At 69.6% G+C, this 448,990-nt stretch carries 413 protein-coding genes, 2 tRNA genes, 7 pseudogenes and 1 riboswitch (2 of these 423 cut by a window edge); of the genes and pseudogenes, 224 read left to right on the top strand and 198 right to left on the bottom strand.

Going from position 1 to position 448,990, the window contains the following annotated elements:
• The 4 genes from AC5DRG_RS24625 to AC5DRG_RS24610 all read left to right on the top strand — a co-directional run.
• Nucleotides 1–45: the 3' portion of a winged helix-turn-helix domain-containing protein gene (locus AC5DRG_RS24625; protein ID WP_491813140.1), read on the top strand. Its footprint begins 816 nt before the window's first position; only the last 45 of its 861 coding nucleotides appear in the window; its start codon lies beyond the left edge, outside the window; its stop codon occupies nt 43–45.
• Between the two features lie 210 nt (nt 46–255).
• Nucleotides 256–1,146 carry a winged helix-turn-helix domain-containing protein gene (locus AC5DRG_RS24620; RefSeq protein WP_491812801.1) on the top strand — a complete coding sequence of 297 codons (891 nt, stop codon included), beginning with the start codon at nt 256–258 and terminating at the stop codon, nt 1,144–1,146.
• Between the two features lie 8 nt (nt 1,147–1,154).
• A complete protein-coding gene (locus AC5DRG_RS24615) occupies nt 1,155–2,513 on the top strand; it encodes a phosphotransferase family protein (RefSeq protein ID WP_491812799.1) in 1,359 nt (452 codons plus the stop codon).
• Nucleotides 2,399–3,145, top strand: coding sequence for an HAD family hydrolase (locus AC5DRG_RS24610; protein ID WP_491813139.1), 747 nt, complete (start codon nt 2,399–2,401; stop codon nt 3,143–3,145). The genes AC5DRG_RS24615 and AC5DRG_RS24610 overlap by 115 nt, the downstream gene beginning before the upstream one ends.
• Nucleotides 3,146–3,194: 49 nt before the next feature.
• Here AC5DRG_RS24610 and AC5DRG_RS24605 read toward each other — a convergent pair whose 3' ends face one another.
• Nucleotides 3,195–4,157 (bottom strand): zinc-binding dehydrogenase, encoded by a 963-nt coding sequence (locus AC5DRG_RS24605; RefSeq protein ID WP_491812798.1) that lies wholly within the window; start codon nt 4,155–4,157, stop codon nt 3,195–3,197.
• A gap of 61 nt (nt 4,158–4,218) precedes the next feature.
• Here AC5DRG_RS24605 and AC5DRG_RS24600 point away from each other — a divergent pair, with 61 nt between their 5' ends.
• Together AC5DRG_RS24600 and AC5DRG_RS24595 are read left to right on the top strand one after the other, a co-directional pair.
• The gene (locus tag AC5DRG_RS24600; RefSeq protein ID WP_491812797.1) at nt 4,219–4,869 is read left to right on the top strand and encodes a TetR/AcrR family transcriptional regulator; all 651 of its coding nucleotides are present in this window, start codon (nt 4,219–4,221) and stop codon (nt 4,867–4,869) included.
• 32 nt (nt 4,870–4,901) lie between these two features.
• On the top strand, nt 4,902–6,926 hold the full coding sequence (locus AC5DRG_RS24595) for a HelD family protein (RefSeq protein WP_491812796.1): 2,025 nt from the start codon (nt 4,902–4,904) through the stop codon (nt 6,924–6,926).
• A gap of 47 nt (nt 6,927–6,973) precedes the next feature.
• Here the strand turns inward: AC5DRG_RS24595 and AC5DRG_RS24590 are convergent, their stop codons facing one another.
• Nucleotides 6,974–7,831: a nitroreductase/quinone reductase family protein gene (locus tag AC5DRG_RS24590; RefSeq protein WP_491812795.1), complete on the bottom strand. Its 858-nt coding sequence runs from the start codon at nt 7,829–7,831 to the stop codon at nt 6,974–6,976.
• Between the two features lie 195 nt (nt 7,832–8,026).
• Here AC5DRG_RS24590 and AC5DRG_RS24585 point away from each other — a divergent pair, with 195 nt between their 5' ends.
• The 3 genes from AC5DRG_RS24585 (at nt 8,027) to AC5DRG_RS24575 (ending at nt 10,823) form a co-directional block, all read left to right on the top strand.
• On the top strand, nt 8,027–8,650 hold the full coding sequence (locus AC5DRG_RS24585; protein ID WP_491812794.1) for an RraA family protein: 624 nt from the start codon (nt 8,027–8,029) through the stop codon (nt 8,648–8,650).
• 38 nt (nt 8,651–8,688) lie between these two features.
• Nucleotides 8,689–9,177 (top strand): HAD domain-containing protein, encoded by a 489-nt coding sequence (locus AC5DRG_RS24580; protein ID WP_491813138.1) that lies wholly within the window; start codon nt 8,689–8,691, stop codon nt 9,175–9,177.
• A gap of 167 nt (nt 9,178–9,344) precedes the next feature.
• The gene (locus tag AC5DRG_RS24575; RefSeq protein ID WP_491813137.1) at nt 9,345–10,823 is read left to right on the top strand and encodes an MFS transporter; all 1,479 of its coding nucleotides are present in this window, start codon (nt 9,345–9,347) and stop codon (nt 10,821–10,823) included.
• A gap of 12 nt (nt 10,824–10,835) precedes the next feature.
• On the opposite strand, the gene AC5DRG_RS24570 is transcribed toward AC5DRG_RS24575, so the two are convergent.
• Entirely contained in the window at nt 10,836–11,456 is a 621-nt protein-coding gene (locus AC5DRG_RS24570; RefSeq protein ID WP_491812793.1) for a dihydrofolate reductase family protein, read from the bottom strand.
• 206 nt (nt 11,457–11,662) lie between these two features.
• On the opposite strand from AC5DRG_RS24570, the gene AC5DRG_RS24565 reads away from it, so the two are divergent.
• From AC5DRG_RS24565 to AC5DRG_RS24545, 5 genes are all read left to right on the top strand, one after another.
• Complete coding sequence (locus AC5DRG_RS24565) at nt 11,663–12,619, top strand: GlxA family transcriptional regulator (protein WP_491812791.1); 957 nt, start codon at nt 11,663–11,665, stop codon at nt 12,617–12,619.
• Between the two features lie 130 nt (nt 12,620–12,749).
• Nucleotides 12,750–13,748 carry a type I glyceraldehyde-3-phosphate dehydrogenase gene (gene gap, locus AC5DRG_RS24560; RefSeq protein ID WP_491812790.1) on the top strand — a complete coding sequence of 333 codons (999 nt, stop codon included), beginning with the start codon at nt 12,750–12,752 and terminating at the stop codon, nt 13,746–13,748.
• 303 nt (nt 13,749–14,051) lie between these two features.
• Nucleotides 14,052–14,522 (top strand): helix-turn-helix domain-containing protein, encoded by a 471-nt coding sequence (locus tag AC5DRG_RS24555; RefSeq protein WP_491812789.1) that lies wholly within the window; start codon nt 14,052–14,054, stop codon nt 14,520–14,522.
• Nucleotides 14,523–14,638: 116 nt separating this feature from the next.
• Nucleotides 14,639–15,304 carry a hypothetical protein gene (locus AC5DRG_RS24550; protein WP_491812788.1) on the top strand — a complete coding sequence of 222 codons (666 nt, stop codon included), beginning with the start codon at nt 14,639–14,641 and terminating at the stop codon, nt 15,302–15,304.
• A gap of 131 nt (nt 15,305–15,435) precedes the next feature.
• Nucleotides 15,436–15,771: a DUF2516 family protein gene (locus AC5DRG_RS24545; RefSeq protein ID WP_491813136.1), complete on the top strand. Its 336-nt coding sequence runs from the start codon at nt 15,436–15,438 to the stop codon at nt 15,769–15,771.
• Nucleotides 15,772–15,906: 135 nt separating this feature from the next.
• On the opposite strand, the gene AC5DRG_RS24540 is transcribed toward AC5DRG_RS24545, so the two are convergent.
• From AC5DRG_RS24540 to AC5DRG_RS24530, 3 genes are all read right to left on the bottom strand, one after another.
• Nucleotides 15,907–17,289 (bottom strand): PP2C family protein-serine/threonine phosphatase, encoded by a 1,383-nt coding sequence (locus AC5DRG_RS24540; protein WP_491812787.1) that lies wholly within the window; start codon nt 17,287–17,289, stop codon nt 15,907–15,909.
• Nucleotides 17,290–17,565: 276 nt separating this feature from the next.
• Nucleotides 17,566–18,675 (bottom strand): C40 family peptidase, encoded by a 1,110-nt coding sequence (locus tag AC5DRG_RS24535; RefSeq protein WP_491812785.1) that lies wholly within the window; start codon nt 18,673–18,675, stop codon nt 17,566–17,568.
• A 389-nt stretch (nt 18,676–19,064) separates the two neighbouring features.
• Complete coding sequence (locus AC5DRG_RS24530) at nt 19,065–19,874, bottom strand: class I SAM-dependent methyltransferase (protein WP_491812784.1); 810 nt, start codon at nt 19,872–19,874, stop codon at nt 19,065–19,067.
• Nucleotides 19,875–20,065: 191 nt separating this feature from the next.
• Here AC5DRG_RS24530 and mshA point away from each other — a divergent pair, with 191 nt between their 5' ends.
• Nucleotides 20,066–21,412, top strand: coding sequence for a D-inositol-3-phosphate glycosyltransferase (mshA, locus tag AC5DRG_RS24525; protein ID WP_491812783.1), 1,347 nt, complete (start codon nt 20,066–20,068; stop codon nt 21,410–21,412).
• The gene (locus AC5DRG_RS24520) at nt 21,405–21,908 is read left to right on the top strand and encodes a type III secretion system chaperone family protein (RefSeq protein ID WP_491812782.1); all 504 of its coding nucleotides are present in this window, start codon (nt 21,405–21,407) and stop codon (nt 21,906–21,908) included. The genes mshA and AC5DRG_RS24520 overlap by 8 nt, the downstream gene beginning before the upstream one ends.
• 27 nt (nt 21,909–21,935) lie before the next feature.
• Here the strand turns inward: AC5DRG_RS24520 and AC5DRG_RS24515 are convergent, their stop codons facing one another.
• Nucleotides 21,936–22,736 (bottom strand): helix-turn-helix transcriptional regulator, encoded by an 801-nt coding sequence (locus tag AC5DRG_RS24515; RefSeq protein WP_491812781.1) that lies wholly within the window; start codon nt 22,734–22,736, stop codon nt 21,936–21,938.
• 49 nt (nt 22,737–22,785) lie between these two features.
• On the opposite strand from AC5DRG_RS24515, the gene AC5DRG_RS24510 reads away from it, so the two are divergent.
• Nucleotides 22,786–23,229: a DUF2000 family protein gene (locus AC5DRG_RS24510; RefSeq protein ID WP_491812780.1), complete on the top strand. Its 444-nt coding sequence runs from the start codon at nt 22,786–22,788 to the stop codon at nt 23,227–23,229.
• 72 nt (nt 23,230–23,301) lie between these two features.
• Here AC5DRG_RS24510 and AC5DRG_RS24505 read toward each other — a convergent pair whose 3' ends face one another.
• Genes AC5DRG_RS24505 through AC5DRG_RS24495 form a run of 3 tightly spaced genes read right to left on the bottom strand, consistent with a single transcriptional unit; the run spans nt 23,302 to nt 24,517 of the window.
• A complete protein-coding gene (locus AC5DRG_RS24505) occupies nt 23,302–23,643 on the bottom strand; it encodes a hypothetical protein (protein ID WP_491812779.1) in 342 nt (113 codons plus the stop codon).
• A complete protein-coding gene (locus AC5DRG_RS24500) occupies nt 23,640–23,966 on the bottom strand; it encodes a hypothetical protein (RefSeq protein ID WP_491812778.1) in 327 nt (108 codons plus the stop codon). Before AC5DRG_RS24500 ends, AC5DRG_RS24505 begins: the two co-directional genes overlap by 4 nt.
• An 8-nt stretch (nt 23,967–23,974) precedes the next feature.
• On the bottom strand, nt 23,975–24,517 hold the full coding sequence (locus AC5DRG_RS24495; RefSeq protein WP_491812777.1) for a DUF4760 domain-containing protein: 543 nt from the start codon (nt 24,515–24,517) through the stop codon (nt 23,975–23,977).
• 388 nt (nt 24,518–24,905) lie between these two features.
• Here AC5DRG_RS24495 and AC5DRG_RS24490 point away from each other — a divergent pair, with 388 nt between their 5' ends.
• Entirely contained in the window at nt 24,906–25,523 is a 618-nt protein-coding gene (locus AC5DRG_RS24490; protein WP_491812776.1) for a hypothetical protein, read from the top strand.
• A 223-nt stretch (nt 25,524–25,746) separates the two neighbouring features.
• On the top strand, nt 25,747–26,094 hold the full coding sequence (locus tag AC5DRG_RS24485) for a hypothetical protein (RefSeq protein WP_491812775.1): 348 nt from the start codon (nt 25,747–25,749) through the stop codon (nt 26,092–26,094).
• A 174-nt stretch (nt 26,095–26,268) separates the two neighbouring features.
• On the opposite strand, the gene AC5DRG_RS24480 is transcribed toward AC5DRG_RS24485, so the two are convergent.
• From AC5DRG_RS24480 to AC5DRG_RS24465, 4 genes are all read right to left on the bottom strand, one after another.
• Entirely contained in the window at nt 26,269–27,072 is an 804-nt protein-coding gene (locus tag AC5DRG_RS24480) for an aminoglycoside phosphotransferase (RefSeq protein WP_491812774.1), read from the bottom strand.
• A gap of 79 nt (nt 27,073–27,151) precedes the next feature.
• Complete coding sequence (locus tag AC5DRG_RS24475) at nt 27,152–27,295, bottom strand: hypothetical protein (RefSeq protein ID WP_491812773.1); 144 nt, start codon at nt 27,293–27,295, stop codon at nt 27,152–27,154.
• Between the two features lie 6 nt (nt 27,296–27,301).
• Nucleotides 27,302–28,438 carry a radical SAM protein gene (locus AC5DRG_RS24470; protein WP_491812772.1) on the bottom strand — a complete coding sequence of 379 codons (1,137 nt, stop codon included), beginning with the start codon at nt 28,436–28,438 and terminating at the stop codon, nt 27,302–27,304.
• Nucleotides 28,439–28,496: 58 nt separating this feature from the next.
• Nucleotides 28,497–28,964, bottom strand: coding sequence for an ATP-binding protein (locus AC5DRG_RS24465; protein ID WP_491812771.1), 468 nt, complete (start codon nt 28,962–28,964; stop codon nt 28,497–28,499).
• Between the two features lie 499 nt (nt 28,965–29,463).
• Between AC5DRG_RS24465 and AC5DRG_RS24460 the strand changes: the two genes are divergently transcribed.
• Complete coding sequence (locus AC5DRG_RS24460; RefSeq protein ID WP_491812770.1) at nt 29,464–30,789, top strand: NsdA family TPR-like regulatory protein; 1,326 nt, start codon at nt 29,464–29,466, stop codon at nt 30,787–30,789.
• Nucleotides 30,790–30,795: 6 nt separating this feature from the next.
• Here AC5DRG_RS24460 and AC5DRG_RS24455 read toward each other — a convergent pair whose 3' ends face one another.
• On the bottom strand, nt 30,796–31,821 hold the full coding sequence (locus AC5DRG_RS24455; protein WP_491812769.1) for an NAD-dependent epimerase/dehydratase family protein: 1,026 nt from the start codon (nt 31,819–31,821) through the stop codon (nt 30,796–30,798).
• Nucleotides 31,822–32,070: 249 nt separating this feature from the next.
• On the opposite strand from AC5DRG_RS24455, the gene AC5DRG_RS24450 reads away from it, so the two are divergent.
• The 3 genes from AC5DRG_RS24450 (at nt 32,071) to AC5DRG_RS24440 (ending at nt 34,808) form a co-directional block, all read left to right on the top strand.
• A complete protein-coding gene (locus tag AC5DRG_RS24450) occupies nt 32,071–32,946 on the top strand; it encodes a TRADD-N-associated membrane domain-containing protein (RefSeq protein WP_491812768.1) in 876 nt (291 codons plus the stop codon).
• 521 nt (nt 32,947–33,467) lie between these two features.
• Nucleotides 33,468–33,647: a hypothetical protein gene (locus tag AC5DRG_RS24445; RefSeq protein ID WP_491812767.1), complete on the top strand. Its 180-nt coding sequence runs from the start codon at nt 33,468–33,470 to the stop codon at nt 33,645–33,647.
• Nucleotides 33,648–33,950: 303 nt separating this feature from the next.
• Nucleotides 33,951–34,808, top strand: a complete 858-nt coding sequence (locus AC5DRG_RS24440) for a hypothetical protein (protein WP_491812766.1) — start codon at nt 33,951–33,953, stop codon at nt 34,806–34,808.
• Nucleotides 34,809–35,002: 194 nt separating this feature from the next.
• Here the strand turns inward: AC5DRG_RS24440 and AC5DRG_RS24435 are convergent, their stop codons facing one another.
• Nucleotides 35,003–35,455: a hypothetical protein gene (locus AC5DRG_RS24435; protein ID WP_491812765.1), complete on the bottom strand. Its 453-nt coding sequence runs from the start codon at nt 35,453–35,455 to the stop codon at nt 35,003–35,005.
• Nucleotides 35,456–35,522: 67 nt separating this feature from the next.
• On the opposite strand from AC5DRG_RS24435, the pseudogene AC5DRG_RS24430 reads away from it, so the two are divergent.
• Nucleotides 35,523–36,047, top strand: a pseudogene (locus AC5DRG_RS24430) (tyrosine-type recombinase/integrase); the annotation flags it as partial.
• A 79-nt stretch (nt 36,048–36,126) separates the two neighbouring features.
• Here the strand turns inward: AC5DRG_RS24430 and AC5DRG_RS24425 are convergent.
• Nucleotides 36,127–36,888, bottom strand: a complete 762-nt coding sequence (locus tag AC5DRG_RS24425; RefSeq protein WP_491812764.1) for a phosphoglyceromutase — start codon at nt 36,886–36,888, stop codon at nt 36,127–36,129.
• Nucleotides 36,889–37,060: 172 nt separating this feature from the next.
• Between AC5DRG_RS24425 and AC5DRG_RS24420 the strand changes: the two genes are divergently transcribed.
• The gene (locus AC5DRG_RS24420; RefSeq protein WP_491812763.1) at nt 37,061–38,332 is read left to right on the top strand and encodes an MDR family MFS transporter; all 1,272 of its coding nucleotides are present in this window, start codon (nt 37,061–37,063) and stop codon (nt 38,330–38,332) included.
• 27 nt (nt 38,333–38,359) lie between these two features.
• Here the strand turns inward: AC5DRG_RS24420 and AC5DRG_RS24415 are convergent, their stop codons facing one another.
• The 3 genes from AC5DRG_RS24415 to phoU all read right to left on the bottom strand — a co-directional run bounded on the left by AC5DRG_RS24415 (nt 38,360) and on the right by phoU (nt 39,801).
• On the bottom strand, nt 38,360–38,608 hold the full coding sequence (locus AC5DRG_RS24415) for an SCO4226 family nickel-binding protein (RefSeq protein ID WP_491812762.1): 249 nt from the start codon (nt 38,606–38,608) through the stop codon (nt 38,360–38,362).
• A 165-nt stretch (nt 38,609–38,773) separates the two neighbouring features.
• Nucleotides 38,774–38,938, bottom strand: a complete 165-nt coding sequence (locus AC5DRG_RS24410; RefSeq protein WP_491812761.1) for a hypothetical protein — start codon at nt 38,936–38,938, stop codon at nt 38,774–38,776.
• Nucleotides 38,939–39,108: 170 nt separating this feature from the next.
• Complete coding sequence (phoU, locus tag AC5DRG_RS24405; protein ID WP_491812760.1) at nt 39,109–39,801, bottom strand: phosphate signaling complex protein PhoU; 693 nt, start codon at nt 39,799–39,801, stop codon at nt 39,109–39,111.
• Nucleotides 39,802–40,035: 234 nt separating this feature from the next.
• On the opposite strand from phoU, the gene phoR reads away from it, so the two are divergent.
• On the top strand, nt 40,036–41,289 hold the full coding sequence (gene phoR, locus AC5DRG_RS24400) for a two-component system sensor histidine kinase PhoR (RefSeq protein ID WP_491812759.1): 1,254 nt from the start codon (nt 40,036–40,038) through the stop codon (nt 41,287–41,289).
• A gap of 5 nt (nt 41,290–41,294) precedes the next feature.
• Nucleotides 41,295–41,966 carry a two-component system response regulator PhoP gene (gene phoP / locus AC5DRG_RS24395; RefSeq protein WP_010985401.1) on the top strand — a complete coding sequence of 224 codons (672 nt, stop codon included), beginning with the start codon at nt 41,295–41,297 and terminating at the stop codon, nt 41,964–41,966.
• 103 nt (nt 41,967–42,069) lie between these two features.
• On the opposite strand, the gene AC5DRG_RS24390 is transcribed toward phoP, so the two are convergent.
• Nucleotides 42,070–42,717, bottom strand: a complete 648-nt coding sequence (locus AC5DRG_RS24390; RefSeq protein ID WP_491812758.1) for a copper chaperone PCu(A)C domain-containing protein — start codon at nt 42,715–42,717, stop codon at nt 42,070–42,072.
• Nucleotides 42,718–43,330: 613 nt separating this feature from the next.
• On the opposite strand from AC5DRG_RS24390, the gene AC5DRG_RS24385 reads away from it, so the two are divergent.
• The 6 genes from AC5DRG_RS24385 to AC5DRG_RS24360 all read left to right on the top strand — a co-directional run bounded on the left by AC5DRG_RS24385 (nt 43,331) and on the right by AC5DRG_RS24360 (nt 49,888).
• Entirely contained in the window at nt 43,331–43,813 is a 483-nt protein-coding gene (locus AC5DRG_RS24385; RefSeq protein ID WP_003953493.1) for a CarD family transcriptional regulator, read from the top strand.
• 244 nt (nt 43,814–44,057) lie between these two features.
• A complete protein-coding gene (gene ispD, locus AC5DRG_RS24380; RefSeq protein WP_491812757.1) occupies nt 44,058–44,810 on the top strand; it encodes a 2-C-methyl-D-erythritol 4-phosphate cytidylyltransferase in 753 nt (250 codons plus the stop codon).
• Nucleotides 44,800–45,297, top strand: a complete 498-nt coding sequence (gene ispF / locus AC5DRG_RS24375) for a 2-C-methyl-D-erythritol 2,4-cyclodiphosphate synthase (protein ID WP_491812756.1) — start codon at nt 44,800–44,802, stop codon at nt 45,295–45,297. Before ispD ends, ispF begins: the two co-directional genes overlap by 11 nt.
• A 188-nt stretch (nt 45,298–45,485) precedes the next feature.
• On the top strand, nt 45,486–46,886 hold the full coding sequence (gene cysS, locus AC5DRG_RS24370) for a cysteine--tRNA ligase (RefSeq protein WP_491812755.1): 1,401 nt from the start codon (nt 45,486–45,488) through the stop codon (nt 46,884–46,886).
• A gap of 116 nt (nt 46,887–47,002) precedes the next feature.
• On the top strand, nt 47,003–47,944 hold the full coding sequence (rlmB, locus tag AC5DRG_RS24365) for a 23S rRNA (guanosine(2251)-2'-O)-methyltransferase RlmB (RefSeq protein WP_491812754.1): 942 nt from the start codon (nt 47,003–47,005) through the stop codon (nt 47,942–47,944).
• Between the two features lie 318 nt (nt 47,945–48,262).
• Nucleotides 48,263–49,888, top strand: a complete 1,626-nt coding sequence (locus AC5DRG_RS24360; protein WP_491812753.1) for a DoxX family protein — start codon at nt 48,263–48,265, stop codon at nt 49,886–49,888.
• A gap of 187 nt (nt 49,889–50,075) precedes the next feature.
• Here the strand turns inward: AC5DRG_RS24360 and AC5DRG_RS24355 are convergent, their stop codons facing one another.
• From AC5DRG_RS24355 to AC5DRG_RS24345, 3 genes are all read right to left on the bottom strand, one after another.
• Nucleotides 50,076–50,807 carry a nucleotidyltransferase family protein gene (locus AC5DRG_RS24355; RefSeq protein WP_491812752.1) on the bottom strand — a complete coding sequence of 244 codons (732 nt, stop codon included), beginning with the start codon at nt 50,805–50,807 and terminating at the stop codon, nt 50,076–50,078.
• Between the two features lie 63 nt (nt 50,808–50,870).
• Nucleotides 50,871–51,326 (bottom strand): hypothetical protein, encoded by a 456-nt coding sequence (locus AC5DRG_RS24350; RefSeq protein ID WP_491812751.1) that lies wholly within the window; start codon nt 51,324–51,326, stop codon nt 50,871–50,873.
• Nucleotides 51,327–51,524: 198 nt separating this feature from the next.
• A complete protein-coding gene (locus AC5DRG_RS24345; protein WP_491812750.1) occupies nt 51,525–52,661 on the bottom strand; it encodes an ABC transporter ATP-binding protein in 1,137 nt (378 codons plus the stop codon).
• 214 nt (nt 52,662–52,875) lie between these two features.
• On the opposite strand from AC5DRG_RS24345, the gene AC5DRG_RS24340 reads away from it, so the two are divergent.
• Nucleotides 52,876–52,950 (top strand) — tRNA-Thr (locus tag AC5DRG_RS24340).
• Nucleotides 52,951–53,315: 365 nt separating this feature from the next.
• On the opposite strand, the gene AC5DRG_RS24335 is transcribed toward AC5DRG_RS24340, so the two are convergent.
• Both AC5DRG_RS24335 and AC5DRG_RS24330 read right to left on the bottom strand, forming a co-directional pair.
• The gene (locus tag AC5DRG_RS24335; protein WP_491812749.1) at nt 53,316–53,756 is read right to left on the bottom strand and encodes an organic hydroperoxide resistance protein; all 441 of its coding nucleotides are present in this window, start codon (nt 53,754–53,756) and stop codon (nt 53,316–53,318) included.
• A gap of 171 nt (nt 53,757–53,927) precedes the next feature.
• Nucleotides 53,928–54,986 (bottom strand): saccharopine dehydrogenase family protein, encoded by a 1,059-nt coding sequence (locus AC5DRG_RS24330; protein ID WP_491812748.1) that lies wholly within the window; start codon nt 54,984–54,986, stop codon nt 53,928–53,930.
• Between the two features lie 97 nt (nt 54,987–55,083).
• Here AC5DRG_RS24330 and AC5DRG_RS24325 point away from each other — a divergent pair, with 97 nt between their 5' ends.
• From AC5DRG_RS24325 to AC5DRG_RS24315, 3 genes are all read left to right on the top strand, one after another.
• Nucleotides 55,084–55,686, top strand: coding sequence for a TetR/AcrR family transcriptional regulator (locus tag AC5DRG_RS24325; RefSeq protein WP_491812747.1), 603 nt, complete (start codon nt 55,084–55,086; stop codon nt 55,684–55,686).
• A 194-nt stretch (nt 55,687–55,880) separates the two neighbouring features.
• Nucleotides 55,881–56,084, top strand: a complete 204-nt coding sequence (locus AC5DRG_RS24320; protein ID WP_491812746.1) for a dihydrofolate reductase family protein — start codon at nt 55,881–55,883, stop codon at nt 56,082–56,084.
• Between the two features lie 51 nt (nt 56,085–56,135).
• Nucleotides 56,136–56,276: a hypothetical protein gene (locus AC5DRG_RS24315; RefSeq protein ID WP_491812745.1), complete on the top strand. Its 141-nt coding sequence runs from the start codon at nt 56,136–56,138 to the stop codon at nt 56,274–56,276.
• 50 nt (nt 56,277–56,326) lie between these two features.
• On the opposite strand, the gene AC5DRG_RS24310 is transcribed toward AC5DRG_RS24315, so the two are convergent.
• Both AC5DRG_RS24310 and AC5DRG_RS24305 read right to left on the bottom strand, forming a co-directional pair.
• Nucleotides 56,327–56,677, bottom strand: a complete 351-nt coding sequence (locus tag AC5DRG_RS24310; RefSeq protein ID WP_491812744.1) for a hypothetical protein — start codon at nt 56,675–56,677, stop codon at nt 56,327–56,329.
• A 361-nt stretch (nt 56,678–57,038) separates the two neighbouring features.
• Complete coding sequence (locus AC5DRG_RS24305; RefSeq protein ID WP_491812743.1) at nt 57,039–57,722, bottom strand: TetR/AcrR family transcriptional regulator; 684 nt, start codon at nt 57,720–57,722, stop codon at nt 57,039–57,041.
• A gap of 94 nt (nt 57,723–57,816) precedes the next feature.
• Between AC5DRG_RS24305 and AC5DRG_RS24300 the strand changes: the two genes are divergently transcribed.
• The gene (locus AC5DRG_RS24300; protein WP_491812742.1) at nt 57,817–59,427 is read left to right on the top strand and encodes an aldehyde dehydrogenase family protein; all 1,611 of its coding nucleotides are present in this window, start codon (nt 57,817–57,819) and stop codon (nt 59,425–59,427) included.
• Between the two features lie 49 nt (nt 59,428–59,476).
• Here the strand turns inward: AC5DRG_RS24300 and AC5DRG_RS24295 are convergent, their stop codons facing one another.
• Nucleotides 59,477–60,229, bottom strand: a complete 753-nt coding sequence (locus tag AC5DRG_RS24295) for a DUF2182 domain-containing protein (RefSeq protein WP_491813134.1) — start codon at nt 60,227–60,229, stop codon at nt 59,477–59,479.
• A 266-nt stretch (nt 60,230–60,495) separates the two neighbouring features.
• Between AC5DRG_RS24295 and AC5DRG_RS24290 the strand changes: the two genes are divergently transcribed.
• Nucleotides 60,496–61,149, top strand: a complete 654-nt coding sequence (locus tag AC5DRG_RS24290) for a DUF1326 domain-containing protein (protein WP_491812741.1) — start codon at nt 60,496–60,498, stop codon at nt 61,147–61,149.
• Nucleotides 61,150–61,233: 84 nt separating this feature from the next.
• Nucleotides 61,234–62,727 carry an aldo/keto reductase gene (locus tag AC5DRG_RS24285; protein WP_491812740.1) on the top strand — a complete coding sequence of 498 codons (1,494 nt, stop codon included), beginning with the start codon at nt 61,234–61,236 and terminating at the stop codon, nt 62,725–62,727.
• Between the two features lie 74 nt (nt 62,728–62,801).
• On the opposite strand, the gene AC5DRG_RS24280 is transcribed toward AC5DRG_RS24285, so the two are convergent.
• A complete protein-coding gene (locus AC5DRG_RS24280; protein ID WP_491812739.1) occupies nt 62,802–63,227 on the bottom strand; it encodes a DUF4913 domain-containing protein in 426 nt (141 codons plus the stop codon).
• A gap of 153 nt (nt 63,228–63,380) precedes the next feature.
• Between AC5DRG_RS24280 and AC5DRG_RS24275 the strand changes: the two genes are divergently transcribed.
• Nucleotides 63,381–64,856 (top strand): hypothetical protein, encoded by a 1,476-nt coding sequence (locus AC5DRG_RS24275; protein ID WP_491812738.1) that lies wholly within the window; start codon nt 63,381–63,383, stop codon nt 64,854–64,856.
• 9 nt (nt 64,857–64,865) lie between these two features.
• Complete coding sequence (locus tag AC5DRG_RS24270; protein ID WP_491812737.1) at nt 64,866–65,114, top strand: hypothetical protein; 249 nt, start codon at nt 64,866–64,868, stop codon at nt 65,112–65,114.
• Nucleotides 65,115–65,182: 68 nt separating this feature from the next.
• Here the strand turns inward: AC5DRG_RS24270 and AC5DRG_RS24265 are convergent, their stop codons facing one another.
• Nucleotides 65,183–66,226 carry a C40 family peptidase gene (locus tag AC5DRG_RS24265; RefSeq protein WP_491812736.1) on the bottom strand — a complete coding sequence of 348 codons (1,044 nt, stop codon included), beginning with the start codon at nt 66,224–66,226 and terminating at the stop codon, nt 65,183–65,185.
• 175 nt (nt 66,227–66,401) lie between these two features.
• Here AC5DRG_RS24265 and AC5DRG_RS24260 point away from each other — a divergent pair, with 175 nt between their 5' ends.
• Together AC5DRG_RS24260 and AC5DRG_RS24255 are read left to right on the top strand one after the other, a co-directional pair.
• Complete coding sequence (locus AC5DRG_RS24260; RefSeq protein WP_491812735.1) at nt 66,402–66,608, top strand: hypothetical protein; 207 nt, start codon at nt 66,402–66,404, stop codon at nt 66,606–66,608.
• Nucleotides 66,605–67,786 carry a DUF418 domain-containing protein gene (locus AC5DRG_RS24255; protein WP_491812734.1) on the top strand — a complete coding sequence of 394 codons (1,182 nt, stop codon included), beginning with the start codon at nt 66,605–66,607 and terminating at the stop codon, nt 67,784–67,786. The genes AC5DRG_RS24260 and AC5DRG_RS24255 overlap by 4 nt, the downstream gene beginning before the upstream one ends.
• On the opposite strand, the gene AC5DRG_RS24250 is transcribed toward AC5DRG_RS24255, so the two are convergent.
• The 8 genes from AC5DRG_RS24250 to AC5DRG_RS24215 all read right to left on the bottom strand — a co-directional run bounded on the left by AC5DRG_RS24250 (nt 67,707) and on the right by AC5DRG_RS24215 (nt 75,996).
• The gene (locus tag AC5DRG_RS24250) at nt 67,707–69,503 is read right to left on the bottom strand and encodes a type IV secretory system conjugative DNA transfer family protein (protein WP_491812733.1); all 1,797 of its coding nucleotides are present in this window, start codon (nt 69,501–69,503) and stop codon (nt 67,707–67,709) included. The two genes, AC5DRG_RS24255 and AC5DRG_RS24250, sit on opposite strands and share 80 nt — an antisense overlap.
• A complete protein-coding gene (locus AC5DRG_RS24245) occupies nt 69,500–71,062 on the bottom strand; it encodes an ATP/GTP-binding protein (protein WP_491813133.1) in 1,563 nt (520 codons plus the stop codon). The genes AC5DRG_RS24250 and AC5DRG_RS24245 overlap by 4 nt, the downstream gene beginning before the upstream one ends.
• A 182-nt stretch (nt 71,063–71,244) precedes the next feature.
• Nucleotides 71,245–72,738 (bottom strand): SCO6880 family protein, encoded by a 1,494-nt coding sequence (locus tag AC5DRG_RS24240; RefSeq protein ID WP_491812732.1) that lies wholly within the window; start codon nt 72,736–72,738, stop codon nt 71,245–71,247.
• Nucleotides 72,739–72,963: 225 nt separating this feature from the next.
• Nucleotides 72,964–74,172, bottom strand: coding sequence for a TrbL/VirB6 family protein (locus tag AC5DRG_RS24235; RefSeq protein ID WP_491812731.1), 1,209 nt, complete (start codon nt 74,170–74,172; stop codon nt 72,964–72,966).
• 1 nt (nt 74,173) lies between these two features.
• A complete protein-coding gene (locus AC5DRG_RS24230) occupies nt 74,174–74,923 on the bottom strand; it encodes a DUF8175 domain-containg protein (RefSeq protein ID WP_491812730.1) in 750 nt (249 codons plus the stop codon).
• Nucleotides 74,924–74,957: 34 nt separating this feature from the next.
• The gene (locus AC5DRG_RS24225; RefSeq protein WP_491812729.1) at nt 74,958–75,239 is read right to left on the bottom strand and encodes a hypothetical protein; all 282 of its coding nucleotides are present in this window, start codon (nt 75,237–75,239) and stop codon (nt 74,958–74,960) included.
• Nucleotides 75,240–75,349: 110 nt separating this feature from the next.
• Nucleotides 75,350–75,628 (bottom strand): hypothetical protein, encoded by a 279-nt coding sequence (locus AC5DRG_RS24220; protein ID WP_491812728.1) that lies wholly within the window; start codon nt 75,626–75,628, stop codon nt 75,350–75,352.
• Nucleotides 75,625–75,996: a hypothetical protein gene (locus tag AC5DRG_RS24215; RefSeq protein WP_491812727.1), complete on the bottom strand. Its 372-nt coding sequence runs from the start codon at nt 75,994–75,996 to the stop codon at nt 75,625–75,627. The genes AC5DRG_RS24220 and AC5DRG_RS24215 overlap by 4 nt, the downstream gene beginning before the upstream one ends.
• Nucleotides 75,997–76,498: 502 nt before the next feature.
• Here AC5DRG_RS24215 and AC5DRG_RS24210 point away from each other — a divergent pair.
• From AC5DRG_RS24210 to AC5DRG_RS24200, 3 genes are all read left to right on the top strand, one after another.
• Nucleotides 76,499–77,278: a lysozyme family protein gene (locus tag AC5DRG_RS24210; RefSeq protein WP_491812726.1), complete on the top strand. Its 780-nt coding sequence runs from the start codon at nt 76,499–76,501 to the stop codon at nt 77,276–77,278.
• A gap of 27 nt (nt 77,279–77,305) precedes the next feature.
• Entirely contained in the window at nt 77,306–78,103 is a 798-nt protein-coding gene (locus AC5DRG_RS24205) for a hypothetical protein (protein WP_491812725.1), read from the top strand.
• Between the two features lie 194 nt (nt 78,104–78,297).
• A complete protein-coding gene (locus tag AC5DRG_RS24200) occupies nt 78,298–78,948 on the top strand; it encodes a sigma-70 family RNA polymerase sigma factor (protein ID WP_491812724.1) in 651 nt (216 codons plus the stop codon).
• 21 nt (nt 78,949–78,969) lie between these two features.
• Here the strand turns inward: AC5DRG_RS24200 and AC5DRG_RS24195 are convergent, their stop codons facing one another.
• The gene (locus AC5DRG_RS24195; protein WP_491812723.1) at nt 78,970–81,939 is read right to left on the bottom strand and encodes an AfsR/SARP family transcriptional regulator; all 2,970 of its coding nucleotides are present in this window, start codon (nt 81,937–81,939) and stop codon (nt 78,970–78,972) included.
• Nucleotides 81,940–82,200: 261 nt separating this feature from the next.
• On the opposite strand from AC5DRG_RS24195, the gene AC5DRG_RS24190 reads away from it, so the two are divergent.
• Nucleotides 82,201–82,749: a hypothetical protein gene (locus tag AC5DRG_RS24190; RefSeq protein ID WP_491812722.1), complete on the top strand. Its 549-nt coding sequence runs from the start codon at nt 82,201–82,203 to the stop codon at nt 82,747–82,749.
• 16 nt (nt 82,750–82,765) lie between these two features.
• Here the strand turns inward: AC5DRG_RS24190 and AC5DRG_RS24185 are convergent, their stop codons facing one another.
• Complete coding sequence (locus AC5DRG_RS24185; protein ID WP_491812721.1) at nt 82,766–83,446, bottom strand: class I SAM-dependent methyltransferase; 681 nt, start codon at nt 83,444–83,446, stop codon at nt 82,766–82,768.
• Between the two features lie 155 nt (nt 83,447–83,601).
• On the bottom strand, nt 83,602–84,042 hold the full coding sequence (locus AC5DRG_RS24180) for a UCP032817 domain-containing protein (protein WP_491812720.1): 441 nt from the start codon (nt 84,040–84,042) through the stop codon (nt 83,602–83,604).
• 194 nt (nt 84,043–84,236) lie between these two features.
• On the opposite strand from AC5DRG_RS24180, the gene AC5DRG_RS24175 reads away from it, so the two are divergent.
• Nucleotides 84,237–85,532, top strand: coding sequence for a helix-turn-helix domain-containing protein (locus tag AC5DRG_RS24175; protein WP_491812719.1), 1,296 nt, complete (start codon nt 84,237–84,239; stop codon nt 85,530–85,532).
• 21 nt (nt 85,533–85,553) lie between these two features.
• Here AC5DRG_RS24175 and AC5DRG_RS24170 read toward each other — a convergent pair whose 3' ends face one another.
• From AC5DRG_RS24170 to AC5DRG_RS24160, 3 genes are read right to left on the bottom strand one after another with little or no spacing between them, the layout of a single operon-like run.
• Entirely contained in the window at nt 85,554–86,033 is a 480-nt protein-coding gene (locus AC5DRG_RS24170; protein ID WP_491812718.1) for a GNAT family N-acetyltransferase, read from the bottom strand.
• Between the two features lie 50 nt (nt 86,034–86,083).
• Entirely contained in the window at nt 86,084–86,626 is a 543-nt protein-coding gene (locus AC5DRG_RS24165; protein WP_491812717.1) for a GNAT family N-acetyltransferase, read from the bottom strand.
• Nucleotides 86,627–86,635: 9 nt separating this feature from the next.
• Complete coding sequence (locus tag AC5DRG_RS24160; protein ID WP_491812716.1) at nt 86,636–87,583, bottom strand: aminoglycoside phosphotransferase family protein; 948 nt, start codon at nt 87,581–87,583, stop codon at nt 86,636–86,638.
• A gap of 4 nt (nt 87,584–87,587) precedes the next feature.
• Here AC5DRG_RS24160 and AC5DRG_RS24155 point away from each other — a divergent pair, with 4 nt between their 5' ends.
• On the top strand, nt 87,588–88,253 hold the full coding sequence (locus tag AC5DRG_RS24155) for a rhomboid-like protein (RefSeq protein WP_491813132.1): 666 nt from the start codon (nt 87,588–87,590) through the stop codon (nt 88,251–88,253).
• Between the two features lie 10 nt (nt 88,254–88,263).
• Complete coding sequence (locus AC5DRG_RS24150; protein WP_491812715.1) at nt 88,264–89,670, top strand: NAD(P)/FAD-dependent oxidoreductase; 1,407 nt, start codon at nt 88,264–88,266, stop codon at nt 89,668–89,670.
• Nucleotides 89,671–90,122: 452 nt separating this feature from the next.
• Here the strand turns inward: AC5DRG_RS24150 and AC5DRG_RS24145 are convergent, their stop codons facing one another.
• From AC5DRG_RS24145 to AC5DRG_RS24135, 3 genes are all read right to left on the bottom strand, one after another.
• Nucleotides 90,123–91,631, bottom strand: a complete 1,509-nt coding sequence (locus tag AC5DRG_RS24145) for an MFS transporter (protein WP_491812714.1) — start codon at nt 91,629–91,631, stop codon at nt 90,123–90,125.
• A 65-nt stretch (nt 91,632–91,696) separates the two neighbouring features.
• Nucleotides 91,697–92,662 (bottom strand): zinc-binding dehydrogenase, encoded by a 966-nt coding sequence (locus AC5DRG_RS24140; RefSeq protein ID WP_491812713.1) that lies wholly within the window; start codon nt 92,660–92,662, stop codon nt 91,697–91,699.
• Between the two features lie 84 nt (nt 92,663–92,746).
• Complete coding sequence (locus AC5DRG_RS24135) at nt 92,747–93,913, bottom strand: NAD(P)-binding protein (protein WP_491812712.1); 1,167 nt, start codon at nt 93,911–93,913, stop codon at nt 92,747–92,749.
• Nucleotides 93,914–94,128: 215 nt separating this feature from the next.
• Between AC5DRG_RS24135 and AC5DRG_RS24130 the strand changes: the two genes are divergently transcribed.
• Nucleotides 94,129–94,776 carry a pentapeptide repeat-containing protein gene (locus AC5DRG_RS24130; RefSeq protein WP_491813131.1) on the top strand — a complete coding sequence of 216 codons (648 nt, stop codon included), beginning with the start codon at nt 94,129–94,131 and terminating at the stop codon, nt 94,774–94,776.
• A 59-nt stretch (nt 94,777–94,835) separates the two neighbouring features.
• On the opposite strand, the gene AC5DRG_RS24125 is transcribed toward AC5DRG_RS24130, so the two are convergent.
• Entirely contained in the window at nt 94,836–95,336 is a 501-nt protein-coding gene (locus AC5DRG_RS24125) for a hypothetical protein (RefSeq protein WP_491812711.1), read from the bottom strand.
• 7 nt (nt 95,337–95,343) lie between these two features.
• Here AC5DRG_RS24125 and AC5DRG_RS24120 point away from each other — a divergent pair.
• Nucleotides 95,344–96,780, top strand: a pseudogene (locus AC5DRG_RS24120) (M1 family metallopeptidase); the annotation flags it as partial.
• Between the two features lie 523 nt (nt 96,781–97,303).
• Here AC5DRG_RS24120 and AC5DRG_RS24115 read toward each other — a convergent pair.
• The 3 genes from AC5DRG_RS24115 to AC5DRG_RS24105 form a co-directional block, all read right to left on the bottom strand.
• Nucleotides 97,304–98,251, bottom strand: coding sequence for a GNAT family N-acetyltransferase (locus tag AC5DRG_RS24115; RefSeq protein ID WP_491812710.1), 948 nt, complete (start codon nt 98,249–98,251; stop codon nt 97,304–97,306).
• A 75-nt stretch (nt 98,252–98,326) separates the two neighbouring features.
• Entirely contained in the window at nt 98,327–98,791 is a 465-nt protein-coding gene (locus AC5DRG_RS24110) for a VOC family protein (protein ID WP_491812709.1), read from the bottom strand.
• Nucleotides 98,792–98,832: 41 nt separating this feature from the next.
• Complete coding sequence (locus AC5DRG_RS24105; protein WP_491812708.1) at nt 98,833–99,465, bottom strand: HD domain-containing protein; 633 nt, start codon at nt 99,463–99,465, stop codon at nt 98,833–98,835.
• 121 nt (nt 99,466–99,586) lie between these two features.
• On the opposite strand from AC5DRG_RS24105, the gene AC5DRG_RS24100 reads away from it, so the two are divergent.
• On the top strand, nt 99,587–99,925 hold the full coding sequence (locus AC5DRG_RS24100) for an ArsR/SmtB family transcription factor (RefSeq protein WP_491812707.1): 339 nt from the start codon (nt 99,587–99,589) through the stop codon (nt 99,923–99,925).
• Nucleotides 99,922–100,314, top strand: a complete 393-nt coding sequence (locus tag AC5DRG_RS24095; protein WP_491812705.1) for a VOC family protein — start codon at nt 99,922–99,924, stop codon at nt 100,312–100,314. Before AC5DRG_RS24100 ends, AC5DRG_RS24095 begins: the two co-directional genes overlap by 4 nt.
• A 178-nt stretch (nt 100,315–100,492) precedes the next feature.
• Here AC5DRG_RS24095 and AC5DRG_RS24090 read toward each other — a convergent pair whose 3' ends face one another.
• From AC5DRG_RS24090 to AC5DRG_RS24080, 3 genes are read right to left on the bottom strand one after another with little or no spacing between them, the layout of a single operon-like run.
• Nucleotides 100,493–100,780: an SCO4225 family membrane protein gene (locus tag AC5DRG_RS24090; protein ID WP_491812704.1), complete on the bottom strand. Its 288-nt coding sequence runs from the start codon at nt 100,778–100,780 to the stop codon at nt 100,493–100,495.
• Between the two features lie 25 nt (nt 100,781–100,805).
• The gene (locus AC5DRG_RS24085) at nt 100,806–101,489 is read right to left on the bottom strand and encodes a response regulator (RefSeq protein WP_491812703.1); all 684 of its coding nucleotides are present in this window, start codon (nt 101,487–101,489) and stop codon (nt 100,806–100,808) included.
• Entirely contained in the window at nt 101,486–103,843 is a 2,358-nt protein-coding gene (locus AC5DRG_RS24080) for a histidine kinase (protein WP_491812702.1), read from the bottom strand. The genes AC5DRG_RS24085 and AC5DRG_RS24080 overlap by 4 nt, the downstream gene beginning before the upstream one ends.
• Nucleotides 103,844–104,110: 267 nt before the next feature.
• Here AC5DRG_RS24080 and AC5DRG_RS24075 point away from each other — a divergent pair, with 267 nt between their 5' ends.
• Complete coding sequence (locus AC5DRG_RS24075) at nt 104,111–104,560, top strand: DUF5707 domain-containing protein (protein WP_491812701.1); 450 nt, start codon at nt 104,111–104,113, stop codon at nt 104,558–104,560.
• Nucleotides 104,561–104,642: 82 nt separating this feature from the next.
• Here AC5DRG_RS24075 and AC5DRG_RS24070 read toward each other — a convergent pair whose 3' ends face one another.
• Nucleotides 104,643–105,218 (bottom strand): TerD family protein, encoded by a 576-nt coding sequence (locus AC5DRG_RS24070; RefSeq protein WP_086762889.1) that lies wholly within the window; start codon nt 105,216–105,218, stop codon nt 104,643–104,645.
• Between the two features lie 172 nt (nt 105,219–105,390).
• On the opposite strand from AC5DRG_RS24070, the gene arfB reads away from it, so the two are divergent.
• Together arfB and AC5DRG_RS24060 are read left to right on the top strand one after the other, a co-directional pair.
• Entirely contained in the window at nt 105,391–105,828 is a 438-nt protein-coding gene (gene arfB, locus AC5DRG_RS24065) for an alternative ribosome rescue aminoacyl-tRNA hydrolase ArfB (protein WP_491812700.1), read from the top strand.
• A 103-nt stretch (nt 105,829–105,931) separates the two neighbouring features.
• Nucleotides 105,932–106,822 carry a sigma-70 family RNA polymerase sigma factor gene (locus AC5DRG_RS24060; RefSeq protein ID WP_491813130.1) on the top strand — a complete coding sequence of 297 codons (891 nt, stop codon included), beginning with the start codon at nt 105,932–105,934 and terminating at the stop codon, nt 106,820–106,822.
• A gap of 103 nt (nt 106,823–106,925) precedes the next feature.
• Here AC5DRG_RS24060 and AC5DRG_RS24055 read toward each other — a convergent pair whose 3' ends face one another.
• Both AC5DRG_RS24055 and AC5DRG_RS24050 read right to left on the bottom strand, forming a co-directional pair.
• Nucleotides 106,926–107,303, bottom strand: a complete 378-nt coding sequence (locus AC5DRG_RS24055; protein ID WP_491812699.1) for a GNAT family N-acetyltransferase — start codon at nt 107,301–107,303, stop codon at nt 106,926–106,928.
• Nucleotides 107,304–107,386: 83 nt separating this feature from the next.
• Nucleotides 107,387–107,971: a flavin reductase family protein gene (locus AC5DRG_RS24050; protein WP_491812698.1), complete on the bottom strand. Its 585-nt coding sequence runs from the start codon at nt 107,969–107,971 to the stop codon at nt 107,387–107,389.
• Between the two features lie 326 nt (nt 107,972–108,297).
• Here AC5DRG_RS24050 and cdgB point away from each other — a divergent pair, with 326 nt between their 5' ends.
• Together cdgB and AC5DRG_RS24040 are read left to right on the top strand one after the other, a co-directional pair.
• Nucleotides 108,298–109,977 (top strand): diguanylate cyclase CdgB, encoded by a 1,680-nt coding sequence (gene cdgB / locus AC5DRG_RS24045; RefSeq protein WP_491812697.1) that lies wholly within the window; start codon nt 108,298–108,300, stop codon nt 109,975–109,977.
• Nucleotides 109,978–110,108: 131 nt separating this feature from the next.
• The gene (locus tag AC5DRG_RS24040) at nt 110,109–111,080 is read left to right on the top strand and encodes a CBM35 domain-containing protein (RefSeq protein WP_491812696.1); all 972 of its coding nucleotides are present in this window, start codon (nt 110,109–110,111) and stop codon (nt 111,078–111,080) included.
• Between the two features lies 1 nt (nt 111,081).
• Here AC5DRG_RS24040 and AC5DRG_RS24035 read toward each other — a convergent pair whose 3' ends face one another.
• The 3 genes from AC5DRG_RS24035 to AC5DRG_RS24025 all read right to left on the bottom strand — a co-directional run bounded on the left by AC5DRG_RS24035 (nt 111,082) and on the right by AC5DRG_RS24025 (nt 114,248).
• Nucleotides 111,082–112,011 (bottom strand): 1-phosphofructokinase family hexose kinase, encoded by a 930-nt coding sequence (locus AC5DRG_RS24035; RefSeq protein WP_491813129.1) that lies wholly within the window; start codon nt 112,009–112,011, stop codon nt 111,082–111,084.
• A gap of 78 nt (nt 112,012–112,089) precedes the next feature.
• The gene (gene nagA / locus AC5DRG_RS24030; protein ID WP_491812695.1) at nt 112,090–113,199 is read right to left on the bottom strand and encodes an N-acetylglucosamine-6-phosphate deacetylase; all 1,110 of its coding nucleotides are present in this window, start codon (nt 113,197–113,199) and stop codon (nt 112,090–112,092) included.
• 104 nt (nt 113,200–113,303) lie between these two features.
• On the bottom strand, nt 113,304–114,248 hold the full coding sequence (locus tag AC5DRG_RS24025; protein WP_491812694.1) for an ROK family protein: 945 nt from the start codon (nt 114,246–114,248) through the stop codon (nt 113,304–113,306).
• Nucleotides 114,249–114,392: 144 nt separating this feature from the next.
• Between AC5DRG_RS24025 and AC5DRG_RS24020 the strand changes: the two genes are divergently transcribed.
• The 4 genes from AC5DRG_RS24020 (at nt 114,393) to otsB (ending at nt 118,291) form a co-directional block, all read left to right on the top strand.
• On the top strand, nt 114,393–115,664 hold the full coding sequence (locus AC5DRG_RS24020; protein WP_491812692.1) for an extracellular solute-binding protein: 1,272 nt from the start codon (nt 114,393–114,395) through the stop codon (nt 115,662–115,664).
• Between the two features lie 221 nt (nt 115,665–115,885).
• Complete coding sequence (locus AC5DRG_RS24015; RefSeq protein WP_491812691.1) at nt 115,886–117,130, top strand: ABC transporter substrate-binding protein; 1,245 nt, start codon at nt 115,886–115,888, stop codon at nt 117,128–117,130.
• Between the two features lie 34 nt (nt 117,131–117,164).
• On the top strand, nt 117,165–117,398 hold the full coding sequence (locus tag AC5DRG_RS24010; protein ID WP_491812690.1) for a DUF3263 domain-containing protein: 234 nt from the start codon (nt 117,165–117,167) through the stop codon (nt 117,396–117,398).
• Between the two features lie 20 nt (nt 117,399–117,418).
• Nucleotides 117,419–118,291 (top strand): trehalose-phosphatase, encoded by an 873-nt coding sequence (otsB, locus tag AC5DRG_RS24005; RefSeq protein ID WP_491812689.1) that lies wholly within the window; start codon nt 117,419–117,421, stop codon nt 118,289–118,291.
• On the opposite strand, the gene AC5DRG_RS24000 is transcribed toward otsB, so the two are convergent.
• Together AC5DRG_RS24000 and AC5DRG_RS23995 are read right to left on the bottom strand one after the other, a co-directional pair.
• The gene (locus AC5DRG_RS24000; protein ID WP_491812688.1) at nt 118,279–119,670 is read right to left on the bottom strand and encodes an alpha,alpha-trehalose-phosphate synthase (UDP-forming); all 1,392 of its coding nucleotides are present in this window, start codon (nt 119,668–119,670) and stop codon (nt 118,279–118,281) included. The genes otsB and AC5DRG_RS24000 overlap by 13 nt on opposite strands.
• Nucleotides 119,671–119,780: 110 nt before the next feature.
• Nucleotides 119,781–120,725 (bottom strand): glucosyl-3-phosphoglycerate synthase, encoded by a 945-nt coding sequence (locus AC5DRG_RS23995; RefSeq protein WP_491812687.1) that lies wholly within the window; start codon nt 120,723–120,725, stop codon nt 119,781–119,783.
• 157 nt (nt 120,726–120,882) lie between these two features.
• Nucleotides 120,883–121,043, top strand: a riboswitch (SAM riboswitch).
• An 18-nt stretch (nt 121,044–121,061) separates the two neighbouring features.
• Between AC5DRG_RS23995 and thrC the strand changes: the two genes are divergently transcribed.
• The 7 genes from thrC to AC5DRG_RS23960 all read left to right on the top strand — a co-directional run bounded on the left by thrC (nt 121,062) and on the right by AC5DRG_RS23960 (nt 129,214).
• The gene (gene thrC / locus AC5DRG_RS23990; RefSeq protein ID WP_491812686.1) at nt 121,062–122,360 is read left to right on the top strand and encodes a threonine synthase; all 1,299 of its coding nucleotides are present in this window, start codon (nt 121,062–121,064) and stop codon (nt 122,358–122,360) included.
• Nucleotides 122,357–122,635 (top strand): ubiquitin-like small modifier protein 1, encoded by a 279-nt coding sequence (locus AC5DRG_RS23985; protein WP_491812685.1) that lies wholly within the window; start codon nt 122,357–122,359, stop codon nt 122,633–122,635. Before thrC ends, AC5DRG_RS23985 begins: the two co-directional genes overlap by 4 nt.
• Before the next feature lie 425 nt (nt 122,636–123,060).
• Nucleotides 123,061–123,267 carry a cold-shock protein gene (locus AC5DRG_RS23980; protein WP_019057200.1) on the top strand — a complete coding sequence of 69 codons (207 nt, stop codon included), beginning with the start codon at nt 123,061–123,063 and terminating at the stop codon, nt 123,265–123,267.
• A gap of 347 nt (nt 123,268–123,614) precedes the next feature.
• Entirely contained in the window at nt 123,615–125,237 is a 1,623-nt protein-coding gene (groL, locus tag AC5DRG_RS23975; RefSeq protein ID WP_491812684.1) for a chaperonin GroEL, read from the top strand.
• Nucleotides 125,238–125,484: 247 nt separating this feature from the next.
• Nucleotides 125,485–126,627 (top strand): NADH:flavin oxidoreductase, encoded by a 1,143-nt coding sequence (locus AC5DRG_RS23970; RefSeq protein WP_491812683.1) that lies wholly within the window; start codon nt 125,485–125,487, stop codon nt 126,625–126,627.
• A gap of 51 nt (nt 126,628–126,678) precedes the next feature.
• Nucleotides 126,679–127,560 (top strand): metallophosphoesterase family protein, encoded by an 882-nt coding sequence (locus AC5DRG_RS23965; RefSeq protein WP_491812682.1) that lies wholly within the window; start codon nt 126,679–126,681, stop codon nt 127,558–127,560.
• Between the two features lie 145 nt (nt 127,561–127,705).
• Complete coding sequence (locus AC5DRG_RS23960; RefSeq protein ID WP_491812681.1) at nt 127,706–129,214, top strand: MFS transporter; 1,509 nt, start codon at nt 127,706–127,708, stop codon at nt 129,212–129,214.
• 107 nt (nt 129,215–129,321) lie between these two features.
• Here the strand turns inward: AC5DRG_RS23960 and AC5DRG_RS23955 are convergent, their stop codons facing one another.
• On the bottom strand, nt 129,322–129,900 hold the full coding sequence (locus tag AC5DRG_RS23955) for a hypothetical protein (RefSeq protein ID WP_491812680.1): 579 nt from the start codon (nt 129,898–129,900) through the stop codon (nt 129,322–129,324).
• Between the two features lie 176 nt (nt 129,901–130,076).
• Here AC5DRG_RS23955 and AC5DRG_RS23950 point away from each other — a divergent pair, with 176 nt between their 5' ends.
• The 5 genes from AC5DRG_RS23950 (at nt 130,077) to AC5DRG_RS23930 (ending at nt 133,908) form a co-directional block, all read left to right on the top strand.
• Nucleotides 130,077–130,775, top strand: a complete 699-nt coding sequence (locus tag AC5DRG_RS23950) for a hypothetical protein (RefSeq protein ID WP_491812679.1) — start codon at nt 130,077–130,079, stop codon at nt 130,773–130,775.
• A gap of 145 nt (nt 130,776–130,920) precedes the next feature.
• Nucleotides 130,921–131,160: a hypothetical protein gene (locus AC5DRG_RS23945; RefSeq protein WP_491812678.1), complete on the top strand. Its 240-nt coding sequence runs from the start codon at nt 130,921–130,923 to the stop codon at nt 131,158–131,160.
• Nucleotides 131,161–131,552: 392 nt separating this feature from the next.
• Nucleotides 131,553–131,759: a type II toxin-antitoxin system VapB family antitoxin gene (locus tag AC5DRG_RS23940; protein ID WP_491812677.1), complete on the top strand. Its 207-nt coding sequence runs from the start codon at nt 131,553–131,555 to the stop codon at nt 131,757–131,759.
• On the top strand, nt 131,750–132,172 hold the full coding sequence (locus tag AC5DRG_RS23935; RefSeq protein WP_491812676.1) for a PIN domain nuclease: 423 nt from the start codon (nt 131,750–131,752) through the stop codon (nt 132,170–132,172). The genes AC5DRG_RS23940 and AC5DRG_RS23935 overlap by 10 nt, the downstream gene beginning before the upstream one ends.
• Before the next feature lie 230 nt (nt 132,173–132,402).
• Nucleotides 132,403–133,908 carry a subtype B tannase gene (locus AC5DRG_RS23930; RefSeq protein ID WP_491812675.1) on the top strand — a complete coding sequence of 502 codons (1,506 nt, stop codon included), beginning with the start codon at nt 132,403–132,405 and terminating at the stop codon, nt 133,906–133,908.
• On the opposite strand, the gene AC5DRG_RS23925 is transcribed toward AC5DRG_RS23930, so the two are convergent.
• The 3 genes from AC5DRG_RS23925 to AC5DRG_RS23915 form a co-directional block, all read right to left on the bottom strand.
• Nucleotides 133,889–135,283 carry a PTS transporter subunit EIIC gene (locus AC5DRG_RS23925; protein WP_491812674.1) on the bottom strand — a complete coding sequence of 465 codons (1,395 nt, stop codon included), beginning with the start codon at nt 135,281–135,283 and terminating at the stop codon, nt 133,889–133,891. The genes AC5DRG_RS23930 and AC5DRG_RS23925 overlap by 20 nt on opposite strands.
• A 16-nt stretch (nt 135,284–135,299) precedes the next feature.
• Nucleotides 135,300–136,241: an N-acetylmuramic acid 6-phosphate etherase gene (gene murQ, locus AC5DRG_RS23920; RefSeq protein WP_491812673.1), complete on the bottom strand. Its 942-nt coding sequence runs from the start codon at nt 136,239–136,241 to the stop codon at nt 135,300–135,302.
• A 143-nt stretch (nt 136,242–136,384) separates the two neighbouring features.
• Nucleotides 136,385–137,308 (bottom strand): MurR/RpiR family transcriptional regulator, encoded by a 924-nt coding sequence (locus AC5DRG_RS23915; RefSeq protein ID WP_491812672.1) that lies wholly within the window; start codon nt 137,306–137,308, stop codon nt 136,385–136,387.
• Nucleotides 137,309–137,363: 55 nt separating this feature from the next.
• On the opposite strand from AC5DRG_RS23915, the gene AC5DRG_RS23910 reads away from it, so the two are divergent.
• Complete coding sequence (locus AC5DRG_RS23910; RefSeq protein ID WP_491812670.1) at nt 137,364–137,771, top strand: DUF8819 family protein; 408 nt, start codon at nt 137,364–137,366, stop codon at nt 137,769–137,771.
• Nucleotides 137,768–138,052 (top strand): DUF4031 domain-containing protein, encoded by a 285-nt coding sequence (locus AC5DRG_RS23905; protein WP_491812669.1) that lies wholly within the window; start codon nt 137,768–137,770, stop codon nt 138,050–138,052. Before AC5DRG_RS23910 ends, AC5DRG_RS23905 begins: the two co-directional genes overlap by 4 nt.
• Here the strand turns inward: AC5DRG_RS23905 and AC5DRG_RS23900 are convergent.
• The 4 genes from AC5DRG_RS23900 to AC5DRG_RS23885 all read right to left on the bottom strand — a co-directional run bounded on the left by AC5DRG_RS23900 (nt 137,964) and on the right by AC5DRG_RS23885 (nt 145,088).
• Nucleotides 137,964–142,787, bottom strand: coding sequence for a wHTH domain-containing protein (locus AC5DRG_RS23900; RefSeq protein ID WP_491812668.1), 4,824 nt, complete (start codon nt 142,785–142,787; stop codon nt 137,964–137,966). The two genes, AC5DRG_RS23905 and AC5DRG_RS23900, sit on opposite strands and share 89 nt — an antisense overlap.
• A gap of 13 nt (nt 142,788–142,800) precedes the next feature.
• Nucleotides 142,801–143,205, bottom strand: a complete 405-nt coding sequence (locus AC5DRG_RS23895) for a Pepco domain-containing protein (protein ID WP_491812667.1) — start codon at nt 143,203–143,205, stop codon at nt 142,801–142,803.
• A 118-nt stretch (nt 143,206–143,323) separates the two neighbouring features.
• Nucleotides 143,324–144,415 (bottom strand): GNAT family N-acetyltransferase, encoded by a 1,092-nt coding sequence (locus tag AC5DRG_RS23890; RefSeq protein WP_491812666.1) that lies wholly within the window; start codon nt 144,413–144,415, stop codon nt 143,324–143,326.
• 10 nt (nt 144,416–144,425) lie between these two features.
• Nucleotides 144,426–145,088: an HD domain-containing protein gene (locus tag AC5DRG_RS23885; protein ID WP_491812665.1), complete on the bottom strand. Its 663-nt coding sequence runs from the start codon at nt 145,086–145,088 to the stop codon at nt 144,426–144,428.
• A gap of 42 nt (nt 145,089–145,130) precedes the next feature.
• On the opposite strand from AC5DRG_RS23885, the gene AC5DRG_RS23880 reads away from it, so the two are divergent.
• Nucleotides 145,131–145,808 carry a maleylpyruvate isomerase family mycothiol-dependent enzyme gene (locus AC5DRG_RS23880; protein ID WP_491812664.1) on the top strand — a complete coding sequence of 226 codons (678 nt, stop codon included), beginning with the start codon at nt 145,131–145,133 and terminating at the stop codon, nt 145,806–145,808.
• A 127-nt stretch (nt 145,809–145,935) separates the two neighbouring features.
• Nucleotides 145,936–146,628, top strand: coding sequence for a copper homeostasis protein CutC (locus AC5DRG_RS23875; RefSeq protein WP_491812663.1), 693 nt, complete (start codon nt 145,936–145,938; stop codon nt 146,626–146,628).
• A 79-nt stretch (nt 146,629–146,707) separates the two neighbouring features.
• On the opposite strand, the gene AC5DRG_RS23870 is transcribed toward AC5DRG_RS23875, so the two are convergent.
• Complete coding sequence (locus tag AC5DRG_RS23870; RefSeq protein WP_491812662.1) at nt 146,708–148,759, bottom strand: HelD family protein; 2,052 nt, start codon at nt 148,757–148,759, stop codon at nt 146,708–146,710.
• Between the two features lie 293 nt (nt 148,760–149,052).
• Between AC5DRG_RS23870 and AC5DRG_RS23865 the strand changes: the two genes are divergently transcribed.
• Together AC5DRG_RS23865 and AC5DRG_RS23860 are read left to right on the top strand one after the other, a co-directional pair.
• Complete coding sequence (locus AC5DRG_RS23865) at nt 149,053–149,235, top strand: hypothetical protein (RefSeq protein ID WP_491812661.1); 183 nt, start codon at nt 149,053–149,055, stop codon at nt 149,233–149,235.
• 110 nt (nt 149,236–149,345) lie between these two features.
• The gene (locus AC5DRG_RS23860; RefSeq protein ID WP_491813128.1) at nt 149,346–150,485 is read left to right on the top strand and encodes a glycosyltransferase 87 family protein; all 1,140 of its coding nucleotides are present in this window, start codon (nt 149,346–149,348) and stop codon (nt 150,483–150,485) included.
• 167 nt (nt 150,486–150,652) lie between these two features.
• Here the strand turns inward: AC5DRG_RS23860 and AC5DRG_RS23855 are convergent, their stop codons facing one another.
• The 4 genes from AC5DRG_RS23855 to AC5DRG_RS23840 form a co-directional block, all read right to left on the bottom strand.
• Nucleotides 150,653–152,296 carry a DNA repair helicase XPB gene (locus AC5DRG_RS23855; RefSeq protein WP_491812660.1) on the bottom strand — a complete coding sequence of 548 codons (1,644 nt, stop codon included), beginning with the start codon at nt 152,294–152,296 and terminating at the stop codon, nt 150,653–150,655.
• Between the two features lie 57 nt (nt 152,297–152,353).
• Complete coding sequence (locus AC5DRG_RS23850; protein WP_491812659.1) at nt 152,354–154,729, bottom strand: tetratricopeptide repeat protein; 2,376 nt, start codon at nt 154,727–154,729, stop codon at nt 152,354–152,356.
• Nucleotides 154,726–156,357 carry a hypothetical protein gene (locus tag AC5DRG_RS23845; RefSeq protein ID WP_491812658.1) on the bottom strand — a complete coding sequence of 544 codons (1,632 nt, stop codon included), beginning with the start codon at nt 156,355–156,357 and terminating at the stop codon, nt 154,726–154,728. The genes AC5DRG_RS23850 and AC5DRG_RS23845 overlap by 4 nt, the downstream gene beginning before the upstream one ends.
• Before the next feature lie 75 nt (nt 156,358–156,432).
• Nucleotides 156,433–157,083 (bottom strand): hypothetical protein, encoded by a 651-nt coding sequence (locus tag AC5DRG_RS23840; RefSeq protein WP_491812657.1) that lies wholly within the window; start codon nt 157,081–157,083, stop codon nt 156,433–156,435.
• 391 nt (nt 157,084–157,474) lie between these two features.
• Between AC5DRG_RS23840 and AC5DRG_RS23835 the strand changes: the two genes are divergently transcribed.
• Nucleotides 157,475–158,017 (top strand): hypothetical protein, encoded by a 543-nt coding sequence (locus AC5DRG_RS23835; protein ID WP_491812656.1) that lies wholly within the window; start codon nt 157,475–157,477, stop codon nt 158,015–158,017.
• Between the two features lie 13 nt (nt 158,018–158,030).
• Here the strand turns inward: AC5DRG_RS23835 and AC5DRG_RS23830 are convergent, their stop codons facing one another.
• Both AC5DRG_RS23830 and AC5DRG_RS23825 read right to left on the bottom strand, forming a co-directional pair.
• A complete protein-coding gene (locus tag AC5DRG_RS23830; RefSeq protein ID WP_491812655.1) occupies nt 158,031–160,565 on the bottom strand; it encodes a helicase-associated domain-containing protein in 2,535 nt (844 codons plus the stop codon).
• Between the two features lie 133 nt (nt 160,566–160,698).
• On the bottom strand, nt 160,699–160,902 hold the full coding sequence (locus AC5DRG_RS23825) for an Arc family DNA-binding protein (protein WP_491812654.1): 204 nt from the start codon (nt 160,900–160,902) through the stop codon (nt 160,699–160,701).
• A 45-nt stretch (nt 160,903–160,947) separates the two neighbouring features.
• Between AC5DRG_RS23825 and AC5DRG_RS23820 the strand changes: the two genes are divergently transcribed.
• The 3 genes from AC5DRG_RS23820 to AC5DRG_RS23810 all read left to right on the top strand — a co-directional run bounded on the left by AC5DRG_RS23820 (nt 160,948) and on the right by AC5DRG_RS23810 (nt 164,050).
• The gene (locus AC5DRG_RS23820) at nt 160,948–162,213 is read left to right on the top strand and encodes an RNA-guided endonuclease InsQ/TnpB family protein (RefSeq protein ID WP_491812653.1); all 1,266 of its coding nucleotides are present in this window, start codon (nt 160,948–160,950) and stop codon (nt 162,211–162,213) included.
• Between the two features lie 73 nt (nt 162,214–162,286).
• Nucleotides 162,287–163,303 (top strand): hypothetical protein, encoded by a 1,017-nt coding sequence (locus AC5DRG_RS23815; protein ID WP_491812652.1) that lies wholly within the window; start codon nt 162,287–162,289, stop codon nt 163,301–163,303.
• A 93-nt stretch (nt 163,304–163,396) separates the two neighbouring features.
• Nucleotides 163,397–164,050, top strand: a complete 654-nt coding sequence (locus tag AC5DRG_RS23810; protein ID WP_491812651.1) for an HAD family hydrolase — start codon at nt 163,397–163,399, stop codon at nt 164,048–164,050.
• Here the strand turns inward: AC5DRG_RS23810 and AC5DRG_RS23805 are convergent.
• Nucleotides 164,047–164,295, bottom strand: coding sequence for a hypothetical protein (locus AC5DRG_RS23805; RefSeq protein WP_491812650.1), 249 nt, complete (start codon nt 164,293–164,295; stop codon nt 164,047–164,049). The genes AC5DRG_RS23810 and AC5DRG_RS23805 overlap by 4 nt on opposite strands.
• Before the next feature lie 162 nt (nt 164,296–164,457).
• Here AC5DRG_RS23805 and AC5DRG_RS23800 point away from each other — a divergent pair, with 162 nt between their 5' ends.
• Nucleotides 164,458–164,841, top strand: a complete 384-nt coding sequence (locus tag AC5DRG_RS23800; RefSeq protein ID WP_491812649.1) for a cold-shock protein — start codon at nt 164,458–164,460, stop codon at nt 164,839–164,841.
• A gap of 10 nt (nt 164,842–164,851) precedes the next feature.
• On the opposite strand, the gene AC5DRG_RS23795 is transcribed toward AC5DRG_RS23800, so the two are convergent.
• The 4 genes from AC5DRG_RS23795 to AC5DRG_RS23780 all read right to left on the bottom strand — a co-directional run bounded on the left by AC5DRG_RS23795 (nt 164,852) and on the right by AC5DRG_RS23780 (nt 168,423).
• Nucleotides 164,852–165,706 carry a 1,4-dihydroxy-6-naphtoate synthase gene (locus AC5DRG_RS23795; RefSeq protein WP_491812648.1) on the bottom strand — a complete coding sequence of 285 codons (855 nt, stop codon included), beginning with the start codon at nt 165,704–165,706 and terminating at the stop codon, nt 164,852–164,854.
• Complete coding sequence (locus tag AC5DRG_RS23790) at nt 165,696–166,403, bottom strand: futalosine hydrolase (RefSeq protein ID WP_491812647.1); 708 nt, start codon at nt 166,401–166,403, stop codon at nt 165,696–165,698. The genes AC5DRG_RS23795 and AC5DRG_RS23790 overlap by 11 nt, the downstream gene beginning before the upstream one ends.
• A 28-nt stretch (nt 166,404–166,431) precedes the next feature.
• Nucleotides 166,432–166,926 (bottom strand): hypothetical protein, encoded by a 495-nt coding sequence (locus tag AC5DRG_RS23785; protein WP_491812646.1) that lies wholly within the window; start codon nt 166,924–166,926, stop codon nt 166,432–166,434.
• Nucleotides 166,927–166,998: 72 nt separating this feature from the next.
• The gene (locus AC5DRG_RS23780; protein ID WP_491812645.1) at nt 166,999–168,423 is read right to left on the bottom strand and encodes an MFS transporter; all 1,425 of its coding nucleotides are present in this window, start codon (nt 168,421–168,423) and stop codon (nt 166,999–167,001) included.
• Between the two features lie 358 nt (nt 168,424–168,781).
• On the opposite strand from AC5DRG_RS23780, the gene AC5DRG_RS23775 reads away from it, so the two are divergent.
• The gene (locus tag AC5DRG_RS23775; RefSeq protein ID WP_491812644.1) at nt 168,782–169,708 is read left to right on the top strand and encodes a DUF3027 domain-containing protein; all 927 of its coding nucleotides are present in this window, start codon (nt 168,782–168,784) and stop codon (nt 169,706–169,708) included.
• 204 nt (nt 169,709–169,912) lie between these two features.
• Nucleotides 169,913–170,632, top strand: coding sequence for a PH domain-containing protein (locus AC5DRG_RS23770; RefSeq protein WP_491812643.1), 720 nt, complete (start codon nt 169,913–169,915; stop codon nt 170,630–170,632).
• An 82-nt stretch (nt 170,633–170,714) separates the two neighbouring features.
• Here AC5DRG_RS23770 and AC5DRG_RS23765 read toward each other — a convergent pair whose 3' ends face one another.
• On the bottom strand, nt 170,715–171,836 hold the full coding sequence (locus AC5DRG_RS23765) for a calcium-binding protein (RefSeq protein WP_491812642.1): 1,122 nt from the start codon (nt 171,834–171,836) through the stop codon (nt 170,715–170,717).
• A gap of 193 nt (nt 171,837–172,029) precedes the next feature.
• Here AC5DRG_RS23765 and AC5DRG_RS23760 point away from each other — a divergent pair, with 193 nt between their 5' ends.
• From AC5DRG_RS23760 to AC5DRG_RS23735, 6 genes are all read left to right on the top strand, one after another.
• Nucleotides 172,030–172,767, top strand: a complete 738-nt coding sequence (locus AC5DRG_RS23760; protein ID WP_491812641.1) for a helix-turn-helix transcriptional regulator — start codon at nt 172,030–172,032, stop codon at nt 172,765–172,767.
• 143 nt (nt 172,768–172,910) lie between these two features.
• Complete coding sequence (locus tag AC5DRG_RS23755; protein ID WP_491812640.1) at nt 172,911–176,036, top strand: sacsin N-terminal ATP-binding-like domain-containing protein; 3,126 nt, start codon at nt 172,911–172,913, stop codon at nt 176,034–176,036.
• A 192-nt stretch (nt 176,037–176,228) separates the two neighbouring features.
• Nucleotides 176,229–177,080 carry a DUF5707 domain-containing protein gene (locus AC5DRG_RS23750; protein WP_491812639.1) on the top strand — a complete coding sequence of 284 codons (852 nt, stop codon included), beginning with the start codon at nt 176,229–176,231 and terminating at the stop codon, nt 177,078–177,080.
• Between the two features lie 94 nt (nt 177,081–177,174).
• Nucleotides 177,175–178,107, top strand: coding sequence for a hypothetical protein (locus AC5DRG_RS23745; protein WP_491812638.1), 933 nt, complete (start codon nt 177,175–177,177; stop codon nt 178,105–178,107).
• A gap of 175 nt (nt 178,108–178,282) precedes the next feature.
• Nucleotides 178,283–179,140: a hypothetical protein gene (locus tag AC5DRG_RS23740; RefSeq protein ID WP_491812637.1), complete on the top strand. Its 858-nt coding sequence runs from the start codon at nt 178,283–178,285 to the stop codon at nt 179,138–179,140.
• A gap of 159 nt (nt 179,141–179,299) precedes the next feature.
• Nucleotides 179,300–180,673 (top strand): outer membrane protein assembly factor BamB family protein, encoded by a 1,374-nt coding sequence (locus AC5DRG_RS23735; protein ID WP_491812636.1) that lies wholly within the window; start codon nt 179,300–179,302, stop codon nt 180,671–180,673.
• Between the two features lie 22 nt (nt 180,674–180,695).
• Here the strand turns inward: AC5DRG_RS23735 and AC5DRG_RS23730 are convergent, their stop codons facing one another.
• Both AC5DRG_RS23730 and AC5DRG_RS23725 read right to left on the bottom strand, forming a co-directional pair.
• The gene (locus AC5DRG_RS23730) at nt 180,696–183,107 is read right to left on the bottom strand and encodes an HAD-IC family P-type ATPase (RefSeq protein WP_491812635.1); all 2,412 of its coding nucleotides are present in this window, start codon (nt 183,105–183,107) and stop codon (nt 180,696–180,698) included.
• Nucleotides 183,108–183,259: 152 nt separating this feature from the next.
• Entirely contained in the window at nt 183,260–183,538 is a 279-nt protein-coding gene (locus AC5DRG_RS23725; RefSeq protein ID WP_491812634.1) for a DUF2530 domain-containing protein, read from the bottom strand.
• A 112-nt stretch (nt 183,539–183,650) separates the two neighbouring features.
• Here AC5DRG_RS23725 and AC5DRG_RS23720 point away from each other — a divergent pair, with 112 nt between their 5' ends.
• A complete protein-coding gene (locus tag AC5DRG_RS23720; RefSeq protein WP_491812633.1) occupies nt 183,651–185,045 on the top strand; it encodes an NCS2 family permease in 1,395 nt (464 codons plus the stop codon).
• A 26-nt stretch (nt 185,046–185,071) separates the two neighbouring features.
• On the opposite strand, the gene AC5DRG_RS23715 is transcribed toward AC5DRG_RS23720, so the two are convergent.
• Nucleotides 185,072–185,254, bottom strand: a complete 183-nt coding sequence (locus AC5DRG_RS23715) for a hypothetical protein (protein ID WP_037624226.1) — start codon at nt 185,252–185,254, stop codon at nt 185,072–185,074.
• A gap of 155 nt (nt 185,255–185,409) precedes the next feature.
• On the opposite strand from AC5DRG_RS23715, the gene AC5DRG_RS23710 reads away from it, so the two are divergent.
• Both AC5DRG_RS23710 and AC5DRG_RS23705 read left to right on the top strand, forming a co-directional pair.
• A complete protein-coding gene (locus AC5DRG_RS23710; RefSeq protein ID WP_491812631.1) occupies nt 185,410–185,847 on the top strand; it encodes a MarR family winged helix-turn-helix transcriptional regulator in 438 nt (145 codons plus the stop codon).
• A 25-nt stretch (nt 185,848–185,872) separates the two neighbouring features.
• Nucleotides 185,873–187,258: an MFS transporter gene (locus AC5DRG_RS23705; RefSeq protein ID WP_491812630.1), complete on the top strand. Its 1,386-nt coding sequence runs from the start codon at nt 185,873–185,875 to the stop codon at nt 187,256–187,258.
• Nucleotides 187,259–187,307: 49 nt separating this feature from the next.
• Here the strand turns inward: AC5DRG_RS23705 and AC5DRG_RS23700 are convergent, their stop codons facing one another.
• Together AC5DRG_RS23700 and AC5DRG_RS23695 are read right to left on the bottom strand one after the other, a co-directional pair.
• Nucleotides 187,308–187,829 carry a GNAT family N-acetyltransferase gene (locus AC5DRG_RS23700; RefSeq protein ID WP_491812629.1) on the bottom strand — a complete coding sequence of 174 codons (522 nt, stop codon included), beginning with the start codon at nt 187,827–187,829 and terminating at the stop codon, nt 187,308–187,310.
• Nucleotides 187,830–187,838: 9 nt separating this feature from the next.
• Nucleotides 187,839–188,600, bottom strand: coding sequence for a bestrophin-like domain (locus AC5DRG_RS23695; protein WP_491812628.1), 762 nt, complete (start codon nt 188,598–188,600; stop codon nt 187,839–187,841).
• 117 nt (nt 188,601–188,717) lie between these two features.
• Between AC5DRG_RS23695 and thpR the strand changes: the two genes are divergently transcribed.
• Complete coding sequence (gene thpR, locus AC5DRG_RS23690; RefSeq protein WP_491812627.1) at nt 188,718–189,290, top strand: RNA 2',3'-cyclic phosphodiesterase; 573 nt, start codon at nt 188,718–188,720, stop codon at nt 189,288–189,290.
• A 208-nt stretch (nt 189,291–189,498) separates the two neighbouring features.
• Here the strand turns inward: thpR and AC5DRG_RS23685 are convergent, their stop codons facing one another.
• Nucleotides 189,499–190,494: an aldo/keto reductase gene (locus tag AC5DRG_RS23685; RefSeq protein WP_491812626.1), complete on the bottom strand. Its 996-nt coding sequence runs from the start codon at nt 190,492–190,494 to the stop codon at nt 189,499–189,501.
• Nucleotides 190,495–190,617: 123 nt separating this feature from the next.
• Between AC5DRG_RS23685 and AC5DRG_RS23680 the strand changes: the two genes are divergently transcribed.
• Entirely contained in the window at nt 190,618–191,559 is a 942-nt protein-coding gene (locus AC5DRG_RS23680; RefSeq protein ID WP_491812625.1) for a nuclear transport factor 2 family protein, read from the top strand.
• On the opposite strand, the gene AC5DRG_RS23675 is transcribed toward AC5DRG_RS23680, so the two are convergent.
• Nucleotides 191,556–191,738, bottom strand: coding sequence for a DUF397 domain-containing protein (locus AC5DRG_RS23675; RefSeq protein ID WP_491812624.1), 183 nt, complete (start codon nt 191,736–191,738; stop codon nt 191,556–191,558). The two genes, AC5DRG_RS23680 and AC5DRG_RS23675, sit on opposite strands and share 4 nt — an antisense overlap.
• On the bottom strand, nt 191,735–192,511 hold the full coding sequence (locus AC5DRG_RS23670) for a helix-turn-helix domain-containing protein (protein WP_491812623.1): 777 nt from the start codon (nt 192,509–192,511) through the stop codon (nt 191,735–191,737). The genes AC5DRG_RS23675 and AC5DRG_RS23670 overlap by 4 nt, the downstream gene beginning before the upstream one ends.
• A 119-nt stretch (nt 192,512–192,630) precedes the next feature.
• On the opposite strand from AC5DRG_RS23670, the gene AC5DRG_RS23665 reads away from it, so the two are divergent.
• Complete coding sequence (locus AC5DRG_RS23665) at nt 192,631–193,038, top strand: hypothetical protein (RefSeq protein ID WP_491812622.1); 408 nt, start codon at nt 192,631–192,633, stop codon at nt 193,036–193,038.
• 336 nt (nt 193,039–193,374) lie between these two features.
• Here AC5DRG_RS23665 and AC5DRG_RS23660 read toward each other — a convergent pair whose 3' ends face one another.
• Both AC5DRG_RS23660 and AC5DRG_RS23655 read right to left on the bottom strand, forming a co-directional pair.
• Nucleotides 193,375–194,010: a maltokinase N-terminal cap-like domain-containing protein gene (locus tag AC5DRG_RS23660; RefSeq protein ID WP_491812621.1), complete on the bottom strand. Its 636-nt coding sequence runs from the start codon at nt 194,008–194,010 to the stop codon at nt 193,375–193,377.
• A gap of 83 nt (nt 194,011–194,093) precedes the next feature.
• Nucleotides 194,094–194,681, bottom strand: coding sequence for a Uma2 family endonuclease (locus AC5DRG_RS23655; RefSeq protein ID WP_491812620.1), 588 nt, complete (start codon nt 194,679–194,681; stop codon nt 194,094–194,096).
• 91 nt (nt 194,682–194,772) lie between these two features.
• Between AC5DRG_RS23655 and AC5DRG_RS23650 the strand changes: the two genes are divergently transcribed.
• The gene (locus AC5DRG_RS23650) at nt 194,773–195,549 is read left to right on the top strand and encodes an aminoglycoside adenylyltransferase family protein (RefSeq protein ID WP_491812619.1); all 777 of its coding nucleotides are present in this window, start codon (nt 194,773–194,775) and stop codon (nt 195,547–195,549) included.
• Here the strand turns inward: AC5DRG_RS23650 and AC5DRG_RS23645 are convergent.
• Together AC5DRG_RS23645 and AC5DRG_RS23640 are read right to left on the bottom strand one after the other, a co-directional pair.
• Complete coding sequence (locus tag AC5DRG_RS23645) at nt 195,534–196,211, bottom strand: SGNH/GDSL hydrolase family protein (RefSeq protein WP_491812618.1); 678 nt, start codon at nt 196,209–196,211, stop codon at nt 195,534–195,536. The two genes, AC5DRG_RS23650 and AC5DRG_RS23645, sit on opposite strands and share 16 nt — an antisense overlap.
• Before the next feature lie 89 nt (nt 196,212–196,300).
• Nucleotides 196,301–196,708: a hypothetical protein gene (locus tag AC5DRG_RS23640; RefSeq protein ID WP_491812617.1), complete on the bottom strand. Its 408-nt coding sequence runs from the start codon at nt 196,706–196,708 to the stop codon at nt 196,301–196,303.
• A gap of 97 nt (nt 196,709–196,805) precedes the next feature.
• Between AC5DRG_RS23640 and AC5DRG_RS23635 the strand changes: the two genes are divergently transcribed.
• On the top strand, nt 196,806–197,795 hold the full coding sequence (locus tag AC5DRG_RS23635; protein ID WP_491812616.1) for a hotdog family protein: 990 nt from the start codon (nt 196,806–196,808) through the stop codon (nt 197,793–197,795).
• 75 nt (nt 197,796–197,870) lie between these two features.
• Nucleotides 197,871–198,275: a response regulator transcription factor gene (locus AC5DRG_RS23630; protein ID WP_491812615.1), complete on the top strand. Its 405-nt coding sequence runs from the start codon at nt 197,871–197,873 to the stop codon at nt 198,273–198,275.
• A gap of 34 nt (nt 198,276–198,309) precedes the next feature.
• Here the strand turns inward: AC5DRG_RS23630 and AC5DRG_RS23625 are convergent, their stop codons facing one another.
• Together AC5DRG_RS23625 and AC5DRG_RS23620 are read right to left on the bottom strand one after the other, a co-directional pair.
• The gene (locus tag AC5DRG_RS23625) at nt 198,310–198,726 is read right to left on the bottom strand and encodes a PPOX class F420-dependent oxidoreductase (protein ID WP_491812614.1); all 417 of its coding nucleotides are present in this window, start codon (nt 198,724–198,726) and stop codon (nt 198,310–198,312) included.
• 31 nt (nt 198,727–198,757) lie between these two features.
• Nucleotides 198,758–199,513, bottom strand: a complete 756-nt coding sequence (locus AC5DRG_RS23620) for a TetR/AcrR family transcriptional regulator (protein WP_491812613.1) — start codon at nt 199,511–199,513, stop codon at nt 198,758–198,760.
• Nucleotides 199,514–199,643: 130 nt separating this feature from the next.
• On the opposite strand from AC5DRG_RS23620, the gene AC5DRG_RS23615 reads away from it, so the two are divergent.
• The 3 genes from AC5DRG_RS23615 (at nt 199,644) to AC5DRG_RS23605 (ending at nt 203,124) form a co-directional block, all read left to right on the top strand.
• Nucleotides 199,644–200,636: an ATP-binding cassette domain-containing protein gene (locus AC5DRG_RS23615; RefSeq protein WP_491812612.1), complete on the top strand. Its 993-nt coding sequence runs from the start codon at nt 199,644–199,646 to the stop codon at nt 200,634–200,636.
• Nucleotides 200,633–201,481 carry an ABC transporter permease gene (locus AC5DRG_RS23610; RefSeq protein ID WP_491812611.1) on the top strand — a complete coding sequence of 283 codons (849 nt, stop codon included), beginning with the start codon at nt 200,633–200,635 and terminating at the stop codon, nt 201,479–201,481. Before AC5DRG_RS23615 ends, AC5DRG_RS23610 begins: the two co-directional genes overlap by 4 nt.
• Nucleotides 201,482–201,621: 140 nt before the next feature.
• Nucleotides 201,622–203,124 (top strand): cellulase family glycosylhydrolase, encoded by a 1,503-nt coding sequence (locus tag AC5DRG_RS23605; protein WP_491812610.1) that lies wholly within the window; start codon nt 201,622–201,624, stop codon nt 203,122–203,124.
• A gap of 33 nt (nt 203,125–203,157) precedes the next feature.
• Here AC5DRG_RS23605 and AC5DRG_RS23600 read toward each other — a convergent pair whose 3' ends face one another.
• Entirely contained in the window at nt 203,158–204,363 is a 1,206-nt protein-coding gene (locus AC5DRG_RS23600; protein WP_491813127.1) for an acyltransferase family protein, read from the bottom strand.
• Between the two features lie 262 nt (nt 204,364–204,625).
• Nucleotides 204,626–205,744, bottom strand: coding sequence for a phosphoserine transaminase (gene serC, locus AC5DRG_RS23595; RefSeq protein WP_491812609.1), 1,119 nt, complete (start codon nt 205,742–205,744; stop codon nt 204,626–204,628).
• 160 nt (nt 205,745–205,904) lie between these two features.
• On the opposite strand from serC, the gene AC5DRG_RS23590 reads away from it, so the two are divergent.
• From AC5DRG_RS23590 to AC5DRG_RS23565, 6 genes and pseudogenes are all read left to right on the top strand, one after another.
• The gene (locus AC5DRG_RS23590; RefSeq protein ID WP_491812608.1) at nt 205,905–207,533 is read left to right on the top strand and encodes a serine/threonine-protein kinase; all 1,629 of its coding nucleotides are present in this window, start codon (nt 205,905–205,907) and stop codon (nt 207,531–207,533) included.
• 61 nt (nt 207,534–207,594) lie between these two features.
• Nucleotides 207,595–210,534, top strand: a complete 2,940-nt coding sequence (locus tag AC5DRG_RS23585) for an FAD-binding and (Fe-S)-binding domain-containing protein (protein ID WP_491812607.1) — start codon at nt 207,595–207,597, stop codon at nt 210,532–210,534.
• Between the two features lie 68 nt (nt 210,535–210,602).
• Nucleotides 210,603–211,340 (top strand): SAM-dependent methyltransferase, encoded by a 738-nt coding sequence (locus AC5DRG_RS23580; RefSeq protein ID WP_491812606.1) that lies wholly within the window; start codon nt 210,603–210,605, stop codon nt 211,338–211,340.
• Between the two features lie 195 nt (nt 211,341–211,535).
• A complete protein-coding gene (locus AC5DRG_RS23575; RefSeq protein WP_491812605.1) occupies nt 211,536–212,153 on the top strand; it encodes a DinB family protein in 618 nt (205 codons plus the stop codon).
• 3 nt (nt 212,154–212,156) lie between these two features.
• Nucleotides 212,157–212,761, top strand: a pseudogene (locus AC5DRG_RS23570) (metallophosphoesterase family protein).
• 183 nt (nt 212,762–212,944) lie between these two features.
• Nucleotides 212,945–213,901, top strand: a complete 957-nt coding sequence (locus AC5DRG_RS23565; protein WP_491812604.1) for an EamA family transporter — start codon at nt 212,945–212,947, stop codon at nt 213,899–213,901.
• A gap of 48 nt (nt 213,902–213,949) precedes the next feature.
• On the opposite strand, the gene AC5DRG_RS23560 is transcribed toward AC5DRG_RS23565, so the two are convergent.
• Nucleotides 213,950–214,618 (bottom strand): response regulator, encoded by a 669-nt coding sequence (locus AC5DRG_RS23560; protein ID WP_491812603.1) that lies wholly within the window; start codon nt 214,616–214,618, stop codon nt 213,950–213,952.
• Complete coding sequence (locus tag AC5DRG_RS23555) at nt 214,615–215,781, bottom strand: sensor histidine kinase (protein WP_491812602.1); 1,167 nt, start codon at nt 215,779–215,781, stop codon at nt 214,615–214,617. Before AC5DRG_RS23555 ends, AC5DRG_RS23560 begins: the two co-directional genes overlap by 4 nt.
• A gap of 234 nt (nt 215,782–216,015) precedes the next feature.
• Here AC5DRG_RS23555 and AC5DRG_RS23550 point away from each other — a divergent pair, with 234 nt between their 5' ends.
• A complete protein-coding gene (locus AC5DRG_RS23550; protein WP_491812601.1) occupies nt 216,016–216,717 on the top strand; it encodes a hypothetical protein in 702 nt (233 codons plus the stop codon).
• A gap of 123 nt (nt 216,718–216,840) precedes the next feature.
• On the opposite strand, the gene AC5DRG_RS23545 is transcribed toward AC5DRG_RS23550, so the two are convergent.
• On the bottom strand, nt 216,841–218,304 hold the full coding sequence (locus tag AC5DRG_RS23545; RefSeq protein ID WP_491812600.1) for an MFS transporter: 1,464 nt from the start codon (nt 218,302–218,304) through the stop codon (nt 216,841–216,843).
• Nucleotides 218,305–218,645: 341 nt separating this feature from the next.
• Nucleotides 218,646–219,386, bottom strand: a complete 741-nt coding sequence (locus tag AC5DRG_RS23540; RefSeq protein WP_491812599.1) for a class I SAM-dependent DNA methyltransferase — start codon at nt 219,384–219,386, stop codon at nt 218,646–218,648.
• Nucleotides 219,387–219,492: 106 nt separating this feature from the next.
• Between AC5DRG_RS23540 and AC5DRG_RS23535 the strand changes: the two genes are divergently transcribed.
• From AC5DRG_RS23535 to AC5DRG_RS23500, 8 genes are all read left to right on the top strand, one after another.
• Entirely contained in the window at nt 219,493–220,287 is a 795-nt protein-coding gene (locus AC5DRG_RS23535; protein WP_491812598.1) for a TIGR03084 family metal-binding protein, read from the top strand.
• On the top strand, nt 220,284–221,996 hold the full coding sequence (locus tag AC5DRG_RS23530) for an acyclic terpene utilization AtuA family protein (RefSeq protein WP_491812597.1): 1,713 nt from the start codon (nt 220,284–220,286) through the stop codon (nt 221,994–221,996). The genes AC5DRG_RS23535 and AC5DRG_RS23530 overlap by 4 nt, the downstream gene beginning before the upstream one ends.
• Complete coding sequence (locus tag AC5DRG_RS23525) at nt 221,993–223,591, top strand: acyl-CoA carboxylase subunit beta (protein WP_491812596.1); 1,599 nt, start codon at nt 221,993–221,995, stop codon at nt 223,589–223,591. The genes AC5DRG_RS23530 and AC5DRG_RS23525 overlap by 4 nt, the downstream gene beginning before the upstream one ends.
• An 11-nt stretch (nt 223,592–223,602) precedes the next feature.
• Nucleotides 223,603–225,441, top strand: a complete 1,839-nt coding sequence (locus AC5DRG_RS23520) for an acetyl/propionyl/methylcrotonyl-CoA carboxylase subunit alpha (RefSeq protein ID WP_491812595.1) — start codon at nt 223,603–223,605, stop codon at nt 225,439–225,441.
• A 69-nt stretch (nt 225,442–225,510) separates the two neighbouring features.
• The gene (locus AC5DRG_RS23515; protein WP_491812594.1) at nt 225,511–226,641 is read left to right on the top strand and encodes an acyl-CoA dehydrogenase family protein; all 1,131 of its coding nucleotides are present in this window, start codon (nt 225,511–225,513) and stop codon (nt 226,639–226,641) included.
• 37 nt (nt 226,642–226,678) lie between these two features.
• On the top strand, nt 226,679–228,256 hold the full coding sequence (locus AC5DRG_RS23510; protein WP_491812593.1) for a 4-coumarate--CoA ligase family protein: 1,578 nt from the start codon (nt 226,679–226,681) through the stop codon (nt 228,254–228,256).
• A complete protein-coding gene (locus tag AC5DRG_RS23505; protein WP_491812592.1) occupies nt 228,253–228,987 on the top strand; it encodes an enoyl-CoA hydratase family protein in 735 nt (244 codons plus the stop codon). Before AC5DRG_RS23510 ends, AC5DRG_RS23505 begins: the two co-directional genes overlap by 4 nt.
• On the top strand, nt 228,975–229,586 hold the full coding sequence (locus AC5DRG_RS23500) for a TetR/AcrR family transcriptional regulator (RefSeq protein ID WP_491812591.1): 612 nt from the start codon (nt 228,975–228,977) through the stop codon (nt 229,584–229,586). The genes AC5DRG_RS23505 and AC5DRG_RS23500 overlap by 13 nt, the downstream gene beginning before the upstream one ends.
• A gap of 76 nt (nt 229,587–229,662) precedes the next feature.
• Here the strand turns inward: AC5DRG_RS23500 and AC5DRG_RS23495 are convergent, their stop codons facing one another.
• Nucleotides 229,663–230,763, bottom strand: a complete 1,101-nt coding sequence (locus tag AC5DRG_RS23495) for a citrate synthase 2 (protein ID WP_491812590.1) — start codon at nt 230,761–230,763, stop codon at nt 229,663–229,665.
• Between the two features lie 410 nt (nt 230,764–231,173).
• A pseudogene (locus tag AC5DRG_RS23490) lies at nt 231,174–232,375 on the bottom strand (RNA-guided endonuclease InsQ/TnpB family protein); the annotation flags it as partial.
• 50 nt (nt 232,376–232,425) lie between these two features.
• Between AC5DRG_RS23490 and AC5DRG_RS23485 the strand changes: the two are divergent.
• Together AC5DRG_RS23485 and pdxH are read left to right on the top strand one after the other, a co-directional pair.
• On the top strand, nt 232,426–232,584 hold the full coding sequence (locus tag AC5DRG_RS23485; RefSeq protein WP_491812589.1) for an Arc family DNA-binding protein: 159 nt from the start codon (nt 232,426–232,428) through the stop codon (nt 232,582–232,584).
• Between the two features lie 142 nt (nt 232,585–232,726).
• The gene (pdxH, locus tag AC5DRG_RS23480) at nt 232,727–233,365 is read left to right on the top strand and encodes a pyridoxamine 5'-phosphate oxidase (protein ID WP_491813126.1); all 639 of its coding nucleotides are present in this window, start codon (nt 232,727–232,729) and stop codon (nt 233,363–233,365) included.
• 21 nt (nt 233,366–233,386) lie between these two features.
• Here pdxH and AC5DRG_RS23475 read toward each other — a convergent pair whose 3' ends face one another.
• On the bottom strand, nt 233,387–234,280 hold the full coding sequence (locus AC5DRG_RS23475; protein WP_491812588.1) for a winged helix-turn-helix transcriptional regulator: 894 nt from the start codon (nt 234,278–234,280) through the stop codon (nt 233,387–233,389).
• Nucleotides 234,281–234,422: 142 nt separating this feature from the next.
• Between AC5DRG_RS23475 and AC5DRG_RS23470 the strand changes: the two genes are divergently transcribed.
• From AC5DRG_RS23470 to AC5DRG_RS23460, 3 genes are read left to right on the top strand one after another with little or no spacing between them, the layout of a single operon-like run.
• Nucleotides 234,423–235,256, top strand: coding sequence for an ABC transporter permease (locus tag AC5DRG_RS23470; protein WP_491812587.1), 834 nt, complete (start codon nt 234,423–234,425; stop codon nt 235,254–235,256).
• Between the two features lie 3 nt (nt 235,257–235,259).
• Nucleotides 235,260–236,267, top strand: a complete 1,008-nt coding sequence (locus tag AC5DRG_RS23465; protein WP_491812586.1) for an ABC transporter ATP-binding protein — start codon at nt 235,260–235,262, stop codon at nt 236,265–236,267.
• Nucleotides 236,264–237,088, top strand: a complete 825-nt coding sequence (locus AC5DRG_RS23460) for an ABC transporter permease (protein ID WP_491812585.1) — start codon at nt 236,264–236,266, stop codon at nt 237,086–237,088. The genes AC5DRG_RS23465 and AC5DRG_RS23460 overlap by 4 nt, the downstream gene beginning before the upstream one ends.
• A 267-nt stretch (nt 237,089–237,355) precedes the next feature.
• On the opposite strand, the gene iscB is transcribed toward AC5DRG_RS23460, so the two are convergent.
• Both iscB and AC5DRG_RS23450 read right to left on the bottom strand, forming a co-directional pair.
• On the bottom strand, nt 237,356–238,801 hold the full coding sequence (gene iscB / locus AC5DRG_RS23455; RefSeq protein WP_491812584.1) for an RNA-guided endonuclease IscB: 1,446 nt from the start codon (nt 238,799–238,801) through the stop codon (nt 237,356–237,358).
• Nucleotides 238,802–239,226: 425 nt separating this feature from the next.
• A pseudogene (locus tag AC5DRG_RS23450) lies at nt 239,227–239,601 on the bottom strand (DUF4240 domain-containing protein); the annotation flags it as partial.
• Nucleotides 239,602–239,841: 240 nt separating this feature from the next.
• On the opposite strand from AC5DRG_RS23450, the gene AC5DRG_RS23445 reads away from it, so the two are divergent.
• The 4 genes from AC5DRG_RS23445 to AC5DRG_RS23430 all read left to right on the top strand — a co-directional run bounded on the left by AC5DRG_RS23445 (nt 239,842) and on the right by AC5DRG_RS23430 (nt 242,944).
• Nucleotides 239,842–240,570: a DUF2625 family protein gene (locus tag AC5DRG_RS23445; RefSeq protein ID WP_491812583.1), complete on the top strand. Its 729-nt coding sequence runs from the start codon at nt 239,842–239,844 to the stop codon at nt 240,568–240,570.
• Nucleotides 240,571–240,626: 56 nt separating this feature from the next.
• Complete coding sequence (locus tag AC5DRG_RS23440) at nt 240,627–241,031, top strand: RidA family protein (protein ID WP_491812582.1); 405 nt, start codon at nt 240,627–240,629, stop codon at nt 241,029–241,031.
• The gene (locus tag AC5DRG_RS23435) at nt 241,024–241,401 is read left to right on the top strand and encodes a GNAT family N-acetyltransferase (protein ID WP_491812581.1); all 378 of its coding nucleotides are present in this window, start codon (nt 241,024–241,026) and stop codon (nt 241,399–241,401) included. Before AC5DRG_RS23440 ends, AC5DRG_RS23435 begins: the two co-directional genes overlap by 8 nt.
• 130 nt (nt 241,402–241,531) lie before the next feature.
• A complete protein-coding gene (locus AC5DRG_RS23430) occupies nt 241,532–242,944 on the top strand; it encodes a PAS domain-containing protein (RefSeq protein WP_491812580.1) in 1,413 nt (470 codons plus the stop codon).
• A 13-nt stretch (nt 242,945–242,957) separates the two neighbouring features.
• Here AC5DRG_RS23430 and AC5DRG_RS23425 read toward each other — a convergent pair whose 3' ends face one another.
• Entirely contained in the window at nt 242,958–243,713 is a 756-nt protein-coding gene (locus AC5DRG_RS23425) for an SIS domain-containing protein (RefSeq protein ID WP_491812579.1), read from the bottom strand.
• Between the two features lie 283 nt (nt 243,714–243,996).
• Between AC5DRG_RS23425 and AC5DRG_RS23420 the strand changes: the two genes are divergently transcribed.
• Nucleotides 243,997–244,689, top strand: a complete 693-nt coding sequence (locus tag AC5DRG_RS23420) for an iron-dependent transcriptional repressor DtxR (RefSeq protein ID WP_491812578.1) — start codon at nt 243,997–243,999, stop codon at nt 244,687–244,689.
• Between the two features lie 604 nt (nt 244,690–245,293).
• On the top strand, nt 245,294–246,166 hold the full coding sequence (locus AC5DRG_RS23415) for an alpha/beta fold hydrolase (RefSeq protein WP_491812577.1): 873 nt from the start codon (nt 245,294–245,296) through the stop codon (nt 246,164–246,166).
• 14 nt (nt 246,167–246,180) lie between these two features.
• Here AC5DRG_RS23415 and AC5DRG_RS23410 read toward each other — a convergent pair whose 3' ends face one another.
• From AC5DRG_RS23410 to AC5DRG_RS23400, 3 genes are all read right to left on the bottom strand, one after another.
• Nucleotides 246,181–247,785: a transporter gene (locus tag AC5DRG_RS23410; protein ID WP_491812576.1), complete on the bottom strand. Its 1,605-nt coding sequence runs from the start codon at nt 247,783–247,785 to the stop codon at nt 246,181–246,183.
• Nucleotides 247,782–248,555: an ABC transporter ATP-binding protein gene (locus AC5DRG_RS23405; protein ID WP_491812575.1), complete on the bottom strand. Its 774-nt coding sequence runs from the start codon at nt 248,553–248,555 to the stop codon at nt 247,782–247,784. The genes AC5DRG_RS23410 and AC5DRG_RS23405 overlap by 4 nt, the downstream gene beginning before the upstream one ends.
• Before the next feature lie 81 nt (nt 248,556–248,636).
• Nucleotides 248,637–249,290, bottom strand: a complete 654-nt coding sequence (locus tag AC5DRG_RS23400; RefSeq protein ID WP_491812574.1) for a bifunctional DNA primase/polymerase — start codon at nt 249,288–249,290, stop codon at nt 248,637–248,639.
• Nucleotides 249,291–249,584: 294 nt separating this feature from the next.
• On the opposite strand from AC5DRG_RS23400, the gene AC5DRG_RS23395 reads away from it, so the two are divergent.
• Both AC5DRG_RS23395 and AC5DRG_RS23390 read left to right on the top strand, forming a co-directional pair.
• Nucleotides 249,585–250,970 (top strand): NsdA family TPR-like regulatory protein, encoded by a 1,386-nt coding sequence (locus AC5DRG_RS23395; protein ID WP_491812573.1) that lies wholly within the window; start codon nt 249,585–249,587, stop codon nt 250,968–250,970.
• 174 nt (nt 250,971–251,144) lie between these two features.
• On the top strand, nt 251,145–252,788 hold the full coding sequence (locus AC5DRG_RS23390; protein ID WP_491812572.1) for a hypothetical protein: 1,644 nt from the start codon (nt 251,145–251,147) through the stop codon (nt 252,786–252,788).
• 3 nt (nt 252,789–252,791) lie between these two features.
• Here AC5DRG_RS23390 and AC5DRG_RS23385 read toward each other — a convergent pair whose 3' ends face one another.
• A complete protein-coding gene (locus tag AC5DRG_RS23385; RefSeq protein ID WP_491812571.1) occupies nt 252,792–254,096 on the bottom strand; it encodes an ABC transporter substrate-binding protein in 1,305 nt (434 codons plus the stop codon).
• Between the two features lie 117 nt (nt 254,097–254,213).
• Between AC5DRG_RS23385 and AC5DRG_RS23380 the strand changes: the two genes are divergently transcribed.
• Together AC5DRG_RS23380 and purU are read left to right on the top strand one after the other, a co-directional pair.
• Nucleotides 254,214–254,714 carry an SCO4402 family protein gene (locus tag AC5DRG_RS23380; RefSeq protein WP_491812570.1) on the top strand — a complete coding sequence of 167 codons (501 nt, stop codon included), beginning with the start codon at nt 254,214–254,216 and terminating at the stop codon, nt 254,712–254,714.
• 46 nt (nt 254,715–254,760) lie between these two features.
• On the top strand, nt 254,761–255,642 hold the full coding sequence (purU, locus tag AC5DRG_RS23375; protein WP_491812569.1) for a formyltetrahydrofolate deformylase: 882 nt from the start codon (nt 254,761–254,763) through the stop codon (nt 255,640–255,642).
• 155 nt (nt 255,643–255,797) lie between these two features.
• On the opposite strand, the gene AC5DRG_RS23370 is transcribed toward purU, so the two are convergent.
• Together AC5DRG_RS23370 and AC5DRG_RS23365 are read right to left on the bottom strand one after the other, a co-directional pair.
• On the bottom strand, nt 255,798–257,195 hold the full coding sequence (locus AC5DRG_RS23370; RefSeq protein ID WP_491812568.1) for a maleylpyruvate isomerase N-terminal domain-containing protein: 1,398 nt from the start codon (nt 257,193–257,195) through the stop codon (nt 255,798–255,800).
• Complete coding sequence (locus AC5DRG_RS23365) at nt 257,192–257,773, bottom strand: sigma-70 family RNA polymerase sigma factor (protein ID WP_491812567.1); 582 nt, start codon at nt 257,771–257,773, stop codon at nt 257,192–257,194. Before AC5DRG_RS23365 ends, AC5DRG_RS23370 begins: the two co-directional genes overlap by 4 nt.
• Nucleotides 257,774–258,128: 355 nt before the next feature.
• Between AC5DRG_RS23365 and AC5DRG_RS23360 the strand changes: the two genes are divergently transcribed.
• Together AC5DRG_RS23360 and AC5DRG_RS23355 are read left to right on the top strand one after the other, a co-directional pair.
• Nucleotides 258,129–258,509, top strand: coding sequence for an STAS domain-containing protein (locus AC5DRG_RS23360; RefSeq protein WP_491812566.1), 381 nt, complete (start codon nt 258,129–258,131; stop codon nt 258,507–258,509).
• Between the two features lie 143 nt (nt 258,510–258,652).
• Nucleotides 258,653–259,165, top strand: coding sequence for an EF-hand domain-containing protein (locus AC5DRG_RS23355; RefSeq protein WP_491812565.1), 513 nt, complete (start codon nt 258,653–258,655; stop codon nt 259,163–259,165).
• A gap of 78 nt (nt 259,166–259,243) precedes the next feature.
• Here AC5DRG_RS23355 and AC5DRG_RS23350 read toward each other — a convergent pair whose 3' ends face one another.
• Entirely contained in the window at nt 259,244–260,752 is a 1,509-nt protein-coding gene (locus tag AC5DRG_RS23350) for a class I adenylate-forming enzyme family protein (RefSeq protein ID WP_491812564.1), read from the bottom strand.
• 163 nt (nt 260,753–260,915) lie between these two features.
• Here AC5DRG_RS23350 and AC5DRG_RS23345 point away from each other — a divergent pair, with 163 nt between their 5' ends.
• The 4 genes from AC5DRG_RS23345 to AC5DRG_RS23330 all read left to right on the top strand — a co-directional run bounded on the left by AC5DRG_RS23345 (nt 260,916) and on the right by AC5DRG_RS23330 (nt 265,209).
• The gene (locus AC5DRG_RS23345; RefSeq protein WP_491812563.1) at nt 260,916–262,109 is read left to right on the top strand and encodes an amidohydrolase family protein; all 1,194 of its coding nucleotides are present in this window, start codon (nt 260,916–260,918) and stop codon (nt 262,107–262,109) included.
• Nucleotides 262,110–262,120: 11 nt separating this feature from the next.
• Nucleotides 262,121–263,254 carry an acyl-CoA dehydrogenase family protein gene (locus tag AC5DRG_RS23340; RefSeq protein WP_491812562.1) on the top strand — a complete coding sequence of 378 codons (1,134 nt, stop codon included), beginning with the start codon at nt 262,121–262,123 and terminating at the stop codon, nt 263,252–263,254.
• A 3-nt stretch (nt 263,255–263,257) separates the two neighbouring features.
• Nucleotides 263,258–264,178 carry an acyl-CoA dehydrogenase family protein gene (locus AC5DRG_RS23335; protein WP_491812561.1) on the top strand — a complete coding sequence of 307 codons (921 nt, stop codon included), beginning with the start codon at nt 263,258–263,260 and terminating at the stop codon, nt 264,176–264,178.
• Between the two features lie 545 nt (nt 264,179–264,723).
• Nucleotides 264,724–265,209 (top strand): ATP-binding protein, encoded by a 486-nt coding sequence (locus AC5DRG_RS23330; protein WP_491813125.1) that lies wholly within the window; start codon nt 264,724–264,726, stop codon nt 265,207–265,209.
• 334 nt (nt 265,210–265,543) lie between these two features.
• Here AC5DRG_RS23330 and AC5DRG_RS23325 read toward each other — a convergent pair whose 3' ends face one another.
• Nucleotides 265,544–266,479 (bottom strand): cyclase family protein, encoded by a 936-nt coding sequence (locus AC5DRG_RS23325; protein WP_491812560.1) that lies wholly within the window; start codon nt 266,477–266,479, stop codon nt 265,544–265,546.
• An 86-nt stretch (nt 266,480–266,565) separates the two neighbouring features.
• Here AC5DRG_RS23325 and AC5DRG_RS23320 point away from each other — a divergent pair, with 86 nt between their 5' ends.
• The 3 genes from AC5DRG_RS23320 (at nt 266,566) to AC5DRG_RS23310 (ending at nt 269,817) form a co-directional block, all read left to right on the top strand.
• Nucleotides 266,566–267,480 carry an SDR family NAD(P)-dependent oxidoreductase gene (locus tag AC5DRG_RS23320; RefSeq protein WP_491812559.1) on the top strand — a complete coding sequence of 305 codons (915 nt, stop codon included), beginning with the start codon at nt 266,566–266,568 and terminating at the stop codon, nt 267,478–267,480.
• Nucleotides 267,481–267,590: 110 nt separating this feature from the next.
• Complete coding sequence (locus AC5DRG_RS23315; protein WP_491812558.1) at nt 267,591–268,736, top strand: acyl-CoA dehydrogenase family protein; 1,146 nt, start codon at nt 267,591–267,593, stop codon at nt 268,734–268,736.
• Between the two features lie 28 nt (nt 268,737–268,764).
• Nucleotides 268,765–269,817, top strand: a complete 1,053-nt coding sequence (locus tag AC5DRG_RS23310) for an alcohol dehydrogenase catalytic domain-containing protein (RefSeq protein WP_491813124.1) — start codon at nt 268,765–268,767, stop codon at nt 269,815–269,817.
• A gap of 38 nt (nt 269,818–269,855) precedes the next feature.
• On the opposite strand, the gene AC5DRG_RS23305 is transcribed toward AC5DRG_RS23310, so the two are convergent.
• Nucleotides 269,856–270,860: a GlxA family transcriptional regulator gene (locus tag AC5DRG_RS23305; protein ID WP_491812557.1), complete on the bottom strand. Its 1,005-nt coding sequence runs from the start codon at nt 270,858–270,860 to the stop codon at nt 269,856–269,858.
• Nucleotides 270,861–270,931: 71 nt separating this feature from the next.
• Here AC5DRG_RS23305 and AC5DRG_RS23300 point away from each other — a divergent pair, with 71 nt between their 5' ends.
• Complete coding sequence (locus AC5DRG_RS23300; RefSeq protein ID WP_491812556.1) at nt 270,932–272,278, top strand: MFS transporter; 1,347 nt, start codon at nt 270,932–270,934, stop codon at nt 272,276–272,278.
• Here AC5DRG_RS23300 and AC5DRG_RS23295 read toward each other — a convergent pair.
• Both AC5DRG_RS23295 and AC5DRG_RS23290 read right to left on the bottom strand, forming a co-directional pair.
• The gene (locus AC5DRG_RS23295; RefSeq protein WP_491812554.1) at nt 272,275–273,678 is read right to left on the bottom strand and encodes an AAA family ATPase; all 1,404 of its coding nucleotides are present in this window, start codon (nt 273,676–273,678) and stop codon (nt 272,275–272,277) included. The two genes, AC5DRG_RS23300 and AC5DRG_RS23295, sit on opposite strands and share 4 nt — an antisense overlap.
• Nucleotides 273,679–273,871: 193 nt before the next feature.
• Nucleotides 273,872–274,051, bottom strand: coding sequence for a hypothetical protein (locus tag AC5DRG_RS23290; protein ID WP_491812553.1), 180 nt, complete (start codon nt 274,049–274,051; stop codon nt 273,872–273,874).
• 68 nt (nt 274,052–274,119) lie between these two features.
• On the opposite strand from AC5DRG_RS23290, the gene AC5DRG_RS23285 reads away from it, so the two are divergent.
• Nucleotides 274,120–274,422 carry a DUF7008 domain-containing protein gene (locus tag AC5DRG_RS23285; RefSeq protein WP_491812552.1) on the top strand — a complete coding sequence of 101 codons (303 nt, stop codon included), beginning with the start codon at nt 274,120–274,122 and terminating at the stop codon, nt 274,420–274,422.
• 25 nt (nt 274,423–274,447) lie between these two features.
• Here AC5DRG_RS23285 and AC5DRG_RS23280 read toward each other — a convergent pair whose 3' ends face one another.
• From AC5DRG_RS23280 to AC5DRG_RS23270, 3 genes are all read right to left on the bottom strand, one after another.
• The gene (locus AC5DRG_RS23280; protein WP_491812551.1) at nt 274,448–275,053 is read right to left on the bottom strand and encodes a flavin reductase family protein; all 606 of its coding nucleotides are present in this window, start codon (nt 275,051–275,053) and stop codon (nt 274,448–274,450) included.
• Nucleotides 275,054–275,118: 65 nt separating this feature from the next.
• Nucleotides 275,119–275,904 (bottom strand): enoyl-CoA hydratase/isomerase family protein, encoded by a 786-nt coding sequence (locus AC5DRG_RS23275; RefSeq protein ID WP_491812550.1) that lies wholly within the window; start codon nt 275,902–275,904, stop codon nt 275,119–275,121.
• Complete coding sequence (locus AC5DRG_RS23270) at nt 275,901–278,126, bottom strand: acetate--CoA ligase family protein (protein WP_491812549.1); 2,226 nt, start codon at nt 278,124–278,126, stop codon at nt 275,901–275,903. The genes AC5DRG_RS23275 and AC5DRG_RS23270 overlap by 4 nt, the downstream gene beginning before the upstream one ends.
• Nucleotides 278,127–278,297: 171 nt before the next feature.
• On the opposite strand from AC5DRG_RS23270, the gene AC5DRG_RS23265 reads away from it, so the two are divergent.
• The 4 genes from AC5DRG_RS23265 (at nt 278,298) to AC5DRG_RS23250 (ending at nt 285,842) form a co-directional block, all read left to right on the top strand.
• On the top strand, nt 278,298–278,711 hold the full coding sequence (locus tag AC5DRG_RS23265) for a CU044_2847 family protein (RefSeq protein ID WP_491812548.1): 414 nt from the start codon (nt 278,298–278,300) through the stop codon (nt 278,709–278,711).
• A 148-nt stretch (nt 278,712–278,859) separates the two neighbouring features.
• The gene (locus AC5DRG_RS23260; protein WP_491812547.1) at nt 278,860–280,764 is read left to right on the top strand and encodes a VMAP-C domain-containing protein; all 1,905 of its coding nucleotides are present in this window, start codon (nt 278,860–278,862) and stop codon (nt 280,762–280,764) included.
• A 24-nt stretch (nt 280,765–280,788) separates the two neighbouring features.
• Nucleotides 280,789–281,784, top strand: coding sequence for an AAA family ATPase (locus AC5DRG_RS23255; RefSeq protein ID WP_491812546.1), 996 nt, complete (start codon nt 280,789–280,791; stop codon nt 281,782–281,784).
• Nucleotides 281,781–285,842, top strand: a complete 4,062-nt coding sequence (locus AC5DRG_RS23250) for an SAV_2336 N-terminal domain-related protein (RefSeq protein ID WP_491812545.1) — start codon at nt 281,781–281,783, stop codon at nt 285,840–285,842. The genes AC5DRG_RS23255 and AC5DRG_RS23250 overlap by 4 nt, the downstream gene beginning before the upstream one ends.
• Before the next feature lie 35 nt (nt 285,843–285,877).
• Here AC5DRG_RS23250 and AC5DRG_RS23245 read toward each other — a convergent pair whose 3' ends face one another.
• The 5 genes from AC5DRG_RS23245 to AC5DRG_RS23225 form a co-directional block, all read right to left on the bottom strand.
• A complete protein-coding gene (locus AC5DRG_RS23245; RefSeq protein WP_491812544.1) occupies nt 285,878–287,371 on the bottom strand; it encodes a flavin monoamine oxidase family protein in 1,494 nt (497 codons plus the stop codon).
• A 146-nt stretch (nt 287,372–287,517) separates the two neighbouring features.
• Nucleotides 287,518–289,584, bottom strand: coding sequence for a recombinase family protein (locus AC5DRG_RS23240; RefSeq protein ID WP_491812543.1), 2,067 nt, complete (start codon nt 289,582–289,584; stop codon nt 287,518–287,520).
• 477 nt (nt 289,585–290,061) lie between these two features.
• Nucleotides 290,062–290,667, bottom strand: coding sequence for an aromatic prenyltransferase (locus AC5DRG_RS23235; protein WP_491812542.1), 606 nt, complete (start codon nt 290,665–290,667; stop codon nt 290,062–290,064).
• A 713-nt stretch (nt 290,668–291,380) separates the two neighbouring features.
• Complete coding sequence (locus AC5DRG_RS23230; protein ID WP_491812541.1) at nt 291,381–292,601, bottom strand: flavin-containing monooxygenase; 1,221 nt, start codon at nt 292,599–292,601, stop codon at nt 291,381–291,383.
• Between the two features lie 268 nt (nt 292,602–292,869).
• Nucleotides 292,870–294,468, bottom strand: a complete 1,599-nt coding sequence (locus tag AC5DRG_RS23225; protein WP_491813123.1) for a subtype B tannase — start codon at nt 294,466–294,468, stop codon at nt 292,870–292,872.
• Nucleotides 294,469–294,764: 296 nt separating this feature from the next.
• Here AC5DRG_RS23225 and AC5DRG_RS23220 point away from each other — a divergent pair, with 296 nt between their 5' ends.
• The 4 genes from AC5DRG_RS23220 to AC5DRG_RS23205 are packed head-to-tail and all read left to right on the top strand — an operon-like array spanning nt 294,765 to nt 297,167.
• Nucleotides 294,765–295,214 carry a DoxX family protein gene (locus AC5DRG_RS23220; RefSeq protein WP_491812540.1) on the top strand — a complete coding sequence of 150 codons (450 nt, stop codon included), beginning with the start codon at nt 294,765–294,767 and terminating at the stop codon, nt 295,212–295,214.
• On the top strand, nt 295,214–295,660 hold the full coding sequence (locus AC5DRG_RS23215; protein WP_491812539.1) for a Zn-ribbon domain-containing OB-fold protein: 447 nt from the start codon (nt 295,214–295,216) through the stop codon (nt 295,658–295,660). The genes AC5DRG_RS23220 and AC5DRG_RS23215 overlap by 1 nt, the downstream gene beginning before the upstream one ends.
• 8 nt (nt 295,661–295,668) lie before the next feature.
• A complete protein-coding gene (locus AC5DRG_RS23210; RefSeq protein ID WP_491812538.1) occupies nt 295,669–296,295 on the top strand; it encodes a GNAT family N-acetyltransferase in 627 nt (208 codons plus the stop codon).
• Complete coding sequence (locus AC5DRG_RS23205) at nt 296,295–297,167, top strand: GNAT family N-acetyltransferase (protein WP_491812537.1); 873 nt, start codon at nt 296,295–296,297, stop codon at nt 297,165–297,167. The genes AC5DRG_RS23210 and AC5DRG_RS23205 overlap by 1 nt, the downstream gene beginning before the upstream one ends.
• Nucleotides 297,168–297,228: 61 nt before the next feature.
• Here the strand turns inward: AC5DRG_RS23205 and AC5DRG_RS23200 are convergent, their stop codons facing one another.
• Nucleotides 297,229–297,900: a pyridoxine/pyridoxamine 5'-phosphate oxidase gene (locus tag AC5DRG_RS23200; protein ID WP_491812536.1), complete on the bottom strand. Its 672-nt coding sequence runs from the start codon at nt 297,898–297,900 to the stop codon at nt 297,229–297,231.
• 21 nt (nt 297,901–297,921) lie between these two features.
• The gene (locus tag AC5DRG_RS23195) at nt 297,922–298,506 is read right to left on the bottom strand and encodes a TetR/AcrR family transcriptional regulator (protein ID WP_491812535.1); all 585 of its coding nucleotides are present in this window, start codon (nt 298,504–298,506) and stop codon (nt 297,922–297,924) included.
• Nucleotides 298,507–298,645: 139 nt separating this feature from the next.
• On the opposite strand from AC5DRG_RS23195, the gene AC5DRG_RS23190 reads away from it, so the two are divergent.
• Together AC5DRG_RS23190 and AC5DRG_RS23185 are read left to right on the top strand one after the other, a co-directional pair.
• Nucleotides 298,646–299,161: a cysteine hydrolase family protein gene (locus AC5DRG_RS23190; RefSeq protein ID WP_491812534.1), complete on the top strand. Its 516-nt coding sequence runs from the start codon at nt 298,646–298,648 to the stop codon at nt 299,159–299,161.
• A 59-nt stretch (nt 299,162–299,220) separates the two neighbouring features.
• Nucleotides 299,221–300,423: an esterase-like activity of phytase family protein gene (locus AC5DRG_RS23185; protein ID WP_491812533.1), complete on the top strand. Its 1,203-nt coding sequence runs from the start codon at nt 299,221–299,223 to the stop codon at nt 300,421–300,423.
• Here AC5DRG_RS23185 and AC5DRG_RS23180 read toward each other — a convergent pair.
• Nucleotides 300,420–301,592 carry a thiolase C-terminal domain-containing protein gene (locus AC5DRG_RS23180; RefSeq protein ID WP_491812532.1) on the bottom strand — a complete coding sequence of 391 codons (1,173 nt, stop codon included), beginning with the start codon at nt 301,590–301,592 and terminating at the stop codon, nt 300,420–300,422. The two genes, AC5DRG_RS23185 and AC5DRG_RS23180, sit on opposite strands and share 4 nt — an antisense overlap.
• A gap of 88 nt (nt 301,593–301,680) precedes the next feature.
• Here AC5DRG_RS23180 and AC5DRG_RS23175 point away from each other — a divergent pair, with 88 nt between their 5' ends.
• Together AC5DRG_RS23175 and AC5DRG_RS23170 are read left to right on the top strand one after the other, a co-directional pair.
• The gene (locus AC5DRG_RS23175; RefSeq protein ID WP_491812531.1) at nt 301,681–302,874 is read left to right on the top strand and encodes an acyl-CoA dehydrogenase family protein; all 1,194 of its coding nucleotides are present in this window, start codon (nt 301,681–301,683) and stop codon (nt 302,872–302,874) included.
• Entirely contained in the window at nt 302,871–303,341 is a 471-nt protein-coding gene (locus tag AC5DRG_RS23170) for a nitroreductase/quinone reductase family protein (RefSeq protein WP_491812530.1), read from the top strand. Before AC5DRG_RS23175 ends, AC5DRG_RS23170 begins: the two co-directional genes overlap by 4 nt.
• A gap of 60 nt (nt 303,342–303,401) precedes the next feature.
• On the opposite strand, the gene AC5DRG_RS23165 is transcribed toward AC5DRG_RS23170, so the two are convergent.
• Nucleotides 303,402–304,049, bottom strand: coding sequence for a TetR family transcriptional regulator (locus AC5DRG_RS23165; RefSeq protein ID WP_491812529.1), 648 nt, complete (start codon nt 304,047–304,049; stop codon nt 303,402–303,404).
• Between the two features lie 122 nt (nt 304,050–304,171).
• Here AC5DRG_RS23165 and kbpA point away from each other — a divergent pair, with 122 nt between their 5' ends.
• Nucleotides 304,172–304,930: an AfsK-binding protein KbpA gene (gene kbpA, locus AC5DRG_RS23160; RefSeq protein WP_491812528.1), complete on the top strand. Its 759-nt coding sequence runs from the start codon at nt 304,172–304,174 to the stop codon at nt 304,928–304,930.
• 189 nt (nt 304,931–305,119) lie between these two features.
• The gene (locus AC5DRG_RS23155) at nt 305,120–307,450 is read left to right on the top strand and encodes an outer membrane protein assembly factor BamB family protein (protein WP_491812527.1); all 2,331 of its coding nucleotides are present in this window, start codon (nt 305,120–305,122) and stop codon (nt 307,448–307,450) included.
• Between the two features lie 194 nt (nt 307,451–307,644).
• On the opposite strand, the gene AC5DRG_RS23150 is transcribed toward AC5DRG_RS23155, so the two are convergent.
• The 3 genes from AC5DRG_RS23150 to AC5DRG_RS23140 are packed head-to-tail and all read right to left on the bottom strand — an operon-like array spanning nt 307,645 to nt 309,974.
• Nucleotides 307,645–308,418, bottom strand: coding sequence for an enoyl-CoA hydratase/isomerase family protein (locus tag AC5DRG_RS23150; protein WP_491812526.1), 774 nt, complete (start codon nt 308,416–308,418; stop codon nt 307,645–307,647).
• Nucleotides 308,415–308,822: a Zn-ribbon domain-containing OB-fold protein gene (locus AC5DRG_RS23145; RefSeq protein ID WP_491812525.1), complete on the bottom strand. Its 408-nt coding sequence runs from the start codon at nt 308,820–308,822 to the stop codon at nt 308,415–308,417. The genes AC5DRG_RS23150 and AC5DRG_RS23145 overlap by 4 nt, the downstream gene beginning before the upstream one ends.
• 3 nt (nt 308,823–308,825) lie before the next feature.
• The gene (locus AC5DRG_RS23140; RefSeq protein WP_491812524.1) at nt 308,826–309,974 is read right to left on the bottom strand and encodes a lipid-transfer protein; all 1,149 of its coding nucleotides are present in this window, start codon (nt 309,972–309,974) and stop codon (nt 308,826–308,828) included.
• Between the two features lie 108 nt (nt 309,975–310,082).
• Here AC5DRG_RS23140 and AC5DRG_RS23135 point away from each other — a divergent pair, with 108 nt between their 5' ends.
• Nucleotides 310,083–311,669, top strand: coding sequence for a FadD3 family acyl-CoA ligase (locus AC5DRG_RS23135; protein WP_491812523.1), 1,587 nt, complete (start codon nt 310,083–310,085; stop codon nt 311,667–311,669).
• Here AC5DRG_RS23135 and AC5DRG_RS23130 read toward each other — a convergent pair.
• The 5 genes from AC5DRG_RS23130 to afsR all read right to left on the bottom strand — a co-directional run bounded on the left by AC5DRG_RS23130 (nt 311,661) and on the right by afsR (nt 318,070).
• Complete coding sequence (locus AC5DRG_RS23130) at nt 311,661–313,166, bottom strand: O-antigen ligase family protein (RefSeq protein ID WP_491812522.1); 1,506 nt, start codon at nt 313,164–313,166, stop codon at nt 311,661–311,663. The two genes, AC5DRG_RS23135 and AC5DRG_RS23130, sit on opposite strands and share 9 nt — an antisense overlap.
• A gap of 150 nt (nt 313,167–313,316) precedes the next feature.
• Entirely contained in the window at nt 313,317–313,769 is a 453-nt protein-coding gene (locus tag AC5DRG_RS23125; protein ID WP_491812521.1) for a phospholipase, read from the bottom strand.
• 180 nt (nt 313,770–313,949) lie between these two features.
• A complete protein-coding gene (locus tag AC5DRG_RS23120; RefSeq protein WP_491812520.1) occupies nt 313,950–314,522 on the bottom strand; it encodes a YciI family protein in 573 nt (190 codons plus the stop codon).
• A 164-nt stretch (nt 314,523–314,686) separates the two neighbouring features.
• A complete protein-coding gene (locus AC5DRG_RS23115) occupies nt 314,687–314,881 on the bottom strand; it encodes a hypothetical protein (RefSeq protein ID WP_491812519.1) in 195 nt (64 codons plus the stop codon).
• A 234-nt stretch (nt 314,882–315,115) separates the two neighbouring features.
• Entirely contained in the window at nt 315,116–318,070 is a 2,955-nt protein-coding gene (gene afsR, locus AC5DRG_RS23110; protein ID WP_491812518.1) for an SARP-family global regulator AfsR, read from the bottom strand.
• Nucleotides 318,071–318,305: 235 nt separating this feature from the next.
• Between afsR and AC5DRG_RS23105 the strand changes: the two genes are divergently transcribed.
• The gene (locus AC5DRG_RS23105; protein WP_491812517.1) at nt 318,306–319,535 is read left to right on the top strand and encodes an amidohydrolase family protein; all 1,230 of its coding nucleotides are present in this window, start codon (nt 318,306–318,308) and stop codon (nt 319,533–319,535) included.
• A gap of 71 nt (nt 319,536–319,606) precedes the next feature.
• Here the strand turns inward: AC5DRG_RS23105 and AC5DRG_RS23100 are convergent, their stop codons facing one another.
• On the bottom strand, nt 319,607–320,491 hold the full coding sequence (locus AC5DRG_RS23100; RefSeq protein WP_491812516.1) for a hypothetical protein: 885 nt from the start codon (nt 320,489–320,491) through the stop codon (nt 319,607–319,609).
• A gap of 253 nt (nt 320,492–320,744) precedes the next feature.
• On the opposite strand from AC5DRG_RS23100, the gene AC5DRG_RS23095 reads away from it, so the two are divergent.
• Together AC5DRG_RS23095 and AC5DRG_RS23090 are read left to right on the top strand one after the other, a co-directional pair.
• Nucleotides 320,745–321,698: an LLM class F420-dependent oxidoreductase gene (locus AC5DRG_RS23095; protein WP_491812515.1), complete on the top strand. Its 954-nt coding sequence runs from the start codon at nt 320,745–320,747 to the stop codon at nt 321,696–321,698.
• Nucleotides 321,699–321,811: 113 nt separating this feature from the next.
• Complete coding sequence (locus tag AC5DRG_RS23090; protein ID WP_491812514.1) at nt 321,812–322,480, top strand: LuxR C-terminal-related transcriptional regulator; 669 nt, start codon at nt 321,812–321,814, stop codon at nt 322,478–322,480.
• 6 nt (nt 322,481–322,486) lie between these two features.
• On the opposite strand, the gene AC5DRG_RS23085 is transcribed toward AC5DRG_RS23090, so the two are convergent.
• Nucleotides 322,487–323,278: a hypothetical protein gene (locus AC5DRG_RS23085; RefSeq protein ID WP_491812513.1), complete on the bottom strand. Its 792-nt coding sequence runs from the start codon at nt 323,276–323,278 to the stop codon at nt 322,487–322,489.
• Nucleotides 323,279–323,348: 70 nt separating this feature from the next.
• Complete coding sequence (locus AC5DRG_RS23080) at nt 323,349–324,074, bottom strand: hypothetical protein (RefSeq protein WP_491812512.1); 726 nt, start codon at nt 324,072–324,074, stop codon at nt 323,349–323,351.
• A gap of 160 nt (nt 324,075–324,234) precedes the next feature.
• Between AC5DRG_RS23080 and AC5DRG_RS23075 the strand changes: the two genes are divergently transcribed.
• From AC5DRG_RS23075 to AC5DRG_RS23060, 4 genes are all read left to right on the top strand, one after another.
• Entirely contained in the window at nt 324,235–325,011 is a 777-nt protein-coding gene (locus AC5DRG_RS23075) for an SDR family NAD(P)-dependent oxidoreductase (protein ID WP_491812511.1), read from the top strand.
• A 153-nt stretch (nt 325,012–325,164) separates the two neighbouring features.
• Nucleotides 325,165–326,283, top strand: coding sequence for an LLM class flavin-dependent oxidoreductase (locus AC5DRG_RS23070; protein ID WP_491812510.1), 1,119 nt, complete (start codon nt 325,165–325,167; stop codon nt 326,281–326,283).
• A 112-nt stretch (nt 326,284–326,395) separates the two neighbouring features.
• Nucleotides 326,396–328,126, top strand: coding sequence for an N-acyl-D-amino-acid deacylase family protein (locus AC5DRG_RS23065; protein WP_491812509.1), 1,731 nt, complete (start codon nt 326,396–326,398; stop codon nt 328,124–328,126).
• Nucleotides 328,123–329,574, top strand: a complete 1,452-nt coding sequence (locus AC5DRG_RS23060; RefSeq protein ID WP_491812508.1) for an aldehyde dehydrogenase family protein — start codon at nt 328,123–328,125, stop codon at nt 329,572–329,574. Before AC5DRG_RS23065 ends, AC5DRG_RS23060 begins: the two co-directional genes overlap by 4 nt.
• 6 nt (nt 329,575–329,580) lie before the next feature.
• Here the strand turns inward: AC5DRG_RS23060 and AC5DRG_RS23055 are convergent, their stop codons facing one another.
• Nucleotides 329,581–331,374, bottom strand: a complete 1,794-nt coding sequence (locus AC5DRG_RS23055) for a prolyl oligopeptidase family serine peptidase (RefSeq protein ID WP_491812507.1) — start codon at nt 331,372–331,374, stop codon at nt 329,581–329,583.
• 67 nt (nt 331,375–331,441) lie between these two features.
• Here AC5DRG_RS23055 and AC5DRG_RS23050 point away from each other — a divergent pair, with 67 nt between their 5' ends.
• From AC5DRG_RS23050 to AC5DRG_RS23025, 6 genes are all read left to right on the top strand, one after another.
• Nucleotides 331,442–332,626 (top strand): CapA family protein, encoded by a 1,185-nt coding sequence (locus AC5DRG_RS23050; protein WP_491812506.1) that lies wholly within the window; start codon nt 331,442–331,444, stop codon nt 332,624–332,626.
• A gap of 450 nt (nt 332,627–333,076) precedes the next feature.
• Entirely contained in the window at nt 333,077–334,198 is a 1,122-nt protein-coding gene (locus AC5DRG_RS23045) for a HesA/MoeB/ThiF family protein (RefSeq protein ID WP_491812505.1), read from the top strand.
• Nucleotides 334,191–335,441, top strand: a complete 1,251-nt coding sequence (locus AC5DRG_RS23040) for an MFS transporter (protein WP_491812504.1) — start codon at nt 334,191–334,193, stop codon at nt 335,439–335,441. Before AC5DRG_RS23045 ends, AC5DRG_RS23040 begins: the two co-directional genes overlap by 8 nt.
• Nucleotides 335,431–337,431 carry an FAD/NAD(P)-binding protein gene (locus AC5DRG_RS23035; protein ID WP_491812503.1) on the top strand — a complete coding sequence of 667 codons (2,001 nt, stop codon included), beginning with the start codon at nt 335,431–335,433 and terminating at the stop codon, nt 337,429–337,431. Before AC5DRG_RS23040 ends, AC5DRG_RS23035 begins: the two co-directional genes overlap by 11 nt.
• A complete protein-coding gene (locus tag AC5DRG_RS23030) occupies nt 337,397–338,821 on the top strand; it encodes a class-II fumarase/aspartase family protein (RefSeq protein ID WP_491812502.1) in 1,425 nt (474 codons plus the stop codon). The genes AC5DRG_RS23035 and AC5DRG_RS23030 overlap by 35 nt, the downstream gene beginning before the upstream one ends.
• 90 nt (nt 338,822–338,911) lie before the next feature.
• Complete coding sequence (locus AC5DRG_RS23025) at nt 338,912–339,739, top strand: endonuclease/exonuclease/phosphatase family protein (protein ID WP_491812501.1); 828 nt, start codon at nt 338,912–338,914, stop codon at nt 339,737–339,739.
• Between the two features lie 10 nt (nt 339,740–339,749).
• Here AC5DRG_RS23025 and AC5DRG_RS23020 read toward each other — a convergent pair whose 3' ends face one another.
• Both AC5DRG_RS23020 and AC5DRG_RS23015 read right to left on the bottom strand, forming a co-directional pair.
• Entirely contained in the window at nt 339,750–339,938 is a 189-nt protein-coding gene (locus tag AC5DRG_RS23020) for a DUF397 domain-containing protein (RefSeq protein WP_491812500.1), read from the bottom strand.
• A gap of 10 nt (nt 339,939–339,948) precedes the next feature.
• Entirely contained in the window at nt 339,949–340,803 is an 855-nt protein-coding gene (locus tag AC5DRG_RS23015) for a helix-turn-helix domain-containing protein (RefSeq protein WP_491812499.1), read from the bottom strand.
• 200 nt (nt 340,804–341,003) lie between these two features.
• On the opposite strand from AC5DRG_RS23015, the gene AC5DRG_RS23010 reads away from it, so the two are divergent.
• From AC5DRG_RS23010 to AC5DRG_RS23000, 3 genes are read left to right on the top strand one after another with little or no spacing between them, the layout of a single operon-like run.
• Nucleotides 341,004–341,441, top strand: a complete 438-nt coding sequence (locus AC5DRG_RS23010) for an ATP-binding protein (protein WP_491812498.1) — start codon at nt 341,004–341,006, stop codon at nt 341,439–341,441.
• A 50-nt stretch (nt 341,442–341,491) separates the two neighbouring features.
• Nucleotides 341,492–341,767, top strand: a complete 276-nt coding sequence (locus tag AC5DRG_RS23005) for a hypothetical protein (RefSeq protein WP_491812497.1) — start codon at nt 341,492–341,494, stop codon at nt 341,765–341,767.
• Nucleotides 341,764–342,045 (top strand): hypothetical protein, encoded by a 282-nt coding sequence (locus tag AC5DRG_RS23000; RefSeq protein ID WP_491812495.1) that lies wholly within the window; start codon nt 341,764–341,766, stop codon nt 342,043–342,045. Before AC5DRG_RS23005 ends, AC5DRG_RS23000 begins: the two co-directional genes overlap by 4 nt.
• A 23-nt stretch (nt 342,046–342,068) precedes the next feature.
• On the opposite strand, the gene AC5DRG_RS22995 is transcribed toward AC5DRG_RS23000, so the two are convergent.
• Nucleotides 342,069–342,269: a hypothetical protein gene (locus AC5DRG_RS22995; RefSeq protein WP_491812494.1), complete on the bottom strand. Its 201-nt coding sequence runs from the start codon at nt 342,267–342,269 to the stop codon at nt 342,069–342,071.
• Between the two features lie 131 nt (nt 342,270–342,400).
• On the opposite strand from AC5DRG_RS22995, the gene AC5DRG_RS22990 reads away from it, so the two are divergent.
• Nucleotides 342,401–343,138, top strand: coding sequence for a helix-turn-helix domain-containing protein (locus AC5DRG_RS22990; RefSeq protein ID WP_491812492.1), 738 nt, complete (start codon nt 342,401–342,403; stop codon nt 343,136–343,138).
• Nucleotides 343,139–343,170: 32 nt separating this feature from the next.
• Nucleotides 343,171–343,959, top strand: a complete 789-nt coding sequence (locus AC5DRG_RS22985; RefSeq protein WP_491812490.1) for a hypothetical protein — start codon at nt 343,171–343,173, stop codon at nt 343,957–343,959.
• Here the strand turns inward: AC5DRG_RS22985 and AC5DRG_RS22980 are convergent.
• Nucleotides 343,941–345,407: a CehA/McbA family metallohydrolase gene (locus AC5DRG_RS22980; protein ID WP_491812489.1), complete on the bottom strand. Its 1,467-nt coding sequence runs from the start codon at nt 345,405–345,407 to the stop codon at nt 343,941–343,943. The two genes, AC5DRG_RS22985 and AC5DRG_RS22980, sit on opposite strands and share 19 nt — an antisense overlap.
• A gap of 60 nt (nt 345,408–345,467) precedes the next feature.
• Here AC5DRG_RS22980 and AC5DRG_RS22975 point away from each other — a divergent pair, with 60 nt between their 5' ends.
• The 4 genes from AC5DRG_RS22975 to AC5DRG_RS22960 all read left to right on the top strand — a co-directional run bounded on the left by AC5DRG_RS22975 (nt 345,468) and on the right by AC5DRG_RS22960 (nt 349,905).
• Complete coding sequence (locus tag AC5DRG_RS22975) at nt 345,468–346,346, top strand: LLM class F420-dependent oxidoreductase (protein ID WP_491812487.1); 879 nt, start codon at nt 345,468–345,470, stop codon at nt 346,344–346,346.
• A 69-nt stretch (nt 346,347–346,415) separates the two neighbouring features.
• Nucleotides 346,416–349,028 (top strand): bifunctional FO biosynthesis protein CofGH, encoded by a 2,613-nt coding sequence (locus AC5DRG_RS22970; protein WP_491812486.1) that lies wholly within the window; start codon nt 346,416–346,418, stop codon nt 349,026–349,028.
• 84 nt (nt 349,029–349,112) lie between these two features.
• Entirely contained in the window at nt 349,113–349,670 is a 558-nt protein-coding gene (locus tag AC5DRG_RS22965; RefSeq protein WP_491812484.1) for a hypothetical protein, read from the top strand.
• Between the two features lie 28 nt (nt 349,671–349,698).
• A complete protein-coding gene (locus tag AC5DRG_RS22960; protein WP_491812483.1) occupies nt 349,699–349,905 on the top strand; it encodes a hypothetical protein in 207 nt (68 codons plus the stop codon).
• A gap of 40 nt (nt 349,906–349,945) precedes the next feature.
• Here the strand turns inward: AC5DRG_RS22960 and AC5DRG_RS22955 are convergent, their stop codons facing one another.
• Entirely contained in the window at nt 349,946–350,299 is a 354-nt protein-coding gene (locus tag AC5DRG_RS22955; RefSeq protein WP_491812482.1) for a hypothetical protein, read from the bottom strand.
• Nucleotides 350,296–350,757, bottom strand: coding sequence for a prevent-host-death family protein (locus AC5DRG_RS22950; protein WP_491812481.1), 462 nt, complete (start codon nt 350,755–350,757; stop codon nt 350,296–350,298). The genes AC5DRG_RS22955 and AC5DRG_RS22950 overlap by 4 nt, the downstream gene beginning before the upstream one ends.
• Before the next feature lie 107 nt (nt 350,758–350,864).
• Here AC5DRG_RS22950 and AC5DRG_RS22945 point away from each other — a divergent pair, with 107 nt between their 5' ends.
• Entirely contained in the window at nt 350,865–354,257 is a 3,393-nt protein-coding gene (locus tag AC5DRG_RS22945; protein ID WP_491812479.1) for a tetratricopeptide repeat protein, read from the top strand.
• Here the strand turns inward: AC5DRG_RS22945 and AC5DRG_RS22940 are convergent.
• Both AC5DRG_RS22940 and AC5DRG_RS22935 read right to left on the bottom strand, forming a co-directional pair.
• The gene (locus AC5DRG_RS22940; protein WP_491812478.1) at nt 354,245–354,430 is read right to left on the bottom strand and encodes a DUF397 domain-containing protein; all 186 of its coding nucleotides are present in this window, start codon (nt 354,428–354,430) and stop codon (nt 354,245–354,247) included. The two genes, AC5DRG_RS22945 and AC5DRG_RS22940, sit on opposite strands and share 13 nt — an antisense overlap.
• Entirely contained in the window at nt 354,427–355,239 is an 813-nt protein-coding gene (locus AC5DRG_RS22935) for a helix-turn-helix domain-containing protein (protein WP_491812476.1), read from the bottom strand. Before AC5DRG_RS22935 ends, AC5DRG_RS22940 begins: the two co-directional genes overlap by 4 nt.
• A gap of 121 nt (nt 355,240–355,360) precedes the next feature.
• Between AC5DRG_RS22935 and AC5DRG_RS22930 the strand changes: the two are divergent.
• The 3 genes and pseudogenes from AC5DRG_RS22930 to AC5DRG_RS22920 all read left to right on the top strand — a co-directional run.
• A pseudogene (locus AC5DRG_RS22930) lies at nt 355,361–355,540 on the top strand (ATP-binding protein); the annotation flags it as partial.
• A 307-nt stretch (nt 355,541–355,847) separates the two neighbouring features.
• Nucleotides 355,848–357,032, top strand: a complete 1,185-nt coding sequence (locus AC5DRG_RS22925; protein ID WP_491812474.1) for an RNA-guided endonuclease InsQ/TnpB family protein — start codon at nt 355,848–355,850, stop codon at nt 357,030–357,032.
• A 189-nt stretch (nt 357,033–357,221) separates the two neighbouring features.
• A complete protein-coding gene (locus AC5DRG_RS22920; RefSeq protein ID WP_491812473.1) occupies nt 357,222–358,337 on the top strand; it encodes an ADP-ribosylglycohydrolase family protein in 1,116 nt (371 codons plus the stop codon).
• A 27-nt stretch (nt 358,338–358,364) separates the two neighbouring features.
• On the opposite strand, the gene AC5DRG_RS22915 is transcribed toward AC5DRG_RS22920, so the two are convergent.
• From AC5DRG_RS22915 to AC5DRG_RS22905, 3 genes are read right to left on the bottom strand one after another with little or no spacing between them, the layout of a single operon-like run.
• A complete protein-coding gene (locus AC5DRG_RS22915) occupies nt 358,365–359,150 on the bottom strand; it encodes an ABC transporter permease (protein ID WP_491812472.1) in 786 nt (261 codons plus the stop codon).
• On the bottom strand, nt 359,147–360,118 hold the full coding sequence (locus tag AC5DRG_RS22910) for an ATP-binding cassette domain-containing protein (RefSeq protein WP_491812471.1): 972 nt from the start codon (nt 360,116–360,118) through the stop codon (nt 359,147–359,149). The genes AC5DRG_RS22915 and AC5DRG_RS22910 overlap by 4 nt, the downstream gene beginning before the upstream one ends.
• A gap of 26 nt (nt 360,119–360,144) precedes the next feature.
• Nucleotides 360,145–360,819, bottom strand: coding sequence for a DUF4097 family beta strand repeat-containing protein (locus tag AC5DRG_RS22905; RefSeq protein ID WP_491812470.1), 675 nt, complete (start codon nt 360,817–360,819; stop codon nt 360,145–360,147).
• Nucleotides 360,820–361,045: 226 nt separating this feature from the next.
• Between AC5DRG_RS22905 and AC5DRG_RS22900 the strand changes: the two genes are divergently transcribed.
• The gene (locus AC5DRG_RS22900) at nt 361,046–361,774 is read left to right on the top strand and encodes a GbsR/MarR family transcriptional regulator (RefSeq protein WP_491812469.1); all 729 of its coding nucleotides are present in this window, start codon (nt 361,046–361,048) and stop codon (nt 361,772–361,774) included.
• Between the two features lie 76 nt (nt 361,775–361,850).
• Here AC5DRG_RS22900 and AC5DRG_RS22895 read toward each other — a convergent pair whose 3' ends face one another.
• Nucleotides 361,851–363,413, bottom strand: a complete 1,563-nt coding sequence (locus AC5DRG_RS22895; RefSeq protein ID WP_491812467.1) for a sodium:solute symporter family protein — start codon at nt 363,411–363,413, stop codon at nt 361,851–361,853.
• A gap of 143 nt (nt 363,414–363,556) precedes the next feature.
• Nucleotides 363,557–364,342, bottom strand: a complete 786-nt coding sequence (locus AC5DRG_RS22890; RefSeq protein WP_491812465.1) for an SDR family oxidoreductase — start codon at nt 364,340–364,342, stop codon at nt 363,557–363,559.
• 90 nt (nt 364,343–364,432) lie between these two features.
• Between AC5DRG_RS22890 and AC5DRG_RS22885 the strand changes: the two genes are divergently transcribed.
• Nucleotides 364,433–365,287, top strand: a complete 855-nt coding sequence (locus AC5DRG_RS22885; RefSeq protein ID WP_491812464.1) for a hypothetical protein — start codon at nt 364,433–364,435, stop codon at nt 365,285–365,287.
• A 158-nt stretch (nt 365,288–365,445) separates the two neighbouring features.
• On the opposite strand, the gene AC5DRG_RS22880 is transcribed toward AC5DRG_RS22885, so the two are convergent.
• From AC5DRG_RS22880 to AC5DRG_RS22870, 3 genes are all read right to left on the bottom strand, one after another.
• Nucleotides 365,446–365,655, bottom strand: a complete 210-nt coding sequence (locus tag AC5DRG_RS22880; protein ID WP_491812463.1) for a DUF397 domain-containing protein — start codon at nt 365,653–365,655, stop codon at nt 365,446–365,448.
• Between the two features lie 242 nt (nt 365,656–365,897).
• Entirely contained in the window at nt 365,898–366,755 is an 858-nt protein-coding gene (locus tag AC5DRG_RS22875) for a helix-turn-helix domain-containing protein (RefSeq protein ID WP_491812462.1), read from the bottom strand.
• Between the two features lie 282 nt (nt 366,756–367,037).
• Nucleotides 367,038–367,799 carry a GOLPH3/VPS74 family protein gene (locus AC5DRG_RS22870; RefSeq protein WP_491812461.1) on the bottom strand — a complete coding sequence of 254 codons (762 nt, stop codon included), beginning with the start codon at nt 367,797–367,799 and terminating at the stop codon, nt 367,038–367,040.
• A gap of 213 nt (nt 367,800–368,012) precedes the next feature.
• Here AC5DRG_RS22870 and AC5DRG_RS22865 point away from each other — a divergent pair, with 213 nt between their 5' ends.
• Both AC5DRG_RS22865 and AC5DRG_RS22860 read left to right on the top strand, forming a co-directional pair.
• A complete protein-coding gene (locus tag AC5DRG_RS22865; RefSeq protein ID WP_491812460.1) occupies nt 368,013–370,652 on the top strand; it encodes a D-alanyl-D-alanine carboxypeptidase in 2,640 nt (879 codons plus the stop codon).
• A gap of 162 nt (nt 370,653–370,814) precedes the next feature.
• Nucleotides 370,815–372,728 (top strand): DUF8823 domain-containing protein, encoded by a 1,914-nt coding sequence (locus AC5DRG_RS22860; protein WP_491812459.1) that lies wholly within the window; start codon nt 370,815–370,817, stop codon nt 372,726–372,728.
• A gap of 36 nt (nt 372,729–372,764) precedes the next feature.
• Here the strand turns inward: AC5DRG_RS22860 and AC5DRG_RS22855 are convergent, their stop codons facing one another.
• From AC5DRG_RS22855 to AC5DRG_RS22845, 3 genes are read right to left on the bottom strand one after another with little or no spacing between them, the layout of a single operon-like run.
• Complete coding sequence (locus AC5DRG_RS22855; RefSeq protein ID WP_491812458.1) at nt 372,765–373,643, bottom strand: MerR family transcriptional regulator; 879 nt, start codon at nt 373,641–373,643, stop codon at nt 372,765–372,767.
• Between the two features lie 59 nt (nt 373,644–373,702).
• Nucleotides 373,703–374,212, bottom strand: coding sequence for a glutathione peroxidase (locus AC5DRG_RS22850; RefSeq protein ID WP_491812457.1), 510 nt, complete (start codon nt 374,210–374,212; stop codon nt 373,703–373,705).
• A gap of 9 nt (nt 374,213–374,221) precedes the next feature.
• The gene (locus tag AC5DRG_RS22845) at nt 374,222–375,223 is read right to left on the bottom strand and encodes an ArsR/SmtB family transcription factor (RefSeq protein ID WP_491812456.1); all 1,002 of its coding nucleotides are present in this window, start codon (nt 375,221–375,223) and stop codon (nt 374,222–374,224) included.
• Between the two features lie 79 nt (nt 375,224–375,302).
• Between AC5DRG_RS22845 and AC5DRG_RS22840 the strand changes: the two genes are divergently transcribed.
• Nucleotides 375,303–376,496, top strand: a complete 1,194-nt coding sequence (locus AC5DRG_RS22840; protein ID WP_491812455.1) for an MFS transporter — start codon at nt 375,303–375,305, stop codon at nt 376,494–376,496.
• Between the two features lie 104 nt (nt 376,497–376,600).
• The gene (locus tag AC5DRG_RS22835; RefSeq protein WP_491812454.1) at nt 376,601–378,262 is read left to right on the top strand and encodes a cellulase family glycosylhydrolase; all 1,662 of its coding nucleotides are present in this window, start codon (nt 376,601–376,603) and stop codon (nt 378,260–378,262) included.
• A 68-nt stretch (nt 378,263–378,330) separates the two neighbouring features.
• On the opposite strand, the gene AC5DRG_RS22830 is transcribed toward AC5DRG_RS22835, so the two are convergent.
• Both AC5DRG_RS22830 and AC5DRG_RS22825 read right to left on the bottom strand, forming a co-directional pair.
• Nucleotides 378,331–379,047 carry a biliverdin-producing heme oxygenase gene (locus tag AC5DRG_RS22830; protein WP_491812453.1) on the bottom strand — a complete coding sequence of 239 codons (717 nt, stop codon included), beginning with the start codon at nt 379,045–379,047 and terminating at the stop codon, nt 378,331–378,333.
• Nucleotides 379,044–380,189 (bottom strand): polyprenyl synthetase family protein, encoded by a 1,146-nt coding sequence (locus tag AC5DRG_RS22825; protein ID WP_491812452.1) that lies wholly within the window; start codon nt 380,187–380,189, stop codon nt 379,044–379,046. Before AC5DRG_RS22825 ends, AC5DRG_RS22830 begins: the two co-directional genes overlap by 4 nt.
• Nucleotides 380,190–380,579: 390 nt before the next feature.
• On the opposite strand from AC5DRG_RS22825, the gene AC5DRG_RS22820 reads away from it, so the two are divergent.
• The 3 genes from AC5DRG_RS22820 (at nt 380,580) to AC5DRG_RS22810 (ending at nt 383,770) form a co-directional block, all read left to right on the top strand.
• The gene (locus AC5DRG_RS22820) at nt 380,580–382,259 is read left to right on the top strand and encodes an SGNH/GDSL hydrolase family protein (protein WP_491812451.1); all 1,680 of its coding nucleotides are present in this window, start codon (nt 380,580–380,582) and stop codon (nt 382,257–382,259) included.
• Nucleotides 382,260–382,372: 113 nt separating this feature from the next.
• Entirely contained in the window at nt 382,373–383,170 is a 798-nt protein-coding gene (locus AC5DRG_RS22815; RefSeq protein WP_491812450.1) for an SGNH/GDSL hydrolase family protein, read from the top strand.
• 129 nt (nt 383,171–383,299) lie between these two features.
• Nucleotides 383,300–383,770, top strand: coding sequence for a VOC family protein (locus tag AC5DRG_RS22810; protein ID WP_491812449.1), 471 nt, complete (start codon nt 383,300–383,302; stop codon nt 383,768–383,770).
• Between the two features lie 238 nt (nt 383,771–384,008).
• Here the strand turns inward: AC5DRG_RS22810 and AC5DRG_RS22805 are convergent, their stop codons facing one another.
• The gene (locus AC5DRG_RS22805; RefSeq protein ID WP_491812448.1) at nt 384,009–384,377 is read right to left on the bottom strand and encodes a VOC family protein; all 369 of its coding nucleotides are present in this window, start codon (nt 384,375–384,377) and stop codon (nt 384,009–384,011) included.
• A gap of 63 nt (nt 384,378–384,440) precedes the next feature.
• Between AC5DRG_RS22805 and AC5DRG_RS22800 the strand changes: the two genes are divergently transcribed.
• Nucleotides 384,441–384,899: a MarR family winged helix-turn-helix transcriptional regulator gene (locus tag AC5DRG_RS22800; protein ID WP_491812447.1), complete on the top strand. Its 459-nt coding sequence runs from the start codon at nt 384,441–384,443 to the stop codon at nt 384,897–384,899.
• Between the two features lie 69 nt (nt 384,900–384,968).
• On the opposite strand, the gene AC5DRG_RS22795 is transcribed toward AC5DRG_RS22800, so the two are convergent.
• The 3 genes from AC5DRG_RS22795 to AC5DRG_RS22785 all read right to left on the bottom strand — a co-directional run bounded on the left by AC5DRG_RS22795 (nt 384,969) and on the right by AC5DRG_RS22785 (nt 388,464).
• The gene (locus AC5DRG_RS22795) at nt 384,969–386,825 is read right to left on the bottom strand and encodes an endo alpha-1,4 polygalactosaminidase (protein ID WP_491812446.1); all 1,857 of its coding nucleotides are present in this window, start codon (nt 386,823–386,825) and stop codon (nt 384,969–384,971) included.
• Nucleotides 386,826–387,257: 432 nt separating this feature from the next.
• Nucleotides 387,258–387,584, bottom strand: coding sequence for a carboxymuconolactone decarboxylase family protein (locus AC5DRG_RS22790; RefSeq protein WP_491812445.1), 327 nt, complete (start codon nt 387,582–387,584; stop codon nt 387,258–387,260).
• Nucleotides 387,585–387,789: 205 nt separating this feature from the next.
• Nucleotides 387,790–388,464: a hypothetical protein gene (locus AC5DRG_RS22785; RefSeq protein ID WP_491812444.1), complete on the bottom strand. Its 675-nt coding sequence runs from the start codon at nt 388,462–388,464 to the stop codon at nt 387,790–387,792.
• Nucleotides 388,465–388,639: 175 nt separating this feature from the next.
• Between AC5DRG_RS22785 and AC5DRG_RS22780 the strand changes: the two genes are divergently transcribed.
• The gene (locus AC5DRG_RS22780; RefSeq protein ID WP_491812443.1) at nt 388,640–389,116 is read left to right on the top strand and encodes a hypothetical protein; all 477 of its coding nucleotides are present in this window, start codon (nt 388,640–388,642) and stop codon (nt 389,114–389,116) included.
• A gap of 358 nt (nt 389,117–389,474) precedes the next feature.
• Complete coding sequence (locus AC5DRG_RS22775; protein WP_491812442.1) at nt 389,475–391,772, top strand: transglycosylase domain-containing protein; 2,298 nt, start codon at nt 389,475–389,477, stop codon at nt 391,770–391,772.
• A gap of 194 nt (nt 391,773–391,966) precedes the next feature.
• On the opposite strand, the gene AC5DRG_RS22770 is transcribed toward AC5DRG_RS22775, so the two are convergent.
• Together AC5DRG_RS22770 and AC5DRG_RS22765 are read right to left on the bottom strand one after the other, a co-directional pair.
• A complete protein-coding gene (locus AC5DRG_RS22770; RefSeq protein ID WP_491812441.1) occupies nt 391,967–392,506 on the bottom strand; it encodes a GNAT family N-acetyltransferase in 540 nt (179 codons plus the stop codon).
• Nucleotides 392,503–393,786 (bottom strand): NsdA family TPR-like regulatory protein, encoded by a 1,284-nt coding sequence (locus AC5DRG_RS22765; RefSeq protein WP_491812440.1) that lies wholly within the window; start codon nt 393,784–393,786, stop codon nt 392,503–392,505. The genes AC5DRG_RS22770 and AC5DRG_RS22765 overlap by 4 nt, the downstream gene beginning before the upstream one ends.
• Nucleotides 393,787–394,025: 239 nt before the next feature.
• Between AC5DRG_RS22765 and AC5DRG_RS22760 the strand changes: the two genes are divergently transcribed.
• The 6 genes from AC5DRG_RS22760 to AC5DRG_RS22735 all read left to right on the top strand — a co-directional run bounded on the left by AC5DRG_RS22760 (nt 394,026) and on the right by AC5DRG_RS22735 (nt 398,059).
• On the top strand, nt 394,026–394,472 hold the full coding sequence (locus AC5DRG_RS22760) for an ATP-binding protein (protein WP_491812439.1): 447 nt from the start codon (nt 394,026–394,028) through the stop codon (nt 394,470–394,472).
• Between the two features lie 194 nt (nt 394,473–394,666).
• Nucleotides 394,667–395,683 carry a radical SAM protein gene (locus AC5DRG_RS22755; RefSeq protein WP_491812438.1) on the top strand — a complete coding sequence of 339 codons (1,017 nt, stop codon included), beginning with the start codon at nt 394,667–394,669 and terminating at the stop codon, nt 395,681–395,683.
• Nucleotides 395,680–396,345, top strand: coding sequence for a dTMP kinase (locus tag AC5DRG_RS22750; protein ID WP_491812437.1), 666 nt, complete (start codon nt 395,680–395,682; stop codon nt 396,343–396,345). Before AC5DRG_RS22755 ends, AC5DRG_RS22750 begins: the two co-directional genes overlap by 4 nt.
• Nucleotides 396,308–396,805: a hypothetical protein gene (locus AC5DRG_RS22745; RefSeq protein WP_491812436.1), complete on the top strand. Its 498-nt coding sequence runs from the start codon at nt 396,308–396,310 to the stop codon at nt 396,803–396,805. The genes AC5DRG_RS22750 and AC5DRG_RS22745 overlap by 38 nt, the downstream gene beginning before the upstream one ends.
• Nucleotides 396,802–397,596 (top strand): STM4013/SEN3800 family hydrolase, encoded by a 795-nt coding sequence (locus tag AC5DRG_RS22740; protein WP_491812435.1) that lies wholly within the window; start codon nt 396,802–396,804, stop codon nt 397,594–397,596. Before AC5DRG_RS22745 ends, AC5DRG_RS22740 begins: the two co-directional genes overlap by 4 nt.
• Nucleotides 397,597–397,615: 19 nt before the next feature.
• Nucleotides 397,616–398,059 (top strand): NUDIX hydrolase, encoded by a 444-nt coding sequence (locus AC5DRG_RS22735; protein ID WP_491812434.1) that lies wholly within the window; start codon nt 397,616–397,618, stop codon nt 398,057–398,059.
• Nucleotides 398,060–398,383: 324 nt separating this feature from the next.
• On the opposite strand, the gene AC5DRG_RS22730 is transcribed toward AC5DRG_RS22735, so the two are convergent.
• Nucleotides 398,384–398,459 (bottom strand) — tRNA-Arg (locus AC5DRG_RS22730).
• Between the two features lie 479 nt (nt 398,460–398,938).
• On the opposite strand from AC5DRG_RS22730, the gene AC5DRG_RS22725 reads away from it, so the two are divergent.
• Complete coding sequence (locus AC5DRG_RS22725) at nt 398,939–399,385, top strand: hypothetical protein (protein WP_389361270.1); 447 nt, start codon at nt 398,939–398,941, stop codon at nt 399,383–399,385.
• Nucleotides 399,386–399,477: 92 nt separating this feature from the next.
• Here AC5DRG_RS22725 and AC5DRG_RS22720 read toward each other — a convergent pair whose 3' ends face one another.
• The 4 genes from AC5DRG_RS22720 to AC5DRG_RS22705 form a co-directional block, all read right to left on the bottom strand.
• On the bottom strand, nt 399,478–400,962 hold the full coding sequence (locus tag AC5DRG_RS22720) for a hypothetical protein (RefSeq protein ID WP_491812433.1): 1,485 nt from the start codon (nt 400,960–400,962) through the stop codon (nt 399,478–399,480).
• Nucleotides 400,955–401,899: a site-specific integrase gene (locus AC5DRG_RS22715; protein WP_389361266.1), complete on the bottom strand. Its 945-nt coding sequence runs from the start codon at nt 401,897–401,899 to the stop codon at nt 400,955–400,957. The genes AC5DRG_RS22720 and AC5DRG_RS22715 overlap by 8 nt, the downstream gene beginning before the upstream one ends.
• Nucleotides 401,900–402,251: 352 nt before the next feature.
• A complete protein-coding gene (locus AC5DRG_RS22710) occupies nt 402,252–402,953 on the bottom strand; it encodes a helix-turn-helix domain-containing protein (protein WP_491812432.1) in 702 nt (233 codons plus the stop codon).
• Nucleotides 402,954–403,250: 297 nt separating this feature from the next.
• Nucleotides 403,251–403,802, bottom strand: a complete 552-nt coding sequence (locus AC5DRG_RS22705) for a hypothetical protein (protein WP_389361262.1) — start codon at nt 403,800–403,802, stop codon at nt 403,251–403,253.
• A gap of 451 nt (nt 403,803–404,253) precedes the next feature.
• Between AC5DRG_RS22705 and AC5DRG_RS22700 the strand changes: the two genes are divergently transcribed.
• Nucleotides 404,254–404,598, top strand: a complete 345-nt coding sequence (locus AC5DRG_RS22700; RefSeq protein WP_389361260.1) for a helix-turn-helix domain-containing protein — start codon at nt 404,254–404,256, stop codon at nt 404,596–404,598.
• 118 nt (nt 404,599–404,716) lie between these two features.
• Here AC5DRG_RS22700 and AC5DRG_RS22695 read toward each other — a convergent pair whose 3' ends face one another.
• The 3 genes from AC5DRG_RS22695 to AC5DRG_RS22685 are packed head-to-tail and all read right to left on the bottom strand — an operon-like array spanning nt 404,717 to nt 408,313.
• On the bottom strand, nt 404,717–406,705 hold the full coding sequence (locus AC5DRG_RS22695; RefSeq protein ID WP_491812431.1) for a DNA recombination protein RecN: 1,989 nt from the start codon (nt 406,703–406,705) through the stop codon (nt 404,717–404,719).
• On the bottom strand, nt 406,702–407,292 hold the full coding sequence (locus AC5DRG_RS22690; RefSeq protein WP_389361256.1) for an ABC-three component system middle component 2: 591 nt from the start codon (nt 407,290–407,292) through the stop codon (nt 406,702–406,704). The genes AC5DRG_RS22695 and AC5DRG_RS22690 overlap by 4 nt, the downstream gene beginning before the upstream one ends.
• A gap of 52 nt (nt 407,293–407,344) precedes the next feature.
• Entirely contained in the window at nt 407,345–408,313 is a 969-nt protein-coding gene (locus tag AC5DRG_RS22685; protein ID WP_491812430.1) for a serine/threonine protein kinase, read from the bottom strand.
• 639 nt (nt 408,314–408,952) lie between these two features.
• Between AC5DRG_RS22685 and AC5DRG_RS22680 the strand changes: the two genes are divergently transcribed.
• The 3 genes from AC5DRG_RS22680 to AC5DRG_RS22670 all read left to right on the top strand — a co-directional run bounded on the left by AC5DRG_RS22680 (nt 408,953) and on the right by AC5DRG_RS22670 (nt 416,548).
• On the top strand, nt 408,953–412,315 hold the full coding sequence (locus tag AC5DRG_RS22680; RefSeq protein WP_491812429.1) for an alpha-L-rhamnosidase-related protein: 3,363 nt from the start codon (nt 408,953–408,955) through the stop codon (nt 412,313–412,315).
• Nucleotides 412,316–412,593: 278 nt separating this feature from the next.
• Nucleotides 412,594–412,761 (top strand): hypothetical protein, encoded by a 168-nt coding sequence (locus AC5DRG_RS22675; protein WP_389361250.1) that lies wholly within the window; start codon nt 412,594–412,596, stop codon nt 412,759–412,761.
• 22 nt (nt 412,762–412,783) lie between these two features.
• Nucleotides 412,784–416,548 (top strand): S8 family peptidase, encoded by a 3,765-nt coding sequence (locus AC5DRG_RS22670; RefSeq protein WP_491812428.1) that lies wholly within the window; start codon nt 412,784–412,786, stop codon nt 416,546–416,548.
• 160 nt (nt 416,549–416,708) lie between these two features.
• Here AC5DRG_RS22670 and AC5DRG_RS22665 read toward each other — a convergent pair whose 3' ends face one another.
• Nucleotides 416,709–419,687 carry a helix-turn-helix transcriptional regulator gene (locus tag AC5DRG_RS22665; RefSeq protein ID WP_491812427.1) on the bottom strand — a complete coding sequence of 993 codons (2,979 nt, stop codon included), beginning with the start codon at nt 419,685–419,687 and terminating at the stop codon, nt 416,709–416,711.
• Nucleotides 419,688–419,849: 162 nt separating this feature from the next.
• Complete coding sequence (locus AC5DRG_RS22660; RefSeq protein WP_491812426.1) at nt 419,850–420,842, bottom strand: PaaX family transcriptional regulator; 993 nt, start codon at nt 420,840–420,842, stop codon at nt 419,850–419,852.
• A 166-nt stretch (nt 420,843–421,008) separates the two neighbouring features.
• Here AC5DRG_RS22660 and AC5DRG_RS22655 point away from each other — a divergent pair, with 166 nt between their 5' ends.
• The 3 genes from AC5DRG_RS22655 (at nt 421,009) to AC5DRG_RS22645 (ending at nt 424,702) form a co-directional block, all read left to right on the top strand.
• Nucleotides 421,009–422,364, top strand: coding sequence for an MFS transporter (locus tag AC5DRG_RS22655; protein ID WP_491812425.1), 1,356 nt, complete (start codon nt 421,009–421,011; stop codon nt 422,362–422,364).
• A 72-nt stretch (nt 422,365–422,436) separates the two neighbouring features.
• Nucleotides 422,437–424,179 carry a CocE/NonD family hydrolase gene (locus AC5DRG_RS22650; RefSeq protein ID WP_491812424.1) on the top strand — a complete coding sequence of 581 codons (1,743 nt, stop codon included), beginning with the start codon at nt 422,437–422,439 and terminating at the stop codon, nt 424,177–424,179.
• A 163-nt stretch (nt 424,180–424,342) separates the two neighbouring features.
• Nucleotides 424,343–424,702 (top strand): hypothetical protein, encoded by a 360-nt coding sequence (locus AC5DRG_RS22645; protein ID WP_491812423.1) that lies wholly within the window; start codon nt 424,343–424,345, stop codon nt 424,700–424,702.
• 437 nt (nt 424,703–425,139) lie between these two features.
• On the opposite strand, the gene AC5DRG_RS22640 is transcribed toward AC5DRG_RS22645, so the two are convergent.
• Nucleotides 425,140–426,102 (bottom strand): VOC family protein, encoded by a 963-nt coding sequence (locus AC5DRG_RS22640; protein ID WP_491812422.1) that lies wholly within the window; start codon nt 426,100–426,102, stop codon nt 425,140–425,142.
• A 247-nt stretch (nt 426,103–426,349) separates the two neighbouring features.
• Between AC5DRG_RS22640 and AC5DRG_RS22635 the strand changes: the two genes are divergently transcribed.
• From AC5DRG_RS22635 to AC5DRG_RS22620, 4 genes are all read left to right on the top strand, one after another.
• Nucleotides 426,350–426,832, top strand: a complete 483-nt coding sequence (locus AC5DRG_RS22635) for a MarR family winged helix-turn-helix transcriptional regulator (protein ID WP_491812421.1) — start codon at nt 426,350–426,352, stop codon at nt 426,830–426,832.
• A 97-nt stretch (nt 426,833–426,929) separates the two neighbouring features.
• Nucleotides 426,930–427,973 carry a CE1758 family FMN-dependent luciferase-like monooxygenase gene (locus AC5DRG_RS22630; RefSeq protein ID WP_491812420.1) on the top strand — a complete coding sequence of 348 codons (1,044 nt, stop codon included), beginning with the start codon at nt 426,930–426,932 and terminating at the stop codon, nt 427,971–427,973.
• A 136-nt stretch (nt 427,974–428,109) separates the two neighbouring features.
• Nucleotides 428,110–428,472 (top strand): DoxX family protein, encoded by a 363-nt coding sequence (locus AC5DRG_RS22625; protein WP_389353297.1) that lies wholly within the window; start codon nt 428,110–428,112, stop codon nt 428,470–428,472.
• A 141-nt stretch (nt 428,473–428,613) separates the two neighbouring features.
• A complete protein-coding gene (locus AC5DRG_RS22620; RefSeq protein WP_491812419.1) occupies nt 428,614–429,042 on the top strand; it encodes a DUF6069 family protein in 429 nt (142 codons plus the stop codon).
• A 298-nt stretch (nt 429,043–429,340) separates the two neighbouring features.
• Here the strand turns inward: AC5DRG_RS22620 and AC5DRG_RS22615 are convergent, their stop codons facing one another.
• Nucleotides 429,341–430,333, bottom strand: coding sequence for an aldo/keto reductase (locus AC5DRG_RS22615; RefSeq protein ID WP_491812418.1), 993 nt, complete (start codon nt 430,331–430,333; stop codon nt 429,341–429,343).
• Nucleotides 430,334–430,458: 125 nt separating this feature from the next.
• Here AC5DRG_RS22615 and AC5DRG_RS22610 point away from each other — a divergent pair, with 125 nt between their 5' ends.
• Nucleotides 430,459–431,088 carry a TetR/AcrR family transcriptional regulator gene (locus tag AC5DRG_RS22610; RefSeq protein WP_491812417.1) on the top strand — a complete coding sequence of 210 codons (630 nt, stop codon included), beginning with the start codon at nt 430,459–430,461 and terminating at the stop codon, nt 431,086–431,088.
• A 212-nt stretch (nt 431,089–431,300) separates the two neighbouring features.
• On the opposite strand, the gene AC5DRG_RS22605 is transcribed toward AC5DRG_RS22610, so the two are convergent.
• Nucleotides 431,301–431,918, bottom strand: coding sequence for a TetR/AcrR family transcriptional regulator (locus tag AC5DRG_RS22605; RefSeq protein ID WP_491812416.1), 618 nt, complete (start codon nt 431,916–431,918; stop codon nt 431,301–431,303).
• Nucleotides 431,919–432,016: 98 nt separating this feature from the next.
• On the opposite strand from AC5DRG_RS22605, the gene AC5DRG_RS22600 reads away from it, so the two are divergent.
• Nucleotides 432,017–432,955 carry an aldo/keto reductase gene (locus tag AC5DRG_RS22600; RefSeq protein WP_491812415.1) on the top strand — a complete coding sequence of 313 codons (939 nt, stop codon included), beginning with the start codon at nt 432,017–432,019 and terminating at the stop codon, nt 432,953–432,955.
• 490 nt (nt 432,956–433,445) lie between these two features.
• Nucleotides 433,446–435,020 carry a carboxylesterase/lipase family protein gene (locus AC5DRG_RS22595; protein WP_491812414.1) on the top strand — a complete coding sequence of 525 codons (1,575 nt, stop codon included), beginning with the start codon at nt 433,446–433,448 and terminating at the stop codon, nt 435,018–435,020.
• 56 nt (nt 435,021–435,076) lie between these two features.
• Here the strand turns inward: AC5DRG_RS22595 and AC5DRG_RS22590 are convergent, their stop codons facing one another.
• From AC5DRG_RS22590 to AC5DRG_RS22580, 3 genes are read right to left on the bottom strand one after another with little or no spacing between them, the layout of a single operon-like run.
• Nucleotides 435,077–435,844, bottom strand: a complete 768-nt coding sequence (locus tag AC5DRG_RS22590) for a glucose 1-dehydrogenase (RefSeq protein ID WP_491812413.1) — start codon at nt 435,842–435,844, stop codon at nt 435,077–435,079.
• A gap of 28 nt (nt 435,845–435,872) precedes the next feature.
• Nucleotides 435,873–436,415, bottom strand: coding sequence for a cyclophilin-like fold protein (locus AC5DRG_RS22585; RefSeq protein WP_491812412.1), 543 nt, complete (start codon nt 436,413–436,415; stop codon nt 435,873–435,875).
• Between the two features lie 16 nt (nt 436,416–436,431).
• Nucleotides 436,432–437,097, bottom strand: a complete 666-nt coding sequence (locus tag AC5DRG_RS22580; protein ID WP_491812411.1) for an SDR family NAD(P)-dependent oxidoreductase — start codon at nt 437,095–437,097, stop codon at nt 436,432–436,434.
• A gap of 202 nt (nt 437,098–437,299) precedes the next feature.
• Here AC5DRG_RS22580 and AC5DRG_RS22575 point away from each other — a divergent pair, with 202 nt between their 5' ends.
• Nucleotides 437,300–438,181 (top strand): helix-turn-helix domain-containing protein, encoded by an 882-nt coding sequence (locus tag AC5DRG_RS22575; protein WP_491812409.1) that lies wholly within the window; start codon nt 437,300–437,302, stop codon nt 438,179–438,181.
• A gap of 29 nt (nt 438,182–438,210) precedes the next feature.
• On the opposite strand, the gene AC5DRG_RS22570 is transcribed toward AC5DRG_RS22575, so the two are convergent.
• Nucleotides 438,211–439,140, bottom strand: a complete 930-nt coding sequence (locus AC5DRG_RS22570; RefSeq protein ID WP_491812408.1) for an NADP-dependent oxidoreductase — start codon at nt 439,138–439,140, stop codon at nt 438,211–438,213.
• A gap of 50 nt (nt 439,141–439,190) precedes the next feature.
• On the opposite strand from AC5DRG_RS22570, the gene AC5DRG_RS22565 reads away from it, so the two are divergent.
• Nucleotides 439,191–439,817: a TetR/AcrR family transcriptional regulator gene (locus AC5DRG_RS22565; RefSeq protein WP_491812407.1), complete on the top strand. Its 627-nt coding sequence runs from the start codon at nt 439,191–439,193 to the stop codon at nt 439,815–439,817.
• A 50-nt stretch (nt 439,818–439,867) separates the two neighbouring features.
• Here AC5DRG_RS22565 and moaA read toward each other — a convergent pair.
• The 9 genes and pseudogenes from moaA to AC5DRG_RS22520 all read right to left on the bottom strand — a co-directional run.
• Nucleotides 439,868–440,858, bottom strand: a pseudogene (moaA, locus tag AC5DRG_RS22560) (GTP 3',8-cyclase MoaA).
• A gap of 16 nt (nt 440,859–440,874) precedes the next feature.
• The gene (locus AC5DRG_RS22555) at nt 440,875–442,026 is read right to left on the bottom strand and encodes an XdhC family protein (protein WP_491812406.1); all 1,152 of its coding nucleotides are present in this window, start codon (nt 442,024–442,026) and stop codon (nt 440,875–440,877) included.
• A 31-nt stretch (nt 442,027–442,057) separates the two neighbouring features.
• Nucleotides 442,058–444,268, bottom strand: coding sequence for a xanthine dehydrogenase family protein molybdopterin-binding subunit (locus AC5DRG_RS22550; protein WP_491812405.1), 2,211 nt, complete (start codon nt 444,266–444,268; stop codon nt 442,058–442,060).
• A complete protein-coding gene (locus AC5DRG_RS22545; RefSeq protein ID WP_491812404.1) occupies nt 444,265–445,242 on the bottom strand; it encodes an FAD binding domain-containing protein in 978 nt (325 codons plus the stop codon). Before AC5DRG_RS22545 ends, AC5DRG_RS22550 begins: the two co-directional genes overlap by 4 nt.
• Nucleotides 445,242–445,859: a (2Fe-2S)-binding protein gene (locus tag AC5DRG_RS22540; RefSeq protein ID WP_389353260.1), complete on the bottom strand. Its 618-nt coding sequence runs from the start codon at nt 445,857–445,859 to the stop codon at nt 445,242–445,244. Before AC5DRG_RS22540 ends, AC5DRG_RS22545 begins: the two co-directional genes overlap by 1 nt.
• A 179-nt stretch (nt 445,860–446,038) precedes the next feature.
• Nucleotides 446,039–446,887, bottom strand: coding sequence for a helix-turn-helix transcriptional regulator (locus tag AC5DRG_RS22535; RefSeq protein WP_491812403.1), 849 nt, complete (start codon nt 446,885–446,887; stop codon nt 446,039–446,041).
• Between the two features lie 162 nt (nt 446,888–447,049).
• A complete protein-coding gene (locus AC5DRG_RS22530; protein WP_491812402.1) occupies nt 447,050–447,532 on the bottom strand; it encodes a hypothetical protein in 483 nt (160 codons plus the stop codon).
• An 11-nt stretch (nt 447,533–447,543) separates the two neighbouring features.
• A complete protein-coding gene (locus AC5DRG_RS22525) occupies nt 447,544–448,263 on the bottom strand; it encodes a DUF6152 family protein (protein ID WP_491812401.1) in 720 nt (239 codons plus the stop codon).
• A 188-nt stretch (nt 448,264–448,451) separates the two neighbouring features.
• Nucleotides 448,452–448,990 carry the 3' end of a metallophosphoesterase gene (locus tag AC5DRG_RS22520; RefSeq protein ID WP_491812400.1) on the bottom strand. It continues 832 nt past the right edge of the window, so only the last 539 of its 1,371 coding nucleotides appear in the window; its start codon lies off the right edge, out of view — the gene reads right to left on this strand; its stop codon occupies nt 448,452–448,454.

Below are 448,990 nucleotides of genomic sequence, written 5' to 3'. Positions count from 1 at the left end.
GACGCGCTCTGGGAGACGATCGCTTCGGATCTGACGCTGTCGTAGCGCGCCTTCGACCAGGACCATGGGCGCACCCCCCGCCTTCTGCCGTGTCGTCAACTTGCCGTCAGCTTCTGGCTGCTTGTCGTCCAATTGGACTGGTTGACTTACTTTGGCTTTGCCCGGACTGGTTGATCGACTAACCACCAGCCCAATGGGTGTGGTTAATTGACGGGAAGTGGTGTGTTAGTGGGGTGATGGAGGTAGGTTCGACCTGTGGGTACCTCAGGGAGTGCGGGCGGTGGAGAGCGCGGCGGCAAGGAGTTCCGGCGCGTCGAGGAAGCCCTGCGCAAGTGGCTGGAGGACGGGACGTACCCGCCGGGCAGCATGCTCCCGCCCCAGCGGCAACTCTCCGACGAGTTCGGTGTCTCCCGGGACACCGTGAAAGGCGTGCAGGAGAAGCTGGCCGAAGAGGGCTGGGTCAGTTCACGGCAGGGCAGCGGCGTCAGGGTGCTCAAGGCGCCGAGCGCGGGACAGCCGGGACGGGCGATGCCGGGACAGCCGGGACGGGCGACGCCGGGGCCGCTGATCGCCGCGGCCTTCAAGCAGCCCCATGTGTCCCTGGACGTCTACACCCTCACCTCCGAGACCCTGTACGGCCATGTCAGGGCGCGGGTCGAGGGCATCGTGAGCGGGAGGGTCGTGGTCCCCCAGAGCGTGTCCGTGCGCATGATGCTGCCGTCGCGGGACGCGCCGCTCGGCTACCCCCGATCCAAGGACCGCACCGACCCCAGCGTCTGGGAACGCTTCCTGGGTATCGCCCGCTTCTACGAGCAGCAGATGCGGGAGGTGCTCACACAGCTTCCCGACGAGGTCGAGGTCAGTCTGGAGATCCGTACGACGCCGCTGACCCCTCAGTTCAAGCTGTACGTGTTCAACGACACCGAGATGCTCTTCGGCCCCTACGAGGTCATCGAGAAGGAACTCCCGGCCGGCGGCGGAGGCCGGATGGTCCCGGGATTGGACGTCCTCGGCCTGAGCTCGGTCTACACCTACTTCCGCCGGGACGAGGACGAGGGGTCACGGGACTCGCAGTTCTTCTCCAGCATGCAGGCATGGTTCGAGTCCAATTGGACGCTGCTGGGCGATGACGGGACGGCGGGTTGAGGGAAACCATGGGCGTCCGCCAACGACTCGTGCGCGTCCTCGCGGAGCGCCGGCGACGCCGGAGTACCGCCGACGGGATGGTGGCCGCCGGCCATCACAACAGCAACCGAATCGCGCCCCTGGGACTGCCGCTTGCCTTCCTTTTGGGTGCGCGTTCCGGCCGCGTCCTCGCCAAGTTCCGCACACCTGTCGTGGCGCCCGAGGTCGTCCCGAGGATCTGGCGCGAGTCGGAAGTACTGCGTGTGGTGGCAGCCCACGTAGGCGAAGTCCCGCAGTGCTTGGCGGACTTCGGGGAGTGGTCACTGCATGGCTACCTGGACGGGCAGGTGCTGACCGACGAGGCTCCCGAGGGCATGGTCGGCGCCGAACGGCTCATGGCCCTGGCGGAGTTCTTCGCCCGCCTGGCCGATGTGCCGTGCGACGAACTGCCGCCCGTCCCCGCAGGCTGGCCCGAACAGGGCGACAGCCAGGGCTTCCTAGATTGGCTCGCCCGCTTCGCTGAGCAGGAGGTGCACCGGTCCAATCGAGCGCGTTTCGGAGAACTCTTCGACGCGGTCGGGATTCCGGTCGACGCGATGGACCGCTTCATGCGCTCCGTGCCCCTGCTGACCCGGCGCCCGCTCGCCCTGCTCCACACGGACGTTCACCGGGGCAATCTGGTCGTACGGCCGGGCCCGGACGGCGAACGACTGGCGGTCATCGACTGGGAACTCGCTCTGTACGGGGACCCGCTGCACGACCTCGCCACCCACATGGTCCGGATGGACTACGGCAAGGCGGAGCAGGAGCTGATGACCCACCTGTGGGCGGATGCCATGCGCCGCGCGGGCCACGCGGAGATGACCGCCGACATGGACCGCGACCTGCCCGTCTACCTCGCATTCGAGTACGCGCAGTCGGTGTTCGCCGACGTGATGCGCGCGGCGCTGAGCCTGCCGGACGACCCTGAAGAGCGGGATCTCGACCGCGCCGCCGCGATGGTGCGCCGGGCACTGCACCGGGCGCGCGAGCCGCTGAGCCTCGTGGACGCACCGCCGGACCCGTCCGCTGTGGTGGAAGCGCTGCGTCACTGGCGGGCTTCCGATCGGCGGGCGCCGACGTTTGGGTCAGGGCAGGAAAAAAGGGGAAACAGCGGGCAGCGGGGGGACGACGACAATCCCAGGGGCCGGAAGCCCCGGGACCGTGGAACGCACAAGATGTTTGGAGCGGCATGGTTGTTGATCTCGATGGCTTCGCTGACGCAGCGGAGCTTCTGGCGCCGGGCTCGGGGACGCGCTGCGTCCTGTTCGACTTCGACGGGCCGATCTGCCGCCTCTTTCCCGAGGGTTCGTCGAGGGGCGTCGCCGACGAGCTACGCGAACTGCTGACCGACTTCGGCGTGACGGACGTACTGACGCCACAGGAGCAGGCCGACAAGGACCCGCACGTGGTGCTGCGGGCTGTACACCGGTCCTCGCGGGGCGGCGAGTTCGTGGACTTGGTCAAGGCGCTCGAAGCGAAGGTCACCGAGGGCGAGCTGGCCGCCGCGCGGACCGCGTGGCGGACACCGGACGCCGACGTTCTCGTCCGGCAACTCGCCGAGCGGGGCCTGCGGTTGGCCGTCGTCACCAACAACGCTTCGGAAGCGGCCGACGCCTACCTCCAGGACAAGCACCTGCGTGAGTACTTCGAGGCCATCCACGGCAGGTCCGCCGACCCCGACCTCATGAAGCCGGATCCGGACGTCCTCTTTCGTGCCCTGCGGGACCTGGGCCTGCCCCCGGAGAGCGCGGTGATGATCGGCGACACCCCGACGGACGTCGAGGCGGCCGAGCGCGCCGGCGTCCGTTTCATCGGCTACGGCCGCAATCCCGAGAAGCGGGCGCGACTGCGTGACGCCGGGGCGAAGGTCGTGGTCGGGTCGTTTGGGCCGTTGGTCCACCAAGTGGGGGAGAGCGATGCCGACGAGCCGGAAGACCTCCTCGTCGGCGAGGCCGTGCGCCGCGCGGGTGGTGGGTGACGGCTTCAGTGGCAAGACGGCGCCGCCCGCCACCCGGGCGGCGCGCCACTTACACCTCCAGCACCACCTTCCCCACCACTCCCCGTCCCTCGATCACCGCATGCGCCTCCCCGGCCCGCTCCAGCGGAAACACCTCCCCGATCACCGGCTGCAGCTGCCCCGCCGTCGCTTCCCCGAGGGCGTACGCCGTCAGCCGCCGAAGCTCCTCGGGAGAGAACTGCACGTCCCCGATCCCGAACAGCTTGATCCCCCGCCGGGCCACCTCCTCGCTGTCCAGTTCAGCGAAGCCCCCTGAAGGCGCCCCATGGGCGGAGAAGCGGCCCCCGTCGGCGGTCAACGGGAGGGCCATGGCGCCGAGTTGGCCGCCCACCCCGTCAAGGACCACGTCGGCCGCCCCGCCCAGCGCCCCGCGGGCCTGCTCCGGCCAGTCGGCAGCAGAGGCATCCACGGCCGCATTCGCGCCCAACTCCCTTACCAGGGCCAGCTTTTCCGGCCCTCGCGCCAGTGCCACCACATGGGCGCCGTGTGCGGTGGCCAGCTGGATCAGGATCGTGCCCATGCCCCCGGACGCGCCGAGGATCAGCACTCGGTCCCCGGCCGACACCCCTGTGCGCTCGATCAGGCCGGTCGCCGTCACCCCGTCGTGGACCAGGGCCGCCGCCGGGAGGAGGTCCAGTTCGTCCGGTACGACCGTCAGGGCCGAGGTCGCGGCCACCGCTCGCTCCGCATAGCTGCCCCGCACGAAGGACGTCACCCTGCGGCCCAGCCACTCCCCGGGCACGTTCGGGCCGAGTACGGTGACCGTTCCGGAGACGCCGCCGCCGGGGACGTACGGGGGAGTGACCGGGAAGAATTCGCGGCCCCAGCCGGAGCGGACCTGGGTTTCCACGAAGATCGTGTCGGCGTACGCGACCTCGATCAGTACCTCGTCCGGGCCCGGGACAGGGTCCGGGAGTTCCACCGGGACCAGGACCTCGGGGCCGCCGAATTCCTTCACCTCTGCTGCTCGCATGGCGCCGAGCCTGCTACCTCAAGTGGGATTGAGGTCAAGGGACGGCCGTAGGCTCGGCCCCATGAGCGAGACGAGCGAGACGGGTGAGATCGGCCTGCGGGAGCGTAAGCGGCAGCGGATGTACCAAGCCGTGTCGGACATCGCGATCCGGATGTTCCTCGACCGGGGGTTCGATGCCGTCTCCGTCGCCGAGGTGGCTGCCGCGGCCGAGATCTCTAAGCCGACGCTCTTTCGGTACTTCCCGGCGAAGGAGGATCTGGTCCTCCACCGGTTCGCCGATCACGAGCAGGAGGCCGCGCGGATCGCCAGGCAGGGGCCGTCGCCCCTTGCCGCGTTGCGGGAGCACTTTCTCGACGGGCTTCGGCGGTCTGATCCCATCACCGGGCTGAACGGCGAGCCCGAGGTACTGGCCTTCAATGCGCTGCTCTACGGGACCCCCTCGCTGGTCGCCCGGATGTTCGAGTATCTGGAGCGTTCGGAGGCCGCGCTGGCCGAGGCGCTCGGCGGGGATCTGGACGCGCGGCTCGCCGCCGGGCAGATCGTCGCCGTGCAGAGGGTGCTCGCGCAGGAGAACCTGCGGAGGGTTGCCGGCGGGGAAGCCGTCGAGGACGTGCGGGCGGACGCCGTGGCGGCGGCCGAGCGGGCGTTCGCGCGGCTGGGGGACGGGCTGCCGCAACTCGCCCCGACTCGCGTTACCCAGTCAAAGATTTAACCCGGTTACGTTATTCCGGTACTCTCGACGGAATGACGGCCCTCCCTCACGAACGCGCCCACCACGACACCTGCCGAGCCGCCCTCGCCGCCATGGTCGAAGGCGCCGAGGAACACGTCGTCAGCGGTGAGGACGTCTCCGCCTCCGGGGCCGACGCCGAAGTGCTCGGGTACCGGCTGCGCAGCCGGGCGAAGGAGATGCGTGAGCTGCCCGAAGGGCCGTTGTTCTTCGGGCGGTTGGACTTCGGGGACACCGGCGAACACCGGGGGCAGAGCTATCACATCGGGCGGCTGCGCATCAGCGAGGATCCCGCCGCCCCACCCCTCGTCGTCGACTGGCGCGCCCCCGTCTCCCGCGCCTTCTACCAGGCCGGCGCCCACGACCCACAGGGCGTCGCCGTCCGCCGTCGCTTCGGCTGGCGGGCGGGCAGCCGGGGCGACTCCGCCGACCTCACCGGGTTCGAGGACGAGTACCTCGACCGTCCTGACCAGCAGGAACCCGGTCCTCCCAGCCGTATCCTCACCCACGAGATCGAGCGGCCCCGCGTCGGGCCCATGCGGGACATCGCCGCGACCATCCAGCCCGAGCAGGACGATCTCGTACGAGGTGACCTCGCCGTCTCCGTGTGCGTGCAGGGCGCCCCGGGAACCGGGAAGACCGCCGTCGGACTGCACCGAGCCGCCTACCTCCTCTACACCCACTCCCAGCGCATCCGGCGCGGCGGACTGCTCATCCTCGGGCCCAACCGCACCTTCCTCTCCTACATCTCGGAGGTACTGCCCGCCCTCGGTGAGACCGGCGTACGCCAGTCGACCCTCCCCGAGGAGATCGCGCGCCAGCCCGTGACCGGCGGCGACGACGAGCGCGCCGCCGCCGTCAAGCACGACGTCCGGATGGCGGAGGTGCTGCGCCGCGCGCTGTACGCACGCGTGACCACCGACGGCATCAACTCCCTTTCCCTCACGGACGGTTCGTACCGCTGGCGGGTCTCGACGGACACGCTGACGCGGATCGTGGAGGCCGTGCGGGAGGAGAGTCCGCCGTACGCCGTCGGGCGGGAGCGGGTGCGGACGCGGGTCGTGGGGTGCGTTCGGGCGCAGGCCGAGCGGCGGGGTGAGGTGTGCGGGGCCGCCTGGGTGCGGAAGATCGGGCGAGCGGGTGTGGTGAGTGCGTTCCTCGACGCGGTGTGGCCTCGGGTGCGGGCCGAGGAGGTCGTCGCCGAACTGCTCGGTGACGAGCGGGCGTTGGCGGCCGTAGCCGATGGGCTGCTGGACGCGGACGAGCAGAAGGCGGTGCTGTGGGCGAAGCCGCCGCGCTCGTGGAAGTCCGCGCGCTGGTCGGCCGCCGACCTCGTCCTGCTCGACGAGGTCGCCGGGCTTATCGAGCATCCCGAGGGATACGGCCATATCGTCGTCGACGAGGCGCAGGACCTCTCCCCGATGGAGTGCCGGGCCATCGCCCGGCGGGCGGTCTTCGGTTCGCTGACCGTGCTCGGGGATCTGGCCCAGGGGACCACGCCCTGGTCGGCGCGATCGTGGGGCGAGTTGCTCGGACACCTGGGGAAACCGGACGCGGCCGTGGTGCCGCTCACGATCGGATTCCGGGTGCCGGAAGTGGTCGTAGGACTGGCGAACCGGCTGCTGGAGCGGCTGGACGTCGACGTCCCGGTCCCTCGATCACTGCGCGGGGACGGGGAGTTGAGGCTGCGGGCGGTGCCGGACGGTGGTGATGTGCTCGGCTCGGTCGTGGACGCCGTACGGGAAGCGCTGGTGAAGGAAGGGGCCATCGGGGTCCTCGCCGCCGACGCGGACGTGACCCGGGTGCGGCACGCGCTCGACGCGGCCGGGATCGTGGCGGCGGGGCCGGACGAGCTGGGGGCGCGGGTGGCGGTGGTACCGGCCAGTCTGGTCAAGGGACTTGAGTACGACCATGTCGTCGCCGTCGAGCCGGCGGCGATCGCGGAGTCGGAGACGCGGGGGCTGCACCGGCTGTACGTGGTGCTGACGCGGGCGGTGTCGCGGTTGGACGTGGTGCACGGGCGGCCGCTCCCTTTCTGACTTCTGCCTTCTGGCTTCTGCCTTCGGGAACGGCCGCCCGGCGGTGGCTACGCGGCGTCGAGCAAGGGCATCAACTGCTCTTCCTCGTACGTCAGATGGGCCTCCAGCTCGGCCGTGAGGCGCTCGACCTCGGCTCGGGTGGCGGCCGGATCCGTGTTCTCCGCGGTGACCACCCGGCGCAGGTCCTCCACGAGGGTCGCGATCCGTTCGTGTTCCTCGCCGAGGCGGGCCAGGACGGGGGCGGCGTGCGGGTAGCGGTCGGCGAGGAGCGGAAACATCATGGTGTCCTCGCCGGTGTGGTGGTTGTGCAGGCCCTGGCAGAACGTCAGGCAGTTGACGCGGAGTTGGGCGCCCAGACTGCTGCCCGTGCCCTTGTTCATCTCCTCGTGGATCAGGGCGAGTTCGTGGCGGAAGGCGTCGTGGACCACCTTGATCGCCTCGCCCGGCGAACCGGCGTTGATCTTCCCCGGGCCACCCTGGGAGATGTTGTACAGGGCCACCACCGGGATGACGCGGTCCGTCTTCTCCTGGTACGCCGCCCAGCCGGCGTCCGTCTCGACGGCTCGCGCGAAGGCGGTGTCGCGTTCCTCGCCGGTGAGGACGACGGCCCGTGCCTCGTAGGTGAACACGCCGCTCTCGACGGTGACTTGGGGGTGGGCGACGAGGTTGTGGAACCAGGCCGGGTGGCTGGGGGCGCCGCCGGCCGAGGCGATGACGAGGGTGCGTTCGCCGCCGTCGGGGAGGTAGCCGACGGGGGTGGTGTGCGGGGTGCCGGTACGGGCGCCGGTGGTGGTCAGCAGGAGGATGCGGGCACCCGCGAAGAAGCCGGTGAGCTGGCCGCGGTTGGCGCGGAACTCGTCGATGACGCGCTGGTTGAAGTCATGGATGTCGAAGGGGTCGGGCATTCTCTTCTTTCTCTCGGTCGCTGATCTGTGTTTGTACGACGGCCTGTACAAAGGCCTGTACGAAGACGGCGAAGAGAAAGAGAAACGGAGGGCCCCTGGCCCGCCGCGGCGGCCTCACTCAGAGGCCGGGCACCCAACTCGCTCACGGCACAAGGCCGACCCGGCAGTCATGGGAGGGACGCTACGGTCGTCCTCATGACCCACGCAACCGATTTCACCGGCGTCCCCACGACCACCCTCGCCGATCTGCTGGGCCGCAAGCAGGTCATGGACATCGGGATCCGGCCACTGTGGGGCCCGGTTCCCCGCGTCGCGGGCCCGGCGTTCACCGTCCGCTGCCCGCCCGGCGACAACCTCATGCTGCACGCGGCCATCCACCGCGCCGAGCCCGGTTCCGTCGTCGTCGTGGAGTCGGGTGACCTGGACTACGCGCTGGCCGGCGGCAACGTGTGTGCCGTTGCCGCGCGTCGGGGCATCACGGCGTTCGTCGCCGACGGGGTGATCCGCGACCTCGCCGAGGTACGTGACCTGGGCTTCCCCGTCTTCGCCCGTGGCGTCATCCCGATCCCGGGCACCAAGTCGGCCGTACAGCCGCTCAACGTTCCGGTGCGCTGCGGTGGTGTGCGGGTGGAGCCCGGCGACATCGTGGTGGCCGACGAGGAGGGCGTCGTGGTCGTACCGGCGGCCCGCCGGGAGGAGATCCTCACGGCAGCCCACACGAAACTGGCCAAGGAGGCGGCCGAGTCCCTTGAGGAGTGGGAGCGGACACACCGGGCACGGATCGACAAGATCCTGGCGGAGCAGGGATTCGAGGGCTGAGGGCTGGGGGATGGAGGATGGAGGCTGATCCGATGTCGGTGCTTCTCTTCCTCGATGTCGACGGGACCCTGCTCCCCTTCGGGGCGACGCGGCCGTACCCCGTCTACGAGACGGGCCATGCGCGGCCGCCGGCAGACGCCCCGCCGCTGCTGACCCGTATCGACCCCGCGCTCGGTCCGCGACTGCTGGCGCTGGGCTGTGAGTTGGTGTGGGCCACGACCTGGATGGACGACGCCAACGCGTGTGTCGCACCCTGGCTGGGCCTGCCGCCGCTGCCCGTACTGGACTGGCCGGATCCGGCCGACGACGAGCCGCCCGGCGGCGGTCTGCACTGGAAGACCCAGCCCCTCGTGGCGTGGGCCGCGGGCCGGTCCTTCGTCTGGGTCGACGACGAGATCGGGGAGGCCGATCGGGACTGGGCCGCAGCTCACCACCCGGGGCGGGCCCTCCTGCATCGGGTGGACCACCGGTACGGGCTCACCGAGGCGGACTTCGCCCTGTTGGGGGAGTGGTTGCGGGGCGGGTGATCGACTGGTGACGTGCACGGGTGCGGCGTACCGTCGAAAGGTGGCCGGAATGCGCCGCCACTGACCCTCTTCGAGGGCGCGATGCCATGACCAGCAACCCGCAGCCGACACCCGAGACGCGGACCGCCGCCGAGGCGCAGGAGAACGGCGGCGGACGTGGTAGTGGGATGGCCTTGTTGGTCATCGCCTCCTGTCAACTCATGGTGGTCCTCGACATCACCATCGTGAACATCGCCCTCCCGCACATCCAGAGCTCCCTCGACTTCTCCACGACGAGCCTGTCCTGGGTGGTGAACGCCTACACGCTCACCTTCGGCGGACTGCTGCTGCTCGGCGGCCGGGCCGGTGACATCCTCGGCCGGCGGCGGGTGTTCATCTTCGGTGTGCTGGTGTTCGTTCTCGCCTCGCTGCTCGGTGGGTTGTCGCAGAGCAGTGGCCAACTCCTCGCCGCCCGCGCCCTCCAGGGTGTCGGCGGCGCCATCGCGTCCCCGACCTCCCTCGCCCTGATCAGTACGACCTTCCGCGAAGGGCCCGAGCGCAACAGGGCGTTCGGGGTGTTCGCCGCGGTCTCGGCGGGCGGCGGTGCGATCGGGCTGCTGGCGGGCGGCATCCTCGTCGAGTATCTCGACTGGCGCTGGGTGCTGTTCGTGAACGTGCCGATCGGTCTGCTCATCGCCCTCGCGACCCCGCGCTGGATCCGCGAGTCCGAGCGCCACCCGGGCCACTTCGACCTGGCGGGCGCGCTGACCTCCACCATCGGCATGGTGCTGCTGGTGTACGGCTTCATCAGGGCCGCGCAGGAGGGCTGGCGCGACCCGTTCACGCTGGCCTCGTTCGGGGCGGCCGTGGTCGTCCTGGTGGTGTTCGTCCTGATCGAGCGGCGCTCCCGGCAACCCATCACGCCCCTGCACATGTTCGCCGACCGCAACCGCGCGGGCACCTACGGCATGATGCTGAGCCTCGCCGCCGCGATCTTCGGCATGTTCTTCTTCCTCACCCTGTTCGTGCAGAACGTGCTGGATTTCAGCCCCCTCCAGGCCGGCCTCGCCTTCCTGCCGGTGAGCGCGGTCATCGCGGTGGGCGCCGGGATCGCCTCCCAACTCCTGCCGAAATACGGGCCGAAGCCCTTCATGGTGACGGGCGCGATCCTGGCCGCCGCGGGCCTCGCCTGGCTGACCCTGACCGACGTCGACTCCACCTACGCGGGCTCCATCCTCGGTCCGATCCTGGTGTTCAGCCTCGGCATGGGCATGGAGTTCGTGTCCCTGACGCTGATGGCGCTGTCCAACGTGCGGACCGAGGAGACGGGCGCGGCCTCCGGGCTCCTCAACGCCACGCAGCAGGTGGGCGGTTCCCTCGGCCTGTCCATCCTGGTCACGATGTTCGGCACGGCCAGCAACAACGAGGCAGACAAACAGATCCCGGCCTTCCTCGCCCAGGCCACCCCCGCCGAACGGCTCCGCTTCCAGCGCACCGGCCAGCCCCCCGACCCCTGGGCCGACGAGATCCTCACCGCGGGCGTCTCCGCCGCCTTCGTCGTGGCCGCGATCTTCACCGCCATCGCCGCGGTGATCGCCCTCCTGGTCATCCAGGTACGGCCGTCCGACCTGGAACGGCTCAAGGGCGGGGCGGGGCCGGTTCCTTGAGCAGCCGCCACCTCACGACGTGACGAACCGGTACTTCAGGTGGGTGGCGACGGCGGTGTCGACCACCCTGACGGGCTCGATGTGCCGCCGCCCGTGGCCCAGTCCCTCTTCGAAGAGCCGCAGTCCCGCTCCGAGGAGTGCGGGTACGACGTGCAGCTGCAGCTCGTCGATGAGCCCCGCCCCGAGGTACTGCCGCACCGTGCTCGCCCCGCCCGCGATGTCGACGTTCCGGTCGCCGGCGGCGGCCTTCGCCTGGTCGAGGGCGCTGTGGATGCCGTCGGTGACGAAGGTGAAGGTGGTGCCGCCCTGCTTGACGAGGGTCGGCCGGGGGCGATGGGTGAGGACGAAGACCGGGGTCCGGAAGGGCGGGTTGTCGCCCCAGAACTCCTCGCCGGTGTCGTACATCATCCGGCCCATGACCACGGCTCCGGTGGCGTCGAACCACTCGCGGATCAACTCCGAGTCGCGGTTCTCCTCCCCGCCGGTCATGCCCTGGCGCTCCCGCCAGCTCGCCAGCTCGTGCATCCAATCGAAGAGCAGCTCGGCGCCGTCGCCGCCGGGGTTGTCGATGGAGACGCCGGTGCCGGCGATGTAGCCGTCGAGGGAGATGGCCAGATCCGCGGTTACGGTCACGATGGGTGCTCCTGAGTCCTGTGTTCCTGCGAGTCCTGGATGGGCTGCCTTCACTCCTACGTCGATCGGGAACCGGCGTATTCGACAGCTGCCTCTGGACGCGCTGGGGGAGCTTGCCCGGGGGTGAACCATCGCCCGGCCGGCGTGTCGGCCGTCCGGTCCGCGCAGTGGACGTATCGAAATCGCGCCCCACGTAACCTCTTCCCGTGCCAGCCTCCCGCCTGCATCGCGTCGCCGTCCTTGTGCTTGAGGGTGCGAAGCCGCTCGACGTCGGAATTCCCGCGCAGGTCTTCACGACCCGCGCGAGCATGCCGTACGAGGTGCGGGTGTGCGGGGCGGCACCCGGGCTCGTGACCGGTGGCGACGGCCTCGCGTACTCCGTCGCCCACGGCCTCGACGCGCTTGCGTGGGCCGACATCGTCTTCGTCCCCGGCTACCGGTTCCCGGACCGCGACGACCCGCCGCGGGCCGTCGTCGAGGCGCTGATCGCCGCCCATGACCGGGGCGCGCGGCTCGCCGCCATCTCGACGGGCGCCTTCGCGCTCGCCGCCACGGGCCTGCTCGACGGCAGACGCGCCACGACGCACTGGCACTACACGCGGGCCCTCATGGCCAGGCACCCGCTCGTCCAGGTCGACGAGAACGTCCTGTTCGTCGACGAGGGCAGCGTGCTCACCTCGGCCGGCGCCGCCTCCGGCATCGACCTGTGCCTGCACATCCTGCGCGGCGACCTCGGAGTGGCCGCGTCCAACCACGCGGCCCGGCGTCTGGTCGCGGCCCCCTACCGCAGCGGCGGCCAGGCCCAGTACGTGCCGCGCAGCGTCCCCGAGCCGCTCGGCGAGCGGTTCGCGGTCACCCGTGAGTGGGCGCTGCACCGGCTCGGCGATCCCCTCACTCTCGACATACTGGCGCGGCAGGCGGGGGTCTCGCCGCGCACGTTCTCCCGGCGCTTCGTCGAGGAGACCGGCTATACGCCGATGCAGTGGGTGATGCGCGCCCGCATCGACCTGGCCCGCGAACTGCTCGAACGCTCGCAGCGCAGCGTCGAACAGATCGCCACCGACGTGGGGCTCGGTACGGGTGCGAACCTGCGCCTGCACTTCCAGCGCATCCTCGGCACCACACCGAGCGAGTACCGGCGCACCTTCACCCGGGGCGAGTGACCGCCCGGCAGGGTGTGGCCGATGGGGTGTGGCGGGATCCTTTTGAACCATGGCGATCCCGCCACTGTCAGAGGCGCCGGCCGCGGGCGAGCCTGGTCTGGAAGGGTCTGGAAGGGAAGGGACACCACTCATGACTCGCATCGCCATCAACGGATTCGGCCGCATCGGACGCAATGTGCTGCGCGCACTGCTGGAGCGCGACAGCGCCCTCGAGATCGTCGCCGTCAACGACCTCACGGAGCCCACCACTCTCGCCCGGCTGCTCGCCTACGACAGCACGGCCGGCCGGCTCGGGCGCCCGGTGACCGTCGACGGGGACGCCCTCGTCGTCGACGGCCGTCGGATCACGGTGCTGGCCGAGCGCGAGCCGGCGCAGCTGCCGTGGGCCGAACTCGGCGTCGACATCGTCCTGGAAGCCACCGGCCGCTTCACCTCGGCCAAGGCCGCCCGGGCCCACCTCGACGCGGGCGCCCGCAAGGTGCTCGTCAGCGCGCCGTCGGACGGCGCCGACGTCACGCTCGCGTTCGGGGTCAACACCGACGCCTACGACCCGGCCGTGCACACGATCGTCTCGAACGCCTCCTGCACCACCAACGCGCTCGCGCCGCTGGCCGCCGTCCTCGACGAACTCGCCAGTATCGAGCACGGGTTCATGACGACGGTGCACGCCTACACACAGGAGCAGAACCTGCAGGACGGCCCGCACCGCGACGCCCGTCGCGCCCGAGCCGCCGGCATCAACATCGTGCCGACCACGACCGGCGCCGCCAAGGCGATCGGCCTGGTGCTGCCCAACCTCGACGGCAAGCTGTCGGGCGACTCGATCCGCGTACCGGTGCCGGTGGGCTCGATCGTCGAACTCAACACGACGGTCGCCCGCGACGTGACACGCGACGACGTGCTGACGGCCTACCGCACGGCGGCGGAGGGCCCGCTGGCAGGCGTCCTCGAATACTCGGAGGACCCGCTGGTGTCGTCGGACATCGTGGGCAACCCCGCCTCGTCGATCTTCGACTCGGCCCTCACGCGCGTCGAGGGCCGCCACGTCAAGGTGGTCGCCTGGTACGACAACGAGTGGGGTTTCTCGAACCGCGTGATCGACACACTCGAACTCCTCGCGACCCGCTGACCGGACCGCCCAGAACCTAACGGCCTAGGAGCTCCAGTCAGCGGGGGCGAGCGGCACTGAGCGGCCGGCGGCGTGATCGTGAAGGCGCTGGGTCAGTTCTGGAAGGTCGTACTTGATCGTCACCCGCCGTCGCCGCTCGCGGCCGGAGTCTGCGACCCATCGCGGGCGCCGACGACTGCGCAGGAGCATAGAAGCGGGGTTCGGACATCGAGGCATCGATGACTCCCTCGGTCACAAGTGGCATGGCACACTTTTGCAAGCAGGTGCTTGCAAAAGTTAGCGCGGGTGGGGCAAGGTAGGGGTATGGCATCGCTCAACGTCGGCAATCTCGGTGAGTACCTGCGCGAGCAGCGGCGCAACGCGCAGCTGTCGCTCAGGCAGCTCGCCGACGCCGCCGGGGTGTCCAATCCGTATCTGAGCCAGATCGAGCGCGGGCTGCGCAAGCCGAGCGCGGAGGTGTTGCAGCAGGTCGCGAAGGCGCTGCGGATCTCCGCCGAGACGCTGTACGTGCGTGCCGGCATCCTCGACGCCGAGCGGGACCTGGTCGAGGTGGAGACGCGTGCCGTCATCCTCGCCGATCCCACGCTGAACGAGCGGCAGAAGCAGGTGCTGCTCCAGATCTACGAGTCCTTCCGCAAGGAAAACGGGTTCGAGATCGGCACAGCCGGCGAGGACGGCATAGATACGCCGGGCTCTCAGGACAGTGACACCGCCGTGAGCGGCACCCGCACGACCGACGGCAGCGACGCCGACCCGCAGCAGACGGCCAGTTGAGCGAGAAGCTGATCACCAGGGTGACCACCAAAGTGAGCAGCAAGAACGCGACAACCGGCAAAACGCCCGCGGAAACCAAAACCCTCAGCTGAAAGCGACCCGGGAGGTCCACCCTCATGGCCATCACCGACGACCTGCGCAAGACCCTCAGCGACCCGACCCCGCTCTACTTCGCCGCCGGCACCGCCGATCTGGCCCTCCAGCAGGCCAAGAAGGTGCCCGGCCTGGTCGAGCAGCTGCGCGCCGAGGCGCCGGCCCGCATCGAGGCCGTACGGGGCACCGACCCCAAGGCGGTCCAGGAGAAGGCCGCGACCCGTGCCAAGGAGGCCAGTGCCCGCGTCAAGGAGACGCAGGAGACGCTCCAGGCCAAGGTCACCGAGTTCATCGGCACCCTCGACTCGGACTTCAAGAAGCTCAGCACCAACCTCGACGCCGACCTGAAGAAGTTCGGCGAGAGCGCCCAGGACTTCGCGCTGCGTTCCGTCGGCGTCGCCGCCGAGTACGCCGTCAAGGCCCGCGAGACCTACGAGAAGGTCGCCGAGCACGGCGAGCAGGCCGTGAAGACCTGGCGCGGCGAGGCCGCCGAGGAGATCGAAGAGCTGGCCGTGGCCGTCGAGCCGAAGCCCGAGCCGGTCGAGGTCAAGGAAAAGGAAGAGGAGAAGCCGGCCCCCGCGCCGGCCGCCGAGGCCCAGGCCGCGCCCGCCCCGGCCAAGAAGGCTCCGGCGAAGAAGGCCCCGGCCCGCAAGGCCGCCGCCAAGAAGACGACGCCGCCCGCCAAGTGACACGAACGGGTGATCGGTAACGGGTCGGGCACTCCTGGAGTGCTCGGCCCGTTCTGCGGGTAGCGGGTTTGCGGTTGCGGGTACGGTGACCGCGTAGGGACTATCCGAGTCTGGTGGTGGACGTAGTGCTGATGCAGGGGTTCGTCGGGTTCATGTGGCTGCTGAGCACGGCCCTGACCCTTTTCAGCGGCTTCGCGCTCTTCGACGCCGCCGTGCGTCGCGATGACGCCTATCGCGCGGCCGACAAGCAGACCAAGCCCTTCTGGCTGATCATCCTCGGCATCGCCTTCGTGGTGAGCCTGATCTTCAACATCCTGTCGTTCCTGCCGATCATCGGCCTCATCGCGACCATCGTGTACATGGTCGACGTACGCCCGGCGATCCGCGCCCTCCCGGGCGGCGGCCGCCCCCGCAAGGGCGGAAGCAGCAGCGACGGCCCGTACGGCCCGTACAACGGTGGCCGCTGAAACCACTAGAGGGGCGCGTCAGCGCCCTCTAGGGGCGCGGGGCTGTGTCGATATGCGGCTCCGCCGCGTGGGCGCGACCAGCCACAACGGACCCGCAGTCGGCGCACGACAGACGTTCCAACGGCGACTCCCCGCTCACCCGGTGCGGTCAAGCAGCAGCACTGCCACGTCATCCGTCAGCTCGCCCCCATTGAGCTCCCGCACCTCATTGACCGCCGCCCCCAACAACGCCTCCCCCCGCAACCCCTCGGAGAGCTGGCGTCGAACCATCTCCACCATCCCGTCCTGCCCAAGCCGCTCCCGCCCCTCACCGATCCGCCCCTCGATCAGACCATCGGTGTAGAGCATCAGACTCCACTCGGCCCCCAGCTCCACCTGCATCCGCGGCCAGCGCGCCCCGGTCAGCAGACCAAGGGCAGGCCCGTTGTTGTCGTAGGGCAGAAGTTCCGCGGGCCGCCCAGGACGGGCGATCAGCGGGGCCGGGTGCCCGGCCAGGCACAGGCCCGCGCGCCGCCCGTCCGGCGCGATGTCCACCGTGCACACCGTCGCGAAGATCTCGTCATCGGAGCGCTCATGCTCCAGCACTTGCTGCAACGTGCCGAGCAGCTCGTCCCCGCACAGCCCCGCCAGGGTCAGCGCACGCCAGGCGATCCGCAGCTCCACGCCGAGGGCGGCCTCGTCGGGGCCATGCCCGCAGACGTCGCCGATCATGGCGTGCACGGTGCCGTCGGGCGTGCGGACGGTGTCGTAGAAGTCGCCGCCGAGCAGCGCGCGGGAGCGGCCGGGGCGGTAGCGGGCGGCGAAGCGCAGCGGGGAGCCGTCCAGGAGCGGGGTGGGCAGCAGGCCGCGCTCAAGGCGGGCGTTCTCCTGGGCGCGCAGCTTGGACTCGGTGAGCCGGCGTTCGGCCGTGTCGGAACGTTTCCTCTCAACGGCGTAGCGGATCGCGCGGCTCAGCAGCCGGCCGTCCAGCTCGTCCCGGAAGAGGTAGTCCTGGGCGCCCACGCGCACGGCCTCGGCGCCGCGCTCGGCGTCGCTCGACGCGGTGAGCGCGAGGACGGCGTGCCGGGGGGCGAGCTTCAGCACGTGCTTGAGCACGGCGAGCTCTTCGTCGCCCTCGCCCGCTCGGCCCGGGGCCGGCAGCGCCAGGTCCAGCAGGATGCAGTGGACGTCATCGGTGAGCAGCCGCGCTGCCTCGGTGAGGTTGCGGGCGGTGCGGACACGGATCGGCTTGCCGGTCGGGTCGAGCAGCTCGGGCACGATCGGCGAGCCGCCGGGGTCGTCCTCGATCAGCAGCAGGGTGAGATGACCGCCGACGGCGGTGCTGCCCGTGCTGTTCGTGGCGCCCGGGGCGCTGGTGGCGTTCGAGAAGTTCGCGTTGCTGTTGCTGTCGCTGTTGTCGGCCGTGACTTCTGTGCGCGGGGCCTCATTGCCCGAGGGGCCGCCCACTGTGGACGCGGCCTGCGCCTGACCAGTTTCCACGGCCGGGATCGCTCTCTGCCGCGGTACGGGTACGGGCATCGTTTGAGTTCCTTCCCTCCCCCCGAGGGCACGGTGGGGCGAGGGACCTCGACCCACCGACCGGGACCATAGCGGTAGTCGGCGCCGCAACGGAATGGTGTGAGGCGCGTCGCTCTGCCAACGGCCGCTGTCATATGCCGCGTTCCGTAACGCAGTTGGACAGGGTGGTACGGGACCGGGAATGACGAAGGTCACGTTGGTGGCGTGTTTGGGGGTCGTGGGGCGTGCGCTGAGTCACGTGGCCCAGGTCACCGCGCCGGAGCCGCCCACAATTCCTTACGCATCCGGACGAACCACGCCAAGTATCTCCATCGACCCCGCCCCCGCGAGCGTCACCGTTCGCCCCGGCCGCGGGGCGTGGATGATCGCGCCGTCGCCCACGTACATCGCGACATGGCTGGCATCGTCGAAGTAGATGATCAGGTCGCCGGGCCGCATGTCCTTCACGTCGATGTGCTTGAGCTGGTTCCACTGCTCCTGCGAGGTGCGCGGGATGGCCTGCCCGGCGCTCGCCCAGGCCTGTGAGGTCAGGCCGGAGCAGTCGAACGTCCCCGGCCCCTCGGCGCCCCATTCGTACGGCTTGCCGATCTGGGCCGTCGCGTACTCCACGGCCTTCTTGCCCTCCGCGGACGCCTTGCCGTTGATCTCGTCGAGTATCCCGGAGTCCAGCCACGTGGTCTGTGCCTGGTAGGCGGCCTTCCGCTCCAGCTCGGCGAGACGCTCCTTCTCCTCCTTCTCCAGCTGGGATTCGAGCTTCTCGGCGGCGGCGATCTGCTTCTCGATCTTCTTCTGGGCCGCGGCCCTGGCCTTGCGGTTCTCCTCCAGCTGCGCCCACTGGGCGGAGGCGTCCTTCGCGTACTGCTCCAAGTCCTGCTGGGTACGCGTCATTTCCGCGATCAGGCCCTTGGTCGCGCGCTCGCCCTGGAGTATCCGGCCGGCGCCGTTGAGAAAGGTCTGCGGGTTGTCGCTCAGCATCAACTGGGCCTCGGCCGGCAGTCCGCCGGTGCGGTACTGGGCGCGGGCGGCGGCGCCCACGCGGTCCTGCAACTCGTCCAGCTTCTCCTGGCCCTCGACGATCTTCTGGGCGAGCGCGACGATCTCCGCGGACTGCTTCTCGGCCTTCTCCTCGGCCGCGTTGTAGGCATCCGTGGCGACGGCGGCGTCGTGGTAGAGCGCGTCGAGCTTCTCGCGGACGGCCTCAAGATCCTTGCTGGGCGCGAGAGTCAAGGTCGGGTTCGAGGTCGCGGTCGAGGACGGAGTGGCCGTCGGCGTCGAACTCGGCGTCGGCGTCGGGCTCGCGAACGCCGTGCCGGGTGCCGCCAGCACGGTGACCGCACAGACCACGCTCACGGCAACCGTGATCAGGCCGCGCTTGCCCGCTCCCATATCTCTGCCCCCAAAGCTGATTTACCGTCAGTAACTTACGGACGCCTGGGGGATCGTGCCACGATCACGCACGGAACAACAGAGGCCGTACGAGGTCATACGTGACCGTATCGAGTCAGGGCGCACCCGGACGAGTACTCCCTTCCCCCCTTCCCGCCCCTCCCAAGACGATCTCCCCATCAGTGTGACGAACGACTCGCGGAGATCGTTCCCCGCAGGTCAGAACGGGGCGGAGTATCCCAATTACCCCAGGGATATCGGCGGTTACGAGTACCCGGCCGCGCCGCCGACAGTGGCTACGAGTCCCCGGCCGTACTGCCTGTGGCGGTTGCGACTCCCAGGCCGTACTGCCTAAAGCGGCTACGACTACTCGCCCGCACCCCCGCCGACTACACCCCCGGCGCCAACGCCTCCCACGCCACCGTCACTTCCCCCAGCCGCCAGCGCGCCGGCGAGTCCGTCACCGGCCAGTCCGCCGTAAGGTCCCGCACCGCGCGGATCCACCTCTGGCGGGCGCCGTAGGAGGCGTAGGGCGCGGCGGCGGCCCACGCGCGGTCGAAGTCGCGCAGGAAGGCGTGCACGGGCTCGCCGGGGACGTTGCGGTGGATGAGCGCCTTCGGGAGCCGTTCGGCGAGGTCGGACGGGCGCTCCAGGGAGCCGAGTCGGGCCGCGAAGGTGACTGTCCGCGGCCCCTCCGGACCGAGCGCGACCCACACATGCCGCCGCCCGATCTCGTCGCACGTCCCCTCGACCAGCAGCCCGCCTTGGGATGACTCCGTCGGTCGGGCCAGGCGGCTGCTCAGTCGCTGCCACACCTCGGCGACCTCGGACTCCTCGTACTGCCGCAGCACGTTCGCCGCGCGGATCAGCAGCGGGCGCTGGGGGATCGGGATCTCGAACCCGCCGTGCCGGAAGGCGAGGCCTTCACGTTCGTAGGGCCTCGCTGCCGCGACCCGGGCCGGTTCGATTTCTACGCCCACGACACGCGCGCGTGGCGCGACGGTGCGGAGTCGGGTGAGCAGTTCGACCGCGGTCCAGGGGGCGGCGCCGTAGCCGAGGTCGACCGCCACGGGATCGGTGGCGCGGCGAAGCTCTGCACCGTGCGTGGCCGCGATCCAGCGGTCCATTCGGCGCAGGCGGTTGGGGTTGGTGGTCCCGCGCGTCACTGTTCCCACGGGGCGGGATGCGCGGGCTGCCATGGGTACGAGGGTATGCGGGCCGGTGTCGCGTATGCGCACGCATCCCATCCTCGAACGGTTGAGCGATGACCGGTAATGATTAGGCAAAGCCATGTAAGCAGGAATGGGAATGGCGCCCTCCGACGTTGCACAGCCTTGGAGGGCGCCCCCAGGCCCTCCGACAGGCATGCCCGGAGCAAGGAGGACGCCACGTGAGCCAGTACGTCAGCAGGCTCGGGCGTCGCTCCCAGGGAACGGCGACACCCTCGCGGCTCAGGCTCCCGCACCGCCGCCCCCGCCGCGTGGCGATGCTCTCCGTGCACACCTCACCGCTCCACCAGCCGGGCACCGGCGACGCCGGCGGCATGAACGTCTACATCGTCGAGCTCGCGCAGCGCCTCGCCGCAATCAACATCGAGGTCGAGATCTTCACGCGCGCGACGACGGCCGCACTCCCGCCGTCGGTCGAACTCGCGCCGGGCGTCCTGGTCCGCCACGTGGACGCGGGCCCCTACGAAGGGCTGGCGAAGGAGGACCTCCCGGCCCAGCTGTGCGCCTTCACACACGGCGTGATGCAGGCCTGGGCCGGCCACCGCCCCGGCTACTACGACCTGGTCCACTCCCACTACTGGCTCTCCGGCCACGTCGGCTGGCTCGCCGCCCAGCGCTGGGGCGCCCCCCTGGTACACGCCATGCACACGATGGCCAAGGTCAAGAACGCCAACCTGGCCGACGGCGACACCCCCGAGCCGGCCGCCCGCGTCATCGGCGAGACCCAGATCGTCGCGGCCGCCGACCGCCTCATCGCCAACACGGCCGAAGAGGCCGACGAGCTCGTACGGCACTACGCCGCCGAGCGCGCCAAGGTCGCCGTAGTCCACCCGGGCGTGAACCTCGACCGCTTCCGCCCGGCCGACGGCCGCGCCGCAGCCCGCGCCCGCCTGGGCCTCCCGCAGGACGCGGTGATCCCGCTCTTCGCGGGCCGAATCCAGCCCCTCAAGGCCCCCGACATCCTCCTCCGTGCCGTCGCCGCCCTCCTCGACGAGCGCCCCGACCTGCGCGGCAACATCGTCGTACCGATCGTCGGCGGCCCCAGCGGCAGCGGCCTGGCCAAGCCCGAGGGCCTGCAGAAACTGGCGGCCCGCCTCGGCATCGCGGACGTCGTACGATTCCGCCCGCCCGTCGGCCAGGACCAGCTCGCGGACTGGTTCCGAGCCGCGTCGGTCCTGGTCATGCCCTCCTACAGCGAGTCCTTCGGCCTGGTCGCCATAGAGGCCCAGGCGGCCGGCACACCGGTCCTCGCGGCAGCGGTCGGCGGCCTCCCGGTGGCCGTACGCGACGGCGAGACCGGCTTCCTGGTCCAGGGCCACAATCCGTCCGACTACGCGCGCGTGCTGAGCCAAGTCGCCGACGACCCGGCCCTCCCGTCCCGCATGGGCGCGGCCGCGGCCCGCCACGCACAATCGTTCGGCTGGGACACGGCGGCAGCCGCGACGGCCGACGTCTACACGGCCGCCATGCACGCCCACAGGCGTCGCGTACGCTCCCACCATGGGTGAAGCAGAGCAGAGGGCGGCGCAGGTCATCGAGGGTTTCCTCAAGGGCGCCGAGCTGGAGTGGGAGAGCCCGGACGCGGGGAACTACGTGGTGAAACTCCCCGGCACCCGCAAACTGTCAACGACGGTTTCCCTCCTGGTCGGCCGCCACTCCCTCTCCCTGAACGCCTTCGTCATCCGCCACCCCGACGAGAACGAACCGGGCGTCCACCGCTGGCTCCTGGAACGCAACCTCAAGCTCTACGGCGTGAGTTACGCGGTGGACCAGCTCGGTGACGTGTACGTCACCGGCAAGCTCCCCCTGGCCGCCGTCACCACCGACGAGATCGACCGCATCCTCGGCCAGGTCCTGGAGGCGGCGGACGGCGCCTTCAACACACTCCTGGAACTGGGCTTCGCTACGGCGATCCGCAAGGAGTACGAGTGGCGGGTGTCCCGGGGCGAGTCGACGCGCAACCTGGACGCGTTCGCGCATCTGACACGGCCGTCGGCCGACTGATCCCGACTCCCGCCGATCCTCCGGACCTCAGAGGCCCGCGCTGTTCCGGTAATGCCCCGGGGTCACCCCCACCAGCTTCTTGAAGTGCCGGGTGAGATGCGCCTGGTCGAAGAATCCGGTGGCCGCCGCCACGTCACCCGGCGAGCGCCCCTCCAGCAGCAGGCGCCGGGCCAGGTCGACGCGTCGGGAGTTCAGATACTGGTGCGGTGCGATGCCGTAAGCCCCGCTGAACGCCCGTACAAGATGCGCCGGATGGGCCTGCACCAACCCCGCGGCCTCCTCCAGCGACAGCCCTTCGACGACGCGTTCGTCGAGGAGCTCCCGCAGCCGACGTGCGAGGCCGGGATCGCGGCGGGCGTGTTCCAGTTCCAGCCGGGGCCGCAACAGCGCACGCACCCGCCCGCCGATCAGTGTCAGGCGACTCTCGGCCTCCAACTCCTCGCCGGGCCGGCTGAGCGCCGTGTGCAACTGCCCAACCCGCAGCCGCAGTACGGGATCCCGCAGATCGGGGCCGTCGACGGCGGCCCCGATGAGGTCGTCGCCGAGATGCGTGGAGTCGAGGTAGACGACCCGCTTCCGGAATCCGTCCGGCGTGACCGGCGAGCCGTTGTGCGGAACGTGCGGTGGCAGCAGGGACACCGTGTCGTGCGGGGTGCCGTGCTCATGCCGGTCGAGGTCGTACCGTACGGCGCCGTCGTCCACGATGAGCAACGTCCACGCCTCATGTACGTGCATCGGGTAGGCGTACCCGGTGAAGTGCGCGTGGAAGACCTCCACGACACCCGGGACGGCCGGGCGCCAGGCGGAGACTTCCTGCCGGGCGGCCATGCAAAGAACGTACAAGACGACGCCGTACGACGGACGGCAGTCTCGGTGCATGAGCAGCATGAACACCACGAGCACTGAACCGATTCGCTTCGACACCAAGATCGCCGTCCTGCTGCGGGAGGACCTGGAGCCCTGGCAACGGCTGAACGTCACCGCATTCCTCGTGAGCGGCCTCGGTACGGCGACCCCCGAGGTGATCGGCGCCCCCTACGAGGACGCCGACGGCATCCCCTACCTCCCGATGTTCCGCCAGCCGGTCCTGGTCTTCGAGGGCACGAAGGAGCTGTTGAAGTCGGCCCACGCGCGCGTGCTGTCCCGTGGGCTGCCTCGCGCGATCTTCACGTCGGACCTGTTCACCACGGGCAACGACCGCGACAACAGGGCGGCGGTACGGGCCGTGGGGACGGGGGAGTTGGACCTGGTGGGGGTGGCGGTGTACGGGCCGCGGAACGCGGTGGACAAGGTGATGAAGGGGGCGCGGATGCATCCGTGAGCGAGCGACGTAGCGCCTTCCGCCTCACATTGTCAGGTGTGAAGTCGCATGGTCCCGGCAGTCTCGCGGAGATCACGCTTCGTCCATGGCCACCGCGTTCGTCAGGGCCTTCTTCCAGGCCAGCGTCAGCCGGTGTATCTCGTCGTTGCCGAGTTCCCTCGCCTGCTCTCTGGCCACCGGGAGTAACGTGACCTGGATTCTTGTCAGTTCCTCCGACTGCATGGCCAGTTCCGCGAGGATCCTTGCGCTGCGGTCCGTGCCGGTGAGCAGCGGAGCCCAGCGAGCGATGACGGATCGGAAACCGTGAGAGAGGCCGCGCAGTAGCGAATACGCGGCGATCAACCAGTCAGGGCCCCTGGTGAGAATCTCCAGTCTCTGTTCCGCGGAAGGCGCCCCTGAAACCCCGTTGATCACCAGGTGCTCCCCGACCTCCGGCAGACCATTGCGCGCCAGGGCGAGTTCCCCGCTGTTCCCCGCTCTATCTGGTGCGCTTGTGGTGCGGTGGTCCCATCTTCGTTTGGCGCCGTCGACGCCTCGGCTTGGCCGTACAGGTCGGCGCGGACGTGATCCTTGGTCGCTTCAAGCGGTGCAGCGTAGTCGGGCATGAAGATTTCGCTCAGCGTAGTGTCCAACGTTCCTGAGATCGCGTAGATCGGTGACCAGACGGCTCGGTCGCGCACGATGCCCTTGAGGTCGTCGCACTGGAACATCACCTGGTACAGCCAGTCGGGCAGCACAGTCCGCTTCAGCGCATCAGTCTCAGTCGCGTAGGGTGGCGCCGCGTCTTGGTCATCCGCTCTCGGACGTGCTCCGGCGGCAACTCTGCCGCGAGTCGGGCCAGTTCTTCGAAGATCGACAGATACGTTCCGCCGCCCTCGCCCCGCAACTCCCGCTCTCGCTCCACGAACGGCCGGACAGCCTGCCAGACCGAGGTGATCCGGGTCCGCAGGACCGTGACCAGCAGGGTTTCGTCGAGCAGCCCGAAGACTGCGAGGTTAGCGAAGGACTGGTAGTAGTAGACAACGCTGTAGAGCGCCGCCTTGGCCTCACCTGGCAACCCGCGGACTCCGGCCTCCGGGTCGTGCTCCACTCCCAGGCGCGTGCACACGTAGTCGTGCTGCTCGTGAAACTCGACGGACCGGAACTCGGCGAGCAGGTCGACCATCACCGATATGTGATTGCCGTGCTGCGCGATGCGGGCCTGCCGCGCGCTGAACACGATGGAGGTCACCACTGCCACGACGGCGATGGCCGTGGTCACGACGTTGAAGACGACAGAACTGTCCATCCAGTCACCGTATGGACCCTTCACCCCGAGCGCATGCCCGATAAGGCCTCGAATTGCGTCACACGCCTGGGTTTTCGTCGCGGCCGCGCATGCTCCTGTTGCAGCAGGTGTGCTGACCAAGGGCGATGGAGGTGACCCAGCAGCCATCCGCGGCAGCGCGACCGGCTCTTGAAGGGACGACGGGCCTTACAGAGCGCCTTCACCATGCAGCTCGATCTTGGCAGCGAGGACGAAGCGTGTTTCTGCCTCACCGAATTGACGAACGGCATCGAGGTACGAGCTCCGTTCTGGCACGAGAATGGCACGGTCCCACGGTGGCGGTGAGGCAACTGACTTATGTCGCGCCCGGGCGGGGCTTTCGCTGTCCGGCCTGGTGTTCACTAGGCGCATGACGGTCGGGTCAGAGCAGCACCCCTTGAGAAGTGCGATCTCTGCCCTCAGCGATGCTGTCTTCGGAGATCTTCGACGGTCTCCCCTCGGCTGGGCTGGCGTACGGGCGTGGGAAGCCGCTCACGGCATCGAGCTACCAGAGCCCTACCGTACGTTCGTCGCGGAGGTTTCCAACGGTTCGTCGGAGGGTGCATCCATGGCTCACCGGCTCCTTCCGTTGGGAAACCTGCCTGAGAACTGGCAGAGCTGGAAGGCCGATTGTTGGCTCAGCCCCGAACCATTCGATGGAACGACTGAGCGCAATTTCACCGAGCCGTTCCCGCTGGCGGAGGAGTGGCAGTGGGAGTACGACTACTACGACCACGATGAGCACTCACCTCTACTCCACGGCATCTATCAGAGCGGCTCGGTTCTCCTGGGTGGCAACCGCGACTGCGAGTTCTGGGTACTCGTGGTCACGGGGTCTCAGCGAGGCCGGGTCTGGTGGCTGGGGGATGGATGCGCGGCTCCGTACGCGGATGCGGGGCAGGAAAACGAGCCTGAGGCCGACTTCGTGGCCTGGTTCCAGGAGTGGCAAGCCGACCGAGGCTGGTGGTCCGAACACGTCGACGGGTAGGTCTCATCGGGCGGTTGCCTGATCTGATCGGCCGAAGGGCCTGCTCTGACGGGCAGGCCCATGTACTCGGGCTTCTGATCCGTAGCTCTAGCCGGATCGGCCAGCGACGTTTCGGCCGCTACCAAGCCACAGAGGGACGCTACCGGATGCGGGCAATTAATGGGATTGCGGTACCTGGCTGCTTTATCGCAAGATCCAAACGGGGGTGACTATGGAACGGCACGTGCTGGAATCGCTGTTGGCCGGTGACGACGAGGCGTCCGTGATAGCTCTGGCCACCCTCCGCAGCGGCGCCACCTATTGGGTGGGGGACCAAGCACAACCCGCAGGCCAGCATGCCGGAGTCTTCAAGCGCCGACTTCAGCGCATGCGGATGCACAGATTCGAACCTCTTGGGCTGGAACGAGCAGTGCAGCTCGTTCGCGAACATGACCGGCCCGTGCGCACAGGGTTTATCGATGCTGCCGATCGGACATGGACCACCCTGCTCTTCCTCACCGAGGACGGCAGCGCACTAGTGGCCTGCGCCGGCTGGCCGCTGCCGCTGGTTGTCAGGAAGCCACCGCGTTAGGAGTTCGACGATCTTCTCTTGAACCTGTAATGAAGGTTGTAACTCAGTCGGTAGTGCGGGGCTGTCCTACTTCGTTTGGTGCTTGACGCAGTGGCCTTGCTGGACGCTGGGGTCTGCTGCGAGGCGCGATGGCTTGAACCGCCACACGCCCGGCATTCGCTAAAGGGGGGCAGTTCACGAGGTCCGGTGACGGAGCCAACGTTCGGAGGCTTTGAAGAGCCGGGCGGTCCAGGCGTCCGGCCGGTCGCCCGCGATCTCCCTCCACATCGCGACGTTGGCGTCGGCGAAGGCGGTCACCGCAATGGGGGGAGCGGTGGGCCAGGCGGGGACTTGTGTGGCCTGGGTTTCTGCCTGTTCGGGGGTGTGGCCGGAGGCGATGAGCCAGATGATCCAGTAGGCGGGGTCGAGCCAGGGGGCGCCTCGGGTTGCCCAGCCCCAGTCGACGAGGTGGGCGTGGTCGTGGGTGATGAGGACGTTGTGGTTGTTCCAGTCGGTGTGGAGCAGGGCGTCGCCCTTGAAAGCTTCCGCGTCGGCGGGGTTGTCGACGTAGCCCGACAGGCGTTGTTCGGCTCGGCGGAGTTCGATGTCGGGACACGGGGTTTCGCCGAGCAGGCGTAGAACTTTCACGACTTTGGGGAGGTCGGGTGAGCCGGGGCTGTAGTCGGCGTGGTGGCCGTCGACGGTTTCGAAGCCGAGGATGTCCCAGCCGTCGGCGATGACGTGGAAGAGCAGGGCCGGGGCGAGCGGTGTGACGTAGGGGTTGATGTCGGCTTCGCGTTGCTGGGTCCAGATCCAGCGGTGTTCTGTAGGGAGCCCCTTGAGGAACACCGTGCTGTCGGCGGTGCGCATGCGGACGGAGAGCGCGCTGTTGAGGCCGGCGGAGACTGTCTTGGCTTGGAGGATCGGTCCTGTCTGCGCCTCGATCGCGGTGCGGACTTGGGTGGGAAGGTCGTCGTAGTCGACGGAGGACACGGCCATGGCGGTCAGGTTTCCAGAGGAGTGGAGGGGAGGGGTCCTGCGGCGCCGGGCGATGCCGCAGGACCCCTCCCAGCGTGGGTCAGTTGTACGGGTTGTCGTCGCCGCAGCCGGGCTGGGCGGCCTGGGCGAAAGCGTCCAGGTCTTCGATCAGTTCGATGAGGAGGTCGCCCTCCTCGGCCTCGGCAGGACGGATGGGCGCGATCTCGATGTCCACCAGTGCCATTGAGCTTCAGCTCCTTGTCTGTGTGTGTTGGCAGTAGCTGTTCAGTGGTGCCTTCGCGTCCTGGTAGACCTTGGCCAGCGGCCTGCAGACCCGGCAGGTGCCGGCGAGTTGGCAGCCGGAGCAGCCACCGGTGCGAAGCATCAGGGAGTCGGCGATGCCGCCCAGGCGGGCGAGGCCCCCGACTCCTTCGGTCGTGAGGGGGATGGCGTCGTCGCGACCGACCTTGCAGATCGATGCCATGCCGTGCGGGTCGACGTGGAAGAACGTATGGCCGGCGTTGCAGCCCCGGAACGGCTCACGGTCGGCCAGGAGGTCGGGGGCCTGGGAGGCGAGGGTCTCGGCTCCGCCGTAGATCGTCGGGGACATGTGCGTGTACTCGCGGTACGGCAGCTCGTAGCGGTCGGCGAAGGCGCGCATCGCGTTGGCCTCGTGGGCGTTGTGGCGCGTGATGATCAGCGCCAGATCGAGGGGCAGAGCGGCTTCGTGGGCGGCGTTCAGGCCCTTGAGGAACATGCGGTACGCGCCCTTGCGGCGGGTCAGACCGTCGTAGGAGTCGGCGGTGGCTCCGTACATGCTGATCGTGATCCGGTTCGGGCGGCGGCGTGTCAGCAGGGTCAGGTTCTTTGGAGCCGCGAGGCGGGAGCCGTTGGTGAGGATCTCCACGAGCATGCCGAGTTCGTGGGCCATCCGGTACGTCTCCGGGAAGAGCTTGTCGATCATCGGCTCGCCGCCGGTGAGTTGGAGCCACAGAACTCCGGCGGCCTGGATGGTGCGCAGGAGGTGTTCGCGGTCGGGCCATTCGAGGCCTGCGAACTGTTTCAGGCCCAGATAGCAGTGCTCGCAGTCGTAGTTGCAGCCCAGGTTCAGCTCGTAGGAGGCGCGGGCGTACTGGATAGGGGAGGGCAGCCGGACGTGGACCGCCTTGTCGAGCACCTTGCCCGCGAGATCCACGGCCCAGGTGCGGCGCGCGACGTTGACCAGCCAGGTCGGAACCTCAGGAGAAGGGCGCGGGCCCTGGGCGTGGTCGAGTTGGTGGTCCATGAGGGTGCGGTAGCGGTCGAAGGGGAGGCGGACGGCCTTTCCGCTGCCTGCGCGGACCAGCAGGTGGTGTTCGAGGAACGGGGTGGCGATCAGCTCGTGCATCGGTCCCCTCCTTCGGGAAGCCGAGGAGCAGGCAGGCCCGGACGGTCTTGCCCAGCTGTCATGGCGCAGCCTCCAGAAGTGGGGGTTGGTCAACGTGCGCGGCCGTCGTGGACCTGATTGATCGGCTGCACCACACCCACTTGCCTCTACGGCGTCCCCGCGTACGCCATCCCCAGTTGTCCGAGCACGCCTGGACCAGGGCTAATCCGCGGCCGGACTCCTCACCGGCGGACTGCTGACGCAGGGCTGGCAGTTGGGGAGAGGCATCGGCGACCTCAACCAGGATCGTGTCGTCGCGCTGCCGAAGAACCATCACGATGGGTCCCTCGCCGTGCTGCACGGCGTTGGTCACGAGCTCCGACACGATCAGGGCGATGTCGTCGGCCAGGTCGGGCAGGCCCCATGAGGTCATGGCGTCGCGTGCCGTCCTGCGCGCTCTGGACACCGCGCGCGGGTTGGATTCCAGAGGTGTCGCGAGCGCTCGGAAGCCGCGGCCCTCCGGCACGTTCGGTGTGGGGATCGCCATCATTCCCACCTGCGCAGTGCTTCTTGGACCCGTCGTACGGTCCTGGTGCCGGAGCTGAAACCGCCCTCCGCGACTTCACCGGCTTCCTGCGACCGTGCGGGCAGGGGGTGGGGCCGGACGTATGGCCGGACGGGGAGCGGCAGTCTGCCCTGGAGGGCAGGTGGTGGGCTTTCCTGCGTCACGGCGGGGCTCCTTGGGAAGAGACGGGCATGCTCGAACGGGACTCGCCAGCACCGCGTACGTCGTTGGTGATGGCGTCCTCGCGTTCGGCGATGGCGATCAGAGTGGTGCCCGGACGGATGTCGTCGCCATGCCCCAGCAAGTAGCGTCCAGCGCTCTTCCGGGTGACGGATCGAGCGCGCGGGTAGCGTCGAAGTGTCGTCTGTGCCAAGGGTGTTGTGTGCGCGAGCAGTGGCGGTGTCCCCTGCCAGCGAGAGAGCCGCCGGTGCAGAGCCGAGAGCGGTGGTCAGTGGTCTTCCGTGGCCGAGAGGGGCCGACGATGGATGAACGTCCCAAGACGCTGCTCAAAGCGCTGGTGTCCCAACGCCACTGGCGTTACGGGGACTTCGTGGGCCACTTCACCCGCACCGCCGAGCAGGTCGTCAAGAAGGGCACCCGGAACCCGACGATCTCCGAGGCGCAGTTCCGCCGCTGGACCGCGGGAACCATCAGGACTCTGCCCGGCCCGGACGCCTGCCGGGTGCTGGAGGAGATCTTCGGCGTCAGCGCCGCTGCCCTGTTCCAGGCGCCTCCCTCGCCCGAGTCACCCGCACCCGCGTTCAGCCTGAAAGATGAGATCGACATGACCGCACGCGACGCATCCAGCGAGGCCGGCGCTGCCGCCTCCGCGTCCATTTCCGACACCACCCTCGATCAGCTGCGCGACGACGTCGCCGAACTCGCCCGCCGATACCACTCTTTCTCGGCGTTCGAAGTCCTCCAAAATGCACGCAAGTTGAGGGAGGAAGCAGAGCAGCATCGTGACCGCACACAGGTTCCTGCCCAGCAGCAAGACCTGCTGATCATCGCTGGTCAAGCCTGCGCACTGCTGTCTGCGGCGGCTTTCGACCTCGGTTCCCTCGACGGTGCCACCCGCCTGGCGCGTGCCGCCTCCCTGTACGGCGAGACCGCCCGTTTCACACCGTTGCGGGCCTTCGCCGGAGGCGCCCTCGCCTACATCGCCTACTTCTCCGGCCGCCCCGCCGAAGCGGCGCAGATCGCCCAGCGCGCGCGGATGTTCACCGGACTCGGCGATGTCGCACGCCGCCGTCTGTCGGCCATTGAGGCGCGAGCTCACGGACACCGCGGCGACGCGGCTTCGGCCCAGCAGGCGCTCAACGTCTCACAGCAAGACGGCCGCGGGGAGATCGACGAACTGCACGACGGCGTGGCCGGCGAGTTCGGTTTCCCCGACGAACGGTTGGCCATGTCCAACAGCTCGACCTGCCTGCTGCTCGGTGATGGCGAGCAGGCGGAGGCCACGGCCCGCACCGCACTTGAGCTGGTGACCAGCAAGCCCGAGGCACTGCGCTCCGTGCGGGTCGTGGGCGGCGCGGCAGCGGATCTGGCCGCGGCCCGGCTGCTGAGCGGCGATCTCGACGGAGCGGTCGACGCCCTCGAACGCGTCTGGATCGTCCCCGGCGAGCAACGCGCCACCGGCCTGCTGACGCGGACCGCGCGCGTTCGCCGGCAGTTGACCGGCGAACGCTTCCGACGAACGCCGCTCGCCGACGAAATCGGTGAGCGGCTGGAGCACTTCAGCCGACTTGCGGCCCAGCACCAGCTCGGCGCGAGCGCCGGAGCGGTAGCGGCCCTGGAAGGCTGATCCGCTTCAGGACGTGGAGGCCAGGGCCGCGAGGATCTTGGCCTCCTTTTCGGGGGCGAGCCCGTGTTCGGCCCAGCGCGGGTGGTCCACGGGGCGGCCGTCGGCCCGCAGCCATGCCCACGTGTCCGTGATCGTGTCGGTGAGCGGTCGGCACCGTAGCCCGGCGGAGACGGCGCGGCTGGAGTCCACCGACCACACACCCGCGTGCGTACGCCACAGGGGCAGCTCGGTCCACTGCCGCACTTCATGCGCGATGAGCACCTCCGGCTCCACCCACACCGGATGCGCGTCAGTTTCCGTCACGGCGAAACAGGTGCGCAGGAAGTCGCCGAAGGTCATCCCCTCGGGGTGGGCCACGTTGTAGGCGCCGCCGGTCGTCGCGGCCGCCCGGTCCACGGCGAACGCGGCGACATCTCGTACGTCGGTCGGCTGGATGCGTCGATCGCCGGGAGCCGGCGCCAGGACCGGTCCGCCCCGGTGGGCACGGTTCAGCCACCAGGGCAGCCGCCCCACGTACTCACCGGGGCCGAGGATGACACCCGGCCGCAGGAACACCGCCCGCTCACCGAATGCCTCGGCGACCGCCCGTTCCCCGCCGGCCTTCTGGAACCCGTACTTGGTGGGCGAACCGTCCGCGCCGGTGTAGCCGAAGGACTCGTCCGCGTCCGACGGGCACTCCAGGATGTCGGATGCCTCGGTGAGGGGTTGGTGCGGCCACCCCGCGTACACCGACACGGTGGACACATGCACCCACCGGCCCGTCGCATCGCGCAATGCCCGTGCGGCCAGACGCACGTCGCGGGGCGGCAGCTCGGAACTCGACGTATCGATCACCGCGTCCCAAGGACCCGCGCCTGCCAGCCGGTTGAGGTCCGCCACGTCCGTCCGGTCCCCGCGAACCGGCCGCACTCCTGGCACGTCCCGCCCAGTCAGTCCGCGGCTGAACGCCGTCACCTCCCAGCCGCGACCAAGCGCCTCCTCGGCGATGCTCTTGCCCAGGAACCACGTCCCGCCCAACACCAGAATCCTCATTCCCAAGATCCTGCCCTCCCCGAGGCCTGGAGAGAAGGAGCCCAGATCGGCCTCCCGCTGGCCCGACCCCACGCCCCGCGCCACGGTGCCGCAACGGTGGCCAGCAACGGTCGTACCGGTCTCTTCGAGGTGCCGGGCGGACACTGCCGGTCGACCCTGCGCTGCTGTGCTGCATGAATCGGTCCCGTAGGTTGAGCTGATCTTCTCGAAAGACACGTGCCGAGCTCGGAGCACGGGCAAACTGAGAGTGTGTCAAATGAGCCTGAGTTTCCCCTAACACCCGTCGAAGATACCGACTCGTGGTCACGCTCCCCCGAGTATCAACGCTTTCGCCTCTACGGTTTTTTCGCATGGCTATTGTTCGGGATGAGTGTTCTCCTAGTCATCCTAATGGTGATTCTGTGGCTCCCCTATCGAGATGACTACTTCTACGATGTAAGCGGGCAGGTCATTGACAAGATTAGTCCGCTATTTCTTCCCGTGCTGACGTTTATCGCAGCTGGAACTTATTTGAGGGTTGCCAGAAATGGGCATCGGCAAAGGTTTGAAGATCGACGGGGTCGCCTAGACCATCAGGTGCAGATTGAGTACCGTCAAGCCGAATTGATTGCTCAAGGCGATACGCAACATGCAGAGATGTGGGCGCTCACCAATGAGCGTTTGCGTGGCTATCACGAACGCGCCTATCAGCAGGCTGACCAGAGCTTTCGGAACGCGCAGTGGGCTATTTCTGGCGGCTTCGTCATCGTGGCTAGCACGGCAGCAATCGCTGCACTGAAGAGTAGTCTGTCCACTTCGTCCAGCGTCGTCATCGGCGTTATTGGAACAGTAGGTGCAGGATTGGCCGCCTATGTCGGACGGACCTTCCTTCGCTTGCAGGAGACGACCGCTAAGCATATGAGATCCTACTTCGATCAGCCTCAGGAGACCTTCCGATACCTAGTTGCCGAGCGCTTGATCGACCGCCTGCCAGAAGATCAGCGCACTCAGGCTGTCGAGTATCTCGTCCAGGCTGTTATGCTCTCAGGCTCCTCAATCGAAGACATTCGGGCGCCGATCAGTCCGCCCGCACCAGGACAGCAGAATGACCAGCAGTCGGGTGGCGCGTCAGCTAACCAAGCTTAACTTCGATCAGTGCGCGCGATCAGCCGTTCACAGCTCAAGCAGCGGTGCTGGGAGATGTTGAGATACCAGTGTGGAAGATCGCATAGCAGAATGCGTCCTAGGCTGGTGACGTTGGAGTGGATCGTCCGGACGTACGAGCCATGGACGCCGTTCTCCTGGATCTTTTCGCACCCTAGAAAGTGAGCATTCTAGCTGGCGAGGAAAAAAACAGGAAGAAGCAGGCAGCTTCCGGAACTCTCCCTTCCTGACAAGGGAACTCTCCCTCCCGTGAAATGGAGGTTCTCGCAGTTCAGCGCCCGGAACGAGCGTTCAACCTGCGAAATGGCTCAACCTGGGACACCTCACTCTTCGACTTTTCCACTGTAGAAGTAGAAAGTCTCCCCTAGCTGCCCGTTTGTCCTGGGAAGCGGAGGTGTGCGAAAGTCTCAGCACATGCGAATGCCGCCCGGTCAGGGGCGGCATTCGTTTCCATTTCCGCGTTCGGAAGCCGTAGCCAGGAACCGACCACAGAAGGAGGCCCCATGGTCCCACGCACGGGCGTCACCGTCGACATCTGTCCGCGAGACCTACCGTTTGCCCTCATCGGCACCGCTGGTGGCGCGCTCGCCCTCTGGGTCAACGCCCCGGCCGAGATCGCCGTCCCCGTGGCGCTGCTGATCGCCCTCGACATCCGCACCCGCCGCTACTGTCGCCGCACCTGACGGCCCAGAGACGGCCCCAGCGCAGCAACGAGCCCCCTGCCTACGGGAAAACCGCAGGCAGGGGGCTCGAAAGGTGAAAGCTACCTCTTCTTCCCCTGGGTCTGGCGGGCCCGTATTTCGGGCCTGGTCGGCGGGGTATGCGCCTCAACTGACCTGTGATGGAGAGGTAGTTGATGGTCATCGTTCGTCGCTGCCGGTCGTTGTCGGAGGTCCCAGGGAGGTCCCAAGGTTGATCCGGCCAGCGGTCGTGAGTCCCCCAATATCGCTACTTTCACCGATGGTGTGGCCGGTACCCTCCGCCCCATGACCACGACTGCGCGTCAGCGCTTCACCGTTCGCGCCGGTCTCGCTGAGGCCGCAGACGACGCTCCGTACGACGGTGTCCCGGATCACCTTGGCAGACCCCTCCAAGAGTGGGTTGCCTCTGTCCTCCGCGCCAACACGGCCATCGAACAGACCACAGTGGCAGAGGCCGTGGCCTTGCGGCTGCGGGTCACAGTGCCGGCTCGCTACACCGCTGCGTATTACCTGAGCCAGTTCGTTTACGACGACCTCTTGGACGCCGTTGACGAGGTGCTGTTCGTCATGGCTCAGGCGAACCTGATGGACAGCAAGTCGCTCCTGAACCTGGAGTTCATCCTGGACCAAGGTGGGTCGGCTTACTGCGTCAACTCAGAGAAGAACGGGTTGGAGGTTCGGATCGCGCCGGCCGTTCGCGATGCAGTAAGCCACACTGTCGCTGAAGCAGCAGCCGAATCCTCTGCCGGATCGGCCTCTGAGCACTTGGCTGCCGCCTGGAAAGCCGCGTATGGCCGTCAGCCCGACCCAGTGCGCGCGTATAGCGAGTCCATCAAGGCGGTGGAATCTGCTGCGCACTCAGTGGTCCAACCCAACCACGCCAAAGCCACGCTCGGCACGATGCTCGGCGAGATCGGCAACGCGCGGGCGAAGTTCACTACTGCCCTGGATGCTCCGGCTGGAAAGGATCCGATCGCCCCCGTCGAGGCGATGATGCGCGCGCTTTGGGATGGGCAAACCTCCCGGCATGGCAAGCAAACCGTCACAGTGCCCGAGACCTTGGAAGCGGCTCGGGCAGGTGTCCACCTCGCTGCCACTCTGGTGCAGTGGTTCATCTCCGGGGCAGTGGTGCGCAATCCCTGATCAGGAGTGACACCAAACCTGCCGTAGGCCATGCCCACCGCAGGGCCTAATCAGAGTGCTTCCTCAACTTACGTCCGGGGGTTGGCACGTGCGGCGGGACCCGACGCACCGCCTCTGAGCAGGGGAGAGCCGTCGGTGACTGTCGTCGTTGGCTGCTCTCGGACGCTCCACGGACGGCCCGGCCTGCCCAGTCATTAAGGCAGCGCCAACCAGGTGTAGGCGGAGCCCGCAAGCGCGATCACGATGCTGATGTAGACCAACCATCGGGCGATGTCCCGTCCAAGATACTGAGGTGGGATCGCGTGGCTATCGTGCTCACGCCGATGTAGTCGAAGTGCGTCTACCCCTAGAGCATTGGCGAGGCGATCCTGGAGCTCTGTCACAGCGTCGACGGCTAGTGCCGCGGAGACTCGGAGCCGCGAAGCTTCCTGTTCGGCCGCTACCAAGCTACCTGCGGCCAGTAGGCCCACCACGCCCGCGAGGCCATATTGCTGAGCTTGAAATGCAACGCCGTAGGCAGCGCCCAGGATCGCGAGCCATAGGACAAGGATCTGAAGCAGAATCAGCGACCGATGTCGTCGGTTCTCGTACCAGCGCCAAGCGTGGTCCAGAGCAATGGCCAGCGTCTCTCGCTCCCCGTCGGTCATCGTCACACCATGGCAGAGCACGTCCCAGTACTACAGGCGTCTGCGGAGGGCTTTACTAACCTGCCGGGTCCGCGCCGTACCCTCTGCCGCCGTATAAGACGGATGCCTACGCCGGAATCCCTGCAACTCTCGCACGGTGACGCCGCCGGCCATGGGTGCGCGCCGCGTCGCCCCCTGGGAGCTTGAGCGCCTTGTTCGCCGTGCGCGGCGCCATGGTCGAACGCTTCCCGGTGCATGGTCGACGTGGGTGCGGGATGCGGCCTGCGGCAAGGCGAGATCCTCGGCCTGTCCGTCGAAGACATCGACTTCGATAGCGGCACCATTGACGTGGCGCAACAACTCAAACTGAGCCTGAGCAAGGCCGAGTTCGCGCCTCCGAAGGGGGGCAAGCTCCGTGACGTGCCGCTCTCGGACCCTGTGGCCTACGCGCTCAAGGAGCACATGAAGCAGTTCCCGCCTGTGGAGATCACACTCCTGTGGATGCGAGCCAGCGGCCAGGCTGCAGGTGTACGCGTACCTCATGCCGAGCAGCCGGGAACGGGCCCGTAAGGCTCTCGGGCAGGCTCTCCGGCCGCAAGGTCACACGGGCTGAGGTTCCAGGGAGGTCCCGGGCTGTGAAAATGCCCCTGAGCCGCGACGTATGCGCAGCTCAGGGGCACGATCGCAAAAAACTACTTCTTCTTGCCCTGGTTCTTGACCGCCTCAATAGCCGCCGCAGCCGCATCCGGGTCAAGGTAAGTCCCGCCAGCCTTAACCGGCTTGAAGTCCGCGTCCAGCTCATAAGCCAGCGGAATCCCCGTAGGGATGTTCAGCCCCGCGATGTCGGCGTCCGAGATGCCGTCGAGGTGCTTGACCAGGGCGCGGAGGGAGTTGCCGTGGGCCGCTACCAGGACCGTGCGGCCCGCGAGGAGGTCGGGGACGATGCCGTCGTACCAGTAGGGGAGCATGCGGACGACTACGTCCTTCAGGCACTCCGTGCGGGGGCGCAGCTCCGGGGGGATCGACGCGTAGCGCGCGTCCGCGCTCTGCGAGAACTCCGTGCCGTCCTCCAGCGCCGGCGGCGGGGTGTCGTAGGACCGGCGCCACAGCATGAACTGCTCCTCGCCGAACTCGGCGAGGGTCTGGGCCTTGTCCTTGCCCTGGAGGGCGCCGTAGTGGCGCTCGTTCAGGCGCCAGCTGCGGTGGACCGGGATCCAGTGGCGGTCCGCGGACTCCAGCGCCAGCTGGGCGGTGCGGATCGCTCGCTTCTGGAGCGAGGTGTGGACCACGTCGGGGAGGAGGTCGGCGTCCTTCAGGAGTTCGCCACCGCGGACTGCCTCCTTCTCGCCCTTCTCGTTCAGGTTGACGTCCACCCAGCCGGTGAACAGGTTCTTCGCGTTCCACTCGCTCTCGCCGTGGCGGAGGAGGATCAGCTTGTACGGTGCGTCGGCCATGCGTATGAGCGTAATCCAAGCCTTTGGTCGTGTGTGCGTCTGCCCGGCAGCCGGACGGTTGACCAGATCTGTTAATTGAGTGGCCTGCGGCGATGCGGCCTCCGTAAGTTGTGCTCACCACCTGAGCCGCTTACATCGCGAGCAATCGCGAAACACCCGTGGGGGTCCATCGATGTCATCCGCCTCCCTGAGACGCGCCCTGCGCGAAACCGTCTCCGGGCTCCCCCGCGAGTTCTGGTGGCTGTGGACCAGCACCCTCGTCAACCGACTCGGCGCCTTCGTCGCCACGTTCATGGTGCTGTATCTGACCCTCGACCGCGGCTACTCCGCCTCGTACGCCGGTCTCGTCGCCGCCCTCCACGGCCTCGGCGGAGTTGTGTCGTCCATCGGCGCCGGCGTCATGACCGACCGGCTCGGGCGGCGGCCCACCCTCCTCATCGCGCAGTGCTCCACCGCCGCCTCCGTCGCGCTGCTCGGGTTCATGCACCACCCCGTCGCCATCGCCGCCGTCGCGTTCCTCGTCGGGATGACGTCCAACGCCTCCCGGCCCGCCGTGCAGGCGATGATGGCCGACATCGTCCGGCCCGAGGACCGCGTTCGCGCCTTCTCCCTCAACTACTGGGCCATCAACCTCGGCTTCGCCGTCTCCTCCATGGCCGCCGGTTTCATCGCCGAGTTCAGTTATCTCGCCGGGTTCCTGATCGAGGCCGGCATGACCCTCGCCTGTGCCGTCGTCGTCTTCCTGAAGCTGCCCGAGTCCCGGCCCGAGCGCACGCCCGCCGAGAAGGCGAAGGACGAGGTCGGTCTCGGGACCGTGTTGCGCGACGGGCGCTTCATGGGCGTCGTCGGGCTGTCCTTCCTCGTCGCCCTCGTCTTCCAGCAGGGCTCGGTCGGCCTGCCCGTCGCGATGGGCCAGGCCGGATTCACGCCCGCCGACTACGGCATGGCGATCGCCGTCAACGGCGTGCTCATCGTCGCCCTCCAGATCCCCGTCACCCGCCTCATCCAGCACCGGGACCCGAAGCGGCTGCTCGTCGTCTCCTCGCTCCTCGCGGGATACGGCTTCGGCCTCACCGCCTTCGCCGGCTCCGTCGGGGTCTTCGCCCTCACGGTCTGCGTCTGGACCCTCGCCGAGATCGTCAACGCGCCCACCCAGACCGGTCTCGTCGTCCGCCTCTCACCCGTCCACGGCCGCGGCCGCTACCAGGGCATGTACACCCTGTCCTGGTCAGTGGCCGCCCTGATCGCCCCCCTCATGGCCGGCTACGTCATCGACCACTACGGCGCCGACTGGCTCTGGGGGACCTGCGCGGCGGTCGGCACGGCCGCGGCCATCGGCTACGGCGCCCTGATGCGCCGGCTCCCCGCCGAACAGCCGGAGTCGGAGTCGGATCCGGATTCGGTACGTCCCCTGGGGGCCGCCCCCGAGACCAGCGCGGCCTGAGGGGACGTAGCCCCCAAAAAGAGTGCCTCAGATCGACAGCGGCACCGGATGGATCTCGTCGGCCTTGTGTCCCGTGCGCTCGTGAATGCGCTGGACCGCCTCCGCCGAGGGGGCCGAGGAGAGGCAGTAGACGGTCCCCGACTTCGGGTCCGCCCACGCCCTCTCGAAGTGCACGCCCTCGTCCTTCTCCACGGCGAGGTCGGCGTCGTGGGCTTCCTTCAACTGGTCGGCGGTGATGCCCACCATGTTGTGGTGTACGTCCATGAACTGAGCCATGGCCTCGCACCTCCTTTCGCGGACATTCGCGGATACTCCCCGCCCGCTTTCCCCACCTTCCATGCTGCGCCCGTACGGCCATCCGGGCGACCCGCACGCGGAAGGGCCCCGGCGCTGGAATCCGCCGGGGCCCTTCTCCGTCGTACGTCTATGTCCTCTACGCCCTCAACCGCACTGGCACGGATTGCCGGACTGGCACCCGCACCCGCACCCCGAGCCGCAGCCGCACGCGGCGACGAGCTGGAGGCTCCTGATCTCGGCGGGCTGCTCGGTCTGGCGTTCCTGCGTGGGGTCGGGTGTCGTGCCGGGGGTGCTGGGGGATTCGGCCATGGTCCCTCCTTGAAGGCACTCGAAGGCAAAGGGTGCTGCCTTGCCCATTCCATGCCCGTTCCGCCTGCCGTGACAACGGCGCACGGCCCGGCGCATGGAGGTTTCCGGCACGCCCCCGCCTCCTCAGCCCCGACTCATGCGGCCCCCAGGCCCCCAGGCCCCCAGGACCCTCAGGCCCCTTCGACCCCCGCCACCGGCGGGATGCTCTCCGCCTGGAGTTCGTCCGCGTGCTCGCCCGTGACCAGGTACACGACACGCTTGGCGACCGACACGGCGTGGTCGGCGAAGCGCTCGTAGTAGCGGCCAAGCAGCGTCACGTCGACGGCCGTCTCGATGCCGTGCTTCCAGCGGTCGTCGATCAGGTGCTGGAAGAGGGTGCGGTGCAGCAGGTCCATCTCGTCGTCGTCCGTCTCCAGCTGCATCGCCAGATCGACGTCCTTGGTGATGATGACCTCGGCCGCCTTCGCCATCAGGCGCTGCGCGAGCTGGCCCATCTCCAGGATCGTGGCGTGCAGGTCGTGCGGGACCGCGCGCTCGGGGAAGCGGAGGCGGGCCAGCTTCGCCACGTGCTGGGCGAGGTCGCCGGAGCGCTCCAGGTCGGCCGACATCCGCAGTGACGTCACGACGATCCTGAGGTCCGTCGCCACCGGCTGCTGGCGTGCCAGGAGAGCTATGGCCCGCGCCTCCAGGTCGTGCTGAAGGTCGTCGACCTTCTTGTCGCCCTCGATCACGCTTTCGGCCAGCTTCAGGTCGGAGTCGAGGATCGCCGTGGTGGCGCGACCGATCGCCGACCCGACGAGCCGGGCCATCTCGACCAGGCCGTCGCCGATCGAGTCCAGTTCCTCGTGGTACGCGTCCCGCATCAGGGGTCCCTCTCTAACGTCCGTCTTACGTCCGTCGGCCCGGTTCGGGGGCCTTGGCCATATCGTCACACGGGTTCGGTGAACCCCACGCTTATACGTTCCGGCCGCTACGAGTCCGTTTCTTCCACCGCAAATGAACCAATACTGGCTCCAAGGTGAATTCTGGGCGACGAGTGTTCGAGGTCGCACTCCGATGGCTGTGGCCAGGACGTATCGCATGCCTAACCTGTTTGCATGGACGTGAACGCGGCGGTCGCCGCAGCGGCAGCGATCGCCGGGGTACTTACCGGCGTCATCGCCATGCTGGCGTTTCGCTGGAGCGAGCGCGACCAGAAGCGACCGACCAGAACATCCCTGCACACCGATCCCGTACTGCCGCCGGGCGTCGACACGGTCCTCTCCGTGCTGCGCTCCTCGGCCGTCGTCCTCGACGAGGCCGACGCCGTCGTCAAGGCCAGCTCCGCGGCATACGCCCTCGGACTGGTGCGCGGCGGCCGGCTCTCCGTCGACCCGATGCTCAAGATGGCCCGGGACACCAGACGCGACGGCGAGATACGCCAGGTCGAGCTGGACCTGCCCCGACGGGGCACCGGCCGGGGCGAGGCCCTGGCCGTTTCCGCGCGCGTGGCGCCCCTCGGCTCCCGGCTCGTCCTCCTCCTCGTCGAGGACCTCACCGAGGCCCGGCGTATCGAGGCGGTACGGCGCGACTTCGTCGCGAACGTGAGCCACGAGCTGAAGACGCCCGTGGGCGCGCTCTCCCTCCTGTCCGAGGCCGTCATGGACGCCTCCGACGACCCGGAGGCCGTGGAGCGCTTCGCCGGGCGCATGCAGATCGAGGCCACCCGGCTCACCAATCTGGTGCAGGAACTCATCGATCTGTCGAGGGTGCAGAACGACGATCCACTCGAAGACGCGGAGCCCGTGCGCGTGGACGAGCTCGTCGCCGAGGCCATCGACCGCTGCCGCCACCAGGCCGGCACCAAGCAGATCACCATGGCCGCGGGCGGCACCGCCGACCTGCACGTGTGGGGGAACAGAGGGCAGCTCGCCGCTGCCCTCGGCAATCTCGTCGAGAACGCCGTGAACTACTCCCCGGCCCGCACCCGCGTCGGCATAGCCGCCCGCCGGGTGAACGCAACCGGCGGCGACAACATCGAGATCGCCGTGACCGACCAGGGCATCGGCATCTCCGAAAAGGACAAGGAGCGCGTCTTCGAGCGCTTCTACCGCGTCGATCCCGCCCGCTCCCGTGCCACAGGCGGTACGGGCCTCGGGCTGGCTATCGTCAAACACGTGGCCGCCTCGCACGGCGGGGAGGTCACGGTGTGGAGCTCTGAGGGACAGGGCTCCACCTTCACTCTGCGACTGCCGGAGGCGGGGGCTGCCCGCGACCGTGCACAGCAGCACCCCGACCTCGACGACGAGGCCGGTCAGCCCAGCGAGTCAGCCCCATTCGAACCGCTCACCGCCCCGGAGGTCCTTCCGTGACCCGAGTGCTCGTCGTCGAGGACGAGGAGTCCTTCTCCGACGCTCTGTCATACATGCTCCGCAAGGAGGGCTTCGAGGTCGCCATCGCGACCACCGGGCCCGACGGACTCGACGAGTTCGAGCGCAACGGCGCCGACCTCGTCCTTCTCGACCTGATGCTGCCCGGTCTGCCGGGCACCGAGGTCTGCCGCCAGCTGCGCGGCCGCTCGAATGTCCCGGTGATCATGGTCACCGCCAAGGACAGCGAAATCGACAAGGTCGTGGGCCTGGAAATAGGAGCCGATGACTACGTCACCAAGCCCTTCTCGTCCCGCGAACTGGTCGCCCGTATCCGGGCCGTCCTGCGCCGCCGCGGCGAGCCCGAGGAGGTCACCCCGGCCGCGCTGGAGGCCGGACCGGTCCGTATGGACGTGGACCGCCATGTGGTCACCGTCTCCGGCTCCAAGGTCGACCTGCCTCTCAAGGAGTTCGACCTGCTGGAAATGCTGCTGCGCAACGCGGGCCGCGTTCTGACCCGTATGCAGCTCATCGACCGCGTCTGGGGTGCCGACTACGTCGGCGACACCAAGACCCTGGACGTCCACGTCAAGCGCCTGCGCGCCAAGATCGAGCCGGACCCGGGCGCGCCCAGGTACCTGGTGACGGTACGAGGCCTCGGCTACAAGTTCGAGCCGTAAACCGCAGGGATCGAAGAGTTCGTACGAGAAGAGTTCGTACGTACGTCGAAGGGCGGGACCTCCGGAAGAGAGGTCCCGCCCTTCGACGTATTCGTACGACTGCTCAGTTGCCGGCGGCCGACTCCGTGGCCGTCGCCGTCGCCGAGGCGGACTCGCTCGCGGAGTCGCTGGGCGAGGCGGACGTGCTCTCGCCGGGCGTCTCCGCCGCGGTCGGGGTGGCTTCCGCGGTTGTCGGCACCTCGCTCGGGCCCCAGCCCTTGAAGTAGTTGTCGGCCGGGACGACGAACGCGCGCAGGCTCACGGGGCCGGTCGAGCTGAAGGTGAAGGTGATCTTCTGGGCGTTGCCGTCCTGGATGGCCTCGCGGCTGCTGGCCAGCACGGCGGAGGCGTTGTTCGCGCCGCCGAGGACGACCGAGCCGCCCGCGGGGATGGTCAGCTTGCCCTTGCCCTTGGCGGGCGAGATCTCGGCGGTGCTGCCGCTGTCGTCCACGGTGACCGAGTCCAGGGTCTGGGCGGTCGTGCCGTTGTTGAACAGGGTCGCGGAGATCACGGCCGGGCCGGTCGCCTCCTCGATGGGCTGGGTGATGACCACGGCGTTCTGGATCTTGATGTCGCCGACGGTCGTGGCGGCGTTGTCCGGCTTGATCTCCAGCGTCTGGCTGTTGTTGCCGGCACCGCACGCGGCGAGCGAGGCGATCGAGAACGCGATGGCGGTGGCGGCAAGGGAGCCGCGTCGAAGGCTGCTGCTCACGGCGGCGGCAACTCCTTGAACGTGGGCGGAGCAGAGCGGCTCGGTCTTATAAAGCCGCCCTAAGTGTCTGTCAGCGGGCTTAGGTTACCGAGCCGTTCCCGCACCGCCGCACCCGACCCTCCCCCCAGGGCCTCGGCTTCGCTCTGCAGGCGGTAGCCCCGGCCCGCACAAGTGACTCTCCAGTCACTTTGGACGCGTACTCGTCTGCCATTCACATAAGTCCCGCTGACAACTGCCCGACAAGGGTCGGCAAATTTTCCGTGAAGGAATGCGTGGCCGCTCCGGCGAATTGATCACCGGCACCCGTGATCAATTCCGGATTCGTCTCGTACCCGACTCCCGCCACCGAACGGCGTAGTGGAAGTCGAGAGCTTGAACCAGACATATGTGGACGTTAGTCCACTTGGAGGGGCCTCCGGATGTGTGTAACGTGCGGGTTTCACCTCCCCCGAAGAGCCGCTCCGACCTGCGAATACCCTCTTCCGCTCGCCTCTCGCAGCACGTTCCTGTTGCAGTTGTCAAGCCCCGAGATATGCCCTGACCTGCGAAAACGCCATTCAGAAGCGGCCGTTTCCGTGTTACCCTGGATAGCCACGGAAGGGGTACCTGTCACATGACGTTCAAGGTTGGCGACACCGTGGTCTATCCCCATCACGGGGCCGCGCTGATCGAGGCTATCGAAACTCGCCAGATCAAAGGCGTGGACAAGACCTACTTGGTGCTGAAGGTCGCCCAGGGTGACCTGACGGTACGTGTGCCAGCGGACAATGCGGAGTTCGTCGGCGTGCGTGATGTGGTCGGTCAGGACGGGCTGGACCGGGTCTTCGAGGTGCTGCGCGCTCCGTACGCCGAGGAGCCCACGAACTGGTCGCGTCGATACAAGGCAAATCTGGAGAAGCTCGCATCCGGCGATGTCATCAAGGTCGCGGAAGTCGTGCGTGACCTGTGGCGTCGTGAGCGCGAGCGCGGACTCTCCGCAGGTGAGAAGCGCATGCTCGCCAAGGCTCGCCAGATCCTGGTGAGCGAGCTCGCCCTCGCGGAGAACACGAACGAGGACAAGGCCGAGGCCCTGCTCGACGAGGTTCTCGCGTCCTGAGGCAGGCAACCAACCCGCTCTCAGCACACTGAAATGCCGCGGTGCCCGATGACGTATCCAATGTCGCCGGGCGCTGCGGCATGTTCGTACCCGGATGTGCCCTAACCCTGCTGTGCCCCTACTTTGGTGAGCCGGGGCAGCAGGCTTGACCAGTGTCACGGAAGGGTCCGGTCAAGGCGTCGCGCCCGGCATCACGCTGTGGCCATACCCACGTAGCCCGAGCACACAAACCTGACAGGAACCGATGTCTGACGATTCGCGCCCTTCGCCCGTGCAGGCACGTACTGCCGCGGTGATTCCGGCCGCCGGCCGGGGCGTACGCCTCGGTCCGGGCGCCCCCAAAGCGCTGCGCACGCTCAACGGCACGCCGATGCTCATCCACGCCGTGCGCGCCATGGCCGCGTCCCGTGCCGTCTCGCTGGTGATCGTCGTCGCTCCGCCCGACGGGGCGTCCGAGGTCAAGTCGCTGCTCGACGCGCACGCGCTGCCCGAGCGGACGGACTTCCTCGTCGTCCCGGGCGGGGAGTCGCGTCAGGAGTCGGTGAAGCTGGGGCTGGACGCTCTCCCTCCTGACTACGACATCGTGCTCGTGCATGACGCCGCGCGGCCGCTCGTGCCCGTGGACACCGTCGATGCCGTGATCGAGGCGGTACGGGAGGGGGCTCCCGCCGTGGTGCCCGCGCTGCCGCTTGCGGACACCGTCAAGGAGGTGCGGCCGGCCGCGGTGGTGGGGGAGCCGGAGCCGGTTGTCGCCACGCCGGAGCGGGCGGTGCTGCGGGCTGTGCAGACGCCGCAGGGGTTTGAGCGGGCGATGCTGGTGCGGGCGCACGAGAGCGTGACGGAGAACGTCACGGATGATGCGAGCATGGTCGAGCAGTTGGGGGAGACGGTTGTGGTCGTGCCTGGCCACGAAGAGGCCTTCAAGGTGACCCGGCCGCTGGATCTTGTGCTGGCGGAGGCGGTTCTGGCGCGTAGGAGGCTCAACGATGGCTTCTGAGCTGCCGCTGGTGCTGCCCCAGGTGGGGATCGGTACCGACATTCACGCCTTCGAGGAAGGGCGTGAGCTGTGGTGTGCCGGGCTGAAGTGGGAGGGCGAGGGGGCTGGGCTTGCCGGGCACTCCGACGCGGACGTCGTCGCGCATGCCGCGTGCAACGCGTTGTTCTCTGCCGCCGGGCTTGGGGATCTCGGGCAGCACTTCGGTACCGGGCGGCCGGAGTGGTCGGGGGCGTCTGGGGTCGCGCTGTTGACGGAGGCCGCGCGGATTGTGCGGGAGGCGGGGTTCGTGATCGGGAATGTCGCCGTGCAGGTTGTCGGGCCGCGGCCGAAGATCGGGAAGCGGCGGGACGAGGCGCAGAAGGTGCTTTCGGAGGCGGTTGGGGCTCCGGTGTCTGTTTCGGGGGCTACGACGGATGGGCTGGGGTTTCCTGGGCGGGGGGAAGGGCTGATGGCTGTGGCCACGGCGCTTGTCGTTCGTACGGGGTGATTTCGCCCTCGCCGCCCCTTCCCGTCCCTGGGGGCTGTGCCCCCAGACCCCCCTTCGGCCCGAAGGGCCTCGTCCTCAAACGCCGGACGGGCTGGAGTTACCTGGGCCGGCGTTGAAAGCCAACGCCCGACGGGCTGAAGTATGGCGAGCGGGACTGGGCACTCCGCCTCGCCCACTACCCTGTAGTGGTGACCATTCGCCTGTACGACACCAGCGCCCGGCAGATTCGTGACTTCGCCCCGCTCATGCCGGGTTGTGTCTCGATCTACCTGTGTGGTGCCACCGTGCAGGCCGCACCGCACATCGGGCACATCCGGTCGGGGCTGAACTTCGACATCATGCGCCGTTGGTTCGAGTACCGCGGCTTCGATGTCACGTTCATTCGCAACGTCACGGACATCGACGACAAGATCATCGCCAAGTCGCATGACCAGGGCCGGCCCTGGTGGTCCATCGGGTACGAGAACGAGCGGGCGTTCAACGACGGCTACCAGGCCCTCGGTTGCCTCCCGCCGACGTACGAGCCGCGGGCCACCGGGCATGTCCCCGAGATGATCGAGATGATGCGTGGGCTCATCGAGCGCGGCCACGCCTACGAGGCCGACGGCAGCGTCTACTTCGACGTGCGTTCCTACCCGGGCTATCTGTCGCTGTCCAACCAGGACATCGACGACCTGCGTCAGCCCGCCGAGGAAGGCATCACCGGCAAGCGCGACCCCCGTGACTTCGCGATGTGGAAGGCGACCAAGCCGGGCGAGCCCGACTGGGAGACGCCGTGGGGGCGTGGGCGTCCCGGGTGGCATCTTGAGTGCTCCGCCATGGCCCACAAGTACCTGGGGCCCGCCTTCGATATTCATGGCGGCGGGCTTGATCTGATCTTCCCGCACCACGAGAACGAGATCGCCCAGGCCAAGGCATACGGCGACGACTTCGCGCAGTACTGGGTGCACAACGCCTGGGTCACCATGAGCGGCGAGAAGATGTCGAAGTCGCTCGGCAACAGCGTTCTCGTCTCCGAGATGGTCAAGCAGTGGCGGCCCATCGTCCTGCGCTACTACCTCGGTACCCCGCACTACCGCTCGATGATCGAGTACAGCGAGGAGTCCTTGCGCGAGGCCGAGTCGGCGTTCGCGCGGATCGAGGGCTTCGTGCAGCGGGTGGTGGAGAAGGCCGGGGGCGTTGTCGAGCCGACTGCCGAGGTGCCGCCCGCCTTCGCCGAGGCCATGGACGACGACCTCGGTGTGCCGCAGGCGCTCGCCGTCGTACACACCACCGTCCGGCAGGGGAACTCCGCCCTCGCCGCCGACGACAAGGAAGCCGCCGTGGCCCGCCTCGCCGAGGTGCGTGCCATGCTCGGCGTCCTCGGCCTGGACCCCCTCGACCCGCACTGGGCCGGTGAGACCGACCGGGGCGAGGACCTGCACGGCGTCGTCGACAGTCTCGTACGACTGGTCCTCGACCAGCGCGAGTCCGCCCGGGGCCGTAAGGACTGGGGCACCGCCGACGCCATCCGCGATCAGCTCAACCAGTCCGGTCTCGTCATCGAGGACGGCCCCCAGGGGCCGCGCTGGACGCTCGGCCCGCGCTAGATCACCGTTCCTTGAGCGATTTTCCTTGATCGATTGTGCCGTCCGGCTCTCCGGGCGGCACACTTCATAGACGTACGTCCTCGTTCGTAGCACCGCATCACACAGACAGGTAGGTCATGGCAGCCAACAACCGCCGCATGTCCGGCAAGAAGGGCGCGCAGGTCGGCAGTGGCGGCCAGCGGCGCAAGGGTCTGGAGGGCAGGGGCCCGACTCCGCCCGCCGAGATGCGCAAGAAGCACAAGGCGAACCGCATCGCGAACGCCAAGGCGAAGCAGGCCGCGCGCCGCCCCGTGGCGCGTGGGCGCGGTGGCAAGGGCACGTCCGAGATGGTCGTCGGGCGCAACCCCGTCGTCGAGGCGCTGCGCGAGGGCGTGCCCGCGGTCACGCTCTACGTCCAGCAGTTCATCGACAACGACGAGCGGGTGCGGGAGGCTCTGCAGCTCGCCGCTGAGCGCGGCGGCATCCACCTCATGGAGGCGCCGCGCCCCGAGCTGGACCGTATGACCAACGGGCTCAACCATCAGGGGCTCGTCCTCCAGGTTCCGCCCTACGAGTACGCCCACCCCGAGGACCTCGCCGCCGCCGCTTACGACCACGGCGAGGACCCGCTGATCGTCGCCCTCGACGGCGTGACCGACCCCCGCAACCTCGGCGCCGTCGTCCGGTCCGTCTCCGCCTTCGGCGGGCACGGGGTGGTGGTGCCCGAGCGGCGCGCCGCCGGCATGACCGCGGGTGCCTGGAAGACGTCCGCCGGCACCGCCGCCCGCACGCCGGTCGCCCGCTGCACCAACCTCACCCGCGCCCTGGAGGCCTACAAGAAGGCCGGCATCACCGTCGTCGGCCTCGCCGCCGACGGAGAGGCCGAGGTCGGCGAGCTGGAGGCTCTGAGCGGCCCCGTCGTCATCGTCGTCGGGAGCGAGGGCAAGGGATTGTCCCGACTCGTCGGGGAGACCTGCGACTTCCGGGTGCGGATTCCGATGCCGGGTGGCGCCGAGTCGCTGAATGCCGGTGTGGCCGCGGGAGTTGTGTTGTATGAGGCGGCCAGGCGTCGAGCTTGAGGTCGGTGGGCAGAAGCAGGCGGAGCCCGACGGGCGGCGTCCGGCGCAGCGGCTCGAAGCCCGCGCAGCGGTGTGAGAGGCGCGTGGGGGAGGGGCCTGCGACTTCCGGGTGCGGATTCCGATGCCGGGTGGTGCGGAGTCGCTGAATGCCGGTGTGGCCGCGGGAGTTGTGTTGTACGAGGCGGCTCGTAAGCGCGCTGAACGCGCGTGCGCATCGTCGTCCGTACGGGGTAATCCCGGCGTTCGGGATGATCTTGACGCGGTCCGGACACATCCGGCGAGTCAAAGCAGTGTCCTAATCACACGTCACTCGGTTAGATGAGTGTGGACACCAGAACACCCCGCACACCCACGGGGGACAACTCGTCGGGATTCGACGACGCTCCCGCGCTGAGCATGGTGAAGGTGCCGAGCGATCCGGCGCAGATCATCGTCAATCATGCGAGCTTCCGCGTGCAGTTGGGCACCTCGACCCGGCGAGCCCAATCGCCGCGGGTCGCACGGAACTTGAGCGCCGCCGAGGACACCGCCCGCATGCCCGCCGTCGGCACCGGCGGTGCCCGGCGCCGCGCGCCGGTCGTCTGGAGCGGGAAGTCCGCGCCCGACGACACCGGCGCCCACCGCCTCCTCCAGGCCGTGCGGGGCGGCAGCGTCCGGCACGGCGAGGAGCAGGCCGCCGACGCCGGAGCGACGCAGGTCATCCAGCGTATCGGCGACGGCGGTTACGACGGCGGTTACAACGACGACCTCGCCGCGCAGACCCTCGAAACCCCCATCGTCGGCGCCCAGCGCACCCACGACTCCGGCGACCGACTGCTCCCGCACATGCGGTCCGTCGGCAGCACGTACGACGAACCCGCCTACGCGGACGAGGAGTTCGCGGACGACTACGACGACGCGACGGACAGCGGATCCTCCCCCTCCCGACGGCACGGCAGCGACCCCGTACGGCACGCCTATTACCCGGGCCGCCGCATGAACCTCGGCGTCGTCCTGCTCCCGCTGCGCATCTTCCTCGGCTTCATCTCCATCTACGCGGGCATGGGCAAGCTCTGTGACCCCGTCTACTTCGACGGCGGCAAACGCGGCTCCATGACGAAGTGGCTCAACACCCTGCACCCCTGGGAAGTCGCCGAGCCACTACGGCAGTTCGCGCTCCAGCACCCCGTCGGCGCCGGCCTCGTCATCGCCTTCCTCCAGGTCATCGTGGGCGTCCTCACGATCCTGGGGCTGTGGCAGCGGGTCGCCGCGGTCGTCGGTGCGCTGCTCTCCGCCGCGCTCCTGGTCACCGTCAGCTGGAAGAGCGTCCCCGTCTACGACGCCCCCGACATCATCTACCTCGCCGCCTGGTCCCCGCTGATCATCGCCGGCGCCCCCGTCTACTCCATCGACGGACGGCTCGCGGGCAGCGCCTGGCGCACCCTCGGCCCACGCACCGACATCTGGGAACTGCGCCGCTACGTCCTGCGCCGCGGCGCCCTCGTCACGGCGATCGTCGTCGGACTCACCCTGCTCATCGGCTCGTTGCTCGGCGGTGCCGTCCGCGACTCCGACCGCGTGATCGTGCCCGGACCCGGCGAGGCCCCGCGCAACGAACTGCCCGGCTCCCCGCTCCCGGAGACCCCCGGCAAGCGCCAGAGCAAGAGCCCCGCGGCATCCAACTCACCCACCCAGGGCGCGACTTCGGCCACTCCGTCCGGCGCGGCGACCACCCCCGGCGCCACCCGTGACGCCGCCCCCAGTCAGACCCAGGGCACCGCGGGCCAGGCCCCGCCGCAACAGTCCTCCCCGGCCGGCCAGGCCCCGAGCACCAGCTCGGGCCCGACCTCCGGCGGCGGCACGAGCGGTGGCGGCACGAGCGGCGGCGGCAGCGGCACCCCGAGCGGCGGCAGCGGAGGATCCTCCTCCGGCGAGCCGGGACTTGTGGGCGGCCTGTTGGGGTAGCCGAGCCGGTGGACAGCATCCTGGGCAAGCCCGCCGGCTGAGCAAACGCCCGTAGGAAGAAGACAGACGAGGGGTCCCGCACAGGTGATGTGCGGGACCCTTTCGGCGTTACGGCGCCTGCAGTGCTTTTAGGGACGCGGGGAACTGCGCGACCAGCCACAGTCAACCGGCACTTGAACGGACGGCCCTAACGCCCCAGTGCCGCCAATTCCTTCGCGGCCTCGGTCAGATCCTTCGCCGTGTCGATAGCCCGCCAGTACGCCCCCTGAGGCAGCGGGAACCCCGCCAGACGCCGCTCACGGGCCAGGTGAGGGAACGTGGTGCGTTCGTGGTCCCCCCGCTCCGGGAGCATCTCGGCGAACTCGGGGGAGAAGACGTAGACCCCCGCATTGATCTCGTACGTCGTCTGCGGGGACTCGATGAAGTCCGTGATGTGGCCGAAGCCGTCCGTCTTGACGGCGCCCCACGGGATGCGCGGCCGGGCCAGGGCGAGCGTCGCTATCGCGTCGCGCTCGGTGTGGAAGTCCGCCATCTCGCGCAGCGAGAAACGGGTCCAGATGTCGCCGTTGGTGGCGTACCAGGGCCGGTCCGGGTGGGGGAGGTGGGCGGCGGCGTACTTGAGGCCGCCACCGCGGCCCAGGGGCTCCGTCTCGACGACCGTCGTGACGTTCAGCGGCAGGTCGGCCGACTCCAGCCACTTCTGCAGGACCTCGGCGAGATGGCCGCAGCTGACCACCACGTCCGTGACGCCTTCATCGGCGAGCCAGGCGAGCTGGTGGCCGATGATCGGCGTCCCCGTGCCGGGGATCTCGACCATCGGCTTGGGCCGGTCGTCGGTGTAGGGGCGCAGCCGGGAGCCCTGGCCCCCGGCCAGGACGACAGCTTGAACGGGGCGGGACGCGGCGTTCGGATCGGTCATGACCGAACTGTACGACGCGTCCCGCGTGCCGCTTTGGGCCGCAACCGTTCCGTAATCAGACGATCAGCTGTGCGCGGCCGCCACTCCCGACGCGAAGGCCGTGTCGCAGACGGGGCGGGCGAACGACTGGGCGCGTGAGGGGCCGTAGACCCGGACCGCGGCGCGGCCGAGGGCGCGGGCGATGTCCACGCAGTGCTTGGCGAGGGACGGGCGGCCGTTCACGACCTGCTGGAGGTGGGTGAGCGCGATGCCTGGGTCCTTCTCCTGGAGCTCGGTCAGGAGCTGGTCGCGCAGCACGTCCTGGGGCGTGCGGGAGGCTGCACGGGCGGGGATCTCGGCCACGGAGACGTCGGTCGCCGTGAGCACCGAGTCCGAGGGGTTCCCCGACCAGTTGACTTGGGTGACCGCGAGGGTCCCGGAGAGCACCAGGACGACCGGCAGGACGAGGGCGAGGGAGCGACCGATCCGGCGGGCGGGGCCCCGGCCGCGGCGCGTCTGTTGGTTAGTGGAGTGCTTCACGCGAGTGAGGGTAGCGTCCGGTAATGATTTGGCGACATTTAGTCACCGGTATGGGGGATGGATTGGTGCCTCGAATTGGGTAAGGCGTTGACGCACACTGCTCGAAATGACCGGTCTGCCGGGGTATTTGTCGACAACGAGGAAGGGCCCCTCAGTAGCCTGCGGGGCCCTTCCCGTGGTGGTTCTTCGCGACTCTCGTCAGTCGGTGAGGCGCTCGCCCGTGGAGGTCGAGAACACGTGGATCTCGCCCGGACGCGGCACGACGTGGAGCGTGGAGCCCTTCTCCGGAACCGAGCGGCCGCTGACACGTACGACCAGGTCCTTCAGGTCGTCGCCGACCTTGGCGCTGCCGTAGACGTAGCCGTCGGCGCCGAGCTCCTCGACGACGTTCACGGAGACGGCGAGACCGGCCGGGGCGTCCTCGGTGTCCTTGGTGAGGGAGCTCGCGGCGCCGCCGTTGTGCTCGACGATGTCGAAGTGCTCGGGGCGGACACCGACGGTGACCGTGGTGTCACCCTTGTCGGAGGCGGCCTTGAGGGCCTCGCGGTTGACGGGGACGACGCTGTTGCCGAACTTCACGCCGCCGTCGGTGATCGGGACCTCGACCAGGTTCATGGCCGGGGAGCCGATGAAGCCGGCCACGAAGAGGTTCGCGGGGCGGTCGTACATGTTGCGGGGGCTGTCCACCTGCTGGAGCAGACCGTCCTTGAGTACGGCCACCCGGTCGCCCATCGTCATGGCCTCGACCTGGTCGTGGGTGACGTAGACGGTGGTGATGCCGAGGCGGCGCTGGAGCGACGCGATCTGCGTACGGGTGGAGACGCGGAGCTTGGCGTCGAGGTTCGACAGCGGCTCGTCCATGAGGAAGACCTGGGGCTCACGCACGATGGCACGGCCCATGGCGACACGCTGGCGCTGACCGCCGGAGAGCGCCTTCGGCTTGCGGGCGAGGTAGTCCGTGAGGTCCAGGATCTTCGCCGCGTCCTCCACCTTCTGGCGGATCTCGGCCTTGTTGACGCCGGCGATCTTGAGCGCGAAGCCCATGTTGTCGGCGACGGTCATGTGCGGGTACAGCGCGTAGTTCTGGAACACCATCGCGATGTCCCGGTCCTTGGGCGGCAGGTGCGTGACGTCGCGGTCACCGATGCGGATGGCGCCGGCGTTCACGTCCTCAAGCCCCGCGAGCATGCGGAGCGAGGTGGACTTGCCGCAGCCGGACGGACCGACGAGGACGAGGAACTCGCCGTCCCCGACCTCGATCTCCAGACCATCGACGGCGGGCTTCTCGGTGCCCGGGTAGATCCGGGTCGCCTTGTCGAACGTAACAGTGGCCATGGTGAGGGCCCCCTTCTACCGGCAGGAACGTGCCGGACGATCCGTTGTAGGAAGGTGGTGTAGTCCAAACGGGTGGACTGGCTCAGGACGCTACCTCGCGTTTGCCTGGTCTGTCAGTACCTGGACGACTGTGAACTTCGCGGAAATTTTCGACAGGGCGCCACGGGGACCTGGGTACACTGCACGAGGCCACCCGCCACGCGCGCGTGTCCATGCCTCCTTAGCTCAGTCCGGCCAGAGCAACGCACTTGTAATGCGTAGGTCGTCGGTTCGAATCCGACAGGGGGCTCAAACAGCATGGATAACCGGCGCCGCAAGGGCGGTGATCCTCGGTGACGCCTCCCGGCAGCGCTTGTGTCCACCGTCAGCGTGGCGGTGTAGGTGACACTCATGCGGACGCAGAACCTCCATGAAGATGATCTCGGAAGGGCCACCTTCATGGAGGTTCTGCGTCTCTGTGTTGCACCGCAGCGGGTTCGGCGTTTCACCAGCCGCCCGCCCCGCTGATCATTCAGCGTCGACGCGGTACGTGACGGCACCGCTTCGGTGTCCGGGGATCGTCGGGCCGCCCGCAGGCTGCGTACCCTCTTCCGCCTGCTGCGGCCAGGGGGCGCGGGTGGCGGAAGAGGCGTCCACAGGTGCCACGAAGCGGCGTCAATCCTCCAGCGGTACGCCGTTCACGACCAGCGCGACGTCGATGTTGCCGCGGGTGGCGTTGGAGTAGGGACAGATCCGGTGTGCTTCGCGCACCAGGTTTGCGGCCTGTTCGGCTTCGTCGATCGATGGCAGGGTGATGTCGAGTTCGACGCCGAGCTTGAACCGCCCGTTCTCGATCGGAATGAGCATGACCTTCGCGTCGATCGCGGTGTCCTGCGCATCAAGGTTCTTGCGTGACCCCACCAGGGTCAACGCCGCTTCGAAACAGGCGGCGTAGCCGATCGCGAAGAGCTGCTCGGGGTTGGTCGCGCCGCCTTCGCCGCCGAGTTCCTTGGGTAGCCGGATGTCCACGTCGAGCTCGCCGTCCGCTGTGCGCCCGTGTCCGTGCGCGCGGCCACCGGTCACGCGCGCCTCGGCTGTGTACAGCACTTTCGCCACGTCATACTCCTGTCATTTTCTTGACGAGAACGTTGCACTTCAAAAACCTGATGGTGAACGCACGGCTCCCAGCAGCTTCGAGGATGACGATCGCTTCGAGAATGACGATCGATGGGGGGTCGCCTCTTCAAAGCCGCGTCTCGCGTGCGATGGGAGAGAGGGCCTGAACGCTCAGCTCGTGTTCGCGACGTTCCACGTGATCCCGTGTGGGGCGAGGAAGTCGAGGAAGTCGGCGCAGTCGTAGGCCTGGGCGGGTGTGAGCACTCCGCCGGTGGCGCCGTCGTCGATGAGCCGGCGCACCCCCTCGACGGCGATCACGGCGGTGATCCCGTAGATGTCGGCACCCTGTATCACGCCCCTTGCCTGCCGCCCGTCTTCGCCTAGGGCCTCGGCGACGATGGTGAAGGTCGCGGCGGGACGCCGGTCCTTCGATGGTCCCTCTGGCAGGCCGTTGACGAACGTGTCGAGTTCGTCTGCCGGGGACTGCAGGAGAGCGGACATTTCCGGTGTGAACGCGGCCGCGTCGATGATGACCTCGACGCGGCGTGCGCGTACGTGGCGGGGAACGCTGATGATCTCGGCGCCGGGCCACCTCAGTGTTGCCGACTCCTCGAAGTCGCCGGGGTAGGCGAACGATGTGCGCTTGGCCGGGATGCCGCCCGCAGCCCAGTCGCCGTCCTCGTAGACGAGGTCGCCGCTTTTGATCATCTCGACCGCCGAGCGGATGGTGCCGCGCGTCATGTCGAACTCGCCCACGCGGTAGGCGATGGTGAGCTCTTCGACCGGTCCGATGCGCTCACCGGTGAGGTGCGCGATCATGTCGCCGGGGAGGATGTCGTAGCCCATGGCCGGGATGACGCTCACCCTGGCGCGCTTGGCGTCCTCGGCGCATGTGTCGAAGATGCGCTGCAGGAAGAGTTGTTCGGCTGATGTGTCGACGTAGTGGCAGCCGGCGGTGATGGCCGCGCGTACGACCGGTTCGCCCGCCGAAATGAAGGGTCCGGCGCAGTTGATGACCGCGTCGCAGTCGTGCAATGCCTCGACGAGCGCGGACTCGTTGTTGGTGTCAGCAAGCCGTATCTCGGCGTCGGTGGCGCCGGCCTCGGCGGCGGCGTCTCGCAGCCGGGTGGCGCTGCGACCGGACAGCACCATGTCAATGCCCCTGCGCCGCAGCTCGGCGATCACGAGCTTTCCGGTGTAGCCAGTTGCTCCGTAGACGGCGATTTTCACGCAAAACTCCCGGCTGGTGGTGGTTGGTTGCTGCGAACCTAATACGTACGATCGTACGTGTCAATGCGGTCGTTCGTATTCAAGTTATGGTGGGCGCATGCCTACCTATCGCCCTGGAGATGAGCGTCGCCGCGCTGTCCTGGAGCGCGCCATGAACCTGGCGTCGGTCGAGGGCCTGGAGGGAATTTCGCTGGGCGGGCTGGCGACCGCTCTGGGCATGAGCAAAAGCGGGGTGCAGGGCCTGTTCGGCACCAAGCAGGACCTGCAACTGGAGATCGTCGCCGCCGCGACGGAGGTCTTCGCGCAACGAGTGCTGCGCGAGGCCGAGCGCGCCGACGATGGGCTGCCCCGCCTGCGCGCCCTGCTCGACGCGTGGATCGATTACCTCGACACCTTCGAAGGCGGCTGTTTCTTCCTCGCGGTCGCGGCCGAGTTCGACGGCCGCACAGGGCCGGTCCGCGACGCGATCGCCGATGTGGCGGCGACCGGATACGAGACCCTGCGCAAGCAGATCCGGCTCGCCTGCCGCCTCGGCGAACTCGACCCCGACATCGACGTCGAGCAACTCATCTTCGAGTTGCACGGCACGGTGCTGCAGGCCAACTACGCCCGCAGACTCCTCAACCAGCCAGACGCCTACGACCGCGCGCGCCGCGCGATCCGCGAGCGACTCGACCGCTCCAGGACCGCTCAGAGATAGGTGCCGGTCGTCGGCTTGGTACCTTCACCAATCCGGAGGGGCCTTCCCTCGACTCCGGAGGGGTCTTCCCTCGACAACGTCGGCTGCCCGCACGCCGAGGCTGCCCCGAATGTCTACAGGCGGCCCGTTACCGCGCATACCCAGCTCAAGGACCTCGACCATCTCGCCGGGAGTGGCGGTGCGGCGTCCCGGCCATGCTCTTCAACAGCGTCCCGAAGTACGTGGCCTCCCGCGGGGGACCCGACCTCTCGTGGGCCGGGTCCACGAAGCTCGGCCCGGATCTGGCCGGCGCGGTGCGCGAGATCCGTGACCGGCACGAGCACGTGAAGGTCGTCGGGAGCCTGAACCTGGTGCAGACCCTTCTGCGTGAGAAGCTCTTCGACCGTCTCGACCTCTGAGTGCACCCGGTCGTGCTCGGCGTCGGGAAGAAGGTGTTTGACGGTGGCGCGGTGCCCACGAACGTCACACTCCTCGAACCGCCGGTAGCCGGTCCGAAGGGCACCGTGTACCTGCGCTACGGGCTCGCCGATGGCACGCCTGGGACGGGGGACATGAGCGCACCCGTTCGCGGTGCCGGGCGCGGCGACTGAAGTCGCCCCGCGCCAGATGGGTCCGTGTCGTCGACGGTGAATCCGCCAGGTCAGCATTCCGTCACGGCGTCGGCGGTTCGAGGTGCCGATGCCGTGACGAAGTGCCTCGCCAGAGGGTTCGCCGCCGTCTGGTGGTGGGCGGTGCGGGCTCGGTGCTGGTGGCGTTGTCGCCAGCGGGACCAGGCGAGGATCTGTTCGGTGGTCGCGGTGGTGCGGGCCAGGAGCGTGGTGAGCAGGCGGCGTGCTTCGGTCGGCGTGACCGCGATGAGCCCGGCCTCGTCGGTGGTGGGTCCGGCGGCGTTCGTCGCGGTGGCCAGCACGGTGAGGAAGGCATGGGCGAGCATGGCCATGGTTGTCGACCGGTGCCAGGCCGGCTCGCGGGTGGTGTCGTTGCGGCGCACGAGCAGGGTGTGGTGGCCGGACCCGAGGTCGGGACCGTCGGGCTCGGGCAGGATGTCGATGATCGCCCAGGAGTACCAGCGGTGCCCTTTTGGACCCTTCCCCGGCCGACAGGCGCACCCACGCGTGGGGCGGGATCAGCTCGGTGACCTCGTCGGCCTGCTTGGTCCCGGCGTGGGTAGTCACGGTGTGGTTCTTCGAAAGGATCACCGACGCCATGCGCCACCACACCTCCAGGGCGAGGAAGAAGGAGCGGGGCGGCGTCATCCATGCTGTCGGAGTCTCTCAGGGGGCTCCAATGATCGGCGTCCGCGGATGCGCGCAAGTGGTCGGCGTGCCGGCGCAGCAGGGGCGGGATGTCCGTCAGGTCGCGTCTGTGGCCTCTGTGATGAGACCCCTGAGGAACGTGGCGATCGCGGTCTCGAAGGCCTCGGTGAAGTCCGGGTGCATGAAGGCCAGGGTTGAATCGGCCTGGAAGGCGGCGAGTTGGGCGGGGGCGGGGCGGCTGCGGGTCCATAGGGCGCCGACGAGGATGATGACCATGTGTGCGGCGCGGAGCGCCTGCTCGTCGTCGAGTTCGGGGAGCAGGCCGCGGAGTTGCTCGGCGAGCCAGCGGATGCCGTCGCGTGAGGACCTCTTGTATCTGGTCGCGATGTCGACCGACACGTTGTGCTCAAGGATCGCGTGTTGCGCACTCAGTAGTTCGCACAGCATGGGGCGGGCGGCGAACGTGGTGGCCAGCCGTGCCGCGACCTGGCGCGCCCTTGCCGGAGCCGGTGTGGACGGGTCGGCCCATGCGGGGAGTGTCTCGGCGACCTCGGCCCGGTAGCGGGCGGCCTCCTCGGAGAGCAGGTCGAGCAGCACCGCCTCGCGTGACTCGAAGTAGCGCAGCATGGCGGACTTCGCGAGCCCGACTCGGCGGCTGAGCTCGTTGAGGCTCAGCGCTGCCACCGGCATCTCGTCCAGCATGCCGGCCGCGGTTTCAAGGATGCTCCGCCGTCGCACCGCGCGCTGCTCGTCGCTCCGTGCGCGCTGGAATGTCGCCATCCCCCGAGAATAGTCGACCGCCGGTCCATTGACTGTGTACCGGCGGTACATTATGTTCAATGTACCGACGGTCCACTATCGGAAGGGGCGCGCCATGGAGGCCACAGAGGCCAAGGAGGCTGTCGACCGGGTCGACCCGGAGCGGTGGCGGGCCACGCCGCCAACAGAGCGGCTGAGGCTGCTTCGCCTGGTCCAGGCCAACATCGACCGGCACTTCGACGAGCTGGTGGCGGCCGACTGCCACGCCAAGGGCATCGACACCGCGGACCCGGCCGACGCCCACCAGGTGGGCACGAGCATGCAGCGCGTCCTGGTGCCGATGTCCGTGAACGTCGCGGCCGCCATAGACCTGTACGAGGGCCTGGTCCGCGGCCGCCCACTCCAGCCGCTCGCCATCACCCCTGCCGGGGACGGCCGCTTCGACGTCCGGGTCTCCCCGCGCGGGAAGGACCGCCTGCTCAACGGCGACCGGACCGACGTACTGCGCGTCGTCGGCGAGCCGCGCAGCGTGGGGCCCTACGAGAAGCCCGGCGGCATCGTCGCCGTGCTCGGGGCGGGGAACGTCGCCTCGTCCTTCGAGATGATCCGGGCCCTCTTCGTCGACAGCTGCGTGGTCGTCCACAAGCCCCACCACCTCAACGAGGACGCCGACCGGGTGTGGGAGAAGGTTCTGCAACCGCTCGTCGACGTACACGCGGTCGCCTTCTGCCCTGCCGACGAAGGGCCCGCCCTGACCCGTGACCCCCGCCTCTCGAAGATCTACTTCACCGGCGGGACCGGCTCAGCCAAGGCGATCATGGAGGCCACCGACACCGAGCTGGTGTCCGAGTGCGGCGGCAACAACCCGTGCATCGTCGTTCCCGGAGACCGCCCGTGGACCGAGCGGGAGATCCGCCACCAGGCGCTCCAGATCGCCACCATCGTCACGATCAGCGGCGGCTCGATCTGCGGCCGTACGCAGACCCTGGTGACGAGCCGGCACTGGCCGCAGCGGCGGCAGCTCCTGGACGCGATCACCGTCGCCCTGCGGGACCTCACCCCTGGCTCCAGCACCAGCTACCCCGGGGTCGACAAGATCTTCACGGCCTTCCGCGACGCCTATCCGGGCGGGCGGATCGTCCAGCCCGCCGACGGCCGCCCCGCTTCGCAGGTCATGGTGATCGAGGACGTCGGCACCGAGGGCTTCGCCCTGGAGAACGAGGCGTTCTGCCAGGTCATGAGCGAGGTCGCGCTCGACGTCGCGTCCGACGCCGGGACGTTCCTTCCCGCCGCGGCCCAGTTCGCCAACGACAAGCTCCTCGGCACCCTGGCCGCGACGATCCTCATCGACGAGGACACCAGGAAGGCCCACGCGGCCACCGTCGATCGCGCCGTCACAGAACTGAGCTACGGCGCCATCGGCGTCAACACGATGCCACCGGTGGCGTGGACGAACCCCTACCTCATCTGGGGTGGGAACGAGGAGGGCCGCGAGTTCGTCTCCGGTCGCGGCAACTTCGGCAACCTGCTGGGATACGAGAACGCCGAGAAGTCGATCGTGGTCAGCGGCTTCACCTCGCCGGGCCACCTGATCATGACGAGCAGGCGCGGCTGGCTCGACCTGTCGACACGTTACGCCCGGTACGCCATCCGCCCCACCTGGCCGCGCCTGTTCGCCCTCGCCTTCGCCGCGACGCGCGGGCGTTTCCGCCGAGCCGGCTCCTGACAGGGCAAGGGCTGCTGCGCGATCTCGGCCGCATCGCACTTTCAGTCGTCTAGGTCATCGGCTGCATCGACGGCCCCGAATGCTCCAGTCCTGGCAGCAGCCAGCTCTGGAACGGGGCCAGCGCGGCCATGACCAGGAACACGACACCGACCGCCGTACTGAACACCGGTCCCAGCCGCCACAGCTTCTCTACGAAGATGACGACCGCGAGTCCGGCCATCGCCGCGATGTTCATGGTGCCGAGCGGTACGAGGACGATCATGAGCCCCCAGCAGCAGCCCACGCAGTAGAGCCCGTGGTGGGCCCCGACACGCAGATCGCGGGCGTGCGACCGGTAGCCGGCGTAGCGCACGAGTTGGCCGATGGGGCTTCGGCAGTGGCGCAGGCACATGTTCTTCAGCGGACTGAGCTGATGAAGTCCGGCGAGCAGAAAGGCGCCGGCGCCGATCCAGCGCCCGGCGTCGGGGTGGCTGTCGACCAGGTTGCCGGTCACCGTGAGGATCCCGTACACCACGAGTCCGAATGCCGTCCAGGCGATCAGGTATCCGCCTACGAACTGTGCGGTCCGCGCTGCCCGGACCGTACCGGACGACTGACGGCAGATGGCCCGGACCCAGGTGATGGCCACCGGCGACACGGACGGGAACATCATGGCGGCCATCATGATCACCCACAGCAGCAGGAACAGCGGCAGACCGAGGCCCATCGTCCCTGGCCCCATCTCCGTGTCGTCGGCCTGCCCGACCACCAGGAGCCACGCGAGCAGGGCGAGCAGCAGCATCAGGGGCCAGGCGACGGTCATCTCCCGGGCGGGGAGGAGATTGCCCGGCCGCAGGGGCGCGGAGAGGGATGCCCGGTCACGGAACACGCTTCCAGGTCACCACAGAAGGCGGCCGCCTGCGAGGCATCCGCTCCCTCCCGGACGTCTTGGCTCTCCTACGTCAACGGGAGGAGGATGGAGGTGATGGCCCGTGTCACCGAGCGGATGCGGTGTCCCACGGCGGCGTGTTCCCCGCGAGATTGCCGACCACCCGATTCACCCGGTGTGGGTCGCGAGGAGGCGAGGACATGACGGAGACCGCGAAGTCTGTTCCGAGGTGGCATGTGTCCGGGGACTGGTTCGACACCTGCAAGTGCAATGTGCCGTGCCCGTGCTCGTTCGCACAGCCGCCCACCTACGGTGACTGCGAGGGAGTCCTGGCCTGGCACGTACGCGAGGGGCGCTACGGCGATGTGCCGCTGGACGGCCTCAACGTGCTGATGCTGGGCTCGTTCGTCGGCAACGTGTGGGCCGAGCACTCCGATGCGTACGGGGCCGTCTTCCTCGACGAGAGGGCCGACGACGCGCAGCGCGAGGCACTGCAGATGATCTTCGGTGGCCAGGCGGGCAGTTGGCCCGCCGAAATGATCAGCATGTTCGGAGCCGAGATGCGCGGCATGGACTTCGCTCCCATCGAGGTGCAGGTCGACGAGGACCTCGGCGGCTGGAAGGCCACCATTCCGGGACGGGTCGAGGCGAGCGCGATTGCCCTCACGGGACCGACGACACCCGACGGCGCGCGTGTGCAGTCCACCAATCTGCCGGGCGCGGAGACCGGTCCGGGGCAGGTCGCGACCTGGGGCCGCGCGACAACTGACCGCGCCGACGCCTTCGGCTTCCACTGGAGCAGGGAGGGTCAGTCCAGCAAGCACATCACCTTCGACTGGGCAGGTCCGACATAAAGCGATCGTGCTCTCCTCATGAACCGCGTCCGTCTCCTCCTCCGTTGTGTCGGTGCTCGTAGCCGATGAGGAAGGCGGAGGTAGATGACGTACAAACCCTTGCCCGTGTTCGGGCTGGACGGGCGGAGCGCGGACGATGTGCGGGCTGCGGTCGGGTTCGGGTATCGCAGGTTCGATGCCGCTCAGGCGTATGGCGACACGACGGATGCTCTGGCCCGGGCGATCGAGAGCAGTCCGGCGTCCCGGAACGAGTTCCAGGTTCTCTACAAGTTCGACGTGGATGCGGGGGAAAGCCCTGATCAGCTGAAGGCGCGGTTGAGGGGTGTCGCCGACAAGTTTGACGGGACGCTGCAGGCCGGCGTCATCCACAACCTCGGGGAGCAGTCGGAGGAGGCTGTCCTCCAGGCGTGGGGTGCGCTGCATGATCTGAAGAGGGAGGGCACGCTCGTCAAGGTGGGTGTCGGGAACGTGTCCGCCGAGCATGCCGGCCTGCTGAAGCGGCTGCAGGAGAGCAGCTCGGGGCCGAAGCCGATCGATCTGGTCGACGTCACTCCCCGCAACTCGCCCAAGGGGTCCCAGCAGGGGTCGCAGCACCCGTCCCGGGAGCATTCACCGGGTGCGGAGCCCCGGGGCGTCGGTGCCACGAAGTCGTCCGGAACCTCGTCCCCGCTTCTTGGGGTGGTGGAGAACTCCGCTCAGAGCATCCTCGGCGAAGCCGGGGTTCGGGACGCGCTCGCCGGGCTGACCGACAAGACGGATCTCTACTACTACAACGTCGTCAGCACGCTCAAGAGGATTCAGCGCTACCACGACCCGGAGGGGCGGACGGGCAGTCCGGACATGACGTCCAAGGAGGGGGTGATCGCGCTCGGCCAGCAGGTCGGCTCCCGCACGTACGCCACCAGCCACATGGTCCTCAGTTCCGGCGACCGGGACAGGATGAAGGACAACCTCGCCGACTTCGACATCGACTTCGCGGAGCAGGACTGGCCGTCGGCGCAGCACGAGGCGATCAACGAGTGGGCCAAGTCCCAGGAGTTGTGCCGGACGAACAGTGACGTCGCCCTTCCGGACGGGCTGGAGGAGAAGCTGAAGCCCTTCTTCGCCGCGGGCGGCGCCGACGCCGCGCGGGCAGAGGTCGTCGAGTTCGGTCGGGGCCAGGTGAACCGGGAGACCGTGAGCCGGTTCCTCATGGAGACGCGGGGCTTCACCCGCGACGACCTCGAAGGCGTCACGGTGCCGGACCGGGTGGGGCTGAAGCCCGCCTACCGGGACATGCCGCTGGCCGATGTGATGGCCGCGCATCTGGGGACGCAGAACTGCAACCACAAGTGGTCCACCGAACTGGAGGTCCCGCTGCTGCATTCTGTCGCCGACTGGAACACCTACCGGCCGGGGCTGGTCAACATCGCGGGGGACCCCGGGCAGGCGCAGTCCTCGTCGTCCATGTCCCCGGCTCAGGCGGCTTCCCTGGGCGGCGGGTCCCCGTCCCCGGTGGGACCGGGTTCGCCTGTGGGCGGCGACGGTCTCCCGCCGGGGCGGCCCGCCACTTCCCGGTCCCCGTCGCCCGCGCGCTGACGTAGCGCAGATGCGGCCCGGATCCGTCCCGTGGGGGATGGGTCCGGGCCGACTGGTGTGCGGGGGCGTGGGGCTCAGCCCGGGTATGGGTCCATCCCGGGTTCCGCCTTGTCGCGGTGGCTGCCGGGCTTGCAGCCGGCGAACGGGCCGTTCGGGTCGCGTAGGGACGCCATGACGTGGGCCAGGTGGTCGCGGTGCCACATCGCGGGGCCGGTCAGGCCGGCCGCGGGGCTTGTGAGTTCCTGCCAGGCCATCCACAGGCCGTACAGCTGGGCTACCGCCTCCGGGTGTTTCCACCAGCTCGGGCACCAAGGGGCCATGGACGTCACCTCCCTGCCGTATACGGGCAGCAGGAGGTAGCGGACCCAGAGGGTGAGGCGGTGCAGGGCCTCGTCGTGTTCGGCGCCTTCCAGGTAGACGATGAACGCGGGTTCCGGCTTCTTCTCCTCCCCGGCGTCCGCTTGCTCCGCGTGCTTCGTGCGCTCCGGTGCCATGGTCATGTGCGTGCTCCGCATCCTCGGGTCCGGTCGTCGTCGGCACAACGGGGCGTGGACCGGCTGCGGTTCAGCGTGGGCGTGCGCTGAACCGCCGTACGAATGCGGCCCGTTGTGTCTCCCGATGCGTGTCGTCGACGAGTGAGGGAGGGACCGAGGATGCCCCAGCGTGATCCGGTCAAGGAGCCGGAGAAGCTTCATGTCTTCTGGTTCGGCCAGGAGATGAACGACCAGGCGAAGAGAGGGCTGCGCGAACTCGGAGAGAGGTTTCCGAACTCGGAGAAGATCCTGTGGGCGCTGCCCCGGCAGCGGCCGGGGGAGACCGGGAGGCTGCAGGCGGCCGAGTTCATGAGGCAGTACCGGGCCGAGGCGGAGCCGAACGGCTTCGAGACGCGGCACGTCATGGACCATGTCGATGAGCTGGCCCGAGCGGTGGAGCCCAAGTACAACAAGGACACGATCCGGGACATCCTCCACACCGAGATGGGCAATCAGGGCTACATCGCGGGCAAGGACCTCGCCGTGTATCTCGTGCAGGCCAACGACCCGAGCCTGGCGGTGGACCTGTCGCACCACCACATGAGGGACGCGGAATGGGAAGAGGTGAAGCGGAATCCGAACTTCTCGGACGCGGTGATCGCGCCGGTCGACTTCTCCACCGCGGAGCTGAAGGTCGTAGACCTGTCACACGGCCAGGACGCCAACTACCGGCACGTTCTGCACTCGGGATACGAGGCCATGGCTGAGCATCACGACGAGGCGGGCATCGACTACCAGATGATGCCGCACCTCGACGTCTTCGCTTCGTACGCGCGCAAGGACACCCGTGGACAGGAGACGTTCAAGACGGCCGCCAACCAGTACCTCGGCTACTACGCCACCCTGGCCCGGGAAGAGGAGAAGAACGGCAACGTCGTCTTCGACGAGCGGAGCGACGACAAGAGTTTCAAGCCGGTGTCCATCAATCTCGCGCCGGGCAACCGGCTGGGCGCCAAGTTCAACCCGCAGGACCCGTCCCGCTCGGACATCATCGGGCGCATGGCCGTCAGCGCCCTCGCCGACGGCGTGCACCACGTCTACGGCAACCCTCACACGCCGCCCGGCACTCCCCAGCCGCCGCCGGCCATGGCGGGCGACAAGACGCCGGCCATGCCACAGAGGCAGGTGGCCCCGCAGGTCTGGCGCGACATCGGCATGCAGGCGTTCCAGCTGGAGGGCGGTGTACGCGCGCTGCCGCAGCTGAGCCTCGGAAAGGAGTTCGGGAACTCCTGGCGGACGGAAGGCGTCCAGGATCCCCGCGATCTGACCCACCTCGACGGGAAGAAGGTCACGGTCGTCCAGGCCAGCAACCTCGGCGTCCGGGAGGCGGCCGCGCTCGGCATGCAGGGACTGGACAAGCCGGCCAAGATTCCCTACGAGGTCCACTACTCGACGTCGGCCGACAACTCACCGCGCCGTACGCCGAGTCCGACGCAAACGCAGCCGACCACGCAGCAACTCGCCTCGGACGTGGCGGGGCTGCGCCTCCCGGGGAACGCGCCCGAGCCCGGGACCTCCGATCAGGCCCACAACGCCGGTCAGCAGGTGCCGAGGCCGCCCGCGGTACAGCGGTCCAATACCGCACCCGGAAAGTAGGCGGGTGACATGGCCTTGATGGTCGAGGAGAGCAGGAGGCCGCGCACGCTGTTCGAGCTGGGGCTGCTGAAGCGTCGCCTCACGTCGGTGTCGGTGTCGGTGTCGGTGTCGGAGGCGGACCGGCCTGAGCCGTCACGCCCGGTGCGGGCCGTGCCGTCCGCCCCCGGCGTACCCCCGCTCGCGCTGCTGCCCCTGCCGCCGGGGTTCCAACTGTCGTTCGCGTGTGCGGCGCGGCTGAGGAGCCCCGGCGGTTCCTGAGGCACGGGAAAGGGGGGAGGGGCGGACCGGACAGGTCCGCCCCTCCCCCCTTTCCACCCCAGGCCCTCTCACGCGTCCGGCCGCACCACCCCCAGGATCTCCATCGACGCCGCCGGTGCGACCGTGACCGTGCGGCCGGGGCGTGGGGCGTGGATCATCTTGCCGCCGCCGATGTAGATGGCGACGTGGCTGGCGTCGTCGAAGTAGATGATGAGGTCGCCGGGGCGCATCTGCGCGATCTCGATGTGCTGGAGGCCCTGCCACTGGGTTTCGGAGGTACGGGGGATCGGTACGCCCGCCGCCGCCCATGCCTCGGAGGTCAGCCCCGAGCAGTCGTAGGAGTCGGGGCCCTCGGCGCCCCATACGTAGGGCTTGCCGAGCTGTTCGGTGGCGTACTTGATCGCCTCGCGGCCCTGGGCGCTCGCCTTGGTGCCGACCTCCTTGAGGATGCCGGAGCCGACCCACTCGGCCTGGGCGTCAGCCGCGGCCTTCTTCTCCAGCTCGGCCAGGCGCTTGAGTTCCTTGGCGGCTAGTTCCTTCTCCAGCTTGCGTGCGGCGGCGATGCGCTGCTCGATCTTCTCGCGTGCCGTGTCCATCGCCTGGCGGCTCTTCCGGAGGCGGTCCAGTTCCGCGGAGGCCTCCTTGGCTCGGGTGCGCAGCTCCTTCTGGGTCGCCGTCAGCGCGGTCAGCAGGCCCTGGGTGCCCTGTTGGGCCTGGCGGGCCAGGGAGGCCGCGTCCAGGGCGCCTTCCGGGTCGCCGGCCAGGACGAACTGGGCCTCGGCGGGCAGCCCGCCCCCGCGGTACTGGGCCGCTGCCGCCGCGCCGACCCGGGAGCGCAGCCGCCTCACCTTGGCCTCGGTCTGCTCGACGCGGTTGTTGAGGGTGCCGACCGTCTTCTCCTGCTCGGTCGCCCGCTCGTCGGCGGCGTTGTACTTGTCGGTGGCGGCCTCGGCGTCGTGGTAGAGGCTGTCCAACTCCTCGCGCACCTCGGTGAGGGTCTTGGGGGCGGGGTCGGGGTCCGCGTGGGCCGCCTGGGCCGTGGCCGTCAGCGCGCAGGCGAGGGTGATGGCCGCCGCCGTCCGCAGACCGCGTTTCCGTGTGGTCCGTCTCATCTCGGCCGCAGCTCCTGTTCGTCCGTATCGGGGTCTCGTTCTGTTCTGGTCCGTTCCGTCCCCACAACGGGCGTGTCGCGTACGGCGGTTCAAGGCTCCGGCGGCCTCTGAACCGGTGGGCGACGGCAGCCGTTGTGCGCGGTGAGGGCCGGTGTGAACAGGCGAAAGGGACTGCATGGACGGGGAGTTGGCGCTTCGGATCCTGTGCACGGGGATCGGCGTCGCGTGCCTGGTGCTCGCGGCGCGGGAGGCCGTCACGGTCGTACGGCTGAGGCGGCGGGGTCCGTTGGTGCGGTCGTACGACCGGGCGTTGTCGCGGTCGTTCGGGTGGTTCCTGTCGTCCGCCGTGGCCTTCGGGACCGCCGCCCTGGTGGCGCGGTGAGCGCGGGCCGGGTGCGGGAACTCGATGTCCTGCGCGGCTTCGCCCTGTTCGGCATCCTGCTCGTGAACGCCCTGCTGATGGCCGGTCCCGACACCGTGTTCGGCGGCGGGACGGAGGCGACGACGGTAGACCGGGGGGCCGCCTGGGCGGTCGCTGCCCTCGTCACCGGCAAGTTCTACCTCCTCTTCTCCTTCCTCTTCGGCTACAGCTTCGTGCTCCAGGAACGGTCCGCCGAACGCGCGGGCGTCGCCTTCGCGCCGCGCCATCTGCGGCGTACGGCAGGCCTGTTCGCCCTCGGACTCGCGCACGCGGTGCTGCTCTACCCGGGCGACATCCTCATGACGTACGCCGCCCTCGCACTGGTGCTGTACGGGCTGCGCGGCCTGACACCGCGCGCGGCGGTGCGGCTCGCGGCCGGGCTGGTGGGGGTGCTGGCAGTCCTGCTGTTCGGCTATGGGCTACTGACCGTCGCCGTCGCCGGGCCACCGGCTTCGACTCGCTACGACCCACTCCTCGCCGCCTACCGGGGCGACGCCCTTTCCGTGATCGGCGCCCATGTGCGAGCCCTGCCCGACGCGCTCGCCACCGACCTGCTGTACGCGCCGGACATGCTGGCCGCGTTCCTGGCCGGACTGGCGGCGGGGAAGGCGCAGTTGCTGGAGAGGTATGGGCGTGACCGCGCCCGGCTGCGGAGGACAGCAGCCTTGTGTCTCCCCGTCGGTCTGGCCGGGGGCGTCGTCATGGCGGTCTGCTCCAACGGGCCGCTGGACAGCCGCTGGTTCTACGTCGGCCACGCGGTCGGCATCCTGACGGCACCGGCGCTGACAGCCTCGTACGCCTGCGGGTTGTTGCTCCTCGTCCGGCCCCGCGCGGCTTCCGTGCTCGCCGCCGCGGGGCGGACGGCCCTCACGCACTACCTCTCGCAGTCGTTCGTCCTCGCCGTCGTCTTCACCGGTTATGGGCTCGGGCTGTACGGCCGTCTCGGCGCCGCCGCCGTACTGACGGCGTGTGTGGGCCTTTACGGGGCTCAACTCGCCGTCAGTGTGCGGTGGTTGGGGCGGATGCGGCAGGGGCCGGTGGAGCTGTTGCTGAGGGCCGTCACGCTGGGGCGGTGTCCGATTCCGTCGCCGGCTTGGTCAGGGTCAGGCCGGTCAGGCGGCGTGCGGCGCGTTCGGTGATCGCGGCCGCTTCGGCCTTGGCCTGGGCGGAGATGGGGCCGGCGTTGGGCTCCTTGTACCAGGGGCGCAGCCGGATCAGGGCGGGCTTGATGCCGGTGGCCAGGAGGAGGGCGGTGCCCTTGGGGAGGGCGCGGATCTTGTCGGGGGGCAGGACGGCCTCCTGGCGGTAGGAGTACGAGCGTGAAGTGCCGTCCTTGCTACGGGAGATGCTCGGCGTCTTTACGTCGTGCTGGCCCACCAGCGTCGAGATCTTCTGGACAAAGTCGGCGTCGTCGAGGCCCGCGCCGAGGAGTTTGACGGTGGCCGCGCTCCACAGGGCGTCCATGCCGATCTCGCCCCAGACGCGGGCGCCCTGGCGGTAACTCTGCAGCAGGGTCACGACGTTGATGCCGCGCGAGCCGAAGTGGGAGTACAGGTCGGGCAGGTCGGAGATGCGGCACACGTTGGCCGCCTCGTCGAGGACCGCCGTCATCGGGGGGTCGAGACGGCCGCCGAGGCGTTCGGCGGCCACGACTCCCGCGCGCATCGTCGCGTCCGCGAGCCCGGCGATGACGCCGGCCGCCGAGCCGCCGCCGTCCTTGGAGAGGAGGTAGAGCGTGTCGCGGCCCAACGCGTGCTGGTCCGGTCGGAATTCGGGCAGGTCGGGGTCGGGGGTGACCCAGGCGAGGATCTCCGGGTCGAGGAGGCAGGAGACGGTCTGGCGGGCGGTCTCGTAGATGCCGTCGCGGGTTTCCACGGCGCCTCGGACCGTGCCCTGCAACTGGTCTGCCATCGCTACCAGGTTGGCCTCCCGCAGGAGGTCGATCGGGGTGCGGTCGGCGGGGTCGGCCAGCCAGGCAAGTAGGTCGACGACTGTTGCCTTGCCCTTGTTCGCGGCGAGGAAGAGGGCGGTGAGGGTGTTCTGGGCGGCCGAGATCCAGAAGTCCTTCTGGGAGGCGTCGTCGTTGACGGACGCCACGAAGTGGCCGGCCAGGCGGCGGGCGCCCTCGATGGTGGCGCACTCGGCGAGCATGTTCCACCACATGGCGCGCGGGGTGTGGGCGATGCCCTGCGGGTCGAACGTCCACACCGTGCCGGTCTTGGCGCGTTCGGCGCGGGTGACGGCGTACACGTCGGACTTGTTGGAGGTGAGGAGGACCGGGCCCTGGGCGCGGAGGACGCGAGGGACCGCGATGCCGGTGGACTTGCCGGCTCGCGGAGCCATCAGGTCCAGCTCCACGTCCTCGTAACTGCTGCGCAGCTCCGGGCCGCCCGGCTCCAGGTCGCCGAGGAGGTTGCCCGTCTCGTCGGGGTGCATCTTGTCGCGGCCCTTGAGGGTGGGGCGCAGGTCGCGGGCGCGGGCCTCGATGCCCTTCGGGCACATGCTCGCCAGTTCGCGGCGGCCTGCAAGGCCCTTGGGGCGGGAGGTGTGCGCCATGACCAGGCGTACGACGATGGCGACAGGCACCGTGACCAGCACCAGCAGGCCCAGCATGCCGCCGTAGACCGCGAACGGTGGTGCACCCGGCCACAGGACGGCCGGTCCCTCCCCGACGAGCTTCGCGACCGTCGACATCGCGAACGGTGGGGCGTCCCAGCCGTGGCCGGAGAGGCCGGCGCCCAGGGTGCCGCCTCCCCAGGCCACGGTGAACACGGTGAGGGCGGTGGCAGCGACCGCGGTGATCGCCCAGGGGACGAGGTCGTGCATACCGCTCGTGGAGGGGCCTGAGGCGCTCATGCGGTCCACCTTCCGGGCTCGGCCGTGGCGGCCGTACGAAGGGCTGTGTCCTGTGCGTGCATGGCTTCGGCCTCGGCGTGCAAGGTCGCTGCCTGGGCGTGCTGGATGTGTTGCAGGCTTCCGTCCTGGGCCGCGCGGGCGACCTCCTCGGCGGCGCGGGCCGCCTGCTGTTCCACGGCCGCGTCGTTGGGCGTCCAGCGGGTGTTGGTGTTGTGCAGCTCGCGCTCGGCGTCGGTGATGGCGACCTTGATGGGGATGCCGGGACGGCCGCCGACCTTGATGAGGAAGCGGCCCCGGCCGGGCGGCTCCTCGTTGTCCCCGGTGACGCTCCAGCCGGGCGGCGAGGACCAGGACGAGACCAGTTCGATCTCGCGCCGGGACAGGCCGACCACCTTGCCGAGGTCCTCCATCTCGGTCTTCGGCAGCCCGGCGCACACCACCATCCCGGCTCGCTCCACGAACCCGCGCGCCTTGGCCCGGTCGGAGTCGTTGCCGATGGATTCGGCGTCCTTCAGCGTGTGGGTGATCTTGGCGTCGCCCAGGCCGAGGGAGCGGTTGAGGCGGGTGAGCGCGTCGATGCGGTCGACGATGCCGGAGGCGGCGCGCAGGGGCCGCCACAGCTCGTCCAGGACGGTGAAGAACCAGCGCCGGGGCATCAGCCCGGCGTCCGCGAGGGCGTGCGAGGCGGCCACCGTGCCGAGCCCCTCCGACCAGGCGGCGAGCATCGCGGCGGCGGTCAGCTGGGTGTCGGCCTCGCCGATGCCGGAGATGTCGATGCACACGGCGGACGCGTCCGGGTCGATACGGGTCGACGTCTCGGAGGCGAAGGTGTCGCCGAGCGGGCCGTCGAGGATGCCGAGGAGGGAGCGGTGCAGCGGGTCGACGGCGTCGCGGTAGCGGGCGTCGTCGCCGCGGTCGAGGGTGACCGCGCGGACCCGGTCGGGGCCCTCGGTGAGGACGCGGAGGAGGTCGGGCAGGAGGGCCGCACGGCCCTCGGGGGTTCGTTCGCGCAGGTGGTGGAGGACGGCGGAGAGCACGGACTGCTCGTGGTCGTCCATCGGGCGGCCGCGCACGATGGTGACGAGCGCGGCGACCATGTTCAGGACACGGCCGTGCGTCTCGGCCTTGAGGACCTCGCCCGCCTCGCCGCCGATCTTGGCTGCGGCCGCGCCCATCGCGCCCGGGTCGAGGACGTTGATGCCGCCCCGGCCGCGCCCGATGGAGATCACCTGGCCGCCCAACGCCCGTACGGTGTCGGCGTAGTCGGGCTTGAGGTCGCCCAGGACGAGCGGGACGACGCCGGTCGCGGCGAGGCCGATCAGCATGCGGTTGATGAGGGTGGACTTGCCCAGGCCCGGCATGCCGAGCATGAACAGGGACGGGTTGGAGATGTAGCGGGCCCGGGTGAACCAGTTCAGCGGGTCGCCGCAGACCGTGGCGCCGGTGAACAGGTGCTGGCCGAGCGGGACTCCGGTCATCGGCGAACCGGAACCCGCGGCGAACGGCCACATACCGCAGGCCTGCACGGTGGTGGCACGCCACATGGTGGGCGGATCCATATAGCCGACGCGACCGCCGCCGGGACCGGCCCAGCCTCGGGGTGGGACGTAGAGCTCCCTGGGCCGCTGCGGGGCCTTCTCCCTACCCCGGGCCTTCGCCTGCTTCTTGGCCTCCCGCTTCGCCAACTGCTCCTGGAACTTCTCCTCGCGCCTGTCGTCCCTGTCGTATTTGTTCTGCCGGCTCACAGCGCCTCCTGGAGCTCGTGCGGGATGAGGGTCTGCTCCCACGGGAGGATTCCGGCGGGCAGCGTGCAGCTGAACGCGGCCGCCTGCATCCGGTCGGCCGGCCGCATCAGCACCCGGGAGGCCGCGGTCAGATTGCGTACGGCGTTGCTGGCGTCGGCGAGTTCGTCCATGGAGTCGACGGTGACCGTCAGCATCAGCGAGAACTCCACGAGCCCCGCGCCCGACGCCTCCTCCGCCGCGGTCTGCTCCGCCGCCCGCATCTCGCTCGCGGCGCGGGCCTGCACCATGCCGCGCCCGGACGTCGCCATGAACTGGGCGCTGCGCCGGTCCGACTCGACGATGCGGGCCGAGGTCGCCGGGTCGATGGGCTTGTAGACGAGGGCGACCCGCTTGCGACGGGTGCCGGGGGCCGCCTCCAGCATGCCCCTGAGCACGGAGGACCGTACGGTGCCGCGCGGGGCCAGGGTCAGCAGCCAGGTCCGGGAGACACCCGAGTCGTGCTGGTAGCTGCCGACGGTCTCGACGGCGGCGGCCGGTCCCGCGTCGTCCCACTCCAGGCCCGTACCGCCTTGCTGGGCACGGGCGTTGAGGACATCGGCGGCGACGGCGGGGTCGTAGGCGACCCGGACGACCTCGGCGATCCGCTCGGCCGACAGCGGGTAGGCCGCGCCGCCGCCCGCGCCGATCAGCCCGCTGAGCAGGCCCGGGATACGGATGGCCAGGTCGGTGATGACGTCCTCCTTCTTGCGCTTCTGGCCGGCCGGGACGCCGTAGGTGAGGGTGACGTAGGTGTGCATCTCCGAGGAGGCGGTGGGGTAGCGCTCGACGACCTCCTCCATCACCGCGCGGGCGGCGGGCGGGGCGTCGGGGTGGATACGGGGGAGCACCTCGTTGGCGAGGGCGGTGCCCGGGTCGGGGGCGGTCTCCACGATCACCGAGGCGCCGCGCAGACCGGGTTCGTGCGAGAGGCGGGCCAGCCACTCGCCCCACAGGGCCACCCATACGTCGACCTGGTCCGGGTCGACCAGGGAGCCGCCGTCGGGGTCGCAGCCCAGGACGATCGTGTACAGGTTGCGGGCGGGGTGGTGCAGCACGCCGAAGGAGCGGTCGTAGGCGTCCCGGCCCTCGGTCACGGTGACCTTGTTGAGCAGTCCCGGCGGGCGGAAACGGCCTCCCGGGCGCGGGGAGAGGGGGCCGGAGACGTAGATGTGCGAGCCCTTCGCCTTGCGGCGCAGCCAGCCGATCCGCAGGGTCATGAGCTGGTAGACGTTGCGGCCGTCCTGGGTGCGGATGGCGAGCGGGACGAGGAACACGACGACCGGTACGGCGACGACCAGGGCGGCGACCAGCGAGATCAGCGACGCCAGCAGGGTCAGGACGAGCCCGCCGAACACACCGAAGGTGCCGACGAGTCCGAGCGGCCCGAGGCCGGGCCTTCTGGGCCTGCGCCAGTTCCCGTAGGTGGGGTGGGTGACGGCTTCCGTGGACATGGTGGACGCGGTTTCCCTTCGTGGAGTGGTGAGTTCGGCTGGAGGTGTGGTCTCGGGGAGTGGGGAGGCCGCCGAACTCCCAGGCGGGAAGCGGGAGTTCGGCGGCCCGTCTGTGGGGCGGGGCAGCGCCCTGCTTTTGGCTTTTAGGGGCGCGGGGAACTGCGCGACCAGCCCCCACCGGCCTGCAGCAAACGAACTGCCCAACCAGCAGGGCTAGTTGCAGAGCTAGTTATGGCCCGCGTCGCCGTCCGCCCCGTCGAGGGACCCCGACGCGACCCTCCCGGCGACCTGAGCCACACTGACCGCGGCCCCGATGGCCGCCCCGACGGGTCCCGCGGCCGCTCCCGCTGCGGCGGCTCCACCTCCGGCCGCGCCCGCTCCCGAGGCACCGGCTCCGGCCGCGCCGGCTCCTCCGCCGCCCCCCGACAGCGGCGTCGCACCCGAGGGCCCCGATTTGCCGCCCGAGCCAGAGGAGCCGCCCGAGCCCGCCCCACCGGCGGAGCCCGCCGCGCCTGCAGGTCCAGCGGAACCCGAACTGCCCCCGGACCCGCCCACCGACTTCGCGCCGGAGGCCAACGCACCACCGACGGAGGACATCGCGCCGGACATGGCACTGGCTCCGCCGAGCGCAGCCGTGGCCGGGACGACCAGCTTCAGCAGTGCGGGCAGGGCGACGGCGGACAGCAGCATCACGCCGATACCGGCGATGCGTTCGTTGATGCTGTTCTCGCCGCCCGCGGTGATCATCGCGGAGCCGGCGTACATCACGAGCCCCGCCGCCGGCTTGTACAGCAGCCAGGCGATCATCCAGCCGATGTGCTTGCGCCACCAGCCGCCGCCCCAGTCCGTCATCGACGCGGCGGCGGCCAGCGGCAGCGTGCCGAGCAGGACGATCATGACGCCGAGCCGGATGTAGAGCAGGATCGTGTGGATGATGCCCGCGATGAGCAGCAGGAAGGCGAGGACGAGCAGCAGGAACGAGGACCCGACATCGCCGCTGGAGCAGCTGATGTTGTTGAGCTGGTTCTGCGCGCCCGCCTGGAAGAGGTAGTCGGCGTAGCGGTCGGACAGGGAGGCGGCGGCGCCGACGACGGTGGTGGCGGCACCGGCGACGAAGACGACCCGCAGGATCCCCTTCAGCGCGGTGATGCCGGCGTTGCCGCGGCGCTCGACGGCCATTCTGGTGGCGGCGAAGATGAGTGAGCCGACCGCCAGATAGACGACGAGCCACTGTGTCTCGCCGTTGACCTGTTGAGCGGTCGTGGTTCCCGCCAGGGTGGGGATCGAGGTGGTGAGCGCCCCGAACACCGCGATCGCACCGGCGAGTACGGCGTTCGCGATGCCTTCGACGATCGTGCCGATGGGGTTGCCGAGGAACTTGAAGAACCCCACCACCGCGTCGACGATCGGATTGCCGGTCGGGCATGCAGCCATGTCAGTTCCCCCAGATCAGAAAGCCGCCGGTGCCCGGCACGGTGTTCACGGGCGTGTGCAGCGACCCGTCGTTTCCGGGTACGACCTTCCAGTCGCCCTTGTCCCAGCGCAGCGCGATGGTGGTCGCGCTGTAGGACGACTGGCCGGAGTTGATGAGCAGGTCGACGGTGGCGGTGTCGTTCTCGTACGTGGTCACGGAGTAGCCGGCGTACGAGGCGGTGGTCCCGGCGCTCGGTGTGTCCACGTCCTCGACGGTGGAGCGCTGGGACACGAACAGGTCGCGCCCGTGCCCGGCCAGGACCTGCTGCTCGGTGACGGTGCGCCAGTTCGATCCGCTCATCTGCGAGGGGATGATGTGGGCGGCCAGGGCCGCGCCCGTCGGTGTGTGCGCGAAGCACCACAGCACCGGGCCCCGCTCCTGGGTGGGCCCCAGGGACGCGGAGACGGGCACGCGGGTGACGCCGAGGCGGCGCCACTCGACGTCCGTCGGCACGGCCGTGGGCTGGGCGTCGCCCGCGCTGTCGTCGGTACGACAGCCCGCGGGCCGTCCGCCCTGAGCCGTGGACGTGCCGGACAGCGGCCCGCTGCTCGCGGAGCTCCCGCCGGCCTCGGCCGTGTCGTCCTCGGACGTCAGGGCGACGATCCCGGCCATGGCGAGCACGACGGCGAGGAACCCCGCCGACGTCTGCCAGCTGCGCTGCTTCCAGAACGGGCCGGGCCGTTCGGCCTGCCGTTCCCTCCGTGTGAACACCTCGACGCCCCTCTCCCTCTACCGGCTCACCGGCTCACGCGAAGACGAAGCTGACCAGCGGGCCCGCGGTCGCCACCAGGACACAGCCGCCGAGCACCATGCCGAGACGGCTCATGTGCTCCGAGCTCTCGCCGCGCTTGAGGGAGATGGCCATCATCGCGCCGGTGATCAGCACCCCGGCGACGCCCGCGGCGGTACCGGCCCAGGCGGCGATGCCGAGCACGGTGTCGACCTTGCTGGTGAGTTCGCCGGGGGCGTTGCGGGTGGGGTTGGGTATGCCGGCGGCGAGGACGGAGGAGCGGATCTGCGACATCATGATGATCTCCGGGAAGTTGAATCGTTAATGAAAACGAGGTCGTGAACGAGGTCGGGGAAGAGCAGGGACGTATGACGTGCGGCGGGTGACTGCAGGGTGCGTGGCGTCGGTCAGAGCGACAGATCGCCGAGGAACGCGACCAGCGGGCCCGCCGTCGTCGCGATGAGACAGCCGAGGGTGACGAAGAAGACGCCGCGGAAGTGCTCGCCGCCCTCGCCGGGATCGCCGCGGCGCAGCTGGAGCGCCATGTTCATACCGACGATGAGCAGGCCGCCGACGCCGCCGGCGGTGGCGCACCAGGCGAGGATGCCCAGGATCGTGTTCGCGTCGCCGGTGGCGTTGGGGTCGAACGCGGCGAGCTGAGTCAGGCCGAGGGCCGCGCGCATCATGAGCGGTCCTTCCCGCCCTTGGCGTTCTCCGGCCGTGCGCCCACCAACTCGGCGAGCGCGGCGAGCTGTTTGGGCACTCCCGTACGGCGTGAGCCGACCCGCCACCCCGGTATCCAGGGGACCCGGTGCACGGGAGCCACCGAGCGGATGACCCGGATACGGCGCAACAGGCTGAGCGGCAACCGCCCGGGCGCGTCGGCCACCAGGACCACGCCCAGCAGGTCGACGCCCTGCGCGGCCGGGTCCTCCCGCAGCGCGCTCAGCGCCTGGGAGACCGAACGCAGGCCGCCCGCGCTGGTCCGGCCGACCAGCAGGACGCGACGCGGTTCGCCACGTGACGCCTGTGGCCAGCGGGCTCCGATGTCCACGCCGCCGAGGGCCTCGGCGAGCGAGGTCGTACCGGCCCCGCCGTGCGCCTTGACCCAACCGACGTCGTCCCGTGAGCGGCGCTGGGCGCGGGCTGCCTGTGGGGCGCCCCAGCCCAGGTCGGACGCGGGGGACGGTGCGGGCCGGCGCCGAACGGGGCTGTCAGGAACCGGCGTTGGAGCCGGAGCCGGAGCTTGTGTCGGCGTCGGCGTTGGTGCGGGTCGTTCCGCGGTCGGCCCCCGGACCCATGACTGCGGGCCGGACGGCGCCGCGGCTGAAGGGACGTTCATCCGCGCCCCACCCCCCTCGTTCATCGTGCTTCCTCTGGTCTGCCTCATCTGTTTCCACCGGTTTGAACTTATTTGCCCCGGGGGCCGTTTGAGTCCGGCGAGCCCGTCGGGCAGCACAACGGGCCGCTCACCCGGAGCGGTTCAAGGCGTAGGCGATCCATTTCAAACAGCCGTTCCCGAACGGCAGTTGCCGAGAGGAAGTAGGCACCCGCGTATGAGCGAAGGAGAGGGCAGCGGCTCCACCGCGACCAGGAACGTGCTGCTCGCCGGATCCGGCTGCGGCTGTCTGATGTCGCCCGTCGTGATCCTCGGCATGGTCGTCGTGATCATCATCATCGGCGGGTTCGGCGTCATCCTGGCCCCGCTCATCGCGCTGATCCTGCTCTTCGGCGGCGGTGGGGGCGGCGGCGCCGGAGAGGGCGACGCGGACGCCGTGATCGCGATATTCGAGGGCGACGGCAAGGGCGAGCTGGACCCCGACTCGATCCCCGACCAGGACCTGGTCGACCCCATCGAGGAGGCCGGCAAGCTGTGCGAGGCCATCGGCCCGACCGTGATCGCCGCCCAGATCGAGCTCGCGTCCAACTTCGACGCGGCGAAGGTCGGCCCCGACGGCAGACTCGGCATCTCGCAACTGCCGCCCGCCGTCTTCACGCAGTACGGCAAGGACGACGACGACAACGACAAGACCTCCGCACTCGACGCGGAGGACTCGATCATGGCGCAGGGCCGCTACCTGTGCGAAATGGCCAACCAGTCCCAGCAGTTGCTCGACAGCGGCCAGGCCACCGGCAAGCTCCTCGACCTCGCCCTCGTCGGCTACGACCAGGGCATGGACGCGGTCCGCACGGCCCACGGCGTACCGCAGACCAACGCGGCCCAGGGCTACGTCGTCCAGGTCCGCGCCCTGCTGGCCAAGTACGAGGGGGTCGCGACACCGCCTCCGTCGGACACGCCGTCGCCGTCCGTGACTCCGTCCGACGAAAACCAGTAACCCCCGTATCCCGTAAGGAGATCAGCCATGTCTCACCCCGAACTCACCCTGTCCGCCGACCGCTTCGACGTGTTCATCTCCGACGAGGGCACCGCCGTGATCGACGGCGAGGCCCTGTTCCCCGACGCCGGCCGGTCCGTGCACGAGGCCGTGCTCGACCTGTTGCAGCGGCGTGCGGCGGAGCGCGGGAGGGCCGTCGAGGCGACGGTGAACGACCGCCCCGGCACCGAGCACTTCGTCCTGGAGGTCGCGCCGGACGGTTCGAGCCGCATCGTGACGCGACCGGACTCGGGGTACGAGGATCCGGGGTACGAAGATCCGGATGCCCACCACGACTCGTCGGACGTCACGGACGTATCAGAATCCCTTACGGACGTACCGGAATCCCTCGCCGATCGCGTCCAGCGCATCAACGTGTCCCTGGCGGAGGGGCGGCTCGACGAGGCGTTCGTGCTCGCGACCGCGTTGCGCGAGCGCCTCACCCACACCGAGGGTGCCGAGCATCCGCACGCGCTGGAGGCCCGGGCCATGGAGGCGTACGTGGCGTATCTGCGCGGCGACCACCGGCAGGCCACCGTGCTGGCGTTGGCCGTCGCCCGGATCCGCTGCCGGGACCGGGATTCGCGGGCCGCCGAGGATGTGGCCCGCGCGGCGGCCGCCTGGCGGCTGCTCGACGACGACCTGGCGGCGGTCGCGCACGGACGTGAACTGCTGCACATGTGGGACCGGTTGGAGCATCAGGGCCTGCTGGACTCCACCCACGCCGAACTGGCCCGCGTGGTCCGCTGCCACCTCGACGGACTGGAGGCGGCGGCGGTCGCCTGAGATCCATTCGTGGACGAGACCTGGACGTGCCGTGTACGGGTCGTGGATCCCTTGTACATCAGCCGTCAAACGAACATGGACCGTCCCTCGGAACACTCCGGTGACTCCAGGACCGGAAGGACCCATTCGACCAACCGGCCCTGGATTCACGGAACTTCTCGGCCCACGGGGGGCCGACATCCCGAGGAGGCACCATGAACCTGACCGTCATCGGATCGGCGAGCGCGGTCACACCTGAAGAGCGGGCCCTGCGCGACCTCTACGTCGAGCACGGCCCCGCCCTCTACTCCTACGTCCTGCGCCTGCTCGGCGGAGACGCGCACCGCGCGGAGGACGTCATCCAGGAGACGCTGCTGCGCTGCTGGAACAAGAAGAACCTGACCGACGACGAGGGCATGGCCGTACGGCCCTGGATGTTCCGCGTCGCCCGCAACCTCGTCATCGACGGGCACCGCACCCGCATGGCCCGCCCGCTGGAGGTCGGCGGCACCACCTGGCTCGGCGAGATGTGCGCCGAGGCCGACGACATCGACCGGATGCTCAACTCCCTTGTCCTGCGGGACGCGTTGAGCTCCCTGTCGCCCGCCCACCAGGAGGTCCTGCGCGCGACGTTCTTCGCCGACCGCACCACCCAACAGGCCGCCGACGCCCTTGGCATCCCCCAGGGCACGGTCAAGTCCCGCGTCTACTACGCCCTGCGGTGCCTGCGGCTGGCGTTGGACGAGCGGGGGGTCGCGGTGGAGCGGGGGGCGGGGGAGAAGACGGCGGAGAGGCAGACGGAGAGGCAGACGGAGAGGCAGACGGAGAGGCAGACGGAGAGGCAGACGGAGAGGACGGCGGCCTGACCGCACCGGTCGGGGGCGCCGCTACCCGTCCGGTTCCACGTCTTCTCCTTCTCCTTCTACTTCTACTTCTACGTCCAGTTCGCGCAGGGTTCCGCGCAGGTCGCCCGCCTCCGGGTGGGCGATCTCCTCCAGCAGGGCGAGGGCCTTGAGCCAGGCGGCGCGGGCCGCGAGCCGATCGCCGGCGGCGCGGTGCGAGGCTCCGATGTGGCGGAGGGTGTCGGCCTCCAGGTAGCGGTCACCCATCTCCTGGTACAGGTTCGCCGCCAACTGGAAGCGCTCGATGGCCGCGTCGTACCGGCCGAGGTGGTGGTGGGCGTAGCCGACGCTGTCCAGCGCCCCGGCCTCGCCGAACGGGTCGCCGATCTCCTGGTGCAGGGCGACGGCCTTCTCGCAGTGCTCCAGCGCCCGGTCGTGCTCGCCCATCAGGATGTACGTCCAGCCGACCTCGTTGAGCACATAGGCCTCGCCGCTCACGTTCCTGATGTTCCCCTCGGCCCGGTACACCTCGCGGGCCCGCGCGTAGTGGCCCAGCGCTTCGCCGTGTCGGCCCGCCCGGTTGGCCAGGATGGCGAAGTAGCGCAGGGTGCGTGCCTGGCCGGGGGCGTCGTCCGCGGCCACGAACAACTCCAGTGCGGCGCGCAGGAGTCGTAGAGCCTCGCGTTCGCGGTGGAAGCGGGAGTGGCTGAAGCCCAGGCCGCGCAGGGTGAGCGCCTGGGCGACGCGGTCGCCGAGGGCGCGCGCGGCCCGCAGCGCGGCGATGTTCATCTCCATCAGGTCGTGCCAGAAGCCGAGCCGGTCGAAGGCCAGGTACAGGGCCCAGGTGGTGCGCCACGCGTGGTCGTCGAAGCCGTGGGAGACGGCGTGTTCGACGACGGCCCGCAGCACCGGCCGCTCCGCGCGCGCCCAATCGGTGGCTTTTTTGCGGCTGTTGAACCGCAGCGGCGTGCTGTCCGTTGTACGGCTCGGCAGCGGGATGGTTTCCCCGAACGGCGTGAGGACCGAGGAGACGTTGTGGGCGGTGTGCAGATAGTGGTCGTGCATCCGCAGCAGGGCCGCCCTGCGCGTGTCCTGCGTGTCCTCGGTCTCGGCGACCTCGGCGGCGTAGGCGCGCAGCAGGTCGTGGAAGACGAAGCGGCCGGGCGCCCGTTCGCTGAGCAGGCTGGCCCCGGTGAGCTCGGTCAGCAGGGCGCGGGCCCGGCGCGGCTCCACACCGGCCAGGGCCGCGGCCGCGGCGGTGCCGATGTCGGGGCCCGGGTGCTGGGAGAGCCGGCGGAAGAGTTCCGCGGCGGGGGACGGCAGGGCGTGGTACGACCACGAGAACACGGCGCGAGCGTCCGTCTGCACGTCGTCACCGACGAACGCGTCCAGGCTGCCGTGGCCCTCCCGCAACTCCTCGGCGATGTCCGCGAGCCGGAAAGCCGGGTGATGCGCGGCGCGTGCCGCCACGATGGCCAGCGCCAGGGGCAGCCGCCCACAGAGTCCTACGATGTCGTCCGCCGCGTCGGGTTCGGCGGCCACCCGCGTCTCGCCGAGCCGCCGGGTCAGCATGCCGAGGGCCTCGTCGGCCGACAGCAGCCCCAGCGAGAGCGGATGCGCGCCGTGCCCGGCGACCAGGCCACTCAGTCTGCTGCGGCTGGTGACGATGACCAGGCAGCCAGGGGTGCCGGGCAGCAGCGGCCGTACCTGTTCGGCGTCGCGGGCGTTGTCCAGCACGATCAGTACGCGCCGGTCCGCGAGAAGACTGCGGTACATGGCCTCCTGCGCGTCGAGCCCTTCGGGCACGGCCTGCGGGACCACCCCGAGCGCCACGAGGAACGTCTCCAGCGCGTCCGAGGGATCCATCACGGAGCCGTGCTGGTCGTAACCGCGCAGGTTGACGTAGAGGCTGCCGTCGGGGAAGCGGTGGGCGACGCGGTGGGCCCAGTGCACGGCCAACGTGGTCTTGCCGGCCCCGGCCATCCCGTCGATCACCCCGATGACGGGCGTGTCCGGATCGGCATCGGAGGGCAACAGGGCGTCGGCGACGTCGAGTTCGGCGGATCTGCCGGTGAACATGGGTAGATCGGTGGGGAGTTGGGAGGGGCGCGGCATGCCGGCGGCGGCGCGTAATCGGCGGTGATCGTCGGGGGGCGAGCCGGTCTCGACGCCGACGCCGATGCCGACATCGATGCGGGTGTCGGCGTCGGTATTGCCGTCCTCCGGCTCCCCGGCCAGCAGTCGCGCGTGCGCGGCCCGCAGGGACGGGCCCGGTTCGATGCCGAGTTCTTCTACGAGGATGCGGCGGGTGTCGGCGTAGACCTCCAGTGCCTCGGCCTGTCGCCCGCTCCGGGAGAGGGCGACCAGCAGCAGTTCGCTGACGGCCTCGCGCAACGGATGGGCGTCCCGCAGCGCCACCAGTTCGGGTACGGCCGCCTCGTGCCGCCCGAGTTCGAGCTCGACACGGAGCCGCAACTCCAGTGCACCCAGCCGCCGTTCCTCGAGATGCGTCCGCTCGGTCTCGGCGTACGGCCCGGGGACTCCGCCGAGCGGCGTGCCCTGCCAGGCGGCGAGCGCGGTGCGCAGCAGCTCAGCGGCGGCGAGGTTGTCGCCGAGGGCGCGACGGGCCCCAGCCTGGCTCACACTGTCCTCGAACTCGTCGAGATCGCTGGAGACCGTCTCGGTCCGCAGGGCGTACCCGTCACCGATGGACACGACAAGCCGGGGCGGCTCACCCTGGGCCCGCTCGGGCTCAAGAAGCTTCCGCAGCCGCGAGACATACGTTCGCAACACCGACACCGCGCCGGACGGCGGTTCGTTCCCCCAGATCCCGTCCACCAGGTCGTCCACCCCGGCCACGCGCCCCCGACGCAACAGCAACACCGCGAGAACGGCCCGCTGTTGGGGCGACCCGAGCGTCAACTCGGCATCTCCACGCCAGGCTCGCAGCGGACCCAGCAGCGAGAAGCGAAGGGCGTCCTTGTCCTTTGGGGAGTCCGTATCCAAGACCTTCACCTGACCTCCACGCCTCCGGACAGTAGTGACCGGGTGCGTCAACGTCACGTCGGCGTGGCCGATCTTGCGCGCGAGTGGCCGGGGGGTGACGGGGCGGAGGCCCTGCTTGTGACGGTTGGTTACGGAAGTTGACACAGTGGCGTGATGTGAAACACACGGTTCTGTACGGCAGTTGAGCGGTAGGGCGCGATCGCGCCCCGGGATGCGAAGCTGCGTATCGGATCGAACGTCTGGGGGCTGCCGGTGAGTGCGCAGGACGTCGTGAGTGTTTCCGTAGCGGTGCTGGTGCCTGTAGTGACTGCCGCCACGGGGGTGGTGAGCCTGGTACTGCAGGATCGGCGGCTGCGTCGGAGTCGGGTGGGGCGCCGCCGACTTGCCTTCGAGGACGCGTCCCGGCAAGTGTCCTTCGCGGCCGACTGGTGGGCCGCGCAGCAACTGCTCCCCGCCGAGCCCGAAACGCTCCGGCGCGGGCAGGAGATGGCGCAAGCCTGGCTCAACCAGGCATCCGAGTTGGTGAACGGAGCCGAGCGCGCGTCCACCGACGAGGAACCGCAGGTCTCCGTCAGCAGGTTGCTGTTGCTCTATCGGTTGCACAGCCGTCTGGCGAAGGTCCTGCGACTTGGCTTCTATGTGGCACTGGGCGCAATGGCCTGCTGGAGTCTGATTCTGATCTCCGAGGTGTCCTCACACGGGTCAGGGGATGCCGTGACCGGAGAGACGGTGACGATCGTGCTCATAGCGACGGCGCTACTGCTCCTGCGTTTCTGGGCCGTCTCGGCAGACGCCGCGGTCCGGCGCGCGGAGCACTGAGCGCCTTCGCCCTGGCTCAGACGGTCGCGGGAGCGTGGGCGTGGACCATGAGCGTGCCCAGGTTGCCCGGCTCCGGGGCTTTGAGGACCTGGGCGTCGATGTCGGTGAAGCCGTGCCGTTTGAGGATGTCCGCCCACATCTCGGGGGTGTACTGCCAGCGCCGTACGGTCAGTTCTCGCTCGCGGCCTTCGAGCCACTTGCCGCGCATCTGCTGGGGGCCGTAGGAGCCCGCGACCGGTTCGGCCTGCGAGAACGCGAAGATCCCGCCGGGGGCCAGCCGCCCGAAGACGCAGGGAAACAGGTCCTCGGGGTCCGTGAACCACACGGCCCCCCAAACCGAATAGATCGCGTCGTGCTCCTGAGGGGCTGACGAGAGGTAGGCGCAAGCTTCGCCCTGCACGAAGGACAGCCCGGGGGTGCCCCTCCACCAGGCTCGGGCGCGTTCGGTCTGGACAGGGGAGAAGTCGACGCCGGTCACCTCGACACCCTTGTGGGCCAGGTGGGCGGCTTCCTTGCCCTCCGCCGGCCCGAGCTCCAGCGCACGGCGGGGGCTGCCGAGGACCTCGGCGCCGGGCCCGTGCCCGGGATACTGCGTCCAGTCGAACCGGTCGGCCTGCGGGGCAGATTGGGTGCCCTCGCCCTTGTAGGGCTTGTACTTGTCCCAGTATTCGGCCGGTGTCATGGGCGCGTGGGGCATGAGACTCCTCGGGAGAACGGAGCGACCGGTGTCCGTTGAGCTGGACACCGTATCGGCGCTCCCTCCCGTGCGTGGGTGAATGCCAACACCTCACCCGGACGCGCACGCGAACGGGCCCGAGTGCGCTCATGGCGCCCCGGGCCCGGCCGTTCAGATCAGTGGCAGTTCGCCCCCGGACTGCATGGCCCGCACTTGCCGTAGTCCCGCTCCCACAGCTTCCAGTCCACGTCGAAGCCCGCCTCGGCGATGATCTGGGCGGTGCGCTCCACCGAGCCGTCGTACTTGAACTCGATCTCCGGAATGTGTTCCAGGAACCTGCCGCCGAAGTGCTCCGCGCAGAACTCGCGGTAGTTCTTCGTGTCCAGGATGAAGACGTGAACCGCTAGGTCGACCAGACGGCCACAGCACATCTCCAGGCCCTGGCCCCACTTGTCCATGGCCGTGATCAGGTACGAGACGGCCGCGCCGAACAAGCGGTTGGCCATCACTTCGTCTACGGGGTGATCCCGCATCAGGAGCAGGATCTCCCGGTCCCACACGTCACGCCGTACGTAGTCCCGCGGGTCACGGACTTGGGTTTCGACTGCTGTCGCCATGCTGTCCTCCGTGATGTCGTTTCGGGTCGGCCGCCCAGAGCGGGCCCGTGGTTGAACGACACCATCAGGGAGCGACTCGCGGTGATCAACTGCCTTGGTGCGCAAGCGATTTGCAGAGAGTGCACACTCCGTCGACGCCCCTTCGGACGCTCGCTACCGTGGGTAGACCCGGCCCTCGGTCAGTGGGAGGCGTCATGCGCACGGTCGACCCGCTGTGGAGCTCCGCCAAGGTTCGTGCGCTCGTCGACCGCGGCGACCTCGGAGGGCTCATTCGCCTGGGCCGCATCGGTCGGGGATGGCGGCAAGCCGATCTGGGCACCCGGCTCGGTTGTTCCGCCTCCACGGTTTCCCGAATGGAGCAGCGGGGCGGACGAGCGGCTGACCTGCAACTCCTGCGAAAGGCCGCCCGAGAGGTCGGAATGCCAATAAATGTCCTAGGTGCGGCACTCGGATTAGGCGCTCTGCAAGCCACTAGAGTTGCGTCGGACGGTCCACGTTGCGTCGAGGAGGACCCAATGCGCCGCCGCACACTGCTCGCAGCCGCCGCGCTGGCGGCCCCCGCTCAGCTCCTCGTCGGCATGGACGACGCCCTCGCGATCACCCCCGCTCCGACCGGCTCGGCTGTCCCTCTCGACACCCGCCTGGCGCGAGCGCGCGCCCTCTTCGATGCCGGCAAGTACGCCGATCTCTTGGAAGCGCTGCCCGGGCTGCTCGCCGACGTGCACGACGGCGCCCGGTCTCGTGCGGACCTCGCGCACGCCCGCCTCTCGGCTTGTTACAGCCTGGCCGCTCAGGTCCTGGTCAAGATCGGACGCTACGACAGGGCACGGCTCACCGCCGACCGGGCCACCGTCTACGCAGGCCTCTCCGGCTCGCCACTGGTGGCCGCGGCTGCTGCCCGAGAGCTGAGCATCGTCCTACGCCACCAGGACCAGGCCGCCGCCGCGCAACGCCTCATCCTTGACGCCGCGACCAAGGTCGAGGCCACCGGTCTTACGACCCCCGCACAGGCGGCGGCGTACGCGCAGATGTTGTGCACCACCTCCTATACGGCGGCGCGGGCCGGAGACCGCGACCAGGCCCAGGCCATGATTCGCGAAGCCTCCAAGGCCGCGCGCCGACTTCCGCAACAGGCCCCGCCCGGGCGCCTGTTCCCCATCACTCCCGCAGCCGTCGACCTCTATGAAGTCGGCGTTCATTGGGCGCTCGGCGACGCCGGGGCCGCGCTCGATGCCGGCCGCGCGCTGCACGCGGACCAGTTCCCCACGGCCGAACGCAAGGGGCGGATGCACACCGACCTTGGCCGCGCATGGTGGCAGTGGGGCAAGCCCGAGCAGGCCGCGCACGAACTGCTGTCCGCCATGCGCGTCTCGCCGGGCGAGGTCCGCGACCGCCCGGCGATCCGAAAGATTGTCGGAGACCTCGCTACGCGACACCCGCGGGTGAGCGGCGTCCGTGAGCTGGCCGCAGCGACGAGCGTCCGGAACTGACCGTCCTCCTTGGATCACCGGTCAGCCCGCCGATCCCAGCCGAGTAAGCGCCCCGTTCGTCAGCCGGTACACCGTCCACTCGTCCTGCGGCCGGGCACCCAGGGACTCGTAGAAGTCGATCGCGGGTCGGTTCCAGTTGAGGACGGACCATTCCAGGCGCTCGTAGCCGCGCTCCACGCACAGTCGGGTCAGTTCTGTGAGGAGGGCCTTGCCGTGGCCGGCTCCTCGGGCGGTGGGGCGGACGTAGAGGTCCTCCAGGTAGATGCCGTGGACGCCGCGCCAGGTGGAGAAGTTGAGGAACCAGAGTGCGAAGCCGACGGGTTCGCCGGTCGTGTCGTCGGTCGCGATGTGGGCGAAGGCGGCCGGCCGGTCGCCGAAGAGGGCCTCGTGCAGTTGCTCGGGGGTCGCCTTCGCCTCCTCCACCGCCTTCTCGTACTCGGCCAGTTCGCGTACGAGGGTGTGGATGACCGGGATGTCGGCGGGAGTCGCGGTGCGGATCATAGGGCGAGGCTAGGACCTGTCCAACCTATGAGGAGTGGGCCCGGCCGGCCCTAGCCCTTCAGCTCCGGCTTCCAGTCCTGGGCGAGCAGCCCGAGCAGCACCTCGTCCAGGAACTCGCCCAGCACCCAGGCCGAGGAGCGCAGTACGCCCTCGCGGACGAAGCCGTTGCGTTCGGCGGAGCGCAGCATCGGGGTGTTGTCCGACAGCGTCTCGATCTGCAGTCGCTGCAGGCCGCGCACGATGAAGCCGTAGTGGCACAGGACCGCGACGACGTCGGTGCCGTAGCCCTTGCCGCGGGAGGCCGGCAGCAGGCCCAGCCCGATGTGGGCGTTCCGGTTGTGGTTGTCGATGCCCCACAGATTCGCGGTGCCGACCAGCGTGCCGCCCTCCAGCTCCACCACGGAGAACGGGACGTGCCCCTGCTCCTTGTCGTCCACCACGAGCCGCGGGTCCTTCGAGCCGGGCGTGATCGGCCGCCACGGCCTGCCGTCGGCCCGCGAGCCGTTGACCACGTCGTCGTAGAGCTCGGTCCGCAGGATCGGGATGTCCTCATCGTGCCGAGCCCTGAGCCCGACCTTGCTGCCTCTAAGCATGCAAGCTTCCTATCCGACCGGCCTCTTTGACGGCAAACCAATATCCCTCAGCCGTCGGGCGATCTCCATCTGCTCCGGGTTCAGCGGACGGCCCTCCTCCGTCTGCCACACAGAGTTCTGCAGCACCCGGCCCAGCGTCCACGCTCGCGCCCGGTTCCGGTCCAGGCCGAGCACCTCCGTCATGGCGTCGAAGCGCCACCGCACCTCGTCCGCGTCGAAGCGGTTCCACAGGGCGGGGAGGAGGTCGAAGCCCGGGTCGCCCGCGAGCGGTTTGGGGTCGATGGCGAGCCAGGGGGCCCGGTCGGAGGCCAGGACGTTCTCGAAGTGCAGGTCCCAGTGCAGGAGTCGGTCGCCGGGCTCGGCCGCGACCTCGCGCACGGCCGCTGCACAGTCCGCGAGCAGCCGACGTTCGGATGGGTCGGGGACGCGGGGCAGTGCCGTCGAGGTCCGTTCCAGGAGCCGCGCCGCGATGTCGCCGAGGCGCCGCAGACCGGGCGGGGCCGGGACGGCCGTGAGCCGGGCCAGCAGCCGGGCGACGACGAGCGTGGCCTCGCGCGAGTCCGGCAGGCCGGCCAACTGCCGCCCGGCAACCAGCCGTTCGAGCAACAGCGTGCCCGTCTCGGCATCGGATTCCAGTAGTCGTACGGCCCCGTCGCCGTCCCATGTCCGTAGCGCGACCGGCTCCCCTACGGTCTCCTCGTCCACGTCCTGGAGCTTGAGCACGGCCCGTGTTCCCTCGGCCCGTCGCACCACCGGCAGGACCAGCGCCCACATGCCGCACATCGACGGCCCGTCCAGCCTCAGTTGCCAGAGGTCCAGGAACCGTGCGGCCCGCGTCGGGAGTTCGGCGACGAACGCCCGCCCCGCCTCCCCGCCGAACCGCTCGTGCCGGGCAATCAGCTCGTCCGGAATGTCGATCACGTACCGGACGTTACCGGCGTGCGTGAATCGGCTCATGCGAATGCGAATCAGCCGGGGTTTCCACAGGGTGTGGACGCGCGTCGGGGCGTACGTCCGCAGCGCCCCCGGCACGTACACCTGGCTGGCGATCCTCTTCGTCACCTCCGTGGCCATGCACCACATGTCGCCGGAGTTCGAGACCGAGTTCCTGCGGCAGCGGTCGACGAACATCCACGAGCTGTCCAGCAACCCGGTGCGGGTGCTGATCGCCAGCGCCATGTGGATCGACGGCGGGATATGGCTGCCGTACGCCGTCCTCTACTCCGTCTTCCATGCGCCCGCCGAGCGCTGGCTCGGCACCGCCCGCTGGCTGTTGGTGTGCGCGGCCGCGCACGTCCTGGCCTCGCTGATCAGCGAGGGCGCGCTGCTGTGGGCGATCCGGCACGACATGGCGCCCGGGTCGGCGGTCAACACCCTTGATATCGGGGTGAGTTATGCCCTGGCCGGGGTCGTTGCCGTGCTGACGTACCGGATCCGGGTGCCGTGGCGTTATCCGTACGTCTTCGGAGTGCTCCTCGTCTACGGGGTGCCGCTGATCACCGGGCGCACCTTCACCGATCTCGGGCATTTCACCTCCGTGCTGATCGGACTGGCCTGCTATCCACTGGTCCGGGGGCGGACAGGAGTGCGGAATCCGAAGGAGACAGCGACCGCCCTCAGGGATTAACGTCCCGGCCATGAACAGCTCGGCAAGCCAGGTCGTGAACGGCGGCATCTCTTTCTGGTACGCGGACGACGGTATCCCGGCGGCCCGCGAGCCGCTCACCGGTGACGCCTCCGCCGACGTCGTGATCGTCGGCGGCGGGTACACGGGACTGTGGACCGCCTACTACCTGAAGAAGGCGGTGCCCTTCCTCCGGATCACCGTCCTGGAGCAGAAGTTCTGCGGCTACGGCGCCTCCGGCCGCAACGGCGGCTGGCTGTACAACGGCATCGCGGGCCGCGACCGGTACGCGAAACTCCACGGCCAGGACGCCGCCGTACGACTGCAGCAGGCCATGAACGACACCGTCGGCGAAGTCGTCCGGGTCGCCGGGGAAGAGGGCATCGACGCCGACATCCAGCGCGGCGGCGTCCTCGAAGTCGCCTGTACGGCCGCCCAGTTGGCGCGACTGAAGGACTTCCACGCGCACGAGCTGTCGTACGGCGAGAAGGACCGCGAGCTGTACGGCGCCCGGGAGACCGCCGAGCGGATCAGGGTCGCGGGCGCCGTCGGGTCGAGCTGGACGCCGCACGGTGCGCGAGTGCACCCGGTGAAGCTGGTGAAGGGGCTCGCGGCGGCCGTGGAGGCGCTCGGCGTCACGATTCATGAATCGACTCCGGTGACGGAGATCCGCCCGAAGCACGCGGTGACGCCGTACGGCACCGTCCGGGCGCCGTACGTCCTGCGCTGCACCGAGGGCTTCACCGCGAGCCTGAAGGGGCAGAAGCGGACCTGGCTGCCCATGAACTCCTCGATGATCGCGACCGAACCGCTGACCGATGAACAGTGGGCGGCCGTCGGCTGGGACGGGCGCGAGACGCTGGGCGACATGGCGCACGCCTACATGTACGCCCAGCGCACCGCCGACGGGCGGATCGCGCTCGGCGGGCGCGGGATGCCGTACCGCTTCGGATCGCGCACCGACAACGACGGGCGCACCCAGGACGCGACGATCGAGGCACTCCGCGACATCCTCGTCCGCTTCTTCCCGACGCTCGCCGGACTGCGCATCGAGCACGCCTGGTCGGGTGTGCTGGGGGTGCCGCGCGACTGGTGCGCCACCGTCACCCTGGACCGGTCGACGGGCCTCGGCTGGGCGGGCGGCTACGTCGGCTCCGGCGTCGCCACCGCGAATCTGGCGGCGCGGACCCTGCGGGATCTGGTGCAGATCGACTCCGGGCAGGGCGGCCCGACTGAGCTCACCGGTCTGCCCTGGGTCGGTCACAAGGTGCGCAAGTGGGAGCCGGAGCCGCTGCGTTGGCTGGGGGTGCACGGGATGTACGCCACGTACCGTGCGGCGGACCGGCGTGAACTGACCACGCACAGCGCGGAGTCGTCGCGACTGGCGCGGTTCGCCGACCGGATCGCCGGGCGGAGCTAAGCCTGACGCAAGATCAACTCATGCAGAAACCACGCCAGTTGGTGCATACGTGGCTACCATGAAAGGTTCCACCGCCTGACATTCAGCTCCAGGCGCGGAAACAGGGGAAGCCTGTCCCCGGCCGGTGGCCCGGGGGACCTTCGGCCGGGGACGGGCGCTTCCCTCCGCAAGCGGGACCGGTGCTCCCCTGCATCGCGTCTCGGGCGGGTCCTGTTCGACTTCATGGACCCGTCGTCCGCGTTGGAGCTGAAACCCAGGAGGTCGGACGATGTCCGAGAAGAAGCGTGGTTGGCGTCAAGAGTTGGCAGAACGGTTAGCCGTCGCAGTGGCCGCGAAAGTGGTCTGGGGCCTGATCGTGGAGCTGCTGCTCCGGCCGCACGACTGAACCCGGCGTCATGTTGCGGTGCCCCGGTCGCCTCTGCGCCGGGGCATCGCCCTTTGCCGGGCGGCGCTCAGGCCACCGATTCCGGTACGGCCTCCTCCTCCGCCGCCGGAACCCCCTGCTTCGGCGCCTTGGCCGTCACCATCAGCCCCGCGACCAGCCCGGCCAACAGCATGATGCCGACGGCACACCAGATGGCGACCGTGTAGCCGTGCACGACGCCCTCGCGGGCGATCAGCTCGCGCTGGGCCGGGTCGTGGAGGTGGGCGGCGATGTAGGCCGTGCTGCTGGTGGTGGCGATCGTGTTGAGGAGGGCCGTGCCGATCGAACCGCCCACCTGCTGCGAGGTGTTGACGGTCGCCGAGGTGACGCCCGCGTCCTGCGGGGCGACGCCCGCGGTGGCGGTGGCGAAGACCGGCATGAAGGTCAGGCCCATGCCGAGGCCCATCAGGAGCAGCCCGGGCAGCAGTTCGGTGGCGTACGCCGACTCCACGGTCAGCTGGGTGAAGAAGAGCATGCCGCCCGCCGCGAGGATCATGCCCGGCACCATCAGGGCGCGCGGCGGCACGCGGTTCATCAGCCGGGCCGAGATCTGCGTGGAGCCGATGATGATCGCCGCTGTCATGGGCAGGAAGGCCAGGCCCGTCTTCACCGGCGAGTAGCCGAGGACGACCTGGAGGTAGTAGGTCATGAACAGGAACATGCCGAACATGCCGACGACGGCCAGGCCCATGGTGAGGAAGCAGCCCGCGCGGTTGCGGTCCTTGACGATGTGGAGGGGGAGCAGGGGGTGCGTCGCCCGCGCCTGCCACCGCACGAAGGCGACGAGCAGCACGACCCCGCCCACCAGGAGCCCCAGGACCAGCGAGTCCGACCAGCCGCGCGACTCCGCCTCGCTGACGCCGTAGACGATCGCGACGAGTCCGCCGCAGCCCAGCAGCACACCGGGTACGTCGAGCCGGGCGCCCGTGTTGCCGGGCCGGTCGTGGAGCAGGGCGAAGGCGCCGAAGACGGCGACGACCGCGATGGGGATGTTGACGTACAGGCACCAGCGCCAGTTCAGGTACTCGGTCAGCAGGCCGCCCGCGATGAACCCGATCGCCGATCCGCTGCCGGCCAGCGCGCCGTAGATCCCGAAGGCCTTTCCGCGCTCCCGTGGGTCGGTGAAGGTCGTGGTGAGCAGGCTGAGCGCGGACGGGGCGAGTACGGCGGCGAAGGCGCCCTGGAGCGCGCGGGCCCCGAAGAGCATCCCGGAGCTGGTGGCCGCGCCGCCGATCGCGGAGGCCGCGGCGAACCCGATCAGCCCGAAGATGAACGTCCGTTTCCGCCCCATCAGGTCGGCGATCCGCCCGCCCAGCAACAGCAGCCCGCCGAAAGCGAGCGTGTACGCGGTGATGACCCACTGCCGGTTGCCGTCCGACATGTTCAGGTCGGCCTGGGCGGACGGCAGGGCGATGTTCACGATGGTCGCGTCGAGGACGACCATCAGCTGCGCGAGGGCGATGACCACCAGACCCCACCAGCGGCGGGGGTCGGCGCCCGGGTCCGCGTCGGTTTCACCTGTTCGGGTGACACTCACCCGGCCAGAAGACCATGAATCGGGAGCTGTCGCATCTTTCGCATTCTGGGGAGTGATCTTCCTGCTCACGGTTCCAGCACCACCTTCCCGGTCGTTCCCCGCGTCTCCAGTGCCCGGTGCGCGGACGCCGCCTCGGCGAGCGGAAAACGCCGCACGGCAGGGACGAGCCGCCCCGCGGCTGCCTCGGCGAGGGCGCGCAGTTCGAGGGTGCGGATGGGACTCGGCCCGCCGGCCCGCCGCATCATCACGGGCCCGAGCACCTGCTCGGACACCCCTTCCACTGCATACGGCGCACCGCTTGACCACCCGAAGACGAGGTGCTGCCCGCCGGGCCCGAGCAGCCCGGTCGCGTGCCGGGCGACATCGCCGCCCACCCCGTCGAAGACCACGGTGGCGTGCCGCCCGCCCAGCCAGGCGCGGACCTTCTCCGGCCACTCCGGGTCCGTGTAGTCGACGGCGAGATCGACGCCGTTCGCCTGCACGAGGGCGACCTTCTCCGGCCCGCCCGCGAGCCCGATGACCGTGGCGCCGGCGTGCCGGGCGTACTGCACGAGCAGGGTGCCGAGCCCACCGGCGGCCGCCGGAACCACGGCCACGGAGTCCGGCCCGAGCTCGCTGAACTGCACGATCCCCATGGCCGTACGCCCTGTCCCGATCATGGCGACGGCCTGCGCGAAGTCCAGATTCCCGGGGATCTCGTGAACGCTGTCGACATCGGCGACGGCCAACTCGGCGTAACCGCCGGGCGCGAACCCGAGATGGGCGACCACGCGCTTGCCGAGCCACAGCCCGGCGACCCCTTCACCGAGCGACTCGACGACGCCGGCGACTTCGCGGCCGGGGATGGTGGGGAGGGTGGGCGGCTCGGGCAGCGGCCCTTGTTCGCCTCTCCGCAGGACGGTGTCCAGGAGGTGGACTCCGGCCGCGGCAACGGCGATACGGAGCTGGCCGGGGCCGGGGAGGGGATCGTCGGCGTACTCGTAGCCGAGGTTTTCGGCCGGACCGAAGGTGTGCAGTCGTACGGCGTGCATATGGGCCCCCATAGATATGCGCTGGTTCTCTGATGGATGCGATACGTGCTGGTTCTCTGTGGGTAGGAGGCCCACTCTTCAACCTCAAGCATGCTTGAGGTCAAGGGTTCGCCGACCCGGGGACAAAGCCAGTGATACGGCCGTCAGGGCGCTGTTGAAGGAGACCTCGGACAGGACACCGGGCGCCGCGACCTGGTCGCCGGCGAGATAGACACCGTCGCCGCGGTCGATGGCGGGCCGGTCGCGCCAGCTGGTGCCGGGCAGGTCGACGGCACCGGTACGACCGTCGGCGACGGCCTCGCGCCGCCACATGACCCGCTCACGCCAGCCGTCGAAGGCCAGGTCGAGAAGGTGCTCGGCACGGGCGATGCCGTCGGCGCGGGACTCGTGCGGGGCGATGGGAATCTGCCCTTGGAGGAGCTGTTCCCCGGCGGGAGCGAGGGACCGGTCCTGTGCCGTGAACCGCTCGATCCATCCCGGGGCGTCCAGATCGGAGACGGCGAAGGCGTCACCGCGCCGGGTGCGCAGGGCGAGATCGATGAGGGCGGTACGGCCGCTGGTCCAGGTGAGGCTGTCGTCCCTGAGGAGTCGCCGGGCGGCGTCGAGGGAGGTGGCGACGACGACGGGTGTGTCGGTGGGAAGGACGTCGACACGGGACAGGGTCTCCATGCGTACGCCCAGATTCCAGGCGCGGGCGGCCATCCGGTCGATCACGTTCGCCCAGCCGCCGCGCGGATAGTGGGCCTCGGGCGGCAACTTGGTGGCCCGGCGCAGACGTTCCTGCACGAAGGCGGCGGACAAGGCGCCGGGGTCGTGGTGGAAGAGGGCGACGGCGGAGTAGTGGGCGGCGGCCCGGGCCCCTTCCTCGCCGGCCTGCTCGGTGGCCCAGGTCATGAAGTCGACGTCCACGGGGGCCTGTTGGGGAGTCCTCCGGAGCAGCTTGAGCATGGCGAAGGGCGGGGTGCGGCGCAGGACGCCGTGATGCCGTAGCCGGAGCCGGGCGGCCTCCAGGGGTGGGAGTGGGGCGAGCGGTCCGATGAGGTCGCGCTGCCGGAGCCAGGCCCAGTGCGGGCCGCCGCTGTAGAGGGCGTGCGGCCCTTCGTTCGTCCGGTACGGCCCTTCGGCGGTCCGCGCCCGCCCGCCCAGGGTGTGGTGGGCCTCGTACACGGTGACCTTGGCGCCCGCCTCGGCAGCGGTGACGGCGGCGGTGAGTCCGGCGAGGCCGCCGCCGATGACGGTGATGCGGTGCATGGCTGGGGGTCTCCCTTTGGTTGGGGGTCGCCTTTCTGCGTTCCTTGTGAGTACGACTGGTTCGGGCCCCGGAATGTGACATGGGCGGCGTTTTCGCAGGTCAGGGAGGGGTGGGGGCGATTGTCAGTGGTGGGGTGCAGCATGGGGGCATGGCGAGGAGAGCGGCAGGTGGAGCGGGCGGGACGGGCGGTGCCGACAGGCCCGGCGGGACCGGGGTGAAGGCGGCGCGGCGGCCGGAGGTGCGGTTGCCGGTGCTGGAGCCCTGGAGGGGCGGGGAGTTGGAGCCGGACGGGGACTACGACGGGCTGGAGATCCGGGAGGCGGACTTCGTCGGGCAGGACGGCGTGGGCGCACGCTTCATGGACTGCGCGCTGACTGGCTGCGCCCTGGACGAGACCCGCCTGCACCACGCCCGCCTCCTCGACTCGGTCCTCACGGGCATACGAGGCGTCGGCACCGACCTCGCGGAGTCGACGTTGCGCGATGTCGAGGTGCTGGACCCCCGCATGGGCGGAGTGCAGCTGCACGGCGCCGTCCTGGAACGGGTCCTGGTCCGCGGCGGCAAGATCGACTACCTGAACCTGCGCAAGGCGAGACTCCGGGACGTCGTCTTCGAGTCCTGCGTCCTGGTGGAGCCGGACTTCGGGGGCGCCCGCCTGGAGCGCGTCGAGTTCGTGGACTGCACGCTGAAGGGGGCGGACTTCACCTCGGCGACGCTCGTGGACGTCGACCTGCGAGGCGTGGCGGAGCTGGGGATCGCGAGGGGGGTGGACCGACTGGCGGGGGCGGTGATCAGCCCGGCGCAACTGCTGGATCTGGCGGCGGTGTTGGCGGCGGAGATGGGGATTCGGGTGGAGGGGTGAGGGGTGAGGGGCGGTGGGATAGGGGGTCTGGGGGCGCAGCCCCCAGGGGGAACCCCGGCTCAGGACACCCGGGGAAAGCGAGCCTGCAACGTCCAGATGGCCGGGTTCTCCGCGAGGTCGTCGTGCAGATCGACCAGGTCGGCGATCAGGTCATGCAGAAAGTCCCGAGCCTCCCGCCGCAGCTCGGCATGAGAAAAGCTGAGCGCAGGCTCGTCGGCAGCCATCCAGTCGGCCTCGATGTCCACCCACCCGAACCGCCGCTCGAACAACATACGGTCGGTGGACTCGGTGAAGTCCAGCTCGGCCCGCTGCGGCCGCGCCGCACGCGACCCCGCCGGATCCTGATCAACCTGCTCCACGATGTCGCACAACGCCCACGCGAAGTCCAGCACCGGCACCCATCCCCACGCTGTGGACAGTTCCCGGTCCGCCTTGCTGTCGGCGAGATACACGTCCCCGCAGAACAGGTCATGCCGCAGCGCGTGGACGTCCGCACGCCGGTAGTCCGTCTGCGGCGGGTCCGGGAAGCGGTTGGAGAGGGCGTAGCCGATGTCGAGCACGTAGGTGATGGTGTCACGCGCTCATAGGATCCTGGACGTGCCCCGATCCGTACCGCCAGTCCTTGCCCGCCCGCTCACAGCCGCCCTCCTCCTAGCCCTGACGGCGTGCACCGCAGGAGTCCACGGCACCCCGGGCGGCGCGGGCGTACGCGACCCGTACTTTCCGAAGGCGGGCAACGGCGGCTACGACGTGACGCACTACGACCTGGCCCTCGCCTACACCCCAGACACCCACCACCTCACGGGCACCACGGAGATCACGGCCCGGGCGACGAAGGACCTGAGCGCCTTCGACCTCGACCTCAAGGGCATGGAGGTGACGGCCGTCCGGGTCGAGGGCCGCACGGCCCGCTGGAACCGCACCGGCCAGGAACTGACCGTCCGTCCCCACGACGACCTGGACAAGGGGGAGACGTTCCGGGTGACGGTTCGCTACGCCGGCACCCCGGAGACGATCACCGACCCGGACGACTCGCACGAGGGCTGGCTGCCCACGGCGGACGGGGCGCTGGCGCTGGGAGAACCGACGGGCTCGATTACATGGTTCCCCGGCAACCACCACCCCTCCGACAAGGCGACGTACGACATCGCGGTCACCGTCCCCAAGGGCGTACAGGCGGTCTCGAACGGCGAGTTGGAGAACGAGACGACGACCGGGAACCGCACCACCTTCACCTGGCGCACGGCCGAACCGATGGCGAGCTACGTGGCGACGGTAGCGATCGGCGACTACGACATCACCCGCTCCACCACCTCGAACGGCCTGCCGGTGTACGTGGCCGTGGACCCGACGGAGTCGAAGGCGAGCCGCAAGGCCCTCTCCCGTATCCCGGAGATCATGGAATGGGAGGAGTACAACTTCGGCCCGTACCCCTTCTCCTCCAGCGGCGCGATCATCGACCGCCAGTCGGACGCCGAATACGCCCTGGAGACCCAGAACCGTCCCGTCTTCCCAGGCGCCCCCGACACCGAACTCCTCGTCCACGAACTGGCCCACCAGTGGTACGGCAACTCCGTCACACCGAAAACCTGGCGGGACATGTGGCTCAACGAGGGCTTCGCGACGTACGCGGAGTGGCTGTGGCAGGAGGACCACGACGGCGAGACGGCGGAAGAGATCTTCGAGTCCCTCTACGAGGGCGACTACTACGACGAGGAGAAGGACAACAAGGCGATCTGGGCCTTCCCCCCGGCGAAGCCCCCCACCGCCGCCCAGATCTCCGACCCCCCGGTCTACGACCGCGGCGCGATGGTCCTCCACAAGATCCGCCAGACGGTCGGCGACGACACCTTCTACGACATCATCCAGGGCTGGCCGGCAACCCACCGCCACGGCAACGCGGACACGGCGGATTTCACGGCGTACGTGGAGGAGATGGCGCCCGGGAAGGACTTCAGCGGCATCTGGGAGGACTGGCTGTACGGGAAGGGCAAGCCGGAGAGCAGCGGTGAACGGGCCCGTGCCGACTCAGGGTTGGCGTTCGAGGTCCGCGCGCATGACGGCCTGCGCCCGCACGAGGGCGCGACGGTGCTCCATCTGGACCTCGTGATACGGGGTGTCGGCGGTAAGGCTGCCACTGGCGAGGGTGTCCCGAAGGTGGCGCAGGCTGTAGAACGCGTCGTCGATCGCCGTGAGTATCTCGGGAGCGACGAGTATGGCCGCCGAGTCGCGCGCCTCACTGCACCCCGCCGCACGGAACGCCTCCCGCACGGCCGCGTCCAATGCCGCCGCCTCCCGCGCCTGATCGCCGGTGGCGATGGCCCGCATGGCCTCGTGCGCCTGCCGGAAGGCGGTGAGGCAGGCGACGTAGATCTCCTTACGTTCCTGCCGGGACCGTTCGGCCGAGTCGCGCCGCCAGCGGGCCCGCTCGGCCAGCATCGTCGAGCCGACACCGACGACCGCACCGAGTGCCGTAGCGGCGAGGGTTATCCATTCCACGCGGGTGAGCTTCCCACGTAGAGGCCGGTCACGAGTGGCCCAACTCATCCAGCAGTCGGGCCAGTTCAGGAGGCCACACCGGCTCGGGCGCCTCGGCGAGTTCCTTACGGGTCCACCAGCGCCAGGTCAGGATCCCGTCCTCGGCGTGGGCGGCGGCGAGATCCGGGCCGATGGGATCGCGGCGCGGCCCGTGGGTGACGTAGATGTGCTCGTGTTGCCGGACGGGGATGTCGGCGCGGGTGAAGTCGTGCTCCCACGTGCACAGCAGGGGGCCGGGCTCCAGGTCCGTCCAGCCGGTCTCCTCGCGCAGTTCGCGCAGGGCGCCTTCGCGGGGCGTCTCCTCCGGCTCCAACCCCCCACCCGGTAGGGCCCAGTGGAAGCCGACCTCGTCGTTGTCGTACCGGAAGAGGAAGACGGAACCGTCGGGATCCAGCACGGCGACGCGGGCGGCGCGGCGGGGCGTGCGCAACGGCTTGCGCAGCACGGAGCAGGGCCGGTCGAGGTGACGGTCCCGCCGGTGATCGATGACCTCGTAGCCGAGGGAGGTCCAGAAGGCGAGCCCCTTGGGGTTGGCGTCGAGCACGGCGAGCCGTACGGCGGCATGCCCGGCGCTCCGGAACCGTTCCTCGACAGCGGTGGCCAACTTCCGCCCGTATCCCCGCCGTTGCGCCCCGGCATCCACCATCAACAGCCCGATCCACGGATCCGGATCAGCGGGATCAGGATGCCGGGCCAGCGTGATCACGACCCCGACCAGCCGCCCCTCACTCCGCGCGAGCAACACCTCCACGTCCGGATTCACCAACTCCTCGGCCAACGCGGCGGCCACCTGCTCCGGCCGGATGTCGTCCGGGTCGGGGAAGTCCCCGCTGAGGGCCTGGAAGTCGCGGTCGGAGGCGTAGAGGGCGGTGAGTTCGGTGAGCAGGGGGCCGGGGATGTCGTGGTCGGGGGTGAGGGGGAGGAGTTCGAGACGCATGCGGGGCAGGCTAGGGCCTGCGCGAGGGGCTGGGCGACGCAAATCCGCCGCCCGCCGACCGCTAGCCGTCAGCCGTCAGCCGTCATGTGAGGTTGGGCCGGTGGGGTCGGGCCGGGTCGCGGCGACGCAGAACTCATTGCCTTCCGGATCGCTCATCACAATGTGATGCCCGTCGAACTCCTCCATGACGACCCCGCCCGCCTCCACCAGCCGCCCGGCCTTCGCCCTGATCCGAGCCCACCGCTCATCGTGACTGCCGTGCCCCGGCACCCGTACGTCCATATGGAGCCGGTTCTTGGCCGTCTTCGGCTCGGGAACCCTGAGTATGGAGAGGTTGGGCCCGACACCGTCGGGATCGCAGAGCCACGCCCCGTCGTCGACGGAGTCGTCCTCGGGCAGATCGAAACTCGCGAACCACTCCTCACGGGTCTTGAAGGGAGCGGGCGGCGGCTCGTCGACGTAGCCCAGGGCCGTCTTCCAGAAGTCGGCTAGGAGCTTCGCGTCATTGCAGTCGAGGGTCAGACTGATCCTGATGGCCATGACGGGACCGTACTGCGCACCACTGACAACGGCCCGCGAGCTCACTCGCCCCAGGGCGAGGCCGCGGCGCCGATTTCGAGGGCGGTGACCCCGTCGGCCCGGCGCTCGCGCAGCAGTTCGCCGCCGATCGAGTAGCGGGGCGCCGCCGCGGGGGACCGGGCGGCCCGTTCCACGATGGCGTCGGTCAACGACCGGGCCATCGCAAGCCGCGGATACGCCCCGTGGATCTCCTTCTCCCAGTCGGCGACGACCTCCGCGTTCCGCCCGAAGTCGATTCCGATGCCCTCACGGGTCAGATAGGCGAGCAACCCGCGCCGTTCGGCGATCCCGGGCGAGGTGTGCAGGGCGATCGCCTCCCACACCCGGTCCACGTCCCCCGCGTCGACGCCGTGCTCGGTCAGCAGTGCGGCAGCGAGATCGGCCCCCTCCACCTCGAACCGCGCCTCCCCGTGCGCGAGTTCGCCGGCCCCCAGGTCATGCATGACGGTCGCCGCGAAGAGCAGGTCACGGTCGTAGGCGGCATCGTCCAGGGCACCTTCGTGCGCGGCGAGCAGCTGAGCGAAGAGGAAGCTCCGCACACTGTGATTAGCGATCGAGACGCTCTCCGAGGACCGCACCGTCCCCAGTACGGCATCGGCCAGCGACCCGGTCGGCAGCTCAAGGGTGAATGTCATACCTCGACGCTATGAAGCGGCCCCTCCTGCTCACCAGTGGCCGGATGGCCACGGTTCGCAAGGATCGGGCCATGCGGCATTCGACTTGATAGGCAAGTGATGACTTGCCTATTCTGAGGGCGTGGCCGACGACCTTTTCAAAGCCCTCGCCGACCCCACGCGCCGCATCATCCTCGACGAGCTCACGGAGAAGTCCGGGCAGACGCTGTTCGAGATCTGCTCGCGGCTGAGCATGAAGCATCGGCTCGGCATCTCGCGTCAGGGGGTCTCCCAGCATCTCGCGGCGCTGGAGGCCGCCGGGCTCGTCGAGACCAGGCGGGAGGGCCGTTACAAGTTCCACGACCTGAACACGGCCCCGCTGCGACAGATAACCGAGCGATGGCCTTTGCCTGATACGACCGACACACCCGACGCACCCGACATGCCCGACACCTTCGGACCGGAAGAGAGCACGCCATGAAGATCCATCTGACCAGCGTCTTCGTCGACGACCAGGCCAAGGCCGAGCGCTTTTACACCGAGATCCTCGGCTTCGTGAAGAAGTACGACGTCCCGATCGGCGAGAAGGACCGCTGGCTGACCGTCGTATCGCCCGACGAGCCAGGCGGCACCCAACTCCTCCTGGAGCCCTCCGGCCACCCGGCCGTCCAGCCCTACCGCGACGCGCTCGTCAAGGACGGCATCCCGCTCGCCCAGTTCGCCGTCGACGACGTGAAGGCGGAGTACGAGCGCCTGCGCGCCCTCGGCGTCCGCTTCACCCAGGAGCCCCTGGAGATGGGCCCCGTCACCACGGCCGTCTTCGACGACACCTGCGGCAACTTGATCCAGATCGCGACACAGCCGCAGTAAGCAGCAGTAAGCCGTTCACGGCTGGGGGGGGGACTTGCAATCTCAGGTACCGCAGTCGACCACGCCCTGTGGCGGCTGCCGGCCGAGGCCGCCGTCGAGGGGCCGCTCTGGGACTCCGTCAACGGGCCCGAGGCCGCCCTTTCTGGAGGCGGCACGCGCGGAGGTCGAATAGAGCACCTCAGCGGGACCCCCGCAGCGCCCGCGCACACCAGCCGATGACTGCCGCGTTGACCAGCGCCCCGACCGCCACCGCGACGATCACCATCGCGGCCCCGTCCGGGAGGAAGAGGAGTACGAGGCTGGCCGGGGCGGTGGCGAGGAGGGGGATGACTCCTGCCATGGACTCGTCGGAGCTGTCGCCGGCGCTCACCACCAGGGCCCATATGAGCAGGGCGGCACAGACCGCGAGGTACGCGAGGGCTACGACGTTGCCTAGCGCTTGGCGCAGACTGCGGGGGAAGGACACGGGGTGGACTCCTCGGTCGTGATGGTCAGATGTGGGTGCCGGGCGGGTTCGGGCTGGCCAGGCCCAGGTCGTAGGCGAGGATCGTCGCCTGGACGCGGTCGCGCAGGCCGAGTTTGCGCAGCAGCGCGTTCACGTGGGACTTGACCGTGCCCACCGTGATGCCGAGTTGCTCTGCGATCTCCGCGTTGTTGAGGCCGGCCGCGATCAGGGTGAGGACGTTTCGCTGGCTGCCGGTCAGGCTGTCCAGCTCGCGGGGGCCGCCCTCGTCCCGGAACCCGGGGCCCGCTCCGGACGCGTAGTGGCCGATCAGGCGGCGGGTCGCGGACGGGGCGAGCACGCTCTCGCCGGCCGCCACCACCCGGATTCCCTGCAGCAGTTCAGATGCGTGCACGTCCTTGAGGAGGAAGCCGCTCGCGCCGGCGCGCAGCGCGTCGAAGACGTACGCGTCGAGGTCGAAGGTGGTCAGGACGAGGACGCGGGGCGCGTTCTCCCGGCCCGTGATGATGCGGGTGGCGGCGATGCCGTCCAGTTCGGGCATTCGTACGTCCATGACGACCACGTCGGGTGCCAGCTCTTCGGCGAGACGCACCGCGGCGGCGCCGTCCGCGGCCTCGCCGACGACCGTCATGTCCTCCTCGGCGTCGATCACTGCGGCGAACCCCGCCCGGACGATGCCCTGGTCGTCGACGACCAGCACGTTGAGGCTCATTGCTCTCTTTCCTCCCCGAGTGGCAGCCGAAGGGTGACCGTGCCCTGCGGGCCGGCGGTCACGGTGCCGCCGAGTGCCGCGACGCGGGCCGCCAGCCGTTCTCGTACGGCGGGGTCGGCGGCTCGCGACACCCCGGTGGCCGTGAACGTCAACGTACCGTCGACCGCGTCGAGTTCGAGCAGCGCGGGCTCCTCGCCGCCGGCCGCGAGCAGTGTCTCGGCGGCGTGGTAGGCGGCCAGGTCCACGGCGGTGGGGAGTCGTTCCGGTACGCGGTCGGTCAGCCGTATCTCCACGTCGCGGCCGGTGGCCCGGCACTGGTGGGCCAGCAGGTCGAGGGCCTGGAGGGTGGGCTGCGGGCGTAGTTCCGGCCCCGTCTCGCCGTCGCCTTCCCCCGCCCGAACCGTGTCGAGGAGGGCGCGCATCGCGGTCAGGGCCTCGCGGGCCCGTTCGGCGGTCGCGTCGAGCCGGCCCGCCTCCGCCTCCGCGACCATGTCGGTGGTCCGCGACAGTACGGTCGTCTCCAGCCCGGCGGCGATACGGCGCCGCTCGGCCCACGCGTCCCGGACGGCCTCCTCGGTCAGGACGGCGAGACGTTCCTCCCGCACTCCCCGGTCGGCCCGGTCGCGCCGCCCCCGCAGGCTCCCGACCCACCAGGCCACACCGACCGCCACACCCGCTCCGACCGTAGCCAACCCGGCGACTGCCCAGACGGGAACCGTCGTACCCCGGTCAACAACGGCGACGGTCGCGGCGATCGCGTGCACTGCCACCGCCGCGAGCGGCAGCGCCGCGAAGGGGCGCGGGGAACTGCGCGACCAGCCACGATGCCGCCGCAGACGATTGACGGCAGAAAGCGGCACCCCCCGCACACCGCTCAGTCCCACGCACGTGCCAATCAAGCTCAACGCCGGCGGCAAAAGCACCGGCCCGCTGTAGTCCCCCACCGCCATCGCCACCGGCCACAGCAGCGCCAAGCCGAGCAGAACCCCGTACGCCGAACGGGGCGCCCGGCGCAGCCACAGCAACGCCACCGCCTGCCCAGCCGCCAGCAGGGCAAACAGCACGCCCGCCGAGACATGCGAACCACTCGACGCCGCCTCTGTCCGGATCACCAGCACCGGCAGCAACGGCTGCAGGACTAGGCCGACCGCGGCCACCACCTGCGCCACCCGGTAGCTCCGCGGAGCGGTCCGCTCCGCCAGGGCCGAGGTCCGGCCGGGCAGCACCGCCCGCACCTCCCAACCGCCCTCCGCCGTCGGGCCGGTGGTCAGCGTGCCGCCCGCCTCCCGGGCCCGGGAGCGCAGGAAGCCCGTGCCGCGTCCTCCGCCCAGCCCCGCGCCGTACGCCACCGAACCGGCCGGCGGTGCCGCGCTCGTGATCACGACGTCCGTGCGGGTGTCGCCGTACGAGCACCGCACCGTCGTATGCGCACCGGGGGCGTGCCGTGCCACGTTCGTCAGGGCCTCGCGCACGATGCCGTACGCCGCGTCCGCGACGGCGCCGTCCGGGAGCGGGTCGATCTCGCAGTCGACCTGCTGGTCGAGGCGGCGGAAGCCCGCGACCAGGCTCAACAGCCGTTCCTCCGGGGAGGGGAGGTCCTCCCGGGAAGGCGCCGGGGACCGTACCGCGCTGAGCGCCCGGGTGACCTCGCGGCCGGTCTCCGCCGCGAACTCCAGTGCTTCGTCGGCGAGTTCGGGGCGGCGTTCGCGCAGGCCGAGGGCCGCGCCCGCCGTGACGACCACGGCTGTCAGGTGGTGGGCGCTGACGTCGTGCAACTCCCGTTCCATACGGCGGCGTTCGGCCGCCGGGAGGCGGTGGCGCTCGGTCTCGGCCCGGTGGAGGAGACGTTCGGCCGTCTGTCGTGCGCGACGGGTTCGTCGTACCAGAAGACCCGCGCCGCACGCGGCCGCGTACAGCAGCGCGGTCAGGACGAGGTCGAGGCCGTTGCGGTCGCTGAGGCCGTGGAGGGTGATGCCCTGCAGGAACTGCCAGGCGGCCAGCGCGACCACGCACAACACGGCGGTGAAGGTGTCGCGTTCGGTCGCCACCGTGAACAGGGCCAGCGCCACGCCCGCGGTGCCGAGTACCGCCATCGCCCCGGCGGGCAGCGGCCCGGCGCCCAGCGCGCACGCGGCGGCGACCAGGACGAGCGTGGTCACCGGGCGGGCGCGACGCAGGGCGAGCGCGGCCGTCACCGGTCCGGCGACCAGGGCGGCCACGAGAAGGGCGTACGCGGGCGGGGCGGACCCACGGACCAGCGCGGCCCCTGGCCACACCACGGCCTGGGCGCAGAGCAGCAGGACCGGGAGCAGCCGGTCGTCGACCAGCCGGTCGTCGGTATCGGTTCTATTCATGGCTGATCCAGGCTATGGGCGCGAGCGAGCGGCCCGGGTCCGGCTGGAGGGGGATTCCGGTCTCTTACCTGGGTTGCAGACACGGCCCAGGTGGAGGGCCCGGACGTCCTCTCTATCTCCGGTTCGACGCGGCAATCGTCCTGCGGCCCGAGGACTGTGCCCCGCCCCGTCCATAGGCTCGATCACATCGAGGAAGCGGTCGACGAGCACTTCCACCACCGCCTCCACCACTGCTTTCACCACCCACACAACCCAGGGGGAATTCCCATGTCCAAGCGCATCATCGTGTCGTCGCTCGCCGCTGTTGCCGCCGTCGCCGGAATCACCGCCGGAGGCCTCGCCATCGCCTCGGCCGCCACGGAACTGACCGTGGAGAACAGCTCGGCCCGCTACGTCGCCCCGACCGACGCCAAGGCCGGCTCGCTCACCTTCACCGCGGACGTGAGTGACGACTCCGGCGTCAAGAACCTCAAGGTCCTCGCGTGGCCCAAGAGTTCGAAGCTCGACGTGAGCGAGAAGGACATGCGGTCCGTGGAGAGCGCCACCTGCAAGGCCACCTCGGACGAGACGTCCCGCTGCACCTACACGGTGCCGGTGACGAAGAAGGAGGTGGCCGAGATGGGCGAGGGCACCTGGTACGTCTCGGTGCTGGCGACGGCCAAGGACGGCGACACGAAGTACGTGCCCCGCGCGACCACCTTCGAGGTCAAGGGCTGACCCACCGGTTGACCCAACGCAACGGCCGCCCGTCCGGGGAACGCTCCCCGGACGGGCGGCCGTTGGCCGTGCAACGCGTGTGTCAGACGCTGACGCCGAAGTCCTGGGCGATGCCGACCAGGCCGGAGGCGTAGCCCTGGCCGACCGCGCGGAACTTCCACTCCGCGCCGTTGCGGTACAGCTCGCCGAAGACCATCGCCGTCTCCGTCGCCGCGTCCTCCGAGAGGTCGTAGCGCGCGATCTCGGCGCCGCCGGCCTGGTTGACGATGCGGATGTAGGCGTTGCGGACCTGGCCGAAGTTCTGCGAGCGGTTCTCCGCGTCGTAGATCGAGACCGGGAAGACGATCTTGTCGACGTCGGCCGGGAGACCGGCCAGGTTGACGTTGATCGCCTCGTCGTCGCCCGCGCCCTCGCCGGTGCGGTTGTCACCGGTGTGGACGATGGTCTGGTCCGGCGTCTGCTTGTTGTTGAAGAAGACGAAGTGGCCGTCCGAGTAGACCTTGCCCTGCGGGTTGACCGCGATCGCCGAGGCGTCGAGGTCGAAGTCGGTGCCGGTGGTCGTGCGGACGTCCCAGCCGAGGCCCACGGTGACGGCGGTCAGGCCCGGAGCCTCCTTGGTGAGCGAGACGTTGCCACCCTTGGACAGGCTTACAGCCATGGTTTGGGAGTCCTTCCCTCGTTATGTACGGCAGTACGGGCTTGAAGCTACAGCTACCCCTATGAACGCGGCGAGGGGTGTCGAAGGTTCCCCGTGTCTTTACTTTCTTTACCTTCCTGGCGGAACCGCCACGGCGAAAACGGGGTGACGTGGACGGGACAGACACGGGACCATGGACCCCATGTCCGGTCCTTACGTCATCCGTGGCTCCGTCTCCCTGCCCGAGGCCGAGCTCATGTGGCGTTTCTCGCGGTCCTCCGGGCCCGGCGGGCAGCACGTCAACACCAGCGACTCCCAGGTCGAGCTGCGGTTCGACCTCGCGAAGACCGAGGCCCTGCCCGACGTGTGGAAGCAGCGCGCCCTGGAGCGGCTGGCGTCCCGCCTCGTCGACGGGGTCGTGACCGTACGTTCCTCCGAGCACCGGTCCCAGTGGCGCAACCGCGAGACCGCGGCCGTACGCCTCGCGTCCCTCCTTGCGGAAGCCACCGCGCCCCCGCCCAAGACCCGCCGCCCGACCCGCATCCCGCGCGGCATCAACGAACGCCGGCTGCGGGAGAAGAAGCAGCGCTCGGACACGAAGCGGGGGCGGACGGGGCGGGACTGGTCCTGAGGGCCGCCGCACATCCGTACCCGAGGCCTGTCACATATCCGTCGCCCGGTTCGTCGTGGCAGTGACGGACCCGAGTGGCAGTGACGAGTGGGAGTGGTGGCGGATGAGCGCGTACGAGACCAATGGCGCGTACGAGAACGACGAGGCGAACGCCGAATCCCTCGCCGGGCGCTTCGAATCCCACCGCCCCCATCTCCGCGCCGTCGCCTACCGCATGCTCGGCTCGCTCGCCGAAGCCGACGACGCCGTCCAGGAGGCCTGGATCCGGCTGAACCGTTCCGACATCCGGCAGGTCGGGAATCTCGGGGGCTGGCTCACCACAGTGGTCGGCCGGGTCTGCCTGGACATGCTGCGTTCCCGCAAGTCACGTGCCGAAGAGCCCCTCGACGCGCCCGGCGTGGCACTCTCGGCCACGTCCACCGCCCCCGACCCCGAACAGGACGCGCTGCTCGCCGACTCGGTGGGCGCCGCGCTGATCGTCGTACTGGAGACGCTGACGCCCGCCGAGCGGCTGGCGTTCGTGCTGCACGACCTGTTCGCGGTGCCGTACGAGGAGGTCGCGGGGATCGTCGGGCGCAGCCCGGTGGCGGCGCGGCAGTTGGCCAGCCGGGCGCGGCGGCGGGTGCAGGGGGGTGAGGTTCACGATGCGGACCTGGGGCGGCAGCGGGAGGTCGTGGACGCGTTTCTGGCGGCCGCGCGGGAGGGTGACTTCGACGCGCTGGTCCAGTTGCTCGACCCGGACGCCGTCGTGCGCTCCGAGGCCGGGGTGACCACGGGGGCGACGGCGGTGGCGAAGGGGGCGGCGAGTTTCGCACACTTCGCACACGTGGCGCGGCCGGCGCTGGTCGGCGGTGCGACTGGCCTCGCGGTGTACCTGGACGGTCACTTGGACCGGACGCTTGCCTTCACGATCGTACGCAACCGGATCGCCGTCATCGACATCGTGACGGACCCGGAGCGGGTCGCGGTGCTGGACGTGAGCCTCATCGATTGAGCGCCTAAGCGCTCCGCTGGAAGAGCCGCGATGCGCCGTCGTTCGTCTGCGGCGCCATCGTGGCTGGTCGCGCAGTTCCCCGCGCCCCTTTAGAGCGCTACACCTAGCCCAAGTCCAGCACCCCCACCGTCTCACCCCCGCTCGTCTCACCGTTAGTACGGAAGCCGAGCCCCAAGTAGAAGCCGGCGGGGCCGTTCGGGCCCTCGTGCCAGGTCACGTACAGCTCCTTCGTGCCCCGGCGGCGTAGTTCGGCGGCGACGGACTCGACGGCGAAGCGGCCGTAGCCCTTGCCCTGTTCATCGGCGGCGATGTTGAGGCGCCACAGGCCCGAGCGGAAGACGGAGCCGGCCAGAGACCGCATTACCGGGGAGACCGCGAACTCCTGGTCGGTGCGGACGCGAATGCTGGTCGCGGATGTGAAATTGGCCGGGGTTATTTCTTCGAGGCGGAGTTCGGGGCGGAGTGCGGAGAGTGGCGTCATTCGCCGCACTGTAAGACAGGCGGTCAATACGGGGCCACGGAATTTCCGACTGGCCGGTCCATCAGTCCGTCTCCCTCTAAAGGTCAGCCCAACTGGCGGTATCGGCCCCGGAAATACATCAGCGGGCCCCCATCCGCACTCGGCACCGCCGCCGTGAGGACCCGGCCGATCACCAGCGTGTGGTCCCCGGCCGTCAGCCGCTGTTCCGTGCGGCACTCCAGGGTCGCCAGGGCGCCGCCCATCAGGGGGGCGCCGGACACCTCGCCGCGGATGTACGGGAGGTCCTCGAAGAGGAGGCGGTCGCTGATGCGGCCCTTCATCGCGAAGCGGCCCGCGATGTGGCGTTGGCTCTCGGAGAGGACGGAGACGCCCCACAGGGGCTGTTCGTCGAGCAGGTCGTCCATGCGGGAGCCCTCGCGCAGGCTGACCAGGACCAGGGGCGGGTCCAGGGACACGGACATGAAGGCCGTGGCCGTCATGCCGACGTCCTCGCCGAGCGGCGCCTGGGGGTCGTCGGGGTCCAGCGAGGCCTCTCGCGCGGTCACCAGGGTCACGCCCGCGGCCAGCCGGGACATGGCGGCACGGAACTCGTCGTTGCTCACCCCCACAGCATGCCCGGAGGCGGGGGAGGCGACGGGGGAGGACGGGGCGGGGGGAGTGTTCGGCACTCTGGCACGCTAATGTCCGGGCCGTACGCGGCACATCGGACCTCCGGCCGAACCCGGTCCTAGGACCACAGGAGGAGCTGTCGGATGAGAGCGCTCATCATGTCCGCACAGACACAAAGTTTGCGTTCAGGAAACGCACAGGAAAAATGCGGAAGCTCCACTCAATTGTTCATCTTTGGCTGTGACTTGAGTCACAAGAGGCATTAATTGTTGACCCTGTGTACCGAGTGGGCAGCGCGCTGTGATTCAGTGGCTGGGAAGCTGCAAGGATCGATACGCCGATGAGAACCCTTGATTCGCTGCGAGGTCTCGGGGGGAGGGCGAGCATGGAGACCGAGTCGGAACCCTACGTCCGCCTGGCGACTTTGCGGCAACTGCACGAGGTCATGGCGGACATGAACACCGCGCGGAGCCTGGCGGACACGCTGCAGACCGTGGCCGACGGCGTCGTCAACGGCCTTGGGTACGAGCTGGCTTGCGTCAACCTCGTCCGCCCCGACGGCGATCTCGTTGTCGCCGCCTTCGCCGGCAACTCCGCCGCAGAGGCGCTCATCACCGGCCGTGTCGGCTCCCGCACCTCCTGGGAGCGCCGGCTGAACATGGGCGAGCCGTGGGGCGACCTGCGCTTCATACCGCACACCGAGGGCTGGGTCCTCGACGAGGACGACGTACCGCAGTGGTACACCGACGGACCCGCGCCCCGCTTCGACGGCGAATGGCACCCCTCCGACCGGCTCTTCGCGCCGATGTACACACCGAGCCCGCAGGGCTCCTCGGGCGCCTGCGGCGAGCTGATCGGCGTCCTGTCCGTGGACCGGCCGCGCAACGGGCGGCGACCGGGCGCGTGGGGCCGCGAGGCGTTGCAGATGTACGCATTCCAGGCCGCGATCGCGATCAGCAACGCGCGTCTACGTGCGAATATGCAGCGGGCATTGGTCAGACTCGAACGCGAACAGCAAGCGCTGCGCGCCAGCGAGGAGAGTTTCCGGCAGGCCTTCGAGTACGCCCCCTCCGGCATGGCCATCGCCGAGATGGGCGGCGACCAGCACGGCCGGATCCTGCGCACCAACGACGCCCTGTGCCGCCTCCTGGGCCGGCCCGCCTCCGCGATGCGCCGCTACTCCTTCTCCGACCTCGTCCACCCCGAGGACATAGGCACCCTGCTGCGCACCTCCGCGGAAGGCGGCCGCGCCGAACTGCGGCTGTGCCGCCGGGACAACACCTACGTCTGGGTCTCACTGCGCAACTCCGTCGTCGCGGACGCCGCCGACGGCCCCCGTTTTCTCCTCACGCACGTCGAGGACATCGAGGACCGCAAGCGCCGCGAGCTCCAACTCGCCCACCGCGCCTCCCACGACTCGCTCACCGGCCTCCCCAACTCCGCCGAGCTGCGCGCCCGGCTCGCCTCCCGCCTCTGCCGGCGCGCGAGTCAGCCCGGCGAGATCGAGTCCGCCGACGCGGCCTTCGGCCACCCCGTCTACGACGCGGGCGGCCACGGCTTCGACTACCGGCCGGCCGGCGCCGTCGAGGTCTTCGACGGCGGCGGCTACGACGGCTACGACGGGCACGTGCACACCGTCGCCCCGGAGAGTGAACGCGACGACGGCACCAAGGGGCTCGCCGTTCTCTTCTGCGACCTCGACGGCTTCAAGTCGATCAACGACCGGTTCGGCCACAACGCGGGCGACGCGGTGCTCATCGAGGTCGCCCGGCGACTCAGCCGCCAGGTGCGCGACGGTGACACGGTGGCCCGGCTCGGCGGCGACGAGTTCGTCGTCCTCGCCGACGGCCTCGGCAAGGCGGACGCCCAGGACCTGGCCGTACGCCTGCGCAACGAGATCATCCAGCCCATCCGGGTCGACGGGCGGGCCGTGCGGGTCGGCGCCAGCTTCGGCATCGGCTGGGCGCACTGCGGCATGACGGCGGACGAGGTGTTGAAATCCGCTGACGAGCGGATGTACGTCGAGAAACGATCTCGCCCCAAGCAGCACAGACGTGCGGGATGATCACCAGGCCGGCGAGCTGATGCGATCCGAGTCACCCGTTTGGCTCAGCTGGAGCGGGTAGGCTCGCTCTTCACCACACCTGTCGCATGACGTATCGCATTCGACCCGCACCTGTTGAGGAGAGCCAAGGGATGACGCCCGGGAACAACGGCGCGAGCACGCCCGAGGACGAGGACCCGTTCGGCTATCTGTACGCCGACGGCCAGGCCGCCGGAGCACAGCCGCCGAGCGGCGGCGGTTACGGCTACCCCGGCCAGGTCAACCGGGTGCGGCCCGTCGGCGAGCGTCGTAACGGCGGCCAGCAGGCCCAGCCGCCGGCCTACGGCCAGACCGCCCCGACCGCGCAGTACGGCCAGGCGGCGCCCCAGCAACAGGGTGCGTACGGCCAGCCGAACGCGCACTACGCCGCCCCCGAGGCCTTCCCCGGCAACGCCCCCACGACCCAGCAGCCCTACCCGGGCGGCCACGGCGGCGGGCGCAACGGCGGCGGTGGCCCCAACACCAAGGGCCTCCTCATCGGCGCGATCGCGGTGGTCGCGGCCGTCGTGATCGGCATCGCGGTGGCGATGACCGGCGGCGGCACGGACGACGACGCGAACGGTGACACGGGCGGCTCCAGCGCGGAGGCCTCCCAGAGCGCCTCGCCGAGCGAGTCGAGCAGCAGCAGTGCCGAGGCCGAGGCGGAGCTGCCGAAGACCGACGCCAAGACCCTCCTGCTGGGCGGCGGCGCCGTCACCGCATCCGACGTCGAGGGCGCCAAGGCCGACGGCGGCGTCTACGTGGGGGGCTTCAACGCGGTCGGCGCGTCCGTCACGTGGAACGTGGACGGCATCGCGAAGAGCGGCAGCTACCGCCTGTACGTCAACTACGGCGTACCCGGCAAGGACGCCACCGCGACGCTCACGGTCAACGGCACGGCCCAGTCCCGCTCGCTCAACCTCGCGAACTTCGCGAAGGCCGCCGAGGGCGACTACGCGAAGGGCTGGACGAACACCTGGGCATCCGTCCAGCTGAACAAGGGCACCAACGTCATCAAGATCTCCTGCGAGCAGGGCAACCAGTGCGACGTCAACCTCGACCAGCTGTATCTGACGAAGGGCTGACCTAGGCGGCGCTGACCTCCCCCGTCACCGCCACCCGCCCCACCAGCTCCTCGTACGCCGCCCGGTCGAACTCGCCCGCCACCGGCGCCAGTACGGACGCCGCCGACAGGGCGACCGCCCGCGCCAGCCGGTCTGGCCACGACAGACGCTCCACCAGCCCCGACAACAGGCCCGCGACCACCGCGTCGCCGGCGCCCGTCGGGTTGCCCTGGAGGCGGGTCGGTGGGGTGGCGCGCCAGCGGCCCTCGGGGGTTGCCGCGAGGAGGCCGTCGGGGCCCAGGGAGGCGACGACCGCTCGGGCTCCGCGTCGGCGGGCGTCGCTCGTGGCGCGCAACGGCTCGTGGGAGCCGGTGAGTTCGGCCAGTTCGTCGGCGTTGGGCTTGAGCAGGTCCGGGCGGGCCGCCACACCGCGCCGCAGCGGCTCCCCGCTGGTGTCCAGCAGCACGGGGACGTTCGCCGCCCTCGCCACCCGCACAAGGCCCCCGTACGCCCCCACCGGCACCCCCGGCGGCAGGCTGCCGCACAGGGCCACCGCCGAGGCGGACGGGAGCAGATCCTCGTACGCATCCTGGAAGGCGGACCACTCGGCGGGGGTGATCTCCGGTCCGGGCTCGTTGAGTTGAGTCGTGTCACCAGTCGAGGTGTCGACGACCGCTATTGTGCGCCGAGTTGATCCCGCGACTGGGACGAGTGCGTCAATCACCCCTGGTGTGCTGGTGAGTTGGTCTTGGACCACGCGGCCCGTGGCGCCGCCCGCGAAGCCGGTGGCCGTGACCTCGTGGCCGAGGGCGGCGAGCACCCGGGACACGTTCAGCCCTTTGCCGCCCGGGCGTTCGGTCATCTCGGTCACCCGGTGCGAGGAGTGGGGCCTGAGCCCCTGCACGCGATAGGTGATGTCGAGAGCGGTGTTCAGCGTGACCGTGAGGATCACCTGGGCGACCTCCCCCCGAAGGAATGCGCTTGCCGTCTTGTCCGGAGGGTCGATCATGCCAAAGAGACGGCGGTGGGCCTAGGCCAGTTGGGGATCGACCACCCAAGTACCCCCGCGCATCACGCCCTTGAGCGTGAAGTCGGCGTCGAGGAGTACCAGGTCGGCGTCCTTGCCGGGCTCCAGGGAGCCCACCTTGTCGTAAATGCCCAGCAGCTTGGCCGGGTTGGCGGACAGGGCGGCGACCACGTCCTCGACGGGCAGCCTGTCGATCGTCACCGCCCGCTTGAAGGCCCGGTCCAGGGTGAGGGTCGAGCCCGCGATCGAGCCGCCCTCCACCAGCCGCGCCACCCCGTCGGCCACCTCCACCTCCAGCGGGCCGAGCATGTAACGCCCGTCGCCGAAGCCCGCCGCGTCCATGGCGTCCGTGATGAACGCGACCCGGTCCGCGCCCGCGTGATGGAACGCCAACTGGAGGGAGGCCGGGTGGAGATGCGTGCCGTCGTTGATCAGCTCGACCGTGATCCGCTCGTCCTCAAGGAGCGCCGCGATCGGGCCGGGGGTCCTGTGCCCCAGCGGCGGCATCGCGTTGAAGAGGTGCGTCGCGACGGTCGCGCCCGCGTCGATCGCCTCCACCGTCTGCTCGTACGTCGCGTCCGTGTGGCCGATCGCCGCGATGACGCCGTGCTCGACCAGGAGCCGTACGGAGTCGATGCCGCCCGGCAGTTCGGTGGCGAGCGTGAGCATCTTCGCCTTGCCGCGCGCCGCGTCGATCAGCTTGCGGACCTCTGCCGGGTCCGGGTCGCGCAGCAGGTCCTCGGAGTGCGCGCCTTTGCGGCAGGGGGAGATGAAGGGGCCCTCGAAGTGGATGCCGGCGATGTCGCCCTGCTCGGCCAGTTCGGACAGCAGGCCCGCCCGCTGGGCGAGGAAGTCCATGTCGCCCGTGACGGTCGATGCGACGAGGGTGGTCGTGCCGTGCAGGCGGTGGGTGTGGATGCCCTTGACTACGTCGTCTGCCGTGCCTGATGTGAACGAGGCTCCGCCTCCGCCGTGGTTGTGGATGTCCACGAACCCGGGTACCAGCCAGTGGCCTTGCAGGTCGATGCGGTGAGCGTTTCCCTGCGGGGCGTCGGCGGCGATACGGGTGCCGTCGATGACCAGTTGGCCCTCTTTGACGGTTCCCGTCGGCATGACCACGTTGGCGCCGGACAGGATGAGGGGCGCCTTCGTCGTTGCGGGGTGCGGGTTGTGGGGGGCTGGTCGCGCAGTTCCCCGCGCCCCTGGGTGGGGTGCCATCAGGCCGTTTCCTCCATACCGTCGGTTTCGCCCAGGAGATCCCAGGCCAGGAGTCCCGCGCCCAGGCAGCCGGCCGTGTCGCCGAGCGCCGCTGGGACGATCGTCGGCTGCTTCTGGAAGGTCACGCGCCGCCGGACGGCGTCCCGGAGTGGTGTGAACAAGGTTTCCCCCGCCTCGGCCAGGCCGCCACCGATGATGAGGGTGCGGGGGTCCAGCAGGGTGAGTGCGGTGACCAGGCCGTCGGCCAGGGCGTCCACGGCCTCCTGCCAGACCCGGACCGCGCGGGTATCGCCCGACTCCACCGCCTTCGCGCAGTCCGCCGCGTCCGCCCCCGGGTCTCCGGACGCCGTCGCCCAGGCCTCGCTGACCGCCGCCGCGGACGCGAACCGTTCCAGGCAGCCACGCTGGCCGCAGGGGCACGGGGTTCCGCCGGGACGTACGACGATGTGGCCGATCTCGCCCGCGAAGCCGTGCGCGCCCGCCTCCACCCGGCCGTCGATGCCGATGGCGCCCGCGATACCGGTGCCCAGGGGCACGAAGAGGAAGCGGTCGGTGCCCCGGCCCGCCCCGATCCGGCCCTCCGCGAGGCCGCCGGTGCGTACGTCGTGGCCGAGGGCGACCGGGACTCCGGCCAGGCGGTCGCTGACCAGCTCGCGCAGGGGTACGTCCCGCCAGCCCAGGTTGGCCGAGTAGGCGGCGATGCCGCGCGCCTCGTCGACGATGCCGGGGACGGCGACGCCGGCCGCCGCCGCGGGCTCGCCGAAGCGCTGGTAGCCGTAGGAGCGCAGCTCGGCGGCGAAGTCGAGGATGTCCTCGACGACGGCGTCGGGCCCGCGCTCGCGGCCCGTCGCACGGCGCGTCTGATGCAGCAGCTCGCCGCGCGCCCCGACCAGAGCGGCCTTCATCCCGGTGCCGCCCACGTCGAGGGCGATGACATGTCTCACGGGGGATAGTGTGACCCCCCGACCCGGGAGAGGTCTAGTCCACTCGCGTGGTGTAGACCTTATGTCTCGGATCTTGAACAGAAGACAAACAGCGACACAAGCAACAAGACACACGGCAAGACGAGCAAGGTTGGGCGGAAAGCAGTGCAGCGGCGGCGGAGTACGACAGGAACGATCGCGGGTGTGTCCGTACTGGGCATGGCGGCGGTCCTCGGCGGCTGCGGCCTCACCGGTGACTCCGGCGAGGTGACACTGAAGCTCGTCGCCGCGAACTACGGCGACTCCGACGCCAACGACTCCCAGAAGTACTGGGACAAACTGGCCAAGGAGTACGAGGCCAAGCACTCCGGCGTGCGGATCGACGTCAGCGTCTACTCCTGGAACGACATCGACAGCAAGGTCAAGGCGCTGGTCGCCGCCGGCAAGGCCCCCGACATGGCGCAGATCGGCTCCTACGCCGACTACGCCACCAAGGACCTCCTCTACAAGGCCGACGACCTGCTCTCCATACCCGTGCAGGCCGACTTCGTCTCCCAGCTCGCCGACGCGGGCCAGGTCAACGGGGTCCAGTACGGCATGCCCTTCGCCGCCTCCACCCGACTGCTCTTCTACAACAAGACCCTCTTCACCGAGGCCGGCCTCACCCCGCCGACCACTTGGAGCGAGCTCGCCGCCGACGCCGCCGCGCTCAAGGCCGACGGCGTGAAGTACCCGTACGCGCTGCCGCTCGGCCCCGAGGAGGCACAGGCCGAGACCATGCAGTGGCTGCTCAGCGGCAAGGGCGGCTACACCGACATGGTCGGTACCTACGGCATCGACTCCACCGAGAACGTCGCCACCCTCACCTGGCTCAAGGACGACCTCGTTGGCAAGGGCCTCACCGGTCCCGTCGCCCCCGCGAAGCTCAACCGGGCCGCCGCCTTCAGCGCCTTCGCCGGCGGCGATGTCGGCATGCTCAACGGCCATCCCTCCCTGATGCGGATCGCCGCCGCGAAGGGCGTGAAGTACGGCATGGTGCCGATGCCCGGCGTCGACGGCGACTCCCAGGCCACCATGGGCGTCGCCGACTGGATGACCGCGTTCAAGCAGAACGGCCACGCCGAACAGGTCGGTGACTTCCTCGACTTCGTCTACAGCGAGAAGAACGTCCTCGCCTTCTCCCGCGAGTACGAACTCCTGCCCGTCACCAACTCCGCGTCCACCGTGATGAGTTCCGCCAAGCAGGACCAGGACCTCAAGCCCTTCCTGGACCAGCTCGCGTCCTCCGAACTCCCCCCGGTCGGCAAGACCTCCTGGGCCGAGGTGAGCGCCGACATCAAGACGAGCATCGGCCAGGCGGTCGCCGCGGACGGCAGCCCGGCCGCGGTCCTGCAGCGGCTCCAGCTGGCGGCTTCGACGGCGGAGAGCACCGAATAGGCCCGATGGTCCATTAGCCCAATGGTCCAATGGGCTTTGTGACGACGGGAGTTGACGCCGTTGCACAGAGAAATGTTGCATGGCCGAAACCCTGCGGGTACGGGGGAGTAGCTCCCTTTGGGGAGGCTCGACGCGCGTCCACATGCGGTGGCGCGTGAACAGCCCCCGGGGAGTTGCCCACAGTGCGAGGAACAGGGCGTACCAGGCGGACCGCGTTGGCGGTGTCCGGCCTCCTCACGGTCACCGCCGTGCTCGGCGGCTGCGGTGACAGCGACGCGGGGGCGGACGACCCCGTCACCCTCACCGTCGTAGCGACCAACTACGGCGACGAGCTGGTCGCGAACTCCGAGTCGTACTGGAACGCCGTGGACACCGCCTTCGAGGCCGCCCACCCCGGCATCACCATCGACGTCAAGGTGTACGACCCCGGCAAGGCCGAGGCCCAGGTCGCCAAGATGACCAAGGCCGGCAACCCGCCCGACCTCGCCCAGATCGGCTCCTACGCCGACTACGCCGCCGCCGGCCGGCTCTACTCCGCCGACGACCTGCTCTCCATCGCGGTCCAGGGCAGCTTCCTCGGCAACCTCCGCGACGCCGGCACCACACAGCACGTGCAGTACGGCCTCCCGTTCCTCGCCTCCACCCGGCTCCTGTACTGCAACAAGAAGCTGTTCAAGGAGGCCGGCCTCGAACCTCCCACCACCTGGGACGAGTTGCGCTACGACGCTCAGGTCCTCAAGGAACGCGGCGTGAAGTACCCGTACGCGCTGCCCCTGGGCCCCGAGGAGGCACAGGCCGAGACCCTCCAGTGGCTGCTCGCCGGGGACGGCGGCTACACCGCCGACAGCGGTGCGTACGCCCTCGACTCGCCCGAGAACGTCTCCACCCTGACCTGGCTCCGCGACAACCTTGTCAGCCCAGGCCTCACCGGCCCCGTCGCCCCCGCCAAGCTCAACCGCTCGGCCGCCCTCAAGGCCTTCGTGGACGGCGAGGCCGGCATGGTCACCGCGTCCACCGCCCTGCTGCGCCAGATCGACCGCTCGGTCGACCCCGTCGAGTACACGGCGGTCGCCATGCCGGGCCGTACGGCGGACCGGACCGTCCCGACCGTCGGCACCAGCGACTGGATCGCCGCGTTCAAGCACCGCGGGCACGGGGAGGAGATCGGCGAGTTCCTCGACTTCCTCTACCAGGACGAGTACGTCACCGACCTCGCCGGCACCTACCAGCTGCTGCCCGTCACCTTCTCCGCCTCGGCCGCCATGCGCGACGACAAGACCCACCGCGACCTGTGGAACAGCCTCGACGCCCTCGACGGCGCCCGCCTCTTCCCGATCGGCAAGCCGTCCTGGGCGGCCGTGAACGCGGACATCCAGAAGACGATCGGCAAGGCGGTGGCGGCGGGAGGCAATCCGGCGAGCGTGCTGGGGGCTCTGCAGAAGGAGGCTCTGGCGGCGGAGGGGTAGGGGCTCTGTCGGTGGCGGGCGTTACGGTTCAGGAATGGAGCAGGAGCAGCTGGGCAGCCGTGAGCAGGCCATCCTCGCGCTCGAACGCCGCGGCTTCCCCGGCCCCGGCGCGAAGGAGCGGGCGATACGCGAGGAACTCGGCCTGGCCCCCGTCCGCTACTACCAGCTCCTCAACGCCCTCCTGGACGACGAGCGGGCCCTGGCCCACGACCCGGTGACGGTAAATCGGCTACGGAGGGTGCGGGAGGCGCGACGGGCTGAGCGGTGAACCCCCGATAAGGTCGCCATATGGGCAGCCACGGTCACCAAGCCTCCGACAAGCACCCCACCGACGTCACCCGCCCCCTCCTCAGCCCCGTCACCCAAGCCGGCCGCGAGGGTTTCACCGCACTCCTGTCCCGGCCCGGCAAAGCCGTGATCGCGCTGGACTTCGACGGGACGCTCGCGCCGATCGTGCCCGACCCCGAGCAGGCCCGGGCGCACCCCGACGCCGTGCCCGTGCTGGCCGCGCTCGCCCCGAAGGTGGCCGCCGTCGCGGTGATCACCGGGCGACCGGCCGAGGTCGCCGTCCGGTACGGCGGTTTCGCCGGGGTGCCGGGACTTGAGCACCTCGTCGTGCTCGGGCACTACGGCGCCGAGCGCTGGGACGCCGCCACCGGCACCCTCACGGCCCCCGCACCGCACCCCGGGATCGCCGCCGTCGGCGCCGAGTTGCCGGGGCTCCTGGAGGGGACCGACGCCTGGGTCGAGGAGAAGGGCGGCCGTGCCGTGGCCGTCCACACGCGCAGGGCACGGGATCCGCAGGCCGCGTTCGAGGCACTCCGCAAGCCGCTCGCCGACCTGGCCACCCGGCACGGCCTGATCGTCGAACCGGGCCGCCTCGTCCTGGAACTCCGCCCCCCGGGCATGGACAAGGGCGCCGCCCTCCTCGACTTCGCCCGCGAACTGGGCGCCGGTTCCGTCCTCTACGCCGGCGACGACCTCGGCGACCTCCCCGCCTTCGCGGCCGTCGACCAACTCCGCTCCGACGGCACCCCGGGCATCCTGGTGTGCAGCGGCAGCAACGAGGTGGCCGAACTGGCGGCACAGGCCGACCTGGTGGTGGACGGCCCGGCAGGGGTCGTAGAGCTGCTTACGGCCTTGGCGGCTCAGCTCCGCTGAAGGGCGTGCAACTGGTCCAGGAACCACTGGGCCGGCGGCAGCGCAGTCGCCGCCGCGGACAGCCGCTTCGTCCGCTCGGCCCGCTCCCCGGCCCCCATCGTCAGCGCCTCGTGCAGCGCCTCGGCGGTGCCGACCACGTCGTACGGGTTCACCTCGATCGCGTCCTCGCCCAGCTCCTCGTAGGCCCCCGCCTCCCGCGAGAGCACCAGGACGCAGCCCTCGTCGGAGACGACCGGGATCTCCTTGGCGACGAGGTTCATGCCGTCGCGGATGGGGTTGACGAGGGCGACGTCGGCGAGGCGGTAGGCGGCCAGGGAGCGGGCGAAGTCGTCCTTGACGTGGAGGACGACCGGGGTCCAACCCGGCGTCCCGTACGCGGAGTTGATCTCGTCCGCCACCCGCTGCACCTCGGCCGTGTAGTCGCGGTACACGGCGAGATCCTGCCGGGAGGGGTAGGCGAAGGCGACGTGCACGACCCGTTCGCGCAGGTCGGGGTGGGTGTCGAGGAGATGCCGGTAGGCGAGCAGGCCGCGCACGATGTTCTTCGACAGCTCCGTCCGGTCGACCCGGACGACCGTCTGACGGCCCTCGCCGATCTCCAGCCGCAGCGCCGCGATCCGTTCCTCGACGTCGGGCTCGTGGGAGCGCCTGCGCAGGAAGTCGGCGTCCGCACCCAGTCCGTGCACGCCCACCCGGGTGTCCCCGAGCCCCTCGGCGAACTGCTCGGCGCACGCCGTGAACGCGTCCGCCCAGCGGTGGGTGAGGAAGCCGAGCCGGTCCGCGCCGAGCATGCCGCGCAGCACCTGCCCGGCGATGTCGTCCGGCAGCATCCGGAAGTACTCGGGCGGCGCCCACGGCGTGTGCGAGAAGTGACCGATCCGCAGGTCGGGCCGCAGCTCGCGGAGCATCCCCGGCACCAGCGTCAGGTGGTAGTCCTGCACGATCACCGCGGCACCGGAGGCCGCCTCTTCCGCCAGCGCCTCGGCGAACGCCCGGTTGTACCTCTCGTATGACGTCCACTGCCGCCGGAACTCCGCGTCGAAGACCGGCTCAAGCGGCGTCTGGTACAGCATGTGGTGGACAAACCACAGCACGGAGTTGGCGATGCCGTTGTAGGCGTCGGCGTGCACGTCGGCGTCGATGTCCAGCATCCGCACGCCGGCCTCGCCGACCCCGCGCCGTACCGCCTCGCGGTCGCCGTCGCCGAGCGCGGAGCACACCCACAGGGCGCCCGCGTCCGGCCCGATCGCCGACAGCCCGGAGACCAGCCCGCCGCCACCGCGCTTGGCGTGCAGCGAGCCGTCCTCGCGGACCTCGTAGGAGACCGGGCCGCGGTTGGACGCGACCAGCACCTGATGACCACCGTGCGTTGAAGCCATAGACCTCAACCTAGCCCAGCGAAGAAACGCTCAAACGTACGGAAGGTCACCACGACGGCACTGGTCAGGTCCGTATACGACCGGCGGAGTTCGTTACTCCACGCTTACACCTACGCCGCCTTGCGTGACTGGTACTCGGCGATTTCAGCCATCGGCGGCCGCTCCTCCATGTCCACGGAGTAGGTGCGCGGCTCGAAACCGTCCGGGCCCCGTTCGAACTGGGTGATGGCCGGCCGGATGAGGTGACCGCGGGCCAGCCGGAGCTGGGCGGTGCGGTAGATCGCGGCGGCCATACGGCCCAGGGCCTGGCCGTCCTGGTGGCGGTGCTTGCGCACACCCACGTCGACCTGGGCGAGGGCGTCCAGGCCCACCAGGTGCAGGGCGTCGACCAGCATGCCCAGCTCCACGCCGTAGCCGACGGGGAACGGGAGCTGTTCGAGCAGGGAGCGGCGGGCCGCGTACTCGCCGCCGAGCGGCTGGACGAAGCCCGCGAGCTGCGGCCAGTGCATGTTCAGCAGCGGGCGGGCCATCAGTTCGGTCACGCGACCGCCCTGACCTGCGGCGCCGCCGAGTGGACGGTCGTACATCCCTTTTACGAGGTCGACGCCGGGGTCGGTGAGCAGCGGGCCCACGATTCCGGAGACGAAGTCGGAGGAGAACTCCTTCAGGTCCGCGTCGATGAAGCAGACGATGTCACCGGTGGTGACCAGCAGCGAACGCCACAGGACCTCGCCCTTGCCGGGCACGGCCGGGATGCGCGGCAGGATGTCGTCGCGGTGGACGACCCTGGCGCCGGCGGCGGCGGCCACCTCGGAGGTGCGGTCGGTGGAGCCCGAGTCGACGACGACTATCTCGTCGACGAGCGGGACCTGTTGCATGAGGTCATGACGGATGATGGCGACGATGTCGCCTACCGTCTCCTCCTCGTTGAGCGCCGGCAGTACGACACTGACCGACTGGCCCGTTGCACGTTTGGCGGCCAGGATCTTGTGGAGCGGGCGATCGGTCATGGACCAGGAGCGATTGCTCAGCCAGCGCTCGGCTTCTTCCAGCACAGTAAGCGGCTCCTCACTGTCGCGGACCAGCACGTCGGTGTGTGATCCATCTCGCGGTTCGGACGACTCTCTCAACTGTCCTGGCCTTCGGTTACAGTCTTGAGCAACGTTGATGACCATCGCATGTCGGGGGTCGTTGGCGTCTACAACCGAATACCGCTCATCCAGAGGGGCAGAGGGATACGGCCCGATGAAGCCCCGGCAACCCTCCAGCCGGTCTCGTACCGACCGATCATTGTCGATCGCTCCGCGAGGCTCCCGGCTCGGGAAGGTGCCAAATCCGTCTCACGGCGAGATGCGTCGTGAGGAAGATGAGGAGAAAGGGCCTCGCCTCACATGGCTGCGCAGACAGTTGCAAGCACCACGAACTCCGTAGACGCGGTTGACCTCGGTCCCGCCTCGGCGCTCTCCTGCCGCGAATGCGGCCACCGCGTCCCCCTCGGCCCGGTCTTCGCGTGCGAGGAGTGTTTCGGCCCGCTGGAGATCGCCTACGACTTCTCCTCGTACGACACCGAGGAGCTCCGCAAGCGCATCGAAGCGGGACCCGCGAACATCTGGCGTTACGCCCCGCTGCTGCCGGTACCGGCCGACGTGGCCGACAAGCCGAACATCAACCCCGGCTGGACCAAGCTCGTCAAGGCCGACAACCTCGCCCGCGCGCTGGGCGTCGACGCCGGCAAGCTCTTCGTCAAGGACGACTCCGGCAACCCGACGCACTCCTTCAAGGACCGCGTCGTAGCGCAGGCCATCGAAGCGGCCCGCGCCTTCAACTTCACCACCCTCTCCTGCTCCTCCACCGGCAACCTCGCCGGCGCGGTCGGTGCCGCCGCCGCCCGGGCCGGCTTCCGCTCCTGCGTGTTCATCCCGCACGACCTGGAGCAGGGCAAGGTCGTCATGGCCGCGGTCTACGGCGGCGAGCTCGTCGGCATCGAGGGCAACTACGACGACGTGAACCGCTTCTGCTCCGAGCTGATCGGCGACCCGGCCGGCGAGGGCTGGGGCTTCGTCAACGTCAACCTGCGGCCCTACTACGCCGAGGGCTCCAAGACCCTCGCGTACGAGATCTGCGAGCAGCTCGGCTGGCAGCTGCCCGACCAGCTGGTCATCCCGATCGCCTCCGGCTCGCAGCTCACCAAGGTCGACAAGGGCCTCCAGGAGCTCATCAAGCTCGGGCTCGTCGAGGACAAGCCGTACAAGATCTTCGGTGCGCAGGCCGAGGGCTGCTCGCCGGTGTCCGTGGCCTACAAGGCCGGCCACGACGTCGTACGGCCGCAGAAGCCGAACACGATCGCCAAGTCGCTGGCGATCGGCAACCCGGCGGACGGTCCCTACGTCCTCGACATCGCGCGCCGCACGGGTGGTGCCGTGGAGGACGTCAACGACGAGCAGGTCGTCGACGCGATCAAGCTTCTCGCGCAGACCGAGGGCATCTTCGCCGAGACGGCGGGTGGCGTGACGGTCGGTGTCACGCGCAAGCTGATCGAGAACGGTCTCCTGGACCCGACCCTCACCACGGTCGTGCTGAACACCGGCGACGGCCTGAAGACCCTGGACGCGGTGGCCTCGGACACCGGCCTCACCGCGACCATCCGCCCGAACCTGGACTCCTTCCGAGAGGCTGGCCTCGCGTCATGAGCGTCAACGTCCGCATCCCCACCATCCTGCGCACCTACACCGGCGGTAAGGCCGAAGTCGCCGCCGAAGGTGCGACCCTCGGTGAGGTCATCGCCGACCTGGAGAAGAACCACACCGGCATCGCCGCCCGCGTCCTTGACGATCAGGGCAAGCTGCGCCGCTTCGTCAACGTCTACGTCAACGACGACGACGTTCGCTTCGAGCAGGGCCTGGAGACGGCCACGCCGGACGGTGCGGGCGTGTCGATCATTCCGGCCGTCGCCGGCGGCTGCTGAGCTCTTTCGGGGGCCGAGTCACTCACTGTTCACCGAATTGCCCTCTCCGTGAGAGAAACGGAGGGGGCAATTCTGCATGGTTGAGCGCGGTACAGTTGGGGAACGCGCCCTGTTTCTCTTGCCGGGCGCATATGAGTTCCTGCCGCGGGCGCGATAAGAAGCAGCCAATGTGTGCAGGCTTTTTGCGTTAATTGCTCTTTTTGTAGAGCCCGACTTGCCCTGAATTCCGGCGAATTCTCCATATATTCCCGATCGGGCGCGCCCAGAATTCTCGTCCGACTGACCTGTTGCAGACGGCAGTTGGGCAGATACATTCAGCGGCGGTCGACGCGTTCCGGCGCACGCCCCCAACCGTGGGGGGTGAGGTCTGACCCGGATCCGCGAAGTGTGGATCTGTGCAAGGGCCAGTAATAGGGGAGTTAGGCATGGCTCAGGGCACCGTCAAGTGGTTCAACGCGGAGAAGGGGTACGGCTTCATCGCGGTCGACGGTGGTGCGGATGTTTTCGTCCACTACAGCGCGATTCAGATGGACGGCTACCGCACCCTGGAGGAAGGCCAGCGGGTCGATTTCGAGATCTCGCAGGGTCAGAAGGGGCCGCAGGCGGACATGGTCCGGCTGGCGACCAGCTGAAGCACGCGCCGACTTACTGCAGCGACGTTCTTCTTTCGGAGGGCTCGTTTCCCATGGGGAGTCATGGGTTGCGAGCCCTCCGGCATGTCCGGACCACCCACGGGCACCCACGCGCACTCGTCGCGCACCCTCGTTCACCTGGGGATCATCCCGAGCCGCTTGCACTCGCATGGGTCGAGTGCTAATCATTGGCGTTAGCACTCTGAAGGTGAGAGTGACAACGAGGACCGGGTCGGTGAGGCCCGCAGGCCGGGTGGGGCAAGGAACCAGCCGGTCGGCAGGCCGTCCGTCGCGGGCGCCAGCGCGGTCCGGAGAAATCCACCCCCTGTCCGGGAGGACCACTTCACATGGCCAAGATCATCGCGTTCGACGAGGAGGCACGGCGCGGCCTCGAGCGCGGCATGAACCAGCTCGCGGACGCCGTGAAGGTGACGCTCGGCCCCAAGGGCCGCAACGTCGTCCTCGAGAAGAAGTGGGGCGCCCCCACGATCACCAACGATGGTGTCTCCATCGCCAAGGAGATCGAGCTCGAGGACCCGTTCGAGAAGATCGGCGCTGAGCTGGTCAAGGAAGTCGCCAAGAAGACGGACGACGTCGCGGGCGACGGTACGACCACGGCGACCGTGCTCGCCCAGGCCCTCGTCAAGGAGGGTCTGCGCAACGTAGCCGCCGGCGCCAACCCGATGGCCCTCAAGCGCGGTATCGAGAAGGCCGTCGAGGCCGTCTCCGGTGCCCTCCTTGAGCAGGCCAAGGATGTCGAGACCAAGGAGCAGATCGCCTCCACGGCCTCCATCTCCGCCGCCGACACCCAGATCGGCGAGCTCATCGCCGAGGCGATGGACAAGGTCGGCAAGGAAGGCGTCATCACCGTCGAGGAGTCCCAGACCTTCGGTCTGGAGCTGGAGCTCACCGAGGGTATGCGCTTCGACAAGGGCTACATCTCGGCGTACTTCGCCACCGACATGGAGCGGATGGAGGCGTCGCTCGACGACCCGTACATCCTCATCGCCAACTCCAAGATCGGCAACGTCAAGGACCTGCTCCCGCTCCTGGAGAAGGTCATGCAGTCGGGCAAGCCGCTGCTGATCATCGCCGAGGACGTCGAGGGCGAGGCCCTGTCGACCCTGGTCGTCAACAAGATCCGCGGCACCTTCAAGTCCGTCGCCGTCAAGGCCCCGGGCTTCGGCGACCGCCGCAAGGCGATGCTGAACGACATCGCCATCCTCACCGGCGGCGAGGTCATCTCCGAGGAGGTCGGCCTCAAGCTGGAGAACACCGGCCTTGAGCTCCTGGGCCGTGCCCGCAAGGTCGTCATCACCAAGGACGAGACCACGATCGTCGACGGCGCCGGCTCCGCCGACCAGGTCGCCGGCCGGGTCAACCAGATCCGCGCCGAGATCGAGAACTCCGACTCGGACTACGACCGCGAGAAGCTCCAGGAGCGCCTCGCCAAGCTCGCCGGCGGCGTGGCCGTCATCAAGGCGGGCGCGGCCACCGAGGTCGAGCTCAAGGAGCGCAAGCACCGCATCGAGGACGCCGTTCGCAACGCGAAGGCGGCCGTCGAGGAGGGCATCGTCGCCGGTGGTGGCGTGGCCCTCATCCAGGCCTCCGCGGTGTTCGAGAAGCTGGAGCTCGAAGGTGACGAGGCGACCGGCGCCAACGCCGTGAAGCTCGCCCTTGAGGCCCCTCTCAAGCAGATCGCCGTCAACGGTGGTCTCGAGGGTGGCGTCGTCGTCGAGAAGGTCCGCAACCTGCCCATCGGTCACGGCCTCAACGCCGCCACCGGTGAGTACGTGGACATGATCGCCGAGGGCATCATCGACCCGGCGAAGGTCACGCGCTCTGCCCTGCAGAACGCCGCGTCCATCGCCGCGCTGTTCCTCACCACCGAGGCCGTCATCGCCGACAAGCCGGAGAAGGCGTCCGCGCCGGCCGGCGGCGGCATGCCGGGCGGTGACATGGACTTCTGATCCCGCCGAGGATCACTGGTTCATAGCTGTACGGACCGAGGGCGGCACTCCTGGAAACGGGGGTGCCGCCCTCGGCCGTATCCGGAGATCCGAGCCTTTCCGAGGGGTGCGTGTCCGAGGGGTGCGTGTCCGTTGTCACAGGCCGTTTGGTGGGGGAGTGGAATGCGGTGGCTGGTGCGGCCGTTGACGCTGGCGCATTATTGATGCGCGCGCACATACCAGCCGGTACCCCCAAGGAGTCCCCCACGTGACCGCCACCACCGCCGAGCCCACCGCCGAGTCCACGTCCCGCGCGGCCCGGATCCTGTCCCGGCCGATCGCCCTCAACGGCCTGACCGTCCCGAACCGGATCGTGATGGCGCCGATGACCCGCCAGTTCTCCCCGGGCGGCGTTCCCGGCGAGAACGTGCGGTCGTACTACTCCCGCCGTGCAGCCGCGGGCGTCGGCCTGATCGTCACCGAGGGCACGTACGTCGGCCACGACTCGGCCGGCCAGAGCGACCGCGTCCCGCGCTTCCACGGCGAGGAGCAGCTCGCGGGCTGGGCGAAGGTCGCCGAGGACGTGCACGCGGCGGGCGGCACGATCGTGCCCCAGCTGTGGCACATCGGCATGGTGCGCGAGCAGGGCCAGCCGCCGTTCGCGGACGCCCCGGCGGTAGGCCCGTCCGGGCTGGTCAACGCGGGCGCCGAGGTCACCGGCAAGGCCATGACCCAGCGGGACCTGGACGACGTCATCGAGGCGTTCGCCACCGCGGCGGCCGACGCCGAGCGCATCGGCTTCGACGGCGTGGAGCTGCACGGCGCCCACGGCTACCTCCTCGACCAGTTCCTGTGGGAGGGCACCAACCGGCGCGAGGACGCGTACGGCGGTGACCCGGTGGCCCGTACGAAGTTCGCGGCGGAGATCGTCGCCGCGGTCCGCGAGTCGGTCTCCCCGGAGTTCCCGATCCTCTTCCGCTACTCGCAGTGGAAGCAGCAGGACTATCGCGCCCGCCTCGCCGAGACCCCCCAGGAGCTGGAGTCGATCCTCGCCCCGCTCACCGCGGCCGGCGTCGACGTCTTCCACGCCTCCACCCGCCGCTACTGGCTCCCGGAGTTCGACGGCTCGGACCTCAACCTCGCGGGCTGGACGAAGAAACTCACCGGCAAGCAGACCATCACGGTCGGCTCGGTCGGCCTCGACGGCGACTTCCTCAAGGGCTTCGCGGGCGAGGGCTCCCCGCTCAAGAGCATCGACGACCTCCTGGACAGCCTGGAGGCCGAGGAGTACGACATGGTGGCCGTCGGCCGCGCCCTCCTCCAGGACCCGCAGTGGGCGGCGAAGGTCCTCGCCGACCGCTTCGAGGAGCTCGCGCCGTACGACGCGGCGGCCCTGAAGACCCTCAGCTGAGTCACCTGACTCCCCGGCCCTGAGGCCCAACGCCCGGGTAGTGTCCGGGAGATGAGGATCCTCCATCTCTCGGACACCCACCTGGAACGCACCGACGCCCCCAACAAGAGCGGCGTCAACGCGACAGACTCCCTGCGCCTGATGCTCACCGAACTCCGTCGCCAGCGGAATCTGGACGCGGTCGTCGTCACCGGGGACATCGCCAACGACGGGGCGCCGGAGGCCTACACGGTCGTACGGGAACTGGTCGGTGAGTTCGCCGCGCGGCACGGGGTGCCCGTCTTCTACACCACCGGCAACCACGACGAGCGCCAGGCCTTCGCCAAGGTGCTGGGGAGTGGGCATCTGGCGGCGGACGGCACGGATCGCGCCGCACCCCCGGTGACTGTGGGGTCCGAGCGGGCGGCCGTGAGCACGGTCGGCGGCTACCGCTTCATCACGCTGGACTCGCTGGTGCCGGGGAAGGTCCACGGGCATCTGAGCCGTGCCCAACTGGACTGGCTCCAGGAGGAGTTGAGGGCACCTGCCGAGCGTGGGACCGTCCTCGCCCTCCACCACCCGCCGATCACCCTGGACGTGCCGTCCCAGCGGGCGTTCGGGCTCCAGAACCCCGGTGATCTGGCGGACGCGATCCGCGGCACGGACGTACAAGTCGTCCTCACCGGCCACTTCCACCTCCAGCTCTTCGGCCTGCTGGCGTCGGTGCCGGTCTGGGTCACTCCGGGCGTCGTCAACCGCATCGACCTGACGACGGCCCCCGGCACGGAACGCGCCGTACGCGGGGCATCGGCGTCCCTCGTGGAGCTGGGCGGCCCGGCGAGCCCGATGTTCCACACCTTCCACGCCCGTGATCCGCGGGCCCACGAGACTGTGTACGAGCTGGACGAGGAGCGGACGCGGGAGCTGCTGGAGCGGCACGCCCCGACCGTCTGATCGGCACGGACCGACCGTCTGAACAGCAGGTTTCCCCGGGGTGCGGCCTTTGATCCAGATTTAACTTGCTTAACTCAATCAATGGACCTATCTTTGAGTGAGCCAAGCAACCAGTTACCCCGTGAGCCCTGACGGAGGCCCCGCCATGTCCGACGCCCTTGCCCGACCCACCGATGCCGGGGGAACAGCCCGGACACGGTCGTCCGCCATGGTGGCGGTGCTGGCCTTCTCGGGAATCGTCGTCTCGCTCATGCAGACGCTGGTGATCCCGATCGTCCCGGAGCTGCCGAAGTACCTGAACGCCTCCGCGTCGAACGCCGCCTGGGCGATCACCGCGACCCTGCTCGCCGCCGCCGTGGCCACGCCGGTCGCCGGCCGCCTCGGTGACATGTTCGGCAAGCGCCGCATGCTGCTGATCAGCCTCGTACTGCTGGTCTCCGGCTCGGTGGTCGCCGCGCTCAGCGACTCGCTGCTCCCGATGATCATCGGCCGGACCCTGCAGGGTCTGTCGGCCGCCGTCGTGCCGCTCGGCATCAGCGTCATGCGCGACAACCTGCCCGCCGAGAAGCTCACCGGCTCCACCGCCATCATGAGCGCCTCGCTCGGCGTCGGCGGCGCGCTGGGTCTGCCGTCCGCCGCGTTCATCGCGGACAACTTCAGCTGGCACGTCCTGTTCTGGACCTCGGCCGCCCTCGGCGTGCTGGCGTTCGCGCTCGTCCTGACGATCGTTCCCGAGTCCAAGGTCCGCACCGGCGGACGCTTCGACCTCGTCGGCTCGGTCGGTCTGGCCGTCGGTCTGATCTCCCTGCTCCTCGCCGTCTCCAAGGGCGCCGACTGGGGCTGGGGCAGCGGCACGACGCTCGGCCTGTTCGCGGTGTCGGTCGTGGTCTTCGCGGCCTGGGGCTTCTACGAGCTGCGCACCAGCCAGCCCCTCGTCGACCTGCGCACCACCGCCCGCCGCCAGGTCCTCTTCACCAACCTCGCGTCGATCGCCTTCGGCTTCTCGATGTTCGCGATGTCCCTGGTCCTGCCGCAGCTCCTCCAGCTGCCGTCGCAGACCGGCTACGGCCTCGGCAAGTCCATGCTCACCGTCGGCCTGGTCATGGCCCCGCAGGGCCTGGTGATGATGGCGATGGCCCCGGTCTCGGGCGCCATCTCCAAGGCGAAGGGCCCCAAGGTCAGCCTGATGATCGGCGCCGTGATCGTCGCCGTCGGCTACAGCCTCAACATCCTGCTGATGTCCGAGATCTGGCACCTCATCCTGGTCTCCTGCATCATCGGCGGCGGCGTCGGCTTCGCCTACGGTGCGATGCCCGCCCTCATCATGGGCGCCGTCCCCGCCTCCGAGACGGCCGCGGCGAACAGCCTCAACACCCTGATGCGCTCCATCGGTACGTCGGGCGCCAGCGCCCTCGCCGGCGTCATCCTCGCCCAGATGACCACGAACTTCGGCGGCACCTCCCTGCCCTCCGAGAACGGCTTCAAGGTCGTCATGGCCATCGGCGCCGGCGCGGCCCTGGTCGCCCTCGCCCTCGCGGCAGCCCTGCCGCGCCACCGGGCCGGCGGTGCGGTGGAGTCCGCTCCGGCGGCCGCGGGACCGGGGGAGGAGAAGGTCGCGTCGCCGGAGCCGGAAGTGGCTGAGGCGAAGTCGTAGTCCTGCTGGTCTCACAGACGGCCGTCCCCGCGGGAAACGGGGGCGGCCGTCCGGTCGTTTCTACGGCCGTACAGGGCCGTTCTGCGGCGTTCAGCGGGCCGTACGGCTTACAGGTTGCCCATCGGTTCGATGTCGACGATCACCGGTGTACCCCAGACCCGTAGCACCTCGTAGTCCGTGAACTCGTGCACGAGGCGGTAGGCCATGGCGGCGCGGGGGGCGCGGCGCTGGGCGGTGATGTACAGCTCGGCCTCCTGGCGGTCGCGGCGCGGGGTGCCGCAGAGCTGCCACTCGCGGCCGTTCCACAGCTCCGGGAGCCAGCGCTGTTGGGGCTGGGGGCGGTCGGCGCGGACGCCGTAGCGGGAGGGGGCGGTGGAGACGGGTTCGGCGGGCCGGGAGTGCGGATAGGCGCCGTTCACCTCGGAACGGCGGGCCGTGCGGCGCCGGGTCTCGCAGAGCAGACACAGGTCGGGGGCGCTCTCGTCGACCGGCCCGGTCGGGTGCTCGGGGCAGCGGGTGGCGGGGGCGGCGCCGGAGACGCTGTCCTCCAGGAGGTCGAGGGCGCGACGGAGATCCGCCTTGACCTCGTGGAGCCTGGCGTCGGGGGTGTCGGCGGTGAGGGCCTCGCCGTGCTCGCCGAGGAGGCGGAGGGCGCGGCCCAGGGCGGTGAGCTGGGCGTGGTTCATGGTGCTACCAAGAGTAGAAGCAAGAGTGGGAGAACGAGTGTCGGTGGCCGGTGAAGGGCTGCCTGCGTAGCACAAGGGGTGACACGGTGGGGTGAATCCGTGTCAACTGCCTTCGTTCGTCGTGCCATTGGCGTCACTGTGGGGTGCACAGTTCGGGGGGACGTTCGGGGGACGTCATGAATGACGGCACGGGTGGCGCGAACGGCACGGGCACGACACCGGCACCGGCGGGGCAGAAGGATCCTTCGATCCGGGCGGCCTATGTGACGGGCTGGTTCAGCCTCGCCGCGGCGGCCATCGGAACCGTGGTCGGATTCCTGGGCCTGCCCACGGTGGTGACGTCGCCGACGGCGGATGTGCCCACGCAGACGGCGACGGCCACGGTGACGAGGCCGGGGCCGACGGTGACGGTGGCGGGGCCAGCGGCGGGCTCGTCGCCGGACGCGGCCACGAGTGGGCCTCCCCGTACGGTCCCGTCCTCCCCGGAGTGGATCAACACCTTCCAGGGCCCGGTGACCCTCGTGTCCACGTGGACCGACCTAGATGTGGTCCCACCGGCCGAGGGCAGCGCTTCCGATGTGCAGGTCGTCGGCTACGTGAACGGCGTCTACCTCAAGGCCTGGAAACTCCAGGCCATGGCAAAGGTGCCCGCCGATGACCCCGATCCGACCCCGGTCGCCTGCGGCGCCCTGGTCGACGCGAGCAGCCCGACCGCGAATCGGGTGACCGTCGCACCGGGCGACCGCGTCTGCCTGCGGACACCCCGGGACCGTATGGCCCTGATCTACATCACGGAGACGGACGTCCGCGCCCCGGACAACAGCAGCGTGACAACGGACGTGATCGTGTGGGCGGGACCGGACACGCCGTCCTGACGCGACTGACCAGCAGGGAATGTGGGGGATCGAAATGCGCGGAGTACTCAGGCCGGTGTGCTTGGTGTGTGTGATTGCGCTGGGGCTCGGATGCGGCGCGAGGGCGGGGGGCGACGGGAAGGGGGACTCCGGTGACCAAGCGTTCGTGGGGAGTTGGGGCGAGTGCCAGTTCTCGTCGGAGGACGAGGCTGAGTGGAACTCCCTGGAGATCCTGGACGACGGAAACCTGTTCATGGACGACTACGCGGCCACCTGGAAGGTCGTGTCCGACCGGCTGGTGATCGAGGCGGGGAACTATGCGTTCTCCTTCAAATGGGACGTGGGTGACGAGGGCCTGACGCTTGAGAGCAGCGAAGGCGCCTGCACGATGCCCAGCCAGGAATGACGCGGAGGGATCAGGAGTGTTGTGGGCGTGAGAGCAGGGTGTCTCCGTGGTGTGTGGTGCGCTGTGGGAGTGGGGGCCAATGGTCGTGGTGTTGGGGGCCTGTGGGGGGTGGTTCTGATGCCGGGTCCGATGACGCGGGAGGCGGAGGACCTGGGCGACTGGGCCTGGTAGAGCTCCTGCCGCAGTTCCTCGATGGCTGCGGCCAACCCGATCGTCGCCATGGACACCCCCGTGGACGCTGTGGCCCGGGGCATCCGAGCCGCGTGAACAGCAGTGTGCCAAGCCATTGGGCGCGCCGCCCATGGATCCTCGGAACGGTCACCGCTTCGGCATCGCAATCCGGGAAACTCGTGCATAATGATTTACGATATCTATATGCCTGGAGGTGGCCGATGTCACGCACCATGATCGACCTGGATGATGCACTCGTCGATGAAGCCGCCGAGATACTGGGCACCACGACCAAGCGGGCCACGATCAACGGGGCGCTGGCCGAGTTCGTGGCGGCGGCGAAGCGGCGGCGGTTCATGGAGATGCTGGACGAGGGTGTCTTTGACGACCTCGCGGACCCGGAAGTGATGGCGGGCGCGTGGCGGTAGCGAAGTATCTGGTCGACAAGAGTGCCTGGGCTCGGGCCAGGCATCCGGCCGTCCGGGCTGTCCTGGGACCTCTTGTCGAAGGGGGGTTGATCGCCACCTGTGCGGTCGTCGATCTGGAGATCCTTTATAGCGTGCGCAACGCCGAGGGTCACGCGGCCGGGCGGTCGGTTCGTCGAGGGTTCGAGTGGCTGCCTTTGACCGATGAGATCGGGGCCCGGGCGATCGAGGTCCAGGCGCTTCTGGCGGAGAAGGGGCACCATCGGGCCGCCTCTGTGCCGGATCTGCTCATCGCCGCCACCGCTGAGCGGCACGGTGTGATCGTGCTGCACTACGACGCCGATTTCGACGCCATCGCCGCAGCGACCGGGCAAGCCGTGCAATGGGTCGTTCCTCGGGGTGAAGCTGACGGCTGAGAACTCCCTCAGAAAAACCGTCAGTTGAGGTCAACCTCTGCCCCTGCCCTATGCGTCGATTGTTGACGATTTTGACGACGATCAGCCCGGACTCTCGCGCGCATTGGGCAGGTTTGAGAGCGATCGGGCATGGCCGGTTCCCTCTCCTGTCACTGGAGGCGCACAGGAGATCTTCAGAGTCGGTTGTTGGACTCGGCACTCCGACGAGCCGCCCCAGAGGAGAAGCTCCAGTGAAGCGAGTTCACCGCAGAAGTGTCGTCATCGGGCTCACCGCAGCCGCCGCGACCGTGCCCGCCCTCGGGTTCGCCACCAGTGCACGCGCCGCCAGTGGTGTCGTGTCCGCGGACTCCACCCTCGCCTTCGACCCCTCCGCCTACACCGAGCTGACCACGACCATCACCGACACCACCGGCACCGCCCACTCGGTGACCTACCGCTTCTACAAGGTCGCCAGCTACGTCGCCAACCCGGTGAACGCCACGTACCAGTCCCTGAACGTCAGCGTCCCGGTCACTATCGACGGTGTGGCCGTCCACGCCACCTACGCGCCCATCCTCTTCGCCAACAGCGTGGGCGGGTACATGCCGTCCTCCGTCGCGAGCGCCACCGGGATCGGAGGCGCCATGGGGCCCGGCGGCGGCACCAGCCGGCAGCAACTCGCCCTCGCCGCCGGGTATGTGGTCGTAGAGCCGGGCGCCCGTGGCCGTTCCCTCGTCGACGCCGACGGCGTCTACTACGGCACCGCGCCCGCCGCCATCGTCGACCTCAAGGCGGCCGTGCGGTATGTGAGGTTCAACAAGGGCGTCATCCCCGGCAATACCGACCGCATCGTCTCCTCAGGCGTCAGCGCGGGCGGCGCCCTGTCCGCCCTCCTCGGTGCCTCCGGCGACAGCTCGCTCTACGACTCCTACCTCGCCGAGATCGGTGCCGCCGACGCGTCCGACGCCATCTACGCCAGCGGCGACTGGTGCCCGATCACCGACCTGGAGCACGCCGACGCCGCCTACGAGTGGTGCTGGGGGTCCAACCTCCTGAGCTCAGGAGCGGCGGTCGACTCGGCCGTCTCCAAGGAACTCCAGGCCCAGTACGCCCACTACCTCGCCTCCATCAAGCTGCGGGCCAAGGGCTACGGCACCCTCACCGCCCGCAACCTCGACGCGTACGTCCTGGAGACCTTCATCCAGCCGTCCGCCACCAAGTACCTGGCCGCCCTGTCCGACGCCGACCGCGCCACCTACCTCGCCGCGAACACCTTCATCACCTGGGACGGCGCCAAGGCCACCTTCACCTGGGCCGACTTCCTCACCCACGTCGGCGCCCGCAAGAAGAACGCGCCCTCCTTCGACGGGTGGGACCTGTCCATCGGCGAGAACAACCTCTACGGCCTCGGCACCGCCAAGGCCCGCCACTTCACGGCCTACGGCGCCGCGAACGACACCACCGGGCTCAGCAGCAAGCGCGTCGACGCCGACATCCCCGAGAAGCTCGCCCTGATGAACCCGATGTACCACCTGGTCGACAAGGTCAACCCGCGTCGCGCGAAGCACTGGTGGATCCGCGTCGGCACCAAGGACAGCGACACCTCGCTCTCCGTCGTCTCCAACCTCGCCACCCGCCTCACCACCCTCGGCGACGACGTCAACACCTTCTACTACTGGGACGCCGGCCACGGCGCCGACCAGGACCCCGGCGACTTCATCACCTGGATCGCCAAGGTCACGGGTTACAAGAAGTAAGCACCGGGCGATCGGGGAGTCCGAACACATACGTCGCCACGAAGCCGACCGCATACCCCGTCAGCAACCCGCCCGCGTAGATCGCCGCCGTCAGTGCCAGACCCCTGTTCCCCGCCAGCAGCGGGAACAGGGCCCAGCCCGACGGCCCGATCGCCGTCGCCCCCACCCTGTCGCCCAGCATCGCGAAGAAGCCGACGAAGGCTCCCCCCGCCGCCCCGCCCGCACAAGCCGTCAGAAATGGGCGGCCCAACGGCAGTGAAACCCCGTAGATCAAGGGCTCGCCCACGCCCAACAACCCTGCCGGAAGCGCCGACTTGATCGTCGTACGGATCGAAGTGTCGTGGCGCAGACGGACGTAGACCGCCATGGCCGCGCCCACCTGGCCCGCCCCCGCCATCGCCAGGATGGGGAGCAGGGTCGTGTAGCCCTGTTCGTCGATGAGTGTGGCGTGGATGGGGATCAGGGCCTGGTGCAGGCCCAGCATCACGAGGGGGAGGAAGAGGCCGCCGAGGATCAGGCCGGCCACCGCGCCCGTCGTCGCCAGGAGCCAGTTCGCGGCCGTGCCGATGGCCATGGAGAGCTGGCCGGCCGCGTACATGAGGCCGTACAGGGTGGCCAGGCCCGCCACGAGGACCGTGACCGTCGGGGTCAGCAGGACGTCGAGGGCCGCCGGGATCCGGCCCCGGCACCACCGTTCCACGTACGTCCCCAGCAGCGCAGCCGCCAGCGCGCCCAGCACCCCGCCCTGGCCGGGGACCAGATGCACACCGAACGCCGTCACCTTCGCCACCCCCGGATATACGACGATCGCCGCCACCGCGCCGCCCAGCACCGGGGTTCCGCCGAACTCCCTCGCCGTGTTGTAGCCGACCAACACCGCGATCAGCGCCATGAAGGCGGAGGCGATGGCGGCGAGGGCGGGGGTGAGGAACGGGAGCCAACCGGCGTTGAGGAGAAGGCCGTTGACGCCCGCGAGGATTCCGCAGCCGATCAGGGCGGGGATGAGCGGGACGAAGATGTTCGCGATGCGGCGGAGGGCTGTTTTGAGGGGCGTGGCGTTGCGCAGTTTCCTGGTGGCTTTCAACTCGGCGCCTCTAGCCGCCAGTTGATCAGCCGGAGTCACCGCATTCACCAGCGCCTCGAACTCCGGCGTCACCCTCGCCACCACCCCCGGCCCCAGCACCACCTGATACGTGTCGTCGTCGCCCACGACCCCGAGGACGGCGGGCAGCCCGCGCAACGCCTCCTCGTCCACCAGGGAACGATCGGCAAGGCCCAGGCGCAGGCGGGTCATGCAGTGGGCGACGGAGGTGACGTTCGCGGGGCCGCCGACGAGGGGGAGGATCGCGGCGGCGGTGTCGTACGAGGTGTCCACCCTCCGAGGGTGCTGGTCAGCGGGGCGCTGCTGCGAGTGCCGCGCGCAGGTGGCCGCCGGACTCCTCCAGAAGGCGGGCGGCGGTGGGGCCGTCGACGCCGGCCAGGATGGTGAGGATCGCGTTCTTCACCTCGCCGTCCGTGGCCGCGAGGGCCGACTCGATCTCCTCGTCCGACGCGCCCGTGGCGAGGGCGACGATACGGCGGGAGCGGGCACGCAGCTTCTCGTTCGAGGCGCGTACGTCGACCATCAGATTCCCGTACGTCTTGCCGAGCCGGATCATCGTGATCGTCGAGAGCATGTTGAGGACCAGCTTCTGTGCCGTGCCGGCTTTGAGGCGAGTGGAGCCGGTGAGCAGCTCCGGCCCTACGACGACCTCGATGCCGTGGTCGGCTGCAGCGGCAAGCGCGCTGTTGTCGTTGCAGGACAGCCCGATCGTCAACGCGCCCTGCCGACGGGCGTGTTCGACCGCTCCGATGGCGTACGGGGTCCGGCCCGACGCCGAGATGCCGACCACCGTGTCGTCGGCCGTCAGGCGCAGCGCGTCCAGGTCGTCGCGGGCCAGCTCCTTCGAGTCCTCCGCGCCCTCGATCGACGTGACCATGGCCGCCGGGCCACCCGCGATGACCCCGACGACCTGCGCGGGGTCCGTGTTGAAGGTGGGCGGACATTCGGAGGCGTCCAGGACACCCAGCCGCCCGGCCGTACCGGCACCCGCGTAGACGAGCCGCCCGCCACGGGCCATCCGGGCCGCGATGTCGTCGATGGCCCCGGCGATCCGCGCCAACTGCCCGGCCACGGCGGCATGCACGGCGGCATCCTCGCCATTCATGAGCTGCGCGATCTGGAGGGTGGGCAGCCGGTCGATGGAGGAGAGCTCCGGCCGAAAAGCTTCGGTGGTGAGCGTCTCCAGTTCGCTTCGCAGGTCACGGTGGTTGGGGGAGGGGGTGGAGGACATGGTGCAGCGGCTCTTTTCAAGATGCGGTGTGGACGACATACCCAGGGGCGCGGGGCTGTATCGATATGCGGCTCCGCCGCGTGGGCGCGACCAGCCACAGGCGACCCGCAGATACCCACAACGGACGGACCTACGGTCTAGGTCTACCGCCGATGCCGATGAGCCAACGCCTCGTAGGAGGCGGACAGCGCAGGCGCGGCAGTCTCATACGTCCGCTGCGCCACCCCTATGAACAGGCAGTCCACAACAAGAAGTTGACTGGTCCGAGACGACATGGCCGCGGGACGCAACTCGCTCTCCCGAGCCGTGGACGTGGTGAGGACATGATCGGCGTACTGCGTGACGAGCCCGTCCGGTCGCCCGGTGATCGCAACGGTCGTAGCCCCATGTTCAAAGGCAACCCGCAACGGCTCGATGACGTCACCGGTCGACCCTGAGTGCGTGATCGCGATCGCCACGTCACCGGCGCGCATCTGCACGGCATTGGTGACGGCGAGGTGCGGATCGCTGTGGGCGTGGGCTATGAGCCCTATGCGGAGCAGCTTCTGGGTGAGGTCCTGGGCGACGAGGCCGGACGCGCCGACGCCGTAGATGTCGGTGCGGCGGGCCTGCGCGAGGGCGGTGACGGCCGCGCCGAGCTGGATCGTGTCGAGGCCGGCGGCGGTGTCGGCGAGGGTCTGCTGCTCGTCGTAGGCGAGTTTGGCGACGACGTCCGCGATGGGGTCGTCGACGGCGATGTCGGTGGTGAGGGCGGGCGCGCGGCCGGACTGCTGCTGGGCGGCGAGCCCGGCGAGGGCGAGGCGCAGGTCGCGGTAGCCGGGGTAGCCGAGGAGGCGGGCGGTGCGGACGACCGTCGCCTCGCTGGTGCCGGTGAGCTCGGCGAGGCCGGTGACCGTGAGGGCGGCGCAGCCGGCCGGGTCGGCCGCGACGGCCTCGGCGACGCGCTGCATGGAGCGGGTCATCGAGGGGGCCAGCGTCCGCACCTTGGCCGCGAGGGCGGCGGGTGCGGGCGGCGGGCCGCCGGGGGGACCGGCATGGCCGAAAATTTCCTTCACGTTCTGGGTCACCCTTGAAAGATATTTTCGCTTCGGTGTTGTGGTCAAGAGTGCGCACAATGGACGCATGGACCCCACCAACGGCCCCGTCGGCGACCCTGTAACCCCTTTGGAGCAGGCGTTGCACGCGGCACGCGCCCTCGTGCTCGCCGACCTGGTCGCGGGCGAGGTCGCCGAGGCGGACGTCGTGTCGCTGGTCGAGGACTCCGTCGTACAGCGCCGCTGGTGGGTGCAGCAGTGGCCGGACGGGGTGGCTTTCGTGGCAGGCCTGGTCGCCCAGGACGTACAGGACGCGCTCCTTGAGCGCTACGGCCGCTGGCCCCTCTGCCCCGTCTGCGGCTCCGGCGACCCCCACGCCCTCGACGTCGAGCCGGAGCTCGGCCCCGACCCGCATTGGGTCTGCCACAAGGCGGGCGTGAAGGTCGCGGCGGTGGGCACCCTGGGCTCGGCCGCCGCCGGCCCGCCGTCCTCATGACGATCTACATAGACCCACCGACCTGGCCCGGCCACGGCCGGCTATGGTCCCACCTGGTCAGCGACATCTCCTACGACGAACTCCACCTGTTCGCCGAGCAGTTGGGCGTCCCGAGGCGAGCCTTCGAGCGGGATCACTACGACATCCCGTCGCACCGTTACGCGGACGCGGTGGCCGCCGGTGCGGTGGAGGTCAGGAGCCGGGAGGTGGTGCGGCTGCTGACGGAGGCGGGGTTGCGGCGGCCGAAGGGGCGGGTTGCTCCGACGGCGAAACGGGAGTGAACCAGGTCTCGGCTTCGTGGTGGATGCCGAGCTCTGTGGCTTTGAGGGCGACATCGCGGAGAGACATGCCGGTTTCCATTGCCACGGTCGCCAATGTGACCAGGGAGATGCGCGAGGAGTCGGGGATGGTGGGTGGCGGGAGGTCGGCGGGGGAGTGGAGAGCTGTGAGCAGTACCTGTTCCAGTCGGCGTTCCTCGATCCACTCCTCGGTGGGCGGTTCGACGGTGAAGCCGAGGTCGGTGAGGGAGGCGGCGATTTCGTCGGTGTGCGGCCATTGGCGGGTGTGGAGGGCGATGGCGTGCAGGGCCGGCTGGGAGACGGGGCCGAAGTCCTCGGGTTCCGCGTGGTCCCCGTAGACCAGGGCCTCGGCGTCCTGTTTCCGGAACCGGGAGAGGACGCCGAGGGCGAAGGCGAAGCGGTGTCCCAAGGAGGTGAGTCGGGCGGCTGCGTCCACCAGGGAGATCTCGGCCCTGGTCGCGATGTGTGCGACTCGGTTCAGGGTTACCGGCCGACGTGGGCCGGAGGGTGCGGGATCCGTGTCGAGGAAGGCGATGTCCTCCCGGGAGGGCAGGCGTTCGTCGTCAGGCACCTCGGACACCATGAATCCGAGCTCACGCAGTCGCTGCGCGAGGGCGCGGGCAGGTTGGTTGAGACGCCGGGAGGCGGCGACCACATAGTGGACCGACACTTCCTGATCGACTTGGATGTGACGGCTGTCGGTGAGGAGACCTCGGTCGTCGTCGGTCAACTCCGGCAGCTCTGAAGCGTCCGGCGGCATGAGGAATCCGAGCTGCCCCAGGAACTCCGCGACGAAGCGCAGGGTGAGGCTCGTCGCATGAGCCACCGCGGTCAGCTGGGCCGCGCAGACCTGTACCGCCGCTTCGGGCGAGGGCGGTGTGTCGTGCGACTCCCACAGCAGTTTGACGACAGTCAGCTCCTCCCTGCTCCATTGCGTCCGCACCGGGTACGCGGCTGGGACCGTGAACCCAAGCTCCGCCAGCCGCTCGGCGGCCTGTTCCGTGGAGCAGCCTGCCTGCGCCGCGCTGACGCAGATCTGGGCGGCCGACAGCGCGGCTCCGGGTGTGAGCCACTTCGACAGGTTGCCCAACGGCCGGAGCAGGGGCAGATCGGAACACTGGGCGGCGGCACAGCCCGACAAGGGCTCGGTGCGGTAGCCCAGGCTGTTCAGGCGCTCCGCTACCTCGGTCGGTGGCCGATCGATCTGAGAGCTCAGCTCGAAGACGTCCGCCGTGCCGACGGGTTGGGTGGGGTCGCGCCAGGAGAACAGCATGCCGAGGCTCATCAGACCCGTGTTGACGAGCGGTTCGGAAGGCGGGGACATGACGAGGAACCCGGATGCCTGCGGGCCTTTCGTCCAACGGGCAAGTGCGTTGCTCCAGTTCGGGAACTTCGCGGTGCCGGTGGTCAACAGAGTCAAGTCCGACGGACGGGCGCCGAGCTCGTCTGTGGCGTCGGTGCCGGGCAATGAGACGGGGCCACCGAACCCGGCCCGGTACAGCGTTCGCAGTCGCCAGCGGAGCACGGGCAGGGGCATGGTGGTGAGGAACGAGGCTGCCGCCGACGTCTGTTCGATCTCCGTGTAGTTGCCGGTGACCAGAGGAAGCAGACCGACGTCGGGGGGATAGAAGCCCACCTGGCTGAAGGGTGCCGAGAGGTCGTTGTGGAGCTGCCAGGGAATGTCGGCGCGGCGTGCGTGCTCAGCCACGCAGTCGGCGAAGGCCAAGGACCAACGGCTCGCGCCCTCCAACCAGTTGGTGTTGGGCAGCTCAAGCCCTGGGCGCGCGAGACTGACGGCTGCGGCAGTCATGCGCGCGGTCACATGGTCTTGGTCGTAGGAGCGCACGCTCTTGCGGTCCACCGTCAGTTCGGGCGCCCATTCGCCGTGCAGGTTGACGATGGCGCCGTACAAGGAGCCCTCGTGCGCCACATGCCTGCCCGTGAAGAGGCCGTCCGCCAGGGTGACCCCGTCGCCCTCGATCCACCACAGGTCGGGGTCTCCCGATGGGATGCAGATCGTGCTGAACTGCTGGGCGTAACTCTGGTAAGCGCCGGACCACTCCAACGAGTTGGGAGACACCTCACCCGGCGCCCACTCGTGCTCCCGGGCCCCATGCTTGGCCGACGTCCGGTACGGCGCCATCCACAGAACCTTCTGCAACGCATCCACACACGACACCGACCGCCGCTCCTGGCTGAGCAGCAGCTCGACCGAGGTCCCGACGTCCGCTTCCCGCCCCGGCCCCAGCTCGTCCACCCGGAAGAAGTTGCCCGGCCCGGCGATCGCCACCTGCAGCAGGGGGCCCGGCCGGCCCTCCCGGTCGAGGCGGCAGGTGCGTACGACGATCTCGTCGGCGAGCATGAAGTAGCTCAGCACGCCGATCCCGAAGCGGGAGTTGGGGTGCAGCTCCAGCTTCGGGCCGGGCAGCTCCGCCCAGGCCGCCTGTTCCTCGATGTACTCGGGGAGATCGACGAAACGGGCGCCGCCTTGGGAGAAGACGGTGCTGAGCTCCGTGATGCCCATGCCGATTCCGTTGTCCTTGCACCGGAGATAGGGGCGGCCGTCGGGGTGGACTCCCTGGACGAACTCGATGCGGCCCTCCAGCGGGTCGACGTCCCGGCCCGTGCGCCGCAGGTACTCGGTACGGCAGTCGCGGTAGCGGACGGCGTCCAGCGCGTTCTGGTACAGCTCGCGGACGGCCAGTTCGCTGTCGCCGTACAACTCCTCGCCCATCAGCAGCTCTTGGACGCGGTCCTCGGCTAACTGGAAACGGATGCCGTCGGAGAGCTGGTCGGGGGTGTTGCCGTCGAGACTTACGCGGCTTCCGTCCGCGTACGGCGGGAGCGTGCCGAGTGGGGCGAGGACGGGGTTGTCGCCGCGGTTGATGTCGCGCAGCAGCAGGTCGACACGTGCCGCGTGCTCGCGCAGCGCGACCTGGACCGCCGGGTGGGTGCACACGGCGTTGAGGGAGCGGCCGAGGCCGGAGACGCGCCAGTCGGAGCGCTGGACAGTGGTCCGCAGCGCCTCCAGATCGACGCTGTCCCGGACGCCGATGTGCTCGACGACGATCTCGGGCAGGTCCACCGGGTCCACGGCCATGGCGTACGACGCCTTGACCAGGGCGATGACCAGGGGTGGGCGCACCTCCTGCTCGTAGCCGCCGCTGGCGCCGATGATCTCGCGGTCCTCCTGCTGGGACCGGGATCCGTGCAGGATCGGATCCGTGGTGGCCCGCCGCATGGTGAACGGGGCGGTGCGGTGCTCGCGCAGCAGTCGCATGAGGCGTTCGCCGGAGAGCGCGTCGCCGACCCACCGCGGATGCTCCCCGTCCGAGGTGACATCGCCGAGGAGTGCCTTGAGCCGCTCGGCCGTGTACAGCTCGGGCTGCTGGATCAGCCAGCGGTGGAAGAGCCACCAGTGGATGTGCCGCGTCGAGTCCTCCGCGGCGGTCAGTTCAGCCGCGGTCTTCGAGCCGCCCGCCGTCCTCTTGTGCTCCAGGGCGAGCAGCCGGCGCTTGAGCCGGGGGAAGCCCTGGGCGAACTTGTGGAAGCGGGCCTGGTCGGGCCCCGGGGCCGTCGGGTCCGGGGTGAGCACGCCGAGGCGCTGGGCGGCCTCCTGCGCCCAGAAGGTCTGGGCGATGAGCGGGAACAGGAAGGCGAGCGCGGCCTCCGTCGGGGAGAGCCGCACCCCGCCCTCCCGGCCGACCAGGAATCCCAGCCGCTCGTGCACCCGTGGGGCCAGATCGCGGTCGTGCCACGGGTCGTCGCCGAGCGTCGACGCGGCCTTCTCGTAGGCCGCGGCCAGCCGGCTCGCCAGCGCACCGCAGATCTGCTGAAGGGTCTCGCGTGCGGGACCCTCGGGGGTGTGATGCCACACGGGGTGTTTGTCGACACCGCGGACCCAGGGGTGGACCTCGGTCCGCCGGTCGAGGCCCGGAAGCAACGGGAAGTCCCCACCGCCGGCGTCCGTCTCACAGGTGACCTTGACCTGTTGCGGGGCGTTGGCCTTGCCGTAGGCGCGGTGGAAGGCGTTGACCCGCTCCTGCACCTGCTGGGCGAAGTCGCGCAGGCCCAGGGCGTGCGGGTCGTCGGTGATCACGTCGGACACGGCCCGCGAGAAGATGCTGAACGACTCGCCCTCCTGGGTCCCGACGTCGGAGCCGGGGCGCAGCACGTCCGACTCCCGGACGAACAGGGCGACCTGGGGTTTGGCGCAGGCGTGCACGTACGCGACTTTCTGGCGCAGCGTGCGGATGATCTGCGGGGGTTGCCACGGCCGGGTCCCCGGTACGGCCTTGCTGTCCAGCACCATGCCCTCGCGGCAGGCGTCGATGAGGAAGACGACGCGTTCCGCGGGGGACGCCTCCACCTCCTTGTGCCAGCCGATCTCGATACAGCTGTCGGTGAACGGCCGGGCGTCGGAGGTGGCGTCCTCCGGGACCAGGTAGTCCTTGCCCTCGAAGTGGATTCCGTGCCCGCTGAGCAGGATGAGCAGGGTGTCACCGCGGCCGGCGTCCTGCAGGAACCGCTGGACCGGGCCGCGCACGGTGTTCTGCGTGATGCCGCGTCTGCTCTCCAGGACGTCGGCCTGCTGGAAACCGCGGCCGATCAGGACCTCGCGCAGCCGCTGCAGGTCGTCGCGGACGAAGGGCAGGTGGTTGATGCTCGGGTCGTCGTACTCGCCGGCCCCGATGAGCAGCGCCTTGTGCTGTGGCATGGGCGGTGCCGGATCAGGCGGGACGCTTGAACGTCAGCGTCAGTCCGCGGGTGCCCTGGATCTGCCCGGTGCCGAGGAGTTGGACGCCGCCGCTCGCGGTGACCTGGAAGGAGAGCTGCGCCTCGGCGAGCGGGAGCGTGCCGCCGCGGGCGGAGACCTCCTGGAAGACGCGCTGCAGGGCGTCGACGGTGTCGGCGAGGTTCTTGCGGAGGGGGCCGAGCGGCACCGCGCGCAGTACGGCCTCACCGTCGTTGCTGAACAGGCCCATCGAGTCGCCACCTTGCCCGGCCGACTCGACGTCCTCCTCGGTCACTGTCACCCAGAAGGGCAGAGTCAGCCCGTCCACCGCCGCCTCGGCCGCTGCGCCCTCCGCGGTCTCCTCGGCTCCCCCGACCCGGTCCATGGCCTGCTCGCTCATGCGTCCCCTGTCCCCCTCAGCCCACCGAAAGCCCACCGAATTGGTTGGAGAGCCAACTTTAGTTGTGACAGGGGACTTTGGGGTCGGCGATGCGTGGGTTCGCCCGGCGGATCCGGGCTCAGCCCCGGAGTTCGTAGACGAACAGCCTTTCGTCCTGGCCCTCGCCGTGCCCCTCGTCCTCGCTCACCTTGGTGAAGCCCGCGCGGGTGAGCACGGCCTGGGACGGGGTGTTGTCGGGGGCGGTCTTCGCGAGGAGGGCCTGTACGTCGTCCCTGGCCAGGGCCCAGGTCGACAGGGTGCGCAGGGACTCGGTGGCGTAGCCGTGGCCGCGGGCGGATTCCGCCAGGTCGTAGCCGATTTCGGCGCGGCCGTCCTCGTCGGGGGGCCCGTGGAAGCCCATGGCGCCTACCGCGCGGCCGTCCTCGCGGCGGACCAGCACGAACACGCCGAACTCCGGCCGGAGCGCGCCCGCTTCGTACGCCTTCAGCAGCATTCCGGCGGCGTCCCGGGTGCCCTGGAACGGGCCGCCCTCGACCCACTCGAAGCCGCCGTCGCCGCCCATGGTCAGGTCGGACGCGGACGCCGGGGTGACGCCTTCCAGGGTGAGGTGTTCGGCGGGGATGACGAGGTTGTTGCTCCAGCGCCACTCGGTGAGCGGGGCGCGGCCGGGCAGTTCGCCGCGGCCGGTGGCCCACAGTAGGGTGCGCCAGTGGTCGGCGCCGGGCTGGACGTGCGGGAAGATCCGGGTGAGGACGAACTCGCACAGCTCGGCGGGCGGTTCGTACGTCAGACCCAGGCCCGCGGTCATGTCGTACGTGTGCAGCAGGACCTCGGCGATGCCCATCGCGGCGAAGCCCTCGCGGTTCGCGCTGCGGAAGGGGTACGGGTGGAAGGCCCGCACCTCGCGGGGTGTGGTGCGGACGGTGGCGGCGAGCAGGGCGCCGGTCGTCTCGATCACGTGCAGCAGGCCCGCGTTGTCGGTGCCCTCGTCGAGGGCGAGTTCGAAGGGGACGTAGGCGTCGTGGGCGCGCCCCGCGAGATTGGCCGCATACGCGACGAGGTCGTCCGCGACGTGGACCGCTGTCTCGTGGACGTTCCACTCCAACCCGCCGGCCTTCACCGCCGCCCAGTCCCGCTCCACCGCCGGCCGCAGCGCCGCGACACAGCTCGCGACGGCCTCCTCCACCTGGTCCCCGCCGTCTGCACGCATGGACCGCAGACTATGTGGCCGGGTCCGCCGGGGGCGACAGCATTTCCAGCTCGGCGGTGAGGTTGTAACGGGCCGTCGCCTCCCACTTCTCCTGGCCGTACGGAGTCCTGAACAGGCTGGGCAGAGCGAGGAGTTGGCGCAGAATCGCCGAACGGCCCTCGCGGAAGGCGTCGTTCGGGACGAAGTGGTACTCCTCGCGGACGGCGGCCGTGTAGGCGGCGTACGCGGAGGGTGGCGCGGCCAGGATCGCCAGGTCGGCGTCGCACAGGACCTGGCCGTTGCGGTCGTCGTCGGCCGGGGCGTGGGTGACCGTGAGGCGGACCAGGCGGGCGACCTCCGCGGTGCTGTCGGTCGACACCCCGGCCTCGGGGAGCGCGCGTTCCGCGAGGTGGGCCGAGCGTTCCTCGTTCTCGGAGCGGTCGGGGAGGTAGACCGCGTCGTGGAACCAGGCGGCCAGGCGTACGACGTCCGGGTCGTCGGCGTGCTTCTCCAGTACGTCGACGTGGTCCAGGACCGCCGTGAGGTGCGTGAGCGTGTGATAGCGGCGCTGCGGCTCCTGCCAGCGGGCCAGCAGGTTGTCGGCGTACGGCACGGGGTCGGGCCCGCCGCCGGCCCCCCGGGCTCCTTCCAGGGCACGGGTCCAGCGGGCGCGAAGGGCGTCAAGATCGGCCATGCCCCTTATTCTCCCTCGCCGTCCCGGCCTAGCGTGGAACCCATGACTTACGCCGACGCACACGACGTACGCGACCCCGACCTCCCCGGCCGACTCCTGGCCGTCGAACGCGACGCGCTGATCCCTCTCCTGCGCTCCCGGCCCGACGACGACTTCGCGCTGGCGACCACCGCGTGTCCGGGCTGGACCGTGCGGGATGTGCTCGCGCACTGCTCGGCGGTGCTGGCCCGGGTGGTGGAGCGCCGTTTGGAGAAGGGGGCGTTCTCGCCCGAGGCGAACGACCGGGACATCGCCGAGCGGGCCGACTGGACGAACCCGCAGGTCGTCGACGAACTGGAGCGGGGGATGACCGCGGCCGGCCCGGCGATCGCCAGGACGCGTGGTGCCCTGGACGCGGTCGCGCTGGGCGAGTGGGTGCACGCAGGAGACGTACGGGACGCCCTCGGGGAGCCCGGGGCGTACACGGGAGAGGGGCTGCCGTACGCGCTCACCCTCCTCTCCCGGTACACCCGCGAGCTGGGCCACCTGCCCCTCCACGCCGACCTCGACGACGTGGACGAGCCGGTGCGGCTCGGGGAGGTGTCGGGGGAGCGGACGCCGGCGCGGTACATCGGCGACGCCGCCACGCTCGTACGGCTGTATGCGGGGCGGCCGGTGCCGGACGGGGCGGCGTACGAGCTGGCGGGGGCGAAGGCGGAGGAGCTGAACATCTTTGGCTGACGGCTGATGGCTGACAACTTCGGCTGACGGCTGACGGGGGTGATCTCGCGGCTCGCTGTTCGCCCGCGTACCCTGAGATTGGACTAGACCTGTAGCCGCTCCAGGGAACACCGACGGAAGGGGTCCTATGAGCATGCGTGCAGTCCTGGAGGTGATCGCCCTCGGCGCCGAGGACGCCGTCGCCGCCCAGGCCGGAGGTGCGGACCGCCTCGAAGTGATCACCGACATCGCGGCCGACGGGCTCACCCCGCCGGCCCGGACCTTCGCCGCGATCCGTGCCGCCGTCGACATCGACCTGCGCGTGATGCTGCGCCTCGCGGACGGTTTCGCCGCGGGGGACGTGGACCGGCTCGTACGTGTCGCCGGGGAACTCCGTTCCGCCGGCGCCGACCAGTTCGTGCTCGGGTTCCTCGATGCCCACGGTGGCGTGGACCTGGACTCCGTGGAGCGGATCGTCGCCGAACTGGACGGCTGCCCCTGGACCTTCCACCGGGCGATCGACCACTGCGCCGACCGCGACGCCCTGCGCAAGCAGTTGGACGGCCTGCCCGGCTTGGACACCTACCTCACGGCGGGTTCGGCGGATGGTGTGGACACCGGCCTCCCCACGCTGCTCCGCGAGGCGGGGCGGCGCGGGGAGCCAGGGTACGAACAGCGGCTCTTGGTGGGCGGGGGGCTGCGGCTAGACCACGTGCCGCAGCTGCTCGCCGTGGGAATCGACGCGTTTCACATCGGCGGCGCGGCAAGGCCGGAGGGCTGGACGGCCCCGGTGTCAGCGGAGGCGGTGCGGGAGTGGCGCCAAGCTCTGGACGAACGCTGACCGTCCCCACCTAGGGGCGCGGGGAACTGCGCGACCAGCCCCCACCCACCCGCACCCGGCAGACAACATCAAGCGGCGCTCACAGCTGCGGCGGCAGAGGTGCTGCATGCGTCACGATCAGCCCCGACACCGCCCGGGTCAGTGCCACGTACAGCCGCCGCAGCCCCGTCCGTTCGTCGGGCTCCCCGTCCACCACGGCCTGCGGCTCGTCCAGTACCACGTAGTCGTACTCCAGCCCCTTCGCCAGCGACGCCGGCACCAGCGTCAGCCGGGTTTCGAGGGTCGTCTCCTCGCCCGGCGCCAGATAGCCGATGCCCGCCGCGGTCAGCGCCTCCGCCAGCACCGGGATGCGGGCGTCGGCCGCGATCAGCCCCGTCGACCCCTCGTTGCGCAACAACTCCTCGCAGAAGGCGACGACTTCGCCCGCCCCGACGATCGCACGGACCTCGAAGAACCCCGGGTTCTCACGGACCGACGCGACAGGCGTGAGCCCGGGTGCGATGTGCGGGAGGAGCCGGGAGGCGTACGAGATGACGTCCGTCGGCACGCGGAAACCGGCCGTCAGCTCCTCGATGACCCCGTCCGCCTTACCGAGATGGGCCAGCGCCTCGTCCCAACTACGGGTCGCCCAAGGCGTCGTGCCCTGTGCGAGGTCGCCGAGGACGGTCGCCGACCCGGTGGTGCAGCGGCGCCCGACGGCCCGGTACTGCATGGGGGAGAGATCCTGCGCCTCGTCGAGAACGACATGCCCGAGCGAGTGCGTCCGCTGCACCAGGTCGTTGGTCTCGTCGATCAACACGGCATCGGCAGCTGACCACTTGGCGGATTTCACCGACCGCACGGCCTTCTGCCACAGAATCGTCTTCTGCTCGTCCTCGTCGAGAAGCCCGTCCGCGTGTACGGCGAGAAAGTCCGCGTCCGTCAACAGCCGCAGCACGAGCTTCGCCGGTTCGACCGGCGGCCAGATGGCCTTCACGGCCGCCTTCACCGCGCTGTTGCGGGCGACCGAGTCCTGCACCCGGTCGTCCGGGGCCTCACCCGACCGTTCCATCTGCACCAGCACCGCATGCGCGATCCGCTGCGGCAGGGCCTCGCGGGCGGCGCCGTAGCGGATGTCGCGGTCGAGCAACTCGCGGACGATGCCTTCGAGTTCGTACGCCGGGACGCGCCAGCGCCGGGATCCGCGTACGACCATGACGGGCTCGGTCGGCATGGTCACGTGCGAACGGACCGCCCGCCGCAGCACCTCCGCCATCCGGGCGTCGCCCTTGATGATCGCGGCCGCCGCCTCGTCCGACCCCCTGACCTCCACGTGCGCCACCAGGTCGTCGACCGTCGCCTGTCGGACCGCCAACTCGCCCAGCGCGGGCAGCACTTGCTCGATGTAGTGCAGGAAGGACTTGTTCGGCCCGATGACGAGGGTGCCGGTGCGGGCGAGCCGCTCGCGGTGGGCGTAGAGGAGGTAGGCGACGCGGTGCAGGCCGACGGCGGTCTTCCCGGTGCCGGGACCACCCTGCACGCAGACGGTTCCGCCGAGCCCACTGCGTACGATCTCGTCCTGCTCGGGCTGGATCGTGGCGACGATGTCGCGCATCGGGCCCACGCGCGGGCGCTCGATCTCCTGCTGGAGCAGCTTGCTGGTGGCGGCCGCCTCGGCCGGGTCGGAGAGGTGTTCGTCCTCGTACGCCGTGAGGTCGCCGCCCGTGTATCCGAAGCGGCGGCGCAGCGCCACGTCCATCGGGTCCTTCTTGGACGCCCGGTAGAACGGCTGCGACACCGGCGCCCGCCAGTCGATCACCATCGGGTCGCCGCCCGCGTCGTGCACATGCCGGCGCCCGATGTAGAAGCGCTCGCCCTCCGCGCCCTCCGCCTGGTCCGCGCCGGGCGCGTGCAGGTAGTCGAGGCGGCCGAAGAACAGCGGGGTGTCGCTGAGGTCGGCGAGGGCCTTGATGCGTTCGTCGATCTGGCGGGCCAGGACCTCGGCGTTGACCCAGTTCGCGGTGACGTCACTGATGTCGAGGGACTCCACGTCCTCACGCATCGCGCGCAGGGCGGAGCGCGAGGAGGAGAGGTGGGTGCGTTCGCGGGCGAGGGGATCGGCGGAGTCGACGGGATCGGCGGGCGTGGACAAGGGGGTGCCTCCGGAAGACCTGCGGTGTAAGGGAATTACGGGATGCCGTCCGGTTTCCGGCCGGGCGGCGGCACTCCCTGAGGGGAGGCGGGCAAGAGCGGAGATTCTAGGTGAGCGGGGGAGTCGTAAGCCAACGGGTTTTCCGGCCGCCCGGTAGTTCTCAGGCACTCCCCCTAGGGGACGCGCCCTCCACCCTGAGGGGCAGGGGTCCCTCCGGAGTCGTACACCGGCACTACCGAGGTTCGCCCCGCAGACCGATGCCGTCCTTATGTGTCGAGAGCCACCATGGATACATGAGCGCAGCAACCTTCACCCCAGCCCCCACCCGCCGCCCGGCGGGTGCCACCGCCGCCGTGAGCGGCCGACGGCACCGCTTCGGCGACGCCCTGCGAGCCGTCAAGGTGTTCGCGGGCGCCGCGTTCGACGTGGTCATACTCGGCGAGTACAGCGAGGAAATGGGCGTCCGCCGCAAGTGACCCTCTAGGGTCACCGAGTGACCCGGCGATCACGCGCAGTAACTCCACTCCTCCTCCTTACCGTCTCCCTCACCGCCTTCACGGCCCTCTGCGTGCTCCAGCGCATCCCGATGGCCGACGCGCTGGTCTACCGGGCCGAGGGCGAGGCCGTCGTACACGGCGGCGACCTCTACGGCTTCACCGTCACCGAGTGGCGACTCCCGGCCACGTACCCGCCCTTCGCGGCCTTGCTGTTCGTCCCGACCACCTGGGTTCCGGTGGGCGTCCTCAAGGTGACGTTCCTCGCCGGCAACGCGCTCCTGCTCGCCTGGTTCGTCCACCTCTCAACGCGCCTGGCCGGCCTCCCGACCCGTCTCGCCACGACAAGCGCCCTCACCGCCCTGGCCCTCTGGCTGGAGCCCGTCTTCCAGACCCTCCTCTTCGGCCAGATCAACCTGGCGATCGCCTGCCTGGTCCTGTGGGACCTCACCCGCCCGCCCGGCGCCCGCGCCAAGGGTCTGGCCCTGGGCATCGCGACCGGCATCAAACTCACCCCGGCGGTCTTCATCGCGTACCTGCTGCTGCGCCGCCGACACCGAGAGGCGGCGACGGCGACGGCGGCCTTCGCGGGGACGGTGGCCCTGGGCGCCCTGACGCTCCCCACCGCCAGCCTCGACTTCTGGACCAGCCGCCTCTACGACACCGACCGCGTCGGCAAGCCCTGGATCGTGGACAACCAGTCCCTCCAGGGCCTCGTCGCCCGCACCCTGGGCGACCCGGCACCAGGCCCGGCCTGGGCACTCCCGGCGGTAGCCGTAGGAATCACGGGCCTCTGGCTGGCGGCTCGCGCTCCCGACGACCGCCGAGGCATCCTCCTGACGGCCTTCACCGGCCTCCTCGTCTGCCCGATCAGCTGGTCCCACCACTGGGTGTGGTGCATCCCGCTGACGGCCGTACTCCTGGCCGAGGGCCACCCCCGCCTGGCCGCCCTCACGGCAACCCTGTTCACGGCCCGCACGATGTGGCTGCTCCCGCACGCGGGCGACCTGGACCTGCATCTCCCTTGGTGGCAGGAGCCGTTGGCGTCGCCGTATCCGGCGCTGGGGCTGGCCGTCCTGGTCTCAGCCTGTTTACGGCAGCAAGATGTCCCGGTCGTCGTAGACCCGCAGTGTCACCAGCACCAACCGCCCTCGGGACACCGCGTACTCCGCGACGATCTCCGAGGTGAGCCGGACCTCGCGATCGCGCACGCCGACGCCGATCAACCGTGACACGTCCGGGTAGGGATCTCTGGCCAGCATCTCGACGGCCTTGTCCAGGGAAGCCCTGTGCGTGGCACTCAGACGATCACGCTCCCGCGCGGCGTGTTCCGTGTACAGCACCTCGTGAAACCGACGCTGAGCCATCCGCCCCTCCCTGTGACTGCTCCTATGCGTGCTCAGCTCTCCGCCAGAATCTCGTCCGCGTCCATGATCCGGTACGCGTACCCCTGTTCCGCCAGGAAGCGCTGGCGGTGGGCGGCGAAGTCCTGGTCGATCGTGTCGCGGGCGACGACGGAGTAGAAGTGGGCCTGGTGGCCGTCGGCCTTGGGGCGCAGGACGCGGCCGAGGCGTTGGGCCTCCTCCTGGCGGGAGCCGAAGGTGCCCGACACCTGGACGGCGACCGTCGCCTCGGGCAGGTCGATGGAGAAGTTCGCGACCTTGGACACGACGAGGACGCTGATCTCCCCTTGCCGGAAGGCGTCGAAGAGCTTCTCGCGCTGGGCGTTGGAGGTCTCGCCCTTGATGACGGGGGCGTTCAAGTGCTCGCCCAGTTCGTCGAGTTGGTCGATGTACTGGCCGATGACGAGGATCTGCTGCCCGGCGAAGCGGCGGACGATCGCCTCCGTGACCTTCCGCTTGGTCGCGGTGGTCGCACAGAAGCGGTACTTCTCCTCGGTCTCGGCGGTGGCGTACGCGAGCCGCTCGGACTCCGTGAGATTGACCCGTACCTCGACGCAGTCGGCCGGCGCGATGTAGCCCTGCGCCTCGATCTCCTTCCAGGGCGCGTCGAACCGCTTCGGTCCGATGAGGGAGAAGACGTCGGACTCCCGCCCGTCCTCCCGGACCAGGGTCGCCGTCAGGCCCAGCCGGCGCCGCGCCTGGAGGTCCGCCGTGAACTTGAAGACGGGCGCGGGCAGCAGGTGCACCTCGTCGTAGAGGATGAGCCCCCAGTCCCGGGAGTCGAAGAGCTCCAGGTGCGGGTAGACGCCCTTACGGCGGGTCGTCAGTACCTGGTACGTGGCGATGGTGACGGGGCGGATCTCCTTCTTCGTCCCGCTGTACTCGCCGATCTCGTCCTCGGTCAGTGAGGTCCGCTTGACCAGCTCGTGCTTCCACTGCCGGGCGGAGACGGTGTTGGTGACGAGGATGAGGGTGGTCGACTTGGCCTGCGCCATGGCCCCGGCGCCGACCAGCGTCTTGCCGGCGCCGCAGGGGAGTACGACCACCCCGGAGCCGCCGTGCCAGAAGTTCTCCACGGCCTGCTTCTGGTAGGGCCGAAGCGCCCACCCGTCCTCGTCCAGCTCGATCGGGTGCGCCTCGCCGTCGACGTACCCGGCGAGGTCCTCGGCCGGCCAGCCCAGCTTCAGCAGCGTCTGCTTGATCTGCCCGCGCTCGGAGGGATGCACGGCCACCGTGTCGGGGTCGATACGCGCACCGACGAGCGGAGCGACCCGCTTCGAGCGCAGGATCTCCTCCAGCACCGGCCGGTCGGTGGTGGTGAGCACCAGCCCGTGTGTCGGATGCTTGCTCAGCGTCAGCCGCCCGTAGCGGTCCATCGTCTCGGCGATGTCGACGAGCAGCGCGTGCGGCACCGGATAGCGGCTGTACTGCACGAGCGCGTCCACGACCTGCTCGGCGTCATGCCCGGCCGCCCGCGCGTTCCACAGCCCGAGCGGCGTCACACGGTAGGTGTGGATGTGCTCGGGCGCCCGCTCCAGCTCCGCGAACGGCGCGATGACCCGACGACAGTCGTCGGCCAGCTCGTGATCGACTTCGAGGAGGAGGGTCTTGTCGGACTGGACGATGAGTGGGCCATTCACGTACGTGCACATCCCTTCCGCACGGCCAAACGTCCAGTGTGCCTCATGCGCAAGCGATCAAGCGGGCCGTGCGATGGCACCGTGCCGCTTTCGCACCCTGTCGACCAGGGCGAGCGTGTCCGCAGTACGTTCGGCATCCTCGGTCCGGTGATACAGGTCGGCGGCGAGCTCCAGATTCTCCAGGGCCTCGGTGTTGCAGCCCTGCTGGAGCAGAGTTTCCGCCAGGCTCCTGAACTCGTGGGCCATGCGGTGATCGTCCCTGCTTTCGAGGAAGGCTTCCAGAGCGAGGGTGTGAAGACGCACAGCCTTGTTCCATTTGCCCTGCCGCTGGCGTACGAGGGCCATGTTGCCCAGGGCCGTCGCCTCACCGTGACGGTCTCCCAGGCGCCGGAATATACCCAGTGCTTCCTGCTGAGCGGTGAGGGCCGCTTCGAACTTTCCAGCGGCGATGAGTGTGCCGGCGTAGTTGGAAAGCTCGACCGCTCTGTCATGGGGAAGGAGCAGGCCGTCGGGCAGGTCGAGCACGCGCTTGTGCAGTTCCAGAGCTTGCTCGGCCTTCCCGTCGTCGCGCGTCGCCGTAGCGAGGCTGCCCAGAGCCTGGGTGTAACCTCGCAGATCGCCCTGTTTGCGGAAGATCTTCGCAGCCTTGCGGAGAGTGCGAGCTGCCTCCTCTCTGCGGCCGAGTTCGGTCAGGGTCTCTCCGATGTTGCTCAGAGCCTGTGCCACTCCGGTTCGGTCACCGGCACGTCTGAACAGCTGTGCTGCTTCGGTTTGGGCTGCCACGGCCTGCTCGAACCTGCGCTGCTCGTGGAGTGAGAGCCCGAGGTTGTTCAGTGCGCCGGCCAAGGCTTGGCGCTGCTTCAGCCTCCGGCAGATCTTGATGGCCTTGTAGTGCGTGCGAACGGATTTACCCAGTTTGCGCTGGTCCCGGAGTACTACGCCGAGGGAGCTCAGCAGGGCAGCCCGGTAAAGACTGTCCCGTCGCCGTCGGCTCGACTGGATGCCCGCGGTCAGTACCGCTTTGGATTCCTCCAAGTACCGCATCTCTGTCAGGAAGTGCGCGAGCGGTGCCGCCAGGGCCAGACACATCAGATCGTTGCCGGTCTCATGAGCCCAGAGGGCGGCCGCGACCAGGGTTCGCCTTTCGGCCTCCAGCCACCGCAGCGCCTCGGCTCGATCGGCGAAGCCCGGCTTCGCCCCGGAGCGCGGTCCCGTGGGGTCGAACAGCGTGCCGCACGCCAGGTCGGTCATCTCGCGCAAGTAGGCGTACAGACGCATGAGGTCGTTGTCCCAGGAGCCGCCGTCCGAGCTGAGCCGCCCCTCGGAGTAGAGCCGTACGAGACTGTGCAGCTGCCAGCGGCCGTACGGCTCTCGCGGCTCGACCAGGTGCCTGCGCCCCAGGTCGTCCAGGAGCCGACCGGTTTTCTCGACGCTCTCGCCGTACAACCGGGCCGCGGCCTCGGTGGAGAAGTCCGGTCCGGGATGCAGGCACATCAGCCGGAAGAGCTTCGCCTGTTCCCCGGTGAGCCTTCGGTAGGACAGCTCGAACGCCGCGGCCACGGCGCGTTCCTCCCTGCTGAGCACGGAGAGCCTGGGGCGCGTGCCCTCAAGGTCGCCGCGCAGGCGGGACAGGGGCCGGGCCGGCACGTCCATGAGCAGGGAGGCCACGATGCGCAGAGCCAGCGGCAGACCGCCGCACAGCGCGACGAGCCGCTCGGCGTCCTCGGCTTCGTCGGCCACGCGGGAGTCCTCGGGCAGCGCCGTGCGCAGGGCCTCGCCCAACAGCTCCCGGCCTTCGGCGGCGGACAACTCCCGCAGGGTGAGCGCCAGGACGTCCAGTTCCGCGAGGGAGTGCCGCGCGGACATGAGCGTGGCCGTGCTCCCGTCACCGGGCAGGAGATGGCGGATCCTGCCGGTGGGCGGCACGTCGTCCAGAACGACCAGAACCCGGCGTCCGGCGGCGGCCAGCGCAGCGAGTGCGGAACGGTAGATGCGCGCGCGTTCCTCGGTCCCGGGCGGAATGTGTTCCGGAGGGATGCCGAGGGCCCGCAGGAGCACGCCGAGCGCACGTTTCGGTGACACCCCGCGCTCCGGGTCGTAGCCGTGCAGATCGACGAAGAGGACTCCGCCGGGGAACCAGCCCTCTTCCCGTAGCGCTCGGTGGGCGGCCTGGAGCAGGAGTTCGGTCTTGCCCGCCCCGGCGAGCCCGGTCACCGCCACGGTTGCCGCCGGCTCGTCCGGTGGCGCCGGGGCCAGAGCGCCCAGGACCTGGTCCAGCAGGCCGCGGCGCCCAGCGAAGGTCGCGGACGCCGGGGGAAGTCCGGCGAGCGCGGGGTCCGGGCGGTCCAGGAGCGTCAGAGTGACTTCCTGTGCCTGGACGACGGGGCCGACGAAGACTCCTCCGCCGATGTGGTTCCGGGTGTCGCCGGTCATGCCCCGGCCTGCCGGTACCGGGTGACAGCTCTGTCGTAGGCGATGATCTCGGCTTTGGTGAACATGGCCTGGTTCTCCTCGGTGACCATGTAGCCGACCTCGCGGCCGGCCTGGAAGAACGCGGGGTCGATGCCCAGCTCGGCCGAGAGTTCCGCCATGTTCAGCATCGCCCTGTCGACGTCTTCCCTGGTGATAGGGGTGGGTTCGTCGGCATCGAGGTCGAAGAGCAGCGGGTCGCCCGGTCCTGGCTCACGGCCGAACTTCTTTCGGAAGGCGTCCAGCTGGGCTTTCACGAGTTTCCCGGTGTCGGCCGACAGCCGCGTCACGGAACTGCCGTCCGCGTTCCAGATCTGCTCGGCGGGGCGGTCCGACCGAAGGTGCGCGGCTACTCGCTCGCCGCCCTTGCGGCGGACCTTGCGCAGCACCGCCTCGCGTACGGCCTCGCGCCGCTCGGCCCATTGCTCGTCCGGTTCCCCCGGAGCACCGTCTGTCTCGTCGGTGCCGTCTGTCTCGTCGGGGTCGGCTTCGTCTCGTCGGGCGGCGGAGCTGATGCGCATCCTGGCGTGCATGCCGGCCCAGCCCAGCCCGTCCGGGGTGATCGCGCCGTGCCCTGCGGATATCTCGGACATGCCCATCCCGAAGGCCAGGCGCGGCAGGGCGAGACCGGGAGAACTGGTCCAGAGCAGGGCGTCCGAGGGGATCGGTTCGGTGAACGCGGGTAGTGCGAAGAGACATCCGAGGGTGTCGGCGACGGACATCTCCCGCTCGGGCGCGACGAGGAGCAGGTCGAGCACCGGCACCAGCGTCGATGTCTCGTCCAGGGACAGAGCCCACGCCCATGCGTGCTCGCCCATGTCCTCCAGAGGCTCGCCCGGGTTCGCCAGCAGCGCCGCGTACAAGGCAGGCAACAGCACGCCGGACTCCCTCTCCACCGGCTGCCCGGCGTCATGGAACCGGCGCAGCCCGTCACGGAGAACGGCCTGGGGCGTGTCCTCGGCCCAGGCGGTCTCTTCTCCGGACCTCCAGAACCGCTCGATCCGCTCCTCGGCGTCCGCAGGTGGCTCGGGGAACCGCAGATCTACGGACGGCCCGTAGAGCGCGCGGCAGGCAAGGAGAGACGTCTCGGGCAGCAGTCGCCGGGGCAGCCGGCGTGCGTCGAGTCCGGCCGCTTCCAGCCGTCCGGCGAGCACCACCATCAGGTCCGGGTCGTCCACCGGGAGCCCCAGCTCCGCGCTGGCCGAGACGGCCTCGCGGACGAAGCGCTCGATGCCCCGGCCGTGCACGGTGCCGCGCAGAAGGCGCAGCCATGCGTCGCGCGCGTTGGCGAACTCGGCCTCGTCACGAAACGGCCAGGAGGCGAGGAGGCCCAGGAACAGCGCGTCCAATGGGTCGATCTCCCGGTGCCAGTGCGGGGCGGTCCCCTCCTGCTGAGCCATCCACAGCATCCCGAATCCGGCGGCGTAGGCAGCGGCCAGGCTGGGCCTCTCCGGAGAGTTCGCGCGTAACAGTCGCCCGATCGCCTCGTCGCCGAGTGCGCGCGGGTCATCGCCGGTCATGGCGCCGGCCGAGGCGGCCGGGGCCGTCCTCCGCGCCCGCTGTTCCTGCTTCTTCCTCGATGCTCTGCCCACATCGCCTCCCCGACGCAAGGATGACGCATCGCACCGACACTCCAGGCTGAGATGGTCCGACAGTCGCCCCCTACGTCACGGGTTCACCGGGCCGGTGCGCCACCACGCGATGAGGTTCGCGGCGTTCGAGTCGTTCGCCACGACAGCGATGAGCTGGTCGTCGAAGGACCAGGCCATGCGGTAGATGCCGTCCTTCCAGTAGCAGGTCAATGTTCCGGTCTCGGCGCCGTCCTGGCTCCAGGTGCTGGCGTAGTTCTTGTCGGGCTCGCAGTCGGCGGCTGTGTCGGAGACGGTGAAGAGCGACCTCACTCCGGCCAGCCATGTCGACAGGTCGTCCGCGTTGTCGAAGGAGAGAGCGAGCGGCTCCTGTTCGGGGCCCTTGGCAGACTTGCAGTTGATTGCGGCGGCGGCGTAACTGCCGGTCTCAGCGCCGTGGCAGCCGGACAGGTCCGTGCCCTCGACCCGGTCGGCCAGGTCCCGCTGAGCCGGCGACAGACCGGAGCCCTCTGAGCCGTCCGTGGCCGGCGTGGATGCCTTGTTTCCCTCGCCTCCCGTGCCAGGGGCTGTCGAGGAGCCTCCTGTCGTCGGTGACGATGAGGCCGCGGAAGCGGCGTTCGGACCGGTGCTGTCCTGGAACCAGCCCTTGACCAGCTCCTGCGGCACACCGCTCAGCAAGCTTGCGACCGCGCCGAGCAGCGCCAGCCCGATGGCGAGTCGTGGGCTCATGCCGAGTCCGTGCCCGTCGCCCGACGGCCCACCCCCCGGCCCCGGTGTTCCCGGTCCTGGATCGCTCATCACGGCCGCCCCCTGCCGTCCCCCGATGCCGCATCCGGTCCGACGATGCGCTGTCACCGGGATAGCACGGGCCGCCGTGATCGATACAGCCGTTTTGCGTATTTTCTGATTCGGATCACCGCTCAGGAGCTGTTCACCCTGATCGTCCGCCGACTCCGGGCGATGACTGGCGGCGCCCCCGCAGCCGACGGCCGGCGTTGTCGTTCACCGACGCTCATCACGCCCACAGCCGACGGGCCCCACGTGCAACCCAAGACCCCGCACAGGTGTCTGGAGGGGCGGGAGCGGCGCGGGCGCGCGGCGTGGTGAGGAGCTCGCGGTGATGTCGGTACGCAGGTTGGGGGTGGGGCTCGGGGCCACGGGGGTGCTGGTGGCGACGGGCGCGTGGGTGGTGTGGCCCCAGGGTGTCGACGGCCGGCTGTGGAGCGAGGTGCGGCCGGTGATCGAGGCGCGGCTCGTGGTCGACTCGAAGGGCGGGGGGTATGCGGAGACGGTGCCCGGCCTGAGGGCGCGCTGGTTCTGCCGGGCGGAGGCGGTGGACCTGGAGGAGCGCGACGGCGTCGTACGGGCGGGCGTCACCACGCTGTGCAGGACGTACGGGGAGCGCGGGGGCCAGCTCGTGGAGTGCGACGGCTCCCAGTACCCGCAGGTGCTGCGGCTGAAGCGGGAGACGGACGGCGACTACCGCGTCGTATCGCGGGAAGAACCGCCGGACGGGGAGGGCTACGCGCAGTGGGAGAAGGACCACTTCAGCTCCTTCGACGAATCCGAACTCGACGGCACCATGTCGGACACGCCCCTGAAGGCCGCCGCGCTCGCCCACTTCGGCCTCCCCGCGAACGCCCGGGTCACGGAGGTCTGCTGACCGGGCCCGCCGCTCACACGTCCTCCACCAGCTCCGCCACCCCCGTCACCCGGTGCAGCGGATACGTCCGTACCTCGTCCGCCGTGTGGTCGTACGCCGTGACGAAGCCGCCCTCGACGCGGATCGGGGCGATGACGCGCTGGCTGGCGGAGCCCTCGGCGTTGACGTAGCCGATCCAGAGGGCCTCGCCGGTGAGGACGGCGGCCTGCATGGTGGCGAGGGTCTCGGCGCTGCTGGTGCGGGGGAGGCTGCCGTTCGTGGCGGGGGTTTCCGTGGGCTTGCGAGGGGTCGTGGCGGCCATGTCGCCCGCCCGGATCGCGCGGATCGCCGCCGACAGGAGCGTGGTGTCCGGGGGCGGCGGGCCGTCCGGGACCGGGGTGGGGGCGGTGCGCGGCGGGGTGCGGTGGGCAAGAGCCCGGGTGATCAGGACGTCGCCCTCGGCGGACTCGGCGGCCGGGGCGAAGCCCATCGACCGGAGTCCCTCCAGGAGCGACGCCGGGTCCGCCTGGGACGCCAGCACCGTGGGTGCCAGGCGGCGCAGGCGCAGGCCCGCCGAGCGCTTGTCGGCGAGGATCTCGTTGAGCATGGCGTCGTCGTCGCAGCGGACGTACGCCGACGCCGCACCGATCCGCAGGTGCCCGTGTCTGCGCGCCACGTCGTCGATCAGGTAGGCCAGCGGCTGCGGAACGGGCGTACGGGAGTGGGCGTTGAGGAAGTCGTGCAGGTCGGAGGCGGACCGGCCGGCGTCCAGGGCGCGGCGGACCGAGCCCGGTGTGAAGCGGTAGACCGTCGCCCCGCCCTTGGACTCGACGTCCGCGAGCACCCCGAGCATGTCAGCCAGTGGCCGTTGCAGCGGGCCGGGAGCCACCGCCGTCAGGTCCGCCTGGAGCAGGACGTGGTCCAGCGGCTCGGGCAGGAGCGGGGCGAGGAGACGGGCGGCGGAGGCCGACGCCACGGCCTGTTCGGGCGGGGTCAGGGGCTCCAGGAGGGGGGACGGGTGTGGGCGGTGGTGCACCGGCAGCTTGTCGCCGGGGCCCGTCGGCTCGTCGGCCGGCCGATTTCGCGCCGGGACGCCCAGTAGCGCCCTCCCCTGCCCCGACAGCGCACCCCTCCCCGTCACGCCCAGCATCTCCGCCTCGGACAGCGTCCAGCGGGCCAGCCTCGTGCGCAGGTCGTCGTCTCGCTCCGGGCCCCGCAGCGGACGCTCCCACCGCAACCGGGCCAGCACCGACTCCGCGGCTGGCGACGCACCCTCGGGCAGGTCGGCGAGCAGGGCCAGCACCCGGTGTCGTACCTCAGGCGCCGCTGAACGATCCAGGCCCGGGCCGAGCGCCGACAGCGTGCGTTCCTTCGCGTCCCGGCCGCCCACCACCCCCGCCGTCCGGGTCGCCGACAGCCACGCCTCCGCGAGCCGCGCCCAGCGCTGTGCGGCGGGCTGCTCCAGCCACTCGTCGTAGGCCGGGGTCGCCGCGTACCGCTCGTCCGCCTCCCCGTCCGAGGCCACCAGGCCCGCCGCGTACGCCAGCTCGACCCAGAAGGCGGCGACGGGCTCCGCCGCGTCCAGTGCCACGGCCGTCCGCTTCAGGTCGCGCACGCTCAGCCCGCCCGCCCGCAGCACCGCCGGACCGCCCTCGTCCCAGTCCTTCAGCAGCTCCTCGACGGTCGCCAGAGCGGTGTACGCCTGCCCGGCCGCCGCCCCGTCCACAAGCTGTGGACGATGCGTGGCCGCGGCCTCGACCACGGGCGCCACGGGCTCGACGGCACGGTGTGCCCGCCCCTCCCGCAGATGCAGGGCCACCTCCCGAGGCAGTACGACCGTCCCGGGCGCCGTCGGCAGCAGCAGCCCGCGGTCCAGGAGCCAGCGCAGCCGGGCGGCGGGGTCGGCCGTCACCTGGCCGTACGGCGGGCCCCACACCAGGCGCCGCAGGACGTCGAGGGAGTCCGCCGAGGCGTCGGCGAGCAGCTTCGTCATCCGCCGGCGATCCGTGAAGAGGGCCGTCAGCGAAGCCACCGCCGACACCGCGTCGTGCGTCGACGGCAGCCCGGCCGCCGTCACGATCTCCTGGATCCGGCCCGGCGACATGCCCGCCGTGGCCTCCTGCACCGAGGGACCCAGCCCCGTCGGGGACGGGTGCTGCGGCGAGGGCGCGAGCAGCTCACGCGCCGTGCGCACGAGCCGCAGTCGCTGGTCATCGCCCCACACCAGCGCCTGCTCCCGCAGCGTCGCGACCGCACGGGGCAGCGCCGCCTCGACCGCCGCATCGCCCGAGTCACCCGCCAGCAGCCCCAGCAACTCGCCGTACGCCGCCGGTTCCGCCGACACGGCCAGCGCCTCCGCCGTCTGCAGCGCGAAACGGTCCAGCCGCTCCAGCGCCCGCACGACCGACGCGCGCGTGCCGGCCCGCGTCGCCAACTGCGTGAGATCGGTGGGGACGGGCGTGATGAGGTCGGGGCGGCTGCGCAGGAGTGCGGCCAGAGAGGCGTCGTCACGCGCGCGCAGTGCCTCCGCGAGTGAACGCGGGGCCGCCGGCTTCTCCTCGGTGCTCATCCGACCCACGGTAGCGGGTGGGTACGACGATGAGGGGCGCCCGGGTTTCCTGGACACCCACGTCCGCCCGTGACCGTGCCCGATACCGGTTACGTCTTTCACCACCTTGCTTCCGGGCAGGGTGCCCGGTCTTTCAGGGCCGGGGTGAATGCCCGCTTCCGCGTAGCGGGGCAGGGGAGGCCGGATCGCCGCCAGGGCGATTCGGCGCGCCGGGCTCGGCGGCGCGGCGCACGACGGCGATCAGCCATGAGTTCAGGGACCGGTCGTCGGCAGCCGCGGCGGCCACGGCCATCTCGTGCACGTCGTCGGGGAGGCGCAGGTTCACATGCTTCGTCATGGTCCCATTCTGGCACTGGACCCAAAATCAAGCTAAGATGGGACCATGGCTCGGTTTCGTATGCACCCGACGGCCGCCCAGGAGGCGGTCATGCGTGAGCACTGCGCGCACGCCCGGTACGTGTGGAACCTGGCGGTCGAGCAGCACTCGCACTGGCGCAGGTGGCGCAAACCCGCTCCCGGTTTCGCCGAGCAGTGCCGCCAGCTGACCGAGGCCCGGCGCGAGAACGAGTGGCTGGGTGCCGGGAATGCGGACGTTCAGCAGCAGGCCCTGAAGGACTTCGCCAAGGCCAAGAACGCCAGGTTCACCTCCGGCTTCGGTGAGCCGACCTGGCGAAAGAAGTTCATCCACGAGGGCTTCCGCGTCATCGGCACCGACCGCGTCCCGGAGTTCAACACCGACGGCACGCCGAAGCTCAACACCAAGACGGGCAAGCAGATCCTGGGCCGCTTGGTCGTCGTGCAGAAACTGAACCGCAAGTGGGCGCAGGCGAAGGTACCCGGCTGCGGCTGGGTGAAGTTCCGCCTCACCCGCACCGAACTCCCGTCGGCGAAGACGTTCCGCGTCACGCTCAAGAACGGGCAGTGGCATATCGCGTTCGCGGTCGTCCCCGAACCGATCGCCGCGCCCGGCACGGGCGAGGTCATTGGCATCGACCGGGGCGTGACTGTCACCGCCGCCCTGTCCGACGGCCGGAAACTGAACTGCCCCCAGCTCACGGCCAAGGAGCGGGCGCGGATCCGCAAACACCAGCGCCGCGCCGCCCGCGCCCCCAAGAGCAGCGAGGCCAAGACCGCCGAGTACGCGAAGGCGGCCCGACTCAAAGCACGGGAAGCCGACCGGCGCAAGGACTGGTGCGAGAAGACCAGCACCATGCTCGCCCGCACCTGTGACCTCGTGCGGTTCGAGAAGCTGAACATCAAGAACATGACCTGCTCGGCCAAGGGGACGGCCGAGCAGCCCGGCAAACGCGTGAAGCAGAAGACCGGGCTCAACCGGGCCATCCTCGCCCAGGGCTGGGGCCTGCTCCGCCAGCGCACCGAGCACAAGGCTCCCGGCCGCGTCGAGGACATCCCCGCCCCGTACACGAGTCTGCGGTGCAGCGCCTGCGGATGGATCGACAAGAACTCGCGCAAGAGCCAAGCCGAGTTCGTCTGTTCCCTCTGCGGCTTCACCTGCAACGCGGACACCAACGCAGCAACCAACGTCGCGGCAGGACAGGGCGGGATTCCCCGCCCCCGGCGAACAGCCGGTGCCGGAGGGACAACACCCCGCAAGGGATCGAATGTCCGTGAACCCCAGCCCAAGTAGGCTGGAATCCTCCTCTTTTAAGAGGGGGAGGATGTCAAGGGGTATCCAACGCACCAACCCCGGAGGGGACTTCGTGGGTATCGAGAGCGACCAGGTCGTCTACGAGTATCTGAGCCGGGTCGGTGACGTGGCGCAGCAACGACAGCTGCCCTCCTCCACCCGTATGCGCCTCGTCTCGCAGCTGCGGGAGGAGATCGACCGCAGCCGCGCCAAGGCCGTCGTGGACAGCCCCGCCGCCGTCCGCCGCATCATCGACCGCCTGGGCAGCCCCGACGAGGTCGTCGCGGCCGCCCGCGTCAACCCCGGTACGCCACAGGCACCGGCCGCCGCCGTGCCCGTACAGCGGGATCGGGAGAAGACAGACGAGGACGAGCGGCCGAAGGGGCTGCGCCGCGTCGTGCCGTTCCCCCGACCGCGCCCCGCCGACCCGAGCCCCCCGCCTGACGACGCACCCACCCCGCCGCATCTCGCAGGCGCGAGCGAGCTCGGGAACAGCGCCACGCAGGCCGACTGGTGGCGGGTGGACAGCACGCCGTTCGGGGTCGGGGACAGCGTCCCGGGATTCGTCGGCGGCGTGGAGATCCCGGAACTGCTCAAGCCCCCGCCACCGAAGGACCTGGAGAAGGAGGGGGCCCAGAAGCCCGCCCCCGCCGTCGAGAAGTCCGAGGAAGGGGGGACGGAGGAAGCCGAGGAGGCGGAGAAGGCGCCCCGCCGACGGCTCCTCCCGCGACGCCCTCTCCGCCGTGCCGGCGGTGGCTGGAGCAACCCCCTCCTCCTGCTCGCCGCCGTGCTCCTCGTCGCGGGCGCGGTCATCGGCAACTGGTTCGCCCTCATCGCGGGCTGGCTCATCGCCTACGCCTCGCGCCGCCTGACCGTCACCGAGTCGAAGTGGGCCGTCATGGGCCTGCCCGGCCTCGCCGTCGCCGCCGGGGTGACCTGGCTGTGGGGCAGGACCGAGGGTCGCTGGGGCGACCCCATCGCCGAGGGCCAGATGAACGACGCCGTCGCGCAGACCTGGCCGTGGGTGGTGCGGGGCGCGGCCGTCGCGTCGGCGCTGTACCTGGTGTGGCGCTCGCAGAAACAGCGGTAGACGTACAAGACGGAGAACAAGACACAGAACAAGACGTAGAAAGGGTGCAGGTCACACCGACCCCCGGCCTGTCCGTCGTACCGGCTGGGCACAATGGCCCATATGACGTCTTCCGCCGCTTCTCCCGTCCTGACCGTCGGGTTCGACCTCGACATGACCCTCATCGACTCCCGGCCCGGCATCCACGCCTGCTACACGGCGCTCGCCGAGCGGACGGGGACGTACATCGACGCCGACCTGGCGATCACCCGCCTCGGGCCGCCGCTCGCGGACGAGTTGATCAACTGGTTCCCGACGGACCAGATCGACGCCATAGGCGATCTCTACCGTTCGATGTACCCGACGATCGCCATCGCCGCGACGCCCGCGATGCCCGGCGCCCGTGAGGCGATCGCCGCGGTGCGAGAGGCCGGCGGGCGGGCGATCGTCGTCACCGCCAAGTACGAGCCCAACGCCAAGCTCCACCTGGAGCACCTGCGCATCGACGCCGACGAGGTCATCGGCAACCTGTGGGCCGAGCAGAAGGCGGACGCGCTGCGCGAGCACGGCGCGAGTATCTACGTCGGCGACCACGTGGGAGACGTCCGCGGCGCCCGCAAGGCCGGCGCCTTCTCGCTCGCCGTCGCGACCGGCCCCTGCGATGCGGAGGAACTGCGTACGGCCGGGGCGGATGTCGTGCTCCCCGATCTCACGCACTTCCCGGCCTGGTTGTCGGATTCGGACAGTCTTAAGCAGGGCATGTTCTAGCGACCGGCACGCGCCTGACGGCGCCCCGCGGCAATCGACTGAAGCACACCCGCGCCCGCCACCAGGAAGCCGACGCCCATGAGCATGCTCAATCCGAACATGTACGTCGGAAATGGCGTCGTGCCGATCAGGAACGGGGCCACGGTGACCAGAGTGGCCACGGCGCCGATGAAGAACACGATGGCACCGGCACGGATCAGTCGGTCACCGGCGGCGGCGGAATTCGTTTGGGTTTTGTCACGCACCGGACCAGGGTAGTTCCCTGCGCGAAGGAACAACCGGGCGACGTCTTGTCACCGGCCTGAAGACCATTAGCCTTGGTACCGGCGGGTCCAACGACCCGCCCCAGTGCTATCAAGAGCCGTTTCCGAAGCAGTTTTCCGACGAGTACGAGGACGAGGACAGACGTGCCTACCGGCAAGGTCAAGTGGTTCAACAGCGAGAAGGGCTTCGGCTTTCTCTCCCGTGACGACGGCGGTGACGTCTTCGTCCATTCCTCGGTTCTCCCCGCCGGAGTCGATTCCCTGAAGCCGGGACAGCGAGTGGAGTTCGGAGTCGTCGCCGGACAGCGCGGCGACCAGGCACTTTCGGTCACGATTCTCGACCCGACACCGTCCGTCGCGGCGGCCACCCGCAAGAAGCCGGACGAACTGGCCTCCATCGTCCAGGATTTGACGACCCTCCTGGAAAACATCACTCCGATGCTGGAGCGGGGCCGCTACCCCGACAAGGCCGCCGGCGGCCAGATCGCGGGTCTACTGCGCGCGGTCGCCGACCAGTTGGACGTATAGCCCCTTTCCGTCAGGGGAAATCGAGCGCGTTCGGGCCGAGGGGCGGTACGAGCCCCTCGGCCGCCGCCCGTGTCAGCAGCCCCCGGATCGCCGCATAGCCGTCCTCGCCGAGGTCGGCGGTGAACTCGTTGACGTACAGCCCGATGTGCTGGTCGGCGACGGCCGGGTCCATCTCCTGGGCGTGCTCCATGACGTAGGGGCGGGAGACCTCGGGCTCGTCCCAGGCGGCCCGCACGGACGTACGGATGGACTCGGCGAGAGTCTCCAACACCCGCGCCCCCAGCGCCCGCTTGGCGATGATCGCGCCGAGCGGGATCGGCAGCCCGGTGGTGTCCTCCCAGTGCTCGCCCATGTCCGCGAGCTTGTGCAGCCCGTAGTTCTGGTACGTGAAACGCGCCTCGTGGATGACGAGCCCCGCGTCGACCTTCCCGTCCCGCACGGCGGGCATGATCTCGTGGAACGGCATGACGACGATCTCCCCGACGCCGCCCGGGAGCGTGTCCGCCGCCCAGAGCCGGAACAGCAGATAGGCCGTCGACCGCTCGCTGGGCACGGCGACGGTACGCCCGGTCAGATCGGCCCCCGCCTCCCGCGTCAGCACCAGCGGCCCGCAGCCCCGCCCCAGCGCGCCCCCGCAGGGCAGCAGCGCGTACTCGTCGAGGACGTACGGCAGCACGGCGTACGACACCTTCAGCACGTCGAACTCACCGCGCTCGGCCATGCCGTTGGTGATGTCGATGTCCGCGAAGGTCACGTCGAGCGCGGGCGCGCCGGGGACGCGGCCGTGGGCGAGGGCGTCGAAGACGAAGGTGTCGTTGGGGCAGGGGGAGTAGGCGATCTGCAGGGGCTGAGGATCAGGGCTCATGTCTGTTCCAACTCTCCAGTGCGGGTGCCAGCTTCCCGAAGGCCTCCGTGAGGGCCGTGAGCGCGTCGCCGATGCGCCAGGCGGCGCGGTCACGCGGGCCAATGGGATTGGAGATCGCGCGGACCTCCAGCACCGGCACGCCGTGCGCGGCGGCCGCCTCGGCCACCCCGAAGCCCTCCATGGCCTCGGCGAGGGCGTGCGGGTGGCAGGTGCGGAGGGCGGCGGCGCGGGCGGCCGTGCCGGTGACCGTGGAGACGGTCAGGACGGCGCCGGTACGTGCTCCGGTCGCGGCGGCGGTGACTCGTACGAGTGCTTCGGGTGGACGGTGGGTGACGACCCCGAACCCGAGTTCCGTCACCGGAAGGAATCCGTCGGCCGTCTCGGCGCCCAGATCGGCCGCGGTGATCTCGTCGGCGACGACGAGCGAGCCGACGGGGGCGTGGGGCAGGAATCCGCCGGCGATTCCGGTGGAGACCACGAGGTCGTAGGGGGCGCCTTCGAGCGCCGCGGCGGTGAGGGCGGCGGAGACGGAGGCGGCGGCGAGGGCGGGGCCCACGCCGGCCGCGAGGAGGTCGTATGTCTCGGTGACCCGGTGGAGGGTGACTCCGGGGCGGGCGATTTCGCTTACGTACCCGGTGAACGCCCTTGCCACCGCGTCCCGTTCGACCGGGACGGCGGTGGCAAGGAGGATGCGCATGGGTGGAGGGGGCTGACCCGGGGCCGGATCAGGCGTCCGCGTTGACGAGCTTGAAGTTCCACACGCCGATGAACTTGGAGCTGGTGGCTGCCTTGTTCTGCTGGACGACGCTGATGTACAGCTGCTTCGGCGCGGCCTGGCCCTGCTGGTCGGCGAAGAGGTCGACGCCCTGGAAGGAGTAGTACGTCTTCTTGTACACGCTGGTGACCTGCTGGCCGTTGATCCACAGGGCCCAGCCCGTGTCGGCGATCTCCGGGTCGACACCGATGCGCAGGGTCTCGCTCTGCGTCACCTCGATCGAGTCGGTCGCCTTCTTCAGCGCGCACTTCGTGGCCTTCTCCTGGCCGATGTTGTCGCCGTCCTCGTAGCAGGCGGCCTCGGCGCTCACCGAGTTCTTGCCGACGGTCACGGTGGCGCGCGGGGTCGGCTTGTCGCAGGCCGAGAGAACGAGCAGTCCGGCGGATACGGCGCCGGCGACAGCGACGGCGCGGCGGCGTCGCACAGCGGATTGCATCGAGGTCATGGCCGAAGGCTATCGGGCACGTGGGGCCCGTCCCTCACGTGGGGTACGGGCGTGGCGTGGGTCGGGCCCGGGTTAGGCCACGCGAGGCTTCCCGGCGCCGCCGTGACGGGCCGAACTCAGCAGGCCGCGGGCGGTGGTGAGCCAGCCGGTGGCGACGATCGCGGCGGCGACCGACAGGCCCAGCGTGCCGTTGAGCGGCAGGGCGATGCCGATCGCGCCGCCCAGCACCCAGGCCATCTGGAGCATCGTCTCGGAGCGGGCGAACGCGGAGGTGCGGACCTTCTCCGGCACGTCCCGCTGGATCAGCGCGTCCAGGGACAGCTTGGAGAGGGCCTGCGCGAATCCGGCGATCGCGGCGAGGACGGCCACCAGAGCAGCGCCGAAGAAGATCGCGGCGGTGATCGCGGCGCCCAGCACGAAGGCGACGACGGTCACGATGATGATCTCCGGCGCCCGCTGTCTCAGCCCCGCCCCGACCGCCGTACCGATCGCGTTGCCCGTGCCCGCCGCGACGGCCACTATCCCCAGCGACACCGCCGCGCTCTCGCCCGTCAGCGGGTGCTCGCGCAGCAGGAAGGCGAGGAAGAAGATCAGGAAGCCGGAGAGGCAGCGCAGGGCGGCGTTGGCGCCCAGCGCGTGGGTGACGGCGATGCCGACGGTCCGCAGGCCCGGCCGCTTGACCGGCTTGAGGTGCGGCCCGTGCAGATGCTGCTCGTCCGCCGCGAGGAGCGCGATGTCCTCGCCCTTGGCCGAGTCGACCTTCCCCGGCAGAGTGAAGGACAGGATCGTGCCCGCCACGAAGATCACGAAGGCGCCGTAGAGCGGAAAGCGCGGCCCGATCGCCTGGAGCCCCGCCCCGATGGGCGCCGCCACACCGGTCGCGAGGAGCCCGCCGAGGGTCACGCGGGAATTGGCCTTGACCAGGGAGAAACGGGGCGGGAGGAGACGGGGCACGACGGCGCTTCTGACCACCCCGTACGCCTTGGAGGCGACCAGGACGCCCAGGGCGGCCGGGTAGAGCTCGATGCTGCCGGTGGCGACGGCCCCCGAAAGCAGCAGCGCGAGCAGCGCTCTGGCCAGCATCGCGCCGGCCATCGCCGCCCGGCGGCCGTGCGGGAGGCGGTCCAGGAGGGGGCCGATCACGGGCGCGAGGACCGTGAAGGGCGCCATGGTGATGGCCAGGTAGAGCGCGACGCGGCCCCGGGCCTCGTCGGTGGGGACGGAGAAGAAGACGGTGGAGGCGAGGGCGACGGTGATCATGACGTCGCCGGCGCCGTTCACGGCGTGCAGCTCGATCAGCTTGCCGAGGCCGGACTCGCCGGCGCCGTGCGCATGGGTGGCCTTGCGGATGCCTCGGGCGGGGCCCGTCACCGGAAAGTGCAGGGCACGGCCGACCGAGCGGAGGGGGCCGCTCATCCGACCCGTTCCGCTGCCTCGGCTGCTCCCCTTGAGCCCACCGATACCGGTGGCACCTTCGGGCGTCCTCGCGGCTGCCACTCCGCCATAGTGCCCCGAGAACGACATTGATAGTGGGGTTACCGCGCGTATGGCTGCGTGCTTCGCAGCGGATTCATAGCCGACCCGCACGGGTGGGTGGGTGGGAAAGAATCGCCGCGAAGCGGCGAACAGTCCCGTCGGTGTAGGCCGAGCGCCGGCGAACAGGTAGCGTGCGTAGCGCGTCGTGGCGAACGTTCTCGGCCGCGCGCCTCTCAGCCATCCCGCAGAATGGATGGCAGCAGGTGCGCCCGAGCGCGATCGGGCGTGAACGTTGACGCGGCCCACTGGTCCGCTCCGTTCGCGCCCTCCGCCTCGAACCGGCGCACCCGAGAGACGGCGTAGGAGAGAAGCGATACCTGTGAGCGCAGCGACAACGCGAAGCCGCACCCCCGACCGCCTGTGCGCCGAGGCCGTCGACCTCGCCCGCTCCGCAGCCGAGGAGGCTGCCGCGCCCGGGGTGGTCGGCGAGCACGTGAGCGTGGAGGTCGAGGGTGACCGGGTGGTCACGCACTTCTTCGAGTGCAAGGAACTCGGGTACCGGGGCTGGCGCTGGGCCGTGACGGTGGCGAGGGCATCGCGGGCCAAGCTGGTCACACTGGACGAGGTGGTGTTGCTCCCGGGCCAGGACGCCCTCCTCGCCCCCGAGTGGGTGCCGTGGAGCGAACGCCTGCGCCCGGGCGACATGGGCCCGGGAGACCTCCTCCCCACCGACGCCGAGGACCTCCGCCTGGAGCCGGGCTTCTCCGGCGAGGAGGAGCCCCCGCCGAGTTCGGCCGTCTCGGAGGACATGGCCGAGCTGGTGGAGGCGGAGGACGCGGACCTCACGGCAGGCACCCCGGCCCACCTGGCGATGGCCCCCACCCGAGGCTCGATCGCGTCGGTGGCGGAAGAACTGGGCATGCGCCGCGCGAGGGTCCTCTCCCGCTACGGCCTCCACACCGCAGCCGACCGCTGGGAAGACGGCTACGGCCCCAAAACCCCGATGGCCCAGGCGGCCCCCGCAACCTGCGTCAGCTGCGGCTTCCTCACCCCGATCGGCGGCTCCTTGGGCCAGGCCTTCGGCGTCTGCGCGAACGAGTTCTCCCCGGCGGACGGCCGGGTGGTCTCCTTGGCGTACGGCTGCGGCGGCCACTCGGAGGCAGCGATCATGCCGACGCCACCCCGGCCGGCGGAACCGGTGATCGACGAGACGAGGGTGGACCCCTTCCCGCTGCGCCCGGCGGCGGATTCGGGGTCGGTGCCGGCGGTGGCGGATGAGGATGCGGCGGAGTTGGGGCACTCGTAGGGAGGCCGGGCAGGGTCCGGAGGTCCGGAGGGAGTGATTGGAGCCTTCGGCCCATCCCGGGCCAGCCGACCTGCGGTTTCCCTCCCGAGGCCTGGGCCGAAGAGGCCAATCGCTGAGCTCGGGGTCGTTCACAGGGACCGGCTGTAGCATCCGCCCGCCCTCATACGTTCGTCGTGAAGGGCCTTGAAGGCGGGGGGAGTTCCGGTGAGCGACGGGATTGAGCGGGAGTATCGCGGGCGGCGGGTGGCGTCGGTAGTGGTGGTTGCCCTGGTGGCCATGGGGCTGCTGGTCGTGCTCAACGCGTCGAGCGCGATGGCGCTGGACGGGCAGACGGCGTCGGACTGGTCGGACTGGCTGGTCCTGGCGCTGTGGGTGTTCATCGGTGTCCGGGTGGTGCTGGAGCAGTGGTGGGCGCGTACGTCCGTCACGGCCGACGGGGTCACCGCGCGAGGGCCGTTCCGCACCCGTACCTTCGCCTGGTCCGAGGTCTACGGCATCCGGGTCGAAGGCAGCAAGCGGGGCAGCCCCCGCTGGCCGGCCTATCTCTACGCCACCGATGGGCGCAGGGCCCGTCTCCCCCACCTGGACGAGCAGCAGCTGGACGACCCGGTCGCCGAGGTCGCCGACCTGTGCGCCACGGCCGTACGGCTCGGGCTCACGTCCCTGGAGACGCGGGCCGAGGTGGAGGAGCGCATCCAGCGTGGGGCGCGGCGGCGTAAGGCGTGGCAGCGGGCGGGGTTCGCGAGCCTGGTCCTCGCGCTCGCCGCGTTCGTCTTCGAGACCTGGGCGATCTTCACCGACCGGCCGACGCATATGTACCTGCTGGTCCTGGGCGTCCCGCTGCTCTGCCTCCCCGTCTTCTTCCTCCTACTGGACCGCCTCGGCGAGACCCTCGCCGGCCGGCGTTCCCCGAGCCAGGCCTGACGCCGGAAAACGCATGGCCGACGGGGCCGCCCGCTCCCCCGTGGAGGGCGACCCCGTCGAACCCGAACCGAGTCGACGTGTGTCAACGCGTCTCGCAACCGGACCTGTCGTCGACGGGGTCGGTCACGCACTGATCCCGGCCGGCATGGCCGCGTACGACGTCACGGATACCGTCAAGCGCGAACAGCTTGTCGTTCCCCGCGCTGCCCCTGAGGATGTCCGTGCCAAGGCCGCCGGCCAGAGCGTCGTTGCCCCAGTTCGCGGTGAAGTTGAGGCCGTTTCCGCCGTCCAGGGTGTCGTTGCCCGCGTAACCCGAGAGGGTGTCGTTGCCGGCGAACCCCCGCAGGTGGTCGTCGCCTGCGCTGCCCCTGAGGGTGTCCGTGCCGGGGCCGCCGGATAGGGCGTCGTTGCCCCAGTTCGCGGTGAAGTTGAGGCCGTTTCCGCCGTCGAGGGTGTCGTTGCCCGAGTACCCGGAGAGGGAGTCGTTGCCAGCGAACCCCCGCATAAGGTCGTCGCCTGCGCTGCCCCTGAGGGTGTCTGTGCCGGGGCCGCCGGATAGGGCGTCCTTGCCCCAGTTCGCGACGTAGCTGAGCCCGTCCCCGCCGTCCAGGGTGTCGTTGCCCGCGTACCCCGACAAGGAGTCGTTGCCGGCGAACCCCCGCAGACGGTCGTCGCCTGCGCTGCCCCTGAGGGTGTCCGTGCCGGGGCCGCCGGACAGGGCGTCCTTGCCCCAGTTCGCCGCGAAGTTGATGCCGTCTCCGCCGTCCAGGGTGTCGTTGCCCGACTCTCCCCAGAGGGAGTCGTTGCCCCAGAAGCCCCGCAGGAGGTCGTCGCCGGCCGAGCCCAGGAGAGTGTCGGAGCCGGCCTCGCCTGCGATGAGGTCGTTGCCGGTGTCGCCGACCAGTCGGTCGTCGCCGGCGTCTCCGCAGATGACGTCGTTGCCGCCGCCCCCGTTGATCGTGTCGTTGCCGGCCAGGCCGGCGATGATGTCCCTGCCCGGGCCGGCGTTGATGGTGTCGTTGCCGGGGCCTCCCCAGACCGTTGCGTTGAGGCCGTAGCAGCGCGGCGGGTTCGCGGCGGCGGCGGCGTCCGTCTGGGTGGCCGCCGTGGCTGCCAGGGCCAGCGCTGCGGCGCCGGCCCCCGCGAGGATCCTTGTTCGGCTGATCCTTCGGCCGATCCTCGGCTTGGTGGTTCGTGCGTTCATGGGCTTCTCCCCGTTCGTGAGCCGCTCTCCGCCCGTTCGAGGGGGCGGATGTTCTGTCGTCCACGGTGGCCTCGCCCCCTCCTCGCGACCATTCGCCATTCCGCGAATCCTTCCGACCCCGGTCTCCCTTGAACGGGCGTACTTTCGAAGCAGGTCGAAGCAGGTTGGGGCTGTGGAACTGGGGTGCGCCGTCATGAGCCGTCACTCGATCACCGAGCGCCACATGCGGGCGATGCTCGACGTCATCGACGAGGCGCGGCACGACAAGGGGGACGAGGTTCCGCCGCGGTCGTTGCTGGAGGGGCTGGGGCGGTTGGTGCCCTGCGACCTGGCGGAGTTCGGCGAGGTGGATCTGCCTGCCCGGTGTTTCTTCGGGGACCAGGAGGTGGAGTACGGGGGGCACTACCCCATGCCGGACAGCGAGGTCTGGTGGCGCTTCAAGCACCAGCATCCCCACTGCGTCGCGGTCGAGCACAGCCACGGTGATCTAGAGGTCTCCCAGCTGTCGGACTGGATGGCCACGCGGGAGTTCCGGAACCTGGCCCTCTACACCGACTACTTACGCCCCTTCCCCAACATGCTCGTGGCGCCCCTGCCCACCGCTCCCGGCCGCATCCGCATGTACACCTTCAGCCGCGAGCGCACCCGCCCCTTCACCGAACGGGACCGGCTCACACTGGAGTTGATGCGCCCGCATCTCTACGCCATCTACCGCGAGGCCGCCCGGCGGCGGCAGACGCCCGTGCGGTTGACGCTCCGCGAGCTCGACGTCATGCGTGCCGTGGCGAACGGCCTGAGCAACGACGCCATCGCCCGGCAGATCGTGGTGGAGCCGAGCACGGTCCGCAAACACCTGGAGAACGTCTACCGCAAGCTCGGGGTGTCCAGCCGTACGGCCGCTGTCGCGAGGCTGTTTCCCGAGACGCCGTGACATCGGAGTCCGCCCTGCCGGATTCCAGGGCACTTTTCGCGCCATGCATCTTCGGCGGCCGGGCGGGCAGGAGGTCGGGCGGGTCATCCGGTCCCCCGCGCGCGGTACCTTCATCGCGACGCCGATGAGGAGAGTGAAGGTACGTGAGTAAGTTCGTGCGGCCGGCTGCCGAGGGGGCGGACCCCTTCGGGACGGCCCGCCTGCGCCGCGGCGTACTCGACGCCTGGGCCACCAGCCCCGCCCGTTTCCGCGAGGACGCCAACGCCGAGGAGGATCTCGTCCTCGGTGGGTATCGGGACCGGCTTGTCGTCGAGCTCGCTCAGAATGCCGCCGATGCCGCCGCCCGGGCCGGAGTCCCCGGTCGCCTCCGCCTCACCCTCCGCGACGGGGTTCTCTTCGCCGCCAACACCGGCGCCCCCCTGGACGCGGCCGGCGTCGAGTCCCTCTCCACCCTCCGCGCCTCCGCCAAACGCGACAGCCACGACAGCGCGATCGGCCGCTTCGGCGTCGGTTTCGCCGCCGTCATCGCCGTCACCGACGAGCCCGCAGTCGTCGGCCGGCACGGTGGCGTCCGCTGGTCCCTCGCCGAGGCCCGTGACAACGCCGCGGACACTGCCCGCCACAGCCCCGGGCTCGGCGACGAGATCCGCCGTCGCGACGGGCACATCCCCCTCCTCCGGCTGCCCTTCGCCGCCGAGGGGACCGCCCCCGACCCGTACGACACGGTCGTCATCCTCCCCCTCCGCGACACCGCCGCCGCCGATCTCGCCGAGCGGCTGCTCAACGCCGTCGATGATGCTCTGCTCCTCGCCCTGCCTGGGCTGGAAGAAGTCGTGGTCGAGGTCGGCGGCGACGAGCCCCGCACCCTCCGCCGCCGCACCGACGGCAACCTCACCGTCGTAGAGGACACCCGGGACGGGATCACCCACTGGCGGGCCCTCTCCTCGCACGGGCCGCTCACCGCCGAGCTGCTTGCCGATCGGCCCGTCGAGGAGCGGTTGCGGCCGCACTGGTCCGTCACCTGGGCCGTTCCCGTCGACGCCGACGGGACTCCTGCCCGGCCCCGCACCAGCCCCGTCGTCCACGCGCCCACCCCCAGCGACGAGCCCCTCGGTGTGCCCGCGCTCCTCATCGCCTCCTTCCCCCTCGACACCACCCGGCGGCACGTCGCGCCCGGGCCGCTCACCGACTTCCTCGTGCAGCGGGCGGCCGACTCCTACGCCGAACTGCTCGCCGACTGGCGGCCGGTGACCGCCGGGATCATCGACCTCGTGCCCGGGGCCCTGGGGAAGGGTGAGCTCGACGGTTCGTTGCGCTCCGCCATCCTTGAGCGTCTTCCCCGTACTTCATTCCTTCCTCCCGCCCTCACTCCCGCCGCCGACGACTCCGAGCTTCCCGAGTCCCTCCGGCCGCGCGATGCCGAGGTGGTGGAGGGTGCTGGTGTCGACACCGTGCGTGTTCTCGCCGAGGTGCTGCCCACCCTGCTGCCCGCCGGGCTCGAACGGCGCGTGGAACTGCGGACGTTGGGCGTCGCGCGGGTTCGGCTGGCCGACGCCGTCGACCGGCTGGCCGGGCTGGAGAAGGATCCGGACTGGTGGTGGCGGCTCTACGACAGCCTCGCGGGCGTTGATCCGGATCGGCTGTCCGGGCTGCCCGTGCCGCTGGCCGACGGGCGGACCACCATCGGGCCTCGGCAGGTTCTGCTGCCCACCCCGGCCGCCGTTCGTATCGAGCCCGAGGTGCTCGCCCGGCTCGGGCTCAAGGTCGCCCATCCCGACGCCGCGCACCCTCTCCTGGAGAAGCTCGGCGCCCTGCCCGCCACACCCCGCGCCGTGCTCACCACCCCGCAGGTGCGGGCAGCCGTCGCCGCCTCGCTGGATGACGAGGGCGGGATCGCCTGGGAGGAAGAGGGCCCGGACGCCGAGGAGTTGGCCGACACCGTCCTCGCGCTCGTCCGGGACGCAGGCCTCGAACCCGGTGACGAACCCTGGCTCGGCGCCCTCGCCCTCCCCGACGAGGACGGCGAACTGGCCCCGGCTGGTGAGCTGGTGCTGCCCGGCAGCCCCTTCTCCCAGGTCATCCGGGAGGGCGAACTCGCCGCCGTCGACTCCGAGTTGGCCGAGAAGTGGGGTCAGCAGCCGCTGGCCGCCTGCGGGGTCCTCGCCAACTTCGCCCTCGTACGGGCCACGGACGTCGTCCTCGACCCCGACGAACTGGAGCCGCGGGACAGCGACTTCGCCGAACCCGACGACGCCGGGCTGCTGGACGCCGTCGACGTCTGGTCCGAGGACATCCTCGACCGGTTCCCGGACTCGCCCGTACCGCCCGTCGCCACCGAGCTGGTCGCCGTACGCGACCTGGACCTCGTCGACGAAGACCGCTGGCCGCAGGCCCTCGCCCTGCTCGCCCAGCCGCCCCTGCGCGACGCGATCACCCAGCCCGTACGGATCCTGCTGCCGGACGGCACCCATGAGGTCGTACGGCCTTACACCGCCTGGTGGTTGCGCGGAAACCCCGTGCTCGACGGACGGCGGCCGGCCGGGCTGCTCGCCTCCGGTGGCGATCCGCTGCTGCGCGGGCTGTACGACGAGGCCGACGCGACCGGGTTCGACGACGAGCAGGTGCTGCGGGCGTTGGGCGTACGGACGTCCGTGGCCGCGTTGCTCGACGAACCGGGCGGTGCCGCCGAACTGCTCGACCGGCTCGCCGACCCCGGCCGGGAGGTGAGCGGGTCCCAACTGCACGCCCTCTACGGTGCGTTGGCCGACCTGGACCCGGAGCAGGTGACCCTGCCGGACGATCTGCGGGCCGTCGTCGACGGTGACGTCACCGTCGTGGACGCGGCCGACGCCATGGTCGTCGACTCGCCCGACCTGCTGCCCTTCACCGACGGGGTCCCGCTGCTGCCCGTACGGCCGTCGCGGGCCGCCGAGTTGGCCGAGCTGTTCCAGGTGCGGCGGCTGAGCGAGTCCGTCACCGGGGAGGTCGACTCCCAGGGCGTCGAGCACGACGTACCGGAGTCCGTGCGGGTGCTGCTCGGGCCGGCGACCCCGACGACGTACGTCGAGCACGAGGAACTCGTCGTCGACGGGGTCGAGTTGGACTGGCGGCGCACCCGCGACGGTGTCCTGCACGCCTCCACGCTGGAAGGCGTCGCCGCCGGGCTCGCCTGGGCGGCCGGGCAGTGGCCGCGCCGCTTCGAGGTCGCGGCGCTGCTGGAGGATCCGTCCCGGACGGAGGAGTTGGCGCGGGACCGTTGGTTCGACTGAGAGGGACCTTGCGGTCACGGGTCGTGATCCCCGGAATTTCCGCACGGATTTCTCACCAGTCGTACAACCATTCCCCACCCTCGTGAATCTGATCAGGTGAGTCATCCAGACTCACCGATCACTTGGGCCCCGCACGCGACCACGAGCCGTGTGGAACGACGGGCGTCGGGGCCCCTTCCACGTGGGGAACGCATGCGCATTCGAGCCACTGTGGCCGCCGTCACCGGCGCCCTGGCCCTGTCCGCCTTCGTCGTACCGGCCGCGCAGGCCGCCTCTCCGGGGGCCGCGAGCCTGGAGCTGCCGAGCGCCGCCGAGCAGTTCGGCGTCTCGTCCAACTCGGCCTTCGCCACGGCCGAGGCCCTGCCGACCGTGTCCAACGTGACCGTCAACTCCGGCAAGGCCGTCGCCGTCGGCGCCACCGCCGCCAAGAAGTTCACGGTGTCCCTCACCGCCAGCCACGCCAGTGGTATCTACGGCGCGGTCGTCTTCCTGTGGCACGGCGCGGACCAGGAGCACGTGGACGGTTTCCTCGGGTCGGACGAGGAGACCGCCGCCTGCACCGCCACCAGCGCCACCACATCGACGTGCAAGGCCACCATCACCGCGCTGCCGGGGACCGACCTGTACAAGAACGCCCTGGCCGGCACCTGGAAGGTGTACACCGCCGCCATCTCGAACGACGGCGACCTGTACGAGAACTACGCCCAGAAGACCGCCAAGGTCCAGCGCCTCTCGAAGCTCACGGTCAACGCCGCGCCCGAGCCGGTGAAGAAGGGCAAGACCATCACGGTCACCGGCAAGCTGTCGCGCGCCAACTGGGAAACCGGCACGTACTCCGGTTACGCCACCCAGCCGGTCACGCTCCAGTTCCGCAAGAAGAGCGTCACCAGCTACACCAACGTCAAGGGCATCAAGTCCACCTCGACGGGCGCCCTGAAGACCACGACGACCGCGAGCGTCGACGGCTACTACCGCTTCACCTACGCGGGTTCCGCGACCACCTCGGCTGTCAGCGCCACGGGTGACTACATCGACGTTCAGTAGCAGTTCGCCACCGCAGTAATCAGCCAGCAATAGCCAGCGGACGGGGGTGCCTTCCGGCACCCCCGTCCGTCATCTCCACGTGGGGGAAAACAACATGCGCATTCGTGCCACCGTGGCCGCCGTCTCCGGCGCCCTGGCCCTCTCCGCCCTCGCCGTGCCGGCCGCGCAGGCCGACGGCAGCACCTCGTACAGCCCGGCCGACGTCAAGAAGTCCGTCGAGGCCGTACGCCAGGCGGCCTCCGGCAACTCCACCTTCGCGGCCTCCGACGTCACGGGCACGCCGTACGCCCTGGACCTCTCCTTCTCCAACGTGAAGGTCAACAGCGGCAAGCCGATCGTTGTCGGCACGACCGCGCAGGTCACCGTGCCGGTGACCTACACGGTCACGCACGGCGAGGAAGTCGACCTCACCTCCTCCGACTTCTATATGGACGTCGAGATCTACCGCGGCTCGTACGACGACCCCAGCGACCTGCTGTGGGGCGAAGACTGGCCGGTCTGCACCGCCACGTCGACGACCGTCGCCACGTGCAAGGGCACCATCGACATCTACCCGGACTTCGGCGAGCTCACCAACGACGATGCCACCACCTGGAAGGTCGGCGGCTACGCGATCGACTCCGGAGACCAGGACCTGTTGTCCGAGGACCTCGACCTGAACAAGGTCGGTTACGCCCAGCAGGACACCCTGGGCACCACCAAGCTCCAGCGCAAGTCCAAGCTGACGGTCAACGCCGCCCCGGAGCCGGTCGTGAAGGGCAAGACCATCACGGTCACGGGCAAGCTGTCCCGCGCCAACTGGGAGACCAACAAGTACGCGGGTTACTCCACCCAGTCGGTGATCCTTCAGTTCCGCAAGAAGGGCACCACCAACTACGTGAACGTCAAGGGGATCAAGTCCTCCACGACGGGCGCGCTGAAGACCACGACCAAGGCGACGGTCGACGGTTACTACCGCTTCCAGTTCAAGGGCACCTCGACCACCCCGGCGGTCACCGTCGCGGGCGACTACGTCGACGTGAAGTAGTTCTCTGTGCCCGGCCCCGGGGAGTTGAGCCCCCGGGGCCGAGCCATGTCCCATGCATGTACAACGGCTTCGTCATCCGTACACAAAATTCATCCGGTCGCGCACAACCAGTCCCACCCGTCACATATCTGATCAGATGAGTCAACAGACTCCTCGATCACTCTTGGGGACTCCCATGCGCATACGTGCCACTGTGGCCGCCGTCTCCGGCGCCCTGGCTCTCTCCGCCTTCGTCGTGCCGGCCGCGCACGCCGCCGACGCCTCCTCCGGCAACTCCGCGTTCAGCTCCGCGGCCGCCGACGCCGTCGGCTCCGCCGCGGACGCCGCCGCGACGCTCGACGTGACCTTCTCCAACGTGAAGGTCAACAACGGCAAGAACATCGTCGTCGGTGCCACCGGCACGTACACCGTCCCGGCCACGTACACCGTGACGCACCCCGCCGACCTCGACCCCAGCACCTTCTACAGCGGGCCGGCGATCTACCGCGGTACCACGATCGACGCCGCAACCAACATGATCATCAGTGACGACCCGGGCACCTGCACCGCCGCGTCGACGACCGTGCTCAACTGCACGGCCACCATCTACGTCCGCCCGGGCGACGGCGACCTGCTGAACTCCGAGGCCGGCACCTGGAAGATCGGCGGCGTCGCGGTCCTCAAGGACGGCACCGACTACAAGCTCCAGGGCGACCTCGGCACCCGCAAGGTCCTGCGCACCGCCAAGCTCACGGTCAACGCCGCCCCCGAGCCGGTGGTGAAGGGCAAGACCATCACGGTCACCGGCAAGCTGACCCGCGCCAACTGGGAGTCCAACACCTACTCGGCCTACGGCACGCAGTCGGTGATCCTCCAGTTCCGCAAGGCGGGCACCACCAACTACGTGAACGTCAAGGGCATCAAGTCCTCCTCGACGGGCGCCCTCAAGACCACGACCACCGCGTCGGTCGACGGCTACTACCGCTTCACCTTCGCGGGCACCGCCACCACGGCCGCGGCCAGCGTCGCGGGTGACTACGTCGACGTGCAGTAGCAGTAGCAGCAGTAACTGACGGAGGCCGAGTGGGAACGGCTGCGGCTGTTCCCACCGGTCAGGAATCCGGCCTTACCAAATGGATCATGCTCGCCTACCCTGATCTTCTGCCCCCATCGGGGCACAACCGTCGTATTCATTCCAGGGTGGGGGAGCTCTGTGACCACGAACAATCCGGCGCCGAACGACAGAAGACCGCTCAGTCTGCGCGCCAAGGTGGGGGTCGTCGCCGTTCCCGTCGGCATCATCGCCGTTGTCGGCGCCGTCGTGGCGGGGATCCTGGACTCCGAGGGGTATCTGCCGGGCGGCGCCATGGTCCGCGCCTGGGAAACCCCGCGTGACCTCAACGCGGCCGACCACGGCAACGGCGGCTGGCTGGTCGACGACACCGTGATCCGCACCCGCTTCGACGCGGTGACCGGCTTCGACGCGGCCACCGGCAAGGAACGCTGGGAGTACGTCGTGCCGGGCCGCGCCGAGATCTGCGCGGTCAGCTCCGCCGCCGCCGACGGCATCGGCCTGATCGCCTATGGCGAGGACGGCGACCTGGAGAAGGGCGCGGGCTGCGGCACCGCCGCCGCGATCGACCTGAAGACCGGCGACGAGTTGTGGCACACCCCGGTCGCCCCCAACTCCGGCACCCTTCAGGAGGAACCGGACCTGGTCGCGGTGGGCGGCGGGCTCGCGGTGCTGCGCGACAGCGACCCGGACTGGGCCTTCGAGGCGGACGAGTACGACGAGCCCGAGGAGCGGCTGGCCGGCACGAAGGCGCTGCGTGCCGTGGACGCCCGTACCGGAAAGGCGCGTTGGAAGGCAGCCGTACCCAAGGGCTGTGTGCCGTACCGGGTTTCGGCGTCCGAGACGCAGGTCCTCGCCGTACTGGCCTGCGATCTCACGGACTTGAGGCTGGCCGCCTTCGACCCGGCCGACGGCACCCTGCGCTGGGACGCGCCGCTCGACGCCCGGCGCAGTGTCGCCGTCGACGCCGCGGTCTCCGTCTACTCGGCGGACCCGCCGGTCGTGCAGGTCGCGGAGAGCGTGGAGCGCGGTGTGCACGCCTTCCTCGCCTTCGCGGCGGACGGCGAGCCGCAGGGGCGGATCGAGTTCAACGGCGAGTACGGCGAGATCTACGCGGACGAGTCCCGGGGCAAGGTCGCGGTGTACGACGGGAAGTTGTACGCGGTCGCCGCATACCCGTACAGGGCCTACACCTACGACCAGCTCGTCGCCTTCGACCTGAAGAGCGGCGACGAGGTGTGGCGCGCGAAGCCGAAGAGGCTCGACTTCTCGGGACTGCACGCGGGCGGCGGCCGGGTCACCGCCGTCTCCGACCCCAACGAGAAGGGCACCTCCGACGACGACCTCTACGTCTTCGACGCGGACAGCGGCGACGAGAGGGACGAGCGGGACTTTCGCGAGGACGTCGACAACGACAGCAATTCGCTGGCCGACCTGCTCGTGTACAAGGACCTGCTGATCACGGTGCGTTGGGGCGACGCCGTACGGCCCCTGTCGGCGTACGAGACATGGTGACCCGGCGTACTTAGCCGCGGCTTCACGCCGGGAAGCGGCGGTCGACCAACTTCCACAGGAACTCAAGGACGACCGCCGCCACCGCCGCGATACCCACCGCGATCCACGGCATCGTCACCCCGACCAGCTTCAGCGCGAAGAAGTCCTGCAGCCACGGCACGACCAGCACCACCAGGAACGCCCCGCCCATCGAGGCCACCAGCGCGATGCGCCACCAGGTGTAGGGGCGGGCGACGATCGCCAGCACCCACATCGAGATCAGGAACAGCGTGAGCGTCGCGGCGCTCGTCTCCGCGTCCAACGCGCCGCTCCCCGTGTAGTAGTGACGGGCGATCAGATACGTCGCGAAGGTGGCCACCCCGGCCAGCACCCCGCCCGGGATCGAGTACCGCATGACCCGCCGTACGAAGTGGGGTTTCGCGCGTTCCTTGTTGGGGGCGAGGGCGAGGAAGAAGGCCGGGATGCCGATGGTGAGGGTGGACAGCAGCGTCAAGTGCCTTGGCAGGAAGGGGTATTCGATCCGCCAGCACACCACGAGGACGGCCAGCAGCACCGAGTAGACCGTCTTCACCAGGAACAGCGTGGCGACCCGGGTGATGTTGCCGATCACCCGCCGGCCCTCGGCGACGACCGACGGCAGGGTCGCGAAGCTGTTGTTGAGCAGCACGATCTGCGCGACGGCCCGGGTGGCCTCGGAGCCGGACCCCATGGAGACGCCGATGTCGGCGTCCTTGAGGGCCAGTACGTCGTTCACCCCGTCGCCGGTCATCGCGACCGTGTGCCCGCGTGACTGCAACGCGCCCACCATGTCCCGCTTCTGCTGCGGGGTGACCCGCCCGAACACCGTGCCCTCGTCCAGGGCGGTCGCCATCTCCTCCTGTTCGGAGGGCAGTTGGCGGGCATCTACGACGTTTCCGGTGAGCCCGAGCTTTCCCGCCACAGCACCGACCGACACCGCGTTGTCCCCGGAGATGACCTTGGCGTGGACGTTCTGGTCGGCGAAGTAGCGCAGGGTGTCGCCGGCGTCGGGGCGCAGCCGCTGCTCCAGTACGACGAGGGCGGTGGGCCGGGCGCCCTTGGCCGGCTCGGGATCGTCGAGGTCGCGGCGGGCGCGGGCGAGGAGCAGGACGCGCAGGCCCTGTTCGTTGAGCCGCTCGGTCTCGGCGAGGGCGGCGGCGCCGGCGGGGATGTCGGGGGAGAGCAACACGTCGGGCGCGCCGAGCAGCCAGGTGCTGATCTCGCCGTTGCCCTCGCTGAAGGAGGCCCCGCTGTACTTGCGGGCGGAGGAGAAGGGGAGGGATTCGGTGCAGCGCCACTCCTCTACGTCCGGGTAGGCGTCGATGATGGCCTGGAGGGAGGCGTTCGGGCGCGGGTCGGATTCCCCGAGGGCGCCGAGCACCTTCCGTACGTAGGTCTCGTCGGCCCCGTCGAGGGCCCGTAGCTCGGTGACGTCCATGCCGCCCTCGGTGAGGGTGCCGGTCTTGTCGAGGCAGACGGTGTCGACGCGGGCGAGGCCCTCGATGGCGGGGAGTTCCTGGACGAGGCACTGTTTTCGGCCAAGTCGGATGACGCCGATGGCGAAGGCGACCGAGGTGAGCAGGACGAGCCCCTCGGGGACCATGGGGACGATTCCGCCGACCGTGCGGGCGATGGAGTCCTTGAGGTCGTTGTCCTTGACGACGAGCTGGGTGACGACCAGGCCGAGGGCGGCCGGGATCATCATCCACATCACGTACTTGAGGATCGTCGAGATGCCCGTACGCAGTTCGGAATGGACGAGGGTGAAGCGGGAGGCTTCTTCGGCGAGTTGGGCGGCGTAGGCCTCGCGCCCGACCTTCGTCGCCTTGAAGGCGCCGCCGCCGGCGACGACGAAGCTGCCGGACATGACCTCGTCCCCCGGCCGCTTGACGACGGGGTCGGCCTCGCCGGTGAGCAGCGACTCGTCGATCTCAAGCCCCTCGGCCTCGACACACTCTCCGTCGACGACGATCTTGTCGCCGGGCCCGATCTCCATGAGGTCGTCCAGCACGATCGCGGAGGTGCTGACCTCGGAGGCGATCCCGTCCCGCCGTACGGTGGGCCGGGCCTCCCCGATCACGGCGAGGGAGTCGAGGGTCTTCTTGGCCCGCCACTCCTGGATGATGCCGATGCCGGTGTTGGCGAGGATGACGTACCCGAAGAGGCTGTCCTGGAACGGCGCGACGGCCATCATGACCAGCCAGAGCGCGCCGATGATCGCGTTGAACCGGGTGAAGACGTTGGCGCGCACGATCTCGCCCATGGAGCGACTGCTGCGCACCGGTACGTCGTTGACCTCCCCGCGCGCGACCCGCTCCGCGACCTCGGCGGCGGTGAGCCCGGTCGCCCGCGAGGGCGCGGGCAGGGGAAGGGGATGCACAGGGTCGAGTTCGGCGCCCGCGTCGGTGTGCGTCATGCATTCGACGGTACGTGCGGATTTGCGGCTTCACCCGCCGAGTGCACGGAAGATCCGACCAGAGGACGAGGAGCGCGGGGCGGAATGATGCCGTGGTTGTAGACCGGGTGTACGGCGGCCCTAGGGGGTCTGTACGGCAGCCCTAGGGGTCGTTACGGGCTCTCTACGGCATCCGCCGCACCCTCGGCGGCAGCCCGCTTGATCGCAGCGTCGCGCTTCCTGACGTACCAGGTGCCGTACACGCCGAGGCCGGCGCCCGCGAGGCAGGTCCACAGCCACCACAGGTGGCCGTGGTCGTCGAGCCAGCCGTAGAAGGGGAGCTGCACCACGAAGAGGGCGAACCAGAGGATCGTGCCACCCGTGATGGTGGCGACGACGGGGCCCTCCAGGGGCTCCGGTGCCTCGTGTGTCGGTGTCCACTTCGCAGCCATGCGCACAGCTTACGAGGCGGTCACATCTACGCGCGGAGATGGCTCTCCCGGGACTCATATGTTCATACTGAAACGGTTTGCGTCTGTCCACTTCTGCTCGTAGGAACATCCAATGCACACCGCCCTCGACCGCTACTTCAAGATCTCCGAGCGGGGCAGCAGCCTGCCCCGCGAGATCCGGGGCGGCTTCGCCACCTTCTTCGCGATGGCCTACATCATCGTGCTGAACCCGATCATTCTCGGCAGCGCGAAGGACATGTACGGACACCAGCTCGACAACGGTCAGCTGGTCACCGCCACCGCCGTCACCGCGGCGTTCACGACGCTCCTCATGGGTGTCGTCGGCAACGTGCCGATCGCGCTGGCCGCCGGCCTCGGCGTGAACTCGGTCGTCGCCCTCCAGCTCGCGCCGCGCATGTCGTGGCCGGACGCGATGGGCATGGTCGTGCTCGCCGGCTTCATCGTGATGCTGCTGGTCGCCACCGGTCTGCGTGAGCGCGTCATGAACGCCGTGCCGTACGGCCTGCGCAAGGCCATCTCCATCGGTATCGGCCTGTTCATCATGCTGATCGGCCTCGTGGACTCCGGTTTCATCTCCCGCATCCCGGACGTCGCGCAGACCACGGTCCCGCTCCAGCTCGGCGCCGACGGTCACCTCAACGGCTGGCCGGTGCTGATCTTCATCCTCGGCTCGCTGCTGACGCTCGCGCTGATCGTGCGCAAGGTGTCCGGCGCGATCCTCATCTCGATCGTCACGATGACCGTCCTGGCCGTCGTCATCAACGCCGTCGCGGACATCTCCACCTGGGGCCTGACCACCCCGAAGTGGCCCGGCAACCCGGTCGCCAGCCCCGACTTCGGCCTCATCGGCGAGGTCAGCCTCTTCGGCGGCTTCTCCAAGGTCGGCGTGCTGACCGGCGTCCTGTTCGTCTTCACGGTCCTGCTGTCGTGCTTCTTCGACGCGATGGGCACGATCATGGGCGTCAGCGACGAGGCCAAGCTGACCGACGCCCAGGGCCAGATGCCCGGTATCAACAAGGTCCTCTTCGTCGACGGCATCGCGGTCGCCGCGGGCGGCGCCAGCTCCTCCTCGGCCACGACCTGCTTCGTGGAGTCCACGGCGGGCGTCGGAGAGGGTGCGCGCACCGGCTTCGCCAATGTCGTCACCGGCGCGCTGTTCGCCGTAGCCCTCTTCCTGACACCCGTCGCCACGATGGTCCCGTCCCAGGCCGCCACCCCGGCCCTGCTCGCGGTCGGTTTCCTGATCCTGGCCGGTTCGGTCAAGGAGATCGACTGGGCCGACTACACGATCGCGATGCCGGCCTTCATCACGATGGTGATGATGCCGTTCACCTACTCCATCACCAACGGTATCGGGATGGGCTTCATCACGTTCGTGGTGCTGCGCCTGGCCGCCGGGCGGGGCAAGGAGATCCCGGTCGCGATGTACGTCGTCTCCGCCGTCTTCGCCTTCTACTACCTGATGCCGGCGCTGGGCCTGACCTGATCCTGGCGGTCATGTGATGCTCGCGCTCACGTGACCCCGTAGAACTTCTCCGTCTCCTCGACGGCGGTCTGGAACCGCTCGTCGAAGTCGTCCCGAATGAGCGTCCGGACCACATAGTCCTGGACGCTCATTCCCCTTTTCGCCGCATGGTCCCGGAGCCGGTCGAGCAGCTCCCCGTCTATCCGCAGACTGAGCACGCTGGTCCCCATGAATACGAGGGTCGCCTCAGGCGCGGGGGCGGTGCGTCACTTTCTGGAATCGACTCACTCATATGGGTGACGAGAGGGTTCAGTGGTCGGCGTCACGGGCATCCACGCGTGTCGGGAGTGGTCTTTAGCGAGAGTAATGAGTTACTCTAAAGAACATGTCGGACCTTAGCCATGGCGACGATGACGCCGCCGTGAACTCCCTGCGATCAGCCGTGATGCGACTGTCGCGTCGACTCAAGCACCAGCGGGTCGACGAGTCGCTGAGCCCCACCGAGATCTCGGTACTGGGCACCCTGGCCCGTTGTGGCAACGCCACCCCGGGCGAACTCGCCCGCAAGGAGCATGTGCAGCCGCCGTCTATGACCCGCATCGTCGCCCTGCTCGAAGCCAAGGGCCTGGTCCGCCTTGAGCCTCACCCCGAGGACCGGCGCCAGAAGGTCGTCACCCAGACCGCCGAGGCCGAGACGATGCTGGAGGAGAGCCGCCGCAAGCGCAACGCCTTCCTCGCCGGCCTGGTCCAGAACCTCGACGAGGACGAGTGGGCGAAACTCCGCGCCGCCGCCCCCGTGCTGGAGAAGCTCGCCCACCTGTAAACAGAGTTTCTGAGGAGGCACCCCTTTGAGTACGGGACCCGGAGCAGACTCCGCACCCGGACCGACCGCCCACTACTCCCCGCCCGCGCCCAACACCCGCTCCTCCATGTTCAGCTCCCTGAAGGTCAGGAACTACCGCCTGTTCTTCATGGGCCAGGTCGTCTCCAACATCGGCACCTGGATGCAGCGCATCGCCCAGGACTGGCTGGTGCTCAGCCTCACCGGCTCCGCCACCGCCGTCGGCGTGACAACGGCCCTGCAGTTCCTGCCGATGCTCCTCTTCGGCCTCTACGGCGGTGTCCTCGTCGACCGCCTCCCCAGGCGCCGCACGCTGCTCTTCACCCAGACCTCCATGGCCGTCACCGGCATCGCGCTCGCGCTGCTCACCCTGACCGGCCACGTCGAGGTCTGGCACGTCTACGTCGCCGCCTTCGCCGTCGGCCTCGCGACCGTCGTCGACAACCCGGCCCGCCAGTCCTTCGTCTCCGAGATGGTCGGCCCGGACCAGCTGCAGAACGCGGTCAGCCTCAACTCCGCGAACTTCCAGTCGGCCCGCCTCATCGGCCCCGCCGTCGCCGGCCTGATGATCACGGGCGTCGGCACCGGCTGGGCGTTCCTCTTCAACGGCCTGTCCTTCGTCGCGCCCCTCACCGGCCTGCTGCTGATGCGCACGCGTGATCTGTACGCCGTCAAGCGGGCCCCGCGCGGGAAGGGGCAGTTGCGGGAGGGACTGCACTACGTCGCCGGGCGCCCCGAGCTGATCTGGACCATCGTCCTGGTCGGGTTCGTCAGCACCTTCGGCTTCAACTTCCCCGTCTACCTCTCGGCCTTCGCCGACGACGTCTTCCACGCGGGCGCGGGCTCCTACAGCCTCTTCAACACGCTGATGGCGGTCGGCTCCCTCGCGGGCGCCCTGCTCGCGGCCCGGCGCGGCACGGCCAAGATGCGGGTGCTGGTCGCGGGCGCGGTGGCCTTCGGCGCGATGGAGATCGTGGCCTCACTCGCCCCGTCCCTGTGGCTGTTCGCCCTGCTCATGGCCCCGATCGGCATGTTCGGCATGACGGTCAACGTCACCGCCAACACCAGCGTCCAACTGAGCACCGACCCGGCCATGCGGGGCCGCGTCATGGCCCTCTACATGATGGTCTTCATGGGCGGGGCCCCGATCGGCGCCCCGATCGCCGGCTGGATCACGGATGCGTACGGCGTCCGGGCTGGCCTTGCGGTGGGCGGCGCGATCGCCGCCGCGTCGGCCGTGGTGATCGGCCTGGTGCTGGCCCGCGTCGGCGACCTGCGGCTGTCGGTCGGCTGGAACAGCGGCCACCCGAAGGTGCGGTTCGTGCCGCGGGGGCGGCAGGGGGAGCGGGGCCAGGAACAGGAAGAGCAGGAGCAGTTGGCAACGGTGGCGTGAGCGCGCGCGGCGTAAGAGGCCGGGTACTCGGCTTTTGCGGTCCGGGGGGTCAGACCCTCCGGACCAGCAGCTGTCCCGGCCAGTCGTTCTCGCCGACCGTGAAGGCCTCGGTGCGGGTGAAGCCGTTGTTCTCGTAGTAGCGGACGAGCTTGCCGTCGTCGCCGGCGTAGCAGTCCACCCGCAGCAGCGAGACGCCCGCGCGCCGGGTCTCCTCGGCGGCGTGCGCGAGCAGGGCGCTGCCCACGCCGTGCCCCTTGAAGCGCCGCTCGGAGGCGAGCCAGTGGATGTACCGCTCGGGCTCGCCGGCCGGGTAGTGGGACAGGTAGGCGCCGGCCGAGTCGGTGAGGGTGAGGGTGCCGGCCGCCACGCCGTCGACGTCGGCGATGTACACATCCCCTTCGTCCATGTACCGGGTGACCGACTCAACGGTCTTCGGATTCTCCGACAGGGGCTTGCTCCCCCACTGTCCGGTGCGCCCCTGCGAGACCAGCCACTCCACACTGCTGTCGAGCATGCCGAGTATCACGGGGATGTCGTCGGCCCCGCCGTCCCTGATGCTGATGATCGCCATGAAGGCACCCTAGGTCACCAGTCGTATGCGCTCCAGGGCGAGTTGGAAGGCCGTCGGATTCACCTTCAGCGGCCCGGTGAACGGGTAGTTGAACTCATAGACGATCAGCAGCATCACGCCCACGGTGAACGCCAGCGAGAAGACCACGCCCGCGTGAGCACGCAGACTGTCCATGCCGAAGAGGTAGACGAAGCCGATGGTGACCAGGGCACCGAGGAGCAGCGCGACCCACAGCAGGATCGGCACCCCGGCGGTCGCGGCCTCGTTGACCCGCTGCCGCCGGGCATCGCCCAACTGGGCCACCGCGTCCAGCGCACCCTCGTAACGGGCCTGGTCGGCGCCGCTCTCCGGCTGCCGGGTGTTGATGATCTCGCGGATCTCGGTGAACTGCTCCCAGGCGATGGGAGCGTCCTGCTGCTCGGCCATCAATGGCCACTCCTTGTCGATGACCGTGCCGGTGTACCGCTCGGTCAGCGCACCGAGCCGCCCGCGCTCCGGCTCGGGGAGGCTGCGGCTGTACCACGCGATCTGGAGCAGCGCGTTCGTCTCGGTGTACGTGTTCTCGTCCGCCTGCGAGCGGGCCTCCCACACCCCTACGACGACCATCGCGAGGACGACCGCGTAGATCACCCCGACCTGCGCGTACACGAACCCGAGCACGTCGTTGTTGGGTTTCCGCCGGGCCAGCGGCACGAGTCGGGCGACGCCCAGCAACAGGGCCGCGGCCGCTGTCGCCCCCGCCGCGAGCAGCACGATTCCGAGCACTGGCATCCAAACTCCCCCCGGCAGATGCACGTACTTCCAGCGTGAGGGAAGCGCGCCGGATGATCCATTCCCCGGAAGAGTGATGGGCGTGTGATGGAGGAGCGATGTGGAAGGGTGACGTGCATGAGACTCTTCGCCGCCGTGCTGCCGCCTGAGGATGTGGCCGGGGAACTCGCCCTGGAGGTGGCCGAGTTGAGGAGGCTGCCGGGTGCGGAGGAGCTGCGCTGGACGGGCCGCCCCGGGTGGCACTTCACCCTCGCGTTCTACGGCGAGGTCGAGGACTCCGTCGTAGGGGATCTGTCGGAGCGGCTGGAGCGGGCGGCTCGGCGGACACCCTGCTTCCCGCTGGCTGTGCGTGGAGGCGGACAGTTCGGGCATGGGCGGGCGCTGTGGGCGGGGGCGGAGGGGGACGTCGCGGCGCTGCGGCTGTTGGCCGATCGGGCGGAGGCGGCGGGGCGGAAGGCGGGCGTGGAGATGGGGGAGCATCGCCGGTACAAGGCCCACCTGACGGTGGCGCGGAGTCGGGAGGCGGTTGAGGCGCAGCCTTACCTCTCGGTTTTGGATGGATTCACGAGCCGCACGTGGACGGTGGACGAGCTGAGCCTCGTACGCAGCAACCTGCCGACGTCCGGGGTGCCGGGGGAGCAGCCTCGGTATGAGGTGGTCGGGCGATGGGCGCTCGGGGCGGGCGGTTAGGCTCGGTGTGTGGACCCGAAAACCCGGAACCGGATCATGGCCGGTGCGCTTGTGCTGATGTTCGTTGTTGTGGGGCTGGCGGCTGCCCTGGGTAAGTGAGGGCCGGGGCGGGGGAACTGCGGCGGGCCGACTTTCGGCTGCGGGCCGGTGGGGGCTTGTCGCGCAGTTCCCCGCGCCCCTAGCGGGGCGCTCCTGCCTGTCCGCCGTGTTACCAGGCGAAGGCCTCCGGAGACGGGCCCGGGCCCGGGAAGATCTCGTCGAGTGACGTCAGCAGGTCGTCGCTCAGCTCCAGCTCCACCGCCCTCAGCGCGGAGTCGAGCTGCTCGGCGGTGCGCGGGCCGACGATCGGGCCCGTCACGCCGGGGCGGGTGAGCAGCCAGGCGAGAGCCGCCTCGCCGGGTTCGATGCCGTGCTTTTCGAGCAGGTCCTCGTACGACTGGATCTGCGCGCGGGTGGTGGGGTTGGCGAGGGTGTCGGCGGCCCGTCCGGAGGCGCGCCGGCCGCCCTGGACCTCCTTCTTGATGACCCCGCCCAGCAGCCCGCCCTGCAACGGCGACCAGGGGATGACCCCGAGGCCGTACTCCTGCGCGGCCGGGATGACCTCCATCTCGGCGCGGCGCTCGGCGAGGTTGTAGAGGCACTGCTCGCTGACGAGGCCGATCGTGCCGGAGCGGTGGGCGGCGATCTCATTCGCCTGGGCGATCTTGTAGCCGGGGAAGTTGGAGGACCCGACGTAGAGGATCTTGCCCTGTTGGATGAGCGTGTCGATCGCTTGCCAGATCTCCTCGAAGGGAGTCGAGCGGTCGATGTGGTGGAACTGGTAGACGTCGATGTAGTCGGTCTGGAGGCGCTTCAGCGACGCGTCCACCGCCCGACGGATGTTCAGGGCGGAGAGCTTGTCGTGGTTGGGCCAGGCGGCCTCGCCGTCGGCGGCCATGTTGCCGTACACCTTGGTGGCGAGGACCACCTTGTCGCGACGGTCGCCGCCCTTGGCGAACCAGTTCCCGATGATGGATTCGGTACGGCCCTTGTTCTCGCCCCAGCCGTAGACATTGGCCGTGTCGAAGAAGTTGATGCCCGCGGCGAGCGCCGATTCCATGATCGCGTGGGAGTCGGCCTCGTCGGTCTGCGGGCCGAAGTTCATGGTGCCGAGGACGAGTCGGCTGACCTTGAGTCCGGTGCGTCCGAGCTGCGTGTACTTCATGACTCCTAAGCCAACGTCCTGGAGTGCGCTCCAAGCAAGGGATCTTGACGCTAACCAGAAGTTAGTGCTTTCCTGTGGGAAGCGTGAGCTTGAACTTTCAATGTCTTCGGGAAGAGAGCCCCCATGTCTCCCACCACGCCTGCCCACAAGGCAGTTGTCGCCGTCATGGCCTCCGTCGCGGCCTCCGTCGTGCTGCTGGGTGCGGCTGCGGTGCCGGCTGTTGCGGCGCCGTATGGCGCGTCCGCCGGCTCCGGTTATGTCGGCGACTCGGCTCGCCTTAGTTACCAGAAGGCCGTGGCCGTCCGCGTCCTCAAGGGTGTCTTTGAGAAGGGCGACACCGAGGTCGTCGATCGCTATGTGCGGTCGGACTACATCCAGCACAACCCGCTTGCGCCGGATGGGGCGGAGACCCTGAAGAACCTGGGCACCGCGGTCCACGCCCAGTTCCCGGACGCCGCGTACGACATCAAGCGGGTCATCTCTGAGGGCGACCTCGTGCTCGTGCACTCCAACCTCGTCATGACCCCGGGCACGCGCGGCTCCGCCGTCTTCGACATCTTCCGCTTCCAGGGCGGGAAGATCGCCGAGCATTGGGATGTGGGGCAGAGCGTTCCGGAGGGTTCGGCCAATGGCAACGACATGTTCTCCACGGTGAGTTGGCCGAGGTCGTCGCAGCCGGGGCCGGGCTTTCTTACCGAGTACAACAAGAAGCTGGTGACCGCCGCCTTTGATCAGCTGCTTGTGAAGAAGGACCTGTCCGCGATCGACCGGTACTGGGGGTCCGAGTACCACCAGCACAACCCCGGTATCGCGGATGGGGTGGCGGGCGTCAAGGCGGGGCTTGGGGGGTACTTCGAGGCGTTCCCGCAGTTGGCGGTCTCGCGAAAGCGGGTGATCGCCGAGGGCGACCTGGTGGCGGTTCACAGCCACTATGTGAATGCGCCGGGGGAGCGGGGGCTCGCGGTTGTGGATCTGTTCCGGGTACGGGGCGGGAAGATCGTGGAGCACTGGGATGTGTTGCAGGAGGTGCCGGGGAGTTCGGCTAACGGGAACGGGATGTTCTAGGAGAGGGTCGCGAGGAAGGTCGTCCAGGTGGTGGGGGTGACGGTGAGGGTGGGGGCCGTCTCTTCGGGACTTTTGGAGTCGCGGATGTGGATGGTGGTGGGGGTGGGGGCTATCTCCAGGCACTCGCCGCCTTGGCCGCCGCTGTAGCTGCTCTTGAACCAGTGCAGGTCGGTGCTCATGCGTCCCGTGCCACCTTGTCGATCAGTTCCGCTGACTCATCCGGGTTGAGAGCCTGGGCTCGCAGGATGCCATATTGCGTGAACAGGTCGCCCAGGTGCGGTTGTTCGCTGACGAAGTAGCCGCCACCAGGCCCCTCAACGTAGGCCAGCTGCTTACGTTCGTCCGTCTCCAGCAGGATCATCGGGCCGTTCAGCGAGGCGTGTTCATGCCGGTCGGTCGGCATGACCTGGATTTCCACATTGCGTCGCTTGCCAACGTCGAGGAGGTGCTCCAACTGCTGCCGCAGGCTTTGCCTGCCGCCGAGCGGACGCTTCAGCGTGTGCTCCTCAAGTACGAAGCCGACAGTCGGTGTGGGCTTGCGCTCCAGCACCTGCTGTCGGTCCAGGCGTGCCGCCAGCCTGGTCTCGATCTCCTCGTCCTCCAGGGGAGGGCGTTGTGCGACGAAGATCGCGCGTCCGTACGCCTCAGTCTGAAGTAGGCCCGGAATCACGTGGTTGGCGTACATGTGGATCGCGGTGGCCCTCGCTTCCAGGTCCGCGTAGTCCTCGAACCAGGACGGGAAGCGGCTGACCTTCAGTTTCCGGGCTGCCGCGAGCAGTGCACCTTGTGCACCCAGTACCTGGTCCGCGACTTCGACGAACCGCCCCTTCGGTGCCCGCTCTCCCCGCTCCACCATGGCCACTTGGGACTTGGAGTACCCGACATAACCGCCCAGTGCCTCCTGCGTCATCCCGGCCCGCTCGCGGAAGAACCTCAGCAACGAGCCGAACATCTCCAGGTTCCCCGAACCCAGTTCACCGGAGTGCACACCGACCTCCCCAACTGCACAGCCCCGCACCGACGTTGCGTAACCCTGGTCACAGTATGTGAGCAGGCGGAAGCATTTGCGGCATGAACGAGAGAATCGCCGCCCCCTGGATCCCGACCTGGATCCCCGCCACCGGCCACGCGCTCCGTCACGCCGGTATCCACTTCGACGCCGTACGCATCGGCGGTGCTCGGGGTGAGCGTGTCGCCTCGGAGTTGATGGTGTGTACGGACTTCGACGCTGGGCCGGTCGTCATGGAGGGCACCGGGGAGCGGAACATGTACTTCCTGTTGCCTCCGCAAACTGCCTCCGCGTTCCGTTGGCCTCCCGGGGTGCGCGCTTTGACGCGCGGTGACCGGAGTTTGGCGTACGTGGGTGTGCCCGCGTTGACAGGTGTGACGTGGCCGTTGGGGTGGCGGTCGGTGCCGTCGGCCGGGGTGCCGTTTGTGGCGGGGGAGTTGTTGTGGGAGGTGGTGGGGCGGGTCGGGTGATCGGGGTTCCACGGTGAGCGTGGGGCCACTCGCTTCCTTGGGAGTGTCGTGCTTCCACGGCCCGCGTCAAGGACGCTCCCTGCGGTCGCGTCGCCTTCGGCGATGGCCCGTTTGGGTGGGTTGTCGGCAGCCGTCGGCCGCGTGGCGGGCCGGAGTTGGCGGGCGCGGTCGCGCCTCGCCTGCACGCCGGGTGGGTTCAGCGGCGAACGGCCGGTGGGGCGGGTAAGGAGGGGTGATTGGAGCCCTTGGACCACGGGTGGGGCGGCCGACCTGCGGGTTTGTTCTTGCGGCTTGGGTCAAAGGGGCCAATCGGTGGGCTCGGGGTGCCCCCTTCGTTCAGGCCCGGCTTGTGTGCACGGTGGCGAACAGGCCCCAGGGGCTGGCGACGTGGCCGATCGCGTCCTGGGGAGGGAGCGGGGGGACGTCCGGGGTGGGTCGCAGTACCCGGTGCAGGCGGAGGGTTGTGCCGTGGGCGGACGCGAGCAGGTCCGTGCCCGTCTGGTCGTCGGTGGGCTTGGTGGTGAAGTCCGTGGGGGTGAGGCCTTCGCCGGTGTGGGAGCGGATGACGTCCCGGTCGGGGGTGTCGCTGATGCTCTGGGCCTGGGCCTGGGCGCGGCCCTCGATCAAGGCCAGGAGCTGGGCGACCAACACCGGGTCGTGGCAGCCGTCGTAGGCCCAGCGCTCGCCCAGTACGCCGTGCTCCATGGTGCCGATGAGGGCGTCCTCCGCGCCGGGGAGCGGGGCGCCGCGATAGGTGAGCGGCACCTGATAGGCGGTGGGGGTGGTCCCCGACTTGTCGACGGCCACCATGAACTCGATGCCGACCTCGCCCTCGGGGTCGTCGAGGCGGAAGCCGCCCGCCTTGGTCAACTCCGGTGCGCTGTCACCGACGTACCAGGGGCGGGTGGGCAGCCAGGTGGTGAGGAGTTCCAGCTTGGTCGGCTTTAGGGTGGTGTGGTGGATGAGCGCCATGGGGCGGATTCTGTCAGCCGAGGGTGGGAATCGGCTGATCTTTATGGGGAGTTCGGCAGTCGCGGCGGGCCGTCGGGCAAGTCCTAGTCGCGCGGGAACTCGTCAGTCTTGAGGGTCAGGCCGAGGAGCGTGGTGGTCATGTCGACGTCGGTGCCGAACGTGACGGTCAGCTCGCTGCGGTATTCGCCCTTCTTGGGCTGGGTGTAGAGGTGGCACTTGCCCTGGTAGGGGTCGGCGATGAGGTAGACCGGGACTTCGGCGACGGCGTAGGCGGACTTCTTGGGGCCGTAGTCGTTCTGGGCCGTGCTTTTCGAGATGACTTCGGCTACGAACTCGACGTCCTGGTAACGCCAGTGCCCCTCCGAGTCCTTCTCGGCACCGTCTCGCAGTTTTGCCACGTCCGGGGCGAAGCCGTTCAGGTGCCCGGGGAAATCGATACGGACATCCGACATCACTTTCGTGCGCCTGCCGAAGCGGTCCTCGAGCGCCCAGATGATCGCGCGAATGGTTTCCCAGTGGATGTCCCGCTGCGGCGACATGAAGACGGCCCCCTCGACGATCTCGACCTTGTAGCCCTCAGGGGTGGTCCGCTCAAGCGACTCGAACAGCTTGTCCAGAGTCAGCTCGTCGTCTTCCTTGGCCATCTCGATCCTGTCTTCAAGGACGGTCATCGTGGCGCTCCTCCCCGGCCGCCCCTTGCGTGAGGGCGGCCGCGCAGTACAACGATACGCACGGTGACCAGGACACTGAGAGGAAAGCCACATGCCAGACCCCGACGCGTCGCACCTCGTACCGCTCGTCCGGCGGGTCCTCGGCGACAACATCCTCGGCATCCACCTCCACGGCTCCGCAGTCCTCGGCGGCCTCCGGCCCCACAGCGACCTCGACCTCCTCGTCGTCGTGCGGCGGGCGACGACGGTGAGTGAACGGCGGGAGCTGGTGGGGGAGTTGATGAAGGTGTCCGGGGGACCCGACACGCGGCCCGTCGAGTTGATCGTCGTAGTCCAGGACGATGTGCGGCCCTGGCGGTATCCGCCTACCTGCGACTTTCTCTACGGTGAATGGCTTCGCGACGACTACGAACGTGGCGTCGTTCCCGGGCCCGAGCCCATGGCCGATCTCGCGCCGCTCCTCACCATGACCATCGATGGCGGCGCCTCTCTCTACGGGCCCCCGCCCGCCGAACTCCTCGACCCCGTCCCCCACGACGACCTCCGACGCGCCATCGTCGCCGGTGTGCCGCAGCTCATTGAGGAGTTGGACTTCGACACCCGCAACGTCCTCCTCACCCTTGCCCGCGTCTGGACCACCCTCGACAGCGGTGTCATCCGCTCCAAGGACGACGCCGCCCAGTGGGCGATGGAGCGGGTTCCGGTTGAGTACCGGCCCGTGCTCGCACGCGCGCGTGCCGTCTATCTGGGGGAGGAGGGAGACGGGTGGGAGGATCTTGCGGCGCTCGTGCGGCCTTGCGCGGAGTTTCTCCGCCGGGTCATCGAGAGGCAGGCCGAGGAGCAGGCCTGGGGTCAGGCTTCCTCGTAGGGGTCGCCCAGGTCCCAGGCCTGGTACATCGCCTCCGCGAATGACGCCGCCAGTTTGTGTTCGCCGTTGGCGTTGGGGTGGGTGCCGTCGTATGTGTCGAAGTTGACGTCGTACGACTCCGGGATCGAGGCCAGGAGGAGGGGGGAGCGTGGGGTGTCCAGGTCCGCGATCGCCTTTGCCAGGAGTTCGTTGAAGAGGGTGACCTCGGTGGCGAAGGGGGCGTCCGTGTCGGCGCGGATGTTCGGGATGACCGGGAGGAGCGCCATGCGGATGCGGGGGTTGGCGGCGCGGGCCTCGGCGATGAAGGTGCGGGCGTTGGCCGCCGTCTGTTCCGCGTTCGTGTAGAAGCCCAGGTCGATCAGGCCTAGGGCGACCAGGAGGACGTCGGCGCGGTGGCTGCGTACCGCTTCGCCGATCAGTGGGGCCATGTGCAGCCAGCCCTCGCCCCAGCCGGCCAGGTGGGCTCGGGGGAAGTCCGGGTCGGCGTATTCGTAGGAGGTGGGGGTCTCCAGCGCCTTGTCGTAGAGCGTCTCTCGCGGGCCGACGATGGCGAAGGGGCGGGGATACGTCGAGCGCAGGTGCTGCCACATTCGGTAACGCCATGTGTGTTCGCCCGCGCTTCCGATGGTCTGGGAGTCGCCGACGGGCATGAACCTGAGCATCCGCTCATGATGAATGATCGGCGGGGAGGGGAGGGGAGGGCAACGGTGTGACGAAGCACACCCCGCCTCCCTCTCTACCTACTTCGCCGTCACCGGGCGGGCGCGGTCGGCTTCTCGTCCTGCCGGGTGGTGTCCTGCTTCTGCCGGTCGTCGTGGTGGGCCGGCGCCTCGCTGTCGGCGTCGTTGTCCACCGTGAAGGTCACCGTGTTCGTCGTGTCGTCGCCGACCTGGGCCGTGATGTCGATCTCGTCGCCCGCGGAGCCGGAGGAGGCCGACAGGGACGGGGAGCCCTGCGAGGCCGAGTCGGAGCCGGGCGCCTTCTTCGCGTCCTGCGGCGCGCTGACGTGCTGTGTGGACGGTGTCGTCGTGTCCTGTGTGGCCGCCGAGGCGGGGAGTGCGAGGGTGGCCGAGGCGGCTTCGGCTATGGCGGAGGCGGTCAGGGCCTTCTTGGTCTGCCGAGCATGAGGTGATGCCTTCCAGGGGGTGGGCGGGTTCATGGGGGTTTGGCAACCGACGGGGCCTATGGCATCAACCGTGGACATAAAGTCTGTGTGCGCGGTCGGGGCAGTTCACGGAGATGGCAAGCTTGGGGACATGCGTGCGTATCTCGGTGTGGTCGCGGCCACCGCCCTTGTCGCCCTCACGGGCACGGTTCCCGCGGCGGCCGAAGACGGTGACGGGGACCAGGGGTTCACCATCACGGACTCCCGTATCACCGAGTCCAGCGGCCTCGCCGCCTCGCACCTGCACCCCGGCATCTACTGGACGCACAACGACAGCGAGGACGGCCCGTACCTTTACGCCGTTGACAGCTCCACCGGCAAAACTGTGGCCACCATCACCCTCAAGGGCATCGGCCAGCCTCGTGACGTCGAGGCGATCTCCATCGGGCCCGGCAACCAGATCTACGTCGGCGACATCGGCGACAATGATGGTGTCACGTGGCCTTACGTCTGGATCTACAAGCTGCCCGAGCCGAAGAAGCTCGTCGACCAGACGATCACGGCCACGCAGTACGTCGTGAAGTACTCGGACGGCTCCCGCGACGCCGAGTCGCTGGTCGTGCACCCCAAGACCGGCAAGGTCTACATCATCGACAAGAACGAGGATGGCGGGCACCTGTACGAGCAGCCCGCCAAGCTCTCCGCCTCCGGGACGAATGTCTTCAAGCCCGTCGCCGCCGTCGACCTCTGGGCCACCGACGCCGCCTTCTCGCCCGATGGCCAACAGCTCGTCGTACGGGGGTACTTCGGCGGTATCTCCTACGACTGGAACGGCGGCGCCATCAAGCGGGAGGGGCGGCTCGACGTGCCCCTCCAGGGGCAGGGGGAGTCCGTCACCTACTCCGCCGACGGGACCAAGCTCATGTACGGCAGCGAGGGCGCCGAGAGTTCCGTGCAGGCGGAGGATGTGCCGGGGGGTGGGGGCACCTCCTCCGATTCGCCTTCCAGCGGCGGGAGTTCGGCCGCTTCCGACGGCGGTGGCGACAGTGGCTCCGACGGCCGTGTCAAGGTCGGTGCCATCGCCCTCGCCGTCGGCGTGGTCGTCGTACTCGGATTCAAGAGGCTGCTGCGGCGGTCGTAGGGCACAAAGGCGGTTCAACGGATTCCACAGGGCGTTCTCAGGCTCCTTTGAGGCGGGGCCGATAGCTCTGGGAGGGTGACCAGTTCCGAGGCTCGACTGCTTGTCGTCGACGACGAGCAGAACATCCGTGATCTGTTGTCGGAGACCTTCCGTCTCGTCGGCTACGACGTCACCGCCGCCGCGAGCGGCGTCGAGGCGCTCAACGCCGCCTACGCCAACCTGCCCGACCTCGTCGTCCTCGACGTGATGCTGCCCGACCTCGACGGGTACGAGGTCGCCCGCATCCTGCGTCGCGACGGCCGCGAGGTGCCCGTGCTGTTCCTCACCGCCCGGGATACCGTGCGCGACCGGGTGGAGGGGCTGAGCGCGGGCGGCGACGACTATGTGGCCAAGCCGTTCAGCCTGGAGGAGGTCGTGCTGCGGGTGCGGGCCATCCTGCGCCGTACGCGACGCGAGGACCCGGCACCCGATCCTGTTTAGCGCTGCGCCGACCTCGGGGGCGGTCGGGGGTGGGTCAGTCCCCTGCCTCCTCCACCGGCCGTACCTCGTAGTGCAGCGTCCGTGCCCGCATCACCTTGTGGGCCAGGGGGACGAACACCCCGTGCGTGAACGGGTACTTGTGGCGGAGCAGCTGCGCCGCGTGCTTGTCCTCCTCGCTGCCGTGGTCAAGGAGCCGGGCCCGGGCGTGGATCTCGGGGCCGGTCGGGGCGCCGCGGAGGGTGGAGGGGGCGAGCTCCACCTCGGGGTTGTTGCGGATGCGCCGGGCCTTCCAGGCGCTGCCCGGGGTGCGGAAGTAGGCGTGGTCCCCTTCGACGGCGAGGTTCACGGGGGTGCCGACGCCGCTGCCGTCCTTCTTGTGGCTGGTGAGGAGGGCGGCCCACTGTTTGACGAAGGGGGCGAGTTCGGGGTTCGGGGTCGGAGTGGTGGTCATGTCTCCATGCATGCACTGATCGCCCCGTTTGTCACCCTTCGTTGCGGCGTGCAACGAACACTTCCAGCCCGTCCAGGATCCGCTGGAGCCCGAACTCGAAGTGGTCGAAGCCGGGGTCGAAGGTCTCCGGGGCGAGGGAGGCGAGCACCGGGTAGCGGCCCGTGGCCATGGCTTTTGCCAGGGCCGGGAGCTGGGCCCGCCAGAACTCGCGGTCCGTCAGCCCCGTCCGGCGTTCCGCCTCCCGCTGGTGGACCTGGGTGCGGGCGGCCCCGACGACGTACCCGTCGACCATCACGACCGCCGAGACCAGCTCGGGGTCGCTCAGCCCCATCGGCCTGATGCGCGCGAGCACGCTCTCCACCGCGTCGAGGGTGCTCGGGCCGAGGATCGGGCGGGACTGGTTGACCTGGAGCAGCCAGGGGTGGCGGCGGTAGTGGTCGAGGGTGGAGTGCGCCATGGCCTCCAGGGTGGCGCGCCAGCCGTCGCCGGCGGTGTCGTCCGGGGTGAGGGGCGGGCGCTGGACGCGGTCGAGCATCAGGTCCAGCAGCTCGCCCTTGCCGGGGACGTAGCGGTACAGCGACATGGTGCCGGTGCCGAGTTCGGTGGCGACGCGGCGCATCGACAGGGCCGCCAGACCCTCGGTGTCCGCGATGCGCACAGCGGCCTCGACGATCCGGTCGAGCGTCAGGCCCGGCTTGGGGCCGCGGCTGGGGCGGGGACCGCTGTCCCACAGCAGTTCGAGGGTGCGGGCGATGTCGCCGCTGCCGCTGGTCTCCGTACCGCCCATAACGCCTGCACCACCCGTATCGCCTGTACAAACCTTCTACGCCCAAACTGAGTACAGCGTACGCGCATACGAGTACGGTGTACCCAGTTCAGGGTGGGCCAGGAGCGAGCGGGCGGAACGGGAGGGCGAGATGGACGGTCATGTGGTGCGGGCGGAGGGCCTGGAGAAGCGGTACGGCGAGAAGCGCGCCCTCGACGGCTTCGACCTGGCCGTCCGCGAAGGCACTGTGCACGGCCTGCTCGGCCCCAACGGCGCCGGCAAGACCACCGCCGTGCGCATCCTGTCCACGCTCGTCCGGCTCGACGGCGGCCGGGCGACCGTCGCCGGCCTCGACGTGGCGCGGCAGCCGCGCCAGGTGCGCACCCGGATCGGGCTCACCGGGCAGTACGCGGCCATCGACGAGATCCTCACCGGCCGGCAGAACCTGGAGATGTTCGGCCGCCTGTTCCATCTGGGCCGCAGACGGGCCAAGCTGCGCGCCGCCCAACTCCTGCGCCAGTTCGACCTGGAGGCCGCCGCCGACAAGGGCGCCGGAGGCTACAGCGGCGGTATGCGGCGGCGCCTGGACCTGGCCGCGTCGATGATCCTCGCCCCGGCCGTGCTCTTCCTGGACGAGCCGACGACCGGGCTCGACCCGCGCAGCCGGGGCGAAGTCTGGGAGGCCGTACGGCAGTTGGTGGCCGACGGCACCACCGTGCTGCTCACCACGCAGTATCTGGAGGAGGCCGACAAGCTGGCCTCCCGGATCACCGTCATCGACCAGGGGCGGAACATCGTCGACGACACCCCCGACGGGCTGAAGAACCGGGTCGGCGGCGACCGCGTCGAGGTCGTCCTGCGCGAACCCGCCCACATCCCCTACGCGTTGCAGGCCGTCGCCCGGGTCGCGCACGGTGACCCCGAGGCCGACATGACCGAACTCCGGGTCCACGCACCGGTGTCCGACCGGGTGGGGTCCCTGACCGAAGTCGCCCGCTACCTCCACCAGTTCGGCATCCCCGTCGAGGACATCGGCCTGCGCAGACCGAGCCTGGACGACGTGTTCCTACGGCTGACCGGCCGCCGTACGGAGGAGGAACCGGCACCGGCCGAGGCTCCGGAGATCGAAGGGGCAGCGGCATGAGCGGGGGAGTGTCGACGGCGGACGGGACCGGACGGACGTACCGCAGACGACCGCAGCACGGCCGGCTGTTCTGGACAGTCGCCGACTGCTGGAACGTGGTCCGACGCGGCCTGACCCACTACCGGCGTCAACCGGTCAGCATCATCTGGCAGTTGGGCTTCCCGATCCTGTCCGTGCTGCTGTACGGATACGTCTTCGGCAAGGCCATCCAGGTGCCCGGCGGCGGGGACTACAAGGCGTTCCTGATGCCAGGGATGTTCGTGATGACCGTCGCCATGGGGTTCGTCTCCACGGCGACGATCTTCGTGAACGACTCCAAGAAGGGCGTCATCGACCGCTTCCGCTCCATGCCGATGGCGCCGTCCGCCGTGGTCGCCGGGCGCGGTGCGACGGACCTGATCGTCTCCTGCGTCGAGCTGGGCATCATGATGGCCACGGCGTATGGCATGGGCTGGCGCCCGGACTTCGGGCCCGGCTTCGCCAAGGCCGTGGCACTGCTGCTGGCGCTGCGGTTCGCCCTCATCTGGGTGGGCGTCTGGCTCGGGCTGCTGCTGCCGGGACCCGAGCAGGTGGGCGGGCTGTTCGCGATCGTCTTCCCGCTGACGATGATCTCCAGCATCTACGTCTCCCCACAGCAGATGCCCCACTGGCTCGGCCAGGTCGCCCGCTGGAACCCCCTCTCGTCCACGGCCTCTGCCACCCGCGAACTGTTCGGCTCACCGGTCGTGACCGGCAACTCGTGGGTCGAGCAGCACGCGCTGCTGATGGCGGAGGCGTGGCCGGCGGCCCTGACGGTGTTCTTCCTGCCGCTCGCGGTACGGAGGTTCAAGCGGCTGAGCCGGTGAGCGACAGGCCGTAGGTACGTGAGCCGTCGTCGTACCCCTTGACGTGTTGATGGTGCGTCAGTTTCCTGGGAGGTGCGCGGTGTATGGGAGCGCTCCCATCTCTGTTCCGGGGCCGCGCCTCCCCGAAGGGAACGAGCGACATGTTCCGCAGCCTGCGAAGAGCGCTGTGCGCGGTGGCCGCCGCGCTCCTGTTACCGCTGGGGGCCGGTGCGCAGACGGCCCACGCGGCGGACCCCGGCGCCGGCTACTGGCACACCAGCGGCCGGCAGATCCTGGACGAGGCAGGCCAGCCGGTCCGTATCGCCGGAATCAACTGGTTCGGCTTCGAGACCGGCAACTACGTCGTCCACGGCCTCTGGTCCCGCGACTACAAGTCCATGATCGACCAGATGAGGTCGCTGGGCTACAACACCATCCGCCTGCCCTACAGCGACGACATCTTCAAGAGCACGACCGTCCCCAACAGCATCGACTTCAGCAGCGGCAAGAACGCGGATCTGCAGGGCCTCAACTCCCTCCAGATCATGGACAAGTTGGTCGCCTACGCCGGTCAGGACGGCCTCAAGGTCATCCTCGACCGGCATCGCCCCGACGCGGGCGGCCAGTCGGCGCTCTGGTACACGTCGGCGGTCCCGGAGTCGACGTGGATCGCCAACCTCAGGGCATTGGCGGCGCGTTACGCCGGCCAGGACACGGTCATCGGCATCGACCTGCACAACGAGCCGCATGATCCGGCCTGTTGGGGCTGCGGGGATGCGTTGCTCGACTGGCGGTTGGCGGCCCAGCGCGCGGGAAACGCTGTGCTGTCGGTCAATCCTCAGCTGCTCGTCTTCGTCGAGGGTGTGCAGACGTTCAACGGAGTCTCCGGCTGGTGGGGCGGCAACCTGATGGGCGTCGCCCAGTACCCGGTGCAGCTGGATGTGGCGAACCGGGTCGTGTACTCCGCCCACGACTACGCGACGAGCGTGGCCCAGCAGAGCTGGTTCAGCGATCCGACGTTCCCCGACAACATGCCGGGGATCTGGGACAAGTACTGGGGCTACATCTTCAAGCAGAACATCGCCCCCGTGTGGGTCGGCGAGTTCGGTACGACGCTCACGTCGACGGTGGACCAGAAGTGGCTTGCGGCGCTGGTGAGTTACCTGCGGCCGACATCGACGTACGGTGCGGACTCGTTCCACTGGACGTTCTGGTCGTGGAATCCCAACTCCGGTGACACCGGCGGGATTCTGAAGGACGACTGGGTGACCGTGGACACGGTGAAGGACGGGTATCTGGCGAGCGTGAAGGCGCCGGGATTCCCGAGTACCGGGGGCGGCGGCGGAGGGGGTGGCGGGAGTACGGCCGCCTGCACCGCCGCCTACACCGTCAGCAGCGACTGGGGCAGCGGCTTCAACGCCGAGGTGAAGGTGACCAACTCCGGTACGACCGCGATCAGTTCCTGGCAGGTGACCTGGACCTGGAGCGGCTCGCAACAGGTCACGTCGATGTGGAACGCGTCGTACACCCAGAGCGGGTCGACCGTGACGGCGGTGAACGCCTCGCACAACGGGGCGGTCGCGGTGGGCGGTTCGGCGAGCTTCGGGTTCGGGGGAGCGCCCGGGGGTGGCGGGGTGCCGAGTGTGAGTTGTACGGCGGTGTGAGCTGGGGGCGCCTGGTCTGCTCGGCGGGCGCCCTCATCGTCGTAGGGGGAAATCAAGGGCGGCCGGGGGCGGCTGTGCACGGCGCGCCAGCCTGCGGCCCCATGACTGACCCGGTGCCTCGATGTACCGGTGGGTCAGCACGCACAGGGGCAACAGCACGGCGAGGAAGGCCACTTCGAGTACGAGGTGGTCCCGCCGCCATCGTCCGAGCGTGCCGTCGATCACCGCCAGCAGCAGCGGATGCACGAGGTAGACCGAGTAGCTGATCGTTCCCAGCCCGGTCGACCAGCGCGGGATCCGGCGGCGGCGCGCTGTCAGTCCGATGGCGAAGGTGAGTACGGCCAGCAGGAATGCCGTGATCCAGCCGCGCCGTGTGAAGTGCGAGCCGTCGCCGTACAGGTACGCACTTCCCACGGCGCAGGCCATCACCACGGCGGCTGTAACTGCCGCGTGCCGACAGGTGCTCTGGCCGTGTTCGGCACGGTGGACGGCGGTGCCGAGGAACATCACGGCGAGGATCACCAGGCCCTCCCACGCGGGGACCGTGCCGTTGAAGGGGACCAGGACGAGCGCCAGCACCCCGCCCAACACGCCTCCGAACACGCGCAGTACGGGCGATCCGGCACTCGCGCAGCAGATGGCGACCACCAGGGCGGTCGAGGCGACCGCGATCAGCGGGCCGGTGCCCACCGCGCCGGAGAGGGCGGAGACCGGCGGCATGATCCCTGCCGTCACGCTCACGGCCGCGAGCACGGCCAGGGTGACGGCGACCGATGCCGACCTGTGGTGAAGGCGGACCGTGAAGAGAGCGACGACCAGGAGGTAGAAGGCCATCTCGTACGAGAGGGTCCACAGGATGAGCAGGAGGCTGGGTGTCCCCAACAGCTCCTGGAGCATGGTGACATGGGCGGCGGCCACCGTCGCGGCGCTCTGGCCGTCGAAGTCACGGATCTCCGCGATGCCCGAGAGATCGAGGGCTAGGACCACGGTGACGACGGCTGCCCACAGCGGGTACACGCGGAAGATCCGCCCGATCCAGAACGTCCGTACGCAGCCCCGGCGTTCCAGTGACGCCGGGATGATGTAGCCGCTCACCAGGAAGAACACCATGATGCCGTAACGGCTGGTGTTGAACTCCGGCATCAACTCCCGCCGGAACTCCGCCATGAAGGTGTACGACGAGTGGTCGAACACCACGACGAGTGCCGCGATGCCACGCAACGCGTCCAGCCATCCCAGCCTCGATGTGCCGGCTGGGGTGATGTCTGTGGGTGGTTTTGCGGGTGCGGAGAGTGATGGTGCTGGGGGTGGGGGTACCGGGGTTGACGCTTCCATGGCTTGGGTCGAGCTCTCTGTGGTGAGGCGTTCGTCGGGCTTGGGCCTTTAACGGCACTTCACCAGTTCTTGGTACGAGGCGCGAGAGGCGTTACAGGGGCCGACGGAGCACGAAGAAGGGCGCCCGGTGTTCGCCGGGCGCCCTTCATCCACGTACCAGACCGTGTCAGAGCTTCTCGATCACGTAGTCGACGCACTTGGTCAGCGCCTCGACGTCCGCCGGGTCGATCGCCGGGAACATCGCGACGCGGAGCTGGTTGCGGCCGAGCTTGCGGTAGGGCTCGGTGTCGACGATGCCGTTGGCGCGCAGGACCTTGGCGATCGCGGCGGCGTCGATCTCGTCGGTGAAGTCGATCGTGCCGATGACCTGGGAGCGCTTGGCCGGGTCGGTGACGAACGGGGTCGCGTGCTTGCTGTCCTCGGCCCAGCTGTAGAGGCGGGTCGAGGAGTCCTTCGTACGGGCCGTCGACCAGGCGAGACCGCCCTGGCCGTTGATCCACTCCAGCTGTTCCTTGAGCAGGAAGAGCGTCGCGAGGGCCGGGGTGTTGTACGTCTGGTTCTTGCGGGAGTTGTCGATCGCCGTGGGGAGCGAGAAGAACTCCGGGATGTGGCGGCCGGACGCGTGGATGCGCTCGGCGCGCTCGATCGCGGCCGGGGAGAAGACGCCGATCCACAGGCCGCCGTCGGAGGCGAAGGACTTCTGCGGGGCGAAGTAGTAGACGTCCGTCTCGGCGATGTCGACGGGGAGGCCACCGGCGCCGGACGTGGCGTCCACGAGGACGAGCGCGCCCTCGTCGGCACCCTGCACGCGCGCGAGGGGCGCGGCGACACCGGTGGACGTCTCGTTGTGCGTGAAGGCGTACGCGTCGACGCCCGCCTCGGCCCGCGGCTCCGGGTGCGTGCCCGGGTCGGAGGAGATGACGGTCGGCTCGGCGAGCCAGGGGGCGAGCCCCGCGGCCTTCGCGAACTTCGAGCTGAACTCACCGAAGGTGAGGTGCTGCGACTTGTTCTCGATCAGGCCGTGCGTCGCGACGTCCCAGAACGCGGTGGATCCGCCGTTGCCGAGGATCACCTCGTAGCCCTCGGGGAGGGAGAACAGTTCGCGGATGCCCTCGCGCACCTGGCCGACCAGGTTTTTCACCGGGGCCTGGCGGTGCGAGGTCCCGAGCAGGGAGGTACCGGTCGCGGCCAGCGCGTCCAGCGCTTCCGTCCGCACCTTGGAGGGGCCCGCGCCGAAACGTCCGTCGGCGGGCTTGATGTCAGCGGGAATCTGGATCTCAGCCACGGGGGGAGCGTAGCCGGTGCGGGAAACGTGGTCGAAACGTAGTCCGTCCGGTGAGACGCCGTGGTGAAGCCTGTGAGACGAACCGGGCCAAGGCGGGCCTCTCGTGGAATCCCGGCGTCCGCGCCACACTCTCGGTTAGCGGGGCAAAGGGGGACGGGCGATGGGTGAGCCGGGCGATCTGGGCGACGGGCGGTACGAGTTACGCGAGTGGATCGGCGGGGGCGGGATGGGCGATGTCTCACTGGCCTGGGACCGGCTCCTGAAACGCACGGTGGTGGTCAAACTCCTGCGTTCCCAGCACATGGGCGACCAGGAGATGCGCGACAGGTTCCTGCGGGAGGTCCAGATCACCGCCGGCCTGGAGCACGAGAACATCGTGCGCGTCTACGACACCGGGTGGACCGGGGACGAGGGACAGCGCGGCATGTTCCTCGTGATGGAACGGCTGGACGGCACATCGCTGCACAAGCGCATCGAGACCCACCGCCGGGGCCTGCCCGTGGCGGACGTGGTCCGCTGGGGCAGGCAGATCTGCCGGGCCCTTGAGGCGGCACACGCGCGTGGACTGGTGCATCGGGATCTCAAGCCGGCCAACGTCCAGATCACCGCGGGCGGCAAGGCGGTGCTGCTCGACTTCGGCATCGCCTGCTTCCAGGAGGACGAGGAGGGACGCACCCAGATCACCCCGGTCGGCTGGATCGTCGGGACGCGGCCGTACATGTCCCCCGAACAGAGCCGGGGCGAGCGGGTGAGCGCGGCCTCGGACCTGTATTCGCTGGGATGTGTGCTGTACGAGATGCTGACCGGCCGGCCGCCGTTCACGGACGACGACGGCGATGTCCTGTGGCTGCACCGCAAGAGCGTTCCGGTGGCGCCCGCGGCGCGTCGTTGGGACAGCGCGATCCCTCAGGAGCTGGACGCGCTCGTCATGGGCCTTCTGGAGAAGATGCCGCAGAAGCGTCCGGCCTCGGCCTCGGCGGTGCGCCGGGCGCTCAGGGAAGTGGCGTCGGCGGGCGAGCGGCAGCGGGCCCGGCCGACGAGCGAGCCGAGGAGTGAGGGGCTGCGGTCCGAGTCGCCGTTCGGGACGGACCAGGGGGTGCCGGAGGGGCCGCCAGGGCCGGGGCAGTGGCGGTTCGCGAACCGCGAGGCCCCGCCGGCGGCCGGCCGGACCGCACCCGGGCCGCACGCTCCGCGTCCCGACCCGCCACCGCCCGTTCCCCGCGCGCCGCACATCAATCGCCATCAGGTGGCATACGAGATCGCCGGCGCCGGCCTGGTGGCGGGCCTCGGCACGTTCGGTCTGCTCCTGGGGGCCGGCGGGGTCGCCGTGGGGGCGTCGCTGATCTGGGGCCTCGTGGCGCTGGGCGGCCTCCTGGTGGTCGGCACGGTCGCTCAGGTCGCGGTGTTCGACGCCGAAGGGGAAACGGTCGGCTGTCTCGTGATGCTCCTTGCCCTCGGGCTGCTGGTCGGGAGTGTCTGGTTGGTGGCCGCGAGGGGCGACTTCCGCTGGTATGTGGACCTCGGCATCGGGCTGGGGGTCTGCGTGGCGGTCGGCTTCCTGGCGGGGTTCGCCGGTGTGTCGGGCGACGAGGTGGGGGTGAGCGAGGGCACGGGCACGATGACCGTGCTGAACACGATGCTGTTCGCCGGCCTCGGCTCCGTCCTGTTCGCGGTGCACCTCGACTTCACCTGGTGGACGACCCTGCTGACCGGGCTGGGGCTGGGAGTGGCGGGCATCTTCCTTACAACATTGCTGTTCGGCTTTCTCGACATCCTCGGCGACCCCTGACCGCGACGCCGGAGCCGACCTCACCCTCGTCACTGTCAGTGGTCGGATGCATCCTGGACACATGACAGATCTCGGGGCTCTGGAGTCGCAGCTGCGTGCCGCCGTCCGGGGTGAGGTCGGCTTCGACGTCACCTCGCGCGCGCTGGTCACCATGGACGCGTCCAACTACCGGCGGGTGCCGCTGGGCGTGGTGGCCCCGAGGGACGCCGACGACGTGGCGGCGGTGCTGGAGGTGTGTCGCGCGCGTGGGGTGCCGGTCGTGGCGCGCGGCGGGGGTACGTCGATCGCGGGGCAGGCGACGGGGACGGGCGTGGTGCTGGACTTCACACGGCACATGAACCGGCTGGTCTCGCTCGACCCCGAGACCCGAACCGCCGTGGTCCAGCCGGGACTTGTCCTCGACCGCCTCCAGGACGCGGCCGCCCCGCACGGGCTGCGCTTCGGCCCCGACCCCTCCACCCACAGCCGCTGCACGCTCGGCGGGATGATCGGCAACAACTCGTGCGGGTCGCACTCGGTGGCGTGGGGGACGACTGCGGACAGTGTGCGGGAGCTGGACGTGGTGACCGCGCGCGGGGAGCGGTTGCGGCTCGGGCAGGGCTGGGCCGGGGCGCCGGAGGGGCTGCGGGCGCTGGTGGAGGGGGAGCTGGCGCGGCTGCGGACCGGGTTTCCCGAGCTGCCCCGCCGTATCTCCGGCTATGCGCTGGACGCGCTGCTGCCCGAGAAGGGCGCCGATGTCGCCCGTTCCTTCTGCGGCTCGGAGGGGACGCTTGGCGTGCTGACGGAGGCGGTCGTACGGCTCGTCGAGGCTCCACGCGCGCGTGCGCTCGCCGTGCTGGCGTACGCCGATGAGGGCGGGGCGGCGGAGGCGGCGGCGGGTTTGTTGCCGTACGGGCCGCTCACGGTGGAGGGGATGGCGGCGGACCTGGTGCCGACGACGGCCGATCTGCCCCGGGGCGGGGCGTGGCTGTTCGTGGAGACGGGGGGCGGGACGGAGGGCGAGGCACGCGCGCGTGCGGAGGCGATCGTGCGTGCGGCGGATGTCGTCGACTCCCTGGTGGTGACGGACGCGGCCGGGCAGCGGGCCCTGTGGCGGATCCGGGAGGACGCCAGCGGGACGGCGACCCGGATGCCGGACGGTTCCGAGGCCTGGCCCGGCTGGGAGGACTGCGCGGTGCCGCCGGCCCGACTGGGCGCGTATCTGCGGGACTTCAGGGGCCTGCTGACGGCTCACGGGCTGCGCGGGACGCCGTACGGCCATTTCGGGGACGGCTGTATCCACGTCCGCATCGACTTCGACCTGCTGACGGAGGTGGGCGTGGGCCGCTTCCGGCGCTTCTCGGAGGAGCTGGCCGAGGTGGTCGTGGCGCACGGCGGTTCGCTGTCCGGGGAGCACGGGGACGGGCAGGCGCGGGCGGAACTGCTGCCGAAGATGTACGGCGCGGAGATGGTCGGCCTGTTCGAGCGGGCGAAGGCGATCTGGGACCCGGACGACCTCCTGAACCCGGGGATGCTGGTGCGCCCGGCACCCCTCGACTCCAACCTCCGCTTCTCCGTCCTGCCCCGGAAGCCGGTGGACGTGGCCTTCGGCTACCCGTCCGACGGCGGTGACTTCTCGGCGGCGGTGCGACGCTGCGTAGGGGTCGCCAAATGCCGTACGACATCGGCGTCCGGGTCCGCCGTCATGTGCCCGTCCTTCCGGGCGACGGGCGAGGAGGAGCACTCCACACGCGGGCGTGCCCGGCTGCTGCACGAGATGCTCGCGGGCGAGGTCGTCACCGACGGCTGGCGGTCGACAGAGGTACGGGACGCGCTCGACCTGTGCCTGTCCTGCAAGGGGTGCCGCTCCGACTGCCCGGTCGAGGTCGACATGGCCACGTACAAGGCGGAGTTCCTGCACCAGCACTACCGGGGGCGGCGGCGCCCAGCCGCCCACTACGCGATGGGCTGGCTGCCGGTGTGGCTGCGCTGGGTGTCCCGCACGCGCACGGCCCGGCCGGTCAACGCCCTCGCGTCCGTACGGCCGTTGGCGGCCCTGGCGAAACGGCTGGGTGGGATCGCGCCCGAGCGGGGGATTCCGCGGGTGGCGGAGGAGACGTTCAGCCGGTGGTGGGGGCGGCGGTTCGAGGAGCAGCTGCGGCGGATGATGCGGGAGGGGTGGACTCTGTCGGGCGACGGCCCACGCGAGATGGTGCTGCTGTGGCCGGACACCTTCACCGAGCACCTCTCACCGTCCGTGGGACAGGCGGCCGTACGCGTGCTGGAGGCGGCGGGGATCCAGGCGGTCCTCACACCCACGATGCGGATGAGGAAGACGTCGGTGGGTGACGGTGAATCGGGCTACGGCATGAACACGCTGACGGCCCGCCGAGGCAGCGTCTGCTGCGGCCTGACGTACGTCTCGACGGGCCAACTGGACCGGGCCCGCAAGGTGATGCGCCGCACGCTCGACCTGCTGGACCCGTTCCTCGACCCGATCATGGACGAGGACGGCCCCCCGATCGTCGTCCTGGAACCGAGTTGCGCGGCCGCCCTCCGCACGGACCTCCCGGAGCTGCTGCACGACGACCCGCGCGCGGCACGTCTGGCCGCCAAGGTCCTCACCTTCGCGGAGGCCCTGGAACGCCTGGCCCCCGACTGGACCCCGCCCCACCTCGACGCCCCGGCGGTCGGCCAGACCCACTGTCACCAGCACGCGGTCCTGGGCGACTCGGCCGACCGCCGCCTGCGCCTGGCGGCGGGCCTGACCGGTGAGTTGGCGGGCGGCTGCTGCGGCCTCGCGGGCAACTTCGGCTTCGAGAAAGGGCACTTCGAGGTGTCGGCGGCCTGCGCGGAGGAACAACTCCTGCCGGCCGTGCGGGAGGCCCCGGAGGGGGCGGTGGTGCTGGCCGACGGGTTCTCCTGCCGGACGCAGCTGGAGCAGTTGGCGGGGGTGCGGGGGCGGCATTTGGCGGAGGTGTTGGCGGAGGGGCTGGAGGGGCTGGAGGGGGAGGACAACTGATATGCGGTTATGCAGTTCGCCGAGGAAATGGGGTGCGTGCGGTCCTCCGGCGATGTCAGGCTGCGCCGATGAACCGTGAACAGATGTCCAGGATCGCTCATGCCAAGCATCCGATTAAGGCTCCTCTCGACGACGATTCGGTGCGCGAACTGCTTGAGCACGGCATCTCCCGACCTGACGCGCGTGCGCTCGATCTCGGCTGCGGAGGAGGGGAGTGGCTCCTTCGCGCCCTGGCCACCAGCCCTGGATTGCGTGCCGAGGGCGTCGACATCTCCGAAGAGGCGCTGGCACAAGCCCGTGAGGCCGCGAGCGGCGCCGGCGTCCAGGAACGCCTCGTCCTCCACCACCAGTCAGCCGCCGACTTCACCTCCGCGCACCCCTTCGACCTGGTGCTCAGCGTCGGAGCCGCCCACGCCTTCGGCGGCCTGCTCCCCACGCTCGCGGCGGCACGCAAGCACCTGGCTCCGGGCGGACGCGTCCTGGTCGGTGACGGCATCTGGGAGAAGGAGCCCTCCCCGGAAGCCGTTGAGATGCTCGGCGACCTCACCGACCTGGCGACCACCTTGGACCGCGTCACCGCTGACGGCTGGACGCCGGTCCACGGCCACGTCAGCACCCGCCGGGAGCTGGACGATTACGAGTGGGCGTGCTGGGGCACGATGGCTGCCTGGGCCCTGGACCACCCCGATGACCCGGACAGCTCCGAAGTCCTCACGACGGCCAACACCCGCCGCTCCGAATGGCTGCATTCCTACCGGGACAGCTTCGGCTTCGTCTGCCTGATCCTGCGCCAGACCTCCGGCTGACCGGGGCCGGTAGGCGCTCGGGAGGGGGCTTGCGTCGGTGCGGCCGACCGCGCTGGTGTCGGCCGCGAGCGGAGAGCCGAGAGCCCCACGCCTGAACGACCTCGCACGGCAGGGCTGTTGGGGGGCCTCGCCCGTTCAACTCCCCGCTTCCCACACCCCCTCCCACAAAGATCGCACAGGCGGCACACTGCCCCCATGACCGCATCCGATCCCAAGGCCGACCTCCACTTCTACCTGCAGTCCGCCCGTGACGCCCTGCTGTGGAAGCTCGAAGGTCTCTCGGAGTACGACATCCGCCGCCCGCAGACGCCGACCGGTACCAACCTCCTGGGCCTGGTCAAGCACGCGACCGGCTCGGAGTTGGGCTATCTCGGTGAGGTCTTCGGACGGCCGTTCGGCGAGCCGACGCCCTGGCTCGGGGAGGATGCCGAGCCCAACGCGGACATGTGGGCCACCGCCGACGAGTCACGCGAGGACATCGTGGCGCTCTACCGCCGGGCGTGGGCACACGCGGACACGACGATCGACGCGCTGTCGCTGGACACGGTCGCCAGGGTGCCGTGGTGGCCGAGCGGCAGGAACGAGCTGACGTTGCACCACGCCGTGGTCCGCGTGATCGCCGACACCCACCGGCACGCCGGACACGCCGACATCATCCGGGAACTCATGGACGGTTCCGTCGGCATGAACAAGGGCAACGACAGCATGCCGCCGGGCGAGGCGGTGTGGTGGGAGGAGTACCGGGGCCGGCTGGAGCGGGCGGCTCAGGAAGCCGAACGAGACGCGTCTCGGCAGAAGCCAGGTCGAGACTGACTCATGCAGCCCCTCGCCCACACAGCCGTCCTCTCCGACATCCACGGCGTCCTCCCCGCCCTCGAAGCCGTGCTCGCCGAGCCCGAAGTCGCCGCCGCCGAGCGCATCGTGCTGACCGGCGACATCGCGGCCGGGCCCCAACCCGTAGAGGTTCTGGACCTGTTGCGTCAGCAGGGCGACCGCGTGCTGTGGATCGCGGGCAACGCCGACCGCGAACTGGTCGAGTACCGCAGAGGCCTACGCGACGACATCCCCGACCCGATCAGGTCGACTTCCTCGCCTCCCTCCCCACCTCACTGACCCTCCCCGTCCACGGCCTCGGCAAGGTCCTCTTCTGTCACGCGACACCCCGCGACGACGAGGAGGTCGTCCTCGTCGACTCCCGCCCCGCCCGCTGGACCGAGGTGTTCGAGGGCCTCGACGACGACATCCGCACCGTGGTCTGCGGCCACACCCACATGCCGTACGTCCGCCTCGCCCACGGCCGCCTGGTCGTCAACCCCGGCAGCGTCGGAATGCCGTACGGCCGCCCGGGCGCCCACTGGTGCGCCCGGGCGACCGACACGGAGGTGCTGGAGCTCTTCGGGCCGAGGGACGGCCGGAGCTGAGCTGAGCCGAGTCTCCATTGACTCAGGCCAGGAATGGGCACAGCGGTTGCCGTACGGCAGCCTCGGCGCCAGGACAGCCGCATAACGGGTTCACACACCTGACGAAGTCCATTACCCTGGACTGAGCAGTGCATCGCAATGAACGAACGATGAGTGAATCCGAGCCGAACCCCTGGAAGCCCTGTGAGCACCCCCAGCACAGCCGCCGCCCCGTCCACGCCAACCCCGGCCGCTTCCGCGCAGGGCGGCGGCCCGCGTGGGCTCCGGTCCCTCGGGGCCGTCGGGCCGGTCGGGCTGGTTCTGGCCGGTGGGGTCTCGGTGCAGTTCGGTGGGGCGCTGGCGGTGACGTTGATGCCGCGGGCCGGGGCGCTGGGTGTGGTGACGCTGCGGCTGCTGGCGGCGGCGATCGTGCTGCTCGTGGTCTGCCGGCCCCGGCTGCGTGGGCACTCCCGCATCGACTGGGGCACGGTCGTCGTCTTCGGCGTCACGATGGCCGCGATGAACGGCCTCTTCTACCAGTCGGTCGCCCGCATCCCGCTCGGCCCGGCGGTCACCCTGGAGGTGCTCGGCCCGCTGGCCCTCTCGGTCCTGGCCTCCCGTCGGGCGATCAACTTGGTCTGGGCAGGGCTCGCCCTGGCCGGCGTTTTCCTCCTCGGCGGCGGAGGCTTCAGCAGCCTCGACCCCATAGGTGTCGCGTTCGCCCTGGGGGCAGGCGCCATGTGGGCGACGTACATAGTCTTCAGCGCACGTACGGGCCGCCGCTTCCCCCAGGCCGACGGCCTCGCCCTCGCGATGGCGGTCGCGGCCCTGGTGTTCCTTCCCCTGGGCATCGTGGAGACGGGCACGAAGCTCCTGGACCCGACGACGGTAGCCCTGGGCTCGGCGGTGGCGGTCCTCTCCTCCGTCCTCCCCTACACCCTCGAGCTCCTCGCCCTGCGCCGCCTCCCCGCGTCCACCTTCGCCATCCTGATGAGCCTGGAACCCGCGGTCGCCGCGACGGCCGGCTTCCTCGTCCTCCACCAGTCCCTCTCCCTCACCCAGGCCGCCGCGATCGCCCTGGTCATCGCGGCCAGCATGGGGGCGGTGCGGACGCAGGTGGGGCGGGGGAAGGCGAAAGGGCTGGAGGGTGGCCAGGGGTAGTTAGGGAGACTCCCGTGAGCCGTTGAGGGAGCGTGCCGCGTGGCCCTCCTATCTTCCCGGTGTCACCAGCCCTGTCTCATAGGCGATCACCACCGCCTGGGCGCGGCTGTCCAGGTCGAGCTTGGTCATGACGCGGTTGAGGTGGGTCTTGACCGTCGCTTCGCTGATGTAGAGCCGGTCGGCGATCTGCAGGTTGGACAGGCCGCGCGCGATGAGCTTGAGGACGTCGATCTCGCGGGACGTCAAGGCGCCGAGGTCCGGCGGGGCTTGGGCGCCGGGCGTGGACCGGTCCTGGTGGGCGAACGCCTCGACCAGCCGACGGGTCACACTGGGCGCGAACAGCGCGTCACCGCCGCCGACCGCGGCCACGGCTGCCAGTAGCCGCTCGGGACCCGAGTCCTTGAGCAGAAAGCCGGACGCCCCGGCTCGCAAGGCTCCGTAGACGTACTCGTCGAGGTCGAAGGTGGTCAGGACCAGCACCCGGGGCGCCGGGTCGGCCGCGTCCGCGAGGATGCGCTTGGTGGCCTGGATGCCGTTCACGCCGGGCATACGGATGTCCATCAGGATCACGTCCGGCCGCGTCTTGGCGGCCAGCCGCACCGCCTCCTCGCCGTCCCCCGCCTCGCCGACAACCTCGAAGCCGGGCGCGGCATCGAGGAGACCGACGAGGCCCGCGCGGATGAGGAACTGATCGTCGACGACGAGGACTCTGGTCATCTCGTACGTTCGTCTCCCCACCGTGCGCCGGTCGCCGACGTCGGCAGGGTCAGGCGGACCGCGAAACCCCCCTCGGCGCGTGGGCCGACGCTGATCGTCCCGCCGTAGAGCTTGGCCCGCTCCCGCATGCCGATCAAGCCGTGTCCGCCGCCCGCCCGGAGTCTGGCCGGAATCATCCCGTCTCCGTTGTCCGTGACACTGACGGTCAGTTCATGCTGCCGGTAGTGCAGCCGCACCTGCGTGTCCGCGTGGCGGGTGTGTTTGAGGACGTTGGTCAGGGCCTCCTGGACGACGCGGTACGCGCACAGCTCGACGCCCGGGGCGAGCGGGCGCACGGTGCCCTGGATGCTCAGCTCGACCGGGACGCCACCGGCCCGGATACGCTCGAGCAGGTCGTCGAGGCGGGCGAGGGTGGGCATGGGCGCGGCCGACTCGGCGCCGCCCGGATCGTGTTCCCGTAAGACGTGGAGCATGCGTCGCAGCTCCTCCAGGGCCTCCCCGCTGGTGTCCTCGATGGTGCCGAGCGCGCCCCGGGCCGTGGCGGTGTCGGAGTCGAGGACGAACCTGGCCAGGCCCGCCTGTACGGAGATCACCGACATGTGGTGGGCGACGACGTCGTGCAACTCCCGTGCTATGCGCCCGCGTTCGGCGGCGACCTCATGGCGGATCCGCTCGGACTGCTCGACGCGGAGCCGCTGGGCGAGTTCGCGGGAGCGGCGGGCCAGCGTGCCGGACCACACCAGAACCAGGCTGAACAGCAGAGCCTGGCCCACGACCAGCCCCGTGGACAGGCCGTCGCTGATCACACCGGCGTACACCCACTTGACGGTCATCACGCACGCGCAACCGACGGCGATCCGTGTGGAGTACACCGACGCCACCGTGTACAGGGCGAGCATCGAGCCGAACGCGGACGCCACCGGCCAGTACCCCAGGCTGATGTAGGCGAAGCCGGCACACTGCACGGCCGCGAACACCACCATCGGTGCCCTGCTGCGCAGGGCGACGGGCAACTGCGCCAGGGCGAGCAGCACATAGGCAGGGGCGTCGAGTTCCGGCCAGCCCCGCGCCGCCGACGTCTGACCCAGCCGGACGGCCACCCACGTGAAGGCGAGCGCCATCAGTGTGTCGACGACGACCGGCCGGGGCGTACGCATGCGCATCGCCGCAGCGTAGCGCCGGTGCTCGCGCCGCAGCGTCAACCTCCTGCGGTACCGCGGAAGTTGCAGGAACCACTACGGCGGAAGTTGCAGACGCGTGCGACTACCGCACCAGGTGGGACGGGACCTCAACCCGCTGCGGGACGCGGCGGCTGTGCCGCCGCCCTACCGTCATGGCACAGCGGCACCGCCCGACCAGCGGCCGCCGCACAGCCCGAGGATCACGAGGGGGTGTCCATGCGACTGCCGACGATGACGTGCGTCTCGCGACGAGTACGGATGCTGGCAATGGCCTGCGTGCTGGCTCTGACGGGCGCGCTGGCGCAGGTGCCGCTCGGCACGACCGGGGAGGCGTTCGCCGCCGAACCGGAAGTGCCTGGCTGGTACATGCTCATGAACGACTACTACGACGGTACGACCGGCCACGGTGACGGCAGAAGGCGCTGCCTCAGCACCAACGCTCAGACATCCACCAGCGGCTCCGGTACCCACATGGTGTACCTGGCGGAATGCAACGCGGCCACCCCGGGCCAGTGGTGGCGGGTGGGCGATCTGGACCCGTTCGTGCCGGTTTCACTGCGTAACTATCAGGACTACAACAACTACGAGACCTGGTGCCTGAGCGCCAACTGGACCACGCCACCCGGCGGCGGTTCCGGAACCCACGGCGCCTACACGGCACGCTGCAACGCGGACACCGCCGGTCAGGGGTGGTCGGTCAATGGGTGGGACACCGTCAACAACCGCTGGCGGATCACCAACGCGGTCTACGACCCCACGACCTGGGAGTCCTATGACTTGAGCGCATCGCACAACAACCCGTACCCCGACGGTGGCACCTACCGTGTCTACACCTCCCGTTACAACAGTTCGACGCTGCAGCAGGTCTGGCGGCTGTACCAACCGGCGGGGCGGCCCAACTGCACACCCTGCGGATAGCGTCTCGGACGGGGGGCGAGACGATCGGTGGTCACGCTGGAAGAGCTCATTGACTGACCCGGGCCGGCCGCAGGATGCGCGGCCGGCCCGGTGACATGCGGGATGTGAGATGCGGGATGCCGGTCAGGCGACCGCCTGGCCCACGACCGTCTCGTCGAGCCGCTTGACCTTCGGGGCCAGCAGCACGAGCAGTGTGCCCAGCGCACACAGACCGGACACGAGCCACAATCCGTTGGTGAAGCCGGAGTCGAGATAGAACTGCGTGCCCTCCATCACCGCGCCGTTCCTGGAGATGACCACGAACACGAGCTGGATGAAGACCGACTGCGCGACTCCCTGGATCAGGAACTGGGTGCCGTTGGCCAAAGCCTGCTCCTCCGGTGCCACCGTCCCGATGATCATGATGGGGGTGATGGCCATGACCAGTCCCACACCGGTGCCGACGATGAAGCCCCAGATCGCGAACTGACCGACTGTTTCGTGGAGTTGGGTGCTCAGGGCGAATCCCACGGTGGTGAGGATCCCCCCGAGTCCCAGCAGGATCCGCGTGTCGACCCGTCGGGCGAGTGCCCCGGCCGCGACGGCCACCGCGATGGTGGTCAGGCTCATCGGAGCGAGGACCACGGCGTTCTTCGTCGCCGACCAGCCCAGACCGCCGGAGACGTTCGGGATCTTCGGCATGAGCGCGAGGAGTTGGAGGAGCAGGCCGACGGCCAGGATGGCCCCCGAGGCCACGGCGGTGGCCAGCAGGACCGTCCAGACCGGGCGCCGCGTCAGAATCGACAGCGGGAGCAGCGGGTTGGCGACGCGCTTCTCGACGAACACGAAGGCGATCACCGCCAGCAGCCCCCCTCCGATGTAGGCGAAGGTCTTTGCGCTGGTCCAACCCCAGACGGAGCCCTCTCCGATGCCGTAGACGACCGCGGTGAGGCCGCCGCCCAGCAGGAGCCCGCCGACCCAGTCCATGCGGGCGCGTGCCTGACGGACCGGGCTCTCGGGCACGAAGGCGAGCAGCAGTGCCAGGCACACCACCGTGGAGATCACCATGAACCACAGCGCGCCTCTGAAGCCGTGGTTGTCGATGACCCACGCCGACAGGAACGGACCGCCGAGGCCGACCAGGCCGACGCTGCCCCCGAGGAACCCGCTGGCGGGCCCGACCAGGTGGCGGGGGAACACGTCGCGGGCCATCGAGTAGGCCAGTGGCGCGGCCGGGCCATAGACCCCGGCGATGCTCCGGCCGACGATCAGCATGTCGTAGTTCGTCGAGAGCGCGGCGATCAGATCGCCGACCAGGCCGAACAGCGCGATGACGACCATGACGCGCTTCTTGCCGTACATCGCGGCGGCCTTCATGACGAAGGGCGTGGCGAAGGTTCCGACCAGTGCGGTGCTCAGGGTGAACCAGGCGATGTGGGTGGTACGGAAGTGGATCGCGATCTCCGACTGGGCGTTGCCGGACAGCATGCTGACGATCGGCATCAGCGCGACGGCCCAGAGCAGGGAGAGGACGACGAGCGTGTGGCGCACGCCGAGGCCGGTCTCCTCCTCGGCTGCCGGTGGTGAGGTGGTCTTCGTCTGGGACATGTGGGGGGCCTTCCTGAGCTCGGCACGAAGTGGCGTGAGCATGACAAGATCAAACGTGGCGCTGTGGGGAAGTGTGCGTCCGTGATGTGCGCTAGTAGAAAACACCTCGTATCACGGAGGCTGCAAGGCGGTCATTGTTACGACTGCGATACGGGCGGTGGGATTGATTTATCCGTTCCCGGCCGCCTCGGGAGGGTGATTGCGGTCGCTACTGTGGCCTGGGGTTTTGTTGCTGCCAGGTGATGGGTGGTCTCGTATTCGCTCGGCGAAACGTGGCCTAACTCACGCGCTGCTGACGCCGCTTGTACCAGTCGGTCCATTCGCTGATCGCCAACTCGACGTCAGTCGGTCGGCTTCTCCCACACCGATACGTGCTTCCTGCTCTCGCTCGTGAACGGCTCCCGCGTCCACCCCTCCCACCGCTCCCGCAGCCGCATCCCGGCCAGCCGGGCCATCAGGTCCAGCTCCGCGGGCCACACGTACCGGAACGGGATGGACAAGAACGAGCCGTGGCCGTCCTCGACCCTGACGTGGTGCGAGCTCATCGACTGGGTGGCGATGTCGTACGTATCGAAGCCCAGCCGTGTCTCGCCCACATGGAACGGCACGGCGTTCTGCCCGGGCGGGAGCCGGCGCAGGTCGGGGATCGAGACCTCGATGACGAATGTGCCGCCGGGCTGGAGGTGGGCCGCGGCGTTGGCGAAGCAGGCCACCTGGGCGTCCTGCGTCGTCAAGTTCATGATCGTGTTGAAGACCAGGTAGGAGACGGAGAAGTCGCCGGCCACCCTCGTCGTCGCGAAGTCTCCGATCGTCACCCCGATCGCGTCGCCGCCGGGCTTGGCGCGCAGCCGGGCCGTCATCGCCCGGGACATGTCGATGCCGTGGACCTCGACGCCGCGCCGGAACAGCGGTAGCGCGAGGCGGCCGGTGCCGACGCCCAGCTCCAGGGCTCGCCCCGTGCCGGCCAGCTCCGCCAGGACATCTACGGCCGGATCGACGGCGTCCGACTCGAACATCTCCGCCGACGACTCGTCGTACGTCGCCGCGACGGACTCTCCGAAGTAACCATCCTCATCGATCATCGGCCGACCGTACTGCTGGGGACGCGGACGGGGCACGCGAATATTCCTGCCCCCGATTAATGCAAGCACGCTTGCTTGTTTCTGGTGTCGCTGCAATGCTCGCCCCATGGCCGACCCGACGCCCGTCATCGACGACCTGTGTGCCGAGAGCGAGGAACTCGACCTGCTCGTGGCCGAGTTGAGCCCCGAACAGTGGGCGCTCGCGACCCCCGCCCCCGGCTGGACCGTCGCCCACCAGATCGCCCACCTGGCCTGGACCGACCACTCCTCCGTGCTTGCCGTGACCGATCCGAACGCCTTCGCCCGCGAGGTCGAGAAGGCGCTCACCGCGCCCGGGGACTTCGTGGACAACGGCGCGGAGGAGGGGGCCGGCAAGCCACCCGCGAAGCTGCTCGCGGAGTGGCGGGCGGGGCGCGAGGCCCTGGCAGACGCGCTCCGGACCGCACCCGACGGCGCCCGTTTCCCCTGGTACGGCCCGCCCATGTCGACCGCCTCCATGGCCACCGCCCGCCTCATGGAGACCTGGGCCCACGGCCTGGACGTGGCCGACGCGCTGGGTGTGACCCGCACCCCCACCGACAGGCTCCGGCACATCGTCCGCCTCGGCGTCCGCACCCGCGACTTCTCCTTCGGCGTGCATGGGCTGACCCCGCCGTTCGAGGAGTTCCGCATCGAACTGACCGCCCCCTCGGGCGAGTTGTGGATCTACGGCCCCGAGGACGCCACCGACCGCGTCACCGGCCCCGCGCTCGACTTCTGCCTCCTGGTAACCCAGCGGGCGCACCGCACCGACCTCGCCCTCCACGCCGAAGGGGACGACGCGGAGCAGTGGCTCGACATCGCCCAGGCCTTCGCGGGCCCGCCCGGCAAAGGACGCGCGCCCAAGGCGGCCGGCCGGTGACGACCCTCCGCATCGGCAACGCCTCCGGCTTCTACGGCGACCGCTTCGACGCCATGCGCGAGATGCTCACCGGCGGCGAAGTGGGCGACCTGGACGTCCTCACCGGCGACTACCTCGCCGAGCTGACCATGCTCATCCTCGGCCGCGACCGCCTGAAGAGCCCCGACGCCGGTTACGCCCGCACCTTCCTCCGCCAGTTGGAGGAGTGCCTCGGCCTCGCCCACGAGCGCGGGATCCGCATCGTCACCAACGCCGGTGGCCTCAACCCGGCCGGACTCGCCGACGCCGTACGGAAGTTGGCCGACAGGCTCGGTATCCCCGTCAGTGTCGCCCACGTCGAGGGCGACGATCTCACCGCCGCCCACCCCGGCAGCCTCGCCGCCCACGCCTACCTCGGCGGCTTCGGTATCGCTGCCTGTCTGCGCGAGGGCGCCGACGTCGTGGTCACGGGGCGGGTGACGGACGCGGCCCTGGTCACCGGCCCCGCGGCCGCCCACTTCGGCTGGACCCCGGGCGACCCCGACGCATACGACCGGCTCGCCGGCGCCGTCGTCGCCGGACATGTGCTGGAGTGCGGCACCCAGGCCACCGGCGGCAACTACGCCTTCTTCACCGACCACGACCCACGGCAGCTGCGCCACCCCGGCTTCCCCCTCGCCGAGATCCACGCGGACGGCAGTGCCGTCATCACCAAACACCCCGGCACCGGCGGCGTCGTCGACGTCGGCACGGTCACGGCCCAGCTCCTCTACGAGACGGGCGGCGCCCGGTACGCCGGGCCCGACGTCACCGCCCGCCTCGACACGATTCGGCTCACCCAGGACGGCCCCGACCGGGTCCGCGTCGAGGGCGTGCGCGGCGAGGCCCCGCCCCCGACCCTCAAGGTCGGCCTCAACCGCCTCGGCGGCTTCCGCAACGAGGTCGCCTTCGTCCTCACCGGCCTCGACATCGAGCGCAAGGCCGCACTCGTCCGGGACCAGATGGAAGCCGCGTTCGGTCAGGCCAAGTCCCGTCCCGCGGACGTGCGTTGGGACCTCGCCCGCACCGATCACCCCGACGCCCCCACCGAGGAGACCGCCAGCGCCCTCTTCCGGCTCGTCGTACGGGACCCGGACCAGGAAGTCGTCGGACGAGCACTGAGCGGGGCCGCCATCGAACTCGCCCTCGCCAGCTACCCGGGCTTCCATGTGCTGACGCCACCTGGAAAGGGGGCGCCCTATGGGGTCTTCGAGGATGTGTACGTCCCCCATGGCGCCGTCCCACATGTGGCCGTCCTCCATGACGGGCGCCGCCTGCCTGTGCCTCCGGCCCACGACACCCTCGTACTTGAAGCAGTGCCGCAGCCGCCCTTGCCCGAGCCGTGGCCGTCCACCGGACGGACCCGCCGCGCCCCCCTCGGCCTCGTCGCCGGCGCCCGCAGTGGTGACAAGGGCGGGAACGCCAACGTCGGTGTCTGGGCCCGCGGCGACGACGCCTGGCGATGGCTCGCCCACGCCCTCACCGTCGACCGTTTCCGCGAACTCCTCCCGGAGACAGCCGACTTGACCGTCACCCGGCACGTCCTGCCCAACCTCCGCGCCCTCAACTTCGTCGTCGAGGGAATCCTCGGCGAGGGCGTCGCCGCCCAGCACCGTTTCGACCCGCAGGCCAAGGCGCTCGGCGAATGGCTGCGCTCCCGCCACCTGGACATCCCGGAGGCACTCCTGTGACCGTCCTCTCCTCCGCCCTGGACCCGGTCGGCCCCGACTACCGGGCCAACCGCGACGCCATGCTCGCCAAACTTGACCAGTTGACCGCCGAGCACGCCAAGGCCCTCGCAGGCGGCGGCCCCAAGTACGTCGAACGGCACCGGAAGCGCGGCAAACTGCTCGCCCGTGAGCGCATCGAGCTGCTCCTCGACCCCGACACACCCTTCCTGGAACTGTCGCCGCTCGCCGGGTACGGCAGCGACTACACCGTCGGCGCCTCGCTCGTCACCGGAATCGGTGTCGTCGAGGGCGTGGAGTGCCTGATCACCGCCAACGACCCCACCGTTCGCGGCGGCGCCAGCAACCCCTGGAGCCTGAAGAAGGCCCTCCGCGCGAACGACATCGCGCTCGCCAACCGGCTGCCCTGCATCAGCCTCGTCGAGTCCGGCGGCGCCGATCTCCCTTCCCAGAAGGAGATCTTCATCCCGGGCGGGGCCATCTTCCGCGACCTCACCCGGCTCTCCGCCGCCGGGATCCCCACGCTCGCGGTCGTGTTCGGCAACTCAACGGCCGGCGGCGCGTACATCCCCGGCATGTCCGACCACGTGATCATGGTCAAGGAGCGGGCGAAGGTCTTCCTCGGCGGGCCGCCCCTCGTCAAGATGGCGACCGGCGAGGAGAGCGACGACGAGTCGCTGGGCGGCGCGGAGATGCACGCGCGCGTGTCGGGACTCGCCGACTACTTCGCCGTGGACGAGCCGGACGCCCTGCGCCAGGCACGCCGCGTGGTCGCCCGCCTCAACCACCGCAAGGCGTACGCCGATCCGGGGCCGGCCCAGCCTCCCAAGTACGACCCGGACGAGCTGCTCGGCATCGTCCCCGGCGATCTGAAGACCCCCTTCGACCCGCGCGAGGTCATCGCCCGCGTCGTCGACGCCTCCGACTTCGACGAGTTCAAGCCCCTCTACGGGACGAGCCTGGCGACCGGCTGGGCCACCCTGCACGGCTATCGTGTCGGCATCCTCGCCAACGCGCAGGGCGTGCTGTTCAGCGAGGAGTCGCAGAAGGCCGCCCAGTTCATCCAGCTCGCCAACCAGCGCGACATTCCCCTGCTCTTCCTGCACAACACCACCGGCTACATGGTCGGCAGGGAGTACGAGCAGGGCGGCATCATCAAACACGGCGCGATGATGATCAACGCGGTCAGCAACAGCCGCGTGCCCCACCTGTCCGTCCTCATGGGTGCCTCCTACGGCGCCGGCCACTACGGCATGTGCGGCCGCGCCTACGACCCCCGCTTCCTCTTCGCCTGGCCCAGCGCCAAGTCGGCCGTCATGGGCCCCCAGCAGCTCGCCGGCGTCCTGTCGATCGTCGCCCGCCAGTCGGCGGCCGCGAAGGGACAGCCGTACGACGAAGAGGCGGACGCCGCCCTGCGCGCGATGGTGGAGCAGCAGATCGAGTCCGAGTCCCTGCCGATGTTCCTGTCCGGGCGGCTGTACGACGACGGCGTCATCGACCCGCGCGACACCCGCACCGTCCTCGGCCTGTGCCTGTCCGCCATCCACACGGCGCCTTACGAGGGCGCGCGCGGTGGCTTCGGCATCTTCCGAATGTGAGGGATTTTCTCTTGATAGGGACTGTGCTCGTCGCCAACCGTGGCGAGATCGCCTGCCGCGTCTTCCGCACATGCCGTGAGTTGGGAATCCGAACGGTCGCCGTGCACTCGGACGCCGACGAAAACGCCCTCCACGCGCGCGTGGCCGACGCGACGGTACGGCTGCCGGGGGCCACGCCCGCCGAGACGTATCTGCGCGGCGACCTGATCGTGAAGGCGGCCGTCGCAGCCGGCGCGGACGCCGTGCACCCCGGCTACGGCTTCCTCTCCGAGAACGCCGACTTCGCACGCGCCGTCCGCGACGCCGGCCTCGTCTGGATCGGGCCGCCCCCGGAGGCGATCGAGGCTATGGCGTCCAAGACGCGTGCCAAGGAACTCATGGGGATCGAGCCCCTGCGCGAGGCCACCGAGGCCGACCTGCCGGTGCTCGTGAAGGCGGCCGCAGGCGGCGGGGGGCGCGGAATGCGCGTCGTGCGCCGCCTGGAGGAGCTCAGCGCCGCCTTGGAGGGCGCGCGCACCGAGGCCGCGAGCGCCTTCGGCGACGGCGAGGTCTTCGTCGAGCCCTATGTGGAGGGCGGCCGGCACGTCGAGGTGCAGATCCTCGCCGACACACACGGCACGGTGTGGGCTCTCGGCACGCGCGACTGCTCCCTCCAGCGCCGCCACCAGAAGGTGATCGAGGAGGCCCCGGCGCCCGGGCTCTCGGAGGGGCTCGCGGAGGAGTTGCGCGCGCTGTCCGTACGCGCCGCGCGCGCGGTCGACTACGTGGGCGCCGGCACGGTGGAGTTCCTGGTCGCCGACGACAAGGCCCACTTCCTGGAGATGAACACCCGCCTCCAGGTGGAACACCCCGTCACGGAAGCCGTGTTCGGCATAGACCTGGTCGCGGAGCAGATCCGCGTCGCCGAGGGCCACCCCCTCGCCGACACCCCGCCACACGCGCGTGGCCACGCGGTGGAGGCCCGCCTCTACGCCGAGGACCCCGCCGACGACTGGACCCCCCAGACGGGCACCCTGTACCGCCTCACCGTCCCGGACGGAGTACGCCTGGACACGGGCTACGAGGGAGGCGACCCGATCGGCGTCCACTACGACCCGATGCTTGCCAAGGTCATCGCACACGCCCCCACGCGCGCGGAGGCGATCCGCAAACTGGCGGGCGCACTGGAGCGGGCAACGATCCACGGCCCGACCACGAACAGGGCCCTCCTGGTGAACTCCCTGCGCCACGAAGAGTTCACGTCGGCCCGCATGAACACCGCCTTCTACGACCGCCCCCTCGCCGCCCCCGCCTTCACCCCGGACCCGCACGCCCCGCTGGCCGCGGCCCTGTCCGGCGCTCATGGCCGCTCCCGTTTCGGCGGCTGGCGCAACGTGCTGTCGCAGCCCCAGGTCAAGCGCTACGCGATGGCGGGCGAGGAGTACGAGGTCCAGTACCGGCACACGCGCGAGGGCCTCGCGGCCGACGGGGTACGGGTCGTGCACGCCGACGCGCGTCTGGTCGTACTCGAAGTGGACGGCGTGCAGCGGAAGTTCGAGGTCGCGCGGTACGGCGACGAGGTGTACGTGAACAACACGGCACTGAAGGCCCTGCCCCGCTTCCCTGACCCGGCAGCCCAGCACGCACCGGGCTCTCTCCTCGCCCCCATGCCGGGAACGGTGGTCCGGGTGGCCGAGGGCTTGGCCGCAGGAGCCGCTGTACGGGCCGGAGAGCCCCTGCTGTGGCTGGAGGCGATGAAGATGGAACACAAGATCACAGCACCGGTCACAGGAACGCTGAGCGCGTTGGGCGTAGTACCTGGACAGCAGGTGACGGTCGGCCAATTGCTGGCGGTAGTGCAAGAGACCTAAGGGGCGCGGGGCTGCATCAATTTGCGGCTACCGCCGCGCGGGCGCGACCAGCCACGACGAGGGAGTCACATGACCACGACCGAAACCGAAGAACACAGGGCCCTACGATCAGCCGTAGCCGCCCTGGGCAAACGCCACGGCCGAGACTTCGACCGAGAGACCCTCTGGTCAGAGGCAGCCAAACTCGGCTACCTGGGCGTCAACCTCCCCGAGGAGTACGGAGGCGGAGGCGGAGGCATAGCCGAACTCTCCATCGTCCTCGAAGAACTCGGCGCCGCGGGCTGCCCCCTCCTGATGCTTGTCGTCTCCCCGGCGATCTGCGGCACGGTGATCGCCCGCTTCGGCACCGACGCCCAAAAACAACAATGGCTCCCTGGAATAGCCGACGGCACCCGAACAATGGCCTTCGGCATCACCGAGCCAGACGCCGGCTCGAACTCCCACCGCATCACGACCACGGCTCACCGCGACGGAGTCGACTGGCTTCTCACGGGCCGCAAGGTCTTCATCTCCGGCGTGGACATAGCCGACGCGACCCTCATAGTCGGCCGCACCGAAGACTCCCGCACAGGCCGCCTAAAGCCCAGCCTGTTCATCGTCCCGCGCGACGCGGACGGTTTCACACGGCGCCAGATCGACATGGAACTCCAGGCCGCGGAGAAGCAGTTCGAGCTGACCCTCGACGACGTACGACTCCCCGCCGACGCCCTGGTCGGCGACGAGGACGCGGGCCTGCTCCAACTGTTCGCCGGCCTCAACCCCGAGCGCATCATGACGGCCGCCTTCGCGATAGGCATGGGCCGCTACGCCCTCACGAAGGCAGTCGAGTACGCACGGGAACGCACCGTCTGGCAGGCCCCCATCGGCGCCCACCAGGCCATCGCGCACCCCCTCGCCCAGGCACACATCGACCTCGAACTCGCCCGTCTGATGATGCAGAAGGCGGCCCACCTGTACGACGCGGGGGACGACGTCGGCGCAGGTGAGGCCGCCAACATGGCCAAGTACGCGGCAGGGGAGGCGTGTGTGAAGGCGGTCGACCAGGCCGTGCACACCCTCGGCGGCAACGGTCTCACGCGGGAATTCGGCCTCGCCTCATTGATAACAGCCGCGCGCGTGGCTCGTATTGCTCCGGTGAGCCGGGAGATGATTCTCAACTACGTCTCCCATCAGACCTTGGGCCTGCCCAAGTCGTACTGACGGCCGCCCGCAACCCGCACGCGCGCGAGGAGGAACCATGTTCCGCAGCGAGTACGCAGACGTCCCGCCCGTCGAACTCCCCATCCACGAGGCGGTGCTCGGCAGGGCCGCCGAGTTCGGTGACGCCCCCGCGCTGATCGACGGCACGGACGGCACCACACTCACGTACGCACAACTGGACCAGTTCCACCGGCGCGTCGCGGCGGGGCTCGCCGAGGCGGGGCTGCGCAAGGGCGACGTGCTGGCCCTGCACAGCCCGAACACCGTGGCCTTCCCCACCGTGTTCTACGCCGCCACGCGCGCGGGTGCCTCCGTCACGACGGTGCATCCGCTCTCCACCGCCGAGGAGTTCGCCAAGCAGCTGCGCGACTCGGCGGCCCGCTGGATCGTCACCGTCTCCCCGCTGCTGGAGACGGCACGCAGGGCCGCCGAACTCGCGGGCGGCGTAGAGGAGATCTTCGTCTGCGACAGCGCGCCCGGACACCGCTCCCTCATCGACATGCTGGCCTCGACCGCCCCCGAACCACAGGTCGACATCGACCCCGTGACCGACGTGGCGGCCCTGCCGTACTCCTCCGGCACCACCGGCATCCCCAAGGGCGTGATGCTCACGCACCGGCAGATCGCCACCAACCTCGCGCAGCTCGAACCCGCCATCCCGGCCGGCCCCGGCGACCGCATCCTCGCCGTGCTGCCCTTCTTCCACATCTACGGGCTGACCGCCCTCATGAACCTGCCCCTGAAGATGGGCGCCGCAGTCGTCGTGCTGCCCCGCTTCGACCTCGACACGTTCCTCGCGGCCATCCAGAAACACCGCATCACCGGCCTGTTCGTGGCCCCGCCGATCGTCCTGGCCCTCGCCAAGCACCCGGCGGTCGCGCAGTACGACCTGTCGTCCCTGAAGTACATACTCAGCTCCGCCGCCCCCCTGGACGCCCAGCTCGCCGCGGCCTGCTCACAGCGCCTGAACCTGCCGCCGGTCGGCCAGGCGTACGGCATGACGGAACTGTCGCCGGGCACCCACGTCGTCCCCCTGGACGCCATGCGCTCCGCCCCTCCCGGCACCGTCGGCAAGCTCGTCGCCGGCACCGAGATGCGGATCGTCTCCCTCGACGACCCCGGCAAGGACCTCGGCATCGGCGAGGCCGGCGAGATCGTCATCCGGGGCCCGCAGGTGATGAAGGGCTACCTGGGGCACCCCGCCGAGACCGCCGCGATGATCGACGCGGAGGGCTGGCTGAGCACCGGGGACGTCGGCTACGTCGACGGGGACGGCTGGCTGTTCGTCATCGACCGGGTCAAGGAACTCATCAAGTACAAGGGCTTCCAGGTGGCCCCCGCCGAACTGGAGGCTCTCCTGCTCACCCACCCCGGCATCGCGGACGTCGCCGTCATCGGCGCCTACAACGACGACAACAACGAAGTGCCGCACGCGTACGTGGTGCGCCAGCCGTCGGCCACCGACCTCTCCGAAGGAGAGGTGATGATGTACGTCGCCGAGCGCGTCGCCCCCTACAAGCGGGTCCGCGAGGTCACCTTCATCGACGCCGTGCCGCGGGCCGCCTCCGGGAAGATCCTGCGGCGTGAACTCAGGGAACCCAGGGGGCGTTCGTGACGTTGATCGGTCATACGCGCGCGCGGGGTGTCACGACGCTCACCCTGGACTCGCCGGGCAACCGCAACGCGCTGTCGGCGGCGCTGGTCGGCGAGCTGGCGGACGCGCTGACCGAGTGCGGCAAGGACGAGGACGTACGCGCGGTCCTCCTCACCCACACCGGCAACACGTTCTGCGCGGGCGCCGACCTGCGTGAACCACCGCACCCCGACGCGTTCGTCGCACTCCTCCGCCAGATCGTCGACCTGCCCAAGCCGATCGTCGCCCGCGTCACCGGCCACGTACGCGCGGGCGGCCTCGGCCTGCTCGCCGCCTGCGACATCGGCGCGGCGTCGACCGAAGCCACCTTCGCCTTCACAGAGGTACGGATAGGGGTCGCCCCGGCGGTCATCTCCCTGCCCCTGCTGCCCCGCACCGACCCCCGCGCCCTCTCCCGCTACTACCTGACCGGCGAGCGCTTCGACGCCGTCGAGGCGGCCCGTATCGGCCTCCTCACGGCGACGGGCGACGACGTGGACGCCGTACTGGAACCCATCCTCGACGGCCTGCGCCGCTCCTCACCACAGGCCCTGGCCGAGACGAAACAGCTGCTCACGGCTAGGGTGCTGGAAACCTTCGACCGGGACGCGGACGCCCTGACCGCACTCTCGGCCCGCCTGTTCTCCTCCGCACAGGCCCGCGAGGGGATGACGGCCTTCCTCGAACGACGGGATCCCGCATGGGTGGTGTGAGCACGATCGGCGACCGCGCGGAACGCGTCCCCAAACAGGACCGCAGCCGCGCCACCCGCCAGCGGCTCCTCGAAGCCGCCGTGTCCTGCCTGGCCGAACACGGCTGGGCAGGCTCCACGGTCTCCGTCGTCGCAGAACGCGCCGGGGTCTCCCGAGGCGCCGCCCAACACCACTTCCCGACCCGCGAGGACCTCTTCACGGCAGCCGTCGAGTACGTGGCCGAGGAACGCTCCACCGCCCTGCGCGCCCTGTTCCCGGAGGGCACCGCCGACCGCCGCGCGGTGATCGAGGCCCTGGTCGACCTCTACACCGGCCCCCTGTTCCGTGCCGCCCTGCACCTGTGGGTAGCCGCCTCCAACGAGGACCAACTACGCCCCAGGGTGACCGAACTGGAGGCCCGCGTAGGCCGGGAGACCCACCGCATCGCTGTAGACCTCCTGGGCGCGGACGAGACGAGACCGGGCGTAAGAGAGACGGTCCAGGGCCTCCTGGACATGGCAAGGGGCTTGGGCCTGGCCAACCTGCTGACGGACGACAGGGGAAGGCGGGAACGAGTGGTAGCGCAGTGGGCGGCACTCTTGGAAGAAACGCTCAAGTGAGACACCTCAGGGGCGCGGGGAACTGCGCGACCAGCCACAACGGCCCCGCAGTCGCCCACGCTCCTTGAGCACACCCTCAGTGGGCGATATCCGCATACCCCTCGATCGCCTCCGGACCACGCGACCCGGGCCCGATGTACCGCGCAGAAGGCCGCACAAGCCGCCCCGTCCGCTTCTGCTCAAGAATGTGCGCCGACCACCCGGCAGTCCGCGCACACGTGAACATCGACGTGAACATGTGCGCCGGCACCTCCGCGAAGTCCAGCACGATCGCCGCCCAGAACTCGACGTTGGTCGCCAGCACCCGATCAGGCCGCCGAGCATGCAGCTCGGCCAACGCGGCCTTCTCCAACGCCTCGGCGATCTCGAACCGCGGAGCACCAAGCTCACGCGCGGTACGCCGCAGCACGCGCGCGCGTGGATCCTCGGCGCGATACACACGGTGACCGAAGCCCATCAGCCGCTCACCCTTGTCGAGGGCCTGGCGGACGTACGCGTCCGCGTCCCCCGTCCGCTCGATCTCCTCGATCATGCCGAGGACACGGGAGGGCGCGCCGCCGTGCAGCGGCCCGGACATGGCACCGACGGCACCGGAGAGGGCAGCCGCGACATCCGCGCCGGTCGAGGCGATGACCCGCGCGGTGAACGTGGACGCGTTCATGCCGTGCTCGGCGGCAGACGTCCAGTACGCGTCCACGGCCGCGACATGCTTCGGGTCCGGCTCGCCCCGCCAGCGGATCATGAACCGCTCGACGACGGACTGCGCCTTGTCGATCTCGCTCTGCGGCACCATCGGCCGCCCCTGACCGCGCGCCGACTGAGCGACGTACGACAGCGCCATGACGGCGGCGCGGGCGAGGTCGTCGCGGGCCCGCTGCTCGCTGATGTCGAGAAGCGGTTTCAGGCCCCACACGGGGGCGAGCATCGCGAGCGCGGACTGTACGTCCACCCGGATGTCACCGGAGTGGACCGGGATCGGGAACGGCTCGGCGGGCGGCAGTCCGGGGTTGAACGCCCCGTCGACCAGCAGCCCCCAGACATTGCCGAACGAGACGTGACCGACCAGATCCTCGATGTCGACGCCCCGGTACCGCAGCGCGCCGCCCTCCTTGTCCGGTTCGGCGATTTCCGTCTCGAACGCGACGACTCCTTCGAGCCCGGGTACGAAGTCGGACATCAGGCGGCTCCTCATGATGTGTACGGTGAGTGGGGTGTGACGTATGGGGTCTGTGGGGTTGCCGGCTTCCGTCGGCTGTCGTCCGTGGCCCGCCGGGACGGTGCGGGTGCGGGATCACAGCTGTCAGGAAGGATCTCGAAGGGTCTCGGTTCCGGTTCCACGGTCGCTCTCAGGACTCGCGGTCCGAAACGTTCACCCCGGTGATGCCCCGAACGGTCGACGGTCATCCAACTTCATCCCAACCGGAACGGCATCAGCACGATATCCCCGAGTGCCACCCTTGGGGAGAGTGCGCGGCACTGAGTGCCACGCAAATCACGTCGGGTTTGAACCGGACCCACCCGTGCGGGCTCCGGCACGCACGCATTACGGCAAGATGACCAACTTGAATCCTCCCCTCTCGAAGTGGAGGGGATTCCTGGCTCACGTCGGCTGGCGAACCCGCGGTCCGGCAGCTCTTACACGATCAGCACCAGCCGGGTTGAGACCAGCCCGGACGAGCATCACGCGGGCGGAGTTCTTGTCCCTACGCGGTGCAGGCGTAGGTTCGCATCGAGAGAGGCAGTGCGTGCTTGGTTCTCGCTCCGCACTGTGCGCAGTCCATGGTGGTGTGCGCAGGGTGTACGAGGTGGAGTTCACGGCCGTGCTTGCGGGCCATGTGGATGAGGGCCTGTTTGGTCGCGCCGATCGCGGCGTCGGCGGCCTTGCTGGCCATGGCGGACTTGGCGAGGAACTTCGGGCGGAAGTCCTCGACCGCGAGGCGGTCATGGTCGCGGACTACGCGCTTGGCCCACTTGCGGCCGGTGTCCTGCCGCTGCCGGGCGGCCTTCTTGTAGACCTTCGCCCGCAGCTTCTTCGCTTCGCGGTAGCCCTTCGACCCAGCCTGCCCCTTCTTGGGCTTGCGGCGTGCCATCATCCGGTCGTACCGGGTCAGTTTGGCGGTGGCCTTCTTGCCGTGCTGGGCGTGTGGGAGGTCGTGGGCGTCCGAGGTGGTGGTGGCGGTTTCCTTGACGCCCCAGTCGATGCCGATGTCCCGCCCGGTGACGGGCAGGGACTCGGTGGCGGTACCCACGACGAACGAGGCGTACCAGTGGCCGAGGCTGTCGTGGTAGACGCGGACGGAGGACGGCGGCTTGGGCAGATCGCGAGACCACACCACGCTCAACACGATCCCGCCCGCGAGATGCAGGCGCTCCTCCTTGATCCGGAACCCGCGCTGCGTGTAGTTCAGCGTCGGGTCGGCTGCGCGCTTTTTCTTGTGCTTCGGCATCCCGGCCCGCTGCCGTTGCGGCAGCCGGGCCTTGATGTCCTTCAGGGCCTTGGCGCGGGACTTGGTGAAGTCGCGGATGGTCTGCTGCTGCGGGACCGAGCTGCCCTCGCGCAGCCAGGGGTTCGCGGTGCGGGCCTCGGTCAGCATCTTGTCCAGCCGGGCCGGACCGCACTTCTCGTCCTCGGCGTGCGCCTTCTTCGAGCGGGCGCAGCACTCGTTCCAGATCCACCGACACCGCGCCCACTCCGCCTCAAGGGCGGTGAGAGCGGTCGACGACACGCGCAGACGGAAGGTGCACCGGGCGTGCCTGGCATCCTCTGTCTGTCTTTTTGCCGTCTTCATGACGTCAAACATACAGTAACCCGCCGCTCTCGGGCCACTACAGTGGTGGCATGGTTGAAGAGAAGCGCATCACCGTCCGACTTCCCGCCGAACTCCATGAACGCCTCGCCGCACGGGCGAAGCGGGATCACAGGTCGGTCAACGGCGAGATCGTGCACCTCCTGGAGGTCGTCCTCGCTGATCCGTCGACACAGGGCGAATCGACCTGACGGTGATTCGCTCACCTCTGTCCTGCTCCGCCGGAGCCCGATTCTCCCCCGCAAGCGGGAGGTACCCCCACCCCGGCCTGAAGGTCGGGGCATCCTCGGAGGACCCCAGGTGACCGACCTATTCCCCGACGACCCCGCGGCGATGCGGGCGCACTACCGCGCCGAGGGCCTCGACGAATCCGCCCTCACGGCCCACCCCATGGACCAGTTCACGCGCTGGTTCAAGCAGGCGATACAGGCCGCCGCACACGGGGTGGTCTACGAGCCGAACGCGATGGTCGTCTCCACGGCGGACGCCGAGGGCCACCCCAGCTCGCGCACGGTCCTGATGAAGCAGTACGACGAACAGGGCTTCGTCTTCTACACGAACTACGACTCCCGCAAGGCACAGGACCTCGCGGCGAACCCGTACGTCTCCCTGCTCTTCCCCTGGCACCCGATGGCCCGCCAGGTCATCGTCACCGGCACCGCCCGCCGCACCGGCCGCGACGAGACAGCCGCCTACTTCCGCACCCGCCCCCACGGCTCCCAGCTGGGCGCCTGGGCCAGCGCCCAGTCCACGGTGATCTTCTCCCGAGCCGAGCTGGACGCCTCGTACGCCGAACTGAACACCCGCTACCCCGAGGGTGAGCAGGTCCCCGTCCCACCCCACTGGGGCGGCTTCCGCATCGCCCCCCAGACGGTCGAGTTCTGGCAGGGCCGAGAAAACCGCCTCCACGACCGCCTCCGCTACGTCACCGAACCGGACGGCACGTGGAGGGTGGAGCGGCTCAGCCCCTGAGGTCCTCAGTCCATGACGCCCTCAGCCCCTGAGGCTCTCTGATACGCCGGTCAGGTGGCGCCCCGCCTCCAGCGCGGCCGCCACCGCCCCCGGAATGTCCGTCACCGGGAACTGCACGTGCCGCACGACCCGTTCCCGGTCGACGACCAGCACCGCCCGCTTCAGCCGCAGCGCCTGCCCGGCCCGGAAGGTCGGCAGCCGCAGCGCCGCCGAGAACCGCAGGTCCATGTCCGACAGCAGCGGGAAGGGAATCCCCTCAGCCTTCGCGAACTCCCGCTGCTCGTCCGGCCGTTGGGTGCTGACCCCGCGCACGGCGACACCGGCGGCGCCGAAATCGTCGTACGCGTCCCGGAACAGCCGGTTCTCCAGCGTGCACCCGAGCGTGCCGGGGATGTCCGACCAGCCCTCGGGCAGCGGGCTCGGCCGGCCGGTCGCCGGGTAGCAGAACAGGACCGTCGGCCTGTCGGCGACCGGATCCAGGTCCTCCCCGGTGTGTGCGGGCAGGGTCAGCGACGGCAGCGGGGTGCCGGGCAGGGCTGCCATCCGGTGCGCCTCCGCGCTGTCGCCGTCGGCGGACGCGGTCAGCGAGCCGTCGCCGAGCAGCCAGCGGTCGGCCCAGTCCTGCATCGACACCAGTACGGGCAGCAGGGCCCGCCCGGTCGCGGTCAGCCGGTACTCGTGGCGGACGGGGCCGGTCTGGTACGGCACCTTCTCCAGGACCCCGCTGTCCACAAGATGGCCCAGGCGCTCCGCGAGCACCTTGCGGGAGATGCCCAGCTCCTCCTGGAGCTCGTCGAAACGGTGATGCCCACGGGCCGCCTCCCGCACCAGCAGCAGACTCCACCAGTCGCCGATCACGGCCGCCGCCTGCGCGATCGCACACGCCGCGTCCCGCTCGGGTACGGCACGCCCCACGGTGTCCTCCGCTCCTGATTCCTGTCCTGATTCCTGTCCTCATCCCTGGACACCATCTTGCGCCACCAGCTCAGTTCCCGATAGAAACCCTGGTGAGAAGTGAGTTCCCAATAGGAACTCACTCGGATTCGAGGGGGATCGGATGGCCACAGCCACAGCCACAGCCACCGCCTGGCGCACCGGCCTGGCGACCACCCGGCGCACCTGGCACATGACAAGACGCGCCTACCCATGGACGTACGCCGTCGGCACCGTCCTGCCCGCCGCCCTCACCATCGCACTCGGCTACCTCGGCTACCACGCCATCGGCGGCGGCGAGACCGGCGCCGACTTCGAGCAGGGCAGCGGCACCAGCGACTACCTCGCCTACCTCGCGGTCGGGGCGACCGCGTTCCAGTTCACCGTCCGCCTCATCCTCTGGTCCGCGAAGGCCCTCATCACCGAGCAACGTCAAGGCACCCTCGGGGCCCTGCTCATCGCCCCGGCAACCCGGCTGCCGTACCTCCTCGGCTTCACGGCGTTCGCGGTGCTCAGCAGCATCGCCGAGTTCCTGACGCTGGCCGTCGTCATCGGCGCACTGGGCATCTCGATCCCGGTCGCCTCCCCGCTCGGCGCACTCGCGGGCGCCCTCGCCCTGATAGCCGCCGTCTTCGCGATGTCGGTCGGCCTCGGCGGCCTGATGATCGCGGCGGGCGAGGCCCACATCTCCCAGAACACCGTCTTCATCGTCCTGGGCCTGCTCTGCGGCTACACCTTCCCGCGCGACTACCTCCCGGCCCCCGCCCAATGGCTGGCACAAGCCCTCCCCACCACCCCCGCGATGGACGTCCTGCACGGCTCCCTCACCGGCGGCCACACCCTCACCGAACTGGCACCCCGCCTCGCGCTGAGCCTCCTGCTCACCGCCGCATACCTCCTGCTGGGCCTCAAGACACTCCCGCGCGCAGAACGCCGGGCAGTGGAAAGGACGTACTGAACGATGGCGACCGGCACCGGCACCACCAGTACTGGCATCCGAGTCCGCGACCTCCGCAAGGACTTCCCCGTCCGCGAACGCGGCCTCTTCGGCCCGCGCACCGCCAAGACGGCCGTGGACGGCCTCGACCTCGACATCCCCGCCGGCCGCATCACCGGTCTCCTCGGCCTCAACGGCGCCGGAAAGACGACCACGATCAAGATCCTCGCGACCCTGCTGCGCCCCACATCGGGCACGGTCACCGTGGACGGCCTGGACACGGTCACGGAAGCCCGCACCGTACGCCGCCGCATCAACCTCATCGCCGGCGGCGAACGCATGGTCTACACCCGCATGACCGGCCGCGAGAACCTCTGGTACTTCGGCCAGCTCTACGACGTCCCCAAGCGGGAGTTGGGCAGCAGGATGGACGAACTCCTGGCACTGGTCGGCCTGTCGGAGGCGGCGGACACCATGGTCGAGCGCTACTCGCGCGGCATGACACAACGCCTGGCGATCGCCCGCGGCCTGATCAACAACCCCGCCTACCTGCTCCTCGACGAACCGACCCTCGGCCTGGACGCCCCGATAGCCCGCGACCTGCGCCGCGTGGTGGCCCGCCTGGCCGAAGAGGGCACCGGAGTCCTCCTCACGTCCCACTACCTGGCCGAGGTCGAGGAACTCTGCGGCCACGTCTACGTCATCGCCGACGGCCGCCACCTGGCCGCAGGCAGCCCCGCCGAACTGAAGACGGCGACCGGCACCCACGGCACGGTCCGCGTGACGGTCCCGAACCCGAGCGAGGCGATCGCCCAGGTGGCGACCCGCTTCGGCGCGACGCGCACACCGGCGGCCGACGGAGGAGAGGTAATCGTCCTGCGCCACCCGGACGACATCGCGGGCCCACTGGCCGCCGCCATCGTCGAGGCGGGCGGCTCGATCAGCGCCCTGGAGATCACGGAGGCGAGCCTGGAGGACGCGATCCTGGCACTGACGGACAGGACGACGGCAGAGGCGGTCCCGGCGGTATGACCAACGCGACGATGCGCGTACTGCTGGCCGAGGGCCTGAAACAACACCGCCGCCTGTTCGGCCAACCCCTGGTCGTCTTCTCGATGCTGGTCTGGCCCATCCTCCAACTGGCCACGACCTACTACACCCTCCGCCCGGTGGCCACGGCCTCCCAGGCGGCGGCACACTGGCCCCTCGCCGCGGACCCCCACCGCCTCCTGGCCTTCCTGGCCACCGGCACCCTGGCCTACGCCTTCTTCTTCTCCCTCGTCCAGTCGGCCTGGCACCTGTCCTTCGAACGCGCCACGGGCACCCTGGAACTGCTCTTCCTGTCTCCCGCGAACCGCCTGACCCTGATGATCGCGAACGGCATCGGCGCGCTCACGCAGAACGCCTGGCTCCTGACGTGCTTCACGACGGCCGGCCTGCTGGGCTTCGGCACGCTGTCGGTCGCGTCCTGGTGGATGTACGGAGTGGTCCTGCTGTCCCTGCTGATCCCGGCGGTGGCCTGGGGCGCCTTCCTGAACAGCCTGCTCGTCTTCTCAAGGGACTCGGCATTCCTGTACACGATCCTGGACGAACCCCTGTGGTTCGTGAGCGGAGTCCGCCTGCCCCACTTCGCCCTGCCGGTGGCGGTCCAGGTGGTGGGCGCGGCGTTCCCGCTGACGGGCAGCCTGATCGCCGTACGGGGTGCACTGCTGGAGGCCCGCACGCTGACCGAACTGGCCCCGACGCTTGCCTGGTTGGGGCTGCTGAGCGCCGCGCTCCTCGGGGCGGCGGCCCTGATCCTCCGCCTCGGCGAGGCGTGGGCCCAGCGGACGGGAAAACTGAGCCTGGCGTAGCCGCCGTACACGCAGACGACCCGCGAGCTCGGGTCCCTCCGCCTGACGGCGGGGAAGCCGGCCGGACGTACCGGCGAGCTCGCGGGTCGGGTGACTGCGTGGATTTTCGGCCGGCTGCGTGCTTCTCACACACGCTGGTCCGGCACCGCACTGAATGTGGTGACGGGCCGCTAGCCCGCAGCCACCTCTTCCGTCCGGTTTGCATACATTTGCCGAACCACCTCCTCTCCGAAGTGATAGTCACACTAAGAACCTGCAAGCCGCGGATCAACCGGTTTTTCGAGATGTTGACGGCCCCGGTTCCGGCCGGAAGGTGTAGCCGTATCCGTCGCCCCGTTGCAGTAGGCGCAGATTCCGGTGGAAGACGTCGATCCGCCCCTTCGGCGTTGTAAGGCTGTGGCGTCCGGTGGCGCGAACCGAGACGCGGCCCGTCCACGTGCCCACCCACTTACCGGCAGGCACGATGGCACGTACGAGATCGCCGCTGGCGTATCCAAAGTGACGCTTGACGCGAGCCCGCCGCAGGCGCGGGAATCCGAATCGGTCCGGAGTGGTGCGTGCGTACGAGCCGCGTCCGGTGGCCTTGACGACGAGCACTCGCTCCGGCAGCCGCACGATCGCGTCGCCGCTCTCGTGGTCCAGACGTCCGACACACAACGCGTCCACCGTATGCGTCTTGTCCAGTCCCATGGCATTGCGGTTCCACTTTGTACGCGCGCCCGACCAGGGGTGCACTGGTCTGCCGAGAGTCCCCAGCGCCTTCATGAGTTGCCAGCGGGTCGCGTTCATCGCGGTAGCGTCGTTGAGCGGGGTCCTGGCTTGGCGGAGGATCTTCGTGAGGCGGGCAGGGTCGTGGGCGAGAAAGACCTCGACGGGCCTGTTGTCCTTGGCCTTGTTGCAGGGGACGCAGGCTAGGACGAGGTTGGAAATCCGGTCCGAGCCCCCTCGGCTGGAGGGTCTGAGGTGCTCGATGTTCAGAGGAACGCTCGTGGCGTCGCAGTAGGCGCAGGCGCCATTCCACTTGGCGTGCAGGTAGGCGCGGGCTTCGATCCCGGCCAGAGTTCCTCGCTGGTACTCCAACCCGCTGAGGGGCCTGCCCGCGCTCATGGAGTGGACGTCGAAGGCAATGTGCTCCACGTGGATTTCGGTGACCGGTGCGTAGTGGCAGATGCGAGCTGTCAACGAGTAGGTGGTACCGACACGGTGGCGCAGGGAGGGCGGTAGCCATCCTGCTGGACGGGTCCGGTTGTTCGGACGGGGTGCTCGGTAGCGGTGGTTGGCGGAACGACGCCTGTGCCGGTACCCCGCGCGCTGTCGCATGCACAGGCGGATCTGGTCACCGCGATGCTGAAGCTCGACCGAGACCAACCCGCGCCTGACGGTGATCACAACTCCTTGCCCGTCGACTTCCTTCTTCTCGTCGGTGACGGCGAGGCCTGTCTCTTTGGACCCGGGGTCGATCCGTAGTTGTACGCCGTCGACTTCTGACTCGGCGAGCGTGCGGTCCTTCAGCCGGATGGCGAAGGGCACCTGCCGGGCGACAACCGCCCTCCCCTTGCCCAGGAGTTCGCGGGCGCGGGCGGGGTGACAGGGCATGAGAGGTCGCCCGTCCTTGGAGAGGACGAAGACTCTGCTTGCGCTGATACCACCCGAGTACGACTGATCGTGCGTAGGAGCGTCACCGCTCCCGTTCTCTGCCGCCTCCGCTGCCATGGCAACGTTCTTGGCGTGACGCCGACGGGCTCCGGTGCCGTGCCTGTCGATCTCCCCTCGCCCATGTTCCCTGTCGGTGCCCCGCGCTGTGGCGGGGTGTCCGTGAGTCGTTTCGTCCCTGCTCCCAGGGGTGTCTGCTCCCACGGATTCCAGAGCAGGCTGCTGAGGAAGCACAGCCTGGTGGGTCTGCTCGCCTACAGGAAACGTAGTCATCTAGGGCACCTCCTTGATTCTCAGATCGCGATGACTCGGGCTGGTCAGCCGACAACCTTGCGGTCGGGGAGCGACTGACCTCGCGCGTCCGGGTACCGAAGACGCTAGCGATCAAGCTGCGAGCGGAGGACCGGATCCACCTATGACGCTCATCCGTGCGAAGAATCCCAAAAACTCGAATGTGTAGCCGATCTTGCTGTTAAAGGCGTCCCTCAGCCATCGGAGAGAAAGAGCCCGGCCAGCCGCGGCAGCCTCCGCCGCATCTCGCCCGCATCGTCGAAGTCGAAGTCCTCCCCCATGTCGGTCCCGGGACCGCGGTCCGGGCGGTCGGCCTCGTACCGCTTCCAGGCCGCGTAGAAGTCGTCCCGGTCGCCGGTGAGGTGCTCGTAGGCTTCGGCGGCGCAGTAGTTGACCTCCTCGTAGAAGAGCGCACGGTCCTCGAAGTCGGAGGCTGCGGCGATGACCTCGGGGTGGTCGGCGAGGCTGTCGGGGGCGGCCACGGCACGCTCGTACCAGGTGCGTCCTTGGGCGATCAGGCCGGCGCGGAAGTCCATGAAGCTGTCGTCGGAGCAGCCGCCTCCTATGAGGTAGGCGGCGGCCCAGACGTCCCAGCGGTAGAGGGCGTCGTGGAGGGCGTCGAAGTTCCTGGTATTCCAGGATGTCGTGCTTGGGGCGGTGGGTCAGAAGGGCCACGAGCGCCTGGTCCAAGGGGTGGTCGGGTGTTGTGTTCGAGCGTGCTGTCTCGATGAGTTTCCAGAACTCGTCCGTCTTCATGGCTGGGTACCTTGCCAGCGGGGTCTGACAACGCCCGGTGCGAGCATGTGCCCATGCGTGCGCTGACCGAGTTGACCGATGCCGAGGATCCTGCCTGGCCGGTGCTGATGGAGGAGGTGGCGTCGGCCTCTGTGCCGGTGCGGGTGCTGGCGGCTGATGAGGAGCGGGGGAGGGCGGCTCTGTTGCAGATGCAGGTGACTTCCCGGTCGTTTCTCGGGGCTGTGGCCTTGTGCAGTGGTGGGTTGCTGGTCGATGACGGGTGGCTTCGGGTGTACGGGAGTCCGAGGGCGGACGACCCGGTGGGGATGCCTGGGCTGGCGCAGGTCAACAGATTTCCGGTGGGCTTCGACGCGGCGTGGGCACCGGAGGGCGGGCTCGTCGTGGCGCACGACGTTCTCGGGGGTGTCTTCGTGCTCAACGGCGGTGACTGCGCTGCCGTCGGGCGGCCCGGTGAGCCCGGCGAGATGGTCTACCTCGCTCCGGACTCGTTGCGGTGGGAGCCGCTGGAGGCGGGGTATGCGGCTTGGTTGCCGTGGGTTCTGGGCGGCGGGATCGGGGGGTTCTACGACGGACTGCGGTGGCGTGGCTGCCGGGACGAGGTGGGGGACCTGTCGGGGAATCAAGGGTTGTCGATTGTCCCGTTCCTGTGGTCCCGTGAGGCTCGGGAGGACCTGGCGGGAACCAGTCGTCGGCCTGTGGCCATGGCTGAACTGCTGGGGTTGAACGCGGAGTTCTGCTCGCGGTTCGACGGGGTGGGGCCTGGGTTTCTCGGGGTTGTATAGCCGAGTGGGGATTTCCCTCATGGACGGCCCCGTGCTGATCATTTAGCGTTCCGCGCATGGCGGATAAGCGTGCGGGGCGGTGGGCGATTCTGAGTGGGTCGACCTTTGAGGAGCAGATCGGGTACGCGCGTGCTGTGGTCGACGGGGACTGGGTGCATGTGTCGGGGACGACCGGGTTCGACTACGCGGCGATGACGATCTCGGATGACGTCGTGGAGCAGGCCGAGCAGTGTCTGCGTAATGTCGGGGCCGCGCTGGCGGAGGCGGGGTGTTCGTTCGCCGATGTCGTGCGGGTGCGGTATCTGCTGCCCGCGCGGGAGGACTTCGAGCCGTGCTGGCCGGTGCTGCGGCGGGTGTTCCGGGAGGTGCGGCCGGCGGCGACGATGATGGTGTGCGGGCTCTCGGATCCTCGTATGAAGTTCGAGATCGAGGTCTATGCGAGGCGGCCGGGGGATGCCTGATCTCCCCGATCTTTCCGATCTTCCCTTGGGGTTTCGGGTGGCGCCGGTGGACGGTGCCGCCATGCTCGGTGAGTGGCGGCATGTGCACAACGTGATCGTGCCGCCTGCTGCCATGTCCCTCGATGCCGTGCGGGAGCGGAGCGGGCGGTACCGGCTGGAGAACGCCTATGTCGGGGACGTACTCGTTGGGCGCTCGACCGTTCGGCCTCCCGAGGGGGGACGAGGCCGTGGCGACCCTTATCGCGCGCGTGCTGCTGCCGATGAGGACGGGCTGCGGTTCGCGCTCGCGCGTGGGTTTGTCGAGGTCGAGCGGTATGTGTTGCCGGGGGAGAGCGACCTGTGGATCGACCTGAGGCTCGGGCAGGCGTGAGTTTCCGGCGTACAACGATTCCCCCAATCTTGCGGGAACCCGGTGTGTGCTGCGTCACGTTCGAGTTGAATGATTGTTAGTGAGCGAATCGACGCGCCGTTACTGCGGACGCAGCCTGCAGGGGGTCCAGGTGAGTGCTTCCCGGCGTAGTGGGACCACCGACGAGCTGGGGCCGGACGAGCCCGAGCCCGAGCGGGTCGGTCCGGAGGGCCCTGGTGGGTCCGATCTGCTTGCCGCGCTGCTGGATGGCATGGACGCGGCGCTGTGCGCGTTCGACGCCGACGGGGTCGTCACTCACTGGAACCGGGAGGCCGAGCGGATTCTCGGCTGGACCGCCGCCGAGGCCGTCGGGCGGCACGGGTTCGCCGGGTGGGCCGTGCGCAGTGCCGACGCCGAGGAGATCGAGGGGCGGCTGCTGTCCGCCATGCAGGCGCCCGGGCGGCAGGTGCACGAGTTCGCGTTGCTGACCAAGGACGGCGGGCGGGTGCTCGTACGGACGCAGTCGGCTGCCGTGCGCGGGCCCGACGGGAAGCCCGCCGGGCTGTACTGCGCCTTCAGCGAGGTGCACGCGCAGATCGATCTGGAGCGGTCGATCGCGCTGAGCGAGGCGTTGTTCGAGGACGCGAGCTGGGGTGTCGTGCTGGTCGACGCGGATCTGCGGCCGGCCGTCGTCAACGCGCATGCGGCCCGGTCGCTGGGCATCGGCCGTACGTCCGTCCTGGGGCGGCCGCTCGGCGAGCTGCTCGCCCAGGGTGTCGAGGAGCTGGAGAGCGCGCTCACGCATGTCCTCGCCGAGGGCGCCCCGCCCGCGCCCGCCGAGATCTGGGTGAGTGTGCGCACTCCGGAGGGCGAGCAGCGGCGCTGCTGGCGCAGTGGGTTCCTGCGGCTGGCCTCGCCGCTCGCGGAGGAGCCGGTTCCGCTGGGCGTCGGCTGGCTGTTCCAGGACATCACCGAGTCCAAGCAGGGCGAGCAGGAGGCGGCTCTGCTGCGCTTCCGCACCAACCAGCTGCACCGGGCCGCGCGGGCCGCCGCCGAGTGCGAGGACCCGCGGGAGGCTGCCACGGTCCACCTGGACTTCTCGCTCGCCGGCTTCGCCGACCACGCCCTCGTCGACCGGGTGGCGGGCGCGCCGGTGGCCGACGGCGAGCTGTCGGTGCCGGTGCGTCTGGTACGGGTCGCCGCCACGCCCTCCGGAGCGCCCGGGCCGAGCCTGCTGACCGGGCAGGCCGGGCTGCCCGTGCGGTACGGCACCGGGCATCCCGCCCTGCAGTGCGTGGAGCGGGCCGGATCCGTGCGCGCGAGCGTGGGCACCGTACCGGCAGAGCAGGCCCGCGAATGGGCCCTGGCGCGGCGGTGGCCGACGGACACGGTGCACGCGCTGTGCGCGGTGCTGCGCAGCCGGGGGCGGACGCTGGGTGTCGTGACGTTCCTACGGGGGTCCGGGCGCAGCCAGTTCGAGCGGTCCGACGCGGTCTACGCCGAGGACGTGGCCGTACGGATCGCGGCGGCCCTGGATCTGGCGGCGGAGGAGAGGGAGCGGTAGCGAGCCTGTCGCCTCAGCGGCGGTAGAAGATCCGGTCCGCGTACTTCTCGAACACGCGGCTGTTCCACTCGTGGCCGCCGTCGACGTTCCCGGAGCGCAGCAGCGGGGGCTCGATGCCGCGGTCCGCCAGCACGCCGGCCGCCGTGGCCATGACGGCCTGGAGGAGGGCCGCGGTGACGACCGTGGAGGCGGGGGCGAAGGGGGCCGGGATGGTGTCGAGGGTGAGTTCCGCGTCGCCGATCGGGATCTTCGAGTCGAGGACGATGTCGCAGTGGTCCTTCAGGTACGTCCCCGAGGCGTGCCGTGACGTCGTCTCCGAGGCGTACGCCACCGAGGTCACGCCGATGACCTTCACTCCGAGCGCGCGGGCGTGCTGGGCCATCTCCACCGGGAGCGCGTTGCGGCCGGAGAGCGAGATGATCACGAGGGCGTCGCCCGCGCGGAGCGTGGACGTGTCGAGGACGGCGGTCGCGAGGCCGTCGACGCGCTCCAGGGCGGAGCCGAGGGTGGCCGGCATGACGTCGACGCCGACCGCGCCGGGCACGGCGAGCAGGTTCATCAGGGCGAGGCCGCCGGCGCGGTAGACGATGTCCTGGGCGGCGAGCGAGGAGTGCCCGGCGCCGAAGGCGAACAAGCGCCCGCCGGCGGCGACGGTGTCGGCGAGGAGCGTGCCGGCCGCGGTGATGGGCTCGGCTCCCTCGTCGCGGACCTGCTGGAGCAGGTCGATCGCGGCGTCGAAGAACTGCCCGGCCAGCTTGCCGTCGCTCATGCGGGTCCCTCCCGGTGTGGGTGTGCCGCGGATCACGGTGCGGTCTGGACCAGTGCGGTGTCAATACGGTGGTGCCATTACGGCCATGAGGGCGGCGGAGATGTACTTCCACCCCCGGTTCCGTATGACTACGCGCGTCACTTCGGTCCGCGTACGTCCACGTAACCCCCTGGTTTCAACGGCGCGGCACGGTTGTCAGTGGGATGCGTCAGAATTGAGGCCAGGGCCAGCGCACGCGCCGCGGAGCCGCCGAGCTTCGGGCAGAGGTAATCGAGGGGCACGTATGTCCGGACTGATCGACACCACGGAGATGTATCTCCGCACCATCCTCGAGCTGGAAGAGGAAGGTGTGGTCCCCATGCGCGCCCGAATCGCCGAGCGGCTCGACCAGAGCGGGCCCACGGTCAGCCAGACGGTGGCGCGCATGGAGCGCGACGGTCTGGTGGCCGTGGCCAGCGACCGCCACCTGGAGCTCACCGACGAGGGCCGCCGGCTGGCGACCCGTGTGATGCGCAAGCACCGCCTCGCGGAGTGTCTGCTCGTCGACGTGATCGGCCTGGAGTGGGAGCAGGTGCACGCGGAGGCGTGTCGTTGGGAGCACGTGATGAGCGAGGCGGTGGAGCGGCGCGTGCTTGAGCTGCTGCGCCACCCCACCGAGTCGCCGTACGGCAACCCGATCCCGGGCCTGGAGGAGCTGGGCGAGAAGGACGGCGCCGACCCCTTCCTCGACGAGGGCATGGTGTCGCTGGCCGAGCTCGACCCGGGGATCGACGGCAAGACGGTCGTCGTGCGCCGGATCGGCGAGCCGATCCAGACGGACGCGCAGCTGATGTACACGCTGCGCCGGGCGGGCGTGCAGCCCGGCTCGGTGGTGAGCGTGACGGAGTCCGCGGGCGGGGTGCTGGTGGGCAGCGGCGGTGAGGCGGCCGAGCTGGAGTCGGAGATCGCCTCGCATGTGTTCGTGGCGAAGCGCTGATCGTCGTAGCACCGTCGCGGCACCGTCGTAGCGAGGCATTGCCCCGCGCCTTACAGGGAGTTGTCAACTCCTGTGGCGGGTGGGGCAGTTGTGGCGTTCCGGCGATCTCGTCGAATCGAAGATTCACTGCACCGAATCGCAGCGCTCGGACGCTTCGCGTGCGAGGCTGTCGCGTGAGGCATATGACCTGAGGGGGCGGGAGGATGTGCCGCAGTCGTCTGGAGGGCCCCGGCGCCGTGAGGCGCCGGGGCCTGTCCTCCCCTGCGCTGACCCGGAGCCCCGAGCTCCCAGGGTCATTCCCCTCGGACCGTTTTCCCCGAGCGGTCCGCCTCCCGCAGAAGATCTCCCCCCGGTGGCGGCGATCATTCCTTGAGCGAGGTCACTCGAATGAGGGGTGTTGAGCGTAGACACAGCTTTTTCGAATGAGTTTTCGATAATCTCAGGGCATCATCGAGGCATCATCAGGTGATCGATCATCAGGTCATCGATCACCAGGGCAACGAACGGGACAGCGGTACGACGGCAGGCAGGACGCGGTTCTCAGGACCGGCGGCTCGAAGCGGGAGCGAGCGGTCCGAGCGGAGCTAGGGGGGTGCCAGGACCTATGGCGCGACGCATCGACGTGACCGGGGCGGGGGGCGTACGCCTTGCCGCCTGGGAGTTCGGCGACCCTCCCAAGACCGACCCGGCGCACCCCGGGCCCGACCAGGAGCCCGGCGTGCTCTTACTGCACGGCCTCATGGGCCGCGCCTCCCACTGGGCGTCCGCCGCCCGCTGGCTCTCCGAGCGCCACCGTGCCGTCGCCCTCGACCAGCGCGGCCACGGCCAGAGCGACAAGCCGCCCGAGGGGGCGTTCACCCGCGAGGCCTACGTGGAGGACGCCGAGGCCGCCCTCGAACAGCTGGGTCTGGGCCCGGCCGTCCTCATCGGCCACGCGATGGGCGCGCTGACCGCCTGGCAGCTCGCCGCCAAACGCCCCGACCTGGTGCGCGCCCTGATCATCTGCGACATGCGGGCCTCCGCACTCGGCGCGGCCTCGCAGCGCGAGTGGGCGGACTGGTTCAAGGCCTGGCCCGTCCCCTTCGCCACCCTCGCCGACGTACGCAAGTGGTTCGGCGAGGACGACCCCTGGGTGGAGCGCCCGATTCCGTCGCGTGGCGAGTTCTACGCCGAGGTGATGCACGAGTCCCCCGACGGCTGGCGCCCCGTCTTCGAACCCCAGCAGATGCTCAAGTCCCGCGAGACATGGGTGTACGACGCGCACTGGGAGGAACTCGCCCAGGTCCAGTGCCCCGCACTCGTCGTCCGCGGCCTCGACGGCGAGCTGGGCCGGGCGGAGGCCCAGGAGATGGTCCGCGTCCTGCCCCGCGGCGAGTACGCGGAGGTGTCCGGCGCCGGCCACCTCGTCCACTACGACCAGCCGGAGGCCTGGCGAACGGCCATCGAGCCGTTCCTGGACGGCGTCCTCGCCAGCTGAGCCCCGTAGGGACCTCAGCCCTTGCTGACCGCCGCCAGGATCTCCGGCAGCCGCTGTGCCGTCCGGGGCGCCGCCAGCTTCAGCCCGAGCAGGGTGATCGCCGCCCCGTACGCCGTGCCGATCGGCAGCAGCAACCAGGTCCAGTCGTCGCCGTCCGCGCTCACGTTCAGCCAGATCGTCAGGGCGATGACGGGGGCGCAGAGCAGCGCGGCGCCGACCATGCCGCCGAAGATCGCGATCCAGGCGAGGCCGGCCTGCCCGGGGGCCACGTTCTTGTAGCCCTCCTGCGGGATGGAGTACGGGAAGCGGGCCGACGCCCACGCGCCGGTCGCCAGCATCGCGCCGAGCAGCGCGAAGGACACCCCGAGCACCTCGGGCAGCTTGGGCCAGTCGCCGAGCATGGCGGTCGTCAGGACGGTCACCAGCGTCGCGTACGGCAGGGTGATCAGCAGCAACGCGAGGGCACGGCCGCGCAGTTCGACGTAGGCGTCACGGGAGGACGAGATCGTCATGGCGACCATCCAGAACGCGGACGTGTCCTGCCCGAACTGGTTGTACATCTGTACGCCGAGCATGCCGGCGGCGAAGCATGCGAAGTAGATCGAGCCGGTGCCCTGGAGCGCGTTGAACAGCGGCACGATCAGGCCGATGGCCAGGGACGTCACCCAGGCGGCCTTGGTCTTGGGGTCGCGCCAGATGTAGCGCAGGCTGCGTTCCATGACCGTGCCGGTGCGGCCGGACGGCAGCAGCCGGGACAGGCCCGTCGAGGTCCGCTCACGCGCGGCCGGTTCGGCGGCCTGGAGTGTGGAGCCGTCGGGCGCGGTCATCAGCCGGGTCAGATGCCGCGACCACATCCTCAGCAGCCCCACCAAGGCGGCGACGCTCAGGGCGAGTTGGAGCAGCGCGATCCCGTACGATCCCTCGCTCACCGAGTCCACGGCACCGATCGCCGAAGCGGGCGGCACCCACTTCAACGCATCGGCCGGACCGTCGAGTTGGGCGAGCCCGGAGGAACCCAGCCGCTGCGCCCCGAAGTTGACGAGCTGCGCCCCGATCGCGATCACCAGCCCGCTCAGCACCGCCAGATCACGGCCCTTGCGGCTGGTCAGCAACCGGATGTTGGCGGCGGCGACGGCCCGCGAGAGGGCCACGCACACCAGCAGCGCCAGGACGACGGCGACGACACCGGTGACGTAGGCCGCCCCGCCGTGCGCCACCGAGATCACCGAGCCGACGAACAGGCTGAGCGTGAACAGTGGCCCGATGCCGACCAGCGAGGCCGCGAGCAGGGCGCGCACCAGCGGGCGGGGGCGCAGCGGGAGCATGACCAGGCGCGTCGTATCGAGGGTCTCGTCGCCGCCCGGGAAGAACAGCGGCATCACGGCCCAGCCCAGCGCCATCACCGCCACCAGCAACACGACCACGGACGCGCCATGCGCGTGCCCGCGCAACGCGATCAGCCCGAGCAGCTGCAGAAAGCCGACGAGCAGCGTGAGGACGGCCGACGCGACATACGCGGCCCGCCGTCCGCCGGACTGCCGCAGCCCGTTGCGCAGCAACGACAACTTCAGCCGTACGACGACGGGGGTGATCGACGCCGTGCCCGTACCGGCGCTCACCGGGCCCCGCCGCCCAGCCAGTCGAGGTCGCTGCCGTGGTCCCGGCCGTTCGCGCCGACGAGTTCGAGGAACGCCTGCTGGAGGGAGGGGGCGTCGCCGCGCACCTCGGCGAGCGTGCCGTGCGCGCGGATGCGCCCGGCGGCCATCACCGCGACCCAGTCGCACAGCGACTCGACCAGCTCCATCACATGGGAGGAGAAGACGACGGTGGCCCCGGAGGCGGTGTAGCGCTCCAGGACCCCGCGGATGATCTGCGCCGACACGGGATCGACACCCTCGAACGGCTCGTCCAGGAAGAGGACTTCGGGATTGTGGAGGAGGGCGGCCGCGAGCCCGATCTTCTTGCGCATACCGGTCGAGTAGTCGACGACGAGCTTGTGCTGGGCCCCGGCCAGATCGAGCACATCGAGCAGTTGCGCGGCCCGCTTGTCGACCTCACCCCCGGGCAACCCCCGCAACCGCCCCGAGTAGCCCAGCAGTTCCCGCCCGGAGAGCCGCTCGAAGAGCCGCAGCCCTTCGGGCAGAACCCCGATCCGAGCCTTCACTTCGACGGGGTCCCGCCAAACGTCCCGCCCGACGACCTCAACGGTCCCATGATCGGGCCGCAGCAGCCCGGTGACCATGGAGAGGGTAGTGGTCTTGCCGGCGCCGTTCGGCCCGACCAGCCCGATGAACTTCCCTGCGGGCAACTCCAGATCGATCCCGGCAACGGCGACTTGCTGCCCAAACCGCTTCCAGAGCCCGTGAACGCGAACAGCGGCAGACGTCATGCCCGAACCCTACGTTCAGGAGACGCACCTAAGGGCGCGGGGAACTGCGCGACCAGCCACGAACAACCGTCAGTCGCCGAACTACCGATCGCGCCCACACGCATAGGCGAGCGGCGAGATCAACTCCTCCGCATCCGGCAACCACCGATTGGCAGGCGTAGGCCGACAAGCCCACTGCACAGCCCCCCGAGACCCGAACCGAGTAGGCGGCGCAGCCACATAAGCCCCCTCACCCAGCGCGACCAGATCAAGCGAGGACGGCGCCCACCCCATCTTCCGCACCAACTCCGGCACCTTCACAGAAGCCCCCGGCAACACAAAGAACTGCATCCGACGATCAGGCGTCAACGTCACAGGCCCAAGCGTCAACTCCATCCGCTCCATACGGGCCAGAGCGAGAAACCCCGCAGTCTCCGGGACGGACACCGCGTCGAACGTACGCCCAGTAGGCAGCAAGATCGACGAAGCCGGCTGCCTCTGCCACATCCGCCGAGCGACGGTCGCACTGCCGGTCGCCTGCGTCGCCCAGTCCTCCCGCGCCGGATGCGCGCCGGGCAGGGCGCACGCGGCGTCACTACACGAGCAGTGCTGCACCCCGTCGACGGCTTCCAGCCAGGTGCCCGGGAACACGTCCCAGTGGCGCTCCTCGGCATAGCGAACGGCGGTCTCCAGCAGCGATTCCCCGCGCTGCTTCGGAATCTGGGCGGCTTCGGTGCTCGCGATCGTGTCTTCCACGCTCAACTCAACTCCCCCGCCCACCTGGAGTTACGGGGGTAGCGCGCGCGGGGGAGGAGCATCGATTCCGCATATGGGGCGCATGGATGCATGTGTGGGGGCGCGCAGGAGGATCTGCGGTGGTTGCTGGGTAATCACTCGTGGGGTCGGCTTCCGCCTTTACCCCGGCAATCCTCGCATGCCTCGCATTTTCGTCACGTCTGTGGGGCATTGATCTTCTCGGCCGGATCTTTTCGGTGGAAGACACGTCAACTCGGTGCGTGGGCAGGCACCGCAGCCACAGGGGGTACGCCAATGGCCGCAAGGCCTCTCGTCGCGCGGCAGCCGAACGAACGGCTGCAGGCGCTCATCCAGGAAGCGGGCTGCTCGAACGCCGGGCTGGCCCGCCGCGTCAACATGTGCGGTGCCGAGCACGGACTCGACCTGCGCTACGACAAGACGTCCGTCGCGCGCTGGCTGCGCGGACAGCAGCCGCGCGGACGCGCCCCGGCGATCATCGCCGAGGCACTCGGGCGCAAACTCGGCCGTACGGTCACGATCGACGAGATCGGCATGGCCAACGGCAAGAACCTCGCGTCGGGCGTCGGTCTCCAGTTCTCGCCGACCGTGCTGGGGGCCATCGAGCAGGTGTGTGAGCTGTGGCGCAGTGACGTCGGACGGCGTGACTTCCTGTCCGGTTCGTCCGTCGCCGCTTCCGCGCTCGTCGAACCGAGCCGCGACTGGCTGATCTCCTCGCCGGATTCTCAGGTGGCGCGTTCGGCGGGACCGAGGGTCGGGCAGTCCGACGTGGCGGCCGTCCGCGCGATGACGCAGGCGCTCGTAGACCTTGATCACCAGTACGGCAGCGGGCATGTGCGCCCGGTCGTCGTGCACTACCTCAACAGCGTCGTCTCCGGGCTGCTCGCGGGGTCCTACCGGGAGGCGATCGGGCGGGAACTCTTCGCCGCCGTCGCACGGTTGACGGAACTCGCCGGGTACATGGCCATCGACACCGGGCAACCGGGGCTCGCCCAGCGGTACTACATCCAGGCGCTGCGGCTGGCACAGGCGGCCGGGGACCGGGGGTACGGCGGATACGTCCTCGCCGCGTCCATGAGCCACCTCGCCGCGCAGCTCGGGAACCCGCGCGAGATCGCGCAGTTGGCGCGGGCGGCGCAGGAGGGGGCGCGCGGGCGGGTGACACCGCGCGCGGAGTCCATGTTCTGCGCGGCGGAGGCCCGCGGGCACGCGCTGATGGGTGACGCGAGGGCCGCGCAGTCGGCGTCCGCGCGCGCGGTCAACGCGCTGGAGGCGGCCGATCCGGACTCCGGGGACGACCCGACGTGGATCACGCACTTCGACGAGGCCTATCTCGCCGACGAGTTGGCGCACTGTCACCGCGACCTCGGACAGGCCGAGGCGGCGGCCCGGTGCGCGCAGGAGTCCCTCGCCGGGCTCCCCGAGACGAAGGCGCGCCGGCGGGCGATCGGCTACATCCTGCTCGCCACCGCGCAGGTCCAGCAGCGCGAGGTGGAGCAGGCGTGCAACACCGGGCTCAAGGCCGTGGAACTGCTCGGCGGTCTGCGGTCCAACCGCGGCGCCGAGTACCTGGACGACTTCCAGCAGCGCCTGGAGCCGTACCGGGACGAGCCGGTGGTGCGGGAGTTCGGGGCGCGGATGGAGTTGCAGGCGGCCGCGTGACAGTTGAAGAAGGTGTGTAAAAGCGAAAGGGGGCGTGTATAGCGGAAATGAGCCCGGTTTTGTTACTGCGGTCACAGGGAAGCAGGTCAGGTCCTGTGCTGCGTGGCACCGGGCTCGGGGGACCCGGTAGCGTGAGCCGACGATTCCGAAGGTCCCCCATTAGTAGGAGTCCCGGTGACGCAGAGTGGACAGGGCGAGGAGCCCTCGGCGCGAGTCGCGCGCGAAGGCATCGTGCTGCCTTCCGACGGCGGTGAGCCGCTGCTGCCGGGAACGACGAGCGGCCACGGCGGTCAGTACGGGGCACAGCAGCCAGGTCCGTACGACGGGCAGCAGGCGGGCCCGTACGCGGGCCAGCAGCCCGGCCAGCAGCTCCCGCCGCCCCCGGCCCCGGCCGAGGGCCAGGCCTGGGGTCAGCCGTGGGGCCCCGAGCAGCAGCAGAGCCAGTACCAGAGCCCGCCCCCGCCGCCCGGCCAGGGCTGGAGCGCCCCGCCCGCCCAGCCGTGGGGCCCGCCCGAGCCGACGGCACCCGCCGCTCCGGCGTACGGCGGCAGCGGGTACGACGCGCAGTCTCCGCACTCCGCGTACGGCGGCCAGGACCAGCACAACCCGTACGCCCAGAACGGCCCGGCGGCCCCGGACAGCGCGCTCCCGCCCGCCGTCTACGCCGCCCCCGAGGCAGGTGCCCTGCCGCCCGCCGTCGACGCCGACGTGACGAGCTACTACCTGCCCCCCGTCGCCGCCCAGCCCCCGGCGGACGAGGGAGCCACCCAGTACATCCCGCCCGTCGGCCCGGGGGCGCTGCCCCCCGAGGTGCCGTCGGACGCGACGCAGTTCCTCGGACACGCCCCGCAGTCCGCGCCGCTGCCGCCCGCGGTCGGGTCCGACGCCGACGCCACGCAGTTCATCCCGCCCGTGGCCGCGCAGGCCGCCGCGGCCTCGTACGGGCTGCGGCCGGGCGGGCCCGACGACCGGCAGCCGCCGGCCGAGTTCGACAACCTCTTCCGCACCGGCCCGGGCAGCGAGAGCCCGGCCGCGGCCACGCAGCAGCTGCCGCGCTTCCAGCAGCCGCACCCCCAGCCGCCTCAGCAGCAGCCCCCGTACGGCGCCCAGCAGCCTCCCTACGCCGCTCAGCAGCCCGCCTACGCCCCGCCGCACGGCGACGGGGACGGGGACGACTGGGGTGGCCGGACCCGTTCGCGGGTGCCGCTCATCGCGGGGGTCGGTATCGCGATCGCCGTGGTCGGTATCGGCGCCGGTGCCCTGCTGAGCGGTGGCGGCGGTGACCAGAGCGACGACGACAACAAGACCGTCTCCGCCACGGCGCCCACGACCGGGGGTTCCTCCTCGGCGGCGGCCGACGTGGCCAAGCAACAGGCCGTGGCGCTGGACGAGTTGCTGGCCGACAGCGGCAGCAGCCGTACGTCCGTGATCAACGCGGTCGCCAACGTGAAGACCTGCGGCAACCTGGGCCAGGCGGCCACCGATCTGCGTGCCGCCGCCAAGCAGCGCGCCGAGCTGGTCACCCGGCTCGCCGGACTGTCCGTCGACAAGCTGCCGAACAACGCCGCGCTGACCACCGCGCTCACCAAGGCATGGAAGGCGTCCGCGGAGGCCGACAACCACTACGCGGCGTGGGCCGACCAGGCGGCGGCCGACAACAAGGTCTGCAAGAAGGGCACCGCCCGCACCACCGGCCAGACCCAGGCCGGCAACCGGGCGAGCGGCACCGCGAGCGCCCAGAAGGCCAAGGCCGCCCCGCTGTGGAACGCGATCGCGACGACGTACGACCTGACCGAGCGCCAGGCTACCCAGCTGTAGCCGTCACTCCAGGTCGGCGTTGATGAGCGTGCTCGTCACGTCGATGAAGCCGTTCCTGGCGGACACCAGGCGGCCCTTCTGTACGACCTGGAGGGTCACGTCGGCGTTGACCAGGCGGGGGAAGCCGACGGCCGCGAGCTTGTCGGAGAACTTCCACCGGAGCGTCGGCGTGAGCCCGCCCGTGCTGGCCTTGAAGCCGTCGTCGAGGGTCCGCCGTACGGTGTCGGCGCTCACCTCTCCGCCATCCAGCGACTCGACGACCTGCTTGAACACGGAGTAGGCGATCCATGTGGTCTGCACACCGGCGTCCGCGGGGTCGATGCGGTTGTCGCCGAAGGCCTGCTCGCTGATGACCTTCTTCATCGCGTCCCAGCGCTTGTCGGTCGACACCGGGTACCAGCCCGTGATGTACGCGCCCTCGTAAGGGCTGGAGGCCCCGCCGGTCGCGTCGATCGTCGTCTGGTCGACGCTGCCGAGCACGGTGGCGGTGCTCACCTCGGGGTAGTTCTCCCGGTCACGCCGGAAGGAGTCCATGAAGGCGTCGTTGCGGTCCCCGAGAGCGGGCACCACGCACCCCTTCTTCGAGGCGTTGGTGGTCGCCTGTGTGAGGGCCTTCGCCGACTGGTTCGAGTACTGGGTGGCGTCCTCCGCGGCCAGCACGTCGCCCGCGTCCTTGTGCCTGCCCGCCTCAAGGCCCGAGTTGAGCAGGACGGGCAGCTCGTCGCCCGCGATGGAGTCCGGGCGGACCAGCGAGATGGGCCCGCAGGCCGCGGCGAGCTCCTTGCCGAGGCCGGCAAGGAGCACGGGCTGGCCGCCGTTGACGGGGTAGGACATGGGGCGGGTGAACTCGTTGTTGGTGACGCCGTAGCCGCCTATGTACGGGATGCCGGCGGCCTCCAGCGGCGGGAAGAACGAGTCGGCGTACTGGCTGTAGGAGCCGATGACCGCGACGACGTTCTCCTTGACGGCGCGCCGGGCGCACTTCGAGGCGCCCACGCTGTCGTTGTTGTCGTTGCAGTTCAGGACCTTGAGCTTGCGGCCGTTGATGCCGCCGTGGGCGTTGATCCAACGGGCGTAGGCCAGGGCGAATGCGGGCATACCGGGCTTGTTGGTCGCCTTGGTGCCCTGGGGTGCCCAGGTCATGACGGTGATCTCACCCCCGGAGTCCTCCGAGGTGCCGGGGATGACTCCGCAACCGGCTGTCAGCGACACACACGCCACCAGTGCGCCCGCGGTCAGAGCGACGGATCTGACGGGGCGGGGGAGGCTCGAGAGGAAGGCGCTGCGCATGGGTCGACTGCCGGTCATACTCATGCACGATTCCGCCACATGACTAACCCGGAAGTGACCCCGGGTCAACATGTGGTGACGTGGAGGTGAATTACGGGGGCAGGTGAGGCGAGTGTGACAGGGAACGTACGATCGATGACCGTGCAAAGCTCGGAGAACTCTTCCCGTCGTGCCCGTCGCTCATCCACCATGGGCGGCATGCCACTGAACGACATGCCGTGGTGGCGCTGGCGCAGCAATGTGCGCTCCGCGCTGCACATGCTCTCCGATCCGGTGTTCCAGCAGAACGTCTGGCTGGCCGGTGTCGAGGGGTACGGGGACGTCACCGACGCCGTCTACCGCCTCGTCGAGGACACCTGGCTGGACAACTGGTCCGCCGAGAAATACGTCGGCACGATCTTCCGCGACTCCCAGGAAGCCGCGCTCGTCGACACGGCCGTACTGCGGGTGCTGCGGATCATGCACCAGGTCGGCCCCGACGCGCAGGTCTCCGCCTACGTCGACCACCACGGGTGGCCGGAGGCGGTGCGGGCGGCCCGGGACGCGCACGTGCGGATGGCTACGGCCGACGGGGAGAACCCGGACGACCCGCCGCGCACGCTGGAGGTGCTGAAGATCATGACGCGGTCCGCGTAGCGGACGTCAGTCCGCCCGGGCCTGCGGGTATGGGACCCTGTCCTGTATGAACGAGCAGTCCCCGCGCACCGCCCCTCCCGCCGAGCAGTACGTCCTCATCCTCTCCTGCCCCGACAAGCAGGGCATTGTGCACGCCGTGTCGAGCTACCTCTTCATGACCGGATGCAACATCGAGGACAGCCAGCAGTTCGGCGACCACGACACGGGGCTGTTCTTCATGCGGGTCCACTTCTCGGCGGAATCGCCGGTGACCCTCGACAAGCTGCGGGCGAGCTTCGCGGCCATCGGTGACTCCTTCCACATGGACTGGCAGATCCACCGGGCCGAGGACAAGATGCGGGTCGTCCTCATGGTCAGCAAGTTCGGCCACTGCCTCAACGACCTGTTGTTCCGCGCCAGCATCGGGGCGCTTCCGGTGGAGATCGCGGCCGTGGTCTCCAACCACACCGATTTCGCCGAGCTCGTGGGGTCTTACGACATCCCCTTCCACCACATTCCCGTGAGCAGGGACAACAAGGCGGACGCGGAGGCGCGGCTGCTTGAGCTGGTGCGTGAAGAGGACGTCGAGCTGGTGGTGCTGGCCCGGTATATGCAGGTGCTGTCGGACGACCTCTGCAAGCAGCTCAGCGGGCGGATCATCAACATCCACCATTCCTTCCTGCCGAGCTTCAAGGGCGCGAAGCCGTATCACCAGGCTCACGCCCGGGGCGTCAAGCTCATCGGGGCGACGGCGCACTATGTCACCGCCGACCTCGACGAGGGCCCGATCATCGAGCAGGAGGTCGAGCGGGTGGGGCATGGCGTCACGCCGGACCAACTGGTCGCGATCGGGCGGGATGTGGAGTGCCAGGCGCTGGCGCGAGCCGTGAAGTGGCATGCGGAGCGTCGGATTCTGCTCAACGGGCGTCGGACGGTTGTGTTCGCCTAAGGGGTCGGGGGCTTCTGTGGCATGGGCGGCTGCGGGTGGTTCGTGGCTGGTCGCGCAGTTCCCCGCGCCCCTAGAAGAAAAGGCACGTCCACTGCACTTAGGTAAGGGGCGCGGGGAACTGCGCGACCAGCCCCCACTCGCCCGCAGCCGACCCTCTACATCCGGCTCAAGCTCGCCGCAGCGAACAGCACATCCCTGATCGCCTCCCGGTCCCCCAACTGCCCAGCCGCCGCCTCCTCCGGCGACACGTGCCCGGCCGCCAGCTGACAGAACTCCACGTCGTCCAGGGCGATATGCGCAACCTCCCGCTCGGCGGAACCCACCGCACCAGGCGAGTCCAGAGGGATCAGCCACTCCCCGCCCCCAGACCCCTCGATCTCCAGCCGCAAGCTGCGCCCGGGCTCGCCCGCAGGGACGAGGTGCCGGCCGAGGCCAGGTGACGCCAGCCCCTTCCGACGCCGCTCAGCCAGTGCGGCAGGCAACATGCGGGCCGCCAGGTCGATCATGCTGTTCAGATGACGCGGGGCCGGCGGCTGGTACGGATAGTCCACGGCCTCAGCGATGTCCTCCGCATGCACCCAGCACTCGAAGGCGCGGTCGAGCATCGCATCGTGCAACGGCAACTCGAAGTCCCCGTACGGCACAGCCAGCTTCCCGGCCCCGCTGCCCGTGAACGACACCGTGCGCACCAGATTGTGGCTCTGCTCCCGCCAAGGCGCCCGCACGGACCGGGTCGGCGGAAAGTGCGAAGCACGCCAGTACGCCTCGGTGCGAGCCGTCGGCGTCTGCGCGGCCGGTGCCGTCTCGCCGAGCGGATCGTCGAGGCCGAGCGCGATCCCGACCAGGCCGTCCACGGTGAGCAGGTGGGCGATCACTCCCGCGACCGTCGTACGACGGCTCGTCGCGTCGTCGCCCTCGAACCAGCGCAGCCGCACGGGCGCGTGCCACTCCGCGTCCCCTATGTCCTGGAGCAGGGCGTCCAGGCGGGCACTCTCGGCGTCGTAGGGCGTCGCCCACTCCGGCACCGGGATACGCGGCGGCCGCCGGTCGAGGCAGCCGTCCAGGACGCGGGTGCGCAGGGCCGGGTCGAGGTCGAGGCTCTCCGCGGGGTGCAGCAGGCCGACCGCCTCGCGCAGCCGCAGCGCCTCGTCGGCGCAGGAGCCGCAGCCGCCGAGGTGCTCCTCGACGGCGACCGTCTCCTCCGGCGAGCAGGCGGCCAGCGCCCACGCCCCGAGCAGGGACGTCAGGACGCGGTGCTCAAGGACGAGGGGCGGGGGCGGCGGAGGCGTGGTGGAGTCGTCGAGCTCGGGCAGGGGGCGGCCGGTGTCCTCGACGGAGGCGCGGGGCATGGGTATGCGGGGCGACTGGTCGCCGTCCTGCCCGGTGCCGCCGCCGTTCTCGGGACCGCCGGGGCCACCGGTGCCGTCCGCACCGGTCCGCCGGGCGTTCTCCCCGCCGGGCTCGGTGTACCCCGCCTCCTCCTGCCCCTCCTCGTCCTTGCCGTCCTGCCCCTCGTGCTCGTCGTACGCCTCGAACCGGTCCGCTCCGCTCACACCGCACCCCCGTATTCGGGCGGTGCCCCGGGGGCGCCGACGTCGTGGGCGGTGGACAGGAGTTGCAGGCCCAGGCGGAGCCGGCGGCGGGCCTCGTCCTCGGTGACGCCGAGGTCGACGGCGGTCTGGCGGTAGTCGCGGCGCTGGAAGTAGGCCAGTTCCAGGGCGGCGCGCAGTGGGGCGGGCATCGACTGGACGATGTAGTCGGCGCGGGCGGCGACGGAGGCGCGGCGGACCTTGTACTCCAGCTGTTCCGTGGAGCCGTGGCCGTCCTGGGTGAGCGCGGCGGTCTCGGTGGTGCGCAGCCGCTGCACGGCGAGGTGGTGGGTCAGCGAGGCGATCCAGGAACGCAGGGGGCCGTGCTTGGGGTCGTAGGCCTCGGGGTGTTCCCAGACGTGGATGAAGACCTCGCGGGTGATGCCGTCGGCGGCTTGCTCGTCCCCGAGCACCACATGGGCGAGACCGTGCACGAGCGAAGCGAACCGGTCGTAGAGCTCACCGAGGGCCGCTGCCTCCCCGCGTGCCAGCCGCTGCTGCATCTTGCGGTCCCAGCGGGGCGGTGCGTCCTTGTTCGCCATGTGTCCCCCTCACCCGTGTTTGTGTCCAGCGTGCGTCCACCGTCTCCTCGAATGTAGTCGGCACGTCCGACACCGCACGCCCCTTTGTGGCAATGCGCGCCCCCTGTGGAGGCGACGGTGGTAGTGGACCTTCGCCTGACCTCCTGTGTCCCGCTGTGTCGTGACTACCCGCGCATCGCGACATCAGACCTGACTCGAATTCGAGTGAAGGTGATCGAACAGGATCGAATACGACTGGAACAAGCCACTCCCGACCGGTTTCCGTTTCCGGCGCGGTGTTTCAGGGAACCGCCGCTGGGCAGCCGCGCTGCAAGGAAGCGTAGGTATGGCTTCCGTTTTCCGGCGAGCGAGAGGCGTGGTGGTGACAATCAAGGTGACAGGCGGCGAGCAGGGTGAGTGGGCCGTGCTCAAGGTGTCGGGCGAGCTGGACCTGGTGACGTCGCCGGAGCTGCGCCAGCGGGTGCACGACGCGGTGGCCGAGGGCCGCCACAGCCTCGTCCTGGACCTCTCCGAGGTGCTGTTCTGCGACTCCAGCGGTGTCGGCGTCCTCATCGCCGCCCGCCGTCTCTTCCGCTCCTGCCGGGGCCGCCTGCGCCTGGTCCTCCCGGCCCATGGCGCGGCCGACGGTTCCCACGTCAACCGGGTCCTCGGCGCCCTGGGTGTACGCCGCCTCTTCGACGTCTACATCGACGTCACGGCGGCGACGAGCGAGGAGTCGAGCCCGCTGTCGGCGTAGGCGCCCCTGCCTTTGCCACATCGTTGTCGCAAAATTCCCCCGGTCTTGGCACAAGGGTCGTTTTCGTGCTCCGGGACGGGCGCCGGCGTCGTACGCTCCGTGCCAGGAGCACCCCCACGTGATGTAAGGCGGCTGGAAACGACATGGTCAGCAACGAATACGAGCGCAGGATCGCTGCCCGGTTCGCCACCTTCGACCAGGACGGCAACGGCTACATCGACCGCGAGGACTTCAGTTCGGCGGCCAAGTCGGTGCTCGCGGAGTTCGGCACGGCGGCGCGTTCCGACAAGGGGCAGGCCCTGTACATCGGCGCGGAGGCGTTCTGGCAGGGCATGGCGGGGATAGCGGACCGGGACGGCGACCAGCGCATCACCCGGGACGAGTTCGTGAACGGCGCGGTCAAGCGCCTGCGCGACAACCCCGACCGCTTCTCCGAGATCGCCCGCCCCTTCCTCCACGCGGCCCTTGACGTCGCCGACGCCGACGGGGACGGCCGCGCGACCGTCTCCGACACGGCGCGCGTACTCAAGGCTCTCGGCGCTCCTGAGGAAGTTGCCCGAGTTGCAGCCGCCACTCTCGACACCGACGCGGACGGCAAGGTGGGCGAGGCGGAGATCGTCACCTCTTTCGCCCGCTACTTCACAGTCGCCGAGTAGAGGCAAAGCACCGCCGTCGATCGTCTGCGGCGCCGTCGTGGCTGGTCGCGCAGTTCCCCGCGCCCCTTCAGGGCACCTTCACTCGACCCTTGCCGAATAGCGTTCCCTCAGCTTGTACTTGAGCACCTTCCGCAAGGTCTCGTTGCGAGGAAGGGCGTCCACCACCTCAAGCCGCTCCGGCAGCTTGTGCGCCGACAGCCCTTCCCCACGCAGATACGACGTCACCGCGGCCAGGGTCAACTCCTCGGCCCCGTCCGGCTGTTCCACCACCGCGCACACCAACTCCCCGCGCTCCGGGTCCGGTAGCCCGATCACCGCGACGTCGCCCACCCCCGGGTGTTGGTGCAGCAGATCCTCTATCTCCTTCGCGGAGATGTTCTCGCCCTTGCGGATGATCACGTCCTTGAGCCGGCCGGTGAGGATCAGATGCCCGCTGTGGGTCAGCCGTCCCAGGTCACCGGTGCGCAGGAACCCCTCCCCGTCGAACGCCTCCGCCGTCTGCGCCGCGTCCAGATAGCCCCGGCACACCGCCTCGCCGCGCAGCCGCACCTCCCCCTCCACGATCCGTATCTCCATCCCCTCCGGCGGTCGCCCCTCCGTCGTCGCGAGGTTCTCCTCCGTGTCGTCCGGCGCCCCCATCGTGATCATCGGCACCTCGGTCATCCCGTACCCGTGCGTGAGCTGCACGTCCATCTCCCGTACGACGGCGTGATACAGCTCCGGCGGCTTGGGCGCCCCGCCCCCCGCCAGCAGCCGCAGCGTAGGGATGACCTTCTGCCCGGGCTGCTTGCGCTGCTCCGCCAGGAACATCGAGTAGAACGCCGTGGACCCGCCCGCCACCGTCACCCCGTGCTTGCGATACCCCTCCAGCGCGTCCGGCAGCGCGAACTGCTCGAACATCACCGCCGGGAATCCGTACAGCAGCAGCATCACGGTGTAGTCGGGCCCGCCTATGTGCGCGTAGGGGAAGGCGATCGAGCCCACGTCGCCCGCCGAGGGCCGCAGCGCGTGGGCCAGGCACGACCCGCCCGCGATGAGCGAACGGTCCGTGTGGAGCACGCCCTTGGGGTCCGAGGTCGTCCCCGAGGTCCAGTAGATCCAGCGGACGGAGGTGCCCGCGGAGGGCGGAGCGGGCAGTAGCGACGGGTCGCCGTCGGGCAGGGTGTCGTACGCCTCGAAGATCCCCTTGGCGCCGAGCCGCCGCGCCATCGCCGTGTGGTCGAAGCCGCGCCAGACGCCCGGTACGGCGAAGTACTCGGCCTTGGACTCGCGCAGCGCGAAGCCGACCTCGCGGTCCCGGTAGAAGGGGATGACCGGCGACTGTACGGCGCCGAGGCGGGCCAGTGCGAAGGACAGCAGGGCCGTCTCGATGCGGGTGGGGAGCTGCCAGGCGACGACCGTGCCGGGGCGGACGCCCATGTCGTACAGGCCGGCCGCGACCCGTTCGGCGCGGTCGCGGAGTTCGCCGAAGGTCAGCGACCGGTCGTCCTGGAGGAACAGCGGCCGGTCGGGGGTGAGGTTCGCGCGGCGGGCCACCAGTTCCCAGAGCGTGCGGGACGCGCTCAGTGCGTGGGCGGTCTCACTCATGGCAGCAGCCCCTTCTGGATGGCGGATTAGCTGACGGACAGTCAGATCGTGGGCAGAGCGTAGGGCTCGGCGCCTTGTCGGTCCAGGGGTGCGGGGCTAGCCTGCTCGGCAAAGCGAATCTGACGGTCCATCAGATAGCTGTCGTGTCAGGCGGAGGGGACCCATGACCGAACTGCCCCGCATCATCAGCGTCGACGACCATGTGATCGAGCCCGCGCACCTGTTCGAGACCTGGCTGCCGCAGAAGTACCGGGACCGCGGCCCCCAGCCCCTCACCGCGGGCATCGGCGAGCTGGAGTACGTCGGCGGCAAGTACCGGATCACCATGGATCCGGACGGCCCGCCCACCGACTGGTGGATCTACGAGGACCTGAAGTTCCCGTACAAGCGCAACATCGCCGCCGTCGGCTTCGACCGCGACGAGATGACGCTGGAGGGGATCACCAGGGAGCAGATGCGGCGCGGCTGCTGGGACCCGGCCGAGCGGCTGCGGGACATGGACCTCAACCATGTCGAGGGCTCGCTCTGCTTCCCCACCTTCCCGCGCTTCTGCGGTCAGACCTTCGCCGAGGCGCAGGACAAAGAAGTGGCGGTCGCGTGCGTGCGCGCCTACAACGACTGGATGGTCGAGGAGTGGTGCGGCGACAGCGGCGGGCGGCTCATCCCGCTGTGCCTGATCCCGCTGTGGGACGTGGAGTTGGCGGTCGCCGAGATCCGGCGCAACGCCGCGCGCGGGGTGAAGGCGGTGACCTTCTCCGAGATCCCCACCCACCTCGGGCTGCCGTCCATCCACTCCGGCTACTGGGACCCGTTCTTCGCGGTCTGCCAGGAGACCGGGACGGTCGTCAACATGCACATCGGGTCCAGTTCCCAGATGCCGGCCGCCTCCCCGGACGCCCCGCCCGCCGTCCAGGCCTCGCTGTCCTTCAACAACGCCATGGCCTCGATGATGGACTTCCTGTTCAGCGGGGTGCTGGTGAAGTTCCCGACGCTCAAACTCGCCTACTCCGAGGGGCAGATGGGCTGGATCCCGTACGCCCTGGAGCGCGCCGACGACGTCTGGGAGGAGCACCGCGCGTGGGGCGGCGTGAAGGATCTGATCCCGGATCCGCCGTCGACGTACTACTACCGGCAGATCTTCTGCTGCTTCTTCCGCGACAAGCACGGCGTGGCGTCCCTGGACGTCGTCGGCCGTGACAACGCGACCTTCGAGACCGACTACCCGCACGTCGACTCGACCTTCCCGCACACCAAGGAGGTCGCCCTCGACCATGTGAAGGGCCTCGACGACGAGACGGTCTACAAGCTGATGCGGGGCAACGCGATCCGCATGCTGGATCTGGACCTCGACAAGTAAGGGATCTCGTAATGGATCTCGCCTGCACACCCCAAGAGGAGGAGTTCCGGGCGCGGTTGAGGGAGTGGCTGAGCAAGACGCTTCCCTCGCTGCCGCCCAAGCCCTCGCCCGACGACTGGCCCGGGCGGCGCGCGTACGACCTCGGGTGGCAGCGGATGCTGTACGACGCCGGGTACGCCGACGTCCACTGGGACGCCTCCCCGACCACCCGGCTGATCTTCCTGGAGGAGACCGAGAAGGCGGGCGCGCCCTATGTGGGGGCGGGTTTCGTCGGGCTGTTGCACGCGGGGCCGACGATCGCCGCCGAGGGGAGTGCCGAGCAGCGGGCCCGCTGGCTGCCGCCGATCCTGCGCGGTGACGAGGTCTGGTGTCAGGGCTTCAGTGAGCCGGACGCCGGATCCGACCTCGCGGCACTGCGCACACGCGCGCGTAGGGACGGCGACGACTATGTGGTGAACGGGTCCAAGATCTGGACCTCGCACGCCGAAGTGGCCGACTGGTGCGAGCTGTTGGTCCGCACCGACCCCCTGGCGCCCAAGCATCGGGGCATCACCTGGCTCGCCATGCCGATGGACGCGCCAGGCATCACCGTACGGCCGCTGCGGACCCTGGCCGGGTCAGCGGAGTTCGCCGAGGTGTTCCTCGACGACGTGCGCATACCCGTCGCCAACCGGGTCGGGGACGAGAACGACGGCTGGCGCGTGACGATGGTGACCCTGTCCTTCGAACGCGGCACGGCCTTCGTGGGCGAGGTGGTCGCCTGCCGCCGCGTCCTGGGCGAACTCGCCGGCGAGGCACGGAAGAACGGCCGCTGGGACGATCCCGCGCTGCGGCGCCGCCTGGGCCGGCTGAACGCCGAGTTCCGGGCACTGTGGCGGCTGACCCAGTGGAACGTGAGCGAGGCGGAGGAGAGCGGGGGCGTTCCGGGGGTGGGGGGTTCGGTTTTCAAACTGAGGTATTCACATGCCCGTCAGGAGCTCTACGACGCCGCAGCGGAGGTTTTGGGGCCGGGATCCCTGGACCTGGACGCGCCCTGGATGCTCGACCGGTTGTCGTCGCTGTCGTACACCATCGCGGCCGGTACCTCGCAGATTCAGCAGAACATCGTGGCCGAGCGGATTCTTGGGCTGCCGAAGGGGAGGTGAGCGGTGCGGTTTCAATTGACCGAGGAGCAGCGGGCGTTGCAAGGCGCTGTGCGGGATGTGCTCGGTCGTCGATTGTCCGCGAGTCCGTCGTGGCTGGTCGCGCAGTTCCCCGCGCCCCTACCCGGCACTGCACAGCCCGGCGAATCCCGGCTACGTCTCGATCGGGGGCTGTGGCGAGCTCTCGGGGACCTGGGCTTCTTCTCTCTGCGGCTGCCCGAGGCGGACGGAGGGGCCGGACTCGGGCTTCCGGAAACCGTGTTGGCGTTCGAGGAGGCGGGGAGGGCGCTGCTGCCCGGGCCGCTGGTGGCCACGCATCTGGCGGCCGGGGACGTGCCGGGAGCGGCCACCGGGGAGACAGTCGTGGCCGCCGTGGACGGCGGGATCGTGGAGTGGCTGGACGAGGCCGACGTCGTCCGGCGGGGTGCCGAGGGGGCCGTACCGCTGTCGTCGGTGGACCCGCTGACGCCCCTGCACCGCGTGCCCGGAGCCGTGGCGCCCGCCGACCCCGTGGCCGTACTCCTGACCGCCGCCGAGCAGCTCGGCACCGCCGTTCGCACCTGTGAGCTGGCGACGCAACACGCCCGGACGCGCGAGCAGTTCGGGCAGCCGATCGGGGCCTTCCAGGCGGTCAAGCATCTGTGCGCGCAGCTGCTGGTGCGGGCCGAGGTGGCCCGGGCCGCGGTGTACGCGGCCGCCGTCACCGCCGACCCGGTGGACATCGCCGCCGCCCGGCTGCTCGCCGACGAGGCCGCCGTGCGGGGCGCCCGAGACTGCCTCCAGGTGCACGGCGGCATGGGCTTCACCTGGGAGTCCGAGGTGCACCTGCATCTGAAACGGGCCTGGGTGCGGACGCACCGTGGAGGCGGCGGCACGGAGAGTGAGGAGCTGCTCGCGGCCGATCTGCTCGCCGGGGTGGGCCGTTAGGGCGTCTGCCTGCGGCATCAGCGGGGGACGCCGGAAGAGGCCGGGAGCGAGTGTCGCGGATTGTGGCATACCGGAATTACGGAGCGTTGATACCGGGTTGTGTCCTAAGGGTGACTCGTCACGTCCTGGAGTCGGCGTTCCGCTCCGGTACCTTTTGTGGGATGCGAGGGGTTCCGAGCACGAGCCAGGCCGGTGTTGCCAGTGAGGCGGCCCCGGATCCGGCGACGCGCGCCCCTGCTCGCAGGGTGGGAAGGCTTCCGCCCCCCGCTTGTTCGACTCCCCGCACAGAGCGTCGCACAGTATGCCGCACGGGTACTCCTTCGCGCTGGAATATGCCCGAAGCGCTTGTTGGGGTGACTGTACGTCAACCATGCTGTCTCGTAAGGGATTCACGTTCCGTGACCCTTGCTCTGGCCATTGTTCTGGCCATGCAGAAAATGGCTACGATCGTGGCCCTCGTCGTGGCGCTGGTGTGGCGCGAGGCTATGTGGCGTGAGGCTGTGTGTCCGCCGGTTCGGATGGTGTGAGCGGTGCAGGTGCTTCAAGTGCAGCTGGAGATCCGGCCCGACCCCGCCGAGGTGGGGAGAGCCCGGAGGTGGGCGCGTTCGCGGCTCGCCGGGTCCGGGGTGGAGGCCGACGAACCGCTCGCCGAGGCGCTGATCCTGCTCGTCTCCGAACTCGTCACCAACGCCGTGGTGCACACCGGTTCTCCGGCCGTGCTGCGGCTGTCCCTGCCGGCGGAGAGGTCGGTGGAGGGGGTCGACTCCACGGTCCGCCTGGAGGTCGCCGACGCCAGCAGCCGGGCCCCGGTGCCCCGCTGGGTGGACGGCGACGAGACCGGCGGTCGCGGGCTGGCACTCGTCGACTGCCTTGCCGATCGCTGGGGGTGGAGCCCCGAGGGCGTCGGTAAGAGCATCTGGTGCGAGCTCGACCGATCCACGCAGTGCCGGACGGCCGGAGTGGAGCGGGAAGCGGACGCGTCGGGCTACGAGGGTGCGGCGTACGACGGACTGGCCTACGAGGCGGTCTAGGCGGACCGGAAGATCCTGCATGTGTGGTGCAGGGATGCAGGGATGCAGGGATTCCGCTGGTCCTGCTTTGAGGTGGATGCGTGCGCCGGGATGTGCTTCCGTGCGCGCCTGCGGCAAACCGGGCCTAAGTGACAAATCCCCGATCGGGTGTTGACGTTCCGTGGTCGTTTGATCACGCTTGTGCTCAACGATTCGCCGCGAGGGGACGACGAGGGTTCGGTGACGGGATCCCTCGGCGAGTGTGGGTCGTGTTCGGCCGTCGGCGCGCGGTGCAGTGCTCGGGGCGGGCGCGGCGCGCCGTCGGCCGACGGTCTTCAGCCGACGGTTCCTGGTCCTACAGGACGGCGATCGGCGCCACCGGGGTGCCCGTCGCGCCGACGAAGGGCTCGGGCATCGCCGACAGCAGGAACGCGTACCGGTTCTCTTGTCCACAGGCTGTGGACAACTCTTCGAGATTCCAGTTCTGGCCCTGCAACATCCCCATTTCGACCAGATCCAGCGCGTGTACGGGCAGCCACAGATTCTCGATCTCGGGCGGAAATATCTCAAACGTGAGCGTGTCGTTCGCGACGGCCGCGACATCGCGCGCGTGGAACCACTCCGGCGTACGGACGGACAGCCCCGGCGACGGATAGCCGTACCCGTCCCGGTCCCCGGCCAGATAGACCTGGATCTGCCCGGTCCGTACGAGCACGATGTCGCCGGCCCGTACGTGCGTACCGGCGAGTTCCTCGGCGGCCTCCAGATCCTCGGGCGTGACCGCGTGCCCGCCGTCGAGCCGGTCCACGCCCCGTGCGCGGGCCACGTCGAGCAGTACCCCGCGCGAGACGATGTGCCGCGCCTTGTCGATGCCGCTGAACTCGGCGCCGCCGTGCGGGGTGATGGTGTCGGCGGACCGTCCGTTGTAGAGCTTGCCCGAGTGCGAGACGTGGGTCAGCGCGTCCCAGTGGGTCGCGGCCTGCAGGCCCATGGTCACCGCGTCGTCGCTGCACCCCACCGTCCCCGGGCCGAAGATCTCCTGGTTGATCTGCACCATCGCGTGCAGGGGGTTGACCCTGCCCGGCATCAACCCGGTCTGTACACCGTCCTGTTGGAGGGGGAGCGCCAGGGGTACGCGGCGGCCGGTGCGGACGGTGGCGGCACCCTCGCGGACGACCTCGTCGGTGATCAGGTTCAGGGTGCCGATCTCGTCGTCCGCCCCCCAACGGCCCCAGTTGTTCACGCGCTTGGCGATGTCGTGAAACTCGGGATGCAGCGTCGGCAGTGACATCTGGGTCCTCCCCGGGGCTTGTCTCCAGGTATCTGACGGGTCATAAAATCTAACGGTCCGTCAGAAACCGCGGGAAGGGGCCGGACGTGGGGAACTTCTTGGCAGGCAAGGTCGTCGCCGTGACCGGTGCGGGGCGGGGGATCGGACGGGCCGTCGCGCTGGCCGCCGCCGCGGAGGGGGCGCGGGTGGTCGTCAACGACTACGGCGTTGCCATGGACGGGGCTTCTCCCACCAGCGAGATCGCGGACGGCGTGGTCAAGGAGATCGAGGCGGACGGTGGGGAAGCGGTCGCGGTGGCCGACGACATCTCCACGATGGCGGGCGGGCAGCGGGTCGTCGACGTGGCGCTGTCGTCGTACGGGCGGATCGATGGCGTCGTGTGTGTCGCCGGGATCCTGCGCGAGCGGATGCTGTTCAACATGTCCGAGGAGGAGTGGGATCCGGTTGTCGCGACCCATCTCAAGGGGACGTTCACGGTTTTTCGGGCGGCGTCTGCGGTGATGCGGAAGCAGCGGGCGGGGACGCTGATCGGGTTCACCAGCGGGAATCACCAGGGGTCTGTTTCGCAGGCCAATTACAGCGCGGCCAAGGGTGGGGTCATCTCGCTGGTCCGGAGTGCCGCGCTGGGGTTGAACAAGTACGGGGTGACTGCGAATGCGGTGGCCCCCGTGGCGCGTACACGGATGTCGGCGAACGTTCCTATGGAGTTGGCGGAGATCGGGGAGCCGGAGGATGTGGCTGCGTTGGTCGTGTATCTGCTGTCTGACCGGGCGCGGGATGCGGGCATCACTGGGCAGGTTTACACGATTGCCGGGCCGAAGATCGCGGTTTGGGCGCAGCCGAGGGAATTGCGGGCCGGGTATGCGGAGGGCTCCGCCTGGACGCCGGAGAGGATCGCGGAGTTTCTGCCGGGGACCGTGGGGGTGGATCCGATGCCGATGCTCTCCCGGTTGCAGGAGATGGAGAGGGCTGCGCGGGAGGGGAGTCGGCCTAACGCCTAGTGGGGTGGGGGGGATGTGTGGTTTGGCGGTTGCGGGTTTGTTGTGGCTGGTCGCGCAGTTCCCCGCGCCCCTAGGGAGGTATGCGCGTCCGGTGTTGAGAGGAGACCCCCGTGGATTTTGGATTCACCGCCGAGGATCAGGCGTTCCGTGCCGAGGCTCGGGAATGGCTTGTGGTGCATGCCGTGGACGTGTCCGATCGGCGCGCTTGGGAGAGGACCCTCGGTAAAGCCGGGTGGATTGGGCTTGGTTGGCCCGAGGATGGTTACGGCAATCGCACCGCCACCCTCACCCAACAAGTCGCCTGGGCCGAGGAGTACGCCCGTTCCTGCGCGCCCCCGCGATCCGGGCACATCGGGGAGAACCTGCTCGCGCCCACCCTCCTCGCCCATGGCACCGACGAGCAGAAGTCCCGCTTCCTGCCCCCCGTTGCCGCCGGTGACGAGCTCTGGTGTCAGGGGTACAGCGAACCGGGGGCGGGGTCGGATCTGGCCGGGATTCGTACCTCGGCCGTGCGGGATGGGCAGGGGACGTATCGCATCACGGGGCAGAAGATCTGGACGTCGCTCGCCCATGAGGCTGACTGGTGCTTCGTTCTCGCTAGAACCGATCCGGAGTCGCGTCGGCATCACGGGCTGAGTTTTCTGCTTGTTCCCATGGATCAGCCGGGGCGGGTCGAGGTGCGGCCCATACGGCAGTTGACCGGGACGAGTGAGTTCAACGAGGTGTTCTTCGACGGGGCACTCGCAGGTGCGGAGCATGTCGTCGGGGGTGAGGGTGGGGGCTGGCGCGTTGCCATGAGCCTGCTCGGGTTTGAGCGGGGGGTGTCGACGCTCGCCCAACAGGTCGGGTTCGCACAGGAGTTGGGGCGGGTCGTGCGGACGGCCGTCGAGACGGGGGCGGTGGACGATCCGGTCGTACGGGATCGGCTTGTGCGGCAGTGGGCCGAGTTGCGGACGATGCGGTGGAACGCCCTGCGGACGCTGGGGGGTTCGGCCGATGCGGGGGCTTCGAGTGTGGCCAAGCTGCTGTGGGGCGGGTGGCATCAGCGGCTCGGGGAGTTGGCGATGCAGGTGCGGGGAGTGAAGGCGGGCGTCGGGCCGGTGGACTGGTCGGCCTCGGCGCCGTACGAACTCGACTTGGCACAGCAGCAGTTCCTGTTCTCCCGGGCCGACACGATCTACGGCGGCTCGGACCAGATCCAGCGCACGATCATCGCCGAGCGCGTGCTCGGCCTGCCGAGGGAACCCAAGGGATAGGGGAGTGGTGGCCGTGATGCGCGGTGGGATGCGGGGTGTGGTCTTCGACGGGGAGCAGATCCAGGTCGTGGATGATTTGGAGGTGCGGGATCCGGGGCCTGGGGAGGTGCTGGTCGCGATCTCGGCTGCGGGGCTGTGTCACAGCGATCTGTCTGTGGTGGACGGGACCATACCTTTTCCCGTTCCTGTGGTGCTTGGGCATGAGGGTGCCGGGGTCGTCGAGGCCGTAGGTGTGGGCGTCACCCATGTGGTGGTCGGTGACCATGTGTCCCTGTCTACGCTCGCGAACTGCGGTGCGTGCGCGGAGTGCGACCGGGGGCGGCCGACCATGTGCCGGAAGGCCATAGGGCGGCCGGGGCAGCCGTTCACGCGGGGCGACGGGCGGCCGGTGTACCAGTTCGCGTCCAACTCGGCCTTCGCGGAACGGACCGTGGTGAAAGCGGTTCAGGCCGTGCGCATACCCAAGGACATCCCTATGCCGTCCGCCGCGCTCATCGGCTGCGGGGTGCTGACCGGGGTGGGCGCCGTGCTCAACCGGGCGAAGGTTGACCGCGGGGACAGTGTGCTCGTGATCGGCACGGGCGGGATCGGGCTCAACGTCATCCAGGGCGCGCGGATCGCGGGCGCGCTGCGGATCGTCGCCGTGGACGCCAATCCGGCGAAGGAGGCGGTGGCCCGGCAGTTCGGCGCGACCGACTTCCTGACCTCGACGGACGGAGTGCGGGACATCCTGCCCACGGGCGCCGACCACGCCTTCGAGTGCGTGGGCCGGGTGGAGCTGATCCGACAGGCCGTCGACCTGCTCGACCGCCATGGCCAGGCGATCCTGCTCGGCGTCCCGCCGGCTACGGCCGAGGCATCCTTCCTTGTCTCGTCCATGTACCTGGACAAGTCGATCCTGGGCTGCCGCTACGGGTCGTCCCGGCCGCAGCGGGACATCGCCCTGTACGCCGAGCTGTATCGGGAAGGGCGGCTGCTGCTCGACGAGTTGGTGACCGAGACGTACCCGATCGAGGACTTCGAGAAGGCCGCGGCGGACGCGGAGGCGGGGCGGGTGGCTCGCGGGGTGCTGACCTTCTAGGCCTCACAGGGGCTGGAGGGCCTAGAGGGTCTAGAGGTCTAGAGGGGACTCACCTCCCGGAACGTCCGGCGATACGCGGTCGGCGTCACCCCCAGTGCCGTCTGCAAGTGCTGCCGCATCGACTGGGCCGTGCCGAAGCCCGCGTCCCTTGCCACCTGGTCGACGGAGAGGTCCGTGGACTCCAGGAGGTGGCGGGCGTGTTCGACGCGTTGCTGGGTGAGCCACTGGCCGGGGCTGATGCCGACCTCCTCGCGGAAACGGCGCGTGAACGTGCGTACGGACATGGACTCCTGCTCGGCCATGTCGCGCAGCTGGATCGGTTCGTGGAGCCGGCCGAGTGCCCAGGCGCGGGCGGCTGTCGTGGTCGCCAACTGGGGTTCCGGCACCGGGCGTTGGATGAACTGCGCCTGTCCGCCGTCGCGGTGTGGTGGTACGACCGTGCGGCGGGCCACGTCGTTGGCGACGGCGGCGCCGTGGTCGCGGCGCACCATGTGCAGGCACAGGTCGATGCCGGCCGCGACGCCGGCCGAGGTCAGTACGTCGCCGTCGTCGATGAACAGGACGTCCGCGTCGACCCTGATCTGCGGGAAGGTCTCCTGGAAGTGGTCGGCGTCCGCCCAGTGCGTGGTGGCGGGGCGGCCGTCGAGATACCCGGCGGCGGCGAGGACGTACACGCCCGTGCAGATCGACGCGAGGCGCGTGCCGGGCCGGATGTGCGCGAAGGCGGCGGCCAGCTCGTCCGTCAGGACGCCCTCCTCGAAGACCGGGCCGAGCTCGTACGACGCCGGGACGATGACCGTGTCGGCGGTGGCCAGGGCCTGTGGGCCGTGCGCGACGTGGATGTCGAAGTCGGCGTCGGTCTCGACCGGGCCCGGCGGCCGGATCGAGCAGGTGACGACCTCGTACAGATGCCGCCCCTCGGCGTCCTTGGGGCGGCCGAAGATCCGGTGCGGGATGCCCAGCTCGAAGGGGAGCAGGCCGTCGAGGGCGAGGACGACGACGCGGTGCGGGCGGAAGGCGGGCACGGTGCTCGTAGTGGCCATGGCCCGATCCTAGCGAATGCTGACCCTCGGGCCACTCGATCGGACGGATCGCAGGCCGGAAGCTGTATGTCGTGACCCAGACAACCGAATCCGCCGCAGCTGTCGAGGACTCCCGATCCCCCCGCTCTCCCCGTAAGCCGCGCGGGTCGCGCACCTCGCGCATCCACCGCGCCTGGTTCGTCGCCGCCGTCACCTTCGTGACGATCATCGGCGCCGCCGCCTTCCGGTCCCTGCCGGGTCTGCTCATCGACCCGCTCCATGAGGACTTCGGCTGGTCGCATGGTGTGATCGGTGCGGCGGTTTCGGTCAACCTGGCGCTGTACGGCCTCACTGCCCCCTTCGCGGCGGCCCTGATGGACCGTTTCGGTATCCGCAAGGTCGTCGCCGTGGCCCTGACGGTGATCGCGATCGGCTCGGGCCTGACGGTGTGGATGACGGCGGCCTGGCAGTTGCTGCTGTGCTGGGGGCTGCTGGTCGGTCTGGGCTCGGGTTCGATGGCGCTGGCCTTCGCGGCGACCGTCACCAACCGCTGGTTCACCGAGCGGCGCGGCCTGGTCACCGGCATCCTCACCGCCGCCTCGGCCTCCGGCCAGCTGATCTTCCTGCCGGTGCTGGCCTGGATGGTCGAGACCTACCAGTGGCGTCCGGCGGCCGTGACGGTGGCGCTCGCGGCCCTCATCGTCGTCCCCTTCGTCTGGCTGCTGCTGCGCGACCACCCGGCCGACGTGGGCCTCAAGCCGTACGGCGCGAAGGAGTTCGTACCGAAGCCCGCCCCGGTCCCCGGTGCCGCTCGCCGCACCGTGAGCGTCCTCTTCAAGGCCGCCCGCACCGGCCCCTTCTGGCTGCTCGCCGGCACCTTCGCGATCTGCGGCGCCTCCACCAACGGCCTGATCCAGACGCACTTCGTGCCCGCCGCCCACGACCACGGCATGCCCGTCCCGGCGGCTGCTTCGCTCCTCGCGGTCATCGGCGTGTTCGACGTGGTCGGCACGGTCGCCTCCGGCTGGCTCACCGACCGCTTCGACTCGCGCCGGCTGCTCGCCGCGTACTACGCGCTGCGCGGCATCTCACTCCTCTTCCTGCCCATGCTGCTGGCGCCCAGCGTCCGTCCGTCGATGCTGTTCTTCATCGTCTTCTACGGCCTCGACTGGGTCGCCACCGTCCCGCCCACCGTGGCCCTGTGCCGCGAGCAGTACGGCGAGGACAGCGCGATCGTCTTCGGCTGGGTCCTCGCCTCCCACCAGGTCGGCGCCGCGCTGGTGGCCTTCCTCGGGGGCGTGGTGCGAGACGTGTTCGGGTCCTACGACATGATCTGGTACGCGTCCGGCGCGCTGTGCGCGGCGGCGGCGCTGATGGCGCTGGTTATTCGGCGGAGGCCGGTGGTCGGCCTTGAGGGAAGGCCGGCGACGGCGGGCTAGACGAGGAACCCGGTTGGCATCGTCCGTCCGTACAGTTCGTCGAGACCGATCAGCAGGACTCCGCCGCGTGCAGCCTCGGTTCGCAGAGCCTCGCTGAAGCCCGCCGCGCTGAAGCAGGCCAGCCCGCAGTGCGAGGTGTCCAAGCCGCGCCCGGCGAGCAGCTCCCTCGCCTGGCCCAGACGCTCAAGGTGGGCGAGACCCATAACCGTGCCCCATTTCGCCTCGCCGAGGAGCGAGACCGAGGGACGGTTTCCGCCGGACCCCTGCTCGACCATGGCCACGTCGATCTGGATCTGACGGCGTTCCTTCGGATCGGTCACGACACCGCTGCCCACCTCGCCCAGGGACGTGCTCAGCAGCGAGCGCCCGGGGCCCAGCACATATTCACGACACACCGTCTCGAAGTGCGGACCGGCCACCTGCGCGGCGAAGCGCTCCCCCGCCTGTGCCCACACCTCCGCCGCCTGGCCGACTTCCAGCCGGGTCCATGCGGGGCGCATTACGGCTTCGTAGAAGTTGATCAGGGGTTCGGTGACGCGGTACTGCGATTTCCCCGCCCGGAAGATGTCGGCCTCCCGAACTAGGAGATGACTGTCTTCCAACACGTTCAGGGGGTGGGAGATGTCGACGGACTTCCGGCCGATGTAGCTCGCAATGCCCCCTCGTGTCGCATTGCCCTGCGCCACGGCCGCCAGTACGGAGTGGTAGAGCGCCGTGTCGCGGATGTCCGTCTCCTCGGCGAGGAGGTACCGCGCTTCGCGAAACAGGGGGCTGTACGGGGAGAGGACTGTGCGACAAATCCAGTTGTCGAAGTCGTCCAGGCTTGTGGGAACGTCGTCGGCCAGGAACTGGCGGCGGTAGGCGGGGGTGCCGCCGACCACTGTGTGCAGCCGGGCCGCGAGCGCGGGATCGGCCGTCACCCCCCAGAAGTCCGCCGCCGCCCGGTACCCGAATGGCCGGACGACGAGTTCGAGCTGTGCCCGTCCCCGCAGAGGCGCCGTGCTGGCCAGCAGCCCGCCCATGACGGACATGGCTGACCCGCACAGGAGCAGTCGCACGCGGCTCTCCTCCACCTGGAAGCGGTCGATCTCGCGCTGGATGAGCGAAGGGAGTTCGGGAGCCACCTTGGCGAGATACGGGAACTCGTCGATGACGATCAGGAAGGGGGCGCCCGCCGCGACTGGGCTCTCGGCAGTCCGCTGTCCGGGGGTGGCGAGCCCGAAGAGATACGAGATCGCGTGGTCCCAGGTGGCGAATGAAAAGGGCGCGGGGGAGCCGACATGCTCGGCCAGTGCGGCGCTGAACTGGCGGAGGGACTCGGCCTCGGTCCCGGCGGTGGCTCCGAAGTAGAAGCCCCCGTACTGCTCAACCAGCGCCCTCAGCAGGTACGTCTTGCCCATGCGCCGTCTACCGCTGACGATCCCGAGCCCGGCGTGAGGCACGGGCCGGCTCGCGAAAGTGGTGAGCGCGTCCCATTCGGGGCCGCGGTCGAAAACCCGGGACGGCTTGGGGGGCTTTGGCTGGCGCACGAGTATCCATTCCTTAGGACTGCACTTCTTAGGGATGCAGTCCTAAGGACTGTACTCCAACCGGTCACCCGTTCAGGAAGGCCATGATCGTGAGCGCCAGGCCCGCCACGACCATGAACGTGACCCCGCCCGCCCTGGGTGCGCTCAATGCGCGATCCCCGATCGGACGTCCGGACCCCGCCGCCCAGTAGATGCCGGCCGCGATCACCGCGACAACCAATGCGCCGATCAGGATGATCGCCACCCACACCCCCTTACCCCCGGCCGCTCATCGAGTCGCCCGCCCTTTCTGCCGAGAACCACCTTCGTTAAATGATCATGGCGGCGGACTGCCTCCGGCCCTCCTACTGGAAACAACGTGGCAAGTTCGACATGCCGAACGAGCGTTTCGTTTCGTTCGCTTCGTCTGCCTCGCCCCTGTCACCCACGACGACGATCGGCTGGGCGGGCTGGAGTGAGTACGAGCGCGCCCGGGCAGTGCTCGACCAGCTCGAAGCCGATTCCCACGCCCATGCGTATCGCCCGGAGTCGGCCCTGCCACTGCTCAGGGCACTCGCGGATCTTCTGCCTCGGCTCTTGTGCCCGAGGGCGAACTCGCAGCCGATGCGGTGGTAGACGAGGAGTCTCTGCGGATAGCCGCCTAGAGGAACCGTCCTCGGTGGAAGAGCAGGGGAACCCCGTCTTCGGCACCCGTCCCCAGCGCGTCCACCCGTCCTACGACGATCAGGTGGTCGCCGCCCGTGTGCACCGCGTGGATCGTGCAGTCGATCCACGCGAGCGTGCCCGTGAGGCGCGGGGCGCCGGAGACGGGTGCCGCGTCGAACTCGACGCCGGCGAACTTGTCCCCGCCGCTCACCGCGAAACCGCGGCACAACTCGCCCTGGTGCGCGCCGAGTACGTTCACGCAGAACGCGCCCGCGCGGGCGATGCGCGGCCACGTGGTGGACGTACGGCCGACCATGAAGGCGATGAGCGGGGGGTCGAGGGAGAGGGAGGAGAAGGACTGGCAGGCGAAGCCGGCGGGGAGTGGGTGACCGTTCTCGGCATCCGCCCCGGATGCGGTGATGACGGTCACGCCCGACGCGAAGTTCCCTAGCACGCGCCGGAATTCCGTCTGGTCGACGGGGGCGCGTTCGTCCTCGCTGACGCACCGCAACTCCGGGCGCGGCAGCGCTTCGACGGGGGCCGGGGCCCCTGCCGACCTGAGGTAACGGACGGCGGCTGCGGCCATCCCTGCGTGTCCCATCACGCCACCCATTGAAGCTGACGGTATGTCAGATTGGAAGGGGTGGGGCGGGGCCAGCGGCAGCGTCAATGGCCTTTGTACTCGGGGGTTCTGCGCTCCACGAAGCTCGCCACTCCCTCCTGGGCGTCCGCCGTCGTCATGTTGATCTCCTGGGCGGCGGCCTCGGCGGCGAACGCGGTGGCGCGGTCGGTGTCGAGGGAGGCGTTGACGAGCTGCTTGGTGAGGGCTAGGGCGCGGGTGGGGCCGGTGGCCAGGCGGGTCGCCCACTCGCGGGCCGTCTTGTCCAACTCCCCGTCCGGCACGACCCGGTTGACGAGGCCGAGGCGCTCGGCGTCGGCCGCGGTGAGGGCGTCGCCGAAGAACATCAGCTCCTTGGCGCGCTGCGGGCCGATGAGTCGGGGGAGGAGATAGGCGCCGCCGCCGTCGGGGACGAGGCCGCGGCGCACGAACACCTCGATGAAACGGGCGGATTCGGCGGCGAGTACGAGGTCGCAGGCGAGCGCGAGATGCGCGCCGAGCCCGGCGGCCGTGCCGTTCACGGCGGCGATCACCGGTTTCTCGCAGTCCAGGACGGCGGCGATGAGGCGCTGGGCGCCGAGGCGGAGGGTGCGGGCGACATCGCCGGCGATACGTTCCCCGGTCGCGGCCGTGCCCCGCAGGTCCGCGCCCGCGCAGAAGCCGCGGCCGGTCCCCGTGAGGACCACCGCCCGTACCTCCGGATCGGCCGATGCCTGGTCCAACAGCCCGATGAGCCGGTCCCGTTGGGCGGGGGTGAGGGCGTTGAGGGCCTCGGGCCGGTTGAGGGTGAGGTAGGCGACCTGGTCGGTGATGGTGTGCGTGATCTCCGTCATCGGCACACCGCCAACGCGTCCAGCGCCACCGCGCCCTGCCCCCTGGGCAGCACCAGCAGCGGATTGATGTCGAGCTCCGCCAAGTCGTCCCCCAGCTCCAACGCCATGCGCTCGATGCGCAGGACGACCTCGACGAGCGCGTCGAGATCGGCCGGGGGGCGGCCCCGGACCCCGTCGAGCAGGGCCCGGCCGCGCAGTTCGGTCAGCATGTCCCGCGCCTGCTCCTCGCCGAAGGGCGGCACGCGTACGGCCGTGTCGCGCAGCACCTCGACGAGGACGCCGCCGAGCCCCACGGTCACGGTCGGCCCGAAGAGCTGGTCGTGGGTGACGCCGACGACCATCTCGACGCCCCGCTCGACCATCTGGCACACCAGGATGCCGTCCAGGGAGACGTCCTCGTAGCGGGCGATGTCGGTCAACTCCCGGTAGGCGTCGCGAACTTGGCTGGCCGAGGTGAGGCCGATCTTCACCAGCCCGAGCTCGGTCTTGTGGGCGATCCGCGCGCCGGACGCCTTCATCACCACCGGGTAGCCGACCAGCCCCGCCGCCCGCACGGCCGCCGCCGCGCTGGTCACCAACTGCTCGCGCGGTACGCGGATGCCGTACGCCCGCAGCAGCTGCTTCGCCGCGTGCTCGCTCAGCTGCTGCCCCGGCCGCATCAGCGCGTGGGCCTTGCGGAAGGAGGGGGAGTGGGTGCGCGGTGCCTCGTCCATGGGGGAGCGGTAGGAGGCGGTGAAGCGGTGGTGGTCGAGGTAGGCGCGGACGGCGGTGATGCAGTTCGCGACGGTACGGAAGGTGGCCACCCGGGAGGAGCCGAGCAGGACTTCGCGGTACGCCGGCTCGGTGCCGACCGGCGACCCCCACACCACGCACACCAGCTTGTCCGTCCGTTCGGCCGCGTCGACCAGGTCCCGCACGAGCTTGTCGCTGAGGGGCGGAAAGGGCCCGGTGATGGGGCAGATCAGCACCCCGACCTCCGGGTCGTCGAGGATCGCGTCGATGATCTTCCGGCCGCGCTCGTCCCCGACGGGATGCCCGCCGTTGTCGACGGGGTTGGCCACGCTCAGGTACTCGGGTATCCACTGGTGCAGTTCGGCCTGCTTGCCCTCGGAGAGCACCGGCAGGCTGAGCCCCGCCTCGGTCGCCAGGTCGGCGAAGTGCGCGCCCGTGCCGCCCGAGATCGAATAGACGACGACCCCGTCGGCGCGGGGTGCGCGGGCCCGGGCCAACAGGGCGGCGGTGTCCTGGAGTTCGTCGAGACCGTCGACGCGGATCACGCCGTACTGCCGCATCGCCGCGTCCACCACCGTGTCCGCGCCGGTCAGTTTGCCGGTGTGGGAGGCGGCCGTGCGGGCGCCGGTCTCGGTGCGGCCCACCTTGACCGCGACGACCGGCACCCCGCGCCGGGCGGCCCGGTCGGCGGCGAGGAGGAAGGAGCGGCCGTCCTTGAGGCCCTCGACGTAACAGGCGATCGCGCCGACCTCCGGGCGTTCGGCGAAGTAGGAGATGAAGTCGGCGGTCTCCAGATCGGCCTCGTTGCCGGTGGGGGCCCAGTGGGAAAGGCGGATGCCGAGTTCCTGGAGGGCGAAGACGGGGCGGCCCTGGTGCCCGGACTGGGTGATGAGGGCGATGGCTGGACCGTCGAGGTCGTCCCGGAAGCGCTCGAAGGCGTTGAGGTTGGTGTTGGGTCCGAGTAGCCGCATCCCGGAGCCGGCGCACGCGGCGGCGAGGTGGGCCTGAGCGACCGTGCCCTCCTCCCCGGTCTCGGCGAACCCGGAGGCGAAGACGACCGCGAACTTCACCTTGGCCTCGGCGAGTTCCTCGATCACGGGAAGGGGATCGGCGACCAGCAGTACGGCGAGATCGACCTGCTCAGGCAGGTCGGCGACGGAAGGGGAGCAGGGGATGCCGAAGACGGACGGGCGGGTGGGGTGCACCGGGAGCAGCCGGGCGCCGACCCGCTCGGCCCAGGAGAGGAGTTGCCTGGTGATGCCGGTGTTGGGCCGCCCCTCCGCGTCCGAGGCGCCGATCACGGCGACGGACTCGGGACGGAAGAATCGGTCGAGGTCGGGGACGCCGGCGTACAACGGGCGGCCGCTGACGTCGAGATCGTCGACATCGGCGGGCCGGCCGTGGACGGCGGGCGCGGGTTGCTCACCGCAGGCGATGACCCGGGCCCGGCGGGAGTCGGTGGTGAGGGTGCCGTGGGTTGATCCAAGCATCGGTCCGCCCCGCTCCTGTGTGACAGCCAATTTAACTGACGCAGTGTCAGATTACAGAGTTGACGGTCTGTCAGGAACTGGTCGGTCCTCAATTCAACTTCAGGATCATGCCGTTCGACCTCGGGATCATGCCGTCGATAGTCCTGCGGGCCGGTGGACAGCACCTCTATCGTGGAATTGGCAACGCCGGTACGGGGCTGGGCGGGGGACATGCGGCAGTTGATGGAAGTGCGGCTTCCGGACGGACAGGCGATCTGGGCGCAGATCGAACCCACCGGGGGGCCGCAGGACTCCGGCGTCTTCGACGGTGGCGCCCGGGTACTCCGCGGGTTCGAGACGACCTTGCGATCGGTGGCCTCCAATGTCCGCGACGCGGTGGCGCAGGCGGCTCCACACGAGGTGAGCGTGGAGTTCGGCGTCGAACTGGCCCTGGGGAAGGACGGGTTGGTCGCCGCGCTGGCCGGCACGAGCGGCACCGCGGCCGTCAAGGTGACCCTTTCCTGGAGCAACGGGGCGACGGAGGACCGGGCCACGCAGGGCGGGGCGGCGGAGGACGGGGCGGCGGAGGACGGGGCACGGGAGTGACTAAGTGCTCCGCTGGATATGCGGCTTCTTCACCGCGGGCCGGTAGGGGCTGGTCGCGCAGTTCCCCGCGCCCCTTGGAGGGCGCTGTACCGCACCGGACTGCACCAGTCCTGCCTAGGCACTGCCGACTCGAACCGGGGATCGGGCCATGCCAGCCGCGCAGCTGATCCGTTCCGCACAGGACTGCCTCGTCCAGGTCCGGGGGAGGACGGCGGGGAGCGGATTCCTGGCCGCGCCCGGGTACGTCGTCACCTGCGCCCATGTCGCGGGGGTCACCGGGAGCGCCGTTGAGCTGTCGTGGCGCGGGAGTCCGCTCCGGGGAACGGTGCTTGATGCCTCGCCCGCTCCCGAGGGCGGCGGCTTGTGGCCGTATCCCGATCTGGCGATCGTGAGACTCCAGGATCCGCCCGATGACCATCCCTGTGTCTGGTGGCACGACCGGATTCCCATGGGTGGGCAGCAGTTGACCGCCGTCGGGCACTCCGACAAGTACGGCCATGAACCGGAAGGCGTCACCGCCCTCTTCACCTACCAGGGCGACCAGGCTTTCCACGGCGGACTGATGCTCCGGCTGAAGCAGGACGAGGTCACCCCCGGCATGTCGGGCGGACCGGTGCTCGATCCGAGCGCCGGTGGAGTCTGCGCGGTGGTGAAGGCCACCCGGATGGACGGTTCGGACATGGGCGGACTGGCCACGCCTGTAGGGGCGTTGCGATGCCTCGACCCGAGCGCGTACCGGGCGCTGGTGCGGGCCCATGACAGCTTTCACGCGGACCATTCGAGATGGCCCGACATCCCGTCACCCCAGGACGCGCCCCGGGGGAGTGCGATCCTCCTGCCGCGAGTGCAACGCACCCTGTTCGGCCTGCTCGCCACCGCTCCCACCCCCGAGCCGGGGAGCCTTCTGCCGGCCTTCGGCGAGGCTGCCGGACCCTTCGTGGACCCGCCGAGAACTCCCCTGCACGAACACCGGGATGTCATCAGCGAGTTGCAGGCATTGATGGTCGTGGAGCGCGCACTGCCCGCGACCCTCCTGTATGCCGCCGCTGTCGCCCGGCGGTCTCCCGGACCCTCGGCCGACGGACTCCGTATCGGGATCAAGGTGCTGGCCGAGTCACTGGGACTGACCGGCCACGAGCTGGCCCACCAACTGAAAGCCCCGCCCGCCCGCTCCAGCGGCCCCCGATCCGTGATGATCCGCCTCCAACCGTCCGCGCTCGATCCGAGCCGCTACCACGTGGCGATGTGGCGCTACGAGGGCCCGAACGCCATCACGCCCGCGGACAAGGAGTCGGACGCGCTCCCCCTCCAGGAGGCACTGGCGCACGCGCGGAGCCTGCTGCCGGAGCAACTGAGAATCCTGGGCGGCTCGGGCGGTGACCCGGCGATGGTGGAGCTGATCGTTCCCCAGGAGCTCATGGAGCAGGACTTCGACGAGTGGAAACCCTGGACTCGCCACGTCTTCTCCAGCCTCGGCCGCAAGCATCCGGTGGTGTTGCGCGACCTGGAGCGGTTCGACGACGACGAATTCCACCAGTACTGGCTCGGCCGCTGGCAGAGGTTCATGGCCGGGGCCGCACCGGGCGGACCGGCGATGGAGCTCGCCTGCAACGGCGAGGTGGACCAGGGAGCGCTCGAAGGGTGGCTCGAGTCCGAGCCGTCCCTGGCCGCGCTGGTGCTCGCCGGCTCCCTGCGGAGCCCCTCGTCCGGGGCCGTGCTGGAAGTCGCGCTGACGTCCGGGGTCCCGGTGATCCTGTGGCGCCGCTCCGATCCGCACCGCTGCTCCGCCGCCGCGTACTCCGGATGCCCCTACCGCATCCCGCGCGGCTGCTCCGACGAGGAGGACGCCCGCTCCTGCCCCGCCGAGGCGCTGCTCACCGGCCTGCGCACCGACGTGGCGGTCGCCGCGCCCGCGCAGTGGCCCGAACGGGTGCGCCAGCTGCGGGGGAAGGCCGCGGCCGCCGCCGCGGAAGGACACCACGCCAAGGACCTGGTGCTGCTGTGGGACGACCCCGAACGCCGGCTGCCCGATGCCCAGCTGCGTTACGCGTAGAAAGTCCAGGAAGAGGAACGCCCGATGAGTGACTGGCTGATCTACCGCGGTACCGGCGAACCCCACGACGGCATCGCGCAGTTGCCCGAGCCGCCGCCCTGGCGCGCCTTCTACAAGGACGAGCCGACCCCCTTCGACCGGGACCACGACTACGGCCTCTCCGCCCGCTGGCCGCTGCGCGCCGCCGCCTACCAGGCGGACGAGGACGCCGTGGAAATGGTCAACACCGCCCTGTATCTGCGCCGCCCCCTCCTCGTCACCGGCGAACCAGGAGTGGGCAAGTCCAGCCTGGCCTACGCGGTCGCCCACGAACTGCGGCTCGGCCCCGTCCTGCGATGGCCGATCACCAGCCGCAGCACCCTCAAGGACGGCCTCTACCGCTACGACGCCATCGGCCGCCTGGAAGAGGCCGACGGCGTGTCCGGGGCCACTCCCGTCGACGTCGGAAGGTACGTCAGGCTGGGCCCGCTCGGCACCGCCCTGGCGCCCTACTCCCTGCCCCGGGTCCTGCTCGTGGACGAGATCGACAAGAGCGACATCGATCTCCCCAACGACCTGCTGGACGTCTTCGAGGAGGGCATCTTCGAGATCCCCGAGCTGTCCCGGGTGGCCGACACCTTCGCCGACGCGGAGGTGCGACCCGCGGACGACGGCGAGCGGGTGGCGGTCACCTCCGGTCGAGTGCGGTGCAGGGCCTTCCCGTTCGTGGTGCTCACCAGCAACGGCGAGCGAGACTTCCCGCCCGCCTTCCTACGCCGCTGTGTCCGCCTGCACCTTCCAGCGCCCGACCGCGAACGGATGCAGGCCATCGTCCATGCCCACCTGGGCGAGGCGGCACCGCACGCGGAGAAGCTCATCGATGCCTTCTTCGCGCGGCGCAGCCAGGGCGAACTGGCCACCGACCAGCTCCTGCAGGCCGTATACCTGGCCCGGCACGCGGCCGGCGAGGCCAACGCAGACGCCGACCGTGACCACATCGCCGAGCTCGTCCTGCAATACCTCAACCAGGACCGCCAATGAGCGTGGAACCGTTCCGGTCCCTCCTCGCGGAACTCGGGCTGGACCCCACGCCAAGGGAGGTCGCCGAGATCCTCTGGCTCGCGACCCGGCTGCCCGCCGTACCCACTCCCGCCGCCGTGGACGTACGGGAAGCCGACTCCCCGCGGACACCGGCCGAACGAGCGGACGACCCCGTCCCGGCGCTCCCGGCAGAGAAGGCGCCCCCGGAGACCACCCCAACGGTCCCCGTCCACGCCCCGGCGGCAGCCCCGACTCCCGGCGACCCCTCCCGGACGCCCGCCCGACCGGTGCGGCTGGCCGCCGATCCGCTCCTGCCCCGCCAGCTGGAACTCCTCCGCGCCCTTCGGCCGCTCAAGCGCCGGGTTCCGTCCCGGCTCGTCAGCGAGTTCGACGAGGAGGCCACCCTCGAATCCATGGCCCAGCGGACCGTTCGGCACCGCAAGGGCGCCCTGCTGCCCGTCCTGCGACCGGCCGCCGAACGCTGGCTTGACGCCGTCCTCGTGGTGGACGGCCACCCGACCGGCCTGCTGCTGTGGACGCCCCTGGCCCGCGAAGTACACCGCCTGCTCATCCAGTTGGGGGCCTTCAGGGACGTACGGCTGCGCTATCTGCACAGTCGGCCCGACGGCACGCCGGGGTTGAGCGCGCACCCCGCCCCGAGTCCGGACCGGATCCGGGGGACGTCCGACATCCACGACCCGTCGGGCCGCCGGCTGGTGCTCGTCCTCACCGACGGTGTGGCTCCCGGCTGGCACGACCCCTCCGTCCGGGAGGCGATGAGGCAGTGGGCGGCGGCCGGCCCCCTCGTCGTACTCCAGGCGCTGCCCGAACGTCTCTGGCGCCGAACCGCCCTTCCGACCGTGCCTGCCCGGCTACGGCGTGCGCCGGGCTCCGCCGCCAACACGGACCTGGCGTACAGCGGACGTCGGCGCGGCACGCGCGAACTGCCTGCGGGCAGCATCCCCGTTCCCGTGCTGGAGCTGAGTCCGGAGTGGCTCAAGCCCTGGGCCCGGTTGGTGGCCGGGTCTGGCTCACCGGTCGCCGACGCCGCGGTCACGCTCCTCGCCGCCAGCCCTCGGCCGCCGCAGGCGGTCGCCGACGACAGGTCGCCGATCCGGCGCCTCCAGGACTTCCACGCCACCGCCACGCCGGAGGCGTTCAGGCTGCTGGCCTGTCTGTCGGCCGTGCCGCTGACGGTGGCCATCATGCGGGTCGTCCAGGCGGCCATGCTGCCGGGGACTCCGCCCACCGTGCTGGCCGAGGTCATGTTCAGCGGCCTCATTGCCGCGGCGCCGGCGGATGCCTCCACCGCGCCTGCGGACGTTCCGCACGACTTCCTGCCCGGCGTGCGGGCGGCTCTGTTGGAGTCGCTGCGGGCGCATGAGGTGGACCGGATTCTGCGCGAGGTCTCGCGGTTCGTCGAAGGTGGGGGTGGGGGTGGGGTGGCCGGGCGGGTTTCGGGGCTGCTTCCCGATCCGGCCGGGGGTGCGGAACTGGCCGGCGACGGGATTCCTTGGGCGCGGCTGCGGGCGGAGGCCCTTGTTCGGGCTGGGCTGGCGGTACCTGTACCCGTCGAACGGGGTTCGTCTTCGATCGTGGAGCACTCGGACCCCGCCGTTCACAGCGCGCCCAATCCGTACGTGCTGACGGGGCTCATCACCATCGCGGACTTCTCCGACGTACACCTCGGGGTCGATGCCGACGGCAATCAGGCGCTGGTGAAGACACAGCCGAGCGGCCAATTCCCGGGACCCGAGGCGTTCCAGGCCCTGTTGCGGGTGGAAGCGGAGGCACTGCGCCGTATGGGCGGCCAGTACGCGCCGCCGCTTCTCGCCATCGACGGGGAGGCCTCACCGACCTGGCTGGCGATGGGTTACGTCACCTCGATCGCCGGCCACGCGGCGCACAACCTGATCCACGTCCCCTGGTCGAGCAACGGACCCTCGGACGACTTCCACGCCTTGTCCCAGCTGGCCCGCAAACTTGGTGAAGCCCTCGACCGGGCTCACGCGGCGGGCATCGTGCACGGCAACCTTTCGCCGCATGCCGTGCTCGTCGTCCCCGACACGGTGGTGCTCATCAGCTGGGTGTACGCCCAGTTCGACGGACGGCCACACCCCCACCCGCAGTATCGCGAACGCGCCACCGGCTATATGCCGCCCGAGGGATACCCGCGGGACGAGCCGCTGGATCCCTCCTTCGACATGTACGGGCTGGGGGCGATCCTGCTCCGTGAGGCGACGCGCGGTGGGCTCTTCTCGCCTCATCCTCGCGGCCTGTCGCTGTTGCCGGACCAGTTGAGCGGCTTTCGGACGCTGATCGGGCGGTGCCTCGACGCGGAGCCGGGGCATCGGCCCACGGCCCGGCAGTTCCTTGAGGAACTGGGCGACTTGGCCGCGTCGGGCGAGGTGCGCCGGGGCGAGACGGCTGACCGGATTCGGCTCCCGGAGCGACTCGATTCCGGGCTGGGGCTCGAAGGGGCCAAGCGGTTCCTGGAGCGTTTGCGGGACGAGACTGTGTGGGCCGAGCCCTTCTCCAGCACCACAGGCCGCCCGCCCTCACTGTGTCTGGTGTTCATCGGCAACCCCGGCACCGGAAGGACCTCCGCGGCACGGCTGGTCGGCGAGGCGTGCCGGGACTTGGGCCTACTCGGACGCGGGCACCTCGTCGAGGCGCGGGTGAGTGACCTCGTGTCCGAACACGACGGCGAGAGCGCCATATTGTTCAACGAATTGGTCGACCGTGCCCTGGACGGAGTGTTGTTCATGGACGGGATGTACGAACGCGGTGACCGGGACTCGGGGTTCGACGACAATCTGGTCCGCGCACTGCTCCGTCGAATGGACGACGATCCGGGGCGGCTGGTTGTGATCTTCGCCGGACATACCGAGGAGACGCGGGAGTTCCTGGTAACCAATCCCAGGTTCGCGGGCCGGTTTTCGGAGCAGAACATCATCGCGTTCCCCGACCTCGACCCGGACACCCTGATGACGATCCTGGAAGGGCACCTCGAAGAGCGTGGGCTGCGGCTCGCCGAGGAGACCGTGGACCAGTTGCGGCAGATCGTCGCGGAAATGCACCGTACGAGGAACGAGAGTTTCGCCAACGCCCACGAGATGCGCATCCTCGCCCAAGCTGTCGTCAACCACCGGTGGGCGAGCCGGAGGGGACAGACGGACGCCGGGGAGCTGGTCACCGCCGACGACATCCCCGAGTCCTACCGCGCCTATCTGCCCCGCTCCGCGTCCGACACCTCCGCGCTGCTCGCCGAACTCGACGACGACGTTTGGCTGGGTCCGGTTCGGGAGGCCCTGGAGGACCTGGCCGTACGGCTCCGCGAGGGCCAGGGCTTGAACGAGGGTGCCCCACCCCATTTGCTGTTCACGGGCCCGCCCAGAACGGGCAAGAGCACGGTGGCACGGCTCGTCGGGAGGCTGTTTCACGATCTCGGCCTGCTCCGCAGGGGGCACTGTGTGGAGGCGACCCGTACAGACCTGGTGGCCCCCTATGTGGTGGGCCAGACCGCTCTACTCGTGCGTCAGGCCGTGCATGCTGCTCTGGACGGTGTGTTGTTCATCGACGAGGTCCATAGCCTGGGCAGGGACGGGCAGGGGATCGGCGGCTACGGGGCCGAGGCGATCGACACCCTGATACGCGAGATGCAGAACCGGCGGGGCCGCCTGTGTGTGATCGCCGCCGGTTCTCCGCAGCAGATGGATGACTTCATGGCCGCCAACCCCGGGCTTTCCTCCCTCTTCGGCACTCGCATCAGCTTCGGGCCCTACGACACCGTGGACCTTGTAGAGATCCTCCGGCGCATGGCGGCCGAGCAGAACCGCACCCTCGCTCCCGGAGTCCCGGCCCGCGCCGCCGCCTGGCTGGACAACAGCCGCCTCGCCACATGGGAGTTCGACGACGTGCGGACCGTTCGCCGTCTCCTCGGCCTGATGCAGTCGCGCATATCCACGCGCTACGACCGCGACGTGCCCGTCGGCCTGCTCGAATTCCTTCCCGATGATGTTCCGGAACTTCCTTACCCCTGGATGGCCCAGCGGTAAGGCCCAGATCCCGCAGAACCCGGGCCCTCCCCACATCACAACACCGCCAAAACCTCCTTAGCCACCCGCTCCCCCGACCGCACAGCCCCGTCCATGAACCCCATCCAATGAACGGAAGTCTCCGTCCCAGCCCAGTGAATCCCGCCCACAGGCGCCCGCAGAGCAGCCCCGTACTGAGTCAGAACCCCCGGCGCGGCGATGGACACAGGCCCGCCCCGGGTGAAGGCCTCGTTGTTCCACCGCTGCAGGACGAAGGAAGTCGGCGAGGCGGCTTTCGAGCCGAAATACGTCACGTAATCCTTCAACACCGCCGCCCTCACCTCCGCCTCGCTCGCCGCGTCGTACGCCCGGGCCTGGTCGGCCTCGATGAAACCCATGAGGGCGCCGTAGGAGGCGTCGGGTGGGGAGTTGTCGAAGGTGGAGCTGACGACGCCGGTGTCGCTGACGACCTGGCCGTTGAGGCCGTCGGCACGCCAGAAGGGGGTGTCGTAGATCGCGATCGCCTTGCCGACCGAGGCCATGGGCAGGCGCTGGGTGAGCTGGTCGCGGGCGGCGGGGAGGAGCGGGTCGTAGGTGATGCGGGCGGCGAGGGGCGGGGGTACGGCGACGACGACCTTCTTGGCCGTCACGGTGATGCCGTCGGCCGAAACGACGTACTTGGAGCCGGACTTGGTGATCGTACGGACCGGGGCGTTCAGCACCACCCGGTCGCCGAGCGTGGCCGCCAGCTTGACCGGGACCAGTTGAGAGCCGCCGACGAAGCGGAGCTCCTGCGCGCCGCCCGCGGTCTCGGTGAGGCGTTCCAGGGTGCCGACGTTGGACTCGTTGCCGGCCGCTGCGATGTAGAAGAGGACGAACAGCAGGGAGAGTTCGCGGGGTTCGGCCGAGAAGATCGACGTACAGGCCACGTCGAGAAGGAACTTGGCCGACGGGATGACGGCGTTGGCGCGCAGCCAGGTCTCGAAGGTCTGCCGGTCCCATTCCTCGGCCTTCGCGGCGGTCCAGGGCGCGTCCACCGGAACCGTCTTGGCCATGTCGTCGAGGGAGGCCTGCACGATCGCCGCGTTGGCGAGGCCAGCCGCGTCGATCGGCGGGACCGAGCCGAGCAGTCCGTCGGTGGCGTACGGAGTCTTCGTGCCGTCCTTGTAGAGGAGGTTCTTGCCGGTGTTGTAGGTGGCGAAGGTCGCCACGCCCAGGGAGTCGGCGAGCGCCTTCATACGATCCTGGGTGGGACCGATGAACTCGCCGCCGCCCTCGGTGACACCGCCGTTGGCCAGCGCGAGGTTCACGACCCGGCCGCCGACGCGGCCGCGGGCCTCCAGGACGGCGACGGTCTTGCCGCCCGCCACCAGGTCGCGGGCCGCGGTGAGCCCGGCGAGTCCGGCGCCGACGATGGCGACGTCCACATCACGGGTGGCGGCTACGGCCGTACCGGCGGCGGTGACCGTCAGGGCCGCGGCACCGGCCGTGGCGGCGGCACCGCCGAGCAGGGAACGCCGGGAGAGCTGTCTTTCACGTACCACGTGCATCCTCCGTGGAGAGGGGGGTGGAGCCGGAAAGGTGAGCAGTGCTCGCATTCTGGCCCCGCACGACGGCGCGGTACAGCTCTCCCGTCACATCTGACACACACGTACTCACACGCAACAGGACGCGTACGTAAGACAGTTGAGGAGTTCTACGCCCTCTCAGCGGTACTCGGGGCAGCCTTCGCGACGGCTTTGGCGATCTTCTCTGCGTCGATCGCCAACTCGCGGAACATCCCGCTGATGGGGTTGACTGATCCACCATCTGTAAGTTCCGTGAGGTCGCCCTCCGTTGGTCCGATCAGGGCCAGGACACCCGAACGGATCTCACCCACCACATGCAGAAGCGGAATCGTCGGGTGGCGGTACGCCACTGTCCCCCGCCCGTCGGTGGTCAGATGCTCCATGAGGGCCTGCCATGCGCCGCTGCGGAACCAGACTCCCTGCCGTTGGCGGATCGCCTCTGCGTGACCCCAGGATTCGATCCTGGACCACTCCGCCCCGTGGCGAAGGCGGTGCAGCATCCCGTTCAGGGCCTGCCGCAGGTCCAAGCTGGTCATCGAGAAGTGCCGGGAGCCGTGGTATTGAGCGATGACTTCCCGTGCTGCCTCCCACCGTGTCTCGCTGACGTCCGGCGGCACGAGCGTGCCGGTTTCGTGGTGCCAGGTCGTGACCGTGCAGGGGGTTCCGGACCGCTTGACGAAGCGGCCCTTCTCGGGGAGAACAGCGATGCGGAACATGTCGAAGATCTCGGCCTTCTCGGTCGCATCCAGGTTCGCCAGCCGCTCCCGGGTGGAGCGGGCGAGCGAGATGATGGCATTCGTCTTGGCCCGTGTCTGCTCATATGCGGACAGCCAGTGCTGTACCTCTTCGAGCTGCTTCCTCCAGCCCTCGACTTCCTCCCGCAGTTTCTTGACCGCAGCCGCAGTCACGGCTGGATCCATGCCCGCCTTGATGTACTCAGGCACGGCGTCCTCGATCAGTTTCTCTTGTTTCTCGATGCTCGTGGCCAGGCGTTCATGGCGCTCCAGGTACTTGTCCCGGTCGCCAGGGAGGGAGACGGCCTCGCGCTCTGCGAGAGCGCTCAGACGGGCCTCGTCCGCGAGGAGCTCGGTCACCTTGGACCAGACAGCGTTCTCGATCTCGGTCGCATCCAGGTTCGTGCAGCCGCAGCCCGACCTGCCGAAGCTGTTGCCCTGACAGCGGTAGGCACGCTGCCCTGTCCGCCCTCCGCCGACGTAGACCTGTCCGCAGTCGCTGGCGATGTGGCCGCTGAGTGAGTAGATCCGGGCGGGCTTACGGGGCTGGTTGATGGACCGCTTCTTGAGTGCAGCCTTCAGCTCCTCGGACCGGTGGGGGGTGAGGATCTGCGGTACGGCGATGCGTACGGGCTCGCCGTAGACCGGTGTGCCGTCTTCGTAGAGCTTGGTGGCCTTCTTGCGCTTGCTGTGGGTGGCCTTGCGGTACGTGGTGTAGCCGTCGAAGGTCTCCGAGTGCATGCGCCGGTAGAGGTTTGTCGTCGTCCACGGCTTTCCGCTGCGGGTGTACATCTCCAGCCGGTTCAGCTCGTCTGCAACCTCCTCGTAGCTCTTCTTGTCGTCGACCAGCAGCGCCACGGCCTTGAGGACGACGCGGGCCTCGTCCTCACAGACGACGAGGAAGGAGCCCTTCTGGCCCTTGCCTTCGATCCGGTAGCCGTACGGCGCCGGGCCGGCGGGCCATCCGCCGTACTCGATCTTCTTGTTGCGGCCGTCCAGCGTCCGCTGGCGGATGCGGTTCCACTCCATTTCGGAGAAGAACACGTACTGCTGGAACTTGGTCCAGCCCAACTCCGTGCTGGTGTCGATGCGCTCCTCAATGGAGATGAAGTGGACGCCGATGTCCTGCATGCGCCAGGCCCAGTTGAAGGCAACGCGGGCCGTACGGCCTACGCGGTCCACCTTCGGGACCACGATGCGGTTCGCTTTGCCCTCCTGGGCCCGCTTCTCCAGGCGGAGCACGGCTGGGCGGCGATCCAGACTGCCGCTGACACCCTCGTCGGAGAAGATCTCCAGGATGGTGTGCCTGGTGTCTTCGGCCTCCCAGGCGCGTAGTTCATCGTCTTGGACGTCGAGTCCGTAGCCCTTGAGCTGCTCCTCTGTAGAGGCCCGCTTGTAGGCCAGGGCGATGATCTCCGTCCCCGTCGTGGCGGGGTTGGGGTCGCGCATAAGCTCGGTCATGTCAGTCCCTCCGTGACTGGCCAGACCCCGGGGTATGTGGCGTACCGCCGGGGTCACCCATGTGGCGCAGAGCTTATGGGGTGCCACTGACAGCGAGCGGACCGAACAGGATCTTCAACAGCTTCTGCTCCGAGCCATCGTCGGGTTCGTCCGCCACGTTCCAGCTGACATTGCTGGTCACGGGGCTGGTATGGCTAGTCGCGGGGCCCCGGAACTCGTGATGTGGCCGTTCGCGCCTCCTACTGTCCGCAAGGCAGGGCGAGTTCGCGGACGGGAGGGATCTGCTGGTGGCCAAGGCACTGACGTGGATGATTCAGCGGCGGGTCGTGTTGGCTGACCGGGTTGAGTAGCTGCGCACGGAACTCGCGGAGGTGGAAGCACCTCCTTCAGCTGCTGATCACGCCACCTGCCAGCACGAGCAGCCCCTGCAGCAATTCAGACCAGCCGCGTAACCAGCAACTTCAAGATGAAATTGCCTCATTGAGGGAGGAACGTGTCTCGATGATTGCCCGTGTAATCGGACTGGACCTTGAAATAGCCGCCGCGTGGGCCATAGGTGGCGTAGTAGGCGAAGGCGCGCTGATCGGCCGCGAAGGGCGCTTGCTCGACGAATTGCTTGAGGACCGGGTGGCAGTGCGTGGGGAATTCCTCGGCGGTGTACCGGACCGGGAAGCACAGGCGTCGCACACCGGGTTCGTCCCAGCTGAACGTCTGATAGACGTCGAACGCATGGGTGTTGCGCTCCAGCTCTTCCTCGGCAGGCAGCAGGAAGCCGAGGCCGGAGACGATGCTAGTGACGGTTTCGTACGTCAGTGTCCCGGGCGGAAAGACCGGCGAGCACACGTTGATGGTCTGGTGCCCGAAGTCCAGGCCGATCAGGCCGATCCTGTCCATGCCGACCCGCTCGAAGTGATCATGGGAGGCGTGGATCGTGGGTGGCAGGTGAGGCAGGGCCAGGATGTCGGCCAGCGGAATGCCGTTGTCGGAGAGGAGCCAGATCTTGTCGACCGCGCCGCTGACAGACGCGTCGATGCCCCACCACAGAGGAAACCGCTCGACGAATTCGTCGAGCAGCCGCTCCATGGGGTGCCGTCGAACGTGAGGAGACCGGCCTCGCGCAGGCGCGGCACAGGATGGACGGGCCGGCGGTAGCACACGCGGAGGTTGAGGTCCCGACTCCCGGCCGGCCGACTGGTGGTGCGCATGCCGAGCCATCACCGGTGCACAGATCGCCCAGGACGCTCAGCAGCCGGTCGACCGCATGCCCGTTGAAAGACACCTCTACGGCCTGAGCGCAGTCGTGCAAGTCAGCTCTGAGCTTGGCGAGGTCGAACTCGAGCGGTGACGGCAGGGTCTGAGACATGACGGTTCTCCTGACCATGTGCGGTTCGATGGGGCCGATGTGCCGAGGTGTTCCTCTCGGAGCGGTTGAAGACGCGGCCGCTAGCAGGGAGCGAGAGAGGCACCGGAGACGTTCGCACAGGATTCCGCGTCCACCTGAGGTCCGCGAGTGGGAGGCGTTGGCTCCACGGCGGCAGCCGCGTTGAGGTCCCGAAGCGATTCAGCACATCAAGGGTTGCACGCCTCTGTATCGACAGAACAGGAAGATCACGTGGGGTCGCGGCGTATTGGGCACTGACCAGGTGTGCGCTGGCGCCCTGGAGCGGTCACGTGGGCGCAGGACGCCGACGTACGTCGCCGTCGTGCGCCATCCCGGAGGTGTCGAGGCGCAGCGAATTCATGTTGAACAACGCTCACTTGGGGTGTCTACGTCAGCCAGGGGTCGGAGTCCATCGTCAGGCGGGGAGTCGGGACACCTGTCGTCCGCCGTCCCTGGCGATGACCTTCGCGATTCTCACCGCGTCGATAGCCAGTTCGCGGAGCATCCCGCTGATGGGATTGACGTAGCCGCTGAAGAAGAGGCCTGGGGCATTGTCAGGGCAGCGGGCCCCGTGCACCACCGGCTTCCCCCGCGCGTCCAGAACGTCAAGGTGGCCGACAAGCCCCTCCAGCGCGCGCACGTAACCGGTCGCGGCGATGACCGCGTCCGGGCCGACGCGGTTGCCGTCGGCGAGGACGACCTTGCCGTCCTCGAAGCCGTCCACGGCGGCCACGATCTCGACCTGCCCCTTGCGGACGGCGTCGATGAGGCCGACGTCCTGGACGGGGATCGAGCCCTCGTTCACGCGGGAGTAGAGGCCGGTGTCCGGGCGGGGCAGCCCCTGCGCCGCCAGGTCGGGCACGCTGAGCTTGGCCATCGGCCCCGCGAGCCGGTCGACGAGGCGCACCGGCAGGTGTCGTACGAGCACGCCCGTGTACTGGGCGGCCCAGCCGGCAGTCGAGCGGCGCACGATGTGCGGGGCGGTGCGGACGGACAGCCGTACGCGCGAGGCGCCGCCCTCGATCAGGTCCACGGCGATCTCGGCCCCGGTGTTGCCGACGCCGACGACGAGGACGTCACGGCCGGCGTAGGGCTTGGCGTTGCGGTAGTCGCCGGCGTGCAGGAGCTCGCCGGTGTAGGACTCCCGTCCCGGCCAGTCGGGGATGTGGGGCGTGTGGTTGTAGCCGGTGGCGACGACGACCGCCGCGCCGGTCAGCTCGCGGCCGCCGGTGGCGTGCAGCAGCCAGCCGGTGCCGTCGGGGGAGCGTTCGATACGGGAGACCTCGACGCCGGTGACCAGCTCCAGCTCGTGGAACTCGGCGTACTTCTCCAGATAGCGCACCACGTTGTCCCGCGAGACCCAGCGCCCGAACCGGCGTGGCATCGGCAGCCCGGGCAGGCCCGAGAGGCGGCGGGTGGTGTGCAGGTGGAGGCGGTCGTAGTGGCCGCGCCAGGACGCCCCGACCCGGTCTGACTTCTCCAGGACGACGGCGCGTACGCCCTGGGCGCGCAGCGCGTACGCGGCGGCGAGACCGCCGGGGCCGCCGCCGATGACGTACACGGGACGGTCCGCGTGGTGCGGCGCGGCGGTTGGCTCGGGCGCGGCGGTGGGCTCGGGCGTTGTGGAGTCGGCCATGAGCGCGAGCGTAATCACGCGCTCCGTTGATGGGTCTCGGTCAAGACCGGAATTGGTTGCGGATTGATCACGCATGTAGGAGGAGTGGGTGGGGCTGGTGGCGTAGGGCGCCTGATTGTGGGGGAGTAGTGGAGATCTCTGCGGATACGCCGCGACGCCGGGCCCCTGTTGCGAGGGGCTCGGCGTCGCGGTTTGGCGGCCTTGGCTTTTATGACGGGAAACCAGGCCGCGTTCGTGGGGGCGGTGCGCTGCCGCCGAGGGGACGCTACTACTTGCCGACGCGCTTCTTGCCGTAACCGGTCACCTGGGCGATCCAGGTGATGAAGTCGGCCGGGTCGGTGTTCGCGCCGTGGCCCTCGTCCCAGTAGTAGAGGTGGTTGACGTCATCGCCGAGGCCCGCGGCGGCGGCCGCGATGTTGGCGGAGACCGTCAGCGAGGTGTCGGAGTCCTTCGTGCCGAGGCGGATCCACCAGTGCTTCGAGCGGCCCGGGTTCTTCTTGGCGAAGTGGTACATCGGGTTCATCAGGTCGAGCTTCTCGGGGATGTCGCTCGCGACCCGCTTGGTGGTCAGGCCCGTGGTGTCGTTCTTGGCGCCGTACGCCGTGAAGTGGCGGGCCAGGGTCGTGTCCACGCCGAACTCGTTGTTCTCGCCGGCCGACAGGTCGAAGGCGTCGAAGGAGGGGGCGTCCTTCTTGCGGGCGCCCACGTGGGTGAGGAAGTCGGCCCACGTGAAGGTCGCCTTGCCGCCGGACCAGGTGATGAAGGTGTTGGCGGCCAGGTAGGTCTCGCGGTCGGAGTCCGACAGGGCCGTGAGGTACTTGGTGGCCGACGGCTCCAGGTACTGCTTGACCAGGTACTCGTCGTAGTTGCGGGCGGTCAGCGGGCCGAAGCCGTTCAGACCGCGCAGCTTCAGGGCGGCCTGATACTCGGCGAACTGCGACCGCAGCTCCTTGGAGACCGTCTGGTCGACCTGCTTGCCGGTGCTCAGGGCGTTGGTGCCCCAGTTGAACTCGTACGCTCCGTCGGCGTGCTCCAGGTCGGTGATCGGGCACCAGGCGCCGGTCGCGAAGATCGCGTCGGAGGCGTCGGCCGCGCCGAGCTCCTTGAGGTACTTGTCGTAGATCTCGCTGTCGCCGGACGCGCCGAGCAGGGAGGACAGGGCGCCGCCCGCGCTGGTGCCCGCGGAGACGATCCGCTCGACGTTTCCGGGGATGCGGCCCTTGTTGGCCTTGATGTACCGGACCGCCGCCTTGAGGTCGACGATCGCGGCCGGCGCGGTGCCGTAGTACTCGCCGGTCGAGTTCTTGAGCGTACGGCCACGGGCACCGGGCTCGATGACGACGTACCCGGCGGCCAGCGCGAGGAGCTGGTTGCTGGAGGTCGCGCCGCCGGTGGCGTTGGTGTTGCCGTTCGCGTTGGACGCGGTGGAGGCCGAGGCGCTGGGCGCCGCCGAGCCGGTGGGCGCACCGCCGCCGCCCATGGCCGCGCCACCGCCGCCGACCTCGGTGGCGGTGGCCACGGAGGAGGGCATGTAACCGCCGACGGAGTTGGCGAGCAGGATCGGCGCGTTCGTCGCGTCGACCGTCTTGCCGTCGATCTCGACCGGGGCGCTGACGATCAGCGACTGGTAGGTCGCGTCCACCGGGTTGGCGACATAGGTGATCGCCTTCCAGAAGTGGTACGTCACCGAGTGCTCGACGTCCTCGGTGTCGGTGATCGTCTTGGTGAGCTTCGTGTAGGCGTCCGGGTCGAAGACCAGGGCGTCCGAGGTGGACGAGGAGGACGAGGAGTTCGACGAGCTCGACGCGTTCGCGCTGAGCGCGATGCCGCCTGCCGCCGCGACACCCGCGGTGGCGCCGATGCCCATGACCACTGTCCTGCGCTTCACTGCCCTGTGCTTCACCTTGCTGCCTCTCGTCTTTCCGACTTCCTGGCCTTGCGCTTGCGAACGTAAATCGCTGCGGACAAAATCGTCAACAATTCCCGGATATTCATGGCGGCCCCACAGGGTGAGGGCAGGGGGGCCGGGGTTTCTCAGGAAACGGACAGCTCTCGCACGTCTCTCGCACGTCTTGCGGACAGAGCTGCGATCCGCTGAACTGACGTATCGAATCTGTCTGACGAACCGTCAGATCTGACTTCCTTCCGTCGGCAGGAGCGTCCATGGACACGATCTGGCTCACCGGAGCGGAATGGCTGGCCGTCCTGCGTATCGGGCTCGGGCTGTGGTGGCTGGAGAGCTGGCGGCACAAGGACAAGAAGGCCTGGTTCGAACGCGGGACCGGCATCGCGTGGGCGGCGGACGTGGCGGCCAAGCACCGGTGGACCGCGGTCCGCTCCGGCTTCGAGGTCGTCGTCAAGCCACGGCCGCGGACGATGTCGTACGTCGTCGTCTACGCGGAACTCGCCCTGGGAGCGGGGTTGGTGCTCGGGTTCCTGACCCCGATCGCACTGGTCGCAGGCCTGCTCCTCAACGCCCTCTACTTCACGCTCATGATCCACGACTGGGCCGAGCAGGGACAGAACGCGATGATGGCGCTGATCTCGGCGGTGGCGCTGTTCGGGATGTCCTGGCAGACCTGGTCGCTCGACAGCGCGCTGGGGTTGTTCTGATGGCGACGGGAGCAGGCCGGCGCTTCGACCTGCCGGACGTGGACGCGTTCACGAAGACCTACTGGGACGCGGCGGCGGAGGGCCGGCTGCTGCTGCGCCGCTGCGGGGCGTGCGGGCGGGCCCACCACTACCCCCGCGAGTTCTGCCCCCACTGCTGGAGCGAGGACGTGACCTGGGAGGCCGCGAGCGGCCACGCCACGCTCTACACCTGGTCCGTCGTCCACCGCAACGACCTCCCGCCCTTCGGGGGGCGCACACCGTACGTGGCCGCGGTGGTCGACCTCGCGGAGGGGCCGCGGATGATGACGGAGGTCGTGGGGTGTGCGGGGGGCGTGGGGGGCGAGCTGCGGGTGGGGATGGAACTGGAGGTGGTGTTCAGGGGATTGGGGGAGTCGGGTGAGCCGGGGAAAAAAATGGCTCCGGTGTTCCGACCCCGGGTTGCTTGAATGGCCCGATGGCCGATGATGCGACGACCGAGCGAACCCCGACCGACCTCCACATCGAACTCCACGGCAACGGACTGAGTCTGCTCAGCTGGGACTCGGAGTCCGACGCCGACGTGGAGACGTGGCTGCGCGGACTGTCCGATCCGGAACTCCGGCGCTGGAACACACCGTTGAAGCTGGTGACAGACCTCGACGACGCGCGCGAGTCGCTGCGTGCGCGGGCGCGGGGTGTGACCGAGGGCGAGCGCGCGGCGTTCCGTGTCACGGACCCGGACAGCGGTACGACCCTGGGCCACATCGGCGTCGACGCCATCAACTACCCCCTGTCCTACGCCCGCGTCGGTTACTGGGTGCTCCCCGAGGCGCGCGGCCACCGGGTCGCCCCCCGCTCCCTCGCGCTCGTCGCGTCCTGGTACTTCCGGGAACTCGGCCTGCAACGCCTGGAGTTGGGCCACGCCGTCGGCCATGACATCTCCTGCCGGGTCGCTGAGCGGTGCGGGTTCCGGTACGAGGGGACGATGCGCGGCGCGACGTTCGAGGCGGGTCGGCACGACGCGTTCAGGGACGCGCACCTGCACGCGCGGATCGCCACGGACCCGGAACCGACGGCGGGACTCAAGGCGGGAGGTGCGTGATGGGGGCCGCCGGCTGGACACTCACCGGGGACCTGGAGGCCTTCCTCGCGCACAGCGGGGAGTTCCTGCGGTCGCGTCCGGCGGCGCACACCGTGCACCTGACCGTGACCGAGTCGCTTCGCAGGCGGGGCTCGCATGCGTACGGGGAAGGCGCGCCCGTCTTCGGTTCCCTGGAAGGAGGGGGCGGCGAGGTACGGGCGACCTTCTTCCGTACGCCGCCCCACACCCTCCAACTCACGGCCCTGACCGAGGAGGCGGCGGATGCCCTCGCCGCACAGCTTGCCGCCCTCGGTGACCCCCTGCCGGGCGTTGGCGGCCCTCAGGGAACCGCCGCCGCCTTCGCCGATGCCTGGCATCGGCATACTGGCGCCAAGATCTCGCTTCATGTGAGCCAACGCCTGTACCGCCTGGGCACGTTGACGGTCCCGACACCGGCCCCGGGCGGTCGGGCACGGGTCGCGGTGGCGGCCGACAAGGACCAACTGGTGTGCTGGCTCGACGAGTTCGACGAGTCGGTCGGCGCCGTCGCGGGCAGCGACACCGCCGCCCGGTTCGACGCCCTCCTCGCCTACGGCGGCCTGACCCTCTGGGAGACCCCAGACGGCACCCCCGTCTCCATGGCAGGGACGACCCGCCAGATTGCAGGCCAGACCCGCGTGTCCACGGTCTACACCCCGGCCCACCTCAGAGGTAGGGGCTACGCCGGCGCCGTCACCGCCGAGGTCAGCCGGGCGGCGGTGGAGGCCGGCGCGCGGGAGGTCCTGCTGTTCACGGACCTTGCCAATCCGACGAGCAACGGGCTGTATCAGCGGATCGGGTATCGGGCGGTGGCCGACTTCGCGGTGTACGACTTTGGTGGGGGCGCCTGTTAGCTGGGTTGCCGTTGGGGCCACTCGCAAAGAAGCGAGTGGCCCCGCGCCCACGCATCCAGCGTCACGGCCACAGCAACTGCCTCCCCCAACCAGACTCCGTACGCCGATAGATCAGCCGTACATGCTGTCGCCGCGCGTCCCCCTGGAAGAACTCCACCTCCTCCGGGCGGAGGCGGTACAGCGTCCAGGTCGGGACCGGGGTGTCCGGGTCTGCCTGAGCTCGTTCCCAGGCTGCTGCCGAGACCTCCGCCAACTCGTCGAGCGAGGTGAGGAGTTCACTCTGTCGACCGGTCAGCGCGGCGGCCAGGGCGCCCGTCGAGCGGGCGTGCAGGTCGGCCTGGCCCTCCTCGGACGGGGCGGCCGTGACCGGGCCCCGTACCCGCACCTGGCGGCCCAGCGCCGGCCAGTAGAAGCCGAGCGCGGCATACGGTCGAGCCGTCAGCTGGCGGCCCTTTCTGCTGGTCACGTGGGTTGCGAAGGACCAGCCGTCCGCGTCGGCGCCGTGCAGCATCACGATGCGTACGTCCGGCAGGCCCGCCTCGTCCGTCGTGGCCAGCGACATGGTGTGCGGCTCGGTCTGTCCGGCCGCCACCGCCTCCGCGAACCACTTGGTGAAGAGGGGGAGTGGTTCGGCGGGCGTGGCGGCGGGGTCGAGTGGGCGCAGCTCTGTGACCTCCGGGGCCCATACCCGTAGTGACCTCAGGAGCTCGTGAAGATCCGGTTCCGTTCCCATGGGGCGAGTATCACTCGTGTGTCACTCGCGGTGGACCGGTGGTGTCCGCAGCCCGTCCCGCAGGATCGACAGGGAGCGGGCCGGGTCCGCGTCCGCGTTGGCGCGGTGGCGTAGGGCCAGTAGGAGGCCCGACAGGACGGCCATGAGGTCGGCTGTCGTGATGTCCCTGCGGATCGTGCCGGCCGACTGGGCTCGGGTCAGCAGGTGGTTGATCTGGTGGTGGAGGTCGGCCGTCGTTGCGTCGACCGTGGCTCGGACATCGGGGCCGGCGTGGGCGATCGCGTCGATGAGGTCCGCCTTCGTCAGCGCGTCCGCGATGAGGTGGTCAAGCACTGTGAAGAGGGCCGCGCCCGGGTCGGGCGCGTCGCGCAGGGTGCGGGCCTCGGCCAGGAGGGGGTCCAGGCGTTCCTGGACCACGGCCTCGAAAAGGCCCTCCTTGGTGGGGAAATGCCGGTACAGCGTGCCTGGGCCCACCCCGGCCCGGCGCGCGATCTCGTCCAGCGACACGGACAGCCCGTCGGCGGCGAACGCCTCCCTGGCCACCTGGAGGAGTCGGGCCCGGTTGCGGCGGGCGTCGGCGCGCAGTGGGCGGTTCTCTGTCGCCATCTCCGGGGTCTCCCTCGTCACCAATCTCACCAACCATTTAAACGGGGCGCTGTCTCCGGTACGGTTCGAGTAGTCCGTAACCGGGGCGCGCTCTCCGATTTTAGGCCAGCCGCCTCCCCTCGCGTATATGGAGAACCCTGTGACCACCACCCCCGCCCTCCCCACCGCATTCCTCGCCCTCGACTACGTCACCTACATCGTCGACAACTTCAGCCACGACCCCTCCGTCGCCGAGCGGGCCGGCAACGCCCTCGCCGCCGCCCGTACGGCCGGGCTGCCCGTCTTCCACGTCGTCCCGCAGGGCATGCAGGAGCAGATCCACCCCCTCCTGGCCCCTGCCGAGGGCGAGACGGTGCTCACCAAGACCAGCTTCAGCGCCTTCGCCACCACCAACCTCGGCGAGCTGCTCAAGGAGGCCGGCGTCGGCCGGATCGTCGTCGCGGGCGTCGCTACGTCCGGGACGGTGCTGTCCACCACGCGGTGGGCCGTCGACACCGGGTACAAGGTCACCGTCGTCGCCGACGCCTGCGATGACCCCGACCCGCAGGTCAACGCCGCACTCCTCGACGAGTCGGTCGCCCCGAAGAGCTGGGTCGGACTGTGGCGCGTCGCCGATGTGCTGCCGGCGGCCGAGATCCCCGAACTTCGCTCCTGAACCCCTCCGTTCAGCTTCAGGGAGGGGAGGATTCACGGGGTTTCCCTACCGTGCGGGCCATGAGAAGACTTTCGATCACGCTCAGCGCGGTCGCGCTGACCGTCGGGCTCGCCTCGCCCGCAGTGGCCGGCGAAACCCCCGCTCCTTCCGCCGAGTTCGGGCAGGCCACCCTGACCGGCTTCGCCTCGCTCGCCGCGGAGACGTTCGTGCCGAACAGCGAGCCCTCCGGGGCCGCCATCGGCACGGGCCCGTTCAACGGCATCGCGGCACCCTTCGCGGCCCAGCCGGTCCAGGGCTTCAGCGGCATCGTGAACCGGCATGACGGTACGTACGACGTGCTGTCCGACAACGGCTACGGCGGCAAGGCCAACAGCGCCGACTTTCTGCTCCGCGTCCACCACGTCAAGCCGGACACCCGCACCGGGAAGGTCACCGTCCTCGGCGGCTTCAACCTGAGCGACCCGTACCACCGCGTCCCGTTCGCCCTCACCCGCGCCGACCGGATCCTCACCGGCGCCGACTTCGACGTCGAGTCGATCGTGAAGGCGTACGACGGCACGTACTGGCTGGGCGATGAATTCGGGCCGTTCCTGCTGCACTTCGACTCCAAGGGGCGGTTGCTCGACGCGCCGGTCTCGCTGGAGGGCGTGAAGGCGCCAGAGAACCCGTACCTGAACGGCGAGACGCCCACCCTTGGCGGCAGCAAGGGCTTCGAGGGCATGGTCCGCTCCGTCGACGGACGGCACCTCTACCCGCTCCTCGAAGGCACCGTCACCGGTGACACCCCCGGTGACCTGCGCCTCAACGACTTCGACCTGCGGAAGAAGCAGTACACCGGCACGCACTGGACCTACCGCCTGGAGTCCACCTCCAACGCCATCGGTGACGCCATCGCGGTCGACAAGAACCGCTTCCTGGTCATCGAGCGGGACGGCGGCCAGGGTGCCACCGCCAAGTTCAAGCGGATCTACCTCGCCGACAAGCGCGACCGCGACGGCGACGGCGTGATGGACAAGACCCTCGTCGCCGACCTGATGAACATCGCCAACCCGAAGCAACTCGGTGGCTTCGGCGAGACGTTCACCTTCCCGTTCCAGACGATCGAGGACGTCGTCCTGCTCGACGACCGCACCCTCGCCGTCCTGAACGACAACAACTTCCCCTTCTCCTCCGGCCGTACGGCAGGCAAGGCGGACAACAACGAGTTCATCACCATCCGGCTCGGCGACCGACTGCACGCCGACTGGCGGGCGTTCCTCTAACGCCCCAGCACCACCGTCCCCGACGAGCAGAACCATCCGCCCGTCCCGGACGCCACAGCGAGGCGCGGCAACTGCCCATCGGGCCTGAGCACTTGCCGCGCCTCGCCCACGTCACCGCGCAGCTGCCGTACCGCCTCCACCAGCAGGAACAGGCCTCGCATTCCCGGGTGTTGAGCCGACAGTCCGCCTCCGTCCGTGTTCACGGGCAATTCCCCGCCTACGACTTTCAGCCGGCCCTTCTCGACGAACGCCCCACCCTCGCCCTTCGCGCAGAACCCCAGATCCTCCAGCGTCACCAACGTCATGTAGGTGAACGCGTCGTAGATCTCGGCGAAGTCGACCTCCTCCGGCCGCACCCCCGCCCGCTCGAAGGCCAGCCGCCCGCTCACCGCCGCCGGGGACACCGTGAAGTCCGCCCACTCGGACATGGTCGTGTGGGAGACGTGCTCCCCGGTCCCGAGCACCCACACCGGCGCGGTACGGCAGTCCCGTACGTACTCCTCGGCCACCAGCAGCACCGCCGCCCCGCCGTCGGAACGTATGCAGCAGTGCAGTTTGGTGAACGGGTCCGCGATCATCGGGCCGGACAGAACGTCGTCGACCGTGATCGGGTCCCGGAACATCGCCTCGGGGTTGGCCGCCGCGTTGGCCCGTGCCTGGACGGCGACTTCCGCCAACTGCTCGATCGTCGTGCCGTATTGGTGCATGTGGCGGCGGGCGGCCATCGCGTACTTGGCGATCAGGGTGTGGCCGTAGGGGACTTCGAACTGCAGCGGGCCCCGCGCCCCGAAGGAGAGGTCACCGGTCCGCCTGCCCGCCCTGATGTCCGCGCGGGCTGTTGAGCCGTAGACCAGCAGGACCGCGTTCGCGTGCCCGGCGGCGATCGCGTCGGCCGCGTGGGCCGCCATGACCTCCCAGGTGGAGCCGCCCACGGAGGTGGAGTCGACCCAAGTCGGGCGCAGGCCAAGGTACTCGGCCACTTCGACGGGCGCGAGGATGCCCAGGCCCGCCGAGGCCAGGCCGTCGACCAGGGAGCGGTCCAGGCCGGCGTCCGCCAGTGCCCGGCGGGCGGCCTGGGCGTGCAGGGCGTACGGGGTCGTGTCGTCGACGCGGCCGCAGTCGGAGAGGGCTGCGCCCATCACGGCGACCTTGCGGCTGCCCGGAGTCATGAGAAGCGGCCTCCCTGTGTGCCTACCTCTGTGCTTATCGTGCGGGGACTCCTAATATGACGGACCGTCAGATCAGGAGGGAAGAGCCATGGACGCCAGCTTCACCGCCGAACAGGACGAGATCCGCCGCACCCTCCGCGAACTTCTCCAAAAGCGTTGCGGCCCACATGAGTTGCGCGCCGCCATCGACACCCCTGCCGGACACGACCCCGCCCTGTGGACCGTCCTCGCCGGGCAGCTCGGCCTGCCCGGACTCGCCCTCCCCGAGGCGTACGGCGGTGTCGGCTGTTCGGCGACCGAACTGGCCCTCGCGTGTGAGGAGACGGGGCGGGTTCTCGCCCCTTCGCCCCTCCTCGCGACCGCCGTCCTCGCCGGCCCCCTCCTCCTCGCCCTCGGCACCGAGGCCCAGCGGTCCGACCTGCTCCCACGCATCGCGTCCGGCACCCTGACCGCCACTCTCGCCGTACCCGGCACCGGCCTCGCCACCGCCCTCGCGCTGACCGGCGCGAACGGCGGCGACTGGGCCGGCGGCGGCCGTGCGGGCGGCGTACAGGCCAGGCGGGACGGCGAGGGCTGGCGGCTGTACGGACAGGCCGACCAGGTCCTCGACGGACACAGCGCCGGCCTCCTCCTCGTCGCCGCTCACACCGGCGGCTTCGCCCGCTCGCGCACCCTGCTGTTCCTCATGCCGGGTGACGCGGACGGGCTGGTGCGCGTACGGCAGACGGCCCTCGACGCCACCCGCCCGCAGGCCAGGCTCGAACTACGCGACGTGCGAGCCGAGTTGCTCGGCGAGGACAGCGGCCCGACGGTCCTCGCCGCCCTCGCCCGCGTCGGGGACTCGGCCGCCGCCGTCCTCGCCTGCGAAGCCGTCGGGGCCGCCGACCGGGCACTGGAGCGGACCGTCGAATACGTCGGCCAGCGTGAGCAGTTCGGGCGGGCCATCGGGTCCTTCCAGGCGGTGAAACACCGGCTGGCCGATGTGTACGTCCAGCTCCAGGCGGCCCGTTCGGCGGCGTACTACGCGGCCTGGGCGACCGGGCAGGGAGACGGGGAGCAGGTGGGCCCGCTCGCCCTCGCGCAGGCCCTCGAAGCCCTCCGGACGGCCGCAGGGGAGGGCATCCAACTGCACGGCGGGATCGGCTTCACCTGGGAACACGAGGCCCACCTCTACTTCAAGCGCGCCTCGGGCGACGAACTGCTCTTCGGGCCGGTCCACCGGCTCCGCGCGCACGCGGCCGACGCGGCGCGACTCTTCGAGGGCCGGGAGGTGACGGTGTGATCGGCGTCAAGGTGGTGCAGAAGGTCTCGTCGACGCGGGGGTTCGCGAAGGTCGCCCCGCATGTCATCCCGGCGCTTGACCGGGCGATCCACCGGCTCACACGCGGAAAGGTGCTGCTCAGCGCGCAGATGCTGCCGGGCGTGATCCTCACGGTCACCGGCGCGAGAAGCGGACTGCCCCGCCGGACCCCCCTCGCCTGTATGCCGGACGGCGAGCACGGCTGGATCCTCATCGGCTCCAACTTCGGCCGCACCGACCACCCCGCCTGGACCGCCAACCTCCTCGCCCACCCCGACGCCGAGATCAACTGGAAGGGCGCGGACATCCCGATCACGGGCAAGCTGCTGGAGGGGGAGGAACGGGCGGCCGTTTGGAAGCGGCTGCTGGTGTTCTGGCCGCCGTACGCGACGTATCAGGCGCGCGTCGACCGGGAGATCAGGGTGTTCCGGATCGTACGAAGGCGGTAGCCCACCTGGGTGGACTACCGCCTGCCAGACAGGACTTGCGGCCCGTACAAAGAGACGTGGTTATTTGGTCGGCTTCTTGCCGGTGACACCCAGGTGGACCAACAGGGCCAGGTTGGGCTTGAGTTCGGCCTGTTTCACGCCCCAGGTCTGGAAGCCCTTCTGGTGCGAGGCCACCGCGGCGAGCATGGCGACCAGGGAACCGGCGACCGCCGCCGGGTTCACGTCCTTGTCGACCTTGCCCTTGGACTGCAACTCGGCGACGGAGTCCGCCAGGGAGTTGTTCACCGAGTTCAGGATCTTCATTCGGATCTTGTAGAAGCGCTTGTCGCCCTCGGCGGCACCGAGGTCGACGACGCGCAGGATCGCGTCGTTCTTGCGCCAGAACTCCAGGAATCCGTCCACGAGTTCCTGCGCGGTCTGCCATCCCGCCTTGCCGACCCACGAGCGGCCGGCGAGCAGTTCCGTCAAACCGGCGCCCTCGGCGGCCATTTGCTCGGCGATCTCCAGGACGGCGCCTTCGACGTCCGGGAAGTACTGGTAGAAGGTGGCGGGCGAAGTCCCCGCCTTCCGGGCGACATCGATGACTTTGACGTCCCGGTAAGGGGAGGAGCTGAGCATCTCGCTGAGGCAGTCGAGCAGCTTCTGCCGGGTCGCCTGCCCACGCCGGCCGGCCACGCGGCCGTCGACGGTACGCACTTGTCCTGTCATGCCGTCAGCTTACCGAGGGGTGATCGGAGCGCGATTCGGCCGACTGCAAATGGGGTGCACGGGGGTGGAAGAGATGGTGCGCCTGGTCTGCGCGGTGCGTGAGACGCCGTTACTTTGGCGGCATGGCCGAAAACAGGGCATCCGAGGACCAAGTGGATCAAGCGCCGCAGGGGGAGGCGTACGGCGAGGGCGTCCCCTGCTGGGTCGACGCGCAGCTTCCGGATCTGGAGGCGGGCAAGCGTTTCTACGGTGAGCTCTTCGGGTGGAGCTTCGAGGACTCGTGCGGCCCGTCCGTATGGGGGCTGCGGGACGGCGCCCCGGTCGCCGGTCTGGCCCACAAGACGGACGGCCGTATGCCCACGGTGTGGACGGTGTACTTCGCGACCCCGGACGCCGAGGCGCTGGCCGGGCGGATCAGCGCGGCCGGCGGACAGGTCTTCATGGCGCCCCGGCCGGTCGGTGACCTGGGCATCGGCGCCCTCGCCGCCGACCCGGACGGCGCCGTCTTCGGCCTGTGGCAGCCGGGCTCGCACAAGGGCTTCGGCATCCGCCACGAGCCCGGCACCTTCGCCTGGGCCGAGCTGTACTCCCGGGACACCGAGGCGGCCAACACCTTCTACGGCGGCCTCTTCCACGACGCCCTCTTCGGACCCGGCGCCAAGCCCGACTTCGGCCGTGCCCCCGTCTCCGACGTCTTCCCGGCGGAAATGCCGCCCCACTTCCTGGTCCATTTCGGGGTAGAGGACTGTGAGGCGGTACTCGGGACGGTGAACCGGCTCGGCGGCCGCGTCCAGGCGCCGCCCTTCGACACTTCGTACGGAAGGGTGGCGGTGGTCACGGACAATCAGGGGGCGTCGTTCGCGCTGCTCCAGCGCGGATGACATCGGATGTGAGCGATGAATCCGGACTTTTTTGTCCTATGACACCCCGTTTCGGCCCCGAGTTCGCAACCTGTGGCCGAGCCAGGAAGAATCGGGGTGCGTGCCGCCATGGCGGTGCGGTGGTGAGACGCTGCACGGGGTCGCGTACATACGTGGATGACGCGGCCCGTACGGGGAGGTGGCAGGCAAGTGGTGGATCAGCTGACGCAGCACGATCCGCGGCGGATCGGGCCGTTCGAGGTGCTGGGACGGCTGGGCGCGGGCGGCATGGGGCTGGTCTATCTCGCGCGCTCGGCCTCGGGCCGACGTGTGGCGATCAAGACGGTCCGGACGGAGCTCGCCGAGGACCAGCTCTTCCGGGTCCGCTTCTCGCGTGAGGTCGAGGCCGCACGCGCGGTCTCCGGCTTCTACACGGCGGCCGTCGTCGACGCCGACGCGCGCGCCGCGGTGCCGTGGCTGGCCACCGCGTACGTCCCCGCGCCCTCCCTCGAAGAGATAGTGAACGAATGCGGGCCGATGCCGGCCCAGGCGGTGCGCTGGCTCGCGGCGGGTGTCGCCGAGGCGCTGCAGTCCATCCACGGGGCGGGGCTGGTCCACCGCGACCTGAAGCCGTCCAACGTGCTCGTCGTCGAGGACGGTCCCCGGGTCATCGACTTCGGTATCGCCTCGGGCGTCTCGAACACCCGTTTGACGATGACGAACGTCGCCGTCGGGACGCCCGCCTACATGTCCCCGGAGCAGGCCAAGGACTCCCGGAGCGTGACCGGCGCGAGTGACGTCTTCTCGCTCGGCTCGATGCTCGTCTTCGCCGCCACCGGCCACGCGCCCTTCCACGGAGCCAACCCGGTCGAGACCGTCTTCATGCTGCTGCGCGAAGGCCCGGACCTGAAAGGCCTGCCGGACGAGCTCCGCCCGCTCATCGAGTCCTGTATGCAGATGGAGGCCACGGCCCGCCCCAACCCGGCCGACCTCCAGGCCCAGCTGGCCCCCCACCTCTTCGGCTCCGGCTCCGACGACAGCGGTACGGCATCGGCGTGGCTGCCCGAGCGTGCGGTGAGCCTCATCGAGGCCCGCCGCGGCGGCCGCCCGCCCACGAAACCGGCGTCCACCGGCGGCAGAAGCGGCGGCCGCCTCCCCGTACAGCCGCCCCCGCCTTCCTACGACCCCGCCCCCGTGCCCATCGGCGGCCCCGACACCGGCCCCGTACGCCTGGCCGGCGCCCAGGTGCCCATCGGGCCGGGCCCCCGCGTCGCCGACGCCCGCGCCGCCGCCGTCAAGGCGCCCCCTCCGGAGGCCGGCCTGGTCGCCTCCTGGTCCCGGCCCCGCCCCGGCGTCAACGGCGCCGACCCCGCCGTAACCTCGCCCGTCGCGCCGCCCCCGGACGCCGCGGCCGGCTGGCGCCCCTGGCGTTTCCGCATGTCGAACGACGTATGGGGCACCCCGTCCGTCGCCGGCGACCTCGTCTACGTCACCTCCTTCGAGGTCCACGCCCTGGACGTGGCCACCGGCCGCCGCCGCTTCAAGACGCGTGACGTGGCCTGGTCGATGGCGGTCGCGGACGGCCGTATCCACGCCTCCGACGGACCCACCCTGTTCGCCCTGGACGCCCGCGAGGGCGGCGACCTGTGGCGGCTGTCGACGGACGCCTGGGTGTACTCCCTCAAGGCCGACCGCGGCACCGTCGTCACCGGCACCCGCGGCGGCGGCGTCCAGGCCTGGGAGGCCGCCACCGGCCAGAAACTGTGGGAGACCGCCGGCTGCCAGACCGACTTCGAGTCCCCGGAAGCCGGACCCGCCGTCCACGACGGCCTGGTCCACGTCTGGCAGGACGCCCGCCTGCGCGCCCTGGACGCCCGGACGGGCGAGGAGCGCTGGTCGTACCCGATCGGCGACGCGACCTCCTGCGGCGGAGTGCCGGTACGACTCACTTACGCTCCCGACGGATACGTCTACATCTCCGCCGGCACCCGGGTCCTCGCGATCGACGCGGCCAGCGGCCGGGTCCGCTGGCACTTCGAGGCACCGGCCGTCTTCCTCTCCGCGCCGACCTTCGCGCCGGGGCCCGCGGTCACGGGGGGCGGTGTCTATCTGGCCGACTACCTCGGCACGGTGTACGCCCTTGACGCCACCGACGGCCGGGATCGGTGGCGTATCGCCACGGAGGCCCGGTCGTCGATCGAGCCGGTGCTGGTGGCCGCGGGGCATGTGCATGTGGGTAGCGGCAAGGGGCTGTACACGCTGGATGCCGTCACGGGCACGCCCAAGTGGCGCTTCCAGGCGGGGGGCGACATTGTCGGGGCGCCTGCGGTGGCCGACGGGCGCATTCACTTCGGGTCCACGGATCATCTGCTGTACACGCTGAAGGCGGATGACGGGCGGCTGCGGTGGAAGCTGGCGACTGGTGGCGAGATCACCGGGGCGCCTGTGGTCAGGGACGGCGTGGTGTACGCGTGCAGCAAGGATCGGTGTGTGTACGCGCTGGATGCGGAGAAGGGGACGGGGACGGCGCGGACGAGTTGAGCGTCGTCGGTCGTCTGCGGGCCCGGTGGGGGCTGGTCGCGCCCCGCGGCGGAGCCGCTGATCGACACAGCCCCGCGCCCCTGGGGTGGGTGACGGCCGTCGTACGTTTGCACGGAAGGAGCGTCGGACGGCGGCCGTCTCAAGGGTGACGCTACGCCGGGCGGGGGAGGCCCGCCATGCGGGAGCCTTCCAGGTCAGCGCAGGCGGAACTCGCGCCTCCGTGCCCCGAAAAGCTCGGCCTGCCGATCGAGCGGGAGATTCCCCAGCGAGACTAGATGCGGGGCCTGTGCGAAGCCCTGTCGCAGAGCTGCCTCCTTGGCGGCCCACAGTGCGCGGACGGTCCCCTGTACCCCCTCCACCGGGTAGCCGGCGATGACGCTCGCGGCGGCGGTCGCGGCGGCCAACGCCTCGCCCGGCTCGGTGAGTTCGGTGACCAGGCCGATGTCGTGGGCCCGGCGGGCGGAGATCCGTTCGGCCGTTCCCATCAGCGCCATCCGCGCCGCCTCTCCGTGCGGCATCAGCTGGGCCATGAGGACCGACTCGTAGGCGCTGACCATCCCGTACGTGGTGTGCGGGTCGAAGAAGGAGGCGGTCGGGTCGGCGACGAGGAAGTCGCTCTCGCCGAGGAGGTAGAAGGCCCCGCCGCAGGCCATTCCCTGCACGGCGGTGATGACGGGCTTCCAGAGGTCGTTGGACTTCGGCCCTATGTGGAGGAGCGGATCGTCCGCCATATAGGGGGAGTTGGGCTGCGGCACCTCGGCGTCCCGGTCGAGCCCCGTGCAGAAGGCCCGCTCGCCGGCGCCGGTCAGCACGACGGCCCGTACGGAGTCGTCGAACCGCAACTCCCCCCAAATGCAGATGAGTTCGTCCCGCATGGCGAGATCGATGGCGTTGAGCCGCTCGGGCCGGTTCAGGGTGACGACGGCCACCCCGGTGTCCTTGTCGGCGGTGACCCGCAGCGCGCTCACGCCAACACCCACTGCGGAAGCCCGTCGGCGAACACCACACGCACCCGGGCGCCGATCCGAATCCGTGCCGGATCAAGGGAGTTGAGCGGTGCCCCGGCCGCGCTGACCAGATTTCCGACCAGCCGGATCCGGGGGGCGTCCTCCAACTCGACGACGATCACGTTGTACGGGGCTTGCGCGGCGTAGTCCGGGAGGAGCGGGGGGTGGGGAACGACGTACGACCAGATCCGGCCGCGTCCGCTGACCTCGCTCCAGGTGACGCCGAAGGACTGGCAGTGGGGGCAGCAGGGCCGGGGTGGGAAGCGGAGTTCGCCGCAGTCGGCGCAGGACTGGATGCGGAGTTCGCCCTGGGTGGCGTACTGCCAGAAGGGGGCGCCGGTGTCGTCGACGACGGGGTTCAGCATGGGTCAGCTCCTGAGCAGCAGGGCGGAGGTGGGGACGCCTTCGCCGGCGGTGACGAGACAGGTGGCGGCGTTCGGCACCTGGGCGGTACTGGTCCCGCGTAGCTGCTTCACGCCCTCGTTGATGAGGTTGAACCCGTGGACGTAGGCCTCGCTGAGCCCGCCCCCGCCGGTGTTGAGGGGCAGCCGTCCGCCGATTTCGAGGGCGCCCCCTTCGGTGAAGGAGCCGCCTTCCCCTCGGCCGCAGAAGCCGTAGCCCTCAAGGGAGAGGGGGACAAGGGGCGTGAACGCGTCGTAGATCTGGGCGACATCGACGTCCTGCGGGGTGAAGTCGGCGTGTTTCCACAGGTGTCGGGCGGCTGTCCAGGCGGGACCTGTGAGCGGGTCGTCGTTCCAGTAGTTGACCATGCCGTGGTGCTGGGCGGGGAGGCCCTGGGCGGCGGAGTGGACGTAGACGGGCGGGCGGCGGCAGTCGCGGGCGCGTTCGCGCGAGACGACGACACAGGCCAACGCCCCGTCCGTCTCAAGGCAGTTGTCGAAGAGACACAGGGGCTCGCTGATCCAGCGGGAGGTCATGTACATCTCGCGGGTGAGGGGCCGGTCGTACATGATCGCGGCGGGATTCTGGTTGGCGCGGTTCCGGCAGGCGAGGGCGACGTTGAACAGGTGGTCGCGGGTGGCGCCGTACTCGTGCATGTAGCGGCGGGTGAGCATGGCGATCTCGTCGGCGGGCCGGAGGAGCCCGAAGGGCCGGGTCCACTGGGCGGGGGTGGGGAGTTGGACGGAGGTGTTGGTCCACGGGCGGGGACCGCTACCCCGCTTCCGCGACCGCCAGGCGACGCCGACCGTCGCCTGCCCGGCGGCGATGGCGGTGGCGAGATGGGCGACGGTGGCGCACGAACCGCCGCCCCCGTACCCGACCTTGCTGAAGAAGGTGAGGTCCCCGAACCCGACGGCCTTCGCCAACTCCACCTCGTCGGTCTCCTCCATGGTGAAGGAGGCGAGCGCGTCGACCTCGCCCGGGGCGATACCGGCGTCGTCGAGGGCGGAGAGGACGGCACGGCAGGCGAGGGTGCGTTCGTCGTCGGGAAGGTGTTTGGCGAAGGGGGTCTGTCCGATCCCGACGATGGCGGTCGCGTCCTTGAGTCCGGCCATGCCTTGCACACCTCCGCGTGATCCCGGGGCAGCTGACAGAGCGTCAGGCTACAGCTAATCTGACGGTCAGTCAGCTAGCGGTCGTCGGCCAGTGGATTGGGGGCTGTTGTGCGCGGTGATGTGGAGTGGGGCAGCATTCCGGGACTCGTGCGGTCCGCGGCCGAGCGGTACGCGGATGCCGAGGCGGTGGTGGAAGGCCGTAACCGGATCTCGTACGCCGAACTGGGCGCCCGTATCGAGCAGTCGACGGCGGCCTGCATCGCGAACGGGATCGAGCCGGGCGACCGGGTCGCCATCTGGGCGCCGAACACCCTGGACTGGATCGTCGCGGCACTGGGCGCGGTGTCGGCGGGGGCGGTGCTGGTCCCGCTGAACACGCGCTTCAAGGGCACGGAGGCGGCGGACGTGCTGCGACGCAGCGGGGCGCGGCTGCTGTTCGTGACGGGGACCTTCCTGGGGACGTCGTACGTGGCGTCGCTGCGGCGGGCGGTCGCGGAGGGGCCCGAACTGCCGCAGCTGGAACAGGTGGTGGTGCTGTCGGACGACGCGCCCGCCGACTTCCGTACCTGGAAGGACTTCCTGGCGAGCGGGGACGGCGTGAAGGAGGCGGAGGTCCGGGAGCGGGCGACGGCGGTGGACGGATCCTGGCCGTCGGACATCGTCTTCACGTCCGGTACGACGGGTCGCCCGAAGGGCGCGGTGATCACCCACGCGCAGACGCTGCGGGCGTACGAAGTGTGGTGCGACCTCGCGGGGTTGAGACAGGGCGACCGCTACCTGATCGTGAACCCCTTCTTCCACACCTTCGGCTACAAGGCGGGCGTCATCGCCTGCCTGATGCGCGGCGCGACGATGATCCCCCAGCCGGTGTTCAACGTGGAGACGGTGCTGGCGAACGTGGCGTCGGAGCGTGTCTCGGTCCTCCCGGGCCCGCCAACCCTCCACCAGTCCCTCCTCGACCACCCGGCCCGCGACGCGCACGACCTCTCGGCGCTGCGGCTGGTGGTGACGGGTGCGGCGGTCGTCCCGCTGCGCCTGGTGGAGCGCCTCCAGGGAGAGTTGGGCGTGGAAACGGTCCTCACGGCATACGGCCTCTCGGAGGCCAGCGGCATCGTCACCATGTGCCGACGCGGTGACGACCCCTCCGTCATCGCGTCCACGTCCGGCCGGGCGATCCCGGGCAGCGAGGTACGCGTGCAGGCGCCGCCCGGCTCCCCCGGGGAGGTCCTCGTCCGCGGCTTCAACGTCATGCGGGGCTACTTCGAGGACGAGAGGGCCACGGCGGAGGTCGTGGGCGAGGACGGCTGGCTGCGCACGGGCGACGTCGGCGTCCTGGACGAGGCGGGCAACCTGCGCATCACCGACCGCATCAAGGACATGTTCATCGTCGGCGGCTTCAACGCCTACCCGGCGGAGATCGAGCAACTGCTGGGCGTCCACCCGGATGTGGCGGACGTCGCGGTGATCGGCGTACCGGACGCGCGACTTGGAGAGGTCGGGAAGGCGTACGTGGTGCGGCGGCCGGGGGTGACTCTGACGGCCGACGACCTGATCGCGTGGGCGCGGCGGGAGATGGCGAACTACAAGGTGCCGAGGGCGGTGGAGTTCGTGGGGGAGTTGCCGCGGAACGCGAGTGGGAAGGTGGTCAAGGGGGAGTTGCGGGGGAGGGGGGCGGGGAGCGGGGGTTCAGCGTGACGACGGGCGTACGGATGGCGGATGTACGGCCGGTGGATGTATGGACGTCGGCGACACGAGTCGTACGGGCAGGGTGTCGTCCACTGCCTCGGGCGCCGGCGAGGGTGTCGGGGCCGGGCGGCGGTGCGGCTGGGTGCCGTGGCGGGGTCCGTTGGCGCGGACGGTGGTGGGGGTGACCGGTTCGACGGCGGGGTCGGAGCCGCCGCGCCACTTGGCCGGAGCCTCGGCCATGACCACGCCCACGACGACCCAGAACAAGACGTCGATCCGGTCCAGGTTGGCCGGATGATCCATCATGCTCATCAGGAAGAAGCCGGTCAGCGCGGCCAGCCCGACCGTCCCGATGACCGACTTCGCGCGGGCGGCGCGGGCCGCCGAGGCCCAGGCGATCACGGTCACCGAGAGGATCCCGAGGAGACCCAGGGGGCCCGCCTCGACGAGCCAGTTCAGCCAGAGGTTGTGCGCGTGGACGAAGACGCGGTCACCGGGCGCGGTCGCCGAGATGGCCGCGCCCGAACGCCCGAGGCCGACACCAAGCGGGTTGCCTGTGGCCAGCGTGAGCGCCGCGTCCCAGGCCTGGCCGCGCACGCCCAGTGAGTCACCGGCCCGCGACACGGCCCAGATCGCGGCGGAGGCGGCTGCCAGCGCGAGGAGACCGAAGGCGGCGAAGAGGCGGCGCTGTGCGCGGTCGGCGAGGCGGGGGGCGAGCCAGTAGGCGACGGCGAGGACGAGGAGCCCGGCCGCCGCGGCGACGTACCCGGCACGGGAGAAGGTGGTGAGCAGGGCCCCGTATCCGACGATTCCGACGAGGACGACGGCGGTACGGGCGCTGCGCTCGTCCACGGTGACGGCGGCGAGCAGGACGAAGGGGAGCAGCAGCACGAGGAAGGCCGCGAGGAGGTTCGGGTTGGCGAAGGTGCCGATCGTGCGTATCAGGACGCCGCTGCCGCCCGCGTCGCAGGACACGTCGGTGAGCAGCCCCGTACGGCAGAACCCGGTCGGCGTCTCGTTCGTGAACTGCGAGAACGCGGCGGTCCCGGCGGCGCCCACCCCGACCAGCGCGAGCAGAGCGACCGCCTGCCACGACTCGGGCCGGCTGCGGCGCAGTCCGACGAGGAGGTAGTAGCAGGCGATGACGGTGAGGAGGCCGCGCAGGGGGGCGGTGGGGTGCCCGCCGAGGTAGGTGACGGCGACGGAGGCGAACAGCAGCAGGGCGATGGGGAGGTCGAGACGGGTACGGAAGTCCCGGGGCCGGGCCCGCAGTCTGTCTCCGCTTTTGCCTCCGCCGGGTATGAGGAGCGCGACGAGGCCGAGGGCGAGCACCAGCCGGAGCGGGGTCACGACCCCGATGAGCGGATCGTCGGGGAAGAAGTCGGTCGCCGCGTCGAGCAGGACGATGGCGAGGGCCGCGAGCGGTATGAAGCCTATGAACGCCGCGAACTTGGAAGGGGCGTGCGGCGGTCCGGATCCCGCCGCCGTGGTCCGGTCGGATGCCATGGACCCTGAGCCTGGCCGGGCGGGGCGTCGGGGGAGTTGCGGGGGCGGGACGCCGGGGTGTCCGGCGTCCCGCGTTTGTGTGCGTGGGGGCTTGTGCGTGCGGGCTTATGTGTGTGCGGGCTTATGTGTGTGGGGGCTTGTGTGTGGGGCTCAGCCGAAGGCTTTCACGGCCTGGTAGTAGGTCCAGGCGGTGCTGTTGCAGGCGGTCTTCGTGGCGCCGCTGTAGTTGGCGCAGACGCGCTTGAGGTCCTCGTAGAAGGCGCTGTCCAGACGGGACTTGTTGGCGTCGAAGGCGCCTGCGGCCTTGTAGTTGCGGTAGCCGAAGTCGTGGCGGGCGCAGGACGTGGCGAAGGGGAAGCCGAAGGGGTTGTCGGGCGAGGAGGAGCAGTAGTCGGTCGACCAGTCGAACTCGTACGCGGTCCAGGCGGCCTGGTTGGCACGGGCGGCCGCCCACAGGTGGTAGCTGGACGCGCTGGTCTGGGTCCAGCTCGCGAGGACCTGGGGCTTGTCGGCGGGAGCGGCGTCGGCGGCCGTCGCGGTGACGACGACGGTGGCCAGAGCGAGAGTTGAGGCGGCAACTGCGGTGGCGAGTCTGCGGTGCATCCCACACCTCCATGAGGCTGCCGCCCGCCCATCGGGCAACAGGTTCATGTCAAAAGCATCGGCATCGTGTGGGTGCCTTTACACCTCATGCGCCCTAATGGGCTATTAATTCTGGGGTGTGATGGGGGATCAGGGTGTGAACGCAGGGGGAGGGGGTCTCTTCGGGGGCTGGCGGGCCGCCTAACTCCGCCCGCCGAACTGCCACCTGTGGACCTCGATGCCCGCGTAGCGGTCAGAGGTCAGGACCGTGCGTGCCTCGGCCGGGCCCGTTGCGCGGAGCAGTACCGCCGTGCCCAGCCAGGTGGTGCCGTCGTCCGCCAGCAGCGGCCCGTACGCGATCAGCTCGTCCCGGTCGGGTGGTACGGCGAGATCCGCGACCTTCCCCGGCCCCGTGCCGTGTCCGAGCACCAGGTAGCGGTTGCCCTCGGTGCGGCCGCCGGGGAAGTCCCACATGGTGCGGCCCAGCAGGTTGCGCCACCGGCGCAGCAGCACGTCCCGGTACACGCCGGCCTGGTAGTTGGGCTCGTCGAAGGCGAACGCGCGGGCGGCGGCGGAGTCGGGCAGGTCGACGATGTGCACGCTGCCGGTGGGTGTTCCGCCCTCGTCATCGCCCTCGCCCTCGTCGGCGAAGGTCGGACCGCGGGCGATCATCTCCTTCGCGTACTGGTCCATGTAGGACCAGTGGTCCTCCAGCAGCTCCTCACGCAACGCCAGGGAGCCGGGCCGGTCACGGTGAAAGCAGAAGAACTCCATGTCGGCCGACTCTTCCCGACGTACGGCGGCATCTCAACGGACTTTCTGCCGTGCGCCCGTGTGCCCGTGTGCCGTGTCCGCCCCCAGACACACGTCGGCCGCGACGGCTCCCCCTCCGCGCCGCCGCGGCCGATCCCCGTGTGGGAAGAAAGTCTGGTGTCTGGTTAGACGGGCTCGTCCGTGGCGTGGACGTTGTCCGTCGTGGCCTCGTCGGTGTCCGCGCCCGTCAGGTTGAGCGGGTCCGTGGTGGCGTGGACGTTCTTGATGGTGACGGGCTCGGTCGTGGCGTGGACGTTGTCCGTGGTGGCGGTCGGCTCGTCCGTGGCGTGGACGTTGTCGGTGCTTGTCTCGTCGCTCATCTCGATGACTCCCGTGGCTGTTACTGCGTCAAAATGAAAGATCCGCCCGGCAAACTCCCCCGTGGACTGCCGGGCGGATCTTGCAGGGCCGGTTCACCTTAAAGGCGCCGGCCACTCGCCACTCCGTCTGCCCCCCGACGCGACGGCTTGGCACAACTGACTGTGCCGGGCGGCGATAAACGAACGATGAACGCCCGCTGCCGAGGGGCGGATCCCCTCCCGGATCAGACGTGCTCAGACGATCCCGGCCGGACTCACCAGGCCCCTGACCTGAGCCGCTTCCGGTACCTCCAGCGCCTCGAAGATGTCGAGGGCCTCGCGCCAGCACACCTGGGCCCGGTCGAGCTGGCCGATGCCGTTGAGCGCGTGCCCGAGCACCGTGAGGGTGTTGCCGCGCCGCCATTCCCCGCCGATGCCCCGCAGCAGCGTCAGCGCCGTCTCGGCATTCACCGCGGCCTGCGCGGGCTGCCGTGCCGCGAGATCGAGTTCGGCGAGGCGGAACAGCGTCATGCCCTCCCACAGGCGCTGCCGGCTGTCCCGGAAGACCAGAAGTGCCTGCTGCAGACAGTCGGTCGCCTCGGACAGCCGCCCGCTCTGCGTGAGCGCGAGGCCCAGCGCATACCGCCCGTTGGCGCCCTTGAAGGCGTGCCCCATGTCGTCGTACATGGCCGTGCCCTGCTCGGCCAGCGCCACCGCGCTCGCCGTGCGGCCGGTGGCCAGGTGGATGCGCGACAGGTTGCACAGGACGGCCGCCTCGCCCGGCCGGTCCCCCAACGCACGGAAGCTCGCGATGGCGTGGGTGAAGTGCTCCTCGCCCTCCGCGTGCCGGTTCTGGTAGAGCGCGATGACCCCGCTGATGTTGGACGACCAGCAGCCGGTGAGCGGGTCCTCGGCCCTGCGGGCCAACTCGCTGGCCCGCTCGGCCTCTTGGAGGGCTACGTCGAACCCGCTGCCGGAGTGCTGGTGCACGAACGCGAGCGCGGTCTGGGCCCTCGCCTCCGTACGGGCGTCCCCGGCCTCCTCCGCCACGTTCCGCAGCAGCACGGCGACCGCCTCGTACTCCTTGGAGTTGGCCCCGGACTCGGCCAGGTCGACCGCCGCCCACAGGACGTCGACGGCACGCCGCAGCGTCCCGGGCCGCGCGGACTGGCGTACGCAGGCCAGCAGGGAGATCGCCTCGGCGTACAGCCAGTCACGGGCCGCATGGCGGCCGGCGAAGGTCAAGCCGGGGTGGTCGGTCCGCTCCAGGTGGTCCACGAGCCGGTCCCCGGGGCGTTCGATCAGGTAGACGCCCGCGACGGTGGCCAGGTAGAAGTCCAGCAGCCGGGACATGGCCGCCCCCCGCTCGCTCGGAGGCTGCTCGTCCCTTTCCGCACAGGCACGCGCGTAGAGCCGTACGAGGTCATGGAACCGGTACCGGCCCGGCGCCGCCGACTCCAGCAACGACGTGTCCACCAGGGACTCCAGCAGGTCCTCGGTCTCCTCCGTCTCCAGGTCCAGCACGGCCGCCGCCGCTGCCAGCGACATGTCCGGCCCGTCGGCCAGGCCCAGCAGCCGGAACGCCCGTGCCTGCGCGGGCTCCAGCTGGCCGTACCCCAACTCGAAGGTCGCCTTGACCGCCAGATCCCCGGCCTGCAACTCGTCCAACCGCCGCCGCTCGTCCGCGAGTTTGGCCGCGAGTACGGACACCGTCCACGTCCGCCGAGCCGCCAGCCGAGACGCCGCGATCCGGATCGCCAAGGGCAGGAAACCGCACGCCGCGACCACGTCGAGCGCCGCCTTCCGCTCCGAGGCCACCCGCTCCTCGCCCACGATCTTCGTGAACAGGGAGAGGGCCTCGTCGGGGGACATCACGTCCAGGTCCACCAGATGCGCGCCGGCCAGGTCCACCATCCGCATCCGTGAGGTCACCAGCGCCGCGCAGCCCTCGGTGCCCGGCAGCAGGGGTCGTACCTGTGCCGCGTCCTTGGCGTTGTCCAGCAGCACCAGGACCCGCCGCCCGTCCAGCACCGACCGGTACAGGGCGGCCCGTTCCTCCAGGGAGTCGGGTATCGCGGAGTCCGCCGTGCCCAACGCCCGTAGGAACGCGCCCAGTACGGTCTCCGGCTCGGCCGCACGGGAGCCGGCGCCCTGGAGGTCGACGTACAACTGCCCGTCGGGGAAGGCCCCGCGCGCCTGGTGCGCGACATGGACCGCCAGTGTCGTCTTGCCCACGCCGCCGATGCCCGCCAGTGCCGACACCGCCATCACGCGGCCCTCCGCGGAGGCCAGAACCTCGCCCAGCTCCGAGACGAACGACGCGCGGCCCGTGAAGTCGGGGACCGTCGCCGGAAGTTGAGCCGGGCGGACCTGCACAGTCGCCGGTTCCGGGGCCAGCGGTGCGGACGGTACCGCCAGAGTCGGGTCCGCCTGGAGGATGCGCTGCTGGAGTTCGCGCAGGCCCGAGCGGGGGTCCACGCCGAGCTCGTCCTTCAGCAGGCGACGCGTGTCCGCGTACACCGCAAGTGCCTCCGCTTGGCGGCCACTTCGGTACAGCGCCAGCATCAGCAGCTCGCGCAGGCGCTCCCGCAGGGGGTGCGCCGCCGTCAGGGCGGTGAGCTCCGAGACCGCCTCCGCGTGGCAGCCCTGCTCCAGGTCCATGTCCAGGCGGGTTTCGACGAGTTGGAGTCGCCACTCCTCCAGCCGTACCCGTTGCGCCTCCGCGTACGGGCCCGGCACTCCCGCCAGCGGCTCGCCGTCCCACAGGTCCAGCGCGCGGTTCAGTACGTCACGCGCGTGGCACAGGTCTCCGCTGTTCTTGGCCTTCTCCGCCTCGGTAGCCAACTCCTGGGCCGCCGCGAGGTCCAGCGCCCCGTCCCGCAGCCCACGGATCGCGTAGCCGCCCGCCTGGCTGACCAGGACCTCGGGGTCGAGTACCTTCCGCAGCCGCGAGGCGTACGTCCGTACAGCCGCCAGTGCCTGCGAGGGCGGTTCCTCGCCCCACAGGGCGTCGATCAGCTCGGGCGCGGTCGCGGTGCGACCCGCGCGCAGCAGCAGGGCGGCCAGCAGGGCCTGTTGCTGCGGGGAACCGGTGAGAACCTGCTCGTCGCCGCGCCAGGCGCGCACCGGTCCGAGCACGCTGAAGCGCAGCGGCGCGGGCTCCTCGGAGCCGGGCCGCCGCTGCTCCGGCACGCGCGGTACACCGTCCATCGCCGTCCCCCAGACAGAACGTCATGACAACCCAGCCAGTTTGCCTTGTTCAGGGCGGATGCGTCAGCTGTGAAAGGCACCACTCACAGAGAGGCGTGCGGGATACCACAACCCCCTCACAACCTCTTCGCACACAAGTGCACACACCCGCGCATCCACCCACGCATCCGCAAGCTCCACCCAGCCCCCTCCCCACTAGCTGACGGACCGTCAGATCAGCGCTACCGTGGCCGACATGGATGCCCACGAGACCCTCCCGAAGATCATCTCGGTCGACGACCACACCGTCGAACCCCCGAACGTCTGGCAGGACCGGCTCCCGAAGAAATACCTGGACACCGGCCCGCGCACCGTCCGTGCCCCGCTCAAGGAAATGACCTTCCTCGGCGGCCGGTTCAAGCCCGTCATGGGCCAGCCGGGCGACGACGGACCCATCGGCGACTGGTGGATCTACGAGGATCTGCACCGGCCCCTCACCCGACTCGACACCGCCGTCGGATACTCCCGGGACGAGATCAAGCTCGAAGTCATCACTTACGAGCAGATGCGCCCGGGGTCCTTCGACGTCCCGGCCCGGCTCGCCGACATGGACGTCAACCACGTCCAGTCCGCCCTCTGCTTCCCCACCTTCCCCCGCTTCTGCGGCCAGACCTTCACCGAGGCCGCCGACCACGACCTCGGCCTCCTCTGTGTCCAGGCCTACAACGACTGGATGGTGGAGGAGTGGTGCGGCCCGGCGGCGCAGGGCCGCCTCATCCCGCTGACCCTCATCCCCCTCTGGGACCCCGAGCTCGCCGCCGCCGAGGTCCGCCGCAACGCCGCCCGCGGCGTCCGCGCCGTCGCCTTCTCCGAGATACCCCCGCACCTCGGACTCCCCTCCGTCCACACCGACGCCTGGGACCCGTTCCTCGCGGCCTGTGCCGACACCGGCACCGTCATCGCGATGCACATCGGCTCCAGCAGCCGTATGCCGTCGACGTCCGCGGACGCCCCGCCCGCCGTCGGCTCCACCATCACCTTCGCCAACTGCTGCTATTCGATGGTGGATTGGCTGATGAGCGGGAAGTTCGAGCGATTCCCGAGCCTGAAGGTGATGTACGCGGAAGGGCAGATCGGGTGGATTCCCTACATCCTTGAGCGCGCCGACGTGGTGTGGGAGGAGAACCGGGCGTGGGGCGGGGTCGCCGACAAGGTGCACCGTCCGCCGTCCGAGCTCTTCGCCGAGCATGTCTACGGCTGTTTCTTCGACGACGCCTTCGGGCTGAAGAACCTCGACTCCATCGGCGTCGGAAACGTCCTCTACGAGACCGACTACCCGCACTCCGACTCCACTTGGCCCAAGTCGAGGGAGGTCGGCGAGGCCCAGATGGGGCACCTGGACGCGGACGTCGTCGAGCGGATCGTACGAGGGAACGCGATCGAGCTGCTGGGGCTCACGGACGACGGGCTGTGGGCGGGGGCTTGAAGCGGCAGGGCCGCGGCCCCCAGGAAGGAAGGGAGACGCGGCCCGAGACCGTAGTGCCGAAGTGCCGACCGTCAGCCGAAGAACACCGACGAGATCGCGTTGTCGAAGCCGATCGTGGCGAGGTCGGCGATGTTGCCCTCGACCACCTTCGACTCGCCCTTGCAGTCCTTCTCGGTCCAGATCTTCAGGGCGCCGGAGGCCTGGAGGGAGGAGGCGCTGTCGTCGCGGCCGACGTTCTGGCAGCCGGAGCCGGCCAGACCCTCGGACGGGTCACCGAAGTCGACCTCGTCGGAGAGGGTGACGCTGGTGGCGGGAGCGACCGCGTTCCCGTCTGCCGAGTCCCCCTGCTCCTCCTCGGCGACCGCGCCCGCCTTCTGGCCGTCCGGCGTCACGCCGAACCAAGTGCCGCCCACGCCCTGCCCGTTGGTGTCACCGGGCTTGAGGTCCTTGCTGAAGCGGTAGACCGGCCAGCCGCCGATGGTCACCTGGAGGTTGCCGTCGTCGCGCTTGACCACGCCGACGTCGGACTTGTCCACACCGTCGATGAAGATCTTGCCGCCGGGGGCGACGACGACGGGCGGCCAGGTGGTGGCGCAGGCGTCGTTGCAGTTCGACTTGGAGGGGTTCGCGGTGTCGTTGTCGAAGCGGTAGAGGGTGAAGCCGGCGCCGTTGACGACGACCGGGTTCAGGTCGCCCGCCTGAGCCGCGCTCAACTGCACCCACTTCTTGGCGACCGGGGTGGTCGCGGGCTTACCGGGGCTGTTGGCCCAGTCGCCGGTCTTGGGCGTGGCGTCGTTCTGCTTCGCCGTACCGCTGTTGAAGTTCATGCTCTGCAGCGCCGAACCGGCGTTCTGCCGGCTCGTGGACGCGGCTCCGTCGGCGCCGTTGCAGGCGGTGAGCAGCAGAGATGCGGCGGCTGCGGTAGCGGCGATCGCGGCGATGCGGTTGCGGATCATGTCGGTCTCCCCGTGTCTGGCGCCCGGACCTCCCGAGCCGCCGCCACCCACTACGGGGCCGGGCTTAGGGCGCCCTCACCCGGTGACACGCCTGAGACGTGAACGCGACAACCCGCGGTCAATCGGGGGTAGAGCTGGACATTCCGGCGGGGCGCTCGCACACCCCTTGCTTGATGGGACAACAGGCAAGACGATGACTCCTCAAGCTATTTGACGGATCGTCAGATTCGCTTCGATGCAGCCAGGAGGGCGCATGTCCATCCAAGACCTGCCGACAGGGTGGCCGGCGTACGGCATGCAGCTCCCCGTCCAGTCCCAGAGCACCATCTACGCCGAGGAGTGGGAGGCGGGCGCCGGAGCCGGCGACCTCGTCGAGATCGCCCGGGCCGCCGACCGGGCCGGCTTCGCCTACGTCGCGAGCTGCGACCACGTCGCCATCCCGCGCCGCCTCGCGTCCGCGATGAGCACGGTCTGGTACGACCCCGTAGCCACCCTCTCCTTTCTCGCGGGCGTCACCGAACGCGTCCAACTGCTCAGTCACGTGGCCGTAGTCGGACTCCGCCACCCGCTCCTGACCGCCAAGCAGTACGCCACCCTCGACCACCTCTCCGGCGGGCGGCTGCTCCTCGGTGTCGGCGCGGGGCATGTGGAGGAGGAGTTCGAGGCGGTCGGGGCGGACTTCCGGCACCGGGGCGCCGTACTCGACGAGACGATCGACGCCCTGCGCGCCGCCCTCGGGCCGGACGAATTCCCCGTACACCATGGCAAGTTGTACGACTTCGAAGGGCTCGGGCAGTTGCCCCGCCCCGCGCAGGACCGCGTCCCCCTCTGGGTCGGCGGCTCCTCACCCGCCGCCGTGCGCCGGGCCGCGCTGAAGGGGGACGGCTGGCTGCCGCAGGGGGACTCGCGGGAGCGGCTGCCGGCGCAGATCGCCCGGATCAGGGAGATGCGCGAACAGGCGGCCATCCAGGGGCCGTTCGTCTTCGGCGCCATCACCGAGCCGCTGTACGTCGGTGAGCCCACGTGGGACGTCGGGCACCGGACGATCACCGGCCCCCCGGACGCCCTCGCCGAGTCGCTGCGGGAGTACCGCGCGATGGGCGTGGACCAGATCCAGGTGCGGTTCCGCTGCCGGGGCCGACGTGAACTCACCGACCAGATGGCCGCGTTCGGCGCAGAGGTGGGACCGCTGCTGAGGGAGCCGTAGGGCAACCTGTCAGACAGCTCGCCTGTTTCTCCTTGAAGTTTTGAACATGCTCACGCCGAGTCGCGTATGTACGGACGTACGGACGTGATGGCTCCGGCGGAAGGACCCCCCAAGTGCGATCCCTCCAACGACTCTCAGTCGCCCTGGCCTCTGCCGAGGGCACCCGGGACACCTGGCCGCATGCGGACTGGCCGGCCCCGGACGATCCGTTCGTGGGTGATGTGCTGCGTGTCTCTCCGCCCTACCGAGGACTGCGGAAGACCACGGCGGACGTCGTCGTGCTGCACTGCGAGGATCCGGCGGCAGCCTTTCCGGGGCTGCTGGAGGCTCTCGGTGCCCGGAGTGTTCCGATGATCGTCGTCAGTCCGCGCCAGGACACCGAGACGGTGGTCGAGGTGTTCCGGGCCGGGGCCGGCTACCTCGTCGAGTCCGACTACTGCCATCCCATGCTGTCCGCCGCGACCATGGCAGCCGCCGTCGGGCACACCTACCTCTCGCCGTCCGCGTCCGCCGCCCTGCGGGAGGGCGCCCGGCGGATGGCCGCGACCGACGACGCGATGGAGCGGCTGCGGGCCCTGCTGTCGCCGCGCGAGCAGCAGATCATGGAGCTGCTCTCGACCGGCCTGGGCGCCCAACAGATCGGTCAGCGACTCCGGTTGAGCGAGAAGACCGTCCGCAACAACCTCAGCAACATCTACGCCAAACTGGATGCCAGGAGCGGCACGGACGCGGTCCTGCGGTGGCTGGGGGCCACACCGGTCGCGCCCGTGCTTCGCACCTGAGAACTATCAGGGTGCCGGAATCTCCGACAGCGGGATTTCCACGTCGCTGACGTTGCCACCGCCCTCACCGAATCCGGGTTCCGCCCGGAGGCTGTTGCCCGAGTTCTGGATTCCGGAGGCCTCGGGAGTTCCGCATTTCACATTCCGCAGCCAAAGTCGCCCGTCGGGCGTTCCGTTGTTCAGGATCTGTGGATAGAAGGCGTGCACGGTCGCGGCGCCCTCGCTCGGCGAGAAGAAGACCGTCTGGCCGTCCTGTGCCTCTTTGTACGTGGCCTTCAGGAAGCCGCTCACATCGGTGCGCTTGTGGGACCACATGAAGAAGGCGATGCTGTCCGCCTGCACGGTGTCCGTCCGGGTGAATTCCAGGCCGGTCGCCGTGGTGTCACGCTTGATGGTGTATGTCGTTGTGCTGAACTTCCCGCCGATCTCGAAGAACGAGTTCCCCAGTTTCGTTTCTGCCGAGACGCTGGATCCGTCCTCCAGCTCGATGATCCTGGTGACGCTCGTGCTCACGCTGAAGGACTTCGACGCGGTGCCCGTCGAACCGCAGTTGTCGGTCACCGCGGAGACGCGCTCGTTGGGGCCGAGGCTGTCCGCCTTGAACTGGACGTCGACGAACTCGCAGTTCTCCAGCTTGTCGGAGTCCGCGGCGCAGTCGGCGGTCACCTCCGAGGGTGTGGCGGCACCCGCCTGGTTCATCAGCGGGACGATCACCGCGAGGGCCGCCACGGGGGCCAGGGCCAGGGTGATGCGCTTCTTCTTGCTCCGGTGGCTTCTCGTGCGGCCGGTCCGGGTCATGGGTGTCTCCTGTGGGGTGTACGGGTGTTGAGCTGCGGATTTGGCGTGCTCGTGAGGACGATCAGGAGGCTCAGCAGTCCTCCAGGACCGCCTTGGAGGTGCCGTCCGCGACACCGGGAGCGCCCGCTGCGCCCGGCAGGATGACGGGTCCCTCGACGACCTCCGGAGCCACGAAGTTCTCCTCGGGGCTGGCAGGCAGGACGGTGGTCTGTTCGCGGGCGTCGATACGCACCCGCCATTCGCCGGTCATGCGCTGCATCTTCGGTGTGAACTCCATGTGGAGCACCTTGCCGACCGGTACTTCACGCTCTTCCGTGTCGCTGGCCGTGGCCGACTCCACGGTCATGTCCAGGGTTCCCTTGTGCTTGACCCAGGACCCGCTCAGGAATCCGAAGAGGCCACCGCCACCGCCCTGTTGGGTGGAGGTGTACTTTCCCTCTCCCTGCCCGATCGTCGCCGACCAGGTGATGGACACCGTCGCCGGATCGGTGGCGTTCGGCTCGCAGTTCGGGAAATCGATGGACGACTTCTCGGTGGGGCCGTCGAAGGTCTCGAAGTTCGTCTCGACGAAATCGCAGTTGTCGGACAGGAAACCGTCGCTGAAACTGCTGTCCAGTGACTGCTCCTCTCCGTTGATCTTCCTGGATTGGTCGCACATCTGCGTGATCTGCTCGGGCGTCTTCTCGTCGGCCGCGTTGGCCGACGGAAGAAGACTGACGATGGCGCCGCCGGTCGCGAGAGCCGCACCGATCGCCACGTACCTGACTTTCCTGTTGCGCAATCTCCGCTTTGCCATACCCGGAATTGTTGGAGTCAAGCGAAGGTATGGCCAGAGTCAAATGTCCCTACTCCTCGGTCACTTGATGTGCGCTTGTGCAAGCCTCCTCTCTGTATCTGACGCTTCGTCAGATACGGCGGTACGATGACCCGCATCCACCGATCCCGAGGAGGCCCGCATGGGCAAGCTGGACGGACGCGTCGTTCTCGTCACCGGGGCCGCCCGCGGCCAGGGGGAGCAGGAGGCCCGCCTCTTCAGGGCGGAGGGGGCCGCGGTGATCGTGGCCGACGTGCTCGACGACCAGGGCGAGGCCCTCGCCAAGGAGATCGGGGCGACCTATGTCCACCTCGACGTGGGCGAGGAAGCCGACTGGCAGTCCGCGGTCGCCGCCGCGAAGAGTGCGTACGGCCATGTCGACGGCCTCGTCAACAACGCCGGCATCCTGCGCTTCAACTCCCTCCTGGACACGCCCCTCGACGAGTTCATGCAGGTCGTGCGGGTGAACCAGGTCGGCTGCTTCCTCGGCATCAAGAGTGTCGGGCCCGCGATCGCGTCGGCAGGCGGCGGCACGATCGTCAACACGGCCTCGTACACCGGGGTGACCGGGATGGCTGCGGTGGGGGCGTATGCGGCGACCAAGCACGCCATCCTCGGCCTCACCCGCGTAGCCGCCCTGGAACTGGCCCAGCAGCACATACGCGTCAACGCCATGTGCCCCGGCGCCATCGACACCGCCATGTCCAACCCGGCCCAGCTCGACCCGGCGGCCGACACCGAGGAGATGAGCCAGGCCATCGACGCGCTCTACCGCAAGCTCGTGCCGCTGGGCCGGATCGGGCGGCCGGAGGAGGTCGCGCGGCTCGCACTGTTCCTGACGTGCGAGGACTCGTCGTACATCACCGGGCAGCCGTTCGTGATCGACGGGGGGTGGCTGGCGGGGGTCAGCATCGTCTGACTCGGCGTCTGACTCGGCGTCTGGCTCAGTGTCTGACTCGGCGTCAGCAAGTGGCTCGTCGGCTATTGACCATCCATGCGGGCGGTGCCACAGTCGGCGGCAGTAGGGATCTGACGGTCCATCAGAAACAGATACCGGGGACGGTGAACCTCCTTGGAATTCGGGCTCTTTGTACAGGGATATGTGGGCAAGCGCGCCGAGACCGACCCGCTCGCCGAGCACAAGGCGCTGATGGAGGAGACCGAGTACGTCATCCAGGCGGACAAGTCCGGCTTCAAGTACGCCTGGGCGTCCGAGCACCACTTCCTGGAGGAGTACTCGCATCTCTCCGCCAACGACGTGTTCCTTGGGTATCTGGCCCACGCGACGGAACGGATCCACCTGGGGTCGGGGATCTTCAACCCCCTCGCTCAGGTCAACCACCCGGTCAAGGTCGCCGAGAAGGTCGCCATGCTCGACCATCTCACCGAGAACCGCTTCGAGTTCGGCAGCGGACGCGGCGCCGGTTCCCACGAGATCCTCGGCTTCCTCCCCGGCATCACCGACATGAACTACACCAAGGAGATCTGGGAAGAGACCATCGCCGAGTTCCCCAAGATGTGGATGCAGGACGAGTACGTCGGCTTCCAGGGCAAGCACTGGCAGCTGCCGCCTCGGAAGGTGCTGCCGAAGCCGTACGGGAAGTCGCACCCGGCGATGTGGTACGCGGCCGGGTCGCCGCCGTCGTACTCCATGGCCGCGAAGAAGGGGCTGGGGGTTCTCGGCTTCAGCGTGCAGAAGGTCTCCGACATGGAGTGGGTGCTTGAGCAGTACAAGACGGCGATCGTCGATGCCGAGCCGGTCGGGGAGTTCGTCAACGACAACGTGATGGTGACGACTACGGCGATCTGCGCGCCGACGCATGACGAGGCGATACGGATCGCTGTCGGCGGTGGGTTGCACTACCTCCCCTCGCTCGTGTTCCGGTACCACGACACGTTCCCTCGGCCTGAGGGGTTCCCTGTGTGGCCCGAGACCTTGCCCGAGTACAACGCCGAGTTCGTCGAGCTCCTCATCGAGGAGGAGTTGGTGATCTGTGGGGATCCGGACGAGGTCACCAAGCAGTGCCGGCGGTGGGAGCAGGCGGGGGCGGATCAGTTGAGCTTCGGGTTGCCGGTGGGGGTGCCGAAGGAGGAGACGTTGCAGACGATTCGGCTGATCGGGGAGCACGTGATTCCGAAGATCGACACGGATCCTGTGCATCGCACTACGCGGTTTCGGCAGGGCGCCTGATCGCCGTCGGGGTGCGGGTTGTCTGGCGGGTGCGGGCTGTCTGTGGCTGGTCGCGCAGTTCCCCGCGCCCCTTAGGTAGGCACACTGCCCGGAGTTCAAGGAGGCAAGCCCCATGCTCGATCACGTCATCAAAGGTGCGACCGTCGTTGACGGGACGGGGGCGCCGGGATTCGTTGCCGATGTCGGCATCAGGGACGGTCGTATCGTCGCCGTCGGGACCGTCACCGAGGAGGCCCGGACGGTCGAGGACGCCGGCGGTCTCGTCCTCGCCCCCGGGTTCGTCGACCCTCACACGCACTACGACGCCCAGCTGTTCTGGGATCCGTACGCGACCCCCTCCCTCAACCACGGTGTCACGACGGTCGCGGGGGGCAACTGCGGTTTCACCCTTGCCCCGTTGAATCCTGACCGGCCCGCCGACGCCGACTACACGCGTCGCATGATGTCCAAGGTCGAGGGGATGTCGCTGGTGGCCCTGGAGGAGGGGGCGCCCTGGAACTGGAACGGTTTCGGGGAGTACCTGGACGCGCTCGACGGGCGGATCGCGGTCAACGCGGGTTTCATGGTGGGGCATTGTGCACTGCGGCGGTATGTGATGGGGCCGGATGCGGTGGGCGGGCAGCCGACGGACAGTCAACTCGACGCGATGTTGCGGCTGTTCCATGAGGCGATGGACGCGGGCGCGTGGGGGTTCTCCACTACCCAGTCGAGTACGCACTCCGACGGGGACGGGAAGCCGGTGGCGTCCCGGCATGCGCGGCCCGCCGAACTGTTGGCCCTCTCGCGGGCAGTTGGTGAGCACGAGGGTACGCAGATCGAGGCGATCGTGGCCGGGTGCCTCGACCAGTTCAGTGATGCGGAGATCGACCTGTTCGTGGAGATGAGCGCGGCGGCGGGCCGGCCCCTGAACTGGAACGTGCTGACCATCGACGCGTCCGTTCCCGAACGCGTACCCCGGCAGTTGAGCGCGAGCGAACGGGCCCGGAAGGCGGGCGGGCGGGTCGTCGCTCTCACCATGCCGATCCTGACGCCCATGAACATGTCGCTGGGTACGTTCTGCGCGCTGAACCTCATCCCCGGGTGGGGCCCGATCCTGGGGCTGCCGGTGCCCGAGCGGATCGAGAAGTTGCGGGACGGCTCGGTTCGGTCCGAGATGCTGCGGCGGGCCGACTCCAAGGAGGCGGGCGTCTTCCGCAGGCTGGCGAACTTCGGGCGCTACGTCATCGGGGACACGTACAGCGAGGCGAACGAGGGGCTTACCGGGAGGGTCGTACAGGACATCGCGGCGGAACGCGGCCAGGAGCCCTTCGAGTGCCTCGTCGAGATCTGCGCGGCCGACGACCTGCGTACGGTCCTGTGGCCCATGCCGACCGACAACGACCCCGCGTCCTGGGCGCTCAGGGCCGAGACCTGGCAGCACGAGGACGTGATGCTCGGGGGGTCGGATGCCGGGGCGCATCTGGACCGCATGTGCGGGGCCCCGTACACGACCCGTTTCATCGGAGACTGTCTGCGCGGGCGGAAGTTGGTGGGTCTGGAGCAGGCGGTGAAGATGCTGACTGATGATCCCGCGCAGCTGTTCGGCCTGCGGGAACGGGGCCGTGTGGTGGAGGGCTTCCATGCCGACCTCGTCCTCTTCGACCCGGAGCGGATCGACGCGGGCAAGGCCACCCTGGTGCACGACCTGCCGGGAGACAGTCCGCGGCTGGACGCGAAGGCGATCGGCGTACGGGCCGTCTGGGTCAACGGGGTTGAGGCGATCCGGGACGACGTGGTGACGGGGGCGGTGCCGGGGAAGGTGCTGCGTTCCGGGCGGGACACCAGGACGGTGAGCACGAAGTGACGGATGGGCAGCGGTTGTTCATCGGCGGCCGGTGGGTGGACCCGGACGGCGGTCACTACGAGGTGATCGACCCGGCCACGGAGGAAGTCGTCGGGTGGGCGCCGGAAGCCTCGCGGGATCAGGTGCACGCGGCCGCCGCCGCGGCCCGCGAGGCCTTCGGTCCGTGGTCACGGACCCCGGCGGAGGAACGTGCGGCAGTACTGGCGCGGGCCGCCGACATCATCCAGGGCCACCTGCTGCCGTACGCCGAACTGGCCCAGGCGGAGACGGGCGCGACGACGGGGACGGCGCGCGGCATGCAGGTCGGGGTGGGCGCGGCCCGCTTCCGGCGGTACGCGAAGGTGGAACCCACGGAGTGGGGCCTGCCCCCGCAGATCAACGAGGCCGGCCCGATGGGCAAGGCGGGCGTGATGGGCGCGTTGGCCATACGCCAGCCGGTCGGCGTCGTCACCTGCATCACGTCGTACAACAACCCCTGGGCCAACCCGGCCGGCAAGGTCGCCCCGGCGCTGGCCATGGGCAACACGGTGGTGGTGAAGCCTGCTCCGCAGGACCCGCTGTCGGTGTACCGGATGGCGGAGGCGCTGGAGGCGGCGGGTGTTCCGGCGGGGGTCGTGAATGTCGTCTCCGGGCGGTCGGTGGCGGTGGGCGAGGCGGCCGTCGCGTCCCCGGATGTGGACATGGTGAGCTTCACCGGGTCCACGGCCGTCGGGCAACGGATCGCCGAGGTGTGCGGCCGGGACATGAAACGCCAGCTGATGGAGCTGGGCGGGAAGGGCGCGGCGGTCGTCTTCGACGATGCGGATGTCGGGGCGGCGGTGCCGGGGATCGGGACGACGTTCTCGTTCTACAGCGGGCAGATCTGTACGGCGCCGACGCGGGTGCTGGTGCAGAGGGGAGCGTACGAGCGTGTGGTCGAGCAACTGGCTGCGTATGCGGGCCGGTTGAAGGTGGGGGACCCGCGGGAGCCGGACACGGTGGTGGGTCCGTTGATTTCGCGGGCGCACCTGGAACGGGTCGAGTCGTACGTGGAATTGGGGAGGAAGGAGGGGGCGGTGGTGGTGACGGGCGGCCAACGCCCGGCGCTGGAAAGGGGCTTCTACGCGTCCCCGACCCTCCTCGCCGACTGCACGAACGACATGCGGGTCGCCCGGGAGGAGATCTTCGGCCCCGTCGTCGTGGTCATCCCCTTCGAGGAGGAGGACGAGGGCGTGGCCCTCGCGAACGACTCGGAGTACGGGCTGATCGACTATGTGTGGTCTGGGGACGTGGCTCGTGCGTTCCGGGTGGCTCGGCGGCTGCGGGCGGGTGGGGTGGGGGTCAACACGGTCGGGCGGAACATGGAGGCGCCGTTCGGGGGCTTCAAGAAGAGCGGGGTGGGGCGGGACGTGGGATCGTACGCGCTGCACGCCTACAGCGAGTTGCAGGCGATCGTGTGGCCCGGGTGAGTCCGATCACGACCCCTGTCGCGCCTCGTCAAGCCGGTCGAGGAGTTCGGTGACGAAGGTGATCTGCGCGGCGGCCTGGCGGATGAGTTCGGCGCCCACCAGGGTCCCGTGCCCGGTGTCGTACCGGTAGACCTGGTGCCGCACGCCCTCCTCCGCCAGCCGTCCGAGGTAGAGGTCGAGCTGTCTGGCCGGGCAGCGGGGGTCGTTCTCGCCGGTGAGGATCAGGAGCGGGGCCTCGATCCGCTCGGCGTAGGTGATGGGAGAGCACTTGACGTACAACTCCGGCTGTTCCTCCGGTGATCCGCCGAACAGCGTGCGGTCGAAGGCCTGGAGGAAGTCGGGGCGGTCGGTGAAGGCGGCTGCGTGGTCGGCAATAGGCGACTCGCTCACGCCGGCCATCCAGCGGCCGGGCTGCACGCCCAGTGCGAGGAGGGTGAGGAAGCCGCCCCAGGACGAACCGGCGACCAGGCAGCGGCCGGGATCCGCGATCCCACGGCCGACCGCCCAGTCGTACGCGGCGGTCAGGTCTTCGAGTTCGGGGAAGCCGGGGAGCCCGTGGTTCGCGTCCCGCCACGAGGTGCCGTAGCCGGTGGAGCCGCGGTAGTTGACATGGACGACGGTGAAGCACGCGTCCGTCCAGACGGAGCGATAGGCGGAGTAGCGGTCCAGGTCGGCGGCGTGCGGGCCGCCATGCAGGAGGAAGACGGTGGCGCGTGGCGCGGCGGACGGACGGGCGACCAGGACGTGCAGCGCACCGGCCGGGGTGTCGACCCAGGCGTCCTCCAGCGCGGGACCGGGCGGCGGGGTCTCGCCGGGCGGCCGGAACAGGACACGGTCGTCCGCTCCGTCCAGTGTGCGTACGACAGGGGGGTGCGCGGACGACGACCAGTGGTACTCGACGCGCCCGTCGGGGCGTACGGCCGCCGCGTCGATCGTCCCCGCGGGTGTGGGGAGTTGGGTCGGTTCGCCGGTGGCCAGGTCGTAGCGGTGCAGGGTGCTGCGGGCTTGGTGCTGGAGCGTGATCAGCAGGGCCTTGCCGTCGGGGTACCACTGGGCGCCGATGTCGCCGTCCGGCAACTCGACCCGGGTCTCGGCACCCGTGTCCAGGTCCAGCACACCGAGCCAGGAGCTGTCGTCGGACGCGTGCTGGACCAGGAGACGCTGGTCGCCCGGCACCGGGCTGAAGGAGAAGGCGTCCAGGCTGTGGCCCGCCTCGTCCGTGACCACGGTCAGGGACGCGCCGCTCTCGGTGGCGACGACCTCAAGCTCCGTGCCGGGTGAGCCGTCCGCGCGCGGCCTGACCAGGACCGCGGTGCGTTCGTCGGCCGACAGCGCGACGAGCTCCACGTCGTCCTCGTACTGGGCTGTCCGTACGGGGAGTTGCCCGGGCCGCAGGATCCAGATGCCGGTGCCCTCATCGTCGGCGGTGGCGACGAGGGTGAGCGTACGGCCGAGAGCGAGACCCGCGGGATAGCCGGGCGGGACACCGGGAGCCGCGGGCACGGCCGACGTGCCGGGTTCCGCGTCGAAGGGCTGGGCCATCCACTGCCCGAACTCGTCGCCGTCACGGTCGTCGAACCACCAGATCCGCTCGCCGTCGGCGGTGAGGGCGGCGAGGCTGGTGCCCGCGGGCCGCCGGGTCACCTGGCGGTGCAGGTCCGCGGCCCGGTCCCAGACGTGGATCTCGCACGCGCCGCTGGTGTTGCAGGTGTACAGCGAACGATGCGGCGCGGCCTCGGCCCAGTCGGGGAACCCCGGCCGGGGCGCTGTGAATCGTGTCTTCCAACGCTCCTGAGTCATTGGCCCATTGCCCTTCCCGTGACGCCTCAACCCGGCCGACCGGTGGTGCGCGTGCCATCCTAAGGCCATGACGACCAAAATTCTGGCGGCAGTCGGTGATGTGCTGATTGACCGCGCAAAGCCTGAATGCGCACTGGAAGGTGTGCAGTCGGTGCTAGCCGCAGCGGACATCGTTTTCGGCAACTTCGAGGGAGTGCTGTCCGAAACCCACCCGGCGGCTCCGGGAATGTCGACCGCCACGATCGTATCGCCGTCCAATGCGGCGGCACTCGGCATATTCGACGTGATGTCCTTGGCCAACAACCATGCCATGGACGCGGGTTCCGCGGGAATGGCCGAAACCATGACCGTGCTGTCCGGAAACGGTATACAGACGGTGGGCGCGGGCCCTGATATAGAGGCGGCCCGGCGGCCCGTGTTCGCGCAGGTCGGTGAGATCAGGGTGGCGATCGCGGCCTGTGCCTCGGTGATGGTGGTGGGTACCCAGGCCGGCCCGGTCACCCCGGGCGTGGCCCCGCTGCGTGCCGAGGACTGCTACACCGCACCGTTCCCGGGGCATCTGGTCCCGGGTGCGCCCGCCAAGGTGGTCTCCGTCCTGAACGAGCAGGACTGGGCGGAGGTGGAGCAGACCGTCAAGGAGGCCCGGGAAGCGGCGGATCTCGTGGTCGTGAGTGTGCACTGGGGTGACCACACCCGGCCGTGGGTGATCACCGAACACGAGCGGCTCTGCGCCGAACTGCTCGCCGAGGCCGGGGCCGACCTGGTGCTCGGCCATCACCATCATCTGCTCCGCGGAGTGCAGTTCGTCGAGGGGATGCCCGTCTTCTACGGGCTCGGGCACATCGTGTTCGACATGCCGCGCCACACCGATGAGCTGCGGGCCCGTGGCATCGACCCCGACGAGCTCGGTGCGGACGGCCTGGCCGAGGTCTTCGGCGAGTACGGCATCTATCCGCGCCCGGGCGACAGTGCCGCCTTCCCGTTCCACCCGCAGGCCCGGATCACCGCCGTGGCCATCGTCGAGCTGGTGGACGGAGCGGTGGGGCGGTGCGGCCTGGTGCCCTGTCTGATCGACGAGGAGGGCACCGCCAGGCCCGTGGGCCGTGACCACGCCCGCTGGGACGAGGTGTTCGACTTCCTGCGCCAGAGCACGGACCGGGCGCGGCTGGGCACGGAGATCGTGGACGACGGCTCGGTCTTCGCCGATCAGCCGCTGCTGGTGCTGCGCCCCGAGGGGGAGAAGCACGAATGATCACGCCGCACAACAGCGCGTCTGAGCCACGGGTGATTTGACTGTTTCGGTCAACTGTCCACTGGTCGGCATTGTGTATCAGGCATGTGCAGTAGGTGAAACGGACTCTTTAACTCCGGCGCGACGGTGACCCGTGGGCGGATGGAGAGTGGCTGGAATTCCTGTGGTTCGGCTCCGGCTTGGCGATCAATAATTTCAACCGTCACCTAGGTGGGAGGGGGTGTGTTCCCATGCGTATTGTTCGCCGTAAGAAGGCCTACAGCATCGCGGGCAGCTCGACTGTCAACTAAGGTCACCTGACATGGTGGGGCGGTCATCTGCCGAGTGCATCCGGCCGCCCCGCTGTGTTGTTCTTCTTAATTGCCGCCCATTCAGGAGGCCGTGATGCCGAAGCCATCCCTCAAATCGACTATCCCGTCTTTTCGAGACGAGAGCGGGATTAACTTTCGCATGGCCGGCGAGATCCTCACGCTGGAGGACCCCGACGGGGTCGTCGGTGACCTGATAGGACTCCTGGACGGTTCGCGTGAGACCGGTGAGGTCTTCACGGAGCTGACCGGCCGGCACCCCGCGGTGACCCGTGAGGACTTCGACCTGGCCCTGGCCGATCTCGACGACGCACGGCTGCTGCACGACGCGGACGCCTCCCGGGAGGGCCTGACCGACTACGACTGCGAGCGTTGGTCCCGCAGCCTCGGCTTCTTCGAGACGTTCGCGAGTCTGGAGCGTTCCAAGTACTCCTTCCAGCGCAGCATCCGCGACACCAAGGTCGCCATGCTCGGTGTGGGCGGCGTCGGAACGCACGTTCTGATGGACATGGTCGCGATGGGATTCAGGGATATCCGCATCGTCGACTTCGACACCGTCGAGTTGTCCAATCTCAACCGTCAGGTGCTCTACGGAGAGCAGTACATCGGTCAGCGCAAGGTCGAGATCGCCGAGACCTGGGTCAAGCAGTACAACAGCGACGTCCAACTGGAGACCATCGGCAAGAAGTTGATGTCGGCCGACGACGTCTACGAGGCCGTGCACGACCGCGACATCGTCATCGCGGCCATCGACCGTCCCAAGACCCGCGCGCTGGGCTTCCTCAACGAAGGCTGTCTGCGAGCCGGCGCGGTCCTCATCACGGGTGGCGTCGACACCCAGCGCGCTCTCCACTTCACCGTCATTCCAGGGCTCACCGGGTGCGTCGAGTGCTGGAAGTCGGCCGCGCACGCCGTCGACCGGACCTCCCTGGAGATCTACCTCCAGCTGCGCACCGAGGAGAACGCGGGCCTGCGCGCCGGTGAGGACATGGCGGCGTTCGACGGCCTCGTCACCCTCCAAACAGCCTTTCTGACCGGTGAGTTGATACGGGTGGCAACGGGTGTGAGCCCTGTGCTGTCCGCCGGTAGATTGCTGCAAGTGACCTTTCAATCACCCGTACTGAACGAGCGTGAGGCATGGCAGCGCGATCCCGGCTGCCCCTCGTGCAAGGACGTCGCCCTCCCCGACCGTTTCGCCGACATCTCCGCCACGATCACACCCGCACCACCCCTGGTTCCGGTAGGGGCGTGGCCCAATGACTGATGCGGCCTTTGCCGCGGAGACGGTGGGGGCGGGTGGCCGCAGGGCCGAGGTGCTCCTGCGCTCGGCCTTCATCGTCTCGTCGACCGGGGACTGGATCTACCGGTTCGCACTGCCCCTGCTCGTGCTCCAGCAGACCGGCTCCGCGATGTCCACGGCCATCACCTACGTACTGGAGATCATTCCGTACGTGGTGATCGGCCTGTTCGCGGGCACGATCGCCGACCGTGCCGATCGCCGTCGTCTGATGATCTCCTGCGACTCCATCGCCACGGTGGTGATCGGCGGGATGGCGGTCCTCCTCTTCGTCGGCACGCCGCCGATCTGGCTGCTCTACGCCCTCGCGCTGCTGCTGGGCACGGTGCGCCCGGTCTACGTACCCGCCTTCCAGGGCTTCCTCGTCGACCGGGTCGACGAGGGCCGCCGCCCGGTCATGAACGCCTGGGTGCAGGGCACTGACAGCACCCTGAACATGCTCGGCCCGGTCGTCGGCATCGCCATCGTCGCCTTCGTCGGCCCGGCCACGGCCTGCACCCTCAACGCGGTCTCCTTCGCCGTGTCGGCGCTGCTCATCGCGCGTGCGCCGGCCACCAAGGACGGCCGGCACCAGATGCACTGGCTGGAGATCGCCCGCAACGTCGGCCGGGACTTCAAGGTGGGTGTGCTCCACATCCGCGACTCCACCCCGCTGTTGTGGGGCACGGTGCTGATGACGGTCACCAACTTCGCGGCGCTCGGCCTGGAAGCCAACCTCATCTACATCGTCACCGATGACGGACACCGCTCGCAGACGGCACTCGCGCTGGCCTTCGCCGCGCAGGGCGCCGGCGCCCTGCTGGGCGCCATGCTGGCTCCCGCCCTGATCCGCCGCTTCCCCGTCGGCCGCACACTGACCGCCGCGATGGGGCTCATGGCGATCGCGCTCGCGCTGCCGGCCGTGGCTCCCACCGGGCTCGTCATCGGTGCCGCGATGTTCCTGTTGGGCGTGGCGACCTCGGCCGTCGTGGTGCCCTGGTACACCTTCCGGCAGTCCATCGTGCCCTCCGAACTCATCGGACGGGTCACCTCGGTGGGCCGGTCGCTCTCCTTCATCACCATCCCGCTCGGTGCGGTCTTCGGCAGCTGGGTACTCAGCGAATGGTCCGTCGCGGCGCTCTTCCTGGTGGCCGGCGCGGTACAGGGTGCGGTGTGGCTCGGCACGCTGCTGTCCCCGCTGAGCAAGGCCGGAAACAGCGTTGCCGAGTGAACCCGGTGACATAGCCGGTGACCTGCTGGGCGACATCTGCGTGGTCGGAGCCGGGCCGCGAGGGCTTGCGGTGGCCGAGCGGATCCGCGCCAACGCGGGCCTGGCCGCCGGACGTCGCCCCTTCAACCTGCACATCGTGGACCCGTACGCGGGCGAGGGCGGAAAGGTCTGGCGTACGACGCAGCCGCGCGGCCTGCTGATGAACACCGTCTCCTCGCAGGTCACCATGTTCACCGACGCCAGCGTGGAATGCGAGGGACCGGTGTGCGCCGGGCCCAGTCTGTACGAGTGGGCCCGGGGGCTCGGCACCGCGGACGGTCCGGCGTGGCTGCTCGCGGAGACGGCCGGCCTGGGGCCCGACGACTACCCGACCCGGGCCGCCTACGGGCACTATCTCGCCTGGTTCCTGCGCGAGTTGAGGCGCGAACCCGGTGACCGGCTGCGGATCAGGGTGCACCGGCGGACGGCCGTGGCACTGCGGGACGCCGGCGACGGGACCCAGACGATCACTCTCGACGACGGCACCGCGCTGACCGGCCTCGCCGCCGTGGTGCTGGCCCAGGGCCATGTCGGCGTCTCCTCGTCCGGCTCGGTGGCGGCGCTCGATTCCTACGCCAGGTCCCACGGCCTGGCCTACCTGCCGCCCGGCAACCCGGCCGACGCGGACCTGAGCTTCGCCGCACCCGGCGCCCCGGTCGCCGTCCGCGGCCTCGGCCTGAACTTCTTCGACCACATGGACCTGCTCACCACGGGACGCGGCGGCCGATTCGAGTCCGAGGCGGGGAAGCTCGTGTACCGCCCTTCGGGCCGGGAACCGGTGCTGTACGCCGGGTCCCGGCGCGGAGTCCCGTACCACGCGCGCGGCCGCAACCAGAAGGGTGCCACCGGCCGTCACGAACCGCTGTTTCTCACCCTCAGGGCCATCCAGGACCTCCGCGAACGCAGACAGCGGGGCAGCGAGGTGCACTTCCGTCGGGATGTGTGGCCGCTGGTACGGCGCGAGGTCGAGGCCGTCTACTACACGGCCATGGTGAGCGAGCGGCGGGGACCGGCCGCCGCGGCCGTCTTCCAGCGCGTCTACGTCGCACACGCCGGCCCGGCCGGCGCGCTGCTCGGCGCCTTCGGCATCCGCGCCTGGGAGACGTGGGACTGGGAGCGTCTGGCTCGCCCCTTCGGTCCCGCGGCCCTCACGGATCAGCGGGCTTTCCAGAGCTGGCTGGTCGGATATCTGGGGCGGGACGTCGAACGGGCCGAGCGCGGGAACGTCGACGATCCGACGAAGGCGGCGCTGGACGTGCTGCGGGATCTGCGCAACGAGGTGCGACTCGTGGTGGACCACGGCGGAGTCACCGGACATTCGTACCGCGAGGACGTCGAGGAGTGGTTCACCCCGCTCAACGCCTTCGCCTCGATCGGGCCGCCCGCCGCCCGCATCAAGGAGATGATCGCCCTCATTCGGTCCGGCGTCCTGCACATGGTCGGCCCCGGCATGTGGGTGGACGTCATGCCGGGCGGCGAAGGCTTCAGGGTCGGCTCGGAGCTGATCCCCGGCGGCGAGACGACGGTCACCGCGCTCATCGAGGCCAGGATGCCCCCGACCGACATCCGCGTCACCACCGATCCGCTCCTGCGGGCACTGCTGGACAGCGGCCAATGCCGCACCTACCGGATCAAGGGCGACCGGCGCGGGCACCACGAGGTGGGCGGACTCGCGGTCACCGGCAGGCCTTACCGGATCGTCGACCGGCGGGGCCGCGCCCACCCGTCCCGGTTCGCCTTCGGCCTCCCCACGGAGGGGGTGCACTGGGCCACCGCCGCGGGGATACGCCCAGGAGTCAACTCCGTCATCCTCGGTGACGCCGACGCGATCGCCCGCGCCTGCTTGTACACACCGCGGCCCGGCCAGCTGGTTCGGCCGCCGGATCACCTGTCCGTCCCACGGAAACGAGGAGACAGTGACGCACGACGAACCTCTCTCCGGCCGGCCTGAGGACAGCGGACTGCTGTCCGCGGTCCGGGCGGGCGATCCGATCGCCGCGCTCGTCGACGACGAGGCGTGGGTGACGGCCATGGTGGACGTGGAGGTGGCGCTGGTCCGGGCGCAGGCCGCACTCGGGGTGGTTCCCCCCGCCGCGGCCGCGGCCATCGCGCGGGCCGCGCGCACGGTCCGGATCGACGTGCCCGCCCTGGCGGTCCGCTCGCGGGAGGCGGCCAACCCCGTGGTGGCGTTCGTCCCGGAGTTCACCCGGGCGGTGGCGGCTCTCGACCCCGAAGCCGCCGAGTACGTCCACCGGGGCGGCACCAGCCAGGACATCCTCGACTCGGCGGCCATGGTCATCTCGGTACGGGCATTGCGCCATATCGCCGACGACCTGGAGCGGGTCGCCGCGGCACTCGCGCTGCACGCCGAGCGGTACCGCCTCACCCCCATGGCCGCCCGCACCCTCGGTCAACAGGCGGTCCCCATGTCGTTCGGGTTGAAGGCCGCCAACTGGCTCGCCCTGGTACTGGACGCCCTCGACCGGGTCCGGCGTACCGCGTCGAGCCTGCCCGCCCAACTCGGCGGTGCGGCCGGCACCCTCGCGGCCTACCAGGAGTACGCGGACCTCGCGGGACAGCCCGCCCACGGACACGGGCCGCAACTGGCGGAACGGTTCGCGCACGAGCTGGGGCTGCGCGTACCCGTCGCCCCCTGGCACGCCCGGCGTACGCCCCTGGCCGACATCGGCTGGTCCCTCTCCGTCACCACCGGAGCCCTGGGCAAGATCGCGATCGACGTGCAGATCATGTCCCGTACCGAAGTCGCGGAGGTCGCCGAGCCGGCCGCGGAAGGACGCGGGGCCTCGTCCGCGATGCCGCAGAAACGCAATCCCGTTCTGTCCACGCTGATCGTCAGCGCCGCCCGCCAGGTCCCGGCCCACGCCCTTGTCCTGGCGCAGAGCATGCTGGCGGAGGACGAACGCGCCCCGGGCGCCTGGCAGTCGGAGTGGCAGCCGCTGCGTGAGGTCCTGCGTCTCACGGGAGGCGCCACCCGTACGGCGGTCGAACTGACCGAGGGCCTACGGGTCTTTCCCGGGCGGCTGCGCGAGAACCTGGCCGCGGGCGACGGCACCATCGTCGCGGAGCGGCTGGGCGCCGTCCTCGCTCCGCTGCTCGGCAAGGCGGAGGCGAAGCGGCTGCTCGCGAGGATGGCCGACCGGTCGCACACCGAGGGCGAGGATTTCGGGGAACTGCTCTTCTCCGCACCGGAGTTGGCCAAGCAGCTCCCGGACCGGGAACGCCTGCGGGAACTGCTGGCGCCGGAGAACTATCTCGGTGCGAGCGGCGAACTCGTCGACCGCGTACTGCGACGCCACCGGTCGTCGCTCGGCGGTACGTGAACGAAGTCCCGCCGTCTGAACCGAAGAACCGCGGCAGTCCGTTCAACTGAGATTGAGTGGGTGGCGGAGCTGGGGCGGAGGAGGCGGGACATGCGTGTGGTCAGTTGGAACCTGTGGTGGCGGTTCGGCCCGTGGCAGGAGCGGCAGAAGGCGATCCTCGGGGCGTTGCGGGAGCTGAGGCCCGATGTGGTGGGGCTGCAGGAGGTGTGGGCCACCGGTGCCGACAACCTCGCGGAATGGCTGGCCACGGAGCTGGGCATGCACTGGACCTGGGGCCCCTCCCCCTTGCCCGAGCGATGGCAGCGGCGACTGGGGAGCGCCGATGCGGGGGACGTCGGGGTCGGGAACGCCGTGCTCAGCCGCTGGCCCGTCGTCGATCACCGCTTACTGCCGTTGCCCGCGCCCGCCGCCATCGACGACGGACGCCTCGCCCTGTACGCGCGCCTGGCCACACCCTCGTACGACATCCCCTTCTTCACCACCCACCTCGCCTCACCCACCTACGCCTCGGCCGTGCGCCGCCGTCAGGTCAGCGCTCTGGCCGAGTTCGTCGCGGAACATCGGGGCGACACCCCCTTTCCGCCCGTCGTCACCGGCGACTTCAACGCTCGGCCGGATTCGGATGAGATCCGGCTGCTCGGCGGGTACAAGGTCGCCCCGGCCGTGCCCGGTCAAGTCCTCTACGACGCCTGGGAGTACGCCGATCCCGCCGTCCCCTCCGTCACCTGGGACCGCACGAACCCGTACGTCGCCTCCTCCGGCTTCGGGCCGAGCGGTCGTATCGACTACATCCACGTGGGGCCGGCCGGGCCGGGAGGGTTGGGGCATGTGCGGGGCGTACGGCGGGCCTGCGACGGTCCGGTGGACGGGGTGTGGCCCTCCGATCACGCCGCCGTCGTTGCTGAGCTCGCCGATTGACCGTAGCCGCTTACCGGATCTCGGACGATCTCAGCGCGTCGAGCAGGGCGCCGAAAGCGACGGGGTCGGTGGTGAGGATGGCTTGGGCCGGGTCGGCGGTTTCGGTGAGGCGGACGGTTGTCGGGCGTGCGGCGGATATGTGGACGCAGGCCTCACCTTCTTGGCAGTAGGACGACTTCTGCCAGCCGTGCGGGGACATGTTGGCTCCTTCACAGGTTCTGGGCGATGGTGTGGATCAGATCCCGGGACTTCTCGGGGCTGAGGGCGGTGGTTTCGACGATGTCCAGGAGACGCCGGTACTTCTCCAGATGGGCCTCGGCATCCAGGAGCACGGGGCCGTGGAACTGGTCCAACTGCACGGTGTCCAGCTGCGGTACGGGGCCGCACAGGTAGTTGATGGACTGACCTGATCCCGGGAACGCCCCGACGTCGTAAGGGAGAACCCGAAGGGTGATGTGGTCTCGTTCGCTCATGTCCATCAGGTGTTGGAGCTGATCGCGGGCCACCCGTCGGCCGCCGACCTGCATGTGCAGGGCCGCCTCATGGATGACGGTGCTGTACGGATTCGGGTCCGCCCGGAACACGACGTCCTGGCGCTTGATGCGGTGCGAGACGCGGTGTTCGACTTCCGGCGGAGTGGGCGCCGGGATGGCGTGGCTGAAGATCTCCCGGGCGTGCTCGGCGGTCTGGAGCATGCCGGGGATGTGCGCGGTGAAGGCGGTACGGATGGCTGTGGCGTGGTGCTCCAGCTCGGCGAGGGTGAGCAGTCCTGACGGAAGCACCTCGCGGTAGGCGTCCCACCACCAGCCGCGCGTCTTCTCTGCGGCCATGTCGGCCAAGGCGTCGATGTACGGCTGGTTCGTGCAGGAATAGACGTTGGCCATCGCCCGGACGCGCTCCGGGCTCACTCCGAACCTGGCCGACTCGACGTTGCTGAGTTGACCCGAGCTGGTGCCGAGCAACTGTGCGGCCTCGGTCGAGGTCAGGCCGGTCCGCTCACGGAGTTTGCGCAGTTCGGTTGCGAGCCGCATGCGTCGGGCCGTTGGCGCGGGCCTTGGTGTCATGACGCGTCCTCCCGCTGAGCATCCGGGCAGCTTGTCACCCACACGAGGGAACAGGCGCCTAGATTCTTCGGAATCTCGCAAAGCCGCTTTGCGGAACCCCTATCTTCGTACTCAGGCGCCCCGCCTGGAAGCGCACCGTGGGACGCCACGGCAGAGACACCGGGCACCATCCAACTCCCCTCAGTGATCGGAGACTTCCGATGGCCACCGTATCCCCGTCCTGGAACTACACCCTGCACCTGCCGCATGATCCACGCGCACCAGGTGTCGCGCGCGGAGCGCTCCGCCTGATCCTGGCCGCGCATGACCTGCCTGAGCTCACCCCCAACGCGGAGCTGCTGGCGGGGGAACTACTGGCGAACTCGCACCGCCACACCGAGGGCCCGTACGCCCTCCGCGTCCGCTCGGCGGAACCCGGCCGGCTCCGGGTCGCCGTATGGGACACGGACCCGCGAGTCCCGCCCGGCTTCTCCGACCCGGTTGCGCCTTCCCCGCCGGACGCCGAGAACGGACGTGGGCTGCACCTGGTCCAGGCCTGTGCGGACGCGTGGGGCGCGTCGGTGCTCCGGGAACTGGGCGCATCGAAGGGCGGCAAGCTGCTGTGGGCCGAGTGCGGGGGCGGGGTGGCGACGTGGTGAGTCGGGTCATACTGAGAGGTGGAGCCATGCCCTTTCACCAGGAGCAGACCATGAGCGCACAGCCCGAGCACGGCTGGGGAGCGATGCCGCTGCCCGAGATCCGGACCGTGGACGACCTGCGCAGTGCGCTCAGCCGCTACGGCTTCCCGGGCGACCGGGAACGCTTCGAGGAGGAGCTCGCGGCCGCCATAGGAGCCTCCCCGACCGACGACCTCACCGCCGCCTCCGCTGTGGTCAGGGCGTACCGGCATCGGGTGATGATCAGGAACTCGCCGGAGATCATGGCGGCCCTTGAGGACGCGCGGGCCGGAGGCAGCGGTACGTGAACGAATTCCCGTTGGAGGAGGCCGAGCCCGCCAGGAAGGCGTTCGGTGACCTGACGGAGGGGGAGCGGGAGGTCGTCCAGGACGCACTCGCGGCCATTGGGCGGGATCCGGCGGTCGGCCGTGAGATCCCCGGCTGGCGCCCTCCGTCCGTGGAGTACACCTACACGACTCCCCTCGCCCGCGACTCGGCCGAGGCGATCACCGTCGTGTACACGCACACACCTGGCCTGGGCGTGACGGTTGTCTACTACTTCCGTGATCCGCAGGTGGTGGACTGAGGGCGACCCATATTTCGCATCAGTCATCGTTCCCGGCTCGACACCAGAAGTGTGCGCGTCCAGGCGTTCAGCTGGCGGACCAGAGTGAGCGCGTGGGTGGTGCGTGAGCGGAGGAGGGGCAGGACAAGCAGTGCGGGCACGAACGCCAGGGTGACGACGAGAACGGGTACCAGCGCGAACAGGACGATGAGGACGCGCTGTGTCCAGCGGGCTGCGGCAAGCATGGCTGAGGGTTCCTTCCGGGCGGGGCGAGGGACGACCTGACCGATCGCTGCCCGAACCCTCCGACCGCTCCGGTACGTTGCGAAAGGCGCACCATGTTGCCAACGCAGCGTCAACACTCCGGGGGGACGCCTTGACCGCCGTAGCCCGCAATTCCGGAACGTCGTCGGAGATCGAACGGGGTGAGGTGCCCGAACTTGCCGAGCTCGGCAACGTGTTGCGGGAGCTGTTCAACACGCTGGGCGTCAGCCAGCGGCAGTACGCGCAACGGATCCACCTCGACCCGTCGGCAGTCTCGCGTTATCTCAGTGGTCGAAAGCGGCCGAGTCGGCAGTTCGTCGAGCAGCTCATCGCGGAGGTGGAGGAGGAGCGGGGGAGCACCGTCACGCCGGAGGCCAAGGAGACGATCCGGGCGAAGTGGCTGGCGGCGCTGCGGGCGTGTGATCCGGGCGAATATCAACTGGAGCTGCTGCGCGGCGAGTTGGCCACCGCCCGGCGTGAGACGGGGCGCGCCCGTCGCACCGTGGAGGCGTTGCAGCTCCTCCTGGAGCAGAAGGAGGAGCAGGTTCGTGACGCCGCCGATGACCTCGCCCTGTTGCGGCTGGACTGGTCCGCGGAGAGGAAGGCGATCGCCACCTCCCGGGATGCCCTGCTGGGTGAGATCGAGGAGCTGAAGCGGGACCTGCGGGAGGCGGAACGGCTTCGCTGCGAGGCGGAGGAGCACGGCCGGGAGCTGCGGGAGAGGGTGCTGCGGCTGGAGGGGGAACTGGCGGAGCGCGAGGCTGTGCCGGAGGTGCCGCTGGAGAGTTCAAACGGCAGTTGGAGCGGAGGTGGGAGGAGCAGGATTCTTCGGAGGCGGCCCGGGCACTGACGGAGGCGGCTTGGGCACGGCCGCTGGACGAGGTGCTGGATCTGGTCGTGTGGATGGAGGGGATGGGAGATTGGGGAAAGATCGACGGCTTTGTGACCGACGTCGTTCGGCTGCGACCGGCCGAGGACGTGGTGTGTTTCACTCGGGAACTCGCACCCTCAGCCGACAACTGGTTCTCCCTTGGCACGGTCTTGGCGGAAGCGGTCGAGGCCCGTGTCAGCGCGCGCAACGCCGCGTTCTATGGCCAGAAGCTGGTAGTTGACGGAGGCCTTGGAAACCGGCTGAGGGGCCAGATCCTTGCGGCCGTCCTGAGCTGGGTGGCCAACCCCGACGAAGCGGTCGATCTGCTCAGGCGGGTCTCGACGAGTGTCGAATCCTCGGACTGCGTCGGCGCGGGCCTCAAACAGATTGCGTCTCAACGCATCATTGACGGCTTCCCCCTCGTCGTCGTGCTGGGGCTGTACGCAGCGGGGCTGAGCAGCCTGGCCCATCGGACCATTGATGAACTGAGTCTTTACCTCAGTCCGGGGAGGACCAGTGACCTTGACTTCCTGGAGTTTCGCCAAGGCCTTCGGGCACTGGACGAACGGAGCCTGCGTACCTTCTTCTCGATTGTCGCCGCTCGATCTCCGGATCACGCGACCACCTTGTTCGCCTGGGCCGTCCTCATGGCTGCGAAGGGGCGGAACGAGCTGGATCTGATCGACCAACTGCTGGACGAGCTGGGCCCGGCATTCGAGCAGCATCTCCAGGACGGGGTCACCATGGTGCCCGGCGACCTGACCGAGTACATGGCCCACCGTCACGCCGGCTCCCGCTGACGCCCCAGAAACACCGGGTTCGTGAACGCCGCCAACGCCCCCGGTATTGGCCCCGCCGCCGTCTCGTGCCGCAACTCCGCCCGGACGTAGGCGGCGCAGGAAGCCGTCGTACGCCACTCGACCACCCCCGAACCACCCACCGGCAGCGGCACGCTGGTGAACATCACCCCCTGGTCGGTCACCAACCGCACCACGCACCGAGGCGCCCCCGTCACCTCCAGCCGGACCGTGACCGGAGTGTCGGCATCCACCTCCAACCGCTCCCCGATTCCGGCCAGTTCGCTCCCTCCAGCCCCTCCACACGTCACCGTGAACCCCAGCGAGACGCTCCTCGACTCCGCGACATACGACCGCCCCGCCCGAATCCCCTCCAGAATCGCCTCCCGCGTCAGATCCTCGGCCAGTACCACCGTCTGAGGGAGCCCCACCGCATCCGGCGCCCGATGCGCATCGCTGTTCCCCATCGCCGGGAGCCAGCCCCCGCCCCCGCCACCCTCCTCCACCGACGCAACCAGCATCCCGTCCCACCCCGCCAGCGCCACCTCATCGTCGGCCGTGTACGCCCCGTTCCACACCTCGACCGCGTCCGCCTCCCCGAACCCGAACTTCCAAGCGCAGCCGATGCAGTTGGCGTGCGGGTGGGCCGGGACGACCAGGCCCCCGGCTCGCCGGATCTCCCGCGCGAACCGCCCGAAGAGGCTGTCGCGGGCCCGGTAACGCCAGTCGACGAACGTGCCCGGGTCCGTCCCCAGGGCCACCGCATGGCCGTTCCTCGTCGTGACCTCCTCGCCCAGCAGCACCAGCAGGTCATCGCCCGCGAACTCGGCCCAATGCGCGTGCGCCGCATGCGTGTTGTGGTCGGAGGAGTTGATGAAGTCCAGGCCGGCCGCCCGTGCGAGGGCCGCGATCTCGGACGGGGTGCGGCGGCCGTCCGAGTGCCAGGAGTGGAGGTGGCAGTCCCCGCGATACCAGGCCCGCCCTCGTCCCCTCGCGCGCTCCGGAGGGTACGTCCGCTCAGCGGGGGCGCCCTGTTCGTCGTACCCGTACGTCATCGTGATCGTGAGCTCGTACTTCAGCCCCTGCGGAGCGACCGTGTACGGGCCCAGCGCGATGTGCCATCTGCCCTCGCCGATCGGACCGGGGATGTATCCCGGCGTCGCCGTGTCCGTGCGGAGGAAGAACTCCGTGCGCGCACCGCCCGACCAGCCCCGGAAGCCCTCCCCGCCCAGTTCGATGCCGCATTCGTCGAAGATGCCGATGTCGAGGGCGTTGCCCGGGGTGCCAGGTGGGACGGGCGGGTGGTCATAGACGTACTCGACCTTCAACTCCCGTACGCCGGACGGGACTTCGACCGGGACGTAGACGTAGTCGGGAGAGCCGGGTGGCAGCGTGCCGCGTACCACTCGGGTCTCCGGGGCGGCGAAGCTCACGCCTACCAAGGTAAGCACGCCAGTAGATGCCGACTGGTCGGTATGGACAGGTCGCCCGGAAGCCGGTAGAGATGAGCCATGCGCCTCTCCGTTACGATCTTTCTCACCGACGAGACGATCGCCCCCACGAAACTCGCCCGCGAGCTGGAGCAACGCGGTTTCGCCGGCCTCTACCTGCCCGAACACACGCACATCCCCATCGAGCGGGCCACGTCGTATCCGGCGGGCGGCGAGCTGCCCCGCGAGTACGGCCGTACCCTCGACCCCTTCGTCGCGCTCGGCCAGGCCGCCGCCGTGACCGAGAACCTGGGGCTCGGCACCGGCATCACGCTCGTCGCGCAGCACGACCCGATCGATCTCGCCAAGCAGATCGCCACCGTGGATCACCTCTCCGGCGGACGTTTCACGCTCGGGCTCGGCTTCGGCTGGAACGTCGAGGAGGCCGCCGATCACGGCGTGGAGTGGCGTACGCGGCGGGAGCTGGTCCGGGATCGGATGGGGCTCATGCGGGCGTTGTGGTCCGACGAACCCACCGCGTACAACGGGCAGTTCGGGAGCGTGCGCGCCAGTCTCGCCCACCCCAAACCCTTTCAGAAGCCGCGCGGGCCGGTCGTAGGGCCTCGGACGCTTGTCGGTGGGGCGGCCGGGCCGAAGTTGTTCTCGCACATCAGTGAGTACGCCGACGGGTGGCTGCCGATCGGCGGGCGGGGGCTGTCCGAGTCGCTGCCCTTGCTGCGGGCCGTGTGGGCCGACGCGGGGCGCGATCCGGCTGCCCTCCACATCGTGCCGTACGCCGTTCATCCGACAGCCGGCAAGCTCGCCCACTACGCGGAGTTGGGTATCGAGGAGGTCGTGGTGCAGCTGCCGCCCGCCGGTGAGCAGGAGATCCTTCGACTCCTCGACGGACTTGTCGACGATTACGCCCACCACCTCACACCCGCCAGTGACACCGTGTAACGACCTGCGGGCGGGGACGAATCGGGCGGCGCCTATTTGGCCTGATCACGGCGATCGTATGCTCGAAGGATGACGACTTCCGAGACCTCCGGAAACGGCCCCACCGACCGCCCCGGCGGTACCGGCCCCACCGAGAACTCCATGCGTCGCGCCCTCAAACGCGCCCGTGACGGCGTCGCCCTCGACGTCGCCGAGGCGGCCGTGCTGCTCCAGGCGCGCGGCGCGGACCTCCACGACCTCACCGCGTCGGCCGCCCGGGTGCGTGACGCGGGCCTGGAGGCGGCGGGCCGGCCAGGTGTCATCACGTACTCGAAGAGCGTCTTCATCCCCCTCACCCGGCTGTGCCGGGACAAGTGCCACTACTGCACGTTCGTCACCGTCCCCGGCAAGTTGCGGCGCGCCGGGCACGGGATGTTCATGTCGCCGGACGAGGTGCTCGACGTGGCCCGGCGCGGCGCAGCCCTCGGCTGCAAGGAAGCCCTGATCACCCTCGGCGACAAGCCGGAGGAGCGGTGGCCGGAGGCGCGGGAGTGGCTCGACGCGCACGGCTACGACGACACGATCGCGTACGTCCGGGCCATCTCCATCCGCATCCTGGAGGAGACGGGGCTGCTGCCCCACCTCAACCCGGGCGTCATGACCTGGACCGACTTCCAGCGCCTGAAGCCGGTCGCGCCGAGCATGGGCATGATGCTGGAGACGACCGCCACCCGGCTGTGGTCCGAGCCCGGCGGCCCGCACTACGGCTCTCCGGACAAGGAACCGGCCGTACGACTGCGGGTGCTGGAGGACGCCGGACGGTCCTCCGTCCCCTTCACTTCCGGGATTCTGATCGGGATCGGCGAGACGTACGAGGAACGCGCGGAGTCGATTTTCGCGCTGCGGAAGGTGTCGCGGGCCTACCACGGCATCCAGGAACTGATCATCCAGAACTTCCGCGCCAAGCCGGACACGGCGATGCGCGGCATGCCGGACGCCGAACTGGACGAACTGGTCGCCACGGTGGCGGTGGCCCGGCACATCATGGGCCCGAGCGCCTGCCTCCAGGCCCCTCCCAACCTCGTGGACTCCGAGTACGAGCGGCTGATCGGCGCCGGCATCGACGACTGGGGCGGCGTCTCCCCGCTCACCATCGACCACGTCAATCCGGAACGCCCCTGGCCGCAGATCGAGGAGCTCGCATCGCGCTCCGCCGCCGTCGGCTTCTCACTGCGCGAACGGCTCTGCGTGTACCCGGAGTTCGTGCGGCGCGGCGAGCCCTGGCTGGATCCGCGGCTGCTGCCGCACGTACGGGCGCTGGCGGATCCGGAGACCGGACTGGCTCGCGCTGAAGTCCTCCCGGAAGGGCTTCCCTGGCAGGAGCCGGACGAGGTGTTCGTGGCCGCCGGCCGTACGGATCTGCACGCCTCCATCGACACCGAGGGCCGTACGTCCGACCGGCGTGACGACTTCGACGAGGTGTACGGCGACTGGGGAGCCCTGCGTGAGGCGGCGGCGCCCGGCATGCTGCCGGAGCGGATCGACACGGACGTACGGCAGGCGCTGGCGACCGCGGCCGACGACCCGACGAAGCTGACCGACGACGAGGCGCTGGCGCTGCTGCACGCGGACGGGCCTGCGCTCGACGCCCTCTGCGGGATCGCGGACGACGTGCGCAAGTCGGTGGTCGGCGACGACGTGACTTACATCGTCACCCGGAACATCAACTTCACGAACGTCTGTTACACCGGTTGCCGCTTCTGCGCCTTCGCACAGCGCCGCACGGACGCCGACGCCTACACGCTCTCCCTGGACCAGGTCGCGGACCGGGCGCAGCAGGCGTGGGACGTGGGCGCGGTGGAGGTGTGCATGCAGGGGGGTATCCATCCCGACCTGCCGGGCACGGCGTACTTCGACATCGCGCGCGCGGTGAAGGCCCGAGTGCCCGGGATGCATGTGCACGCCTTCTCCCCGATGGAGGTGGTGAACGGCGCGACCCGTACCGGGATGTCGATCCGCGAGTGGCTGTCGGAGGCGAAGGAAGCGGGCCTGGGATCGATCCCCGGCACGGCTGCGGAGATCCTCGACGACGAGGTGCGCTGGGTCCTGACGAAGGGCAAGCTGCCTACGGCGACCTGGATCGAGGTCGTGTCGACGGCACATGAGCTCGGCATTCGTTCGTCGTCGACGATGATGTACGGCCATGTCGACCAGCCTCGTCACTGGCTGGGGCACCTCCGCACCCTGGCGCGGATCCAGCAGGAGACGGGCGGGTTCACCGAGTTCGTGACGCTGCCGTTCATCCACACGAACGCGCCGGTGTACTTGGCGGGTATCGCCCGCCCGGGTCCCTCCATGCGGGACAACCGGGCGGTGACGGCGATGGCCCGTCTCCTGCTCCACACCCACATCCCGAACATCCAGACGAGCTGGGTCAAGCTGGGGACGGAGGGGGCGGCGGAGATGTTGCGCTCGGGCGCGAACGATCTCGGCGGCACGTTGATGGAGGAGACGATCTCGCGGATGGCGGGGTCGTCGTACGGCTCGTACAAGTCGGTCAAGGACCTGATCGCGGTCGCGGAGGCAGCTGGTCGGCCTGCGCGCCCGCGCACGACGCTGTACGGCGATGTGCCGGAGGAACGGCAGCAGGCGGCGGCGCTTTCGGACGGGCACCTTCCGGAGCTGCTGCCGGTGCTGGACTGAAGGCTGCTGGACTGAGGCGTGGGGCAGGGGCGGCTCACAGTACGATGATCGGACCCCCGATTAGAGGGGCCCGTACCCGAGGAGATGCGTGCCGTGCCTGCCCCGAAGGTCTGGGTGACCGGTCTGACGGTGGGAGCGATCGCCGTGGTCGCCGCCCTCGCCGTACAGGCGGACAAGGGTGCCAAGCCCGAGTCCACGGCCGCCCGCCCGAGCGCGTCGGCGTCCGTGCGGCCCTCTGCCTCGCCCACGAAGTCGACGTCCGCCGCGGTGCCGGACGGTTCCGGTACCGGGCGGCGCGTCGTCTACTCCCTCGGGCAGCGGCGGGTGTGGCTGGTCGACGCGAGCGAGGCGACCCGCCGCAGCTTTTCGGTGTGGCCGGGGACGGTGAGCCCGGACCCGGGCACCTATGCGGTCGCGTCACGCCGGGACGCCACGACCGGCTCCGACGGCGTGGAGATCGAGCACGTCGTGTACTTCGCCACCAAGTCCGGCCTCAACATCGCCTTCTCCAACGCGGTGGACGGCTCCTCGCCACCACCGGCCTCCGGCACGCAGACGGGCGGCATACGGATGCGGGTGGCGGACGGTTCGGCGCTGTGGACGTTCGGGTCGGCGGGCACGAAGGTGACGGTCGTCGAGTAATGCGTGTACTTAGGGTTGGGGAATAACCATGGCCGTACTCGTCCTGTCCGCCGTCCTGGTGCTGGTCATCGGAGGCTGCGTCTGCGTCTTCCTGGCTGCCCGAGGTGACGCCCCGCGCTGGGTGCGTGGGGTGGCGAAGGTGACCGTGGTGACGGGCGAGCTGGTGAGCGTGCTCGGCCGGAAGAGCGGGCGGGGGTCGAACGGCTCCAGCCAGTCGATGGGGGACGACAGCTAGGACGGCAGGTAGTCGGAGCTGTCCGTACGGGCGCCAGGAGCTACTCGGTGTCCTTGGGATGGCGGGTGGACGCGTACACGAGGTGGACGGTGTGCCGCGCTTCGTCGACGAGGTAACGCACACGACCGCCCGCTGTCACCTCGTACTCCCACTGGGGATACTCCTGACCGCCGAGGTTGCCCGTGGCCAGACGACCGCGCAGCCGGTGCTGACGGTCGGGATCCGCCCGGGACATGGGGGCGCTGCGCAGTGCCTCGAAGCAGCGCCGTGTGTTCCCCGGCGCCTCCGCGCCCAGCTCGCCCCATCCTTTGGCCGCCTCGTTCGTCGCGAATCGCAGGCGCCATTCCTCGTTCACCGCCGGTGGGGCGACGTCGTCGCCACGCTTCGGGCTCACGGGGCGGTCACCTCGCCGTGGTCCTCGTCCGGCAGTCGGCGGGTGAGCTGCGCGGTGAGCTCGGGGTCGGCGAGGATACGTGCCGTCGCGCGCCATTCGACGACGACTCGGTGGAGATTGACGTGGACGTCCAGCTGGGCCGCGTCGTGCGTGGCGTCGATGAGCTCGGCCACGAACTGCTTCAGCTCGTCCGCCGACAGATGACGGACCCACGGGAAGACCGAGGGGAGCGCCCGCAGTATGGCCCGCTCACCGGCATCGCTGCGCACGAGGGCGGCGAGCAGGCGGGCCGTGATGTCCGCCGTCTCCTCGCGCTGCTGGTCGTGGCGTGCCGTCGTCAGGTAGAGGTCCTCGCCGTCCCGACGCGTGATGTGGACGCGCTGAGCCCGGTCGAGCGTCTCGGCGACACGCTTCGAATTCTTCGAGAGCTCGGAGAAGGCGACCGTGGGAGTGGACATGAGCCGACGGTACTTCGGAACGTATTCCGAAGTCAATCGATGAGGGGCTGCCTGGGAGCTCAGACCTCTGCCAGACTTCAAACGGATGAGCCATGGGGGTGGAGCGGATGAGGCCGACGCGGCTGTCGATGCAGGAGCTGATCGGACGGCGCAAGCGCGCGGGTTTCGTCGGCCGCCGTAGCGAGCTCGACCTGTTCCGCGCCAACTTCGACATCTCGCCGGAGGATGAACGGCACAGTTTCGTCTTCCACATTCATGGCGCGGCGGGCGTCGGCAAATCCTCACTGGTCAGAGAGCTTGAGGTCGTGGCCGCGCAGCGCGAGGCGCTCACCGCTCGCACGGACGAGACAGTGAACAGTGTGCCGGAGGCGATGGCGGCGATCAGCGCTCAGTTCGCCAAGCAGGGCGCCGAGTTGAAGGCTTTCGACAAGCTCCTCGCCACCTACCGTCAGCGCCGCCACGAGGCGGATACGGCATCGGGCGCGCCGGAAACCGGCCCGCACCCCGATACATCCGTGCCGCCCTCGGCGGGCAGCATGACCGTGGCCCAGGCCGGGCTGATCGGACTGGGCATGGTGCCGGGGGTGGGTGCGTTCACCGGAGCGATCGACCCGGCTCAAGTCGCCCACAGCACAGACCGCTTGAGGTCCGCGCTGAGCGCCCGTTTTCGGAATCACGACGACGTGCAGTTGGTCCTGGAGCCGCTGAAGGCCTTGAGCCCGGTCTTCGTCTCGGAACTGGACAGAGTCGCCTCCGAAGTCCCCTGGATCGCGCTCTTCTTCGACACATACGAGAGGACAGCGCCCTTCCTCGATGCCTGGGTCCTGGACCTGATCACGACGGACCGGTACGGCGCGCTGCCCGCGAACGTGGTCGTCACGCTGGCCGGCCAGCACGGCCCCGACCCCGTCCGCTGGGCGGACTACGCCGGGTTCGTCACCGAGGTCGGCCTGGAGCCGTTCACGGAATCCGAGGCTCGGCAACTCCTCGCAGCGAAGCGGGTGGTGGATGAGGACGCCGTACGGGAGGTGCTGCGGCTGTCCGATGGGCTTCCCGTGCTCGTGTCGATGCTTGCCCAGAACCCGGTGGCGGTGGACGACCCCACCGCCACCGCCGTGGAACGCTTCCTCAAGTGGGAGCGTGATCCGGCGCGCCGGGATGCGGCGCTCGCGTGCGCGGTGCCTCGGTGGTTGAACGCGGACGTGTTCCGGGTGGTGGTCGAAGAGGGGCCCGAGGGGTCGTACGAGTGGCTGCGAGGTCTGCCCTTCGTCGGCGAGGACTCGGGCCGGATCCGCTACCACGACGTCGTGCGCACCGCCATGCTCCGGCTTCAGCGGACACGGTCACCACGGAGTTGGGCGGCGGGGCACGCGCGGCTCGCGGAGGTGTACGGGCAGTGGCGCGCCGAGGCGGAAGAGGGCCTGGAACCAGACGAGTTGTGGTCCGACGCCCCCTGGAGCCAGCTGCGGATCGAGGAGTCGTACCACCTGCTGTGCGCCAGGCCTCAGACCGCGCTGACCCAGGTACTCAGGGATGTGGTCGGCGCCTGCCGTGCAGGCGCGGCAGCGGTACGCGGTTGCGCGCAGACGCTCTCCGATGCGGGAGAACAAGCGGACGCGGAGACGGTCCTGGTGTGGGGTCACGACCTTTTCGTGGCGCTCTCGGACGAGTCGGAGGGAGTGCTGCCGGTTCTGGGGCTGCTGCTGAACAGGGCGGGCCTCGATGCACCCGGGCGCGCCGAGGCGCACTGTGTACGGGGGCACGAACTGCGGTGGGCGGGGAAGCCGGAGCGGGCGCTCGCCGAGTACGACCGGGCCATCGCCCTGGCCCCGACTTCGGCCGAGGCGTATCAGGGGCGGGCCCTCGTCCGTCGGGGGCGGGGCGATCTCGTGGCCGCCCTGGCCGACGCGGATCGTGCCGACGCGCTGAGCCCCGGCACTGTGCAGATCCTCGGCCTGCGAGGAGTCATCCTGCAGGGCATGGCTCGCTACGAGGATGCGGTGGCGTCCTACGACCGCGTTCTCGACCTGGATCCCGGACACAAGCTGGCCGTGGCGAGCAGGGGGCAGAGCAAGCACTGCCTAGGGGACGACGAAGGAGCGCTCGCCGACTTCGACGAGGCGTTGGAGAACGACCCGGAGTACCTGTGGGCTCTGGTGCACCGGGCGGAGCTGTACCGGGATCAGAGGCGGCTTGAGGAATCGTTCGCCGACCTGGACCGGGCGGTGGAGATCGCTCCTGACAGTGCGTGGATCGCCTCCGAACGGGGTGACGCCTACCGGCTGGTGGGCAGGGACGAGGAGGCCGCCGAGGAACTCGGGCGGGCCTGTGAGCTTGATCCCGACTACTACTCCGCACACGCCGGTCGCGGATACGCGCTCGCGCGCCTGGGACGCCACGGGGAGGCGCGGGCGGCCTACGACCGTGCGATCGAGCTGCTTCCCGAGTACCCGTGGGCACTGGTCCAGCGCGCCATTCTGCGAGGTGAACTGGGCGACGAGGACGGCATGTTCGCGGATCTAGACCGGGCTGTGTCGGCGGACGGGACGGGTACATGGGCGCTGAGGCAGCGAGCCGTCGCCTACCAGAGAGCTGGCCGCTATCTGGAGGCGTTCGCGGACTTCGGCCGTGGGCTGGGGCGCGAACCCGACCTAGCCTGGGGCAAGTTGAAGATGGTGACTCTGGCCGCGCTGAGCAGGGACGAAGCGGCGGTCGCCGAGCTCGACCGGGCGCTGCAACTCGACCCGGACGACGTGACCCTGTTGACGGGCAGGGGCGTGGTGCGCCTGAGCCGGGGACAGTACTTCGCAGCGCTTACGGACCTGGACCGGGCGATCTCCCTCCGCCCGGACGAGGCGAACCTGTACGTCACCCGAGCGAAGGCGTGCATAGCCGTCGGGCGGCTTCCGCAGGCCCTCGCCGACCTCGCTCAGTGCGTGGAGCGAGGAGAGGAGCCCGCGTGGGCGACCCGGAGAACCGCCGAGGTGTTGTTGTGGTGCGGGCGCTATGACGAGGCTCGGCGACTGCTGGACGACCTGGGGGCGACCGCGGAGCGGCGGGGCGACACGGAGACGGTGATGGCCGCCTGGTACGTCGACACCGAGACCGATCGGTTGCAACGCGCGCGGAACGTTGGTGATCTGCTGGCACCTGTGAACTTCGTGAGCCAGCGATTTGTAGCCTTGTTGCAGAGTCTGCCAGGAGACTTGACTGCGGTCGAGCCTCTGCTGAGTCCCATGCCGTCAGCGGACGCGGATGCCGACGCTTCGGTCAAATTCGCGCAAGTGCTGGTCAGTTGGGCCACAGGCGACTGGCCGCGGGCCGACTCGCTGCTCTCCGAAGGGCTGGCCCTGGACCACGACTGGGAAGACCTGGCCGACCTGGCCCTCCGGCTGACTCTCCTGGCGCGCAGCCCCCATGCCGACCCGGCCCTCTTCGGCCCGCGCCTGGCCCGCGTCACTGCAGCCCGCGACGCCTTTCAGGCCCGCTATGCGGAGTAGGCCTCGACGAAGGCCGCCCAGGAGCCGTCCGCGAACGCGAGCCGCGCGCCCGCCTTGTCCTTGGAGTCGCGTACGCGGACGGTGGCGTCGGCGGAGGATATGGCCACCTCGACGCACTCGGGGCCGTCGTTGCTGCTGTAGCTGCTCTTGAACCAGTTCAGCTCGGGGGTCATGTCTCTTCTCCCATGACTTTCTCGATGAAGGCCAGTGACTCCCGGGGCGTGAGAGCCTGCGCACGGATCATTCCATAGCGCATCTCCAGGATCTGGACTTCCCTCGGGTCACTGATCACCCGGCTGTGGAGCTGGCCCTCCGAGTGCCCGAGCGTCTTGCCGTCCCGGAGCTTCAGCACTTGGAGCGATCCGCCCATGCCCGCGTGGTCCTCACGGTCCGTGGGCATCACCTGAATCTCGACGTGCCTCAACTTGCCCATCTCCAACAGGTGTTCGAGTTGCCGCCGCAGCACCATTCTGCCCCCGATCGGTCGCCGCAGCGTCGCCTCTTCCTGTACGAAGGTGAGCATCGTCAGGGGCACCCGCTCGAAGACGGCCTTCCGTGCCATGCGCGCGGCGACGAGCCGTTCAACCTCCTCCTCCGGGTACGCGGGCCGCCGCATCGCGTACAACGCCTGTGCGTATTCCGGGGTCTGGAGCAGGCCGTGGATGTGGAGGGCGGCGTAGGCCCCCATCTCGACGGACTCGTCCTCCAGTTTCTTCAGGTCCCGAACCGTCTTCGGGTACCGGGCCTCCTCGACGTCCTTCTTCATGGCGGAGACCTTCCCGCCCGCGCCGACCACCTCATCGGTCTTGTCGAGGAAATCGGGCTTCGGAACCCTCCGTCCGCGCTCCACGGACGAGACCATGTCCTCGCCGTACCCGATCGACGCCCCGAGCTCCGTCTGTCGCAGCCCGGCGGCCTCCCGCCACATCTTGATCTGACGGCCGACCGCCCTGAGTACGCCCGCGGCCTCTTCGTCCTCCATACCGCCCACCCTCCCGCATACGAGGTACGAGCCGGACGACCCCGGAACGTACCCGGACAGTCGCGCTCCGTACCGACGTCAGTGCTGTTCAGGGTAGACAGAAGTGACCACGCTGAGTGATGTGAACCAGGAAATCACTCAAGCCGCCACCGCTGTACGGCACTTCACGCTGCTGTTGTCCGCGACCCGGCGAGGCGCCCGACTGGCCCGTCTGCTCACGGAACGTCAACTCGCCGACTGGGGGCAGCCATCCGCTGCCGCCGAGCACGTGGTGGCCGAACTCGCGGCCGGGTCCCACGGATCCCGGATCCGATCGCCGAGTACGCGGAGTTGATGCCGGGTCGGGCGGATTGATGACCCGGCGGAACCCGACGCCAAAGACAAAGAACCGGAGAAAGAACCCACCCCGCCCCACCCAGGCCGTCAACCACCGCACCCCTGGTCACGCGAGTCACTCGGTCGGGTGATCGCGATCAATCGCGCTGGCGTTTCGGTGAGTTGATCGGGCATCGTCGATCTCAATAGCCGACTGCAAGCATGAAACGGCCCCCGCCGGGAGTGCAATCCCGAGCGAGGGCCTGTTCACCGAGGAAGAGAAGAGCTTCCTGATGGCTGAGCAGCACATTAGCGCGCACGCGCGCTCCCGATCCGCCCGTTTGCGGTACAACGAACGGATCTACCCAAACGCCGAGCAGCGGCTCATGCTGGCCCGCACGTTCGGATGCGCCCGCGTCGTCTACAACGACGGACTCAGGCTGAGGAACGAGGCACACAAGCGCGGTGAGCCGTTCATTACGGACAACCAACTCCAGAAGCTGGTGACCACACAGGCGAAGAAGTCACCGGAGCGGGCCTGGCTCGCCGAGGTCTCGGCAGTGGTTTTGGTGCAGTCCCTGGCTGATCTGCATGCCGCCTACCGGAACTTCTTCGCCTGGCGCCGTGGGGACCGCAAGGGTCCGAAGATGGACCCGCCCCGGAAGAAGCGCAAGTCTGCCCGGCAGGCGGCACGGTTCACCCGGAACGGGTTCAAGATGCTCGACGACGGGCGTGTGTACCTGGCGAAGATCGGGGCTGTGCGGGTCCGCTGGTCCCGGCCTCTGCCGTGCGACCCATCCTCGGTCACGATCATCAAGGACCCGGCAGGCCGCTACTTCGCCTCGTTCGTTGTCGAGACCGAGGACAAGCCCCTTATCGAACTGGATGTGGAGGAGACCGACACAGGCATCGACCTGGGCCTGTCCTCCTACGCCGTGCTGCGGGGCCGGAAGATCGCATCCCCGAAGTTCTTCCGCCGCCAGGAGAAGAAACTCCGCCGAGCCCAGCGCAAGCTGTCCCGCTGCCAGAGGGGTTCCAACAACCGGCGCAAGGCCAAGCTGGCCGTAGCCAGGATCCATACTCGTATCGCCGACCAGCGACGCGACTTCATCGAGCAGGAAACCACCAAGATCACGCGCGAGAGCCAAGCCGTGTATTTGGAGGACCTGAACGTGAAAGGCATGGCCAAGAGCTTCGGCAAGTCCCTGCACGACCAGTCGCTGGGCATGTTCGCTCGTACTCTCGAAGCCAAATGCGCCAGGTACGGGCGTACCTTCGTCAAAATCGACCGCTGGTTCCCCTCGACACAGCTCTGTTCGCGCTGCGGTGCGCTCACCGGCCCCAAGGGCCGCGAACAGCTCCACATCCGCACCTGGGAATGCGGTTGCGGAGCCGTCCATGACAGGGACGGCAACGCCGAGATCAACCTCCGCGCCGAAGGGCGGCGCATCGTGGTGGCTGGACGGGCCGACACGTAAAACGCCTCCGGAGCCCGCGTAAGACCCCGCGAGCCGGGGCGGTGGGCGATGAAAGAGGAACAATCCGGGGGCCGTCAGGCCGGCCTGGAAACCCGGGCTGTCAGGCTCGGGAGGACGTCAGAGTGCTGAGCTGTCGTATGCGTGTGCGTAATGTGGTTGTACGCGCGAGTGACGACAGGGAGGTCTGGGGTGGGTGCGGCAGCCGGGGCTGTCTGGGGGCGGTCCGAGCAGCAGGACTTTCGGAGCAGGGTGCGGGGGACGCTGCTCGGCGCGGCCGTCGGGGATGCTCTCGGGGCGCCCGTCGACGGGCTCGCGATGGACGAGATACGCGAGGGATACGGGGCCGAAGGCGTCGTCGATCTCGCCTTCGGGCATGGGCGGCGCGGTGCCGTCACCCACCTCACGCAGCTGACCCTCTTCACCGTCGACGGGCTGATACGCGCCCAGGTGCGCCGCGACACCGGTGCCTGGCATCCGCCGACCGATCTGCACCGGGCGTACCTGCGCTGGGCGGCCACCCAGCACGACTGGGGGCCCGACGAGCGGCGTAAGGACGACGGGTGGCTGGCGCGGGAGGAGTGGCTCTACGCCCGCCGGGAGCCGTCCCGTTCCCTGTTGCTCGGGCTCGGCGACGAGAACATGGGGACCCTCGACGCACCCAAGAACCCCGGCGAGGCCGGGCCGGAGGCCACCGCCCGGTCCGCGCCCTTCGGACTGCTCGTCGGCTGGGAGCCGCAGCTCGTCATGCAGCTCGCCGTGGAGTGCGCGGCGCAGACGCACGGGCACCCCGCCGCCTATCTGTCGGCCGGCGCGTACGCCGTCATCGTGCACGGGCTCGCCTGCGGCGAAAGCCTCGACGGTGCCGTCCAGCGGGCGCTCGCGCTCCTTTCCGCCCGGCCCGGGCACCAGCCGGTCTCGGACGGCCTCCAGCGCGCCCTGGGCGCCGTACGGCAGGGGATGCCCAGTTCCGTCCGCGTGGAGGAGCTCGCCGGGGAGGGGACGGCCGAGGGGCTGCTCGCGGTCGCCGTCTACTGCGCGCTGGTCGGGGAGGACGTACGGCATGGGCTGTGCCTCGCCGTGAACCAGGGCGGGCCGTCCGGTGCGGCCGGGGCGCTCACCGGCGGGCTCCTCGGTGCCCTGCACGGCGAAACGGCCCTCCCGCCGGCCTGGCTGGCCGAGCTGGAGGGCCGTCCCACTCTGTTGGTGCTTGCCGACGACTTCGCCATGGAGATGACCCAGGGACCCGCCCTGCACGGGCCGGCCGGGTCGTCCCCGGGGTGGCTGATCCGGTACCCGCGCGCCTAGTCCGGGTCCGGGGCCGAGTCATCGTACTTACTTCGGGTCGTCGTTGAACTTCGACGTCGACCAGTAGTAGCCGAGCGCCGCCAGGCCCAGGGACCAGGCCAGAGCCAGCCATCCGTTGTGGCCGATCTCGCTGCCCAGCAGCAGGCCGCGCAGGGTTTCGATGGCCGGGGTGAAGGGCTGGTACTCGGCGATCGGCTGGAACCAGCCCGGCATCGTGTCGGCCGGGATGAAGGCGCTGGAGATGAGCGGCAGGAGGACCAGCGGCTGTGCGCTGTTGGCGGCGGCCTCGGCGTTCGGGCTGGCCAGGCCCATGCCGACCGCGATCCAGGTGAGCGCCAGGGAGAAGAGCACGAGCAGTCCGAAGGCCGCCAGCCATTCCAGGACCGTGGCGTCCGTGGAGCGGAAGCCGATGGCCACGGCGACGGCGCCGACGAGGACCACGCTGGCGATGCACTGCAGCACGCTGCCGACGACGTGCCCGATGAGGACGGACCCGCGGTGGATCGCCATCGTGCGGAAGCGGGCGATGATGCCCTCGTTCATGTCGGTGGCGACGGACACCGCGGCCCCGATCACGGTGCCGCCGATGGTCAGCATCAGGATGCCCGGGACGATATAGGCGATGTAGTCGGAGCGGTCCGTGCCGCCGATGCCCGTGCTCATCACGTCGCCGAAGATGTAGACGAAGAGCAGCAGCAACATGATCGGCGTGAGCAGCAGGTTCAGGGTGAGGGACGGGTAGCGGCGCGCGTGCAGGAGATTGCGGCGCAGCATCGTGTTCGAGTCGCGTACGGCGAGAGAGAAGGCGCTCATCGGGCGGTCTCCTTGGGCTGGTTGGGCTGGTTGGGGACGTCGGTGCTGGCGGTCAGGGCGAAGAACACGTCGTCGAGGTCGGGGGTGTGCACCGTCAGTTCGTCCGCCTCGACGCCGGCCGCGTCGAGCCAGTCGAGGATGGAGCGCAGCTCGCGCTGGCTGCCGTCGCTGGGGAGTTGCAGGGCGAGCGCCTCGTCGTCCCGGGCTGCCTCGCCCAGTGCCGACGCGGCGGACTGGTAGGCGGCCGGGTCGGTGAAGCGGAGCCGGACGTGGCCGCCCGGGATGAGCCGCTTGAGCTCCTCGGCGGTGCCCTCGGCGGCGAGCTTGCCGTCGTGCAACACCGCGATGCGGTCGGCGAGTTCGTCGGCCTCCTCCAGGTACTGGGTGGTGAGGAAGACGGTGACGCCGTCCGCGACGAGCTCGCGGATGATCTGCCACATGTTGTGGCGGCTGCGCGGGTCCAGGCCGGTGGTCGGCTCGTCCAGGAAGATGATCCGGGGGTTGCCGACCAGGGTCATGGCGAGGTCGAGGCGGCGCTTCATGCCGCCGGAGTAGGTGGACCCGGGCTTCTTCGCCGCGTCCGTGAGGTCGAAGCGCTCCAGCAGCTCGGCGGCGGCGCGGCGGCCCTCCTGCTTGGACAGGTGGTGCAGGTCCGCCATGAGGAGCATGTTCTCCTCGCCGGTGATCAGCCCGTCGACGGCGGAGAACTGCCCCGTCACGCCGATCGAGGCACGTACCGCCTGCGGATCGGTGGCCAGGTTGTGGCCGCCGACCCGTAGCTCACCGGAGTCGGGGTCGGGGGAGATGAGCGTGGACAGGATCTTCACGGCGGTGGTCTTGCCGGCGCCGTTCGGGCCGAGCAGGGAGAAGATCGTTCCCTCCGGGACGGCCAGGTCGATGCCGTCGAGGACGGTCTTGTCGCCGTAGGACTTGCGCAGCCCGTTCGCCGCGATGGCCAGGTTGGTCATGGGGAGTGCTCCTTCGGAAGGTCGTCTCAGAGGCTGCGGGCGGTGATGTCGCCGTGGTCGGTGGTCGCCTGGATGGTCAGGCCGGCCGAGGCGCCGTCGGTGTTCTTCAGGGCGTTGCTGATACGGCCGTAGCCGGTGCCGGCGTCCAGGGAGGCGGAGACTCCGGCCGCGGCGGTGACCGACACGTCGCCCATTCGGGTGCGCAGTACGAGGGCGCCGGAGTGGGCCTCGGCGATGTTGATGTCGCCCTTCTGGGTGCTGATCTCCGCCGGGCCGGCCAGGCGGCCGACGATGACGTCAGCGGCGGAGGCGGTGAGGCGGACGCTCGCGGCCTCGTCGATCTTGACCGTGCCGTAGGCGCCCTCGAAGGCGACGTCGCCGAGCCGTCCGACGACCCGGAACTCGGAGCTGGCCGCCTTCGCCTCGACCCGCGAGCCGACGGGCAGCTGGATGGTCACCTCGACGGAGCCGGAGGGGCCGAAGTACTGGTTCTTCGCCTCCGGGGCCGCGATCCGCAGGACGCCGTCGGCGTAAGCGACGTCGAACTGCTCCGCGGCCTTCGCGTCGCGGCTCTTGGAGGCGTCCGCGGGCAGGACCTCGACCGTGGTGTCGGTCCGGTCGGCGGCGATGAACTGGATACGTCCCGCGGGGATGTCGAGGACGGTGGCGATCGGGGCGGTGGTGTCGAACTTCTTGAGCATCGTGCTCTCCTTCGATCCGTTGTTTCCGATGAAGGAAAAGCTACGTTGCGTTCACTTATCTAGCAACAAGCTCGTTGCGCTCGATTGCCATCAATGCAGGTGAATGGCGGTAATTTGTTGCAATGGGCTGCGGCTTAATGCAACAGCTGTCACTCAGCTCGTTGCAATGGATTGAAGGTGAACGCTATGGTGGGCGGGTACACCACGCACCACGAAGGAGACCGCGATGCCGGGAGGCAGGCTCACCCAGCAGGAACGCAAGCAGATCGCGCTGGGACTGGCCGACGGCCTCGCCTACGCGGAGATCGCCAGAGGCCTCGACCGTCCGACGTCGACGATCACGCGCGAGGTGATGCGCAACGGCGGCCCCAACGCCTACCGCGCCGAGGTGGCCCACCGCGCCACCGAACGCCGCTCCCAGCGCCGCCGGCAGGCCGCACCCCGGGACCCGCAGGCGCCGGTGCAGGCCTACGGGCGGGATGCCCAGGCGGTGCGGGAGTACGAGGAGGCGTTCACCACCGTCATGATGGCGTCGGGCATGCCCGCGATGATGGCCCGAGTGATGTCCTGCCTCACCCTCGCCGACTCCGGCAGCCTCACCGCGTCCGAACTCGTCCAGCGCCTTCAGGTCAGCCCGGCGTCCGTTTCCAAGGCGATCGCGTTCCTTGAGGGCCAAGGCATGGTCCGCCGAGAACGCGACGAACGCCGGCGGGAGCGTTACGTCGTCGACGACGACGTCTGGTACCAGTCGATGCTGGCCAGCGCCCGCGGCATCGACCAGGTCGTCGAGACCGCACGGCAGGGCGTCCACGTCCTCGTCCCGGGCACCCCGGCCGCCACCCGTCTGGAGAACGTCGCCCGCTTCCTCGCCTTCGTCTCCGAGAGCACCGTCCGCGCCGCGGAACAGGCCCGCGAGATCCTCCGTACGAAACCCGAAACGACCTCGGATCACTGACGTACACGTACAGAACGGCCGTCCTGCTGATGCACAGGACGGCCGCCAGGACACGCTCTCAGCGGTCTCAGCTCTCTCAGCGGTCTCGGCCCTCCACCCCGCCCGCCTGAGCCGGCACCGGGACGGCCGCCGCCGCGCTGTCGTCGCCGTCCGTGTTGATCGTCTCGATGATCGCGAGGCGCTCCGGGGTGTCCTCCGGCTTCAGGAAGCCGATGAGGATGTAGAGGACCAGGGAGACGGCCAGCGGGACCGACACCTGGTACTGGAGCGGGACGCCGCCCTCGACGTTCCAGTTGATCGGGTAGTTGACCAGCCAGAAGGCCAGCAGACCCATCGACCAGCTGGTGAGCGCGGCCGTCGGTCCTGAGCGGCGGAACGGGCGCAGCAGGCCGAGCATCATCGGGATGGCCATCGGGCCCATCAGACCCGCGACCCACTTGATCACGACCGTGATGATGTCCTTGAACGCCGGGGAGTTGACCTGGGTGGCCGCCGCCATGGACAGACCGAGGAAGACGACCGTCGTCACGCGGGCCGCCACGAGGCCTGAACGCTCGTTCCACGCCCGCGCCTTGGCCGATACGACGGGTGCGCAGTCCCGCGTGAACACCGCCGCGATGGCGTTCGCGTCGGAGGAGCACATGGCCATCGTGTGGGAGAAGAAGCCGACGATGACCAGGCCCAACAGGCCGTGCGGCAGGAGCTGTTCGGTCATCAGGGCGTAGGAGTCGGAGCCGTCCGTCTTCTGCGACGTCACCAGCAGCGGCGACATCCACATGGGGAAGAACAGGACCAGGGGCCAGACGAGCCACAGCGCCGCCGACAACCGTGCGGACCGCTCGGCCTCCTTCGGGCTCGCGGTGGCCATGTAGCGCTGGGCCTGGTTGAGCATGCCGCCGTTGTACTCGAAGAGCTTGATGAAGAGGAAGGCGAGGAGGAAGACGGTGCCGTAGGGGCCGACGAGCGGTTCGCCGTGGCCCTGCAGCGCCGGTTCGTCCCAGACGCCGAAGAAGCCGCCGTGGTCGCCGAGTTTGCCTACGACCGCCACGAACATGGCGATACCGGCGAGGAGTTGGATGGCGAACTGGCCCAACTCCGTGAGCGCGTCCGCCCACAGGCCGCCGATCGTGCAGTAGACGGCGGTGATCGCACCGGTGATGAGGATGCCCTGGTTGAGGGAGATGCCGGTGAAGACGCTCAACAGGGTTGCGATCGCGGCCCACTTGGCGCCCACGTCCACGATCTTCAGCAGCATGCCGGACCAGGCCAGAGCCTGCTGCGTCTTGAGGTCGTAGCGGTTCTTCAGGTACTCCAGCGGGGATGCCACGTGCAGCCGCGAGCGCAGCCGGTTGATGCGGGGCGCGAACAGCTTCGAGCCGATGGCGATACCGAGGGCGATCGGGAAGGACCAGGTCACGAAGGACGTGACGCCGTAGGTGTAGGCGATGCCCGCGTAACCGGTGAACATCACGGCGCTGTAGCCCGACATGTGGTGCGAGATGCCGGAGAGCCACCAGGGCATCTTCCCGCCGGCGGTGAAGAAGTCGCTGACGTTGTCGACCCGTTTGTGGGACCAGACTCCGATCGCGATCATCACACCGAAATAGGCGATGAGTACAGCCCAGTCGAGACCGTTCATGTGCTCCCTCCCAGGGTCGTGAAGCGCCCGCTCATCGTGAGTTCGATGACATGGCGGCGACAACAGCCGGTATGGTCAAGAGGGAGTAAAATAGTTCTGATTACTGACCTGCGTTCATGTTCATGAACATCAGGTAGGAAGTCTCACCGCATCAACTCACCCGCGTTCACCAGCAGGGACTGCCCCGTGATGGCCCGCGCCCGGTCCGAGGCCAGGAACACCGCCGCGTCCGCCACATCCCCGTCCGTGGCCAGCTCGGGCAGCGCCATCCGCTCCGTGAGCCGCTTCGTCACCTCGTCCTCCGGTACGCCCTCCGTGTGCGCCGTGAACCGCACGTACGCCTCGACCGGCGGCCCCCACATCCAGCCCGGCAGCACCGTGTTGACCCGTATCCGATACGGCCCCAGCTCCCGCGCCAGCGAGTACATCGCGCTCGTCAGCGCCCCCTTGGAGGCCGCGTAGGCGGCCTGCCGCACCTGCGACGGAGCCGCCACCGCCGACTGCGTCCCGATGAACACCACCGAGCCCCCCGACACCTTCAGCGCCGGCAGACACGCCCGCGTCATCCGCAGCGAACCCAGCAGGTTCACGTCGATGACCGACTGCCAGGTCGTGAAGTCGGCGTCCTCAAGCCCGCCGAAGTAGCTGTCCCAGGCGGCCACATGGACGACCGCGTCGATCCGCCCGAACCGATCGAGGGCGAGCGCCGCGAGGGCGTCGCACTGCGCCTCGTCGGTGATGTCGGTCGCCCGGTACGCCGTGTGCGCCCCGTCCGGATCGATGTCGGCGGCACTCTTCGCGAGGTTCACCTCCGTGCGCGCCCCGAGTACGGCGTCACCCCCGTCCCGTACGACCGCCGCCGCGACCCGGTGACCGAGCCCGGCGCCGACTCCCGAGACGACGACGGTCTTGCCCGTGAGCAGTGACATCAGGGCCTCCCAGGCTCTGGTGGATTATCTGACGGAGCGTCAGAGTATGGGCGTCCATGGGAGGAAGGAAGAGGAAGGAAGGGGAACGGCATGAGCGAGGAGACCCGTACCGAGGAGACCCGCAGCGAGGTGTACGCCGAGCTGGCCGCCGTCGGTCCGTACGGAGTGCGCCCGGGGCACGCCCTGATCACCATGGTCGAGCCGCACCCGGGCCATGAGTACGCGTACAACCGCTGGTACGAGGACGACCACTACTACGCCGGCGCGATGGCGATGCCCTGGATGTACGCCGGCCGCCGCTGGGTCGCGACCCGTGACCTCCAACTCCTGCGCTACCCGGAGAAGTCGGCGATCGCCCAGCCCGTCACCGCCGGCTGCTACATCTCGACGTACTGGATCACCGACGGCCGCTACGACGACCACATGAAGTGGACCGTCGGCATCAACAAGCGGCTCAATCGCGACGGACGGGTCTATCAGGACCGTACGCATGTCTTCACGGCGTTCCAGGACCACGAGGCGACCGTGTACCGCGACGGGGCCGCCGGGCCGCGCGACTTCCACGCCCTCGACCATCCCTACGCGGGACTCGTCGTCGAGGTCATCGACAGTGAATCGGCCGAGCAGCGGGCCGAGTTGCTGGAGTGGCTGCGCTCCCGGCACCTCCCGAAGCGGGTGGCGGGCTCGCCGTGCGCCATGGTCACCGTCTTCCGACCGACACCGCTGCCCGGCGACCGTATGACGTACGTGAAGCAGGTCGAGGGCGTGGACACGCGGCTGACCCTGCTGTGGTTCCTGGAGGCGGATCCGCGGGAGTGCTGGGAGGAGTGCTTCGCGGACCTGGAGGCGCCGGTGAGTGAATCGGGGCTGGGGAGGGTGGAGTTGGTGGCGCCGTTCATTCCGACCGTGCCCGGGACGGATCGGTACGTGGATAGGTTGCGGTGATCGACGGCGCCACGCGGCGGTAGCCGCAAATTTGGCACTGCGGCGCCCCGGAGGCGAACCGAGCCTCAAAAAGGGGTGAGCCCCCTCGGCAAGGACGGCGAACTGGTCGAGAGGGCTCTTCCTTTGGTGCGTATGGAGTTGTGGGTGAGCGTGATGCATCAGTGGAGGTCGAAAGCCCCCCGGCCGACCTCTGTCACGAAGGCGTTCCACGACTGTGCGGGGAAGGCCAGCGTGGGGCCGGCGGGGACCTTGGAGTCCCGTACGGCCATCGCTGCGACGAGCGGGGACTTGATCTCGACGCATGCGCCGTTCCCTGTGGAGTACGAGGACTTGGTCCACGTCTCGGTGGCGCCCTGACGAATTGCCATTTTTGCTCCGGAGTGCCAGTTGTTGAGTTGCTGTCACCGCAGCGCGGGTTCGTCTCCGAGCCCACAGAGCGGTTTGCGCCAACGTTGTTGTCTCGATGGCGTGATCGACGCTACTCGCCAACATCGGAGAGCGAAGCGACTATTCACTCGACCGGATGGCATATTCCAGTGGGGTCTTCCATCCCGGACCCGGGAAGGTGTACTGTGCGGCACTTCCCCCCGGGGGGCGCGCCGGAGTGCGCTCAGCGCGCGTATTCCTTCGCGATGTCCGCGATGAACTGGCGGGACTGATCCACATTCAGGGCCTGTGCCCGGAGATGCTCGTACATCACCGCGTATTTCTGAACGTCGTTGGCCTTCTCCAGGTAGAGATCGCTGGTGACGCCCTCGATGTAGACCACGCTGGAGTCCGAGGCGTCGGGGAACTCGAGGATCGCGTACTGGCCGTTGAGCCCGGGGTGCGCGCCCATCTCGAAGGGGATCACCTGCACGGTGACGTGCGGCAGCTGTGACTGCTCGACGAGGTGCTCCAACTGGTCCCGCATCAAAGAGCGGTTGCCCACGACCCGGCGCAGCGCGGCCTCGTCCAGGACGGTCCACAGGCGCAGCGGGTTCTCCGGGCTGGAGATTCGTTCCTGTCGGCGCAGGCGCACCTGGACGCGCTTCTCGACCTCCGCCTGCGCGGTCTCCGGGAGCGCGCCCGCGATGAGGGCCTCCGCGTACTGGTTGGTCTGGAGCAGACCGGGGACGACCTGGGGGTCGTACACCCGAAGGCTCGCCGCGTCCGTCTCCAGTCCGATGTAGACGCTGTACGGGATGTCGCCGAAGGAATGCCACCAGCCCTGCTGGCGTGAGTCCTTGGCCATCTGCATCAGCGAATCGACGATGCGGTGGTCCTCGACGTCGTAGACCCCGCACAGATCGCGGACATCGCGCTGGCTGATGCTGCGTCGGCCGTTCTCCAGCCGGCTGATCTTCGACTGCGACACCAGGAGTCGCTCGGCGACCTCCTCGGCTGTCATGCCCTTGAGTTCGCGGAGCCGGCGCAACTCCTGACCCAGCCGGCGTCGCCTGACAGTGGGATTGACACTAGACGCCACGGGACGTGCACCTCCGGCTTGCAACTATGTGTATCTGCTGTTCAGCAGACTGCCACCAAGGTGCTTATTACCGCTGGGAAACGGTGGATATGCGGCGGGTACACGCCAGTTCGGCCCGGGGCCGGGCAATTTCGGCCCAGGCCCGGGCAATTCCCGGACCCGGACATGCGGTCGAGCGGGGCGGTGAGACCGTGAGGACTCGCCACCCCGCTCGGACCATCGGCTCCCGAACCGGGTCGGTGCGTGCAGCAGTACGGGTCGTGCGTGCCGTGGGACTGCGGCTCAGTGGGCCACGGCGCGCGCCATGGGACCGCGGCGCGGTTGCATCGGAACACCGCGAGCGGGTTCCGGTGCGGCCCTGCCTCCGGCGGCGGCCGGGCGGCCTGCCGGTTGCTGGGCCGGGCTACGGCGTGGCTGTGCCGCCACACCGTTCTGGACGTCCATCACGGCGTGCGCCACCAGGCCGCCCATGGGGTCGTGCCTGATCAGGTCCCGCAGCCGGGAGCGGGACGAACGTCCCTCATTACCCGGATACAGGTGCTTGCCGAGGCCGACCGCGTGCGCCAGTGCGGCGAGCGCCGCGGTCCGCGGGTCCGGCGGTACGCCGGTGCGGATCGCGGAGTCCAGCCGGGCCCTGATCTCCCGGCTGATCTCGGTCTGACTCGCCTGGTAGCGAGTCGTCGGCAGTACTCCGCACATCTGGCCCGCCACGGCATGCACCATGCCGCACCGCTCCAGATGCGAGAGGTAAGTCTGGCGTAGGCCTAGACGCGGCCCGCCAATCCAGTGGACTGCCCGCACCGGAGCGCCACGCCTTCGCAGCAACTCCAACGCGCAGTCCAGAGTCGGATCTCCAGTCGGCCGTGGGGACACCACGGCGATACGATCCCCGTCTGGGGCTATCCGTCCGGCCAGCGCCAGCTCCACTAGCTGTGCTCCGGCCAGACCAAGGTCGAGCGACTGCGGCTGTGCGGTGGTACCCGTGGCCGGGTCCAACGCCAGCAGCAGAAGCTCCTCCGGAAGTGTTCTGCGGCTCCTGCCCATCCATGCCTCCCCGCGTGGATGAATGACAGGGTGACCCCTCTCACATTGGTCTGTCGAGGGCGCGTGACCTGTTTGTGATGGAACCGGCAGGTATGTCGTTCTCGTCTACCGCAGAGGTTAAGCCCGCACACAGGACACTGGTACATGGTTCGGACAGCGGGGTCCGGGCGGCGATTCATGGTTCGGTAGGCACACGAGGTGGGTGTGCGGCGCATGGAGGAGGCATCGGTGGCGGGCGAGTCCCCCGACAGGTCGAAGCAGCGCGAGTCGTCGGAGGAACCGACGTCGGGGAGCGCGGGTCCGGTTCCGGAGGCCCGGAGCGAGGTGCGTGATCCGCGGCTCGCGGTGGCACGTGAGTCCGAGTCACGTGGCGGCGTGGATACGGCGACGAGGACGTTCTCCGTGAAGGGGCTGCCCCGGGACACGGACGAGGCCGAGGAGACTCCGCCGGCCGACGAGGAACGGGCCGAGGACTCCGCCGGGGACGCTGCCGAGGAAGACACCTCCGGCAGCTCCGAGGGCGGCAAGGGCGTCGGGCCGGGTGACGATCGGCTCCGGGCGGCTGTGGCGGCATGGGTCGCGACGGCGGACGACGAGGAGACCGAGGGTTCGGAGCCGGGTGCCGGGGGCTCCGGCGAGGTCGACTCGGCTGAGGAGGCCGAGGCTGCCGACGAGGCGCCGGACGCCGACAGCGAGGTGTCCGCCGACGCCGGTGCGGACGTGGACGTGGACGAGGCTTCCGGCGCTGACACCGGTGCCGCTGCGGACGCGGACGGTGACGCCGAGCCTGAAGCGGATGGCGAGCGGGAGCCCGACGCCGTTACGAACGCGGACGGCGACACCGACGCCGAGCTCGGCGCGGACGACGATGCGGACGACGACGCGGAATTGTCCGCCGACGCTGACGAGCCCGCCGTAGCGGACGCTGATCCCGAAGCCGACGCCGACGAGCCCGCCGTAGCCGACACTGCGCCCGAAGCCGAAGCCGAAGCCGAAGCCGAAGCCGAAGCCGAAGCCGAAGCCGAAGCCGAAGCCGAGCCCGAGGCCGAGGCCGAAGCCGCGCCGGAGACCGGCGACGCTTCCGACGTCGGCGAGGACGTCGACGAGGGCTCCGATGCCGACGTCGACGCCCCGGAGCCCGATTCCGACGCCACCCCCGCCGAATCCGAGGCCGCAGCCGCCCCCACCGGCGCCTCTGAGGCCTCCGGCGAGCCCGAGGGCCCCTCTGGCGCTCCGCAGGCCGACAAGCCCTTCGTGGACCAGCCCACGGCTGTCTTCAAGGCACCTCGGCCGCCCAAGCCCGCCGTGGACCAGCCGACCACCACGCTGAAGCTGGGCGCCGCCCCGAAGGAGCCGAAGGCCGAGCCCGAGGCCAAGCCGGCGTGGAATGCCAAGCCCGCAGCCGAAGCCAAGCCCGCAGCTGACCCCAAGCCCAAGCCCGAGACCCCCGCCGAGCGCACCAGCCGGTTCGTCGCGCTCAAGCCGCTCGACGAGCCGAGGCCGGTCGCGCCTGCCGAGGCCACCGCGCCCTTCCAGCAGGTCGGGCCCGAGCGGACGACGCAGCAGCCGTTGCCGCCGAAGCCGCCGCTGGATCTGCTGGCCGAGCTGACGAACACGCCGCCGCCCCCGGACACGGCGGTCCGTACGGTCTTCCGGCGGATCAAGATCTGGACCCCGCTGGTCCTGCTGCTCGCGGTCGTGTTTGCGGTCGTACAGGCTCTACGCCCGCTGCCGACCCCCACGCTCCAGCTCACGGCCGAGGACTCGTACACCTTCGACGGCGACAAGACCGAGCTGCCGTGGCCGAGCGAGGGCCAGGGCTGGATGGACGTCAACGGCATCGGCACGATGGGGAACTTCGGCGAGCAGAAGTCCGTAGCCATCGGGTCGGTCGCCAAGGCCATGACCGCGTACATCGTCCTCAAGGACCACCCGCTGAAGGTCGGCGAGGAGGGCGCGAACATCACGGTCGACGCGCTGGCGGAGAAGGAGGGCGGCTACGACAAGAACGACGAGTCCACCCTCAACACCGTCAAGGAAGGCGACGTCCTCACCGAGAAGCAGGCGCTGTCGGCGATCATGATCCCGTCCGCGAACAACATCGCCCGGCTGCTCGCGCGTTGGGACGCGGGTTCCGAGGAGGCGTTCATCAAGAAGATGAACGACACCGCCAAGGAACTCGGGATGAAGAACACGACGTACACCGACGCCTCAGGCCTCAAGGAGACGACCGTCTCCACCGCCGAGGACCAGGTGAAGCTCGGCAACGAGCTGGTGGAGATCCAGGCGCTGATGGACATCACCAAGCTGCCCAAGTGGACGGACCCGTCCGGGCAGGAGTGGAGCAACTACAACAAGCTCGTCCCCTACGACAACGCCCTCGGCATCAAGACCGGCACCACCACCGCGGCCGGCGGCAACCTGCTGTTCGCCGCCACCAAGGAGGTCGGCGGCGAGACCGTCACCGTGGTCGGCGCGGTCCTCGGGCAGCACACGGCGCCGATCATCGACACGGTGAACGCGGTCAGCAAGACCGCGATGCTCGCCGCGCAGGACGCGATGACCTCGGCGAAGATCCTGAAGAAGGGCGACGTCGTCGGATACGTGGACGACGGGCTCGGCGGCCGTACCCCGGTCGTCGTCACCAAGGACGTCGCGGCGGTCGGCTGGGCCGGCCTCAAGGTGGACCTGTCCTTCGCCGGAGACGACGTACCGCACACCGCGAAGGCCGGCGCCAAGGTGGGCACCCTCACCGTCGGTGACGGCACCAGCAGTTCGGTGAAGGTACCGGTCGCCCTGGAGAAGGACCTCGTCGAACCGGACCTCAAGGCGAAGCTGACCCGCCTCGGCTGACCCGAAAGCGCCAAAACGTCACCGCACCCCGCCCGTAGAGCACCGCTCAGGAGCTCACCGGCGGGGTGCGTGCTAGCGTCGCGAAACGGGCTGTGATGAGAAAAAGAAGCGAACGGGACGCTTCCGAGAACAGAAGAGACGGGACACGGGGAGTGCCTTCAGGTGGCCACTGCGGAGCCGACACGCACCGACGACACCGGTCCGGGCCCGGTATCCGGCCCGCGAATACGCCTGCCCGCGGACCAGCCGTCCGACAGCGCGGACAAGTCGGCCGACAGCGCGGACCAGCCGTCCGACAGTAGCGAGTCCAGGACCTCCACGACCGGCGCGGGCGTCCGCACCACCCTCCGCACCACCCTCCGCACCACCCTTCGCGCCTGGCCCGCCCGACACCCCGTCCTCTTCGCCACCGGCCTCTCCGGTGTCCTCCACGTCATCTGGTTCTTCACGTTCGCGAACAGCGGCGGCGACCTCGCGGCGCAGGACGCGTGGGCCGAGTTCGTCGGCCGGCACCCCGACTCGGCGTACAACCTCGCCTGGTACGGCGGTATGCACCCGGTTTCGTACAGCGTGGTGTCGCCGTATCTGATGTCGGTCCTCGGCGTCCGTACGACGATGATGATCGCCGGGACGCTCTCCGCGGGCCTGCTGACACTGATCCTGATCCGCAGCCGGGCCGTGCGGAACCCGCTGTGGCCCGCGCTGGCCGGGGTCTACGCGCTGATCTGCAACGCGATGTCGGGGCGCGTGACGTACGGCCTGGGCACCGTGTTCGCGCTGGGCGCGGTCGCCGTCGTGTTCTGCTGGCCGCACCGCTGGCGCTACAAACGCTGGGCGAAGGCCCTGTGCGCGGCCCCGCTGGCTGCCCTCGCCACGATGTCGTCACCGGTCGCCGGGCTGTTCGTCGGCCTGGTCGCCGTCGCGCTGTTCCTGCAGAAACGCCGGCCGGGCGCCTGGGCACTGGGGCTCGCGCCCGCCGCCGTCGTCGCGGTCTCCGCCTGGATGTTCCCCTTCTCCGGCACCCAGCCGATGGGCTTCGGCTCGATGCTCCTGCCGCTGACCTCGGCGATCGCCGTGTTCGCGCTGGTGCCGCGCGAGTGGACGACCGTACGGCTCACCTCCGGGGTCTACGGCCTCGCCGTCGTCCTCGTCTGGCTGGTCAGCTCGCAGATCGGCTCCAACATCTCGCGGCTGGCGATGCTGTTCGCGGGGGCGGCCCTGGTCGCCGCGCTGCCGTTCGCGGTGCCGCGCTCGCGCAAGTGGTACGCCATCGTCCTCGCCCTCGCCGGTTTCGCCGGCTGGATCGGCTTCAAGTCCGTCGACGACGTCGTCCACACCACCCCGGCCGCCTCCTGGGCCCGCGAACTGGCCCCGCTCGTCAACGAACTCCAGGAGGTCGGCGCCGAGAAGGGCCGCGTCGAGGTCGTCCCGTCCCGCTCCCACCGCGAGGCCTCCGCCCTCGCCCCCTACGTCAACCTCGCCCGCGGTTGGAACCGCCAGGCCGACATGGAGCGCAACCCCCTCTTCTACGACGACACCCTCAACTCCGCGAACTACCGCGAGTGGCTCAAGCGATGGGCCGTGCACTTCGTCGTCGTGTCCAAGGGCGAACCGGACGGTGACGGCGGAGAGCGCGAGCGGGAGCTCGTCCGGCGCGGCATGCCGTATCTGAAGCAGGTGTGGGGCGACGCCAACTGGCAGCTGTTCGCGGTGACCGACCCGACCCCGCTCGCCGACCCGCCCGCCATCGTCGACCGCGCCGAACAGGGCGAACTGACCATCGAGGTCAAGCAGCCGGGCCGGGTCCTCATCCGCGTCCCCTACTCGCCCTGGCTCAGCATCGTCGACGCCGACGGCAAGGGCGTGGAACGGCCCCAGGAGACAGAGGCGTCCAAGGACCGCGCCGACGGCACACCGAAGACGTACGACAACGTCAACGGCTGCCTGACGGAGACGGAGGAGGACGAGAAGGGGGACCAGTGGACTGAGCTGGTCGCTCCACGGGCGGGGATTTATCGGCTGGCGTCGCCTTATCAGTTGCCGAGAGGGACGCCCTGCCCTGATGAGCTGAAGTGACCGGCTGAGATTGCCCGGCCGACGCCGAGAAAGGCGTCACCTCACCGGAAACGCCACGTCGCACACCGCATCCTCCGGCCCCGCCGCCTCCCAGTCCGCGAAGTACACCTCGCGGCACGGGCCGGCCTGTTCCAGGCCCTGCGCGGACATCCACTCCTCCACCGCCTCGAAGGCGGCCAGGATCTGGGGATGGGCCACCTGGGCCTTGGTGATTCGGGTGTAGGCGAGTCGCTGGGCCGGTTCCACCCGTACCTTCGTCTCCCAGGTGCGCCCGTGCCGTTCCGCCCATGCCCGGGCGGCGGCCTCGTCGGCCACGGGGACGCAGGACTCGGCGGGCCCGTCGCTCTCCATGGACACCTCGGCGTGGTAGGTGACGAACGGCGGGGCCGTCACGCCGCCGCACTGTGCCGCGGCCTCCTCCAGCCGGCCGAGCGACGCGCCGATCCACGCCGGCAACTCGTCCGCCAGTGTGTGCCGCGAGTCGGTGATCACCACCTGCTGAGGTACGTCCACCGTCTCGACCACGAACTTCCCGTACATCTCGGAGCTCCTCCCCGACAGTCGTCCACGGAGGTACTCGGCGAGCGTCCGCTGCCCCGCCACGCGCGTCTCGACGTCCACCCAGTACGCGGCGAGCCGGTCGGCGGCCGTGGCCCCGTCCGCCTCGACGATCTCGGCGATGCGGGCGAGCGGCATGTCCAACTGGCGCAGCAGGGCGACCAGACGGGCGCGTTCGACCTGGCCGGCGCGGTAGTAGCGATAGCCGCTGACCTCGTCGACGTGCGCCGGGGCCAGCAGCCCGAGCCGGTCGTACAGCCGCAGGGCTTTGGCCGAAAGCCGGGCCCGCGCGGCAAACGCGCCGATGGTGAGCAGGTCCTGCTCTGGATGCTGGTCCACCGTGCCATCCTCCGTCACCGGGCGCCTTCCGCCCGGTGAGAAGGAGGCTCGTCCTTGCCCCAGGGGCAAGGTCAAGGTCAGCCCGCGAGCTGACCCTCGACGGCCGCCACGAGCTCCGCCGACTCCGGCTCGGCCTGCGGCGAGAAGCGGGCGACGACCTCGCCGTCCCGGCCGATCAGGAACTTCTCGAAGTTCCAGCGGATGTCCCCGCTGTGCCCCTCGGCGTCGGCGAAGCCGACCAGGCGCTCGTACAGGGTGTGCCGGCCCTCGCCGTTGACCTCGACCTTCTCGGTCATCGGGAAGGTCACGCCGTACGTGGCCGAGCAGAACTCGGCGATCTCCTCGGAGGTGCCGGGCTCCTGGCCCATGAACTGGTTGCAGGGCACGCCGAGGACGGTGAAGCCCTGGTCGGCGTAACGCTCCTGGAGCTTCTCCAGGCCCGCGTACTGCGGGGTCAGCCCGCACTTGGAGGCCACATTCACTATGAGGACGGCCTTGCCCTTGTACTGCCCGAGGTCCGCGGAACCGCCCTGGAGGGCATCGATGTCGACGTCGAGTACGGAGTTGCCGGTGGCGTCAGTAGTCATAACCGGATGCTAGCTCCGGTAGGTGTCGGACCCCTTCTCCGGCGCCGAGGCCGTGACGAGAACCTCACCCGCCGCCGTCCGCGAGTACAGCACCGACCGCCCCGCCCGCCGCCGCTCCACCAGCCCCGCGTCCAACAGCACCCGCAGATGCCGCCCGACCGACCCGAGGCCCTGCCTCGTCACGGCGGTCAGCTGGGTTGTGCTCATGGGGGAGGAGAGGAGGACGAGGACGGTGGCCCGGGCGGTGCCGAGCAGGGCGCCGAGACTCGCGGGCGCGGGCCGGCGGTCGACGTCTGCGAGAGCGCCCGTGCATGGGTAGATCACGGCGTACCGCCGCCGCTCGGGCTCCTCCCAGGACACCCACCCCGTCCGCTGCACGGTCACTGGCACGAACACCAGCTCCGCACCGGAGATCTCGCGAGGTGGGTATTCGTGCAGGTTCACCTGGAGCCGGTTCTCGCCGAGCCAGCGCGTACCCCGCCCCAGCGAGTCCAGTACGGCCGCCCAGCCGCCCTGGCTCACCTGCGCGAGGCGGGCGACGACATCGGCCTCCAGGACGCGTCGACGCCGGGGCCAGTACGGGAGTACGGCCTCGTCCCAGACGTAGGACAGGAGGTCGGCCGCGCGCTCGGGGAGGTCGTCGCGGTCCGCCAGTTCGGCGGGGAGGGGGCCGGCGAGGGCGACGCGGAGATGTGCGCGCGCTTCCTCGGGGCGGGCCGTGCGTACCCGCGCGAGCTCCTCCTCGAAGGTTTCCTCGCCGCGTGGGGTGGGTGTCAGGAAGTCGGCGACCCAGGACTGACGGAGTCCGGAGCGGATGAGGAGTGCGGTGAGCGGGTCGGCGGCGAGGCGGCTGCGGTAGGCGGGCAGGTGGTCGCGCAGCCAGGCCTGCTCGCCGGGGTGGGCGGCCGGGCCGACGTGTAGCAGTTTCAGGCTCGCGAAGGTCTCGGCGAGGGGCGAGAGGACGAACCGGCTGCCGGCGAGTGTGTCGGCGTTGATCTGCCACCAGCCCATGAGCGTTCCCGCCTATCTCTACCTTTCGCGCCTGCGCGAAACAATAACGGCCGCTTCCTGGCCGCCCGAGACTCCGCCCATGAGCAGCATTGACGGCTACGACGGCTACAAGTCCCTTTTCCGCACAAGGGAGTTCACCCCCTTCTTCCTCTCCTCCGCGGCCCACGCCGCCGCCCAGACGCTGAGCGGCTTGGCGCTCGGCATCCTGGTCTACCGGGCGACGGACTCGCCCCTCCTGTCCGCGCTGAGCATGTTCGGCCCGTCGCTGGCGCAGATGCTGGGCGCGACCCTGTTCCTGTCGGGGTCCGACCGCCTGCCCCCGCGCGCGACGCTGGCGGGCATGTCACTCGCCTTCGCGGCCGGTACGGCGGTGCTGGCAGCGCCCGGACTGCCGATCTGGGCGGTCTTCGCCGTCGTATTCGTGAAGGGTCTGATCGAGTCGCTCGGCGGGGGAGTCCGCTGGGGCCTGCTGAACGAGATCGTCTCCAACAGCGGCTACCTGCTGGGCCGTTCGGTGTTCAACATGATGCACGGGATCATGCAGATCACCGGGTACGCGGCGGGCGGCGTCCTCGTGACCGTCCTCTCCCCGCGCCTCGCCCTGCTGCTCGCGACGGCCCTGTACCTCACGGCGGCTCTCGGTATCCGCACCGGCCTGACCCGCCGCCCACCTCGCGCCAAGGGCCGCCCCTCCATCGCGGCGACCTGGCGCACCAACGCCCTCCTGTGGTCGTCCCGCCCGCGCCGCCTCACCTACCTGGGCCTGTGGCTGCCCAACGGCCTGGTCGTCGGCTGCGAATCGCTCTACGTCCCCTACGCCCCCGACGCCGCGGGCACCCTGTTCGCCTGCGCGGCACTCGGCATGTTCGTCGGGGACGTGACGGTGGGCCGCCTGGTGCCGCGCGCTCAACGCCCCCGTCTGGCCACGCCGTTGCTCCTGCTTCTTGCGACGCCGTACGTCTTCTTCTGCCTGCGCCCGGGTGTGCCCCTGGCCGCCGTCGCGGTCGCTGTCGCCTCCGTCGGCTTCGGCGCGAGCCTGGTGCAGCAGGAGCGGCTGATGGCCCTGACGCCGGACGAACTGAGCGGCCACGCCCTGGGGTTGCACTCCGCGGGCATGCTCACGATGCAGGGCGTGAGCGCGGCCCTCGCGGGCTCGGTGGCCCAACTGACCTCGCCCGCCACCGCCATGACGGTGATGGCGGTGGCGTCGGTGGGGGTGACGGTGGCGTTGGCTGCGGCTGCTCGACGGCCGTCTCCCTGCGCGATGCCTTGACGTGTCCCTGCCGTAGTGGGTTCATGGGTTCGTGGGGCCATGGGAGCGCTCCCACTCTTCATCTGTTGATGCTCAGGTTTCTTGCCTCACTTTCTGGAGTCGCAGTGAGAAGAACAAGAAGCACGACTCGCACGCTTCGAAAGAACCCGGTTACGGCATTACTGGCGGGCCTGGCCGTCCTCCTGGGCCTGGTCGTCCTCGCCCCAACACCCGCTCAGGCGGATCCACTTGGCGCCCAGGCCGCCGGCCTCCACATCAGCGACGGACGTCTGCTGGAGGGCAACGGCAACGACTTCGTCATGCGGGGCGTCAACCACGCCCACACTTGGTATCCGAACCAGACCCAGTCGCTGGCCGACATCAAGGCGTTCGGCGCCAACACCGTCCGCGTCGTTCTCGCCGACGGCCACCGCTGGACGGCGAACAGCGCCGCCGACGTGGCCAACGTCGTCGCCCAGTGCAAGGTCAACCGGCTGATCTGCGTACTGGAGGTCCACGACACCACCGGCTACGGCGAGGACACCGCCGCCGGCACGCTCGACGAGGCCGCCGACTACTGGATCGGCCTGAAGGACGTACTCGTAGGCGAAGAGAACTACGTCGTCATCAACATCGGCAACGAGCCCTGGGGCAACACCGACCCGGCCGGCTGGACCGCCCCCACCATCGCCGCCGTACAGAAGCTGCGGGCCGCAGGCTTCCAGCACACGATCATGGTGGACGCGCCCAACTGGGGTCAGGACTGGCAGGGCGTCATGCGCGCCAACGCCCAGTCCGTGTACGACGCGGACGCCACCGGCAACCTGATCTTCTCGATCCACATGTACAGCGTCTTCGACACGGCGGCGGAGATCACCGACTACCTGAACGCCTTCGTCGCAGCCGAACTGCCCATTCTCATAGGCGAGTTCGGCGGCCCCGCCGACCAGTGGGGCGACCCCGACGAGGACACGATGATGGCCACGGCCGAGCAACTCGACCTCGGCTATCTGGCCTGGTCCTGGAGCGGCAACACCGACCCCATCCTCGACCTGGCCATCGGCTTCGACCCCGACCAGCTCAGCTCCTGGGGCCAGCGCGTCTTCAACGGCGTCAACGGCATAGCCCAGACGTCCCGAGAGGCCACGATCTTCGCGGGCACGGGCACGGACACCCAGCCCCCGACGGCCCCCGGCACCCCGACGGCCTCCGCGGTGGCGTCGACCTCCGCCTCCCTCACCTGGCCCGCGGCCACGGACGACGTGGGCGTCACCGGCTACGACGTGGTCCGCGTCAGCGGCACCAATGAAACGACGGTCGCGGCCTCCACGACCAACTCGGTGACGGTGACGGGCCTGACGGCCAACACGGCGTACACCTTCGCCGTCTACGCCCGGGACGCGGCCGGCAACCGCTCCGCCCGCTCGTCCACGGTGACCGTAACAACCGCCCCCGCGCCCGCAGTTGGCTGCTCCGTCCGCTACCGCGTGGTCGGCGAATGGCCGGGTGGCTTCCAGGGCGAACTGACCATCGGCAACACGTCCACCACCACCGCCCTCAACGGCTGGACCCTGTCCTTCGCCTTCCCCGACGGCCAGACCATCTCCAACATGTGGGGCGGCACCCCCACCCAGACCGGCGCCACGGTGACCGTCGCCCCCGCCTCCTACACCACCACCATCCCCGCGTCCGGCTCGGTCACGGTCGGTTTCATCGGCACCAAGGGCGCGACGAACACGGCTCCTACGACATTCACGCTGAACGGCTCGACCTGCGCGGCCGCTTGACACACCCGTCCGCGCGATCCGAAGGCCCAGGACGGTGATTCCCCCTTGCGTCCTGGGCCTTCGCTTGTTTACGAACGCCCAGTGAGCCCCACCGAGAGGGCCCGGGTGATCGCGGCGGTGTGGTGGTACGCCCGTCCGGCGGCGTTGATGACGCGGTCCTGTGTCTCGGGGTCGGGGAGCGCCCGGTTGACGCGTGCGGTGAAGCGGGCCCAGCGGTCGTGGTCGCCGCTGCCGTAGTAGGCCACGCCGTTCACGCCGTCCACGCCGTCCACGCCGTCCACGCCGTCCACGCCGTCCGCGTCGGACAATCCGTAGGCCCTGGTGACGTATTGGCGCAGTAACAGGGCGCCCAGCGTGGAGCCTTCAAGGACGTACAGGAAGCCGAGCAGCGCCTGGGGGTCGGTTGCGGCGGTGTGCCGGATCTCTCGCGCGAATGCCTTCGCCTCTTCGGCCGCGCGGAGGTTCGGGGCGGTTCTGGAGGCGGTTCCGGTGGCGGTTCCGGTGGCGGCGAAGTACCGCAAGTCGGCCTCGACGAGGGGGAGTTTGGCCAGGTCCGGTGACCATACCGAGGCGAGGGACGGGCAGGCCGCCCGCGAGAGTTCGTCTTCGAGAGCCTCCAGGACCACGTGCCAGGCGGCGAGTTGAGCGACGTACCGATCGAGTGGGAGCGTCCCGTCGACCATGGCGGTCGCGAACGGGGTGGCCTCCAGGGCGTCGTGCCAGGTGCGGGTGCCGGCGCGCAGACGCTCGGCGGCAGTGACCGGCGTAGCCGCCTCGGCCGTCATGCTTCGCTCCGCTGCCGGACCGTCCGGTGGAGGCGGTCGATGAGATGTCCCTTGCGTTCGATCGTCACGTCGAAGTAGGCCGCGCTGCGCTCGGAGCGGCACACGCGGTGTACGGCGTCCTTGGCCGCGCGCTTGAGTTCGACCGCTTCCGCGGAGAGCGCGAGGAGGGTGTCCTGAAGCCGTGGGTGGCCGAGGACGAAGGACTTCATCTCCCCACCGGACGCACCGGACGCACCAGACGCACCAAACGCACCGGCCGCGCCGGGCAGTTCGAGGAAGACCCGGTTGCCCATTCCGTCGAAGTCCTCGTGGACCTTGGCGCCGCCGAGTTCGGGCACGAAGTCGGTCAGGTCGTTGAACAGCTGGCTCGCCAGGCCGAGTTGGCGCATGGCTTCGTCGAGGGTGCGCCGGTCGTCCGCGACGACGCGCAGCCCCGCCACCGCCGCGTCGAGCGGCATCCGGAACAGTGTCCCCGTCTTGAGCGCGGCCATCGACTCCCAGAAGTCGACGCGTGCGTCGCGGGGCGCGGCCAGCAGTTCGGTCCGGGTGTGTTCCGAGCGCGTGGCCATGTCGACGGCCTGCCCGGTGAAGCCGTCGCCGACCGACCGCACCAGGCTGTCGACGACGGCCGGATCGGCCGCGTGCCGCAGCGCGGCCGTGATCAGCCAGGCCCCGGTGTTGAGGGCGAGCGGTGTGCCGTGGGTGGCATGGAGCGCGGCCTCGCCGTATCGCACGACGCTGCCGTCCTGAATGTCGTCGAGCGCGACCGCGGCCTTCAGCAGAACCCGCACGGCCACGGCGGCCCGCCGCACCACCGCCAGGTCGGCCGAGGCCACCTCCCCTGCGACCTCGTCGGGAAATCCCCGGTAGTTGCGATAGGCCCAGTAGACGATGGACGGCCGCAAGGGCGCCCCACGACCGGGCAGCGCTTCCTGCCCGACCTTGGACCCGACGGCATCGGCGACCGGCTCGTACAGGGCATACCGCAGGGCCGTGTCGTACACGGATGTCGCCGCCCCCGGCCCGCCCCGCGCCGGCGCGCCGATCAACGAGCCGAGAAATCCGGCCAGATCGTCCTCCAGCAGCGCCGCGTCCCCTCGCAGCACCGCCTCGACGCCCGCCGTATCCGCCGTGGCCGTCACTGTGCCTCCACCGCGTTCGCCCTTGGATGGACACGAGTCAATAGGCCGAGCGTGATCGCGCCCGCACGACGCCGCAAGAAAGTTCGAAGCCAATACGACGACAAGGGCGACGTTAGTTGGCGAAATCCGGGCGCCTGTGGGCGTCGGGCTACGGAGATCTCCGGAGTCGAGGAACGGGTGATTCTGCTGAGGCGTACGGGGCTTGCGACACCCCTGTCACGGCTGTGAAACAGCTCTGGGTAGAGCTTCGCGCTGCGGATAACTTTCGATCATCAGCAACACCAGCAACGTCAACAAGGCGCCGCCGGGGGGAAGTTCGGCGGGCCGATCAGAGCAGGGGTTCGGTCCCGGGCACGCCGGTCGACCGCCCCGCTTCACTGGAGGGGTTCGATGCCGAATCTGCACCTGCGCTCAAGGACCGTACCCGGAAGGGCTGTTAAGGCGCTGTGCGCCGTCGCCGCGTCGGTGCTCGCGGTGGTGGGGACGGTGACCGCGCAGGCGGGGGCCGCGGCGACCGCCTCCGCCGCGACCACGGTGGCCGGTGCCGAGTATGTCGCGCTGGGCAGTTCGTTCGCCGCGGGCCCGAGCATCCCGCCGGTGCAGTCCAGCAGCGGGGCTGCGGCATGCAGCCGGTCGGACAACAACTACGCGAGCATCGTGGCCCGCGACACCGGGGCGAAGCTGACGGACGTCACCTGCAGCGGCGCCACGACGGCGAACATCCTCACCACCAGCCAGGGTGCGCAGCCGCCGCAGATCAACGCCGTGAAGAGCACGACCCGCCTGGTCACGGTCACCATCGGCGGCAACGATGTCAACTACCTGGGCAGCCTCAGCACTTACTCCTGCCAGACCAGCGGCGGCACGAACTGCGGCACCGTGGACCAGGCCGCGATCAACACGGCCCTCGGCGTGGTGGGCCAGCGGATCCAGAACGTCGTCAAGGCCGTCCACAGCATCTCCCCGCAGGCGCGGGTCTTCCTGGTGAACTACCCCGCCATCCTGCCCGACTCCGGTACCTGCACCGGAGTGCCGCTGACCGCCGACCAGTTGACGTTCGAGCGCAGTGTCGCCACCCGCCTGGCGGCCGCGACCTCCGCCGCGGCGACCGTCACCGGAGCGACCCTGGTCGACCTCGCCGCCGCGAGCCGCGGCCACGACGCCTGTGCGTCCACCCCGTATGTGGAGAAGTACCAGCCCACCTCGGGAAGGGCCACTTACCACCCGAACGAAGCCGGCATGACGGCCGCGGCCTCCTTGGTGAAGTTCGCGCTGGGCACCGGCACCCTGCCGGCGGGCTTCACCCGGTGCACCGGCGAGGGCGGCACGTGCTCCTTCAGCGGCACCCGCGCGGTGGCCTTCGGCTCCGGAACGTACGCCTTCAAGACGGCGACCAGCAGCACCGCCTGCACCACCGCCTCCTTCGGCGGCGACCCGGCGGCGGGCGTCATCAAGTCCTGCTACGTCGCCGACGCGGGCGGCCCGCCCGGATACACCGTCTGCGCTGCCGAGGGCGGCACGTGCTCGGTCCCCGGTTACAACCGTGACGTGGTGTACGGCGCCAACGGCAACTACACCCACAAGGTCACCACGGGCTCCGTCGCCTGCACCAGCGCCTCCTTCGGCGGCGACCCCGTGGCGGGCGTCGTCAAGTCCTGCTACATCGCGCCCGCCGGCGCCCCGACCGCCGGAAGCTGGACCAAGTGCGCCTCTCAGGACGGCACTTGCGCGGCCCTCGCGGGACAGCCCGTGATGTACGGCGCCTACGGCGCGTTCAGCACCGCCGTCGCGACCGGCAACACCGCCTGCACCGACGCGGCCTTCGGTGACCCCATCTACGGCGAGGTGAAGGCCTGTTACACCGCCACCGGCGGCCCGGTCGGCTACAGCACGACCGCCTGCGCCGCCGAGAACGGCACGTGTGCCTTCACCGGCAATCGGACCGTGGCCTATGGCGCACGGGGCCGGTTCGTCTACAAGACCCTTACCGGCGGCACCACTTGCAACGCGGAGGCCTTCGGCGTCGACCCGTTGTACGGCGCGCTCAAGAACTGCTACCTCACCTACTGAGTGAGTCGGTCCAGGGCGACAACAAACAAGCAACTGCCGGGCAACAGCTATGAGTTGCATGACAAGCGGCTCGCTGTACGATCCCGTTCCGCACCTCGATCCAGAAGGAACTCATGCGTAAATTTACGTCGATCGCTGTCAGCGCCGTCATGGCATTCGCCGGGCTGACGGCGGTGGCCAGCGCTCCCGCCCAGGCCGCGGGAGATCTGGAATACGTGGCTCTGGGGGACTCGTACGCATCCGGGGTCGGCGCGGGTTACTACGACACCGCCAGCGGTGCCTGCAAGCGCAGCCAGCTCAACTACCCGGCCCTGTCGCAGGCCGCGCACGACGGGTACACGCTGAAGGACGTCTCCTGTAGCGGCGCGACCATCGCGGACGTGCGCGCCAACCAGCTGTCCGCGCTGAGCACCGACACCGACATTGTCAGCCTCACGGTGGGCGGAAACGACGCCCAGTTCTCCACCGTGGTCCAGGACTGCCTTCTGGAGTCGGACGCCTACTGCAAGACGGCCACGCTGTGGATGTCGTACTACGCCAGGAACCAGCTGGTGACCGAGCTCGCCGCTCTGTACGAGGACATCAAGGCCAAGGCACCGCAGGCCAAGATCATCGTCCTCGGCTACCCGCAGGCGCTCTCCTCGACCGGGACCTGCCCGGTGATCGACCTCAGCGCCGTCAAGCGCACCTACATGAACGGTTTCGCCGACGCGCTGGCCGAGGGCGCCCAGGCCGCAGCGGCCCAGCAGTCGGTCACGTTCGTCGACATGCGCGACGCGTTCAAGGGCCATGGGGCGTGCGGCTCCGACCCGTGGATCAACGACCTGAACAACGCGTCCGAGGTCTTCCACCCCAACCTGACCGGCTACCTGGGGGGCTACTCCGACCAGCTCAACAAGGCCTGGGGCTGAGCGGCGGCGATCCCTCGGCGTCAGATCCTGAGCGCACTCGTCCGCTGCTCGGGTAGCCACCGATGAGTTTCGCCGGCCGGGTCGGTCTATCAGGACGTACGCCATCGAGCCACTGACCGGAGACCCACCATGACCACTTCCGCACACCCCGGCCGCATGCTGTTCGTGAACATCCCCGTAGCGGACCTCGAGCGCAGCAAGGCGTTCTTCGCGAAACTCGGATTCAGCTTCAACCCGAAGTTCACCGACGAGACCGCCGCCTGCATGCTGGTCGGCGAGCACGCCTTCGTCATGTTGCTCACCCGCGAGAAGTTCGCGGAGTTCGCGAAACTGCCGATGGCCGATCCCACCACGCACACGCTGGCGCTTTACTGCTTCAGCGTGTCATCCCGCGACGAGGTCGACGCGGTCAGCGCCGCCGCACTCGCGGCGGGCGGCACCGAGGTGGACGGCGCCGAGGACTACGGCTTCATGTACTCACGCAGCTTCTACGACCTCGACGGCCACGGCTGGCAGGTCATGTGGATGGACCCGGCGGCGGCAGAGCAGGGGCCCGAGGCGTTCGCCGCCTCCGTGCAGGACGCCGAAGCCTCGGCCTGACCCGCCACCGCGTAAAGATCACCGGGTGGGTACGTCGTGGTCGTAGGCCTTCTCTATGACCGCGACGTACCACTCGCCTACCAACTGTGTTGGTGGGGTTTTGGGGGTTCATCGCAGTAGGGCGTGTTGGCGGTCGGTGAGCAGGCCGACACCGGTGCGCAGCACGCAGGGCAGCAGGTGGCGTCACGCACGAGCCCAGGGCGCAACCGCTGATGATCGTCCGGTGGCGTTTGGTCGATCAGGCGCGGTCGTGGAGCGTGACCTGGTAGCCGTCGGGGTCGGCGAAGGTGAAGGTCCGGCCGAAGGGACCGTCGATCGGTGCGGAGACGATGGTGTGACCGTCGGCGACGAGCGCGTCGTGGATGGCCTGGACGTCGGTGGCGTGGAGCCAGATCGCGGCACCGATGCCGGGCTGAGCTACGGATGCGAGGTCGGTGCCGGGAATGACGTCGCGGAGTGCGAACGCGATCGGCTTCGTCTCGAAGACGACGGCGTGCGGAGGTCCGGCCGGCGAGCGGACGAGGCCCAGGTACTGCTCGTAGAACGCCTGCGAAGTGTCGAGGTCGCGCGCCTGGAGTGAGATGAAGTCCGGGCCGGTGGCGGGCATGATGACGCTCCTTGTTTTCGTGTCAGTTTTCTGACACGCATCAACCTATGTCAGAATACTGACATGAGTCAACAAGGTGTCGGCGTCGACCTGGAGACGTCACTGGGCTACTTGCTCAAAGAAACGTCGAGCGCCCTCCGCGCGGCCATGGAGGAAGTGCTGCGGCCGCTCGGGATGAGCGTGACGCACTACTCCTGCCTTGAGCTGCTGGCGCAACGACCGGGCTTGTCGAACTCCGAGCTCGCGCGGGGCGCGTTCGTGACACGGCAGACGATGAACGTGCTGCTCCAGGCCCTGGAACGAGACGGCTACGTGACCAGGCTCGCGGAGGCGCCCGTCGGGAAGGCTCTTCCCGCGCGGCTCACGCCTCGCGGCCGACGGAGCCTGGAGAAGGCGAGCGCAGCCGTCCGGTCCGTCGAGGCCAGAATGCTGGCCGGCCTGACCGAGCCCGAGCGGTCAGACGCGTTCCGGATCCTGCAGAGCATGATCCATTCCCTGCGCGGTGACAACGAGGGCGCATAGCTCGTTCCGCGGCGCACGTCTCGTCGCGCTCGGACAGGAGCGCAGCCGAGCCTGAAATCCGTGTCGGCGTCAGCAGGTTTCGCGGAGGTAGCCGCTCGTGCCCTCGGGCACGACGTACTGGTCGCGGCGGACAACGCTCAGTGTGCTGCTCCAGCCGGAGCACGCGTTCGACAGGCCCTTCGCCGTGTATTCGACAACGAGCACGTTGTCGTCGAACGCTTCGGCGAACTTGCCGCACTCGTTCCACTCGCCGCACTCCTCCGCCACGGCGAAGTCCAGGCCTACGGACGCGCGCTCGGACACGAGCTCCAGGGTGTTCTTCTGGGCGACGGCCAGGCCCTTCGCGTGGGCGTGCACCGCCAGCAGCTTCATGAACGCCTTGGCCTGATCGGCCGTGAGGTAGTCCGGGAAGCGGGTGAACGTGTCGTAGTTGTCGGGCTCGATGGCGTTGTACCCCTTGGTTGCGCACTCGTCGATCCAGGTGTTCACCTTGGAAGCGATGCGCTGCCGCTTGGCGTCCGTGCGGATGTCCAGGACCGCCTCGTCCCAGTCCTCGTCGTGGACGACATCCCCGTTGGCATCGCGCAGCAACAGGTCGGAGTCCCAGTCCTTCTCCGCGTTCTCCTGCGCCTGGAAGGCGTTGAAATTGCAGATGTTGTATGCACCCGGCGCGGGCGGGTCTTCGTGGCTGCGACTGACCACCTGCACATCGGTCGGCAGGGCGTACGCACCGCCGATCTGGTAGTCCCACCGCACATGCTTCGGCGGTGGCGTCACTGTTGCGGCGGATGCGGATGCGGATGCGGATGCGGATGCGGATGCGGATGCAGATGTGGGCGCGGGCGCGGAGGCCGGCGCGGTCGGCGGCTGGGAACTTTTATTCTGATGTGACCCGTTTTTTACTGCCGTTTTCACTGCCGTGATGCTCAGCCCGGTGACGACCAGGGTTGCGGCGAGACTGATGAGGATGCGCCGTCCTCGACGTCCGTGACCGGCCCGGGTCCTGTCCGTTCCCTCCTCACCCCCGGTGGTGGCCGGGCCTTGTGCAACAGGGTGTGTATCGGAAACCTGGTGGCCGGGTTCCGTCGAGTCGGCCACTCCCGGCGCGACCGGGGCGGTGGAATCCGGGAGCGTCAGGAGCATGCGGTGCAGCTCGGCAAGTTCGGGACGGGCGGCCGGATCCTTGGCCAGACAGAGTTCGGCGATGCTCCGGAGCGGTTCGGTGACTCCGTCCAGGACCGGAGCCTCGTACATCACCTGATAGCCCGTCAGATACGGGCTGCTCCCGTCGAACGGGCGGGTACCGGTGGCCGCGTACACCAGCAACGACCCCAGCGAGAACACGTCCGAAGCGGCGGTGACGTCCCGTGGCGCGGCGAACTGCTCCGGCGACATGAAGGGCGGCGTGCCGATCAACCGCCCGGTCACGGTCAAGGCTTCGTTGTCGACGGCGTGCGAGACGCCGAAGTCGATGACGCGGGGTCCGTCCTCGGCCATCAGAACGTTGCTCGGCTTCAGATCGCGGTGCACCACACCAGCCTGGTGGATGTCCCGCAGCGCCTCGACAAGGCCCAGCGCGAGCGTGCGCAACTCACGTCCGCTCAGCGGGCCGTCCTTGGCCACGACGTCCGACAGGGTGCGGCCCGGCACATACTGCGTAGCCATCCACGGCTGTACGGCGTCCGGATCGGCGTCCACCACCGGGGCCGTGAACGCCCCGCTCACCCGGCGGACCGCCACTATCTCCTGCCTGAAGCGCGTCCGGAACTCCTCGTCCTGCGCGTACGGCGCGTGCACAACCTTGACCGCGACCTGCCGTCCCGAGGCCGAGCGGCCCAGATAGACGACGCCCATGCCGCCACTGCCGAGCCGGTCGATCAGCGTATAGCCGCCTATGGACTCCGCATCGCCGGGTCTCAGCGGCATCACCCGTCACCTTTTCCATGTGTCGTGCTCTCGAAAGGATGTTCAGGGTGATCAGACTAGTCCGAGATTTTCTCAGTGGGACAGCCCTCACGACTCGCTCTGATCTTCTCTTTACCAGAGGCAGCTCTCGAGAACCTCGCTCCCGTACCTGTCCTCCCAGTGGGACGAGCGGGGCGACAGGCCACACACCGGCTTTCAGGTAGGCCGGGTTGTGCAGGCGAAGGCCATGAGCGTGGGCGCAAGGCGATATTCCGCGATCGCCGACGGGCCCAGGGGCCCGTGACCACGCCGAGCGTGCCCCCGTGGTGTGCGTGGCCCGACGGCGGCGAGCGGCGCGCGCCCGGCACAGGGCACGTCGGGCAGAAGGCAAGCTCGGTGGCCTTCTGCCCGACGTCGTCCGCGCTGATCATCGATGCCGGGTGGCGTCTGCTCTCAGCCCTGAGACTCGATCTCGGCATCGGTGACGGCTATGGCGATGCCGAGTGCCGTGGCGATGTTGCCCGCTGCCGTCATGACCCGGGCCGTGCCCACGATGGGCGCGATGGCGACCAGGACGTCCTGCAACTGGTCGGCGGTCAGGCCGGTCTTGAGGGCGGGGTCGATATGTGCCACGTAGGAGATCGGCGGGGCATCCGAGGCGGCGAGCGCCGCGATACGCGTGAGGATGAGCACGTCCGGGGCCAGCCCGCATCGCTCGATCGAGTCGACCGTCATGGCGGCGAGAGTGTCCAGGACAGGGGTTTCCGATGCAGTGGACATGTCGCATGCCCTCCTGGTGAGTTTCGAGCCCGAGAGATAAGAGGCGAAGGAACCGCGTTCCTCGAGCGTGGGATTCCTCTCAACCCTAGAACGCTTCCGGGCCTCGCGCATGGGGGGCGCACGGTTTGGCGCGCTGACCAGCTCACGGCACTCGCAGCCGCGCCGACGAGGGCGCCGTCCATCAGTGAGGACGGCGCCCGTTCAGTCAGGACTTGGAAAGCGTTACCTCTGACTCCTGCTGTCCGGTGTCGACAGTCACCGGGTAGTCCCGGTCATCTGCGCGGGCCCTGCTGCGCATCGTTGCGGTGCCAGGCTGGAACGAGGTGCCGGCTTCCAGGCTGGTGAGGCTGACAGACCATGGGACGGGTGCGCCCGGGGTGCAGGCGACGGCTGTCTCATAGGACGCGCCCGGCGTCGCCTTCCTTTGGATCTGGAAGACCTGGCCGACGATCGAGATGCTCGCAGGCTTGTTGCACGTCACCGTGCCACCGACGGTGATCCGACCGTCTGGGACGTCTAGCGTGCCAGTGGGGTCGATGTTCATCCCCATGGCGAGTTCAACCGGAGGGTCGGGCATGACCGCATGAACCTCACCGTGCAGAGGCACCGTGGATCCGTTGCAGTACTGCTCGAAGGTGGCGTCAAGTTCGCGGATGTAGCCGTAGGGGCCGAAAGCAATGTGCTCGATGGTGAAGGAGCCGGAGTTGCTGATACACCCCTTCTCGGTCCCGTTGTCGATCCCGCTGAACACGAGTTCCGGATCCTCGGGCTGGGCATAGGGCCATTGCTTCGCCCCGGTGTACGTGGTGCCCTCAGTCAGCTTCTGACCGTCGGGGGCGCCGACAATGAGACGCCAGAGCGTACCCTCGTCCGAATCCACCGCGACGGTAAGGCCGTTCTCGTCCCGGCTGCCCTGGACGTCGAACAGTTGGACCGCTCCAGCCGTGTACTCATACGACTGACCGCCTGAAATGGGCTCGCCCGGTTCGCCGCTGAAGCTCAGCGATCCCGACGCCGCGCTGTAGGCCTACGCGGTACCGACCAGCGGTGCCGCCGTGAGCGCAACTGTCATTGCCGCGACAACGCCCACTGTCCGGGCCAGTATGCGGCTGGGCATGGTACTTCTCGTCAAGGTTCCCCCAGTGAGTATTCCGAGCTTGGCCGGTCGAACACGCGACACGTGGTTCATGAGGGTCAAGTCGGAAGACATGGCCTTTGAGGAGGCGATCAAGCCTCCACTGCAGAAGCGTTGGAGCCTTGGCAAACGTCACAGCGGCCTCAGAAGTCCCGTCTGCCATACGCCCCGTGCGCCGTCCTGCCGCGGCTTGGGAAGTTCGCGGTTCGTCGATCCGGTCCGCGCCGGTCGGACGGGGCTGGAGGTCGTCGAGGTCGGACGCGTCGCGGGCGTGATGGCGGCCAAGTTCTTCGGGTTCGGGGTGGCGCCGGAACACCTCCTTCCGGACCTCGGCACGGACCAGCCGGATTGCTCACTTCTTATCCGGCTCGTTCCGTTTTGCCGGGCTGAGGTGTAACACTTTCGGCCGAGTTGGCTCTCTTACCTTGGTTGACCGATTCGGTCGGCCAGGACAGGGGGCACGACTCGTGCACTGGACCGGCGAAAGCGGCGGCAGCGCGTGGAGCGGTACGGCAGCTTGCAGGACCCGGTGAGCGCCGAGGCCCCCGGGACGACCTCACCCCGCAGGAGCCCGTTCCGCAGTCGGTGCCGTACGACCGGCTTGCGTGACCGGTGCCGTACGACCGGCTTCCGCCGTCGGTGCCGTACGACGGTTGTCCGCACCCCGTACCCCACGACGGCTTCCGGCCGCCCGCACCCCACGAAACAACGCAGTGGTACTGAGCAGTGGTACTGAAAGGACAGTGATCCGAGCCATGAGCGGACACCGGCGCCGACCGCCGCAGCGCAACATCGCCGGCAACCGTGCTGCGGGTGGCCGCGCCACGCGCCGCCGGGCCGTACGGCACCAGGCACCCGAACCGGGCGTGCCACGCCGCGGCCGGAGAGCGGCGCCGCAGAAGAAACGTTGGATCGACTATCCGCACCGGGGCAGGACGGGCCTGCGTCGCTGGCTGCCGTCGGTGCGTCAACTGCTGGCGCTCTTCCTGCTCTGCTTCGGCGGCACAGCGGCGGCCATCGGTTATGCGTACGCCACGGTCACCATCCCCGACCCCAATCCATCGACGCTGCTGCAGAACAACGTCTACTACTGGTCCGACGGCACCGTGCTGGCCACCGACGGCAGCGTCAACCGGCAGAACGTCACCCTCTCGCAGGTGCCCACGGACGTGCAGTGGGACTTCATCGCCGCGGAGAACGCGTCCTTCTACACCGACCCCGGCATCGACCCGCAAGGCATCCTCCGTGCCGTCGTCCACATGGCCGAGGGCGGCTCCGTCCAGTCCGGATCGACGATCACCCAGCAGTTCGTCAAGAACACCTACCTCGATCATTCGCAGACGATGTCCCGCAAGTTCAAGGAACTGCTGATCTCGTCCAAGATCGGCGCCGTCATGACCAAGCAGCAGATCCTCCAGGGATATCTCAACACCTGCTTCTTCGGACGGCAGGCCAACGGCATCCAGGCCGCCGCCCGCATGTACTACAACCTCCCGGTGGAGAAGCTCAACGTGAGCCAGGGAGCCTTTCTCGCCGCAGCGGTCAATGAGCCGAGCCTCTTCCAGTACGCGGACTCCGATCCAAAGGCCAAGGCGCAGGCGGAAGCACGCTGGTCCTGGGTGCTGGACCGGATGGTGACGACCGGCAAGCTGACGGCCGGGCAGCGGGCCCGGTACGCGGCCGCCGGCTTCCCGACGCCCAGGAAGTGGACCCCAGGGGCGGGGTACCCGGGCCAGGTCGGCTACCTGGTCCAACTGGCCAGGTCGTACGTCCAGGCGCACGACCCCACCATCACCGACGGCAGCCTGAGCCGAGGCGGTTACCAGATCCACACCACCTTCGACAGGAAGAAGACGGCGGAACTGGCCCGGGCCGTCGCACGGGTACGCGAGCAACGCCTCGACCCCACCCACCGGTCGGCCGACCGGGACGTCCAGGTCGGAGCCGCCTCGGTGGATCCCGCGACCGGCAGGATCCTGGCCGTCTACGGCGGTTCCGGCTACAACCAGGCCCACTATTCGAACAATGCCGACACCTCCGGTGTCCCGGTGGGATCGACCTTCAAACCGATCGTCCTCGCCGCCGCGCTCCAGCACGGAGCCGTACTGCAACCCGGCAAGTCCCCCGAACCGATCACCCCGGCCGGCAAGTTCAACGGTGACGACGGCATCAAGATCAAGGACCAGCAGGGCAATTACGTCACCGACGACAAGGACCCCACCGGTCTCCTCCACCAGCAGAACGACACCGACTACCCCTGGGGCTACATCACTCTGCGCAAGGCGATGGAGCAGTCGGTCAACACGCCGTACGTGCAACTGGGGGAGTACGTCGGTTACGGGAAGGTGGCGAAGACAGCGCAAACCCTCGGCCTGCGCTCGGGCAGCCTCGCCGACCCCAGCGCCGGCTTCTACATCGGCACCTCGACGCCGAGTGCCATTCGGATGGCGGGTGTCTACGCGACCTTCGCAGCCAGCGGGATGCAGAGAACCCCCTATTCGGTGACCAAGGTGACTCACAACGGTTCGACGCTGACCGGCTTCACCGCCCCCACCCCCGCGCGGGCCCTGCCAACGGCGGTCGCCGACAACGTGACCGACGTGCTCCGGGGCGTCATCACCCGGGGAACCGGCACGAAGGCACAGGCTCTCGGCAGGCCGGCGGCAGGCAAGACCGGAACCACCGACGACTTCCGGTCGGCCTGGTTCATCGGCTACACCCCGCAACTCGCCACCTCTGTCGTCCTGTTCAAAGAGGACCCGAAAAACCCGCAGCTGCAGTCCCTGGTAGGTGTCGGCGGCCTGCAGAAGGTGTTCGGTGGCGACATCCCCACCGAGATCTGGACCCAGTACATGCGCGACGCCCTCGCCGGCCTGCCCGACGTCCCCTTCCCCGCGCCCGCCCCCCTCGGCCACGGAACCGACGAACCCGGCGCTCCCTCGCCCTCCGCGACCCCCGAGAAGCGGGACGGCAGCACCGGCAAGAAGAAAACCACCACCACCCCGCAGACCCCGAAAGCCAGCCCCGCGTGCCACGGTCGCAAGTGCCGCTGATCGCATCGGGATCGGGCGCCGCGGGCAGCATCAGCCGATCGCCCGACGCACCTGACGGACCTGTACCGCCCCGGGTGGGCCACCCACTGGACGCGGCACATCGACCGGCTGGTGAGCGCGTCCTTGTGGCCCCTGTCGGTGGACGGGTTGGTGCTGCTGGCGACGGTCGGCTTGCTGAAGCCTTCGCCGCTCGATTAGCGGCTGACGAGGATCATCACGGTGAGGACCGGCGAGGCCGGTGACGGCTGGCTCTGTCCTATGTCCTCGTAGCCCCACGACTTGTAGAGCCCGTGGACCTTTCCGTCACCGGCGGCCGGGTTGACCATGAGCGTGACGTAGGGCTCGTCGCGGGTGGCGAGGAGGGCGTCGTGGATGCGGCGGGCGGTGCCGGTCTTCCGCCAGGCCGGCCGGACGCCGATCTCCTTCAGGGCCACGGCCGGACGCTCGGTGTACTTCTCCGCCGGCGGCGGGCTGGTGCGCTGCCAGTACCGGTCGCCGTGCTCGATGGTGTTGCCGTAGGCGTAGCCGACCGGATGCCCGTCCGCGTATGCGAGGACGGCTGTGAACCCTGGCTCGGTGCCGTGCCGGTCCAGGCGTTCGCCGAACGCGGTGACGGCGTAGTTCGGCAGGTGGAGGAGCGGGGCGCGTACTTCGGCGTACACGTCGAGGAGGTCGCCGCGGGCCGTGTCGAGGGTGGTGAAGGTGCGCAGTTCGATGGCGGGCGCCGTGGTCATGCGGCCATTCTCCAGGCGGCGGTGTGCTCGGTCCAGGTCTGCACGGTGGAGCTGCCCGGTGCGGTGGCGCGCAGTGCGGCCCCGAACTCCTGCAGCATGCGCGTTACCCGGGCGTGCTGGGTGGCGGCGTCGGCAGGGACTTTCATGGCTGTGGCCGTGGCGGCCTCAGGGGCGCCCTGGGCGAGTTGGGCGTGTGCGAGTCGGGTCGTGGTGATGGCCCGGGACCGGATCATGTGAGGCCGGAGGGCGGACAGGCTGCGGTGGGCGTGGAACTCGGCGGTCGAGTAGTCCCCGAGCGCCAAGTACGCCGACAGCGCCAAGTGGTCCAGCTCGGCCTGGTCGTAGAAGGCGAGCATCCACACCGGCCGGTAGTCGGCGGGGTCGGCGCGCAGCATGGCGTCCTGGGCCTGCTCGAACGCGCGGCGGGTGCCAGCGCGGTCCTGTGCCGCGCCGTGGATGGCGCCCTGTCGGGCCAGACCGAGGGATGCGAACAGGGGGTCGCGGCGGGTGAGGTGCAGGTTGCGGGCGACGTCGTTGGCGGCGAACGCGTCGGCGGGACGGCCCATGTGCCGGTACATGGTGCCCGCGTGACTCCAGATGCGGAACTTGATCGCCTGGTCGCCGGACATCTCGGCAAGGGCCTGGGCCTCGCGCATGTGCGCCTTCGCGTCTTCGTAGCGGCGTCCGTCGATGGCGGCCCACATCGCCGAGGAGCGGAACGCCGCTGCGGAGGCGTAGAGGTTGCTGCGTACGCGTTGGGTGGCGCTGCCGGCGTTCTGGAGGTTCAGCGCCTCGTTGGCGAGCTCGGCAGCCTGCTGCTCGATGCCGAGTTGGCCGCCGTGGCGGTGGTCGCTGGCGATGATCTCGGCGAAGCGCTTGTTCAGACGGTTGACGTCGCTCATGCCGATACGGCGCGGCGATGCGGTGCCGGGGGCGGCTGCCGCAGCGGCAGCCGCCGCGATCCCTCCGACGAGAGTACGGCGCTTCATGTCGGGGTCCTCCTGCTGCGGTCGGGCCGGGGTGGACGAAGGCCGACCCCGTGGCACGAACCCTAAAGCGATCGCGGGCAGGCCGCTGACGTCCTCAAGTGCCTTGCGGGTAGCCGATTTGGGCCACGTGACCCGGCCTGCCTTCCAGTCCCGGACCGATGAGCCGTCGAGGCCGCCATGCCTTCCGGTCAACTGCTCTAAAGCCCTGTTCACAGCGTCAGCGAGGCTGTTGGAGCTGTAGCTGTGCTCGGCCATCCACGCCACGAGAACGGTGTTTCGCGTGGTGTCCATGTCCGCACGGTAGCTCTCACGCCCCCATGCCCACCAGGTAAAGGAGAGGTCAAATCGCCCTAGGTCCTCCCGTTGCAAGGGTGGCTGATCGTCCTAATCACCTTGCTCGGAAAGGGAGTTGTCTTGTTGTCGGTCGCCCGCCACGCCCCACCGTGCGGGCGGCTGTTGACGGCCCGGCCCGCTCCTGAAGTCCCCCGAGGGGGCGGGCCGGGCGCCGAGACAACCCGAAAGCTCCCCCAATGACGAGGCTCACTACGCAAGTTCATGTCGCATCCGTCGGCCACCCCGCCTATGGCCAGACCTTCCCCTGCGAGCCGTCCACGGCAGAGATCGGCCGCCAGCTCCTCCGGGACGTCCTCGGCATATGGCGCCTCGACAACCTCGTCGACCACGCCGCGCTGATCGTCACAGAGCTGATCGCGAACGCCGCCAGGCACGCCCCGTGCCAGGAGATCCGTCTGATGGTCGAGCGGCCGAGCGCGACACGGCTGCGTGTCGGTGTGTTGGACCGGGAGCCGTCGCGCTTGCCGGCTCTCAGCCAGGCCGATGACTATGACGAGACGGGTCGCGGACTGCTCCTCATCGACGCAGTCGCCGATTGCTGGGGCTACGACCTGCACAGCTCGGGCAGGCGCCCGTGGGGCAAGGAAGTCTGGGCCGAACTCCGCATCAAGGACGGAGCGTGAGGCCCCCGGTCACGCTGCACCCGCCCGCTGGCTGAGGTGCGCCACCGCGACTCGCCCCCACCGTCCGGTGCGCGAAGCGCGCTACCCGATAGACCGCCCTGGGCGGGGACGTCCGCCTTACTCCTTGCCGGCCTCCGCCCGGGACTGACCAACACACCAGAACCCGACGTATGCCCCCACGAAAGGAGCAGGTCTTGACCGTTCCGCTCCCGAAAACCGACGTGGACTGGACCGCGCTGCGGAACTTCGCCGCACTGCGCGGACAGCTCAGGGTCTCGCTGACCCCCATCTGCAACCTGAAGTGCTGGTTCTGCCACAACGAGGGCGACGTGCCGCCGCCGTTCACCCACCTGCACCGGGACGCCAAGCCCCGCGCCCGAGAACTGACCGCCGACGACTACGTGAACGTACTGCGCGAGCTGATCGACGCCGGTCTGAAGCGGGTCTACTTCACCGGCGGCGAGCCGCTGGCGTCGAAGCTGGCGCGACCGGTCCTTACTCAGCTCCCCGTCCACGGCCCGGACGTGTCCTACACGCTGATCACGAACGGCCTTCTGGTGCGCACGCATCAGGACTGGCTCGCCACGACCGGCCTGGACAAGGTGAAGGTCTCCCTGCACTACTTCTCCGACGAGTCCTTCCGGGCCATCGCCCAGGCCCGCCCCAGCATCGCGACCGTCCTGGACGGCATCGAGGCCGCCCGCGAGATGTTCGAGAGGGTGGAGCTGAACACGCTCATCCAGCGCGAGAACGAGCACGAGCTGCGCGACATCCTCGCGTTCGGCCTTGAGCGCAGGCTGCCAGTGCAGTTCATCGAACTCGTCGACACCGACTTCAACGCCGAACGGAAGTCTTCGGCCATTGGGTCCCGGGACCTCATCGACCACCTGCGCACCCTGACCAGCGACGAGGAGACAGAGGTCTCCGGCACCGGCCAGGGGCGGCGGATCTTCCGTATCGACGGCATCGAGATCGACGTCATCCAACGCGAACTGGGCCGCCACCACGTCGGCCAGTGCGGCACCTGCCCGGTAAAGGCCAAGTGCGTGGAGGGCTTCTGGGCCTTGCGCATGGACCACGCCGGCGGCATCCAGCCCTGCCTGCTGCGGGAGGACTTACGCATGGACATCCGAACCCTGCTGGCTGATCCACAGCAGATCCCCGCGGCCGTGGCCCGGCACGTTTCCGCCTTCACAGAGGGCACCCTGTGACCTCCTTGCGCGCCCCGTACACGCCCGGGGATGAAGGACGGCAGGGGCCTTTCGTCGTCCTGGAAGGCGTTTCGGGGGTCGGGAAGTCGACGCTCGCCCGTCTGCTGGCCAAGAGGCTCGGCACCACGGCGATCCACACACTCACCGATCCGCACACCGGCTGGTCCGGCGTGATCAACCGGGAGCTTCGGCCGCTTCCGCAGTTCGCCTTCTACCTCTCCGGCCTCCTGCACGTCACCGACTCCATACGACAGCACCTCGGCACGGGACCGGTGGTCGCGGACCGGTACGCCTCATCGGTCATGGCCTGCCACGCCGCCGTCAACCGTGTCGGCCTGGACCAGGTACGCGAGCTGATCGCCCCGTTCCTGCCCTACCTCGTGATACCCGACGCCACGTTCTACCTGATCAGCTCCGACAACTCACTGAAGGAGCGGATGGGCACCAAGACGGACGTGAAGCAGGACGACACCGACCTGTTCGACGTCCCCGGCCGCCTTGCCCGGCTCACAGAGAACTTCCAAGCCGTCGCCGACGAGGACCCCACGGCAGTGATGCTCCCCACCGACGGCCGCAGCGCCGACGACCTGGCCGACACCATCGCCAAACACCTGGAGGACTGGCGTGCTCAACCCGATCGACAGCGACGCCGTCATCCGTGACGGCCGTATCGCCGGCGAGTTCCCGGGCGAGATCCACGAGGGCGTGGCCTGGTGGGTCGCCGCCTGCTTCGTCGTGATCAGCCAGGCCCGGCAGATGGCCGTGGCCCACGACGAGCACCCCACCACGGCCGAGTTCCACCGGCGGTTCTGCCGGGGCGCCATTAACGCCGAGCATTGGGGCTGCCAGGTCTCCAGCCTCGGCACGGCCAGCGAAGCCGAGCTCCTGCACGCCATGAAGGAACTCGGGGGCGTCCCCGGAGCCCTGCTGACCACGACCGACAACGGCGGGCGGCAGACCGTCACGATCCGCCTCTACGACCTGGACGGCCGGCCGGTCACCGAGGACACCGGTCTGGCCGAGCTGCGAAGGATGATCGCCTCCGACCGGGTTCCCATCCCGGTCAACGATCAGGCCAAGGGCCACATCACCGAACGCCCCGACCTGGTGGAGGCGCTGTGATCGACGCGGCCGAGGTCATCCGAAGCCAGACCGGCATCCTGTTCGTCACCCTGGACTCCCTGCGCCACGACGTCGCCCGCGCGGCCTTGCACGCCGGTCAGACCCCGCGCCTGGCGAAGATCCTGCCGGGCGGGGTGTGGGAGGAACGCCGCACCCCCGGCACCTTCACCCTCCCCGCCCACATCGCGTTCTTCTCCGGTTTCCTTCCCAAGCTGTCGCAGCCCGTACAGCCACCGCGGCTGTGGGAGTGCCGTCCGCCCGCGTTCAAGACCGTCGATGCGGGCACGTTCGTCTTCGACGCGCCGAACCTCCTCACCGGGCTCGCCCAGCACGGCTACCGCACCGTGTGCATCGGCGGTGTCACCTACTTCTCGCGGGAGACGCCACTCGGGTCGGTGCTACCCGACATGTTCCACGAGGACCACTGGCGGCCCGAGTTCTGCTCCCCGGAGCCCGACTCCACCCGCCACCAGGTCGACCACGCCCTGACCGTCGCCGAACAGCACGCCACCCGGCCGCTGTTCCTGTTCGTCAACGTCTCCGCCACCCATGTCCCTCACGGCCACTATGTGGGGGGCAGCGTCGACTCCTGGCATTCTCAGGCCGCCGCGCTCGCGTACGCGGACGAACACCTCGGCCGCCTGGTCGAGGGACTCACCAGCAAGAACAGATGGCTGATCATCATGTGCGCCGACCACGGCGACGCCTTCGGCGAGGACGGCTACCACGGCCGCGGCATCGCTCACCCCACCGTGCTCAACGTGCCGTTCGCCGCCTGGCTGTCAGCGTAGGCGGCTACGCTCCCGGGCCATGAACGACACATCCCAGCGGGGGGCAATGCGCGACGCCTCCGTCATCGTGGCCCGGGAAGCGAACGGCATGGTCGCCGTCCTGACCGCCGAATTCCCCCAGCACGGCGGCGAGTACGTGTTCCTGCCCGGGGGACGCCGGGAGCCCGGCGAGACACCGGAAGAGTGCGCGCGGCGCGAACTGCGCGAGGAAGCCGGCGTCAGCGCCCAGACCTGGCGGCCCCTCGGCTCGTACGCCATCACCCTGAACTCCACCGCCCGCATCCACCTCTTCCTGGCCGAAGATCTCACCTGCGGCCCGCAGCAACTCACGTCCAGCGAAGTGGACTTCAAGCTCATGTGGTGGCCGATGCCTGAAGCCATCCAGGCCGCCACCGAGGGACGCTTCCTGCTCCAGGGAGGCCCGCTGGCGCTGCTGCTGGCGCAGCAGGTCACTGTGGCCTGATCGCGGCTTCGCCTCCGCGCGAGCACCTGGGACGCCGGGAGACCGCCGTCCGCCACGCTCGCTGACCTCGCCAACAATGGCGCCCTAACCCGTGGCCTGCGCGTCTTCATCGCCCATCACGTGATCTTCCACGCCAACCGCGCCGGTCTCGTCCGGGACGACCAGAGTGCCCTGTCCAACATCGCACGGGCTGATCATTTCGGGGGTTCCAGGCGATGCGATCAACCCCTCGTCCGCTCACGCAAACGGCCCCGGACAAGGAGTCCGAGGCCGAATAGAGCGCCTCCCTGGGAGGGAGAAACTCCAGGTCAGCGACGTAGAACATGGTGCCCTCGGCAGGATTCGAACCTGCGACACCGGCTTTAGGAGAGCCGTGCTCTATCCCCTGAGCTACGAAGGCGGGGGCTTGTGGGAAACCTTGTCGGAAAATCCAGGACTCAGATCCTCGACCAGAACACAAACCCACTGGTCAGTGGTGGTGTCACGTTCTCTGCGTTGGTGCTTGGGCTGACAACATGGCGAACCGGCTACTGACCAAGAACAGGGTAGCGGATGTGGGCGGGCGCGGGTTGCTGGGATGGGGTCTGAAGGGCCAGCTGGTGGGGGTTGATGCTTCTGACCTGCCGGTTCTGTCGTTGATGCAGGGCGGCCAGCGAATGCTGAAGAGAGCAGACGGGAGAGTGGTTGGACCGTTCTGTTCCCTGTGTCTGCTTGTGGGTGCGCTTGCCACTTCCTCAGGGCGACCTGGCCTGCCACACGTGGGACGGCCCGGGTTCCGGGATGACTGGCCGAGAACGCGTGTGTTCCGGTACGCGGTACCGCTGGGCCGGTAGGCAGGCGCCATGGCGGTGCTGCGCTGCTTCTCGCTACGGTCGAGGGATGGCATTAAATGATGAGTTCGCGGCAGACCTGCGGCAAAGCGAGGCGCCGACCGGGGTGATCGTCAGCGCGCTGCGCTGGGAAATTCTGAATGACTGGGTTCGCTATCTGCACGATGATGCGTTCCCGGACAAGACGGTCGAGAAGTCGTACCTGTGGGGATTCGTCAAACGGGATTTCGGTGGCGACGCCCTGCGGTGTCTCTGGGGCAAGTACGAGACGAGTTACGCGATGTTCGCCGAGGCGGTGTGGCTGCTGCACCGTGAGTTCAGTGAGGGCGCCGGCGCGGAGCACCACGCTCTCTTCGCCGGCCTGCCGCCGATCCCGGCGGAAGTCCTGTTCCAGAAGATCGCGAGTGCGTCAGCGGTGGCTTTCCGGAGACTCACCGAAGACGAGATGGGCAGGATTCTGCGCAAGGCGCCGCAAGATTATGTGGCGATGGGATAGTGCGCTTCACGACGTCGAAGACCCCCGTCCAGATGGTGGGCGGGGGTCTTCCCATAGGGATCCACAGAGTGAGCGTGGTCCTGGCCGTGAGGTTATGCCGCTGCCCGCTGTACGGCGGCTGCCGCCTTCAGGGCGGGTGTTCTTTCGAGGAAGAGGCGGCGGCTGGTGGCGTTCTGGGCGGCGGCGAAGCCGAGTGCGAAGACCTTCTGGCGTTCGAGGCCGTAGGAGATCATGCGTTCGTTCCAGAGGCTTCTGTCGAACTGGCTGTGTACGGATTCCGCGTCGCTGCGGTAGGGGTAGAGCTGCTGGTGGGCGAGGGTGCCTTCGGGGATCTGCTGGAGGTGTTCGGCGCGGTGGAAGCCGCGTTCGGTGTCGCTTTTGATCCTACGGCCGGTATCCGGGTGGATGCCGGTGCGGTCATCCGGCGTGGTGGTGATGCCGACCGGGACGCGGTGGGCGTGGGCGCCGTGGCGGCAGGGGATGTGGAGCAGGTGGTACCAGCGTGATTTGGTGACGCCTTTGCGGTGTTCGAGGCGGGTGATGGGGACGGGGAGGAGAGTGCTGGTGCCGTCGTCGAGGAGGACGCGTTCGGCGATGCGTCCGTTGGCGCACCACAGGTCGTGACGGCAGCGGCCGGGGCGCAGGAGTTCGTAGGCGCGGGGGACGGCGGAGCCGTGCTGGAGGTTGATGACCAGGAGGCCGAGGCGGGCCAGGGCGTCGCGGTGCACGCCGCGGAAGGCTCCGTCGTAGGCGACGCCCATGCAGCCGGGCAGGATACGGCTGAGCTGGGTGAAGGCACGTACGGCGACGGCGGCTTCGTCCTCGTAGTCGCCGCCGGCGACGTGCCGGACGCTCAGGATGACGCGTCGCCAGTAGCCGTCGTCCCGGGCCGAGGCGAAGAACCACTTCGTCCCCCGCGCGGGAGTCTTCTCCTTCTCGCCGTTCTCGAAGTAGAGCCGGGCGGCTGGATCGACGCGGTGTTCGCGTATCTCACCGGTGACGGGGTCGATCGTGACGCGCTGTTCGGCCTTGGAGGGAGGCTTGGGAACGGTGGCGTCGCCGACGAGGAGCTGGCGGCGCTCGGGCCTGGCCCAGTTGCGTACGGCGTCCGGCGGGAAGAGGCCCTGATGCAGGGCCTGCCGGACGGCGTACTGCTCGAAGAGGTCCTGCATCAGGTCGATGTGAGGGGCCAGGATGTTCTCCTCGGCGTCCAGGTACTGGCCTCGGCTGGGCGGTGAGTCGGGCAGGCGGGCGGCGGCGGCGCGTCCTGCGTGCCGGCGGACGGAGGCGCGCAGTGAGCGCCACTGCTTGGGATCGAGAGTGCCGACGGCGGAGCGCTTGGAGCCGGTGACGGTCATCAGGGCGGAGAGCAGTACATACACGACGGCCGGGTACTTGCGGGGCCGGCCGCGGTCGGCCCTGGCGGGCAGGAGCTCGGCCATCTCGTGGAAGAGGGGGTCGGCGAGGCAGTCCGTGATCCGCTGCGACTGGGTGCGCTGGTCGCTGTCGCGCAGCTGGCGCTTTCTGGAGGGGCGCAGGTTCTGAGGGAGGGCGTCGCCGAACAGGTCGTCAGGCACAGGGCTCCTCCTGGCCGTTCGTACCCGCGGTGTGCCAGGTGTGGCCGATGACGGCTGCGGCTCGGTCCAGGGAGCGCAGGCCGAGGCGGCATGCGACGTTCTCGATCCGGCCGGTGCGTTCGAACTCCTCGACGCCGGCCCATGCGGTGACGGAGGACGGTTTGACGTCCTCCTCGCCGTCCAGGCCGATCCAGGTCAGAAGGTTGCGCAGCGCGACGCAGACACGTGATTGCAAGGTGGCGTCGGAGGCGGGCTTGTCGGAGACGGCCAGACGGGCGTGGGGTGCGCGTTCGGGACGCAGCTGGCGGGCGCTGACGAACGCCGCGCGGTGGGCCAGGACGTTGAGGCTCCAGTCGTCCAGCGGGCACCAGCGCGCGTCCGTCTTGGTGGCCCCGTGCATCCACACGCGGCGGCCGTCGAGGTCGAGGTCGCAGACCCGGATGTGCCCGATCTCCGCGCTGTGGCCGCCCGCCAGCGCGAGCGCGGCGGCGGCCCCGTGGCGGCGGGGCCGGTCGATGAAGGAGGCGTGGTGGCGCAGGTCGACGACCTCGCCCTCGACCAGCGCCCGGATCTCACCGCCCTGGCGGGAGGGCAGGATGATGTCCCGGGTGGGATCCGTGTCGCTCAGGCCGAGTTCGCGCAAGGTGCGGAAGGCGATCCGCAGGACCGAGCGCCGCCCCAGCATCGTCGACGCAGCCGAGTCGGTGACATGGCCGTGCCGACTGCGCCCCCGGGCGGTCACGAAGTCCTCCGCCAACTCCGCTGTCACGTCGCCGAGGACGACCGCTCCGCGCAGATACAGGTAGCGCTCGCTCCGCCTGAGAAGCAGCCCGAACTTGTCCAGGGTCTGCTCGGTGAACTCACCGCGGGCGGCCATGGTCTGCCAGACGTCCCAGACACAGTCGAACGCGTGAGTGAGAGACGGGTCGCTGCCCACGATGATGTCCCTTCGCCGAGGAGGCATCACCACGCCTTCCCTCGGCTCCTGCACGGCAGAGGATCCGAAAAAAGTTGAAAAAACATGGGAAAAGGTGGTGTTCCGTACATGCGACACCCTGGGCATGGCTGATCTCCGTGGCAACAGGAAGGGCGTGGAAGAGTGAAGAGGAGAGTGAAAGGGCGTGCGGGCAGCAGCGGTCACGGCACGTCGGAAGATCGGCGTGCCGGGGCTGTCAGGCGGCGCAGGCGCGGCGCATCGCGGACATGGATGCGCGGGTGAAGGCGGGGGTGCGGGCCGCTCGACGGCATGCCGCAGCACCCCCTGCCGGGGAAGGGCAGATCTGGGTCGGTCAGTTCCCGGACTGCTGGAGGCTCGGCGTGAGCTTCACGAAGACCGTCCGGTACGCCTGCAGCAGAGCGAGGAACTCCGCGTCGGGCAGCGCGGAGAACGCCTCGGCGGGCATGCTCAGGAAGGGAGACAGGACTCCGGGCGGCCCTGCGGGTGCCGGAGGACGGGGGGCCGAGGCCGTCTGCTGCCCGGCCTGCTGCCTGGTGGGCAGGACGATGCGCCCCTGCTCGTCACGGTCGACCAGCAGGGCGTACGCCATCCACTCCACCAGGAACGCGCCACGTTCGGGCGTGGCGGACAGGCCGGAGCCCAGGTGGGCTGCGAGGTCCGCCTCTTCCACCGGCCCGGACGTCAGCCGCTCGAGCGCGCGCCGATGGAACCAGCTGTCCTGCCAGTGGTCGTGGAGCAGGAGCCGGGCCCGCGCGGTATCGGTGGACCGAAGCCGGGCCAGGGAGTGTCCGATCTCGGTCAGTGCCCATGCGCCCCGGCCCGGCTCGAGGAGCCCGCCGTGGACGAGGAACGTCGTCGTCCTGCTGACGGTCTTCGGCGTGATGTCCAGCCGGGACGCCAGATCCTGGGCGGACACGGGGAGGCGTTGAGAGCCGCCGAGTTCGAACAGGACGTCCACCAGATCGAGTTGGCGCCGCGTAGCGAGACGCTCGCTCGGCATCACGAGCGGGGTCTGAATCCTGGGAATGGTCACCGGTCTTCTCCTGCCTGCACGGGAGCGGACACCGTGGGAACCGGTATGAGACCGGCTCGGAGGCAGCGAGGAAGGAAGGAATTCATTGGGGCCCTCAGAATATATGCGTGAATAAAGGGATTTGCTGCCGAGGGCCGATATGGGCAACGGGCATGCTGATCGAACGGAACATGATCATGCTCTAAAATGATCCCGATGCGTGGGCCCTCAGCTGACGTGTCACGGGTGCCGCCGGACCCGGCATGGTCCTGGCGGCGCCCTTTTTGCGCACGTCGCTGGGGTGATACGGAGCGATCGTCAGCTGTCCGTCGTGTGAGCCTCCGCGAGCTTCAGGAGACGGTAGACGCCACGTTGGACGCTCTCCACGTGGCCGGCCTTGACCAGTTGCGACAGCGCCGCGCGGATCGCGTTTTTCGCGATCTCGGGTCGGAGCTCCCACACCTTGGCGTAGATGTCGGGGACGCTGATGTCCTTGCCAGGCTCCAGTACGTCCATGACCAGGCGGGCGAGCGTTCCGGACGTCGGACCCTGCGAGGGCGTGGCGTCGTCCCCGGCGCCGGCGGTGGCCATGCTCTGTGTGTCGGTGAGGCCCAGCTCGGTCGCGTAGGACTCGGCGGCCTGGACAGTCGCCAGGACCGCCTCGTACCGCTCGGCCGCGACCCGCTGCTCTCCGAGCGCGACACGCTGACCCTCAAGTGCCTCTTGCAGAATCCGTTCGGCCTCGGCGACGGCCGCCGCGGTGTCGGCCGCGGCCGTGCCCGCCTTCTCCAGCTGGGCGTGCTCGATGTCGAGAATCTGCTGCAGATGGGCGATGAACGGCAGCGTGAACCCTGTGTCCGGGTTGCTCAACTCATCCTCCTCATCCGCGTGCGAAGCGGCACCCGCCGCATCCGCCCGACCCCACCCTGAAGGCCTAACCGATGTACGCGCAGCCGTATCTGATGATCCGTCGCATTGCACAAAGGGCCAGACGGCCGATCGCGCAGGACCGATTGCTCATGATCATAAAGCCTAAGGGGCGCTGCTTTTACGCAGGTTGGTGGGGCGGAGGCACACAAGAGCCGGCAACTGTCCGGCTTGCAAGGGCATTTGACCGGGATGCACAGGCCTGGGCCGGGCAACTACGGCTGGATGCTGCCCACGAGAGGCGACTGGACGTTCAGCGGCTGGAAGCGGGATGTGGCGGGGCGCACAGGCAGACGGGGCCGGTACTACCAAGCCTCCGTGGGCGGGCTTCGGCAGGGCCCGGCAACCTTTCGGACGGCCGAAAGCCCCTGCGTGGCATGGCACGATTCGGGCCATGCCACGCAGCAACAACGACAAGCACCCCCTGTTTTACGTGGCGGACGGTTCCTGGCCCGAGGTGGTCCTCGCTCCCGCCGCCCCGCTGAGCGCACACTGCGGTCTGCTCCTCGCCCGTGACCTGGACCGGACGATGCGATCGTGCGAGCTGTCCCTGCGGAGCCTCGCGGAGGCGGCGCAGGTCGCCCACTCCACCGTTGCCCGCGTCCTCAACGGCGATGTCCTGCCGGACATCGGCACCCTCACCCGCCTGGAGGACGCCCTCGACTTACAACTCTGGCCGGGACCGGCTGCGGTGCGGGCGGCCGCTTCAGGCGGGACGACGATTCTCGGGACGCCGTGACGCTCTTCGCGGTGAGGAAGAGGCCGTGAGGCGATCGGAAATCCTCGAAGGCGCAAGATCTCTGCCCGAGGCCGGACCAAGACGGGTGCTCCGACGGCTTCTCCGCCGGAGCTCGGGCCTACCCCGTCTCGTCGTCGATCAGACCGTACGGCGGGTGCTCCTCGTCCCTGCTGAACCGCACGATGACGTTCTCTTCCACGAGGTCGGGCGGGCTGTTGTCGGCGACGATCACCTGCGCGGTGTCTTCGTGGCTGTCGAGCCACTGGCGGAGGAAGCGGTAGAAGTCGTCGATGCTGACGGCGTCGGCGATCAGGGAGTCGCGCGTACTGCCGTGGCCGAGGTTCTTCTGGGGGCTGTCGATCATGAGGAATCCGGGATGGGCCGCTCCCTTTTCGACGGCGACTTCGAAGACCGCGAGCTGCCACGCCAGTGTGATCAGTGTCCGTGCTCCGGAGGAGGCCTCCTGGTAGGGCTCCCCCCGCACGTGCGGTGTCAGGTCGTCAGCGATGTGCGGCATGCTCAGCTTGGGGTAGTGCCACTCCGTGAGGAGGCGGGCGAAGCGCTTGCTGATGTCCCGGAGTACTTGATCGCGGTCTGCCGTCGCATCGCCCAGGTTCGCCAGCTCGTCGCGCAGATGCTGGAGCTGGGCTTCCTGCTGGGACACCTTGGCCGCCCGTTTCTCCAGTCCTTCCTGGAGTTTGGCAGCGGTGTTCAGTTCGTCGATCCGGCGGTTCACCTGGATCTGCTGGCGGTGCAGGTCATCACGGGCGGACAGGTAGGTCGACACGACCGGCCCCGTTGCCTCGTCCAGGGTTTTGGCCGCGCGTTGCTCGTCCAGGGCGGTGTCCGCCGCGCGCTTTTCGGCGGCTGCCAGGGACCGTTCGATTTCCTCGATGTAGGTGGTGATCGCCTTGAGCCGGGCTTTGGTGGCCCGTGTCTCCGCGGCGACGTCCAGCCGTTCTTCAGGAGGTGTGACGGCGTCCGCCGCAGAGCCCAGGCTGGTGGCTGGTTCGGGCGGCGACTGTACGGGGTGGTGGCACAGGCTGCAGTGTCCGTCGTCGGTGTGGGGAGACTCCTGGAGGGACTGGAGGCAGGCCGGGCAGGTACGGACGCGCAACGGGTCGAAGAGATGCTTCGCCTGTGCGAGCATGCCGAGCTTCAGCAGGTCGTCGGCGTATTGCGCACGCAGCGGGAGCATGCGCGCCAGCTGGGTCTGCTGATCCCGCAGAACAGCGGCCGCTGACTGCGCTCTCTCTGCGGCGCCCCGGTGCCGAGTGCGTAGCTGGGTGGCGAAGTCCGTCGCGGCCCTCGCCTGGGCGTCGATAGCCTCCAACTGCCGTGTGATGTCGGCGAGTTCCCGTTCGGCGACGAGGCGCGTCTGTGCGTCTGCGGAGGGGGCGTGCTGTTCCTCGACGAATGCACGGGCCGTGGCCAGTTCGGAGCGCGAGCGGGTCAGTCTGCTTTCCAGCTCCCTGATCCGAGCCCCGATCTCGATCCGCCGGTCGTCATGAACGGCGAAGACGACGTCGACGACCTGACGCAGCTTGTGCTTGCGCATGAAGCTGTTCTCGAACAGGAAGTTCTTGTCCGCCACACGTTCGTTGGTGAGGAACGTCAGCCACATCAGATCGCGGAAACTGAGTGGGTCGGTGCGCGATTCGGAGCTGGTGGGGGCCTCCCTGAGCTGTACACCTTCCAGCCCGCAGTGGCTGAGCAGCAGGGTGGACAGACTCTGGGGATCGCCGGCGGGGTCGATCGGCCTGCGCTCCGCGGGGGAGGTGGCCGCCTCGTCGAGGCGGCCACGGCGTACGAAGGCACTCGTCGACGGCTCTCCCACCGCGCGCTCGATCACGTGCGGGACACCGGAGAGCTCGACTTCGAGCAGGGATGCCCTGACCTTGCGCATGATCTCCGGGTGGCGCGGATGCTTCTTGGCACCGAGGCCGTAGGAGATGAACTCCAGCACGGCGGTCTTGCCGGAGCTGAAGGCGCCGGAGATGATCGACAGGCGCCGGACGTCGTTCTCGTTGGTGAAGTCGACGTCGTAGTTGTGGTCGATCCCGATCAGGCGCAGACGCCTGATGCGGATTCCGGTGGTGGCGCTCACTCGACCTCCAGCCAGAGGGGTGTCATGGGGTTAAGGGGACGGCTGGCGGAGCCGACGATCTGTGCCAGCGCTGAGCCGGGGTTCCGGGTGTCCAGGCGGAGCCACGTCGCTGACTCCTTGCGCAGGCGGGTGTCGCTCATGCGCCGGAGCTTGCCCACGACGATCTCGGCCGCGGTGGAGAAGGAGGACGCATAGGTCGTGGTGAGCTGCGAACTCAGGTGGCACCCGTGGTCGGTGATGCGGTAGAGCAGGCTTCCCTGCTCGGCGGAGGCGGAACAGCAGCCATAGGCGACCAGAAGGCTGAGATCGTGCTGAATGCGTTCCCGGCGGCTGGTGAAGCGCTGTCCGGACGAGGCGTACGACAGTGTGCGCGGATCGAAGCCGGCCAGCCTGAGCAGTGATGCCTCCCGGCTGCCCGTCTCCACGACGAGGAAGGGGTTGGCCGACAGGAAGTCGTAGTAGCCGATTCTTTCCAGGGTCGCGCCCGGCAGATTCTGGCCGGCCAGGGCTGCCAGGAGGAGCAGCAGTTGCGCCAGACGGAACTGCACCTCGTCTTCCGGCATCACGACCGGACGGTCAGGCTCCACCACTGCCCCTTCAACGTTGAGTAGGTCATCGAGTCGGACGGGTCGACCGCCCTCACGGATCCGTGTGTGCCTCCGCGATCTTGCGCCAGTCCTTGACCCATCCCGCCTTCCGGTTGTCCACCAGCCGGTGCACGAGTCCCCAGGCGTGGGGGAGGTCCAGCCGCAGGACCTTCGGCAACTGCGGATGTTCCGTCCTCACGTCGGACCACACCGACGCGTGCAGACTCGGGAACTTGTCCTCGGTCCAGCACTGGTTGAACCGGGCCTCCCACAGACCGTGCAACGTGGCGTCCGCCGACTTCAAAGCCTTCAACTCGGCCGGAACACCCTTGTGGGCGATTTCCCGGACAGCCACGTCCGCATTGAAGAACTGGCGTTTGGCAGAATTGAGTTCGACATGTCCGGCCGCCTTCATCTGCATGATGAAGAGCGCAGACTCCAGCGCGGTCGCCTTGTCGTCGTCGACCTCGACGAGTTCACGCGGTTCCTCGGCCGACGACTCACCGCGGTACACCTCGTAGTAGCCGCGCCGGACGTCGTCGGCCTCCGGAGTGCGCAGCAGTTTCGTGAGCCGTGTTTCGTCCCACAGCTCGATCACGAGGCTGTGGTCCCGTTCCTGACGCTTTTTCCAACTGTCCCACCAGGCTGTGGTGGGGCCGTCCATGCTGGACGGGATGCACAGGACCCACATCCTGACTGTGTGGCCCTTGTCCGCGGCGGTGTCGAGGACCGACCTCAGGGACTCGCGGATCTGTTGCTGGTTGCTCTTCTGCGTTGCCGGATAGAAGTACTTGGACTGCCAGACGGTGATCTCGCCGCCGAGGTCGCCGGCGAACGCGTCGACGCCCCAGTCGCCGGGGTTCGCGGCGATCATCCGCACGCCCGGCGTGGTCGATCCGGCCAGCTCGGTGATCATCTTCTCGAAGTCGTCCCTGGCACCGCCGAGACTCCCACCCCGGACGATGTGGACCGCGAAGCTGATGGGAGGTACTCCGGCCCCGACCGCCTGTGAATCGCGCACTGTCCCCCGCCGATTGACCTACCCTGCCTTGAGGCTTTCTGTTAACTCCCGTGACGCAGGGTCAGTGTGACCGTAACCTCGGCGGCTCGATGGATCAAGCCCTGGGCGACGGAGTTCCTGGATGGCCGACGGTGCGGGTGACATCCACGGCAGCCGCTCGGGGCTGGTCGGTGACTACCTGGACATTCACTCCGCTCCGTGGCGGTCGTGCGAAAAGCGGGCCCGGCCGCACCACGCCAACGAGGCGGGATGGAAGGCGCCGGAACCGAGGACGTCGCGGCCCGCCACGGACGCCGGAAACGGCCGAGTCGCCAGTGGTCAGCCGCTGACGGCGGTGACCTGGCAGGCGCATCACGAAGGGGCCATCTCCCTTCTCGGGCGGCAACCCTCCTGGCCACCCGCTGCATGCTCCGCCGGCGTGGATCGCATGCAGGTGCGACCAGTCACGTACCACGCGTGCCTGACCGCCGGAAGGGCGAGATCGTTCCTACGCCCAGCAGGATCACCCCCACCCCAGATGTCGCCCGCATGGGGATTGACGCCACCTTGTACCAGGCTCAAGGATCACCGCTGCAACAACGCGTCTGAAACGATTCACATCCCCTCCTTGCTCGTACCGCACCGCCCCAGGAGCCCACGATGCCCCTTCTCACCCGCCGGTCCGCCCTGCGCTCCGCCATAGCCGTGGCCCTCGCTCCCACTCTGGGCTCCCTTGCGCTTCCGCGTCTCGCACCCGAGGCGGCCGCCGCCGTCTCGTGGACGGCGAAGTGGATCTGGGCTCCGTCCAGTTCGACGAACCAGTGGGTGGCCTTCCGTAGATCGTTCAGCCTGGCCTCGGCGCCGTCGTCGGCCGTGACCCAGATCGCGGCCGACTCGAAGTACTGGCTGTGGGTGAACGGCACCCTGGTGGTCTTCGAGGGCGGCCTCAAGCGCGGCCCGAACCGCACGGACACGTACTACGACGAGATCGATCTCGCCCCGTACCTCACCAGCGGCGCCAACACGATCGCCCTGCTGGTCTGGTACTTCGGCAAGCAGGGCTTCTCGCACAACAGCAGCGGCAGGGGCGGTCTGCTGTTCCAGTCGGACATCACCACCGGCTCGACGACCAGTCGGCTGGTCAGCGACACCGGCTGGAAGCACACCGTCCACCCGGGCTACTCGAACAACACCAGTGGTACGCAGGTCAACTTCCGGCTTCCCGAGTCGAACATCTTCTACGACGCCCGAGCCGCCGTCGTCGTCTCGGGCTGGCGCTCGCCCGGCTTCGACGACAGCGGCTGGACGGCGCCGACCGACTTCGGCGCGGCGGGTGCCGCTCCCTGGAACGCCCTCGTTCAACGGCCCGTCCCGCAGTTCCGCTTCTCCGGGCTGAAGTCCTACGTCAACGCCTCCTCATTGCCGTCCACCGGTCAGGGCGCCACCGCGATCTCGGCCACCCTGCCCTCCAACATCCAGGTGACCCCGTTCCTGAAGGTGGACGCTCCGGCCGGTGCGGTGATCGGCATCCAGACCGATCACTACGACGACGGCGCGGGCCTGACCGGGATCCAGCCGGGGACCCAGTACAACGTGCGCGCCACCTATGTCTGCACCGGAGGGGTCCAGGAGTTCGAGCCGCTTGCCTGGATGAGCGGTACGGCGGTGAAGTACACGATCCCGGCCGGCGTGAGCATCCTGGAGCTGAAGTACCGGGAGTCCGGCTACGACACCGACTTCGCCGGGTCGTTCAGCAGCAGCGACGCCTTCTTCGACACCCTGTGGGGCAAGGCCGCCCGCACCATGTACGTCAACATGCGCGACAACTACATGGACTGCCCCACCCGGGAGCGCGCCCAGTGGTGGGGTGATGTGGTCAACCAGCTGAAGGAGGGCTTCTACACCTTCGACACCCGCTCCCACGCGCTCGGCAAGAAGGCCATCTCCCAGCTCGCCTCCTGGCAGAAGGACAGCGGAGCGCTCTACTCCCCGGTCCCGACGACCATCTGGACCGCCGAACTGCCCGTCCAGATGCTCGCCTCGGTGTGGTCGTTCTGGACCTACTACCTCTACACCGGCGACACGAGCGCCGTCACCGGCGCCTACCCGGCGGTCAAGAGATACCTGAACCTGTGGAGCCTGGACGGCGACGGCCTGGTCAACCACCGCGCCGGCGACTGGGACTGGGAGGACTGGGGCAGCAACATCGACGCCCGCGTCCTCGACAACGGCTGGTACTACCTCGCCCTGGACACCGCCGCGAAACTGGCCGACCTCAGCGGCAACAGCGCGGATGTGGCCGGATGGCAGACCCGACGCGACAGCATCAGGGCCAACTTCGACCGCGTCCTGTGGAACACGTCGAGGAACGAGTACCGCTCTCCCGGCTACAACGGCGACACGGACGACCGCGCCAACGCCCTCGCCGTCGTCGCGGGCCTGGCCACCACGGCCCACCACCCGGCGATCACGAACGTGCTGCGCACCCACCTCAACGCCAGCCCCTACATGGAGTTCTACGTCCTGGAGGCGCTCTACCTGATGGGCGCGGCCGGCGTCGCCGAGGAGCGGATGCGCAACCGCTTCGCCGCCCAGGTCGCCGATCCGGCCTGCCACACCCTGTGGGAGGTGTGGGTCAAGTCGCAGGGCACCGACAACCACGCCTGGAACGGCGGCCCGCTGTACGCCCTGTCCGCCTACGCCGCCGGAGTCCGCCCCACCAGCCCCGGCTGGACGACGTACGACGTCGTCCCACAGACCGGCACCCTCACAAGGATCAACACGGTCGTACCCACCGTGAAGGGCGACATCCGCTTCGGCATCCAGCGCGACGGCACCAGCACGACGCTGACCCTCACCTCACCGACCGGCACCACGGCCCGTGTCGGTGTGCCCACCTACGGCGGCGCCCAGCCCGTCATCACCGCGGGCGGCACCACCGTCTACGCGAACGGCGCCGCCACCGGCAGCGTCGGTGGACTGACCTACACCGGCAAGGACTCCTCGTACGTCTACTTCACGCTCCAGCCGGGCATCTGGACGTTCACCGTCACCGGCGCGGGCCGGCTCGACAATCTCGCCCTCGGCAGACCGGTCACCAGCAACAACAGCCTGGAGAACAGCGACTGGGGCAGGAACCGGCTCACCGACGGCCGGCTCACGAGCATGACCGGTGCCAAGGGATACACCAGCAACGACTTCCCCTCCGCCGATGTGTCCGCGAACCCGGTCTGGGTCGAGATCGACCTCGGCGCCGACACCGACCTGGACGCCGTACGCCTCTTCCCGCGTACCGACACGGGTGGGGCCGGTGGCGGCACCGCCGGCTTCCCCGTCGACTTCACGATCCAGACCCGACCCGACGGCGCCTCCGCCTACACCACCGTCCGCACCGTCACAGGCCAGCCGAACCCGGGCGGCCTCATCCAGACGTACGGTTTCAGGACCACCACCGCCCGCTACGTCCGCCTGCAGGCCACGCGTCTCGGCACCCCCGCCTCCGACGAGTCCACCAAGTACCGCCTCCAGCTCGCCGAAGTCACCGTCCCCACCGCCGCGACCACCGTCACCGCCAACTACACCCTGGAGAACGGTGACTGGGGCAAGACGCGGATCCTGGACGGCACCCTCACCAGCGTGGCCGGTGCCAAGGGCTTCACCAGCATCGACTTCCCCTCCGCCGACGTAAGTGGCACGCCCGTCTGGATCGAGATCGACCTCGGCGCCGACCGGGCGATCGGCTCCGTCACGCTCCACCCGCGCACGGACACCGGAGGGACCGGTGGCGGCACGGCCGGTTTCCCGGCCGACTTCACGTTCCAGACCCGGGCCGACGGCGGCACGTCGTACACCACCGCCCGCTCGGTCACCGGGCAGCCCAACCCGGCAGGAGCCGCCCAGACCTACACGCTCACCTCAACCATCGGACGCTATCTGCGCCTGCAGACCACCCGGTTGGGCACACCCGCCTCGGACGAGACCACCAGGTACCGCCTCCAACTCGCCGAGATCCTCGTCAAGTAACCGACCTGGCCGCCGCCCGGCCCGCCCCTCATCCCCGCCACCGTGGCAGCGGGGATGAGGGGCGGTGGTGTTCGTGAGCCGCCGTACGCCGCCGAGTCGGGGCGTCGCCCTGGCTCATGGCCGGCATCGGCGTCGTCAACGCCGGTGTCGGCACCCACAGCGGGCATCCCCGCACGGCTTTCGTGCGGCCACCGGGACCGGTGGCCGTCAGATGGCCGTCACCAATACGTCATCTGGACGCTCGCTGCCTCCATCGCGAGGTGACATTGTCCATGCACATGACATCAAGTCGCCATCCGACCTCTGAGCAGCCGCGATCCGCGGCACCCGGCACGAGCGAGCAGGCCGAACCGGCGGCGCCCGTCCCGCAGCAGCCCGAGGACCCGGAAGACATCCAGGAGCCCGGAGAAACGCCCGCTCCCGGTGACGGCTACGAACCCCTCTGACTCACACCCCGGAGAGACAAGCATGCACAGACACCGCATTCCCTGTCCGGACAGACGACCCCGTCGCGGCCGCGTCCTGGCATTGCTCGCGGCGCCCCTGCTGTTGCTGCCGATGCCGGGCGCGGCGGCGGCTCCCGCAGTGAGTTCGCCGTCGGCCGGCGCGGACCCTGCTCCCGTCCAGGGGCAGGCCAAGGTCAGGTCGACCCACGACGTCACACTCGTCACCGGTGATGTCGTCACCGTGACCACGTTCGAAGGTGATGCCCAGCCGGCCTTGCGGGTACATCCGGAAGGACCGTCGAGAGGCCTGGCCGTGGTCCAGCGCTCGGAGACGGGAACCTACGTCATCCCGCAGGCCGCACGTCAGGCAGTGATCGACGACGCGGTCGATCTCGAGTTGTTCGACGTCGAGCAACTCGTCGCGGACGGCTACGACGACGCGTCCACCAAGGCGCTTCCGCTGGTGCTCGACAACATCGACGGCGTCGGCGCACCGAAGACGGCGCCGCAGGCAAGGATCACCAGCAACCTGCGGAGCATCAACTCCCGCGGCGTCGACGTGCCCAAGGCCAGGGCCACGGCCTTCTGGCAGCAGAGCGACAGCACGGGCGAGCGCAAAGCGCTGCACGTCGGCAAGATCTGGCTGGACGCCAAGGTCACGGCCGACCTCGCCCAGTCGGTAACCCAGACCGGTGCCCCCGCGCTGTGGAAAGCCGGGTTCGACGGCAAGGGCGTCAAGGTCGCGGTGCTCGACACCGGCGTCGACACGACCCACCCCGATCTGGCCGGCCGGGTGTCGCGCCTGGAGAACTTCACCAGCACACCCGACGCCGTCGACCACATGGGCCACGGCACACACGTGGCGGCTACGATCGGCGGTTCGGGTACCGGCAACGGCGCGAAGGGCGTGGCTCCGGACGTCGACCTCATCTCGGGCAAGGTGCTGGACAACCGGGGTGACGGCAAGCTCTCGGAGATCATCGCGGGCATCGAGTGGGCCGCCGCCGAGGGTGCGGACATCGTCAACATGAGTCTGGGGTCACGCATCGCCGACGACGGGACCGGCCCGCTGAGCGCCGCCGTCGACCGGGCCACCGCCGAACACGGCACCCTCTTCGTCGTCGCGTCGGGCAACGCGGGCCGGAACACGATCGGCAGTCCGGCCTCGGCCAGGGACGCGCTCACCGTGGGGGCGCTGAACCGGGACGGGAGTCTCGCGGGCTTCTCGAGCACCGGTCCGCGCATAGGCGACTACGGGGTCAAGCCGGAGATCTCCGCGCCCGGGGTCGGCATAGTCGCCGCCCGGGCCGCGGGTACCTCGCTGGGCAACCCGGTCGACGAGTCCTACACCTCGATGGACGGCACCTCCATGGCGTCGCCCCACGTGGCCGGTACGGCGGCGCTGCTCAAGCAGGCCCATCCGCAATGGACCTGGCAGCAGCTCAAGTCGGCGCTGGTCGGCTCGGCCGAACCTGGCGACTACCGCGTGGAAGAGGGCGGCGCCGGCAGGGTCGACGTCGCACGTGCGCAGGCACAACTGGCGTACTCCGTCCCTGCGGCCGTCAACCTGGGCGCCGCTCCTTACGTCGACGATGCGCCGTACGAGACGGTGACCCGCGAGATCGCGATCCACAACGACGCCGCCACCGCCCGTACCTTCACGCTCACGGCGTCGATCACGTCGTCCGGGGGTGCCCCGATCCCCGACGGTTCGGTGCGCCTGTCCACGAACGAGGTCACGGTGCCGGCCGGCAGTGCGGCGGCCGTGACGATCACCGCGGACCCCAACCTGCTGCCCGCCGAGACGCCGTACTCCGGGCTCGTGACCGCTGCCGCGGCCGACTCCAGCGCGTCGGTGCGGGTGCCGGTGTCGATCTACGTGGAGCCGCCGATGCGCACCATCACGGTGCGCGGCACCGCCACCAACGGCAAGGCGGTCCTGGACGACAGCCTCCTGCTCGTCCACGACGAGACCAGCAGCCGGACATACCAGGGGGTGTTTCGCAATGGCGTGGGCACCGTGCGCGTCAAGCTCGGCAGTTACGCCGTCGAGACCCTCCTGCTGAGCCCTGACGCGGGTGGCGAGCAGGTCGAGGACGTCGCGCTGAACGTCAGGCCCGAGGTCCGGATCGGGGACGACAACGTCGCGTTGGCGCTCGACGCGCGCAAAGCCTCGGAGGTCACCTACCGCACCGGTCGCGACACCGAGCAGCAGGCCGGCTCACTGGGCTACTGGCGTAGCACGCGTCCCGGCTTCAGCCCGCTGATCACTCTGCCGCCGGACTTCAAGCGCATCAGGCTGTTCCCCACCGCTGCCCCAGAGACCGGGACGCAGGAGATCACCCTGTACTCCACACGAAGCGCTCCGATCCTGGTCGCCAAGGCGGGCCGGACGCCGCTGCGTCCCACCGTTCTCGACGCGGCCAAGCGGTTCGAGGGCAGGGCCGAGCTGAAGCTGGTCGATGTCGGGAACGGCTCCGCGGACGGCTTCGCGGGCAAGTACGTCAAGGGCGCGCTCGTGCTCGCCACCCCGGCACCGGGTTCGGCCATCTCCTCGGTCATCGAACAGGCGGGAGCCCAGGGCGCCGCCGCGGTCGCGATCGGGAACAACGGACCAGGCCGCCTCGACGCGGCGGCCGGCACCCAGGCGGTCCCGGCGTTCGCACTGCCCGGGGAGGACGTGGGCAGCCTGCGCCGCCTCCTGGCTCGTGGAAAGCCCGTCGAGGTCGCCCTCGTGGGCACCCCGCTCACCCCGTATGTGTACGACCTCGTCACGCCCTTCAAGAACACGGTCCCCCGCGGCCCGCTGACGGTCGGGGTCGACGAGTCCAGCCACGCGCACGTCAGCGCCCGGATCCATGAACGAAACGGTGTCGGCCCCGCGAACTACACGAACTACATCCTGCGATGGAACGGGTCCGACGCCGCGCGCTACATCCCGGTCGGCACCCAACTCCCGGTACGGCGTGGCGCCGTGCTCGACGAGTGGTTCAGCGCGAGCCCGGAGACCTCCTACAACGCCGGGGTCGCCTTCGACGCCTCCGGCGGATCGGCGTGGTTCTCGGACATCGAGAACGGGAGACACCGCTTCCACCAGCCGGGTCACCGGACCGTCGACTACTTCAAGGTCGTCAACACGTCGAAGTTCGGTGTGTTGAAGACCAGAGGCAACACGCTCTGGGTCGTGACGGACCGCTTGTTCGATCCCACCGGGATGTACACGATGAGGGACTGGCAGGGCGACGCCAAGCGGATGACGCTGTACCGCGACGGCACCCAGGTGTACTCGAACCAACTGTCGGACTTCGGCGCCGTCTCGGCTCCCTCGGGTGAGGGGGACTACAAGCTGGTGGTCGAGGCGCGACGGGACGCTCCAGGGTGGGAGTACTCCACCCACCTGACCACCACGGCCTCGTTCCGGGCGAACCCGAAGCCGGACTCCGGCGACATCCACATCTCCATGCCGCAGGTCGGCTACGGCGTCGGAGTGGACCTGTCCAACAGGATCCGCGCCGACAGGCCGCAGAGACTCACCGTCACGGCTCGCCCCTCGCGATCCGGCGAGGCGGAGATCACCGACGTACGCACGTGGCTCTCCTACGACGACGGTCAGACCTGGAGCAGGCTCAAGCTCGCCCCGGCCGGTGCCGACGGCCAGTGGAAGGTGACGCTCAAGGTTCCCGGCGGCAAGCACACTCCGAAGTACGTCAGCCTGCGCACCGTGGCGACCGACGCGAACGGGCACTCCATCGAGCAGACCGTGAAGCGTGCCTTCGGGGTCAGGTGATGATCACCCCACAGGCCTGATGGTGGTGGTTCGGACAGCATCCACATGAGCCGACGGCGAGCGGTGCCCTCTTCGTGCAGGGGGCACCGGTCGCTGTCGGCCGCGTTACCGGGTCCTGACGGGGCGCGGGGCAGCCGTCGCGAGTACCGCGACGGCTGCGTCACTCCGGCTCCTGCGGCAGCAGCCCCGCGCGGGAGGCCACCACCGCCAGCGCGGTGCGGGACGAGACACCGAGCTTGCGCATCGCCCCGGACAGGTGTTGTCCCACCGTGCGGTGGCTGATGAACAGCGCTCCCGCGATCTGTCGGTTGGTCATGCCCCGCGCGGCCAGCTCGACCACCTCCAGCTCCCGGGGTGACAGCTGGTCCCCGTACCCCTGCGGTCCGCGCCGCCAGGTACGCACCACCTCCGTGCCGTGTTCGCGCAGCACAAGGGCGACCCGGTCGGCGTCCCGCTTCGCGCCCAGCTCACGCAGCCGCCGCTCGGTGTCCGACAGCAACGGCAGCGCCTCGTCCTGACGGCCCGCCGTGATCAGGCACCGGCCGCGACGCTCAAGAGCGAGCAGTTCGTCGTACGGGCGCGGAAGCGCTGCCCACGCCGCCGCGGCGTCGGCGAACAACTCGGCGGCATCGCCGCTGCCCCGCGCTTCGGCGACGACAGCCCGGCAGGTGGCGAACGCCGCAGCCGGTGCCGGCGCGTCGCGATCGTCGAGCCAGTCCGCGAACTGCCCGAGCAGCGCGTCGACTTCGGCGTCCGCGCCGGTGGTGACCAGCGCCTCGACCCGGACGGGAAGCACATCGGTCGCCCACAGCCACAGGCCCTTCCGCGCGATCGTCGCCACCAGGTCCGCCGTGACGTCGGCCAGCGGCTCGTCGACCGCGGCGTCGAGCAGTCCCGACCGGCCCAGGGCCGCCGCGGGCACGACCATGACGTCCACCATGCCGCGCCGGCCGGTTTCGTCGAGCAGGTCGCGCAGCCGTCGTTCGGCCGCTCCCCGGCGTCCCTCGGCCAGATCCAGCAGTGCGAGGACCCCGCTCGCCTCGATCCTCGCCTCGTGCAGACTCTCGGCGGACTCCGACACCGCCGCGGCCTCGTCCGCCAGGCCTGACCATGAGCCGACATACCAGTCCAGCCGGGCCCGGGTGCTGCGCACGATGCCGAGCAGCCGCTCGTAGCCGGTCGCCTGGATCTCCTCGACGGCGTCGGCCAGGAAGCGCTCGGCCTGCTCGTACAACCCCCAGGCGATCGCCATGTGACCGAAATTGATCAAAGCGCGTGCGATCTGCCGCCGCTCGGCCACGGTCCGGGCGTCGCGCATGACCTCACGTGCCACCTGCCATCCGGCTTCCTCGCCGAGCATCAGCAGGATCGACGCCCGGTCGACGGTCAGTTCCAGCAGCTCCGCCCGAGTCCGCACCTGCGCCATCAGTTCGTTCGCGCGCTCCAGCCAGGCCAGGTGGGTGCTCGCGGGCCACGGGCCACGCGGTACCGCCAGGGACAGCATCGCCTTCACCGCGAGCGCGGGCCGGGCGGCCAGGTCGGGCACAGCGGCCTCGACCTCCTGGTAGACGACGTCGAACTGTCCCAGCTGAAGCAGGAGGCGGCCCAACAGCAGCCTGATCTCACCGCGATCACCCGCCGGTAGGTCGGCACGGGCCAGGACGGAGCGCAGTGCGCTCGTCACGTCCGTCGCCGTGCCGGCGAACGAAGCGCCTCCGGCCGCCGCGAACCGCCCGATCTTCCGGGCCAGCCGGACCCGCGCCTCCACCGGGTGCTCGGCCTCGGTCAACACGTCGAGCACCAGCGCCACCGCGGTCTGGTCGTCACCCGACTCCCAGGCCAGTTCCGCGGCCTGCTCGCTGTAGACGGACCAGCCGCTCATGTCGTTGGCTTCCCGCAGGTGCCGCATCAGCCGGGTCACCGGCCGCGGATCGAGTTCCTGCAAGTGCTGCGCGGCGCGCTGGTGCAGGCGCCACCGTTCCGACGCCGGGATCGCGTCCGCCACGGCCACCGCGTCGAGCACATGCCGGAACGCCAGTTGGCCCCCGCTCACATCACGGAGCAGACCCGCGGCGAGGCTGCGCGCGATGCCACGCAGTCCGGCCTCGCCCTCCACGTCTGCGACCGCCCGCAGCAGCGCCATGTCGGCCGGTTCGCCCAGCACGGCGGCAGCCTCCAGCACCCGCCGGGCCTCCTCGGGAAGCCGGTCCACACGCTCCAGGACCGAGTCCCGCAGCGTCGGTGACACACGCAGCTCATCGAGCGCCCGGCGGGTCCATTCACCGTCCCGGTGGACGATGTCGCGGCGCTCCCGCATCGACCGGACCGTCTCCTCCACCGCCAGTGGGACGCCGTCGGTGCGCTGGTGCAGCAACTCGGCGAACTGCTCGGAGACCTGGTCCGCGCCGAGGACCGACCGGACCAGCTCGCCGGTCTGCCGCACATCCAACGCGGAAAGCTCGATCCTGGTCAGGGACATACCCGAGGGCCGGCGGGACGTCAGCCGCCACAGCAGCGACCCCGCCGGGACGTCGTGCGGACGGTACGTCAGTACGATCGACATGCGCAGGTCACCGGAGGCGCACAGGGTGAGCAGCCACTCCAGCGTCGCCGAATCCGCCCAGTGCGCGTCCTCGACCACGAGCGTCGCAACGCCGAGCCGCTCGACCAGTTCCGCCATCGCGCGCAGCAGCCGGTGCCGAGTTCCCCGCGGGTCCTCCAGCGCTTCCAGCGCCGGCGGTAGCTCACCGGCCCACTCCGGGAACAATGGCCGTAACGCCCCGGCCAGCAGACTCAGCCCCAGGCCGGACGGTGTCGGTCGCAGCCGCCGTACCCCGTCGACGATCGGACCCAGTGGGAACGGTTCGCGCACCGGCGGGCAAGTCGCGAGCAGTACGGCATCCTCCGCGACCACCCTCAGCGCCTCTTGCAGCAGCCGGGACTTGCCGATACCGGGTTCGCCCTCGATGAGCACCAGCGACCGCCCTGACCGCAACGCCCTCGTCACACCGTCCAGGGCATCGTCCCGGCCGACCAGGGCGGGAGCCACCACCGCGACCGTGACGGCACCGGACGGATCACCGCGTTCCGTGCCGCCTGCAGGTGCCGAACCCTCGCGGTGTCGTCCGAGCTGCGTCATCAGGTCTCCGGGCTCCCCTGGGTCGCGGACGCAGTGACGTCCTGCTGCACACCATCGAGCGACGTCGCACAGCACTGTGAAGGCGGCACCCGTGGGGCACGAGCAAGTGTGCGGGCAGCGTAGTCACGGCCGCTACCGTCCCCTTCGAGACCAGGCTTTCGGTCACATCCGCCCGTCCGCCGCCGGCCCCGGTGATGGCGTCGGATCAGTGGATGTCCCGTCCCGGTCACTGCCGGGAAGGCGAAGGCAGGCAGAAGGGGACAGGTCGGGCGCGTGCCGGGCCGCGTGGGTCTGTACGTGTTCCAGAGCCCGGTCCGCCAGGCCCATACAGAGGTCCGCGAAAAGGTTGCGCGCCATGGTCAGTTGCCGACGCTCCGGCAACAGTTCGAGCGGCAGATCGGCGTCACTCCAGGGGAACATGCGCCAGGTGTCCATGAGCTGGACACGGACGCGGAAGGCCTCTTCGGGGGTGATGTCGCCGGTCGCCGTCCTCGGCATCCAGGGTGAGAAGCGGTCGATGAACGGCTCGTAGGGCCGGGTGAGTTCGTCCAGGGGCCAGGCTTCGATCAGCTTCTTGCCGTGGAGGGCGGAGTCCGCGGTCCGGAAGATCACGTAGTCGGTGACCCCGAAGGTGCCGCAAGCGCGCTCCAACTCCTTCGGATCCTCCCTCGGCGACACCCACAGGGCTCCGTAGACCGGGGCGAACCCCCGCCATTTCAGATGTCGGCGGAACAGTTCGCGCACATCACGCGACGTCTCCTGGATCGTGAAGGCGATCACCGTCCAGGACCCGTCCCAGTGCGCCGTACCGGTGCCGAAGGCGAAGACGCGGTCGACTGCCGTGACCAGCCGGGCGCGGGCGTTGTCCGTCAGCCGGTACCGCGAGCTGCGTCCCACGCTGGACTGTTCCAGGACCCCGCGCGAGGCGAGCCTGCTGAGTGCCGAGGTCGCCGCGGAGGGCGTCACCTCCAGGTCGGCGGCCAGAGCCACGATCAGGCGGGACGGTATCCACTCGGCGGAATCCAACCAGAAGTCGGTGAGGAGTGTGATCAGCAGATGCTGGGTCGACGAACCCTTGGCCGGACGGGGGAAGTCGGCGATCACCGCTCCATCATCTGCGGCTCCGGCGGTCACCGGCTTGTGCTCCATTCGCATCGCCCCATTATCAGGAGGTTGCCCCGAGGAAAAAGATTGCTTGCATCATTATTGACGACCGGTGCGCGTGCTGCATAGCTTCTGTGGCCACAGGGGCCGGACCCCTGGATCTCATCGCCGCTCTCGGGCGCGCCCCACGGCGCCCTCTCTCCCCTCCGGAGCCGACATGGCAACCTCCCGCCCCTCGGCGGCGCCAGCAGCAGCGCCCCCTGATTCCCCGGCCGACAGCGGCCGCTCTCCGCACGCCCGCAGGGCCGCGGCCGCGAGCTTCGTCGGCAGCGCCCTGGAGTACTACGACTTCTTCATCTACGGCTCGGCCTCGGCGCTGGTCTTCAACCAGGTCTTCTTCCCGCAGGTCTCGCCCGGTCTCGGCACGATACTGTCCATGGCCACGATCGGCATCGGCTACGTCGTGCGCCCCGTGGCGGGCATGGTCATCGGGCACTTCGGGGACCGGGTCGGCCGCGGCCGCATGCTGGTGCTCACGCTGCTGATGATGGGGGTGGCCACCTTCCTGATCGGCTGTCTGCCGACACCGGCCACCATCGGCGCGGCCGCCCCCGTCCTGCTGGTCCTGCTCCGTGTCGTCCAGGGCATCTCGGCGGCCGGCGAGTCGGTGGGCGCGGTGACCATGGCGATGGAACATGCGCCGAGCAACCGGCGCGCTTTCTACGGCAGTTGGGTGAACACGGGCGCCGTCGCCGGCATCCTCCTCGCTTCCCTGGCCTTCCTGGCCGTGTCCTCACTGCCACAGCCGGACCTGCTGGCGTGGGGCTGGCGGATACCGTTCCTGGCCAGCGCCCTGGTCGTGGGCGTCGGTCTGTGGATCCGGCTGAGGCTGCCCGAGCCGGAGGTCTTCGAGGCGGCCAGGACCGAAACCGAGCGGGAACTGCCCATCAAGGCGGTCTTCCGCGAACACTGGGCCACCATCCTCAAGGTCGTCGTCCTGGGCCTGTTCAGTGTGGTCTCGACGATCTACGCCGCCTTCGCCATGGCCTACGCCGGACAGCTCGGGCTTCCCCGCTCCGTGATGCTCCAGGCCGTGATCCTCACCGCCTCACTGAGCCTGGTCGTCCAGCCCTTCGCCGGGATCCTGGCCGACCGCATCGGCCGCAAGCCCGTGTTCATCGCCGGCAACCTGGTCTGCTCCGTCGCGGTGTTCGCGGTCTTCTGGTCGATCAGCACGCGCAACGTCCCGCTGATCTTCCTGAGCTCGATCCTCCTCATGACGGTCGGATACGGCCTCGTCAACCCGCTGGGCCCGCCCATGGTCGCCGAACTCTTCCCCACCCGGATCCGCTACTCGGGCGGCGCGACGGCCTCCCAACTCGGCCTCGTCGCCACCGGGTTCGCCCCCACCATCGCCGCCGCCGTCATCCGTCCCGGCCCCACCGGCTGGATCCCGGTCGCCGTGCTCACCGCCGTGTGCTGCCTGGCCTCCGCCACTGTGGTCCTGTTCGGCGTACGGGAGAACTACCGGACCCCCACCGAGGAACTGGGCCTCAGGCCGGAAACCGCATGACCCCTGGGGCGGCGACGGACCCCCGCCGCCGCCCCACACCCCCCCTTCCTCCCCTCACAGAAGAGGCTCCCCGTGCCGAAACACCCCGTCCTCGTCGAGCACGACGTCGAGGCCAAGATGACCGACGGCACCGTCCTGCGGGCCACGGTCTACCGGCCCGACCGGGACGGCGAGACGTTCCCGGTCCTGCTGACGCGCACTCCCTACGGCCGGGACCTGGCTGTCAACTCCGCCTACTTCAACCCGCTGACCGTCGCCGCCGCCGGTTACGTCGTGGTGATGCAGGACTGCCGGGGCCGCTTCGGTTCCGAGGGCTTCTTCGACCCCGCCGTGCACGAGGCCGCCGACGGAGCCGACACGGTCACCTGGGCGGCGGGGCTCCCCGCCAGTGACGGCCGCGTCGGCATGTGGGGCCGCTCCTACTTCGCCGAGACCCAGTGGCGGGCCGCCGCCACCGCCCCCGAACCGCTCAAGGCCCTGGCCCTCGGTGTGTCAGCCGGCGGCACCGCCAACGACGGCGCCCTCTACCGCGGCGGAGCCCACGAGTTCGGCTCCCGCTTCACCTGGGGACACACCGCCATCACCCCCAACGCCCTGGTCCGCGAGTTCGCCGACGCCCCCGACCAGCGCGAGGCCGCCCTACGCGACTGGCTGGCGCTCGACCAGGACGTGGTCGCCGGAGACGTCTTCGACACCCTGCCGATCCGCGCCCTCGGCTCCCGCCTCAACACCTTCATGAACACCCACATCATGGGCTCGGCCGGGCAGGGCCCAGGCAGCCCCGTCACCGAGCTGTGGGACAGCGCCACCGCCCACCCCGTCGACGCGGCCACCCTGCACATCGGCGGCTGGTTCGACATCTTCGCGCCGGCCACCCTCGCCCAGTACCGCATGCAGCTCGCACACCGCCGCACCCGCTCCCTCCCACCCCCGCGCCTGGTCATCGGGCCCTGGACACACAGCGACTTCTCCGGCGACTTCCCCGACCTCAGCCTCGGCATCGCCGCCTCGTCCGGCGCCATGGGCGGCTACGGCGACCTCACCGCGATGCACATCGCCTGGTACGACGCCGTCCTCAAGGACGACGACACCGCGCTGCGCCGCATCCCGCCGGTACTGCTGTACTTCCTCGGCGAGAACCGCTGGCGCGGCTTCGAGGAGTTGCCCACTCCCGCCGAGCACCGCACCTGGTACCTGGCCGACGGGGGCCGCCTCCTCGACGACCCCGCCAGCGACTCCCGTGCCACCTACGACTACGACCCGCTCGACCCCGTACCGACCGTCGGTGGCGCCACGATGATGCACGGCTTCAGGCCGGGCCCGGCCGACCAGCGGCGCGTCGAGGCCCGCGACGACGTCCTCACCTTCACCTCCGAACCGCTCACCGCACCACTGACCCTCTTCGGCGAGGTCCGCGCCACCTTCCACGCCTCCTCCAGCGCCCCGGACACCGACTTCGTGGTGCGACTGTGCAGGGTCTCGCGGGACGGAGTCTCGATCGGCCTCAACGACGGCATCGTGCGCGCGTCCTGGCGCGACAGCTACGCCACCGGCACCTACCGCCCCGGCCACAAGCCGACACCGCTCGAACCCGGGCAGGTGTACGAGTTCGCCGTCAGCCTGTGGAACACCGCCTGCACCCTGGCCCCGGGCGAGCGGCTGCGCATCCAGGTGACCTCCAGCTGCCACCCCCGCTGGGACCGCAACCTCAACACCGGCACGCCTGCCTACGACTCGGCCGAGTCCGCCGTCGCCCACCAGTCCATCCACATGGGCGAGGACCACCCGAGCCGCGTGGTGATCGGCACCCTCTGACCCTTCCGGAGGACGGCTCCTGGCTCGCAAGAGGTCGCATCGCTCAACGAAGGCGTCGATGTCCTCGGTCCGGTACAGGAACGGTTCGCTGTCTCCATCCTCCGGTAGTGTGTCGTGTTCTCGACCCACGTCGCGCCCGTGCAGTAGCGAATCTCCTACCGCGATGTTGATCGGGAACTCTTTCAGCGCGTTCAGCCGTCGCTTCTCCGGTGCTTCCTCAGCAGCCTTTAGCACCGCGATCAGCAGTCGTAACCGGGCCACAGCCACCGCGAACGGGTTCTTGTCGCAGCCGTCCACCGAAGCCAGCGCACGCCGAATCAATGTCCAGTCGTCCACTGCCTTGTCCACGGCTCGCCACTTCGCCAGCAGCCGCTCGAACAATCCCAGCAGAGACTTCAGCAGGGCGCTGACCTGCGGAAACGTTCATTTCGTCCTGTCGGATCGTCAACTTTGCCTGAACGGACTGAATCCGCTGCGCGTGAGTTCAACGCCCGTTCCCGACCGGCAGTTGGTGGGGCGCTGACCTGCACCGATGTGCTATTCCGTGATCTGCCTGAGCCTCGGCAGGGGGCCTGCGAGGGCGATTGACGGGGAATTCGGGACGCTGGCAGGACGCAGGGTAAGGGAAACAGCCGCAGGAGGGTCGCCACTTCGATCCCGCTACGACGGTGGCCAACCGGAAGCGCGAGTCGGCTTCCTTCGTGTCCTGGCCCGCGGCGAGCCGCCCACCATGCCCTCGAACAGCGCGGCGCCCGCTTGCGACGCATGCCTATGTGCGGTGATGCCGCGACGCGACCGGGGCGCCCCGTGGTCTTGGGGAGCCCCGGGCAATGTTTTGAGCCGGTGTCGGCAGCGAGCGCGACCTTGCCGCTGGCGTGGCGGACTGCCATGCCGTTGGTGCCTGTCGTGACGTTGCCGGGTGGCCGACGCGGACGTCGGTCACCCGGCAGGGGGAGGGAGTCAGCTGGTGGCGTTGCTCTGGGAGATGGCGTAGACGCGACTGTCGGGGGCGCGGAAGAGCCGGAAGCGATAGTCGCTGCCGCCGACTCCGGCGCCGGGGACCACCTGGACGGTGGAGACCCACTCGGCGCCGTTGTTCTGGAGCCGAGTCATGGCCTTGTCCAGATTTGTGGTGTTGAAGCCGAAGGCGATGGATGTGGGGCTGGTGCGCCAGGGGTACTGGGGGGCCTTCGGTCCGTAGAGCTCGAACAGGGCGCCGTTTTCTGTTCCGAAGACGGAGAACTGCTTGGCTTCGTTGAGGGGGGTGAGGCCCAGGCCGTTCGCGGCGAGCTTCTTCATCGCGGGGTACTGCTCGGCGGTCAAGGCGACAGCGCCCCATTGCAGCTTGTTGATCCCTGCGGCGCCAGTGTCCTCATCACTCACCGGCCGCCGGGGGTCGGTGCCGCTTTGGGCGATGGCGTAGACGCGGCCGTCGGGGGCGCGGAAGAGCCGGAAGCGATAGTCGCTGCCGCCGGCTCCGGCGCCGGGGACCACCTGGACGGTGGAGGCCCACTTGGCGCCGTTGGCCTGCAGAGCCTTCTCGGCGGCGTCCAGGTCGGTGGAATCGAAGCCGATCGCTGTCGAGGTGGGACTGGTGCGCCAGAGGTACTGGGGGGCCTTCGGTCCGTAGAGCTCGAACAGGTTGCCGTTGGGCGTGGTGAAGACGGAGAACTCCTCGGAGCTGTTCACCAGGTTCAGGCCGAGGGCTTTCTGGGCGAATTCCTTCATCGCGGGGTACTGCCGGGCGGTCAGGGCGACCGCCCCCCACTGCAGCCTGGTGGTACCCGCGTCAGCGGTGGGGGCAGTCCTCTTCGTGCTGGGGCCGGTCTCGGCCGACGCCAGCGCCAGGGTGGTGGCCGTGAGGGATACGCCTATCACCAGCGCCCCTGCTATCGCGGTGCGGCGTGTGAATGAAGTGGTCATGAAGGTGCTCCTGGAAGGTGGGGGGGTTGGGTTGCGTTGTCATCGGTGGGTGTCGCCCCGTGCTGTTCCGCGGAGCCAGCAAGATCCCGAATTCCATGACGAGCCCACTCTGGGCGACGCCCCACCGAATAGTTGATACGTGAACAACCTAGAGCCGAATTGGTATACGCGTCAACTACTTGCGGGCGGTGTCAGATATCCACCCCCGATTAGTTCACGCATGAACTAATCGGGATAGGATGGCGCGGTGAGCACGGAACACTGGAATGCGCGAGAGAGTCAGGCGTGGCGAGGTCTGCTGGATGCGCAGCGCCTGGTGCGCGAGCATGTCGAGAGGGATCTTGCGCGCGAGACGGACCTGTCCCCGCAGGACTACACGGTGCTGGTCGCGCTGACCGAGGCGCCGGAGGGGAGGATGCGCCCCACGGACCTTGCCGCGACCATCAGCTGGGAGAAGAGCCGGCTGTCGAACCATGCGGTGCGCATGGAGAAGCGGGGTCTGGTGTCCCGCGAGGGGTATCGCGGTGACGGACGCGGTTCCGTGGTCGCGGTCACCGATGCCGGGCGTGCGGCGATCCGGTCGGCGGCGCCGCTGCACCGCGCGCACGTGAGGAAGTACTTCATCGACGCGCTGACCACAGAGCAGCAGGAGGCGCTGATCGACATCTCCGCCAGCCTTATCCGGCATGTGACCACCGCAGGTCGGGCCGAGGGGGCGGCCGACGGCTGATGCCCCTCGGGCGTGTAGTTGACGCGTGTACTACCTCCGGGTTAGGTTGTACACGTATCAACTACTTGGCGGGTGTGCCCGCCTGGAAGGTCGCGTCATGGAGTTCGGAATTTTCGGCGTCGGGGACCTGTCCCCTCACCCGGTCACGGGGAAGACGGTCAGCGAGACCGAGAGGATCCGGGGCATCGTCCGCATCGCGCGGCACGCCGACGAGGTCGGCTTCGACGTCTATGCGATCGGCGAGCACCACAACCCGCCCTTCATCTCCAGCGCGGGCGCCGCGATCCTGGCCTCCATCGCCGCGCAGACGACGGACATCACTCTGTCGACGTCGACGACCCTGATCACCACGACCGACCCGGTGCGGATCGCGGAGGAGTTCGCCACCCTGCAGCACCTCGCGGGCGACCGGGTCGACATCATGCTCGGCCGCGGGAACACCCCCGAGGTCTATCCGTGGTTCGGCCAGGACATCCGCCAGGGCATCCCCCTGGCCATCGAGAACTACGCTCTGCTGCGCCGACTCTGGGACGAGGACGTACTCGACTGGGAGGGGAGGTTCCGGGCCCCGCTGCGGGGCTTCACCTCGATGCCCCGGCCGCTGAACGGCACCCCGCCGTTTGTCTGGCACGGCTCGATCCGCTCGCCCGAGATCGCCGAGCAGGCCGCGTACTACGGCGACGGCTTCTTCGTGAACAACCTGTTCATGACCATGGAGTACTTCAAGGACTTCGTCGACTACTACCGCGCCCGCTTCGAACACCACGGCCACGGCCCCGCCGTCGGCGCGATCGTCGGCGCAGGAGGCGGCGCCTTCGTCCGCAGGAACAGTCAGGACGCCGTAGCCGAGTACATGCCCTACTTCCGTGCGGGCAGCCGCTTCCACTCCGCCGACTTCGACCAGGTCACCACGGAGACCGGGCTCACTGTCGGCAGCCCGCAGCAGGTCATCGAGAAGGTCCTCTCCTTCCCCGACTACTTCGGCCCCTACCAGCGCCAACTGTTCGGCCTGGACTTCGGCGGCGTCCCGGAGAAGACCATCCACGAACAGCTCGACCTGTTCGGCTCCGACATTCTCCCCGTCCTGCGCCGCGAAATGCCCACACCTCCGGCAGCCGGAAAGACGCGCACAGCCGCCTGAGCCGCGGCATTCCCGCCTCGCCTCCCTCTCGCCTCCCCCTGCGCACACGCCGTGCGCGGATCGCCCCCTCTGCAGTGGCGTGGGGCACCCCAGTCCCCTCTCTCTGTCCGCATCCGACCTCACGGAGAACTACGCCATGACCATCACCTTCTGGATAGTCGCCGGCCTCGGCACGCTCGTCTTCCTCGCCGCAGGCGGCATGAAGCTCGCCCGAGACCGCGCCGCCCTCAAAGAGGCCAACATGCCCTGGGTGGACGACTTCTCCGCCGGGCCCATCAAGCTCATCGGCCTGGCCGAGGTGCTCGGTGCACTCGGCCTGATCCTGCCCGCCCTGACCGACACCGCGACCGTCCTCAGCCCGATCGCCGGCATCTGCCTCGCGCTGGTCATGCTCGGTGCCGTCAAGGTCCACACCCGCCGCAAGGAATCCCCGGCCGCGCCGGCGGTACTGGCCGTGCTCACCCTCACTGCCGCCGTCCTCGGCTTCGCCGCCCTGTAGAGCCGCGGGCGCGAGACCGCCCACGCATCCAAGTCGCCGGGCGGCTGCCCCACGCCACATCACACGGCACGTCTATCGCGCCCGCGATACACCCGACCTCCCCACGACGCCCGTCGTCCGACCTTCCGGAAAGAAGTCCGTATGTCCTCCGCTGTCTCCTCCCGCCCCCTGGCCGCTTTCGCCCGCACCGTCCTGCCGGCAGCCATCGCCGCGGCGGTCGCCGTCCTCGTCGCCTACCTCCTCTTCGACATGGCGGGAGCCGACTACACCGTCACCACGTCCGGCAGCCAGAGCACGGTGAACGCGCCGATGGCCGGCATCATGACCCTCCTGATGACCCTGGTCGGAGGCGGTATCGCCCTGGCCATCGCCCGGCGGACCGCACGGCCCGGGCGGACCTTCGTCCTGCTCGTGGCGCTCGCCGTCGTCGTGATGGCGGCAGGGCCCCTCACCTCCGCCCACCAGGGCCTGACCATCGCGGCCCTCGAGGTCCTTCACCTGATCGCGGCGGCGACCGTCCTGCTCATCGTCCTGCCGCGCCTCGGCAACCGCCGGACTGCGTCATCCTGATACCCGCCGATCCAGGCAACCCGTACGCCAAGTCACGTTCACCGTGCTTGGTGTACGGGATCCTCGCTGTTCAGCTTCGAGAACGTACGAACCCGCGCGCTTCCGTCTTCGATGTTCTGGAGGTGGCGGGGGCGTGGAGCCGTTGCGCTCCCTACCGCGAGCACCGTGCCGCCCTCGAAGACCTCATTGCCTGCTGCCGCAATCGGCTCGATGTCAGCCGTACCCTTCCATCCGCGCTCCGTTCGGGACGCGTTCGGGACCCTGACGCCGGTTCTCCTCGGTGGGGTGGTGGTGGAGGTCAGTCGGTGGAGAAGCCGGCCAGCATCGCGGCCGGATAGCGGCTGCCGGCCGAGCCGTGCGGCAGGATCTCGGCGATGCGCCCGAGGTCGGCGTCGGTGAGTGCGGCGTCGGCGGCGCCGGCGTTCTCCTCCAGGCGGACGGCGCTGCGCGTGCCGGGGATCGGGACGACGTCCTGGCCCTGGTGGAGCAGCCAGGCCAGTGCGAGCTGGGCGGTGGTGAGGCCCTTGGTGGCGGCGAACTCCTTGAGCTGGTCGGTGGCGCGCAGGTTGTAGGTGTAGTTGTCGCCCTGCCAGCGCTCGTCCCAGCTGCGCATGTCGTCCGCGGGATACTGGTCGGCGGGCTTGACCACGCCGGTCAGGAAGCCGCGGCCGAGCGGGGAGTAGGGCACCAGGCCGATGCCGAGCTCCCTCAGGACCGGCAGGATCTTCTCCTCCAGCTCGCGCTCGAAGAGCGAGTACTCGTACTGCAGCGCGGTGACCGGTGTGACAGCGTGGGCGCGGCGGATGTACTGCGGTCCGACGTTGCTCAGGCCGAAGTACTTCACCTTCCCCTCGGCGATCAGTTCGCCGACCACGCCCGCGACCTCCTCGACAGGCACGTCGGGGTCGGAGATGTGCTGGTAGAAGAGGTCGATGTAGTCGGTCTGCAGGTAGCGCAGGCTGTTCTCGGCGACCCTGCGGATGTTCTCCGGGCGGCTGTCGACCCCGGAACCCAGCGGCTCGGCGGCCACGTCGAAGCCGAACTTGGTGGCCAGCACCACCTCGGAGCGGAAGTCCTTGACCGCCTTGCCCAGCAGGGCCTCGTTGCTCCCGGTGCCGAGGCCGTACAGCTCGGCGGTGTCGAAGAAGTCGATTCCCAGTTCGTGGGCGCGGCGGATGGTCGCGACGCCCTCCTCGTCGTTCGAGGCGCCGTACGCCATGGTCATCCCCATCACGCCCAGACCGAGCGCCGAGACGCTCAGGCCCTGGGAGCCCAGATTGCGGTGCTGCATGGATCCACTTCCTCAGTACTCGCCGGTTCCACTCCGAACGGTTCAAACCAAACCGTTTGGTTTGAACCTAGAGCCGGAAAGCCCTCAGCGTCAAACCGAACAGTTCGGTGTCCTATCCTGTGGTTGTGTCCAACCCTCTCGACGCCGGCCAGACCGCCGCCCCCGCATCCGCTCCCGACGGCGGCGACACGACGCGGGAGCGGATCCTCACCGCCGCCATGGAGGAGTTCGCCCGCCACGGCATCGCCGGCGCCCGCGTGGACCGCATCGCGAAACTCGGCAGGACCAGCAAGGAACGCGTCTACGCCTACTTCCGCAGCAAGGAAGCGCTCTACGCCCACGTCGCCGCACGGGAACTGGCCGTGATCGCCGAGGCCACGCAGATGGACCCGTCCGACCTGCCCGGCTACGCGGGCCGCCTGTTCGACTACTTCACCGCCCGCCCCGACCACCACCGCCTGATCACCTGGGGCCGCCTGGAACTGTCAGGTTCCGAGGCTGCCGAGGACGATCCCACTCCGGCAGTCATCGCCCGCAAAATCGGCCAGCTCAGCCAGGCACAGCGGGCCGGACAGCTCGATCCCGCCTGGGATCCCGCCGACGTCCTCGCCCTGATCAACCAGATCGCCACCACCTGGGCAGCCCAGCCCGAACTCAGCCAGGCCGCGACCGAACACGCCGCGGACCGCACCCTCGCAGCCCGGCGCGCCGCCGTGGTGACCGCAGTCGAGCAGCTGTTCCCCCGGACACGCTGAGGCCACCCGCACCAGCGGCACCCCTGCACGGAAGCCCCGGGTCGCGCTCCACAAGGAAGAGCGATGTCGCCCCAGAGGGGACCGGCAGGACCGGCAAGGGGCGACTCCGACCGACGTCCTCGCACTCCCACGACCCGCAGAGCACGCGAGCCCTCCGCCTCCGGCAGCCCGGTCCTGCCGCCAGTCGAAGAGACTGACCTCTCGCCAGGATCCTATGAATCAGCGGCCGTTGGGGCCGCATCGCCGACAGCGACGGCGGGGAACAGTCGCTGAACAGCTGCGACGATGGCCGCCCGGTGGGCCGCCATGAACGCGTCGCGTTCCGCGCCGACGGGAACGAGGCCGGTCTGGCCTGCCCACGACAGCGCCAGCTGACTGACGAACACGAGGATGTCCTCGGGCTCCCACTCGGGATCGAGGTGGCCTGCCTCCTGCGCCTTCCGCAGCTGCTCGATCTTGCCCCGCAGGGACTCCTGCACCGGGTCGTCGGAAGGAGTCTCCCCGGCGGGGAGTTCCAGCTGGCCCCACATCATCAGCCGGTGGCGTTCGGGATGGCTCGTGGCGTGGTCGTGCATCCGGCCGGCGTAGCCCGGAAGGTCGGTGGGATCCAGCGGGACCGCTTCGGCCATCGCCGCGAGTTCCCGGCCGGCGACGAAGCGGTACAACGCCTCCTTGCTGCGGAAGTACGCGTACACGCGCTCCTTGCCGGTACGCGCGGCCTTGGCGATCCGCTCGACACGCGCTCCCGCGATGCCATGGCGGGCGAACTCGGCGGTGGCCGCAGCGATGATGCGATCGCTGGTGGCGTCGATGCTGCTACGGGGAGGCATGTATCCAGTTTATCAGACCGAACCGTTCGGTCTTGACAGGGCACTCGACGCGTGTACGATCGAACCGAAACGTTCGGTCTGACTTACAGGAGCACCTCATGCAGCAGCGCAATCTGGGCCGGCAGGGTCTGACCGTGTCCGAGCTCGGCTACGGCGCGATGGGCACCGCCGTCGGCTACGGCCCCTCGGACGACACCGGATCGATCACCGCGATCCGCCGCGCACACGAACTCGGCGTGACCCATTTCGACACCGCGGAGATGTACGGCTGGGGGGAAGGCGAGAAGCTGCTCGGCAACGCTCTCGCACCCATCCGTGACGAGGTGACCATCGCGACCAAGTTCGGCCTTACCCCGACCTTCGCCCCGAACTCACGGCCGGAGCACATCCGGGAGGTCGTCGACAACAGCCTCCGCAACCTGAACACCGACGTGATCGACGTGCTCTACCAGCACGGTCCCGACCCCAGCGTCCCGATCGAGGACGTGGTCGGCGTGATGAAGGAGTTCGTCGACGCCGGCAAGGTCAAGTACCTCGGCCTGTCCAACACCGACAGCGACGCCATCCGCCGGGCCCACGCGGTGCACCCGATCTCCGTCCTTCAGCACGAGTACTCGATCTTCGCCCACGACTCCGAGCAGTTCTTCCCCGTACTGGAGGAGCTCGGCATCGGGCTCGTCGCCTACTCCCCGCTCGCCCGCGGCTTCCTCAGTGGCGCCGTCAAGTCCCGCGAGCACTACGACGCGGGCGACTTCCGCCAGATGATTCCCTGGTGGGCCCCGGAGAACTTCGACCAGAACCTCTCCATCGTCAACGAGCTCACCAAGATCGCGGAGAGCAAGGACGTCACCCTGTCGCAGCTCGCCCTGGCCTGGCTGCTCGCGAAGAAGGACTACATCGTCCCGATCCCCGGATCCCGCAGCCCCGAGCGCGTCGCGCAGAACGTCGCCGCCGCCGACCTCAAGCTGACCGCCGACGACCTCGCCCGCATCGCCGAGATCGCACCCGACGGCGCCATCGGCGGACGAGGTATGTGACACACCCGTCCGACAGAAATCTTCCTTGCCCGCATGGGAAAGGACCCGCATACGGCATGGGCCCGCGCCCCCTCGGGAGGGGGCGCGGGCCCATGCCGTCATTGCGGCGCCTGCGCACCAAGTCGGCTCCCACAGCGGAGTTGCGGCGATGCCTGCGCAGAAGGGGGCGTCGCCGTCCCGCCGGAGGTACGGACCGCCCTCGACGCCGGCATCGAGACCACGCGTCCGCCCGCCAATACCGCCGTACAGGTGGCCGACCTGTACCGGCCGGAACTCGTGTTTGAGGTGGAAGACCTCGCCATCGTCCCGTGGTGACTGGGCAAGCCCCTGCAGGCGCCTCTCAGAGTTGGGCGCACGGGGGAGGAATCTCTCCCTCCTTCCTTGGCGCGAGACGTGGAAGTCTCGCCGATCAGGCGGTCGTCAACGTCGATTCGTCGTGCTGCCGGTCTCGGCTTTCGTCTCACGGTTCCACCCTGGAAGGGGCACCCCATTGAGTCAGGATCTTGGGCGTAGAGGATTTCTCGGGCTCACAGGTGCGAGCGTCGCCGGTGCGGCACTCGGGACGGGTGCCTTCGCCCCCTCCGGCGCCTCGGCGAACTCCCGCGGTGGCCATGGCACCCGGTCGGTCGTCGTCACCACGCGCTCGGGCAGGGTGCGGGGGGTCGAGCGCAGCGACGGTGCGCTGGTCTGGAAGGGCATGCCCTATGCCGCTGCGCCGACCGGACGGCGACGCTTCGCTCCACCGCAGCCGGCAGCGTCGTGGACGGGGGTGCGCGACGCGACAGAGTACGGCCATGCCGCACCGCAGGTGCCTCTGCTGCCGGGCCTGCCGGAGACGCCGAACCAGAGCGAGGACTGTCTATACCTCAACGTGTGGTCCCCGTCGACCACCGGGAAGAAGCCGGTGATCGTGTGGATCCACGGCGGCGGGTTCATCGCCGGGACGGGCAACGACCCGACCTTCGACGGAGCGCAGTACGTACGGCGGGACTGCGTCGTCGTCACCTTCAACTACCGGCTGGGCGCCTTCGGCAGCCTGTACCAGCCGGACCGCTTCGGTTCGGGGAACCTGCGGCTGCTGGACCAGATGGCCGCGCTGCGCTGGGTGCGCGACAACATCGCCGCCTTCGGCGGGGACCCGTGGGCCGTCACCGTCATGGGTGAGTCGGCGGGCGCCATGTCCATCGGCGCGCTGCTCGGTACGCCCAAGGCACGGGGGCTGTTCCGCCGGGCCGTCATCCAGAGCGGCGGCCCGCGCCCCGTCCACACCGCCGAGTTCGCGTCCGCGACCCGGGAGGCGGTCATGCGCTCCCTCGGAGTCTCGGACGCCTCACGCCTGACGGCGGTGTCGACCGCGGAACTGCTCGACGCCTCGGTGCAGGCCTCGAACGATCCTCAACTGCTGGAGCCGTTCGGCCATGTGATCGACGGGCAGGTGCTGCCCCGGCATCCGCTGGGGGCCGTGGACGGGAGCGTCGATCTGCTGATCGGCACCTGCAACATGGAGATCGAGCCGTTCATGGGCTCGCCGGTCTTCCCGCGCCGCTTCGAGACCCTCGCACGCCAGGCCACGGGCGACCGTGCCTGGGACCGTCTCCTCAAGGTGTACGGCGACACCGCTCTCCCCGGTCACACGACCCTCAACGACGTGCTCAGCGGCTGGTTCGTCGTGATGCCGTCGGTGTGGCTGGCCGAGTACGCCCACCGAGCCGGCGCCAACGTGTGGCAGTACACCTTCGACTACGCGCAGGCCGGCCCCTTCGGGCCCACCCACGGCAGCGACGTCCAGTACACCTTCGGCAACTTCGGGCAGGGCGACTTCACCGGTGCCGCGCCGACCGACCTCCCGACGGCACGGGCCCTGTCCTCGAAGATGGTGGACGCGTTCGCCGCGTTCGCCCGCCACGGTTCCCCTGCGACCCAGGCGCTGCCGAACTGGCCGGCCTTCACTCCTCGCCATCGGGCCTGCCTGTCCTTCGACGTGGAGCCGCGTCTGGTCGACGACCGCCTTGCCGACGCCCGGCGCGAGGCGTGGGACGGGGTCGATCCCTTCGCCGTCTGCTGACACCTGACGATGCCCTGGGGGCCGCCGTCCATTGCGTGACGGCGGCCCCCACGCCGTCATCGGGCGACGTAGCCGCCGTCGACGGGGAGGGCGACGCCCACGACGAAACCCGCTCCCGGGCTGCACAGCCACAGGACCGCCTGGGCGATCTCCTCGGCCGTACCGAGGCGATTGATCGGCTGGTTGGCCTCGGCCTCGGCGCGGTCGAGTTCCCCCTTGGTGATCATGTCGCGGACCATGGGGGTGTCGATGGTGCCGGGGCAGACGGCGTTGATCCGGATGCCGCGCGGGGCGTACTCCAGAGCGGCGCTGGTGGTCAGGCCGATCACCCCGTGCTTGGAGGCGTGGTAGGAGGCACGGCCGGGGAGGCCGACCAGGCCGCCGAGCGAGGAGCAGTTGACGATGGCGCCGCTGCCCTGGGCGCGCATGTGCCGCAGCTCGTGCTTCATGCAGGCCCACACGCCACGGAGGTTGATGGCGTTGACGCGGTCGAACCGCTCGGCGGGTTCGTCGGCGGCGTCGCTGGGCGGGATCTGGATACCGGCGTTGTTGAAGGCCGTGTCGAGGCGGCCGAAGGTCTCCACAGTGCGGTCGACCGCGGCGGCGACCTGCTCTTCGTCGCTGACGTCGCAGGTGACGGCGAGGACGTGGTGACCCGCGCCGGCGAGTTCTTTGACCGCCGCGTCGAGCGCCGCTTCGTCGATGTCGGCGAGAGCGACGGCGGCTCCGGCCTCGGCGAAAGCGCGGGCGGTCGCCAGGCCCATGCCGGAGCCGGCGCCCGTGACGAAGGCGACCTGGCCGGTGAAGTCGTAGGCGGGGTTCACGTTTTTCTCCCGTTGAGAGTGGGCCGGGTCAGGAGGCGGCTTCGATGGTGACCTTGGTGGCGGTGGCGAGGCGTTCGGTGTCGCCGTTCACGCGGCCGAGGATGATCAGGCCGGCGTCGCTGGAGCCGCTGCCGCGGTAGTAGAGGGCCAGATTGCCCCAGGGGGCGTAATAGGCCAGGTCACCGGGCTTGGCCTCGGCGGCGTCCGGGGCGCCGGAGGTGGACAGTCGACGCGGCAGATCGGCGATCCGCTCCGTCTGGTGGAAGTCGCTCAGGTTCAGGGTGAGCGGGAGCAGGGCGGCGAAGTCGCGGGCCGTGGCGCTGTCGTCGAGGGTGGCGTCGACCTGGTGGCCGTCGATGGTGAGCCTGATGTTCATGGCGGTGCTCTTGTCGTCGGACGGTGTGACGGGTGCGGTGGCAGTCGGTGTTCGCTGTGCCGCGGAAGCGGAGGACGCGGAAGCGGAGGACGGGGAAGACGGGGAGGGCGGCGCCTCGTCGGTGCAGGCGGCCACCGCGAGCAGTAAGGCTGTCGGGACGGCACGGGCAAGGCCGACACGGGTGGTTGTGGTCACGGCGTCCTCCAGAGCATCAGTCGGGCAGGGGCTCGGCGTAGTGGCGGAAACCGTCCCTCTCGTGGTGAATGTCGTACAGACGCCGGGCCAGGACGTCGGGGCTGCTGTGCTCGGCGTCGGGCCGAATCGCGCCCGGGGCGATCAGCTGGGCGACGTGGATGTTCTCCGGAGCGAGGGCGTCGTGGAGCATGCGGGCGTACGCGCTCTCGGCGGCGAAGGCGACGGAGGTGCCGGCCCGGTCGGGGTGCGGGCGTACGGCGCTCCCGCCGTTGACGAACAGCAGGGTGCCGCGGCCGAGCTCGCGCATGCCGGGCAGGACGGCGTTCACCGCGCTGACGGGCCCCTTGACGGAGAAGGCGAGGGGCGCGTCGAGGTCGTCGGCAGTCGCGTCGAGGACCGGCTTCATGAAGTCGGCACGGGGCACGGGGCTGTACTGGAGGATCTCGACGGGTCCCAGGGCGGTCGCGGCCGCGTACAGGGCCTCGTTCAGCGACTCGATGTCGAGTACGTCGGCGGTGAAGCCGCGGGCCTGGACGCCGTCGCGGGCCAGCTCGGCCGCCAGCTCCTCCAGTCGCTGCGGATTGCGAGCGATGAGGGCGACGGAGTGGCCGGCGGTTCCGAAGCGGCGGGCGGTGGCGAGCCCGAGGCCGGGGCTGGCGCCGATGAGTGCAAAGGTCGTCATGGTGACTTTGCTTTCGCAGGGATTCGTGCTCGGTCAGGGCTGGAGAAGGGCCTTGGTGACATGCCGCAGCCGGGGGTGTGCAGCAGCTGTTCGATGTCGAGCGTCACACGCGAAGGCAGGGGCGAAAAGCGGAGGGATCTATCGGGGGAGGGAAACATCCTGGGTGGAAACTCTCCCTCCTTCCTCAGGTTCGATCAGTGCCATGCTGGGCAGCATGACCGGCAATGTGCCCCTCAATGAGCTGGGAGAATTCCTCAAGAAGCGCCGTTCGGAGCTGAGTCCGCGCGCTGTCGGCCTGCCCGAGACAGGTGGGCCCCGCCGTGTGGACGGGCTGCGGCGCGAGGAGGTCGCTCAGCTCGCCAGCATCAGCACCGACTACTACACGCGCCTCGAACAGGGCCGTATGCAGGCGTCCGCACCCGTACTGGACGTGCTCGCCCGGGTGCTCCATCTGGACGACGACGAGCGCGGCTACCTCTTCCAGCTCGCGGGCCGGACCACCACCCGTACCCGGCGGCGCGGTCGGCAGACGGTCCAGCCGCAGCTGCAACGGGTCCTGGACGACCTCACCGCCACCCCGGCCATCGTGCAGGGCAGGCGCGGGGACATCCTGGCCTGGAACGCCCTGGCCGCCGCGCTGGTCACCGACTTCTCCCGCATCCCGGAGAAGCACCGCAACTATCCCCGGCTCATCTTCACCGACCCGGCCATGCGCACCCTGTACGCCGACTGGAACGCCTCCGCCCAGATCGCCGTCGCCCAGCTGCGGATGGAGGCCGCGAGGTATCCGGAGGACCCTCGGCTGATCGAGCTGGTCGGTGAACTGTCCCTGCGGGACAAGCAGTTCGCCCAATGGTGGGGCGAACACCGCGTCGCCGCCCGCACCGTGGGCACCAAGACCCTCAACCACCCGGTCGTCGGCGAACTCGTCCTCGACTGGGACACGTTGACCGCCAACACCGACCCCGACCAGCACCTCACCGTCTGGACCGCCGCCCCCGGCTCCCCCACCCACGACCGGCTGCGCATCCTCGCCTCCTGGGCCGCCGACCAGCATCTGCCGGCCTCTCCCCCTCTCGCCTGAGGTCCGGCGAACACTGTCCTGAGGCGGCCTTAGAAGGTGAGGACGATCTTTCCGCGGGCGTGGCCGGTCTCGCTCAGCTCGTGCGCCGCAGCCGCGTTGTCGATGGTGAAGGCAGCCGCGAGCGGCACGGTGAAGCGGCCCTGCTGGGCGAGGGCGGCGGCCGCGGCGAGTCCTTCGACCGCCTGCGGGTCCGCTCCGGGGCCCGCCGAGGTCGACAGGTGGACTCCGTGCTTCGCGGCGTTCAGGTCGGCGATGGTCACCACCCGGTCCGGGCTTCCGGCGATCTCCACCAGATCGGGCAGCGAGCCGGATCCGGCGCAGTCCAGGACGGCGTCGACCCCGTCCGGCGTCAGGGCGGCGACCCGCTCGCCCAGCCCGGGTCCGTACGTGGTCGGTATCGCCCCCAACTCCGCGACGAACTCGTGATTGTGGGCGCCGGCCGTCCCGATGACGGTCGCACCGCGGGCCACCGCGAGCTGGACGGCGACCGTGCCGACCCCACCGGCCGCGCCCTCGATCAACAGGGTCGTGCCGGCGGTGACCTTCAGCCGGTCGAGGGTGCGCGTGGCGGTCTCGACGTTGGCAGCCGCGCCGCCGGCCTCCTCCCAGCTCAGCGCGTCCGGCTTCGGCGCCCAGACCGCCAGGACGGCATACTCGGCGTTCGCACCGCCGAGCACCGCGAGATCGACGATGCCGAAGACCTCGTCGCCCCGCCGGACACCGGTGACCCCGGCGCCGACCTCGTCGACCACGCCCGCGGCATCCACGCCGAGCACGTGGGGCAGGCCCACCGGCATCAGGTCGCGGAACCGGCCCGAACGGAGGGAGCAGTCGGAGGGAGTGACACCCGAGGCCCGTACGGCCACCCTGATACGGCCCGGTCCCGCGTGTGGCTCCGGTACGTCGGAAACTTCCAGGACGCTGGTGGGGCCGTACTCGGAGAAGGTCAGTGCTCTCATGGCCTCGGACGCTAACGGAACACCCCGTCCGTTTGGCTAAAGTGAGAGCGGTGACGAACCGTTTGCCTCACTCCCTGCGCTCCGATGCCCGGGACAACCGCGAGCGCATCCTCGCCGCGGCCCGTACGACGTTCGCCGAGCAGGGGCTGGACGTCGCGATGCGCGAGGTCGCGCGACGGGCCGAGGTCGGCCCCGCGACCCTCTACCGGCACTTCCCCACCAAGGAGGCGCTGGTCACCGAGGCCTTCAGCGAGCAGATGACGGCCTGCAGCGCCCTCGTCGACGAGGGACTGGCCGATCCGGACCCCTGGCACGGCTTCTGCCTGATGGTCGAGAAGGTGTGCGAAATGCACGCACGGGACCGGGGCTTCACCGCGGCGTTCGTCTCGGCCTTCCCCCGCGCGATCGACTTCGCCGCGGACCGGGAGCGGGCATGGGGCAAGGTCGCGGAACTCGCCCGCCGGGCCAAGGCAGCGGGCGGACTGCGCCCGGACTTCGTCCTCGACGACCTGATCATGATGCTCATGGCCAACGGCGGCATCCGGACCACCTCGACGACCGCCGCAGTGGCCGCCTCACGACGCTTCGCCGCGCTGCTGATCCAGGGCATGCGCGCCCAGCCGGCCATCCCCGCACTGCCACCGGCGGTCCGGCTGCCGCTGAGGGTTGTGACCTAGTTCCGCGTCAGGCAGCGGGCACCCCTCTGACGGGCGTCCGCGCACAGGCGTCACCCTCCGATGGCTGACATGGGTCGGTCCGGCTGGACGAAGGACGGGTCGTCCAGGCCCGCGCCTGCCTTCTTGCCCCACATCGCCTCGCGCCAGATGCGGGCTATCTCCTCGTCCGGGGCGTCCGAGCGGAGGGCCGCGCGGAGGTCGGTCTCCTCGCGGGCGAAGAGGCAGGTGCGGATCTGGCCGTCGGCTGTGAGGCGGGTGCGGTCGCAGGGCCGCGCAGAACGGGCGGGTGACCGAGGCGATGACACCCACGACGTGCGGGCCGCCGTCCACCAGCCAGCGCTCCGCCGGAGCCGAGCCGCGCTTGTCCGAGCCCTCCTCCGTCAACTCGAAACGGGTACGCAGGGAGGCCAGGATGTCGCCCGCCGTCACCATGCCCTCGCGCTTCCAGCCGTGCTGCGCGTCCAGCGGCATCTGCTCGATGAACCGCAGCTCGTAGTCGTGCTCGACCGCCCACGCCAGCAGGTCCGGAGCCTCGTCCGCGTTCAGGCCCCGCATCAGCACCGCGTTCACCTTGACCGGGGTCAGGCCGGCCTCGTGGGCCGCGTAGAGGCCCTCGATGACGTCCTTGTGACGGTCCCGGCGGGTGAGCGTCCTGAAGACGTCCGGGCGCAGGGTGTCCAGGGAGACGTTGACCCGGTCCAGGCCCGCCGCCTTCAGGGCGGTCGCGGTGCGCTTGAGGCCGATGCCGTTCGTCGTCAGGGACATCTGGGGGCGCGGGGCCAGGGCCGCGACCCGCTCCACGATGCCGACCAGACCCGGTCGCAGCAGGGGCTCGCCGCCGGTGAAGCGGACCTCCTCGATGCCCAGCAGGCGGACGGCTATGTCTATCAGGCGGACGATCTCGTCGTCCGTGAGCAGGTCCGGCTTGGCCAGCCACTGCAGGCCCTCCTCGGGCATGCAGTACGTGCACCGCAGGTTGCAGCGGTCGGTCAGTGAGACGCGCAGGTCGGTGGCCACTCGGTTGTAGGTGTCGATGAGCACGTGGTTCCTGTTCCGCTCACGCCGTCAGGGGAACGTCCGAAGCAGCGACACCGGACACTCGGTGGATCGGTCCGGTGACCCGGGTCAGGGGCAGGCCGGTGCTCCGGTTGGCGTGGGCGATGATCTCGGCAGTGATGGAGATGGCCGTCTCCTCGGGGGTACGGGCGCCGAGGTCGAGGCCGATCGGGGAGCGCAGCCGGGCCAACTGCCCGTCGGTGACGCCGACTTCACGCAGCCGGCGCAGGCGTTCCTCGTGCGTGCGGCGGGAGCCCATCGCACCGACGTAGCCCACGGGCAGGTCAAGGGCGAGCCGGAGCAGGGGGACGTCGAACTTCGGGTCATGCGTCAGGACGCAGACGACGGCGCGCCGGTCGAGCCGCTGGGTGTCGAGGTAGCGGTGCGGCCAGTCGACGACGACCTCGTCGGCGTACGGAAAGCGTTGCGCGGTGGCGAAGGTGGGCCGTGCGTCGCAGACCGTGACCCGGTAGCCGAGGAACGCCCCGGCCTGCGCGAGCGCCACGGCGTGGTCGATCGCGCCGAAGACGAGCATGCGGGGAGCGGGTAGGGCGCACTCCACCAGCAGCGTCAGCGGGTCGGCGCCGCTGGTGTGCGGGCCGACCTTCACCGTCCTGGTGCCTCCCGCCTCCAGTGCGGCGCGTGCCTGGGCCAGCGCCTCCCGGTCGAGACCGGCGTTGCCGAGACCGCCGACGTGACTGCCGACGCCGCGTACGGTCATCGCCCGCCCCAGCAGCTGCCCTGGGCCCTCGACGACCGTGACCAGGGCGATGGCCCGGCCGTCGGCGGCGTCCGCCAACGCGGCGCGCGGCTGCGGGCGTTGCGGGGCGTCGATGCGCTGGACGAGGACGTCGAGTTCGCCTCCGCAGGTGAGACCGACCGCGAACGCGTCGTCGTCGCTGTAGCCGAAGCGATGTACGGCCGCCCCGGCACCGGCATCCTCGGCCAGCAGTTCGGTGCACAGTGCGTGGACGCTGCCTTCGACGCAGCCGCCCGAGATGCTGCCGAGGGCGCTGCCGTCCCGGTCGACGGCGAGCGTGGCGCCGGGTGGGCGCGGTGCGCTGCCGCGTACGGCCGTGACGGTGGCCACCGCGAGGGGCGCGCCCTCGTCCTCGTCGAGGCGCCTCAGTAGTTCCTTGCCCAGTTCGAGCATGAGTGTCGTTCCTGACAGGCGTGTTGAGGGATCAGCCCAGGAGTTTGTCGAGGGTGATGGGCAGGTCGCGGACGCGGATGCCGGTGGCGTTGTGGACGGCGTTGCCGATGGCCGCGGCCGCGCCGACCGAGGGGAGTTCGCCCAGGCCGCGGGCGCCGAGCTCGCTGACGACCGGGTCGGGCCGGTCGAGATAGTGGACGTCCAGGTCGGGGATGTCGGCGTTGACGGGCACCAGGTAGTCGGCGAGGTTTCCGGCGGCGAACCGCCCGGACTCCTCCATGGGGTTGGCCTCCAGCAGGGCGTGTCCGATGCCGAAGATGACCGCGCCGGAGATCTGGCTGCGGGTCGTCCGCGCGCTCATGATGCGGCCGGCGTCGATGACGGTCGTGAACCGGGTGACGCGGGGTTCGCCGGTGAGACGGTGCACCTTCACCTCGCAGAAGTGCGCGCCGAAGCTGTTCAGGGCGTACTGGTCGGGCGGCGGGGGCGCCGACGAGGCCGCCGTGGCCTGGACCCGGGGCAGGCCGATGGTCTGGAGCAGGCGCCGGAAGGTGACGGAGCGTCCGCCGCCGCTGATCCGACCGTCGCTGTAGGTGACGTCGTCCTTGTCCAGGCCGTGGAAGGGCGAGCGCTCGTTCTCCACCGCCTGGTCGATCAGGGCGGTGACGGCCGCGCGGGCCGCCGCCTGTACGGCGGGGACGGAGCTGGCGGTCGCCAGGGAGCCGGCGGCCATCGCTCCCGCGGGCAGCGCGGAGTCGCCCAGGTCCGCCGTGACCCGTTGCAGCGGGATGCCCAGGGCGTCCGCGGCGGTGACGGCGATGACGGTGCGCGCTCCGGTGCCGAGGTCGGCGGTGGCGGTGCCCACGGTGGCGGTGCCGTCGGCCTCGAAGCCGACCCGGGCCTGGGCGGGGATTCGGCCGCCCCCGTAGATGGCGGTGGCCATGCCCATGCCGATGAGCCAGTCGCCCTCACGGTGCGAGCGCGGCCGGGCGTTGCGGCGCGACCAGCCGAACCGCTCGGCCCCGACGCGGTAGCACTCGTCCAAGTGCTTGCCGGACCAGCGCAGCCCGGTGCCGGGGACGGTGACGGCGTAGTTCTTGCGCCGCAGCTCCAACGGGTCCATGCCGAGCTTGTCGGCCAGTTCGTCCATCGCCGTTTCCACGGCGAAGGCGCCGGGTGACTCGCCGGGGCCGCGCATCGCGCAGACCGGCGGCACGTCGAGTTCGACGAGACGCTGGTCGATCGCGAGGTTCTCCGTCTTGTACAGCAGGGTCGAGGTCCCCTGGGCGGGGAGCATGGGCCATGCGCTGACGGCGGGATCCTCCGCGTCCGACTCGTGCGCGACCACCTTCAGCGTGCCGTCGGCCGAGGCGCCGAGCCGCACCCGCTGGGTGAGGGCCGAACGGTGGCCGGTGAGGACGAAGACCTGCTCGCGGGTGAGGACCAGCTTCACGGGCCGCTTGAGTTCCCGGGCCGCGGCGGCCGCGAGCACCGGCTCGCTCCAAGTGGGCGCCTTGCTGCCGAACCCGCCGCCGACGTAGGGGTTGACCACCCGTACCCGGTCCGGCTCGACCCCGATGCGTGCGGCGATGCTCTGGGCGTGGATCAGCGGGGCCTGGGTGCCAGTGTGGATGGTCAGGTGCCCTTCGTGCCAGATGGCGAGGGCGGCGTGCGGCTCCATCGCGGCATGGCTCTGCGCGGGCTGGGTCACGGTCGTGCTCACGGTGACGTCGGAGGAGCGCAGGGCGTCCTCGATCGAGTCGACCCCGGCTGCCAGCACGGTCGACCTGGCCGGTCCCCCACGGTCCGAGGGCGGCGCCGTGGTGCCCGGTGACTCGGCCGACAGGGAGGTCCGCGGCTCCTGCGCGTCGTAGGTGGCGGTGACGAGACCGGCGGCATAACGGGCCTGCTCGAAGGTCTCGGCGACGACCAGGCCGATGATCTGGCCGCGGTAGCGGACTCTGGTGTCCTGGAGCGGGGCGTAGTTCTCGACGATGGGGCCGCCGGCCGGCGCGTAGAGCTTGAGCGGGTTGAACGGCGTGTACACGGCGACGACACCGGGGGCCTTGGCCGCCGCGGTAGTGTCCATGGCGCGCACGGTGCCCTTGCCGATCGTGGCCTGCACGAGATAGCCGTACGCCTTGCCCTGTGCCTGGTAGTCGGCGGCGTACCTGGCCCGTCCGGTGACCTTGGGCCGGGCGTCGACGCGGTCGAGGTCGCGGCCCACGGGAGACAGCGTCATCGGGCACCTCCGAGCTCGGTCAGGGCGCGCTGCACGGTCCGGCGCACCAGGGTGGTCTTGTAGGCGTTGTGGGTCAGCGGGCGGGCTCCGTCGTCGGCGAGCGCCGCCGCCTCCTCGAACGTGGCGGCCGTGCGGGGGCGGCCGGCCAGGGCGCGTTCCACCGCCGACAGCCGCCAGGGACGGGTGCCGACACCGCCGACCGCGACACGGGCCTCGACGACGGTGTCCCCGTCCAGGCGCAGGGCCACCGCGGCCGAGGCAAGGGCGAACTCGTACGACTGCCGGTCACGGATCTTCAGGTACGACGAGCGCCGCGCCCAGGCCAGCGGGGGCACGATGACCCCGGTGATCAGCTCGGCAGGCTTCAGCGCGTTCTCGATGTGCGGGGTGCTGCCCGGCAGCCGGTAGAACTCCCGCAGGGGGATGGCGCGTTCGCCGTCGGGGCCGCGCAGGCTCAGGACCGCGTCCAGGGCCATCAGGGCGACGGCCAGATCGCTGGGGTGCGTCGCGACGCAGGAGTCGCTGGTGCCGAGGATCGCGTGGATGCGGTTCTCGCCGTGGAGGGCGGAGCAACCGCTGCCCGGTTCGCGCTTGTTGCAGGGGGTGGTCACATCGCGGAAATAGCCGCAGCGGGTGCGTTGCAGCAGGTTGCCGCCGATGCTCGCCATGTTGCGCAGCTGGGGGGAAGCGCTCAGGTCCAGTGCCTGGCTGATGACGGGGTAGTGGGTGCGGACCAGGGGGTGCGCGGCCACGTCGCCCATGCGCTCCAGCGCACCGATGCGCAACCCTCTCTCGTCACGGGAAATGCCGTGCAGCGGAAGGCGGTTGATGTCGACCACACTGCGCGGGGTCAGCACGCCGAGCTTCATCAGGTCGACCAGGGTCGTGCCGCCTGCGAGGTAGGCGCTGGAGTCGTTCGACCGGTCCAGTGCGGAGCGCACGCTGGTGGGTGCGGTGAATCCGAAGGTGCGCATCAGCTCATCGCCTTCTTGCCGTCCTGCACGGCCCGCACGATGTTCGGGTAGGCACTGCACCGGCAGATGTTGCCGGACATGTGCTCCCGGACCTCGTCGTCGGTGTGCGCGCGCCCCTCCTCGACCAGCGCCACGGCCGACATGATCTGGCCCGAGGTGCAGAAGCCGCACTGGAACCCGTCGCGGTCGACGAACGCCTGCTGCATCGGATGCAACCGGTCGGCGGAGGGTTCCAGGCCCTCGATGGTGGTGACCTCGCTCCCGTCGGCCGCCGCCGCCAGCGTCAGACAGGACAGCACCCGGCGGCCGTCCACATGGACCGTGCACGCACCGCACTGGCCGCGGTCGCAGCCCTTCTTGGTGCCGGTCAGCTCCAGCCGCTCGCGCAGCGTGTCCAGGAGTGTGGCGCGGGGGTCCAGGTGCAGGGTCTGCGCGCTGCCGTTCACCTTCAGGCGCACGGTCAGCGTGCCGTCCGGCGCGGAATCGGCGGGGGTCGAGCCCTGGGCCACACCGACGGCTCCGACGCCGACGGCCCCCACGGCGGCGGTGCCGCCGAGGAAGCCGCGACGGGAGAACCGGGAGCCGGTCTGCCTGTGTTGGCCTGTGGATTCCTGCATGAGCGCTCCTGGGTGCCTCGTCGGGGAAGGGTCCATGGGCACCGGGCGTCAGACATGGGCCGTCGCATTCCGGCCCGTACAGCCCGGTGGACGCTCAGCATGGCAAGGACCCGGCAGCGGAGGGAGGGACCGTTTGTCCGCCCATCGACGATCCCTGGCTGAGGTCTTGCCGGGCACGCTCAGGCGCTGATACGCCCGTGCGCGAGCACGTTGAGGAGCTGGAGCTTGTCGTGGTCCTCCGAGCCCGGGGTCGCCGTGAAGACCAGCAGGGCCTGGGCCTGGTTCTCGGTGAACAGCACCTGGCAGTCCAGGTCGAGCGCGCCGACCTCGGGGTGCAGCAGCGTCTTGCGCCGCCCGACCTGCACGGCGACCTCGTGCAGCTCCCACAGCTCCCTGAACTCCTCGCTGCGCCGGCACAGGTCGCCGACCATGGCCACGAGGCGCGGGTCGTCACCGCCGCGCGACAGAGCCGCGCGCAACCCCGCGACGTGCGTGCGGCTCTGTAGCGCGTGCTCGGCCCGTGCGTAGCGGTCGCGTGCCCGCGGGTCGGTGAACCACCGGTAGAAGCCGCTGCGGGCCATGCCCGTGTACTGGGTCTCGTCGCCCAGCAGCGCGGTGGCGAGACGGTTTTGTACGAGGGTCTCCGCGAGATCGGAGATGACCTGTGCCGGGGTGTCCTCCAGCCGGTCCAGTACCCGCATCAGCCCCGGGCTGACGTGCTCCTCACGGCGCACCCGTACCGGCACACCGTGCCCGGCGAGGCGGAAGAGGTGGTCGCGTTCGTCAAGACTGAGCCGCAGGGCGCGGGCCAGCGCGGCGAGGAGTTGCTCGGACGGGCGCGGGCCGCGCTGCTGTTCGAGGCGGGCGAGGTAGTCCGTCGACATCCCGGCGAGCACCGCGACCTCCTCACGGCGCAGCCCGGTCGCCCGGCGCCGCGCTCCCTTGGGGAGGCCCACGTCCTGGGGCTGAAGTGCCTCGCGGCGCCGCCGCAGGAAGTCCGCCATGGCTGCCTGATCGAAATGCTCCATACCCCCATCATCCGAGCGGGCGGTGACGGCAGCCAGGGATCGGCGATCCCTGGCTGGGCGGTAGCCGCGGACCGCCTCTCCCCGAATGGGCGGTCTGAACCGCCGACTCGTATGGCTGTAGCGTCGGAATCCGTCCCCCGACGGCTCCATCCGCTGTGGCGGTCAGGTATAGGCCAGGAGCCTCCCCGCGATCGTGACACCCGACCACGACGTGAGGGAGACGACCGCGGCGAGCCGAGCGGCGACAGGCGTCGGCTGGTCCATATCCCAGTCGGCCACGCTGCGGTAGGTCCGCCGATGGAAGACCAGGATGTTCAGACCTGCGAGCAGGATGAGGCCGAGCTTCCACGGAGCACTGCCACGGTCGGCGATGAGACTCGCGCCGGGCAGAAACATGACCACGCCGGTGGCTGCCGCGATCACGAAGCCGAGGTGTGACAGGCGGAGCAGATAGTTGGCCGCGGTCGTCACCCGCAGCGCCCGCCGGCCGAGCCCCAGCAGCCGAAGATCGAATGCCGCGGCCGGACCGATGAGGAGGGCGATACCGATGATGTGGACGCTCTCGAGCATCGGGTACAGGTAGGCCGTGCCACGGACGGCCTCGGAGAACCCGCTGTCCTCCAGCCAGGAGAAGACACTGTCCATGACGAGCGCCATCACCCTCGGGGCGAGCGTGCTCGCAGGTAGAAGGCTCCACCTGCGACGACGGCGACCAGTACGCCACCGAGCGCGGCCCACACCACGATCGGTGACGTGCCCTCGGAGTCCGCTGCGGCCGACGGGGAATCCTGGTCGGCGTCAGCGGACGGTGCGTCGCCCTCCGGATACGGGACCGTCAGTGGCGTCGCCGGGAGTTCCTCGTTGAGCACCTGGTTGACAGGCTTCCCCTCTTCGTACCAGAACACGACCGGACGGAACTCGTCGGTGTGACTCTTGCCGACGTAGCCGACGGCTTCGATCCGCTCGCCCTCGTCGAGCTCGCGGTCCAGGCCCCACATCCCCGTGAAGCTCGGCGGCGCGATGGTGACCTCCAGCTCGTCGTGAGAACCGCTGTAGGACGGTGCGGCGTTGATCGGGTCGCTGTCGGGAGCGTCCCGCAGTCCTTCAGGCAGATCGCGCTCGGGTGTGCCGGCGGGGAGATCGCTCTCGACGGTCACGGTGAAGTGGGAGTGCGGCTCGCCCCAGCGGACCTGCGAGACGGTACCCGCTATGTAGTAGAGGCGACCGGTGTCGTAGTCGTCGAACCCGTGATGCGCCTGCGCGGCACCCGCCGAGAACAGGATGAGCATCGTCGCGGAGACCAGGGACGCTGTCCATAGCCTGATGCGACGGGCGCTGGTGCGAGCCAGCGGCGCGGCGATCGTGGTGAAGCGCATGGCGAGTCGATCCTTCCGGAGGGCTTGGAGTGGTCCGCATCCAGCGGACCTCATCGTGCAGGGAACAGGGAGTGCCTGCCGTGGGAGGTACTAGGTACTGACAGGGCACTTTCAGTGGGAGTCTTCGGTGCGGACTACGACCAGGGTCTTTCGTTCGGATCAGACCGGCATGATCCGAACGAGAGGCCCTAGGCCTGGCGTGAGGCGAGTTGGACGACCGTGATGTCGGACGGTGCGCCCACGCGGACCGGTGGGCCCCAGGCACCGGCCCCCCGGCTCACGTAGAGCTGGGTGTCGCCGTAACGTTCGAGCCCGGCAACGGTGGGGTTGGCCAGTTCGGCGAGGAAGTTGGCGGGCCAGAGCTGGCCGCCGTGAGTGTGGCCGGAGAGCTGGAGGTCCACACCGTGGCGAACGGCATCGTGGATCACGACGGGTTGGTGGGCGAGGAGCACGGCGGCGCGGGAACGGTCGCGGTCACCGAGCGCCCGGACGAAGTCGGGCCCCTGGCCCTCGTCCACGCCGCGAACGTCGTTGACCCCCGCCAGGTCGAACCCCGGCAGCTCGGTGCGTGCGTTCTCCAGTGGTCGCAGCCCCAGGTCACGTACCTTGTGGATCCACTGCTCGGCGCCCGAGAGGTACTCGTGGTTGCCGGTGACGAAGTACGCCCCGTGCCGCGCCCGGAGTTGGGCGAGCGGCTGTACGGCGGAGCCGAGGTCATCGACGCTGC

Source organism: Streptomyces sp. JLBG701, from assembly GCF_058544905.1.
Note: the sequence above shows the minus strand (reverse complement) of the source record. Positions and strands in the feature narration are given on the sequence as shown.

What these genes read in the sequence shown, in the direction of transcription:
- AC5DRG_RS24615 (WP_491812799.1), top strand. Translation starts at nt 1,155, where the DNA reads ATGGGCGTCCGCCAACGACTCGTGCGCGTCCTCGCGGAGCGCCGGCGA.
- AC5DRG_RS24605 (WP_491812798.1), bottom strand. Translation starts at nt 4,157, where the DNA reads ATGCGAGCAGCAGAGGTGAAGGAATTCGGCGGCCCCGAGGTCCTGGTC.
- AC5DRG_RS24600 (WP_491812797.1), top strand. Translation starts at nt 4,219, where the DNA reads ATGAGCGAGACGAGCGAGACGGGTGAGATCGGCCTGCGGGAGCGTAAG.
- AC5DRG_RS24595 (WP_491812796.1), top strand. Translation starts at nt 4,902, where the DNA reads ATGACGGCCCTCCCTCACGAACGCGCCCACCACGACACCTGCCGAGCC.
- AC5DRG_RS24590 (WP_491812795.1), bottom strand. Translation starts at nt 7,831, where the DNA reads ATGCCCGACCCCTTCGACATCCATGACTTCAACCAGCGCGTCATCGAC.
- AC5DRG_RS24585 (WP_491812794.1), top strand. Translation starts at nt 8,027, where the DNA reads ATGACCCACGCAACCGATTTCACCGGCGTCCCCACGACCACCCTCGCC.
- AC5DRG_RS24575 (WP_491813137.1), top strand. Translation starts at nt 9,345, where the DNA reads ATGGCCTTGTTGGTCATCGCCTCCTGTCAACTCATGGTGGTCCTCGAC.
- gap (WP_491812790.1), top strand. Translation starts at nt 12,750, where the DNA reads ATGACTCGCATCGCCATCAACGGATTCGGCCGCATCGGACGCAATGTG.
- AC5DRG_RS24555 (WP_491812789.1), top strand. Translation starts at nt 14,052, where the DNA reads ATGGCATCGCTCAACGTCGGCAATCTCGGTGAGTACCTGCGCGAGCAG.
- AC5DRG_RS24550 (WP_491812788.1), top strand. Translation starts at nt 14,639, where the DNA reads ATGGCCATCACCGACGACCTGCGCAAGACCCTCAGCGACCCGACCCCG.
- AC5DRG_RS24545 (WP_491813136.1), top strand. Translation starts at nt 15,436, where the DNA reads ATGCAGGGGTTCGTCGGGTTCATGTGGCTGCTGAGCACGGCCCTGACC.
- AC5DRG_RS24540 (WP_491812787.1), bottom strand. Translation starts at nt 17,289, where the DNA reads ATGCCCGTACCCGTACCGCGGCAGAGAGCGATCCCGGCCGTGGAAACT.
- AC5DRG_RS24535 (WP_491812785.1), bottom strand. Translation starts at nt 18,675, where the DNA reads ATGGGAGCGGGCAAGCGCGGCCTGATCACGGTTGCCGTGAGCGTGGTC.
- AC5DRG_RS24530 (WP_491812784.1), bottom strand. Translation starts at nt 19,874, where the DNA reads ATGGCAGCCCGCGCATCCCGCCCCGTGGGAACAGTGACGCGCGGGACC.
- AC5DRG_RS24520 (WP_491812782.1), top strand. Translation starts at nt 21,405, where the DNA reads ATGGGTGAAGCAGAGCAGAGGGCGGCGCAGGTCATCGAGGGTTTCCTC.
- AC5DRG_RS24515 (WP_491812781.1), bottom strand. Translation starts at nt 22,736, where the DNA reads ATGGCCGCCCGGCAGGAAGTCTCCGCCTGGCGCCCGGCCGTCCCGGGT.
- AC5DRG_RS24510 (WP_491812780.1), top strand. Translation starts at nt 22,786, where the DNA reads ATGAGCAGCATGAACACCACGAGCACTGAACCGATTCGCTTCGACACC.
- AC5DRG_RS24495 (WP_491812777.1), bottom strand. Translation starts at nt 24,517, where the DNA reads ATGGACAGTTCTGTCGTCTTCAACGTCGTGACCACGGCCATCGCCGTC.
- AC5DRG_RS24490 (WP_491812776.1), top strand. Translation starts at nt 24,906, where the DNA reads ATGACGGTCGGGTCAGAGCAGCACCCCTTGAGAAGTGCGATCTCTGCC.
- AC5DRG_RS24480 (WP_491812774.1), bottom strand. Translation starts at nt 27,072, where the DNA reads ATGGCCGTGTCCTCCGTCGACTACGACGACCTTCCCACCCAAGTCCGC.
- AC5DRG_RS24475 (WP_491812773.1), bottom strand. Translation starts at nt 27,295, where the DNA reads ATGGCACTGGTGGACATCGAGATCGCGCCCATCCGTCCTGCCGAGGCC.
- AC5DRG_RS24470 (WP_491812772.1), bottom strand. Translation starts at nt 28,438, where the DNA reads ATGCACGAGCTGATCGCCACCCCGTTCCTCGAACACCACCTGCTGGTC.
- AC5DRG_RS24465 (WP_491812771.1), bottom strand. Translation starts at nt 28,964, where the DNA reads ATGGCGATCCCCACACCGAACGTGCCGGAGGGCCGCGGCTTCCGAGCG.
- AC5DRG_RS24460 (WP_491812770.1), top strand. Translation starts at nt 29,464, where the DNA reads ATGGATGAACGTCCCAAGACGCTGCTCAAAGCGCTGGTGTCCCAACGC.
- AC5DRG_RS24455 (WP_491812769.1), bottom strand. Translation starts at nt 31,821, where the DNA reads ATGAGGATTCTGGTGTTGGGCGGGACGTGGTTCCTGGGCAAGAGCATC.
- AC5DRG_RS24445 (WP_491812767.1), top strand. Translation starts at nt 33,468, where the DNA reads ATGGTCCCACGCACGGGCGTCACCGTCGACATCTGTCCGCGAGACCTA.
- AC5DRG_RS24440 (WP_491812766.1), top strand. Translation starts at nt 33,951, where the DNA reads ATGACCACGACTGCGCGTCAGCGCTTCACCGTTCGCGCCGGTCTCGCT.
- AC5DRG_RS24435 (WP_491812765.1), bottom strand. Translation starts at nt 35,455, where the DNA reads ATGACCGACGGGGAGCGAGAGACGCTGGCCATTGCTCTGGACCACGCT.
- AC5DRG_RS24425 (WP_491812764.1), bottom strand. Translation starts at nt 36,888, where the DNA reads ATGGCCGACGCACCGTACAAGCTGATCCTCCTCCGCCACGGCGAGAGC.
- AC5DRG_RS24420 (WP_491812763.1), top strand. Translation starts at nt 37,061, where the DNA reads ATGTCATCCGCCTCCCTGAGACGCGCCCTGCGCGAAACCGTCTCCGGG.
- AC5DRG_RS24415 (WP_491812762.1), bottom strand. Translation starts at nt 38,608, where the DNA reads ATGGCTCAGTTCATGGACGTACACCACAACATGGTGGGCATCACCGCC.
- AC5DRG_RS24410 (WP_491812761.1), bottom strand. Translation starts at nt 38,938, where the DNA reads ATGGCCGAATCCCCCAGCACCCCCGGCACGACACCCGACCCCACGCAG.
- phoU (WP_491812760.1), bottom strand. Translation starts at nt 39,801, where the DNA reads ATGCGGGACGCGTACCACGAGGAACTGGACTCGATCGGCGACGGCCTG.
- phoR (WP_491812759.1), top strand. Translation starts at nt 40,036, where the DNA reads ATGGACGTGAACGCGGCGGTCGCCGCAGCGGCAGCGATCGCCGGGGTA.
- AC5DRG_RS24385 (WP_003953493.1), top strand. Translation starts at nt 43,331, where the DNA reads ATGACGTTCAAGGTTGGCGACACCGTGGTCTATCCCCATCACGGGGCC.
- ispD (WP_491812757.1), top strand. Translation starts at nt 44,058, where the DNA reads ATGTCTGACGATTCGCGCCCTTCGCCCGTGCAGGCACGTACTGCCGCG.
- ispF (WP_491812756.1), top strand. Translation starts at nt 44,800, where the DNA reads ATGGCTTCTGAGCTGCCGCTGGTGCTGCCCCAGGTGGGGATCGGTACC.
- rlmB (WP_491812754.1), top strand. Translation starts at nt 47,003, where the DNA reads ATGGCAGCCAACAACCGCCGCATGTCCGGCAAGAAGGGCGCGCAGGTC.
- AC5DRG_RS24360 (WP_491812753.1), top strand. Translation starts at nt 48,263, where the DNA reads ATGAGTGTGGACACCAGAACACCCCGCACACCCACGGGGGACAACTCG.
- AC5DRG_RS24355 (WP_491812752.1), bottom strand. Translation starts at nt 50,807, where the DNA reads ATGACCGATCCGAACGCCGCGTCCCGCCCCGTTCAAGCTGTCGTCCTG.
- AC5DRG_RS24345 (WP_491812750.1), bottom strand. Translation starts at nt 52,661, where the DNA reads ATGGCCACTGTTACGTTCGACAAGGCGACCCGGATCTACCCGGGCACC.
- AC5DRG_RS24325 (WP_491812747.1), top strand. Translation starts at nt 55,084, where the DNA reads ATGCCTACCTATCGCCCTGGAGATGAGCGTCGCCGCGCTGTCCTGGAG.
- AC5DRG_RS24320 (WP_491812746.1), top strand. Translation starts at nt 55,881, where the DNA reads ATGCTCTTCAACAGCGTCCCGAAGTACGTGGCCTCCCGCGGGGGACCC.
- AC5DRG_RS24305 (WP_491812743.1), bottom strand. Translation starts at nt 57,722, where the DNA reads ATGGCGACATTCCAGCGCGCACGGAGCGACGAGCAGCGCGCGGTGCGA.
- AC5DRG_RS24300 (WP_491812742.1), top strand. Translation starts at nt 57,817, where the DNA reads ATGGAGGCCACAGAGGCCAAGGAGGCTGTCGACCGGGTCGACCCGGAG.
- AC5DRG_RS24295 (WP_491813134.1), bottom strand. Translation starts at nt 60,229, where the DNA reads ATGACCGTCGCCTGGCCCCTGATGCTGCTGCTCGCCCTGCTCGCGTGG.
- AC5DRG_RS24290 (WP_491812741.1), top strand. Translation starts at nt 60,496, where the DNA reads ATGACGGAGACCGCGAAGTCTGTTCCGAGGTGGCATGTGTCCGGGGAC.
- AC5DRG_RS24285 (WP_491812740.1), top strand. Translation starts at nt 61,234, where the DNA reads ATGACGTACAAACCCTTGCCCGTGTTCGGGCTGGACGGGCGGAGCGCG.
- AC5DRG_RS24280 (WP_491812739.1), bottom strand. Translation starts at nt 63,227, where the DNA reads ATGACCATGGCACCGGAGCGCACGAAGCACGCGGAGCAAGCGGACGCC.
- AC5DRG_RS24275 (WP_491812738.1), top strand. Translation starts at nt 63,381, where the DNA reads ATGCCCCAGCGTGATCCGGTCAAGGAGCCGGAGAAGCTTCATGTCTTC.
- AC5DRG_RS24270 (WP_491812737.1), top strand. Translation starts at nt 64,866, where the DNA reads ATGGCCTTGATGGTCGAGGAGAGCAGGAGGCCGCGCACGCTGTTCGAG.
- AC5DRG_RS24265 (WP_491812736.1), bottom strand. Translation starts at nt 66,226, where the DNA reads ATGAGACGGACCACACGGAAACGCGGTCTGCGGACGGCGGCGGCCATC.
- AC5DRG_RS24260 (WP_491812735.1), top strand. Translation starts at nt 66,402, where the DNA reads ATGGACGGGGAGTTGGCGCTTCGGATCCTGTGCACGGGGATCGGCGTC.
- AC5DRG_RS24250 (WP_491812733.1), bottom strand. Translation starts at nt 69,503, where the DNA reads ATGAGCGCCTCAGGCCCCTCCACGAGCGGTATGCACGACCTCGTCCCC.
- AC5DRG_RS24245 (WP_491813133.1), bottom strand. Translation starts at nt 71,062, where the DNA reads ATGGATCCGCCCACCATGTGGCGTGCCACCACCGTGCAGGCCTGCGGT.
- AC5DRG_RS24240 (WP_491812732.1), bottom strand. Translation starts at nt 72,738, where the DNA reads ATGTCCACGGAAGCCGTCACCCACCCCACCTACGGGAACTGGCGCAGG.
- AC5DRG_RS24235 (WP_491812731.1), bottom strand. Translation starts at nt 74,172, where the DNA reads ATGGCTGCATGCCCGACCGGCAATCCGATCGTCGACGCGGTGGTGGGG.
- AC5DRG_RS24225 (WP_491812729.1), bottom strand. Translation starts at nt 75,239, where the DNA reads ATGATGTCGCAGATCCGCTCCTCCGTCCTCGCCGCCGGCATACCCAAC.
- AC5DRG_RS24220 (WP_491812728.1), bottom strand. Translation starts at nt 75,628, where the DNA reads ATGATGCGCGCGGCCCTCGGCCTGACTCAGCTCGCCGCGTTCGACCCC.
- AC5DRG_RS24210 (WP_491812726.1), top strand. Translation starts at nt 76,499, where the DNA reads ATGAGCGAAGGAGAGGGCAGCGGCTCCACCGCGACCAGGAACGTGCTG.
- AC5DRG_RS24205 (WP_491812725.1), top strand. Translation starts at nt 77,306, where the DNA reads ATGTCTCACCCCGAACTCACCCTGTCCGCCGACCGCTTCGACGTGTTC.
- AC5DRG_RS24200 (WP_491812724.1), top strand. Translation starts at nt 78,298, where the DNA reads ATGAACCTGACCGTCATCGGATCGGCGAGCGCGGTCACACCTGAAGAG.
- AC5DRG_RS24185 (WP_491812721.1), bottom strand. Translation starts at nt 83,446, where the DNA reads ATGCCCCACGCGCCCATGACACCGGCCGAATACTGGGACAAGTACAAG.
- AC5DRG_RS24180 (WP_491812720.1), bottom strand. Translation starts at nt 84,042, where the DNA reads ATGGCGACAGCAGTCGAAACCCAAGTCCGTGACCCGCGGGACTACGTA.
- AC5DRG_RS24175 (WP_491812719.1), top strand. Translation starts at nt 84,237, where the DNA reads ATGCGCACGGTCGACCCGCTGTGGAGCTCCGCCAAGGTTCGTGCGCTC.
- AC5DRG_RS24170 (WP_491812718.1), bottom strand. Translation starts at nt 86,033, where the DNA reads ATGATCCGCACCGCGACTCCCGCCGACATCCCGGTCATCCACACCCTC.
- AC5DRG_RS24165 (WP_491812717.1), bottom strand. Translation starts at nt 86,626, where the DNA reads ATGCTTAGAGGCAGCAAGGTCGGGCTCAGGGCTCGGCACGATGAGGAC.
- AC5DRG_RS24160 (WP_491812716.1), bottom strand. Translation starts at nt 87,583, where the DNA reads ATGAGCCGATTCACGCACGCCGGTAACGTCCGGTACGTGATCGACATT.
- AC5DRG_RS24155 (WP_491813132.1), top strand. Translation starts at nt 87,588, where the DNA reads ATGCGAATCAGCCGGGGTTTCCACAGGGTGTGGACGCGCGTCGGGGCG.
- AC5DRG_RS24150 (WP_491812715.1), top strand. Translation starts at nt 88,264, where the DNA reads ATGAACAGCTCGGCAAGCCAGGTCGTGAACGGCGGCATCTCTTTCTGG.
- AC5DRG_RS24140 (WP_491812713.1), bottom strand. Translation starts at nt 92,662, where the DNA reads ATGCACGCCGTACGACTGCACACCTTCGGTCCGGCCGAAAACCTCGGC.
- AC5DRG_RS24135 (WP_491812712.1), bottom strand. Translation starts at nt 93,913, where the DNA reads ATGCACCGCATCACCGTCATCGGCGGCGGCCTCGCCGGACTCACCGCC.
- AC5DRG_RS24115 (WP_491812710.1), bottom strand. Translation starts at nt 98,251, where the DNA reads ATGCGTCTCGAACTCCTCCCCCTCACCCCCGACCACGACATCCCCGGC.
- AC5DRG_RS24110 (WP_491812709.1), bottom strand. Translation starts at nt 98,791, where the DNA reads ATGGCCATCAGGATCAGTCTGACCCTCGACTGCAATGACGCGAAGCTC.
- AC5DRG_RS24105 (WP_491812708.1), bottom strand. Translation starts at nt 99,465, where the DNA reads ATGACATTCACCCTTGAGCTGCCGACCGGGTCGCTGGCCGATGCCGTA.
- AC5DRG_RS24095 (WP_491812705.1), top strand. Translation starts at nt 99,922, where the DNA reads ATGAAGATCCATCTGACCAGCGTCTTCGTCGACGACCAGGCCAAGGCC.
- AC5DRG_RS24085 (WP_491812703.1), bottom strand. Translation starts at nt 101,489, where the DNA reads ATGAGCCTCAACGTGCTGGTCGTCGACGACCAGGGCATCGTCCGGGCG.
- AC5DRG_RS24080 (WP_491812702.1), bottom strand. Translation starts at nt 103,843, where the DNA reads ATGAATAGAACCGATACCGACGACCGGCTGGTCGACGACCGGCTGCTC.
- AC5DRG_RS24075 (WP_491812701.1), top strand. Translation starts at nt 104,111, where the DNA reads ATGTCCAAGCGCATCATCGTGTCGTCGCTCGCCGCTGTTGCCGCCGTC.
- AC5DRG_RS24070 (WP_086762889.1), bottom strand. Translation starts at nt 105,218, where the DNA reads ATGGCTGTAAGCCTGTCCAAGGGTGGCAACGTCTCGCTCACCAAGGAG.
- arfB (WP_491812700.1), top strand. Translation starts at nt 105,391, where the DNA reads ATGGACCCCATGTCCGGTCCTTACGTCATCCGTGGCTCCGTCTCCCTG.
- AC5DRG_RS24060 (WP_491813130.1), top strand. Translation starts at nt 105,932, where the DNA reads ATGAGCGCGTACGAGACCAATGGCGCGTACGAGAACGACGAGGCGAAC.
- AC5DRG_RS24055 (WP_491812699.1), bottom strand. Translation starts at nt 107,303, where the DNA reads ATGACGCCACTCTCCGCACTCCGCCCCGAACTCCGCCTCGAAGAAATA.
- cdgB (WP_491812697.1), top strand. Translation starts at nt 108,298, where the DNA reads ATGGAGACCGAGTCGGAACCCTACGTCCGCCTGGCGACTTTGCGGCAA.
- AC5DRG_RS24040 (WP_491812696.1), top strand. Translation starts at nt 110,109, where the DNA reads ATGACGCCCGGGAACAACGGCGCGAGCACGCCCGAGGACGAGGACCCG.
- nagA (WP_491812695.1), bottom strand. Translation starts at nt 113,199, where the DNA reads ATGCCGACGGGAACCGTCAAAGAGGGCCAACTGGTCATCGACGGCACC.
- AC5DRG_RS24010 (WP_491812690.1), top strand. Translation starts at nt 117,165, where the DNA reads ATGGAGCAGGAGCAGCTGGGCAGCCGTGAGCAGGCCATCCTCGCGCTC.
- otsB (WP_491812689.1), top strand. Translation starts at nt 117,419, where the DNA reads ATGGGCAGCCACGGTCACCAAGCCTCCGACAAGCACCCCACCGACGTC.
- AC5DRG_RS24000 (WP_491812688.1), bottom strand. Translation starts at nt 119,670, where the DNA reads ATGGCTTCAACGCACGGTGGTCATCAGGTGCTGGTCGCGTCCAACCGC.
- thrC (WP_491812686.1), top strand. Translation starts at nt 121,062, where the DNA reads ATGGCTGCGCAGACAGTTGCAAGCACCACGAACTCCGTAGACGCGGTT.
- AC5DRG_RS23985 (WP_491812685.1), top strand. Translation starts at nt 122,357, where the DNA reads ATGAGCGTCAACGTCCGCATCCCCACCATCCTGCGCACCTACACCGGC.
- AC5DRG_RS23980 (WP_019057200.1), top strand. Translation starts at nt 123,061, where the DNA reads ATGGCTCAGGGCACCGTCAAGTGGTTCAACGCGGAGAAGGGGTACGGC.
- groL (WP_491812684.1), top strand. Translation starts at nt 123,615, where the DNA reads ATGGCCAAGATCATCGCGTTCGACGAGGAGGCACGGCGCGGCCTCGAG.
- AC5DRG_RS23965 (WP_491812682.1), top strand. Translation starts at nt 126,679, where the DNA reads ATGAGGATCCTCCATCTCTCGGACACCCACCTGGAACGCACCGACGCC.
- AC5DRG_RS23960 (WP_491812681.1), top strand. Translation starts at nt 127,706, where the DNA reads ATGTCCGACGCCCTTGCCCGACCCACCGATGCCGGGGGAACAGCCCGG.
- AC5DRG_RS23955 (WP_491812680.1), bottom strand. Translation starts at nt 129,900, where the DNA reads ATGAACCACGCCCAGCTCACCGCCCTGGGCCGCGCCCTCCGCCTCCTC.
- AC5DRG_RS23950 (WP_491812679.1), top strand. Translation starts at nt 130,077, where the DNA reads ATGAATGACGGCACGGGTGGCGCGAACGGCACGGGCACGACACCGGCA.
- AC5DRG_RS23940 (WP_491812677.1), top strand. Translation starts at nt 131,553, where the DNA reads ATGTCACGCACCATGATCGACCTGGATGATGCACTCGTCGATGAAGCC.
- murQ (WP_491812673.1), bottom strand. Translation starts at nt 136,241, where the DNA reads ATGTCCTCCACCCCCTCCCCCAACCACCGTGACCTGCGAAGCGAACTG.
- AC5DRG_RS23910 (WP_491812670.1), top strand. Translation starts at nt 137,364, where the DNA reads ATGGACCCCACCAACGGCCCCGTCGGCGACCCTGTAACCCCTTTGGAG.
- AC5DRG_RS23905 (WP_491812669.1), top strand. Translation starts at nt 137,768, where the DNA reads ATGACGATCTACATAGACCCACCGACCTGGCCCGGCCACGGCCGGCTA.
- AC5DRG_RS23900 (WP_491812668.1), bottom strand. Translation starts at nt 142,787, where the DNA reads ATGCCACAGCACAAGGCGCTGCTCATCGGGGCCGGCGAGTACGACGAC.
- AC5DRG_RS23895 (WP_491812667.1), bottom strand. Translation starts at nt 143,205, where the DNA reads ATGAGCGAGCAGGCCATGGACCGGGTCGGGGGAGCCGAGGAGACCGCG.
- AC5DRG_RS23890 (WP_491812666.1), bottom strand. Translation starts at nt 144,415, where the DNA reads ATGCGTGCAGACGGCGGGGACCAGGTGGAGGAGGCCGTCGCGAGCTGT.
- AC5DRG_RS23885 (WP_491812665.1), bottom strand. Translation starts at nt 145,088, where the DNA reads ATGGCCGATCTTGACGCCCTTCGCGCCCGCTGGACCCGTGCCCTGGAA.
- AC5DRG_RS23880 (WP_491812664.1), top strand. Translation starts at nt 145,131, where the DNA reads ATGACTTACGCCGACGCACACGACGTACGCGACCCCGACCTCCCCGGC.
- AC5DRG_RS23875 (WP_491812663.1), top strand. Translation starts at nt 145,936, where the DNA reads ATGAGCATGCGTGCAGTCCTGGAGGTGATCGCCCTCGGCGCCGAGGAC.
- AC5DRG_RS23865 (WP_491812661.1), top strand. Translation starts at nt 149,053, where the DNA reads ATGAGCGCAGCAACCTTCACCCCAGCCCCCACCCGCCGCCCGGCGGGT.
- AC5DRG_RS23860 (WP_491813128.1), top strand. Translation starts at nt 149,346, where the DNA reads ATGGCCGACGCGCTGGTCTACCGGGCCGAGGGCGAGGCCGTCGTACAC.
- AC5DRG_RS23850 (WP_491812659.1), bottom strand. Translation starts at nt 154,729, where the DNA reads ATGACCGGCGACACCCGGAACCACATCGGCGGAGGAGTCTTCGTCGGC.
- AC5DRG_RS23840 (WP_491812657.1), bottom strand. Translation starts at nt 157,083, where the DNA reads ATGAGCCCACGACTCGCCATCGGGCTGGCGCTGCTCGGCGCGGTCGCA.
- AC5DRG_RS23835 (WP_491812656.1), top strand. Translation starts at nt 157,475, where the DNA reads ATGTCGGTACGCAGGTTGGGGGTGGGGCTCGGGGCCACGGGGGTGCTG.
- AC5DRG_RS23830 (WP_491812655.1), bottom strand. Translation starts at nt 160,565, where the DNA reads ATGAGCACCGAGGAGAAGCCGGCGGCCCCGCGTTCACTCGCGGAGGCA.
- AC5DRG_RS23825 (WP_491812654.1), bottom strand. Translation starts at nt 160,902, where the DNA reads ATGACGAAGCATGTGAACCTGCGCCTCCCCGACGACGTGCACGAGATG.
- AC5DRG_RS23820 (WP_491812653.1), top strand. Translation starts at nt 160,948, where the DNA reads ATGGCTCGGTTTCGTATGCACCCGACGGCCGCCCAGGAGGCGGTCATG.
- AC5DRG_RS23810 (WP_491812651.1), top strand. Translation starts at nt 163,397, where the DNA reads ATGGCCCATATGACGTCTTCCGCCGCTTCTCCCGTCCTGACCGTCGGG.
- AC5DRG_RS23795 (WP_491812648.1), bottom strand. Translation starts at nt 165,706, where the DNA reads ATGAGCCCTGATCCTCAGCCCCTGCAGATCGCCTACTCCCCCTGCCCC.
- AC5DRG_RS23790 (WP_491812647.1), bottom strand. Translation starts at nt 166,403, where the DNA reads ATGCGCATCCTCCTTGCCACCGCCGTCCCGGTCGAACGGGACGCGGTG.
- AC5DRG_RS23785 (WP_491812646.1), bottom strand. Translation starts at nt 166,926, where the DNA reads ATGACCTCGATGCAATCCGCTGTGCGACGCCGCCGCGCCGTCGCTGTC.
- AC5DRG_RS23765 (WP_491812642.1), bottom strand. Translation starts at nt 171,836, where the DNA reads ATGAACGCACGAACCACCAAGCCGAGGATCGGCCGAAGGATCAGCCGA.
- AC5DRG_RS23760 (WP_491812641.1), top strand. Translation starts at nt 172,030, where the DNA reads ATGAGCCGTCACTCGATCACCGAGCGCCACATGCGGGCGATGCTCGAC.
- AC5DRG_RS23750 (WP_491812639.1), top strand. Translation starts at nt 176,229, where the DNA reads ATGCGCATTCGAGCCACTGTGGCCGCCGTCACCGGCGCCCTGGCCCTG.
- AC5DRG_RS23745 (WP_491812638.1), top strand. Translation starts at nt 177,175, where the DNA reads ATGCGCATTCGTGCCACCGTGGCCGCCGTCTCCGGCGCCCTGGCCCTC.
- AC5DRG_RS23740 (WP_491812637.1), top strand. Translation starts at nt 178,283, where the DNA reads ATGCGCATACGTGCCACTGTGGCCGCCGTCTCCGGCGCCCTGGCTCTC.
- AC5DRG_RS23730 (WP_491812635.1), bottom strand. Translation starts at nt 183,107, where the DNA reads ATGACGCACACCGACGCGGGCGCCGAACTCGACCCTGTGCATCCCCTT.
- AC5DRG_RS23725 (WP_491812634.1), bottom strand. Translation starts at nt 183,538, where the DNA reads ATGGCTGCGAAGTGGACACCGACACACGAGGCACCGGAGCCCCTGGAG.
- AC5DRG_RS23720 (WP_491812633.1), top strand. Translation starts at nt 183,651, where the DNA reads ATGCACACCGCCCTCGACCGCTACTTCAAGATCTCCGAGCGGGGCAGC.
- AC5DRG_RS23715 (WP_037624226.1), bottom strand. Translation starts at nt 185,254, where the DNA reads ATGGGGACCAGCGTGCTCAGTCTGCGGATAGACGGGGAGCTGCTCGAC.
- AC5DRG_RS23710 (WP_491812631.1), top strand. Translation starts at nt 185,410, where the DNA reads ATGTCGGACCTTAGCCATGGCGACGATGACGCCGCCGTGAACTCCCTG.
- AC5DRG_RS23700 (WP_491812629.1), bottom strand. Translation starts at nt 187,829, where the DNA reads ATGGCGATCATCAGCATCAGGGACGGCGGGGCCGACGACATCCCCGTG.
- AC5DRG_RS23695 (WP_491812628.1), bottom strand. Translation starts at nt 188,600, where the DNA reads ATGCCAGTGCTCGGAATCGTGCTGCTCGCGGCGGGGGCGACAGCGGCC.
- thpR (WP_491812627.1), top strand. Translation starts at nt 188,718, where the DNA reads ATGAGACTCTTCGCCGCCGTGCTGCCGCCTGAGGATGTGGCCGGGGAA.
- AC5DRG_RS23685 (WP_491812626.1), bottom strand. Translation starts at nt 190,494, where the DNA reads ATGAAGTACACGCAGCTCGGACGCACCGGACTCAAGGTCAGCCGACTC.
- AC5DRG_RS23680 (WP_491812625.1), top strand. Translation starts at nt 190,618, where the DNA reads ATGTCTCCCACCACGCCTGCCCACAAGGCAGTTGTCGCCGTCATGGCC.
- AC5DRG_RS23675 (WP_491812624.1), bottom strand. Translation starts at nt 191,738, where the DNA reads ATGAGCACCGACCTGCACTGGTTCAAGAGCAGCTACAGCGGCGGCCAA.
- AC5DRG_RS23670 (WP_491812623.1), bottom strand. Translation starts at nt 192,511, where the DNA reads ATGTTCGGCTCGTTGCTGAGGTTCTTCCGCGAGCGGGCCGGGATGACG.
- AC5DRG_RS23665 (WP_491812622.1), top strand. Translation starts at nt 192,631, where the DNA reads ATGAACGAGAGAATCGCCGCCCCCTGGATCCCGACCTGGATCCCCGCC.
- AC5DRG_RS23660 (WP_491812621.1), bottom strand. Translation starts at nt 194,010, where the DNA reads ATGGCGCTCATCCACCACACCACCCTAAAGCCGACCAAGCTGGAACTC.
- AC5DRG_RS23655 (WP_491812620.1), bottom strand. Translation starts at nt 194,681, where the DNA reads ATGACCGTCCTTGAAGACAGGATCGAGATGGCCAAGGAAGACGACGAG.
- AC5DRG_RS23650 (WP_491812619.1), top strand. Translation starts at nt 194,773, where the DNA reads ATGCCAGACCCCGACGCGTCGCACCTCGTACCGCTCGTCCGGCGGGTC.
- AC5DRG_RS23645 (WP_491812618.1), bottom strand. Translation starts at nt 196,211, where the DNA reads ATGCTCAGGTTCATGCCCGTCGGCGACTCCCAGACCATCGGAAGCGCG.
- AC5DRG_RS23640 (WP_491812617.1), bottom strand. Translation starts at nt 196,708, where the DNA reads ATGAACCCGCCCACCCCCTGGAAGGCATCACCTCATGCTCGGCAGACC.
- AC5DRG_RS23635 (WP_491812616.1), top strand. Translation starts at nt 196,806, where the DNA reads ATGCGTGCGTATCTCGGTGTGGTCGCGGCCACCGCCCTTGTCGCCCTC.
- AC5DRG_RS23625 (WP_491812614.1), bottom strand. Translation starts at nt 198,726, where the DNA reads ATGACCACCACTCCGACCCCGAACCCCGAACTCGCCCCCTTCGTCAAA.
- AC5DRG_RS23620 (WP_491812613.1), bottom strand. Translation starts at nt 199,513, where the DNA reads ATGGGCGGTACGGAGACCAGCGGCAGCGGCGACATCGCCCGCACCCTC.
- AC5DRG_RS23615 (WP_491812612.1), top strand. Translation starts at nt 199,644, where the DNA reads ATGGACGGTCATGTGGTGCGGGCGGAGGGCCTGGAGAAGCGGTACGGC.
- AC5DRG_RS23610 (WP_491812611.1), top strand. Translation starts at nt 200,633, where the DNA reads ATGAGCGGGGGAGTGTCGACGGCGGACGGGACCGGACGGACGTACCGC.
- AC5DRG_RS23605 (WP_491812610.1), top strand. Translation starts at nt 201,622, where the DNA reads ATGTTCCGCAGCCTGCGAAGAGCGCTGTGCGCGGTGGCCGCCGCGCTC.
- AC5DRG_RS23590 (WP_491812608.1), top strand. Translation starts at nt 205,905, where the DNA reads ATGGGTGAGCCGGGCGATCTGGGCGACGGGCGGTACGAGTTACGCGAG.
- AC5DRG_RS23585 (WP_491812607.1), top strand. Translation starts at nt 207,595, where the DNA reads ATGACAGATCTCGGGGCTCTGGAGTCGCAGCTGCGTGCCGCCGTCCGG.
- AC5DRG_RS23580 (WP_491812606.1), top strand. Translation starts at nt 210,603, where the DNA reads ATGAACCGTGAACAGATGTCCAGGATCGCTCATGCCAAGCATCCGATT.
- AC5DRG_RS23575 (WP_491812605.1), top strand. Translation starts at nt 211,536, where the DNA reads ATGACCGCATCCGATCCCAAGGCCGACCTCCACTTCTACCTGCAGTCC.
- AC5DRG_RS23560 (WP_491812603.1), bottom strand. Translation starts at nt 214,618, where the DNA reads ATGACCAGAGTCCTCGTCGTCGACGATCAGTTCCTCATCCGCGCGGGC.
- AC5DRG_RS23555 (WP_491812602.1), bottom strand. Translation starts at nt 215,781, where the DNA reads ATGCGCATGCGTACGCCCCGGCCGGTCGTCGTCGACACACTGATGGCG.
- AC5DRG_RS23550 (WP_491812601.1), top strand. Translation starts at nt 216,016, where the DNA reads ATGCGACTGCCGACGATGACGTGCGTCTCGCGACGAGTACGGATGCTG.
- AC5DRG_RS23545 (WP_491812600.1), bottom strand. Translation starts at nt 218,304, where the DNA reads ATGTCCCAGACGAAGACCACCTCACCACCGGCAGCCGAGGAGGAGACC.
- AC5DRG_RS23540 (WP_491812599.1), bottom strand. Translation starts at nt 219,386, where the DNA reads ATGATCGATGAGGATGGTTACTTCGGAGAGTCCGTCGCGGCGACGTAC.
- AC5DRG_RS23535 (WP_491812598.1), top strand. Translation starts at nt 219,493, where the DNA reads ATGGCCGACCCGACGCCCGTCATCGACGACCTGTGTGCCGAGAGCGAG.
- AC5DRG_RS23515 (WP_491812594.1), top strand. Translation starts at nt 225,511, where the DNA reads ATGACCACGACCGAAACCGAAGAACACAGGGCCCTACGATCAGCCGTA.
- AC5DRG_RS23510 (WP_491812593.1), top strand. Translation starts at nt 226,679, where the DNA reads ATGTTCCGCAGCGAGTACGCAGACGTCCCGCCCGTCGAACTCCCCATC.
- AC5DRG_RS23500 (WP_491812591.1), top strand. Translation starts at nt 228,975, where the DNA reads ATGGGTGGTGTGAGCACGATCGGCGACCGCGCGGAACGCGTCCCCAAA.
- AC5DRG_RS23495 (WP_491812590.1), bottom strand. Translation starts at nt 230,763, where the DNA reads ATGTCCGACTTCGTACCCGGGCTCGAAGGAGTCGTCGCGTTCGAGACG.
- AC5DRG_RS23485 (WP_491812589.1), top strand. Translation starts at nt 232,426, where the DNA reads ATGGTTGAAGAGAAGCGCATCACCGTCCGACTTCCCGCCGAACTCCAT.
- pdxH (WP_491813126.1), top strand. Translation starts at nt 232,727, where the DNA reads ATGCGGGCGCACTACCGCGCCGAGGGCCTCGACGAATCCGCCCTCACG.
- AC5DRG_RS23470 (WP_491812587.1), top strand. Translation starts at nt 234,423, where the DNA reads ATGGCCACAGCCACAGCCACAGCCACCGCCTGGCGCACCGGCCTGGCG.
- AC5DRG_RS23465 (WP_491812586.1), top strand. Translation starts at nt 235,260, where the DNA reads ATGGCGACCGGCACCGGCACCACCAGTACTGGCATCCGAGTCCGCGAC.
- AC5DRG_RS23460 (WP_491812585.1), top strand. Translation starts at nt 236,264, where the DNA reads ATGACCAACGCGACGATGCGCGTACTGCTGGCCGAGGGCCTGAAACAA.
- iscB (WP_491812584.1), bottom strand. Translation starts at nt 238,801, where the DNA reads ATGGCAGCGGAGGCGGCAGAGAACGGGAGCGGTGACGCTCCTACGCAC.
- AC5DRG_RS23445 (WP_491812583.1), top strand. Translation starts at nt 239,842, where the DNA reads ATGCGTGCGCTGACCGAGTTGACCGATGCCGAGGATCCTGCCTGGCCG.
- AC5DRG_RS23440 (WP_491812582.1), top strand. Translation starts at nt 240,627, where the DNA reads ATGGCGGATAAGCGTGCGGGGCGGTGGGCGATTCTGAGTGGGTCGACC.
- AC5DRG_RS23435 (WP_491812581.1), top strand. Translation starts at nt 241,024, where the DNA reads ATGCCTGATCTCCCCGATCTTTCCGATCTTCCCTTGGGGTTTCGGGTG.
- AC5DRG_RS23425 (WP_491812579.1), bottom strand. Translation starts at nt 243,713, where the DNA reads ATGAGCGACGGCAAGCTGGCCGGGCAGTTCTTCGACGCCGCGATCGAC.
- AC5DRG_RS23420 (WP_491812578.1), top strand. Translation starts at nt 243,997, where the DNA reads ATGTCCGGACTGATCGACACCACGGAGATGTATCTCCGCACCATCCTC.
- AC5DRG_RS23415 (WP_491812577.1), top strand. Translation starts at nt 245,294, where the DNA reads ATGGCGCGACGCATCGACGTGACCGGGGCGGGGGGCGTACGCCTTGCC.
- AC5DRG_RS23405 (WP_491812575.1), bottom strand. Translation starts at nt 248,555, where the DNA reads ATGACGTCTGCCGCTGTTCGCGTTCACGGGCTCTGGAAGCGGTTTGGG.
- AC5DRG_RS23395 (WP_491812573.1), top strand. Translation starts at nt 249,585, where the DNA reads ATGGCCGCAAGGCCTCTCGTCGCGCGGCAGCCGAACGAACGGCTGCAG.
- AC5DRG_RS23385 (WP_491812571.1), bottom strand. Translation starts at nt 254,096, where the DNA reads ATGACCGGCAGTCGACCCATGCGCAGCGCCTTCCTCTCGAGCCTCCCC.
- AC5DRG_RS23380 (WP_491812570.1), top strand. Translation starts at nt 254,214, where the DNA reads ATGACCGTGCAAAGCTCGGAGAACTCTTCCCGTCGTGCCCGTCGCTCA.
- purU (WP_491812569.1), top strand. Translation starts at nt 254,761, where the DNA reads ATGAACGAGCAGTCCCCGCGCACCGCCCCTCCCGCCGAGCAGTACGTC.
- AC5DRG_RS23365 (WP_491812567.1), bottom strand. Translation starts at nt 257,773, where the DNA reads ATGGCGAACAAGGACGCACCGCCCCGCTGGGACCGCAAGATGCAGCAG.
- AC5DRG_RS23355 (WP_491812565.1), top strand. Translation starts at nt 258,653, where the DNA reads ATGGTCAGCAACGAATACGAGCGCAGGATCGCTGCCCGGTTCGCCACC.
- AC5DRG_RS23350 (WP_491812564.1), bottom strand. Translation starts at nt 260,752, where the DNA reads ATGAGTGAGACCGCCCACGCACTGAGCGCGTCCCGCACGCTCTGGGAA.
- AC5DRG_RS23345 (WP_491812563.1), top strand. Translation starts at nt 260,916, where the DNA reads ATGACCGAACTGCCCCGCATCATCAGCGTCGACGACCATGTGATCGAG.
- AC5DRG_RS23340 (WP_491812562.1), top strand. Translation starts at nt 262,121, where the DNA reads ATGGATCTCGCCTGCACACCCCAAGAGGAGGAGTTCCGGGCGCGGTTG.
- AC5DRG_RS23325 (WP_491812560.1), bottom strand. Translation starts at nt 266,479, where the DNA reads ATGTCACTGCCGACGCTGCATCCCGAGTTTCACGACATCGCCAAGCGC.
- AC5DRG_RS23310 (WP_491813124.1), top strand. Translation starts at nt 268,765, where the DNA reads ATGCGGGGTGTGGTCTTCGACGGGGAGCAGATCCAGGTCGTGGATGAT.
- AC5DRG_RS23305 (WP_491812557.1), bottom strand. Translation starts at nt 270,860, where the DNA reads ATGGCCACTACGAGCACCGTGCCCGCCTTCCGCCCGCACCGCGTCGTC.
- AC5DRG_RS23295 (WP_491812554.1), bottom strand. Translation starts at nt 273,678, where the DNA reads ATGGGCAAGACGTACCTGCTGAGGGCGCTGGTTGAGCAGTACGGGGGC.
- AC5DRG_RS23285 (WP_491812552.1), top strand. Translation starts at nt 274,120, where the DNA reads ATGATCATGGCGGCGGACTGCCTCCGGCCCTCCTACTGGAAACAACGT.
- AC5DRG_RS23280 (WP_491812551.1), bottom strand. Translation starts at nt 275,053, where the DNA reads ATGGGACACGCAGGGATGGCCGCAGCCGCCGTCCGTTACCTCAGGTCG.
- AC5DRG_RS23275 (WP_491812550.1), bottom strand. Translation starts at nt 275,904, where the DNA reads ATGACGGAGATCACGCACACCATCACCGACCAGGTCGCCTACCTCACC.
- AC5DRG_RS23270 (WP_491812549.1), bottom strand. Translation starts at nt 278,126, where the DNA reads ATGCTTGGATCAACCCACGGCACCCTCACCACCGACTCCCGCCGGGCC.
- AC5DRG_RS23260 (WP_491812547.1), top strand. Translation starts at nt 278,860, where the DNA reads ATGCCAGCCGCGCAGCTGATCCGTTCCGCACAGGACTGCCTCGTCCAG.
- AC5DRG_RS23255 (WP_491812546.1), top strand. Translation starts at nt 280,789, where the DNA reads ATGAGTGACTGGCTGATCTACCGCGGTACCGGCGAACCCCACGACGGC.
- AC5DRG_RS23250 (WP_491812545.1), top strand. Translation starts at nt 281,781, where the DNA reads ATGAGCGTGGAACCGTTCCGGTCCCTCCTCGCGGAACTCGGGCTGGAC.
- AC5DRG_RS23245 (WP_491812544.1), bottom strand. Translation starts at nt 287,371, where the DNA reads ATGCACGTGGTACGTGAAAGACAGCTCTCCCGGCGTTCCCTGCTCGGC.
- AC5DRG_RS23240 (WP_491812543.1), bottom strand. Translation starts at nt 289,584, where the DNA reads ATGACCGAGCTTATGCGCGACCCCAACCCCGCCACGACGGGGACGGAG.
- AC5DRG_RS23235 (WP_491812542.1), bottom strand. Translation starts at nt 290,667, where the DNA reads ATGGAGCGGCTGCTCGACGAATTCGTCGAGCGGTTTCCTCTGTGGTGG.
- AC5DRG_RS23230 (WP_491812541.1), bottom strand. Translation starts at nt 292,601, where the DNA reads ATGGCCGACTCCACAACGCCCGAGCCCACCGCCGCGCCCGAGCCAACC.
- AC5DRG_RS23225 (WP_491813123.1), bottom strand. Translation starts at nt 294,468, where the DNA reads ATGGGCATCGGCGCCACCGCGGGTGTCGCGGCGGCAGGCGGCATCGCG.
- AC5DRG_RS23220 (WP_491812540.1), top strand. Translation starts at nt 294,765, where the DNA reads ATGGACACGATCTGGCTCACCGGAGCGGAATGGCTGGCCGTCCTGCGT.
- AC5DRG_RS23215 (WP_491812539.1), top strand. Translation starts at nt 295,214, where the DNA reads ATGGCGACGGGAGCAGGCCGGCGCTTCGACCTGCCGGACGTGGACGCG.
- AC5DRG_RS23210 (WP_491812538.1), top strand. Translation starts at nt 295,669, where the DNA reads ATGGCCGATGATGCGACGACCGAGCGAACCCCGACCGACCTCCACATC.
- AC5DRG_RS23205 (WP_491812537.1), top strand. Translation starts at nt 296,295, where the DNA reads ATGGGGGCCGCCGGCTGGACACTCACCGGGGACCTGGAGGCCTTCCTC.
- AC5DRG_RS23200 (WP_491812536.1), bottom strand. Translation starts at nt 297,900, where the DNA reads ATGGGAACGGAACCGGATCTTCACGAGCTCCTGAGGTCACTACGGGTA.
- AC5DRG_RS23195 (WP_491812535.1), bottom strand. Translation starts at nt 298,506, where the DNA reads ATGGCGACAGAGAACCGCCCACTGCGCGCCGACGCCCGCCGCAACCGG.
- AC5DRG_RS23185 (WP_491812533.1), top strand. Translation starts at nt 299,221, where the DNA reads ATGAGAAGACTTTCGATCACGCTCAGCGCGGTCGCGCTGACCGTCGGG.
- AC5DRG_RS23180 (WP_491812532.1), bottom strand. Translation starts at nt 301,592, where the DNA reads ATGACTCCGGGCAGCCGCAAGGTCGCCGTGATGGGCGCAGCCCTCTCC.
- AC5DRG_RS23175 (WP_491812531.1), top strand. Translation starts at nt 301,681, where the DNA reads ATGGACGCCAGCTTCACCGCCGAACAGGACGAGATCCGCCGCACCCTC.
- AC5DRG_RS23165 (WP_491812529.1), bottom strand. Translation starts at nt 304,049, where the DNA reads ATGACAGGACAAGTGCGTACCGTCGACGGCCGCGTGGCCGGCCGGCGT.
- kbpA (WP_491812528.1), top strand. Translation starts at nt 304,172, where the DNA reads ATGGCCGAAAACAGGGCATCCGAGGACCAAGTGGATCAAGCGCCGCAG.
- AC5DRG_RS23145 (WP_491812525.1), bottom strand. Translation starts at nt 308,822, where the DNA reads ATGCTGAACCCCGTCGTCGACGACACCGGCGCCCCCTTCTGGCAGTAC.
- AC5DRG_RS23140 (WP_491812524.1), bottom strand. Translation starts at nt 309,974, where the DNA reads ATGGCCGGACTCAAGGACGCGACCGCCATCGTCGGGATCGGACAGACC.
- AC5DRG_RS23130 (WP_491812522.1), bottom strand. Translation starts at nt 313,166, where the DNA reads ATGGCATCCGACCGGACCACGGCGGCGGGATCCGGACCGCCGCACGCC.
- AC5DRG_RS23125 (WP_491812521.1), bottom strand. Translation starts at nt 313,769, where the DNA reads ATGCACCGCAGACTCGCCACCGCAGTTGCCGCCTCAACTCTCGCTCTG.
- AC5DRG_RS23120 (WP_491812520.1), bottom strand. Translation starts at nt 314,522, where the DNA reads ATGGAGTTCTTCTGCTTTCACCGTGACCGGCCCGGCTCCCTGGCGTTG.
- AC5DRG_RS23115 (WP_491812519.1), bottom strand. Translation starts at nt 314,881, where the DNA reads ATGAGCGACGAGACAAGCACCGACAACGTCCACGCCACGGACGAGCCG.
- afsR (WP_491812518.1), bottom strand. Translation starts at nt 318,070, where the DNA reads ATGGACGGTGTACCGCGCGTGCCGGAGCAGCGGCGGCCCGGCTCCGAG.
- AC5DRG_RS23105 (WP_491812517.1), top strand. Translation starts at nt 318,306, where the DNA reads ATGGATGCCCACGAGACCCTCCCGAAGATCATCTCGGTCGACGACCAC.
- AC5DRG_RS23100 (WP_491812516.1), bottom strand. Translation starts at nt 320,491, where the DNA reads ATGATCCGCAACCGCATCGCCGCGATCGCCGCTACCGCAGCCGCCGCA.
- AC5DRG_RS23095 (WP_491812515.1), top strand. Translation starts at nt 320,745, where the DNA reads ATGTCCATCCAAGACCTGCCGACAGGGTGGCCGGCGTACGGCATGCAG.
- AC5DRG_RS23085 (WP_491812513.1), bottom strand. Translation starts at nt 323,278, where the DNA reads ATGACCCGGACCGGCCGCACGAGAAGCCACCGGAGCAAGAAGAAGCGC.
- AC5DRG_RS23080 (WP_491812512.1), bottom strand. Translation starts at nt 324,074, where the DNA reads ATGGCAAAGCGGAGATTGCGCAACAGGAAAGTCAGGTACGTGGCGATC.
- AC5DRG_RS23075 (WP_491812511.1), top strand. Translation starts at nt 324,235, where the DNA reads ATGGGCAAGCTGGACGGACGCGTCGTTCTCGTCACCGGGGCCGCCCGC.
- AC5DRG_RS23065 (WP_491812509.1), top strand. Translation starts at nt 326,396, where the DNA reads ATGCTCGATCACGTCATCAAAGGTGCGACCGTCGTTGACGGGACGGGG.
- AC5DRG_RS23055 (WP_491812507.1), bottom strand. Translation starts at nt 331,374, where the DNA reads ATGACTCAGGAGCGTTGGAAGACACGATTCACAGCGCCCCGGCCGGGG.
- AC5DRG_RS23050 (WP_491812506.1), top strand. Translation starts at nt 331,442, where the DNA reads ATGACGACCAAAATTCTGGCGGCAGTCGGTGATGTGCTGATTGACCGC.
- AC5DRG_RS23045 (WP_491812505.1), top strand. Translation starts at nt 333,077, where the DNA reads ATGGCCGGCGAGATCCTCACGCTGGAGGACCCCGACGGGGTCGTCGGT.
- AC5DRG_RS23040 (WP_491812504.1), top strand. Translation starts at nt 334,191, where the DNA reads ATGACTGATGCGGCCTTTGCCGCGGAGACGGTGGGGGCGGGTGGCCGC.
- AC5DRG_RS23025 (WP_491812501.1), top strand. Translation starts at nt 338,912, where the DNA reads ATGCGTGTGGTCAGTTGGAACCTGTGGTGGCGGTTCGGCCCGTGGCAG.
- AC5DRG_RS23020 (WP_491812500.1), bottom strand. Translation starts at nt 339,938, where the DNA reads ATGTCCCCGCACGGCTGGCAGAAGTCGTCCTACTGCCAAGAAGGTGAG.
- AC5DRG_RS23015 (WP_491812499.1), bottom strand. Translation starts at nt 340,803, where the DNA reads ATGACACCAAGGCCCGCGCCAACGGCCCGACGCATGCGGCTCGCAACC.
- AC5DRG_RS23010 (WP_491812498.1), top strand. Translation starts at nt 341,004, where the DNA reads ATGGCCACCGTATCCCCGTCCTGGAACTACACCCTGCACCTGCCGCAT.
- AC5DRG_RS23005 (WP_491812497.1), top strand. Translation starts at nt 341,492, where the DNA reads ATGAGCGCACAGCCCGAGCACGGCTGGGGAGCGATGCCGCTGCCCGAG.
- AC5DRG_RS22995 (WP_491812494.1), bottom strand. Translation starts at nt 342,269, where the DNA reads ATGCTTGCCGCAGCCCGCTGGACACAGCGCGTCCTCATCGTCCTGTTC.
- AC5DRG_RS22975 (WP_491812487.1), top strand. Translation starts at nt 345,468, where the DNA reads ATGCGCCTCTCCGTTACGATCTTTCTCACCGACGAGACGATCGCCCCC.
- AC5DRG_RS22970 (WP_491812486.1), top strand. Translation starts at nt 346,416, where the DNA reads ATGACGACTTCCGAGACCTCCGGAAACGGCCCCACCGACCGCCCCGGC.
- AC5DRG_RS22965 (WP_491812484.1), top strand. Translation starts at nt 349,113, where the DNA reads ATGCGTGCCGTGCCTGCCCCGAAGGTCTGGGTGACCGGTCTGACGGTG.
- AC5DRG_RS22960 (WP_491812483.1), top strand. Translation starts at nt 349,699, where the DNA reads ATGGCCGTACTCGTCCTGTCCGCCGTCCTGGTGCTGGTCATCGGAGGC.
- AC5DRG_RS22950 (WP_491812481.1), bottom strand. Translation starts at nt 350,757, where the DNA reads ATGTCCACTCCCACGGTCGCCTTCTCCGAGCTCTCGAAGAATTCGAAG.
- AC5DRG_RS22945 (WP_491812479.1), top strand. Translation starts at nt 350,865, where the DNA reads ATGAGGCCGACGCGGCTGTCGATGCAGGAGCTGATCGGACGGCGCAAG.
- AC5DRG_RS22940 (WP_491812478.1), bottom strand. Translation starts at nt 354,430, where the DNA reads ATGACCCCCGAGCTGAACTGGTTCAAGAGCAGCTACAGCAGCAACGAC.
- AC5DRG_RS22935 (WP_491812476.1), bottom strand. Translation starts at nt 355,239, where the DNA reads ATGGAGGACGAAGAGGCCGCGGGCGTACTCAGGGCGGTCGGCCGTCAG.
- AC5DRG_RS22925 (WP_491812474.1), top strand. Translation starts at nt 355,848, where the DNA reads ATGGCTGAGCAGCACATTAGCGCGCACGCGCGCTCCCGATCCGCCCGT.
- AC5DRG_RS22915 (WP_491812472.1), bottom strand. Translation starts at nt 359,150, where the DNA reads ATGAGCGCCTTCTCTCTCGCCGTACGCGACTCGAACACGATGCTGCGC.
- AC5DRG_RS22910 (WP_491812471.1), bottom strand. Translation starts at nt 360,118, where the DNA reads ATGACCAACCTGGCCATCGCGGCGAACGGGCTGCGCAAGTCCTACGGC.
- AC5DRG_RS22905 (WP_491812470.1), bottom strand. Translation starts at nt 360,819, where the DNA reads ATGCTCAAGAAGTTCGACACCACCGCCCCGATCGCCACCGTCCTCGAC.
- AC5DRG_RS22900 (WP_491812469.1), top strand. Translation starts at nt 361,046, where the DNA reads ATGCCGGGAGGCAGGCTCACCCAGCAGGAACGCAAGCAGATCGCGCTG.
- AC5DRG_RS22895 (WP_491812467.1), bottom strand. Translation starts at nt 363,413, where the DNA reads ATGAACGGTCTCGACTGGGCTGTACTCATCGCCTATTTCGGTGTGATG.
- AC5DRG_RS22890 (WP_491812465.1), bottom strand. Translation starts at nt 364,342, where the DNA reads ATGTCACTGCTCACGGGCAAGACCGTCGTCGTCTCGGGAGTCGGCGCC.
- AC5DRG_RS22885 (WP_491812464.1), top strand. Translation starts at nt 364,433, where the DNA reads ATGAGCGAGGAGACCCGTACCGAGGAGACCCGCAGCGAGGTGTACGCC.
- AC5DRG_RS22880 (WP_491812463.1), bottom strand. Translation starts at nt 365,655, where the DNA reads ATGGCAATTCGTCAGGGCGCCACCGAGACGTGGACCAAGTCCTCGTAC.
- AC5DRG_RS22870 (WP_491812461.1), bottom strand. Translation starts at nt 367,799, where the DNA reads ATGGGCAGGAGCCGCAGAACACTTCCGGAGGAGCTTCTGCTGCTGGCG.
- AC5DRG_RS22865 (WP_491812460.1), top strand. Translation starts at nt 368,013, where the DNA reads ATGGAGGAGGCATCGGTGGCGGGCGAGTCCCCCGACAGGTCGAAGCAG.
- AC5DRG_RS22850 (WP_491812457.1), bottom strand. Translation starts at nt 374,212, where the DNA reads ATGACTACTGACGCCACCGGCAACTCCGTACTCGACGTCGACATCGAT.
- AC5DRG_RS22845 (WP_491812456.1), bottom strand. Translation starts at nt 375,223, where the DNA reads ATGGGCTGGTGGCAGATCAACGCCGACACACTCGCCGGCAGCCGGTTC.
- AC5DRG_RS22840 (WP_491812455.1), top strand. Translation starts at nt 375,303, where the DNA reads ATGAGCAGCATTGACGGCTACGACGGCTACAAGTCCCTTTTCCGCACA.
- AC5DRG_RS22830 (WP_491812453.1), bottom strand. Translation starts at nt 379,047, where the DNA reads ATGACGGCCGAGGCGGCTACGCCGGTCACTGCCGCCGAGCGTCTGCGC.
- AC5DRG_RS22820 (WP_491812451.1), top strand. Translation starts at nt 380,580, where the DNA reads ATGCCGAATCTGCACCTGCGCTCAAGGACCGTACCCGGAAGGGCTGTT.
- AC5DRG_RS22815 (WP_491812450.1), top strand. Translation starts at nt 382,373, where the DNA reads ATGCGTAAATTTACGTCGATCGCTGTCAGCGCCGTCATGGCATTCGCC.
- AC5DRG_RS22810 (WP_491812449.1), top strand. Translation starts at nt 383,300, where the DNA reads ATGACCACTTCCGCACACCCCGGCCGCATGCTGTTCGTGAACATCCCC.
- AC5DRG_RS22805 (WP_491812448.1), bottom strand. Translation starts at nt 384,377, where the DNA reads ATGCCCGCCACCGGCCCGGACTTCATCTCACTCCAGGCGCGCGACCTC.
- AC5DRG_RS22800 (WP_491812447.1), top strand. Translation starts at nt 384,441, where the DNA reads ATGAGTCAACAAGGTGTCGGCGTCGACCTGGAGACGTCACTGGGCTAC.
- AC5DRG_RS22795 (WP_491812446.1), bottom strand. Translation starts at nt 386,825, where the DNA reads ATGCCGCTGAGACCCGGCGATGCGGAGTCCATAGGCGGCTATACGCTG.
- AC5DRG_RS22790 (WP_491812445.1), bottom strand. Translation starts at nt 387,584, where the DNA reads ATGTCCACTGCATCGGAAACCCCTGTCCTGGACACTCTCGCCGCCATG.
- AC5DRG_RS22775 (WP_491812442.1), top strand. Translation starts at nt 389,475, where the DNA reads ATGAGCGGACACCGGCGCCGACCGCCGCAGCGCAACATCGCCGGCAAC.
- AC5DRG_RS22770 (WP_491812441.1), bottom strand. Translation starts at nt 392,506, where the DNA reads ATGACCACGGCGCCCGCCATCGAACTGCGCACCTTCACCACCCTCGAC.
- AC5DRG_RS22765 (WP_491812440.1), bottom strand. Translation starts at nt 393,786, where the DNA reads ATGGACACCACGCGAAACACCGTTCTCGTGGCGTGGATGGCCGAGCAC.
- AC5DRG_RS22760 (WP_491812439.1), top strand. Translation starts at nt 394,026, where the DNA reads ATGACGAGGCTCACTACGCAAGTTCATGTCGCATCCGTCGGCCACCCC.
- AC5DRG_RS22735 (WP_491812434.1), top strand. Translation starts at nt 397,616, where the DNA reads ATGAACGACACATCCCAGCGGGGGGCAATGCGCGACGCCTCCGTCATC.
- AC5DRG_RS22725 (WP_389361270.1), top strand. Translation starts at nt 398,939, where the DNA reads ATGGCATTAAATGATGAGTTCGCGGCAGACCTGCGGCAAAGCGAGGCG.
- AC5DRG_RS22700 (WP_389361260.1), top strand. Translation starts at nt 404,254, where the DNA reads ATGCCACGCAGCAACAACGACAAGCACCCCCTGTTTTACGTGGCGGAC.
- AC5DRG_RS22680 (WP_491812429.1), top strand. Translation starts at nt 408,953, where the DNA reads ATGCCCCTTCTCACCCGCCGGTCCGCCCTGCGCTCCGCCATAGCCGTG.
- AC5DRG_RS22675 (WP_389361250.1), top strand. Translation starts at nt 412,594, where the DNA reads ATGACATCAAGTCGCCATCCGACCTCTGAGCAGCCGCGATCCGCGGCA.
- AC5DRG_RS22670 (WP_491812428.1), top strand. Translation starts at nt 412,784, where the DNA reads ATGCACAGACACCGCATTCCCTGTCCGGACAGACGACCCCGTCGCGGC.
- AC5DRG_RS22665 (WP_491812427.1), bottom strand. Translation starts at nt 419,687, where the DNA reads ATGACGCAGCTCGGACGACACCGCGAGGGTTCGGCACCTGCAGGCGGC.
- AC5DRG_RS22660 (WP_491812426.1), bottom strand. Translation starts at nt 420,842, where the DNA reads ATGCGAATGGAGCACAAGCCGGTGACCGCCGGAGCCGCAGATGATGGA.
- AC5DRG_RS22655 (WP_491812425.1), top strand. Translation starts at nt 421,009, where the DNA reads ATGGCAACCTCCCGCCCCTCGGCGGCGCCAGCAGCAGCGCCCCCTGAT.
- AC5DRG_RS22645 (WP_491812423.1), top strand. Translation starts at nt 424,343, where the DNA reads ATGTTGATCGGGAACTCTTTCAGCGCGTTCAGCCGTCGCTTCTCCGGT.
- AC5DRG_RS22640 (WP_491812422.1), bottom strand. Translation starts at nt 426,102, where the DNA reads ATGACCACTTCATTCACACGCCGCACCGCGATAGCAGGGGCGCTGGTG.
- AC5DRG_RS22630 (WP_491812420.1), top strand. Translation starts at nt 426,930, where the DNA reads ATGGAGTTCGGAATTTTCGGCGTCGGGGACCTGTCCCCTCACCCGGTC.
- AC5DRG_RS22625 (WP_389353297.1), top strand. Translation starts at nt 428,110, where the DNA reads ATGACCATCACCTTCTGGATAGTCGCCGGCCTCGGCACGCTCGTCTTC.
- AC5DRG_RS22620 (WP_491812419.1), top strand. Translation starts at nt 428,614, where the DNA reads ATGTCCTCCGCTGTCTCCTCCCGCCCCCTGGCCGCTTTCGCCCGCACC.
- AC5DRG_RS22615 (WP_491812418.1), bottom strand. Translation starts at nt 430,333, where the DNA reads ATGCAGCACCGCAATCTGGGCTCCCAGGGCCTGAGCGTCTCGGCGCTC.
- AC5DRG_RS22605 (WP_491812416.1), bottom strand. Translation starts at nt 431,918, where the DNA reads ATGCCTCCCCGTAGCAGCATCGACGCCACCAGCGATCGCATCATCGCT.
- AC5DRG_RS22600 (WP_491812415.1), top strand. Translation starts at nt 432,017, where the DNA reads ATGCAGCAGCGCAATCTGGGCCGGCAGGGTCTGACCGTGTCCGAGCTC.
- AC5DRG_RS22580 (WP_491812411.1), bottom strand. Translation starts at nt 437,097, where the DNA reads ATGACGACCTTTGCACTCATCGGCGCCAGCCCCGGCCTCGGGCTCGCC.
- AC5DRG_RS22575 (WP_491812409.1), top strand. Translation starts at nt 437,300, where the DNA reads ATGCTGGGCAGCATGACCGGCAATGTGCCCCTCAATGAGCTGGGAGAA.
- AC5DRG_RS22570 (WP_491812408.1), bottom strand. Translation starts at nt 439,140, where the DNA reads ATGAGAGCACTGACCTTCTCCGAGTACGGCCCCACCAGCGTCCTGGAA.
- AC5DRG_RS22555 (WP_491812406.1), bottom strand. Translation starts at nt 442,026, where the DNA reads ATGCTCGAACTGGGCAAGGAACTACTGAGGCGCCTCGACGAGGACGAG.
- AC5DRG_RS22550 (WP_491812405.1), bottom strand. Translation starts at nt 444,268, where the DNA reads ATGACGCTGTCTCCCGTGGGCCGCGACCTCGACCGCGTCGACGCCCGG.
- AC5DRG_RS22545 (WP_491812404.1), bottom strand. Translation starts at nt 445,242, where the DNA reads ATGCGCACCTTCGGATTCACCGCACCCACCAGCGTGCGCTCCGCACTG.
- AC5DRG_RS22540 (WP_389353260.1), bottom strand. Translation starts at nt 445,859, where the DNA reads ATGCAGGAATCCACAGGCCAACACAGGCAGACCGGCTCCCGGTTCTCC.
- AC5DRG_RS22535 (WP_491812403.1), bottom strand. Translation starts at nt 446,887, where the DNA reads ATGGAGCATTTCGATCAGGCAGCCATGGCGGACTTCCTGCGGCGGCGC.
- AC5DRG_RS22530 (WP_491812402.1), bottom strand. Translation starts at nt 447,532, where the DNA reads ATGGACAGTGTCTTCTCCTGGCTGGAGGACAGCGGGTTCTCCGAGGCC.
- AC5DRG_RS22525 (WP_491812401.1), bottom strand. Translation starts at nt 448,263, where the DNA reads ATGCGCTTCACCACGATCGCCGCGCCGCTGGCTCGCACCAGCGCCCGT.